This window comes from Cupriavidus sp. LA-1 (assembly GCF_055385985.1).
This window is the reverse complement of sequence record NZ_AP031387.1, coordinates 1,796,955-2,256,825: the sequence shown is the minus strand read 5'-3', so window position 1 is coordinate 2,256,825 and position 459,871 is coordinate 1,796,955. Positions and strand designations below refer to the sequence as shown.

Here is a 459,871-nt window from a genome sequence, read left to right as displayed (position 1 = left end):
TGGCTCATGCGCACGCGCGCGGCGGCGGTGTCGAGCAGGTCGACGGCCTTGTCCGGCAACTGGCGCCCGGTCAGGTAGCGGCGCGACAGGCGCACCGCGGCGGCGACAGCGGCATCGGTGATATGCACGCCATGGTGCTGCGCATAGCGGCGCTTCAGCCCGCGCAGCATCAGGCAGGCGCTGTCATCGTCGGGCTCGTCGACCTTGACCATCTGGAAGCGGCGCTCCAGCGCGGCGTCGCGCTCGAAGTACCGCTTGTATTCCGACCAGGTGGTTGCCGCGATGGTGCGCAGTTCGCCCCGTGCAAGGGCGGGCTTGAGCAGGTTGGCCGCATCGGCGCCGCCCGCGGTGTTGCCTGCGCCGATCAGGGTATGGGCTTCGTCGATGAAGAGCAGGATCGGCGTCGGGGACTGCTGCACGGCCTCGATCACGTTCTTCAGTCGCTGTTCGAATTCGCCTTTGACGCCGGCACCGGCCTGCAGCAGGCCCAGGTCCAGCGTGAGCACGCTGACGTCGCGGATGACGGCCGGCACCTCGCCCTCGGCAATCCTGAGTGCAAGGCCTTCCACCAGTGCAGTCTTGCCCACCCCAGGCTCGCCGACCAGGATCGGATTGTTCTTGCGGCGCCGGGCCAGGATGTCCACCATCTGGCGGATTTCCACGTCGCGGCCGAACACCGGATCGATCTTGCCGTCACGCGCCTTCTGCGTGATATCGGTGGTGAAGCGGGCCAGGGCCGATGTGTCCGCCTGCCCCGGCATGGCCGGCGTGCGAGGGGGAGCCGGAACTGGCATGTCATCCGGCCTGGTGGCAGCGCCGGCACCCGGTGTGACGGGCGCAACTGCCTCGACCGAAATCTTGTCGAGTTCATGCATCAGGCGCTCGATCTGCGCTGCGGACACGCTCAGCAGTGGCCAGGCATCGGGCGCACGCAACAGGTGAGGCGCGTCGGCCAGTGCGGCCAGCAGATGTGCCGAGCGGATTGACTGATCCGCCCCAGGCGCCGCGGCTTCAAGCGACGCGCGCAGCCATGCGGCCTCCAGCCACTGGCCGACGCGCTGCGACAGGCCCGGCTTGCCCCGCAGGTCGTGCGGCAGGCGATCGATCGCGCCCAGCAGGCCGTTCCAGATGCCGTCCACGTCGAGTGCATAGCGGCGCAGGATTGCCAGCAGGTCTCCATCGCCCAGTTCCAGCAGCTTGATCAGCCAATGCTCGATCTCTATGTCCCGGTTCGCGCGTGCTTCGCAAAGACTGGCGGCTTGCGCGAGGGCACGGGCGCAATGGTCGTTCAGACGACGAAGGAACGGAGACAGGTCGCGGGCGGTCATGGTATGGCGGAGGAGGGGAATGCGGGAGAATCATGCGGGCGCGTGGTCCGGATACCGGCCACGCGCAAGGACTAGCCGGCATCAGCGCCGGCCGCTGACATCAGGAGCGTTCGTTCCAGCTGTCGGCGTGGATGATGTTGCCGTCCTTGTACGACCAGGTGATCTTCTCGTAGCGCAACTCGATATCTTCCAGATGGTTGTGCTTCTCGAAGGCCGGGTTCTTGATGTCCAGCATCCTGGGCGTGACGCCGACCACCTTCACGTTGTCGAGCCTGGTGTTGAAGTACTCCTTCTCCTTGCCGGCGTCGTCGATCTTGTACCACTTGATCTCGACCGACTTGAGCGTCTGGCCGCTGGTGACAGCCTTGTACAGGTAGGGCGTGGAGGCGTCGGTCTCCTTGGTGAACAGGATCGGCTTGTGCACGCGCGTGCCGGTCAGCTTGCCAGTGTTGGAGTCGGTGGGAATATTGACGGCATGGTCGAACGCCACCACCTCAACGCTGCCCTCACGGCCGGAGACGGTCACGGAACCCTTGATATCGGCACCGCCATCGTCCTTGATCCACATGTATGCGGGAATTGCCATTGCTTCTTACTCCTTTTACTGGAATGAACAGGCCGATCGGCCCGGGGGTGTCCGATCGCCTCGGCTGGTATCGCGGCAATCGGGGACGAGCGTGATCTCGACGCGCCGGTTCGCTGCGCGTCCCGCGTCGGTGTCGTTGGCCGCCTTGGGGCGGGTGTCGCCATAGCCCTGAATCGCAAAATGCGTCGGCGGCAGCCCGGCGGCATCGGCCAGCCAGTCGCGTACCGATGCGGCGCGCGCTTCCGACAGCCTGAGGTTGGCGGCCGGCGTGCCGGTGGCGTCGGTATGCCCGGCCACCAGGACACGTTTTTCCGGATGGGCCTTGATCATATCGAGGGCGCCGAACATGACGCGGTTCGAACCTGGGGCCAGGGTCGCGCTGCCGCTGCGGAACAGCGACAGGCTGTCCAGTTCGATCGTGGCTGGCGGCGGCGCCGGCGGCTGATACCCCGCGATCAGCGCATTGAGCGGCGTGAGAAAGGCCGTGCCGCGATAGAAGCCCAGTCCAAGCCGTAGCGGCACGCCAGTGCGGGCATACCCGTCCAGCAGGTCGCGATCGCGCTTGATTGCCTGCAGCGCGTCGAGGCGCGCCGCATCATGCTCTGGACCGATGGCGCGATAGCGGGCCATGTCCTGCATCACGCGGGCCACCAGCGCGCGGTTCTGCCAGGCCGAGGCGGCCGCGGCGGCGCAGAAGGCCAGGGCCAGCCAGGCAAAGGCATGCGCCAGCGCCAGCGGCAGGGCACGACGCACCGGTTGCGGCGCAATGCCCTGGATCAACGCAGCGGGCAATGGGTAGCGGATACCTTGCGCATCAGGCCGGCCTGTGGACGATGCGTGCGCCAGGGCGGTGATCTTGGCGACATAGCTGGCATAGAGCGAATCCGCGGCCGGCACGCCTGCGGTGGCGGTCACGCCGAACGCCGTGACCCGCGCGGGCCGTCCGTGCCGGTAGCCGTCGCGCTGGCTCTCGCCCAGCGCAGGCAGCAGTGCGTCCGCGGCCCAGCGTGCCAGTGCGTCCAGGCGGGCAGCACGGAGCATCCGGGATTCGCGCTCGGATGGCATGGCGGCCTGGCCGTATTGCTGCAGGCGCCAGGCAATCTGCGTTGGCAAGCCAGCTGCCTGCAGCGGCGCCGTTCCGGAAATGCCGAACCAGGGACAGGTATCGGGCATGCCTGTGGAATCCGCCATATACACTGCCACGCAGACGGGAATCGCGTAGCCCAGCGCGCGGCTCGATTCGCCGATCGCCGAGCGCCAGCGCCTGAGGCCGGCGTCCAGCACTGCGGCGTCCCGCGCCAGATGGGCGGCAGCCAGGTACGCGACGGCATCCGGGCCCTGGCCCGCGCGCCAGCCCCGGAGCGCGGCCGCCACGTGTGCAAGCCGTGTCGGCTCGTCGACGCGCACCCAGATTGCCGCGTCCGTGATGGTGACAAGCGTTGCGCCGAATGCCCGCGCCGGTGCCCCGTGGGCATCGCCGACGACCAGTATCAGCGGCGTATTGCGCCGGATGTCGCCGGGCAGCGTGTCCAGCGTAGCGTTGAGCGCTTGCAGCACGGGCTGTGAGGCTCGCTGCTGTGCGAGCCGGTGCCGGGTCACGATCACGATTGCCAGCAGCGCGAGCGCAAGCGCAAACGTGCCGAGCAGCAGGTTCAAGCCCACGTTCCAGGGTGAGCTGAATGCCAGCCACGCAAGTGCGAGTGCCGCAACCCAGGCAGTGAGCAGGCGGTAGGGGTAGCCGGACACGGCAGCCCTCTCAGCCGGGAATCCGGCCGATGGCCAACGCCAGCCACCGGTCCAGTGCAAGGTAGACCAGGCCGGCCCCCACCACGGAGATCGCAAGCCAGCCGAGCGCCGACAGGTGCGCAAGGCGTCGATGCGGCTTGATGGCCGTGACCAGCACAGGGCCGTCTGCAGGGTGCACGCCGGCACGGTGCAGGCGTTCATCGATGGCGCGCATCAACGCACTGCGGGCCTTGGCACCATCCAGCGCATACCGACCCTGGAAGCCCAGTCCGAGGATCGCCTGGAACACCGCGAGCAGCGGCAGCACCGGCTGGGGCTCAGCCAGCCTGCGCTCGATGCGGGCGATCAGGGCTTCCCCGGCGTCATGGCTTGCGAACTGGTCGACCTGCAGCGGCTGACATTCCCACGCGTCACGGCCGTCGCCCTGCAGCCGGTTCAGTGCCACCTCGTCCAGCAACGCGCATTGGGCGTAGGCGGCATCTTCAACCACATCCGCGGGCTGGCCGCTGGCGCGGACTTCTTCCTGCAAGCGCTTCACCTGGTCCAGGCATTGGGTCCGGAACGCCGCAAAGTCCGGGGCTTGTGCCGTATCCGCAAGTCCGGCGATGGTCAGGGCTGTGTCGCGCAGGGCGAGGGGGATCATCATGGAGCGATTCATGCCGGCAGTACCGCAAACAGCTCCAGCGCCACGTCCGGCAAGGAGGCCGGGACATAGAACTGGCAGGCCCGCGCCTCCAGCATCCGCTGGAAGGCGGGGTGAGCGCTATCGAGCGCGAAATACTGGTTTTCAATGCGTACCGGTATGGCCGCGGGCAGGCGCGACATGGTGCGCAAGGGGATGCCCGGCAGCGCGGAGTTGACGATCTGCTCCACCTCATCCGGCGCGCCAGCCTTGCACAGGCGGGGCAACTGTTCAAGCAGCTTGTGGGCCGGCAGCGCGGCCCGGACCGACAAGTAATATTCGGCCCCCTCGACCAGACGCTCATCGAGGATCTTGCCGGCCCAGACGGTTGGCCGGATGCGCTCCAGCGCAACCGGCACCACCCGAGACGGAATCACGGTATCCAGCAGCGAGCGAATCAACGACTCCAGTTCCGCGAACACAGGTTCCGGGGCAAGATGATCGTAGGCAGGGATGGATTGCAGTGTCTCGGTGGTGGAGAACGTCAGCAGCGATCCTGCCAGCCGGGCCAGCACGGCATAGAGCCGTTCCGGATGCTGCTGCGGTGCCGTGCACAGGCGGGCCAGTTCGGGCCAGCTGCTGTTTACGCTATGCAGCAGCCAGAACAGCGCGACATCCGCCACCGCATAGTCAGCGATCTGGTCCGAGCGCTCGCGCCGGCGCACGGCCAGGCTGGCGCTCTTGGCACGCAGGATCTCGGACAGGCGGTTCATGCGCTCGACCAGACGCTCGCTTGCCGACAGGAAGAGGCAGGGCGGCACAAAGCCCGGATCGCGCTCGAAGCGGCCTTGCGGCGTGCGCACCAGGCGGGCAATGGGACAGGTCACATAGTCAGCGGGCGGCTCGAAGTCGAACAGCAGCGCCAGGGCCTGCCGCTCCACGCTGATCTCTTCCTTGCCTTCGCCATGCAGGTCGGTGATTTCCAGGTACTCGCGCACAAAGCGCCGTGGGCGAGCGGGCCGCTCACCGGCTTCAATACAGTTGCCGCCCTGCGCGTCCACCAGCGGCAGACCGATCAGCACGACTACGGCGTCGACGGCCGCGGGCACATCGGCCAGATCGCGGGGAGCGGGGGTCAGGTCCGCCACCTCGGAATCGACCAGCGCGCCGTCTGGTAGACGCAAGGCGAGCGTATTCACCATAAGCCGATGAATCGCCAGCGCCTGCGGGTCAAGCCCGACCCGGACGACGCCCCATGGCTCGGGACTGGCTACCCGCGCCACCGCTTCATCGGAATGCCGGTCCCACAGCGCCTGCTGCTGGAAATGCTGCGGGGTCATGAAAATGCCCTGTGCCCACAGCGGTCTTGTTATCTTCATCGTGATCGGCTGGTACGCGGAAAGACCCTATTCCGCATGGAGTTCGTGCCGGACCGTGGCGGGATTGCCACCATCCGGCGGTGCGAGGCAGCGACTTGCGGGAAGATCAGTTCTTCGCCTTCGGCATCTGCGACACGAGGGACAGGTTGATGTCCATCCCCTCGATCTGGAAATGCGGCACGATGAACAGCTTGACCCGGAAGAAGCCAGGGTTGTCCTCGATATCCTCGACAATGACCTTGGCTTCGCGCAGCGGGTGGGATGCCTGCAGTTCGTCCCCGGGATCCGTCATCTCGGTCACCAGCGTCTTGATCCACGTGTTGAGCTCCAGCTCCAGCAGCCGGCGGTCCTTGGTGGTGCCGATGTTCTCGCGCTGGATCAGCTTCAGGTAGTGCGCGATGCGCGACAGCAGGAAGATGTAGGGCAGGCGCGCGTTGACGCGGCTGTTGGCCGTGGCTTCCCTGGTGTCGTAGAGCGCGGGCTTCTGCGCCGAATGCGCGGAGAAGAAGCAGGCGAAATCGTGGTTCTTGTAGTACGACAACGGAATGAAGCCGAGATTGGCGAACTCGAATTCGCGCGTTTCCGGAATCAGCACCTCGGTCGGGATCTTGGCCTGGTTGCCGGTGCCCAGGTCGTACAGGTGGATCGGCAGGTCTTCGACCAGGCCACCCGCCTGCGGGCCGCGGATCTGCACGCACCAGCCGTTCTTGATAAAGCTCTGCACCATGTTTGCCGCAAAGGCGAACGAGGCATTGGCCCACAGGTAGCGCGTGTGGTCCGGGCCCTTGACGGCTTCCGTGTAGTTGAAAGCGCGTACCGGCACCGTCTCTGGCCCGTAAGGCAGGCGCGCCAGGAAGCGCGGCAGGGTGAGGCCGATATAGCGCGCGTCGTCGGAGTCGCGGAAGCTTTTCCACTTCAGGTACTCGGCACGATCGAAGTAGTTGCCGATATCGCGAATGCTGGCGACTTCCTCCATCGAGTCCTTGCCGAAGAAGGCCGGCGAGACAGATCCAATGAACGGCATGTGCGCAGCGGCGGAAACCTTGGAGATATTGCGCAGCAGGGCAATGTCCTGTGGGCCGCGATCGAACTCGTAGTTCGAAATAATCGACCCGATCGGCTCGCCGCCCGGCGTGTCGTATTCCTGGATGTAGGTGTGCAGGTACAGGCCGCTCTGGATCACCTCTGGCGTGTCCTCGAAGTCCTGCCGCAGCGCATCCTTGGAAACGTCCAGTACCTCGATGCGGACGTTCTTGCGGAAATCCGTGCGATCGACCAGGAACTTGAGGCCGCGCCACGCCGACTCGATCTGCTGGAACGTGTCGTTGTGCATGATCGCATCCAGCTGGCGGCTGATCTGCTGGTCCAGGTGCTCGATATGGAAATCGAGCAGGCTCTTGTCCAGGCGATCCACCTGCTGCGACGATTCCTGAATCATCTTCAGGAACACATTCATCGCCTGCGCTACGCGTTCGTCCAGTGACGATTCGGAGAGCGCGTCGGCGCTCTGGAACGACTCCACCGGCCGGGTGGTCTTGACCGGCGTCAGGTTGATCTTCTCGCATAGCGACTCATAGACGCTCTTGCCGGGCGCATCCAGGACGATGGTGTCGGATTCGTTGTTGCCGCGGACGGCACTGTCATGCTTGTTCATGGCACTGGCTCCTCAAGGAATTTACCGGGCACTCGGGGAGGCCGGGGCGGCCTGGCCGATCTTCTGCAGGTCCGTGCGCAGGCGCTCGGACAGGGCCGGATCCATGAGGATCTTCTCGAGTTCACGGCGGAACATCGCGTTGTCGAGCAGGTTCGACTTCAGGTCCCGCAGCAGATTGCGCGCGGCCATCAGCGCACGCAGTTCCGGTACCCGTCCCGCAACGACTTCTGGCTTGAAGTCATCCATGGACCGGAAGTCGAGATCGACCGGCAGTTCCGTGCCATCGCCGGTCAGCGTGTTCTCGACGGCGATCTTCGCCTTCGGATTGAAGTCGGCAAGCACCGCGTTGAAGTTGTTCTTGTCGATCGATATCTTCCCGCGCTCGGCAACCGCCCGGCTGTCCTGGCCGTTGCTGTAGTCGCCCAGCACCAGTAGCTTGAGCGGCAACTCGACCTTCTTTTGCGCACCACCGGTGTGCAGGTCAAGCTTGATGTTGACCCGTGCCTTGGGCACTTCATTCTGAAAGCTTTCGGCCATTCTTCATTCCTCTTCTTTGTCTGAAATCAACGGTTGTGGATGTTTGAAGTCGCGGTGATGGCGAGATCGCTGCGCCACTAGGACGGAATTTCTAACATGGACGATACGGGCCGTAACATAGGAAATTACTTATTCTTCAATCGAAATTTACTTTGGAATTAATGAAACGCAATAAAGTGCAATATTTGAAGAAAATGGATACCGGCCTTAACAATTTGGAGTTACCGTGCGGCGCAACGGGCATTGTGGCGAGCGATGGTTTGCTGCCGTGGCAGGCTCGTACAAGCTGACAACGGGACTGAACGATGGCGAATCTGGAAAGAGGAATCGAGAATTGCGGCAATGCGCTGCTCAGGCACATCACGGGGCGGCAGGTATACTTTGTCGACGTGCCGGGAACGGCCAGCGCCGCGGCGCTGTCGGTCGTCGCCTTCGAGGCTGTCGAGCGCCTCGGCGATCCCTACACGGTCACCATCCAGCTGACCCATCCGCTTGCACTGGATCGCGCCGACTACCTCGGCAAGGCGGCGACATTCCGGATCGATCCCACCGACGGCACCGAAGCACGGCAGTTCGCCGGCTGTATCACGCGCTTCAGCAAGACCCGGCAGACCCACGACTTCTGCGGCTACGAGATCGTCATCGAGCCCCTGGTCGCGCGCCTGAAGCTCACGCACGCCAGCCGCACCTACCAGCAGCAGACCGCCCCCCAGATCATCGAGGCCATCCTGCGCCGCCATGACCTGCGCGGCCACCAGTTCGCCTTCAAGACTCGGCGAAAGTATCCGCAGCACAAGTTCCGCTTCCAGTACCAGATGTCGGACTGGGCCTATATCCGGCTGCTGATGGAGCAGGAAGGCCTTTACAGCTACTTCATGCCCGGAAAGTTCGGCGAGATGGTGGTGTTCGGCGACGACATCGACCATTACATCTACCAGCCGGAGCTGCGAGTGCCGTACCGGGAGACGGCTGGCCTGGAGTCAGGCATCGAGGCGGTGTCCGACCTGCGGACCCATGCCCGGACGGTCGCCGAGTCTTTCCGCGTGGCCGACTACAACCCCGACCAGGCCTATGAGCGCTTCGAGGCCGAGGCCCACCTGGCCCGCAAGGACAAGACCACCTACGGCCAGCCCTATGTCTATGGCACGCACCATCTGGACCAGGCTGGTGCCCGGTGGGAAGCGCAACTGCGTCATGAGGCGGCGCTTGCGGGGCAGGTCATCTACGAGGGCGAGAGCAATGTGCTGGCACTACGCCCGGCGCGCATCCTGCGCATGGACCAGGCGTTGCCAGATGCCCCCAACGGGCAGGTGATCACGGAAGTCATCCACAGCGGCGCGCGCGATGCCGCGTACCGCAACACCTTCAAGTCCATTCCCTCGGACCGCCGTTACCGGCTGCCGCTTGCCGAGGACAGCTGGCCGAAGATCCACGGCACGCTGAGCGCGCGGGTCACCTCGCCGGGCCGGTATAAATACGCCTACCTGACCCAGGACGGACGTTACACCGTCCGCTTCGACCTGGACTTCGACAGCTGGCCCAACGGCGGCGAGAGTGTGCCACTGGCGCTGGCCAAGCCATTCGCCGGTGCGCTGAGGACCGGCTTCCACTTCCCGCTGGTGGATGGCACCTACGTGGACGTGGCCTTCCGCGACGGCAATCCCAACAAGCCGTATATCGCCCATGTGCAGCACAACAGCCAGCACATGGACATCATCACCAGCCAGGACCGCTGGCAATCCCGCAACTTGATCCAGACGCAGAGCAACAACAAGTTCCGCATGGAGGACCGGGAGGGGCAGGAGGGAATGAAGTTTTCCACCGAGTATGGCGGGAAGACGCAGTTGAACCTTGGCTACCTCGTTGACCACAAGAAGCAGAAGCGGGGGGATGGATTTGAGTTGCGGACCTCGGGGTGGGGGGCGATCCGGGGTGGGAAGGGGTTGCTCCTCTCTGCCGACGACCAGCCAAAGGCCGAGGGCAAACAACTCGACATGCAATCGGCGCTCAACCAGTTGCAGGTCGCGCTGGCCCAGGCCGAAGGCCTGGGCCATGCCGCGCAGCTTGCCAAGGCGGAGATTGCCGACCTGAAGTCAGAGAACTTGTGGCTCAAAGACAGCGTAAACGCGCTGAAGCAGGCGGTGATGGTGCTGTCCGCGCCGGCCGGCATTGCCGCAGTCACGCCGGACCGCGTGGCGATTGCCGCAGGCAAGGACGTCAGTGTCGCCGCCTCGGCGGGTTTCCATGTCAATGCCATGAAGAACATTGCCATGGCTGCAAGCGGCGCCTTGTCATGCTTTGCTCAAAAACTTGGCATCAAGCTGTTTGCAGCCCGAGGCAGCGTTGAGATTCAAGCGCAGAGCGATGCAATGCGCTTGCTTTCAGATAAGGACTTGACAATCACAAGCGCGCGCGGGCGCGTTGTCATCGAGGCCAAAGAGGAATTGCTGCTCAAATGCGGCGGTTCTTACCTGCGGATGTCATCGACGGGCATTGAAGATGGTACCCGAGGTGATCGATCATTCAAATCCACATCATTTCGTCGCCAGGGTCCGAGTTCACTTTCGCAGGCAATGAACACGTGGAAACACGCAATGTTCAATGATGCCTATGTGGTGCGCAATCCTTCCACCGGGGAGCCGCTAGCCAATGCGAATGTGGCGCTTCTCCGTGAGGATGGGACTCATCTGAAAGTGGCAACGGACGCGGCGGGACGAACGCCACTGCAGAAGAGCCTATTTGTCGAGCCAATCAGAATCCGGCTGCTGGGCTAATCCCGGATACCATAAATCGAGTTAGTGCCATGGCTGATACCCAATCCGTTCTCTACCAGAGTATCGTCGACGACGACGGCGATCAATATTGTTCAGCGACGTTGACACCAACTGAGGATCAGCGCGAGAAGATTGTTCTTGCCAAGCCCTATGTAATCCCGATCGTTTTCCTGCCCGGCATCATGGGTACCAATCTGAGGAAGAAGGAGGGAAAGACCATCGTCTGGCGTCCACCCAACGCGGACCTGCGTGGCGCGGCTGATCTGATCGCCCAACTCTTCAGCTATCTGTTCAAAAACACGAAGGATCGAGCCAATGATCTGGCGACGGATACCGTCGAAGTCGATCCAAGCGGGCCGATTGATGCCGGTCGGAGTGGGCTGCCGAAGAACGTATTGGTGGGACGCGGTTGGGGGGCGTTGATGCGCTCTTCCTACCATCCATTCCTGGGTCAACTTCAGCACTTGCTGAACTCGCTGGCCGAGTATGACTTCGAACATAACGAAGCCAACTTGAAGAATTGGGCAGCGGAGTCCGGGCAGGATGCCCCGAGCGAATGGGGAGCATCGGGTGGTGAGGCACTGACCCGAGAAGAGATACTCCATGCAGCCACCTACCAGTTCGACGTGTGGGCAGGCGGATACAACTGGCTGCAAAGCAATCGTGACTCCGGGGCCGCGATTCGGGAACTGATCGAGAACACGATTCTTCCCTACTACAACGATGGTCAGACCGTTGTCGCCCTAGACACGCCGGATGGAAAGGGAAACAGTGAGTGCCGCATTCGACGCAGCAAGCCGAATCGTCCGCTGGCAGAGAAGGTGATCGTCGTTACGCATTCAATGGGCGGGCTGGTGAGCCGGGCCCTGACGGAGATCCATCAATGTGACAAGGTGCTCGGCGTTTCCCATGGTGTGCAACCGGCTACCGGGGCGCCGGCTACTTACAAGCGAATGCGGGCGGGCTTTGAAAGCGCGGAGCAGATCTTCCTTGGACGCAATGCTGCAGATGTTGTCGCCATTCTCGCCCAGGCGCCGGGAGGACTCGAGCTGTTGCCGACTGCTGACTACAACGGAGGAAAACCTTGGCTGATGGTCCGAGATAGGGCCACCGGAAAGGATATCCTGCATCCATTGCCTCAGAAGGGCGATCCTTATGGCGAGATCTATCGATCGCCGGCATGGTACGGCTTGGTGCCTGATGGAAATCTACGCTTAATGAACCCTGCAGAGCGCGATATGGTCAGCACTTCAGATAGCGGTTTTAGACCGGATGAAGGGTCGCCGCGGAAGTCGATGAATGACGTTATTGCCAAAGTACGGGAGTTTCACGAATCAATCGAACGGCGATATAAGGAGCCAACCTACGCCCACTACGGCTCGCAAGGGAAGAGGGACGTTGAGAGTGGCAAGGGAGGGTTGCTTGGAACCGGAATGTTTGCGAGCGAACACCGATTCACTTGGGGGGAGGTGGCTTGGGAGGGAAGAGGCTTTGGCGCGCCGGATCGGGCTGAAGTTCGTGTTGTCAGTGATGATGGAAACGGTGCATTGAGGACATCGTGGGGGCTCAATCTAACTATTGGCGCACCTGACTGTCCGGGGGATGGCACCGTTCCGTACTATTCGGGCGCGGCTCCGGGTAGGGCCGGTATTGAGATGAGTTTCGCGCATGGTCAAGGTAATTCCGGGCAGCACAATATGGACTTCTGCTACGACCATCAAGGGAGCTACAGCGACGCATCTCAGCGTTCGCTCTACGCCACGATGTTTGCCATCGTCAAGATCGCTCAAGGTGCGCAATGGCACAAGAGGGAGTCGAAATGAAGAAGCCATGGAGGACCCGTGCAATCGGTCGGCATCTGATCGACTTGCCGGCAGGCGCGAACACCATTGAGAGCTATTCATACAACAAAGTAAAGATCCAACCGCTGGTTGGGAGATTCACGGCGGAACTCTTTAGCAAGTTGGTTGCTCAAGAAGAACGAGCACTGCGGGCCACTAAGCACGCGAAGCATGGCAGCATGTTTATCGACCGAGTCTCCCACGAAAATCAGGCTGTCACGCTGATCTCTTGGAATAGACCGACCGGGGAAATACTGTATCGCTTTGAGACCTATTTTCTCGCCGGGTCGAGGGCGCTGAAGTACTCCGGAGATGTTGATCCAGATCGAAAGCAATCTGCTTTGACTGTGCGGGAAGAATTGTCCCGAGAATGGCGCCAGATTCCCGATGGCGAAGCCCATGCTGGGATTGGCTACGTGGCTGATGACGCAATTCTGGTGGATAAGACTTTGAACCTGGAAAGCTGGCGCATGGCCATTCAACTGGCTGGCAGGCCGGATGTGTCATTCACCGTAACAGCTTACACGCAGCGCACCGTCGAGCCCGGACTGCGGGCGCGAGCAGGCGGGGTGCTCGCGACGCTGCTCGGTACAGTAGCAGGCGTCGGTCAATTGCGAAACCGTGAACGGCCGGTCGGCCCTATTCAAGCCGATGAAATCCTCATTGCAGGGACGCAGGATGGTAAGCGCACCTATGGTTTCAAGTGGGAAGCGCCAGGCAAGGCGGACTCATTGGCAGAGCCCAACCTGAATGTGTCGTTGCAAGTTGGGGAGAGTGCGTATTCCACGAACAAGGAATCGTTTTCCAGCGACGAAGAGGCGCTGGAACTATGGGATACGGTGGTTGATTCGCTGCGTCTGCGTCCGGGGGCTGTATGAAGGTACTATCTCGCCGCCGAGTCCTTTGGACATTCGCTGCTGGCTCACTTGCATTCCCGGCTTCGGTTCTTCCATGCATTTGGGACTGTGCCTAGCTACTCCGGGGAAGCGCCTGGGAGGTCTGGAATTGCGATGAGTTTTTCGCATGGGCAGAAGAATCTTGGTCAGCATAATTCGGCTTTCGGTTACGACCACCAAGGAAGCTACGGCGATAAGGACGGCAGGTCGCTCTACGCGACTATGTTTGCAATCATCAAAATTGCACAAAGTGCTGATTGGCATAAGAGGGACTGACAATGAAGAAAGGATGGATAACTCGACCAATCGGCCGGCATCTGATTGATCTTCCCGAAGATGCGAGAACGGTCGAGGGGTATGCATACAACAGTTCCAAGATCGATTTGATGCCAGAGTTGCAGACGCAGGCGAGTCTCGATCAACTTGTCGCCCGGCAAGAGAAGATGCTACGTGCTGCAAAACATGAGGTGTTTGGCAGTATGTTTATCGAACGAGTCCAGCATGAGAACGGATCGGTTACGCTAGTTTCGTGGGAGGCGCCATCGCTGGACATCTTCTATCAATTCGACACCTACTTTCGTGCAGGCGAAAGGACGTTGAAATATATGGGAAAGGTGTCGAAGAGTCGTCGGCAGGCAGCGCTTTCGGTTCGTCAAGAACTGTCCCGAGAATGGCGCCAGATTCCTCCCGGGGAGACACCATCCGGCATTGGATATGTAGTCGATGACACGATTCTGGTAGACAAGGTGATGAACCTGGAAAGCTGGCGCATGGCTATTAAACTGGCTGGCAGGCCGGATGTGTCATTCACCGTAACAGCTTACACGCAGCGCACCGTCGAGCCCGGACTGCGGGCGCGAGCAGGCGGGGTGCTCGCGGCGCTGCTCGGTACAGTAGCAGGCGTCGGTCAATTGCGAAACCGTGAACGGCCGGTCGGTCCTATTCAAGCCGATGAAATCCTCATTGCAGGGACGCAGGATGGTAAGCGCACCTATGGTTTCAAGTGGGAAGCGCCAGGCAAGGCGGACTCATTGGCAGAGCCCAACCTGAATGTGTCGTTGCAAGTTGGGGAGAGTGCGTATTCCACGAACAAGGAATCGTTTTCCAGCGACGAAGAGGCGCTGGAACTATGGGATACGGTGGTTGATTCGCTGCGTCTGCGTCCGGGGGCCGTATGAAGGCACTATCTCGCCGCCGAATCCTTTGGACATTCGCTGCTGGCTCACTTGCATTCCCGGCTTCGGTTTTTCCTTCCATTTGCCGACGCGCTCCATCGGTGGGTGATGTTATGCACTACTTGTGTGAGGAGATCTTTCCGTCCGCTCACCAGCGGCGAGACGATTTGCTTAACAGGTCTGAGCGTCGGTATTCGCGGTAAGTGCCAAGGTACGTGCAGCGGGCGGATTGGAAACAGTTGTTATCTCGTCTGATTTGATGAAGGCAAAGCATGGCTGTTGATTTTTCGCTTCTACCCAAAGAAGTTGCGATTCCGGAAGATCCACCCTCGCGGCTATTCTGGGGAGTGACCTTCATTCTGATGGCCATCGGGTTCGGGGTGGCCGTTCTCTTGCTTTGGCCGGAGCACTTGCCGACGAATACCTGGCGCTTCTGGATAAGCCTCATCTTTTTTCCATCGGGTGTGGCTGGCTTGGCAGTACTTCGACGCTATGCGATTTATGAGGGTCACAGACTCGACGTGTTGATGCGCAATGAAGCCGTCCGTGACTATAACGCGGGCATCTTTGAGGTGGCAGCGCATCCTTTGGCCATAGTTTGCACGGCCTATCGATTTTCTGCTGACAGGACTGAGAATGCTACGCAGAGCATTCAGTCCGGCACGGTAAGACTGGAGTCCCAGAATCCGGTCTTTAGCGAGAGCGATCCCATCCAGGCGCGCTGGCTGCTCGTGCCTGGATTGGAGCTCAAATCCGGGGCAAGGAGAGACGACGAGGCGCGCCATATGAAGGTAGTGCATTGGGTATTTTTGGAACTACTCGAGGAACTGGCTGAGAGTCTTGCATCGCTGCCATCACCGACAGATCTCGGCGTACATGTCTGGGTGTCAGGTGGATCGCCTCGCAAGGACTATCTGGAGCTCTGGCGGAAGTGTTGGGCGGAACGCCGGCTTCGGCGAATGCATGTGATTGACGATGCGAATCCCGTGAACCTCGGTGCCGTTGACAGCTGGCTTGATCAACTTGCTGCCGGCCTTGAATGCGAGGCAAGGCTCTTCGTCACGATTCAACTGTACCCACTGCTGAGCGAAACGCCACCTGTCGGGGCTGCGGAAGCCGGTGTGGCTGTTCTGCTCATGCCAGGAGATCAAGCAACCCGGAACGAAGTGGCGTGCGAAGGCAATCTGCATCGCCCAGTTCATGGGGCACCGGACCAATTGGATGGCGCGATATGTCGCGCGTTGCAGTGGGGCGGGATCGCCGCATCGCAGGTTGGCGGCGGCTGGCAGACCGGACTTGCTTCAGCGCAGACTGGCGTCCTTCGTGCGACCGCCTTGAACCTGGAACTCAGTGTGAAGCCAACGGATCTGGATCAGAGCGTCGGGCATGCCGGCATCGCCGCGCCCTGGCTTGCTGTCGCCTGCGGGGCACAGTCATTGTCTGCCACTGCTCCCAATCAGATTCTCTTCTGTGGCCGGTTGGATAGCGTGGATGCCGCGATTGTCCGTCGGGTGGAAGACGGGATGGAGCTAGGCTCAAATCTCTTAGAGTCGCTGGCGCCATCGGCAGAGACTTATCTCATTTGAAGGGTCACAAACAAGGAGCACATCTTGGTGAGACGCTACGACATCACAAAAGGGGCTTTAACAACGGCCGGTGGCATTGTCATAGGTGGGGATGGTAATGATCTCGTGGAGGGGCAGGAGCAGGCCTATGAGAGTGACCCGGTTTGGTGCCCGATCTGCAAGACGGTCGGACGGATCGTCTGCGTGGGTCCACGCCTGTCGATGACCGGACCGGAGGGCCGTGAAGCGGCATTGAGCGACGACTTGTGTGTATGCCGCTGCATGCCTAGTCCGCTCCTGATTTCTTCACAGCATGCCTCGTATATGGATGTCTGAGAGGTATCGATGAGTATTGTTCGAGTGGACCTCTCAGTTGTCGGCCTGATACTTTGTACAAAGCGATGAAGAAACTGCAGCTAGACCTTGTCTCGATACTGATTGCTGCACTGCTTGCAATGTTGGCGATGTATTTCTGGGGGGAGTACGCAGGCATCAACACTCCCGAGGAGCGCAGTTGGTGGTTGTCGGTACTGGCAATTTTCGCATTGGTGCTGGCGGTGATTGCATCGCTTGACGGCTTTGGCCGCTGGATGGATGCCGTACGCGCGCTTGGAAAATGGCTGCATGTTCGTCAAACAGACACGGCGGGAACCACGCAGGGAAGCATTGCTGAAAACCAAAGCGCAGCGAGGTCTGCATCAGGTTCACTGAAGCAACTTCGCCGAGAGTTGCGGCTGGAACTGGGGTGGCGCTATCGTGAACGCAGGCCATGGTTGCTGCTGAGCGGGGATGACATGGCTATCACTGGGCTGCTGCCAGCGTTAGCCTCCCAAAGCTGGCTAGTCTCACCCGACGCGGTACTGCTTTTTGCTCGGACCGGCAAGGACGGCCACCCCGACACCGCCTGGCTAAAGCAACTCTACAAAATGCGCCGCCGCCGCCCGGTCGACGCAGTCGTCCTAACCATCAACGGCGACACCAGCTTGCCCGCGCAACGCCGGGGCACCCACGCCTACGGCGTGACGCTTGCGCGCATTACCGAGATTCTGCGCTGGTCCGCCCCGGTCTATGTGCTCGATGTCTCGAAAGCCGACACCGTAGCCAATGGCAATACCACTGTCATTGGCTGTGAACTGCAGCGGGACGCGGATGCAGCGGCAATCGACAAGGCACTGCAGGTCCTGCGCGACGAACTCGCCCAGCGTAGCGTGGCGCAACTGATCCGCAATGAGGCGGACCGCTATATGGGGATGCTTTCACAGCGGCTCGATACCAGTGCCAAGCCAATGGCCGAGTGGCTCGCGGGACTGACGAGCGGCCGGCACCGGCGATTTCCGGTTGCTGGTATCGTGTTCGCGCCATATCCGGCAGGTGTCGCCACGGATCCGGAGGCGCAGCCCGGCGCTGATCTGCCTCTCTGGTCATATCTTGGGGACGCCGCCCGCCGTGAGCCGGGCCGTCGCACCCGCAGGCACCCGATGACCGTGCTCTCGGCCATCGGACTGGCGTCGGTTGCCCTGTGGACCATCGGCATGGCCTTGTCCGGCCTGCTGAACAGCTGGGATGTGCACGCGGCCCGGCAGTCGGTGACTGACCTCAATGCCGCACCTGACGCGGCGGCCCGGCTGCGGGCGCTTCTGGCCCTGCAGCACCAGATCGAGCGCTACGAATACCGCACCGGGCACCATGCACCGCTGGCGACGCGCTTCGGCCTGAACCGGGACGAAGCGGTCCTGGACGCCTTGTGGAAGCCCTATGCCCAGGCCAGCCGGCAGCTGCTGGCGACGCCGGTGCAGCAGGACCTGGAGGCGTCGCTGGTCGATCTTGCGCAGATGCGGACCACCACGCTCGACGAGCAGACCAGCACATGGGCACTGAGCGGTCACCAGGGGCTGAAGGCTTACCTGATGCTGGCCCAGCCCGAGCGTGCGGAGGCGGCGTTCCTGACGCCGCAACTGGTGCAGCACTGGTCCACCGAAGCGCGGATAACGCCGGGTGAGCAACAGGATCTCGCTGAGCGCCTGCTTGGCTTCTATGCCCGGCACCTGAAGGCGAACCCGGGCTGGGCCATCGCACCGCAGTCAGAGCTGGTGGCGGGAGCGCGCCAGACGCTCCTTGCGGTCATCGGACAGCGCAATGCCGGGGACACGATTTACCAGGGCATCCTGAGTGCCTTTGGGGAGAGCCACAGCAAGTACCCGGACCAGAGCCTGGCGTCGCTCACGGCCGGCACCGATCCCCGTGGCCTGCTGCGCGCGGCGACGACCGTGCCGGGCGTTTTCAGCCGCCAGGCGTACGAAGGCTACGTCGCGCCCGCAATCGAGCAGGCTGCCAAACGTACGGAGGTTGCCAGCGACTGGGTATTGCAAGGCTCCGCCGTTACCCAGCATGCAGGGGCCCGTTCCACCGAGGCGCTGCAAGCCGAGCTGACCGCGCGGTACTTCGCCGACTATGCCGAGCACTGGCAGGATTTCATGAACAGCCTGCAATGGGAGCCGGCACGCACGCTGCCGGCGGCGATCGGGCAGTTGAAGCTGATGGCGGATGCGCGCCAGTCGCCGCTGATCGCGCTGATGAAGGCGCTCGAGTACCAGGGCGGCGCGGGGGCGCGCAGGGACAGCCTGTCCGATACGCTGGTGGCCAAGGCGCAGGATTTGCTGGGCAGGCAGGCTGCGGGGCCCGAATCCCGCAAGCAGGATGGGGCAGGGCCGCTAGGTGCGGCATTTGGCCCGGTGCTGCGGCTGGTCGGGGAAGGCCAGGCCGGACAGTCCGGCAACGATGCCCTGAGCCTGCAGCGCTTTCTCGACCGCGCAACGGCGTTGCGCCTGCGCCTGCAGCAGGTCACCAACAGCGCCGATGCCGATGCCCAGGCGCGCTTGATGGCGCAGGCGCTGTTCCAGAGCAAGGGGTCGGAGCTTGCCGATATCCAGGCCTATGCGCAACTGATCGCCGCCAGCCTGGGGAACCAATGGGCGGGCATGGGCGAGGCGTTGTTCGTACGGCCGATCGCCCAGGCGACGCAGACGGTGCTGCAACCGGCGCAAGCCAGCCTGAACGATGCCTGGCGGCAGGGCATCGTGGTGGCGTGGGGCAGGTCGTTCGCCGGCCGCTATCCGTTTGCGGATACTGCCAATGATGCGTCGCTGCCCGAGCTGGCGCGCTTCCTGCGCCCGCAGAGCGGGCTGATCGGCGCGTTCCTCGGCATGCAGCTGGCCGGCGTGCTGGAACTGCAGGGCGATCAATGGGTGCCCGCGGCCACGGGTGGCCAGGCGCTGTCGTTCGATCCGGGCTTCCTGAAGGCAATCAACACCCTGCAGCGCATTGCCGCGCACATGCTGGCGCAAGGCGAGCCGCAATATCGCTTCGAGGTGCGGCCAATCCCGACGCCGGGGCTGACCGACACGGTGCTGGTGCTGGATGGCCAGAAACTGCACTACTACAACCAGCGCGAGACCTGGCAGGCGATGCAATGGCCGGCCGCCAACCTGCAGGATCCGGGCACCCGGCTGCAATGGCAGACTGAGCAGGCGGGCACCAACAAGAACTATGAGTTCGGCGGGCGCTGGGGGCTGGTCCGGATGCTGGAGCGGGCGCAGGTCGAGCCGCTGGACAGTGCGACCTATCAACTGACCTGGCGCGGCGTGCCGGACACGCCCGAATCGAAGGCGAGTGCGGAAAGCAGTGCTGACAGTGATGCGGACAGCCTCACGGCACGGGCGGCGAAGCTTCCCGCGCCCGCGCAGATGTCCTATCCGATCCGCTACCAGGTACGTACCGAAGTCGGCCAGGGCCCGCTGGAGATGCTGGTGCTGCGTGGCTTCGTGCTGCCGACGCGCATCTTCACGGACGAGCGAATGCAGGCCGTAGCTGGTGTTGTGCCCGGTGGGCGCACATAGGGACAGTCAGAAGGAACCCATGCTTACCAATCTCCTCAACGCGCTCTTCGGCACGCGCGCGCCCGCGGACCTTGCCCGCTCCACCCAGGCCCGCTGGGAGCCATGGCTGCAGCCGATCCGGCCGGATGCTGTAGTCGGCAGCGATCCCGGCTATGACGATGACTTCCTCGCCATCAAGGACGAGGTGGCGAAGCTGTCGGACCTCAACGATACGCTGATCATCGAGCTGGCCGAAAAGCTGCTGAAGTCTGCCGCCAAGGACGTGCGCCTGGCGGTCTACTATGTCTACGCGCGCATGCGGCGCGATGGCGCGGAAGGGATCAGCGAGGGCTTCGAATTGCTGTCAGCGCTGATCGACCGGTTTGGCGCCGGGCTATTGCCGGCGCGAACGGAAAGCCGCAAGGCGGCGCTTGAATGGCTGGCCGGGGCCACGTTCACCAGCCGGCTCGACCGCATGCAGGGACTGGCCGGTGGGCCGCTGGAACGAACGCTGTCGGCGCTGGCGTTGATCCTTGAGCGCACCGCACAGTGGCCGGAGGCCGGGCGGCCGGCGCTCGATGGGCTCTTCCGGCGGTTTGAAGAGCGGGTAGAGGGCGCTGGCGAATCCTCATCCGTCGCCTCAGCCGCGGATGCCGCTGCCGATCTGTCGAAGGCTGTCCATTACCCGCTCGCTTCCGTCTTGCCCACCGGCGGCGAGGTCGCTTCCACGCGCGATCTGCTCGACCGTGCCCGGCAGATGGCGCTGTTCCTGCGCGAACAGCCACAGGGATACCTGGCCGCCTACCGCCTGATGCGATGCGTGCGCTGGGACACGCTCACCGAGGTGCCCCCGCACGAGACCAGCGGCAAGACGCGCTTGCCGGGGCCGCGCGCGGAATTGCGCGCACAACTCAAGCGCCTGATGCTGCAAAAGCAGTGGCCGGAGTTGCTCGATCGGGTGGAACAGGCTTTCGCTGAAGGGGCGAATCACTTCTGGCTGGACCTGCAGTACTACGCGTTTATCGGGCAGGAGCAGGCGGGCGGTGAGTACGAACCCGTGCGCGATCTGCTGGCGACCGAATGTGCATTGATGCTGGAACGCCTGCCGGGACTGGAGCAACTGGCTTTTGCCGATGGCACGCCGTTTGCCGATGACACCACGCTCGAATGGATCGCGCGCCATGCCACGGTACGGGACGTGGAGCGTGGCGAAATGATGGCGCCGGTGTCGGTGGCTTCCGCCAGCACCGATTGGGCCGAAACCGAGGCCCAGGCTGCCGATCTTGCCGCCCAGCAAAGCCTGGATGCCGCCTTCGCCTGGTTGCAGGGCTTGCCTGTGCCCGATGGCGGACGCGATCGCTTTATCCGGCAACTGGTGATGGCGCGCGTGGCGGAGCACGCCGGCCGCGCCGATACCGCCTCGCACCTGCTGGCTGCGCTGGACCTGTCCGCGCAGCGCTTTGAACTGGCCGCCTGGGAACCCTCGCTTGTGTTCGAGGCCAAGCAGCAACGGCTGCGGCTGCTCAGGGCACGCATGAGCCGCAAGGACGCTGACAAGGCCGCGTTGGCACAGCGCGTGGAGGCCCTGGTGGGTGACCTGACCGCAATCGACCCGGCACGTGCCGTGGCCCTTTCCTGAGTCGCGCGAGGCAACTGTCCCATGAACCATCCCACTCAAGACAACGAGATCCTGCGCTACTACGAGGCGGAAATGCGTTACCTGCGCGAGGCCGGCAAGGAGTTCGCCCAGGCGTTCCCCGACCGCGCGCGCATGCTCAATATCGACCGCATCGGTGAACGTGACCCGCATGTCGAGCGCTTGTTCGAAGGCTTCGCCTTCCTGATGGGCCGCTTGCGCCATAAGCTCGACGATGAATTGCCGGAGCTGACCGAGGGGCTGGTCAGCATGCTGTGGCCCCATTACCTGCGCATGATCCCGTCGCTGTCGATCCTGGAACTGTCGCCGACCCCCGGCGCGCTGCAGCGGCATGAAACCCTGCCGGCCGGGCTGGAGGTGATGTCAGACCCTGTCTCCATGGGCAGCCAGCCGGCAGGTGGGGGGGATACCGTCGAGTGCGTCTACCGGACCACGCAAGCGGTCGATCTGTATCCGCTGCGGCTGACGGAGGCACAAGCCTATGCGCGCGAGGACGGGCGCTCTGTGATCCGCCTGCGGCTTGAGTTGCGGCAGCAAGGACGCCGCGAGCAATGGCAGGTGCCGCGCCTGCGCCTGTATCTGCATGCCGACCGGCCGGTGGCGCTTGCGCTGTATGCCGCGCTGACCGCCGAGCCGCTGGCCATGCAGGTGCGGGTACCCGGTGCGCCGGCGGACCGGCCCGGCGCACCGCAGCCGATGCCGGGCCTGCGCCTTGAGCCCGCGGGCTTTGCGTCAGGGGAACGCCTGTGGCCCAAGGCGGACAACGCCTTCGGCGGCTACCAGCTGCTGCTGGAGTACTTCACGTTCCCAGAGAAGTTCATGTTCGTCGATCTGCTCGGGCTGGACATGGATGCCATCCCACCCGATGCGGAGCATGTCGACGTGGAGACGGTGCTGGCCAGGCCGTTCCCGGACGATATGCGTTTCTCGGCCGAGAACGTGCGGCTGTATTGCACGCCCATCATCAACCTGTTCGAGCTGGAGGCGGATCCGGTTTCGGTGACGCATCAGGAAACCGAGTATCGGGTGCGCGCGATGGAGCAGCATGGGCACCACGTCGAGGCCTATTCGGTCGACAGCGTACGCGGCTTCGAGGTGGCCAGCGGCGAGCGCTTTGAATACGCGCCGTTCGCTGCCTTCCGCCACCGCGGCGGCATGTTGCGCCATGAGATGCCGGAGCGCTACTTCCACACCCGCATGCGCCGTGGTCCCTCGGGCAGGTTCGACACCTGGGTGGTGCTTGGCGGGCATGCCTGGGAGCGGCAAGCGGAATTGCTCCAGGAGACACTGTCACTGTCGGTCACTGGCACCAACGGCATGCTGCCACGCAAGGGCTTGCGCGAGGCCGGCATCACGCGCATGCGCGGTGGCTTCACCAATATCGGCACGGTGCGCAACCTGACCGCGCCGACGCTGCCGGTATACCCGCCGACCAGCGACCGCTTCCACTGGCGCGTGCTGTCGCATCTTGCGCCCAACTATCTGTCGCTGCTCGATGCGGAAGTCCTGCGCGGCAGCCTGGCGCTTTATGACTGGACCGAGGGGGAGCTGAACCGGCGGCGCATCGACGGCATCTCGGACGTGCGGCATCGCCCGCTGCAGAAGCTGGTCAAGGGCGGCTTGCTGCGCGGGGTGGAGATTGAGGTGGTGCTGGACAGCACCCGCTTTGCGGGCGACGGCGACGTGGAGCTGTTCGGCGAGATGCTGAACCGGTTCCTGTCCCTGTACGCCACGGTGAACCTGTATACGCGGCTGGAGATTGTGTCGCAGCCCAGTGGCAAGCGGCTCGCATGGCCGGACAGCAAAGGCGAGGGGGCACCGTTTTGAGCATGGAATCCGCTGTAACGGCCGGCTCGGCCGGCGCCCTGCTGGAGGCGCTGCTGGCCGCGGCGCCGCAGATGAATCTCTTCCGGCTGTGCGAGCTGATCGAACTGTCGGCGCCGCGGCAGCCACCGCTTGGCACTACGGATTCGCCGGACAATGAGCCGGTGCGGTTCCGTTCGCATGGGCCGCTGGGTTTCCCCGCGCGCGAGGTCGCGGCGGTGGAGCGCGACAGCGATCATCCCGGGCGGCCGCCGGTGATACGCACGACCTTCCTCGGACTGTATGGCGTCGATGCGCGGATGCCGGCCTATTTCACCGATGAGATCGCACAGCGCCGTGACGGCGCCGAGCCGCTGGCGGCGTTCCTCGATTTGTTTCACCACCGGATTGTCACGCAGTTCTACCGGGTCGCGCGCAAGTACCGCTACCCGGTCGGATTCCGGTCGGGCGGCGATGATGATGTGTCGCGCTGCCTGCTGAGCCTGCTCGGGCTGGGGCTTGGCCGGGCGGACGGTCAGGCGCCGGTGGAAGGCGACGTCGGCGCGCGCAAGCTGCTGTCGATGCTGGGCCTGGCCAGCCAGCGCACACGCACAGCCGAAGGACTGGCGGGCGTGCTCCGGCATGCCGTGCCGGACGCGCACATCGCCGTGGAAGAGTTCCATCCCGTGTGGGTGCGCATCGATACGACGGAGCCCATGCCGCTGGGCGAGAACTGCGTGCTGGGCCGTGGCTTCTTTGACCGCGCCAACACCGTGCGTGTGGTGGTCACGCCGCGGACCAACGAGGGGGTACTGGGCCTGATGCCAGGCTGCGCGCTGCATCGCGAGGTGACGGCGCTGCTGCGCTTCTATCTTGGCTACGCGGCGCAAGCGTGCCTGGAGATGCAAGTCGACGCCGCACTGATGCCGGCGCCGGCGCTGAATTCAGACAAGGTGAGCCTTGGCTACACGACGCAACTGAGGCGAGGCGCCGGTTCGGACAGGATGACCCGTGTGCAACTCGGCACCTGGGCCGGGAACGGCCCGGCAGCGGCAATGTCGCACTGAGCCGCTAACGGGCAAGATCGATGCAAACCAGCAAGACAGGATTCAGATGATGAAACGGCAGATTTGGAATCAGGGCGCGGTGCTTGCCGCCATGCTTTTGCTCGCGGGGTGCGGGGTCGGGCAGGCGATCAAGGATGGCACGGTCCAGGCAGCGAAATGGGCTTTCACGACGCAGGTCAAGACCATGAACCTGGACCTTGCCAGCCGCACGTCGCTCAATCCCAGCGGCGCCGGACGATCGCTATCGACGGTTGTGCGCGTCTACCAGCTGAAGGCACCGCAGATGTTTGAGCAGCTCAGCTACGCGCAACTGCAGGCGAATGATCTTGAATCGCTCAAGCCCGACCTGCTCGCCAGCCGCGACGTGGTCTTGCGCCCCGACACGAGCGCAAGCCTGAGCGAGCCGATGCACGCCGACACGGAATATGTCGGCGTGGTGGCCTTGTTCCGCAACCCGGACAAGGATGCCGTCTGGAAGCTGGTCGTGCCGAAGAAGCAGTGGAAGAAGACCGATCCCGTCAAGATCGAGGTGCGGGACAGCGCGCTGCGGCTGGCGGGTGGCATTGCCGCAGGCGCCTGACGGCTTACTGCCCAGACTGCTCCGGAAACACCGGTTCACCCAGGTTCAACATCAACCGGTTCGCCCACGCAAAGATGGCGACCGAGTGGATCAGGTCCAGCATCTCCGCATCCGTCACGCCAGCGTCGCGCAGCGGCCTGAGCTGCCCGGCAGTGACCTGGGCGGGCTGCTCGGTCAGTTCGATCGAGAACTTTGCGATCGCCTGCTCGCGCGCGGTGGTGCCGGCCGTGTAGGGATCGTCGAACACTTGCTGAACCACCGCGTTGCGCTTGGCTAGCTGTTCAAAGCGTTGGGCATGGACCGACGCGCAGTAGACGCAGCCGTTGATGCGGGACACCACCGTGCTGGCCAGTTCGCGCTCGGCGCGCGGCATGCCGCCCGGGGCGTACATGATGGCGTTGAAGGCGGTGGAGCGCTGGCGCAGGATCTCGGGCTGGTGCACGAGGAACAGGTAGTAGTCCGATACCTTGGCCTTGGGGTGGCTTTCCTCCAGCACCGCTACCTGCTCGGGCGTGGCGCTGTCGACGGATACCACGTCCAGCCAGGCCTTCCAGTCCAGCACTTCGTTGGTGAAGCCACGCGCGCGGATCGGGTTCTGCAGCAGGGTGCCTGCCGTGGCGGGCGCGGCCGTGGTGGCCGGGGTGCCGGCGCCCAGTGCCTGCATTGCCTTGAGTCCGGCCACCAGGCGCACCTGGTAGGACAGGAAGGCGATCAGTTGCGCCAGCGTGACCACGTCGGGCGTGGCAAGGCCGGCGGCGGGCAGGGTCTTCAGCGCGGCCTGGTCGCCTTCCACCGGGCGCTCGCTCAGCGTGCGGGTGAAGGCCAGGATGGCGCGCAGGCGCGCGTCGGCGAGGGTATCGGGGTTGGCCTGCTCGACCAGGGCGACCAGCGCGGCGTCGGCCTCGATGGCCTGCAGGCGGGCACGGTAGTGGGCCACCAGGTCGGCGGCGCCGGCCAGGCGGGCAGCGTAGAGCGCGACCAGCAGGCGCTCGGCGAGGGTCAGGCCGGGCAGGGCAGGATCGAACAGCCCGTTGTAGCTGCCCTGGGTAGAGGCCACCACCTTGTCGCGTGCGTGACGCAGCGTGTGGATGGCGGAGCCGGCGGCCAGGCCGGAGACCTGATCTACCACGTCAGTGGCGGCAGCGTTTGCTTGGGTCATATAAGGACTCCCGGAGTATCGAAGGATTCGTTGTCGTGCTGGCGCAGCCGTCAGTTGCCGGCGGCTTGCTTGCGCGCGGCCACCGCCCGCGCCAGGAAGGCGCGGACCCCGTGCCAGGACGCCTCGTCGGCACCGGCGTTGGCCTCGGGGGTGCCGCCCGTGGTGCTGATGCGGCGCGATACCGGATGCGCGTAGACCGCTTGCGTGGTGGGCACGTAGGGGAACAGGATGGCGTGGCCGGCGTGCTCGAAGTCGAGGTGCTCGACCGGATACGGATGGCCGGTCTCGGCCAGCTTGTCCGCGACCATGCGCGAATACAGGCTGGACGGCCACGAGCCGTCGTCGGTGCCGGACAGCAGCATCACCGGCCCGCGGATGTGCTCCACCCGGATGCGGGCGCGCGCCACGGCCTCGGCATTTTTCAGTGCAGTCAGGATGGCGCGCTCGTGCCGGTGCGGGGCGGGGCCTTCGTCGAATGGTGCCCAGCTGGCGTCGGGGTTGTTCTCCCACACATGCGGCAGCGGCTTGCCCTGGTGCAGCCAGGCCGCGCCCTCGCGGCCGATGGCCGGGTCGGCGGCATTCTGGGCGCTGTGTACCACCGCGCCCGGCACGTAGCCGACCACCGCCGACACCAGATCGGGAAAGGTCGCACCCAGCAGCAGCACCAACTCTCCGCCGCGCGACTGGCCGGACAGCGCGACAAAGCCGTGCGCCGGGTGCAGCTCGCGATGCATCCATTGCAGGCCGCGCTCGAAGTATTCCAGTGGCGTGTTGGAGATATAGTCCGACAGGCCTGGCGCCTTGAAGTAGCCCAGCGCCAGCGCGGCATAGCCATGCGAGGCATAGAGCGCGGCGCGCGGTTCGTTGATGCCGCCGCCGGACCCGTTGAGCACCATCACCGCCGGGTGCGGGCCGGCGCCCGGCGGGCGGTACAGCGTGCCGACCAGCCCGCCCACGCGGATTTCCTCGCGCACCACGCCTGGCGCGGCAAGGCGCTGCACCAGCTCGCCGCCGGCCTCGCCGCCGGCGGCGGTGACGGTGATCTCGGTCACCAGCGGCCGGGTGGCGTCGACATGGAACAGTTCGCGGCTGTCCGATGCCACCGGCCGCTGCGCCCACAGCAGGCCCATGGGAGCCACGCCGTCATAGCTGCCGCGCACCGGCGCATCGCGCTCCAGGTCAACGCTGCCGTCGCCCGCGGCGATGAAATCGGCCTGGCTGGCCCAGGCGATGTCGCGGCCGCGCACGGTGCGCGTGCTGACGGCCACGGTCTCGCCGGGGCGCAAGCCGGTGATGGCGATGCGGCGCGGCACGTCGATCAGCGCATCGGCCGGGGTGATGGCAAGGGTTGGGGCGGTCATCGCGGCCATGCTCACTTGCCCGTCCGCGTCACCATCATGGCGGCGGTGCGGTCGCTGGTCATCGGCGTCACCTTCAGGCCCTTCTTTGCGGCCCAGATGTTCTGATAGTGGTAGAGCGGCAGCACGCCCACGTCGTCGGACACCAGCTTGACCGAGCGGCGCAGGATGGTTTCACGCTTCGCCACGTCGAACTCGGCGGTGGATTCCTCCAGCGCGCGGTCCACGGCCGGGTTGCTGTAGTGCCCCCAGTTGGAGGCGCCCAGGCCCTTCTTTGCGTCCACGCTGGCCAGCACGTTGACCAGCGCATAGCTGGCCTCGCCCGTGCCATTGCCCCAGGCCAGCATGCTGACCGCGTACTCGTTCTTGTTGGCGCGGCCGGAGTAGACCGACCAGGGCACCACTTCCACCTGGGTCTTCACGCCCACGCGGGTCCAGAACTGCGCCACGGCCTGCGCGGTTTCCGGGCCCTGCGGGTAGCGGTCGTTGGGGGCGTGGATGGTCAGCTTGAAGCCGTCGGCAAAGCCGGCCTCGGCCAGCAGCTTCTTCGCCAGCGCGGGGTCATAGGCGATGTCCTTGACCTCGGGGTTGTAGCCAAAGGTGCCCTTGGGCATCCACTGGTTGGCGACGGTGGCGGTGTTCTGCAGGATGCGGCCCACCACGGCCTCGCGGTTGATGGCCAGCGACAGCGCCCGGCGCACGCGCACGTCAAGCAGCGGGTTCTTGTCCAGCGGCTTGCCGGCGTTGTCGGTGATGTAGGGGTTGGGACCCGGCTTGAAGCTCGGTTGCAGCAGCATCACGCGCAGGCCGTTGTAGGGGAACACGCTGACGCTGGACGACTGCCTGAGCTTGGCGAGGTCGGACACCGAGACCTTGTCGATCACGTCGACATCGCCGGACAGCAGCGCTGCCGTGCGGGCCGGGCCGTTGTTGATGTAGCGGTAATTGACCTGTTGCCAGATCGGCTTGCCGCCCCAGTAGCTGTCATTGCGCGCCATGATCACACGGTCGCCCGGAGTGTAGGAGACGAACTTGTAGGGACCGGTGCCCACCACCGCGCGGCCCGCGTTGTAGTCGTCGGTACTGGCCTTGTCGCCGACGTGCTTGCTGACGATATGGACCGAGGCCAGGTTCAGCGGCAGGTCGGGGTTGGCGATATTGGTCTTGACCAGCAGCGTGTACGGGTCCTTGGCGCTGGCGGATTCGATGGTGCGCAGGTAGCCCGAGAACGAGGCCACGCTACCCGGCACGTTGCGTGCGCGCTGGTAGGAGAAGACCACGTCCTCGGCGGTGAAGGGCTTGCCGTCCTGCCACTTGACGTCGCGGCGCAGCTTGAACTCCCAGGTCTTGTCGTCCAGCGCCTTCCACGACAGCGCCAGCCCCGGCTGCAGCTTGTTGTCCTTGTTTTCGATCAGCAGGTCCCAGAAGTGCAGGTCCACCGAGCGGTCGCCGGCGTGGTTGTTCAGCTGGGGGTCCAGTGACGACAACGGGTCGGCAAAGCCGATCGTCAGCGACTGCGCTGCAGCCACCGTCGCGGCGGCGCAAAGCACGGCGGCCACGGTGGCGCGCAAGGAGAAGGACGGCGAGCGATTCATGGGGCGATTCCTCGGGGCGGTTTGTGGAACGAACGGGGCGATACGGTGAGTGTCAGCCTTCATTGAGATGGCAGGCGCTCAGGTGGTTGACGGCGATGCCGCGCAGCCTGGGCGGCTCCACCGCGCAGCGCGCCATGGCATGCGGGCAGCGCGGGTGGAAATGGCAGCCCGCCGGCGGCGCCAGCGGGCTTGGGATCTCGCCGCGGATGGCGGTAAAGGTCTTGTGGCGCGCATCCAGGCGCGGGATTTCGGCCAGCAGCGCCTGCGTGTACGGATGATTGGGGCGACGGAAGATCTCGGTGGTCGGCGCGCTTTCCACCACGCGGCCCAGGTACATGATCATCACGCGGTCAGAGATATGCTCGACCACGCCCAGGTCGTGGCTGATGAAGAGGTAGCTCAGGCCCAGTTGCTCGCGCAGGTCCATGAACAGGTTCAGCACCTGGGCCTGGATCGACACGTCCAGCGCGGCCACGGCCTCGTCGCACACCAGCAGCTCGGGCTGCACCGCCAGTGCGCGGGCAATGCCGATGCGCTGGCGCTGGCCGCCGCTGAACTGGTGGGGGTAGCGCTGGCGCAGCCTCGGGTCCAGTCCGGCGCGCTGCAGTTGCGCGCTGACGTAGTCGTCGAAGCCGGCTGCATCGACCAGCCCTTGCAGGCGCGCGCCCTCGCCGACGATGCGGTCCACGCGCAGCCGCGGGTTCAGGCTGGCGTAGGGGTCCTGGAACACCATCTGGATCTTCAGGCGCAGCGCCTGGCGCCCGGCGCGGTCGAGGCTGGCGGGGCTGCGGCCGTCGATGTGGATCTCGCCGGCGGACGGGTCGAGCAGGCCCGCGATCATGCGCCCCAGGGTGGACTTGCCGCAGCCCGATTCGCCCACCAGCCCGAGCACTTCGCCGTGCTTCAGGTCCAGGTCGACGCCGTCCACGGCGTGGGTGACGCGCGCGGGCTCGGAGCAGCCCAGGCGCTCCAGTGCCTGGCCGATGCGCCCTGGCTGGCGCTCGCCGAAGCGTTTGGCCAGCGCGCGGGCCGACACCAGCGGCGGCCTGCCATCTGCCGCTGCCGGCACAGTTTGCGCGTGGCCCGCCTGGGCGCGATCCAGTTGGCTGACGGTCATGCCGGCTCCATGCTGACGGCCGCCTGGCCGGGGTGGAAGCAACGCACCTGGCGCAGCGGCGCGGGGGTGGTGATTTCCGGCGCTGCGCCGCACACGGCGCTGGCACGCGGGCAGCGCGCGGCAAAGGCGCATCCGGGCGGCAGCGCGGCCAGGTCGGGCGTCATGCCGGGAATCTGCCGCAGCCGCTGGCCACGCTGGTTCAGGCTTGGCAGGCTGGCGATCAGGCCGGCGGTGTAGGGGTGCAGCGGGTGGTCGAGCACGTCGTCGACCGGGCCTTGCTCGACGATGCGGCCGGCGTACATCACCGCAACCTCGTCGGCCAGGCCCGCCACCACGGACAGGTCGTGCGTGATCCAGATCAGCGCAGTGCCGTGCTGGCGCGCCAGCGTCTGCACTTCCGAGAGGATCTGGGCCTGGATGGTGACGTCCAGCGCGGTGGTGGGCTCGTCGGCGATGATCAGGTCGGGCCGGTGCAGCATGGCGGTGGCGATGGCCACGCGCTGGCGCATGCCGCCGGAAAGCTGGTGCGGGTAGGCCAGCAGCCGTTCGTCCGGGCTTGGGATGCCCATCATGCCCAATGTGTCGCGGGCCAGTTCGCGCGCTTGCTTGTGGCTGGCCTTGCTGTGCGCGCGCACCGCCTCGATCATCTGCGCATCGATCCGCATCACCGGATTCAGCGTCATCATCGGGTCCTGGAAGATCATGGCGATGCGGTTGCCCTGCAACTGGCGCAACTCGGCCGGGCGCATGCGGGTCAGCTCACGGCCCTGGAACAGGATCTCGCCGCCGGCGATATGGCCCGGCGGATCCACCAGCCCCATGATCGAGAAGCCGGTGACCGACTTGCCCGAGCCGGATTCGCCCACCAGCCCCAGGATGCGGCCGCGCGGCACGGCGAACGAGACATCGTCCACCGCGCGCAGCACGCCGTTGCGGGTGTCGAAGTGGGTGCGCAGGTGGCGCACTTCCAGCGTGGGAAGATCGGATTGCGTGGCAGGCGCGCTCATTTCTGCAGCCTCGGGTTGAGGACGTCGCGCAGGCGGTCGCCCACCAGGTTGATGGCCACCACGGTCAGCAGCAGCGCAATGCCCGGGAAGAAGCTGATCCAGTATTCGTCGGACAGCATGAACTGGTAGCCATTGGCGATCAGCAGGCCGAGCGAAGGCTCGGTCACCGGCACGCCCAGGCCGAGAAAGGACAGCGTGGCCTCCAGCGTGATGGCGCGCGCCACCTGCAGCGAGCCGATCACGATCAGCGGCGGCATGCAGTTGGGCAGGATGTGCCCGACCACGATGCGCCAGTGCGCGATGCCCTGGCCGCGCGCGGCCTCGACATATTCGCGCCGGCTTTCCACCAGGGCCTGGGCGCGTGCCGTGCGGGCGTAGTAGGCCCACTCCAGGATCACCAGCGTCAGCACCACGTTGCCCACACCCTTGCCCAGGAAGGCCAGGATCATCATCGCCACCAGGATGGACGGGAAGGACAACAGCAGGTCCACGGTGCGCATGATCAGGCTGTCCACGCGCCCGCCGGCATACGCCGCAATCAGTCCCAGCAGCGTGCCGAGCACGCCGGCGATTGCAGCCGAGCCGACGCCGACCAGCAGGCTGATGCGCAGCCCGTAAATGATGCCGGACAGGATGTCGCGGCCCTGGCCGTCGGTGCCCAGCCAGTAGCTGTAGGTGCCGGCACCGTTGGCGGTGCCGGGCGCCAGGCGCGCGTCCAGCACATCCAGTTGCAGCAGGTCATAGGGGTTCTGCGGCGTGATCCATGGCGCCAGCAACGCGGTGAGCACCAGCAGCACCAGCACCACCAGCCCGAACATGGCGGTGCGCGAGGCGAGGAAATCAGCCGCCACGCGGCGCCACGGCGCCTCGCGCCGCAATGCCGGCGCCGCGAAATCCTCAGCCGGCGCGGCGCTTGTCTTGTCGCTGGCGTTCATGCCGCGCCCTCCAGCCGCACGCGCGGATCGAGCAGTTTGTAGAGCACGTCGACAATCAGGTTCAGCGTGACGAACAGGCATACCACGACCACCAGGTAGGAGACGATCACCGGCCGGTCGAGCGCGTTGATGCTGTCCAGGATCAGCTTGCCGGCGCCAGGCCAGGCAAAGATGTTCTCGGTCACCACGGCGAACGCGATGGTCGAGCCGAACTCCAGGCCCAGCACCGTCACCAGCGGGATCATGGTGTTGCGCAGCACGTGGCCGAGCACCACGCGCAGCGGCGACAGGCCCTTGGCGCGCGCGAACCTGACCCAGTCCTGCGGCAGCACCTCGCGCACGCCGGCGCGCGTCAGGCGCAGCACCAGCGAGACCTTGAACAAGGACAGGTTGATCGCCGGCAGGATCATGTGGCGCAGCCCGTCGGCGGTGAGCCAGGACCACGGCACGCCCAGCCATTCCGCGGTGGCGCCGCGCCCGCCCGAAGGCAGCCAGCCCAGCCGCACGCTGAACGCCATGATCAGCATCAGCCCGACCCAGAAGGTGGGCAGCGAGAAGCCGACGATGCTGCCGGTCATCAGCACCCGCGACAGCGGGTGCTCGGGATACAGCCCGGCGAACAGCCCGAGCGGCACGCCCACCAGCACGGCCAGCAGCAGGGCCGCCACCGCCAGCTCCAGCGTGGCCGGCAGCCGCTGCAGGATCAGCTCGATCGCCGGCACGTTGTAGACAAAGCTGTTGCCCAGGTTGCCGTGCAGCGCGCCGTTCAGGAAGCCGAGGTACTGGCGCCACAGCGGCTGGTCCAGCCCGAGCGCGGCGATGATGCGCGCGCGGTCGACCTGGTCCACGTCCTGGCCGATCAGGATGTCGACCGGATTGCCGATGGCATGCAGGCCGGCGAAGACGATCACAGTCATCACCAGCACCACCACGGCCGCCTGCAGCAGGCGGCGCAGCAGCCAGCGCCAGGGCCAGCGGGTGAGGGCGCTTCTCATCGCCCTCATGGCGCCGGCGTCCATTCGTCGCCGAACACTTCGGGCTCGGCGTAGGCTTCCAGGTTGGCGTAGTGGATTTCCACGTCTTCCTGGTACAGCAGCCCGGCGATGCCCTGGCCCAGCCGGCGCGCGCCGTCGCTGATGGCCGGGATGTCGCCCGACACCGTGCCGTGCGACAGCGCGGCCGGATAGCAGAAGCAGTGGATGCGCGACAGCCCGGGGCAGGCGCCGGGCGTCTTCTCGATGAACTCGAAGGCGGGGCCCAGGTCCGGCGAGTCGGCCAGTTCCTGGTCTTCCTGGCCGGGGCGCGGCGTGTAGCGGTCGCGCCAGTAGCGGATTTGCGGGGCGAAGGCAGCAAACTCTGGCCGGGTGTCCAGGGCGATGCGGAAGCCGGTGGAGAAGACCAGGAAGTCGAGCTCGAATACGCCCTTGGGCGTAAATACGCGCAAGCCTTCGCCATGCGGCTCGATCGCTTCGATCGAGCAGCCCAGGTGGAAGCGCGCATTGGCATGGCGCGAGACCCGCAGGGTGCTGCCGCGCGGCGGCGGCACTTGCTGCGCGTTGATGTAATGGCGGATGCGCCATTTCCATGCATCGGACAGCATGGGGTGGCCGTGGACCAGGCCGGGGCTGCCCGCGCCCTTGCCCTTGTTGACGCGCGGGATGTCGGCGCGGCGGATCAGCATTTCCACGCTGGCGGCGCCGGCTTCCAGCGCGGTCGCCGCGCTGTCCATGGCCGACGCGCCCGCGCCGACCACGCCCACGCGCTTGCCGCGCAGCGCGGCATAGTCCATCTCGTCGGACGAATGCGCCCACAGGTGGCGCGGCAGTTTGGCCGCCACCGGCGGCAGGTAGGCGCCGCCCAGGCCGTCGCGGCCGGTGGCCAGCACCACGCGGCGCGCCAGCACGGTCTGCGGGCCGTCCGGGGTCTGCATCGACAGCGCTACCAGTCCGTCCGGGCGCGGCACGATGGCATCGACCCGGTGTTCATTGCGGATATCCAGCGCCAGCATCTGGCGGTACCAGCGCAGGTAGTCCATCCATTGCAGCCGCGGGATCTTGTCCAGCGCCTCCCAGGCGGCATCGCCGAACTGGGCCTCGAACCAGGCGCGGAAGGTCAGCGCCGGCAGCCCCAGCGCGGGGCCGGTCAGTTGTTTGGGCGAACGCAGCGTTTCCATGCGCGCGGTGGTGGCCCACGGGCCTTCGAAGCCGGCCGGGGAACGGTCGAAGGTGCGCACGCGGATGCCGAGATGCGTCAGGGTGGCGCTGGCTGCCAGCCCGGCCATGCCGCCGCCGATGACAGCGACGTCCAGGACTTCCTGGTCGTCCAGGGTGCGCGGGACGGTCCAGGCCTTGGCGGGCAGTTCCAGCCAGGACAGGTCCTGGCGCAGGCGTGCCTCAAGCGCGGCGAGGCCGGCGGCAGGGGTAGGGGCGGAGGCGGATAGGTCAGTCATGGCTTGGAAGTCCGGCATCTTGTGAGAGCGTGTCAGCGTCGCCGCTGGCATCGCCATAGAGCGACTGCAGCAGCGCGCCGTGTTCGGCGGGCTCGCGCCGCACCAGGTCGGGCAATAGTCCGGCGGCGGCGTCGGCCACGGCCTGCACCAGCCCCAGCACCGCAGTGCTGGCGGGGCGGGCTTGCGGCGTGATCACGCCGAAGAAAAAAGGAATATCGGCATCGATGGGCCGCACGGCGATATCGGTCAGCGGCAGCCCGCGCGCGGTCACGGGTTCCAGCACGGCGATGCCCAGCCCCGCACGCACCAGCGTGAGCGCGCTGATCGAGGTATTGGTGTCGATCACGGCGGCCGCCGGCACACCGGCGCCGGCCAGCGCCCGGTCGACGCGGCGGCGCAGCCGGTACGGGTTCTGCATGGTGACGAGGCGGCGCCCGCGGCAGTCCTGCAGGGCGATGGCAGGCTGCGCCGCCAATGGGTCGTCGGCACGCACCGCCGCCACGCAGGCGGACTGGCCGATCCAGTGCACGGTCACGCCGCGGTGTTCCAGCGGCAGGCTGTTCAGGCCGATATCGGCGGCGCCGGTCAGGACTGCGTGCACCACCTGTTCCGGCGACAGGTTCTGCACGGAGACCCGCTCCGGTGCGCACAGCCCGCGTTCGAAAGCCAGCGCCAGTGCCGGCGGCAGCAGGCCTGCCGCCAACGCCGGGGTCGCGGCGATGCGCAGGGGCCGGCCATCGCCGCGCGCCAGGGCCGCGGCGCGCGTGCGGATCTGCTGCATGCCGGCCAGCGTCTGCTCGACTTCGTCATAGAGCAGGAAGCCTTGCTCGGTCGGGCTGACGCGCGGGCCGCTGCGGGTGAACAGGGCAAAGCCCAGCTCGGCCTCCAGCTCCTGGATCAGCCGCGTGATGGCCGGCTGCGAGCGGCCGAGCAGGCGCCCGGCAGCGGTGACGCTGCCCGTGGTGACCACCGCGGCGAAGGCTTCCAATTGCCGGATTTCCATGGGGGGCGCACTTGGAAAGAATGTGTAATCCGCATTCTGATGCCTTCATCATGCAAATGACAAATACTATTTCTGGATAAGGACATGTGCCAGCTATGATGTAGCGATGCCGGGCGCACACCGGCCCACCATCGGGACAGACGTTTTGGCTTGGATCCGTGGCAGTCGGGAGATAGGGCGAACAGGGCGCCGGCTGTGGCATGCCTTGGCGTGGGTGCTGACTGCTGCACTCGCGGGTGCCGTGCCGGCACGCGCGGCGGATCCATTGCGCGTGGGTTCCAAGCGCTTCACCGAGTCGTACATCCTTGGCGAGCTGCTGACCCAGGCCGCGGGGCCGCCCGGGGCCGCACAGCACCAGCCAGGGCTGGGCAATACCGCGATCGTCTTCGAGGCGCTGAAGGCCGGCAGCATCGATCTTTATCCGGACTACACCGGCACGCTCGCCACCGAGATCCTCAAGCTGCCCCCCGGAGCCGGGCTCGATGCCATCCAGCGGGCGCTGGCACCGATGGGGCTGGGGGCGGCGATTCCGCTTGGCTTCGAGAACACCTATGCGCTGGCCGTGTCCGATGCCCGCGCCGGCGACCTGCGCCGGCTGAGCGATCTTGCAGCGCAGCCGCAACTCAGGCTCGGCCTGTCGCATGAGTTCCTGGGGCGCGCCGACGGCTGGCCGGGGCTGGCCAGCCGCTACGGGCTGCCGCAACGCCCGGTCGGGCTGGACCACGGCGTTGCCTACGAGGCCCTGGCGGCCGGGCAGGTCGATGCCATCGACATCTATTCCACCGACGCCAAGATCCGCAAATACAAGCTGCGCGTGCTGGAGGACGACCGGCACTACTTCCCGCGTTACGACGCGGTGGTGGTCTACCGCCTTGATGTTCCGCAGCGCTTCCCGCAGGCATGGCAGGCATTGGAGCGCCTGGCCGGGCGCGTCAGCGCCGACGACATGATCGCCATGAATGCGGCGGCGGAGATTGACGGCCAGTCATTCGACGCGATTGCGCGCGCCTTCCTCGCCGGTACGGCGGGGCAAAAGACCACGCCTGACAGTGCCAGACCGCGCAGCCGGCTGGCCGCCGCGCTGTTCGGGCCCGACACCACGCGCCTGGCGCAACGCCATGTCGGCCTGGTAGCGGGCGCGGTCGGCGCGGCGACGCTGGTGGGCGTGCCGCTCGGGATGCTGGCGGCGCGGCGGCGCCGCACCGGTCAGGTCGTGCTGGGCGTGGTCAGTGTGCTGCAGACGGTGCCCTCGCTGGCCCTGCTGGCGATGCTGATCCCGCTGCTGGGCCGCATCGGCGTGTGGCCGGCGATGGTGGCGCTGTTTCTGTATGCCTTGCTGCCGATCGTGCGCAACACGGCCACCGGCCTGGAACAGGTGCCGCAGGGCATGCGCGACGCGGCGCGGGCGCTCGGGCTGCGCGGCGGACAGGTCGTGCGCTACGTGGAACTGCCGCTGGCCTTGCCGGTGCTGCTGGCAGGCGTCAAGACCGCGGCCATCATCAGCGTCGGCACCGCGACGATCGCGGCCTTTGTCGGGGCGGGGGGCTTTGGCGAGCGCATTGCCACCGGGCTGGCGCTCAACGATACCGCGCTGCTGCTGGCCGGCGCGATCCCGGCGGCCATGCTGGCACTGGTGGTGCAGGCCGTGTTCGAGGCGCTGGAGCTGGCGCTGCGCCGCCATCGCGACGCGCGCTAGCCACCTTGCTGCTGCGCGATGAGCCGGCCGAGGGTCGCGACCGCGGCCTCGGCCTCATCGCTCCATAAGTGCCCGTAGTTCAGCCGGATGCAGTTGCGGTATCCCTGCCGCGCCGAGAAGATCGGTCCCGGCGCAATGCCGATACCTGCTTCCAGGGCGGCATGGTGCAATGCCAGCGCATCGAAGCCGGGTGCAAACTCGACCCACAGGAAGTAGCCGCCGTCCGGGCGCGACACGCGCACATCCTCCGGGAAGTGCTGGCCGATGGCATCGATCATGCGTCCCTGCTGCATCTCCAGCACATGGCGCAGGCGGCGCAGGTGCTTGTCATAGCCGCCATGCTGCAGGTATTCGGCCAGCGCCACCTGCGTGGGCACGCCGGCCGACAGCGTGGTCATCAGCTTGAGCCGCTGGATGGCTTCGCCAAAGCGGCCCGGCGCCACCCAGCCGATGCGGAAGCCCGGCGCCAGCGTCTTCGAGAACGAGCTGCAATGCATCACCAGCCCCTGCGTGTCGAAGGCCTTGGCCGGCAGCGGGCAGCGGTTGCCGAAGTAGAGCTCGCCATAGACATCGTCCTCGATCAGCGGCACCTGGTGGCGCGCCAGCAAGGCCACCAGCGCCTTCTTCTTGTCCTCGGACATGCTGGCGCCAAGCGGATTCTGGAACTGCGTCATGAACCAGCACGCCTTGACCGGGTGGCGCGACAGCGCGGCGTCGAGCGCGCCCAGGTCGATGCCTTCGGCGGGGTCGACCGGGATCTCCACGGCCTTGAGCCGCAGCCGCTCCAGCGCCTGCAGCGAGGCATAGAAGCCGGGCGATTCGATCGCGACCACATCGCCCGGCTGCGTCACCGCCATCAGGCACAGGTTCAGCGCCTCGAGCGCGCCGTTGGTGACGACCAGGTCCTCGGCCGGCTGCGGCGCGCCCGCGCCCAGGTAGCGCAGCGCGATCTGGCGGCGCAGCGCGGTATTGCCCGGTGGCAGGTCGTTGACCGAGTACCACGGGTCGAGCGCACGGCCGGCGCGGGCCAGCGACTTGCCCAGCCGCTCCCACGGGAACAGCTCGGGCGAGGGAAAGGCCGAACCGAACTGCACCAGCTCGCGGTCGCGCGCGCCTTCCAGCACGGCGAAGACCAGCTTGGAAATGTCGACCTGCGTCGACACCTGGCGCGACGGCCGCGCCTGCGGCTGGGGCAGCTCGCGCCGCGCCGCGCCCGCCACGTAGTAGCCGGAGCGCTCGCGCGCCCGCACCAGCCCGCGCTCTTCCAGCCGGTAATAGGCCTGGAAGGCGGTGGAGGGGCTCACGCCATACTGGGCCACGGTCTTGCGGATCGACGGCAGGCGCGTGCCCGGGGGCAGGCTGCCGTTGCGGATATCGGCGGCCAGGGTCTCGGCGAGGGCTTCGTACCGTTTCATCGGTGGGCGGTAGGGGCGGCAGGGATGAAGGGATTATCGCCCGCCGGCGTCAAACTGATACGTAAATTTTCCTGTTATCTGATGCTGTTATGGCTGGCGCGTACGGTCCATAATCGGCTCTCGTACGCATAGGCGTTATGCAAGGAGATGCCATGAACCCGTTGAGGCTGTTGCGGACCGTGCTGTGGGGCTTCTTTGGCCTGCGCCAGGGGCAGGAGCACCAGCGTGACCTGGACACGCTGCGCCCGGTGCCGCTGATCCTGACCGGCGTGGCCGTGGCCGCCGGGCTGGTGGTCTGCCTGGTGCTGGTGGCAAACTGGGCTGTGTCCACTGCCTGACCTGATCGCTCCCATGCTTCTTCTGCCCGACGGACCTGGCGTCGCCGCATATCGCGCGCTGCGCAAACTGGTCAGCCTGGCGCTGGCGGTGCTGCTGCCGGCAGGCCTGGCGCTGGCCGCCACCGCATCCGATACCCAACAGATCGACCGCGGCCGCTACCTGGCGCGCATTGCAAATTGCGCCGCCTGCCACACCAGCGATGGCGGCAAGCCGTTTGCCGGCGGGCTGGCGATCCGCACGGCGGTCGGCACGATCCATTCGACCAATATCACGCCCGATGCAAGCAGCGGCATCGGCGCCTATACGCTGGCGGAGTTCGACCGCGCGGTGCGGCACGGCGTGGCGCGCGACGGCAAGCGGCTCTATCCGGCAATGCCGTATCCGTCGTATGCGCGCATGCGCGCCGAGGACGTGGCGGCGCTGTATGCCTACCTGCGCGCCGAGGTGGCGCCGGTCACGCAGCGCAACCCCGCGCCGCAGATGCGTTGGCCGTTCAGCATGCGCAGCCTGCTGGCGGTGTGGAACGTCCTGTTTCTCGACGATGACCCCGTCCGCACCGACCCAGCCCGCGGCGCGGCCTGGAACCGCGGCGCCTACCTGGTGCAGGCCGTGGCGCACTGCGGGGCCTGCCATACGCCGCGCGGCAGCCTGTACGCCGAGAAGGGGCTGGACGAGCGCAGCCGCCATTTCCTGGCCGGCGCGAGCGTCGAGGGCTGGTCCGCCACCAACCTGACCGGCGACCAGATCACCGGCCTGGGCGCGTGGTCGCGCGCGGATATCTCGGAGTTCCTGCGCACCGGGCGCAACGGGCACGCGACCTCGTTCGGGCCGATGTCCACGGTGATCTCCACCGCCACCCAGTACATGAACCCGGCCGATCTCGACGCGGTGGCTGCCTACCTGAAATCCCTGCCCGGCGCGCGCGGCGAGGACAAGCCGTTCCGGCACGATCCCGCCAGCGCGCAGCAACTGCGGCAGGGCCGCTTCGACCTGCCCGGCGCGCGCCAGTACGCGGTGTTCTGCATGCCTTGCCACGGTGCCGACGGCAAGGGATTTGCCCGCGTGTTCCCGCCGCTGGCCGGCAACCCGACCGTGGCCGATCCCGACCCCGCCTCGCTGGTCAACCTGCTGCTCGACGGCGCCGTGACGGCTCGCGTGGGTACCGCGCCGGCGGACTACCACATGCCCGGCTACGGCTGGACGCTGGACGACCAGGAACTGGCCAACGTGCTGACCTTTATCCGCGGCAACTGGGGCAACCGCGCCAAGCCGGTGCCAGAGGCCGACGTGGCCGCGCGGCGCAAGGCGCTGGCCGCCCAGCATCGCACCGAAGCCGAACGATGAGTCCCCGATGACGATCACGCGCAGAGACTTCCTCAATGGCACCGCCCTGACCATCGCCGCGGGGCTTGCGCCGGTACAACTGCTGCACGCGCAGCAGGGTGGGGCCGGCGCAGCGTACCCGCCGGCCCTGACCGGCCTGCGCGGCAACCATCCCGGCACCTACACGCTGGCGCACAGCCTGGCGCGCGAGGGCGCGAAATATCCGGTGGTGCTGGCTCGCGAAGCCTTCGACCTGGTGGTGGTCGGCGGTGGCCTGAGCGGGCTGGCGGCGGCGTGGTTCTACCGGCGCCGCTTCGGCGCGAATCGCCGCATCCTGATCCTGGACAACCACGACGACTTCGGCGGCCATGCCAAGCGCAATGAGTTCACGGTGCGCGGCCAGCGGCTGGTGACCTATGGTGGCAGCGCGGAGATGCCCGCAAGCGCTGCCGGCGACGCCGCGGTGCGCGAACTGCTGGCAGGGGTCGGGCTCGACGCCACGCGCCCGCCTGGCACGGCGCCTGCGGATCCCTATGCCGCGCTCGGCATGGGCCGCGCCGTGTTCTTCGATGCCGAGCATTTCGGGCGTGACCAATGGGTCGGGGGCGATCCGTTCGGCGAGCTGATCGATGCCCGCAACGGGCAGCAGGCCACTGGCCCGGATGCGGCGGCCCTGTCGCGCTTCCTGGACAGCACGCCGTTGTCTGCGGCGGAGCGCGCCGCGCTGGCGCGGCTGGCCGCCGGCACCACTGATTACCTGCCGGCGCTGTCCGGCGCCGAGCGTGCGGCTGCGCTGCGCGCCATGCGTTATGCAAGTTTCCTGCGCGACAAGGCCGGCATCGGCCTGGCCGGGCAACGCTTCCTGCGCAGCCGCAGCAACGATGCCTATGCGCTGGATGCCGATGGGATCTCCGTTGCCGACGCGATTGCCATTGGCCTGCCTGCCGGCGCCAACATGCCCGCGCCGGCGGGAAACCCGAGGCTTGGCAAGTCGCCGGCCTCGCGCCTGTGGTTTCCGGATGGCAATGCCTCGCTGGCACGGCTGCTGGTGCAGAGCCTGATCCCGGGCGTGGCGTCGATCGCGCGGCCGGCCGATGTGGTGTCGGCCGCGTTCGACTACAGCCGCCTGGACCGCGACGGGCAGCCGGTGCGCCTGCGCCTGAACAGCACCGCGATCGCGGTCGAGCCCGACGGCAATATCACGCGCGTGACCTATGGCTTCAGCGGCAACCTGCACCGCGTCGAGGCGCGCCACGTGGTGCTGGCCGGCTACAACATGATGATTCCGTACCTGCTGCCGTCGCTGCCGGCGCAGCAGAAGGAAATGCTGCACAACGAGGCCAAGGCGCCGCTGGTCTACACCAAGGTGGCGCTGGACCACTGGCAGGCGTTCGCGGCGCTGCGCACGCGCCGTATCCACGCGCCGGCGATGGCCTATACCGACCTGTGGCTGGAACCGCCGGCGGGCAAACAGCCCTCCGATCCGGCTGTGCTGCATATGCTCTATGTGCCGACCGTGCCGGACAGCGGCATGCAGGCGCGCGACCGTTTCCGCGCGGGCCGCGCCTTGCTGCTCGGCACGCCCTTCGACACGCTGGAACGCGACATCCGCGCGCAGCTTGACCGCATGCTCGGGCACAAGGGGTTTGCTTCGAAGGATGTGATCCGCGGCATCACTGTCAACCGCTGGGCGCACGGCTACAGCTATATGCCCGACAGCCTGGCGGGTGAGAACGTGGCGCCGGACGCGGCGTGGCCGGGGCTGGCCGGTGTGGGCAATATCAGCATCGCCAATAGCGACAATGCCGGCAGTCCTTCGCTGAGCGCGGCGGTGGGGCAGGGGAAGGGGGCAGTGGAGAGGTTGGTGTAGCCGGAGGGCTTTCTGGTCGTTGGCTTGCTTGTTGGGTATGTAGGTCGGGTTCCTGTTGTCGTAGGTTTGACCGCCTGGTTCCGCCCTGCTGGGCGGGTCACTTTTTGGCCGAGCGCCAAAAAGTAACCAAAAAACGCGTCGCCTCTGGCGGCTGGCCACCAATTCCTCGGCGGGGGTGGTTCCAGCGGCGGTGATTTCCGTTCGGTGGGGTAGGTGGTTCAACCCTGCTACGCTCCCGGGATGTGCCTTGCGTCCAGGGACTATTGGACGAACCCGACTTTAGGCTGTTGGCAGCCATCTAACGAGGTTATCGGTAGGACGCCTACGGCTGCGCGCACTCAGTATCGTAGGTCAGTTGCTCGGGCACGGAGTGCGTCGCTGCGCTCGCACGGCGTTGTCGCGGATGATGCCGGGCCAAAGGAAAAATCAGGACGTGGCCACTGGTTCTGCCACGTTAGGACGTGCGCGAAGCGCAGCCGAAGGCGTCCCACCGACGCGGTGCTTAGCAGGCTGCCAATAGCCTAAAGTCGGGTTCGTCCAATAGTCCGTTGATGTGGGCACAGACAGGGTGCGTAGCAGGGTCGAACCACCCACCCCATCGACCGGAAATCACCGCCGCCCGCACCACCCACACCGAGGAATTGGTGGCCAGCCGCCAGAGGCGACGCGTTTTTTGGTTACTTTTTGTCGCTCGGACAAAAAGTGACCCGCCCAGCAGGGCGGAACCAGGCGGTAAAACCTACGACAACATCGAACCCGACCTACATACCCAAGCAAGCCAACGAACACGAAACCCGCCGGCTACGCCGGCAAAACAGCCCACCCCCCCCAAGAACCACAAACCTCCCAAACAGCGAAAACCCAATCACCCCCCCAAAACCTCACCCCACCCGCCCCGACACCAACGCATCGATCTCCGCATCCTTCTCCTCCCACTGGCGTGCCAGCCAGTTGTGGAATTCCCTGCGGAAGGCCTTGTCGCTGCCGTAATCCGCCTCGCAGAAGGCCGGCGGCACCGGCAACTGCCGCATGCGCACCAGCACCGGGCCGCCGCGCCCGCAGGCCAGGTCCCAGAAGCCTGGCGCGCCTTCCGGGTACACGATGGTGACGTCGACCAGCGAGCGGAACTTGTTGCCCATCGCATTCAGCGCCACCGCCAGTCCGCCTGCCTTGGGCTTGAGCAGATGCCGGTACGGCGAGTCCTGGGCCGCGCGCTTGGCCTCGGTAAAGCGGGTGCCTTCGGCAAACACCATCACGCTGGTCGGCACCAGAGAAAACTTCGCGCAGGCGCGCTTCGCCGTTTCCTGGTCCTGGCGCTGCAACGCCGGATTGCGCCGCAGCTGCGCCTTGCCATGGCGCTTCATGAAGGGAAAGTCCAGTGCCCACCACGCCAGCCCGATCACCGGCACATAGATCAGCTGTTGCTTCAGGAAAAACTTCAGCAGCGGGATGCGCCGGTTCAGCGAGCGCTGCAGCACGAAGATATCGGCCCACGACTGGTGGTTGCAGTTCACCAGGTACCAGTCGGCATAGCGCAGCCCTTCATTGCCCTGGACATCCCACGGCTCGCGTTGGATCCACGCGAACCAGCCGGTGTTGTTAGAGATCCAGGCGGTGGCGATGCCGTTGAGCAGCGGATCGATGCGCCGCCTGACGGCGGCAAACGGCAGCGCCAGCTTCAGCAGCGCCAGCGGAAACAGCAGCGCGCACCAGAACAGCGTACTGGCGATCAGCAGGGTCCAGCTGAGGGTCCCGGTGATCCAGGCGAAGCGGCCACGCGGCACCGGAGCCCGGCGGCGGCGAGTCACGGGGGTGGGTTCCCCGGGGATTAATGGCGTTGAGGGCGAGGCACTCGTGCCGGTGGCACGTGTTGACGAGGAGGGGGCTGAGGTCATGGATGCCAGTCTGCAGGCTTGCAAAGGTTGTGGGCTTGCGCGTGATCAACGCAGGCGCCATTGGATGCGTACTTTAACTCGCCCGATGGGGAGCGTGGGACGCATTCTGCCTTGCCGCCTGGGAACTTGCAGGAATCAGAACACGATGGTCGCCGTTCCCATGAACGTATTCGTGCTCTTCAGGCGGTTCTTGCCGGCCACCGTAGGCACCCATCGCAGGCCCAGCGACAGCAGGCTCCTGGCGCCGATCTTGGTGTCGTAGGTGGCGATCGGGCCCACCGCCCAGTCATGGCCGCGGAAACCGTTCAGGCGGTCGGCCAGCGGGCCGCTGTCATCGCCCAGCTGCTGCGTCGTGCCGGCGATCAGCCCGAGGCCGGCGCCGTTGGCAAAGCGCTTGAGCAGCATGGTGTCGAGCGTGAACAGCGGCGCGTTCTGGTAATCGGTGGCGTTGTTGCGGGTGTAGAACTGGATCCCGGCCACGGCATCGAACTCAAGTCCGTGTTCGGGAAACAGCCTGGTGTAGGCCACCTGAGGAATGAAGGTCCAGTTGTTCAGGCTGGGGTTGGCCAGGGCGTTAGGGTCGTACTTGCCAGTCGGCGCCCACACGTTCAGGCTCAGGGCCACGTGCTCGGTCTTCGAGAAGTGGTAGCCCGCGATGATCGGTGCGAAGGTAATGTCGAACAGGTTCGACGAGGTGTCCTGGATGCTGCCGCCGCGGCCGCCGGCGCTGACGTTGGCCGTGACCTTGGTCCAGACATAGGGCAGCGTGAAGCTGGAGGCGAAATTCCACGCGCCGGGGCCGGTGTCCCAGACCTTCATCACGGTTGCCAGCGTGAACGCCACCTTGCCGTCCACCCCGGCGGATGCCTTGCCCGCGATGGGCACGCTGCGGCTGCCGCCGATCGAGCCATCAAGGTAGATCTCGCCGACGTTGACGATCAGCGCCGGTTCCGGCGACACGATCCCCACATTGGGGAGCACGCTGGTGCCGGTCACCGGGCGCCCCAGGGCGCCTTCGGTCGCGTGAGCGCCCGCGCAGGCAACGAGGAGGGAGGCTGCAATGGCCATCCGGTTTGCAAGGGTCTTTGACATGGTCATGGAACGTGAAGTGCAAGGTCGCTCAGCCGCTTGCCGGAATGCCGACCTCAGGCGCAGGCCGGCTTGCGCCTGCTACGGGGAAATCAAACGGTGAACTACGGCCTCACCTGTTTATTTTCACGACATTTCATACCACCAGCAAAGCCCCCGGTCACTGTCGGCAAGCGAATATACGAAAATCTTCATCACGGAATCGCAAATACTTACTTCTCAAGCATCCAGGCGGTCTGCCATGATGCAATTGCCATATTCAATGGTGGCATTACCAGATTTCATTAAGAGCGGCGATGCGGAAATGAATTCAGTCATGCAGAGACTAAGACTTGCCGCAGGCAGTGCGGCGGCGATATTGCCGGTGCTTGCCGGTGCGGCGGGGCCATCGACGGAGGACATGAATTCGTCAAACAATCCGCTGAGCCCGACCATTACCCTGAATCTGCAGGACCAATATGTGGGGCGCTATTACGGACTCGGCGACAAGGACGGAAACAGCGTCCTGCTGCGCGGCACCATTCCGCACAAGCTGTTCGGGTTGCCGCAGATCGTCCGGTTTACGATGCCGGTCGCCACCACGCCGAACGTGGCGCCGGACGGCAGCAAGACCGGGCTGGGCGACCTGAACCTGTTCAACCTGGTGCTGCTCAAGGGGATGGGGATGGAATGGGGCATCGGCCCGCAATTGACCATCCCCACGGCATCGCACGACCAGACCGGCACCGGGAAATGGCAAGCCGGCCTGGCCGGCGTGGCAATCTCCCCGCAGAAATGGGGCATGATCGGCGGGCTCGTGACCTGGCAGCATTCTTTTGCCGGCGAAAGCGGTCGCCCGACCCAGGACAACCTGACCGCGCAGCCGTTCGTGATCTATAACCTGCCGCAAGGCTGGTACCTGCGCAGCACCGCCACCTGGAATTTCGACCTGAAGCGTGGGAATTATTACATTCCCCTCGGTATTGGCGCGGGCAAGATCTGGAAAATCGGCAAGGAAACCTGCAACCTGTTTGCCGAGCCGCAATGGACGGTGGGGCACGAGGGAGTCGGGGTGCCTAAATTCCAGGTGTTCATGGGATTGAATATCCAGTTCCCGCTGTAGTCATCAAGATGGAATATTCTTAATTTTCCGATGACCCGCTCCCACGCAAGTCAGCGCATTGCATCGCTGCTCGGCGCACTGGCTTGGCTCTGGTGCGGCGCCGCCTTCAGCCAGGCTGAAGCGCCGGCTGAAAAGAGACCGCTGTCGTTCTTCGATCCTGAAGACGGCATGCTGGACATGAGCGATTTCCTGCTCAATCACAAGGGTGCGCTGCCGGTGCCGGTCGTGATCACGGAACCGGCCATTGGCTACGGCGGCGGGCTGGGGCTGATGTTTTTCGCGGAATCGATGGCGGAAGCGGCGGCCAATGCCAAGGCCAGCGGCAAAGGCCCTGCGCCGCCGAACATTACGGCCGTCGGCGGCGCCTATACCCAAAGCGGCACCTGGGGCGCTGGTGTGGCGCATTTTCACACCTGGGACGGCGACCGCTACCGCTATCTTGGGGCGATCGGCAAGGTCGATGCAAATCTGGATTATTTCGGCTTGCTGAACAAGCCCCGTGCCTATGAACTGAGAGGCGTGGCCCTGGTGCAGCAGCTGCTCGTGCGCTTTGCCGATACGCGCTGGTACGTGGGGCCGCGCTATGTGTATTTCGATTCGACGGCGACCTTCAAGTTTGGCGACGCGGGCGAGCTGGGCAGCATCAACCATACCCAGCGCATCGGCAAGGCCGGGCTGGTGGTCGACTACGACTCGCGCGACAACATCTTCTACCCCGGCCGCGGCAGCTATGGCGAGCTGGAGGCGCAGTTCGCGCGCGCCGGCTTCGGCAGCACGCATTCGTTCAATATGTACAACGCGCGCGGCTTCACCTAGCTGCCGCTGGCGCACACCGTGATCCTGGGGCTGCGCGCCGATACGCAATTCTCCTCCGGCGACGTGCCGTTCTACGCGCAGCCGTTTGTCAACCTGCGCGGCGTGCAGAAGGGGCGCTACCAGGACCGCAATGCGCTGGCGGCTGAAATGGAGCTGCGCTGGGATGTGACGCCACGCTGGTCGCTGCTGGGTTTCACCGGCGTCGGCAAGGCATATGGGCGCTGGCATGATTTTTCAGATGCGTCGACCATCTACAGCATCGGTACGGGCTTTCGCTACATCATCGCGCGCAAGCTGGGCGTGTCGATCGGTATCGATGTGGCCCACAGCAAGGGCCAGAACGCCTTCTATATCCAGGTGGGAAGTGCCTGGCACTGAACGCATCTGGCCTGCCCGCCGGATGTCTCGGTCAACGGCAATTATCCAGCGTTGAGCAAGGCGCCGCGGGGGGGCGAAAGAAAAACTTAATTCACTTGCGCCCGAAACGAGAAAAGGCTGACTTCTGATCGCTGTAGCCATCTGAGATCATTGTTTGCGCTGGGCCAGCATGACTTTTGTAGAGAGGCAGAGTGAATGAGCGGACGACGTGAGGGCAGCAATACCGGTGCAGGCACGGGGCGTTCCGGCTCGGTTGCACTTGCCGCCGGACGGCGCAGCGGGCAAAAGGCGTTGATCGCGGCGCTGCTCGGTCTCGGGGTCGCAGCGGGCCTCGGTGGCAGCTACTGGTACATGCAGGGGCGCACGCCATCGGCGCCCACCATCGTTATCGGCGATGGCAAGAACGGTCCGGCCGGCATGGCGCGCGTGCCCGGCGGCGAATTCCTGATGGGCAGCGACAGCAAGATGGCGCAGCCCAACGAAAAGCCCGCCCACAAGGTGCGCGTGCGCGCCTTCTGGATGGACCAGCACCACGTCACCAACGTGGAGTTCCGCAAGTTCGTTGAAGCCACGGGCTATGTCTCGACCGCGGAGCGGGCGCCTGACTGGGAAACTCTGCGGGTCCAGTTGCCGCCCGGCACGCCGCGCCCGCCTGACAGCGCCATGGTTGCCGGCGGCATGGTCTTCGTGGGCACGCCGCAGCCGGTACCGCTGCAGGATTACTCGCGCTGGTGGCGCTATGTGCCCGGCGCCGACTGGCGTCATCCGACCGGTCCCGGCAGCTCGATCGAAGGCAAGGACAATCACCCGGTGGTCCAGGTCTCGTACGAAGACGCGCAGGCCTATGCCAAGTGGGTCGGCAAGCGTCTGCCGACCGAGGCGGAATGGGAGTTTGCCGCGCGCGGCGGGCTGGAGCAGGCCACCTATGCCTGGGGCGAGCAGTTCTCTCCCGATGGCAAGCAGATGGCCAATGTCTGGCAGGGCCAGCAGAATCAGCCGTTCCCGGTGGTCAGTCCCAAGGCCGGCGGCGCGCTGGGCACCAGCCCGGTCGGTACCTTTCCTCCCAACGGCTACGGGCTGGCCGACATGACCGGCAATGCCTGGCAGTGGGTGGCGGACTGGTATCGGGCCGACCAGTTCCGGCGCGAGGCCGCCAAGGCGCAGCCGATCGAGAATCCGGTGGGCCCGCTGGTCTCTTGGGATCCGGCTGAACCCGGCGTGCCGGTCAACGCGCCCAAGCGCGTCACGCGCGGCGGCTCCTTCCTTTGCAATGAGGACTTCTGCCTCAGCTACCGCCCCAGCGCGCGGCGCGGGACCGATCCGTACAACAGCATGTCGCACCTCGGCTTCCGGCTGGTGATGGACGAGGGCCGCTGGGCGGAGATGCAGCGGCAGGCGCCGGTGGCAATGCGCGGCCCGTCACGGCCGGCGGTGCGCTGACGCTGCCTACCTCATTACCCCAAGGCTGGTGCGAAGTAGGCAGAAGCGGAAGCCGGCACGCCACGCGTGCCGGACGCAGGTTGAATCAGTTTGACTACCGGGAGCAGCAATGCAACGCATGACAGAGACCACCCAGGCAAGGCGCGGCGCGCGCCTTGCCATGGCCGCGATGGCGATCGCCGTTGCGGCGATCGCCGGCTGCAACAAGTCCGACGAACCGAAGCAGCATGCGCCCGCCGCGCAGCAGCCGTCAACGCCGGTGCCGGCAGCCGCGCCAGATACGTCCGCAACGCCGGCACGGCCGCCGGCGCAGTCCAACCTGCCGGTCGCACCGGAAGCCGCTTCCGCGCCCGTGGCCGTCAACACGTCGGGCAAGAAGCCCAACATCCTGGTGATCTTCGGCGATGACATCGGCCAGACCAACATCAGCGCCTACAGCATGGGCGTGGTGGGTTACCGCACGCCGAATATCGACCGCATCGCCCGCGAAGGGATGATGTTTACCGACTACTATGCCGAGAACAGCTGCACGGCAGGCCGCTCCTCGTTCATCACGGGCCAGTCGCCGCTGCGCACCGGCCTGTCCAAGGTGGGCGTGCCTGGCGCGCCCGTTGGCCTGCAAGCCCGCGACGTGACCATTGCCGAAGCCCTCAAGCCATTGGGCTATGCCACCGGCCAGTTCGGCAAGAACCATCTGGGCGACCGTGACGAGTACCTGCCGACCAAGCACGGCTTTGACGAGTTCTATGGCAACCTCTACCACCTGAACGCCGAGGAAGAGCCGCAGCGCCCGTACTGGCCGAAGGATAAGAACGACCCGTACGTGAAGAATTTCTCGCCGCGGGGCGTGCTGCACTCCACGGCCGACGGCAAGATCGAAGACACCGGACCGCTGACCACCAAGCGCATGGAGACCATCGACGACGAGACTACCGACGCGGCGCAGAAGTTCATCACCAGGCAGGTCCAGGCGGACAAGCCGTTCTTCGTGTGGATGAACACGACCCGCATGCACGCGTTCACCCATGTGCGTTCGTCCATGCAGGGCCAGAGCGGCATGCCGGGCAACGACTATGCCGATGGCATGCTTGAGCATGACGGCGACGTCGGCAAGCTGCTCAAGACGCTGGATGACCTGAAGGTCGCGGACAACACCATCGTCATCTACACCACCGACAACGGCCCCAACCAGTGGTCCTGGCCCGATGCGGCAACCACGCCGTTCCGCAGCGAGAAGGACACCAACTGGGAAGGCGCGTTCCGCGTTCCGGCGATGATCCGCTGGCCGGGCAAGATCAAGCCCGGGACTGTCAGCAACGAGATGTTCTCGGGCCTGGACTGGTTTCCGACGCTGCTGGCGGCCGCCGGCGATGGCGATATCAAGGAGCGGCTGCTAAAGGGCACCTCGATCGGCAGCAAGAACTCCAAGCTGCACCTGGACGGCTATAACCAGTTGGGGTACCTGACCGGCCAGACCAACAAGAGCGCGCGCAACGAGTTCTACTACTTCAACGACGACGGCGTGCTGGTGGCGATGCGCTATGACAACTGGAAGGTCGTGTTCTGCGAGCAGACCACGCCGGGCGGGTTCCAGGTCTGGCAGGATCCGTTCAAGTGCCTGCGGGCGCCGAAACTCTTCAACTTGCGCATGGATCCGTATGAACGCGCTGACATTGTGTCCGACCAGTACAACGACTGGCTGACCAAGAACGGGTATCTGTTCGCGATTGGCACGATGAAGGCCTCGGCGTTCCTGGAGAGCTTCGTCGCCTATCCGCCGAGCCAGAAGCCGGCCAGCTTCAGCATCGACCAGGTGCGCGCGCAGGTCGACAAGCAGATTGAAGAGGCGATGAAGAAGAGGTAATGCCGTCAGTCGTCAGCGCGGTCCACCTGTGATGGCAGTTGAAACCGGCGAAGGCCTGCGTACGCGCGGGCCTTCGCGCCAACGGTCCAGTTCATGATCGAATCTCATGCCGCCCCGGGCGGCAATGGTGGCAAAGACGGGCGCCGGGTGCGCTCTGTCAAGACCGAATTTCCTGAAGCCGCCGTAGCGCAGTGGGGCGACACGGCCGACCAGACGTGGCTCTGGGCGGCCGCTTTACTGTTTGCGTCCGGCACGGCCGGACTGGTTTACCAGATCGTATGGATCCGACAGTTGTCGCTGGTGGTTGGCGTCGACGTACACGCGATCACCACCGCGGTCAGCGCCTTCTTTGCCGGGCTGGCTTTGGGCGGCTGGCTGTTCGGCCGCGTGGCCGACCGCCATGGCAATCCGCTGCGCCTGTATGCGTGGCTGGAGATCGGCGTGCTGGTGCTGGGCATCGGCGCAACCGTGGCGCTGGCGCATGCGGCGGCGCCGTTCGCATGGCTGGAGCAGCGCGCCGGATGGCTGGCGTGGGCCTTGCCCTTTGTGCTGGTGATCCTGCCGGCAGCCGCCATGGGCGGAACCTTGCCGGTGCTGATGCGCGCCTTGACGCCCGGCGCCGGCCGCGTGGGCGTGCATGGCGGGCGGCTGTATGCCGCGAATACCGCCGGCGCGATTGCCGGCACGCTGCTGGCGGGTTTTTTGCTGGTCCCCCTGCTGGGCATTCTCGGAAGTGCCATCGCGGCGGGCGTGCTCAATGGCGCAGCCGCGCTGGTGGCCTGGCTGCTGGCCGGTCGTACGCAGATCGGCGTCGGGCCCGCCGATGTGACCGCAGCGCCGGCTGGTGCGAGCGCGGGGGATGTGGCCAACGGCCGCCTGGCGTTGGTGCTGTATGCCGCCGCCGGCGGCATCGCGCTCGGCTACGAGGTGGTCTGGTCGCAGGCCATCGTGCAGTTCCTCAGCACGCGCACCTTCGCCTTTACCGTGGTGCTGGCCACTTACCTGGCCGGGCTGGCCATCGGCAGCGTGCTGGCCGCGCGCCATGCCGACCGGGTGCGCGATCCGTGGGGCGCCTTCGGCCTGCTGGTGGCGGGGGCGGGACTGGTGGCATTGCTTGAATTCGTGCTGCTGGGCGAATGGCTGCTGCGCGCCCAGGGAGGCTTGTCTGCCTGGCTGCAGGGCCTGACGTCCAGCCCGCTGATGGCGGCCTGTGCCAGCTTTGCGCTGGCGGCGCTGTGGGTCGTGTTCGTGCCGACCTTGCTGCTGGGCGCGGCGTTCCCGTTCGTGCTGCGTGTGAGTGTCGACAGCCGGCTAGTCGGCGCCGGCGTGGGCACCGTGGTGGCGCTCAATACGCTCGGCGGCATCGCCGGAACGGTGCTGGCCGGCTTCGTGCTGGTGCCCTACCTTGGGCTGGTGCATACGCTGTCACTGCTGGCCGTGGCGGCCGCCGTCGTTGGCGTGGTGGCAGTGGCGCTGGGTAGCGGCGTGGGCCGCGCGGCGCGTTGGGCGGTGCCGATGCTTGGCGTGCTGGCAGTGATTGCTGCCGTACTGGCTCCAGCGGACCGGCTGGCCACGCTGCTGGCGCGGGCGCGCGGCGGCGAACTGGTGTTCTACGAGGAAGGGCGCGGCGCGACCGTGGCCGTGGTGGAGCAGGCTTCGCCCGGTAACCGTTTCCGGCGCCTCTATATCCAGGGCGTCTCCAATTCCGGCGATGCCATGACCTCGCAGCGCTATATGCGGCTGCAGGCGCTGCTGCCGTTGATCGTGCATAACGGCACGCCCAGGTCCACGCTGGTGATCGGCCTTGGCACCGGCATCACGGCCGGCGCCACGCTGGCCTGGCCGGGCCTGGAGCACCGCGTGGTGGCCGAACTGCTACCACCGGTGGCGCGCGCCGTGCCCGGATTCGAAGGCAATTTCGGCGTCGCCACCGACAAGCGCATGGATATCCGCCTGCGCGATGGCCGCCGTGAACTGCTGCAGAGCACGCAGCAGTACGACCTGATCACGCTGGAGCCGCCGCCCCCGTCGGCAGCCGGCGTGGTCAACCTCTACTCGACCGATTTCTACCGCCTGGCGGCCGCGCGGCTGCAACCCGGCGGGATGGTGGCGCAGTGGCTGCCGCTGCCGACGCAGAACGACGAAGACACCCGCATGCTGGTGCGCAGCTTCCTGGACGTGTTCCCACACGCCACGCTGTGGACCACGGAACTGCACGAGATGATGCTGGTGGGCTCGATGTCGCCGCTGGCACTGGATGCCGAGCGTATCCGCACGCGCTTTGAGCAGCCTGAGGTTGCCACAGCGCTGCGGGCCGTGGGTGTGCGCTCGCCGGAGGCGCTGATGGCGACCTGGGTCACCGACCGCGCCGGCCTGGACTGGTATGCGGCCGATGCGCCGGCCGTGACCGACGACCGCCCGCGCATCGAGTACGCCGGCTGGGTCCGCCGCGATGCCTTCCCGGAAACCCTGTCCAGGCTGCTGTCGCTGCAGAGCGAGCCGCCGCTGGCAGGTGCCGACGAAGTATTCTGGCGCGACCTGCGGCGCGAACGCGAAGTGCTGCACACCTTCTACCGCGCCGGGCTCGACGCCTACCGCGGCGACCGCGAAGCCTGGGCCCGCCATATCGCGCAGGCCATGCGCGCCGATCCCGACAATCCCTACTACGCCTGGTTTGTCGGCGGCCAGTCAGCTCGCCCCGCACGCCGCGCACCGGCTGAACCAAGGAACACGCCATGAGCGCGCGCGACGACGTCCTGGCCCTGCAGCAGCGCATGGGCGAATCGATTGTGGGGCAGCAACGCATGATCGAACGCCTGCTGCTGGGCCTGCTGGCCGATGGCCACCTGCTGGTGGAAGGGCTGCCGGGGCTGGCCAAGACGCGCGCCATCAAGATGCTGGCGCGCAACCTGGACGCGCGGCTGTCGCGGATCCAGTTCACGCCCGACCTGCTGCCGGCGGACATCACGGGGTCCGAGGTCTACTTCACCGAAGGCGGCAAGGGCGAGTTCCGCTTCCAGGCCGGCCCGGTGTTCGCCAACCTGGTGCTCGCGGATGAAGTCAACCGGTCACCGGCCAAGGTGCAGGCGGCCTTGCTCGAAGCGATGGAAGAGCGCCAGGTCACGGTCGGCGGCACCACGCACAAGCTGGAACCGCTGTTCCTGGTGATGGCCACGCAGAACCCGATCGAGCAGGAAGGCACCTATCCGCTGCCCGAGGCGCAGATGGACCGCTTCCTGATGCATGTCAGCGTGGGCTATCCGGAGGCGGATGCCGAGGCGGACATCGTCAGGCTCGCGCGCGGGGAAGAGGCCGGCGGCGGGGCCGGCGGCGGCGCGCAGCCGCTGCGGCTGGCGCCCGAAGCGATCTTCACCGCGCGGGCGGAGATCCACGGGATCCACGTCAGCGATGCCGTGGAGCGCTACATCGTCACGCTGGTGCAGGCCACGCGCGCGCCCAGGCCGGTCGACGACGACCTCGACAAATGGATCCAGATCGGCGTGAGCCCGCGCGGCTCGATCGGCCTGGACAAAGTGGCGCGCACGCACGCCTGGCTGCATGGGCGCGACTTTGTCACGCCCGAGGATGTGCAGGCCGTGGTGCATGATGTCTTCCGCCACCGGCTGATCCTGTCGTACGAGGCGCATGCGGCCGGCATCGGTGCCGATGCCGTGCTCGACCGCCTGGTGCAGCAGGTAGCGGTGGCCTGAGCGCCGGCGAGGGCATGCCGATGCGTCTGCCGTTCCGTGCCATGGCCCGCGCCGCGCCGTCGGCGGCGCAGGGGCCGTCTTCCGGGGCAATCGCCGGCGTCAGCGTGGACGCAGCGGCGCTGGCGGCCCTGGAAGCCGCTGCGCGCGACTTCCACTTCCTGCCGCGCCAGCCGGTGCACAGCGTGCTGGCCGGGCGGCATGCGTCCAAGGTGCGCGGGCGCGGGCTGACCTTTGAAGAGCTGCGCCTGTACCTGCCCGGCGACGATATCCGCAGCATGGACTGGCGCATCACCGCGCGCACCGGCAAGCCGCACGTGCGCGTCTACACCGAGGAAAAGGATCGTCCGGTGCTGCTGGTGGTGGACCAGCGCATCAATATGTTCTTTGGCAGCCGGCGCGCAATGAAATCAGTCAGCGCGGCCGAGGCGGCGGCGCTGGCCGCCTGGCGCGTGCTGGCCGAAGGCGACCGCGTCGGCGGTGTGGTGTTCGGCGATGCGAAGATCGAGGCGTTTACGCCGCGCCGCAGCCGTGAAGCCGTGCAGCAGCAGCTGGGCGGCATCGCCCGCTTCAACCAGGCCCTGCGCGCCGATGCGCCGGCACGGCGCGCCGCGGGAGAACTGAACGCGGCGCTGGAGCGTGCCGCGCGCATGGCGCACCGCGACTGCCTGGTCATCGTCATCAGCGATTTCGACGGCCACGACGACCGCACCCGCGACCTGATGCTGGCAATGGCCGCCCGCAACGACGTGCTGACCATCCTGGTCCACGATCCCTTCCTGAGCGAGTTGCCGGAGTCCGGCCAACTGGTGGTCAGCGACGGCGAGCTGCAGGTGGAACTGGGCTTTGGCCACGCGGCCACGCGGCGCAGCATCGCTGGTTTTGTCGACGCACACGCCAGGGCGTTGGACTGGCACCATGCCGTCGGCGTGCCGCTGCTGCCGCTGTCGGCGGCAGAGGAGACCGCGCCGCAATTGCGGCGCCTGCTGGGCCGGCCGCTGCAGCAGGTGCCGGTGCGGCAACGTGCGGGAGGGGCGCGGTGAGCCTCACGCACAGCACCGCCCCCGGGGCCGCGGACAGCACGGGCGTGGCGACGCTGGCAAGCCTTGCCGACGTCGCCGTGCCGCCGCCGCCATCGTGGGCGCCGCAGACCATCGGCTGGCCGATCGCCGGCGCCTTGCTGCTGTTGGCCCTGGCGTGGGCCGGCTGGCGCGCCTGGCGGCGCTACCGCGCCAACCGCTACCGGCGCGAGGCGCTGGCGGAACTGGCCGCACTGCCGCTGGGCGCCGGCCCCGCGCAGCGCGTCGCCGCGCTGCGGCAGATGGCGGCGCTGCTCAAGCGCACGGCCCTGGCCGCCTGGCCGCGCGCACAGGTTGCCAGTCTGGCCTGCAACGGCTGGGCCGGGTTCCTGCGGGCGCACGCAGGGCGCGCACAAGACGCCGCGCCGCTGCTGGCGGCACTGGTGCACGACGCGGAGTACCGCGGCGACGCGGTGCTGGCGCAATGGCCCGACAGCCAGGTGCGGGCCGTTGCCGGCGCGTGCCGGCGCTGGATTGCGGAGCACCATGTACCAGTTTGAATATCCCTGGCTCTTCGCGCTGTTGCCGCTGCCGTTGCTGCTGTGGTGGTGGCTGCCGCCGTACCATGAGGAAAGCCCGTCGGTGCGCCTGCCGTTCTTTGGCGAGGTGGCCAGCGCCGCCGGCCTGATCCCCGCCACCGGCGCCGTGGTGCCGCGCCGCAGCCGGCTGCAATGGGTGCTGGCGCCGCTGGCCTGGGTGCTGGTGGTGACGGCGCTGGCGCGGCCGCAGTTCCTGGAAGCGCCGGTCCGGAAGGTGCAGCCGGCGCGCGACCTGCTGATCGCGCTGGACCTGTCGCAGTCGATGGACACGCGCGACTTCCGCGATCCGTCCGGCGCGCTGGTCCCGCGCGTGCAGGCGGTTCGGCAGGTCGTCCGCGATTTCGTGGCCAGGCGTCCCGGCGACCGCATCGGCCTGATCGTGTTTGGCGATGCGCCGTATCCGCTGGCGCCGTTCACGCTGGACCACCAGCTGGTGCAGACGCTGATCACCGGGCTGCTGCCGGGAATGGCCGGGCCGAGCACGGCGCTGGGCGATGCCATCGGGCTCGGCATCAAGATGTTCGGGCACAGCGAAGCGTCCGAGAAAGTACTGATCGTGCTGACCGACGGCAACGACACCGCCAGCCGGATGCCGCCGGAGCGCGCCGGCGGCATTGCAAAGGAACGCAAGGTGGTGGTGCATGCCATCGGCATCGGCGATCCCAATGCGTCGGGCGAGGAGAAGGTCGACCTCGGCGTGCTGCAGCGGCTGGCCGCGCAGACCGGTGGGCGCTACTTCTTCGGCGCCGACCAGGCCGGGCTGGAGACCATCTACGCGACGCTGGACCAGATCACGCCGCATCACCAGCAGACATTGTCATGGCGGCCGCGGCGCGAGTTGTTCATGTGGCCGCTGGGCGCAGCGCTGGCGCTGGTGCTGGGGTACCAGTTGCTGATGTTTGGCTACTCGGCGTGGTGGTTCTCGCGCCCGCGCCATGCGACTGCCGACGCCATGGCGCATGCGGGTGCGGAGCGGCGTTGATGTTGATGCTGCCTGATACGCTTGCTCACTTCCATTTCCTGCGCCCGTGGTGGCTGCTGGCGCTGGTGCCTGCCGCGCTGCTGGTGTGGGCGGTGCAGCGCCGCGGCGATGCGCGGCGGCGCTGGCGCCAGGCCATTGCGCCGCACCTGCTCGGCGCGCTGATGATCGGCGAACGCCGCCGCGTGGCATTGCGCCCGGTGCACCTGACCGCGCTGCTGCTGGCGCTGGGCGCCATCGCGCTGGCGGGGCCGAGCTGGCGGCAGGAGCGCCCGCCGTTCCTCGACGACAAGGCGCCGCTGGCGATCGCCGTGGACCTGTCGCGCACCATGGACGCGGTGGACGTCACGCCGACCCGGCTGGAGCGCGCCAAGCTCAAGATCAAGGCACTGCTGGCGCGCCGCGACGGCGGGCGCACGGCGATCTATGCCTATGCCGGCTCCACCCACCTGGTGCTGCCGCTGACGGACGACGCCAGCCTGCTGCAGACCTTTGCCGATGCGCTGCAGACCCGCATCATGCCGGTGCCCGGCCGCGACATGGCGCAGGCGCTGCGCACCATCGACGCCGACCTGGCGCATGAGCCGGTGCCCGGCACCATCCTGTTCCTGGCCGACGGCGTCGACCCTGCCGCGGCCAGGGTTTTCCGCGCGCAGGCGGATAGCGGCCGCAGCCGGCCGGTGGTGCTGGCCATCGGCACGGAGCAGGGCGGGCCGCTTCGTAACGTCGAGGGTGCCGGGGGCGGCTTTGTCGAGCAGGACGGGGCGCGTGTGTTCGCGCGGCTGGACTTGGCGGCGTTCAGGCGCTTCGGCGACGACAGCGGCGTGCCGGTCGCCACCTTCACGCCCGGCAGCGACGACGACGTGGCCTGGGTGCAGCGCCATGTGCAGTCGCACCTCGAACAGATGCAGGCCGGCGAGCGCACACGCTGGAAGGATGAAGGCTGGTGGCTGGTGCTGCCGGTCACGCTGCTGGCCATGCTGTGGTTCCGCAAGGGCTGGACCGTGCGCTGGACCGCCGGCCTGCTGCTGGCGCTTGCGCTCGCCGCGCCGCAGCCGGGCTTGCGCGCGCAGCAGGGCGATGCCGCGCGCCCGTGGCGTCTTGCCGACCTGTGGCTGACGCATGACCAGCAGGGCCGCCGCGCCTTCGAGCACGGCGATTTCGCGCGCGCTGCAACGCTGTTCGACGATGCGATGTGGCGTGGCATCGCCCAGTATCGCGCCGGCCAGTACGCACAGGCCGTGCAAAGCTTTGCGCTGGTCGATTCGCCGCAGGCCGACTACAACCAGGGCAATGCGCTGGCACGCCAGGGCCAGTACCGGCAGGCCGCCGCGCGCTACCGCCAGGCGCTCAGGCGCCAGCCGCGATGGCCGGCGGCCACAACCAACCTGGCGCTGATGGAAAAGCTGCTGGCGCAGCAGAAGCCAAAGGACAGGCAGAACCCCGACGACGAGGAAGAGCCCCCCGACGTGCCGCCGGACGACATCAGGTACGACGCCGCGAAGCCGCCGGATCAGGGCGGCCAGTCCATGCATATCGGCCTGACGCAGGACGCCGAGATGTGGATGCGCGCGATCCGGACCACGCCGACCGACCTGCTGCAGCGCAAGTTCGCGCTGCAGCGCGGGCAGGGGCAGCGATGAGCGGCAACGCCGTCCGGTATCGCGCGTGGCGGCGTCACCTGGCGCCGCTGATCCTGCTGCTGGCGGCATTGGTGCAGCCCATGCTGGCGCGTGCCGCGGCCGGGCCCGTCGTGCGCGTGGAGGTGGGCGCGAAGCAGCCGGTGCTGGTCGGCCAGCAGGTCAGCATCGACGTCACCGTCCTGGCGCCCAATTTCTTCCTGTCGGCGCCGGCCTTCCCGGTGCTGCAGGTACCGGGCGCCATCGTCACCATGCCCGACGAGCGTGCGCTGAATTCAACCGAAACCATCGGCGGCGTCGCCTACGCAGGCATTCGCAAGTCCTACGCCTTCACCGCCGAGCAGGATGGCGATTTCCAGTTGCCGCCGGCGACCATCCGCTTCACCTACGCAGGCGATGACGGCGCGCCGCGCGAAGGCAGGGTCACCTTGCCCGCCACGCCGATCCGGGCCGGCGCCGGTGGCGCGGTCACCGCGGGGAGCACCGCGGGGCGGCCATTGCTGCCGGTGGCACGGCTCACCGTGACGCAGGCGCTGGACCATGCCGACGACGACGGCGCGGTACGGCTGCACGCGGGCGATGCGCTGGTACGCACCGTTACCACCTTTGCGCCGCAGACCCAGGCGATGATGATCCGTCCCCCGCACGCCGCGGCGCCGCGCGGCGTGCGCGTGTTCAGCGCCGATCCGCGGCTGTCCGATCACGCCCGGGGCGCGCCCGGGCCAGGTGGCACGCGCGTGGATGCCATCACTTATGTCTTCGAACGGACCGGCACCTACACGCTGCCGGCGATGACGGTGGACTGGGTCGACCCGGCCACGCGCAAGCCGGCGAAGTCCGAAGCGCCCGCAGTCAAGGTGGTGGTGGCAGCCGCGCGCACCGCGGGCGCGCTGGCGCCGGGCGGGCCGTTGGCAGGCGCGCTGCCGGGTGCGGGTGGCCTGCCCTGGCGGTCGTTGCTGTGTGGGGCAGGGGCGCTGCTGGCCGTGCTGGCAGCCGGGCTGCTGTGGTGGCGGCTGCGGCCGCACCTGGCGCGGCTGCGGCAACGACTGGCCGAGCGCCGGCGCGCCCGGGCCGAGGGGGCCGACGCGCGCCTGGCGGCAACGCTGCGGGCCTGCCAGGCCGGCGATGCCGCCGCCGCCAGCCAGGCGCTGGGCGCCTGGACCCGCCTCGCCCACGGCACCACGCCTGCGGCGTGGGCAGAAGGGGTTGGCGATGCCGGGCTCGCCGATGCCGTGACCGCCCTGCAACGCCACCTTTACGGCGCGATGTCCGCCCAGACCCCCTGGGATGGCAAAGCGCTGGCCCAGTCCCTGCAACGGCACGCCAGAACGGCACCGGCGCACCCGCGCCGGCAGGCCGTGCCGGCGCTGCCTCCGCTCAATCCCTGATAGTGTGCTGGCGCTGGTCGCGATGCGCGGCAAGCTGCCGCCCAATATCGGACAGTCCCATGGCTTCGGCCATCTCGCGCGGGGTCTCGCAGTCGTCGATGCGCGTGCGGCAAGCCGCGTCCGCCCCCGCTGCAAGCAGCAGCGCCACCGCGGGCAGATTGCGCACGCTCACCGCCATGTGCAGCGCGGTGTAGTCGTTGATGCCGCGCTGCGCGGGATCGGCGCCGAAGTCCAGCAGCAGCCGGAGCAGTTCGACCACGTCCGGGCGCGCGCTGCCGCCGGGTGGTGCGAGCGTGCATGACAGCGCGGCGATCAGCGGCGGAAAGCCTGCGTGATCTGCCGGGCGGGGATCCGCGCCGGCTTCGAGCAGGGTACGGATAAAGGGCAGCGGGCTGTGGTAGATCGCGTATTCGAGGCAGGCACCGATCCCTGGCGGCATGATCCCGTTGGGAATGCAGGCCGGGTCGTCCACTGCGGCTCGCAGCGCGTCGATGTCACCGGCGCGGAAGGCCGCATGGATTCTTTCAAATTGCCGGTACGCGTCGCAGCGCTCCTTGTCTGGCCTCATGGTGGATCCCGACAAATCTCGTGGCCTTCGAGCAAGGGGTGAACATGCTGCTGGGTGAATGCGCCCGGGGCGCGCCGCTGCGTCAACGCCCTCTGGCAATGGCGCTGAGAACGCTGCTGCCTCGGGTCGTAATGCTGGGACGCCAATATCCAGGATCAAAGTCTCCAAGCTCAACCAGCTCTTGCTCGATGAGCGCATGGACAGCCGCACGGTCCAGGTCCTTGATGTTGGGCGCTGCTTCGTCGATCAACATGAGTGTGGCCACTTCATGAGGCGTTAGCATGGCTGTCTCCCGGGGTGGGCTGAGGCTGGATTCGTGGGCAATCTTCCGTTTCTGACGCGAACATTCATTCAATGACGTGAACGGCAAGTCGTCAAGACAAAACTGTGACATTTCACGTAGCGGCCTACCATGAAGTACTGGTTCAGAGGCCTTTATCTCCCATGAGACTTATCTTCCACCAGCGTGGTCACCCGGAGCTGCCGCTGCACGGTGCCCGCTATTACCTGATGCTTGGCGCAGGGCTTGTCGTGTTGGGGGCGCTATACCTGGTGCTTTCCACGTAGCATCGGCGCCGACCGGGGATGGCACGACCCACTGATTTAGCGGGCCGGCGTTGGACATTCGTGCCTGAATGTTCCTGATAAGGCATTTCCATCGTTTGGCGTGGCGACACGTTTCCATGGTTGCCCGCGCTGATCGCAGTTGCCGGGCCGAATCGCCCTTTTTGCCGCACGCTCTTTTCGCGCGGCGCATCATCCCCTGCCATGCACTTTGCCGTTCGCCCCTTGCCGTCCTACAACTGGAGTGTGGGCCGGAAGGCACCGGGCCGCGCTTGCAAGGATCAAAGGAGGAGCATCATGTGCCGCTGGCTGGCTTACTCGGGCAGATCCGTTGCGCTGGAGACGGTGCTGTTCCAGCCGGAACACTCGCTGATCGACCAGAGCCTGAATTCGCGGCTGGGTCATACCACGACCAATGGGGACGGGTTCGGCGTCGGCTGGTACGGGCGTCATTCGGAAGTCCCGTTCCGCTACCGCTGCCTGCACCCGGCCTGGAGCGACACCAACCTGCGCGAGACGGCCAGGGCGGTGCGGGCGCCGCTGTTCGTGGCCCACGTGCGCGCGGCTACCGGCACGCCGACGCAGGAGACCAACTGCCATCCGTTCCGCTTCGGCCGCTGGCTGTTCGTCCATAACGGCCTGATCCGCGAATACCCGTTGCTGCGGCGCGACCTGATGATGGCGGTGGCGCCGCATCTGTTCCGCTGGATCGAGGGCTCGACCGATTCCGAAGTGATGTTCTTCCTGGCCCTGACCTTCGGCCTGGAGCGCGACCCGCTCGGTGCGCTGGAGCAGATGGCCGGGCTGATCGAGGACGTCGGGCACCGCTACGACGTGCAGTTTCCGCTCAACATGACGGTCTGCGTGACTGATGGCCAGCAGATCGTGGCGGTGCGCTATTCGAGCGAGGCCAACTCGCGTTCGCTGTTCCACAGCACCTCGTTCCGGCAGCTGCGCGCGCTCTACCCGGACGACCCGCGCATCGCCGCAGCCGGCGACGATGCCTTCCTGGTCCTGTCGGAGCCGCTGATCGACGTGCAGGGGGTGTGGGAGGAAATCCCCGAGGCAACCATCCTGGTTGCGCGGGGCGGCGAGATCGACAGCAACCGCTTCGTGCCGCGGATGCCAAGCCGGACGACGTGACCGCTACCCAGCGATCAGCTTGAGGCCGGCGGGCAGCGCCTCCCCAAATACCCGCCCTTCGTCGGCGGCATTCAGTTCCACGACTTCGCGCACCATCGCAATCCAGCTTTGCGGCGCGTTGGCCGCTTCCAGGCGGCGCACGACGCTGGCCCGGGCGTCGTCAGGCAGGTCCCGGGTGCGGTCGCCGGTCATGCGCGCGATCTGCACGGCGGCGAAGGCGGCCGGCTCGACCTTTTTCCAGTCGAGCGCAAGGATGGCGTCCACCCAGCGCGCGGCGGTCCCGGCCGGCACGACGCTGTGCGCGCTGCCGTAGAACGGCCGGCGCGCGCCGATGCGGCCCACGGCCCACCAGCCCTGGTTGTTCTCCGACGGTTTGCGCAGCCGCGTCAGCAGCCATTCGGCCAGCTCGATCTTGGCGTCGGCGGGAATGCGCTCCAGCGAGCCGGCCAGGCGCACCATGTCGGCATAGCCGCCCCGGGTGGGCCCGGCGGGCTTCTTGTAGCGGGCGCTGCCGGGTGGCTGCAGGTAGAAGGCCATGTCTTCCAGCAGGCGCAGCTGGGCGCTCTCGTCCAGGCCGCCCGCCGCGCGCCGCCACAGCGTCCACCACTCCGACCAGTTCTGGCTTTCGTTGACGTACTGGATGCCCTGGTCGTACTGTGACCAGAGCTGCTCCACGCGCCATTCGTCGAGCGGATAGCCGAACCCCGGGCGCACGCAGTAGCCGGCCAGGTTCAGCCACAGGCGTTCATGGTCGGCAGTGCGCCGCCGGCGCCGGGCGCGCTCCCAGAAGGCGCCGAACAGCTCGCGCAGCAGGGCGCTGTCCCACTGCTCGCGCGCGCCCAGCAGCTGCTCCAGCTGCGCGCGCAGGCGCTTGACCTCCTTGGGGCCGACGTCCTGCGAGCGCGCGCCGAAGGTGCGGTCGATCGCCTCCAGGGCCTGGGGCAGGGACGGGTGCGCCGTGTCCGCCGCGGGCGCCGCTGCCGGGGCGTCGTTGCCGCGCAGCTGGAACTCAAGGCGCCATCGCTGCGCGGCATCTTCAATGTCGATGCAGTGGACTTCCAGCGTGCCGACCTCGGTCAGCGAGGTGGTGATCTGCACCGGCGTTTCGCGCGGGCCACTGGCGCCGCGCGGCTGCACCACGGTGGCGATGGGCGGCAGGCGGACGAAGTCGCCCGTCGACAGATCGGTCAGCTGGCCCGGCTGGTAGGCCGTGTCGGCGACCGAGGAAACCAGGTGGAACTGCACCGGATGCCCGAGCCGCAAGGCAAAGGTGCGGTCGCTGAGGTGGATCTCATGGCCTTCTTCGGTGCCCCGTGGCAGCAGGCAGATGCCCTGCGGTCCCGACGCGCCATCCTCGAGCACCAGGAAATAGCTGCGCGGCGAGCCGCCGCCGATGCGCGGCGCCTGGCCGGCACGTGCCCGCGCATACGCGACCGCGCCGCGTGCCACGGCGATGTCGGGATCGGCGTTGTGCAGGACATGCAGCGGCGCGCCGCGCCAGCTGCCCAGCGTATCGGCGATGCGGCCGGCCAGGGCTTGCGCGCGGAACACGCCGCCGTTGAGCAGCAGGGTGTCTGGCACCGGCAGCGCGTCGTCCTGCGCGGGTGGCGCATCCAGTGCCGCGCGCGACTGCGCGGCGTGCTGACCCAGGAAGGCGGCAACGTGCCGGGTGACGGCCGGGTCGGACGCATACGGCAGGCCGAACTCGACAATGGCACCGCGCGCGCGGCCGGGCCGTTCGCTGGCCGGTACCTTGGGGAAGAAGCCGTCGACGACAAGCTGATCGACTTCCTGCCGCGTCACTTCCACCGACCGTGCGCCGCCGATCAGTTTCGAGCCCGCGCCCAGCAGCGTCACCGTGACCGAGTCCGGTGCGTCCGAGCTGAGTAATTGCTCCTTGGCGGCGCGGCAGCGTGCGACCAGTTGCGACAGGCTGGCCGCCGACAGCCGGGCCTGCGCCGTGTCGCCGGCCCCCAGGCGCGCTTCGGCCAGGTGCGCCAGGCCCAGGTCCATGTTGTCGCCACCGAGCATCAGGTGGTTGCCCACGCCGATGCGGGTCAGCTGCGGCTGGCCGTCCTGCATCTCCACCCGGATCAGGGTGAGGTCGGTGGTGCCGCCGCCCACGTCGCAGATCAGCACCAGGCGGGTTTGCGCCAGGTCAGTGTCCAGGGTCTGGCGATGGTGGAACAGCCAGTCGTAGAGCGCGGCCTGCGGCTCCTCGAGCAGGCGCAGGGCGGGCAGCCCGGCCAGGCGTGCGGCCTCCAGCGTCAGCGCACGCGCGCCTTCGTCGAACGAGGCGGGCACGGTGAGGACCACGTCCTGGTCCTCGAGCCTGGCATCGGGAAAGCGGTGGTTCCATGCCGCGCACACATAGCCCAGGTAGCTGGCGCTGGCGACCACCGGCGAAATCTTGTCGAGATCGTCGTCCCCGCCCCACGGCAGGATGGGCGCGGTGCGGTCGACTGACGCATGCGACAGCCAGCTCTTTGCGCTGGCCACCAGGCGCCCCGGTACCTGCGCGCCGAGCGTCGCGGCCAGGCGGCCGAACACGGTCCGGCGCGCGGCCGCGCTGGCGGCGGATTGCCAGGGCAGCTGCAGGTCATCGCCGCTGAGCTCGCCCGGCGCCGCGTGGTAGCGCACCGAGGGCAGCAGGGGGCGCGCAGCGACCTCGCCCGGGCTGACCAGCTGGTCGATATCGAAGACGCGGATATCGTCGGATCCGGCCTTCGCATAGGCGACGACCGTATTGCTGGTGCCTAAATCAATGCCGACGACATATTGCTTCGTCGCCGGATTCGCGGCTTCAGGCATCGGCGTTGCCGCGCACGTCGAACTCTACCTTCCAGCGCTCGGCGCCACCGCGCGGCACGGCCTCGAGTTCCAGCGTGCCGGCCTCGGTCACCCGCGCATGCAGCCTGACCGGTACCACTTCGCCCTCGGTGCGGCCTTCGGCGGGCAGGGTTGCCTGGATTTCTTCCAGTTCCTGCAGTTCCTCCGGCCCCCAATAGTCCAGCAGGGTGCCGACCTGGTCCTGGCGGCGCACCGACGAACCAAAGAAACGGAAGTGCACGGGTTCGCCCACCACCAGGCCGAATTCCTGCGGCGGCAGTTCGGCCTCGGTGCCTTCTTCCATGCCGAACGGCGCCACGCACAGGGCCTGGATCGGCGGTTCGAAGCCAGGCACGGCCGGCATCGAAGATTCCACGGCGATATAGTACGAGCGCGCGGTGCCGCCACGAATCCGCACCCCCTTGCCGCGCCGCACGTAGCCGTAATAGGCGGCGCCGCGTGCCACGGCCAGGTCCAGCTCGGCGCCGTCAAGCAGGCGGGCCGGGGCCGCGCCTTCCGCGGCCAGCCAGCCGTTGAGCGTCTGCACGATGCGCTCCGCCAGCAGGCCCGACTTGAATACGCCGCCATTGAACAGGACGGCGGTCGGGTGCAGGAAGGTCGCGCCTTCCGGCTGTACGCCTTGCAGGCCTTCGACTTCGGCCAGTGCCGCCACCTGGCGGCCCAGGAACGCGGCCAGGTGCCGCGTGACGGCGGCATCCTGCGCATAGGGCAGGCCCAGCTGGGTCAGGCCGGCGCGGGCCCGGCTCACCGGGCGGGCCGAGGCCTCGACTTGCGGGAAGAAACCTTCCAGGATGGTCTGGGTCAGCTCGGCGCGGGTCAGGTCCGTGCGGATCGAGCCGCCAATCAGCTTGGAGCCGCGGCTCGGCACGACCAGCGGCACGGTGTCGGTGGCCGGGTCGGTCAGCAGGGTTTCCTTGGCCGCGCGGCAGGCATAGGTCAGCGCGCGCAGTTGCCACGGGTCGGCCTGGGTGCCCTGGGCGGCCAGCTTGCGCGCCACCACGTGGGCCAGCGCCAGGTCCATGTTGTCGCCGCCGAGCAGGATATGGTCGCCGACCGCGATCCGATGCAGTTCAAGGTTGCCCTCGCGCTCGATCACGGCGATCAGCGACAGGTCGGTGGTGCCGCCGCCGACGTCCACCACCAGGATGACGTCGCCGACCTGTACCTGCTTGCGCCACTGGCCGCCGCTCTTCTGGATCCAGCTGTACAGCGCAGCCTGGGGTTCCTCGAGCAGGGTCATGCGGGCATAGCCGGCCGCGGCGGCGGCCTCGGCCGTCAGTTCGCGCGCTGCCGGGTCGAACGATGCCGGAATTGTCACGGTGACGTCCTGCTCGCCGAACGGCGCGTCGGGGTGGGCCTGATCCCAGGCTTCGCGCAGGTGCGTCAGGTAGCGCACCGAAGCTTCCAGCGGCGACACGCGCGTCACCTCGGGCGGCGCGTCGTTGGGCAGGATCGGCGAGCGGCGGTCGACGCCGGGATGGCACAGCCAGCTCTTGGCGCTCGACACCAGGCGGATCGGCGTGGCCGCGCCGCGGCTGCGCGCCAGTTCGCCCACGGCGAAATCGCGCTCGGCGTTCCACGGCAGCCGCAGGTCGCCCGGGGCCAGTTCGCTGGCGTGGGGCAGGTACAGGAAGGAGGGCAGCAGGTCGAGGTCTTCGACGGCGCCGGGCGCGGTCAGCTGCGTGACGGGCAGGACGCGCTGGCTGGTCTTCTCGCCATCGCTGGCGGCCAGGTCGACATAGGAAACGGCGCTATGGGTCGTGCCCAGGTCGATGCCGATGGCATAGCGTGCGTCGCTCATAGCTCCACCTCGGCCGGGGCGATCACCGTGGCGTCATGGCGCTCGGCCACGCGCGGCAGGCGCACTTCCGCGACCTTCCAGCCGCGGTGGCTGATGCTGCCATGGAACGGCGCGCTGCCGACCACGTTGCCGGTCAGGCGGATGGCGCTGGCGTCAAAGCCGTCGGCCAGCGTCACGCGGCTGCCCTCGGCTTCCTCGCGCACCGGCCGGATGGTGAAATGCTCGCGCAGCACCGCGCGGCAGCCATCGTGCACCAGGCGGGCGGCGGCGCCGATCTCGGCGTCGGCATAGCGCGCGATGTCTTCCTCGACGAAGTCGACAAAGCGCGCGTCGCGCTGGAGCAATCCCAGCAACTGAAGGGCCGCCACCGGGCTGGCCTCCTTCAGCACTGGCGCGGCGGCTTCCGCCACCGGGGCGGGTGCTGACGCAGGCGCGGGCGCCGGCACCGGGGCGAATCCTTCACCGTCACGCAGGCGCTTGATACCGGCCGCGAGCTCACGGTTGCCAAGGATGGCGAAGAAGGTGCCCACGGCAAGCGAGACCCTGCCGAAGAAAGATAGGTTCGAGTCAGTCATCCAAAAGCTCCTGTCTGCGCTGCAACGCCGTTCAGTTAAGGTGTCCCACTACCGTCATTCCCGCCTGCGCGGGAACGACGAGCCCTAATTGAACAGCATTACCCTGTCTGCGCTGTGTCAGTCGGCCAAGCTGGTATTGCCGGCAAGTATCACGCGTCACGCAGGTAGGTGATCAGCTGATCCGCGCGGCTGGGATGCCGCAGCTTCTTCATGGCCTTGCTTTCGATCTGGCGAATCCGCTCGCGCGTGACATCGAACTGCTTGCCGACTTCCTCCAGCGTGTAGTCGGTCGACATGTCGATGCCAAAACGCATGCGCAGCACCTTGGCTTCACGCGGCGAGAGTTCATCGAGCATCTCGCGCACCACGGCACGCAGGCCGGCCTGCAGCGCGGCGTCGGCCGGCGTGGCCGTGTCCGAGTCGGCAATCATGTCGCCCAGGCTGGTATCGCCATCCTCGCCGACCGGGGTTTCCATCGACACCGGCTCCTTTGCGATCTTCATGATCGAGCGGACCTTGTCCTCGGTCATGTCAAGGCGCTCGGCCAGCACCGCCGGATCGGGTTCCTTGCCGGTCTGCTGCATGATCTCGCGCGACAGGCGATTGAGCTTGTTGATCTGCTCGATCATGTGCACCGGCACCCGGATGGTCCGGGCCTGGTCGGCGATCGCGCGCGTGACGGCCTGGCGGACCCACCACGTGGCGTAGGTCGAGAATTTCCAGCCGCGGCGATACTCGAACTTGTCGACCGCCTTCATCAGGCCGATGTTGCCCTCCTGGATCAGGTCCAGGAACTGCATCCCGCGGTTGGTGTACTTCTTGGCAATCGAGATCACCAGGCGCAGGTTGGCCTGCGTCATCTCATGCTTGGCCTGGCGCATCTGCCGCTCGGCGGCCAGCATCTTGCGGTTGACGGTCTTCAGTTCGGGCAGCGACAGGGCGGCGCGGGCCTGGATGTCGATCAGCTTTTGCTGATGCGCCTCAAGGTCCGGCAGCGCGCGCGCGACCGCCGCGCTGTACGGGCGCGATTCGGCGACAAGATCCTGGCCCCAGGCGAGGTTGGTTTCATTGCCGGGGAAGCGGGCAACGACGTCCTCACGCTCCATCCCGCAGCGCTCGACCAGCAGCTGGACGACCTGGCGCTCGACCACGCGGACCTCGTCGACCATGGCCTGGACGTTGGCGCACAGGCGCTCGATGGTTCGCGCGGTGAAGCGGATCGTGCGCAGTTCCTCGCGCACCGCATCCCGCGCGGCCAGGAAGGCTGCCGACGCCGTGCCGTGGGCTTCGCTTTCCTCGCGCATGCGCTCGAATTGCTCGGCGACGCGCGCAAAGCGCTTCATGCATTCGTCGCGCAGCTTGGCCAGGTCGGCTTCGGCGCTCTGCTGGCTGCCGCCTTCGTCAGCGGCGTCGTCGGCATCGTCATCGGCCTCGTCGGCACTGTCGATGGTGTCGTCGGCCTCGTCAGCGGCCGACGCGGCCACAGGCTCGGCAATGCTCTCGTCGCTCAGGCCGTCGACCACGTCGTCGATGCTGATTTCGTTGCTGGCGACCTTGGCCGACAGCTCCAGAATGGCGGCGACGGTGAACGGGCAGGCCGAGATGGCATGCACCATATTGTTCAGGCCATCCTCGATCCGCTTGGCGATCTCGACTTCCTGCTTGCGCGTGAGCAGCGTTGCCGAGCTCATCTCGCGCATATACATGCGCACCGGGTCGGTGGTCCGGCCAAACTCGGAGTCCACGGTCGCCAGCGCCACCTCGGCCTCTTCCTCGGCCTGCTCGTCCGAGGCCACCACCGGGGCGTCGCTCAGCAGCAGCGTCTCGGCATCCGGCGTCTGCTCGTAGATCTTCACGCCCATCTCGGCGAACGTGCTGACGATGCTTTCCATCGCCGCCGTGTCGGTGAAGTTCTCCGGCAGGTGGTCGCTGATATCCGCGTGGGTCAGGTAGCCGCGCTGCCTGCCCAGCTGGATCAGGGCGCGCAGTTGCTGGCTGCGCGCCGTGGCTTCCGCCGCGGTATCAGTCTGCGCCGTCGGCGCCGTGTTGGTCTGGCCAGTGTCTTTGACCGCTGTTGCTCGTGTTTTGGCTGCCGTTCGTTGTGCGCCGCTTGTCATCTACTACGGTTTCCTTCGTGCATCGCGTTTCGACGGCAGTGCGCACGATGGCGTGCGTTTTCGGACCTGCTGTCAAGGCTCGCGGGGGGTATCGGTGGGGCGAGGGCCAAAAACCGGACGCCGCGACCGTTTGAATAGGGGCCGCATATTCTACAGCTATTGATGCGTCGCAGCAGGTTGGATGACAGAGATCGCCTGGCGACAAAATGACCTGGAGGGCGGTTTTCGCGTTTTTGAAACGAGAAAATGCGCCGAAATGGCGCAAATTGCTAGTCCCGACGGGCTGGCCGCTGGCGCGGAAACAGCGCAAGTGCGGCCTCAGGCATAGTCGAGCGGCAGGGCCGTGGTGTATTTGATCTGCTCCATGGCAAAGCTGGAGCTGACATCGGCCAGTTCCGCCCCATGGATCAGCTTCTTGTAGACGCGGTCGTAGGCGGCGATATCGGGCACCACCACGCGCAGCAGGTAATCCGTGTCGCCTGCCATGCGATAGAACTCGGTCACTTCCGGGATCGACGACACCAGCCCGTGGAACTGGTTGAGCCAGTTCACGTTGTGCTGGCTGGTCCGGACCGACACGAAGACGGTGACGCCGGCATTGAGCTTGCCGGCGTCCAGCAGCGCCACGCGCTTGCGGATCAGGCCGGCTTCTTCCAGCTTCTGGATGCGGCGCCAGCATGGCGTCGAGCTGAGCCCGACGCGCTCCCCGATTTCCGCCACCGGCACGGTGGCGTCTTCCTGCAGGATGGCAAGGATCTGTTTGTCGTAGCGGTCCATGGCGCGTAGCGGTCAGGTGAGGGTGGGGCGCCGGCCGCACCCTGCGCTGTGTGCGGCTAGGCGTCGGCGGTGGGCACCAGCAGGTTCACGCCGGTAGCAATATGGTCGCGGCTGACACCATAGAGATGCAGGGACACGGCGATCTCGTCGCTGGTATTGCCGAGCGCATGGATGTGCTGCAGCCCGCTTGGCACGCTGAAGGTATCGCCGGCCGTGCGCATGACGGTATTGGTATGGCGCGCGTGCCGGCTGGCGGCATCCCACTGGTAATGCCGCTCGGTCAGCGTGCCGCGCAGCACGCGGTAGGCGCACCAGGTGCGATGGCCGTGCACGGGGCTCGCCTGCCCCGGGCGCCAGACCAGCACCATGGCGGAGAAGCGCTCCATCGGATCGCCATAGACCAGGTGCCGGGTATAGGTTTCCGGCGAGCCGAGCAAGGCGCCCGGCGGCAATGCGGCCAGCAGGGTGTCGGTGTCGGTCAGGTGTGATGCGATCTGGCTGGCCACCATGCGCGCGCTGTTGGCGAAAATGCCCGCCAGGTCCAGCGCCAGCTGGTCGAGCGGTGCGGCCGGCAGGGGCAGGGGAGGTGCATTGACCGGGCGTGCGGCAGTAAGGGGGGATGCGGTTGGCATGACGGGCTCCGTCGGCTTGTTCTTGTCTATTCATGATATTGGCGGGCCGGGAGCACATGCATGCGAATTTTCCTTCCAGATTGGCTGCGATTGTAATCCTATTCCTAAAATTTGCGTAAATTTAGAATACAATGCTCAAATCGTGCCGAAAGCGAGATTGAGGGGGCGATTCCGGCCTGCCGTGGCGCGGGAAGCGGCCCGGCTATCCGCCCTGGTCCTTGGGCCAGAAGGTAATGAGGATGTTGGAAGGGGCGACGCCGTTGGTGTCGCGTGGCAGCGGGTCGGATCGCTGCACCGCGCGCAGCACGGCGTTGTCCCAGCTGGCATTGCCGCTTGACTTGGCAAGGCGCGTGGACAGCAGCGAGCCGTCTGGCGCCATGCTCACGGCCACCACCGCCGCCGGGTTGCCGGGGAGGTCTTCGTTGAAGATGATGTTCGGCTTGACCCGTTGCCGCACGCGCTCGGCATAGCCGGATGAAGCCTTTGCGGAGGCGCCGGAGCCGGACCCGGCGTTGGCCGCGGCGCTGGTGCCGCCCGCCTGCGCCCGCAACCGCGCCAGTTCGCTCTGGCGCTGGGCGTTGCTGGCCTGGCGCTGCGCTTCCGTCGCCTTGCGTTGCGCATCCTCTTTGCGGGCGGCTTCGGCGCGCGCCTCGCTCTCGCGCAGCCGCGCCTGCTCTTGCTCGCGCGCGGCAAGCGCGGCCTTGCGCTGCTTTTCCTGCAGCGAGATATCGGCCTCTTCCTCTTCGACCGGCTTTGGCGCTGGCGCTGCCCTGGTCGCCGGCTCCGGGGTTGTGGCTTCGGGGATAGGTTCCCACAACTCGGCCGCGACGCCCTCGGGCGCCGCGCTGTGCCAGCGCACGCCGTAATAGAGCAGGACGCCCAGCAGCAGGTGCATGAGCAAGGCCAGCAGGAAGCACATCAGCGTGCCCCGCTCACGCACGGGCTGATAGGGGTAGGCGGCGGTCTGCATGGATCACGCACCTTGCCGCTGTTCGCTGCCGGGCTCCGGTTTCCTATGCGCCCGCAGGCGTATCAGCATGCCGCTCCAGTTTCAGGTACGAGTCGGCCGCGACCAGGCCGAACACGATGTGGGCAATGGCGGTCACCCAGCCTCGCGCTTCGGCAAACCATGGGAAGACGGCGGTCATTCCGTAAAAGTTCACCAGCAACAAGCCCAGGCCGAACAGCGCTCCCACCACCGAGGCCATGCCGACGCTCGAATCGAAATGGAAGGGCGCCATGATCGTCGCCAGGATCAGCGCGAACACGACCGAGAGTACGAAGTGGACCACCACGGCCGCCAGCAGCACGCTCATCTGGAAGGTGGCGGTTTGCGTCAGCACATCCGGGCCCAGCAGGATGGCGCCGATCATGGTCAGCGTTTTCCAGACGCTGGCCCCCATCAACATGGCCGCCAGCAGGTCGAGCACCAGGAATACCACCCCGGCGACAATGCCCGCCAGCGCCGCCGCACGCCAGTCCGGCCACCGGTGCGTGTAGCGATGCGATTGCATATGAAGTTCCATGACATCCTCCTTTGCTGCGGCAGAAACCAGGGCCGCGTTCCAAGGCGCAACTTCATTTTATGGGGTGCAACCGCGTCAACCAAGCGCAGTAAACGCTGAAAAGCGCCGAGCGGGTGTGGCCGGGCGCCAGTGTCTCTTCAAAGGCCCACGGCAGCCGGCGCCTGCAACTCAGGCCCTCGTGAAGATTTCCAGAAAGTGCTTGCTCGGATCCTCGAAGTAGATCCTGCGGCCGCCATCGTCGGTGTTGACCTCGCCGGGGCGGCGGCGGTACGGGTCCGCCCAGTACGTCAGGTTGCGTGCGCGGATGCGGGCAAAGCCCTGATCGAATTCGGCGTCGCTGACCAGGAAGGCATAGTGCTGCAGGGCCACATCGCCTTGCGCGTCCATGAAGTCCAGGGTGACATCGTTGTCGAGCCGTACGCCGAGAAACGGCCCGAACGGCTTGGCCGGGGGACGCCCGAGGATCTCGCAGAGGAAGTCCGCGGATGCCTGCTTGTCATGAGAAAAGACGATGGTGTGGTTGAGCTGGATGGCCATGTCGCAATCTCCGGTACATCGGCTTCCACCGGCCGCTCAAGCCGGCCAGGCGGTCAGGCGCCTTCGGCCTTCCTCAGCGCCGCGCCGACTTCGCCATAGAAGGCGCGCAGTTTTTCCACCTCGACATTGACCGGCAGCAATGCGGGCCACAGCAAGGCCACCATGTCGCTGGCGGTCTTGTCGATATCGACTTCGCGCTCGCGCGCGATCGCATCCCAGAGGATATGCTCCATCGGCCCGAGAATGGCGGAGCGCATCAGGCTCAGCGGCAGGTCGTCGCGAATCTCGCCATTCTCCCTGCCGCGCGCCAGCAGGTCCATCAGCGGGGCCGTATAGCGGCGTTGCAGCGGTACGAACATCTCGCCGAGGTCCGGCCCCTTGGCCCGGCCTTCCGACAGCACCAGGGCGCACAGGCCGGTCCCCTGGATCAGGAACAGCTGCAGGTGCGTCCTGACATAGAACGCCAGTTGCGCCCTGGTGCTTTGGCCGCGGGGCATGCCTTGCTCGATGGCATCGATGATCTCGTCGTACCAGTCCTCGATCACCCGCACGCAAAGCGCGCGCTTGCCATGGAAGTAGGTGAAGACCGTTGCCTCGGAGATGCCCAGGCGTTGGGCAATCTCGGTGGTCGTGGCGCGTTCGTAGCCCAGTTCGGCGAACACCTCGCGGCTGACGCGCAGGATGTCGCGGATGCGCTGTTCCGCCTTGGCGCCGGCCGGTACGCGGCGAGGGGTGGTGATCTCTTCCATGTGTCTGAGCCCAGCTGGCGGAAAGGCGGAATTATAGGCCGCGCCCGTCTGGCCGCGGCGCGAGGGATGCAGGCTGCCGAGGCTGCGTGCGCGCTCCATGTGATGCCATGGTACTCCTTTTCCTGGTAACTTGAGTAACACTCAAGTACCTATTGAATTTTTCCCGGGCACCGTATACCTTTCCATCATTCGGCCTCCATGGCCAATACCGCAAAGCATACATCTGGCGGGGTGGGATCGATTTTTAGGGGTAAACCCCTGAAATGGTCTGGAATCTGGTGGCAGTCGAAAAATTGAGCTAAGCTCAAGAAACATCAGGCACGAAACACGACGAGCTTTGGAGACAAGTATGAAGACGCAGGGAGAGCCGCTTCACACCATTCTGCCGATCGGCGGGCTGTCGCATGTGCGCGGCGACACCAGTATTCCGCTTTCCGAGCAGACCGTGCCGGCGTTCCTGGCGCAGACCGTGGCCGCTTTCCCTGAGCGCGAAGCAGTGGTGTTCCGCGAGCAGGGCGTGCGCTGGAACTGGCGCGAGTTCGCCGGGGCGATCGATGCGCTGGCAGCGGGCCTGCATGCGCTGGGGCTGGTGAGGGGAGATCGCGTCGGCATCTGGTCGCCCAACCGGGTCGAGTGGCTGGTGACGCAGTTCGCCACCGCGCGGCTGGGGCTGGTGCTGGTCAATATCAACCCGGCCTACCGGCTGGCCGAGCTCGAGTACGCGCTGAACAAGGTCGGCGTCAAGGCGATCGTCGCGGCCGAGGCCTTCAAGACCTCGCGCTACCTGGAGATGCTGCAGGCGCTGGCGCCGGAACTGGCGACCAGCGAGCCGGGTGCCTTGCAGGCCGCGCGCCTGCCGTCGCTGCGCTGGGTGATCCGCATGGGTGAAGATGAGACGCCCGGCATGATCCGCTATGCCGAGGTGATGGCCAAGGGGGAGGGCGTGGCGCGTGAAACGCTGGACGCCCTCACCGCGCAGCTCGACCGGCATGACCCGATCAACGTGCAGTTCACCAGCGGTACCACCGGCGCACCCAAGGGCGCCACGCTCACGCATCGCAATATCATCAACAATGCGCGCTACATCGCCATGGCGATGCGCTTCTCCGAGCAGGACAAGCTATGCATCCCGGTGCCGTTCTACCACTGCTTCGGCATGGTGCTGTCGGTGCTGGCCTGCGTCTCGACCGGCGCGGCGATGGTATTCCCCGGCGAGGCCTTTGACCCGGAAGCGACCATGCAGGCCGTCAGCGAAGAGCGCTGCACCGCGCTGCACGGCGTGCCGACGATGTTCATTGCGCAGCTCGACCACCCGCGCTTCGGCGACTACGATTTCTCTTCGCTGCGCACCGGCATCATGGCCGGCTCGCCGTGCCCGATCGAGACCATGAAGCGCGTGGTGGCGCAGATGCATATGTCCGAGGTGACGATCGCCTACGGCATGACCGAGACCAGCCCGGTCTCGTTCCAGAGCAGCACCACCGACCCGCTCGACAAGCGCACCACCACCGTGGGCCGCATCCAGCCGCACCTGGAAGTGAGGATCGTCGACGCCACCGGCGCCACCGTGCCGGTGGGCGAGAAGGGCGAGCTGTGCACGCGCGGTTACTCGGTGATGCTGGGCTACTGGGACGACGAGGCCCGCACCGCCGAATCCATCCGCGACGGCTGGATGCACACGGGCGACCTCGCCACCATCGACGACGAGGGCTACTGCAATATCGTCGGCCGCGTGAAGGACATGCTGATCCGCGGCGGCGAAAACATCTACCCACGCGAGATCGAGGAATTCCTGTTCCGCCATCCCAAGATCCAGGCCGTGCAGGTGTTCGGCGTGCCCGACCCGAAGTATGGCGAGGAGGTGTGCGCGTGGATCGTGCTCAAGCCGGGCGAAAGCGCCACCGAGGACGAGATCCGGTCGTTTTGCCGTGACCAGATCGCCCATTACAAGATCCCGCGCTACATCCGCTTTGTCGATGAGATGCCCCTGACCGTGACCGGCAAGGTGCAGAAGTTCGTGATGCGCGACCAGATGATGCGTGACCTGAACCTTGGCGAATCCAGGACGGCCTGAGCGCGCTGACTGACCACAACCAACAACCGACTGCCCGAGGCCCTTATGGCGGCAATAGAAACCAAGCTGAACGCCCGCTCCGAAGCGTTCAAGACCAATGCGCAAGCAATGCAGGCCCTGGTCGCCGACCTGGAAGCCAGGATCGCGAAGCTGGCCGAAGGCGGCGGCGAGGCGGCCCGTGACAAGCACCTGTCGCGCGGCAAGCTGCTGCCGCGCGAGCGCGTGCAGCAACTGCTCGATCCGGGTACGCCGTTCCTGGAGCTGTCGCAGCTGGCCGCGTACGACATGTACGACAATGCCGCGCCCGGCGCCGGCATCATCACCGGCATCGGCCGCGTGGCCGGCCAGGAATGCGTGATCGTCTGCAACGACGCCACCGTCAAGGGCGGCACTTACTACCCGCTGACGGTCAAGAAGCATGTGCGGGCACAGGAGATCGCCGAGCAGAACAACCTGCCATGCATCTACCTGGTGGATTCCGGCGGCGCCAACCTGCCGAACCAGGACGATGTATTCCCCGACCGCGACCACTTCGGCCGCATCTTCTACAACCAGGCCAACCTGTCCAGGCAGGGCATCCCGCAGATCGCGGTGGTAATGGGCTCCTGCACCGCCGGCGGCGCCTATGTGCCGGCGATGAGCGACGAGTCCATCATCGTCAAGAACCAGGGCACCATCTTCCTGGGCGGCCCGCCGCTGGTGAAGGCCGCCACCGGCGAGGAAGTCAGCGCGGAAGACCTGGGTGGCGCCGACGTGCACACCCGCCTGTCCGGCGTGGCCGACTACTTCGCGCAGAACGACCATCATGCGCTGAGCCTGGCGCGCAATATCGTGCAGCACCTGAACCGGCGCAAGCCCGACCAGATCCGCCTGCACGAGCCGGTAGAGCCGCTGTACCCGGTGCAGGAGCTGTACGGTGTGATCCCCACCGACACGCGCAAGCCCTACGACGTGCGCGAGGTGATCGCGCGCATCGTCGACGGCTCCGAGTTCGACGAGTTCAAGGCGCGCTACGGCACCACGCTGGTATGCGGCTTCGCGCGCATCTGGGGCTACCCGGTCGGCATCATTGCCAACAACGGCATCCTGTTCTCGGAGTCCGCACTCAAGGGCGCGCACTTTATCGAGCTGTGCTGCCAGCGCAAGATCCCGCTGGTGTTCCTGCAGAACATCACCGGCTTCATGGTGGGCCGCAAGTACGAGAACGAAGGCATTGCCCGCAACGGCGCCAAGATGGTGACGGCGGTGGCCACGGCGCAGGTGCCCAAGTTCACGGTGATCATCGGCGGCTCGTTCGGCGCGGGCAACTACGGCATGTGCGGGCGTGCGTACTCGCCGCGCTTCCTGTGGATGTGGCCGAATGCGCGCATCTCGGTGATGGGCGGCGAGCAGGCGGCGAGCGTGCTGGCCACGGTGCGCCGGGATGGTATCGAAGCAAAGGGCGGCAAGTGGAGCGCCGAGGAAGAAGACGCCTTCAAGCAGCCGATCCGCGACCAGTACGAGCACCAGGGGCATCCGTACTACGCCAGCGCGCGGCTGTGGGATGACGGCGTGATCGACCCGGCGCAGACGCGCACGGTGCTGGGGCTGGGTCTGTCGGCCAGCCTCAATGCGCCGATCGACGACATGAAGTTCGGCGTGTTCCGCATGTAAGCCTGCCAGTCTCCAGGGCACCACCCAGAATCGTTGTTAAGAACGCTCCCGAGCGTGGAGCGAAAGGCGAAGTCATGTTCAACAAAGTCCTGATCGCAAACCGCGGCGAGATCGCCTGCCGCGTGGCCGCCACCTGCCGCCGGCTCGGCATCCGCACCGTCGCGGTGTACTCGGATGCCGACGCCGATGCGCGCCACGTCGCCTTCTGCGACGAGGCCGTGCATATCGGCGGCGCGGCCGCGCGCGACAGCTACCTGCGTGCCGACCACATCATCGAGATGGCGAAGGAGACCGGCGCCCAGGCCATCCACCCGGGCTATGGCTTCCTGTCCGAGAACGAAGCCTTTGCCGAGGCCTGCGCCGCGGCAGGGCTGGTCTTCATCGGCCCGCCCGCATCGGCCATCCACGCGATGGGCAGCAAGAGCGCGGCCAAGCAGTTGATGGAAAAGGCCGCGGTGCCGCTGGTGCCGGGCTACCACGGCGAGGACCAGGATCCGGCGCTGCTGCGCCGCGAGGCCGACCGCATCGGCTACCCGGTGCTGCTCAAGGCAAGCGCCGGTGGCGGCGGCAAGGGCATGCGCGTGGTCGAGTCGGGCGACGGCTTCGAGGCCGCGCTGGCCTCGGTCAAGCGCGAGGCGTCGGCCAGCTTCGGCGACGACAAGGTGCTGGTGGAGAAGTACCTGACGCGCCCGCGCCATATCGAGATCCAGGTATTTGCCGATACCCACGGCAACTGCGTCTACCTGTTCGAGCGCGACTGCTCGGTGCAGCGGCGCCACCAGAAGGTGCTGGAAGAGGCGCCGGCGCCAGGCATGACCGGGGAGCGCCGCCGCGCGATGGGCGAAGCGGCTGTCGCCGCGGCCAAGGCCGTGGGCTACGTCGGCGCCGGCACGGTGGAGTTCATCGCCAACCAGGACGGCTCGTTCTACTTCATGGAGATGAACACACGCCTGCAGGTGGAGCATCCGGTCACCGAGATGATCACCGGGCAGGACCTGGTCGAATGGCAGCTGCGCGTCGCCGCCGGCGAGGCGCTGCCGCTGACGCAGGAGCAGTTGCGCATCGACGGCCATGCGCTGGAAGCGCGTATCTACGCGGAGAATCCCGACAAGCAGTTCCTGCCGTCCACCGGCACGCTGCGCTTCCTGCGCACGCCGCCGGCGGTGCAGTTCATGCGTGGCGGTGATGCGCACGGCCCGGCGGGTATCCGCATTGACGCCGGCGTGCGCGAGGGCGACACCATCAGCCCGTTCTACGACCCGATGATCGCCAAGCTGATCGTGTGGGGCAAGGATCGCGACGAGGCGCTGGCGCGCATGCGCCAGGCATTGGCGGCCTACCACGTGGTGGGGCTGTCGACCAACGTGGCCTTCCTGCAGCGGCTGGTGTCGTCACAGGCCTTCCGCACGGCGGATCTCGATACCGGCCTGATCGAGCGCAACGAGAAGATCCTGTTCCCGCCGCCGGCGCCGGTCGGCATGGAGATCATCGCGCTGGCGGTGGCGGCGCTGCTGGACCGCGAGACGCGCGAGCGCCGCATCGATGCCGCCGACCAGCATTCGCCGTGGACCCATGGCGGGGCGTGGCGGCTCAACGGCGGGGCGTCGCGCACGCTGAAGTTCGCCTACGGCGATCAGTTGCTCCACGTGACCTTGAACACCAATGAGCGCGGCAGCACCCTGACTTACGCGGACCAGGCCGCTCCATTTACCGCTGCCTGCCAGGCCGACGACATCCGCATCGACCTCGGCACCCGGCGCGTGCACGGACAGGTGCATGCGGAAGCCGACGAGTTCCATGTCTTCCATGCCGGCCGGCACGTGGCACTGACCCGGATTGACCCGCTGGCCCATGCCGGCGAGGCCGAAGGCGAGGGCGGCAAGCTCACCGCGCCGATGCCGGGCAAGGTTATCGCCGTGATGGTCGAAGCCGGCAGCGCCGTCACGCGCGGCGCGCCGCTGCTGGTGATGGAGGCGATGAAGATGGAGCACACCATCTGTGCGCCGGCCGACGGCGTCGTCAGCGAAGTGCTGTACGGCATCGGCGAGCAGGTGACAGAGGGTGCCCAACTCCTGGCGTTCAACGCCTGAAGCTGCCAGGGAGGCGCACTATGCATGCGGATTTCGTCAAGGTCGTCGAGGTCGGTCCCCGCGACGGCTTGCAGAACGAAAAGATCCTGGTGCCGACCGGGACCAAGGTGGCACTGATCGACCAGCTCTCCGACGCCGGATTCGTGAACATCGAGGCAGCGTCGTTCGTGTCGCCCAAATGGGTGCCGCAGATGGCCGACGGGGCGCAGGTGATGGCCGGCATCCGGCGGCGTCCCGGGACCCTCTACTCGGCGCTGACGCCGAACATGAAGGGCCTCGAGGCCGCGCTGGCCGCTGGCGTCGACGAGGTCGTGATCTTTGGTGCCGCGAGCGAGGCATTCTCGCAGAAGAACATCAATTGCTCGATTGCCGAGTCGATGGCTCGCTTCGCGCCGGTGGCCGCGGCCGCGAAGGCGCATGGCCTGCGCCTGCGTGCCAGCGTGTCCTGCGCGTTGGGATGCCCCTATCAGGGGGAGGTTCCTGCCGGCGCGGTGGCGGAGGTGGTGCGCGGCATGCGTGAGCTGGGCTGCGACGAGATCGATATTGCCGATACGATCGGCGTTGGCACGCCGCAGAAGGTGAGGGAGGTGATGCGCGCTGCCTCGACGGAATTCCCGACCGAAGCGCTGTCAGGGCATTTCCACGATACCTATGGCCACGCGCTGGCGAACGTCGTCGCCAGCCTCGAGGCAGGTATCCGGATCTTCCACTCGTCTGTCGCGGGCCTCGGCGGTTGCCCCTACGCCAAAGGGGCAACCGGGAATGTGGCGACCGAATCCCTGCTCAGACTGCTGGAGGACATGGGTCTTCAGACTGGCATTGACCTGGGGAAGGTCGCGGTAGCCGCGCAGTTCGTGTCGAAGGCGGTAGGCAAGCCCTGAGACCGCGTCGGGCATTCGCCGCGATATCGACGTCGCGGCGCGCCCCATGCCGGCGGCAAGGCATCAACGGCCCTTCAACGCCCAAACCGGCCGACATGGCTCTGCGCCTCCAGTGCATGTCCCTTGAGCGCGCCCATCAGTTCGTCGCGCGTCATGCCCGGAGGCAGGTTTGGTGCCAGGTCCGTCGCGATGACCGTAATCACGTAGTGGTGTGGCGTCTCCCCGGCCGGCGCGCAGGGGCCGCGGTACCCCGCCTCGCCACGCACGTTTTTGCCGACCGTGATGCCAGGCCCGTCCGCCTTGCCTTCGCCTTCCTTCAGTTGACCGTGATTCGCGGCAATGTTGTAGGCGACCCAATGCGAGACCCCGAGACCGGCGTTGCCGTCCATGTCGTACATCAGGACGGCGACGGACTTCGCGCCCGCGGGAAGCTTCGACCACGAGACCTGCGGCGACACGCCCTTGCCGCCGCAGGGCTTCTGGTCGCCGCCGACGCCGTCATGCGCATACTGCGTAGCGATCGTGGCGCCCTCGGCGTACGAGGTGGACGACACCTCCATGCCGACGGCGTGGGCATTGCCGATGCAAAGGCACATTAACATCCCGGCTACCGGAGCGGAAACTGCGCTAGCGTTCTTCATTCGAATTCTCCAGGAATGTAATCGGTGGACCCAGACGGGGAGCGTCCCTCTGACCGGAATTGACCAACGCGCGCATGCCGCCCACCCGCCAGGACTGACTAACGGCCCATTCCTACGCCCGACGGCAGGATTCCCGCGCGAAGCTTCCAACAGCAAGGATAGGGTAGCGCCTTGCCACAGGCGTGGCGGCTTGTGCTGATGCGATCATGCCTTGCAAGACGCATGCGGTCCAACGGTCCGCGCGAAGTGCCGGGCCAGTACCAACACCGCACTAGTACCGCCGCACCGGCGTTAGCAAACCGGCCTGGCCTGGCGGAGCCGGCCTGCGTCGATCTCCGCACCCCTTTGTCGCGTCCGCATGCCAACCCTGGTCGTCATGTCATGAGGGGGCTGTAAGCTGCACTTTCGGCAATGGGCTGGCCGAAAACTTGCTTGCTCAATGCCTGAGGTCGCAAGGCGACAGGCATCCGTTGGGAGGATCTATGCAGCACGCACGCATCACTGCGCACAGGGGAATTCTGGTTGTCGAGTTGTTACCTGGCCCGGCGAATGGGGACGCCGCCTCGACCAACAAGCTCCGCCATCTGGCCACGGTCATTCATGACACAGGACGGCACCTGGGTGTTTCAGAGGAAGCCCTGGCGCTGCTGAAGAGGGTGAAGCGTGGCCTTGACCGCATCGGCGACTTTGCCTGGTTCCGTAGCGACGACGGCAGAGATCATTTTGCGTGGCTGGGAGGCCCGAAGCGGCTGGTCAATCCCACGGAAGTGGCGGCTGCCCGGGGCTATGCAATTCTTGCGCACCGGGTCATACCGAACGAGGTGCCTGACGGCGCGAGGATGGCCATCGAGGCGAACTTCTGAGCGCCTGGCAGCGCGGCAAGGCGAGCCCGCTGTATCGGGCAATGGTCAGGGTCAGGCATTTGCTGTCTCCTGGCGAGTTCGCTGTGCGCCGGTGACAGGGTCCGGGTACACAGCGCGCTGGAATGGTTCGATGCCGATGCGGCCGACCACGTCGACAAAACGCTCGGCTTCGCTGTCCCGATGCGACAAGTAGGTCTCGATCAGTCGTTCCACCACATCCGGAACCTGCTCCTGCGCAAAGGACGGCCCGATGACGCGGCCGATGGCTGCGCCGCCGGCTGCCACGCCATCCGGGCGGCCCTGGCTGTCGCCGCCGTTCTGCCTGCCGCCGATGGTGATCTGGTACCAGGCTTCGCCGGCCTTGTCGACGCCGAGGATGCCGATGTGGCCGATATGGTGGTGGCCGCAGGAGTTGATGCAGCCGGAGATGTTCAGGTCCAGTTCGCCGATGTCGTGGACGTGGTCGAGGTCGTCGAAGCGCTCCTGGATGGCCTGGGCCAGCGGGATCGAGACCGCATTGGCCAGCGAGCAGAAGTCCCCGCCGGGGCAGGCGATGATGTTGGTGATCAGGCCCACGTTCGGCGTGGCCAGCCCGGCGGCGTCCAGCGCCTGCCACAAGGCGTGCAGGCCGCTGCGGCGGACATCGGCAAGGATCAGGTTCTGCTCATGCGACACGCGCAGCTCGCCGAAGCCGTGGCGCTCGGCCAGGCCGGCCATGATCTCCATCTGGTCGGCAGTGATGTCGCCGGGCGCCTGGCCCGCGGCTTTCAGCGACGCCGTGACGGCCGCGTAGCCAGGCACCCGGTGCCGATGCACATTGCTTTTCAGCCAGAGGCGGAAGGCGCGGTCAGTCTTCGCCAGTTCGGCTGACTCGTCCGGCTCGTCGGCGGCAGCGGGGTCATACGGCGGGATCGTGAAGCGCCCGGCGATGGACGCGACAAAGCCTTCAGACACGGTGTCCGGCCCCCCACGGATGCTTTGCCACTGCTCATCCACCTGCGCACGGAACCCCTCCGGGGTCAGGTCCTTCACCAGGATCTTGATGCGCGCCTTATACTTGTTGTCGCGGCGGCCGTGCAGGTTGTAGACGCGCAGCGTGGCCTGCAGGTAGGTCAGCAGGTCCTGCCGGGGGACGAAGGGGTTGATCAGCTTGCCCACCATCGGCGTGCGGCCCATGCCGCCACCGACCCAGACCTTGAAGCCGGCCTGGCCGTCCTGTTCGACGGCCTGCAGCCCGATGTCATGGACGCCGACCGCGGCCCGGTCCGTCCGCGCGCCACTGATGGCAATCTTGAACTTGCGCGGCAGGAAGGCGAACTCGGGATGCAGCATCGACCATTGCCTGACGATCTCGCACCACACCAGGGGGTTCACCAGTTCGTCGGGCGCAATGCCGGCGAAGTGATCGGTGGTGGTATTGCGGATGCAGTTGCCGCTGGTCTGGATCGCGTGCATCTGCACCGTGGCCAGCTCCGCGAGAATCGCGGGAGCATCCTCGAGCCGCGGCCAGTTGAACTGCAGGTTCTGCCGCGTGCTGAAGTGCCCGTAGCCGCGATCCCAGCGGCGCGCGATCTCCGCGAGCTTGCGCAGCTGCCGGGACGCCAGCATGCCGTAGGGAATCGCGACACGCAGCATGGGTGCATGGCGCTGGAGATAGAGGCCGTTCTGCAGCCGCAGCGCGCGGAATTCGTCCTCGGTGAGCTGGCCGTTCAGGAAGCGGCGCGTCTGGTCGGCGAACTGCACGACGCGTTCGTCGACGAGCTGCTGGTCAATGGCGTCATAGACATACATGGTGGAAAGCCTCCTTGCGCAAGCGCTAATCTTTTGCCCGTGCCCGTTCGACGGACATGTCGGTCGGCATCATGTTGATATTGGCGTTGTGCATCACCCACAACGAGCCGGCCACGACGATGACGATCAGGAAGCCGGTACAGGCAAAGATGGCGGTGTTGCCGCGCTGGCCGGGACCGGTGCCCAAATGCAGGAAGTACACGAGCTGCACCAGCAACTGCGCGACACAAAGGCCGACGATCAGCGCAATCGCGGACTGCGTTGGCAGGGATCCGGTCATCACCGCCGCAAACGAGGCCATCGTCAGCGCGACCGACAGCAGCAGTCCGATGGTGTAGCCGCGCACGCTGCCATGCGCGGCCGGCTGGTCCGCGTGCACGGCATGGAGATGGGACGATTTCATGCAAATTCCCGCAGGTAGACGAAGGTAAAGACGCAGATCCAGACCAGGTCCAGGAAGTGCCAGAACAGGCTCAGGCAGGCAAGGCGGCGGCGCACGATATCGTCCAGCCCGAAATGCCGGATCTGGTGAATCATCACCGCGAGCCAAAGCAGGCCCGACGTCACATGCAGGCCGTGCGTGCCGACCAGCGTGAAGAAGGCCGACAGGTAGGCGCTGCCGCCAGGGCCAGCGCCTTCATGCAGCAGGTGCGCGAACTCGTAGACTTCCATGGCGATAAACAGCGCGCCGAGCATGAAGGTGACCGTCAGCCAGCGGATCATCCGCGGCGCGGCATCCGCGTCCTGCCTGAGCATGGCCAGGCCGAAGGTGTAGCTGCTGAGCAGCAGCACCATGGTCTCGGCGAACACGAACGGCAGCTCGAACAGTTGCCGCCCGCCCGGGCCGCCGGCCGTGTTCCCGGACAGTACGCCGAAGGTGGCGAACAGCACCGCGAAGATCAGGCAATCGCTCATCAGGTAGAGCCAGAACCCCAGCGGGGTGTGCGAGCTGGCTTCGTGATGGTGGTGCGCCGCGTCGTGCGTGGCCTCGTGCCCGGGGTGATGCAGGGTAGGGGAGAGAGTCGGGGTCATGGTTCAGGCAGCTTCCTGCAGTTGTGCATGGCGCGCGCGTTCGATCCGCTCGACTTCCGCGGCCGGCACGTAGTAGTCAACGTCGCGGTCATAGCTGCGCACGATAAAGGTGGCGATGGCACCGACCAGTCCGGCGACGGCGACCAGCCACATGTGCCAGACCAGCGCGAAGCAGAGCAACAGCCCGAACGCGGATACGATGAAGCCGGCGGAGGTATTGCGGGGCATATGGATGGCTTCGTAGCGGGCGGGCTGGCGCCACGCGCGCCCGGCCTCCTTGTCGTCCCAGTGCTGTTCCAGCGACGTGATCCGCGGCACATGGGCAAAGTTGTAGGACGGGGCGGGCGAGGCCGTCGACCATTCCAGGCTGCGGCCATCCCACGGGTCGCCGGTCAGGTCCTGGTTCTGCTTGCGGTCGCGGATGCTGACCGCGAACTGCACCATCATCGCCAGGATGCCGGCACCGATGACGAAGGCACCCACCAGCGCCACCACCAGGTAGGGATGCCAGTCGACGTTGGCATAGTGGTTCATGCGGCGGGTCATGCCCTTGAAGCCGAGCACGTAGAGCGGCATGAAGGCCAGGAAGAAGCCGGTCAGCCAGCACCAGAACGAGACCTTGCCCCAGAACTCGTTCAGCGTGAAGCCGAACACCTTCGGGAACCAGAAGCTGATCGCGGCCAGGCAGCCGAAGAGCACGCCGCCGATGATTACGTTATGGAAATGCGCGACCAGGAACAGGCTGTTATGCAGCACGAAGTCGGCACCGGGGATGGCGAGCAGCACGCCGGTCATGCCGCCGACCGCGAACGTCACCATAAAGCCGATGGTCCACAGGGTCGAGGTATGGAAGCGGATCCGGCCCCGGTACATGGTGAAGAGCCAGTTGAACAGCTTCACGCCCGTGGGGATCGAGATGATCGAGGTCATGATGCCGAAGAAGGCGTTGACGTTCGCCCCGGAGCCCATGGTGAAGAAGTGGTGCAGCCAGACGAAGAACGACAGCACGCCGATCGAGGAGGTGGCGTACACCATCGACTTGTAGCCGAACAGGGGCTTGCGCGAGAACGTGGCGATGATTTCGGAGAAGGCGCCGAAGGCCGGCAGGATCAGCACGTAGACCTCCGGGTGGCCCCAGACCCAGATCAGGTTCACGTACATCATGGCGTTGCCGCCGAGCTCGTTGGTGAAGAAATGCATGCCGAGGTAGCGGTCGGCAGTGAGCAGGGCGAGCGTGGCGGTCAGTACCGGGAAGATCGCCACGATCAGGATGTTGGTGATCAGGGCAGTCCAGGTGAAGACCGGCATCTTCATCAGGTTCATGCCCGGCGCGCGCATGCGCAGGATCGTGACGATGAAGTTGATGCCCGTCAGCGTGGTGCCAAGCCCGGATATCTGCAGTGACCAGATGTAGTAGTCGACGCCTGGGGTGGGGCTGTAGCCGAGTTCGGACAAGGGCGGGTAGGCGACCCAGCCAGTGGCGGCGAAGTCGCCGACGAACATCGACAGCATCACCAGCACCGCGCCCATCGCCGACATCCAGAAGCTCAGCGAATTGACGAACGGGAAGGCGACGTCGCGCGCACCGATCTGCAGCGGCACGATCACGTTCATCAGGCCGAGCACCAGCGGCGTGGCCACGAAGAAGATCATGATCACGCCGTGGGCGGTGAAAATCTGGTCGTAATGATGGGGCGGCAGGTACCCCGCGGCATCGCCATACGCGAGCGCCTGCTGTGCGCGCATCATGATGGCATCGGCAAAACCGCGCAGCAGCATCACCAGTGCCAGGATGATGTACATCACGCCGACCTTCTTGTGATCGACGGAGCAAATCCAGTCGTTCCACAGGGTCTTCCATTTGCCGTAGTACGTGATGGCGCCCGCCAGCGCCGTGCCCAGCAGGATCACGACGGCCAGCGTCCCTATGATGATCGGCTCATGGAGGGGGATGGCGTCCAGGTTGAGTTTTCCAAGCATTCTTATTGCTCCATGCGGCCAGCGGGCGCCGGCGGGACGCGCTGGAAGGCCTGCAGAGATTCCGGGGCGTCCGCGCGGCAGACCTGGCCGTTGGCCAGCATGTATTTGTCGACGACCTGGTCGAACAGCTTCGGCGCGACGGCGGCATACAGCGTCACCGGGTCCTTGCTGCTGGGCAGTTCAAGCGTGCGATAGGTCTTCAGGTCGAGCGCCTGGGACGAAGCGCGGGCAGCCTGGATCCAGGCATCGAATGCCTCGCGCGAGGTGGCGACGGTCTTGAAGTGCATGTCCGAGAAGCCGGGGCCGCTGTAGGCGGCAGACTGGCCGAGATAGATGCCCGGTGTGTCGGCGATCAGGTGCAGGCGCGTCTGCATCCCCGCCATGGCGTAGACCATGCTGCCGAGCTGCGGGATGAAGAACGCGTTCATCATCGATTCCGCGGTCAGCCGGAAATTGACCGGCGTGCCGACCGGGATCGCAAGCTGGTTCAGCGACGCGACGCCGTATTCCGGGTAAATGAACAGCCATTTCCAGTTCAGGGCGATCACGTCGACCTGGACCGGCCTGACCTGCGACGGCAGCGGCCGATAGGGATCGAGCTTGTGCGTCGAGCCCCAGATCAGCACCGCCAGGCAGGCCACGATCACGCAGGGGATGCCCCAGACCACGACCTCGATCCTGGTGGAGTGCGCCCAGTTGGGGGCATAGGTGGCGCTTGTATTGGTTTCGCGGTAGCGCCACGCGAACCACAGCGTCAGGACGATCACGGGGATGACGACCATCAGCATGACGAACAGCGCGATCAGGATCAGCGACTTTTCCTGTTCTCCAATGCTGCCCTTGGGATTGAGCAGTTCCAGGTTGCAGCCGCTCAGCAACACGCTCAGGCAGGCGCACAGCAATAGTTGAGGAATTCGGCGCGTCGGGCCGGGGGACGGGCGGGGGAGCGGGCCTTGTCGATTCTTGTCTGCCGGCCCGGCGGTATGTTTGAGCATTTCGGACACCTTGGTTACGGATCACCGAAGGCACCCGGCCACGCGCTCCGATTCAAGTGCGGTCTCAGCCCCGCGCGAGCGTGCCTTGTATGGATTCCCTCGGTGATGTCTGGCATGCTAATGCAAGACAAAACCCATACATCGATGAAATCTGCTGCCATGAAATCCATGCAAGACACCGATGTCCGCCCCGATGTCAGCGCTACATGGGGTCTGGAGATCACAACCGGTGGCGGTGCACGCTACTTGCAGATCGTGGACTTTATCGAGCGGGCGATCGGCGAAGGCCGGCTGGCGGCCGGCGACCGCGTGCCGCCGCAGCGCAGCCTGGCCAAGGCCCTGCGCGTGGACCTGACGACCGTGACGCGTGCCTACAACGAGGCCAAACGGCGGCATCTGATCGATGCCCGGGGGGCACTCGGCACCTTTATTGCCGCGCCGCGGGCGGAGCTGGCGCGGGTGATCGACATGAGCATGAACGTGCCGCCGCCACCGGCGGGGCTGGATTTCCAGGACCTGCTGCGGCGCGGCCTGTCGCAGGTGCTGCTGCATAGCGACCCGCACCTGCTGATGACCTACCAGCTCGGCGGTGGAAGTGCTGCCGACCGATTGGCCGGAACGCTCTGGCTGGCGCAGATATTCGGGCCCGTCACGACTGCGCGGCTCGTGGTGTGCCCGGGAGCCCAGGCTGCCCTGTCCGCCGTGATCCTGGCCCGGACCCGGCCGGGCGATGCGATTGTGACCGAGCCGCTGGCCTACCCCGGCATTCGCGCCGCCGCGGCACAACTCGGGCGACGTGTGGTGATCGCGCAGGTCGACGCCGACGGGATGCGCCCCGATGCCCTCGAAGCGGCCCGCGGCGACGGTGCAACGCTGGCCTACCTCAATCCGACCGCCCAGAATCCCACTACGCACACCATGCCGGCCTCGCGCAGGGAGGCGATTGCCAGGGCCGCGCAGCACTGTGATGTCACCTTGCTGGAGGATGATCCCTACTGGCTGCTGACGCCGTCAGCGCCGCCGCCGCTGTCCAGCTTCGCACCCGACCGCACGTACTATGTCTCGACCCTGTCCAAGACGCTCAGTCCTGGGCTGCGCACCGCGTATGTCATGCTGCCGGAGGGCAGGCGCGGCGACGATCTGCTGGCATCGCTGCGGGCCTTCGCCCTGATGGCCGCACCGATGACCGCGGCCCTGGCGACGCAATGGATCCACGATGGCTCGGCCATGCAGCTGCTTGACGGCATCAGGACCGAAGCCTTGGCCAGATGCGCGCTGGCAAGCCGATGGCTAAGCGGGATTGGCCAGCTCCCGCCCAGCGCCATTCACGCGTGGCACCGCTTGCCGGAGCACTGGTCGGCGCAGCAACTCACCAGAGCCGCGCTGGCGGAGGACCTGCGCGTCACGCCGTCTGACGCATTCTGGGAGGGGCCAAACGCGCCGAATGCTATCCGTATCTCGCTCGGCGGGGTGGATGACCGCGCGCAATTGTCGGTTGCGCTGCGCAGGCTGGCCGCATTGCTGGAACGCCGGCCGACGCCGGACCTGGAAATGGTGGTGTGAGCGCCGTTAGCCCGGATCCTTGGCCATGCCTCTAGGAGCGGATGCCGAACAAGCCGTGCCAGAATGAATCGAAGGCGCCGGGATGCCGTTTGTGCCGCGTCCCTTCGTCGGGCCCTGACGCCGCGCCGGCAGGCGCTGCGGCCGCCTCGGTGTCAGGCGTGTCAGCGGCTGGCTCAGTTGCCCTGCGCGACGCCTGCAACGCCCAGGTGCTGTCGGCGATGCGTGCCGCCAGTTCGGCCTGGCAATCCCGGCCGAGCAGCACGCCGAAGATCACGTCGCGGTTGTGGCCCTCGTCGGCAAAGCGCATGGCGATGGCGACCATCTTCTCGTAGTGTTCCTGCGCAGCGCGCTGGGCCTCGCGCTCCACTTCACGCTCCTGTTCCTGCTGTGCCTCGCATTCGGCCTGCCAGCGCTGCATCTCGCGCTCGAATACCTCGTCGTAGACCTGGCGCTGAACGGCGTCGGAAAGAATGGCGTAGGCATCGCGGATTTCCTGGAAGGCCGTGTGCGACTCTGCCTCGCGGCCAGGGTTGCGGTCGGGGTGCCATTTCATGGCGGCGCGGCGGTAGGCGCGCTTGATCTCGTCCAGGGTCGCGGTCGGTTGCACGCCGAGGGTCGCGTAGAGGGTGGTCATGAGAGAGTCGGGCGGCTGCTGGAGGCAGCGCTCATCCTAGCACGAGGTCACCCGCCGGTGGCCGGCACCAGCCGGGCCTTGTATGCCGCGTGCCACGGCCTTGCGCCACGATCGGCAGGTTCACAGCGCCCCGTGCGCGCATTCCCTCAGCCAGTCCATAAAGACCAGCAGCCGCCTGGGCACGGGATCGAGTGGCGGGTGGACCAGATAGTAGTCGTAGTGGCCGCATCGGGAAAAATCGCCCAACGGCAGCACAAGCTCGCCGCGCCTGACCCGCTCCTGAACCAATCGCTGTCGGCCAATGGCGATCCCGGCATGATTCATCGCGGCGATCACTGACAAGTTGGAACTGTCGAACGTGAAGTGGCGAGTGGGCAGCGATGCTTCCATGCCGTGCTGGCGCGCCCACAGCCTCCATTCCGCGTCGTGTGAAGCGTTTTCCCAGGCAAGCGAGTCGTGCAGCAGCGTGCAGTGCTGCAAGTTGCCAGGCCTGTCCACCAGGCGATGGCGTTTGGCATACTCCGGACTGCAGACCGGTGCCATCTTCTCCTCCATCAGCTTCAGGCCGGTCAGCCCGGGGAAATCTCCGCTGGCGTAATAGAGTGCGAGATCGATGTTTCGGGTCCGGAAGTCGACGCTTTCGTTCCCGACCCGCAGATCCACCGACACCAGCGGATAGCGTCGCGCGAAATCGGCCAGGCGGGGCACTAGCCAGCATTGCGCCACGGAAGGCCTCGCGTACAGGACAATCGCGCCCGCGATGTCAGCCTGCGACGATTGCTGCAATGCCTCGGACAGATCGCCCACTGCGCTCTGCAGAATCCTGAAGATGCGCTCGCCCTCTTCGGTCAGGCGCACCTGGCGCGTCAGGCGCACGAACAGCTTGATCGACAGCGCGCTTTCCAGCCGGCTGATGCGGTGACTTACCGCGCTTGCCGTCAGGCAAAGCTCGTCGGCGGCCCGGGCGAAGCTGAGGTGCCGGGCCGCCACCAGGAACGTATGGAGGTTGGCAAACTGGCTGCTGTTCAGCCGCGAGCCAGCGCGGGGAGGAAGGTTCAGCAAGGCGGTGGTTTCCTTGAGCCGACAAGCCGCGTGGAAGTCGTATCACGTTGCGAGCAACGCGCGACCCTTGGCCAGGTAGGCTTTCATCTCGTCGGGCGGAACCATGCTACCACCAGTTGCCCAGACCAGATGGGTGGCTTGCGCGAGGGATCGCGCGCTCAGGCCGGTGCGCGCACGATAGCCCTGTTGCTCGCCCAGGACTCTCAAGATGCCCGGCACGCCCGCCAGTGCGGACGGCTCCAGGCAGACGCCTTCGCTCTGCTCCATGACGGCGAGCAGCCGGTACAGTGATTCGTCGCTGACCGTATAGTAGCCGTCCAGCAGGCGTTGCATTGCCCTGCCAACGAATCCCGACGCGCGCCCGACCGCCAGGCCATCGGCAGCGGTAACGTTGTCGATGCCGAAGTCCTGTACGGACACTTCATCATGCAGGCCCGTATAGACGCCAAGCAGCATGCACGGGGAGTGGGTGGGTTCGGCGAAGACACAATGCACCGCATCGCCGAACGCGAGCTTCAGTCCGAACGCCACGCCACCGGGACCGCCGCCGACGCCGCAGGGCAAGTACACGAACAGCGGATGTTCGTCGTCGACCGCCACACCGGCGCTGGCCAGTTGCGTCTTCAGCCGCTCCGCCGCCACCGCATAGCCGAGAAACAGGTTGGTTGAGTTTTCGTCGTCGATGAAGTGGCAGGTGGGATCGGCCTCGGCCTGCCTGCGTCCTTCCGCGACCGCCACGCTATAGTCGGACGTATGCTCGACGACAGTGACGCCATGCGATCGCAGTTTGTCCTTCTTCCATTGCCGCGCATCGGCCGACATATGGACGATCACCTGAAAGCCGAGCGTCGAACCCATGATGCCGATGGACAACCCCAGATTGCCAGTTGAGCCGACCGCGATCTTGCGGCCGCTGAAGAACGTGCGCGCCTCTTCGCTGTCCAGTCGGGCGTAGTCGTCTCCTGCCCGAAGCAAACCACCTGCAAGCGCGACATCCTCCGCGTGCTTGAGCACTTCGTATATGCCGCCGCGTGCCTTGATCGAGCCGGAGATCGGCAGGTGGCTATCCGTCTTCAGCCACATGGCACCGTTCAGTTCGACGCCGTACTGCTTGCACAATGCCTGCTGCAGGGCCCGCAGAGGACGAATGCCCGACTCGATCATGCCGCCGCTGACGGCCGTTTCCGGGAACACCCGCGCAAGGTACGGGGCAAAGCGCGCCAGGCGCGCGCTCGCGTCAGCGACATCGTCGGCGGTCAGGCCGACATCCTGCAGCGCCTCGGCGACCGGGGCGGTGGCCGGATTGAACCAGCTGGTTTCCTGGCACTCGACCAAATCCCGGATCAGCGGATGCGTTGCATACCAGCTCTCCAATGTCTTACCCAAGATCATGATGCAGTCCTTGTTTGAGGTCGATTGAATGTAGCTTGCCGTCTGTTCAGACAAAACGCGACAGCAGCAGGGTCAAGCCGAGCGCCACCAGCGACGCGACGACTGTCGCCGCGGTGAACTTCTTCAGGGCGTCCGCAAGCGACACGCCCAGGTATTCCTTTACCACCCAGAATGCCGAATCGGTAACGTGGGTCCAGCCGATCGCGCCCGCGCCGATGGCGATCACCATGATTTCGCGGCTCGGGGCCGCGTGGGCGCTCAGCGTCGGCATCACCATGCCGGCAGCGCTGATCATGGCCACCGTGGCGGAACCCACCGCGAAGTGCATCAGCCCTGCCACAAGCCACGCCAGCACGATCGGATTCATATCCCATTGCGCGAGCACGCTGGCCAGCGCCTTGCCGACGCCGCTGTCGATGAGGATGCTGTTGAATGCGCCACCTGCGCCGATGATCAGCAGGATGCTCGCCAACGGCGGGAAGCTCTTCTGGGTGTGCTGGAGCAGATCCGGCATCGACAGGCCACGTCGCAACCCCAGCGACCAGTAGGCGAACACGACGGCAATCGTCAGCGCCGCCAGCGGATTGCCGACGAAGGAGATCAACTGGAACGCGACGGAGCCTTTGGCGAACCCGGCCGTCACGGTCTTGCCCATCATCAGCAGCAGCGGCAACAGGATCGTCAGCAACGTCATGCCGACGCTCGGCAGCGCCTTGCTGTCGCGGGAGTCATAACGCTCATCGAGGAACGCCTCCTGAGTCGCCGGTGCGTCACTGTTGCAGACCAGCTTGATCCAGAGCGGTCCGGCGATGACGGCTGTCGGCAGTCCGACGATGAGGCCGTACAGAATCACCTTGCCCACATCGGCACCAAGCATTCCGGTAATCGCCATGGCTGCGGGGTGGGGCGGCAACATGCAGTGCACCGCCATCAATGACACCGCCAACGGAACGCCCAGGTAGAGCAGATTGATCCGGGTCTCTTTGGCAACGACATAGACAAGCGGGATCAGGAGCACGAATCCCACCTCGAAGAACACAGGAATCCCGGCAATGAATCCGACCAGCATCATCACCCAGGACGCCCGCTCCTTGCCGAGCGAATCGAGCAACGCCTGAGCGAGGCGCTCCGCTCCGCCGGACTCCTCGAGCATCTTTCCGAGAATGCTGCCCAGGCCAATGATGGCAGCCAGAAAGCCGAGCGTCCCGCCTACACCCTTTTCGAAAGACGACGCAACGTCCGCCAATGGCATGCCCGAGCCGACGCCAACCACGAAGCAGGCAGCCAGCAGGGCGAGAAATGCGTGAACGCGAACTTTGACGATCAGTACTACGATCAGCGCGATAGCAGCGAGCAAAACCAGCAATGAACCCGCACCACCTTCCATAACGTCTCCTCTGATTTATTCGCGCGACACCGTCTGCCGCGGTTGAGGGACGCATTAAAAGGCTTCCTTGCCGGGGCTGACAAAGGATGGATTGTCAGGGGACAGATGATCGTACGTCATCTATCTGAGGTGCAGTAAGGGCGCTAGCTCGGCGTTGCCAAAAAGATCCGTTAAATCAATGAACTGGCGTCTTCTGTAACACGCCGGTGGCGGCCAGCGCCGGCGCGGCGCGCCGATCAGGCGCGAACGTAGCACCAACCCTCACGCTGCATCCTCGCCAGCGCGAGCACCGCGCCTTCGGGCAGCACGGTAAATGGCGCCCGCGCCTCCCGGGCGATCTTGGCCAGCGTGTTGGGACAGACCAGGGTGAGGGCGTCGGAAGCGGGATCCGGCACGTCCAGCGCGGCCTCCACGGCTTCGGAATTCACGACGATGCGAACTGTCGTATGGGGCGAGTTCTTGTTCAGGTTGGCGGCATTGCTACGCGCGCGGGCCAGCGCGAGGGCGGTGGGCGCATGCAGAACGATGCGCAGGTCGTCGATGTTGTCTTCCATTTTCTCTCCTTGTGATGGTCGGGTATCCCGCAGTGTTCGTCGTCCTCGATCAGGCTCTGGTGCAAATGGCGAGGCTAGGATGCCCGGCGATTGAACATATCGGTTCCGAGTTGCACAAATGCCCGTACCGCCGGGGATATTTCCCGACGCCTGTGAGCCAGCACCAGGTGCACCGAGAGTTTGAAGTCGGCGATCGGTGTGTAGAAGATGCCTGGCTGGGAGAACTTCTGCATTGACTCTGGCACGATGGCCACGCCGTATCCCGCGGACGCGAGGCAAATCGCCGAGATGAAATCCTGGACGCGATATTCCAGATGTGGCGTGAACCCTCCGGCCTCGCCCAGGGCGGATAACGCTGACCCGAATCCTTCCTCGTCGGCAAACTGCGGGACGATGAACGACTGGTCTGCCAGGGCGCGCGCTGAAATGGTCTTTCGCCTGGCAAGCGGATGGCTTTCTGTCATTGCCGCCAGCATACGTTCGGTCTGGACGACTTTCGTGACAACGCCAGCGGGATAGAGCCGCCTGGGCCTGACAATTCCTACATCGATCTGGCCATCGCTGAGCGCTTCGAGTGCCCTTGGCGTTTCCATTGGCACGACCTCGATCCGGACCGTCTCGTGTGATTTACGGAATTCGCTCAGCATCATCGACAACAGGCCGCTGCTGGCGCCGGATGCTACATAGCCGACACGGATGACGCCAGCCAGCCCTCGGGCAGCCAGGCGTCCCACCTGGTCGGCCCGCTCAATGTGCCGCAATGCAGCGACAGCCTCGGCATGGAACAGGTGCCCCGCGTCGGTAAGTGACACCGGCTTCCTTTTGTTGCGGTTCAGGAGCGTGACCCCCAGATCCTGCTCAAGGCGCTGGATCTGGGTGCTGAGCCCTGACTGTGCGACCCCCAGTCGATCCGCCGCCTTGGCAAAGTGAAGTTCTTCCGCCACGGCGAGGAAGCACTGCAGCTGGCGAACATCAATCATGGTTTTAATCCCGATTTCGGAACAAAGATTACGTATTTCTATCTGGATCATATCAAAGAATCCAGATGAAATAGCGCCATACCATATCCCCGAGAGCTATCGATGAATGCCCCGCTCCCTGCGGCAGTGCTTGCCAGCCAAGACCAGAGCCGTTTCCAGTTGTCTGCCCACCCGGATCACCATCGCATCCTGCATGTGACCGTTGAGCGCGATGCCCTGCTTGGGTTCCTGCATGACGTACGCAAGGTCGACGTTCAGAACCTGGAGTATGTCCCGTTCATGCGCTACGAACTCGCGGATGTACTTGCGAAGCATGCCGGCGAGGACTTCGCTGCCACCATCAACGAGATCGTGAAGGATCGGCAGCACGGTGGCTTTACGGTAGGCCTCCAGGGGCTGACGACGGACGCCGACGATTTCGTTCGCTTCGGCACTGCCATCGGGCACCTCCTGGGGCCCAGCAACCACGATTCGATGTCGGGCACCTACTACGCTCGCTTCGTGGTCAAGCATACGGACAATAGCGACTCTTATTTGCGCCAGGCCTATCGGCTCTTCACCATGCACACCGACGGCACCTTCGTGACCGAAGCGACGGACTGGCTGCTGATGATGAAGTTTGCGGAACAGAACGCAATCGGCGGCGAGTCCCGGTTCCTGCATCTGGACGACTGGGAAGGGCGCGACCGCTTTGTCAGTCACCGTCTCGGGACGCAGCCTTTCCTCTACAAGGCGCCGGGCTCCAAGAATGTCAGCGATAAGGTCGAGCGCCCGCTCTTCTTCCAGAACGAGTTTGGGTTGTCGATGTCCTTCATCGACCAGTTTGTACAGCCTCGCAATCGTGAGGAGGCTGCATTCCTGAACGACCTGTCGACTTCCATGGAGGCGTCGCCGGGAACCAGGGAAGTGTCGCTGCCCGTCGGCGACCTGGTTGTCCTGAACAACTACTTCTACCTCCACGGGCGTGCGCCGTTCGAGAAGAACGAGTCCCTGTTCCGTGAGCTGATGCGCCAGCGCGGCACGTTCGCCTGATTAGCAATGGGATCCGGCGTGGCTGACAGTGACAGCGGTTGGGCCTGAAAGACGCTTCAAATCATGATGACATCTCAAACCGAAGTTGCAAGCAGCCAGGCCGTTCCGAGTGCCGGAACACCTGCCAAGCCCGCCTATGGCGTCAACCGTCAGCTGCCTCGACGGCTGCGGCCGATCCTCTCGCTTGCCGATTTTGAAGTCGCGGCAAAGCGAGTGCTTCCGCGCCCGATCTTTGGCTATATTGCCGGCGCCGCGGAGGATGAAAAGTCGCTAGCCGCGAACAGGAGCGCATTCGACGAGCTCAGGTTTCGTCCCAAGGTCCTTGTCGACGTGTCGGGCAGGTCGCAGGCGACCGAGATTTTCGGGCAACGCTACGCTTCTCCCTTTGGCGTGGCGCCCGTTGGAATCAGTGCGATTGCCGCCTACCGCGGCGATGTGGTCCTCGCGCAAACGGCGCGGGAAGAGCGCATACCGGCAATCATGAGCGGCACCTCCCTGATTCCGATGGAAACCGTTCACGCAGCCGCGCCAGGCACGTGGTTTCAGGCGTACCTGCCCGGTGACGCCACACGCCGGGATGCGCTGATTGACCGGATTGAAGCGGCGGGGTTCGCCACGCTGGTCCTGACGGTCGATATCCCCGTCTGGGCCAACCGGGAGAACAACGTCCGTAGCGGCTTCTCCTTGCCCTTGCGGCCATCTGTGCGTCTGGCACTCGATGGCGTGACCCGGCCGCGCTGGCTGGCGGGGACCTTCGCCAGGACCCTCATTTCCAGTGGGATGCCGCATTTTGAGAATTCCTTTGCGTCTCGCGGCGCACCGATCCTGTCGGCCTCCGCCATTCGCGACACGACGGGGCGCGATCACCTGAGCTGGACGGATATCGAGCGAATCCGGCAACGATGGCGCGGCAACCTGGTCATAAAGGGCATATTGCATACGTCCGACGCCGAACGCGCTGTCGCCCTGGGCGCCGACGGCATCATTGTCTCGAATCACGGCGGGCGCCAGCTGGACGGCGCCGTGGAACCGCTGGCTGTACTGCCGGAGATTTGTGAGGCCGTCGCGCACAAGACAACCGTCATGATGGACAGCGGTATCCGTCGCGGCGGCGATGTCCTGAAAGCATTGGCAATGGGCGCCCGCTTTGTCTTCCTGGGGAGGCCATTTATTTACGCTGCGGCCATTGGGGGAGCCGAAGGCGTTCGCCACGCCATCACGCTCCTGCGCGATGAGGTCGATCGGAACATGGCCATGCTTGGCGCGACGGCCATCGCAGACGTGAATCATTCCGTCATTGTCCAGGGCCCCAGAACCGGCCGAATTGCGTAAGCCAGGCCGGTCTCATACCCGGGTCTGCCGCAGCCTCGGCAGGGACGGGAACACATTGTCAGGAGGGCGCCAGCGCCTGTACGATCCACTTGTCTCCACTCCGACGAGCCGTCCCCTGCGGTATGCGCCGCTGATGACGGCCTTCGGAGCTTTCACGGGTCTGGAAAGGCATTGTCCCTCCAGGCCCGTTTCTTTTGGCGAGAATGCCGCGAACGCGCCGCCTGCAATCCTGGCGGACCCTCAGCATCGTGTTCTCATTGATGTCGACAAAATAAACACCTACTATTGATGTCGACATAAATGTGTCAATGAACCGATGTGAGAACTCACACAGGAGGGGACATGGCGTCAGTCAGCAGACTTTTGGTATCGCTCTCACTAACGGCGGCTGCCTTGTGCGGAGGATCGCCAGGCTTTGCCGGACCAGTGAGCGGCAAGTGGCCGGAGCGACCGATCCACATGATCGTGCCAGCTTCAGCGGGTTCCGGAACGGATGTCATGGCAAGGACGCTGGCGCAGCGGCTGGGCAATGCCCTCGGGCAGCCTGTTGTGGTTGAGAACAAGCCGGGCGCCAGTGGCATGATCGGCACCAACGCGGTAGTCAAGGCCCCCCCGGATGGCTACACGTTGCTGTACACGAATGCTTCATTCGCAGTGGTTGCGCCTGCAGTCATCCGGAGTATCAGCTTCGATCCGACGCGCGATCTCTTGCCGGTTGCGCAGACTGCCGCGGGCGGGGTTTTGCTGATCGTCAACAAGGACCTGCCCGTCACCAACCTGCGCGAACTGGTGGAAATGGTCAAGGCCAGGCCCGGGCAGTTCACGTATGGCACCTGGGCCAATGGCTCATCCGGAAACCTGATGATGGAGTGGTTAAAGACCAAGACAGGCATGAAGATGAGTCACGTGGCCTATCGGTCTGTTCCCCAGTTGCTGGCGGAGATGTCAGCGGGTGTGCTGAAAATTGGCTGGGTGGATCCGGTTGCGCCACTCCCCCTGTTGCGCGCGGAGAGGATCCGTTGCATTGCCGTCAGCGGCAACGTTCGCGCTCCGCAGTTGCTGGACGTCCCGACGATGGGCGAGCAGGGATTCCGGTTCGATACGGTGGGATGGTTCGGGATCTTCGCTCCGCCTGGTACCGATGCAGCCATCGTTACCCGCCTGGCCGACGAGGTCAACAAGATTCAAGGCTTGGATGACCTCAAGGAGCTGATGAAGAACATGAACTTTGAACCGCCTCCCGTCAAGACTCAGAAGCAATTTCGAGACATCGTCGCTACGGACCTGAACGTCTGGAAGCAGATCGCGACGAGCTCGGAAATCAAGATCGAGAACTGAGCGGCGTAGCGGTAGCGGCATTCAGGCGCTCGTCGGACAACGCAAAGGATGGGCGGTTCTGCGTGGTGGCAGTCCGCCCATTGTTACTGTTCTGCGCTTCTTACATCGGAACTTCACCCTTCAGCGTAACGCGATTGAGTACCCGCTCCTGGGTTCCGTAGTCGTGCACGGCGTAGTGCATGGTGCAGCGGTTATCCCACATGACAACGTCGCCGCGGCTCCAGATATGCCGGTAGACATTGTCTGGCGTGGTGGAGTGCTGGTAAAGGTAGTTGAGTAGCGGACGGCTTTCTTCCATGGTCCACCCTTCGATCCCGAGCACGTTTTCGTCGTGGGCGATATACAGCGCCTTCCGTCCCGTTTCGGGATGCGTGCGCACGATCGGATGCACTGCCTGCGGTATGTCCTTTTCCGCGACCCCGAGCATGCGTCCGAGCCGCGTTCCGCGAAAGCGCAATTTCAATCCCTGGAGCGTCTCGCGCAGCCCGGCCGACAGCCGTTCGTAGGCGAGATACTGATTCGACCACATCGTGTCCCCACCGTGTGGCACATGGACGGCGCACAGGATCGAAATCTTCGGCGGCACCGCGGTGAAGGGGGCGTCATAGTGCCATGCTTCGGTGGATGCGGTCTCCTTCGGGATCCTGGTGATCTGTACCACTTCCGGATAGCCGTCGAGAGGCTGGAGCATCGCGGTGACGACAGGTTCGCCCCAGCGCCTGGCAAAGGCTAGCTGTTCCCGGGGCTGAATGTGCTGTCCTCTGAAGACCAGGGTGCAATGGTCCAGGAACGCGCGCTGCAGAAGCTCGAATTCCGCGTCGTCAAGCGGTTCGTTCAGGTTGATGCCGTCGACCGATGCGCCGACGGAACCCGTGGTGGGTGTGATCTTCACAGCCATACACATCTCCTTGCCAGGTTTTGACTGCCCGTCCGCTCGGCGGGCGCTGACCGGACGCGTGGCGGGTCGAGATCGCGGTCCAGGTTCAGGCAAGCATAGTCTATTTATGTCGACAAAAACAATGGTCGGTGTATAGTGGCGACTGTCGGGAGCCATCTCGACCCAGGGAACTGCAAGGAGACTCAGGTGGAGCGTCAGCGATCAGGCCCGCGAGGGCGGGGGCAAGTCCTTCGTGTCACAAGAACTGGCCTGGCCCGGGCCTTGCGATATGGGCGGAGGTGCTTGTCATGATGGCGGTCTGGTACGACCGGCAAGGACCAGCGCCGGAGGTATTGCAGCACGGGGAGTTGCCGACGCCGCAGCCTGGGCCCGGTGAGGTGCGTGTTCGCCTTTACGCCTCCGGGGTCAATCCCGCCGATGCCAACCGGCGCGCTGGGCGCATGCACACCATGGAATTCCCGCGCATCGTTCCTCATAGCGACGGGGCGGGCATTGTCGACGCCGTCGGGCCGGGGATTGATCCGCACATGGTGGGTGCGCGCGTGTGGATCTGCTTCGGGCAGCGGGGGCGGCCATTCGGGACGGCTGCGCAGTACATCTGCGTGCCCGCGGAGCTGACGCAGCCATTGCCTGAAGCGATCGGATTCGCGCAGGGCGCTTGCCTGGGCATTCCTGGCCTGACCGCTTACTGCAGCCTGTTCCTGGCGGGGCCGATCGCGGGGAAGACCGTTCTTGTCACGGGGGCCGCCGGCGCGGTGGGGCATTACACCGTGCAACTCGCCAGATGGGCGGGTGCGCGCGTGATCGCGACGGTCAGTTCACCGGAGAAGAAGGCGCACGCCGAACGTGGCGGGGCGGATACGGTCATCGACTACACCATGCCCGATGCGGCCGCGCGAATTCTCGATGCGACGGCGGGCAGGGGCGTCGAGCACATCGTGGATGTGGATGCCATCGGGAACCTGGCATTGTGCCTGGAGGTGGCGGCAAACCACGCGCACTGGATCTCTTACGCCGTGGGCCCCGACGCCAGCCATGCATTGCCGCTTGCCCGGCTGATACGCAAGAACATCAGCCTGCGCGGCCTGTATATGCCCGATATCGCTCCGTCGCTGCGCAGGGAAGCGCAGCAAGGGCTGACGCGATGGCTGGCCGAGGTTCCGGACGCTGTTCACGCCGTGCACAAGGTATTCCCGTTGCGGGAGACGGCACTGGCCCACGCGGAAGTCGAGGCGCGCAGCAAGCTCGGCACGGTCGTGGTGAGTTGCGGGCAGTGAGCCTGCGCAAAAAAGCGGCTGCGCAAGCGCGGCCGCCTCGGATATCCGTGCGTCACTCCCGATCAATCGGTGCTCGCCTCGCGTGCAGGCATGAAATGTCGCTGGTAGCGCTCCCGCAGCGGACCCTTCAGCATCTTCCCGGTCGCTCCCAGGGGAATTTCGTCCACGAAGACCACATCGTCCGGCGTCCACCATTTCGCGATCTTGCCGGAGAAGTAGCCGAGCAGCTGTTCGCCGTCCATCGTACTGTGGGGCTTGCGCACCACAACCAGCAGAGGGCGCTCATCCCATTTCGCGTGCGCCACGCCGATGCACGCCGCCATGGACACCTCGGGATGGCCCATGGCGATGTTTTCCAGTTCGATCGAGCTGATCCACTCTCCGCCGGACTTGATGACATCCTTGGTCCGGTCGGTAATCTGCATGAAGCCGTCGGCGTCGATGGTGGCGATATCGCCGGTCGGAAACCATCCGTCCACGAGCGGACTGTCGCCGTCCTGCCGATAGTATTGGGAAAGGACCCAGGGGCCGCGCACCAGCAGATGACCTGCGGAGGTGCCGTCCCGCGGCAATTCCGCGCCGTTGTCGTCGACCACCTTGAGATCGATGCCGAAGACGCAGCGCCCTTGCTTGGCCTGGATCGCATATCGTTGCTCGGGCGGCAGGCGCCGCTGTGCCCCGGTCAATACGGCGGCCGAGCCGAACGGGCTGGTCTCGGTCATGCCCCATCCGTGGATGACGCGGATCCCGAAGTCCTCCTCGAAGGCGCGCAGCATGGCCAGAGGGCAGGCAGATCCGCCGATCACAGTGCGCTTCATGGCGCTGAAGCGCAGTCCGCCCGCGATGACGTGATTCAGCAGCCCCTGCCACACGGTTGGCACGCCGGCCGACAGGGTGACCTGCTCGGCCTCGAACAACTCGTAGAGCGATTTGCCATCGAGCGCGGGGCCGGGGAAGACAATCTTCGCTCCCACCATGCAGGCGGAATAGGGCAATCCCCAGGCATTGACGTGGAACATCGGCACCACGGGCAGGACGCAGTCACTGGCGGACAGACCCATGGAGTCGGGGAGGGCGCCGCCATAGGCATGCAGCACCGTCGAACGATGGCTGTACAGCACGCCTTTCGGGTTTCCGGTGGTGCCGCTGGTGTAGCACAGGGATGACGCCCGATTTTCGTCGAATACGGGCCAGCTGTAGCGGTCATCCTGCGCGCCGACCAGATCTTCATAGCACAGCAGCCTGAGGCTTGAGACCGGCATGTGGGCGCGGTTCGTCATGACCACCAGGTGCCTGACCGAACCAATCCGGTCACCGATCGCCTCGATCTGCGGGAGAAACGTCAGGTCGAAGCACAGCACCTGGTCCTGCGCATGCTCGATGATCCAGGCAAGCTGGTCGGGATGGAGCCGGGGATTGAGCGTATGCAGCACGGCTCCCGACCCGGAAGCCGCGAAGTACAGCTCCAGGTGCCGATAGCCGTTCCATGCCAGTGTCCCGACCCGCTCGCCGGCGTCGACCCCAAGCACATGCAGCGCCTTGGCCAGACGGCGGGAGCGCGCCGCCATCTGCGCAAAGGTATAGCGGTGGATGTCGCCTTCGGTGCGGCGCGAGACGATCTCCTGCTTGCCATGATGCCGCTCGGCATGCTGGAGCAGCGATGAGATCAGCAACGGTTGTTGCATCATTTGACCGAGCACGGATGTCTCCTCTGTCGTTTCGTACTGATTGCGTGGGACCCGGGCTTAGCCTGCACGGCGGGCCCGCTCGCCGATCTGCCGCAGCAAGGTCAGCGCGTGCCGTGCCGCCGCCCGTCCGCCCGCGACGTCTCCACGGACGAAGAGCGGGCGCAGCTCCTCGATTTCCTCCAGGGCGCGCAGCAGGTCGGGCTCGACAATCGAGTATTTGCGCAAGGTGTTGACCACAAGCATGCCGGTATGGACGATGTCCTCGCCATGCTCCGACAAGCAATGCCGGTGGAGCGCATAGTTCGCCCAGTGGGTACCGGCAAGCATGGCGGCTTCGATCTGGATCTCCCAGTCGTCGTCGCGGCAGACCGCAAGCGAACGCTCGATGCGTTCGGCAACGCGGCGGTGTGATTCCGGATTCATCGCTGGCTCCCTTCGCAATAGTGCTGCACGATCGATGTGACCTCGGCAAAGGCGTGGTCGCATGCCCTGACAATCTCTGGCGTCGCCGCCACGCCCTCGCGGATGCAGGGATCCCGATAGCGCTCGATCGCCTCAAGCGAGTGTTCCAGCGACCGGATCGGAGCCGGGATCTCGCCTGCAATCGGTGGCCAGCCCACGTGGCTGACATCGCCGGGGCCGCGCAGCGCCCTGGCGTAGCTTCCGTCTGCCTGGCGCACCACGTGCACGCCGGGGATGGTGGAGAACACCGGGTCGTCGCTGGTGAGTCCTGCCAGGTGCAGGCTGGCGTTGAGCGCATTAGTGCCGGCGGTCAGCGTCGTCCAGAACCAGAGTTCGAAATCCTCCAGCGGATCGAAGCGCTGGCGCAGGGAGCTCAGCCGCCGGAACTTGTCGAGGTGCGATGGCACTTGCATGTTGGATGCGCTCCCATGGTCAGGCCGAAGCCTGGTCGACAGTCAGGACGATCTTGCCGATATGCTGGTCGGTCTCCATGTAGGCATGCGCCTGCGCGATATCTTCAAGGGGGTAGCTGCGATCGATTGGCAGCGACAGGCGGCCCGCATTCAGGTGGGGCGCAAGGTCATTCGCGCATGCCTGTACGCAGGCAAGGCGTTCCGCCTCCGTGCGCGTGCGGAAAGTGACGCCGATCAGCTTCAGGCGCCGCAACCACAGCAAGTCGAGATTGATGGTCGCCGTGCTGGAGCCAAGCCGCCCGATATTGACCAGCCGCCCCTTGACCGCCAGGCACCGGAGGTTTGTATCGAAGACTGTCCCGCCCACCGAGTCGATGATGATATCGGCCCCGCGATTGTCCGTCAGCTTCATGACGGCTTCCAGCTGGTCTTGCCGGGAAATGTCGATGACATGCTCAATGCCGAGCTGCCTGAGCTGTTCCACCTTGGCCGCCGAGCGCGACGTGGCGATCACCATGCCCGCGCCCATGACACGGGCGATCTGGATCGCGGCGAGCCCGATGCCGCTGGACGCGGCGTTGACCAGTACGGTCTCGCCCGGCTTCAGCTGGCCGTTGGTGACCAGGGCGTCGTGCGCGGTGATCAGCACGTTGGGCAATGCCGCCGCCTGCACCCATGGCAGCGTCCCGGGCACGCGGATCAGCGCCAGCGGATCCGCCAGCACGTACTCGGCCTGTCCGCCGTTGCCGTGACCAATCACTCTGTCGCCTGCATCCCAGCCGGATACCTCCGCGCCGACGGCCGCGACTTCCCCAGCGAATTCCACGCCAGCGGGCAACGGATGCCCGTCGCGTGCGCGCTTGACGATATTGATTTCGCCACGGTTCAGCCCCGACGCGCGCACGCGCACCAGGATCTGACCGGCGGCGGGGACCGGTGTCGGCACATCGACGATCTTCAGGGTGCCACCTTCCGCTCCGGGAAATATGCGTACCGCTTTCATGTCTGTTCCTCCACTCAGTTGTTGGCGTGCCGCCGCTCCTTGCTTTCGGCCGCATCGAGCAGGGTCAGTGTAGCACCGGAAAATAATTAATGTCGACAAATAAAACGGACGCAATGACTCAGCCGTGTGGACAACGCGGCCATGCCTGGCGTGCCGTGCCCACGCCCACCGCTAACTCTCATCCCAGGCAGCTTCATGTTTTCACTTGATTGATGTCGACATAAATAAAAATGGCGCGTATATTGGTCCTTACAGGCTTAGGGCGCCTGTCCGTTTCGCTCCCGCGAACCCTTACACTGAGCAATGGAGACTGAGCATGACCGATCCCCGCCTTGCCCGCCTCGCCGGTAAGATCATTGACTTCCGCCTGCGTCCGCCGACCGGGCCCTACCGTACGTTCTTCACGACCAATGTGGTCGGCGCGGTCAATCGGATCCTGGGGCAACCGGTGCCGCGGTCCTATACGATAAGCACCGAGCCCTACCCGCATTCGGAGGATCGCGCGCTGCGTGCGTTGATCGACGAAATGGATAGCGTGGGCGTGCGCATCGGCGTGATGAACGGCCGCCATTCCGTGAACCGTCCGGTGCCGGTGCACATCGAGGACGCCGACCTGGCGGCGCTGACCAAGCGAACCGACAATCGCGTACTGGGCCTTGCCGGCGTGGATTTCGACAAGCCGATGAACGAGATCCTGGAAGGGCTGGACACCGCGGTCAAGGAGCTTGGCCTGGTCGGCATTTGCGTTGAGCCGGGGCTGGCGCGCACGCCGATGTACGCCGACGACGAGAGACTCTTTCCGTTCTACGAGAAGGTGGCGGAGTTGAAGGTGCCGTTGCTGTTCATGACCGGTCCGCTGGCAGGCCCGGATATCAGCCACACCGACCCGGTGCGCTTCGATCGCGTCGCGCGCCGCTACTCGACCATGCCGGTGGTGCTTGGGCACGGCTGCTACCCCTACGTGACCGAGGCGGTGTCGCTGGCATTCAAGAGCGAGGTGACCGGCCTGATGAACGTGTTCCTGTCGCCCGACGTGTATATGTTTGCCCCGGGCGGCAGCGGTTACGTGGAAGGGCTGAACTGGCTGCCGAACCGGTTTATCTACGCTTCCGCCTATTCGTTCTGCGGCGTGGAAGAGGGGGTGCGCGAGACCCTCAAGCTGCCGATCGGGGACGAGGCGCTCGAGGCCTACATGTATCGCAACGCCGAAGCGCTGCTGCGCGCCGTGGAGGCCTGAGATGACGGACCTCAATACGCAGATCGTGATGAAACGCCATCCTGCCGGGATGGTTTCGGAGGACGATTTCTCCGTCGTGCAGGCACCGCTGCCGACGCTTCAGGCGGGGCAAGCACTGGTGCGCAACCTGTTCCTGTCGCTCGACCCGTACATGCGCCCGCGCATGGATCCGCTGCGGTCCTACGTAGAGCCGCTGAAGCCAGGCGAACTGATGCCCGGCGGTACCATTGGCGAGGTCGTGGAAAGCCGCGACCCCGAGTTGCCGGCGGGCACCCTGGTAGCGGCGGCGCTTGGCTGGCAATCGCACGGTGTGGTGACCAAGGCAACGGTGCGCGTGCTCGATCCGGCCATGAAGCAGCCGTCGGCGGCGCTGAGCGTGCTGGGCATGACCGGCGTGACCGCCCACTATGGCGTCGTCAAGCTGGGGCAGCCCAAGCCAGGCGAGACGGTGGTCGTGACCGCGGCTTCGGGCGCCGTCGGCGGCATTGCCGGCCAGATCGCCAGGCTCAAAGGCTGCCGCGTGGTGGGCATCGCCGGCGGCCCGGACAAGTGCCGCTACGTAGTGGAGGAGTTGGGCTTCGATGCCTGCGTCGACCATCGCGCGCCGGATTTTGAAGCGCAACTCGCCGCGGCCACGCCTGACTACGTAGACGTGCTGTTCGAGAACGTGGGCGGTCCCGTCATGGATGCGGTACTGCAGCGGATCAACGATCACGCCCGCATCGCACTGTGCGGCAACATCAGCCAGTACAACGCCAGGGAGCCCTACGGCCTGAAGGGGATGCGGCAGCTGTTGATGCATCGTGTCACGACCTATGCGTTCGTGATCGCTGATCACCGCGATTACTGGCCGACCGCACTGGCGGATCTGTCCGCGTGGCACCGCGACGGCAAGCTGCGTTTCAAGGAAGATATCGTGGAAGGGCTGGGCAACGCCCCCGCGGCCTTCATCCGGATGCTCACCGGGCGCAATTTCGGCAAGCAGCTGGTCCGGATCGCCGCCTGAGCGGATGCCGGCCCGCCAGGTGATCGCGGCAAGGCCGGCGGCGCTGCGATCACTGCCTGCGGGCCGCGTACCGCCGCGACCGCGGGCGGGGCAGGAGAGGGCCGTTGCAACGGCCCGGCCATTCCCTTCACCGTGCGTAGATGGTCTTCCCGCCCACGATGGTCTCGATTACCTGGATATCCTTGATCCGTGCCGGATCGTCCAGCGGGCTCGACGACAGGATGGCGAAGTCCGCGAGCTTGCCCGGCTCGATCGAGCCACGGCTGTCTTCCTCGAAGGACTGCCACGCGGAGTCGATCGTGACCGCGCGCAGCGCCTGGGTCGCGCTGATGCGCTCTTCGGCGCCGATCACCTTGCCGCTGCTCGAGATCCGGTTGACCGCGGACCACATCAGGCGCAGCGGATCCATCGGCACTACAGGGGTGTCGGTGTGGATGGTGAACCGCACACCGCGCTTGAGCGCGGATTCAAGCGGACTGATGCGCATGGCGCGCTGCGGCCCGAGGAAGACGTCGCGGTGCCGGTCGCCCCAGTAGTAGGTATGCAGGACAAAGAAGGACGGGATGACGCCCAGCGCCTTCATTTTGTCGAGCTGGTCGTCGCGCGCGGTCTGCGAGTGCACGATGATGTGGCGCGCATCGGGACGGGGGAAGTCCTTCTGCGCTTCGCTGAAAGCAAACAGGATGTCGTCGATGGCGGCATCGCCGTTGCCGTGGATGGCAATCTGCCGGCCGGCCTTGTGCTGTTTGAGCACCAGCGCGGCTAGCTGGTCGCGCGGCATGGTGGGGTAGCCGCGATAGCTGTCGTCCTTGCCGGGCGCGTGCACGTGGTATGGCTCGCTCAGGTAGCCGGTATAGCCCTGGATCGAGCCGTCACTGAAGATCTTGGTTGCACCGATCCTGAGCAATTGCGGATCCGGCGAGTGGAACTCGGCCTTGCCGTCGATCAGTGCCTTGGCCACGGGAGCGGTGGGCCAGACTACCAGGCGGACCCGCAACTGTCCCTGGGCCGCCGCGTCCTGCAACATGGGCAGCAGCTTGGCGTTCCCGAAGGCGCCGTCCTGCGCCGTCGTCACGCCTTTGGCCGTGTAAATTTCGGTGGCCTTGCGGATCGCCTCGAGATTCTGCGCGCGGCTCAGGGCCGGTATCCTGGCCGCCACCGGCGCCAGCGCGGTGGTCTCTTCCAGTACGCCATTCAGCTCGCCCGCGGCATCACGGCGGAATTCTCCGCCCTGCGGATTAGGCGTGTTCCTGGTGAGCTGCGCCAGTTCCAGGGCCTTGCTGTTGGCAACGGCAAAGTGACCCGATACGTGGCGAATGAAGATCGGGTGATCGGTAGATGCCCGGTCCAGGTCGGCTCGGGTCGGGTGCCGTTTCTCCGCGACCAGGGTGTCGTCATAGCCGTTGCCAAGAATCCATTCGCCCTTGGGCGTGCTTTCGGCCTTGCGCTTCAGGCGCGCGACGATCTCGTCGATGCTCTTGACGGTGCCCACGGGAGCACTGCTCAGGTCGACCGAGAACGCCGCGGCGGCACCGGTCGACAGGAAATGACTGTGCGCGTCGACGAAGCCGGGGATCATGGTTTTTCCCTGGAGGTCGACCACCCTGGTGCCCGGCCCGGCCAGTGCCTCGATGTCGCCCCTGCGTCCTACCGCCTGGATGCGGCCGTCGCGTACGGCGACCGCTTCCGCTGTGCGGTTGCCGGCGTCCACTGTCAGCACCTTGCCGTTGATATAGATCGCGTCTGCGGTCGTGGCCGTACTCTGCGCGGCCGCGCAAACTGACGCGCCTGCGATGCTGCCTGCCGCCAGTGTCAAGGTCAGGGCATATCTGGCGGATCGCATCATCCGGGTCGCTCTCATACTCGGGTTTCTCCTCGCTTTTCGTTGTCTTTGGTTCTGCCTGCGGTGTCTTCCCGGGAACAGGCGGAGCAGGCCAGCCTACCCTAGGAGCGGGACGTGCTCATAGATCCAGAAGGCAAGGATCGCTGGTGCCAGCCGCCGCACTGACAAGTGGGCGCCGGCCGGCCAGTCCGGGAGGAACCAGCAATCAGATATCCAGCACGATCTTGCCGATGTGCTGATTCGATGCCTGGTAGCGAAAGGCGTCGGCGATGGCTTCCAGCGGAAAGTGCCGGTCGATCACCGGGCGGATGCCGGTGGCATTCAGGGCGCGTACCATGTCAAGCTGGTGTTGGCGGCTCCCTACCAGCAGGCCGGTCAGGCGCAGGTGCTTGCGTAGCAACTGGGTAACGGTGACCGGCCCGGTCGGGTTCCCCAGTGAGCCGATCACGGCGATATGTCCGCCGACACGGGCCGCCGTCATCGATTGATCGAGCGTTGCCGCTCCGCCGACCTCAATAACATGGTCGACCCCGGCACCGTCTGTCATCTCGCGCACTGCCTCGCCCCACTGCGCCGTCGAGCGATAGTTGATCAGGCAATCGGCGCCGAGTTGCCGGAGCCTGGCAAGCTTCTCGTCCGAGGATGAGGTGGCGATCACGCGCGCGCCGGCCGCTTTGGCGAATTGCAGAGCGAAGACCGATACCCCGCCGGTGCCCAGAACCAGCACGGTTTCCCCGGGCTTCAAGGCGCCGTCGACAAACAGTGCTCGCCATGCCGTCAGCCCGGCCGTGGTCAGCGTCGCGGCCTCGGCATGGCTGTAACCGTGCGGGGCAGGTGTGAAGTGGCTAGCAGGGAGCGTTACGGTTTCCCGCGCAAAGCCGTCGACGCCATCCCCGGGGACGGTGGCGAAATCGCACACGCGAGGGTCTCCGTCCAGCCAGGTCGGGAAGAAGGTGCTGACGACACGGTCGCCAACGGCAAATTCCTCCACACCCGCGCCGACGGCTATGACTTCTCCAGCGCCGTCAGCCATTGGAATACGCCTGTCCTTCAGTTCCCGACGGCCGGAAACCACGGCGTAGTCATGGTAGTTCAGCGAGCTTGAGCGAATACGGACGGTGATCTCGCCCTGTCTGGGGGGTGCGGCCGTGGCTTCCCCGATCACGACGCGCTCGAGGCCGGCGGGTGGATCGAGATAAATGGCTTTCGATGCAGTCATGGCATTCCCTTTGATTGGCGACAGCAAGTGCGCGGCAAGTTTAGCATCGGTAAATTATTAATGTCGACGAAGCGTGGTGAAAGCCAAAGCGCTGTCAAATTAAATAGTGTCGACAAGAATAAAAGTGTGTACCATGGTCAATGCGTCGCGCCGACTGTGAGTTGCCAGCGAGCAGCGCCCCAAGCACGCCGTACACCAAGGAGACTCCAACCATGTTCGACGCGAGAAAATGCCTCGCCGCGCTATGCGCCATCTGGTTTGGCGCGGCGGCAGCGCAGGCCAGTGCAAATACCTATCCCGAGCGTCCGGTCCGGCTGATCGTGCCATTCCCGGCCGGCAGCAGTATCGATACCGCGGCTCGCGTACTGGCGCGCAACCTGACGCCGGCGCTTGGCCAGGCCATCGTGGTGGAGAACAAGTCAGGCGCCGGCGGCACCGTCGGCGCGGTCGCGGCGGCGCGTGCGGCACCTGATGGCTACACCATCTTCCTTGGCTCGGTGGCGCAGCTGATCGGCAAGGTGGCGCAGCCGTCGGTGGCCTTCGATCCCTTGAAGGACTTTGCGCCGGTCTCGCTCGCTTACCGGACTGCCGAGATAGTCACCGTCAGCTCTCAGACGCCGGTCCGGTCGGCTCCCGACCTCGTGCGGTGGGCAAAGGACAACCCCGGGGCACTGAACTATTACTCCGGCGGCGTAGGGACGGCGGCACACTTGCTCGGTGCCACCCTTTCCACCAAGGAGGGGGTGAAGACGGTGCACATACCGCTTCGCGCGGTGACCGACATGCTGCCGCAACTAGGTGACAAGACGCCGCATTTCGCCTGCTTTATCGCGCCGGCGGTGCGGCCCTATGTCGAATCCGGGCGCCTTCGGGCGCTGGCGGTGTCGTCGCGCGAACGGCTGCCGCAACTGCCGGACGTGCCCACGCTGTATGAGATCTTCAAGGACGAGGACTTGGTCCAGGAGAGCTGGCTGGGCATCTGGGCGCCGGCAGGCACGCCGAAGCCGGTCATGCAGAAGCTGTTCGCCGCGACGGAGCGCGCAGTCAACTCGGCTGACTTCAGGGACGCGATGCGTCGACAGGACCAGGAGGCAATCGCCAGCAGCAGCCCGGAGGCCTTTGCTTCGTACATGCGTGCGGAGTACGCCAAGTGGGAGCGCCTGGCCAATGTGGCGCAGCTCCCGCGTCAATAGCCGGGCACGGAGGTAAGGATATGAAGGGCGATCAGCGTGCCGGGGATGGCGCCTGCTTCCGTCGGCGCCTGCGCCGGACGGTCTGTCATGGATTTTCCTGGCTTGCCGGGTTCCTTAGCTACGCGACCACGGCGATGCTGCTGACCGACGTGATGGCGTGGGACAGCGATGGCAAGATCGTGCGCCATTACTTGCAACAGGGCGAGGCACCCGCAGCCGAGGAGTGAGCCGGCTGCGCAAAGCGCAAAGGGCGGGCAGGGCGGCGTCAGCCGCCGTCCTGCCCCCAGCGCGTCGGCAACTTGCCGAACCGCGAAGCGAACCACCCGGTTCCCCAGCCTCCAGGCGGCCAGCCCCAACCATTCGCTGGCGAGGCTTTGCTCCAACACCGCCGACGTCGCCTGAAAGCCATCCAGACCACACCATGCCGGATCCGCGCCCCGCGGACGGGCTCTGTGCGCCATGTGTCGGCCGGCCCGGTGCGCAACGTGAGGTAAGATCTTGGGCGCCGCCCGCACCACACTGCACCGCGCCGCCGGCGCCAGACCTGTTCGCAACCCTCGGAAGGACCCCATTCATGGGCAGACTCAAGACTACCAATACGCCTGAACTGCAGGCTCTACTGACGCAGCAGTCCCCGCAGAATCCGGTCACGCTGGCGGTCGAGCAGGCGCTTATGCATGGACGCGACTGGTCGGCATCGGTGGCCGAGCAGATCGCGGTGCGGCTGGCCGGCCTGATCGCGATCGACGTGATCCACGCCGGCCAGCGCCTGCTTGAGAAGGACATCAGCGACGTCCTGGAGGTCAGCCGTGCCCCCGTGCGCGAGGCCCTCCGCATCCTGGAGCGCGAGCGGATGATCGAATTCCGCGCGCGCCGCGGTGCTATCGTCACCGAGCCGAATGCGCAGGACCTGCGGGATATCTACGTGGTGCGCGAGGCGATGTTCGCCATCCTGCTGCGGCAGCTGGTGGAAGAGCGCCCGGAGGCGCTTGAAGCCCTGTTCGAAGCGTTCATGCCGCAGGTCAGCAAGGCGGTGGAGGAGTCCGCCGTGGATGCCTATACCAGCGTGACGTTCCTGGCGAACATGGCGATGGCGGACCTGTCGAGCAACCGGCTGGTTGGCGATTTGCTCAATTCCCTCTCGCTGCGGACCCTGCGCTATGTGCGGCTAGGGCTCGCATCCAATCCCGGCTTGCTCGAGAATAACGTCAAGACCTGGCGCGCACTGCAGCGCGCCGTAGCCAAGCGCGACATCGACGCGGTCCTGCAGACCGCGCGCAAGCGCATTGAAAGCTCCCGCGAAGCCGCCATTCGCGCACTGCCTCGCGCGGAGCCGAAAGGCAAGGGCGCCGCCTCGGGCCGCGCCACGCCGGCCAGGGCCGCCTGAACGGCGGCCCGTCCCTGCTATAGCGCGCTGGTCAGCCTCTGCATCAGCAGGCTGCTGGCGGCAACGCTGGCCCAGACCAGCAAGCCCAGCAGCAGCGGCCGCCAGCCGGCGCGCCTGAGCCGCGCGATATCCGTGTTCAGCCCGATTGCCGTGAGCGCGCCCACGATCAGCAGCGGCGCGACCATCCGCACTGCGCCGGTGAGCGGGGCAGGCAGCCATTGGTTGGTGGCGGACGCGGCCACGAACATGACGATGAACCAGGGCACGCTGCGGCGGATCGAGCTGTTCGCGCGTTCGCGCCGGTACAGCGTCGCGATCACCACGACCACCGGCACGATCATCATCGCGCGCGTCAGCTTGACGATAGTGGCATATTCACCCGCAGTGGCGCTCCAGGCATAGGCCGCGGCGACGACCGAAGACGTGTCGTTGATCGCGGTGCCAGCCCAGAGCCCGAAGCCCGCATCCGTCATGCCGAGGAGTTTGCCCGCGACCGGAAAGAGCATCACGGCGACGATATTGAACAGGAAGATCGTGGACAGCGCGTAGGCCGTGTCATGCTCGTCCTGCTCCAGGATCGGGGTGATGGCGGCGATGGCTGAGCCGCCGCAAATGGCGGTGCCGGCGCCGATCAGGATCTTGAGCTTACCCGGGATGCCCAGCAAGCGCCCGGCTGCCACGGCGACCACGAATGCGACCGTCAGCGTGACCAGCGATACCGGCAGGGAATGCAGGCCAGTGCTGGCAACCTGCTGCAGAGGCAAGCTGAATCCGAGGGCAACGATCGAGCATTGCAACAACTGCCTGGAAGCGAAGCGGATGCCGGGCAGGCATCGCTCGCCCGGCGTGAACCACTGCCGGCAGGCAATGCCGAGCATCATGCCGATCACGGCGCCGCCCAGCAGCGGGAAGGCGCGGCCGAGCAGGACAGCTGGAATGGACAGGAGCAAGACCAGCAGCAGTCCCGCAATCATGGAACGGGATGTCCGCAGCGCTTCGGTCCCGGATCGCCAGGCGTCGGCCCAGGGGCCGGGAACAATTCTGACTACCTTCATAGCATCTCCTTGGCTGGTCGACTGCACGTTCTGTGTGCCTGGCGCCGGGCAAACGCGTCGGCAACCACGCTGCCCCTGCTCGATGGCGGGGACTCTAGCATGGCTATGAGATTAATGTCGACACTATTAAGGGCGACTGCTAGTATTTATCAAAGCGTAGCCCGGGACGCTGCCCCGGAGGCGCGGCCACCGCCGCGCAGGTGGACGCTTGTTCCCTAACGAGAAGGAGACGAAGAATGATCAAGGTAGAGAAGCTGACCAGCTGTATCGGCGCCGAGCTGTCAGGCGTCAGCCTGGGCGACGCCTCGCGCGATGCCGGGTTGTTCGCGGAGATCAAGGCCTTGCTGCTGCAGCACCGGGTGCTGTTCTTCCGCGACCAGGACCTGACCCGTGCCGAGCACGTGGCCTTTGCGCGCCGCTTCGGCGAACTGGAAGACCATCCGGTGGTGGGCAGCGACCCCGAGCATCCGGGGCTGGTGCAGATTTATCGGTCCGACGAAAAGCAGCCTTACGAGAACAACTACCACACCGACGGGCTGTGGCGGCCGAATCCGCCAATGGGGGCGGTGCTGCGCTGCGTCGAGTGCCCGAAGGAGGGCGGCGATACCATCTGGGTGAACATGGTCGAGGCCTACCGGCGCTTGCCGGAAGAGGTCAAGCAGCGCATTGCCGGCTTGCGCGCGAAGAGCAGCATCGAACATTCGTTCGGCGCGGCCATGGCGCCCGAAGAGCGCGAGCGGCTTGCCACGGCCAATCCGCAGGTTGAGCATCCGGTGGTGCGCACCCACCCTGAGACCGGCGAGAAAATCCTTTACGTGGGCAGCTTCACCACGCATTTCGTGAACTACCACACCGTCGAGAATGTGCGCTACGGCCAGGACAAGAACCCTGGCGCGAGCCTGCTGCTGAACTACCTGCTGAGCCAGGCAGCGATCCCCGAGTTCCAGGTCCGCTTTCGCTGGCGGCCGAACAGTGTGGCGGTCTGGGACAATCGGGCCACGCAGCATTATGCGGTGATGGACTACTGGCCGGCACCGCGCAAGATGGACCGCGCCGCGATCATCGGGGACAGGCCGTATTGAGCGAACCCGCTGTGGCTTGATGTGTGCCGTCAATGCTTCGCAGCGAGATGCGAAATTCAAGAAGGCGGATAGAGGCGGGCTGCCTGGTATGGGTACGCTCGTCCTTGGCCACTGCCGCTTGCGCTTGCATCGTTGCCCATGGGCCTTATTCCTTCTGGGGAGGCAGGTAGGCCATGCCCTCGTCCTCGTAGAGGCGGTAGATCATGTCCCGCAGCGAGCGCAGGTCGGCCGACTCGTCCAGCATGCGTGTGCTCATGATAATGGGAGACACCAGCTTGGGATCGTCCAGTTCCTTGTAGGTCACGTCGCCCCGCTTGAGCCCGTAGACGCTGCTGGGCACCACCGAAATGCCTTCGCCCATCGCCACCAGCCCGAGTGCGATCTGCAGCTCGCGCACCTCGTGCAGGCGGCGCGGTTTCAGGGCGCGGTCGTGGAAGGCGGCCAGCACCTGGTCGGCAAAGCTCGGGCGCGGCGCCTTCGGGAAGATGATGAGCGGCTCGCCGACCAGGTCGTGCAGCGCGAGTTCGGGCTTGGCGTCAGCCAGCGGATGGCCGACCGGCAGCGCCACGATCATGCGCTCCTCGCGCAGCACCACGCGCCGCACCGATGGGTCTTCGTGACGAATGCGCCCAAAGCCCACATCGATGCGCCCCTCCTTGAGCGCCTTGATCTGGTCCATGGTCGACATCTCGTGCAGGCTCAGTTCGAGATCGGCATGCATCTGCCGGAAGCGCCGGATGATGCGGGGCAGCATCCCATACAGCGTGGAGCCGACAAAGCCGACTGACATCTTGTGCTCGATCTTGCCGACCCGCTTGGTCATCGCCTGCAGTTCGGCCGTCTGGGCCAGCAGTTGCAGCGCGTGGGTATAGAAGTATCGCCCCGTGTCGGTCAGCTTCAGCGGGCGCGAGTGGCGCTCGAAGAGCTGCACGCCCAGGTCTTCCTCCAGTTGCTGGATCTGGCGCGACAGCGGCGGCTGCGCGATATGCAGCCGTTCGGCTGCCCGGGTGAAGTTGCGTTCTTCTGCCACGGCCACGAAGTAACGCAGGTGCCGCAATTCCACGACTATACCCCCTGAGTATCATGCGGATACCAAATCAGTGTTGGACTGCCAAAACTGCCGTTGACTATGCTCCATCCGTGCCTGGAAGACAAGCTTGATACCTGAAAAGCATGGACCGGCACCCAACCACAATGATGGAGACCCCCATGACTCACTCGGAAATCGACGCCCTGGTCAACGGCTTTATCGTCGCCACCGGCACGCAAGGCACCCCCGACCCGCGCGTACAGCAAGTGGTAGTCCGCCTGGCCGCGGACCTGTTCAAGGCGATCGAGGATCTCGACCTGAGCGCCAGCGAAGTCTGGAAGGGCATCGAGTACTTCGCCGAGGCCGGCGCCAGCCAGGAGCTGGGCCTGCTCGCCGCCGGCCTGGGGCTGGAGCGCTTCCTCGACATCCGTGCCGACGAGGCCGAAGCCCGCGCCGGCCTGACCGGCGGCACGCCGCGCACCATCGAAGGTCCGCTCTACGTGGCCGGCGCCCCGGAAAGCACTGGCTTCGCCCGCCTTGACGACGGCAGCGACGATGGCAAGGGCGAGGTCCTGTTGATGCAGGGCACGGTGTATGGCGCCGACGGCAAGCCGCTGGCCGGCGCCAAAGTCGAGGTGTGGCACGCCAACCTGATGGGCAACTACTCGTTCTTCGACAAGACTCAGTCGCACTTCAACCTGCGCCGCACCATCGTCACTGACGCCGATGGCCGCTACCAGTTCCGCAGCAACGTGCCGAACGGCTACGGCTGCCCGCCGCAAGGCACCACCCAGCGCCTGCTGGACCAGCTTGCGCGCCACGGCCGGCGCCCGGCCCACATCCATTTCTTCGTGTCGGCGGACGACCACCGCAAGCTGACCACGCAGATCAACATCGACGGCGACGAATACCTGTGGGATGACTTCGCCTTCGCCAGCCGCGAGGGGCTGGTGCCGGCGGTGACCCGTGTCACCGACACCGCCGCGCTCGACAAACATGGCGTGGACAAGCCGTTCGCCTCGATCGACTTCGATTTCCGGCTGCTGCCGGAGCAGGCCGGCGCCCCCGCCGCCGAGGTGGGGCGCCAGCGCGCCGCCGCCTGATTTTCCGCAATGCCGCCCGCCTTGCGGGCCGGCAGATCCAGTCCGGGCGGCAGCGCCATGCGCGGCGCCGCCCTGGCGACAAGACACCGGCAGGAGACAACTTCCATGATCCCCATCTATCCGGAGGGCACGGCCCCCGTTCGCCCCGGCGCCAGGCGCCTCGACCTGGATGCCTTCCTGGTGGAAGACAAGGCAAGCGGCGACTACCGGCTGCACCGCCAGGCCTTTACCGACGAAGACCTGTTCGAACTGGAGATGAAGCACATCTTCGAGGGCAACTGGATCTACCTGGCCCACGAAAGCCAGATCCTGGACAACAACGACTACTACACCACGCATATCGGCCGCCAGCCGGTGGTGATCGCGCGCAATCGCCAGGGCGAGCTGAACGCCTTCATCAACGCCTGCAGCCACCGCGGCGCCATGCTGTGCCGCCACAAGCGCGGCAACAAGGCCACCTACACCTGCCCGTTCCACGGCTGGACCTTCAACAACAGCGGCAAGCTGCTGAAGGTGAAGGACCCGGAGAACGCCGGCTACCCTGACTGCTTCAACAAGGAAGGCTCGCACGACCTGAAGAAGGTGGCGCGCTTCGAGAACTACCGCGGCTTCCTGTTTGGCAGCCTGAACGCGGACGTCCCGCCGCTGAAGGACTTCCTCGGCGAAGCGGCGCGCATCATCGACATGATCGTCGACCAGTCCGCCGACGGGCTCGAGGTGCTGCGCGGCTCGTCTACCTATACCTTCGAAGGCAACTGGAAGCTGCAGGCAGAGAACGGCGCCGACGGCTACCACGTATCGGCGGTGCACTGGAACTACGCCGCGACCACCGGCCACCGCAAGCAGAAGAACGCGCAGGAAGACAAAATCCGCGCCATGGACGCCGGCAAGTGGGGTCAGCAGGGCGGCGGCTTCTACGCCTTCGAGCACGGCCACATGCTGCTGTGGTCGCGCTGGGCCAACCCGGAGGACCGCCCCAACTTCAGCCGCCGCGAGGAATTCGCCGAGCGCTGCGGCGCGGAAACCGCCGACTGGATGATCCGGAACTCGCGCAACCTGTGCCTCTACCCCAACGTTTACCTGATGGACCAGTTCGGCTCGCAGATCCGCCTGCTGCGCCCGTTGGCCGTCGACAAGACCGAGGTCACCATTTACTGCATCGCGCCGAAGGGCGAATCCGACGACGCGCGCGCGCGCCGCATCCGCCAGTACGAGGACTTCTTCAACGTCAGCGGCATGGCCACGCCGGACGATCTCGAGGAATTCCGCGCCTGCCAGCAAGGCTATGCCGGGCAGGCCCTGGCATGGAACGACATGTGCCGCGGCGCCAGGCACTGGATCGAAGGTGCCGACGAGGCTGCGCAACGCATCGGGCTCAAGCCCGTGATGAGCGGCGTGCGCACCGAGGACGAGGGCCTGTACACGGTGCAGCACCGCTACTGGCTGGATGTGATGAAGAAAGCCGTGGCAGAGCAGTCCGGCGCAGCCGCGAATGAAGCCACCGACGCCGCCGCAGGGAGCGCAGCATGAGCACCGCCGACACCATCCTCGACAAGCCAGTCGACCTGGCCGCCATCCAGTCCTTCCTGTACCGTGAGGCGCGCCTGCTGGACGACGAAGAGTGGGACGCATGGCTTGCGTGCTACCACCCCGACGCAAGGTTCTGGATGCCGTGCTGGGATGACGACGGCAAGCTGATCACCGACCCGCAGCGCGAGATCTCGCTGATCTATTACCCGACCCGCCAGGGCCTGGAAGATCGCGTGTTCCGCATCAAGACCGAGCGCTCCAGCGCCACCATTCCGGACACGCGCACCAGCCACAACCTGAGCAACGTGGAAGTGCTCAGCACGGAGGGCGACACCTGCACCGTGCGTTTCAACTGGCACACGCTGAGCCATCGCTACCAGACCACCTACAGCTACTTCGGCATGTCGCGCTACACGCTCGACCTCGCCGGCCGGCAGCCGCGCATCCTGGACAAGTATGTCGTGCTCAAGAACGACTACATCAACCAGGTCATCGACATCTATCACATCTGATCCAGGCTGGAGGAACGCGCCATGGAACACACCATTGCCCTGCAATTCGAGGACGGCGTCACCAGGTTCATCACCTGCGGCGAGAACGAGACCCTGTCCGACGCTGCCTACCGGCAGCAGATCAATATCCCGCTGGACTGCCGCGACGGCGCCTGCGGCACCTGCCGCGGTCTGTGCGAATCGGGCAGCTATGACCTGCCGGCATCGAGCTATATCGAGGATGCACTGACCGCGGAGGAAGCGGCCGAGGGCTACGTGCTGGCCTGCCAGACCCGCCCGCGATCGGATTGCGTGATCCGCGTGCCCGCCTCGTCGGCCGCGTGCAAGACCGGCGTCACCACCTACCAGGGGACGCTGGCCGAGCTGGAACAGCTCTCCGATTCGACGATCGGCTTCGCCATCGACCTGGACGATGCCGCCGGCCTGGACTTCCTGCCTGGCCAGTATGTCAATGTCGAGATCCCGGGCACCAGCCAGACGCGCTCATATTCCTTCAGCTCGGCGCCCGGCAGCGCGCGCACGGGCTTCGTGGTGCGCAACGTGCCGGAAGGCCGGATGAGCACCTGGCTGACCGGCCAGGCCAGAGCCGGCGAGCGCGTGGCGTTCTCGGGCCCCTACGGCAGCTTCTACCTGCGCGAGGTAGTGCGGCCGGTGCTGTTCCTGGCCGGCGGCACCGGCATCGCCCCCTTCCTGTCAATGCTCGATGTGCTGGCCGGCAGCGGCTGCGCGCAGCCGCTGCGCATGGTCTACGGGGTCACCAACGACATCGACCTGGTGGCGCTGTCGCGCATCGATGCGGCCCAGGCCGCATTGCCCGGCTTCGAATACCGCACCTGCGTCGCTGAACCTGCCAGCAACCACGCCCGCCGGGGCTATGTCACCGCCCATGTGGAGCCGGAATGGCTCAACGGCGGCGATGTCGACATCTACCTGTGTGGCCCCGTGGCGATGGTGGAGGCGGTGCGTGGCTGGCTGCAGCAGAGCGGCATCACACCCGCCGGCTTCTACTTTGAGAAGTTCTCGGCCAGCAACGCGGCGTGAGCAAGGAGGAAGACAAGATGGGAACCGCTGCACGCTTTGCTGGCAAAGCGATGATCGTGACCGGCGCCGCGCAGGGCATCGGCCGAGGCGTGGCGCTGGCCGCCGCCGCCGAGGGCGCCTCGGTCGCGCTGGTCGACCGCTCGGCGCTGGTCGATGAAGTCGCGGCGCAGATCGCTGCTGCCGGCGGGCAGGCCATCGCCGTGCACGCCGACCTGGAGCGCTATGCCGGCGCCACGCAAATGGCGCAGGTGGCCGAGGCAGCCTTCGGCCGCATCGACATCCTGGTCAACAACGTGGGCGGAACGATCTGGGCCAAGCCCTTCCAGGCCTATGAAGAGGACCAGATCGAAGCCGAGATCCGCCGCTCGCTGTTCCCCACGCTGTGGTGCTGCCGGGCGGTGCTGCCCGGCATGGTCGCGCGCCGCCAGGGCGTGATCGTCAACGTGTCGTCGATCGCCACGCGCAGCATCCACCGCGTGCCCTATGCGGCGGCCAAGGGCGGCGTCAATGCACTGACGGCCAGCCTTGCCTTCGAGCATGCGCACGAAGGCATCCGCGTCAACGCCGTCGCCACCGGCGGGACCGAGGCGCCGCCACGCAGGATTCCGCGCAACGGGGCAGCGCAAAGCGAGCAGGAGGCGATCTGGTACCAGGCTATCGTCGACCAGACCAAAGCGTCCAGCCTGATGCACCGATACGGAACGATCGACGAGCAGGTGCATGCGATCCTGTTCCTGGCGTCGGAGGACGCCTCGTACATTACCGGAACGGTGCTGCCGGTTGGCGGCGGGGATCAAGGTTGATGGCGCAAGTCCGGACGGTGGATCGCACTGCTAGCCGCGGGTTGGTTACCGCACTGCTGAGGTCCGCCGCTTGCGCCTTCCAAGCCTACTTTAGCGTGCGCTCGTACATGCCAGTGACGTCGTCCATCACCTGAAGAATTCGCTCGCTGGTCGTGGCAATATTCCTCAACTGCTCCGCCCGGCTGACACCAGTCTGACTGAGCGCCTCTTTGAAGAACAGCCACTGAGAACCGGCAAGCTGCAGTTCGCCCCGGATTGCAGCAGTGTTTTGTGGTGCCGAGGCCAGCAGTTCCTGCGCGGCGGTGAATTCCGTGGTGGCCGTGTCCAGCTCCTGCGCCATCTGGGGGGAGGCGATGCCCCAGGCACGCAACATGCTGATCTTGGCGATTTTCTGCGAGAGCATTCGCTGGCGGCCGGCAACGTTGATCAGCTTTGCCGTAGTGGTGCCGGAGAATCTCTCCAGCTGTACGGTACCTTGTTGTGCAAGCTTCAGTACCTCTTCGCTCATTCTTGCGATGGTCTTCCCATTCTCCAGATTCGGTTCGCTGCCGGACAGCAACTGCTTATAGGAAATCCACGCCTGCGCTAGTCTCGCGTAGGTGTCCTTGATCTCCGACGTAGGCGCGAACGCCTGCAGATCCATGAGTTGCTTGTCGAACAGCGCGACCGACTGCTCAAGGATCCGCCTGGCTCGTTCGGCTTCAACACCGAGGCCAGCCTGGCAATAAGCCTTGGCCATGCGCTGGGACAGCATGCGCTGGCGGCCGGCCTTGTTGATGGCCGAGTTGATGTTCGGTGTTTCGGCCGAGGCGGTTCCGGCCAGGGCAAGCGCCAGGGCGCTGCAGACGATCAGGCAAACGGCACTGAGGTAACGATTCAAGGCAGTCTCCGCATCACTGTGTGCCCAGAATGCAATATGTGTGCCATACCTCACGCAAGTCGCGGAATGGCTGGGACGCAGGGAACAAAGGGCCCAGCGCACCAGGCTGGTGCCTGATTTGCACAACGATGCGTGCGTTGGGAGTAGTTCTGCAAGGGCGGCGAGGCGACAGTCCAGGCTGCTTCGCTAGAATAGGCGCATCGATCGTGTTGACACACGAGTGCCTGGATTTACGGAAATGATGAAGACGAAAATTTGGATCATGGCGTTCGGGCTTGCCGCCGTCAGTTCGTTGACGCATGCGAGCCTGGCCACGGATGCCCGGGCCTTCAAAGAGGGCGTCAAGACTGCAGGAAAGAAGACCGGGCATGCCGTGCGCGATGGCGCGCACGCGGTGGGCCGTGGTGCGAAGGAGGCCGGCCACGCCGTGGCCGACGCAACCAGGCACGGCTATCACGCGACGAAACGGGCGGTGAAAGGGCACGAATAGAGGTTGCAACCCGCGAACGATCCCGGGCAGGTTCATGCATGCAAGCGTGCCAGCGCCGCCGGGCAGCGCGAGTCCCGGCAGGCGCTGTGCCTGAATGCGCCGAGCGGCCCCGTTCCAGCACTGTCTTCAAACGTGCTGGTCTCACTGATGAGGAACGCTGCGGCAAGCGCGGCGGCGATTACGCCGAAGGCATAGACAAGCCTGGTGTTCATGGCACCCCTTCTTTTGCGGGCGAAAGCTTTCGCGACACAGACTCTTGTTGGTCAGAGTGGCACTACCTTGGGCAACTCAGGCGAAAAGAGCGGGCCGTAGAAGACAGGCGGCCGGTAGCCCCCCGAAAACCCGGGAAGCTCGCGTAGCAGGCGTGCCAGTCCCGGCGGGAGGCCAGGTTCCGGATTCCGGATGGTCAGCGGCTCGTCATCCATATAGCCCTTGCCGCCAGCCAGGGCGGCCCTGGCGGCCAGGTCCAGCTCGCGCACCTGTGGCAGGTTGTTGATGGTCAGCGTAGACATGTGCATCTCCTTGCGTCGTGATGGCAGGACGAACGGCGGATGGCGCGTTCGTCCTTCACTACGCACTGGCCGTGCCAAGGGATAACGGCATACGGAGTGCGCGGCAAAGCGCAGGATCGGCGCAAACAGACGGGAGCCGGCCAACACCCGGAGAGAAACGTTGGCCCCGGTCGAACGGGCGGCGTATCCGTCCTTCACGTACACCGTCTACGCGTTTACCCCGGAGCGAATCCATCCACCGTGTAAGTCGTGGGTAAGGGGCGCCGTTTACCTTGTCAGCGTGGCACCGGCTGCATCCGGCAACGCCAGGACATGAATGGCAGGAGACAAAGATGAATGAAGATCTGGTCGCAAGACTGAAGGCAAATCCCCGGTATCACGAGCTTGTCCGCAAGCGCTCAAGGCTTGGATGGTCGCTGACCGCGATCATGCTCGTCATCTACTACGGTTATGTGCTGCTGATTGCCTTCGACAAGGAGCTGCTTGCCACGAAGATGGGAAGCGGCGTCATGACGTGGGGCATGCCGATCGGCCTGTTCGTGATCGTCTTTACCATTGCCATCACCGGTTTCTATGTACGCCATGCCAACGACTCGTACGACAAGCTGACCGAGCAGATCAAGCGGGAGGTGGCATGAAAGCGAATCATACAATCGCCGCCTGCGCGGCGCTGCTTCTGTCGGGGGCCGCGCTCGCGGCCGGCGGAGACCTTGGGCAGGCCGTGCGGCAGCCGACCAACTGGACCGCAATCGGGATGTTCGTCGTGTTTGTCATTGGCACGCTGTTCATTACCAAGTGGGCGGCATCGAAGACAAAGTCGGCAGCGGCGTTCTACACGGGGGGAGGTGGCATCACCGGCTTCCAGAACGGCCTGGCAATTGCCGGCGACTACATGTCGGCGGCGTCATTCCTCGGCATTTCGGCGGCAGTCTTCACCAATGGTTATGACGGGCTGATCTATTCCATCGGCTTCCTCGTCGGCTGGCCGATCGTCACCTTCCTGATGGCGGAGCGGCTGCGCAATCTTGGCCGGTTCACGTTCGCCGACGTTGCGGCATACCGCTTCAAACAGGGGCCGATGCGCGCGTTTGCAGCGTCGGGAACGCTGGTGGTGGTTGCCTTTTACCTGATTGCGCAGATGGTGGGCGCCGGGCAGCTGATCAAGCTGCTGTTCGGGCTGGAGTACTGGATCGCGGTGGTCATCGTCGGTACGCTCATGATGGTGTACGTACTGTTCGGGGGCATGACCGCAACCACGTGGGTACAGATCATCAAGGCTTGCCTGCTGCTGGGCGGAGCGTCGTTCATGGCCTTCATGGTGCTGGCCCAGTTCCACTTCAGCCCTGAGGCCCTGTTTGCAAAGGCCGTCGAGGTGCATGCCAAGAAGGACTCCATCATGAGTCCCGGCAACTTCATCAAGGACCCGATCTCGGCCATCTCGTTTGGCATCGCCCTGATGTTCGGCACGGCTGGCCTGCCGCACATCCTGATGCGTTTCTTCACCGTGCCCAACGCCAAGGAGGCGCGCAAGTCGGTGTTCTGGGCGACCACCTGGATCGGCTACTTCTACATCCTGACCTTTATCATCGGTTTCGGCGCGATCGTGCTGGTGGGAACGAACCCCAGCTTCCAGGATGGGGGCGGCAAGCTGCTTGGCGGCGTCAATATGGCGGCGGTACATCTTGCCAGCGCGGTCGGCGGCAACGTATTTCTCGGCTTTATCTCGGCGGTGGCGTTTGCAACCATCCTGGCCGTCGTTGCCGGACTGACGCTTGCCGGCGCATCAGCCGTGTCGCACGATCTCTATGCCACGGTGTTCAAGCATGGCAATGCCAGCAGCCGCGACGAACTGCGCGTATCGCGGATCACGACCGTCATCCTCGGCCTGGTCGCGGTGGTGCTTGGCATCGTCTTCGAGAAGCAGAACATTGCGTTCATGGTGTCGCTTGCCTTCGCGGTTGCGGCGTCGGCCAACTTCCCGGTGCTGTTCATGTCGGTGCTATGGAAGGGGTGCACCACGCGCGGCGCGACCATAGGCGGGTTCCTGGGACTGTTGTCGGCCGTGGTTCTCACCATCCTGTCGCAGGCGGTCTGGGTCGACGTGTTCCACTTCAAGAGCGCGCCGTTCCCCTATACGTCCCCGGCATTGTTTTCGATGACGATCGGCTTCCTCGGCATCTGGCTGGTCTCGATCACCGACAAGTCGGCCAGGGCACGCATGGACAAGGCTGGCTTTGAAGCCCAGGAGCTGCGCTCCGAAACAGGGATCGGGGCAGTGGAGGCAGCGAGCCATTGATGGCGGCCACGGAGGATCCGTGGGATCCTCCGTGTTGAAGCCTGGCTCCGGGGCCGGCCTGGCATGTCCCGCAGCCTCAGTCCAGTGCAATATTGGCCTTCCTGATCACCTCGCCCCAGCGCTGGGTCTCGAAGCGGACCAGCCTGGCATAGTCGGCGCTTGTGCCGGGCAGCGGAATCGCACCCTGGGTAGCGAGGCTCTCGGCAGTCGACTTCTCTTTCGCGATCTTGCTGATCTCGAGCGAGAGCCTGTCGACGACAGCCTTGGGCGTTCCCGCGGGCGCCAGCACGCCGGACCAGGAGTCGACCACGAAGTCCGGGACGCCTGCCTCCGCCATGGTCGGCACGTCCGGCAGCGAAGCGGCCCGTCGCGCGCTCGCGACCGCGAGGGCGCGCATCTTCCCGCTCTGGATGTGCGGCAGAACATTCGGCAGGTTCACGAACATCAGGTCGATCTGCCCCGACAGGAGGTCGACCGTTGCCGGGCCCGCGCCCTTGAACGGCACGTGTTCGAACTCGGTGCCGGTCTTGTGCTGAAACAACTCGCCGATCATCTGATTGACGCTGCCGTTGCCGGCGGAGCCCATGAACAGCTTCTTGCCGCCCGATCTGGAGTAGGCAACGAAATCCTTGACGGTCTTCGCCGGTATCTTGTTTGAGACGACAAGCACATTCGGCACAGCCGCGAAGAGCGCCACCTGGGTAAAGTCCTTGTTCGCGTCGTAGGGCAGCTTTTTATAAATGAAGGGATGGATGGACTGGTGGCTGGAAGACGCGAGCAGAAGCGTATAGCCATCGGCCGGCGACTTGGCGACCACGTCCGCTCCCAGCGTGCCGCCTGCGCCGGGCTTGTTCTCCACAATGACCGGCTGGCCCAGTTTCTCGGACAGATGCTGCGCCAGCACACGGCCAATGAGGTTCACGGTTCCACCCGCCGCGAACGGGACGATGAGGCGGATCGGCTTGTCCGGGTACGCGGCGCAGGCGCCAGTGGGAACGCAGGCAGCGGTTGCGGCCGCAATCAGGAACTTGGCGATGAGCTTCATGGTTCTGTGGGGATAGCGATGGGTAGGGGGATCAGGCGGCTGCCAATGCGGCGATGTCACGTTTCATCCGTTCACGCGCCGCATCGAGCCGATCTCGCGTGGACCGCACGGAAGCCAGCAGGGCATCGATGTGATCGCGTTGCCGCTGGATGGCGAGGGTGACCTCCGCCGGCGCCGGACCGCCATTGCCGCGCGCGTTGACGCTCTGGACAGGATCCAGATACTGCCGCAGCTTGTCCTCGGGCCATTCGATCGCGCGACCGATCACGTCCACCGCGGCGCGGTCCAGCATGGCGCTGGTCAGCGCGCCGGCGGACAGGCCGGAATCCAGTGCCATGCGCACCAGTCCGCCCACCACATGGTGAGCGTCCCGGAACGACAGTCCTGCCTCGGCGACCAGCCCGTCGGCCAGGTCCGTCGCCACGGAAAAATCGAGGCTGACACGCTGCAGCATGCTTGGGCGCTTCGGCTCGACACTGCCGAGGATCAGTTCGAACAGGGACAGGCAGCGCGCGGTTTCCTCGCAGCATTCCCAGAAGCCGCGGATGCTCTCCCGGCTGCTGTCGCCGGTGTGCGTGAAGTGCGTTCCCTTGACGGTAGCGAGGGAAGTCGTCAACAGGCCAACGATATGGGCGCTCTTGCCGCGCAAGTACTCCAGCGCCGCGGGATTCTTCTTCTGCGGCATGATGCTCGAGGTACTTGCCACGCGGTCAGGGAAGGAAAGCAGGCCGAACTCGGACGTGGACCACACGTAGAAGTCCTGTGCGACCCGGCCCCACGTCAGCGCGACGATGGCCATGGCGGACATCGCCTCCCAGGCGAAGTCGCGAGACGCCACTGCATCCAGCGTGTTATGCACCAGCGAACCGAAGCCAAGCCCATCCGCCGTGACTTGCCTGTCGATCGGGAAGCGCGTGCCGGCCAGCGCGCCTGCACCAAGCGGCATGGCGTCGATGCGCGGCAAGGCCGCATGAAGCCGGTCCATGTCCCGGCCCAGCGCCTCGGATACGGCGCTCAGGTAGAAGCCGAAGGTGATTGGCTGCGCAGGCTGCAGGTGCGTGTATCCCGGCATGACGGCGTCGGCGAATTCGCCCGCGCGCTGCAGCGCCACCTTGCGTAGCCTGCCCAGCGCCTCGATGGTGTCCAGGACAATGCTGCGAGCGCGCATCCGGTCAATGGTTGCCGCTATGTCGTTCCTGCTGCGCGCCATATGCAGCCGCCCGCCGATATCCCGGCTGGTCACCGTCATCAGCCTGGCTTCATAGTTGAAGTAGGGGTCTTCCTTTGCAGGATCGAGGGTCACCGCGCCGGGGCCTTCGGTTTCCATCTGCTGCAGGCCGCTGGCCAGCTTGCTGGCGATCTCCGGCGAGACGAGGCCGGACTGGTGCAGCATCAGCAGATGCGCCTGGTTCACTTCGGTGAGGTAGGCGAATTGCCGGGCGAAGTCGCGCGCTAGGCGCGGACCGTAAATGTGCTCGCAGATTTCCTGTGCAAGCGGCTCCTTGAGCCGGCGGCTGACTTTCGATTCCATGATTTCCGATACGTTCTGTGGTGGATTCAGTATCGAAGGCCGACCGCATACCGGTCAAATGACAGTTTCGGGTTGTCGCATGCATTTTTGATATGGGCATGGGGAAAGCGGGGCTGTACCATGGCGGGCATGAACTTCAAGCAGATCGAGACCTTCCGGGCCGTCATGCTGACCGGCTCCATGACTGTCGCGGGGCAGCAGTTGCACACGTCCCAACCCAACGTGAGCCGCATCATCGGCAAGCTCGAAGCGGAGCTTGGCTTCGAGCTGTTCGACCGGCTGCCCGGAAGGGTAGTGGCGACCAAGGGTGCCGAGGCGCTGTTCAAGGAAGTGGAGCGCGCATTCGTCGGGCTGGACAGCCTGAGCGAATCGGCGCGGGCCATCCGCGACGTCGGCGTCGGCACGCTGCGCGTGGCGGCTGCGGCGTCGATATCGCTGAGCGTGCTTCCCCTGGCGGTGCGGATGTTCTGCGAAAAATACCCCCTGGTCCGCATCGTCCTCGACACCAGCGAGTCCCACGTGATCGCCAACTGGGTCGCCACCCAGCACTGCGACATCGGTTTCGTTTCCAACATTGCCGATAAGCCGGGGGTGGTGGCGTCTGTCATCCATACCGAAAGCGCGGTTTGTGTCGTGCCGGCACGGCACCCGCTGGCGAGGAAGAAGCGGCTGGTTCCGCAGGATCTGGCCGGCGAGCGCTTCATTTCCCTGCCCGGCGGCAGCTTGTCAAGGCGCGCCATCGACGCGGCGTTCAGCGACGGGGCGCGGATCATGGCGCTCGAAACTCCCTTTGCCGCAACGATCTGCAGAATGGTCAGCGAAGGCCTGGGGGTCAGCCTGGTGAACCCCATCGTCAGCCGGACGATGACGTTCCCCGGCGTCGTGGCCATCCCGTTCAAGCCGGATATCCCGTTCAGGAGCTACATGCTGCGCGCGAAGCTGGCGCCACGCGACACGCACGTCAACCACTTTGTCTCCTGCATGCGAGCCGCCTTCAGGTCCATGTGACAGGGGCCGCGGGCGGTTTCGCAGCCCGGTTTGGGAGACTCTGGATCGCCGGCTTCATCGCCCCGGCCGCCAGAGTGTGAGACATTGGAGGCCCGACAACGGCATCAGTCTCACCCGACCGGTCAGGCTCGCGCGAGGTGAACGACTGGCGTTGTTGTGACGGTGGCGGATTCCCGGTGCTCAACTCTCCAGGAGACACGAAATGCATAGCAAGAACACCATCTGTTTGTGGTACGACCGCGATGCCCTTGACGCCGCAAACTTCTATGCCGAAACATTTCCGGACAGCGCTGTCAGCGCTGTCCATCGCGCACCAGGCGACTATCCCGACGGCAAGCAGGGCGACGTCCTGACGGTCGAGTTCACCGTCGTCGGCATTCCCTGCCTTGGCCTGAACGGCGGCCCGCATTTCAAGCACAGCGAGGCCTTCTCGTTTCAGATCGCGACCGACGACCAGGCCGAAACCGACCGCTTGTGGCATGCGATCGTCGGCAATGGCGGCCAGGAAAGCGCCTGCGGCTGGTGCAAGGACCGGTGGGGATTGTCATGGCAGATCACCCCGCGCACCCTTACCGCGGCGATCAGCGACCCGGACCGCGCGGCGGCCAAGCGCGCATTCGACGCGATGATGACAATGCGAAAGATCGACATCGCAGCGATTGAGGCGGCACGGCTGGGCTGAAACCCATCCCGAAGTTGATGGAGCGTGGCCTGCACATTGGCATGGGTGCACTGCGCCTCTTTGTCAAATATTACTGAACATTTTGTCAATATTGCCTGGGATTGTATAGCGCATTTTTCCAAGCAAGAATGCTGAGTTGACCGCGATGGGACCAGCCCACGCCCGGTTTTTCAGAGACGGCTTGTTCCCCGAAACAGCCCATGGAGACAAACAATGCAGACGCCCGACCCATCCCAAGATATCGACTTCCCGCTTGAGGGCGTGCGCGTACTCGACCTGTCGCGTGTGTTTGCCGGGCCGCTGTGCGGCCAGGTCCTGGCCGATTTCGGCGCTGAGGTGGTCAAGGTGGAACACCCCGGCCGCGGCGACGATACGCGCGACTGGGGCATGCGTATCGGCAAGACCGAGACGACGTACTACAACAGCATGAACCGCAACAAGCGGTCCATCACGCTGGATCTGCAGAGCAAGGAAGGCTTGCAGATCGTCCACGACCTGCTGCCGCAGTTCGATGTGGTCATCCACAATTTCAAGACCGGCGGGGCGGAGAAGCTGGGCCTTGGCTACGAACAGCTCAAGGCCATCAAGCCTGACCTGATCTACTGCGCGGTTTCCGGCTACAACAGCAGCGGCCCCGAGGCCAAGCGTCCCGGCTACGACCTGGTGATCCAGGGAGAGGCCGGGCTGATGGCGCTCAACGGCGAAGCCGACACGCCCCCACTGAAGTTCGGCGTGGCGGTGGTGGACCTGATGACCGGCATGTATGCCGCGCAGGCGGTGCTGGCGGCCTTGTTCCGCCGCGAGCGCAAGGGCAAGGGCCAGTTGATCGAGATGGCGCTGTACGACTGCGGGCTGATGGTGACCGGCTATTACGGCCTGGATGCGATGCTGCTCGGGCGCGACCCGGCGCGCTATGGCAATGCCCATCCGTCCATCGTGCCCTATGGCATGTTCGAGGCCGCCGATGGCCCGCTGATCATCGCCGTGGGCAACAACAGCCAGTTCGACAAGTTCTGCCGCCAGGTCATCGAGCGCGCGGACATCGTCGAAGACCCGCGCTATGCCACCAATGTGGAGCGCGCCAAAAACCGCGAGACGCTGACCCCGCTGATCACGGGCCTGATCCGTGGCTTTGCGCGCGACCTGCTGCTGGAGCGCATGACGGCCTGCGGCATTCCCTGCGGCAAGGTGGCCGGACTGCACGAGGCCCTGACCAGCGAGCGGACCCGCGCGGGCGGCCTGCTGCGCGAGATGCCGCATCCCGTGGCAGGCACCACGCACGTGTTCGCGCCGCCTTACCGCCTGGATGGCCAGCGCCTGCCGATCCGCAACGCGCCGCCGACGCTGGGCGAGGGCACGCGGGCGGTACTGCAGGGCCTGCTGCAAATGAGCGATGACCAGCTGCGGGCACTGCAGGCCAGCGGCGTGCTGACGCTGCCCGAGGCACCGTAGCCAGCCTGCGCCTTCGCGCCGCGCGGACGCACCTGGACGTACGCGCAATTCTGCCCGGCAAGAGGGGATGCGTTCCCTTGCACTGAATCAACCTGGAACAACAATCGTGCGCATTCGAAATTTCACCCGTATCGTCCACTCCCGGCGTCGTGCCATCCTGGCCCTGGCCGCGGCGCCGCTGCTGGCCGGCAGCGCTTTCGCGCAAGCCTGGCCGAGCAAGCCGATCAAGCTCGTCGTGCCGTTCCCACCGGGCGGGCCCACGGATACGGCATCGCGCATCGTCGGCCAGAGGCTGGGCGAGCGCCTCAAGCAGCCGGTGGTGGTCGAGAACCGCGCCGGTGCGTCGGGTTCCATTGCTGCCGCCCAGGTGGCCAAGAGCGCGCCTGACGGCTACACGCTGATGATGCTGGCCACGCCCACGCTGCTGGCGCCGCACCTGTACAAGAAGGCGGGATACGACACGACCAGGGACTTCACGCCCGTCGCCACCGTTTACGACCTGCCGATCGTGGTGGTGGTCAACCCGACGCTGCTGCCCAACGTGACCGACCTGCCCAAGCTGATCGCACAGGCCAAGGCCCAGCCGGGCAAGCTCAACTACACCAGCTCCGGCGCGGGCAGCTTCGGCCACCTGAGCATGGAACTGCTCAAGCAGATGGGCGGCTTCGAGATGCAGCACGTGCCCTACAAGGGCGGCGTGCCCGCCATCAGCGATACCCTCGGTGGCCAGGTCCCGATCATGTACGCCGACCTCGTCGCCGCGCTGCCGCATATCCAGGCAGGCAAGCTGCGCGCCATCGCGGTCGGCTCGCCGCAGCGCGTCAGCATGCTGCCCGACGTCAAGACCATTGCCGAGCAAGGCTTCAAGGGCTACGACGCAGTGTCCTGGGGCGGCCTGCTGGCGCCCCCGGGCACGCCCAAGGAAGTGGTGGACCGCATCTCGGGCGAGGTCGGCAAGATCCTGGCCGACAAGGAGGTCCAGGACAAGCTGCTGAAGGCCGGCGCCATTGCCAACTTCCAGCCGCCGGCGCAGATGGCCCAGCGCATGCAGCAGGACTATGCCAAGTGGGGCAAGGTGATCCGCGACAAGGGTATCGCGGTCGAGTAAGCACCAGCAGTCCGGGCACGCTGCAACGGCGCGCCCGGTTACCCCCGGCTCCGCTAAAATCGGCGAGAAGCGGTTCTCCAAGGTTTATAGCGTGGCACTCCAGCAGGGTTTTATCCTGACCCGACATTGGCGCGATACCCCGGCCGGCACCGAGGTCGAGGTCTGGCTGGCGACCGAGGACGGGCCGCGCCGGCTGCGCCTGTCCTGTCAGCCGTCCGTGGCGTTTATCCCCGAGGCACAGCGTGAACGCGCCGAGGCGCTGCTGTGCCGCGAGCGCGATGTCGAACTGCGCCCGCTCAGGCTCCAGGATTTCCAGCGCAGGCCCGTACTGGGCTTGTACTGCCAGCAGCATCGGCAACTGATCCAGCTCAGCCGCTCCTTGCGCGATGCCGGCGTGGATGTCTACGAGGCCGATATCCGCCCGCCCGAGCGCTACCTGATGGAGCGCTTCATCACCGCCCCGGTCTGGTTCGACGGCGAGCCGGATGCGGGCGGCGTGCTGCGCAATGCCCAGATGAAGCCGTCGGTGGACTACCGTCCCTCGCTGCGGCTGGTCTCGCTTGATATCGAAACCAACGCCTTTGGCGACCTCTATTCGATTGCGCTCGAGGGCTGCGGCCGGCGCCAGGTCTACATGCTGGGCCCGGCGCCGCAGATGCCCGCCGACGTCGATTTTTTGCTCGAATACTGCGCAACACGGCACGAGTTGCTGGAGAAGCTGAACCTGTGGCTGGCCGAGCACGACCCCGACGCCATCATCGGCTGGAACCTGGTCCAGTTCGACCTGCGCGTGTTGCACGAACATGCGCGCAAGTTCCAGATTCCGCTGCGCCTCGGCCGGGGAGGCGCCGAAATGGAATGGCGCGAGCACAACGCCCAGCAGCACTATTTCGCCAGCGCGGCGGGCCGGCTCGTCATCGACGGCATCGAGGCGCTGCGTTCGGCCACGTGGAGCTTCCCGTCGTTCAGCCTCGAATCGGTGGCGCAGACGCTGCTTGGGGAAGGCAAGGCCATCGACGACCCATACGACCGCATGGACGCCATCGACCGCATGTTCGAACAGGACAAGCCGGCGCTGGCCCGCTACAACCTGCGCGATTGCGAACTGGTGACGCGGATCTTCGAGCAGACGGAGCTGTTGCCCTTCCTGCTGGAGCGCGCCACGGTCACGGGCCTGCCCGCCGACCGGAGCGGCGGCTCGGTCGCCGCCTTCACGCATCTCTACATGCCGCTGATGCACCGGCAGGGCTATGTCGCGCCCAACCTCGGCGAGAAGGCGCCCGAGGCCAGCCCTGGCGGCTTCGTCATGGACTCGCGGCCGGGGCTCTATGAATCGGTGCTCGTGCTCGACTACAAGAGCCTCTATCCGTCAATTATCCGTACCTTCCTGATCGACCCGGTCGGCCTGGTCGAGGGCCTGGCGCATCCGGACGATGCCGATTCGGTACCCGGCTTCCGCGGTGCGCGGTTTTCCAGGACCAAGCACTGCCTGCCCGCGATCGTCGCCAGGGTCTGGCAAGGGCGCGAGGCCGCCAAGCGAGACCGGAACAAGCCGCTGTCCCAGGCGCTCAAGATCATCATGAACGCGTTCTACGGCGTGCTCGGGTCCAGCGGCTGCCGCTTCTTCGATGCGCGGCTGGCGTCGTCGATCACCATGCGCGGGCACGAGATCATGCGGCAGACCCGGGCACTGATCGAGGCCCGCGGCTACGAGGTGATCTATGGCGACACGGATTCCACCTTCGTCTGGCTGCGCCGCGCCCGTACCGAGGCCGATGCCAACCAGATCGGCCGCAGCCTCGTCGCCTACGTCAACGACTGGTGGCGCGACCACCTCTGGCAGGCCCATGGCCTGGAAAGCGCGCTCGAACTCCAGTTTGAAACGCACTTCCGGCGCTTCCTGATGCCGACCATCCGCGGCACGGACCTTGGCAGCAAGAAGCGCTATGCCGGGCAGGTGGAACGGCCCGACGGGAAGGTCGAAATGGTGTTCAAGGGGCTTGAGACGGTGCGTACGGACTGGTCGCCGCTCGCCCAGCGGTTCCAGCAGACTCTCTACGAAAGGATTTTCAACCGCGAGCCGTACGCGGACTATGTGCGGGACATCGTGCGCCGCACCCTGGCCGGCGAGCTCGACGAGCAACTGGTCTATCGCAAGCGGCTGCGGCGCAAGCTCGACGACTACCAGCGCAACGTGCCGCCGCACGTGCGGGCTGCCCGTATCGCCGATGCCTATAACGAGCGCCACGGGCGGCCGCGCCAGTACCAGCAGGGCGGCTGGATCAGCTACGTGATGACCATGGCGGGGCCGGAGCCGCTCGAGGCGCGGTCGGCGCCGATCGACTATAACCACTACGTGACAAAGCAGCTCCAGCCGATTGCGGATGCGATCCTGCCGTTCCTGGAGGATGGCTTCGAGACGCTGCTGACCGGGCAGATGGCGCTGTTTCCGCAATAGCCCGGGCGCTGGGGGTGCCGTGATCGCGATGTAAGTTTCTGAAATATGCGCGGCCGATTATCGGCCGATCGGTTTCTTTATGTCGGGATAGACTCTCTCGGTTACGTCTGCAACTGGCGCAATGCGGGAATGGCGCTTGCGTCACCTCGGCCTGCTCCGCTCTGACGCAGGTCAAGCGGTTGCCGGCGAGACTATGAATCGGCTTGATTCCTACGCAGGACATCGCAATGCAACGATCACGCGGCAGTAGCGCCTGGGTTCCGGTCACGCTGGCCATCGCCATGTCAACGCTCGCCGGATGCGGTAACAAGAAAGAGGCCGCCGCGCCACCGCCGCCGCAAGTGAGCGTGGTCACGCTCAAGGCCGAGCCACTGACGCTGGATACCGAGCTGCCGGGCCGCACCACGGCGTACCGCATTGCCGAAGTCAGGCCGCAGGTGGACGGCATCATCCTGCGCCGCCTGTTCAAGGAGGGCAGCGACGTCACGCAGGGCCAGCAGCTCTACCAGATCGATCCGTCCACCTACGAGGCCGCCTACAAGAGTGCCAGGGCGACACTGGAATCCACCCGCCTGCTGGCGGAGCGCTACGGTCGCCTGGTCGGCGACGAGGCGGTCAGCAAGCAGCAGTATGACGAGGCCAGGGCCGCCTGGCTGCAGGCGCAGGCCGCGGTGGACCGCGCCGATATCAACCTGCGCTATACCAAGGTGCTATCGCCGATCTCGGGGCGCATCGGGCGCTCGAATGTGACAGAAGGCGCACTGGTGACCAACGGCCAGGCTACCGCGCTGTCCGTGGTGCAGCAGCTCGACCCGATCTACGTCGACGTGACCCAGCCCTCATCGTCCCTGCTGCGGCTGCGGCGCGAGCTGGCCAATGGTGCGCTGCAAAATGCCGGTCCCAACGCGGCCCAGGCCAGCCTGGTGCTGGAAGACGGTACCCGCTATCCCGAAACCGGCCGCCTGGAGTTCTCGGAAGTGGCGGTGGACCAGGGCACCGGCTCGGTGACGCTGCGCGCGGTGTTTCCCAACCCGCGCCATGAGCTGCTGCCGGGCATGTTCGTCCACGCCCGCCTGCGTGAGGGCGTCAAGACCGATGCGCTGCTCGTGCCGCAGCAGGGGGTGACGCGCGACCTCAAGGGCCAGGCTACGGCGCTGGTTGTCAATGCGAAGGACGAAGTGGAACTGCGCCAGATCAGCACCGACCGCGCCGTTGGCGACAAGTGGCTGGTTGCCGGCGGCCTCGGTGCCGGCGACCGTGTCATCGTGGAGGGCCTGCAGTTCGTGCGGCCCGGGGTGAAAGTGCGCATAGCCCAGGCCGGGAGCGGCGCCGGCGCGCCGGCGGCCGCAGCTTCCGCCCCATCCGCCACGACCGCGGCCAAGCACTGAGCGCAGCGCCGGGACAAGGGAGCAGCCATGTCCAATTTCTTCATCGACCGGCCCATCTTCGCGTGGGTGATCGCCCTGGTCATCATGCTGGCCGGCGTGCTGTCGATCCGCACGCTGCCCATCAGCCAGTATCCGGCCATCGCGCCGCCCACCATCGCGATCTCGGTCAACTACCCCGGCGCCTCCGCCGAGACGGTGCAGGACACCGTGGTGCAGGTGATCGAGCAGCAGCTCAACGGCCTGGACCGTTTGCGCTACATCTCCTCGGAAAGCAACGCCGACGGCAGCATGACGATCACGGTGACCTTCGAGCAGGGCACCAATCCGGATATTGCCCAGGTGCAGGTGCAGAACAAGCTGGCGCTGGCGCAGCCCCTGTTGCCGCAGGAAGTGCAGCAGCAAGGCATCCGCGTGACCAAGTCGGTGCGCAACTTCCTGGTCATCGTGGGCATGATTTCCACTGACCCCAAGGTGACGCGGGAAGACCTGTCGAACTACATTGTCTCGAATATCCAGGATCCGCTGTCGCGCACCTACGGCGTGGGCGACTTCCAGGTGTTCGGCTCGCAATATGCCATGCGGGTATGGATCGACCCGGCCCGGCTCAACAGCTACCAGCTCACGCCGCTGGACGTGAGCAATGCCATCCGGGCGCAGAACGTCCAGGTGGCCTCCGGCCAGCTTGGCGGCCTGCCGGCGGTACAGGGCCAGCAGCTCAATGCCAGCGTGATCGGCAAGACCCGGCTGCAGACCAGCGAGCAGTTCGGCAACATCCTGCTCAAGGTCAACCCCGACGGCTCCCAGGTGCGCCTGAAGGACGTGGCCGACGTGGGTCTGGGCGGGCAGGACTACAACATCAACGCGCAATACAACGGCCAGGCGGCCTCGGGCATTGCCGTGCGGCTGGCCGCGGGGGCCAACGCGCTGGAAACCGTGCGCGCCATCCGCAAGACGCTGGACCGGCTGGAGCCGTTCTTCCCGCCGGGGATGAAAGTGGTCTACCCGTATGACACCTCGCCGGTGATCTCGGGTTCCATCAAGGAGGTCGTGAAGACGCTGATGGAAGCCATCGCGCTGGTGTTCCTGGTGATGTACCTGTTCCTGCAGAACGTGCGCGCCACGCTGATCCCCACCATCGCCGTGCCGGTGGTGCTGCTGGGCACCTTCGGCGTGCTGGCGGCATTCGGCTACACCATCAACACGCTGACCATGTTCGGCATGGTGCTGGCCATCGGGCTGCTGGTGGATGACGCCATTGTCGTGGTGGAGAACGTCGAACGCGTGATGGCCGAGGATGGACTGGGCCCCAAAGAGGCCGCGCGGCGCTCGATGGGCCAGATCCAGGGCGCGCTGGTGGGCATTGCCATGGTGCTCTCGGCGGTGTTCCTGCCGATGGCGTTCTTCGGCGGCTCGACCGGCGTGATCTACCGGCAGTTCTCCATCACCATTGTCTCGTCCATGGCGCTGTCCGTGCTGGTCGCGCTTATCCTCACGCCGGCCCTGTGCGCCACCATGCTCCAGCCCATCGAAAAGGGCGATCATGGCGAGAACAAGGGCGGCTTCTTCGGCTGGTTCAACCGCAGGTTCAACGCGACCGTCCAGGGCTACGAGCGCAGCGTGTCAGGCATCCTGAAGCGGCGCATGCCCTTCCTGCTGATCTACGTGGCCATCCTGGTGGGGATGGGCTTCCTGTTCACGCGCATCCCCACGTCATTCCTGCCGGAAGAAGACCAGGGCGTGCTGTACGCCCAGGTGCAGACGCCGGCCGGCGCCACCGCCGAGCGCACGCAGAAGGTACTCGACCAGATGCGCGATTACCTGCTGAAGGAAGAGGGCGGCGTGGTGGAATCGCTGTTCACCGTCAATGGCTTCAACTTCGCCGGCCGCGGCCAGAACTCGGGCCTGGCCTTTATCCTGCTCAAGCCATGGGAGGAACGCAGCGGGGACAGCACCAGCGTGTTCGACCTGGCCGCGCGCGCGCAGCGCAAGTTCCGCAGCTTCCGCGATTCGCTGTCGTTTGCGTTCGCCCCGCCCGCGGTGCAGGAACTGGGCAATGCCACCGGCTTTGACCTCTACCTGCAGGACCAGGCCGGCATTGGCCACGTGGCGCTGATGAACGCGCGTGACAAGTTCCTGTCGCTGGCGGCGAAAAGCCCGGTGCTGCAGCGCGTGCGCCCCAATGGCCTGAACGACCAGCCGCAGTACCAGATGGTGATCGACGACGAAAAAGCGCGTGCGCTCAGCGTATCGCTGGCAGACATCAACAGCACGGTATCGATCGCCTGGGGCTCCAGCTACGTCAACGACTTTATCGACCGCGGCCGGGTCAAGCGCGTCTACGTGCAGGGTCGCCCGGATTCCCGGATGAATCCGGGTGATGTCGACAAGTGGTTCGTGCGCAACGACAAGGGCGGCATGGTGCAGTTCTCAGCCTTTGCCGACGGCAAATGGGGGTTTGGCTCGCCCAAGCTGCAGCGCTACAACGGCGTGGCCGCGGTGGAACTGCTGGGGGAGCCCGCGCCCGGGCGCAGTTCCGGCGAGGCCATGGCGGCGATCGAGGAGATCATGAAGCAGATGCCGCCGGGCGTAGGCTATGCGTGGACCGGCCTGTCGTATGAAGAACGGCTGTCGGGCTCGCAGGCGCCGTCGCTCTATGCGCTCTCGCTGCTGGTGGTGTTCCTGTGCCTGGCGGCGCTTTACGAGAGCTGGTCGATCCCGTTCTCGGTAATGCTGGTGGTGCCGCTCGGCGTGATCGGCGCATTGCTCGCCACGCTCGGGCGTGGCTTGTCCAACGATGTGTTCTTCCAGGTGGGCCTGCTCACCACCATCGGCCTGTCCGCCAAGAACGCCATCCTGATCGTGGAATTCGCCAAGAGCCAGTACGAGCAGGGCAGGAGCCTGGTCGAGGCCGCCGTCGAGGCGTGCCGCATGCGCCTGCGCCCCATCGTGATGACCTCGATGGCGTTCATGCTCGGCGTGTTTCCGCTGGCGGTGTCGAGCGGCGCCGGCGCCGGCAGCCAGCACGCCATCGGCACCGGCGTGATCGGCGGCATGATCACTGCCACGGTACTGGCGATCTTCTGGGTGCCGCTGTTCTTTGTCGTCGTCAACTCGCTGTTCGGGCGCAAGCGCAGGACGGAGCCACATGATGCTTCCCTGGAAGAGGGGGCGCTCGAATGAAGAAGACCTTGCTCTGCGCCGCCGCCGTGGCCATGCTGGCCGGCTGCAGCCTGATTCCCAAATACGAGCGGCCGGCCGCGCCGGTGGCCGCAGCCTACCCGCAGGGCCCGGCCTACCTGCCTGCCGATGCCGCCGCCGAAGCTGGCCAGGTGTCCGCGGTCGGGCTGGGCTGGCGCGATTTCTTTGCCGATGCGCGGCTGCGCCGTCTCATCGAACTGGCGCTGCAGAACAACCGTGACCTGCGCGTGGCTGCCCTCAATGTGGAGGCGTTCGGGGCCCAGTACCGCATCCAGCGCGCCGACCTGTTTCCCGCTGTCAGCGCGGCTGCACAGGAATCGCGCCAGCGCATTCCCCCCGACCTCTCCACCACCGGGCGGCGGTTGATCAGCAGCCAGTACGGCGTGTCGTTGGGTACGACTGCGTGGGAGATCGACCTGTTCGGTCGCCTGCGCAGTCTCAGCGAAGCCGCGCTCGAACAGTATTTCGCCAGCGACGAGGCGCGCCGCAGCACCCAGATCTCGCTGGTGGCAAGCGTGGCCAGCGCCTACCTGACCCAGCGCGCTGATGAAGCGCTGCTGCAGGTCACCCGGGAAACGCTGGCCAATTACGAGCGCAGCTATGGCCTGACCCGGCGCAGCTACGAGGAAGGAATCGCCTCCCGGCTCGATCTGCGCCAGGCGCAGACCGCCCTGGAAACCGCACGCTCAAGCCTTGCGCGTTACACCCGGCTGGTGGCACAGGATGAGAATGCCCTGGTGCTGCTGCTCGGCACATCCCTGCCCGCGGACCTGCCCGCAGGCCTGCCGCTGGAGCAGAAGCTGTTTGCCGAGGTGCCGGCCGGGCTGCCTTCCGAGCTGCTGCAGAACCGCCCGGACGTGCTCGCCGCCGAGCACCGGCTGCGTTCGGCCAATGCCGACATCGGCGCCGCACGCGCGGCGTTCTTCCCCAGCATCAGCCTGACCGCATCGGCGGGCACCGCCAGCAGCCAGCTTTCCGGCCTGTTCGGGGCTGGCTCCGGCACGTGGCTGTTCCAGCCGCGGATCAATCTGCCTCTGTTTACCGCTGGCAGCCTGCGGGCCAGCCTGGACTTCGCCACTATCCAGAAGGACGTCAACGTCGCGCAGTACGAGCGTACGGTGCAGACCGCCTTCCGCGAGGTGGCCGATGGGCTGGCCGCGCGGGGCACTTACACCGGCCAGCTCCAGGCCCAGGTCAGTCTCGTCGAAGCCGCCCAGGACGCCTATGGCCTGGCCGACCGGCGCTACCGCACGGGTGTCGACAGTTACCTTGCCGTGCTGGACTCGCAGCGCTCGCTCTACAACGCGCAGCAACTGCTGATCCAGGCACGGCTCGAGCAGCTGACCAGCGAAGTCAACCTGTACAAGGCGCTGGGCGGCGGCTGGCACGACCAGACCGGCAAGGCCACCGATACGTCCACGGCAGGCGCAGGACCAAGCTGACGCGCAGGCCGGGCGGCCAGCGCAGACTGCGCTACGTGCCTGAAAACAGAAAAGCCCTTCTCGATGCGTGAAGGGCTTTGTCGATTCAGGCCGTCAGGTGGGCAGGCCGACTAGATCGGGCGAATCTTTGACGCTTGCGGGCCCTTCTGGCCTTGCGTCACTTCAAATTCCACCTTCGCACCTTCATCCAGCGATTTGAAGCCGGTGCCCTGGATTTCGCTGTGATGCGCAAACAAGTCCTTGCCGCCATCATCCGGTGTGATGAATCCGTAGCCCTTTTCACTGTTAAACCACTTCACGATGCCAGTCGCCATCTCGTCCTCAACATTTGGTGCACGCAAGTCGCGTGGAGGGCCGCCCCTTCGGTACGGGGCGCCAACGAAACCCCAGCATAACCGAAGAGGGACGCAAGCAGCATCCAAGGGTTTACCTCGGGGCCAGAGAGCGGAAGACGCGGCCCGCTGTCGGCCCCAGTCAAGCGGCCACGCGACGGCTGCTCCAGTCGAGGACCGGCTGCACTACCATTGGAATGAGCAGATGCGGCGGCTGCCCGCAGCAGTGACTTTCACGCCACGATCTTCCGCGCAATGGGAGAAAGACATGGCAACCTATGAGTTCAAGGACAAGGACCTCCAGTTTCTGGCCCAGGGTGCTGACTCCTGTTTTCCGTCCCCTGACACCGCTTTCGTTGAGTGCGCCGATAGCCATCCGGCGTTCCTGGTGACATGGCCGGAGAGTGGAGCGGCGGCGATGAGTCTCAAGGTGCAGATTCGGGCAAGTCAGTACGCCAATTACCTGACGGATCCGTTCAGGGGACGTGAAGTCCTGCGCAAGGCAGTCGAAGATCGCCTTGCGCTGATCCACACCGCGAAAAGTGGGCTCCTGCTCGCCCCCGACATCTAGGCCCTAGGGGGCTGGCGAAAATTGCTGAATGGCGGCGCCCGCGAGGCGAGCAGTCACCGCCGCGCCGTATGGCGCCAATAAAAAAGCACCTTTTACAGGTGCTATGCGCTTCCAACCTTTCGCGTTGGCGTCCGAACCGGGTCAGCAACAACTCATGATCCGGTTCGGACCTGCAGGCTTGTGTGGCCTGCACGATCACGCTTCATATAGGAAACACGATCGTTTTGCTGACCTACCTTCGCTTTGTCAGAGCGTGTCTCAGTCAGCACTTGAATTATAGGGCAGCCGACGGCGAGGTCAATCCGAATCTGGCGGTGCCGCTGCGTGCGGCAGTGAGACGCCAGCGGCGAGCGACGCTGTCCACACAAAAAGATGTAATCGTTTGTTAATACTGCGCCTGGCAGCCCTGTTTTGGCCACGGACGCGTCCTTCGGCTTTGGTAGGATCGCGCTCTTTCCGCCACGCGTCCCGCCATTGTGAATCGCCGCTACGTATCGTTGTTTCGAGAGCACTGCGCACGATGGCTCATCCGTATCCAACCGCTCGCCGCTGCCAGCCTCACGATAGCCAGACGCATCTGCAACGGCGCGCTGCGCCGCCTTCGCCACCCGACGCGACGCGGCATCATGCTGGCGCTCGCCGCCGTGCCGGCGCTGTTCCTGCTGTACGTGCTGGCGCTCGTGCCGTTTACGCCGGGCATCGGCGACATCCGCAAAGCCCGCATCGACCGGCCGGCGCTGATCGTGTCGGCCGACGGCAGAGTGATCGACGAATTCAAGCCGGTCAATCGCGAGTGGGTGTCGCTCGGGCAGATCTCGCCGTACATGGTGGCGGCATTGATCGCCACGGAGGATCGCCGCTTCTATGAGCATTACGGGATCGACTGGCTGCGTATCGCGTCGGCCGCGCTGCACACGTTCTCCGGCGACCGGCAGGGTGGCTCGACGATCACGCAGCAGCTTGCGCGCAACCTGTACCCGGACGAGATCGGCCGCGCGCCGACCCTCGCTCGCAAACTCAGGGAAGCGATCACGGCGCTGAAGATCGAAGCGGTATACAGCAAGGACCAGATCCTTGAGACATACCTGAACAATGTGCCGTTCCTGTATAACGCCTACGGCGTGGAGATGGCCGCACGCACCTACTTCGGCAAATCGGCGCGTCAGCTCGACATTCTCGAAAGCGCGACACTCGTCGGCATGCTGAAGGCCAACAGCACCTACAACCCTGTCCTGAATCCCGAGCGCGCATTGGCGCGGCGAAACACAGTGCTCGGGCAGATGAACAAGTACGGGAAGCTCAAGCCCGATGCTTACAGCTGGCTGCGGCGGCAACCGCTTAACGTCAATTTCGAGCTGCAGACCGCGCCACGAAGCACGGCGCCGCATTTTTCAGCGCAACTGCGCAGGTGGCTGATTGCATGGGCCGAACGCAACGGCTACAACATCTACGCCGACGGGCTGGTGGTGCGTACGACCCTGGATTCCCGTCTGCAGGCGATGGCGGTGCAGGCGATGGACTGGCAGGCGAGCCAGCTGCAATGGATCGCAAGCGCGGCCTGGAACGAACGCACCGGCTGCTGGCCCGGCAACGACCTGTTCCGGACGTTCATCCGGCAAACACCCGACTATCGCGCCGCACGCGATGCCGGCCAATCGGATCAGGCGGCGCTCAGGAAGCTCGGCACGAACCCGACGTTCGTCCGCGCGCTGTGCCGGAGCAAGACCCAGGTCCAGGCGGGCTTTGTCGCGATCGATCCGCGCAACGGCGATATCAAGGCATGGGTCGGCAGTCGCGATTTCAGTGACGCACCGTTCGATCATGTGCAGCAGGCCCGGCGCCAGCCAGGGTCGACCTTCAAGCCGTTCGTCTACGGGGCGGCGTTCGCGGACGGCGCGCGGCCGGGCGATACGATCGTCGACCGGAACGTCGCCATTCCACTGACCGGCCAGGCGATCTGGCGGCCTACCGACGCGGAACCGCCCACCGACCGGCCGATGACGCTGCGCGACGCGCTGGCGTATTCGCGCAACCGCGTCACCGCGCAACTCATGCAAAAGGAACGCCCTGAGAAGGTCGCGCGGCTGGCGCGCGCGATGGGAGTGCGCGACAGTCCGCTCGAAGCGGTGCCGTCGCTCGCGCTCGGCACGAGCCCGGTCACGCTCAGGGAGATGGTGTCGGCGTATAGTACGATCGCGAACCGCGGCGCCTATGTCGAACCGCGCATGGTGACGCGCATCGAGGATCACGATGGCAAGGTGCTCGCCGAATTTGCGAGCGCGTCGCCGCAACAGGCACTGCCCGCCGGCGCAGCGCAAACGCTGGTTGATGTCATGCGCGACGTCGTGACCCGGGGCACCGGCGCCGGCATCCGGACGCGCTTCGGGATCCGTGCCGACGTGGCCGGCAAGACGGGCACCACGCAGGACAATGCGGATGGCTGGTTCATCCTGATGCATCCGCAACTGGTCGCGGGCGCATGGGTGGGGTTTGACGATGGACGTGTGACGCTCGGCAACGACTGGGGCCAGGGCGCGCATAGCGCTCTGCCGATGGTGGGCGCGTTCTACGATATGGCCTTGCGTGCGAGAGTGATCGATCCGGAGGCGCGCTTCAGCCCTGAAAACCGGGCTCCTCGCAAGGTCCATGCGCAACAGCATCGGCACTTCCTGTTCTGGAGATACTGATGCCGTCGCTGGCGTACGAGACCTCTTCACCGCGACCGCAGCGCCCTGATCGTCCACCGCTTTATCCAGGCAAATCAATAAGTTGGTAAAGACCTGGCGGATCTTTCCTGGCCCCCCGCCGGCGCGGATGGCGCGGCTGCCGGCGCAGAGCGGCACGGTAGTGTCCGGTGTTGCGCGATAGCGCCAACGACGTGTTCGCATTCGCACTGAAGCACTTCCCGACCTAATATAGGCCATGCCATCGGCGGCACCGGGGGGCTTCCAATGATGTTCGATCCGCCAGTCTTGCCATGTTGACGCGCAGAACCTTCCTGCTCGGCGGCGCGGGCGCTGCAGGTGTGCTGGTGATCGGATGGGCCGGGCTGCCGCCGCGCCAGCGCCTGGCGGGTGGCGAGCCGCTGGCGGTGCGCGACGGGCAATTCGCGCTGAACGGCTGGGTCAAGGTGGCGTCCGACAACACCGTCACGGTGGTGATGAGCAAGGCCGAGATGGGGCAGGGCGTGCATACCGGCGCGGCGATGCTGCTGGCCGAGGAGATGGAGGCCGACTGGTCGCAGGTCCGCGTCGAGCCGTCGCCCGTCGACAGCCTGTACAACAACATCGAGGGCGTGGTCGCCAACCTGCCGTTCCGGCCTGACGACCAGGGGTGGCCCAGGCGCGCCGCCGAATGGTTCACGCGCAAGGGCGTGCGCGAGGTGGGCATGATGTTCACCGGCGGCTCAACCAGCATCAGGGACCTGTGGGATCCGATGCGCGAGGCCGGTGCCGCCGCCCGCATGATGCTGTGCGCGGCGGCGGCGAAGCAATGGAATGTCAAGGCCGCCGATTGTCGCGCGCAGGCCGGCAAGGTGGTGCATCCGTCGGGACGCAGTGCCACGTTCGGCCAGCTGGCCGCGGCAGCCGCGCGCGAGGGCCTGCCGGGCAAGGTCGAACTGAAGGACCCGTCCAGCTACACGCTCATTGGCACCCGCGCCGCGCGCCTTGATACGGCTGCCAAGCTCCACGGCACCGCCCGCTTCGGCATCGACGTGGTGGCGGACGCGATGGTCTACGCCAGCGTGCAGATGTGTCCGACGCTGGGCGGCAAGCTGCAGGAATCCCCGCCCGACGACGTAAAGACATTGCCCGGCGTGCTCGACCTGGTCGCGCTGCCGCCGTTCCCGGGCGGCAGCGGCGGCGTCGCGGTGATCGCCAGCGATGCGTGGATCGCCATGCAGGCGGCGGAAAGGGTCCAGTGCAAGTGGGACGAGGGCGAGGCGGCAAAGCTGTCGGGCGAAGGTGTCCGCGACACGCTGGTGAAGGCGCTCGACGCCTCCGGCCCGCGCGTCTGGTACGAGCATGGTGACGGGCGTGTCATGAAGCAGGGCAAGCCCGCCATCCAGGTCTTGTACTCGGCGCCGTATCTCGCCCACGCCGCGCTGGAGCCGGTCAACTGCACGGTGCTGGTCCAGGACGACCGCGCCATCGTCTGGGCCGCGACGCAGGTGCCCGGGCTGGCACGCCGCTGCGTGGCGAAGACGCTCGGGCTGGACACGGACAAGGTCGAACTGCGCCAGCAATCCATCGGCGGTGCGTTCGGGCGCCGGCTCGAAGTCGATTTCATCTGCCAGGCGGCTGCTATCGCGGCAAAGCGCAAGGGCGTGCCGGTCCAGACGATCTGGTCGCGCCCCGAGGACATGCGGCATGACTTCTACCGCCCGGCCAGCGTGTCGCGCTTCGAGGCCTGGCTCGACGGCAACCGGAAGGTCATCGCCGTGCGCAATATCTCGTCCAGCCAGTCGGTGCTGGCGAGCACCGCGAAACGCAACTTCGGCCTGCCCGACATCTTCGTGTCGCGGCTGGACAAGTCCACGGTGGAAGGCGCTTTCGACCAGGCTTATGACTGGCCAGATGTATGGATCGGCCACCAGACCGTGGACCTCGCGATTCCCGTGGGCTACTGGCGCTCGGTGGGGCACTCTCACCACGCCTTCTTCATGGAGAGCTTTGTCGACGAGCTGGCGGTGGCGGTCAGCAAGGACCCGCTCGAATATCGCATGAGCCTGCTCAGGGAGGATCGCCAGCGCGCGGTGCTGGAGCAGGTAAGGAAGATGTCGGGCTGGGGCCAGCCTTTGCGCAAGAAGCCTGGCGTGGCAAAGGTTGGCCGCGGTGTGGCTCTGCACGAGTCGTTCGGCAGCGTGGTGGCGCAGGTGGCCGAGGTGTCGGTTGACAACGCGGGGCAGGTCCGCGTGGATCGCGTGTTCTGCGCCATCGATTGCGGCATGCCGGTCAACCCGAACCTGATCGAGCAGCAGGTGGAGGGCGGCATCGTGTTCGGGCTGTCGGCGGCGCTGTGGCAGAAGATCACGCTGGAGGGCGGCAAGGTGAAGGAGGATTACTACACTGCCTTTCCGGCCATGCGCCTGCGCGACTGCCCGGACATCCAGGTACACGTGATGGCGTCGATGGGGCCGCCGCAGGGCGTGGGCGAGTCCACCACGCCACCGATCGCGCCGGCGGTGGCGAACGCCTTGTTCCATGCGACCGGCGAGCGCTTGCGCGACCTGCCGCTGCTGAAGACCCTGCCGCCTTCCGGAGCCTGCGATGCCAGACCATCAACTCAGTGTCAACGGTAAGGACGTCGCAATCCGCTCGGACGGCTGCACGCCGCTGCTGTGGGTGCTGCGCTGCGAGCTGAAGCTGACGGGAACCAAGTTCGGCTGCGGCGTGGGCGTGTGCGGCGCCTGCGCGGTACATGCCAACGGCAAGCTGCTGCTGTCGTGCCAGCACCAGGCGAGCGAGATGGAAGGGAAGAAGATCGTCACCATCGAAGGCCTCGACGGCCCCGAGGTGAACGCCCTGCGGAAAGCCTGGCTGAAGCATGAGGTCGTGCAGTGCGGCTACTGCCAGAGCGCGCAACTGATGGCGGCGAGCGCGCTGCTCAAGCGCACGCGGAATCCTGACGAGGCGGAGATCGCCGAGCAGATGAGCTGCGTGATCTGCCGGTGCGGCACGTATGCGCGGATCAGGCGGGCAATTGCGGAAGCGGTGGAGATATTGCGGGGGTGAGGGCGCCGACGTGCGCGCGTGCCCCAGCCATAGGTTGACGAGCGGGAAGTCTTGGGGGGGGAAGGCAATGAAGCATTCCGGGCCAGCGCCAGAGCCGCTATATACGAGCGGGTCGCAACCGGCGACTGATGCCGCCGGCGCTGCGGCGATCCCTTCCGCGCCTGCCGCAAGCGGGCGCGTGGAGCTCTACACGCAAAGCGCCATGGTGAACTGGTTGAGCCCGCTGCAGCTTCCGCTCACCGCCCTGCGTGTTGCCGTGGCGACGGCGGCCGGCGCCTTTGCAGACCAGCGCATGGTGCAGGCAGCACTCACCACACTCAATCCGAATCCACCGCTGCCGGTACCGGCTGACGAGCACGGCGATGTCTGGGTCGACTATCTGGCCGATACGGGCGACGGCTGGGACTCGACCTACTCCATGGCATTGTGCGTCAGTCACGCGGTGACGCTGCGCGAGCAGGGCGTGACGCTGCCGCGGGCGAAGGTGCTGTTGCTGGGCGGTGACCAGGTGTATCCGACGCCTGCCCGGAATGGCTATCGGACCCGTTTCGTCGATCCGTTTCGGGCGGCATTCCCTGCGCCAGTCGAGGCCGCGCGCCCCGCCTACAGCGACGAGCCGATCGCGTTGCCGGACGCGCCGTGGATGGTCGCCACGCCAGGCAATCACGACTGGTACGATGGCTTGCGTGGCTTCGCCCGGCTGTTCTGCTGTGGCAAGCCAGTGGGCGGCTGGGAGACGCGCCAGGCTACGGGCTACTATGCCTTGCAGTTGCCCGGTGGCTGGTGGATATGGGGCCTGGACCTGCAACTGGAGTCGGAAATCGACCAGCCGCAGCGCGAGTACTTCCAGAAGATGGTCACGGCGCTGCAGCCCGGTGACCGCGTCGTATTGTGCGCGCCCGAGCCGAGCTGGGTGGACGAGATGGAGCGCGTGCGCCGCGCGGAACAGCGGGCCCTGCCTTCGATCGAGACCAAGACGCCGCGCTTTCGCAGCCTGAGCGAGATCGAGGGGATGCTGGGCGGCCGGCTCGCGCTGGTGCTGGCCGGCGACTCGCACCATTACGCGCACTACGTGCCCCGAGCGGGCACCGCCGGGCCGCATCGCATCACCTGCGGAGGCGGCGGCGCATTTCTCCATGGCACGCATCTGCTGCCAGATCCGCCGAGGCCTATCGTCGTTGGCCCGGCCAGACAGTCGTACGAGTTGAAGGCAGCGTATCCGGAAAAATCGACCTCCCGGCAATTGCGCAATCGCGCGTGGCAACTGCCTGGGCGCAACCTGTCGTTCTGCGCATTGGTGGCGATCCTGTACTTGCTGTTCGACTGGATCATTCAAAGCGCGAGCCGGGTATCTGTTCCCGGGCGGGATCAACACAGCTTCGTCGGCAGACTGGCCAATCTCGAAGTGACCTTCGGGAATCTCGGCGAGGTGTATCAGGAACTGTTCCGGGTCATGGCGCACAGTCCGGCGGCAGTGGTGTTCGCAGCGGTCATGATCTTTGGTTGTGGTGCGCTGTCGACCAGGGATGTCAGGCGCGGCGTCCTGCTGGCCAGCCTTGTCGGCGCGCTGCACGGGCTGCTGCACCTGGCACTGGCGGTCGCGCTGCTATGGCTCATCACGCGCTTCAACCTCCACGCCTTTGGCGCCGACAATCCGCCCCACATGCTGCTGTTCATTGTCCAGGCAATGCTGCTGGGCGGGGCCCTCGGTGGCCTGCTGTTCGGCGTGTGGATGGTGTTGGGCAACGCCCTGTGGCGCCTCCACACCGAGGAAGTGTTCTCCTCCCAGCGCATCGCCGATTACAAGTGCTTCCTGCGGATGCGGTTCGAGGGTGGGCAATTGACAATCTACCCGCTCAAGCTGGAGACGGTTTGCCGATCCTGGACGCTGGGTGAGGGCGTCAAGCGGCTGGCCCGGGTCCGCAACACCTGGCGCGTGCGCGCCCAGCCCGGCGCAGCCGGTCCGCGATTCGTGCCGGCAGACGGTCAGGTTTCGCCGCCGCAGGCAGTACAGATGATTGAGCAGCAGGCAATCATCATCCAACGATAGGGAGCGTCATGATGAGCAATGCGCTTGCCTTCGATGTCGTCGTCATCGGCAGCGGCTTCGGTGGCGCGGTCTCGGCCTGCAGGCTCGCGCAGGCCGGCCGCAAGGTGCTGGTGCTGGAGCGCGGCCGGCGCTGGAGCCCGGCGACCTACCCGCGCGACGAGAGTGATGCCTGGTTGTGGAACCAGGAGCGTGCGCATCGCTTCAATGGCTGGGCCGATATCCGGACCTTCTCTGATGTATGGGTCATCGCCGGTGCCGGAGTCGGTGGCGGCTCGCTGATCTACGCCAACGTTTCCGTGGAGGCCAGGCCGGAAGCCTTCCGGCACGGCTGGCCGAAAGAGGTGACCTATGCCGCCCTGCAGACCCACTATGAGGAGGTCGGGCGCATGCTCGCGGTGAGCGAAGTGCCGGACAATCAGGTGAGCGAGCGAACCCGGCTGTTGCGCGAGGGGGCCGAAGCATGCGGGTGGGGCGGACGCTTCCGCAAGCTGCCGCTGGCGGTGACGTTTTCCGAGCACTGGGATCCCACGCGACGAGACGCCCGCGATGACCGTCATTCAGAGAAATTCCTGAACCAGCACGGCAGGTGGCAGGGCACTTGTGTCCATTGCGGCAACTGCGACGTGGGGTGCCAGGTATCGGCCAGGAATACGCTGGACCTGAACTACCTGGCGGTGGCCGAAGACAATGGCGCCGAAATCCGTCCCCTGCACCTGGTGGACAAGCTCGAGCCCCTGCAGCAGGGCTGGCGGGTATGCTTCAGGAAAATCGATGCGGAGGAACAAACGACAAGCCCCGGTGAAGTCACGGCTGCCAGGGTGATCCTGGCAGCTGGCTCCATCGGCAGCACCGAGCTACTGCTGCGCTGTCGGGATGAGCATCGCACGCTGCCAGGGCTGTCACCACGGTTGGGATATGGCTGGGCCCACAATGGCGACTTCGTGACGCCAGCCTTCTATGACCACAGGACAGTCTCGCCTTCGCATGGCGTGACCATCTCCGCCGCAATCGACTTTCTGGACCACGGCGGGCCAAACGGGCAGGCGATCTTCGTGGAGGACGGCGGCATCCCGAACCTCGCAGGCAACTTCATTCGACGGCATATGAAGAGAACGCGTTCCCGCAAGCTGCGCGCTGTGTGGAAGGATGTCGGCGGGCTGTTTGACGACGGCGATCCGGTCGAGCGGATGATGCCCTGGTTCGGGCAAGGCGTGGACCCTGGCGATGGCCAGTTGAGGCTGGGCCGGAGTTGGTACGCACCGTGGCGTCGTGTGCTGCGGCTCGACTGGTCCTATCAGGCATCGGTGCCCGTCATCGAGGCCATGATTGCAGCGCATACCCAGCTCTCGAAAGCGACTGGCGGGGATCCGAGGGTGCCGGTCACCTGGCGGCGGTGGCATAACCTGATCACACCGCACCCGCTGGGGGGCTGCAACATGGGGACCTCCGCCGCGGACGGCGTCGTCGATGCATGGGGCCGGGTATTTGGCTGCAAGGGACTGTATGTCATGGACGGTTCGATCGTCCCGCGTCCGCTCGGCCTGAACCCTTCGCGCACCATCGCGGCGCTTGCGGAGCGTAACGTGGCCAGGCTCCTGCGCGAGCAGGATTGACGGGGTGTTCTATGCTGGAGTGGGATTGAAAGCCATCCATGCACCATCGACACCTTCAGCCTGGCACGCTGTGGCCGGCTATCTTGCAACGGACGTCGTACGCCCTGCAGAGCGGGGCGTTGTGCCCGATCGAAAATGTCCAGGCGACGATTGAGGATGGCGGCGTGCGGTTCCTGGTCCGCCAGGTGTCCAGCCTGGCGCGCAAGGACAAGGCACGCAGGACGAGCCGTGCCGGGGGCAATCCATTCCTGCCCTATGACCCCGCACTGTTTGTTGCGGATATCTCCGACACCCATGTGGCCTTGCTCAACAAGTTCAATGTCATCGCGCATCACCTGCTCATCGTCACCCGCCGCTTCGAACCGCAGGAATCCTTGCTGACAGTACCGGACTTTGAAGCGCTGCTGGCCTGCATGGCGGAGTTCCCGAGCCTGGGCTTCTACAACGGCGGGGCAGCGGCGGGAGCGAGCCAAGGCCACAAGCATCTGCAGATCGTGCCGTTGCCGCTCGCCGAGGGCGGCTCGGCGCTACCGATCGGCTCCTTGCTGGAGGCGGCGCGGTTCGCCGGTGCCATTGGCGCCGTGCCCGGCCTGGCATTTGCGCATGCGTTCGCGCCGCTGGATCTGTTTGCGGCGACCGTGGAAGAGGCAGCGTGCACGGCGTACGAGCGCTATCGCGCGCTGCTGGATGCGGCTGGCGTGCGGGCGGTCGAGGTCGGGGGCGGGCTGCGCCAGTCGGCGCCATACAACCTGCTGGTCATGCCCGCAGGGTTGCTGCTGGTGCCGAGGGCCACGGAGTGCGTGGAAGGCATCTCGGTCAATGCCCTGGCGTTCGCCGGCTCGCTCTTTGTCCGGGATGCGGCGCAGATGCGGGCGATTGAGGCTCTTGGCCCGATGCGTCTTCTGCGGCGAGCCGCGGGGCAGGGCGGGACGGTCGCCTGCCCCTGACCTGACCCTACGCGGCCTGATTCGCAGCCGGCTGCCGCGCTGCCGCTTTATGCCCGGCATGCTTGCTGCGCCTGGTTGCACGCAGCACCATCAGCACCACGGGCAGGATCAACACGCCCTTGATCAGCTCCGGGTCCAGCGGGAGATGCACCGCGTGCAGCGCCTTGAGCCCGGTACCCGCCAGCGACAGCACGTAGTAGGAAATGGCCGCCACCGACAGGCCCTCGACCGCGTGCTGCAGCCGCAGCTGGCTGCGCGCGGTCTGGTCCATGCCCTCGAGCAGGCGCGTGGTGTCCTGCTCCTGCGCCAGGTTGACGCGCGTGCGCAGCAGGTCAAGCGCGCGCGCCACGCGGCCGGCAAACTGCTCGTGGCGCGCCCAGACCGACCTGCATGTCTCCATGGCAGGCGCGAAGCGGCGTTCCATGAATTCGGCGATGGTCGGTATGCCTTCGATGCGCTCTTCACGCAATTCCTGGATGCGCGCCAGCACCAGTTTCTCGTAGGCGCGCGACGCGCTGAAGCGGTTGCCGGATTCCGCCAGCGCCTCGATGCGGACCGCCAGGTGCGTCAGCCGCTCCAGCAGCTCGGCATCGTGGCGGCCGCCCTGGCTGGTGTCCATGCTGCGCATCAGCGGCGCGAGCGAGCGCTGCAGGTTGTCCACGCTGCGGCCCAGGTCACGCGCCACCGGCAAGGCCAGCAGTGCCATCATCCGGTAGGTCTCGATTTCATACAGCCGCTGCAGCAGCCGTCCGCCTTGCACTTCGCGGAAGCCGTTGTCGATGACCAGGAAGCGTGTAAAGCCGTCGGGCGGGATGGTCCAGTCGCAGAACACCTCGCCGCCGCCCAGCACATGGCTGCCCGCCAGGATCGGGCCGTCGATCCATTGCCTCACGTGGTCGCGCGCATGGGCCGCGGCCTCGCCCGAGACCAGCTCCATGCGCAGCGCCACCAGGCGCTTTCCCGCGAAGCTGTCGAACCACTCGGCCGGAATATGGGAAGTGGCGAGGTCGGAGAAGTAGTCCGCGTCACCACGCTGCGCCACGAAGGTGAAGGTGGAGAACTCGGTGTGCCGCTCCCACTTCAGCTGCTTGTCTTCGCCCCAACGCCCTGAATAGTGCGTCACGCCGTCGGCCGGTTCTTCCAGTCCGGTCAGCCGGCACAGGGAGGCCAGCAAGGCGTGGTGGATGGCGGTATCGCCGTCGGCATAGATGGCGAAGTGCGTCAGCGAGGCGGAGCCGCCGATGCGCAGGAAGGGTCGGGCATGCAGTTCGCGCGCAAGGCTGTCGCGCAAGGGGTGGTCCATGATCGGCTGTGGCATAGGTCGTCAACGTTTTCGGCCAGTATGCCGAGGGCCGACGATTAAGAAAAACGCGTAAAATTGATCTGTTGCTTCAGTTTTTCTGATACCAATGAAAGCGCTTGACCTCGATGTGCTGGCCATGATGGTGGCGGTTGCCGATACGGGCAGCATTTCCCGCGCGGCGGAACTCGTGCACCGGTCGCAGTCGGCGGTCAGCATGCAGATCAAGGCGCTGGAGCAGGCGCTGGGCAAGCCGCTGTTCGTGCGCAAGCCAAGGAATGTGGTGTTGACCCCGGAAGGCGATGTATTGCTGGGCTTCGCGCGCCGCATGCTGGCCTTGCGTGACGAGGCCTGGGCGGCCGTGGTCCGTCCCGACGTGACCGGGCGCGTGGTGCTCGGCATGCCGGATGACTATGCCTCATCCCTGCTGCCGGCGATCCTGAAGAAATTCTCGGCGACGTACCCCAAGGTCGAGATCCAGGTCATTGGCTTGCCGAGCGTGGCCCTGGCGCCCATGGTCAAGGACGGAACGGTCGACCTGGTCTGCGCAACGCGAGTGAAAGGGTTGTCCGGGGAGTTCATCCGGCTGGAACCGATGGTGTGGGCCGCGTCACCGGCGGCGCACGAAATCTGGAACGAGCGGCCGCTGCCGATTGCCGTGTTCCAGCCGGGCAGCGTCGCCCGCGACATTGCGATCCGCAGCCTGGAGCAAGCCAGGATCGCCTATCGCATGTCCTACGAGAGTCCCAGCCTGCTGGGCCTGCTCAGCATGGTCGAAGCAGGGTTGGCCGTGGCGCCACTTGCGCGATGTGCGGTCCCGGCGCATTTCACCATCCTTGGCCCGGCCCAGGGCCTGCCAGAGTTGGCCGGGCTGGAGCTGGTGCTGGCGCGCAGCACAAAGTCAAAGCGGCCGCCTTGTGACTTCCTTGCTGAACAGATCCTGTCCGAGCTACAGCGCAGGCAAGCGTAATGAGGCGCCCGTCCGACGAGGAAGTGCCATGCCGTCGCGCCTCCCGTTCCATATCCAGGTCGTGGGTCGATGCCGTCAAGTGGCAAAAGAGGCTCTTTAAATTTCTTTTCAAAAATGCTTGCGTGGCAGCCATCCAGGCTTTACTATTCGCCCCCTCGTTCGCAAGGCACCGCGCAACGAGCTGTGGGAAAAGACCCGCAAGGATTAACTCGGCTCGAATGAGCGAGCCTTCCGGAATAAAGAATTTCTCGAAAACAGTTGATTATTCGCAGAAACTTCTTTATAGTCTTGTTTCTCCGCTGCAAACAAAACGCAGTAACGCAAACGGCAAAGCCGGATGCGGCCCGGACGGTAACGGAAGGGCAGGTTCTTTAACAAACAGACAACCGATAAGTGTGGGCGCTTGATAACGGATGCGAAAGACTTCGGTCTTTTAGCTTACAAGTTATACAGTGCTCGCACAGCAAAACGTGACTGGATCTTCGGATCTGGTCAGTCAGTTTTCTGAGAGTGAGCGACCGCTCGAAAGAGCGAGGGAGCCGCGAGGCTTCCACACAGAGATTGAACTGAAGAGTTTGATCCTGGCTCAGATTGAACGCTGGCGGCATGCCTTACACATGCAAGTCGAACGGCAGCACGGGCTTCGGCCTGGTGGCGAGTGGCGAACGGGTGAGTAATACATCGGAACGTGCCCTGTAGTGGGGGATAACTAGTCGAAAGATTAGCTAATACCGCATACGACCTGAGGGTGAAAGCGGGGGACCGCAAGGCCTCGCGCTACAGGAGCGGCCGATGTCTGATTAGCTAGTTGGTGGGGTAAGAGCCTACCAAGGCGACGATCAGTAGCTGGTCTGAGAGGACGATCAGCCACACTGGGACTGAGACACGGCCCAGACTCCTACGGGAGGCAGCAGTGGGGAATTTTGGACAATGGGGGCAACCCTGATCCAGCAATGCCGCGTGTGTGAAGAAGGCCTTCGGGTTGTAAAGCACTTTTGTCCGGAAAGAAATGGCTCTGGTTAATACCTGGGGTCGATGACGGTACCGGAAGAATAAGCACCGGCTAACTACGTGCCAGCAGCCGCGGTAATACGTAGGGTGCGAGCGTTAATCGGAATTACTGGGCGTAAAGCGTGCGCAGGCGGTTTTGTAAGACAGGCGTGAAATCCCCGAGCTCAACTTGGGAATGGCGCTTGTGACTGCAAGGCTAGAGTATGTCAGAGGGGGGTAGAATTCCACGTGTAGCAGTGAAATGCGTAGAGATGTGGAGGAATACCGATGGCGAAGGCAGCCCCCTGGGACGTCACTGACGCTCATGCACGAAAGCGTGGGGAGCAAACAGGATTAGATACCCTGGTAGTCCACGCCCTAAACGATGTCAACTAGTTGTTGGGGATTCATTTCTTCAGTAACGTAGCTAACGCGTGAAGTTGACCGCCTGGGGAGTACGGTCGCAAGATTAAAACTCAAAGGAATTGACGGGGACCCGCACAAGCGGTGGATGATGTGGATTAATTCGATGCAACGCGAAAAACCTTACCTACCCTTGACATGCCACTAACGAAGCAGAGATGCATTAGGTGCCCGAAAGGGAAAGTGGACACAGGTGCTGCATGGCTGTCGTCAGCTCGTGTCGTGAGATGTTGGGTTAAGTCCCGCAACGAGCGCAACCCTTGTCTCTAGTTGCTACGAAAGGGCACTCTAGAGAGACTGCCGGTGACAAACCGGAGGAAGGTGGGGATGACGTCAAGTCCTCATGGCCCTTATGGGTAGGGCTTCACACGTCATACAATGGTGCGTACAGAGGGTTGCCAACCCGCGAGGGGGAGCTAATCCCAGAAAACGCATCGTAGTCCGGATCGTAGTCTGCAACTCGACTACGTGAAGCTGGAATCGCTAGTAATCGCGGATCAGCATGCCGCGGTGAATACGTTCCCGGGTCTTGTACACACCGCCCGTCACACCATGGGAGTGGGTTTTGCCAGAAGTAGTTAGCCTAACCGCAAGGAGGGCGATTACCACGGCAGGGTTCATGACTGGGGTGAAGTCGTAACAAGGTAGCCGTATCGGAAGGTGCGGCTGGATCACCTCCTTTCAGAGCGTGCATCCGAAGTCGAGCGTTCACACTTATCGGTTTGTTTGTGGTTAAGGCCAGGTGGCCAAATGAAAGCACTCGTTGCCGAGTGTTTTCATTTGGCATTGCCAAGCGATCGCAAGATCGGCTGTTCTTTAAAAATATGGGATGTAGTAAAGGTGTCGCGGTGCTTTGATGAGAAGCACAGTAGTTAAACGCGATACCGGGTTGTGATTGTATCAACCAAAATGTATTTAAGTGATCGAAAGATGACTTGGAATACGGCACAAATGCGAGAACTCATCCTGTAGCGACTGTTTCGAGCGATCGAGACACACTCGTTATAGGGTCAAGCGAACAAGTGCATGTGGTGGATGCCTTGGCGATCACAGGCGATGAAGGACGCGGTAGCCTGCGAAAAGCTTCGGGGAGCTGGCAAACAAGCTTTGATCCGGAGATGTCCGAATGGGGAAACCCGGCCCGTATGGGTCATCCCTGACTGAATCCATAGGTCAGGGAAGCGAACGCGGCGAACTGAAACATCTAAGTAGCTGCAGGAACAGAAATCAACCGAGATTCCCAAAGTAGTGGCGAACGAAATGGGAAGAGCCTTGTACTCTTTAGCAGTGGTGTTAGCAGAACGGGATGGAAAGCCCGGCCATAGCAGGTGATAGCCCTGTATGCGAAAGCACGATTGTGGAACTAGGTGTACGACAAGTAGGGCGGGACACGTGAAATCCTGTCTGAAGATGGGGGGACCATCCTCCAAGGCTAAATACTCGTGATCGACCGATAGTGAACCAGTACCGTGAGGGAAAGGCGAAAAGAACCCCGGGAGGGGAGTGAAATAGATCCTGAAACCGCATGCATACAAACAGTCGGAGCCTGGAAACGGGTGACGGCGTACCTTTTGTATAATGGGTCAGCGACTTACATTCAGTGGCAAGCTTAACCGATTAGGGAAGGCGTAGCGAAAGCGAGTCCGAACAGGGCGTTGAGTCGCTGGGTGTAGACCCGAAACCAGATGATCTATCCATGGCCAGGTTGAAGGTGCGGTAACACGTACTGGAGGACCGAACCCACTAACGTTGAAAAGTTAGGGGATGAGCTGTGGATAGGGGTGAAAGGCTAAACAAATCTGGAAATAGCTGGTTCTCTCCGAAAACTATTTAGGTAGTGCCTCGTGTGTCACCTTCGGGGGTAGAGCACTGTCATGGTTGGGGGGTCTATTGCTGATTACCCCGCCATAGCAAACTCCGAATACCGAAGAGTGCAATCACGGGAGACAGACATCGGGTGCTAACGTCCGGTGTCAAGAGGGAAACAACCCAGACCGCCAGCTAAGGTCCCCAAGATTGGCTAAGTGGGAAACGAAGTGGGAAGGCTAAAACAGTCAGGAGGTTGGCTTAGAAGCAGCCACCCTTTAAAGAAAGCGTAATAGCTCACTGATCGAGTCGTCCTGCGCGGAAGATGTAACGGGGCTAAGCCAGTCACCGAAGCTGCGGACGCACAGTAATGTGCGTGGTAGGAGAGCGTTCTGTAAGCCTGTGAAGGTGTCTTGTAAAGGATGCTGGAGGTATCAGAAGTGCGAATGCTGACATGAGTAGCGATAAAGGGGGTGAAAGGCCCCCTCGCCGTAAGCCCAAGGTTTCCTACGCAACGTTCATCGGCGTAGGGTGAGTCGGCCCCTAAGGCGAGGCAGAGATGCGTAGCTGATGGGAAGCAGGTTAATATTCCTGCACCGTCGTATGATGCGATGGGGGGACGGATCGCGGAAGGTTGTCCGGGTGTTGGAAGTCCCGGTCCCTGCATTGGAGAAGGCGCTTTGGCAAATCCGGGCGCGGGATTCAAGGATGTGGGGCGAGCGGCCTAGTGCTGCGAAGCAATTGGAAGTGGTTCCAAGAAAAGCCTCTAAGCTTCAGTCATACGAGACCGTACCGCAAACCGACACAGGTGGGCGAGATGAGTATTCTAAGGCGCTTGAGAGAACTCGGGAGAAGGAACTCGGCAAATTGGTACCGTAACTTCGGGATAAGGTACGCCCTGGTAGCTTGACTGGCCTGCGCCAGAAGGGTGAAGGGGTTGCAATAAAATGGTGGCTGCGACTGTTTAATAAAAACACAGCACTCTGCAAACACGAAAGTGGACGTATAGGGTGTGACGCCTGCCCGGTGCCGGAAGATTAAATGATGGGGTGCAAGCTCTTGATTGAAGTCCCGGTAAACGGCGGCCGTAACTATAACGGTCCTAAGGTAGCGAAATTCCTTGTCGGGTAAGTTCCGACCTGCACGAATGGCGTAACGATGGCCACACTGTCTCCTCCCGAGACTCAGCGAAGTTGAAGTGTTTGTGATGATGCAATCTCCCCGCGGCTAGACGGAAAGACCCCATGAACCTTTACTGTAGCTTTGCATTGGACTTTGAACCGATCTGTGTAGGATAGGTGGGAGGCTTTGAAGCGTGGACGCTAGTTCACGTGGAGCCGTCCTTGAAATACCACCCTGGTTTGTTTGAGGTTCTAACCTTGACCCGTGAATCCGGGTCGGGGACAGTGCATGGTAGGCAGTTTGACTGGGGCGGTCTCCTCCCAAAGTGTAACGGAGGAGTTCGAAGGTACGCTTGGTACGGTCGGACATCGTACCTAAAGTGCAATGGCAAAAGCGTGCTTAACTGCGAGACCGACAAGTCGAGCAGGTGCGAAAGCAGGACATAGTGATCCGGTGGTTCTGAATGGAAGGGCCATCGCTCAACGGATAAAAGGTACTCTGGGGATAACAGGCTGATACCGCCCAAGAGTTCATATCGACGGCGGTGTTTGGCACCTCGATGTCGGCTCATCTCATCCTGGGGCTGTAGCCGGTCCCAAGGGTATGGCTGTTCGCCATTTAAAGAGGTACGTGAGCTGGGTTTAAAACGTCGTGAGACAGTTTGGTCCCTATCTGCCGTGGGCGTTGGAATCTTGACGGGGGCTGCTCCTAGTACGAGAGGACCGGAGTGGACGTACCGCTGGTGTACCTGTTGTCTCGCCAGAGGCATCGCAGGGTAGCTATGTACGGAAGAGATAACCGCTGAAAGCATCTAAGCGGGAAACTCGCCTGAAGATGAGGATTCCCTGGCGGCTTGACCGCCTTGAAGGGTCGTTCGAGACCAGGACGTTGATAGGCTGGGTGTGGAAGCGCAGTAATGCGTTAAGCTAACCAGTACTAATTGCCCGTAAGGCTTGATCCTATAACCAGTGTGTTTTGCCTGGTGTGTGTGATCGTGACTGTGCCGAAACAGTTGACACAAGACGCACAACCCCAACTACATCCCTATTCGCAGCGTTGACCTCAACCTCAGCGCTGCAACCCCTTATGCCTGGTGACCATAGCGAGTTGGAACCACCCCTTCCCATCCCGAACAGGTCCGTGAAACGACTCCGCGCCGATGATAGTGCGGATTACCCGTGTGAAAGTAGGTCATCGCCAGGCTCTTATTCCCAAAACCCCTCGACAGCGTGTGCTGCGAGGGATTTTGTCTTTGGTGGTTCGGAAACGCTCGGGCGGCTTGCGCTAAATGTGCTTCATCGAGCCTTCCGGATCGATTGACGGCAGGTAACTGTGGCGAAGGGCCGGGCAAGGGTCACGACCGTTTGACTTTATAAGACGACTGGTCATATTATTCGCACATGGCCCGCACCGCAGACAAGACCGACATCCCCAACCGCCTGACGAAGGCAGGGCGCGAGCTGTTCTCGCGCCACGGCTACAACGCCACCGGCATCCAGCAGATCACCGACCACGCCGGCGTGCCGAAGGGCTCGTTCTACAACCATTTCGAGAGCAAGGAAGCCTTCGCCGCGGCCATCGTCGCGCAGTATGCGGACTACCTGCAGCGGTCGTGGGAAGCCATGATGGAGGCCGCGCCGCCGGAGCCGATGGCGGCCATCCATTACGTCTTCACGCAGATGATTGCCTACCACCAATCCAGGACGGTGCAGGCAGGCTGCCTGATCGGCAACTTCGCGGCTGAGATCGCCTTGTCGAGCGACACCTGCCGCGCAGTCCTGCAGGCAGCACAACTGGCCTGGCGCGAACGCCTGGCCGGCATGATCAGCCAGGCCCAGGCGCAGGGCGCCATCCGCGCGGACATCGCGCCAGCCGAGTTGTCCGGGCTGGTCTGGGATGCCTGGGAGGGCGCCTTGCTGCGCATGAAGCTGGAGCGCTCGGTGGAGCCGCTGTGCCATAGCGTCGACCTGATGTTCAACCACCTGTTCCGGCCGGCCGCTACGGCAGCTTCGGCCGTTGCAAGCCACAGACCAACCACGGAGTAAGTCATTCATGGGCGCACAGAAAGAAGCCTTTCTCACTGACGCTTTGTTCCAGCCGATCAGGCTGGGCAAGGTCGAACTCGCCAATCGCATGGCCATGGCGCCGCTCACGCGCAGCCGGGCCGACGATAACCTGGTGCCGACCGACATGGTGGTCGAGTACTACAGCCAGCGCGCCAGCGTGGGCCTGATCATCGCGGAGGCCACGCAGGTCTCGACGACCGCCCAGGGCTATACCAATACGCCGGGCATCTACATGCCTGAGCAGATTGCTGCCTGGAAGAAGGTGACGGACGCGGTGCATGCGAAGGGCGGCAGGATCTTCCTGCAGATCTGGCACACCGGCCGCATGTCCCACACGCACTTCCAGCCGGACAACCAGGCCCCGGTCGCACCGTCGCCCATCGCTGCCAATGCCAAGACCTACATCAACGGCCAAGGCTACGTCGAGTGCTCGGTCCCGCGTGAGCTTGAGACGGCAGAGATCGCCGGCATCGTGGATGATTTCCGCACCGCCGCGGCCAATGCCATCCAGGCCGGCTTCGACGGCGTCGAAGTCCATGGTGCGCACGGCTACCTGCTTGACGCCTTCCTGCGCGACGGCACGAACAAGCGCACTGACACGTATGGCGGCAGCATTGAAAACCGCGCGCGCTTCCTGCTCGAGGTCATGGCAGCCGTGATCGGAGAGATCGGTGCCGACCGGGTCGGCGTCCGCCTGGCACCGGTGTCACCGGTCAACGACGCGCTGGAGAGCAACCCGCAGCCGTTGTTCGAGCATGTCGTGCGTGAACTGGAGGCGCTGCACCCGGTGTATATCCACGTCGTCGAAGGCCACACGGGCGGCCCGCGCGACAACGCGCCTTTCGACTATGCAGCGCTGCGCCGCCTGTACACGGGCGTGTGGATGGTCAACAACGGCTACTCCAAGGAGATGGCTGAAGAGGCAATTCGCAGCGGCCATGCCGACATGGTCTCGTTCGGCCGCAAGATGATCACCAACCCCGACCTGCCGCGCCGCTTCCGCGAAAACAAGCCGCTGAACCGTCCGTTCGAAGACGCTTCGCTCTACGGCGGCGATGGCGCGCACGGCTACGTCGACTACCCGGAACTGGCCTGACGCATGATGCGCCGGGAAGCGGGAGAGATCCCGCTTCCCAAGGCCTGCGCGAGCGTCTGAGTTCGCCGCCCTCCCGAGGCAGGCTCACTGTGCCCGGGCTTATGCCAACGCGCTGTCGGTATAGACGTCGAATTTGCGCGAGGGGTCGGCCGATGGCCCGCTGCGGTCCATGCCGGCGAGGGTGCCGTCAGAATCGGCACCGGACTTGCGGGCAGGGTCGGAAGACACGCCGCTGCGGTCCATGCCAGAGAGGGAGAACTCCTTGGTGGGGGCAGCCTTAACGCGGGCACCTTCGCTGAAGACGTCGAAGCGGCTCGCTCGTGCGCCGTCGCTGAAGACGTCGCGCATGTCGACGCGGAAGGTGTAGCCGTACCTGTCGCCGGCAAAAGCGCTGTCGCCAGGGGCGGCGGCATGGGCAGCGCCGGCCGTGCAGGTGGCGGCAATCGCGGCGGCGGCGAGGATCGTGTTGGCGAACTGGCGGATCATGGCGGTACTCCGGTTTGCGGTGAGAAGGGCAGAACGCTGCGGGCGTCCTTTCACTTATACGCAGAGGCTGCGCCACCGGATGCGGACTGGCAAAGATGAAGTCGCAGCGCCGTCATCAGCGCATCCGTCCGATTGGCGGCGTCAATGTCGGGCGGATACGAACTTGCGGCGTATTCGACGCCCATCCAGACCAACAGCTTCAGCCGGCAATCGCACCCTCTGCGGCCGGCATCCCCGCCTCCGATCAGTTGCGACAGCGAGGCCATGCCAATACAGGCATTGCCGGTGCCGATGCACGGCCCGTGCGCCATGCGCCCCCTGTAGAATCGGCCTCCACGCAACCCTGGAACGTCCCGCATGGACTCTCACGCCCCGGATCGCGGCGCGCTGGTGCCGCTGGCCTATCACGCAGCGGTGGTCGACTACCTGCGCCGCCATGAGCCCGAGGTCTGGCGCTGGGCCGGCGCCCGCGCGACCGGCGCCGATCACCGCGAGGCACTGCGCCAGACGCTGCTGCGCGACACCTACCGCATCGAGGCGGACGCGCACGCCGACGTGCACGCGGCGCTGGCCGGGGCGATGGCGCGGCTTGGCATCGACGCGCCCGCGACGCTCTACCAGTCGCCGGGCCAGGACATGAACGCCGCGCTGGTCTATGTGCCGGGCGAGGTCCACATCATCCTGCAAGGGCCGCTGCTGGAACGGCTGTCGCCCCCGGAGCTGCTGGCAGTGTTCGGCCACGAGCTGGCCCACTACCTGCTGTGGTCGCGCGATGACGGCCAGTTCCTGGTAGCCGACCGCATCCTGAACGACGCGCTGGCCGCGCCCGGCGCCGGCGCCAGCCATCGCGAGACCTGGCGCCGCTACGCGCTGCACACCGAGCTGTTCGCCGACCGCGGCGGCGCTGTCGCCGCCGGCGCGGTGGCGCCGGCCGTGTCCACGCTGGTCAAGGTGCAGACCGGCATGGGCAGCGTGGACGCGGCCGCCTACCTGCGCCAGGCAGCCGAGATCGAATCCCATGAAGGGGGTGCGAGCGCTGCCCACAGCCATCCCGAGACCTTTATCCGCGCCCGCGCGCTGGCACTCTGGTGGGAGGGCGCCGCCGGCCTCGATCCGTGGATCGAAACCCGGCTGCACGGCCCGCTGGCACTGGAGAAGCTGGACCTGCCGGGACAGGTCCGGCTGCAGGCGCTGACGCGCGGCTTCCTGGCCCACTTCCTTGCCGGCACGGCGCTGGCGAGCGAGGCGGTGCTTGCGCAGGTGCGGATGATGTTCCCCGACTGGCGCGACGACGAAGCGGCGGTCGGCCCCGATGCCTTGGGTGCGGACGTGGCCGACGACAGCGTGCGCGGCTACCTCAACGCGCTGATGATGGACCTGGCGCTCGCCGACCCCGACCAGCACGACGCGGCGCTGCTGCGCGCCGGCCAGGTGGCACAGGCGCTCGGCAGTCTGGACGCGCTGCAAGGCAACCTGCGCCGCGACGCCGGCTTCGGCAAGCGCGAGCTGGACCGTTTCCAGCGCCAACTGCAACGCGAACTGGCCAGGGAGGGCCGGGCATGACTGACAGCACGACCCCTGGCACGAATTCCATCTCGGGTATGAGCGGCAACAGCGAGCCGCGCACGCTGCGCGCCCTGGTCGACGCGCAGGCGGGCGCGGCGCTGCCGACCGACGACGTTCTGGTGCTGGTGCTGCCACTGTTCGCGCAGGTCGCCGCGATGCACGCGCAGGGCAGGGTGGCCGCGCTCGATCCCGACAGCATCCTGGTGGACGAGAGCGGCGGGCTGCGCCTGCGCCGGCCCGCCGGCGAAGCGCCCGTCATGGACATCGGCGCAGTGCATCGCGTGCAGCCGAATCCGGCCTCGGGCCTGAACATCGTCGGCGCGCTGCAGCTCGGCCACGCCGATGACGGACAGCGCGACCAGGCCGACCTGGCGCTGCAGCTCGACGCCACGGCGCCAGTCGAGCGCCCGGTCTATCTGCCCGGCCCGGCCAGCTGGGAACGCCTGGTTGGCCACCACGACGAGATCGGCGACGTCTTCCTGCTCGGCATGGTGCTCGCGAGCCTGGCCTGCGGCCTGGACTTCGGCGACGAGGACGACCTGCGCAGTTTCGTCGCGCATCGCCGCAACCTGTTCCTGGTGCACGAGCGCTTGCATCCGATCGTCGCCGCGGTGATCGTCGAGATGACCGAGATCAACCGCCACGACCGCGCCACCGATGTCGCCGCGCTGGCGACCCGGCTGCGCACGTGGCGCGAGCAGCCACTGGGCCTGGACGTTGAACGCGCGCTGGCCGGCACGACGGGGGCCACGCCGCGCCGAGCCGCCGTGCTCACGCACCTGCGCGACCGCTTGTTCGACCTCTCGCGGCGCAACCGCCTGCTGCATTTCCGTCCGACTGCGGCCAGCGTCAACGTCACCGTGGCCAGCGTGCCGCTGATGCTGCAGATCGAAAGCGTGCGGCCCGAGCACATCTGCACCTGGGGCGGGCCGTTCGCCGCCGAGCTGGTGGCGGGCAAGCCGGTGTCGCTGCAGCGCTGGCTGCGCTTCGACGACCAGCCATACCTGCCGGCATCGCTCGACCGCCTGATCGCCGAGACCCGCCGCGACCGCGCCGAATACGGCTTCAGCAACCTGCGCCTGGTGGTCGCGTTCCTGCGCTGGCACAACCTGAAAGAGGCGCCGGACGAGCGTATCGTGACGCCGCTGCTGTGGCTGCCGGTGGAGCTGGCCAAACGCAAGGGCGTGCGCGACCAGTACGTGATCCAGAGCGCCGGCGGCGAGGCCGAGTTCAACCCGGTGCTGCGCCACTACCTGAGCCAGCTCTACGACATTCGCCTGGACGAGACAGTGGATCTCGGCAAGACCTCCATCGAGGAGATCCATGCCGACATCCTCGCGCAGATTCGCCGCTCCGAGCCCTTGGTAGAGCTGCGCCTGGTCGACAAGGCCGCGGTGCGGCTGGTGCGGCAGAAGGCGCTGCAGCGGATGCAGCAGTTCCAGCGCCGCAAGCCGGGCACGGCCGCCGCGCGCACCGGCGGCTGGCTGCCGCCATACAGTTATGCGCAGGACGACTACCGGCCGCTGGGGCGCGCGCTGTACGAGCACTGGGTGCGCCCGAGCGACCTGCCTCAGCGTTTCGAAGCTGGCGCTGCGCCGGGAGCGGGTCCACGCCAGCCGCACATGAGCGGCCCCGCCGCAGCGCAGAGCGAGGAGCGCCAGGGCTACGTGCTGGAGCAGTCCGAGGGCCATCGTTATGCCTGGGACCTGGACCTGACGCAGGTGACGCTCGCCAACTTCAACTACCGCAAGATGTCGCTGGTGCGCGACTACGCGCAATTGCTGGACGAGCCCGGCGCCAATCCGGCGTTCGACCGTGTGTTTTCGATCGAGCCGCGCGACGTGGAGACGGAAGCGCCCGCGCCGCTCGCACCGGATGAGCAATGGAACGTGGTGGCGGCCGATGCGACCCAGAACGCCGCGGTCGGCCTGGCGCGCAGCCAGCGCAGCTTCATCATCCAGGGCCCGCCGGGCACGGGCAAGTCGCAGACCATCACCAACCTGATCGCCGACTACGCCGGGCGCGGCAAGCGCGTGCTGTTCGTCTGCGAGAAGCGCGCCGCGCTCGACGTGGTGTTCCATCGGCTCAAGCAGAGCGGGCTGGACCCGCTGTGCTGCCTGATCCACGACTCGCAGACCGACAAGAAGTCCTTCATTGCCGACTTGCGCGCCTGCTACGAGCAGTGGATCGCGCAGCCGCACGACGGCGATGCGCTGGCGGCGCGCCGCACACAGCTGGCGCAGGCGCTGGCCGCGCACCAGCAGCGTATCGATGCGTTCGAGTCGGCAATGGCCGCCGCGCCCGAGGCGCTTGGCGACAGCGTGCGTGCGCTGCAGCGCCGCGTGACCGCGCTGCCGGCCGTGCCGGACGCAGGGCCCGCGCTGCGCGAGCGCCTGCCGGCGCTGGCCGCGTGGGACCGTCAGCGCGATCTCGCGCACCGCGTGCACCGCGCCACGCGCGAGCGCTTTGGTCTCGACAGCCTGGCCGCGCACCCGTTCGCGCGCTTGTCTGCGCAGCTGCTGGCCGACGAGCGCGCATACGGCCGCGCCGAGCAGTTGTGCCATGACGCCGAGGCGCTGTTCGATGCGCTCGACCCTGTGCTGGACAGCACTGCGAGCCTGACCAGCCAGGCCACCAGCCTGGAACAGGCACGCGCGCATGCTTCCGACAGCCAGTGGCTGCTCGATACGGGCCTCGCTGCCCACCTGGACCTGCTCGATCCGGCTTCGCCGGCGCAAGCCGCACTGCGCGAGGTCCGCGCGGAGCTGGAGACACGCTCGCAGGCACTCGCCGGTGCAAAATCCGCAACCGCGAACTGGCAGGACAAGCTCAGCCCCGGCGATACCGAATCGGCACTCGCGCTTGCACGGCGGCTGGAGCCGTCGTTCGCGCGCTGGCTGCAGCCGGCATGGTGGCGACTGCGCGGCGAACTGAAGCGCCGCTATGACTTCGGCAAGCACGCCGTCCATCCCGGCTATGGCAAGGTACTGGAAGCGCTGGCCGCCGAGCACGCCGCGAGCGCGGCGCTGGCGGCGGCCGATGCCGACAGCCGCCGGCGCTACGGCGTGAGCGAGATGCAGGCCTTCCTGCGCGCGCTTGGCGAAATCGAGCAGCGCCTGCGGTCAGGCGCCGGCCCGCGCGAACTGGTCGCGCACCTGCGCCAGGCCGTCGATCCGGTCGCCGCGGCGCGCGCCGAGGCCGGTGCGCGCGAGGCACTGGAGAAGCTCGCGCAGCGCGTGCGCGACGGACTGACGCTGCCCGCCGATGCCCGCCTTGGCGGCATCGCCGAACTGCTGCGCGACCTGCGCGAAGCGCTGGACGACCTGCCAGACCTGTTGCCGCTGTTGCGCGCGGTGCATGCGGGCGACCCCGCCTGCGCCGCCACGCTGCAGTGGCTCGATCACGCACCGGCGCAGCTGGAGGCGCTGGTGGCCGACGAGGCACTGCGCCGTCTTGCACGCGAGAACCCGGTGCTAGCGCGCTTTGGCGGCGCGGCGCTGGCGCAGGCCGCCCGTGCGGTGGCGCAGGGACAGCGCGAGCTGCTCGCGCTCAACGCGCAAGTGGTGCGCGCCACGCGGCACAAGCAGTTCGCCGAGCACGTGCGCGTGTCGTCGCTATCGGCCACGATGCTGGACGCCGGCGGCAAGGCATTCAAGAAGCAATACGCCACGGGCCGCCGCGAACTCGAGCACGAGTTTGGCAAGAGCATGCGCCACCGCTCGATCCGCGATCTCGCTGACGATGAAACCGGCCTTGTCATCAACGACCTGAAGCCGGTCTGGCTGATGAGCCCGCTGTCGGTGTCTGACACGCTGCCGCTCTCGCCGGACCTGTTCGACGTGGTGATTTTCGACGAGGCCAGCCAGATTCCGACCGAAGAGGCCGTGCCAGCACTGAGCCGCGCGCGCCAGGTGGTGGTGGTCGGCGACGAGATGCAGCTGCCGCCGACGAGCTTCTTCACGGCCGGCGGCGCCGAGGGCGACGACGAGATCGTCGTGGAAGAAGAGGGCGAGCGCATCGCGATCAACCTCGATTCGGACAGCCTGCTGAACCAGGCCGCGCGCAACCTGCCCGCCACGCTGCTGGCGTGGCACTACCGCAGCCGCCATGAGTCGCTGATCAGCTTTTCCAACGCGGCGTTTTACGACGGGCGCCTCGTCACCATCCCCGACCGCGTGCTGGAACAGGCCGAGGACGAGGCCGAACCGCTGCGCTCGGACCAGGAGGATGCCGGCATTGCGGGTGCGGACGCGCTGCTGGCGCGGCCGGTCAGCTTCCACCGGCTGGCCGACGGCGTCTACGCCGACCGCCGCAATGCGCCGGAGGCGGGCTACATTGCCCGGACCGTGCGCGAGCTGCTGCGGCGCGAGACCGGGCTGAGCCTGGGTATCGTGGCATTTTCCGAGGCGCAGCAGGGCGCCATCGAGTCGGCGCTCGAGGCGCTGGCCGCCGCGGACGCGGACTTTGCGATGCGCCTCGAGCGCGAGTATGTGCGCGAGGACGACGACCAGTTCAACGGCCTCTTCGTCAAGAACCTGGAGAATGTGCAGGGCGACGAGCGCGACGTGATCATCCTGAGCATCTGCTATGCGCCGGGACCGGACGGCAAGATGCTGATGAACTTTGGTCCGATCAACCAGCGCGGCGGCGAGAAGCGCCTGAACGTGATCTTCAGCCGCGCACGCCATCGGATGGCGGTGGTGTCGACGATCCAGGCCGAGGCGATCACTAACGTGCATAACGACGGCGCGGCCGCGCTGCGCGCGTTCCTGCAGTTCGCGCAGGCCAGCGCGCGCGGCCAGTTCGAGCGTGCCCAGGCGGTGCTCGGCGCGCTGAACCCGGGCGCGCGCGACGCCTTCACGCGCGAGGCCACGCCGGACAGCATCCGCGACGCACTGGCAGAGGCCTTGCGTGCGCGCGGCCACGAGATACATGCCAACGTTGGCCGCTCGCAGTTCCGCTGTGACCTGGCCATCGCCGATCCGTCGGGACAAGGCTACGCGCTGGCGATCCTGCTCGATACGCCGTCAGAGGACGTGACCGACACCGCCGAGCGCTACGTGTTCCGCCCCGGCATCCTGCGCAGCTTTGGCTGGCGGGTGCTGGACATCCCGGGCAAGGACTGGCTCGACGACCGGGACGCGGTGCTGGCCCGCATCGAGGCCATGCTGGCGGGCGGCGAGGACCGCGCGCTGGATGTGGAGGTCGAGATCCCGGCGCCGTTGGCGAAGCCGTTGACGACGCCGGTGACGGCGCAGGGCGCAGGGACAGGCAACGAGGTCCGGACGGGCGCGGCAGCGGCAGCGGCAGCCGTGCCTGAGTTGGTGCGGACGCTCCGCTTCGAGCAGGGCACGTCGCGCAAGTTCTGGCGTGCCAGCGTGCGCGGCACGGAACTCTGCGTCAGCTACGGCCGCATCGGCAGCGCGGGGCAGACGATCGTGAAGGCGTTCGAAAGCGCCGAGCGGGCCCGGCGCGAGGCGGACAAGCTGGTGACGGAGAAGCTGCGCAAGGGCTACGTGGAGGAGTAGCCACGGGATCGGGTCAAGCGCACGATGGGCCGGATACCCAAGTATCGGGCGCCATCGCGCGCCGGCTCACTCAGTCGTCCTGACGATGCTTCTTGTGGTTCTTGTGCTTGCCGCGATTGCCGTTCTTGTGGTCATCGGCATAGTTGTTGCGCGACACATTGCCGCCCAGCGCCGAACCCGCCGCACCACCGGCCGCGGCACCGACGATGCCGCCGGTTCGGCCGCCCATGGCATTGCCTGCCGCGGCGCCGGCACCACCGCCCAGCGCGCCACCCACGACGGCGCCAGTGCGTTCCTTCTTGTTGGCAGTCACTGCGCCGCCCGCGCCGCCGCCCACCGCACCGCCGATCACGGCACCCGTGCTGCCGCCCAATGCGCCACCGACGGCCGCGCCCGCGGCACCGCCCAGACCGCCTCCCACGGCGTTCTTCAGGTCATCGGCCAACGCCGGCATGGTTGCAGCGCTTAGCAGCAGGGTCAGGCACAGCGTACGAAGTGGTTGTCGAGTCATGTTTTTCCTCAATAGGGGCTGGTTGGCGATCCGCCGATGCAGGAGCTTACATGGGCGGCATTCGACTCCGGCAATAGCGCCCCCCAGCATGGAGGCGCAACGCGCCGGGAGACAGAAGAGCGCTTCTCAATTGGTGGAGGGCTTTGTCGACGCAGGCCGTCAGGTGCACAGGGCGACCGCTGGCCTAAACTTCCTTCGTGTCGAATATGAGCATGTCAACGCCGGCCTGGGCAAACTTGGCCACGTCAGCAGCTGCTGCGGCCCCCTCAGGCGAAGCCATTGCCTGCCGGAGCGCTGCCAGCGAATCGAAGCTCAGCACCGCAACCAGGTGAAACGGCGATTCGCCGACTGGGGTTGCAACCGGGCCGCTGCTGACTTCGTAGCGTCGCAGGCCGGCGATCTTCTTGGCGATCGGAATATGGGTCGAGAAGTAATAGGAATCAAACGCCGCCGTGTCCGCAGGCTTCTTGTATAGCACCACTAGCTTTGCCATTGTGGTTTCTCCAAACGTGAGTTAAACAGCGCCCGAGCTTGCTAGTGTAGCTTCCCTATGGCTTGTGAACCCCACTTCTTTCGGGACATGTGCCGTCCGGTGCACTTTATGCGCAGCGCGTACTGGGGGCAGCCGGTGATCGTCGGCGCTTTGACCTGTTGATTGCGGTCGGAGCGATGCTGCCGACCTCGCCGTCGAAGCTCGGGTTGACCAGTTTCTTCATGCTACGATTTCCTGTCTGAATCGGAGGCGGTCATGACAATCGAAAGCTACCAGGGCTACATCGTCCGCGGCTTTGCAAAGCAGCTTGGCGACGGATCGTTCGAGGCATCCGGTGCAGTTGAGAAGGATGGCCACGTCGAGGAGGGATCGGATCCCTTGGGGTACTACCCTTCATTTGAGCTTGCTGCGGCAGCCGGCATCGCCTGGGCGAAGGCGTGGGTAGATGATCACGGCTGAATTACCCTGAACTCGGCCACCCGGATACGATACTTTCAGACAGTGGGAGAAAGATATGGATCTCCAAGGCTTCACGTACTACCGTGACCACTGGTATGAGGTATCCGCAACGTCTCTTGGAGATGGAGAGCCTTGGCAAGGAGAGGCAACGATTTGCACGAAAGCGGCAGACGGTGCGCCACTCAAGGTCTTCGATCACCACCATGTTCCCGGCCAGTTCTTCAGCGAAGGCGAGGCATGGCAGCACGCTTCCGAGTGGGCCAGGAAGCAGATCGATGCGCGCTGTGATTCGCACGCCTGAGCCAGGAATCCTCGAAACGATGGGAGGTCGCCATGTCGAGCCATGTCTGGGTCGAAGAAGGGGAGTACTACTGCCACTGCACGGTCTGGAAGGCTAAATCCGGGATCTGGGAGGCATCGGTATTGTTTGAACGACGAATCGATCATGCAAACGCGTTTGTCCCGGGCTTGCGGCACAAGATCAAAGCCACGTTCAGTAGCGAGGAAGAGGCAATGACCGAGGCAATCGCTTACGCAAAGGCTTGCGTCGAGAACACCAAGACCGGCTTGTAGCCTCGTGGGGCTAGTCCAAATCGTTTCGGCTGCTTCTCCGACAGCTCGCCATCCGGCGCACGCTCACGAAAAGCGCAGCACGAGATTCCCCGGCCCGGCCGCCATCAGGATGACAAAGCCGCCGATGATGCTGATGTGCTCCAGGAATCCGGTGAAGAGCACCGTGCGCCGGGCGCCCTTCTGGTTCCAGAAGTCATAGAAGACCGCTGCGGTGGCCAGCGTGAAGATCGCCAGCAGGAAGGATGCCATGGCGGTCTGGTACCCCGCCATGATGGCAAGGCCGCACGATAGCTGCACAAGGATGGTCAGCGACAGCGCCACGCGTGGGAACGGCAGGTTGCGTGCGCGGACTTCGTCGAGACCGTGGCTGAAGAAGACCAGCTTGTTGGTGCCGCTGAGGACGAACATGAAGGCGATGAACACCCGGCCGGAAAGGAGGTAGTAGTCGGCCATGCCGGCTCCTGGTTGGGTGGTTGGAATCAGGGGGGACGTCGGACTTGCGCGCGCAATGGCGCAGGGAAGGAAGCGGGCCGGTGCGCCGTAGCGCTCCGGCCCGTCTTGCATCAGGTGCGGTCGTAAGAGAACTGAATGCCGGCCGTGCCGCCTGTCTGGATGAACAGGTCGATGAAAGCCGGAACGGTTTCCGAACGCGCCCAGTCGCGCTGCAGTTCGCAGAACAGTTGCGCAACGCTGATCATCTTGCCGCCGGCCTGTTCGATGCGGCGCAGCGCGGCTTCGTGCGCCGCAACGGAGGTACCGCCGACGGCATCGGCGACGACGTAGACCTCATAGCCTTCCTTGAGTGCATCGAGCGCAGGGAAGGTCAGGCAGGCCTCGGTCCACAGCGCGGTCATGATGAGCTTTTTGCGCCCGGTGGCCTTGACTGCCGCGCGGAACTCGACGTCCTCCCAGGAGTTGATCGAGGTGCGGTCATAGGTCGGGAAGTCGCCCAGCACCTTCTGCAGCTGCGGGATCGGCGGCTTGTTCAGGCCGGTCTTGACATTGACAGTGGAGTGGATGATCGGCAGCTTGTAGGCAACCGCGGCACGCGAAGTGCCGACGATGTTATTGACCAGCAACTGCCGGTCCATTGAGGCGATGGAGTTCACCTGAACCGGTTGGTAATCAATGATCACAAAGGCTGAGTTCTGCGGAGTCAGCAGGTGGTCGCTTGCGGGATCGCGGATGGGTTCGCTGGCCATGGTTTTCTCCAAAGCAAAGGATTGGATTTGCTGCTAAGCAGCGCATCAGTGCAGGTTGCGCTTGCGGCAGCCTGCGGCGCTGAGCCTTTGCAGCATAAGCCAAGGGGAGCACAAGCGAAATGGCCATCTGCCAAACACGCTGTTCGCCATGACAGAACGATACGCGCAGCGCCGGAATGTCCTTGCAAGCACCGGGACGTTTGACTAGGCTCCACGCACGACCCGATCGGAGGATGCGTGCGATGGATGACTTTTATGTGCTGGCGGTCCTGTACGCAAAGCCCGGACGGGAAGCCGAACTCAGGGAAAAACTGCGGGCCGTGGTGACGCCATCGCGTGGCGATGCGGGCAACCTGCGCTATGAAATGTTCGAGCAGCAGGACGATCCGCGCCGCTTTGTTTTTGTCGAGCACTGGGAGAGCCCGGCAGCGCAGGAAGCCCATCACACGCAGACCGAACACATTCGCCGCTTCCAGGAGGAAGGCAGCGATGCGGTGGAGCGTGTCGAGTTGTTCTACAGAATGAAGCTGGTGACCTGAGCGATCGTCGACATGAGGATTGGCAAGCAGGTTTGCCGTGGTGGAATTGTCGCGGTCGGCAATGCCGCGTGCGATGCTTTCCACGTACAGCTGTCAGCGGCTTGCCTCCGGACAGCAACCTGACCTCGACCTTCGCGCCGACGCGTACGTTGGGCAGCTTGGTTTCCTCGAAATATCCGTAGACCCAGTATGAGTGCTTGTCGATGAGCGCCATGCGCGCGGCGCCTGCGCTCACGTAGTCGCCCGCGTGCAGGTTCAGGTTGGTCACGTAGCCATTCAGCGGCACATAGACCTCGCTCCTGCGCAGGTTCAGCCGCGCGGTCTCCAGCGCGGCCAGGCTGGCATCGTAGCTGGCCTTTGCCTGCTTATCCTGTACACCGATATCCTCGCGGCTTTCGGCAGAGACGACGGCGCTGTCAAGGATTACGCACCGCTTGGCGGTGCCGCATATCGAGTTCGGCCTTGCGTGCCTGCGCCAGCGCTTCCGCCTGTGCCAGCGCCTGCCGGAAGCGCTCCTGGTCGGCAGCCATGTTCACCACATCGGCCCGCATGCGGCCGTCGCGCGTCCTCGGGGAGTACATATAGTGCAGAAGCGGTCGTCGGCGTTGTCCGTCGAGATGATATGCGAAACTTGTTTTTATATATTTTATGACATAGTATAGGTTCCAAGACTGCCGGGCCGGATGCACGGGCCTCGCGCGACAAGGTAAGAGAACTGCAGGAGACAAGATGGACATAAACGGAGCACAGCCGGGGACGCAGTCATGCGTGCCGGCGGCGGCGCCGCAACATGCGGTGCATTCGATCGATCACTACGCGCTCGAAGTGCCGGACCTGGCAGTGGCCGAGCAGTTCCTCGAGGCCTTCGGTCTGACGTTGCGGCGCCAGGCAGGCTGGCTGGAGGCGTTTGCCGCCGACGGGCATCGCTGGGCCCGGTTTCGCGAAGGCGACCAGAAGCGCTTGGCCTATCTGAGTTTCCGCTGCTTCGCCGAGGATCTTGCGGGCATCCGCCAGCAACTTGCCGATGCCGGTGCGACCTTCGTCGACGATGTACCGTTTGATCAGCCGGATGGCATCTGGTTTATCGATGTCGACGGCAACCTGATCCAGGTCCGGGTCGGGCCGAAGACTTCGCCATACACCAAGCTCGCGGCCGGGCTCGACAGCACGCTCGCAGGCGAGCGTGGTGCGCTGGTCAGGAGCCAGGTGCAGAAGGTCCGTCCGCGCCGCCTTTCCCACGTCCTGCTGTTCTCGCCGAATGTACAGCGAGCGCTCGACTTCTATCGCGATGCCCTGGGGCTGCGGCTATCCGACCGTTCAGCCGACATCATCGCCTTCACCCACGCCCCGCATGGCAGTGACCACCATCTGCTGGCGCTGGTGAAAAGTTCCGCCAAGGGATGGCATCACGCCGCATGGGACGTGGCCAGCGTGAACGAAGTCGGGCAGGGCGCGGCCCAGATGGCCAATGCGGGCTATATGCGCGGCTGGGGCACGGGGCGACACGTCCTGGGCTCCAACTACTTCTTTTATGTGCTCGATCCCTGGGGCTCGTTCTGCGAGTACTCGGCGGACATCGACTACATCCCCGCCGGGCAGGTATGGCCCGCGGGCGACTTCGCGCCGGAAGACTCACTGTACCAGTGGGGGCCGGACGTGCCGGACTATTTCGTGCGCAATACCGAAGCGTAAGCAGCAGGCCAACGCTGACGAATGGCCGCATGATCGGCAGTGCCTTTTCCTTTTGACTGAACGACAGCAGTAGCTTGCGTCTCGAATTTTAAAATATATTTAATTTGTATTTGTATATCGTGATGCCGTGACGGCCGCGATCTTCCCTACCGGAGCTTGAAGCATGAAACTCGCAACATTTTTACTGGACGGACGTTCGCGCGTGGGCGTGGTATCCGCCGACGGTGTGCTGGCCCTGCCAGAGGCGGCCGGAACAGACGTTGGCGCACTGGTGAAGTTGGGCCACAACACGGAGCAATGGCGCGAGCTGTACGCGCATGCCACGCCCGTGACGGATGCCAGCCGCCTGACCTGGCTGCCGCCGGTGCGCACGCCCCCCAAGATCCTGTGCGTCGGGCTGAACTATGCCGATCACACCAAGGAGTCCCCGTACGATCAGCCCGACTACCCCACGCTCTTCCTGCGCGTGGCGACCAGCATGGTGGGACATGAAGGCGCCATCGTGCGGCCACTGGTGAGCGATACGCTCGACTACGAAGGCGAGTTGGCCGTCATCATCGGCAAGGGCGGCAAGCATATCGCCAAGGAAGATGCGCTTGCGCACGTGTTCGGCTATTCCATCTTCAACGATGGCTCGGTGCGCGAGTATCAGTTCAAGTCGCCGCAATGGACGGTGGGCAAGAACTTCGATGCAACGGGCGGTTTCGGGCCGGTCGTGGTCACGGCCGATGAGCTGCCGCCGGGCGCGGCAGGGCTCAGGCTTGAGACACGCCTGAACGGCCATGTGGTGCAGTCCGCCAATACCTCGGACATGCTGTACGACGTGGCGTCGCTGATCGCGATCATCAGCGAGGCCATCACGCTCGAACCGGGCGATGTCATCGTGGCCGGCACGCCGTCTGGCATCGGCTGGGCGCGCACGCCGAAGCTGATGATGCGGCACGGCGACGTGTGCGAGGTATCGATCGAAGGCATCGGCACGCTGTCGAACCCGATCGAAGACGAGCCGGCGCAATAAGCCTTGCAATTCGAGGAGACGACCATGAAGACCATCGAAGTACCGGTCCTGGTGGTGGGCGCCGGGCCCGCCGGCCTGACCACCACCGCGCTGCTGGCAACCTACGGCGTGCGCACGCTGACCATCACCAAGTACCAGGGCACCGCCAATTCGCCGCGCGCCCACATCACCAACCAGCGCACCATGGAAGTGTTCCGTGACCTGGGCATCGAGGACCGCGTGCTGGCACTGGCGACGCCGAACGCGCTGATGAGCAACAACGTGTGGGCGACCAGCTTTGCCGGCACGGAGATCGCGCGGTTGCAGACGTGGGGCAGTTCCGAGCAGCGCAAGGCCGACTATGCGACGGCCAGCCCTTCGCCGATGTGCAACGCGCCGCAGCATCTGCTGGAGCCGGTGCTGCTCGATTGCGCCCGCGAGCGTGGCGCGGAATTCCTCTTCAATACGGAGCTGACGCACATCTCGCAGACGCCGGACGAGGTCACTGCGATGCTGAAGGACCGCATCACCGGGGAAATCACGCAGGTGAAGGCGCGCTACGTGGTGGGCGCGGACGGCGGCGCCAGCACAGTGGTGCCGCAGTGCGGGTTCGAGATGGAAGGCGAAATGGGACTCGGGGCAGCGGTCAACTGCTGGCTCGAGGTGGATCTGGCCAGATACTGCGAGCATCGTCCGGGCGTGCTGTACTGGATGACGCAGCCAGGCAATGATTATTGGGTAGGAAGCGGTACATACATCTGCGTGCGCCCGTGGAACGAATGGGTGCTGCTGTTCATGTACGATCCGGCCCAGGGCGAGCCCGACCTCAGCGAGGAGGCCGTGATCCGGCGCGCGCGGGCCACCATCGGCGACGACTCGCTTCCCATCAAGGTGAAGGCGGTCAGCAAATGGCAGATCAATCATGTTGCGGCGAAGAACATGCGCAAGGGCCGCGTGTTCATCGCCGGGGACGCGGCTCACCGGCATCCGCCCGCGAACGGACTCGGCACCAATACGTCGATTCAGGACGCGTTCAACCTGGCCTGGAAGCTTGCCCATGTGGTCCGCGGCAACGCCGATGAGCGCCTGCTCGACACGTATTCCGCCGAAAGGCAGCCGGTGGCGCGACGCGTAGTCGACCGGGCCATGCAGTCGGTCCGCAACATGCTGCCGATTGCCAAGGCGCTCGGGTTTGAGCCTGGCCAGAGCGAAGCCGAGGGCTGGCAGAACGTTGACGAACTCTTCGGCGACACGGAGCGGGGCCGCGAGCGGCGTCGTGCCTTGCAGGAAGCGGTGAAGCTGCAGGACTTCCAGTTCAACTGCCACGGTGTGGAAATGGGACAGGTCTACGCCTCATCCGCCGTGGTGCCGGACGGCCGCCCGCGCGAGACAGATTCGCGGGACCCGGATCTCTACTATCACCCGAGCACATCGCCTGGCGGCGTGGTGCCACATGCCTGGCTGGAGCATCGCAAGGCACGCCTGTCGACGCTGGACCTCGTCGGGCATGGCCGCTTCACGCTGCTCACCGGTGTTGGCGGCGCTGCATGGCGGCGCATTGCCAGACAGGTATCGGCCGCGCTTGGTACCGAAATCGAGGTCGTCAGCATTGGCGGCCCGAACTGTGATGCCCACGACGTCTACGGCACCTGGAGCGAACTGCGGGGCATCTCGGACGCCGGCGCGGTCCTGGTGCGGCCGGACCGGTTCGTTGGCTGGCGGCACGAGCATATCGATGCGCACGCGCCGCAGGCGCTGGAAGACGCCATGCGCGGCATACTCGGCCAGGCCGACGGGGCCGGCCGCCGCCGGGCCGCGTAGCTTCTCCGGTGGGTCCCGCAAAATATATAATAGTGCCTACTATCTATCATCGAGCGAGGCCCCATCGTGGCAAGAACCAAGTCAGCAACGACCGCCTCCGGCGAAGCCGCCGTCGCTTTGCCGGAGGCGCCGGACCTGGGCGGACGCACATGGGCTTCCGTGCTCGAACAAAGCGTCCGCGAAGACATCATCAACGGCAAGCTGCCGGCCGGCAGCAAGCTGCGCCTGAAGGAACTGGCCGAACGCTACCAGGCAGGCGTCATTCCGCTGCGCGAGGCTTTGTCGCGGCTGTGCACGACGGGCTTCGTGCTGGCCATCGACCAGAAGGGCTTCCGTGTGGCGCCGCTGTCCGCCGAAGAACTGCTGGACATCACGCGCGTGAGGCAGCAGATCGATACCAGCGCCCTGCGCGACGCAATCGAGGCCGGCGATATCGCCTGGGAGGCGGATGTCGTGGCCGCCCATCACCGCCTGACACGAATTCCGATGGTGCTGCGCGGCAAGGAAGGTGCCCTCAATCCCGAATGGGAGGAGGCGCACGCCGTGTTTCATGAGGTGCTGGTGTCCGGCTGCCGCTCGGCGTGGCTGCGTCGGTTCTCGATCGTGTTGCGCGACCAGACCGCGCGCTATCGCTTCCTCTCGCTTGCCGTGCCCAGGGCGGCCCGCAAGCGCGACGTGGCGGCCGAGCACGAGGCCATCGTCAACGCCATTGTCGCCCGCAACGCGCGTGAAGCGAGCAAGCTGCTGTCCGATCATTTCCAGGCGACCACGGACCTGGTGCTGAAATACCTGGCGCAACAGAAGACGCGTTCGGCCCCGGCACGTATGCCGGCGGTGGCAACCGAGCTGGCTACCTGAGGCATTCGCGCGCAGCCAGGCGGCGCGAGCGTTTGGCCGCGCCGCGGCGGGACGCGCCGTCAGACTGACAGGACCGGCTTGACGTCGGGCGTCCCGGCGGTGCTGTCGCAGCGCGGCTCCCACGGCGGCGGCGACAGCGATTGCTGCAGGAACTGGATCAGCGTCCGGATCTTGTGCGAGGTATAGGCGGTGCGTGGATAGACCGCAAAGACGCCATCGTCTATTGGCGCTTCGTGGGGAAGTAATTCGATCAGGCTGCCGGCCGCCAGCTCCCGCGAGACGATGAACAGCGGCAGTACGGCAATGCCGTGGCCGCCCAGCGCGGCGTCGCGCAGCACCTCGCCGTTGTTGGCCGTGAATACGCCGTGTGGTGTGATGATCTTCGGTGCGGCCTGCGGGGTGCGGCCACGGAACGCCCAGATCTGCCCGGGCGGGGAATTACTGTAGGACAGGCAGGCATGCCTGGCGATGTCGGCGATGCTCTCGGGCCGGCCGGCGCGCGCCGCGTATTCAGGGCTGCAGCACAGGATGCGCCGGCTGATCGCCAGTTTGCGGGCGATCAGCGCGCTGTCGCCGAGGCGCGTGATGCGGATCGCCAGGTCATAGCGTTCATATCCCGTATCCACCAGCCGGTCGTCCAGCTCCATCACAACATGCAGGCGCGGATGCGCCTTTGCGAATTCAGAAATCAACGGCGACAGCCAGAGCGTGCCGAAGCTCATCGGCGCAAGGATTCGCAATTCGCCGCACAGCTCCTGCGAGGTCTTGGAGATGCTTTCGGCGGCATGGGTGAGCTGTGCCATGGCAGCCCGCGCCTGCTCATAGAAGTGCCGGCCGCTCTCGGTTGGCTGCACGCGGCGCGTGGAGCGCTGCAGCAGCGTAACGCCCAGGCTGCGCTCCAGGTCGCTGATGCGCTTGCTGACGACGGACTTCGAGAGCGCCATGTGACGCGCAGCGCCGCTGATGCTGCCGAGTTCGACGACCAGCAGGTAGGCTTCGATCTCCTCGGTTCTGAGTTGCATTTGGGTATCCGGATTCCTTCAATTCGACGCGTAGCATACTGAATCGCACTGTGACAGTGCAATCGAAAGCGACCCGGGCAGAGCGCCCGCACGCAAGTCGGCCGCGGCTACCGAACTGACTGCCTGAATGGCCTCGATCCCTCGAATCCGCAGATCGCCGGCCGTCAGGTGAAATGACGTGGCGGAATATGCCACGTCCTGCCTTGAAGCATCAGACGGCCCCGACCACGCCCTCTGCCACGATCAGGGCGGTAGCGTCATTGACCAGCGCATGCATTTCGCCGTCGTCCGGACGCACGCCGGTGGCCAGGGTCCGGTGCAGCACGCTGGCCAGCACCATGCCGTGGAAGAGCAGGGCGCAGACTTCCGGGCTGGCTGACAGCGTGGCGCCGGCCGCTTGCCGTGTAGAGAGAAAGCCCGCGACATAGGCACAGGTTGCCGCGGGGCCACGCGTGTACCACGCATTGCCGAGAGCCGGAAAGCGCCGCGATTCCGCGAAGATGAGCCGCAGGAACGCAAGGTGGCGCTCCTCCAGCAAGGACTGCAGGAAGCCGTGCGCGATCTTCCGCAGGCCCTGTGCGGCGTTGCAGCGCGACAGGTCCAGACTGGTCTCGGTTTTCTCCAGGAAGCGGTCGCAGAGTCTTTCCACCACGGCGACGAACAAGCCGTCCTTGCCCCCGAAGTAATTGTAGACATTGGTCTTGGAGCCTCCGCACGCCTTGACGATCTCATCGAGGCTAACGCCGTCGTAGCCGTGCTCGAGAAACATATCCGCAGCGATGCTCAGGATCAGGGCGCGCTTCTCTTCCCCACGACGCGTCATGCGCAAGGGCGGGCGGGGAGCAGCGTCGCGGGAGGGGTCCGGTTGTAATTCCATGCAATAGCCAGCGTTGAAAGAGATTGGCCGCCCGCGCCATGTTCCGTGGCGCCGGGCCCCGCGCAGTCTACCAAAAGGCCGAAGTCGGGACTGGCGGCGTGAGGTACCCGGGGAGACTTCGGAGAATCCGAACCGCATCTTCCGAATCAAAGAATACCATACGGTACGGTTATGTATATATTTCACTCCATCCACGGCGCTGCCGGGCCAATGCGGTGGGCGCGCTTTCCCTCAACTTTCAAGGAGCAAGTGATGAAAACGGCAATGATTGGTGCGATGGCGATGCTGGTGATGGCTTCCGCGGCGCAGGCGGCAGTGCGGTCGCCGGATGCCTGCAGGGATGGGGCAGGTGCGGCACAGGCCTCGCTGCCCATGATCTGGGCGCTGCAGCACTCGCCGACCGGCCGCCTGGCGGACGAGCAGTTCCGCAAGATCGCTGTGCGCAAGGCAGACCCGTTCCTGGATGGTGCGGCTCGCCCGGTTGATGCGTTCACTGATGGCGCGCTGCGTCAGGTCGATCCGTTCACTGACGGTGCGCTGGCCAAGGTTGGCGGTGTGGATCCGTTCGCGGACGGCGTCTGACCGGCAAGCAGGGGCTGCGCGCATGACGCGCAGTGCTTATCGCGCAACGTGCACAAGCTGCCGCGCTTCGTCTCGCGGTCGATGCCGTGCCGCACACCCCGACGCACAAGCCCGCCAAGCACAAGCTGATGGCGGACAGCTCACTGCTGGCCCGCGCCGTCGACCTGGCGGCTGCCAGGGGATGAAACAGAACAAGCGGAGACAACCATGGGCAATCCCGACAACTACACCCTCCAGCGCGCCCTCGACGCCATGTGCGATGTGCCGGGTTCCGACCCTGCGCTGCAGGCTCGGTTCGGCGTGGCGCTGCGGCACTTTCATGCCATGCTGGACGAACTGAAGCTGACCGACGAACAGCTGTACCGCATCGCCGGCTGGCTCGGCAAGGTCGCCGCCCAGGACGAACTGGTCATGCTGTGCGACATGATGGGCCTGACCATGCGCGCGCTCGACCTGGCGCGCACCGATGACCACGCCACGCCGCAGAACGTGACCGGCCCCTTCCCCAAGGACCAGGTGGCCGAGGGCTCCAATCCCTGCTACATCGCAACGGAAGACGAACCCGGGCAGCGGCTGGAGGTCCGCGGGCGGGTGCTGGACGCCTCGACTGGCCGCCCGATTCCCGGTGCGACGCTGATCGTGTGGCAGCCCAACCAGTTCGGGCGCTACGAGAACGAAGACGACTCGCAGTCAGAAGACAACCTGCGTGGCAAGCTGCGCTGCGATGCAGAAGGCGCTTTCGAGGTGGTCACGGTCCGTCCGGGCGGCTACGTCATCGGGCGCGAGCATACCGAGGTCGGCGTGTTGATGAAGCACCTCGGGCGCAATCGCCAGCGTGCGCCGCACATCCACTATCGCGTCATGCATCCGGGATACCGGACGCTCACTTCGCAGATCTATTTCAAGGGCGATCCCGCCAACCCGGTCGACTGCATCTTCTCGACCATCGAGGACCACATCGTCAATATCGTGCCGCACCCGGAGCGCAAAGGCTACCAACTGGTGGAACTGGAGGTCGTGGTCGAGCCGGAGCCGAAGCAGTAAGGCGGCAGCGCTGCCGCTCAGGACGCTGCTGAAATCGAGTGGACCTGCGCCGGGGCGCACTGAATTCTTGCGGCGCTTGGGCGAGAGCTCAAGCATAGGCGGCGTGGGGGCATCGTCAATGGCTGTGCGTGCGACGTGTCTGGTCTGGAGTGCCAGTACTGTTGAGCGTCGATGCGGAGAGCGTTGCCAGGAATGCGACAAAGAGCAACCCGAAGCCGGGTGAAAGCGCAGCCAATGTCGGCGACCTGCGTAACCCGCACGCCGACGGCGCCAAGCGGGGAAGGGCGGATTCGTTCACCGGTGGCGCGGCCTGTCACCACAGGACGTTCGGCGCGCACATCCGAGACGCCATGGCCTCCGTCATGCTGGATAATGAGCAGGGCCATACCCCTACATCTTCATGAAATGAGGCGCGACAAATGATCAGAATCCTGGGAATTTCCGGCAGCCTGCGTGCCCAGTCGTACAACACCGCGCTGCTGCGGGCAGCGCAGGCGGAGGCTGACGCGCAGATCCGCCTCGATATCGCCACCCTGCATGGCATTCCGCTTTACGACGCAGACCTGGAGGCGCGTGAAGGCTTGCCCGCCGCCGTGGTGGCGTTGCGCGAAGAGGTCATGGCCAGCGATGGTCTGTTACTCGCCACGCCCGAATACAACAACGGCATCCCCGGCGTCTTCAAGAACGCCATCGACTGGCTCTCGCGGCCGGCGAGCGATATCCCCGCAGTCTTCGGCAATCGCCCGGTAGCAGTCATCGGGGCATCCGCCGGGGGCTTCGGTACCGTGCTGGCACAGAACGATTGGCTGCCGGTGCTCAAGACACTGGGCACGCGGAACTATAGCGGAGGCCGGCTGCTGGTTGCGCGCGCGGGCCAGGTGTTCGACGCGCGGGGCGAACTCACCGATGCCGGCATGCGTACGCGGCTCAAGGAATTTGTTGGCGGCTTCGCTGCGTTCGTGGAAGGCCTGCGCGCGGGCTGAGCGTGCTCAGCTGGCGGTTCCCGCCGCAGCCTCGGGACGTGTTTTTAACGCTCCCGTCGAAGCGCGGCAGATCGTGAGCGGGATCCATAGCCCGTTCACGGAGGGATTTGACACTGCGGACTGGCGTCAGGCAAAAGCGCTGTCGGAGGAATTGTCCTGACGCCGATGGCTCTATGCCGCGAGATTCACACTCGCGAAAGTGCTTATAAAGACACGTTTATAAATGGGCACGGTGGTTTTGCCGCATTCATGACGCAACTGCCTGAGGGCGCCGCGACAGCGCTGCCGCGCCCAACCGGGCGTAACGCGGTTGGGCCCGTGCCGCCACCATTTCGATCCCTTCGAATCGCCGTTTCGGAAAAGGCCAGTTGGCCAGACGGCGGCACGCCTCTACTCTTCCCGCATGCACCAGATCCATTTGGATGCAACGCAACGCATAACAAAGGAAGACAGCAATGCATGACTTGCCTCTCGACGGTGTGGTGGTGGTCGAACTGAGTGACAGCGCTTCGGCGCCGTTCGCCGGCCAGATCCTGGCGGCGCTGGGAGCGGACGTCTGGAAGGTGGAGCGGCCCACGGGTGATTCGGCGCGCGGCTGGGGACCGAGCAAGTGGAAGGGCAGCGGCGCGGCCTTCCATGCCATCAACCGCGGCAAACGCTTCATCAGCCTTGACATCAAGGACGCCGGCGATCTTGCCACGCTACATCAGCTCATTGCGGAGCGCGCCGACGTCTTCTTCCACAACCTGCGGCCCGGCTCGGCGGCGCAATACGGGCTTGATCCCGACAGCCTGCGTGTGACCAAGCCGGAACTGATCTGCTGCGAGGTCGGAGCCTTCGGCCACGTGGGGCCGCTGAATGCCGCACCGGGATATGACCCGCTGATGCAGGCGTTTGCGGGGATCATGAGCATCACGGGAGAGGAGGGCCAGTCGCCCGTGCGTGCCGGGGTGTCCATCGTCGACTTTGGCACCGGCATGTGGGCGGTGATCGGCATCCTTGCGGCGCTGTTTCGCCGGCAACAGAAGCATGTCGGCGCAACCGTCAACAGCTCGCTGCTGGAGACCGCCATTGCCTGGATGTCGATCGGCGTCGCCAACTACAACGCTGACGGCGAGCCGGGCTCGCGCCATGGGTCCGGCGTCGCCTTCATCGTGCCGCATCGGGCCTACCAGACTGCGGACGGTGACCTGATCATCAGTTGCGCGAACGACGCGCTGTTTGCGCGGTTTTGCGAGACGCTGGACCGGCCCGAGTGGGCCGTCGACCCACGCTTCACCACGAATGCGGCGCGCCTGCGCCATCGCGCCATGATCGATGGGCTCATCGGCGAGCGCCTGGCAGAGCGCCCGCGCGCCCACTGGCAGGAGCGGCTGGGTGCCGCCGGACTGCCGTGCGCCCCGATCCAGACTACTGAGGAACTGGTGCACCACGCGCAGACCGACGCGCTGGGCATCATCGACAAGCCGTCAGACGATGAGCTCGCCGTCGTCGGCCTGCCGTTGTCGTTCAACGGCAAGCGTCCGCCGCCGCTATCGGCGGCGCGAGAAGTCGGCCACGACAACGCGGACCTCGAATTCCTGGCCAAGCGGCAGCGAAGCCCTCGTGGGGCACGACATTACCAACCGGAGTGACCTTGAACACCAATGACAATGCTGCCACCGCAGCCGCCGCGGGAAGCTCGGAGCGACCGCTAAGCGGTGTGCGGGTCCTGGCTGTCGAGAACTTTGTTGCCGGACCGTTTGCCTCGATGTGGCTCGCCGATGCCGGTGCCGAGGTCGTCAAGGTGGAGTCGCGTGACGGTGGAGATTTCGCGCGCAATACCACCCCGGTGAAGAGCGCGGAGGATGGCTCCTGGCAGAGCTTGTCCTTCCTGCGCAACAACCGGAACAAGAAGAGCATCACCCTGGACCTCAAGCATCCCGAAGGCAAGCGGATCTTCACGCAACTGGCATGCGAGGCGGACATCGTCCTCGAAAACCTGCGGCCCGGCGTGATGGACCGTCTTGGCATCGGCTATGCCGCGCTGCGCGAACACAACCCGCGCCTCATCTACGTTGCGATCTCCGGCTTCGGGCATGAAGATGTGATGCCGAGCCCGTACACGGACTACCCGGCTTTCGACATCATCGGACAGGCGTTGAGCGGGCTGATGTACCGGCCCGAGCGCCAGGGTGACCGGCCCACCTACCTCGGCTTCTCGATGACCGACCTGCAGGGCGGCATCCTGGCCGCGCAAGGTGCGCTGCTGGCGCTCTACCAGCGCGAACGTACCGGCGCAGGCAAGAAGGTCGACATTTCGCTCTATGACGCTTCGCTCGTGCAGAACGAGATATCGGTGGCGATGTACTCCGCATTCCGCAAGCCGGCACCCCCCGGTCTGCATGCCGTGACGGCGCCGTTTGGCACCTACCGCGCCAGCGATGGGTATATCGTCATCGCCGTGCTGGGGGATCATATCTGGGAGCGCTTCTGCCACGTGATCGGCATGCCGGCCCTGCTGGAAGATGCGCGCTTCAAGGACGGTATGGCCCGCAGTGCCAACAGCGACGCGCTCAACCCGCATATCGACGAATGGCTGAGCACGCGCACGCGCACCGAGGCTGTCGAGGCACTGCGCGAAGGCGGCGTTCCATCCTCCGCGGTCAATGACATTGCGGACGTCTTCGAATGCCCGCACGTTGCGGCACGCCAGATGCTGATGACCCTGCATGACCCGTCATGGGGCCCGGTCCAGGTTGCGGGCAATCCGATAAAGATGTCGGATGTTCCCGAGCCGGAGGCAGGCCTGCCACCCCGGCTGGGTCAGCACACCGATGGCGTGCTGGGCGACTGGCTGCGCATGGATGCGCAGCTGATCGAAGCGCTGCACTCGTCGAGGATCATCTAGCCAACGTCGGGGCATCTGGCTCGAATCAATCAACGTCTCAACGGATAGAGGTTCCCGAACATGACAAGTCTTGAAGGAAAGGTTGCCATTGTCACAGGTGGTACAGGCGGGATTGGGAAGGGCGTCGCGTTACAGCTCGCGTCTCTCGGTGCCATCGTTGTCATCAGCGGCAGGACGGCAGCGAAGGCTGAGGCCGTACTTGCCGAGATTGGGCAAGCCGGAGGCACCGGGGATTTCCTGGCAGGCGATGTCCGCTCGAAGTCTGACATGGACGCGGTGGCCGCCGAGACCGCTCGCCGCCATGGCGGTATCGACATTGTAGTTGCAAACGCTGGCGGCAATGACGACGAGGCGCGCCGCCCCGACGTCCGCGGCCCCTTCGGAGAGATCGACCTGGCACGGGTTTGCGCCGTGGTGGCGGAAAATACCGTGGCGAAGCTGCTCCCGGTACAGTCGGCATTGCCTTTCATGCGCCAGCGCGGAGGCGGAAGCGTCGTCTTCGTGACTTCCGAGGGCGGCAGGGTACCCACTCCAACCCAGACAGCGGTCGCGACCTTCGCTGGCGGGCTGATCAGCGCGAGCAAGGTGCTTGCCAAGGAGCTGGCCAGGGACCGGATCCGCGTGAACTGCGTCTGTGTGACGGTGGTGCGCGACAGCCCCTCCTGGCAGGCCGCGTTCGAAAAGGAAGGTGGGGTGTCGGAGCGCCACCGGAAACAGTATGAAAAGATCATTGCCAGCAGTCCGCTCGGCGTGGCGGCGCCGCAAGACATCGGCCAGGTGGTGGCATTCCTGGCTTCGGATGCGGCGCACTACCTCACGGGGGCGACACTCAGTCCGACGGGAGGACTGACCATTCACTGAGGCAACTGCAATACACCAGGACGCCCGTCCAGACGCAGGGTTAGGCAAGACATCTGGCTCAACTCTGCATCTGTCCCATGCCGTCCGCAAATGCGATCGACCAACGGCGCCGCATCAACCAGGCCAATCCAGACGTCATGAGCGCGAGTGCCAACAGTGCCGGACGTACGCCTATCCGGTCGGCCAGCGCGCCGAACGTAGCAGCTCCGCTTGCGCCGCCGCCCATTGCGGCCATGAAGAAGACCGCCATTCCCCGTGCGCGTAGACGATCAGGCAGAGCCAGTTGGGCGCTGACGTTCAGCGAGTTGCCGATCCCAAGCCAGCCGGCTCCGCTCGCGAACAGGACAGGCGCCGCCAGCCACGCATGCGGGGCCAGGCCGATGCCTGCAATCGCGACACCGAGGATGAGCGCTCCATCTGTGACGATTCTTTCCGAGCCGAAACGAGTCCGCAGTCGCGGCAGCGCCATCGCCACCGTCATGGCCCCGGCGCCTACGCATGCGAGCAGTGTCGTGTAGACCTGTGCGCTGACCCCGCCATACGCGCGAGCCAGCAGTGGGAGTAACGCCATCAACGCGGTCACGGTCATAAAGAGCACCCAGACCCGCACGATCGCGGCGCGCAGGCGCTGGCTGCGCCATGCGTAACGCAGGCCGGATCGTATCGATTGCGGCAGCCGCACGGCGCGGCGCTTGCGCGGCGGCGCGTCATAGTCCCATTTCCAGATCACCAATGCCGAGGCAAGCGACATCAGCGCGCCGGCGATGAACACCGAGGCGTCGCCCCAGATGGCCAGGAACAAGCCCGCCAGGAGCGGTCCGCCCACGCGGCCGCCGTGCACTGCCAGGCCATGTAAGACCATCGCCTGCGGCAACTCCGGACGCGCAACGACCTCCGGCAGCAAGGCCGAGAAGGCCGGCCAGCGCAGGGCAGTGCCGATGCCCCCGGCGAAGACCAGCGCAAGCAGCAGGGGGGTGTTGAGGAGGCCAGTGGCAGCGGACACCGCCAGCACGGTGGTCGTGGCCGCGGTCCACAAGAGTGTAAGGAGGAAGCACCTGCGCCGGTCGAGCTGATCCGCCAGTGCGCCACCGGGGAGGGCGAGCAAGAACGCTGGCAGGGATGTGGCAGTCTGCACCAGGGCAACCAGGGTCTTGCTGTCGGACAGGGTGGTCATCAGCCAGGCTGCGGCGACGTCGCACATCCAGACGCACAGGTTGGCGGCGACCCATACCGACCAGAGTACCGAGAAGCGCCGGTTGCGCAGTGGCCCCCAAGCGGTGATGGCTGTGGCTTGCGCCGGTTTGCGTGGCGGCGCGGTCATGTGCTCACCGATGGCTTCTGGCGCGTGCCGGCAGCGCCAGCGTCGTTCGCGTACTCGGTCCGCATGGCTTGGCTCCGTTGACAGGTATGCCAGATTTGACATCAATGCCTTGCCACGTCGCAACGGCGTGCAAGCCCGCGTCCCGTGCTTTGGAAGCGGTTTGTTGCGGAGTGGGCTTAAGACTGTCCTTGCGCTGAGGTCTTGATTGCGCGTTTTATCCTGGAGGAGGAAAGTTCCTGCATTCATTGTGGATAGCCGGCAATACCACGGTGTGCCTTGCACGGCGGCGGCGGCCAGCGTCGGTGGTTAGTCCGAAGCGGCTGGATTGGTGCCTGCCGAAGCGTTGCCGGGGGGCTGGTAGAAAACCGGGGCCCACCGCCTGATTACTTCACCGTCAAGCCGCCAGCCGAGGCACTTGTCCCAATGCGGCTTGGGCGATGTCGCCACCGGAGGTCTGATGCGGGGTTCGGGCAGGGCTTCCCATTCCTGGCGCCGCATTTCGCCGCCCACGGTCTGGTAGGCCACGGTACCGAGATTCATCATCAGTTCGCGCAGATGCGTGCAGCCCCTGGTGCCGCCCAATGTGGTTTCGAGCGCCTTGCGCCAGCCGCGCGCGATGCTCGCGCCAACCAGCCCTTGCAGCGGCGGAATCCCCCCGTTGCATTCGGGAAAAGGGATGGAAGGCAGCGCTGCTGCGACGGCCCGGACGGTATAGGTGTCGTCCAGGGTGATGCGGACCCGCATGTGGTGTATCGGCACGTCGGGCGGTTGCTCACCGCTTTCCCAGCTGGGCCAGGGCGCGGTCTTGCTGTCCTTCATCTCGCCTTCGATGTCCCACAAGCCGTCGTCGCGGCGAAAGCCCTGCATGATGACCGCGCGGGTATGCAGGTGGCGTCGTGGTGCCGGCGGCGGCAATTCGTTGGTAAACGTCGGCGCGGAGTGGTCGGCGGGCGCTTGGTCTTCGTGCATCGGGTCGTCTCGATGAGGGGAGCGCCGGCTATTGGATCGGCGGTGCTTCCGGTGTCGGGGAAAAGTGGTGCTGCAGGATCTGCCACACCCCCAGGCGTCTGACCAGCACCCAAGTCGTCCGCAGTGCCGAGTCAGTTTCGCGCCCGTCTGCGAGCACGAAGCGGAAGTTTGCATGCCCCTGCGCCAGCAGCGTATCCGCGCCAAGCTCGACCAGGGTCTGGTCGGCCAGGGACATCGATGCCGAACGCAGCGTCCCGGTGTACGAGGCAAAGTACCCCAGGATCGCCGCCTGGCCCACGGCGTGGCCCGGGCGGCCCCCAAAGAACAGGGCTTCGGGTGCGTACAGCGCGGTCAGCGCGTCGGCGTTCCATGTCAGTGCGGCGGTGTTCCAGCGGCGCTCGACGTCTTGCAGGACGGCCTGCGCGCGCGCGGCATTCGTGCTTGTGGCGTGGTGTTCGGTCATGGTTGCCATGTCATTGCCTGGCGCAGCCTGGGCGGTTCCGGCCTGCCTTCCTTGTGGCTTTGCGGGCAATGCTACGACGATGACGCCCGCCAGCTCAACCGAAAAGACAGGGAGTTCCGTACCTTGGAATGCCACGGCGTGGGCGCCCCGCCGGAGCTTGCCGGGATGTTTCAAAGTACGGGAGAGTTCGCGCAGAGCGATTGGTAATTTTCCTGGGGTACAGCATAGTGAACGCGTGCATGCCAGAAGTCGGTAGCCGTTGTCTCCATGCTCGCCTCAGCGAGCTTATGCCCCGTACGGCTTGCCGCGGGGCTCTTTTTTTCGCGCGGTGGTCCAGGCCTGCAAGTCGCGCCCCGGGGCGTTCCGGATCGGCAAGTTCGACCCCCAGGCCGAGGTGCCGGTCTATATTGGCAAGGTGGCCTGGAGTACGGAACGGGTCAGCCGGTGCTCGATATGCTGGAGGCAGTGCCGGGCAGCAAGAGCCGCCCGGTGGCGCAAACAGTCCTGAAGATGCGCGGCGGCTGCGCCGAGGCAGGCAAGCAAGGAGGGGACAAGCATGGAACTGGGGCTGAACGGGCGCAAGGTGCTTGTTACCGGCGCTTCCCAAGGTATCGGCGAGGGTCTCGCGCAGGCCTTCGCTGCCGAAGGATGTGAACTCTTCCTGGTTGCCAGGTCGGGCGAGCGGCTCGACCGGATCGCCGCCGGGCTGCGGACGCGTCATGGCGTCGAGGCAAGCGTGCTGGCCGAGGACATGACCGCGCCAGGCGCCATTGCCCGGGTTGCCGAGTTCGCAGGGGAGGCCGATATCCTGGTCAATAACGCCGGCAGCATTCCCGGCGGCAGCCTGTGGCAGGTCGACGAAGCAGCGTGGCGGGAGGGGTGGGAGCTGAAGGTGTTCGGCTACATCAACCTGACGCGGCTGCTGTATGCCCGGATGAAGGCGCGCGGCGGCGGCGTTATCCTGAACAATATCGGCAATGGCGGGGAGAATTTCGACTTCAACTACATCGCCGGCACTACCGGCAATGCCGCGTTGATGGCATTTACGCGGGCATTGGGCGGCCGCAGCCTGGAGGACGGTATCCGCGTGGTCGGGGTCAACCCAGGCCCCGTCGATACCGAACGCATCCGCAAGGTGCTGCGCGCTCGCGCTGATCGTGACGGCCAGGAGGTTGGCCAGATGATGGCCACGATGCCGCTGGGCCGACCCGCGACAGTCGCCGAAGTCGCCGACCTTTTTGTCTATCTCGCCTCGGACCGATCGAGCTATACCAGTGGCGTGATCGTCACCGTGGACGGCGGCCTGACTTCGCGACGTTCGATCTCGTGACAGCAGCCTCCGCGGATGTGTGGCGTTAGCTTCATCTTGCTTTCCGCAGGATGCGTCACTCGCATCAACCGTCCTGGCAGGAGTTCATGACCGAATTCAATCGCCTGCACCTGATCAGGCAAGTCGATCTCTTCACGCTGCGGCTGTTCTTGTCCGCCGTCGAAGAGCAGCAGATCGGGCGCGCCGCCATCCGCGAGAACATCGCCGCTTCGACGGCGACCAAGCGAATCCAGGACCTGGAGGATATCGCCGGGGTCAAGCTGCTCGAACGCGGTCCCAAGGGCGTGGTGCCGAGTCCCGCGGGCGCCGTGCTGGTGCGCTACGCCCGCCAGATCCTGGACAGCATCGAGAACCTGCGCTCCGAGATATCCGCCTTTACCGAGGGCATGCGCGGCAAGGTCGTGGTGGCTTCGGCGCGCTCCATCATCGTGCCGTTCCTCGCCCGCGAGCTGGGCGACTATGCGCGCGACTTCCCGTTGGTAGAACTGGTGGTGAATGAACTCGAGAACGCCGCCATTGTCGATGCCGTGTCGCGCGGCGATGCGGACATTGGCGTGTTCGCCATGGCGCATGAACTGGACCTGGGAGGTGTCGACGTGACACCCTACCGCCGCGACCGGCTGGCCGCCGTGGTGCCCCTCACGCATCCGCTCAGCGCGCGCGAGACGGTCAGGTTCGAAGACCTGCTGTCGGAACGGCTGATTCCGGTGGAATCGATGGTGGGCATGTTCCGCGCCGCGGCGAAGCGGCTGGGCGCCGAGTTCACACCGTCTTTCCACGTCGTCAGTGCAGGCGTTGCCACCAGCCTGGTACAGGCCGGGCTGGGCCTGACCGTGCTGCCGGAGTGCCTGTTCAGCCATGAGCTGTTCGACCAAGTCGCCTGCGTGGCCATTGACGAGTCCTGGGCGGTACGCACCACCCACATCGCTACCGCGCGCGGCCGCGTCCTCAGCCCGCCTGCCGCCGCGCTGATGAAGCAACTGCTCGACCGTCCACGCGGAGAGCCGCCGGCATCCGAGCAGGGCTGACCCTTACCGCAATGGCGCGGCGCTGCCTCGGGTTTCCTGCGCCCAGGGGTACCCACCGGCCACTTCGACTTCACCGAATCGCCGCTTCGGAAAAGGCCAGTTGGTTTGCCGGCTGCACACCACTACGCTTCCAACACGCATCGCAGCAACGTACCGCTGCCATGCAGGCAGATGCCAACGCACACCAATGGAGGCAATACAGTGCAATCGAACTTCCTGAATGAATCGCAGGCCCTCTGGCTGGATACCGTGAACCGTTTCATGGACAACGAGATCGGCGTCGAGTACATCCGCAAGTGCGATGTGAACCGCGACTACCCCTACGAGGCCTACGAGAAGATCGCCAAGCAGGGCTGGCTGGGCCTGCTGTTCAGCGAGGAGGAGGGCGGCGCTGGCGGCGACATCTTCGACTACACGCTGATGGCCGAGGGCCTGGGCAAGTACGGCTTCGACTTCGCCGCCGCGATCCTGGTGCCCACCTTCACCGCGATGAACATCGCCAAGTACGGCACGGCCGCACAGAAGGACAAGTACATCAGACCGTTCATCGAGGGCAAGATCCGCTTCTCGGTGTCGATCTCCGAACCCGATGCCGGCTCCGACGCCTCCAACACCAAGACCCGCGCCCGCCGCGACGCCAACGGCGACTGGATCGTCAGCGGCCAGAAGCTGTGGTGCAGCGGCGCGGCGGCCAAGGACGTGGTCATCGCCATGCTGGTGCGCACCGACCCGGACAACAAACACGGTGGCCTGTCGGTGCTGCTGATCCCCAACGACACGCCCGGCCTGGTCATCAACAAGCTGCCCACGCTGTCGCGCCATGCCACCGGTACGACCGAGATCTTCCTCGACAACGTGCGCGTGCCCGCCGACGCCATGCTGGGCGAGGAGGGCCAGGGCTGGAAGATCATCACCGAACACCTGGAGCTGGAGCGCTGCTCGGTGGCCGCGGCCTACGTGGGCAACGCGCAGGAGGCCGTCTCCAACGCCGTGCGCTACGCCCATGAGCGTATCCAGTTCGGCAAGCAGCTGTGGGACTTCCAGGTGCTCAAGCACATGCTGGCCGACCGCCAGACCGAGGTCGACGCGGCCCGCCTGCTGTGCTACCGCGCCGCGCAGATGGCGGCCGAGCACAGGCCCTGCAGCCGCGAGGTGTCGATGGCCAAGCTCTACGGCTCCGAGACGCTGAAGGCCTGCGCGCTGACCGGCATGCAGGTGCTGGGCGGCTACGCCAACCTGCCGGAAGCCGACATGGAGCGCTACCTGCGCGAAAGCATCCAGTGCACGATCGGCGGCGGCACCTCGCAGATCCAGAAGACCATCATCGCCAAGTCCATGCGCATGGGCTGATCGCCACCACTTCAGGGAACCAGCAAAATGACTGACACGAGCAAGCGCGTTATCAACAACCGCATCGACCAGACCTTTGACGAGCTGCAGGTTGGCCAGGTGTTCCGCTCGGGCGGGCGCACCGTCACCGAAGCGGACGTGGTCAACTACTGCGCACTGACCGGCAACTGGATCGAGATCCACTCCAATACCCACTATGCCTCCAAGACGCGTTTCGGCCAGCGGCTGGTGCAGGGTTCGCTGACCTACTCGATCGTCACCGGGCTGATCCAGTTCGGCCTGGGCATCCAGGCGAACTACGGCATCGACAATATGCGCTTCCGCAGCCCGGTGTACATCAACGACACCATCTACGCGGTGTGCGAGGTGATCGGCAAGAAGGAGAAGGACGACAAGTACGGCGTGATCAAATTCCGCATCAGCGCGATCAACCAGAACGGCGACCTGTTGCAGCAAGGCGAGTGGAGCCTTCTGATGCTGCGCAAGCGCGAAGACCTCGACGCGCTGATCGCATCGTCGCTGCCTGAACTGAAGGCGGCCTGAGGCAATGGCGGCTATGTCGACCAAGCCAGTAGCGGCCATCATCGGGATGGGCGATGCCTACGCGTCCCGGGCGGATCGCAAGGACCCGCTGCAGCTCGCCGCGGAAGCCACGCGGCGCGCGCTGCGGGACGCGGGCATCACCAAGGACCAGGTCGATGCCGTCTACACCGGCCGCTCGCCCTGGGCGGACAAGCGCTCGCAGTGGAGCAACATCTTCATCTCGCACATGCAGATGGCGGTCAAGCGCACCAGCGAGATCACCATGCACGGGGCTGGGCTGACCGCGACGCTGGCGGTGGCGTCGGAGATGATCGCGGCAGGGCAGGCGGATTACGTGCTCTGCCTGCAGAGCGACGCCACCGAGCTGTTCGTCGACGCCGTGGCGATGGGGGCCGAGGCCGATGCCGACCCGCAGTTCGAGGTGCCGTACGGGCCGATCATCCCGGCGCTGTACGGGCAGGCGGCGTGCCGCTACCTGCATGAATACGGCCTGACCGAGGCGGACCTGGCCGAGGTGGCGGTGTCGAACCAGCGCTGGGGTGTGCACCACCCGCATGCGGCCAAGGCCAGGTTCGGGGAGATCGACCGCGACACCGTGCTGGCTTCGCCCTACGTGGCTACGCCGCTGCGGCGCTGGATGTGCTCCACGTGGGGCGGTGGCACCGGCGGCGCGCTGGTCGTCACCTCGCCGGAGCGCGCCAGGGCGGCACGCAACCCGGTCTATCTGATGGGCTACGGTTCGGCCACGACGCACGAGTACCTGGGCGATCGCATGAACATGCGGTCGTGCAGGTTCCCCGAGCTCGGCCCGATGCCCAACCTGACCCATACCGCCACGGCGGCGGCGGCTAACCAGGCATATGCGATGTCCGGGTTGTCGCCGCAGGATATCGACATGGCGCAGATCTCGGTCAACTTCGCGCACATGGGGCCGATCGTCATGGAGGACCTCGGCTTCGCGAAGAAGGGCCGAGGCATCGACCTGTACCGGGAAGGGCGCACCGGCCTGGACGGCGACCTGCCCACCGACACCAACGGCGGCTGGCTGTCGTTCGGCCAGCCCGGCATCTCCTGCAACATGGACAGCATGGTCGAGGCCGTGCGCCAGTTGCGGGGCGAGCCGCTGGGGCTGGCGCCGCGCCGCCGTCCCGGGACCGTGCTGGTGCAGGGCGCCGGCGGCATGCTGGCTGCCGGCAGCGTGCTGCTGCTGTCCTCCTCCACCTGACCCTGATCGGAGTACGTGATGATCCAAACGCAAGATGGCTGGCCGCAGCCATACCAGCTTCTCGACGCAAGGCCTTACTGGGAGGGGCTGGCCGCCGGCCTGCTGAAGTACCAGCGTTGCGGCGGGTGCGGCCAGGCGGTCTGGCCAGCGCATTCCTTCTGCCCGCACTGCAGCAGCGACAAGCTCGCGTGGGAGGTCTCCGCGGGACGCGGCAAGCTGTATTCCTTCAGCACTGTGATGAGGGGGCCAACGCCGGCCTTTGCGGCAATCGCGCCGTATACGGTCGGGTTCGTCGAGATGGACGAGGGATATTTCCTGTTCACGCAGCTCGAAGACCCGCCGGAGATGCTGCGGATCGGAAGCCCGGTCCAGGCCCGGATGATTGAACGCGGCGGGCAGAAGCTGCCGGTGTTTACCAGCGCCTGACGCCAGAACAATACAAAAAGATGGAGAGAGACATGACAGTACGACTGGCGGCACTGACCCGCCGGCGCTGGCTAAGCTTGGCCGGCGCCACCAGCCTGGCCGCGTGCGCGGCGCTATGCCTGCCTGACCGTGCCCGGGCCGCAACGGCAGCCGATTGGCCGACCAAACCGGTGAAGATCGTGATCGCGGTGGCGGCAGGATCCACGGGAGATATCCTGGCCCGCAGTCTCGCGCAGCGTCTCGAAGGCATGTGGAAGCAGCCTGTGATCGTCGAGAACAAGCCGGGTGCCGGCGGCGTCATCGGCACGGAATATGTGGTCAACGCGACCGATGGCCATACGCTCCTGCTGGGCACGCAAAGCTCGATCCTGCCCAAGTTCACCACCAGGAACCTGAAGTTCGACCCGATGACCGACCTGGTGCCGGTGTACAAGGTCATCAACTATCAGCTCGTGGTCGCCGTCAATGCCGAGACGGCGACGAAGGCAAAGACCCTGCGTGAACTGCTAGACCTGAGCAAAGCCAGCGCCGGTGGTCTGTTCTTCGCGGGCACGGGCCAGACTTCGGTGTTCAACCTCACCATGGCCTTGCTCAATAAGTCGCTGGGCATGAAGTACACGGCGCTGGATTTCAACAGCATCGGCGCCATGAATCTCGCGGCCATGCGCAACGACGCGCAGTTCCTGGTCAACACGCCGAGTTCCATGGTGTCCCAGATCGAAGCGGGCAAGCTCAGGCCCCTGGCTGCGGTCAGCGCCGAGCGCTACCCCAACCTGCCTGAAGTGCCGACCCTGGCAGAGGCAGTGGGCTACAAGGGTTATCTGCCGCTACTGTGGGCCGGCGTCTTCGTCCCCAAGGGTACTCCGCCAGCGGTGGTGGGCCGGATCGCGAAGGATTTTGCAACGCTGGAAGCCGACAAGGCTTTCCGCAGCAACATCGAATCGCGCCTGAGCGGCCGCATGGTGGCATCCTCGCCTTCTGCGTTTGCGAAGCAGCTGGCGGAAGAGGCAGGCGTCTGGAAGAGCCTCTTCGCTGAACTGAACCTCAAGCCGGAGTAGTCATGAGTGGACCGCTGGAAGGCGTACGTATCCTGGACCTCACATCGAATTTCATGGGGCCGTACGCATCGCTGCTGCTGGCCGACATGGGCGCCGACGTGTGCAAGATCGAGTCGCCGGAAGGCGACACCACGCGCAAGGTCGGGCCAAGCCGCACGCCGGGCATGGGAGCGATCTTCCTGCACCTGAACCGCAACAAGCGCAGCCTGGTGCTGGACCTGAAAAAGCCGAGCGGCGTTGGCGCGCTCAAGCAGATGCTGCGCTCGGCCGACGTGCTGCTGTACAGCCTGCGTCCACAGGCCATGGCCAGGCTGGGGCTCTCCTACGAAGCGGCGCGCGAACTGAATCCGCGCCTCATCTACTGCGGCGCCTTTGGCTTTGGCCAGAACGGGCCATATGCCTCGCGCCCCGCCTACGACGACCTGATCCAGGCGGCGGTGGGCCTGCCGGTGCTGCAGAGCCGCAAGGCCGGTCCGCCGACCTATGTGGCCACCGCGATCGCGGATCGCGTGGTTGGCATGGCGACCAGCAACGCGGTGGCCATGGCGCTGTACCGGCGCGAGCGCACGGGGCAGGGGCAGGCGGTGGAGGTGCCGATGTTCGAGACCTTCGCACATTTCGTGATGGGCGACCACCTGTACGGCCATACCTTCGTGCCGCCGATCGGCGACTGGGGCTACGCGCGCATGATGACCGCGGAGCGGCGGCCTTACCGGACGCGGGATGGCTACGTCGGAGTACAGATCTACACCGACCGGCACTGGCAGCGCTTTTTTGACATCTGCGGCGATCCGGCCATGGCCCAGGATGCGCGTTTCGCCGATATTCACGGCCGCACACAACATATTCAGGAACTCTACGAATTCCTGGGGCGCACGTTCGAGACCAGGACAACGGCGGAATGGATCCGGCTGATGACGGCGGCGGACATCCCCATCATCGAGATGAACACGCCGGAAACCCTCCTGGAAGATCCCCACATGACCACGCTGGGCTTCTTCGCGGAAGAGGACCATCCCTCCGAAGGCCGCATCCGCACCATCGGCATCGCCCAGCAGTGGAGCGAAAGCTCGCCCGCGCTGCGCTACCCGGCGCCTCGCCTTGGCGAACATTCTGTCCGGCTGCTGACTGAGTACGGCTTCACCGCGGCAGAGGTGCGCGACATGCTGGCCTGCGGCAGTGCGCGAGAACCCGCTCCCGAGGGTGCGGAGCGCGCGAGCGGACATGAAGGCGCAACGGGATCAGAGCAGGAGAGCAACCATGCATGACTTGCCGCGCGATGCCTTGTCTCCCAGCACATCCCGGGACGGCGTGCCGGACACCCCGGGGGAAGGCGCCACCGCAAGGATCGCCGCGCATGTCGCGCGCGTTGCGAATGCGCGCCTGGACGCGTCCGATACGGAGGCGCTGCGCCGCCTGTTCCTGGACAATTTCGTCGTCTCGCTGTGGGGCAGTACCCGCCCCTGGACCAGCCAGATTGCGCAGTGGACCCGCCGTTTCGCCGGCACTGGCGCCAGTCCCGTGCTCGGCGGTGACTGGTGCGCGGACGCCTCCGTGGCCGCACTGGTGCACGGCACCGCCTCGCACAGCTATGAGCTGGACGATACCCACAACGAAACGCTGAGCCATCCCGGTGCCGCCGTCATTCCTGCGGCATTGGCCGTGGCTGCCGCCACGGATGCCTCGCAGGCCGACCTGTTCCGCGCCGTGGCCACCGGCTACGAAGCCATGGCGCTGGTGGGGATGGCCGCGGGTGGCCTGGAAACCGTGCACCGGGGATTCCATCCCACGGCGATCTTCGGCACCTTCGGAGCGGCCGCTGCGTGCGTGGCCCTGCATGCGTACCAGCGCGGCACGCCGATTACACCGGAACGGCTGGTTCGCGCGTGGGGGCACGCCTTGTCGCAGGCCAGCGGCTCCATGCAGTTCTCGGCGGAAGCATCCGGCGGCGAGGTGAAGCGGGTCCATGCAGGGTTCGCCGCCCGCAACGGCGTGCTCGCCGCGGAATTCGCGCTGATGGATGCGGTCACTGCACCCTGTCTGGCCATCGAAGGCAGCTATGGGCTCGCCGCACTCTTCGGCGGCCAATTGATGGAGGTCCAGCCGACAGAAAGGCTGCAGATCCACGCCATCAGCCTGAAGCCGTACGCGTGCTGCCGCCTGTTCCATTCCACCATCGATGCACTGGCGGAGCTGACCGACAACTTCCGCATGCCGACCGCCGGTATCCGCGAAATTGTCATCAGCGGCCCGCAGCTCATCGCGGACCAGCACATGCTGGCGCAGCCGAGGTCGACAATGGCCGCGCAGTACAGCTGCCCATACATCGTGGGCGCCACGCTGAGTTATGGGCCTTACCGCTACGACGCCTATGGCGAGGCCTTCCTCGATGACCCCGGGATCCGGCGAATTGCGCAGCGGGTGCGCTTCGAGCTCAGCGAGACGCTGGCCCGGTACTACCCGGCGCGCTTTGCCACCGGCGCCCGGCTTTGCCTGCACGATGGCGCCGCGCGGTCCAGCGTGGTGGTGGACAGCGTCGGCACGCCCGCCAGGCCGTTGACGATCGAGCAGATCATCGCCAAGGGCGACGGCCTGGCCTCGCAAGACATCGGCAAGACGCTTGCCGGGCCGCTTTGGGACGCAACGCAGGGCGGACGTGCGCTGGCGCAGGCGCTCGCCCGTGCGTAGTGCCTAACGCTTCTGGAAGGAGAAATGGCATGACCACCGAAAGTCCCGGTGCGCTGGCGGCTAAAGTCACCCGTGAAGCGCTGCATGTGCGGCGCATCGAGTTCCAGGGTTTCCGGCGCAGCGACGGCCTGTTCGAAGTCGAGGGCCACCTGACGGACCAGAAGCCGCACGATTTCACGCCGCCGAGCGGCATGCGCGTGGTGCCGTCCAACGAGCTCATCCACGATATTGGGCTGCGAATCGTGTTTGACCTGGACATGGTGGTACATGCCGTCAGCACCTTCATCCGCGCGTATCCGTACCGGGAGTGCCCGGGAGGCGGCGAGTCGCTGCAGGCTCTGGTGGGGCTGCGCATCGGTGCCGGCTGGAGCGGCGAGGTGCGCAAGCGCCTGCCCGCGGGCGAGACTTGCGCCCATCTCCGGGAGATCCTGATTCCGCTGGCAACGGCGGCCATCCAGGCCGTCAATCCGCTGCGGGCACATCTGTTGCTCGACGCCACCGATGCCAACGGCAAGCCGCGCAAGATCGACAGCTGCTATGCCTACGGTGCTTCGCGCGAACTGGTCCGGCAGCACTGGCCGGCCTTCCACCGGCCTACAAAGGGTTAGCACTGAGCCCGGTGCCCGGGCGTGGCTCCGGGGCAGAGATATGGAGGAGAAGAGAACATGGCGCAAAAGCCAACAGGGCCCCTGGCGGGCATCAAGATCGTGGAACTGGGCGGCATCGGTCCGGGACCGTTCTGCTGCATGCTGCTGTCCGACCTCGGTGCCGACATCATCCGCATCGACCGTCCGTCCCCATCCGACGGTGGCGCACCGGTTGAGGCACGCTTCGACCTGCTCAACCGCGGCCGCCGCAGCGCGGCGCTGGACCTCAAGCACCCGGACGCGGTCGCGACCGTGCTGCGGCTGGTCAGCCAGGCCGACGCGGTGATCGAGGGCTTCCGGCCCGGCGTGGCGGAGCGGCTTGGGCTCGGCCCCGAGGATTGCCATAAGGTCAACCCCCGGCTGGTGTACGGCCGCATGACCGGCTGGGGCCAGGAGGGCCCGCTCGCCCGGGAGCCCGGGCACGACATCAACTACATCGCGCTGACGGGCGTGCTGCATTCAGTCGGCAAGGCCGGCGAGTCGCCCTCGATCCCGCTCAATCTCGCGGGCGACTTCGGCGGCGGGTCGCTGTACCTGGCGCTCGGGGTGGTTAGCGCCATCCTCGAGAGCCGTACTTCCGGCCGGGGCCAGGTGGTGGATGCGGCGATGGTGGATGGGTCGGCCTCGCTGATGACGCTGATCTACGGCCTGCGGGCAGCCGGATACTGGACTGACGAGCGCGGCACCAACCGGCTCGATTCCGGCGCGCCCTGGTACAACGTGTACGAGACCAGGGACGGCAAGTATGTCGGAATCGGGGCGAATGAAACGCGCTTCTACCGGAACGCCGTGAAGCTGCTCGGGCTGGATGCCGACAAGCTGCCCGGTCAGCATGACCGTACCGGCTGGCGGGAAATGCGCGAACAGTTTGCTGCCGCTTTCCGCACGCGCACGCGTGACGAGTGGGCGGCGCTCGCGGCTGGCGCCGAGACCTGCATCACGCCAATTCTGTCATTGGGCGAGGCGCCGCGCAGTAGACATCTGCAGGCGCGCAATACCTTTGTCGAAGTCGATGGCGTCACGCAGCCCGCACCCGCGCCGCGGTTCAGCCGCACGCCGGGAAGCATCCAGCGCCCGCCGGCACGGCCGGGACAGCACACCGACGAAGTGCTGGGTGACTGGGGGCTGTCCGGAAAGGAAATTGCGGCACTGCGCCAGGCGGGCGCGATACGTTGAATCGCTGCAGCGCAGCGGCCACGAGACGAGACCCCGTTGGATCGCTCTGAACGGCTGTGCCAGGCGAAGCCTGGACCGCACGCGCCGACGAGCAGGCGCATGTATACGACCCTCGGCGCTTCCTCCCGCCCGCTTTGCCGGACTGAATTCGATTCCCCATTGCACTGACATAACACTACGAGGAGATACCGTGCATCCATCGAAACTAGCAACGCGGAGCAGTCTGACGGTCGTCATACTATGCTTCCTGACACTCGTGGCCGACGGGTATGACCTGATCGTCTACGGCGCGACCATTCCTCGCCTGCTGGAGGAGCCCGGCTGGGGCCTCAGCCCTGCCGCGGCAGGCTTGATCGGTAGCTGGACGCTAATGGGCCTGATGGTGGGGCTGGGTACCGCGGGACCGATGACGGACCGCATCGGCCGGCGGAACCTGATCATGATCGGCGTGCTGTGGTTTTCCGTCGGCTCGGTCCTGTGCGCATTGGCGAATTCGCCGCTCTCGCTTGGAGCCGCCCGCTTCGTGACCGGAATCGGGCTCGGGGGCGTGGTCCCGTCTGCCGTAGCGCTGACGGTCGAGTATGCGCCCAGAGGCCGTCGCCAGATGTACAACGCACTGACGCTGACCGGCTATTCCGTCGGCGGCATCATCAGCGCGCTGGTGGCCATCGCACTGCTCCAGTCGCATGGATGGCGCGTGCTCTACGCCCTGGGCGGGCTCTACGTCCTGATTCTTCCGGCGATGTACTTTTACCTGCCCGAGTCGGTGAGCTTCCTGGTCGATCGCGGCCGCATGGACGAGGCACGCAAGCTTGCCGCCCGATACTCGCTCGATTTCGAGCAGATCGTGCGTGACCTGCAGGCGCAACGCCAGTCGCAGCATGGCGGGGCGGACGTGCGCGGGTACCGGCTGCTGATGTCCCCGAAGTTTCGCTCGTCGGCGCTCCTGTTTGCATTCGTGACTTTCTGCGTGCAGTTGATTGTGTATGGGTTGAATGCGTGGCTGCCTCAACTCATGCGCAAGGCGGGCTATCCTCTCGGCTCGTCCCTGCAGTTCCTGCTGGTCATGCAGCTCGGTGCCGTCGCGGGCATGTTGGGTGGTGCATGGCTTGCCGATCGCCTGGGCTCAAAGCGCGTGATCATCCCGTTCTTTGTGATCGGCGGGCTGTCCCTGATCGCGCTGAGCCAGAAGCTTGAGTTTGCCTGGCTCATGCTCGCGGTGTTCGGTGCCGGCGTCGGTTCCATCGGCACCAGCTCGCTGATCTACGGATACATTGCCACGCACTTTCCCGCTTCCTGCCGGGGCTCGGCCCTCGGTGCATGTCAGGCGCTCGGGCGGTTCGGCTCCATCCTCGGGCCCGCGATCGGCGGGTGGATACTCGGCGCGAATATGGCGATGCATTGGAACTTCTATGCCTTCCTGGTCCCGGCAGTCATTGCCGCCGTGATTGTCCCGCTGATTCCGAAGTCCGGCTTCGAGAGCGCGGCGTAATGGAAACATACCGGCCGCCGCCATTCGTCCTACAACGTCTTTATCGAACCGGTCCGGCACCGGCGCAATCTCACGGTGCGTACCGGGGTGCGAGTGACGCGCGTGTTGGCGGACTGACTCGAAGCCCTGACGCGAATCTGATTCTTATCACGAACCATTTACGGTGGTCACATGCATCAAATTTTTAGCTTGCTGCTGTCCGCGGCACTCGTTCTGAGTGGACTCGCCCCGGGGCTGGCCGCGGCGCAGTCTTTCAAGGCACCAATCAAGATCGTGGTCCCGCAGGCGCCGGGCGGCGGCACTGACATCGTTGCCAGGCTGCTGCTTCCCGGCCTGTCCAAAGAACTGGGGCAGACGGTGATCGTGGAGAACCGGCCCGGGGCAAGCGGGCAGGTCGGCACGCAGCTGGTCCGCAATGCGCCGCCAGACGGGAGCACCATCCTCTTCGCGGTCGATCATTCGCTGATCATCGTGCCCCTGACCGTGCCAGGTGTCCGCTATGACGTGACCAGGGACTTCGTGCCCCTCGGGCAGGCCGTGCGCACGTTCTGGACCCTGATCATCCCGCCCAACGCCGCTTACAGCGACTTCAAGGGCTACCTGGCTGCCGTCAAGCGGGACCCCATGCTCAGATCCTACGGCGTGCCGCTGGCGGGCGGGGCGTCCAACGTCATCGGCAATGCCATCGGCAAGCATGCAGGGGTCGAGCTGGTCCAGGTGCCATACCAGGGTTCGGCGCCGGTCTTGCAGAACATCCTGGCTGGCCAGGTGCCCGCCGGCCTGACCGGCATGCCCGAGGCCATGGCCGCGCATCGGTCCGGCAAGGCAAAGGTGATCGCTGTCTCGGGCATGGAGCGTACGCCCTTGTTGCCTGACGTTCCGACCTTCAAGGAACTCGGCATCGATGGCCTTGGCTTCCATACCTTCCTGGGGTTCTTCGCGCCCACGGGATTCTCGCCCGCCCTTGCCCAGGCATTCAACGCAGCGCTGCGCAAGGCGCTTGCCGATCCGGCGGTGCAGGAAAAGATCCGCCAGATGGCACTGCAGCCCGCGCCGACCACGCTCGAGCAAGCCAATCGCGAAGTTGGCGAGATGGCGGCGTTCTGGAAGGCCGCCATAGGCACCAGGCAATAACAACAAGCCACTGTCGACCATAAGCTGACGAGGAGACTACCCATGCTTACCCGCCGCACCTTGCTGTTCGCGCTTCCCGCACTTGGCTCGCTATGGGCGACGCGAGCCGCGGCCCAATCTTATCCGGTGCGGCCTATCCGCTTTGTCGTCCCGGTCGCCCCGGGCGCCGCCACGGATCTTGTGGCACGCCAGGTGTCGGTCTTGCTCAACAGGCTGTGGAACTGCTCGGCGGTGGTGGAAAACCGGCCTGGCGCGGGCGGTGTGGTCGGCACGGACGTCGTCGCGAAGTCGCCTCCCGACGGGTACACTTTGCTGTTTACGTTCTCCAGCCACTTCACGAATCCATGGGTGGAGAGGACGCCTTATAACGCGATCACCGACTTTGAACCCGTTGCGCGGCTGGCCAGTACCGCGCTGGTCATGGTGACCGCGACCGACTCGCCGTTCAAGACGGTACGCGATGTCGTCGCGGCGGCCAGGAAGCAGCCCGGCTCTGTGACCTATGCCTCGGCCGGGGACGGCACGCCGTCGCATATGTGCGGTGCGCTGCTGAACACGGCGGCCGGCATTCAGCTGAACCACGTTCCCTACAAGAACGGGTCGCTGGCGATGATCGAAACCGCCAACGGGCAGGTGCAGCTTGCATTCTCCGGCCCTGCAGCGCTGCCGCTGATGAAGGCCGGCAAACTGCGCGTGCTGGCGGTTACCAGCGCCCAGCGCTCCGCCGTGATGGCAGATGCGCCGACGATGAACAAGGCTGCCGGCATCGACGGCTACGACATCGTTTCGCCGGTGTGGGCCTTCGCGCCAAAAAGGACGCCCGCCGCCATCGTAGGCAAGCTGTCGGAAGCGTTTGGGATCATCGCCGCCTCGTCGGAGTTCAAAGCATTCTGCGCGGCACAATCGCTGGATCCGGACTTCCAGTCTGCCGCCGCTGTCCAGGCGGAGCTAGCCGCCGAAGCGGAAAAGTGGCGCCGGCTGGTACAACTGACGCGCGGGTGAGCACAACGGCGGCGCCGGGCTATGACGCTTTACCCCCGGCGCCGCACCTGCTGACAAGGCCAGCGCCGGTTCCTGGCTCGACAACTGGCGGTCCAACTGGGCCTCATGTGCTTGCGGACCCATGTGGTTGCTGACGGCGTGAGCGCGGTCACTTACCACCAAATATCTCCTCGCGCATGACGTAGACCTGGTCGTCACGCGAGCGCACGGCCCATCGATGATCCGGATTCGGCCGCGGGCCGTCCGCCGGCTTGCTGTCGATCGCCTCGAACACCGTCACGCGCTTTGCGATGCGCCATGCGCCATCGCGGCGCTCGACACGGTCCACATAGCGGCCGCGCACCGCCACGTCCTGGCCATGTGCGCCGGTTTCGGCGCTCCCGCGCAGCATGGCGTTTTCAGTGCTGGCGTGCGGCCCGAGCCGCAGGTAGGCGCAAAAGTACGTCTCCACCAGCGCGTTGTCGTGGTCCGCGAACTCGACCAGGCAATTGCCGAGGAAATGCATGGATTCATCGACCGTCTCATGACGGCGGCTCACCCATTCAATGAAGCCGTCGACATGCCCTGCGTACCCGCCGTGATCGTCGGTGGCATCGGGATGATAGATCTCGCGAAGAGCATCCCACTGGCGTCGGTCGACATGGCGCGCATATCGGGCCATCAGATCCTGAATCGCGATCTGGTCGGCCAGGCGCTGCAGGGTGGCGGAACTGTCGGTCATGGCATCACTTCCCGGGTCTCAATGCAGGGCAATGGCGGCCAGGTACGGCTTTCACAGGCCCTGGTTCCTTTTGATCGTGGCGTGCACCCGGCAACGCGTCAACAAGCCGCCGATGGCCCTTCCGTACAGTGGAACGGTGTCGCGGTGACGGCACCAGCAGCTCCTGCAACCGCACTTCTCCCCTCATGTTCCCTGAGCCGCCCCATTTCTGCCAGACGCGCGGCAGACGGATAGCAGCGCTTTCCAGAGTACGGAAACGCCGTGGGGTACCCATTGTCGTGGCGCGGGCGCGAGCCGTTTAATGGTTTTCAAGAACAAGGCCACACAGGAGACAAGCGATATGTCCCAGGACTATCTGTCGGGCGTCCACGCGGCGCCGTTCAAGGCACCAAGCGCCTGGCGCCGCCGGAGGACGCAGCCATGACCGTGGATGCCGAAACCCTGGCGTTCATGGCGAAGTTGGCGAGTGCCGCGGGCAAGCCGCGTCATTTGATGACACCGCAGGAAGCGCGTGAGGCATTTTCCCGTCTGACGACCATCCTTGCCAAAGGGCCAGAAGTGCGCGAGGCGCGCGACCTCGCCATCCCGGTCACGGGCGGCGCGCTGCCGTGCCGCCTCTATGTGCCGGATGTACAGCCGTCGGCACTGCTGGTCTATTACCACGGTGGCGGCTGGGTCGTGGGCAGCGTCAACGAGTTCGACCCGCTGTGCCGCGAGCTGGCCGTGGGCGCGTCGATCGCGGTGGCGCTGGTCGAGTACCGCAAGGCGCCCGAGCACCAGTTTCCGGGGCCGGTCCAGGACGCGTGGGAAGCCGCGCAATGGCTGGCAGCGCGGCGCGTGGAACTGCTTGGCGCCGATCTGCCCTTGCTGGTCGGCGGCGACAGCGCCGGTGCTAACCTCGCCATCGCAACCACACTCCGCGCGCGAGGCGAGTCGGGTCCAGCCTTCGCCGGCCAGTTGCTGGTGTACCCGGTCACTGACTGCCGCTTCGACCGAGCCTCGTATGTCGACCCGGACAACCAGCTCCTGACTAACCGCGAAGCGATGCGGTGGTACTGGTCGCAGTACGCGCCGGACGAAGCGTCGCGACATTCCAGTCTCGCGTCGCCATGTCGGGAGCCCGATCTCTCTGGGTTGCCGGAAGCCGTCGTGGTCACCGCCGAGCATGACGTGCTGCGCGACGAGGGCGAGGAGTATGCCCGCAGGCTGCAGCAGGCCGGCGTGCCGGTGCATCACCAGCGCGCCCTGGGCCAGATGCATGGTTTCCTGATGATGCTCGGCATCCTGCCTGGCAGCCGCGACGGCTTGCGCTATGTGTGCGAGCGCGTGCGAGCCATGGCTGGCGCGGCGCAGGCCTGACGCCATTCCTTCCATCCCTTTTCTGCTTTCAAGGAGACAGTCCTCATGGACGATACAAAGATTCTCGACGCGGTGATCGTTGGCGCCGGCTTTGCCGGGTTGTATGCCATCAAACGCCTGCGTGACGCCGGCTTTTCCGTCCAGGCGTTCGAGGCTGGCGACGGCATCGGTGGCACCTGGTACTGGAACCGCTATCCCGGCGCGCGCGTCGACCTGGAGTGCTGGGACTATTCGTACTCGTTCTCGCCCGAACTGCAGGACGACTGGGACTGGCCGGAGCGCTATCCGACGTCGGCCGAGCTGATGCGCTACCTCAACCACGTTGCCGACCGCTTCCAGCTGCGCGAGTCAATCCAGTTCAATACCAAGGTAACGTCGGCAGCGTTCGACGAGCAGGAAAACCTGTGGAACGTCACCACTTCGGACGGCAAGACGGTGAAGGCCCGCTACTTCGTCCCGGCGACCGGCGTGCTGTCGGTGCCGAAGCCGCCAGAGATCCCGGGCATCGAGACCTTCAAGGGCGAGAGCTACCATACCGGGCGCTGGCCACACCACGAGGTCGATTTCAGCAACAAGCGTGTTGGCGTGATCGGGACCGGTTCCTCCGGCATCCAGGTGATCCAGGCGCTGGCTGGCAAGTGCAAGCACCTGACGGTGTTCCAGCGCACGGCCGTGTTCGTCGTGCCGGCCAAGAACCACCCGCTGACGCCCGAGATGCGCGCCCGGGTGCGCGCCACCTATGGCGAGCGCCGCGCGATCAGTCGGCTCACGCGCTTCGGCATTGCGGTGCCCATGGCGTATGAGTCAGCCCTGGAGGCGACCGAGCAGGAGCGCATGAGAAAGTATGAGAACGCCTGGGAGAACAGCCAGTTGCTGGGCTTCCGCATGTGCTACGGTGACATCCTCTCGAATGAGGCCGCAAATGAGACTGTGTCCGACTTTATCCGCGGCAAGATCCGCGAGATCGTCAAGAAGCCGGACGTGGCCGAGAAGCTGCTGCCCCGTGGTTTCCCCTTCGGTACCAAGCGCCCGTGCCTGGGAGACACTTACTACAGCACTTACAACCGCGATGACGTGACGCTGGTGGACCTGCGCAGCACGCCGATCGAACGCGTCGTTCCCGAAGGCGTTGTCACAAGCGAAGGCCTGCAGGAACTGGACGTGCTGATCTACGCCACTGGCTACGACGCACTGACCGGCGCGCTGACACAGATTGAAGTGCGCGGCCTCAACGGCAGGAAGCTGACCGACAAGTGGGTCGATGGCGCCAAGACATACCTCGGCCTGATGACCGCCGGCTTCCCCAATCTGTTCACGGTCACCGGCCCTGGCAGCCCGGGCCCCCTCGCGAACATGTCGATGAGCATCGAGCAACACGTTGACTGGATAACCCGCTGCATGGAATACCTGCGCGAGCATAAGGTCAATCGCATCGACGCTGACAGGACGTCAGAGGAAGCGTGGATGCAGCACGTACAGGAGATCGTGGGGCGCACGCTGTACCTGAAGGCCAACTCCTGGTATCTGGGCGCTAACGTGCCTGGCAAGCCGCAGGTGTTCCTGCCGTACCTGGGCGGCCATAGCACCTACCGCAAGAAGTGCGACGACGTGGCAGCGTCTGGGTACGAGGGCTTCGTCCTGACGCGCAACGCCGCGAATGAACCCCTCAATGCATCCAATGCAGAAGCGAATCATGCTGCCGCGGCAGGCATTCTGGGAGGTGCCGTATGAGCGAAGTGAAGGGACGCCTGGCGGGCAAGGTTGCGTATATCACGGGTGCCGGCGCGGGCATCGGCCGTGCCGCGGCCGAGTTGTTTGCCGGTGAGGGCGCGACGGTCATCGTCGCTGAGTTCAACGAGGCGGCGGGCCGGGCGACCGCCGACGCTATCGTCGAGGCACGAGGCAATGCACTTTTCGTCCGCACCGATGTCACGAGCGAGGAGAGCGTGCGGGAGTCGGTCGCAGCGGCCGTCCGCTTCGCGGGGCGCATCGATGTGCTCTACAACAACGCCGGCGGTTCCAGCGCTGCCGATGCGCGCGTGACGGATTGCCCGGTCGACGAGTTCTGGCGCGCCGTGAAGCTGGACCTGTTCGGCACGTGGGTCACCTGCAAATACGGCATCGCGGCCATGCTGGAAGCGGGTGGCGGCTCAGTGATCAACAGCAGTTCCGTCTTCGCGCTGGTCGGCACGCGTAGCAAGGACGCATACACGGCCGCCAAGGGCGGCGTGTCGGCCATCACGCGCTCGATGGCGGTGGAGTACGCCCCGTACGGCATCCGCGTCAATGCGCTTGCCCCTGCGGTGACGGTGACCGAGCGGGTCCAGGGCCTGATCGACAGGCAACCGGACGTGATCAACAAGACCAGCGAGCGGCAGTTGCTGGGACTGGTCAAGCCGGTGGAGGTTGCCTATACGGCGCTGTACCTGGCCTCCGACGAATCCAGGACGACCACCGGCCAGATCTTCCCGATCGACGGCGGATTCTCGATTTGCTGAACGACCAGAACCAACCATAAGCAGATACTGGAGGAGACACCATGAAATCAATCGTTGCCGCCGCCATGCTCGTCCTGGCCGTCTCGGCGGTCCGGGCGCAGGCACCGCGGCCGGTCAGGATTGCTGCGGCCGTCGACCTCAGCGGCGCTGCCGCCGACGTGGGCAAGGACGCCCTCGCCGGCGCGCAGTATGCCGTTGAGCAGATCAACAAAAAGGGCGGCGTGCAGGGACGCCCGGTAGTGCTTGAGTACCGGGACAGCGCCAGCAACGCGCAGAAAGGCATCAGCCAGGCGACTGCGCTGCTGCAGGAGGGCGCGGTGATGCTGCTGTCGCCGCAGTCCTCCGCCAGTGCCCTGGCGGTGAGCAAGGCAGTGGCGGCGAAGATGAAGGTGCCGACCTGCGTCGGCGTCTCCATTGCCGACGACCTGACGATGAAGGACTTCAATCCCTACGTCTATTCGGTCACGCCCACTTCCTATATGGAGGGCCGCGCCCAGGCGGCGCGCTTCGCCAAGCTGCCCTACAGGCGCTATGCGCTGCTGAGTGCCGACTACGCCGGCGGGCGCGCCGGGGTGAACCGTTTCAAGGAGTTTCTGAAGGAGCTCAATCCACAGGTCGAGTTCGTGGTCGAGGAGTACCCGAAGTTCGGCGCGACCGACTATACCGCCTCGATCAACAAGATCCTGGCGGCCAAACCGGACTACGTCTTCTCGATCCTGTTCGGCGCCGACCTGCTCACGTTTTCGCGGCAGGCCGGCTCGCTGGGCTTTTTCAAGCAGATCAACAACCGGTTCATCTCGCTCTACGACTTCAACACGCTGAAGGCGATGGGCGGCAGCGCGCCGGTGGGAACGGAGGGCTGGCAGCGCGCGCCGGCGAACCACTTCAGCAAGCAAGGCGGTGCGGAGGCGAAGGCGTTCGTCGACGACTACAAGGCCAAGACCGGCACCTACCCGTCTGACTGGACCGTCATGACGCACGACTGCGTCACGGCTTGGGCGCAGGCGGCCAATACGGCCAGGTCGCTCGAACCCGCCGCGGTCATGCAGGCCATCGAAAAAGGCGAGTTCAGTTCTCCGCGCGGCAAATATCGTTTCGCCAAATTTGACCACCAGGCCGACGTACCGGTGTACTTCGGTAAGGTGAATCAGAGCACGGAGTTTAGCCAGCCGGTATTGGCTATCGAGGAGACGATCCCGGGATCGGCATCGCGGCCCGCCGAGGAAGTCGTGATGAAGAGCCGGCGCGCTCAGTGAGGCGCGCGTAATCGGGACCGGCGGCCGCGCGGTCCTCCGCGCAAGTGCTGCCGAGGACTCCCCGGGGGGTAACCCTCATGGCATCCAGGCGTTCCAGCCGTCAGAATCTGTCTAGTATGGTTCATGGACAGTGTAGTCGACCGGATCAGCCTGGGTGCGTGCCGCACCACTAACATGGAGACTGGCGGGCTACTTCTCGGGTGCGGAGACCGCCATGTTGCAGCCGTTTGGGGTGAGGCCGCGGGGCCGACACCGGGAGCTCAAGACTGACAAAGGCGGGCCGCGCCCGGCCCTGCACGAAAGGGCCGAAAGCGATGTGATGGTCACCCCGCTGGCGCGTGGCCTGGCCGTGCTGTCCGCCTTTGGCGATGAGCAAGCCTGGCTGGGCAACAAGGAGATTGCGCTGGAAACCGGCTTGCCGGCGGCGACGGTGTCGCGCCTGCTGCAGTCCCTGGTGGCGCTCGGCTTTCTGCGCCACGACGAACTCCGCCGCAAGTATCGGCTCGCCGCTGCCGCGCTGTCGCTCGGGTATGCCGCGATCGCCGAAAGCGAAGTCCTGCGCCTGGCCGGCGACGAAATGCAGAAATTCGCCGAAGCCAGCGATACCCACGTGATGCTTGGGACGCGCGACCGGGTCGATGTGATCGTGCTCGACAGCCGCGTCGGGAGCCGAACACTCTTGGCACTCGACCTGCGGCCCGGTACGCGGCTGAGCCTGGCATCCTCGATTGCCGGCGCGGCGCTGATGGCGGCGCTGCCTGAGGAAGAGCGCTGCTACCTGCAAAGGGTGCTCGAGCGCAAGGCCGGAAGCGAGTGGCCGTCACAGCGACGGCGGATCGCCGAGAAGATATCCCAGATACACGAGCTGGGCTTCTGCATGTCGCCTGGCGAGTGGGTGCCGGAAATCACCTCCATCGCCGTGCCGGTCTGCATCCCGGAACATCCGCCGTGGGTACTTGCCTGCATTGGCCGCACTTCGCGCATGACGCCTGTCCGGGTGGAGCGCGAGCTGGGGCCAAAGCTGGTCGCCACGGCGCAGGTATTGCAGGAGCGGCTGACCGCACAAGCGTAATTCTGGGCCTCCTTTAGTGGCAATGATGATGCACCGCCAGTCAGGAGCACCGAAGGCCGAATCCGCGGGCGTCACACTGACGCTGGAGCGCGGCCTCAAGGTGCTGCGCGCTTTCCGCGGCGAGCGCGCGCCGCTGACCAACGGTGAACTGGCGCGGCGCACCGGCCTGTCAAGGCCGACCGTCTCGCGCCTGACGACTACGCTGATACGTACCGGCTTTATCCGCCGTGTTGCGGGTGGGCCCGAGTTCGAGCTGGCCCCGGGCGGCCTTGGCATCGGCCACGCCTGGCTGCAAACCAATCCGGTCACGCGGCTTGCCCATCCCTTCATGCAGCAACTGGCCGACCGGCTCAATGTATCCGTTGCGCTGGCGGTGCCGGATCATCTGGACATGCTGTATATCGCGCATCGAACCAGTGCGCGGATTGGCACGCTGCGGCTCGGCGTCGGCTCGCTGCTGCCGATGGGCCGGACCGCCATCGGCCGGGCATGGCTATGGGCGTTGCCGGAAGCGGAGCAGCGCCGCTACACGACTTCGATCCTGAAAGCTGCCGGCGCGCAGGCCAGTGAAATGAAGCGGCGCATTGAGGCGGCCTTCGACGACCTGCGCGATACCGGCGTCTGCATTGCGGTTGGTGAATACCAGCACAACGCCTATGGCATCGCGTTGCCGATCCGGGTCGGGCGTGTGGGCGTCCTGATGGCGCTGAGCTGCGGCGCGGTCGAACTGGATGCGGATCCTGAAAAGATCCGGCATCGCATCACACCGGCACTCAAGGACGCTGCCCTGGAGCTGACGGCGCTGCTGCGCGACGTCGACTCCGAGCCCTAGACTCTTCAGTCCTGACGCCACAGCGATTGCGTGCCAGAACTCCGGCACCCGTGTCCGCGTTCTCCCATCTCGCAGCATCGCATCCCGCGAACGGCCTTTGCCCGACGAAGGTTAAGTGTTCCCTTAATTGGTGACACGGCGCCACCGAGGCTCGCGCCTCTTCCACTGTACGGAAGGCGAGCGGCCGACCCATTGCCCGGCGGATGCCGCGCTCCTAATCTGCGCTCACAAGAGACTCATAAGAATACGGAGACACGGAGACAGTTGGCCGGCATCGGCTCATGCCTGGATGCGCGCCGCTGAGGCACGCGATGGCTTCATGCCACGCGTGATGCCGCGGCGTTGCCAGATGCGCTAGCGAGCCGGCAAGCTGGGCTGCGCCTCGGGCGCGCCCCAACCGCACAAGTTGGATGCCGCCATCACAGCTACCTCCGCAGGCCTGCCGACAACATGCGCACCCTCGATGACTCGCCCCATGGCCAAAAGCCTGGGGCCATCGACGGGAAATGCCGCGACACCTCTCGCGACATCGTGCAAGTTGTCCGGCGTGACCGTGCGACGGCGGTCGCCGTGTACTCCCGGAAGATCGTTGCGTCCAAGGCAGAGGGAAACCGGGCCTTGACACCGACAAGGTCACCCTCGCGGTAGCGATTCGCCAGCCGCAGGCGACTGTGGCAGCGGCATGGCAAGCGTCAGCGCCGCGAATGCATTCCGGCAATGGAGGAAAGTGATGGACTGGCAGTTGTTCTGGGCCCAGGTGCTGGCGGGAATCGCCAACGGTGGGCTGTACTTCCTGGTTGCGTCGGGGCTCACGCTGTTGTGGGGCTCGCTCGGCGTCGTCAATCTCGCCCATGGCTCCTTCTTCATGCTGGCCGCGTTCGGCACCGCCGCATGCATCCGGCAGTGGGGGGCCGAAGCCGGCTTCGTGATCGCCTGTGTCGCCATTCCGCTCCTTGTGGCGGCCTTTGGGGCGGGGCTGGAGGTATCGCTGTTCCGGCGCGTGTATCGCTCGGGCATGTGGGGCCAGTTGCTGGTGTCGTTCGGGCTGCTGCTGGCACTCAACAACATCACGCGGCTGGTGTTCGGCTCGCAGCCCCTGTCGATGGCGCCGCCGCGCCAGCTTGCGGGCTTCATCGAACTGGGCAGCTTCAAGATGGCGAGCTACCAGGTCGCTGTCCTGGCGGTAACCGCGGCCGTGGCGTTGTACATGTGGATGCTGCTTGGACGCAGCCGGACGGGACGCCTGATCCGCGCCGCCGTGGATGACCCGCAGATGCTGGAAGCGGTCGGTGTGGACGTGCGGCACCTGCGCACCAGCGTGATGGCGATCGCCGCGCTGCTGGCGGGGATCGCTGGTGCCATCGCCGTACCGCGTGGCGCGATCAACACCGGACTCGATGTGCAGATCGTGCTGATTGCCTTCGCCGTGGTGGTAGTGGGTGGGCTCGGCTCAGTGTGGGGCGGGCTTGCCGCCGCCATGCTGATCGGCGTGGCCGAGACGGTATCCACGCTGTTCATCGACCAGGGCGGGGAAGTCATCATCTTTGCCGTCATGGTGCTGGTGCTGCTGTTCAAGCCGACGGGTTTCCGCACGATCGCCGGGAGGGAATAGCGATGCAGTATTTCGACAGGAAAAGGGTAGGCTCGCTGCTCGCGGTGGGCGTGGTGTTCGGCATGCTTCCATTCGTGATATCGGCGTCGATGTTGCCTGAGTTGACACGCCTGGTGGTGCTGGCTGGGGTGGCCATGACGCTGAACCTGCTGGTGGGCGCGACGGGCCTGATCTCAATGGGGCAGGGTCTCTTCTACGGACTCGGTGCCTACGCCGTTGCCATCGGCACAATCAAGCTGGGGATACCGTACTGGCGTGCTGCGCTCGCCGGCCTCGTGCTGGCCGTGCCGCTCTCGGCGCTGGTCGCCTTCATTTCGCTGCGTGCCCGCCATCTGTTCTTCGGCCTGTTGACGCTGGCCATCGGGCAGGTTGCATTCGTCCTCGTGGCCCGCAGCTACAGCCTGACCGGCGGCGACGACGGGCTGGTCGGGGTCGCCGTCCCCGCATGGCTGGAGTCCGAGCTCGCGCGCCATTTCCTCGCCGTGGGCATGCTGATGGCGGTGGGGCTGTCCCTGCTGCGGCTGCTGGCATCGCCGTTCGGGACGATGCTGGGCGCCGTGCGCGACAACGCAGACCGGATTGCCTCGCTCGGGGGCAATCCCAAGTTGTATGAGATCACAGCGATGGTCATCGCGGGAACGCTGGGCACGATCTTCGGCATCTTGTCGGCGACCATCGAAGGCAACGTCGATCCAAACATGTTCTCGTGGAGCATGAGCGCGATGCTGCTGATGATGGTGGCGCTGGGTGGCCGCTCGCTCTTCCTCGGCCCGATCCTCGGTACGGTGGTGCTGGAGCTGTCACGTGCCTACACGCAGATTTACTCCGCGAATGCGGACCTCGTCGTCGGTGTGCTCGTGATCGGCTGCGCGGTGCTGTTCCCGGAGGGCATCGCCCCGCCCATCCAGGGCTTCCTCGGCAAGCTGGCGGCGAAGTGCGGCCTTGGCGATGCCCGTCCTGTCACTTTGCCAGAGGAGGGTCGCGAATGACTGCAAGCCTGCAACCGGTGCTGAGCGCATCGAACATCTCCAAATCCTTCGGCGGCTTCACCGCGGTGAGCGGCGTCTCGCTGGACGTTTTCGACGGGGAGGCGGTCGCTATCATCGGCCCCAATGGCGCCGGCAAGAGCACCTTCTTTGACTTGCTCACGGGCCGCAAGATACCCGATGGCGGCGAAGTCCGCCTGTTCGGCGAACCGGTGACGCAACTGCCGCCGTGGCAGCGCGTAAAGCGCGGGCTGGGCCGGTCCTTCCAGGTCAGCAGCGTGTTCCGCAATTCGACTGTGCTGGAGAACGTCCAGATCGGCCTGATGCTGGCGCGGGGGCGGTCATGGAACATGTTCGGCCGGGCCTCGGCCATGCTCAGGCGCGAGGCCGAAGAAGCGCTGGTGAAAGTCGGCCTGCATGCCAGGCGCAACGTGCTGGCGGGCGACTTGTCATACGGCGACCAGCGCACGCTGGAGCTCGCGGTGGCGCTGTCAACGAAGCCTCGCCTGCTGCTGCTCGACGAGCCGACCGCCGGCATGGGCCGGGAGGAATCGCGCACGTGCCTGGCGCTGATCCGAGGGATTGCCGCCAGCGAGCGCATTCCTATCGTGTTCGTCGAGCACGACATGGAGGTGGTGTTCTCGTTTGCCAGCCGCGTGGTCGTGCTGGCGGCGGGCAAGGTACTGATCGACGCCGAGCCACGGGCGGTGCGCTCGGACTCTCGCGTGAAGGAGGCATATTTTGGCGAAGACATCTGAAGAAGTGCTGCGCGTGAGCAGGATGGATGCGGGCTATGGCCATGTCAGGGTGATCCGCAATGCCAACGTTTCCGTGCATGCCGGGGAAGTGGTGGGACTGGTGGGGCGCAATGGGGCCGGCAAGACCACCTTTATCAATGCAGTCTCGGGCCTGGTCTCGGCGAGCGGCGGGGAAATCCTGGTGAGCGGCCGGGATGTGACGGGCCTGGCCGCGCACAAGCGTGTTGCTTCGGGCCTTGCGATCGTGCCGACTGGCGGCCGGCTGTTCCGTTCGCTGACGGTCGAGGAGAACCTGACCATTGGCGCGAAGCACGCCACGGCGGCGCAAGTCGAGTCCGTGTACGCACTGTTTCCGGAAATGCGGGCTTTCCGCGCGCGTTACGCGGGCAAGCTGTCCGGTGGCGAGCGGCAGATGGTTGCCATCAGCCGTGCGCTGCTGCTTCAGCCCCGCCTGCTGCTGCTTGACGAGCCCAGCGAAGGCCTGGCGCCCATCGTGGTGCTGCGGCTCGCCGACGCGATCAAATCGCTGTGTTCCAGCGGCATGGGCATCCTGTTGGCCGAGCAGAACATCAAGTTCACCGACCTGATCTGCGACCGCTGGTACGCGATCGAAAAAGGGGATATCGCACCGGTGGATCCCGCGCTGGCCCAGGGCGGGGGCCGGATCACCCGTGTGGCAGCAGCGCACTGAAGGCGGGACAGGCTTACCCGTGAACGGATGCTTGCCTCACGCCGCAGGCATGTGCACGCGAACGCAGCGAGCTACTGCATCGATACCTGGACGCAGTTCCAATGTACGGAAACGGTAACGCTTGCGTGTTGCCGTACCGGCCCGGCTCGCCATTAAATTGGCGTACAGAACAAATACATGCTGGAGACAGAGCGGTGCCGCGACAGCATCGGTCACATGCCCGCGTCACGCCCTTTTTTGCGCGCTGAGCCCAGCCATCACCGAATCGACACAGGAGCATCGAGACATGCCACTGGATTCCCAGATTGCTGACGTCCTGCGCGCACTGGAGGGCGCGCCGCCCATGGAAACCATGCCTGTAGACAAGCTTCGCGCCAGCATGGTCTACCCGCCTCCGGGCCAGCGCACGCCGGTGGGCGAGGTGGTCGAACTGACCATCCCTTGCCCGACGCATGCCATGGCCGCTCGGCTGTATCGGCCGCCGACCCCAACCCGGGCCGGACTGACCGTGTTCTTCCACGGCGGTGGCTTCGTGATCGGCAACCTGGAGACACACGACCACGTATGCCGCGACCTGTGCCTGCATAGCGGCGCCACCGTGTTGTCGGTGGACTACCGGCTGGCGCCCGAGCACAAGTTTCCCGCCGCCCCCGACGACTGCTTGCGTGCGGTGCGATGGGTCGGAGAGAATGCGCGCTACCTCGGGGTAGATGGTTCGCGCCTGGTGCTGGCCGGGGACAGCGCAGGCGGCACGCTCGCTGCGGTGACCTCGCTGCGGCTGCGCGACGAAGGCGGCCCCGCGGTGCTCGGCCAGGTGCTGGTGTATCCCGTGACGGACTACCACACGCCGCCGACCGAATCGTACATCCAGAATCAAGCAGGTTATTCGCTCACGCGGGCGGCCATGATCCGGTTTTGGGACGACTACCTGGCGGATGCCGGGGACGCGGCGCACCCGCACGCTGCGCCGCTGCGCGCCAGCGACCTGGAGGGCCTGCCGCAGGCGCTGGTGCTCAGTGCAGAGTTCGACCCGTTGCGCGATGAAGGCGAGGCATACGCGCACCGCATGCTCGACGCCGGCGTGCCCGTGACACTCTGGCGGCATCCGGGCCTGATCCATGGCTTCTTCCGCATGGCGGCAGTGTCGACGCAGGCGAGGGCTGCGCTGGCGCGAACCGGCGCATGGATTCAACGCGTGATGGAGTGAACGCTCGACGTGCATCCCATTCTCAACATGCCTTGGAGTTTTCTCGCATGACCGATACCACCAACGTCGGCTTCCTCGGCCTCGGCCAGATGGGCGGAGCCATCGCCGAGCGGCTGCTCGGCCAGCCCTTCCGACTGCATGTGCACGACCCCGCGCCCGGCGCGATGGAGCGGTTCGTGCGCGCCGGCGCGGTCGCGCATGATTCCGCGCGCGCAGTCGCGGACGCGGCCTCGGTGGTCTTCGCCTGCCTTCCCAGTATGAAGGTCTCGCGCGACGTGGCATTCGGCCAGGACGGCGTGGTACATGGCAAGGCCATCAAGCTCTACGCCGACATGTCGACGGTAGGCCGCGCGGCCATTGAGGAGATAACCGCCGGCCTGCAGGCGCGCGGCATCGACACGCTGGACGCACCGGTGACCGGCGGCGCGCCAGTAGCGCGGGCGGGGCGGCTGACGATGCTGGTATCGGGCCGGCCGGCTAGTGTCGAGCAGGCGCGGCCGTTGCTTGCGCTGATGGGCAAGGAGATTCACGTGCTGGGCGACCGGCCTGGCATGGCGCAGGTGATGAAGGTGGTCAACAACATCATTATGGGCGCCAACCTGGTCGTGGCCGCTGAAGGCCTGAGCTTCGGCGCCAAGGCCGGCCTGGATGCCGGGGCCATGCTCGGTGTGCTGCAAAGCGGCACCGGCCAGAGCTTTGCCGCGTGCGAAATCTTGCGCCGCGGCATTGCCGGAACCTTTGACTACGGCGCCGCGTTGACCATCCTCGACAAGGACATGGCACTGGGCCTGTCGGAGGCCGCCGGCCTGGAAGCCGTCATGCCAGTGATCGCGCAGGCCGGTGCCGCCTGGCACGCCGCGCTCGAGGCGGGACTGGGGGCGCAGGACTTTACCTCGATCCTGAAATTCGTCGAGCAGCTGAACCAGACGCTGGTACGGGCGAAGACGGTCTAGCGTGCTGCCGGCCGGGTTCCCATGCAAGCCAACAGGAGATGACGATGTTCCAGCAAGCCGGTATGTGTCCTGCAAGTCGTGAGTACGGTCGGAGCATGGCGCAGGCAAGGCCAGGTCAGTCCGATGACACGGAAAGCGGTGCGATGGTCACGCCTCTGGCGCGGGGCCTGTCGGTGCTGGCGACCTTCCGGCCGGACCGGGTCTGGATGGGCAATACCGAGATCGCGCTGGAGACTGGCCTGCCCGCGCCGACGGTGACGCGGTTGCTGCAGTCCCTGGTCGCGCTGGGCTACCTGCGCCACGACGAGGCGCGCCGCAAGTACCGTCTGGCCGCGGCGTCCTTGTCGCTGGGCTATGCCGCCATCGTCAATGCCCGGATCCAGCGCATCGCTGGTACCGAGATGGCGAAGCTGGCCGAAGCCACCAATACGTATGTGCTGCTCGGCACGCGCGACCGGCTCGACGTGATCGTACTGGAAACCCGCGTGAGCAGCCAGTCAGTGCTGGACCTGCGGCTGGCACCGGGTACGCGCATGCAGATTGCGTCGTCGCTGATGGGATCTGCACTGCTGGCTGCGCTGCCGCAACTGGAACGCAGCTACCTGCAGAGTAGCGCCGAGCGCAGGGCGGGGCGAAAGTGGCCGGGGCTGCGGCGCCAGATGGCCGAGAAGATCTCGCAGGTACATGAGTTGGGCTTCTGCATGCTGCTCGGCGAATGGGAACCGGAACTGGCCTGCGTGGCCGCGCCGGTGCACATTCCCGAGCACCCGCCGCTGGTTCTGGCATGCGTCGGCCGGACCGCACGCATGGCCCGCGCGCGCGTCGAACGCGAACTGGGACCGCAACTCGTCGCGGTAGCCAGGACGCTTGAAGGACGGCTTGCACCGCTGGAATAGGTTCGGGCCGGGTCAGTCCCGGCATTGGTATTGTCCTGCACGACAAACCGGCACAGCAGGAGTCTGAGTAAATGATGTCCCATTCCCCGCAGGTCACCATGACACTGGAGCGTGGGCTCCAGGTGCTGCGCGCGTTCCGTGGCGAGCGCGCACCTTTGACCAACGGCGAGCTGGCACGGCGCACGGGCCTGTCGAGGTCAAGCGTGTCACGCCTGACCTCCACGCTGATACGCCTCGGCTTTATCCGCCGGGTTGCCCGCGGGGCCGAGTTCGAACTGGCCAGCGGCCCGCTCGGGATCGGGCATGCCTGGCTTGCAACGAACCCGGTGACGCGCCTTGTCCATCCATTCATGCAGCAATTGGCCGACCGGCTGGACGTGTCAGTGGCCATGGCCGTGCCCGACCGACTGGACATGCTCTATATCGCCAGCCGGACAAGCTCTCGGATCGCCACGCTGCGGCTCGGCGTTGGCTCGCTGCTGCCAATGGGCGTGACGGCGATCGGGCGCGCGTGGTTGTGGGGGCTGCCGCCGGACTTGCAGGGCGAATACATCGACTCGGTGCTGGAGGCGGCCGGCCCGCAGGCTGGGCAGGTAAAGCTGGGAATCGAATCCGCATTCGCGGATCTGCGCGCGAACGGCGTTTGCATGTCGCTGGGGGAATACCAGCGCGACGCCTATGGCATCGCGTTGCCGATCCGGGTTGGGCCGCGCGCAACGCTGATGTCGTTGAATTGCGGTGCGGTCGACCTGAAGCCTGATGTCGATGCCATCAGGAACCGAATCGTGCCGGAACTCAAGGACGCGGCAGTAGACCTGATGGTACTGCTTCGCGATGTCGACACCGAGCCTTAGTGGGCCGCGGGAGCGGCCGCACCCACGGTACGGCAACGAGGTCATGCAGCGCTGGTCCGCAAATGCGGCGCGCCCAACAGGATCTGATCAGTTCGACGCACGTCTTTCAATGTACGGGACGCCGGCAGTTCCGCTATTGCCCCAACGGGGTGGCCTTCCTAACCTGTGAGAAGCCGTAAGACACACCAAGACACCGTAGACATGGCAGAGCGCCTGCCGGCATCGGCACCTTGCTGATTGCCGCAGCGTTGCTGTGCGCCTGGCCGTGGCTGACGGACAGGTCTCTTACGCGGGATAACCTTCACCATCAGGGACGTCAGCATGAAAACTGCCACCGCAGGCCTTTTGTTCGCGCTTAGCTCCACCCTTGCCGTTGCACAAAGCGGGCAGCCAGTAAAGATCGTGGGTTCGCTCGACCTTAGCGGCCCGGCCGCAAACCTGGGCGCGGACGCGCTCTCCGGGTATGAGTTTGCAGTGGAGGCATTGAACAGGAAGGGCGGGCTGCTTGGGCGCCCGGTCGTTTTCGAGCACCAGGACAATGGCACCAATCCGCAACGTGCCGTCAGCCAGGCTGGAGCGCTCGCCCAGCAAGGTGCGGCGATGCTGCTGGCGCCGGTCAGCTCGGGCGCCACGCTTGCGGTCAGCAAGGCGGTCTCGGCCAGGCAGAAGGTGCCGATGTGCGTGGCGATTTCAGCCGCGGAAGAGATCACGATGAAGGACTACCAGCCTAACGTGTTCTCGATGGCGCCGACGACCTACATGCTGATGCGGGCCGTCACCGGGCGTCTGGCGAAGCAGCCTTACAAGCGCTATGCGTTGCTGGTGCCCGACTACGCGGGCGGCAGGGCTGCGGCAGTACGCTTCAAGGCATTCATGAAGGAGTTGAATCCGCAGGCGCAGATCGTGGTCGAGGAGTATCCCAAGCTGGGCGCTACCGACTATACCGCAAGCATCAACAAGATCCTTGCCGCCAAACCGGACTATGTCTGGGCCCAGATCTACGCGGCCGACCTGCTGACCTTTGCCAAGCAGGCCAAGGCGCTGGATTTTTTCCGGCAGATCAATAATCGCTTCATGACGGTGATGGACACTTCCACGCTGAAGATGCTCGGCGACTACGCGCCTGTGGGGACCGAGGGCTACCAGTACGCCCCGTTCAACTATGTGGGCAAGGCAGGGGACGGGAAGGAATTCGTTGCGCAATATAAGGCAAAGCATGGCAGCGTCCCTTCCGACTGGACCATCAGCGCCTATGACTGCGTGATGACGTGGGCCCAGGCTGTCCGCGAGGCCAAGACCACGGAACCCGAAGCCTTGATGCGCGCCATCGAAGGCCACGAGTTCACCACGCTGCGCGGCCCGCTCCGGTTTGGCAAATACGACCACGAAGCAGAGGTGCCCGTGTACTTCGGCAAAGTCGCGGCGGGCAAGGAGTTCGGGCAGCCGGTTCTGGACATCGACGAAGTGGCCCAGGCCGGGGCGACGCGTCCCTCGCAGGCCGTGGTTGAAAAGGCGCGCAAAGAATGACGGTTGATCAAGCGCCCAGAATCATGGACCGCAACCGGTTTGCAACGGGGGAATGAGATGAACTGGCAGGTGCCGTGGATCGCCGCGCGTCGCCATTCCCGACTGGGCGCAGACCGTTTGGCGCGGCCTGCGCACGGGCTGGCTGATGAGGCCAGTCGCTTGCGACCGGCCTTGCAGCGTGCTTAGAACTTGTGGCGGATGCCGATGGCGGCTCCGAGCATATTGGTCTTGTCGCTCCCCAGGAAATAGCCGTTGGCAAAGCTGATTGCCGAGGTGTCGAAGTTCAGTCCCGAATTCTTGGAGAACGCGGTCGTCAGATAGACGTCGGTCCGCTTCGAGAAGCTGTAGTCCGCCATGAACGTGACCTGCCACGGGTTCTTGATATTGACCCCGCCAAGATTCTTCACGTCGTCGTAGTAATAGGCCAGGGTCAGGCTGAGCGCGGAAGTGGCCTGGTAGTTGGCGCCAATCCAGTAGTAGTTGTCGCGCAGCAAGGTGGCGTCGGTGGCGCTGATGTTCCTGCCCCAGCGGTAGCCGCCCATGAGCTTGGCATTGCCAACGGCATAACTTGCCGCCACCGCTGCCTTCTTGAACGTCCCGGTGCCGCCCGTCGCATTCAGGGTGGGGTTGTACTGGTCATAGGCGATCCCTGCCGCGAACGGGCCCGCCGCGTAGTTGAGCGCTGCGCCATAGCCGGTATCGCGCCGGAACTGTCCTGGCACTTCACCCGCCCCGGCCGCGCCGTTGCCGAACGACCAATGCGCAAGCATGCCGAGGCCGCCAAACTGCCCGGTGTATTTTGCGACGTTGTCCGAGCGGAAATTCACGCCGGTCAGGGCGATCAGAGGCTCGTACTGAAGTGAATAAGCCATCGGCGAATAGTTCGTCAGGCCGTCAAAGAGACTCGTGTACTGGCGCCCGAAGGTGACTTTGCCGGCTTGCGCATGATCGAGGCCGACGAATGCCTGACGGCCAAACAGGCGCCCGCCTTGCGTCGATTTACCGTCGTCGACGCCAAAGCCGCTCTCCAGTACGAACACAGCCTTCAGTCCACCGCCCAGGTCTTCCGCACCCCGCAGGCCCCAGCGCGACCCGGAAAGTCCACCCGAGTTGAGGCGTACCAGGTCGTGCCCCGGCCCGACGGCGAAGGCATTGGCCGCGCTTGGAGTCACCGACGACATGTTGGTCACGTACTCTACGTTTGCGTCGAGTACTCCGTAGAGCGTGACGCTGGTTTGTGCCTGAGCCAGGCCCGCGGCCAGTACGGCAGGAACTCCGATGAACCATTTCTTGCGACGGTTGACTTGGCTGATTGACGGCATTCGACTCCTCCTTTTTGATTTTAAGAAAGGGTTATCACCCCAACTGCGAGCAATGCTGGATTGCGCTCCGATGGCGGTCAATCGTGCCGGGCGAAACGTCCCGTACTTCGAAACAATGAGACCGCTACGCGCCGCGGGCGGGAAATCTCGATGCATGGAAAATTACGTGGTGCGGATTGGTGTGCCTCGGGCCTGCGGTCAGGAATCGGGCGCTTCATTGCCCGCCCGTTCTCTGCAGCGCCAATAGCGGGTTACGGTGCCGATTTCATGCCGGGCGACTGCGTCGTGGCGGCGCAGACCTTCGACCTGGGCGTGATCCAGATGGCACCGGCAGATGCGCATGGCCGGTGCTCTCTGGGGCCGTCCTTCGAGTTCCTGCCCGTGGCCAGGTGAGGCCGGACCTCAGCGTTTCCCGGGCCGCAGGTCAGCCAGGATCGACGCGATGTTCCCCACGCTCTCCAGGTCCCGCACCGCATCGATGACGCGAGCGATGTTGGCCTCGGGGATGACGTCCCGCGCGTTGTCGCGGAACTTCTGCACCAGCTCATCCGTGCTCATATGGCTGGCCGGATCGGGGGAGGGGCTCCCCTTTGGATAGCGCCGCTCGCCGGTAAAGGTCTGGCCGCGCGCCGAGACCTGGATCTTCGCCGGCCGGCTGGCCGCGTGGCCGGTCAGCAGCGCCACGTAGTCGGGGTGGACCGCGTGCTCGACCTTGTCCATCAGGCGCATCACGGATTCGCCGAAGACCAGTTCAGGATCCTGCCAGGCCTTGCCCGGCGGCACGCGATGCGCGCCCAGCGCGATGCCGTGCGCGATGCTGAACTGTGCGTCGTGCACATGCTGGATATCTCGGTTGAGCCATACCGGCTGCTCGACGAAGCCTTCGACCCAGACCTTGATTCCGTCGATCTCGTCCGGCTGCAGTTCGTTCTGGTCAACAATCTCGTTGAGGCTGTCCAGCAGGGCATGCAGGATGCGGCAGTGCGGGTAGGGCTTGTACGCCTGCTCGGTGGGGAACTGCCAGTCGGTGCCGAGTGCCGCGAGGATGCGGTCCGGCTCCCAGCGCGTGGTGCCGATAAAACGCGGGAAACCGTATTCCCGGTCATCGAGGATCTGCAGGTCGCCGCGGTGGCCGAACTCGGCCATGTGGGCGGCGGCCATGGCCGCCTGCGTCAACGCGCCGGCAAGCAGGTACTTGATCGTGGAGCTGGGCGCATGCTGGAACCAGGCGACCTGCGAATTCACCGGGCTGATGCTGCCGGCAATCCCCAGCGCATGCGCTGTCGTCTCGGCGCCCAGGCCCTTCAGCTTGACGATGGCCGCCGTCGCGCCGAAGACAGTGCTGCTGTAGCCATAGATCTTCGGCGGCGACACCTTGCCGTCCTTGGTGTCGCGCAGGTAGTCCATGGCCTTGCCTAGGCGATAGGACATCTCGTGCGAGACGGCCAGCGCGGTGATCAGGTCCTGGCCGGACCGGCCCATGGCTTCGCCGACCGCCAGTGCGCCGGGCAGGACATAGGGCGTCACATGGCCCGGCGGCACCACCGCATCCATGTCGAGGGCGTTGATCAGTTCACCATTGGCAAAGGCCGCGCCGACGACCGACACCCGCTGGTCGGTGCCGATGATGGTGGCGTCGCCCGCGGCGCCGCCCATCAGTGCGCCGTAGTCGATCCCGATCTTGCCCTTGGGCTGGTCGACGGCGGCCAGCGCGCATCCCAGGGAATCCAGGACGATGCGCTTGCATTCGTCCACGACGGCCGGGGGCAGCGTGTCGTAGGTGCTTTGTTGCGTAAAGCCGGCAAGTTGCTCGACGATGGTTGTTGCCATTGCATTCTCTCCAGGTCAGGTGTCGCGCCCCTGCAGCAGGGGCTGACAGGGGCGCTCGGCTTGTCGTTCGGCTTACTCCTTCGGAATGCCCAGGTCCGCTACGACTTTGATATTGCGCTGCAGATCCTGGCGCAAGAATTCGGTGAAGTCATCTGGAGACATGCTGCCGGCTTCGGCGCTGTCCTTGCGGAACCGCTCGCGCACGACCTCGCTGGCCTGCGCCGCCTTCAATGCCTTCGCCAGCCGCATGACGATCGGCGTTGGCGTACCGGCCGGCGCCGTCAGGCCCATATAGACATAGAAGCTGTAGTTGGGCAGGCCCTGTTCGGCCAGTGTCGGAATATCAGGAAACGCCGGCAGGCGCTTGGGTGATGTAACCGCGAACGCGCGCAGCTTGCCGTCCTGGACGTATGGGCCCGACGAATTGGCGCCGTCGAAGATCATGTTGACGCGCCCGCCGAGCACGTCCGGCATGGCGCCGGCGTTCCCCTTGTAGGGCACATGAAGCATCTTGATGCTGGCCTGGTGCACGAACAGCGCCGCGGCCATATGGGTACTGGTGCCCGTGCCTGCGGTGGCATAGGAGAGCATGCCCGGGCTGACTTTGGCATGCGCGATCAACTGTGGCAGGGTCTTGTCCGGCTGGGCGGAGAAGCCCACCATGATCAACGGGGCCTTGTTCATCATGCCGATGCCGGTGAAGTCCCGCGCCAGGTCATAGCCCGGCTCCAGCTTGGTGGCCTGCGCCAGCGCCAGGGTGTTGGCGGTGGCGAGGATGGTGTAGCCATCCGGCTTCTGGGCCTTCACATAACGGATGCCTAGCATCCCGGCAGCCCCCGCCATGTTTTCCACGACCACGGGTTGGCCGAGGTTCTCGGCCATCTGCTGCGCCACGGTGCGGGTCGTGACGTCAAGCAATGCGCCCGGCGCCGAGTTCACGATGATTCGAACAGGCCTGGCTGGATAGGCGTCCGCCGCGAATGTCGGGACTGCGGTCGACGCAATGATGATCGCGCCGCACAGGCGGTGAAGGGGATAGGTCATTGCTGTGGTCTCCTGACTCGATATTTTTGTTGGCAGTCCTGCGTGCAGGGTGCCCATAACCACGCATGATCGGAATTCGGGGCAGGCGAGGTCAATGCCGGGCTCGCCGGCGTTCCGTGCAATGAGCGGGCATGGCAAGTCGGACTGCGCGGGTGCCCCGTGTTGTGGCGTCTGCGGCGCATGGTCGGTGCGCGCAATAAGTGGGTAACGCCCAGGGAACTCCGTCGAACCGGCCCCTAATCAAACCTAACATTCGTCAGGTATAGCGTGCTGCTATGCGCCGCGAGCTCGAGGGTATCGCGCGCAAGTACATCCGATGCCCTTGTTGCAGCTAGCAGGCGCGAGGCCGTCAATCCGGGATCGAGTCGATCTGGCCGAGCGCGCCACGGCATTCCAAAGTACGGCACAACCCCGCTGCGCCGATTGACTTGCTTTGGTACGTCGCGCACGCTGGACTTATGCGATGGCCCTCCTGATGCCGCATGAACTGTCTTGACCACATCGCGCCGCAGCAACCGTGCAACCAATACGCTGGATTTTCGATGAGTGACTCTCTGCACAATGACTGGATCCCTACGGGAGACGATATCGCCACGGCGAACGTGTCGGCGCTGGCTACGCGCCTGGGCCTGAAGGACTACGACGAACTGCTCGATTTCTCAAATGAGAAGCCTGAGGAGTACTGGAAGGCCGTGATTGATTTCTGCGGCATGGTGTGGGACGTCCCGTACGAGCGATACGTCGATGCCTCCAGAGGCCAGCCGTTCCCGAAGTGGTTCCCGGGCGGCCAGCTCAACTGGGTCAGGTCCGCGCTGCAGTGGGCCGATGATCCTGCCATGGCGTCGCGGGCCGCGGTGGTGGCCGAGAAGGAGAGCGGTGCGACCGAGACGCTCACGTACGCCGAATTGGCGCGGAAGGTGGCCGCTTTCGCCGGGGGCCTGAAAGCCCTTGGCGTGAAGCGCGGCGACCGTGTCGGCCTGCTGATGGAGAACGGTGTCGAGGCGACCGTGACCGCGCTGGCGATAGCCTGGATCGGCGCAGTGACGGTACCGCTGTTCAGCGGCTTCGGCGTTGATGCGATCGTGTCGCGCCTGTCGTCATGCTCGGCCAGCGCGCTGGTGGCCACCACTGGTTTTTCGCGCCGCGGCAAATGGGTCGACACGCGCATACTGGTGGAAGAAGCGCTGCAGCGCCTGCCGGACATCGGCACCACGATCTGGAAGCATGCGGGTGAGGCGATTGCCTTCGGCGGCACGGTGGCGGACTGGCAACAGGTGGCAGGTGCGCAGCCGGATGCCGCGCCGCAGCGGATGTCGCCCGACGATCCCTTCATGATCATCTATACTTCGGGCACTACCGGCAAGCCCAAGGGCACCGTGCATACCCACGGCAGCTTCCCGATGAAGATCGCGCACGATTCGGCGGTGCATTTCAACGTCAGCCCGAAGGACGTGTTCTGCTGGCCGGCTGACATGGGCTGGGTTGCCGGCACGCTGGTGATGTCGTGCGCGTTGCTGCGCGGCGCCACGCTGGTCTGCTATGACGGCGCCCCGGATTACCCGGACTGGTCGCGTATGTCGCGCATCGTCGAACGCCACGGCGTCACGCACTACGGCTCGGCGCCGACGCTGATCCGGGGCCTGGCCGCCAACGAGGCCATCGCCACGCAAGGCGATACGTCCACGGTCAGGCTGCTGATCACGGCCGGGGAGGCTATCGATCCCGAACACTTCCTGTGGTTCCAGAAGGCCTTCGGCGGTGGCCGCAGCCCGGTCATCAATTACACCGGCGGCACCGAGGTGTCCGGCGCACTGCTGTCCAGCGTGATCGTCAAGCCGATCAGCCCGGCCGGGTTCAACACCGCCTCGCCGTCGGTGGCCGCCGACGTGGTCGATGCCGATGGCAGGTCGCTGACCAATACCGTGGGCGAACTGGCCATCCGCCGCCCCTTTGTCGGCATGACGCAGTCGTTCTGGCAGGACGACGCGCGCTACCTGGATACCTACTGGCACACCATTCCAGGCATCTGGGTGCACGGCGACCTGGCGCTGCGCCGCGACGACGGCACCTGGTTCATGATGGGCCGTTCCGACGACACCATCAAGCTGGCGGGCAAGCGGCTTGGCCCGGCCGAGATCGAGGACGTGCTGCTGGAGCTGCCCGAGATCGCCGAAGCCGCGGCGATCGGCGTGGAAGACCCGGTCAAGGGCCAGAAGCTCGTGGTCTTCCTGGTGCCTTCCGCTGCCATGGCGCTGACGAACGAGGGGCTGGCGGCAGCTGTCGGCAAGCATGTCGACGGCCGGCTGGGGCGCCCGTTCCGCCCGTCTGTGGTCCATGTGGTCGCGCAGCTGCCCAAGACGCGCAGCTCGAAGATCATGCGGCGCGTCATCCGCAGCGTCTACACCGGCGTGCCCGCCGGTGACCTGTCGGCGCTGGACAACCCGCCGGCCCTCGAAGAGATTCGCGCCGCCGCCGCGCACTGAGCGCGCGCATTGATTGACGGGGGCGTGTGTATTTCCTTGTTCGCTGCACACGCACCCGCACTTTTTTGTTCAGGAGATTCCATGTCGAAGAGCAATGCCGCGCCGGGCGCGGCTTATGAAAACTATTCGAGCCTGGCCTTTGACCGCCCCGGTGAAGGCGTGCTGCGTATCACGCTGAACCGTCCCGAACGCCTGAACGCGCTCGATGCGCGCGGCCACGACGAGATCGCCCGGGTCTGGCGCGATATCGACGCCGATCCCACCGTCGGCGCCGTGGTGCTGTGCGGCGCGGGCAAGGCCTTCTCGGCCGGCGGCGACTTCGACATGGTCGAGGAAATGATCGATTCCTTCGAGGCGCGCGCCCGCGTCTGGCGCGAATCGAAAGACCTGGTCTACAACATCATCAACTGCTCCAAGCCGATCGTTTCGGCGATCCACGGCTCTGCGGTCGGCGCCGGACTGGTTGCCGCGCTGCTGGCCGATATCTCCGTGGCGGCTCGCACCGCGCGCCTGGTGGATGGCCATACGCGCCTTGGCGTCGCGGCTGGCGACCACGCGGCGATCGTGTGGCCGCTGTTGTGCGGCATGGCCAAGGCCAAATACCACCTGATGCTGTGCGAGCCAGTGAGCGGCGAGAAGGCGGAGCAGATGGGGCTGGTGTCGCTCGCCGTGGACGAAGCGGAGCTGCAGGACACGGCAGTATCGATCGCCACGCGGCTGGCCAATGGCGCGCCGTCGGCGATCCGCTGGACCAAGTATGCGCTGAACAACTGGCTGCGCCAGGCAGGCCCGACCTTCGACGCCTCGCTGGCGCTGGAGATGTTTGGCTTCGGCGGCCCCGAGGTCAGGGAGGGCGTGGCCTCGTTCCGCGAGAAGCGGGCGCCCATGTTCCCGCGCACGACCACAGCCTGAGCGGGAAGGGCGACAACGGGGCGGGCGATCCGGTCTTGTTGTCGGCGCATTTCCCTGGGGCGATGCACCTGCTTCGCCTGCTGGAGGAACGGTCGATCCGGTCTTGGTCGACGCCGTCGGCAGTACCGACGAATAGCAGCGCCCTGTCGTGGCGATAAACGGTATGTTCGGAAATTGCATAGGCGGGAAACCGGCCTGGCGGCGATGATGTTCATCGTCCCTGACCGCTTTCGGAACCACCATGCGCGTTCATCTGCAGTCCCACATACACGTCAGCCTGTATCGGCTGTTGCTGGCCTTCCCGCTGTCTGTCGCCGCCACGCACGGCAGGCTCGTGATCAGGCGACGGGGGTATGAACGCCTGCTGCTGCCCGGGCAGGAGGTCACCATCGAGCCGTTCGACACCATCGACCTGCACCTGGACGGCAGCAGCATGCAGCCATCCGCCTGTATCCTGGAGATCCAGGACATGGTGCCCGCGGCGCTGCACGCTTGCCTGCATCACCGTATCTGCAAACGTGTTTTCCTGCAGCCACAGTACGCGTGGAGCGCCGCCTTTATCGCTGAGCGGCTGAATTTGTCCACCGCACAGGTACGCCGCACGCTGTTCGCGCAGGGGACGGCCCTGACCGATCTTTGCCGCACGCAACGGCTGATGCGGGTCCTGCTCGAAGCCATGGCGGGCGATGTTGCGTTGTCTGCTCTGGGGCGCTTCGCCGGCTGGCCTGCCACCAGTGACCTCGACTCGGCTTTCTACGACCGCTTCGGCTTGTCGATGGATGCGGCCAGGCGGCTCGCGATCCTCCGCTCTTCCGACCGGCGGCTCTCGGTCGCCTGAAATGGGCGACGCGGTACGCTGGTTTCCGGTGCCGATCCGGCCAGGCAATTTCAATGCACGGAACGTCCTGGGAGCCTTGATTGACCAGCGAAGGGCCGGCGGTCAGGATCGATTCCATCAGCCGTCGTCTCACCCAGACGAGGCAGCCAGTGAGATGGAAGCCAAAGAAGATGTCCAAGGTGCTTGAAGGTATCCGCGTCCTCGATTTCGGGCGCTTTATTGCCGGTCCGTTCTGCGCAGCGTTGCTCGCCGATTACGGTGCCGACGTCATCCGGATCGACCGGGTCGGTGGCAGCGAAGACCGGTTCATCGTGCCGGTCACTGCCTCAGGGGAGGGGGCGCTGTTCCTGCAGTGCAACCGCAACAAGCGTTCGATCACGCTGGACATCAACAGCGAGGAGGGCCGCGAAGTGGTGCGCCGCCTGGTGGAGACGGCTGACGTGGTGGTGGCGAACATGCCGCCGAAGACGCTCGCGAACCTGGGACTGGATTACGCAACGCTCAGTGCGATCAATCCCGGCATCATCCTGACCGCTTCGACGGCCTTCGGCTCACATGAAGGCGCTGGCCACCGCGTCGGCTTCGACGGGGTGGGGCAGGCGATGAGCGGCGCAGTCTACATGTCGGGCACCCCGGACAGCCCCACCAAGGCGATGGTGCCGGTGGTCGATTTCTCGACCGCCTTGTCGTGCGCGCTCGGCACAGTGATGGCGCTGTACGAGCGGCGCAACAGCGGGCGCGGGCAATGCGTCGAGGCGTCGCTGCTGCAGACGGCGCTGAACCTGTCCAGCGGGGCGCTGATCGAGGAAGCGGCGCTTGCCATCGACCGGCAGGCGATGGGCAACCGCAGCCCCTCCTATGGACCCTCGGACATCTTCCGCGTGGCCGACGGCTGGATCATCGCCCAGGTGATCGGGCAGCCGCTGTTCCGGCGCTGGGCCAACCTGATCGGTGCTCCGGAACTGGTGGACGATCCCCGCTTCAGCGACGACCTGCGGCGCGGCGAGCACGGTGAGTTCCTGAGCGACCTGATGGGCCAATGGTGCGCCACCCGCACTCGCGATGACGCGCTGCGGGAATTGGAGAAGGCCAAGATCCCGGCGGCGCCGATCTATTCCCCGCGCGAGGCGCTGGACGATGCGTCGATCCAGGAGTCCGGCGCCTACATCTGGCTCGACTACCCCGGATTGCCGCGCAAGGCACCGATCGTGGCGCCGCCCGCAGTGCTGTCGCGTACCCCGCCCGATGTTGCGCGGCGGCCGCCCATGGTTGGCGAACACACCGAAGAAGTGCTGGCTGAGGTGGGCTACGACCGCTCGCAGCTGCAAGTCATGCGCAAGGCCGGAATCGTCTGACCGCACGATCCGCACCGCGAGCAATTCGCACAATGCGAACCGGTGGTTCGCCAGTGACTACTTGAGCGCAACCGCCCGGTTCCACTAGCATCGAATAAGGGTTACGGGGACCTGTCCCGGCCAAAGGCCCGGAAAGCACGGTGCCCTCGCGTAGCGAACAGTCATAAGGCAATGGAAGTGGAAAGGGCCCGGCCGCATGATGCCGGACCGACAAGAAAGGAGACAGCAGTGCAAGCAAATCAATCGCGGCCACTTGAAGGCATCCGCGTACTGGACCTGACCGTGGCGCTTGCCGGGCCGTATGGCTCGCTGCTGCTTGGCGGAATGGGCGCGGAGGTGATCCGCGTGGAAGCGCCCGGTGGTGGGGACATCGCACGGACCAACCCGCCGTTCGTTGGCAGCCACGGCATCCACTTTGGCCAGCGTGAAGACGGCGAGGTATCGCTGACGGTCCTGAACCGGGCCCGCAACAAGAAGAGCATCACGCTGGACCTGAAATCGGAGCAGGGCCGCGAACTGTTCATGCGGCTGGCCGAGGAATGCGACGTAGTGCTCGAGAACTTCAGCGAAGGCACCACCGCCAAGCTAGGCGTGGACTACGAGCAGGTGAAGCAGCGCAATCCGCGCATCGTCTATGCGTCGGTCAAGGCGATGGGCGAGCCAAGTGCGTTCCCGGGGCTCAAGGGCATGGACATCATCGTCCAGGCGCTCAGCGGCCTGATGGAGGTCACTGGCTACGCCGATGGCCCGCCGACGCGTTGCGGCCTGCCGATCGCGGACCTGGTCGCGCCGATGTATGTCGTCAATGGCATCCTGGCCGCGCTGATCCATCGGGGCCGCACCGGCGAGGGCCAGCATGTGCAAGTGTCGATGCTGGATTGCCTGGCATCGTGGGTGGCTGAAGAGCACTTTGACGTCATGGGACGGGAAGGCTATCCCTCGCGCACTGGCAATTACCACGACCGGCTCGCGCCGTTCGGGGTCTACCCGACGCTGGACGGGCACGTGGCGATTGTCGCGTTCCACCCGGACTGGATGCGCGGGCTGCTGGAATCGATCGGTCAACCCGAGCTGCTTGAGGACCCCCGTTTCCGCGGCCGCGGGCCGCGCATGCGCAATGCCGCGGCACTCAACGAGATAATCGCGGGCTGGACGAAGCAGCGCAGCTCGGCCGAGGTGGTGCACGAACTGCTGGACAACCGCGGCGTGCCCTGCGCGCCGGTGCGCAAGCCCGACGAGGTGCTGCACGACCAGCGGCTGCATGACAGCGGCGCGCTGATGCACCTGGCCCACCCCGAGTTCGGCCCGGTGGACGCCGTGGGCATGGGCCTGCCGATCCGGTTCTCGGCGACGCCATCGCAGTTCGACCGGCCTGCCATGGAGCTGGGCGGTGCCAACGAGGAGATCTACGGCAGGCTGCTCAAGCTCAGCCCGAAAGAGATCCAGGCATTGCGCGAAACGGGGATCGTCTAACCATTGCCCCACCGTCTGATCCAACAGGAGATAACGCAATGATTTCACGCCGTACTTGCCTGCAGCTGCTACCCGCGCTGGCAGCGCTACCGCTGTCGGCACTTGCGCAGGCCTACCCGTCCCGCCCGGTCCGCTTTATCGTGCCGCTGAGCCCGGGCTCCGGTACCGATGTCGTTGCGCGCTACATGAGCGCGGAATTGGCGAAGACGATGGGCGGGTCGTTCGTCGTCGAGAACCGCATGGGCGCCAGCGGGATCATCGGCACCGATCTGGTAGCAAAGGCGCCCGCCGACGGCTATACGATCCTGTTCAACTACGCGGCGCACTACTCGAACCAGTTCGTGGAGAGGACGCCGTATGACGCGGTCGGCGACTTCGAGCCGATCGCCCGCCTGGCGACCTCGGCGATGGTGCTGGTCACTGCGGCGAACTCGCCGTTGCACACGGTGGGGGACCTCATTACCGCCGCGAAACGCAAGCCGGACGGGTTGTCCTATGGCTCACCAGGCAATGGCACCACGCCGCAGATGGCGGCGGCGCTGATGAGCAATATGGCCGGGATCCGGATGAACCACGTTGCCTACAAGGCGCCGGCGCAGGTCGCAATCGATGTGGCGGGCGGACGGCTGGATGCCGGCTTCGGCGGCGTGGCCACGTCGTTGCCGCTGGTGAAGGCGGGGCGCTTGCGGGTGCTGGCCGTGACCGGCAAGCAGCGGTCGGGCTATTTCCCCGACGCGCCCACCCTGGACGAGGCCGGCCTGAAGGGCTATGAACTGGTCACCCCGATCTGGGCATTTGCCCGCCGCGGCACGCCGCAGGCAATCGTCACGCAGTTGTCCGACGCCATGACTAGATCCGCCGCGGCGCCGGCCTTCAAGGCGTTCTGCATCAGCCAGGGGCTGGAGATCGACATCCAGGACGCTGCCAGAGCACGCGCCAATGCGCCGGCCGAACTTGAGCGCTGGAAGAAGCTGGTGGCGCTGTCTCAGGCGAAGGCAGGATAACTATGCCGGCATGCTGGGGGCATTCTCCCTCTCTCCCGAATGCCGGAGAGGGGGAACCCGGTCCGCGATCGGAAGGTGCTGCTGCCGTATTGGCTCACGAAGCCACAGCCTGCGCCCGCCTCGCCGGCTTGCGCACCTGCTTAGGCCGGACGCCTTCAAACAGGATGGCGCAGAGTTCGTCGATCACCTTTTCGGGCGAACCCTTCTTCGGGCTGAACCAGGTCTGCACTGAAGTGATCGTGCTCAGGACGAACACGCGGCACAGGGCGATGTCGATGTCCTCGCGCAGGTGTCCTTCGGTGCGCAGGTCTTCCAGCATGCCGCTCCAGAATGCCTGATGCTGGGCCCGTCGCTTGAGATGGCGCTCGCGCACCTTGTCCGGCAACTCGGCCAGCTGGCGCCCATGCGCCAGGGTGTAGTCGCCATACTTGATCATCGCGCTGAAGAGGCCGAGCAGGCCGGCACGGAAGCGCTGCTCAGCGTCGGCGCCTGGCGGCAGCGCCGCGATGCGCGCCTGCGTGTGCGCAAAGATGTTTTGGGCGCCGTGCTCCATCACCGCGTCCAGCAGTTCTTCCTTCGAGGAGAAGTGGTAGTAGATGCTGGCCGCTTCGATGCCGGCCTGGTCGGCAATCCCGCGCATGGTCGTGGCGGCATAGCCTTGCGTGCCAAAGGCGCGCGCCGCCAGGCGCATCAGCTTCTCGCGGGTGTCCACAGTGGTGGCGTTGGCCTGGCGTTTTGTCATGACTTATGAGGGCCTGAGCCGGGTTCCTGACAGGGTTGCGGGGATACTCCCCATGGAAGTTACTGCATCGGGCGCGCAAAATCTACCTAACGTTTGTGGGAGTGTGCCCACGCGGCCGGACTGGAAAACGGTCGCTCCGCGCGTGACGCACGGGTGTCCCGTTGCTCCAGGCCGGCCACGGCGACCTTCAGGCGTCGCGCGCCTCGCGGATCATGTTGCGGGCAATGATGACCTGCTGGATCTGCGTGGTCCCCTCGTAGAGGCGGAACAGGCGCACGTCGCGGTAGAAGCGCTCGATGCCGTATTCGGCTATGTATCCGGAACCGCCGAGGATCTGTACCGCGCGATCCGCCACGCGGCCCACCATCTCAGTGGCGAACATCTTGCAGCACGAGGCTTCGGTGGAAACGTTCCGGCCCTCGTCGCGGCGGCGAGCGGCGTCGATCACCATGCATTCGGCCGCATAGAGTTCGGCCTGGCTGTCGGCCAGCATGGCCTGGATCAGCTGGAATTCGCAGATGGGCTGGCCAAACTGCTTGCGCTCCAGCGCATAGTTCAGGGCGTCGCGCAGCACGCGAGTGGCCACGCCGACACTGACGGCGGCGATGTGCAGGCGCCCCTTGTCCAGCACCTTCATCGCGGTCTTGAAGCCCTGGCCTTCCTTCAGGCCGATCAGGTTGGCGGCGGGCACGCGCACATTCTCGAAGATGACGTCGCAGGTTTGCGCGCCTTTCTGGCCCATCTTCACGTCGCGCTTGCCGAAGCTGATGCCCGGCGTCCTGGCGTCGACGATAAATGCCGATACCCCGGCCGATCCCTTGATGTCAGGATTGGTACGCGCCATCAGTGTGAACATGCCGGCTTGCGGCGCGTTGGTGATAAAGCGCTTGGTGCCGTTGACCACATAGTGGTCGCCATCCTTGATTGCGGTCGTGCGCAGCGAGCCGGCGTCCGAGCCGGCATCCGGTTCGGTCAGCGCAAACGAAGCCAGGATCTCGCCGGTGGCCAGGCGCGGCAGCCAGGCGGCCTGCTGTTCGGGCGTGCCATCCATGAGGATACCCTGCGAGCCGATGCCCACCGTGGTGCCCAGCAGCGAGCGGAACGCCGGCGAGGTCTGGCACAGCTCCATGACCACGCGCACCTCCTCTTCCATGGTCAGTTCCAGGCCGCCGAAGCGCTCGGGGATGGTCATGCCGAACAGGCCCATGTCGCGCATATCCTGCACGATGTCCTGCGGGATCTCATCGGTCTCGGCTACCAGTGCCTCGGCGGGCACCAGGCGTTCGCGCACAAAGCGGCGCACGCTGTCAAGCAGGGCTTCGAGAGTGTCGTTATCGCGGATCATTTCAGGTTTTCCTAGGTGGCGGGACGGCAGGCACGGACCTGCCGTCTTCGTTACGCTGTGAACAGGGCCGTGCCTTGGTCAGGAGTAATGCGGTGGCTTCAGTAGCGTTCAAAGACCGTGGCAATGCCCTGGCCGCCGCCGATGTACATGGTTTCCAGGCCGTAGCGGCCGCCGCGAGCGGCAGAAAGCATTTCATCAAAGCGGGTTTTGCGCTGTTTGACAATGCCAATGGTGGACTTTGGCGATTGCGAAAACGCCGCGCAGGCCAAAGCGCGCCTATCCGGAGGCCCGGTGCGGCCCATCCCCAAGCGAACTCAGGATTCCTTGGACAGTTGCGCGATGCGCTTCCAGTGCGCATCCTCCTTCGGCAAGTCAGCCAGGAACTGGCGGCGATCGGCGATATCGACGTACATAGACTGATGTGCGCAGAACTCCTTGAACGCGGGCGATTGGGCGATCTGCACCAGTTCTTCGGACAGGCGCTCGACGATGGGGGCCGGCGTCGCAACGGGTGCCAGAGCGCCGATCCACGACGCGACCTGGTAGCCCGCAACCCCGGCTTGCGCCGATGTCGGGACGTCCGGGATCTCAGCCCAGCGCCCAGCGCTGGTGACGGCGAGGCCGCGCAGCTTGCCCACCTTGATCATCGGCACCACGCTCGGCGCGCCCTGGCAGGTGAAGTCCACCTGGCCGGCCATGACGTCCGTCACTGCAGGCCCGTTGCCCTTGTAAGGGATATGCTTGGCGCGCGTTTTCGTCAGGTCGTTCAGCATCACCGAGCAGAGATGAGAAGTGCTGCCCGCGCCCCCGGATGAATACGTGATCTCGCCCGGCTTGCGCTTCATGGCCGCAATCAGGTCGCCCAGAGTCTGGTAAGGCGAGTCGGCCTTGACCACGATCGCCAGCGCGGAACTGCTCACCTTGGCAATTGGCGCGAAGTCCTTGACCGGGTCAAACGTGACAGGCCCCGCGGTAAACCAGCGCGTGGTCAGGTGGGGAACGCCCGCGAACAGCAGCGTGTAGCCGTCTCCGGGAGCCTTGGCCACGGCGTCCGTGCCGATGAGCCCGCCAGCGCCGGCACGGTTGTCCACCAGGACCGGGGTTTTCAGGCTCTTTGCCAGTGCCTCGGCCACGAATCGCGCAGTAATGTCGACCGCCGTGCCTGGGGAGGCCGGCACGACAATTCGAATCGGCCGCGACGGATATTGCTGTGCAAAGGCCGACGGCGCGCAGGCGACGGCACCTAGTGACGCCAGTGATTTCAGGAAATACCTTCTGCTGAACATAATGTCTCCTCTCTTATGCCTCGAAGATAGGCGCGGCCGGCGGGCTGGGCAATCGGCGCTGGTGCGCCGTTCCGTGCTTTGAGAGCAGGGCAGGTCCGCCTCTCAAAGCACGGAACGGCACGGGCTGGCGAGTTGAGTTCCGGGGGGAGGGCGCGCACGATCGGTATGTAGCGGAAGTACGCGCGGGGAGCATCGGCGATGCCTGAGTCAGGCGGATCGCCCCCCGGCAATACGGACCGCTCCCGCGCCCATTACAGGCGGCGCGGGGAAACCGGACATAGCTATCAGGAGACCATCGTGGGACCACTTGCTGGAGTGCGTATCGTGGAGCTGGCGGGCATCGGGCCGGCTCCCTTTTGCGCCATGTTGCTTGCAGACCTAGGCGCGACGATCATCCGCGTTGACCGGAAGGAGCCGTCGGGGCTGGGCCTGTCGCGGCCGCTGCAGTTTGATCTGGTGTTGCGCAACCGAAAGTCGATTCAGGTCGACCTGAAGGATCCGGCCGAGCTGGAACTGGTTCGCACGCTGATCGACAAGGCAGATGCGCTGATCGAGGGATTCCGCCCCGGGGTCACCGAGCGGCTCGGGCTCGGGCCTGAGGCGTGCCTCGCGCGCAATCCCAGGCTGGTGTACGGCAGGCTGACGGGCTGGGGCCAGGATGGCCCGCTGGCCCAGACTGCGGGGCACGATATCAACTACATCGCCATCACCGGGCTGCTCAACGCGATCGGGCGGGAGGGCCAGCCGCCGACGGTGCCGCTCAACGTCGTCGGCGACTATGCCGGCGGCTCGGTCTATGCCGCACTCGGCATCGTGAGTGCCATCCTGGAAGCGCGTTCTTCGGGTAAAGGACAGGTCGTCGACGCAGCGATCGTCGATGGCGTGGCGTCGCTGCTGGCCGTACATATCGGGCTACGGGCTGCGGGCCTGACCGGATCGGAACGAGGCACCAACCTGCTGGATTCGGGGGCGCCTTTCTACGATGTCTACGAGTGCGCCGACGGTAAATACGTGTCTATCGGCCCGATCGAGCCCAAGTTCTATCAACAGCTGCTTGAACGACTGGAGTTGGACCCGTCCGCGCTGGGCAAGCAGGCAGATCGCGCTGACTGGCCAACCGCCCGCCGCGTGTTTGCGGCACAGTTCAGGACGCGGACGCGTGCGCAGTGGACGGAGCTGCTCGAAGGCAGCGACGTGTGCCTTGCACCCGTGCTCGACCAGGAAGAGGCGTTTGAACATCCGCACCTGAAGGCGCGCGGCACCTTTGTCGAGGTGGATGGCGTGATGCAGCCGCGCCCGGCGCCACGCTTTTCACGTACGCGCGCCGCCGATCCGGTTCCTCCGGCCGCGGCAACGCCCGAGAATGCCGCCCTGGCACTGGCCGAATGGCTGTCCAGGGAGGAGCTCGACAACCTGGCGGCCGTCGGCCGCATCCAAAACGGAGCAACGCAATGATGATGCGCCGCACCTTCCTGCAGTCGTTGCCGGCGCTGGCGGCCATTCCGGCATCGTTCCCGGCTTCGGTGCTCGCCCAGGCCTATCCCTCCCATCCGGTGCGAATCATCGTACCCGTCAGCCCGGGCTCGGGCAGCGATGTCGTGGCGCGCTATATGAGCGCCGAGCTGACGAAGGCCCTGGGTTCTGCGTTTGTCGTGGAGAACCGCCTGGGCGCGAGCGGGATCATCGGCACGGATTTCGTCGCCAAGGCGGCACCGGACGGCTACACGCTGCTGTGCACGTACGCCGCGCACTATTCGAACCAATGGGTCGAGAAGACGCCATACGATGCGGTCAGGGACTTCGAGCCGGTCGCGCGGCTGGGCATGTCCGCATTGCTGCTGACTACCGCGGCAAATTCTCGGCTCCGCTCGGTCCAGGACGTCATCGCAGCGGCGAAGCGCAAGCCCGGGAGCGTGTCCTTCGGGTCTTCCGGAAATGGCACCACGTCGCACATGGCGGCGGCGCTGATGAGCAGCATGGCCGGCATCGAGATGATCCACGTTCCATACAAGGGGCCGGCGCAGGTCGCGGTCGATACGGCGAGCGGCCAGGTCGACGTCGGCTTCGGGGGCGTGGCCTCGTCGCTGGCGCTGATCAAGGCGGGACGATTGCGCGTGCTGGCAGTCACCAGCCTGCGGCGTTCGAGCCAGCTTCCGGGTGTCGTGACGATGGACGAGGCCGGCCTGAAGGGCTATGAGCTGATCTCGCCGATCTGGGTCATGGCTCCACGTGGCACGCCACCTGCCATTGTCGCGCAACTGTCCAAAACCATGACGGCGGCGGCTGCATCGCCCGCTTTCAAGTCTTACTGCATCGGGCAGGGGCTGGAGGTCGATATCGCGGATGCCGCCGCGGTTCGCGCCAGTGCGCCGGCTGAGCTGGAACGGTGGAAGAAATTGGTGGCCCTGACGCAAGCCAAATCAAAGGTCGGCTGAAAACCGGCCGATAGGTCTCCGACAAGGAGAACGAGCCGACCAGGGTCGGCTCGCTTGCTTGATCCGCACAACGCCGGTGGCTACACCAGCCGCATGATCTCTTCATCAGGTGCCCGGCTCGTCCTGAAGCTGTTCGCCGCATGATCGGGATCCGCGTAGCCAAACGAAATCGCGCAGATCATCTGGCGGTCGTCGCCGATGCCAAAGTGCGAGCGCACGAACCTGGCGTGCCGGGCCAGCCCCCCCTGCGGCGTGGTGGCGACACCGTGCGCGTGCGCGGCCAGCAGGAACGATGCGATAAACCCGCCGCAATCGACGGCGGCGTACGGGCCCAGATCCGCGGCCATCGTGACAATCGCCACATGCGGCGCCCCGAACAGCCGGAAGTTCTCGAAGCCCTGGCTGGCGCGGCGCTCGCGGTCGTGGCGCTCGATGCCCAGCGCTTCATAGAGCCGGTAACCCGTTTCCTGTCTGCGTTGGGCGTGGACGCCGCGATACTCTTCCGGGAAGGGCAGGTCCGAGTCGACTTCGGGCGAGCTGGCGGCGTGCTCGACCAGCGCATTGCGAAACTGCTCCGTGGTCACCTGCGAGCCGATGACCAGGTGCCAGGGCTGCACGTTGCACCAGGATGCGCTCTTCTTCGCAACGTTGACGATGCTTCGGATCACCTTGTCCGGCACGGCCTTGTCCAGGTATGCGCGGCACGTGAAGCGCTCGGACATCAGTCTTGTGAGGGTGTCGACGTCGCTGCCGGACGGGCGGCTGACGGGGTGCTGCTGCATTGCTATCTCCTGACTATCATGAGCGGCCGACCTGGCACGCTGGGCCAGGTCGGCGCGCGTCCTGCCTGATGCCATGACTTAGAACCCATTTCAGAATGAGGAAGGGGATGGAACCCGAAGGGAAGGCTGTTGCCGGGCCGCATGGCGTCGTTGTGGCCTCCTTGCGTGGAATGACCACGCGGCGTCGGCCACGCCTAGCCCTGCGGCCCGGCAACAGCCTTCGCGCCCCTTCCTCATTCTGAAATGGGTTCTTAGTGCGTCAAGGCCATCAGGTCTGCTGCCTTGATATACGGATCCATCTTCCTGAGTGTCGCCAGCAGCGTCTGCGCGCGGTCTTCGCCGAGCACGTCAACCGTCAGCTCCATGAACTTTGCGTCCTGCTCTGCCTCCGACATGGGGTTGGCCAGCGAGCCGATCGGGTCCTCTACGAAGACATGCTCGGACGAGCCATCGCGGAAGGTCACCGTGACATCTGCGACGAACTTGCCGGGGTAGCGCTGCTCGAGTTCCGGTGCTTCGGAAATACCGATGCCGCGCGCGACTTCCTTCACGGGGCCCATGTCGAGCTTGCCGTCCAGGTAGTCGCGGTGCACCTTGTAGCCATTGCCCATGCCGAGCACGGCAAATGCTATCTGTGTCGGCAGGCTGAACTGGACGTGCTCGATGTTCTTCGGCTCATACGCATTGGCATTGGCGGTGCCGACGACCACGTTGAAGGCGGGATGGATGCGGGCCTGGATATTGGCAATGTCGGCGCGGCGCGCCGCGAACGGGCGGATGGCGTCGATATACGCATGGGTGCAATAGCAGGCGCAGTACGCCTTGAGCCAGACCGTGCCGATCTCGAACGGATGGTCGAGGCGGAACCGCTCCTCGGCCCGATCGCCCGGGCCACGCTGCAGGAAGGTGCGGAAGAAGCCCTTGTTACCGCTCAGGAAGGCGCGCGGCCCGGTGATGCCGGCCTGCGCCATGTCGGCCGAGACCATGCCGCTGCGCGTCCCGATGCCGGCATGCACCCGCTTGACCGAGCCGCCGGTGGAGGTGTACTCGGTGGTGCCGGCCGCATGGCTCAGCGCGATGGAGAGCGCGTGCAGGGTGGTTTCCGCATCGAACCTGCGCAACTTGGCCGAAACTGCCGCCGCGCCGAAGCTGGACAGTACGGCATGCGGGTGATAGCCGCGCTTGAGCAGGTCCGGCGCCGCCAGCACGCCGATCCGGGTGTAGACCTCGTAGCCGGCCACGATCGCGGTGATGACCTCCTCCAGGGTCGAGCCCAGTTCCTCGCCGATCGCGAGCGCCGCGGGAATCACGCAGCTGCCGGGGTGGCTGGCGCTGGCGCCGTGGGCGTCGTCGTACTCGAAGCCATGACCATAAGCGCCATTGACGAAGGCGGCGTCCGCAGCACTCATGGTGGCGGTGCTGGCGGCCACCCGGCTGCGCCCGGGGCGTTGCTGGGCGATGGCGAATGCCAGCACCTGGTGCGACCAGGGCATTTGCGAGGTGCCGATCTGCAGCGCGAGCTGGTCGCGCATGAGCCGGCTGACGCCGGCATGCGCCGGCGCATCGAGCTGGTCGAAGGTCAGGTCCTGGATCAGGCGAACCACTGCCTGCTCGAGGGGTGGGCAGTTGGCCGGCGAACTGGAATCGGATTGGGTGGTGGTCACAGGTGCGTCCCCTGGGAAATGTGTTGTTGATGCGTCGCCCGGTCGATGGCGACATGCACTGGCATGGTGGCCAGATTCCTCGCAAGCATTGGGGCTGTCAATCCGAGGCGGACTCGGGTTCCGTACAGTGAGCGGAAGCCGCGCCCCGGGGTGAGCGGGTTATTCGCGAGGTTATTCGCGGGGTTGTTCGTTATTCGCCGGTTGGTGTCAGGGCGATCCCGGACGGGTTGCTGCGCCTGCCGACCCCCAGCGCAATGGCGGCAGCGACGAAGGCCACGGCGGCCAGGATCACGAGCCCGCCGGCATAGCTTCCGGTCAGGTCCTTCGACAGCCCGAGCAGCGACGGCCCCGCGAAGCCGCCCAGGTTGCCGACCGCCCCGATGAAGGCAATGCCGGCGGCGGACGCGGGGCCGGAGAGCAGGGTGGTGTTGATGGCCCAGAACGCCGGCAGGGCGCCGAAGATGCCAAAGGCTGCCACGCTGAAGGCGATCATCTTCAGGATCGAATCGTCCACCAGCGCCGCGGCAATCAGCGCCACCCCGGCGATAAACGCGGGCACCGCGATATGCAGGCGGCGCTCCTTCCTCGCGTCCGAGCGCCTGGCCCAGAACACGATGCTCAGCGAAGCGATCACGTACGGGATCGCGGCCACGAACCCGGTCTGCACATTGCTGAGGCCAAACGACTTGACGATCTGGGGCAGGAAGAAGCCCACGCCGAAGATGGTCAGGAAGAAGCCGAAGGCCATCGTCGACAGCAGCCACATCTGGGAGTTGAAGAACACTTGCGCCACCGAGAGATGGCTCTCGGCGCGACGCTGACGATCCTCGGCCGCCATGCGCTGGGACAGCCAGCTGCGCTCGTCCGCCGACAGCCAGGCGGCATCCGACGGTTCGCCTTTCAGGTGCCTGAGCGCGATAAATCCGAGCATGACGGCGGGCAGCGCTTCCAGGATGAACATCCATTGCCAGCCATGCAGGCCCATCACGCCCTCCAGGTTCAGCAGCCCGCCAGAGATCGGGGCGCCGATTACGGTGGACATCGGCGCCGCAACCAGCAGGTAGCCCATCACGCGCGCGCGGTAGGCCGACGGGAACCAGAGCGTGAGGAAATAGGCTACGCCCGGGAAGAACCCGGCTTCCGCCAGGCCAAGCAGCAGGCGCACGATGTAAAAGCCGGTCGGCCCGCTGACGAACGCGGTCGCCGCCGAAACCAGGCCCCACGTCACCATGATGCGCGCGATCCAGCGGCGCGCGCCGAAGCGGACCAGCAGCAGGTTCGACGGCACCTCGAAGAGGAAGTAGGTCAGGAAGAACAGGCCGGCCCCAAAACCGAATGCCGTGGCGCTCAGGCCCAGGTCCTTGTTCATCTGCAAGGCCGCGAAGCCGACATTGACGCGGTCCAGGAAGGACACGAAGTAGCAGAGGATCAGGAACGGGACCAGGCGCCGGAACACCTTCGGCATGACGCGTTGTTCGAGCGTTTCCATTTGAACATTGTCTCCAGTAGTTCTTGCCATGCCTGTTGGTTCAGGCTTCGGCGGGGGTCAGCGGCGCGAGCAGGGCCTGCACCACGTCGTCGATCCGTTCCAGGTGCAGGATGTCATCGATGAGCGTGTCGACGAGCTCTTCGCTCAACGGGTACGCGGAGTAGGGCACGCACAGCCTGAACTTGGCCATGAAGTCCTGCTCGCTGAACGGGTTCTCGGGGTGGCCCTTCACGTAGAGGTATTCCTTGCTGACCACGCGCCCGTCGCGCAGCCTGGTGGTCAGCCGTGCGCCCCAGTCGGACACGGAGGGGTCCTCTGATGCGGTGATCCGCGTCATCAGTTCGCGGACGTCCTCCCGCTCCCTGGCCCTGGCGCTGTAGGACTCCAGGAATACCTTGTCGTCGAACGCCGCGGTGGCCACGGCATAGGGCAGGCTGAACTGGCATTCCGGCACGGTCCGTGGCTGCCACTTCTTTTCGGTCGGCTCACAGACCGCGCGCCAGCCAGACGTGGAGACATCGATGTGGATGCTCGCGATATCGGCCGCGCCAAAGCCATGGCTGCGCATCTGGTCACGGATGCCGTCGATGGAGGAATGCGAGAAATAGCAGGCGCTGTAGCCCTTGGTGATGATGCTCGCCAGTTCCCAGCGCTCGCCGAGATCCCGTGTCAGCGCTTCGGGTTCCGTGTCCCAGCGGGCCGTGCTCAGGTAGCCATTGGCGCCTAGCAGCACCTCCTGGCGCGGTCCGGTGATGCCGCGCACGGCCAGTTGGCACGCTGTGATCGCCGCCTGGCACACCAGTCCGTGATGCACGCGGACCATCAGCGTGGCGGGGGCGTAGATGGCCATCGTATGCGGCTGCGTCATGGTGCGCGCGATGCCCTGTGCATTTTCCAGCTGCTCCTGGGTCAGTCCCAGCAGTCTGCCGACCGCCGCAACCGCGCCAAAGATGTAGTGGCCGCCGCAATCATTGGCCTTGACTGCCCGGCTGATGACCTTGTAGGCCGAGCCCAGGCGGATCAGGATCTCCTGGCCGATCGCCAGCGCAACGAGGAACTCCTTGCCTGTCACGTTCTGCCGCAGGCCCGTCGCGGCCAGAAGGCTGGCAACGATGTATTCGCTGACGTGCCCGGCCTCTTCATGGAGGTCGCCGCAATCCATGGCGCGCGGCATCGGCCCGATGGCCAGCGCCGCCTCCGCGGCGGGGACCTTGCCGCCATAGAAGGGCAGCATGGTTTCCGCTTTGCCTCCCTTGTCTTTCACCAGCTCAACGATCGCCGGTATGCCGTCCATCGCCGAGCCGCCGATGGTGACGGCCATGGCGTCCAGCAACGTATGTCTGGCATGCCGGATCACGTCTGCCGGCAGGTCCTCGTACTGCGTTTGCAATGCCATGCGGCACAGCGTGGCCATCGGGTCTTCGGAATTCTGGCGTGGAAATCTCGTCATGGCAGGTCTTTGTGGGTGGTTAGCCATCACGGGGGCGCTCGCCAACAGTCCGACGGGCGACCCCACGGCACGAATCGGGCGGCCGCCTGGCTGGCTGATGAGAAGAGGGCGGGCACTCGTTGCGAACGATTAAAGCGTCGGGTATCGCCCCAGGCAATCGGGATGCCGCGCTTGTTCCGGAAATCGAAAGCACAAGCCTCTTGCATCGCGCGGCTATCGATGATTCGGGGATTTTTGAGGGCGGCGGCGCCAATCGGACCGAACCCCAGGCGCGGGCCCGGCCGGAGATGGTGCAGCTGGACGCCATTCGTCCGCTGGTATTCAACGCCCACGGCAAGCTGCACCACACCGCGCCTGTGGGAGCAGTACTAGCCGCGGCAGCCGTGCAGGGCCGCCGGACATGACGGTATACTCGCGGTGCGATTCGCGGCGCACGCGGCACAATGCTGCTATGCGGCATGCGCGCGACGCCTGCCCCGGCGGCAGATCGGTTCCACCACTGAAGGAGACACCATGAGCACGCTGAGCGTGCATGGCCTGACCCGGCGGGTCGACCTGTTCACCCTGCGGCTGTTCCTGACGGTGGTGGAGGAGCGCCAGATCCGGCGCGCCGCCATCCGCGAGAACATTGCCGCCTCCGCGGCGACCAAGCGCATCCAGGATCTCGAAGACATCGCCGGCGTGCAGCTGTTCGAGCGCAATCCCAGTGGTGTGGCGCCAAGCGCGGCCGGCGAAGTGCTGGCGCGCCATCTGCGCCTGCTGTTCGAGAACCTGGAGGACATGCGCCGGGAACTCGGCGAATTCTCCGAAGGCGTTCGTGGCCACGTCACCGTGGGCACCACGGGCGCCGTCATCATCCAGTACCTGGCACGCGAGATCGGCGAATTCTCCCGCAACTTCCCGCTGGTCGAACTGGAGCTGAAACAGGACGCCAATACCAACCTGGTGCGTTCGGTGGTGGCGGGGGATGTCGACCTGGCGGTGTATATCGTCAGCCCGGATATAGACGATGAGCCGCTGGACAGCCTGCCGTATCGCGTCGACCGCCTGGTCGCGCTGGTGCCGCATGGCCACCCGCTGGGCGAGCAGCCTGAGGTCGCCTTCGCCGACCTGATCCGCGAGCCGTTCATTGCCATGCACCCGAATACCACGCTGATGTCCGATGTCAACCGCGCCGCGCGCGAGATCGGCCGGGTGTTGCATCCCAAGTTCACGATCAATGGCCCCGAGGCGGCGCGCAGCCTGGTCGAGGCGGGCCTTGGCGTGACCATACTGCCGGAGTGCATGGTCTCGCTCGAGGCCAGCACGCGTTCGACGGTGCTGCGGATTCCCGAGCCATGGACGACGCGCAGCGTGCGTATCGGCACGCGCCGCGGCAAGGCGATCACGGCGGCGACGCGCGCACTGATCCGCCAGCTGACCGAGCAGCCTGAGCCGGCATCATCCTGAGCCGTCCGGCATGCCTGATGCCGGATCGCGGTTGGCGAATCGCCGCGTCGTGGAACACAACTTGGCGCCTCGCCGCCTGCTGGTTACCCTTGAAGCGTGACGGGACGCTGCGCCGTGGCATGCACATGCAAGTCCCGCCTTTCAAGGGAACGCACCCATGTCCGACGCCGCGACCGGCCGCTACTTCGAGGACTTTGTCATTGGCAGCGCCAGCCGGCATGCCATCCGCAAGACCATCTCGGAGGCCGATAGCCTCCTGTTCAGCACGCTGACCTATGGCATGGAGCCATTGCACGTGGACCAGGCGTATGCCGAAGCCGCGCCATATGGCATGCGTGCCGTCAACAGCATCCTCCTGCTGGGGCTGGCATGCGGCATCGGTGCGGCCGGACTGGCGCGGGGCCCGGAGTCAGGCACCGTTGCCTTCAGCGACGTGCGCTTCACGCGGCCCGTCTTCATCGGCGACACCATCCATATTGAAAGCGAGGTGCTGGACAAACGCGAAGACCCCGCGCGCCCCGACGCCGGCCTGATCGAACTGGAGCGTCGCGCCTATAACCAGCGCAACGAGGTGGTGGCCAAGTTTCGCTGCCTGCAACGGTTGCCGAGACGCCATCCGGCGGGCTGAAGCCAACCGCGCATCGCCGGTTCGCGCAATGCGAATCAGTGGTTCGCCAGTCACTACTTGAGTAAAACGACCTGGCCCATCTAGCATCAAGGCCACGGGATTTCCCAAAAATTTTTCGCCGTTCATCTAACGATTGTAAGGCAGCAATCATTACCAGGAGACCAGGATGAGTGTAAGTGCCATGAAACCGATTCGATCCATGATGTTCGTGCCGGGCAACAAGTCGAGCTGGATCGAGAAATCTGTGGCATCCAAAGCGGATGCGCTGATCCTGGATCTGGAGGACAGCGTGCCGCCGGCCCAGAAGGTCGAGGCGCGCGAGATCGTCAAGTCCAGGCTGGACTGGCTGGCCGGGCAGAAGCCGCGCATCTGGGTGCGCATCAATCGCAGCGCGCATCTGTACGACTTCGAAGACATCCTGGCCATCGTCCATCCGGTGGTCGAGGGTATTGTGATTTCCAAGCCCTGCGGCCCCGAGGACATTCATACCGTCTCGTCCATGCTGGCCGAGGCCGAATACCGCGCCGGCATGCCGGTGGGCCACACCCGCGTGATTCCGCTGCTGGAGACCGCCCGCTCGCTGCAATACGCCTACGAGATCGCCCAGCACGAGCGCGTGCCCGCCATCGTCGGCGCCACGGCAAAGAACGCCGACGTGGCCCGCGCCCTCAAGACCGTCTGGTCGCTCGAAGGGCGCGAGACCTTGTACCTGAAGTCGCGCATCGTGATGGCCGCCCGCGCCGCGGGCAAGCTGCCCATCGGCGGAGTATGGCAGCAGGTGCATGACCTCGAAGGGCTCAAGGTCTCGTCCGCCAACGACCGCCAGCTTGGCATGAGCGGCGAGCTGGTGCTGCACCCCTCCAACGTCGAGATCGTCAACAAGACCTACAGCCCCACCGAGGAGGAAGTGGCGTTCTACCAGGGCATGATCGACGCACTGGAAAAGGCCGAGGCCGAGGGTCGCGCCTCGTGCATCTATGACGGCGAGCACATCGACATCGCGCATGTGAAGACGGCGCGCGAAATCATCGAGCTCGCACAATCGTTCAACAACTGATTGCGACCACCCAAGGAGATAGACAAATGGCAGGCCTTTACTTCGAAGAATTCAAGCCCGGCATGGTGATCGAGCATGCCATCCGCCGCACCGTCACCGAGACCGACAACGTCCTGTTCTCGGCCATGACCTACAACTGCGCACCGCTGCACATCGACGCCGAGTACAGCAAGAATACGTTCTACGGCCAGCGCCTGGTCAACAGCATGTTCCTGCTGGCGCTGGTGGCCGGCATCACGGTGTACGAGACCACGCTGGGCACCACGCTGGGCAACCTCGGCTTTGGCGAGATTGCATTCCCCAAGCCCACCTTCCACGGCGACACCATCCGCGTCGAGACTGAAATCATCGAAACCCGCATCTCCAAGAGCCGCACGGACTCTGGCATCGTCACCTTCAAGCACGTTGCCAAGAACCAGCGCGACGAAATCGTCTGCACTGCCGTGCGCACCGGCCTGATGATGCTGCGCCCTGCCGACAAGGCATGATCCGACAACTGCTGGAGTAAAGCGATGGATTACCAACTCAGCGCCGATCAGCTCGCCATTATTGATGCGGCAGAAAAGATCTGTGCGGACTTTCCGCTCGAGTACTGGCGGAACAAGGACAAGAACCACGAGTTTCCGCACGAGTTTTTCGAGGCTGTTGCCAGCGGCGGCTGGCTCGGAATCTGCATGCCAGAGGAGTTCGGCGGCGCGAACCTTGGCGTGACTGAAGCTGCGCTGTTCTTGCGTACCGTGGCCGAGTGCGGCGGGCAAGCGGGCGCGTCCACGATCCACATGAACATCTTCGGCTTGCAGCCGGTCGTGCATTTCGGCACGGATGCACAGAAGAAGGCCTGGCTGCCGCCCTTTGTCCGTGGCGAACACAAGGCGTGTTTCGCGGTCACCGAGCCGGACACGGGCCTTGATACCACCAAGCTCAAGGTTGTGGCGAAGAAGCAGCCCGATGGCAACTACCTGATCTCGGGCAAGAAGGTCTTCATTTCGACCGCGCAGGTTGCCGACCACATGCTGATTCTCGCGCGCACCACGCCGGTCGAAGAGGTCAAGAAGCACGGCGAAGGGCTGAGCCTGTTCTACACCAAGCTCGACCGCAAATATGTGGAGATTCGGGAGATCGACAAGCTTGGCCGCGCCGCTGTCGACACCAACGAGTTGTTCATCGACGATCTGCCCGTTTCCAAGGACTCGCTGATCGGTGAGGAAGGCAAGGGCCTGAAGTATATCTTCCACGGCATGAACGCGGAGCGCGTCTTCGTCTCCGCCGAGCAGGTCGGTATCGGCCGCGCCGTGCTCAAGCTTGCCACGCAATACGCCAAGGACCGCGTCGTCTTCGGCCGTCAGATCGGCAAGAACCAGGGTGTCCAGCATCCGCTGGCCCGCAACTGGGCGGAGCTCGAGGCTGCCAACCACATGCTGCTCGCCGCTGCCGATCTCTACGACAAAGGGATCTCCTGCGGCTCCGAGGCCAACGCGGCCAAGCTGCTGGCATCCGAGGCCTGCATGAACGCTTGCCAGACCTCGATCCTCACGCATGGCGGCTTCGGCTACGCGAAGGAATATCACGTGGAACGCTTCATGCGCGAAGCCTGGATCGGCTACATTGCGCCCGTCACCCCGCAGCTTATCCTGTCGAACATCGCCGAGCGCAAGCTCGGGCTGCCGAAGTCTTATTGACCAGTTCGTGGCCCGCAACGTGCTGGGCCTGCGCAAGTCGTTCTGATGGGCCATGGCGCCAACCTTCTCGTGTTCGGGGAAGGTTGGCGAGCATCGCCAGGGCTGCCGCCCGGCACGAACTAACTCCTGGAAGGACTGGTCCCCATGACCGCACACCATGCCGATATTGATGCGCTACGGCGCTTGATCTTCGGGCGCGCCACGTGCCGCGCCTATTTGCGCGAGCGGGTGCCGGAGGACGTGATCCGCAGCATCGTCGACGCCGCGCGCGGCACCGCCTCGTGGTGCAACACGCAACCCTGGGATCTGGTGATTACTTCGGGCGAGAGCACTGAAAGGTTCAGGAATGCGCTGATGGAGCAGGTGCGGCAGCACCCCGAACTGGACTCTGACTTCCCGTTTCCGGATGAATACCGGGGCGTGTACCTCGACCGTCGTCGCCAAGCCGGCTTTCAGCTCTATAAAGCGCTGGGGATTGGTCGCGGCGACAAGGAGCGGCGCGAAAGCCAGTCGTTCGAAAACTTCCGCCTGTTCGGTGCGCCGCATGTGGCGATCGTCACGGTGCCGGAGGAACTGGGCACGTATGGCGCCGTGGACGCGGGTGGCTTCGTCAGTGCCTTCCTGCTGTCAGCCCAGGCTCATGGCGTGGCCACGACGCCGCAGGCTGCGCTGGCCATGCAGTCCGGCTTTATCCGCAATTACCTTGCCATTCCGGAGGGGCGCAAGGTGGTGTGCGGCATCTCCTTCGGCTACGCCGACAGCGCACACCCGGTGAATGGCTACCGAACCGAGCGTGCCGGGGTCGACGATATCCTGCGCCTGGTCTGAGACGCGTGCCGAGCTCTCAGCTGACCGGGCAGCCCGGGCCGGTGTCATCCCGAGCCAGTCGCCCGGCACGCGGGGTGCTGGATCGCGGTTGGCGAATCGCTGCGTCGCGGAACACAACTTGGCCCATCGCCGCCTGCTGATTACCCTTGAGGCGTGACGAGAATAGCGGCTCGGTCCAATGAAGGCCGGGCCGGAAAAAATGGAGACAGCCATGGCAACCGTCCAAGCCGTGAAGCAATCGAACCGTGATCTCGACCAGGGTGACGTGCGGGTGGTGCCGCTGGCCCGCGGCCTGGCCGTGCTGGCTGCATTCAGCGCTGCGCATCCGTGGATGGGCAACCAGGAGATTGTCGTGGAGACCGGCATACCGGCTCCTACCGTGTCCCGGATGCTGCATTCCCTGGCAGCACTCGGCTATGTGCGCTACGACGAGAGCCGGCGCAAGTACCGGCTTGCCTCGGCAGCATTGACCCTGGGCTACGCGGCCGTCTCGGGCGACAGCGTGCAACGCGCCGCCCGCATCGAGATGCAGAAATTCGCCGACGCCAGCGATACCCATGTCATCCTGGGTGCGCGCGACCGGCTCGATGTCATCGTCAATGAATCGCAGGTTGGCAAGAACGTCCATCTCGACACGCACCTTGCCGCCGGGATCCGCGTGCCGATTGCTTCGTCCCCGATGGGCTGGGCGCTGCTCGCCGCATTGCCGGAACGGGAGCGCTTCTACCTCCAGAGCAACGTCGAACGCAAGAGCGGCCGTGACTGGCCCTCGCTGCGCAGGCAGATGGCCGAGGGTATGTCACAACTCCATCAGTACGGCTTCTGCATGTCGCCTTGCGGGCGCGAGCTGGCTTCGGTTGCGGTACCTGTCAGCGTGCCGGGACATCCGTCAGTGGTGCTGGCCAGCGTTGGGCGCAGCGCGCGCATGAATCGCGCCAGGATGGAGCGGGAGTTGGGGCCGAGGCTCGCTGCGACGGCGCATGCCCTGGAGGAGCGCATGAGCACGCGTCACTGATGCAGCAGTGGCGCCCGGAGAGGGCGCCACGGATTGACCGTCAGATCCGCGTATCAACATCCCGCAGCAGTTCGACGAGGTCGGCTGCCGCGGCCTTCAGCACAGGCGCGAGGCGTTCTGTGATGGCTGCCATGTCCGGCTCCAGTTCAACCGCGCCGCAGCTCAGCGACATCAGTGTGGCCGAACGTCCCACCGTGACAGGCAGGGCAATCCCGTAAGCGTTGCGCTGATACTTGCCCAGGGAAGTGCAGACCCCAAGGGTCTGCAGGTCCTGGAAGGCCGCGGCGACGCCGCGTTCGAGTTCGGCGATGCGCGCGCCATCTGCGCGCTTGAGCGTTTCCAGGTATTCATGCCGGGCCTCGGGGTGCAACCCCCACAGCCAGGCACGGCCGCTCGCCGTCCAACCCATCGGCAGCAGCGAGCCCACGCCGAGGCGCAGGGTCGCAATGCGCGAACTGGTTCGATGTGCAATATAGAGCATGTCGAGCTGATCGGGCACGGCAAGGGCGACCGACACATTGAGCTGGTCCGCCAGTTCCTGCAGGAAGGGATTCACGCGATCGGTGACCGGGTTGGTTTCCAGGTAGGTGTCGCCGATGTGGAGGGAAGCCGGGGCCAGCTCGAACTGCGTGCTGCCGGCAACGCGGCGCAGGAAGCCCAGAGCGATCAGGGTGGTGGTCAGGCGCGACACTGTCGCTTTCGGCAGGCCGGTACGCTTGACGATCTCGCTGTTTGCGAGCGGCGTACGCTCGGCACGGAAGGCACGAAGCACATGAAGGCCCCGTTCCAGGGTCATCGTGATCTGTGCGGGAGGTGTCATGAACTGGGTGCCCTTTCAGTGCACCACTCTGGGAGGGTGCTTGTCTGATCTCTTGTCCGCGCCGGCGTGCGCTGCGTTTTCCGGACCGCTGGAACTGATGGTAGAGGCGGCAGCCGCGCGGCTCAAATGCCGATTCGCGAGCCGGCGATTGCCGGAACGCGAACCAGGCCGGCAGGTGTTCGTGCGCTTACATGACGAGCAGCAGCCGAGCTCGCTGTTCCCGCCACCTGCCCCATGCCGCGACCCCTACCTGATCCAACGCCTGCTTCGAGCGCGACGAATGGCGCCCGCCAGCTGCAAATGCCTCACGCGGCGTCCGGCGCCCCCGCCAGTGCCATCAGCGGCGCCATGCAAGGGCTGGCCGCCGCCAGCGCGCGCTGTTCGTCGAGGATGTCCTGCAGGATGGCATGCGTCGTATCCGGGTTGGCCAGCACCACGCGGAACACGGCAATCGGGCGGCCGCCCCACTGTGTCGACGTCAACTGCGTGCGCGATACGAAGGAGCGGCCGGCATCGCGCTGCATTTCCTGAATGCTGATGGTCAGCGCATCCAGCGCGTCCAGGATCTTCTCGCGCCGATCGGCCGAAGCCGTTGCCAGCGCGGCGCGCACGGCCTCGGGCACATGGCGGTAGGTCAGGATGCAAAGCTGCGGCTGGCTGTCGAGCTCGAAATCCGGCTGCTGCGCAATCAGGGATGCAAAGTAGCGGGCGTTATCGATGCTGCGATCGATCAACTGCGCCAACCCCTTGCGGCCGAGCAGATGCAGGTTCGCATAGAGCATGACTGCCGCCGCGCCGCGCGATCCTTCGAGCGTGTGGCGCCCCAGGTCCACCGAGCCCTTGCGCACGATGTAGTTCGCATGCTGGATGATTTCCTGCGTCCACGCCGGGTTCCGGAACAGCACCATGCCGGCACCCATCGGCACGTAGAACTGCTTGTGCGCGTCGATGACGACGGAATCGGCACGCTCGATGCCCGCGAAGCGCCAGCGCTCGCGCGCCGACAGCAGTGTTGCGCCGCCCCATGCGGCATCCACGTGGAAATGGCAGCCGGCCTCCTGAGCAACATCCGCAATCGCGTCGAGCGGATCGACCGCGCCTGTCTCTGTCGTCCCCGCTATGCCGACGATCGCCATCGGCCGGATGTTGCGCTGCTGCAGGTCGCGCAGGGTGTCGCGCAGCAGGTCGATGCGCATGCGACCGTCCGCATCGACCCCGACCGGCACGAGATTGTCGCGCCCGATGCCAAGGACATCGGCTGCCTTTCGCAACGAGTAGTGCCCGCGCTCCGAGACGACGATCGCAAGCCCGTCATGGCCGTAATGGCGCAGCGCAGCCACCAGTCCGGCGCGATGAATGCCGGCGAAGCCTTCACGCGCGCCCAGCAACTTGTTGCGGCTGGCCCATAGCGCGGTGAGGTTGGCGACCGTGCCGCCAGAACAGACCGCGCCCAGCGCGTGGTCGGCATCGTGCAGCCATCTTGCATAGAACGCGCTGTCCTGGGCAAACACCAGATTGTGCAGCATGCCGATGACCTGGCGCTCGAGCCCAGTCAGCGCGCCCGAGGTCTCGAGCTTCACGACGTTCTGGTTCAGCGCTGCCACCACCTTGGCCAGCGAGGGCATGAACGACGGCAGCGACGACGTCATGTGTCCGACGAAAGTGGGCGATGCCACGGGCATCACGTGCCGAAACACGTCGTTGAGCAGATGATCGGCATGCGCTTGCGGCGATGTCGGCGTCTCGGGCAGCTCAACCGACGCGAACACCGCCTCGCGTGTGGCGCACGCGCCAACCGGGTCAAAACGCTCGCCGGCAAAGAAATCCGCCGGATGCTCGGCAATCAGTCGCTCGAGCGATTCGAATGCACCCCGATCTGCGTCGAACCAGCGCAATGGGCAGTCGTCGCCCCCGTCCGTGCTTTGTGAGGTCTCTTCGCGAGAGATGTCCGGCTTCATTTGCATCACCCAGTTCAATCCCATAGTGCCATGGTGCGCCGGGCATTATGCCGGATTCGACGGATGCCGATTGGCCGAGGGGGCCGACCGGGATCTGAAAGTGCTGGTTCCCAAAAAGCAAAATCCCCACACTCTGGGGAAGTGTGGGGATCGGGAGAGCGAAACCGGGTTTGGGGGAGGGTGTCCCCGACCAGGATTTTCAGCCCTCAGAGGGCGGCGCGGTCGGACGCAATGTAGTACCTGGCGCCGTCCGTATAAGTGTCGAATTTGCCGCTTTTTGCGCCGTCAGTGTAAACATCGTACTTTGCGGACCGCGCGCCGTCAGTGTAAGTATCGAATTTGCCACTCTTGGCAAACACCGGAGCAGCCGCCAGGGTGGCGGCGAGTGCGGCGACGGCGACCAGGGCACGGCGATTGGTATTCATGGCTTACCTCTTTCTTCAAGCTGGTGAATGCCATTCCTTTTGGTTCAGTGCTGTTGCACTGCGGCATTCGATCAACGCCATATTAGGGATTTCCCTTGTGACGGTAAACCCTTACGATCACAATGGTCGGTTTCAAAATCCACAATAATCTTTCCTGAACCGGAAAAATTCTGGCAGTTGTACGAGGGAAGCGCGGAGACTACGCGCAGGACGAAGCCCGGACGAGCCCCCGACCAAGGCACCGAAGAACGCCGTCCGCCTCAGGTCACGGCGCTCACGAAGGCCTCGAACGCGCTGGCCTGCACCGGCGGACAGAAGAAGTGGCCTTGCCCGTAGTCGCAGCCGGCAGCCAGCAGGATGTCGCGCTGCGACTCGGTCTCGACGCCCTCGGCAATCACGCGGATGCGCAGCGCATGCGCCATGCTGATGATGGCGCGGCACAAGGCCACGTCGTCCGGGCCCCGCGTCAGCGAGCGGATGAAGGACTGGTCGATCTTGATGTAGTCAATGTCCAGGCGCCGCAGGTACGACAAGGACGAGTAGCCGGTGCCGAAGTCGTCGAGCGCGATCTCGATGCCGGCCGCCTGGAAGCGGGAGAGCTGGTCCATGACATCGGCGTTCTGCTCCATCAGCGAGCCTTCGGTGATCTCGATGACGAGGCTGCCCACCGGCACGTTCCTGCGCTCGATCATGCTGGACCAGGACTCGGGCCCGCTCGCCGGCGCGCTGAACTCCACTGGTGATTTGTTGACCGAGATCTGGAAGCCATTGCCCAGCAGCACCTGCCAGCGCGCAAGCTGGTCCAGCGCTTCCGTCAGCACCCAGCGGCCGATGTCGATGATGAGGCCGGATTCCTCCGCGACGGCAATGAAATCGGCCGGGTGGATCGGCCCACGTACCGGATGGTCCCAGCGGATCAGGGCCTCGGCCTTGCAGACCTTGCCCGTTTGCAGATTGACAATGGGCTGGTAGTGCAGCGCGAACTGCCCGGACGCCAGCGCCGTGCGCAGGTCCTGCGTGATGCGCAGGCGCTCCCTCTCCGCCTGCAGCAGCGCCTGGGTGAAGACCTTCCAGCGATTGCGGCCCTCTTCCTTGGCGGCAAACATCGCCTGGTCGGCGCACACCAGCAGGTCCTCGGCGTTGTCGGCGTCCTTGGGGTAGGTCGCCACGCCGATGCTGGCCGACACCACCACCAGCTCGCCGGCCAGGCGGTAAGGCGCGGCAATCCGCTCCAGGATCGCCTGGGCAACGCCCCCGGCAACGTCGGCATCGCCCACCGCGGGCAGGATCACGGTGAATTCGTCCCCGGCCAGCCGCGCCACGGTATCCGACGCGCGCACCGATGCCGCAATGCGCCGCGCCGCCTCCAGCAGCAACTGGTCACCCTGGTCGTGGCCGAGGGTATCGTTCACCTCCTTGAAGCGATCCAGGTCGATGAACAGCAGCGCCAGCGCATCCTGCATGCCGCGCGAGCGCTCGATCTCCTGCTCCAGCCGGTCGAAGAACAGGCGGCGGTTGGGCAGATCCGTCAGCGCATCGAAATTCGCCTGGTGCCGGATGACTTCTTCCGCCTGGCGCTTCTCGGTCATGTCATGGATCAGCGCAACGCGGCGGCGCTCGCCATACGCGTGGGCCAGGTAGGTATCCACGGTCAGGTAGGCGGGAAACTCGCTGCCGTCCTTGCGACGGATCGAGAATTCGCCGCTCCACCTGCCCTTGGCTGCCACGGTGGCCCGCAGGCGTTCGACCAGCCCAGCCGCATTGCCGGCCCCGCTGACGCTATAGCCCGGGCGGCCCTTGACCTCCTCGGCTGTATAGCCGGTGGCGGTGGCAAAGGCCGGATTCACGTCGATAATGGTGCCATCGAGCGACGTTACCACCATGGCTTCGCTGCTCGACGAATAGACCAGCGACGCCAGGCGCATCTCCTCTATATGGCGCCGTCGCTCCGCCATGGCTCGGCGCAGGCTGTAGTACAACAGGCCAAGCAGCAGCGTGGAAGCAATGGCACCGGCCAGGGCAACGCGGCGATAGACCTCGTAGGGCGCCAGCACCAGGCCGACCGACTCGCCGACCACGAAATTGAGCCCGAACTCCGGCGCACGGTAATAGCCGAAGACTCGCTCCACGCCTTCGGAGCCCGACACCGCCCGATAACTACCAGACTGGGGCGACCCGCTGGCGAGGTACGGCCTGCTGCTGACCGCCCTGGCCAGCGAGCCCTCCAGGGCCGGCACGCGTGCAATGACCTGGCCGGAAGTCTTGATGACCGACGCCACTTCGCCATCGCGGTTTGTGAACGTCTGCGCAAAGCTGGCGAGCTGCTCCGGACTGACCGAGACCACGATGACCCCGTCGAAGCTGCCCGCGCGCAGGATGGGGCGCGTGAACTGGATCGACCATTTGCGCGAAACCTTGCCCTTCACCGGGTCGCTGATGAACAGCATGTCGCGCCCGCCCGCGATCTGATGGACCCGGAAATGCTCGCGCCCGCTCAGGTCGACCTTCTCGCCGGGGGCGGGGGGGGCGATGGACGAGTAGAGGAGCAGGCCATGCTTGTCGATTACCGACACCTGGAACGACAGGTCCACCACCAGGTTTTCCCGCTCATGCACCATTTCGATGAATCCCGGCTGGCCGACCAGCCAGCTGGCCCGCAGGTCAAGGAGGAACTCGGACAGCCGCAGGATGCTGGATTTGGAGTACGCGCCGAACGCCCTGGCCTCCGCCTGGGTACGCTCCGCGGCGTCGTGCAGCAAGCGGTCCCGCTCGCTCACGAGCTGAAACGCCACGAACGCCCATGTTGCAATCAGCCACGCCGCCGCCCCCAGGTTCAACGGGGAAAAGATCTGGCGCAGGCGCTGCAGCGCCTTGCCATAGCGGGTGGTCGAGCGTTCGGGCATCAAATGAGTATCGCAGCGCAGCGAAGAATCGACATCGATAGCAGGCTAGTCGAGGTCAGCGAACCCGACAAGCAGCACGTACTCTAGTCCCGTGCTCACCGCGTGGAGCCGGGCCGGCGCGAGCCGAAAGCGTCACATCGTGATCATGCCTCGCTCGACTCGTGGGCACGTGGGCCTCGATACCGGACATGGCCCGCCTCATGCGAAGTCCTTCGTATGGGCGTGCACGCCCGCATCCTGGCTACTATGTGTCATTCCGGCCTGATTGACGCCCCCCAAAAGGGGGCTAAGGCATTTTCGCCACAGACATTTCGGCTGCGCTCTCGTCAGCCGGAGCATCCTCTGGCGTACGGACCAGCGTCTTAGAACTGGCCTCTGAGAAGACAACTGCCGGATCAACCATCAGCCCGGGCGATTGGGGGGCTGGGGTTGGTCCAGCCATTCTCGGACACCATCTCGTCCAGCGATTGCCGTCTGGCCCAGCCATCCTGTTCCAGCATCGGCTTCTCATAGAAGGTGTCGACCTGGCCGAGGCACAGCACAGCCACTGGCCGGGCACCGGGCGGCAGCCGCAGCAGCCGGCCAAGCTGTTCTGGGTCGAACAAGGAAACCCAGCCCACGCCGATTCCCTCGGCGCGCGCCGCAAGCCAGAGGTTCTGGATGGCGCAGGCCACCGAAGCGAGGTCCATGTCCGGCATGGTGCGCCGACCGAAGATATGCCGCTCACGTCCGTCCATCAGCGCTGCCACCAGGACTTCCCCGCAGTCCAGGATGCCCTCCACCTTGAGTCGCATGAACTCGTCCTGGCGTTGGCCCAGGGCAAGCGCGGTGCGCTGGCGTTCGGCATCGACCAACGCCTGGACCTGCGTTCTCAGGCTCCTGTCAGTGATGCGGATAAAGCGCCAGGGTTGCATGAAGCCGACGCTGGGGGCGAGATGCGCAGCATGCAGCAAGCGTTCCAGCAAGACAGGATCGAGCGGGTCCGGCCGAAAGTGGCGCATATCGCGACGCTCCCGGATGACGCGATAGACGGCGGCAATTTCACTGTCGCTGTAGCGATATGGGTTCATGGCTTGAATAACGCGGCGGTGGCGCTTGGGCGGGAGGGAAAGTGGCAATGCAGGTAGCTTGGAGAGCGTGCAGTGTTGAGCATTGCGTAAAGAGCGTAACCCTGTCGTGGGGGACGGGCTTGACTGCAGTACAGCCATGCCCGACTTCAGCGGCCGTCAAGCAGCTGCGTGGTCCCGCCTGGCCCGTTCGCCCCCAGAGAGCGGATCAGCACGTCGCGATTGGTAAGGATGTGCTCGCGCATCAGTGCTTCGGCGCGGCCGACCTCGCGCAGCGCCAGCGCGTCTACGATGCGGTAGTGCTCCGCCAGCGCTTGGCGACTGTGGTCGCGCTGGTACAGCAGCATCAACGCGTCCTGGTCATGGGGACGTGACTTGCTGTCAAAAATTATGGGCAGCTGGCGCGCGCGGCGTACGGCGTCGGTCAGCCAGCTGTTGTCCGCCAGCTCCAGCAACGTGTAGTGGAAATCGAGATTCATGTCCTGCCACAGCAAGGCCTGCCGGTCGTTCCACTCCTCCTCGTGCAGCACTCGCCGCTGCGCCTGCAGAAGTTCGCTGAGGCGCTCCTGTTCGGTGTGCATCAGCCCGCGCTCGCCAATCAGTCGGCAACCCAGTCCCTCCAGCGTGGCCCGCACGGTGAAGGCGTCCTTGATGTCCTTGGGCTGGAAGCGCCGGACCAGGAAGCCACGATTGGGCTGGTAAACCAGCAGGCCCTCGTCGGCGAGCCGGGCCAGCGCATCGCGCACCGGCGTGCGGGAGACACCCAATTCCTGGGCCAGTGTGACCTCCATCAGGTGGGATCCGGGCGGAATCTCTCCGTCGAAGATGCGGTTGCGCAGGGTTTCCGCGACCGAGAGCGCGCGGGTCCGGGAAGTTTCGGGTGAAGACATCTGTCTGAATCGGAAAATCAGTCGGTGTGGATATGTCGGCTGCGGATGAGATTACCCCACATTGTCCGCTCGCCCGCAAGGAAGCGGCTGGCCTGATCGGGGGTTGAGGGGAATTTCTCGGCGCCGCTGGCTTCGATCGCCTGTACGAGCTGCCCGTCATCGAGCGCCTGCGCGAGGGCGCCGTGGAGCTTGCCGACGATTGCATTCGGTGTTCCGGCACGCGTGAACAGGCAGGTCCAGCTATAGATCTCGACCGGGATGCCCGACTCCTTCAGCGTGGGCACGTCCGGCAGCGCGGCAATCCGTGCGCGCGAAGTCACCGCGAGCGGTTGCAGGGTACCGCCGCGGATATGGGGCAGCACGGTGGCTGGATTGGAGAACATCATCTGCACCTGGCCGCCGATGGTGTCCGCGATGGCCGGGGCATTGCCGCGATAGGGGATGTGCGTGAGCACGATGCCGGCCGTCTGCGCGAACAGTTCCCCAGACAGGTGGGAAGTGTTGCCATTGCCGGCGCTGCCGAAATTGATCTGCCCTGGCCGCATCCGTGCCATGCGCAGAAGGTCCGCCAGAGTCTTTGCCTTCAATCCTGGATTGACGACGAGCACGTTCGGGCCGCGGCTGACGCAGCCCACGGGTGCGAAGTCGCGGGCCGGATCGTAGGGCGGACGCGACATCATCAGCGGCGCGTTGATCTGCTCGGCGGGCGTCCCCAGCAGCAAGGCGTAGCCGTCCGCCGGCGCGCGCAACACCTGCGCGGCACCCAGCGTGCCGCTGGCGCCGCTCTTGTTCTCAACCACCACTGACTGGCCCAGCTGCCGGGACAGGTTCTTCGACAGCAGGCGGGCGATCGTGTCGGTGGTGCCGCCCGCAGGGAAGGGCACCACCAGCGAGAGCGGCCGCGCCGGCCATGCGGCGCTCGTTTCAGCGTTTGCCCGGGGCGCCTGGCAGATGGCGCACACGAGCGCGAGGAGCAGGACGGGACGGGTCCGACGGACGGATGTGAGGCTAGGCATGTGCAGTCTCCTTTTCTGTGTATGTATGCATAGTAGCAGAATTAATGCTATTTAATGCCTAAGTTTCTTGAAAAATTCTATATATGCATACATACTGTTCGCATTACGACCAGCCGGACTCATCATGCGAAAGACCGCATTGCTTCAGAAACTGATCCACGCCCCCGAACTCCTCGTCATGCCGGGTGCTTTTGACGCCTTATCCGCCCGCATCGTGCAAGAGGCAGGGTTTCCCGCTGTGCAGTGCTCCGGTTTCGCCATTTCCGTGAGCCGGCTGGGGCTGCCGGACTACAGCTTTCTCTCGATGTCCGACATGGTTGCGGCCACGCAGCACATCGTTGATGCCGTCGACCTGCCGGTCATGGCCGACGGTGACACCGGCTTCGGCAATGCCGTCAACGCCTGGTATGCAGTCAAGGCGTTCGAGCGCATTGGCTGCGCGGGCGTCAATATCGAGGACCAGGTCATGCCCAAGCGCTGCGGCCACCTGGAGGGCAAGTCCATCGTGCCGCTGGATGAGGCAGTGCAGAAGATCCGCGCCTGCGCCGAGGCGCGCACGGATCAGGATTTCGTGATCAACGCACGTACCGACGCGCTTGCCGTAGGCGGCATCGAGGAAGTGATCCGGCGCGGCAATGCCTACCTGGAGGCCGGGGCGACCATGATCTTCGTGGACGGCATGACGTCCAGGGAGCTGGCGCGGCAGGCCGTGCAGGGAATTCGCGGGCCAGTGGCGATCAATGTGGTCGAAGGCGGCAGGTCGCCCGAGGCCTTCACGTTCGAGGAGATGCAGCGCATCGGCATCGCGCGCGTGAGCGTGCCTGGTACGCTGATGCTGGCGGCCATCCAGGGCATGCGCGACGCACTGGCGGCGCTGCGTGCCAACGGTTACGCCGGTGGCCCCGGCGCACGGCTGGCGGACTTTCGCGAGCAGCTCGAACTGGTCGGCTTCAATGAGGTGTTCGCGCTGGAGCAGCGCTATCTGGCCGGCCTGCAGCATCCCGGCACCGCACGGTGAGGTGGCTGCCATGCATGCATCGCCGCGCAACATCATCGAGAAAATCTGGGACCAGCACGTCGTGGCCCGGCTGGAAGGCGAGCAGGCGCTGCTCCATGTGGACCGGGTCTTCCTGCACGACCGCGCCGGGCCGCGCGTGCTGGCAGGTGTGGAGGAAGCGGGTCATCGCGTGGCGCATCCGGAGCTGGTGTTCGGCACCATGGACCACATCGTCGATACCCAGCCGGGCCGGGGTGACAACACATTGGTCCAGGGTGGGCGCGGCTTTATCCAGGCCTTTCGCGCCGCCACGCAGCGCTCGGGCATCCGCCTGTTCGACCTGGGCAACCCCCGTCAGGGCATCGCACATGTCATCTCACCGGAGCTGGGCATCGCCTTGCCGGGCACCACCCTGGTCTGCTGCGACAGCCATACCTGCACGGTTGGCGGCATCGGCGCGCTGGCCTGGGGCATCGGCACCACCGAAGGCGAGCACGCGGTCGCCACGCAATGCCTGGTGCGAAGCAAGCCCAGGACCATGCGGGTGTCGTTCCGCGGCAGCGCCGCGCCGGGGGTATCAGCCAAGGACATGGTGCTGGCGCTGATCGGCAGGTTTGGCGTCAGCGGAGGCGACGGCCATGCCATCGAGTTCGCCGGCGAGGCTGTGCGGGCGCTCGATGTGGAAGGACGGCTGACCCTGTGCAATATGGCGGTCGAGTTTGGTGCCTGGACCGGCCTGGTGGCGCCGGACGCGCGCACGGTCGAATGGCTGGCCGGGCGGCCCTTTGCTCCGTCGGGGGCGGCCTGGGAGGCCGCGGTGACGGATTGGCTTGCACTGCGCTCGGACGACGGCGCGCGCTGGGACAAGGAACTGGAGCTGGACTGCGCGGAGCTTGTTCCCCAGGTGACTTGGGGAACCCATCCCGGCCACGTCGTGGGCATCGACGGCGCAGTGCCGATCCCTGACGATGCGGATGCCGAGCGCGCACTCCGCTACATGGACCTGCGCCCCGCGCAGCCGCTGCTGGGGACTCCCATCGACGCGGCCTTCATTGGCTCCTGCACCAATAGCCGCCTGCCTGACTTGCGCGCCGCCGCGCAGGTGGTGCGAGGACGGCGCGTGCGACCCGGCGTCAAGGCCATCGTGGTGCCCGGATCGACCAGCGTGAAGCATGCTGCGGAAGCCGAGGGCCTGGATCGCGTGTTCACGGAAGCGGGCTTCGAATGGCGCGAAAGCGGATGCTCGTTGTGCTTCTTCGCCGGCGGCGACAATTTCGACCAGCCGGGCAAGTCCGGGCGCCGCGTGATCACCAGCACTAACCGCAATTTCGAGGGCAGGCAGGGCCCGGGCGTGCGCTCTCACCTGGCCAGCCCGGCCACGGTGGCCGCCTCGGCCATCGCCGGTTGTATCGCCGATCCGCGTCCGCTGCTGTCCTAGGGAGTCTCACATGGAACAGTTCATCGAGTTGAAGGGAATCGCCGCGCCGCTGATGCGAGCGAACATCGATACCGACCTGCTCATTCCGTCGCGCGAGATCAACTCGCCCGGGCGCGAGGGCTATGGAGAAAAGCTGCTCGCGCCGTGGCGCTATGAAGAGGGAACAGGCGGCAAGCGTGCCGAGCGCCCCGATTTCGTGCTCAATCGCGAACCCTACCGCCGGGCGACGATCTTGCTGGCGGGCGAAAACTTCGGCAGCGGATCGTCGCGCGAGGCAGCCGTCTGGGCCGTGCGGCAGTTCGGCTTCCGCTGCGTCATCGCGCCGTCGTTCGGCGCGATCTTCCAGAACAACTGCTACCGCAACGGCGTGCTGCCAGTGGTGCTGCCCGCGCACGAGATTGCCGCGCTGGCGGCCGAAGCCGAGCGCGAGACGCTGGAGCTGACCGTCGACTTGCAGTCCTGCTCGGTGAGGCACCCGAATGGTCGCAGCCTGTCGTTCACCGTGCCCCCGAGCGAACGCGCCTTGTTGCTCGAAGGGATCGATGCCATCGGCCTGACCTTGAAGCGCGGGGCCGCGATCGAGGCGTACCAGGCGGCACTGCGCGAAGCGCATCCCTGGATGCTGGCCGTGGCCGAGCCGCGCTGAGATCCATGGCGGCCGCAGGCCATGCCGGCCGCCTCACCACAACGGTTCGATCCAGACCATGACTAACACTGCATTCATCGGACTCGACTACATCGTCGATATCCCGCATCCGGACGGAAAGATCGCGCATTCCGTCGGTTTCGAGCAGTCGCAGCGCTTCGGTCTTGCTTATGGCGCATGCCGTTGTCATACGTGCGACCTCCTTCACTTCATGTTGCGTGCCAATCGCTGTTGCGGTGCCGCAATGCGGATACGCTAACCGCCGCGGCAAGTTTCCGCATTCGCGATTTCGTAGCTCGAGAGCATGTGCTTGGAGAAGATTGCTAGGCGGGCCGCAGGGCCCGCCGGTGTCAGCGAGGCACGGCTTGATGATGACAATAAAACGTCAGCATGGCTTGGCTGAGCGTCATTCCGCTATTGGGACACCGGGAAGAAAGTCCACGCCAGTTCGTTTGACGAGCTCACGATACGTAATGGGCTGTCCAGCGTGCGCCGAGTCCGAGTTCTCAATCCAATGCGCCCAAGCGCGATGGGTTGTCGAGTCATACACGAGCTTGAAGAGGAATTGCGGCACCCACACTTGGTCCGGTCCGATGGTGGTTGGAGCGGCAGCCCCATACACCGGTCCAGTAATGACGTACACATCTCCCTTGGCACGCCGGACGTACTTGCGCGTTGATTTCTCGATGCCTGCCCAGCTCCTCCTATTATTTTGTGGGGCCTGGGGCACCATATTGGCAAGTGAGAAGCTCTGCGCCATGGCTGTGGCATTGGGCATATCTCCAGCGGGCGCCATGTGGCCTCGGTCATAGCCGGAGCTCTTATAGTCATTGAGCTCAGCGCGTTCTACCCGCGGTAGTCGAGCATCAGCGAAGAAGCGGTTTGTCCGTTCTTCGTCTTGGGCGTCAGCGACTTGCTCTGCATTCAGTCGCTCGGCTACATAGACTGGCGTCTTCGTCGTGCCAGAATGCAAGACGGCAAACGCATCAAAACACAAGGCGCGCGGCTTAAGGTTTTGGCTTCGGACCTGCGGGACGGCCCCTTGTGCAAAGAACTGCGGGCAACGGTCAAAGTCCGTTGCTGCTTGAACCGGGGCGGTGAAGCTAAGGCAAATGGCGGCGGCTGCGGCCAGCCGTGAAACAAGATGCATTGATTCCTTCCTTTGGCTGTCTATCCCTTTCTTTGCGAGGAAAGGGGCCGGAAGGATAGCACTCAGAAAGGGATAATTCAGCAGCTACCTAATCTCCCACGGAGAGGTTCGACTCGCAAAGTCCAGTGAAAACTCAGAAGAGTGCTGTACGATGTGAGCCACCAACGAAGCAAAGGGATATTTTAAATGGCCACATACAAACAACTGATTGCAGAGAAAGAAGCGCTCGAGGCTCAGTTGGCAGAGGCTCGCGCCAGCGAGATTGCCGGCGTTATCGAGAAAATCCAGACTTTGATGGCCGAGTATGAGCTGACCGTCGATGATATTGAGCCTAAGCGTCGCCGTGGCCGCCCGGCGGCTGCTGGCAAGGTGGGCAAGCCCGCTGCCAAGGCAAAGTCAGCGCTGCCGCCAAAATATATGGACCCCAAGACTGGTGCTACTTGGTCCGGCCGTGGCCGCAAGCCGGCTTGGCTTGGCAAGCGTCCTGAGAAGTTTCTGATTGGGGAGTAGCACTGGAAAGAACCATTGGCTGCCGTTTTGCGCGGATGCGCGAAGGTAGCCGAGGGCGATTCATGGTCTTCCGTCGCAAAACGGCAGGCACCAGCATAGAGTCGACGCCGCCGCCCGACGCGCCTGGCCGGGACGGCGCTCAAAACGCCGGAGTGTCCTTTGCAGTTGTCATGCTGCAATTCTTCTAGCTTTCGGACGGCTTAGTTTCTTAGTCCTCGTGTCCATGCCGGCCATGGTCCCCGTGGTCCCGATGGCCACGCCTGCCCCAGTGCCGCTCGCCTTGGTCGTCATCGTCATCATGGCGTCCCCGCCAATAGGGAGCATAGACGGGTGCTGGTGCAACGACCACGGGCCGAGGAACGTAGACCGGTTGTGGCGCAACATATACGGGCGGAGGAGCATAGACCGGTGCGGGTTCGGCATAAACGACGCCCGGCACTCCGATGCCAATGTCGACGTTCACATGCGCTTGGGCTGGCAAACTGATTGCCAGCATTGCACCACCAAACGCACCAATGATTGCAAGTCGCTTCATCTCTTTCTCAAGGCTGGTCGGGCGTAACTGTACCGGCTACCGGTGTGAGGTTTGGTACTTCCAACTGTAAAAATCTGTAACGCAAATACAGGGTGATTGCCCAGTGTGGAGTCCTCTCGCTCGAGAACACCTCGAGCATTGTCTCCATTGTCCCCTGGGCTTCAAAACCCAGAGGTCGGGGGATGGAGCGGCCAAGGCAGGTTGGCGGCATAGCTTCACTCGGCACGTTGTCTTCAGCCGGGTTGACGCCGCGCAACGCTGGTGGCGATTCGGCAGACTCGCCTTCTTGCTAGTCCGACATTAGCGGCCCTGACCGTCTCTGAGGTAGGGCGCCGCCGCATTTATCCCCTGTGACTCGCTTTTCGGTAGGCGAGAGCGGTGGTCAGCGAAATTTGGAAACCGCCTTCTCTTTTCCGAGCGAATCTGCCACGTGCAGGGCAACTGAAGACATTGTCGAGATGTCTACGCGAAATATAGAGAATGACGCGAGCTTTGCGCATTGGTAGTTCCTCAATCCGGCTGACATGAGATCGCACCGCTTCGCTATGCATTCCGCCAACGGGTAGTGAACACGACCGGAGCGATGCTTCAACCTCTCGAAGGTCTGCCTTGGTCGCATGGTGCGGCCTCATAGAGTCACCTGCAAATCTAATGAGTGATAACTAGCGCCTCGGCGTCCCGACCGTTATCGACGTCTAGCGCTCGCGCATGCTAGTCATCGTACTCGTCATGCCAGCGCCGCCATTCCCGCCGGCGCTCCCGCCATTCGTGCGCCCTCCATCGCTGTTCGCGCCATTGGCGCTCTCTCCAGGCGCGGCCCTGCCAGTCGTCGTAATAGTAGGCCGGAGCCGCTACTACGGGCGGCGCCTGAACGACCACGGGAGCTGGCTCGTAGTAGACGGGCGGCGGGGCGACAGCCGCCGTCACAGGGATGCCAATACCAATGCCGACGTCCACGCGCGCCTCGGCCATGTTGGAGCCAAGCGCGGTAACGCCGACCAGAAGCAAGAGCGATGCGGCCTTTCGCATGATTTTCTCCTTTTCCTCTTGCAGAGACTCTAGGTCAGCACGGCTCCACGGTGTATTAGCGGATTCGCACAGCAGTGACTTTCTGTAACGGCGACGTTGATTCGCTCAATGTCCAGCCGTACTGTTGGGGCTACAACACAGCCGAGCATCTTCTGCGTGGACCGAGGTCGGTGTACTTCCGAATTGACGAAGGCTCGTGCTGAGGGTGAAGGCACATCCGTCCGGGCTCAAGACCTCAGCTTGCCTGTTTCAAAACTTACGGATTGTCACGAGTTCTGAGTCAACTCGGCTCTGGACAGTACCGTTTTTGCAGGTAAGCACGGCGCATTGCCGAGCTGCCATAAATTCCTCAGGAGTTCACGTCATGAAGAAGCTGTTCGCTGCTCTCGCCTCCGCCGCTCTCGTCGGTACCGTTTTCGCGCAGACTGGTGTGCCAGCTTCCGCGACTCAGCCGCAAGCAGGGGCGACGAAAGACCAGGTGAAGGTCGTCAAGGAAAAGAGCGCCACACAGGCAAATGCCGACAAGGACAAGAAGAGTGCGCAGGGCGATGAAGCCAAGGTTCAAGCCAGCGCAAACAAGGGGAAGACTGACGTAAAGGCTGATGCCAGTAAGTCCGCCGTCAAGGGTACCCACCACAAGGCGAGCAAGACGAAGGCCGTCCATACAGCGGCTGGTATGGCGAAGCCTGAAGCAAAGAATGATTCCGACAAGGTGAAGGCCAAGGCAGATACGGCGAAGCCCGAGGCGCAGCCCGAAGCCGTGAAGGCAGCGGCCAGCGTGGACAAGACGAAGAAGCAGTAAGTTGCTCCCATCGGGCGAACCGAGGGGCCGTTGCGAGGGCGAAGGCCGTTGCAACGAAGCCTGAGTGCTGGAGCTTTGCGGAGAGCGCAGGTTTGCTGGGAAGCCAGCCTGGCCTCTCCGCACTTGTTCAAGATGAGGGAAGCGCCACGAATGCCTCTCTCGCATTGCTAATTGCCGCATCTACGCTGTTCGCCGGTTGCGTCGTGTTGCCGTACGATGGCGGCTTGTACCAGAATCGGCGCACCTATGGCAAGCCGTAGTAAGCTTTCAGATGGCCTGAGCTACAAGCCGCCGATGGTCGCCGCAAGCGCCGTTTTGCGGTATTAGCGCTAACGGTGGCCTGTCACCTTACGCGGATGGCTTCGCCGTTCGCTTGTTATCCCCATTAACCCCGGGCTCAGGTCTCGATGCCGGAGCTTCCGAAGGAGAGCACTCCATGGACGTACAGCAACTCGTTTCTGAATTTCTTGCCTCTGAGCACGGCAGCCAGGCTGCACAGGCGCTGACCGCTCAGGGCTTCAGTGCAGACGATACGCAGCAAATGCTCAGCCAGGTCGCGGAGACCGCGCATGCCCATGCTGAGGAGCAGAATGCCGGTCTGATGGGAGAGCATCCTGGCAAGAGTTTTCTCGCGGCATTCGCAGCGGGTCTGGTTCGAGGTGATGGTTTTCTCAAGTCGCTCGTGGAGGGCGGTGAAGGTATCCTGACCGGCCGTGTCGCTGAGTCGCTCGCGGCGAAAATGGGGATTGACCCATCCACCGCGTCAACCGTCGCGGCTGCAGCGACCCCTTACGTCGTAGCTTTCCTGAAGGAAAAGCTCGGCTGAACATGCAAACACCAGCCTTGAGCCAAGGCCATTGCTTAATCTCTTGACGGCCAACCCCGGTCGGGGGTTCAAAGGCTTCGAGTTTCGAAGGGCCTTTGTCATTGACTCTGTCCTCAAACTAGGTTCGTGGCCGCGCTGTCCCCTGGATGGGTGCCACGAATGACCTGGGTGTGGTCTCTAGAGCTTGGCGTGCTGCCTCCAGGCGTCTTGGTAAGCCGCCATGCTTGATAGGGACGCTGATGTGCTGGCGCAAACCAGTGCTTAGCCGACCGACAACGCGGGCCCGCTGGCCTTCGAATGGAACACGTGGCTGGTATAGCTATCTAGCGTATTTGCCGCGATTGCCAGAATGATGTCCAGAATGTTTTCTTCACGATAGCCCGCACGCAAGAAGGTCTTGACCTCATGCTCGCTAGGGCGACCGCGATGTATGAACATGGTCCGCGTAAAGCTAACCAGGGCACGAAGCCGGGCATCAGCGAGAGGCCTGCCGGCACGGATTGCGGCCACTATCTTTCTAAACGTCTCACTGGCGGTGCAGGCGTCCTCGTCGGACGCCTCGTAGTTGCAGCCGCTGACAACTGCGAGTACGAGAAAGACCACCCGCTGTTCGAGTGGCGTAAGGGTTGAGTCCTGACTCAACGCGCGGCAGCAATTCCGGTACGTGGCAAACAGTGCTGATGCACCGGCCTTGGCGGCATTCATAGGCGGAACAGCATCCGTCTCATCGATGGCGTCGCAAGGGGTGTCACCATCATTAGCGGGCACGGTTTCCCGGCCGGCAACGCAGAGCGAAATGCCGGAATCAGCAAGCATGTTCTTCATAGCTCAAGTCTTAGTTGGGTGATTGCCGCTTGATATCTGCTTGCGACGAATCGGTAATGAGCCGCTCACAAGGCAAGACGGTAGGCACTCATCCTAGAGACTGCAGGCGGAAACACGCGCCAGTAGCCATCATCGTGCCGAAAGAAGAACAACGTGCGTAACCCCGCCGGTTGCGCGCTCTCGACGCATACGTAGCGTCTCTGGCCCGCATGGGTGCGACTGAATTCAACTACGCGGACCGATGTCGTGGAACCAGGCGCGAGCCATTTTTCGACCTGGAAACGCAGCGACTGTTCATTCGTGTCTTTCATGACCCCCTCCAACATCCGAGTTCTCTTCTTGCCGCGTCTATAGGGCCAACCAATGACATGGCCTAGGGCGAAGGTGGTCGTGCGAACCGATGCACGGCAATGCGCTTCATGACACCTGCGCTTCGCGGTCGAATCTTGAGAAAGAACTCTATGCCATAAACTGCCGCCCTGCGTATTGTTTTGTGAAATAGCAACAGCCGAAGGGCGGGGGGCTTGCGCCTGTCGGGACTGAGCAGGAGCCGGACTCGTTTGCCTGGACTCAAAGCTTGGCAAGTGTCCGGACGGGAATTAAAAACCATTTATATCAGGATTAAGGTGTTCGATATTAGTGGTGGCACGCGCGAGGCGAGGAGTACTGCAGCGGACAGTATGTTAGAAATGGCGCCATTCATTCATCCGGATAGTTAATAGCAGCCCTCGGCCTGCCGCTATTCTTGGCGCCGTTGGTTCTCATATCGCTGAATCTGGTGTATTCCGTCTCGGCCTACCCATTTGGGATATTTGCAGACGGATAAACGAGTTTCTATGAGGACGGGCGGCGTTCGGGCAGCCGATATTGTAAGAGCGCGAGTAGGCGCGCTAATACGAGCGTATAGCCGAAGGCCCCTAGCATGCTGCGCGCGTGCGGTGCCTTCCGTCGTGCCTTGTCTGGATGACTCGGACAGGCGTTCGAGTCACGCGCTATCTTCGCCCGCGTGCTGGGCGTCCCAACTCTTCCCCACAGCAACCAGCCTCCCCTCATCGCTGCCGTCTCTAGCCGACCAATGAAGCGGTCACCCCAACAGCCTTTCAATGGAAAGGCTGGCTATCACGTCGGGCGCTTTGTGGTCGGCCGACGGGTGACAATGCAGTGTATCTCCGCCCTGTGGCCCTGACCAATTGAATCGATGGATCGGGAGGATGGATTGGGTGCAAGGAAAATGGGGTGAATCCTCATCGCATTGGAACTGCCTTCCAATACGCTCTCAGCGTTCTGCGACCTCGCGCAGCAGACCGGTCAAGAAATCCGAAAATGGTCGGCTGATTGGCCGGCGTTTACGGCGCGCCGCAGCCAGTCGGGTAAGTCACCGGTGCCATCCCAGGTATGACCAGCAGCGTCTCTATAGCGGACACACTTGGACGACGGCCGTTCTGAGAAGCATCCGGCGGCTACCAGGTCATCAAGGGAAATGCCGTAGCGGGCCATTCGCGACTTGACCCAAAAAATGGCGTCCGTGCGCTCCCGTAGTTGCTGCATCTCCGAATCATGCGGGATGGCGTGAAAGAGTGCGGTCGCGACTTCAGCCACGGGTAAGCGTTTCGTCATTGACTATCTAGCGCGGACAGCGTGCCTTGATATGTGATGGCCCAATCGCAGCGGGCTACCGCTTCTCGCGCATCTATCGAAAGAGAAGACATCCTCGGCGGGATGTTCGTCGCGCCTGCCCACCAACCTTCCCGGAAACTTCTGTCGTCCATTGTACAGATGCAAAGTCTCGCGGGAAGCTTCGACCTTAGACTAAGGCCAAACCTGCTCACGAAATCGGCTGAGAGCTTTATCTCATCCTCTCGGGCGGTTCCAGTTCATCCGCGTAGAGCCTCTGCCTTAGTTGCCCGACGAGGGCCAGCCGCGAATACTTTCTGGGGACGGGTCGAAGAGGCTGGCTGGCACACCGAACTCCTCCCTTGGCTCAGTCTTCCTGCCGTAGTCGTCGCTCAATTCGGAGCAACGGCACGCACAGTTACTTCGTCCTTGTCATCGTCTCCAGAGCCCTCCTGCCCGGCCGCCATCGGGAGCGACTCTACTGGATAGCCGTGATGTTCCCACGCATCAAGACCGCCCTTCAAGGCGCGTACATGCCGGAATCCCTTTCGGCGCATTTGCTGCGAAATCTTTTTCGCCGTTGCTTCGTTAGGGCAAACGCAATACACCACGAGGTCGTGTTCAAGCAGCGCCCCATCAACTTTCTCGGGTGATGTCAGGTCAATCGGTATCGCGCCGGGGATGCGGTGCGGTTCTGCCCGGCGTATTGCTTGCGGGTGAGCATCGAGAATGACAGGCGGACGCTCGGACCGCATCATCTCATCCAGCTGCTGTGGTGTGATTCGAATATGCGCGAGCCAGCGACGAAAACGCAGGCGCTGAATCCACCGGTATGCTGCGAAAGATGCTCCGACCGCGAGGAACACTTCGGCCACAGTTACGCCATGCGCACTGACCAGACTCATCATCCTGGTCAACTGTGGGCCAAAAAGAGTACCTCCGGCGAGCCACGCTCCCGACCACATTGCGCTGCCAGCGATGTCCCACGAGAAGAAGATTCTTCTGTCAATCTTAGTGGTACCCAAAAGCGGAGATGCGATAAGGCCGAGGCCGGGGACGAATTTCGCCACGAGCAGCAGGGGAGCCCCGTAACGCTCGAACCAGGCGTGAGTCCTCCGAATACTTGAGTCCAGCGATAGAGACACTCGGACCAGGCGTGTGAGGATGCGACGACCATAGTGCCGCCCAAGCGCGAACCACAGCCCATCCGAAATAAGAACGGCAGCGACCGCTGCCACGAATACGGAACCGAAAGAGACGAAACCAGCAGCTACCTGAGAGCCAGCTAACAGAAGCATCGGCGCGGCCGGCACCGGCGCGCCAAGTTGTGTGACCAGGACACTGAGGAATACTACCAAGGCTCCCCATTCGGAGATTAAGCTGGGTGAAACTGTAATCAACAACTGACTCCGTTCATCTTATTGTCGTGGGCCACTCGATTCTTCGGCTATTCACTCAGGCCAAACCGACCACCGGAACGGGCTGCGCCGAGGAAGTACCAGTTGCAGAATCCTGTACTGGGGGCGCGAATGCCAACCGGGCGCCGCAAGGAAACCCGTGCCGCACAGAACTATCCTGGCCGGGGCCGCAAGTTCGAGTTGCAGGCTCGGATTCTGCACTGCGAAGTCGAGCGATGGTGCGTTTCGCGGCGAACAAGGACAGATATACATGAACGCGTGCATCCGCGCTTAGCTCTGCGAGCGCGGCAAGGTAGGACTCCCTGACAACCGCTGGAGGGAAACCCGTGTCGACCGTGATTCTCGCGACCACGTGGTCTTGGCCCTCTGTTTTCATCGCTCCCCCTTTCCACAATCTACTTGCGCGGGTGACGGCACTGGTGGCTATTCGCGCGCGTGTTGTCGACGTGACGTCTGCGCTGGCACTGCTTTGAGGACGGCTCACTGAACCGCGCACTGCCGCTCGGGACGAACCACCACTCTAGTCGACTTCGGTAGAAAATGTAGGAGCTTTGTGGGTAAAGCGGAATAGAAGCGGTAATGCCGTTCAGTTAAGAGCTGAACGGCATTTTTGTATGTAGCGTCAGAGGAAGTTGTAAACGCTGCGCCGAAGTGTTAACTTTCGGGCGCGATGCTTTCCAGTCACCTGACCTTCCTGCTCGAAGCGCAACAGCCGGCCGACTTGAGTCGGCTCGCCGAGCATCTTCCGTACGAGTGGATCGAGCGCGCGGTAGACGCGACGGGAGCGGCAAGTATCCGTCGCCGTCGATTGCCCGCTGAACAGGTGGTCTGGCTGGTGATTGCGCTGGCGATGTACCGCCATTGGTCGATCAGCGAAGTGCTCGACAATCTGGAACTGGCCCTGCCTGACGAGGTGGCGCCGTTCGTCAGCAAAAGCGCGGCGACGCAAGCCCGCCAGCGCGTTGGCGAGGCGCCGCTGGCCTGGCTGTTCGAACGAACAGCGCGCGCCTGGAGTCTGCAGGACGCCAGCGACTACGCCCTCAAGGGACTCAGCCTGTGGGCGATGGATGGCACGACGCTACGCACAGCCGACAGCCCTGCCAACCGCGAGCACTTTGGCGCCCAAGCTTACGCTCGCAGGGTCGCCAGCTATCCGCAGGTGCGCATGGTGACGCTGACTGCGATCCCCACGCACCTGGTGGCAGGTGCCAGCTTCGGTCGCTATGACAGCAATGAGATGGTGTACGCCAAAGGCTTGTTGCCGCAGATACCGGATGATTCGCTGACGGTATTCGACAAAGGCTTCCTGGCTGCCGAGATCCTGTGCGGTCTGACGATGGGCGGGCACAACCGCCACTTCCTGATTCCGGCCAAGTCCAACACGCGCTGGGAGGTGACGGCCGGCACGGCCGAGGACGCCACGGTACGCATGCGTGTCTCGCCGCAGGCACGCAAGAAGTGTCCGGCGCTGCCGGAGTTCTGGCAGGCGCGGGCAATCCGAACGATCGATGCACGCGGACGTAGCCGAATTCTGCTGACGTCGCTGCTCGATCGCCGACGCTTCAAACCTGCTGACATCGTCGCCAGTTACGAGCGGCGCTGGCAGATCGAAACGAGCTACCGGGAACTGAAGCAGTCGATGCTCGGCATGGAGCTGACCCTGCGTAGCCGAACCGTCGATGGGGTATGCCAGGAAATCTGGGGCGCCTTGATCGCCTACAACCTGATTCGTCGCGAGATGGCCAGCGCCGCCCGAGAAGCGAAGCTCGCGCCGACTGACATGAGCTTCGTGCGTGCCTTCCATGTCATCCAGCACGAGATGATGTGGGCAGCTGTCACGCCAGCCTACGCGAAATTGCCCGCCTGCCTGCAGCGCCTACGCGAGCGCCTAAAGTCGCTGCCCAATGTGAAACGACCCGGTCGCTCATGCGACCGGGTCGTCAAGTCCCGCCCTTCACGCTATGCCGTTCGCTTCCTCAATAGGGACCTTAACTGAACGGCATTAGAATAGAAGCGGGCCTTTTCGGTTAGTGCTTACTTAGTATCGACTCGCATAGGCTTCTTGGTGGCACCGTGAACGCGAGGCCGGCAGAGGAAGCATCTGGTCGCCGGATGAGGCAGCTTACGCTCGAGTACGCACCGCGAGTGTCCGAGCGATTGGAAGGGCTTCTTGCCTCTCTTGGCCGGTGCGAGGGACATGCAATAGGCTAAGCCGCGTTGGCTATTTCTGCAGGTATGAAGTGGATGACGTGCGGGGCGATACGCATGCCTGGCTTAGCTGATCAGGTGCGAGTCCGATCTCGTAGATTTGTTGCCCGGCCAGCCCGTCCCCTTGGCGAAGAGCCGCAAGAATCGAGTCCTTCTCAGACTTCCAGCATGATACAAATTTGCGTGCGTCCATCAGGCCTCCCCCTAGCGCATGTGTGTACCTCGATAGAGGCGCTACCATGCGGCGATTCTACCCAAGGATAGCCACGTAGCAGCACACACTCTCAAACTGGAACGGGCGGTCCATGGGACAGTGTTGTTAGCGGTTCTAAGCGGCAAGCGGCTGAGAATCGCTGTGATACGCCCCCCTTTTTGGCTACGCCGACACTGGTGCGTCGACTAGCACGCCTGACTTCAGCCGACGAATGCGAGGGTCAACGAAGTAGCCACCGCCTTCTATGTAGCGTAAGTACACGCGCTGGCAGGCGCTGCACTCCCAGACTGCGCATCGGTTGTACGGATAGTAGAGAGGCGCAACAGGTGCTTCGACTGACCAGATGTTTGTGTTCTCTGGATGGAACTCCTCAAAAGTCGGCTCGCTAGGCTCGATCTTCAGCACGTCAGCGCCGTGGTCGCCAAGGACCTGGCCGCAATACGGGCCGCCGAGGATGCGCGAAAGGTCGATCACGCGGATGCCCGCCAGCGCACCGGGAGGCTTGCCTTTGCCAGTCATGCGTCCTCCTACTGGACCGAGACCGGCGCAATGCGGTGCGTGCCGGCGTTGAAGTTGATGATCGGGCTGGCCTGATTGCAGGTAGTCTTGCGGATCTTGCCGACGATCAGGTCATGCGTGCCCAGTGCTTCCGTGCAGACGATGTCGCATTCGATGCTGGCCAGCGCGTCCTTCAGCACCGGCAGGCCATGCCCGCCTTCGCGCCATTGGCCGGACATGAAGCGGTCGCGCCCTTGCGGAGACTTGAGGAAGGTGTCGATGACGGCGCGGTGTTCCTCGCCCAGCACGTTGGCCACGAAGCGCCCGGTCTGCATCAGCGCCCCGTGTACCGAGGCCGACTTCTGGACGAAGAAGCCCACCATTGGCGGCTCCGCCGACACCGATGTCAGGCTGGAGACGATGATGCCCGCCACGTCGTCGCCGCTGCCGGTGGTAACGGCACTGATGCCGGCCGGCAGCGCGCGCATGGCCGACTTGAAGTCGTCCACGGAGACGACTTCGTCCTGCTCGTTGAGGGTGAGATGGGCGCGAATGTCACCGCGCTCGTCCACCCAGCCGTGCCGCGCAGCGTATCCCACCATGGATGAGAAGCCGTCCTCCCATGCCGGATCGCCCGCATGTCGTGACAGGAAGCGCAGCACCGACGGCGCCAGGCGGACGTGACCCGCATCCTCGCGCCGCCCGATACGGGCGATGGCACGCTCCAGCCGCTCGCTGGGCTGCGGATCGATCAGCACGTCGAGCCGCTTGAAGTCGGCCGGGTCGCGCAGGGTGATGGCACCGGCATTGGTCAGGTGGATACGCATGGCGGGCTCCTCAGGCGGCGACGGCCAGCTTGGTGCCCGGTTCGCCGAGCTCCTTGCGGATGGCCGGGATGATCCGGTCGCCCCACAGTTCGATCTGCCGCAGCATGGTCTTCTGATCGAAGTCGCCGAGCTGGGTCTGGAGGGCGATGTGCTTGGGCCGCAGGATGCTGATCTCGGTCAGCAGCTTGTCGATGACCTGGTTGACGGAGCCCACGGGCAGGTTCTTGCGCAACTGGTCGAACGTCGGATCGGTGTCCGACGGCACTTCCTTGACCATGTAGCCGTCATCGCTCTGCGCGCGTCGGAACTTCAGGCTTTCCGAGATGCGCCGCTGGAAGCGCGCGCAGTCGAGATAGGCATCGATCTCGGCCTTGTTGTCGGAGGCAAAGCCGCAGCGCAGGAAGCCAAACTTCACATCGCGGTCCAGGTCCCTGCCGTTTTCCTCGGCGACTTTATCCAGGCGTTCGCGCAGACTGGTGATGGCGTCGTTCCCGTTGAGCAAGGCGGTGACGAACAGATTGTGGTTCTCGCGCACGCCACGACCAAGGGTGATGGGGTTGCCAGAGGTGATCCACAGCGGCGGCATCGGCTCCTGCAGGCAGCGCACGGCGATGGAACTGGGGGGAATCTTCAGGAACTGTCCGTCGTGTTCGAAGATCTTCTGCGTCAGGCCCTTCGGGATGACGTCGAGGAACTCGTTGAAGATCGCGCCCGACTCGGCGATGTCAACGCCGAAGCGCTCGAACTCGAACTGCTGGTAGCCCGAGCCCACGCCCAGTTCGAGCCGACCGTCCGACACCGTGTCGACGAATCCGACTTCGGCCAGGAACCGCGCAGGGTGGTACAGCGGCAGAATGCACACCGCCGTGCCGAGCCGGATGCGCTGCGTCTTCGCGGCGGCATGGGCCACCATCATCAGCGGCGAAGGCGACAGTGAATAGTTGTTGAAATGGTGCTCGGCGTACCAGGCGGTGTTGAAGCCGGCCTGTTCCGCCATGACGGTCTGCTCGATGGAGTTGCTGATGACTTGCTTCGAGGTCTGGTGGTAACCTCGCTGCTGGGCCAGGATGAATACGCCGAATTCCATTGTTGTCTCCCAAAAATCCCGGTGAAGTTTCGAAGCATTCTAGGAGTCGGGTGTATTGGCCGGAATACGGGAATCACGGCAATCTGTACTGCAAAAAATGGAGGAATGATGGACCGGCTTCGCGCAATGGAGCTCTTCCTGTCGATTTCCAAGACGGAGAGCTTCTCGGAGACGGCGCGGCACTTCGGGGTGTCCGCCACGTCCGTGTCGCGCATGATTACGGATTTCGAGACCGAGTTGAACGTCAAGCTGCTGATGCGCTCCACGCGCCAGGTGGTGCTGACCGAAGCGGGGCAGGAGTATGCACGGGAGCTGGAGGGCATCCTTTGGAACATCGGACAGGCGCATCGCAACATCACGGAAATCCGCGCCGCGCCGAAGGGCACGCTGCGGGTGCATTCGCGCATGATGTTCGGGCTGGGTGTGCTGCCGCCCCTGGTCGCGGCTTTCCGCAAGCAGTATCCGGACATCCATGTCGAACTTGTGCTGTCCGAGACCAAGATTGACCTGCGCCGCAGTAATTTCGACATCGATTTCCGGATATCGCCGCCGGTGGAGGCCGGGCTGAAGCGGCGCATTCTCTTCCGGAGCGAGCGTTATCTCGTGGCGTCGCCCGCCTATCTTGAGAACCGACCCGCGCCGACGCGGCCGGAGGATATTCTCCAGCACGACTGCATGGCATACCTGCTACCCGGCAACCAGCATAGCTGGCTGTTCAAGCGCGGGGACAGCGTGGAGGAAGTGGGGTTCAGGCCCCGGCACGTGACCAACAGCGGCGTTGCGCTGCTGGAGTGGGCGCGGCTCGGCGAGGGCATAGCGCTGCTCGACGACTACACGGTCCACAACGACATCTTGCGCGGCACGCTCGTGCGGCTGCTGCCGGAATTCCGGGTGACCAATACTACGTTCGAGGAAGGGATGTACGCCACCATCCTGGACACGGCGATGATCCCGGCCAAGATCCGGCTCTTCCTCGACTTCGTGGCCTCGCACGTTTCAGGCGAGGAATTGCGCTTCAGTGCCTACGGCAAGTCGGCGGTGCCGGCGGCCGACTTAAGGCACTAGAGGAGAATGCGGCAGTGCGGGCGTGGCGCGCCGCGCAGGCCGGTGCCGCGCACGCGTAGCACGGCCCCATCCAATGGACCGTTGGCTGACAGCCGGCCGCTGTCCCGGATCGTCGTGACATAGATGTCTTCCAGGGCCGGCCCGCCGAAGCAGAGCGACGCCGGGTGCGCGACCGGCAGGTCGATGCAATGGGTGAGTTGCCCCGCGGCGTCGAAGCGGGCGAGGGCGCCGGCATGCACGAGTGCCGTCCACAGGCCGCCGTCGCTGTCGAAGCAGCAGCCATCCGGCGCGGAGCCAAGCGGCGCGGTGTCGACGAAGCGCTCTCGGCCGGATAGCCTGCCTCCGGCATCGAGCCGGTAGCGGTAGATGCTGCGTGCCGCGCTGTCGCAGACATAGAACTCCGCCCGCGACGGATGCGGCATCGGGCCGTTGACGATGCCGAAGCCCTGCTCGATTCGCGCGAAGGCGCCGGCGGAATCGAGGCGGTACAACCCGCCCAGCGGCGCTTCGTCCGGCTCGCGAAAGACGTGCATGGTGCCCACGACGAAGCTGCCGTCCGGCATGGGCGTGCCGTCATTCAGGCGCAGGTGGGGATGACGCTCGCCGATGTCTGCCACGCACCGCAAGGTGCCGGTGGACGGCCTATAGAGCGCCACCTGCTCCTTCAGGGCCACGACGAGGTTGTCTTCGCCGTTCAGCGCGAACGATCCCAGGGGCGCCGGCAGGTCGTACCGCATGATGTCGCCATGCGGCGGGTCGATCACATAGATCCAGCCCCGGCGGCAATCCGCCAGCCATAGCCGCTGCCGGGCGGCGTCCCAGACCGGGCATTCCCCCAGGTCGGTCCGGACGGTCCCGATTGGCGCGATATCCATGGTCTGCGGTCCTCTTTCGTGATGGCCGGTTGTGGGTACGGGTACTCATCCTATCGGCTCGGCGGCCCGCCGAATATGCCGCATTCCCGCAGAACACAACCAACAACTCTGACGGAAATCCGCAGGAATCCCCGCTCCTACAATCGAAAAAAGGCCGGCCCGCAACGAAGCGCGGCTGTTCATTCGATGCAAGGAGACAACCATGACGTACGCACACACCGCGCCGCTCGGCGCATTCTTCCGCCAGTCGGGAGGTCAGGCATGAGCGAGAAACTGGTCCTGATGGAGGTTTCGGACGGCGTCGCCCTGGTCACGCTGAACCGCCCCCCGGTCAATGCCCTGAACCGCGAGATGCGCCGCCAGATCGTGGCGGCTTTCGACGAGATCTCGGAGCGCGACGATATCCGCTGCGCCGTCCTGACGGGCGCAGGCAAGGTGTTCTGCGCCGGCGCCGACCTTAAGGACCGGCCCGATAGCAGCGTGGCTGGCGACTTTCTGGATCACAACCGCCTGACACGCGAAACCGGCAACGCCATCAGGGAATGCGCCAAGCCCGTCATCGCGGCGGTCAACGGCGTGGCGCTTGGCGCCGGCATGGGTCTGGTCGCTGCCTGCGACATCCTCTACGCCTCCGAGGAAGCCACCTTCGGCATGCCGGAGATCAACGTCGGCCTGGCAGGCGGCGCTTCCATGCTGCGCACACTGTTCGGCCGCTCCACCGTGCGTCGCATGTTCTTTACCGGCCAACGCCTGACGGCCCATGACCTGCTCCGCCGCAACGTTCTGGAAGACGTGCTGCCGGCCGACCAGTTGCTGCCCGTGACGATGGCGCTGGCCCGCGAGATCGCCTCGAAGGCCCCGCTGGCGATCATGTACGCCAAACGCGCTACCAACATGGTGGAAGTCATGCCGCAGCGCGATGCCTACCGCTTCGAGCAGGAATTCACCATGGCGCTGTCCCGCACCGAAGACGCGCGCGAGGCCCGCATGGCGTTCCTCGAGAAGCGCCAGCCGCAGTTCAAAGGACGCTGACCATGGCGACGCACACCGAACACCCGGGCGCGGGGCTCGGCCCCTTCTTCCACGCGCGCAGCATCGCCGTGATTGGCGCCTCGGACGACATCACCAAGATCGGCGGACGTCCCGTCTACATGCTGCGCAAGCATGGCTATGCGGGCGCCGTCTACCCGGTCAATCCGAAGGGCGGCACCGTGCAAGGCCTGAGCGCGTATGCCTCGGTCCGTGAGACGCCCACCGCGCCGGAACTGGCGATCCTGGCGGTGCCCGCCGGCGCCACGCCGGCCGCCCTGCGCGACTGCGCGGCTCGCGGCGTGAAGGCTGCCATCGTGCTGTCGTCCGGGTTTGCCGAGCTCGGCGCCGAGGGCGTGGCGAAGCAGGCCGAGCTGGTCGACATCGCGCGCCAGCACGGCATGCGCATCCTCGGTCCCAACTGCCTGGGCACGGTCAACGTGGCCGACCGGATGATCGGGTCCTTCTCCATCAGCCTGGAGGATTACATGCCCCCGCCGGGCGGCGTGGGCATCGTCTCGCAGTCGGGCAACGTGGGCAGCCACACCATGAACACGGTGGCTCGCCGTGGTCTGGGTGTGAGCCAGTTCATGGCGACGGGCAACGAGGCCGACGTCGACGTGGCCGACGGCATTGCCGCGCTGGCGGAGGACGAGGCCACACGCATCATTCTCTGCTGCATGGAGACCTGCCGCCACGGCGACCGCCTTGTCGCGGCGCTGGAACTGGCGCGCTCGCGCGGCAAGCCGGTGATCGTCCTGAAGGTGGGCGCGACCGAACAGGGCCAGGCCGCTGCCGCCTCGCACACCGGCGCGCTGACGGGTTCCGACGCCGTCATTGACGCGGTTTTCCGCCGCCACGGCGCGCTCCGCGTGCGCTCGGTGGAGGAACTGATCGACATCGGCCACGCCGCCTCGATCCTGATGCCCGGCCGCCTGCCGCAGCGCGACGCGGTGACCCTGATGGCGGCCTCGGGCGGCTTCGGCGTCATGATGGCCGACGCCATGAGCCAGGCTGGCCTGCGCCTGCCCGCGCTCGACGCGGCGACCTGCGACCGCATCCGCCACGTGCTGCCCATGGCCGGCACCGGCAACCCGGTGGATGCCACGGCGCAAATGTCCAGCCGCCCCGACATCCTCCAGAAGTTATTGTCGGCGCTGCTGGAGGACCCGTCGGGGAGCGCGCTGGTGATGTTCATGTCGCTCTCGCTGTACAACTCCCGCCTGCGCGGCGTGTACCTGGAGGCGCTGGCGCGTGTACGAGAGGCCCATCCCGAGCGGGCGCTGATGATCGTCAGCCAGGGGCCGGCCGATGCGGTGGCGCAGATCAACGCGCTGGGCATCCCCGTGTTTCCGAGCATCGATGCAGCGGCCAGCGGCCTCGCCGGACTGGTCCGGCTCGGCCAGCTTGCCGGCCAGCCGGCATCGGCGGCGCGTCGGTCGGTCCCGGCGGAAACCTTGGACCCGGCCGTCTTCCGCAATGAGTACGAAGCCAAGCGCGCGCTGGCAGCCGCCGGCATCGACGTGCCGCAGGAAGCCGTCGTCCACTCGGTTGAAGAGGCGGTTCGCGCGGCGGAAGGGGTCGGCTACCCCGTGGTGCTGAAGATCGTCTCCGCGGACATCCCGCACAAGACCGAAGCCGGCGGCGTGGCGCTCGACCTGCGCAGCGGGGCGGCAGTGCGCGACGCCTACGGGACGATCGCCGCCAGCGTCGCGCGCCATGCGCCGCAGGCCAGCGTGGAAGGCATGCTGGTCGCGCCGATGGTCAAGGGCGGCGTCGAGATGATCGCCGGCATTTCCCGCGATCCGGTGTTCGGCCCGGTGGTGATGGTGGGCATGGGCGGCATCCACGCCGAGGTGCTCAAGGATGTCGCCGTGCAGGCCGCGCCGGTCAGCGAGGACGAAGCCCTCGCCATGATCCGCTCGCTGCGCATGTTTGCGCTGCTGGACGGCGTGCGCGGACAGCCTAAGGCCGACCTCCGCGCAGCCGCTCGCTGCGTGGCGCGCCTGTCGGAGTTCGCGTGCCGCCATGCGGCTGACATTGCCGAGATCGACATGAACCCCATCCTCGTCCGTCCCGAAGGGGACGGCGCCGTGGTGCTCGACGCGCTGATGATCCCGGCCGCCCCAGCCACGCCCGCACACTGAGAATCAGCATGCATATCGAAACACGCGATCAACTCGCGGCGATCCCCGATCCGGCCGCCGGACCGCAGGTGTACCGCCAGCACGCCCGCCAATGGCTGCGCGCCAACCTGCCGGACCACATGCGTGCCGACAGCCCGGATTACCGCACCCCGACGCTGGAAGAATCCAGCGCCTGGGAGGCCGCCATGTACCACGCCGGACTGGCCGGCATGACGTGGCCCACCGCCTATGGCGGCCACGGACTGACCCTGCGCGAGCACCTCGCCGTCAACAAGGAGATCGGCGCGCTGCCCATGCCGGAGAGCGTCAGCTCCATCGGCAAGGAACTGGCCGGTCCGATCATCATGACCGTGGGCACCGAGGCACAGAAAGCGGCGTTCCTGCCCGCCATCCTCGCCATGCGCGAGTACTGGTGCCAGGGCTTCTCGGAGCCCGACGCCGGCTCGGACCTCGCCCGGCTGCGCACGCGCGCCGTGCAGGAGGGCGGGCACTGGCGCATCAACGGCCAGAAGATCTGGACCAGCGGCGCGGCCAAGGCACACTACTGCCTGCTGCTCACCCGCACCGGTACCGTCGCTGACAAGCACCGTGGTCTGTTGATGTTTGCGGTGCCGATGAACACCCCCGGCATCCGCGTGGTGCCGATCAAGTCCATCGATGGCAAGGAGTCCTTTGCCGAAGTATTTTTCGACGACGTGGTGGTGCCGGACAGTGCCCGCCTGGGCGCGCCCGACGAAGGCTGGAATGCCGCCATCCGCGTGCTGTCGATCGAACGTGCGACCAACCGCATGTACCGCCCGTGGCGCTTCGAATGCGAGCTGCGTCATCTGGTCAGCGCCTGCAAGTCGGATGTGCAACTGGCGCGACTGCTCGACGACGGCTACATTCAGCGCCGCATCGGCGACGTGGTTTGCGAGGTTGATGGCCTCAAGGGTCTGGTGGAGACGACCGTGTCCCGCATGATGGCCGGCGAATCTATCGGCGCGCGCGGGTCGCTGACCAAGCTGTACTGGTCGGAATGCCACCAGGCGTTCGCCGGGCTGGCCCTGTCGCTGCTGTCGCACGTTACGCCCCGCTCCAGCCCGCAGGCGCGGCGCGCCCGCAAGGCGTTCAGCACCGCCTATCTCTTTTCGCGCGCCGAGACGATCTACGCCGGCACTTCGGAGGTGCAGCTCGACGTCATCGCGCAGCGCATCCTTAATTTGCCCAAGGATTTGACATGACGACGACAGATGATGATCTGCGGCCCGAGGAGTTCGCCCAGGCCGCCAGCGCAGCCATCCATGACGCGCTGCCCCGCGACTTCCGCGAGGCCGCACAGGTGCTTGCCGGGGCAGGCCTGTGCGGTGTATGCGCCCATGAGGAGGACGGCGGGCTCGGCCTGCCCATCGACTTCGCACTGCCCATCGCGCATGCCGCCGGCAAGCTGCAACTGCGCCTGCCACTGCCGGAAACCATCCTGCTGGCGCAGGCGTTCCCCGGTTCGGCGGTCGCCGCCGCGCTGGCGGCCGGCGACAAGGTCGCCACCATTGCGTGGCAGGGCAGCCTGCGCGAGGGTGTGGCCGGCCATGCGCGGCACGTGGCGCAATGCGACTGGGTACTCGTAAACGATGGCGACGGCGCGGCGCTGGTCGAAGTGGCTGGGCTGGCCTGCGAGGAAGACGGGTCGCTCGACCCCGAGTTTCCGCAGGCGTGGCTCGACCTGGAAGGCGCGACGGTGGTCGCCCGACTCGACGCCGCGGCCCGCGCGGCGCTCGACCATGCGGCCTGCCTGCTGATGGCCGAACTGGCGAACGGTGCGGCGGACGGCGCGCTGGGGACGGCCGCCGGCTATATGGCGACGCGCGTGCAGTTCGGCCGGCCGCTGTCGGCCAAGCAGGCCGTGCGGCACCTGCTGGCGCGCATGAAGCTGCTGACGGAGGCCTCCGCGGCCGCCGTGCGCCGTGCCATGGCGCGCAACGAGTATGGCGCGGCGCGCAGCGCCCGGCCGGCGCTGGCGGGCGCCATCGGCAACGCGGCCTTTGTCATCGAAAAGGCGATCCACCTGCACGGCGGCATGGGCTTTACGTGGGAAGTGCCGCTGCACTATTCGCTGCGCGAGGTGCGCAAGCTTGACGCGGCGTTCGGGGCCGGCGCGCTGGCGCGTACGGTCGGGCAGGATTTCATCCAGGGCGTTTGAGGAATTCGGGGAATGTTCATGCAACAGGATCTGGCAGGGCGCGTGGCGCTCGTCACCGGCGCAGGCGCCGGCATCGGCCGCGCCACGGCGCGTCTTTTGGCGGCGCGCGGCGCTATCGTGGCGGTCAACGACCTCAAGGAGGAGCTGGTCGGCGCGACGGTGGACGAGATCCGTGCGGCCGGCGGCGAGGCCTTCCCGGTCGTGCAGAACGTGGCGAGCCGGGATGGCATCGCGCAGGCGGTAAGCACGGCGGCCACGCAGGGCAAGCGTTTCGACATCCTCGTCAATAACGCCGCGTGGGTGCGTTACCAGTCGGTGCCGGAAATCATGCCCGAGACGATGGACCGCATGCTCGACATCGGCTTCAAGGCGGTGATCTGGGGCATCCAGGCGGCTGTGGAGGCGATGGACCCGGAATGCGGCGGGGCCATCGTCAATGTGGCCTCGACGGCAGCGCTGGTGTCGGCACCTGCCTCGGTCGTCTATTCGGGCATCAAGGCGGGCATCCTCGGCATCACGCGCGCCGCTGCGGCCGAACTTGGACCGCGCGGCATCCGCGTCAACGCGGTGTGTCCGTCCGCCGTGCCGACCGAGGGTACGCAGCGCAACCGCAACGTCGAGCGCGACGCGCGCCGCGTTGCCCGCACCCCGATGGGACGCCTGGGCAATGTGGACGACGTGGCCAGTGGCATCGCCTTCCTCGCCAGCGACGAGGCGCGCTTCATCACGGCGCAGGCGCTCGTGGTCGATGGCGGCATCACGTTCACCAATCTCTGAGCGTGGCGGCCGTACTCATCACCGGCGCGGCGGCCGGCATCGGCCGCGCCGCCGCGCAGCGGTTCGCACGCGACGGCTGGCGCTGCGTGCTGGTTGACCGCGATGGCGCAGCCTTGGCCGCCACGGTGGCCGGCCTGCCGGCTCCGGAGGCGGGTCGCCACGAGGCGGTGGAGCTCGACCTCACTGACGCGGCGGCCGTCGGTGCGCTGACGGAGCGCACCGGCCCACTGGACGCGCTCGTGAACAACGCGGGCATGTCGGACCGCACCAACCGCCCGGTCGTCGAGCAGGATGGCGACGACTGGCGGACGCTGCTGGCGCTCAACCTTGAAGCGCCGGCACGGCTGGTCGATGCGCTTTCCCCGAGGTTGGTGGCCGGCGCGCGGGTGGTCAACGTGGCTTCGGGCGCCGGACTGCGGGCGATCCCGTGGCGTGGCGCGTACAGCGCGAGCAAGGCGGGTTTGATCGGGTTGTCGCGGGCACTGGCGCGCGAGCGACCGGACCTCCGGGTCAGCGTGCTTTGCCCGGGATTCGTGCGGACCGAACTGGTCGATCGGCTTATTGCAGCCCGCCGATTGGAGCCGGCACGCGTGACGGCCAAGATTCCGCTCGGCCGGATGGCGGAGCCCGACGAACTGGCCGAGGCGATCCGGTTCCTGGCCGGCGCGGACGGTGCCGTGCCGTCCGGGCTGTTGCTGTCAGTCGACGGCGGCTCGTCGGTGTTCGGCGGCAGCCAGAGCTTTGCGCCGGCAAATGTCGCGCTGGTCTCGTCCGAGACGCCGCTTTCGCTGCGGGTGGTGGGCGACGTGGCGGGGGAGTGGTCTGCCGTGCGCCAGCAAGGAGATGGCTATGCGGCAGTGCTGGACGCCTCGCCGCTGCGGGTGCCGCCCGGGGATCGCCTGGCGGCGGTGCACGAGGCTGCGCGGCGGTTTGCACAGGAGCATGTACACCAGGCCAGCCTCACGCTGGTGCTTCCGGCTGAAGCCGGCGAGGACTGGCGGCATGCGGGCGACCTTGCGGCGGCCGGCATGCTGGTGGCCACGCTCGCGTGCGAGTTGGGCCCGCGGGCGCTCCGCGTGAATGCGCTGTCGGTCTTGCAAGACGACCCGGCAGGCCTCGCGCCGCTGCTGTGTTTCATGGCGGGCGCCCGCGCGCAATACCTGACCGGACAGGTGCTGAAAGTGGGCTGACATCCGGCATTACCCCAGCAATCGAGTAGTTGAAAAGAGGAATGCCCGCGCTGCGGGCAGGGCGGCTCACGCCCATTTCACGGGTTGCCTCGGTGCTGCACAGGACCGAGGCGCAACAACACAAGGTGGAGACAATGCAATACAAAATCGGCGCGACCGCGCTCTTCTGCGCGCTTTGCAGCCTTCCGGCAGCCGCACAAACCAGCGTCACGCTCTACGGCGTGGTGGACGCCGGTATCGAATTCGCGAACCACCAGACTGGCGGCGGCCATTCCGTCGTCCGCATGACCTCGGGCAACGTCGCCGGGTCGCGCTGGGGGCTGCGCGGCACGGAAGACCTCGGCGGCGGCCTGAAAGCGGTGTTCGTGCTGGAGAGCGGCTATGACACCGATACGGGCAAGTCCTCGCAGGGCGGCCGACTGTTCGGGCGGATGGCATACGTCGGCTTGCAGGGGAAGTGGGGCAGCCTGTTGCTCGGACGGCAGCAGACCGAGCTGTTTGACGTCATCGGTCCCTATGACCCGATGCTGCTCGCGCCGAAGTACTCGATCTTCACGCAAGACCTGGCGTTCGTGTCGCGTGCCGACAATACCGTCAAGTACACCGGCACGTTCGGCGGCCTGGTGGCGTCCGCCATGTACAGCTTCGGCGCCGAGAGCGGTACGGCCAACGGCAGCGAAGTGCCGGGCGAACCGAAGCTGGGCCGGGAGTATGGCTTCCGGCTGAGCTACGGCAGTGGCCCCTTCAGCGTGGGCGCTGCCTACGATGAGGTCAATACGGGCACGGTCACGGTCAATCCCGACGCGAAGACGCGGCGCGCCGTGCTGACCGGCACCTATGATTTCTCCCCGGTCAAGGTCTTCGCGGGCTACCGATGGGCCAAGGCGTACGATGGCGCGCTGCTGGCGGGTGCGATCCCGGGTCAGGCCAACCAGGGCTCGAACCTGTGGTGGACCGGCGTGACGTGGCAAGCCGGCCCCGCTGTCAGCCTCAGTGCCGCCGCCTACTACCAGGATTTCCGGAACACGGGCAACGATCCCTGGCTGTTCGTCGGCATGGCGAAGTACGCTTTTTCCAAGCGCACGGATGCCTACCTGAGCGTCGGTTACACCAAGAACAAGGGCACTTCCAACCTTGGCCTGAGCACGGGTGGCTCCGGCTTCGGGACGACCGCAGCGGGTACCAACCAGTTCGGTACCACCATTGGCCTTCGGCACATCTTTTGACGGCAGGCGGCTCGCGCCGCCTTATCCGGGGTTGTCCGGGCTGGTCCGGTCTATTCACCGCGGAGCAGCGCGTAGACCGGATCGTGAGGCCAGGGTGCGCCGACAGGCTGGCGCGGGCCGAAGCGCTCCGTCTCGGTACCCGGCGGGGTACCGAGCGGGCGGACCCAGTCGTAGACCACTACGCGACGGGCGATCCGCCATTCGCCCTTGCGCTTCTCGAATCGGTCGCAGTAGCGTCCGGCCAGAAAGACCTCCCGCTGCGCCGCATCGGGGTGGGGCCGGCGCTGGAAGGCCTGGAAGTAGGATTCCACCGCCGCCCAGTCGCCGTGCAGGAAGATCGAGATATTGCCGAGGAAATGGATCGAGCGCTCGCTGGTCCGCAGCCGGTCCAGCACCCAGTCGATAAAGCCGCTGGCGGAGCCGGAATAGGGGCCATGCCGGTCGGTGGCATCGTCCCAGTACACACTGCGCAGGGCCGCCTCGTCGCAACGATCGATGCCGCGGCAGTAGCGATACAGGCATTCGCGTATGGCTTCGCGGTCGAGCAGTTCGCCGAGGGAGGAGGAGTGATGTGGCGTCAACATGGCTATGACTTGACAGAAAGAGGATGAGTCGCAATTCTCTGCCTCCCGTCACCGTTCATTGCCTGCCGTTCGGTTGATTGTCTTCTGCACGGCGGGGGCATATTCGCCAGCCCACCCGGGTCGTAATATCACTTCAGAACCATATCCGGCGCGACAGCCGGTGCAACAGCGAACCGCAAGACAGCGCGGGTTCCCATGATGCGATAAGCAAGGAGACAGACAATGCCAGGACACGCTGGTACCACGGTGCACACGCCCCCGATGTGCGCGTCATGCCCCACCCGGTCGCTGCGAGGTGCGCGATGAACCTCCAGCGCAAGGTCGATGTACAGGCCTCTCTCGACGTACAAGCCTTCCTCGACGAACAGCGCTTCTCGCGGTTTCATATCCTGCTGTTCGTCCTGTGCTTCCTGATTATCGCCCTGGATGGAATGGATACCGGCGCCATGGGCTACATCGCGCCGTCGCTAATTCAGGACTGGCAACTGTCGCGTGCCGCGCTGGGCCCGGTGCTGAGCGCCACGCTGGTCGGCATCGGCATTGGCGCCATGGTGGTGAGCCCGATTGCGGACCGCATCGGCCGCAAGCGGGTATTGATCGGCGCCGTCTTCGCATTTGGTGTCTGCAGCGTGGCGGCGGCGTTCGCGCAGTCGCTCGAAATGCTGGCTGCGCTGCGCCTGCTGACGGGGATCGGCCTCGGCGCCGCCGTGCCGAACACCGTCGCGCTGATGGCGGAGTATGCGCCGACGCGGATTCGCGGCACCGTGGTCAACGCCATGCTGGTCGGCTTCGCGGCCGGTAATGGGCTGGGCGGCCTGGCGACGGCCTGGCTGATCCCGCGCTTCGGCTGGCACGGCGTGCTGGTGGTCGGCGGTGTGGCGCCGGTGCTGCTGGCACTGGTGCTGGTGCCGCTGCTGCCCGAATCGGTGAAGTTCCTCGTGGCCAACCGGCGCCCGCGCGAGGAGGCATTGGGCATCCTGCGCCGCCTGGCACCGGGCGCCCGGCTCGGCGATGTCCATCTCCTGTGCGAGGAAGATGCCGGACATGGCCGCAAGTCGCCTATCTCGGAGCTGTTCCGCGAGCGGTATGCCGTCGGCACCTGCCTGATCTGGCTGTGCTACTTCATGTGCATGGTCATCCTGTACCTGGTCAACAGCTGGCTTCCCACTCTGTTCACGACATCGGGCTATTCGCTGCAGGAGTCGACTGTCACTTCGTCGCTGTTCCATCTGGGCGGATGCGCTGGGATCCTGCTGGCGGGGTTCCTGACTGACCGCTTTCCGCCCACCCGTGTCGTCGCGGCGTACTTTCTGGCGGCCGCAGTACTGGTGCTGATGATCGGGCACAGCGGGGCGCACGCAGGACTGACGACGATGATCGTCATCGTGGGCATGGCCATCTCAGGTGCGTCCGCATCGATGTCGCCCCTCGCCGCACATTACTATCCGACCACCAGCCGGGTCACCGGCATTGCCTGGATGCTGGGCATGGGCCGCTTCGGCGGCGTGGCGGGAACCATGGGCGGCGCGTGGCTGCTGGCGGTAGGATGGGCGTTCGGCGCGATCTTCAGCCTGCTCGCCATCCCGGCCGTCATCGCGGCGGTATGCCTGCTCTTGCTCGGTCGCAGCGGTCCGCCGCAGGAGGAAAGGGATTTGCCGGGTTCTGCCGTGGTGGAACACTGAAGGGCGAGGGGTGCTGGAGCCCGTGTCGGCGAAGCGTTCGGCGAGGAAGCGCGCCGAACCCATCGGACACCGCTCCCCGCTGGAAGAGCCGGATTCAGCGCGATACTGCCTGCGCCGCGCGGCATGGTCGGGTGGGCCACGCTGCGCGGGGCGCTATCCGACGTCCGGGACGCCTTGTTGCGGGTTACATGACCTCGCCGCCGTTGGGACTCAAGACCTGACCTGTCATGTAGCTGGCGTCCGCGGACGCCAGGAATGCAACGACCGTCGCGATCTCGTCCGGCACCGCCCTGCGACGAAGCGGCACGCGGCGACGCACTTCTTCCTGGTATGCCGGGTCCGCGCTCAACCGGGCGCTCATCGGCGTTTCCACGCGCCCTGGCGCGACCGCATTGACCAGGATGTTCCACTGCGCGAACTCGCGTGCCCATGCACGGGTCAGGCTGACAATGGCACCCTTCGCCGCCGCATAGACGCAGCCGCGCGGATGCGTGCCGAACGCAGTGATCGACGAAGTGTTGATGATGCGCCCGTCACAACGCTGCTTCATGCCCGGCAGCACCGCGCGAGTGCATAGCATTGCACCCCTCACCGTCACGCTGAACATGCGATCAATGGTCATTTCGTCAATATCTTCGAAGGCTGTCATGCCTCCTGGGATGCCCGCATTGTTGACGAGGATTTGCACGGGCCCCGTTTCGCGCTGCGCGGCGGCGAAGGCCTGTTCCACTTCATCGTTCTTCGACACGTCGGCGATGCACGGGACCGCCACCCCTCCTGCCGCGCAGATCAGCGTCACGGTCTCGTGCGCGCCGGCTTCGTCAATGTCATTGACAATAACTGCCGCGCCACGCGCGGCCAACGTAACGCAATTGGCCCGTCCAATGCCGGAACCTGCGCCAGTGACCAGTGCCACCTTGCCCTGTAATGGTTGCATTATGACTCCTGCTGAAAGAGAGAAAGCGCAGCCATGGTAGAGCGGTGCATGCGCGCCGCTTCCTGCGTTTTTCGCAGAACACATTCAAGCTTGTTGCAGCAATGTGCGATGCCGTTCCTCGCTAGAATTCCCGCAAGCCCGCATCGGGAAAATCGACAATAAAATCACCGGAGACAAAGCGATGAATCACTCGCCCATGCGGCGACGCGCCCTGATTGGCGGCGCCACCCTGTTCGCCTCGCAAACTTGGGCGCGACTCGGCATTGCGGCCACTGAATGGCCCGCGCGACCCATCCGGCTGATCGTCCCGGGTCCCGCCGGCTCGGGCATGGACATCTTCGCGCGGTTGATCTCGGCGCACCTGAGCGACGCCTTGCGCCAACCGGTTGTGGTCGACAACCGTCCCGGCGCCAACAGCCTGATCGGTACCGACATGGTGGCCAAGAGCGCCGCGGACGGCTATACGCTGTTGATGTCTCCCTCGTCGGCAATCGCGATCAATCCCGTGATCCAACCCAGGATGCCTTATGACGCGCTGAAGGACCTGGCGCCCATTGCGCAGGTTGGCGCCGCCGGCATCCTGCTGGTCGCGCATCCGTCCACTGGCTTCAGGCGCTTTGCCGACCTGGTCAATTATGCGAAGGCCAACCCGGACAAGCTGCAGTATGGCTCCTGGGGCAACGGCTCGACCGGTCACCTCGTGATGGAAGGCATCAAGGCCCATTACGGCCTGAAAATGCAACACATTCCCTTCAAGGGCAGTGCCCAACTCGTTACCGATCTGCTGTCGAAGAACATGCTGGTCGGCTTCACCGACATCGCCTCGCCAGTACCGCATATCCGCTCGGGAAAGCTGGTGGCGCTCGGCTGTACCGGCACGGCGCGCGGTCCCGCGTTGCCGGAAGTGCCAACCCTCAGCGAGCAAGGTTATCGATTCAACAAGGACGGCTGGTACGGCATGTTCGCTCCGGCCGGCACGCCGGCGTCGATCGTGCAGCGGCTGAACAAGGAAATCAACCGCATCCTGACGACCGACGATATCGTGCAAAAGTTCGCCCAGCAAAATATGCCGAAGCCCGCCACGCCGACGGTCAGCCAGTTTGCCGCGGTGGTACGCGAGGATGTGAGTACATGGCAGGGCCTGGCCAAGGTGGCGAACCTGCGGATCGAGTGAGGCGGAGCGGCTCGCATTGGGGTCGGAGGTGTGTGAATACGTCTTGATTACCTAGATTGGATCAACGTCCTCGCCGAGGATAACCCCGCCAGGATCATCAACGAGTTTGTTGATGGTCTGGATCACGATCCGCTCGGATTCGAAGGTGCCAGTCCTTCGACTACAGCTCGCCCTTCATATCATCCCGATACTGCCAATAGTCCCAGCGAGCGCTCGAGCTACGTCGAGAACTGGGCACGCAGCTCCGCCCCGGGGTGATTGGGCCTGGTCGCACTGCGAAAGCAATACTGGCCCGGGGCGAGATAGGCGCGCTGCAACTCGAACTCAGTCCATCGCTGCATGCGCCAAAGTGTCGTTCTGCTCTTTGTTCGCGGGGCGGATCAAGGCGATCAGCGGCATCACCAACAGCGTGGCGACAAACATCGCTTTGAAGGCGTTGAGATAGGCGATCATCGCCGCCTGCTGATTGATCGATTGGTCGAGTATGGCCAGGTCCAGGCTCGCGCGCCGCGAAATCATGGCCTGCAAGGCCGGGTTGTAGATGTTGATGTGGCTGGCCAGGTCTGCGTGGGCTATCTGCGTGCCGCGAGTCATCAGGGTCTGGATGATCGAGATTCCGATGCTGCTGCCGATATTGCGCATCAGACTGTAGGTAGCAGTGCCATCCGCGCGCAGATCAGGCTGCAGCGTGGAGAAAGTCAGCGTGCTGAGCGGCACGAATACCATCCCGAGGCCGAAGCCTTGGACGATGCCCGGCCAGACGATGTCGGGCTCTGACAGCACGAGTGTGTACTGCATCATCTGCCATAGCGCGAAGGCGGAGATCAGGAAGCCAGCAAGCAGCAAGACGCGCGCATCGATCCTTTTGAGCAGGCGTCCGGCCACCAGCATGGCGAGCATGGTGCCAGCCCCGCTCGGCGCCGTGACCAAGCCTGTCGTGGCAACAGGGTAGTGCATAAGGTTTTGCAGCATAGGCGGGAGCAGCGCCCGCGTAGCATACATGACTGCGCCGATAACGAAGATGAAGCAAGCGCCAGTGACTAAGTTGCGATCCTTGAGCAGTTCGTAGCGGAAGAAAGAGCGGCTGCCGGCCGTAGCCGTATGCACGACGAAGTAGGCGAAACTGACCGCCGCCACCATCGCTTCAACGCGAATCTCCAGCGAGCCAAACCAGTCAAGCTGCTCGCCACGGTCGAGCAGGGCCTGCAATGCACCGATGGCTAGGCTCAGCGTAGCAAAGCCGAAGGCATCAAACTGCATGCTACGTTTTGGCGCCCGTTCCGGCAGCGAGCCCAGCACCCCAAATAGCGCAAGCGCGCCGACCGGCAGGTTAATGAAGAAAACCCAGCGCCAGTTGTAGCTGTCGGTCAGCCAGCCTCCCAGCGTGGGGCCGAGAATGGGCCCCACCATCACGCCCATGCCCCACACCGCCATCGCCTGGCCCTGCCGCTCGCGCGGATTGATGTCGAGCATGATCGACTGCGACAAGGGCACCAGGGAGGCGCCGAAGATGCCCTGCAGCAGCCGCGAGGCCACCATCTGCGTTAGCGTCTCCGACAGGCCGCAGAAGGCCGAGGCCAGCGTGAAGCCGGCGATCGCCACGCCGAGCAGGCGCTTCACGCCCAGGCGGTCCGACAGCCAGCCCGTGAGCGGCGTGGTGATGGCCGCAGCCACGATGTAGGAAGTCAGCACCCAGGTGATCTCGTCCTGCGAGGCCGACAATGCGCCCTGCATATGGGGCAGGGCGACGTTGGCAATGGTGCTGTCCAGCGTCTGCATGAGAGTCGCGAGCATGATCGAGACGGTGATCATGCTCCGATTGAGCGGCCCCTCCGGAGGCGCCGCCGTTGCCAAGGAGGACATGTACTGAAAAGCCGGCAGATGATAAGCATGCTTATTATACGCGAGGGCGCCGCGGGCACAAGACGCGCGCTGAGGTGTTGGCGTGACGTTGGCGGCGTCCCGCGCGGCTGGCCCCGGGGTTCTTCTATAATCCAGTGATGGAAACTAAACTCGATAGGCGCTTCGGATTTCTGGTGGCAGACGTCGGCCGGCTCTCCGGCAGGCGTTTCGACGACTTGGCGCGCTCTTCCCTTAATCTCACGCGGGCGCAGTGCCGGGCCCTGGCATATTTGTCCCACTATGGCGAGGTCAACCAGGCGAACCTCGCTGAATTGCTGGAGGTTGCACCAATCTCGGCGGGTCGCCTGCTGGATCGGATGGAGGAGGGCGGCTGGATCGAGCGGCTGCTCAACCCGCAAGACAAGCGCGAGCGGGTGGTGCGCATGACGCCCAAGGCCGAGCTGGCACTCGACGCAGCATGCGGCGTGGGGGATGCGGTGGCGGCGGAAGCGCTGAGTGGCTTCAGCAAGCAGGAGAGCGAGCAGTTGATCAGCTTGTTGCAGCGTGTGCGCGTCAATTTGGGGCGCACAGTGGAGCGCTGAAGTGCGCGCGATCCGGGCCGGCGCCTGCCTCATACCGCGTAGTTGCGCGTGACGCGGGAGGGTAGCTGTCAACCTCGACCTCCTTCAGGTCTTCCATGACCTGGAATCCGTCCTTGCCGGGCATCTGGAGATCAAGCAGGATCAGGTCATAGTGGTTCTTGCTGTGAAGCTCGCTAACCACGTGCGGATTCATTGTGGACGCGACGCAAACGTAGCCGGCCCCGCGCAGCATCTGTTCGAGCAGCAGGATGTTGGCCTCCAGATCGTCGACGACCAGGATCTTTGCGGCAAGAATCTCGGAGGGGCTGATCATGTCGGGCGTCCTGCTTCACTGACTCCGAGCATTCCCTTTTTTTGCCCCTTCCAATGCTGCGTCCAGTGCCTCCATAAACTCATTGAGCTTGATTGGCTTGGTCAGGTAGCGAAGGAATCCCGCCTTGAGGCCCTTCTCAATGTCGCGTGCCATCGCATTGGCGCTGAGGGCAATAACTGGAATGTGCATTGTCTTCGAGTCCTCGCGTAGTAATCGCATCGCTTCGACGCCGTTGATGTCGGGCAGATGGATATCCATCACAATCACTTCTGGTAACGAAGTGCGTGCAAGTTCGACACCGAGCGTCCCGGTCACCGCGGTCAGCAGGTGCATATCGGCCCGGCGCGCGATCAGTTGCTCGACCAGTTTCAGGTTTGCGGGGTTATCTTCGACATACAACAGGGTATACACCGAAGAGGGGTTTTCCACTTGCGCGCTGACAGATAGCGCTGGCTCGGCAGTCTCACCGGTCATTGCCGGGGCGCTTGCAGCACCCAGCTCGACCCAGAATACGCTGCCCACGTCAACCGTACTTTCGGCGCCGATGGCCCCTCCCATCAGCTCCACCAGGCGCTTGGCCACCACGAGGCCGATGCCTGTGCCCTCCTCGGGCCCGGCTTCTTGCCCGAGGCGGTTGAACGGCTGGAAGAGTTGTGCTAACCGTTCCGGTGCCAATCCCGCGCCGGTGTCGCGCACGCTGATGCGAATGTGGTCCCCCGTGGTCACGCTCACCTCGACCGTGCCTTGGTCTCGGTTGTATTTGATAGCGTTAGAAAGGAGATTGAGTAGGATCTGCTTCAGCCGGGTGCGATCAGCGCGGACAAAACATGGGAATTCGAACAATGGGAAGCGCATGCGAATCCCTCGCTTCAGTGCCTGCTGTTCGACCATGGAGTGGCATTCGCGCAAGGCTTCGGCCAGGGATACCGGCTCTGGCGACAGCGACGCCTGCCCGGCCTCGATCTTCGCGAGATCAAGGACCTCATTGATCAGTTCCAGCAAATGCCAGCCGGCTTTCAGAATCTGGTCGATGCTGGCCTGCTGCGTGGGGGTCGGCGGCGGCGAATCCGAGGCCATCAACTGTGCGAAACCAAGGATCGCGTTCAAGGGGCTCCGCAACTCATGACTCATGCTGGAAACGAAGTCTGATTTGGCACGATTAGCGCCCTCAGCCGCGGCCTGCGCCTGCTTTTGGTCTTCGATGTCAGTGCAAGTCGCAAACCACTTTACGATATTTCCATCGGCGTCTTTAAATGGCGCTCCGCGGGCAAGGTGGCATCGATAGGCGCCATCGGATGCTCTTCTCAAGCGAAATTCCAGTTCATACTCGCAGCCGCTTGCAACGGCGCCCCTCCAGCGGTCGCTTGTGCCTTGCATATCATCTGGATGTATGACCGCCTGCCAAGCCCCGGTTTGGGTTTGCTCAAGAGTAAGTCCCGTATAGGTGGACCAGCGCTGGTTGCAGTAGTCGATCCAGCCGTCAGGTTTTGCGGTAAACACGATGTGAGGGATGCCGTCGGCCAGCAATCTAAAGTGCCGTTCGCCTTCCCGAATGCCGGAGGCTGAGGAAGATAGCTTTGCCGATTGGTGCGTGGATGGCTTGCGCATGATCTGCCACAAGAAAGGAGAGACTGCACAGGAGGGCTGAAGTCAGATTAAACGAGGGACTCTTGAGGAGGATATGCTCTGCCGTCGTCTGTACAGAGCAATTTTGCTAGCCTAACAGTGAGGTCTACAAACCGGCACATTTCGCAACGTCTTGGATCAAACGGAAGGAGCTGCAGACCTTCGATCGCATGATCGACCGCCACTTCCGTTTCGAGGCCATGTCATCGCGGGTGAACAGTCTCACGGGCGTTCCAGCCGAATGATCCGGCAAAAGTGCTATCCCAGCATCCGCAAAAAGCTATGAGGCGGCGCGCTATGGTCTCCGTCCTACTTTGCCGGAAGCTGCGGCGGTGCGCCTGTCGGGATCGCACGACAATACATCGAGCAGCAAATAACGCCTCAGTAATCGCAGCAAAGGACGCCTACGACGTCCGCGCTATCCTTCCCCGCCCTGAAGGGGCCATGAAGGGCGTGTTTGACGCGCATTCCGATCAAAGCAGTAGACATCCATCGCCAGGATCCCATGATCCACTTCGGCAAACTCGCGCCGCATTGCCGGCGCCGCGCCGCTTCCGGCCGCTGCACCCAATGCGACGAACAAGGGTATCAGGTGCTCTTCGGTCGGATGCGCACGCACGCCAGACGCCGCGAGGCGGCGGTAGTCCAGCAGTTCGTCGGTGTTGCCATTTTGCAGGCGGTCATACACCCATTGCTGGAAGTCCGGCACATACTGCGGGGTGCTGGCAACCCCAGCACGGAAGTCACGCAGGTTGTGGGTGAGACTGCCGGAGCCGACCAGGAGCACATCGTCGTCGATGGCGCCGGCGATCGCCTGTCCGAACCGCAGATGGAATTCAGGACCCTGGCGCGCGTCGATGGACATGGGCACCACCGGAATGTCGGCATCTGGATACATATACCGCAGCGGCACCCATGCGCCGTGATCGAGGCCTCGATGCGCGTCAAGACCGGCTGGCCACGACTGTGCCTGCAGATGTGCGCCTAGCGATTGCGCGAGTTCGGGCGCACCGCTGGCGGGGTACTGAATCTCGTAGAGCGGTTGCGGAAAACCGTAGAAGTCATGAATGGTCTCGAGCCGGGCAGCGGCGCCCACCAGCGTGACGGGGGCCGACCAGTGTGCCGACAGCATGACGATGGCGCGGGGGCGGGGCAGGGCATCGGCGATGCGGCGCCAGGCGCGACCTGTCGCTCCGGCGTCGAGTGCCTCCATCGGCGAGCCATGGGAGACGAAGAGGGTTGGCAAGCGGCTCATCATGTGTTTCCAATCTCGATAAGGATGCGGGGGCGTCAGCCGAACAATCGTCCATTCAGCCAATCGCGGAAATCTGCCGCCATCTCGGGGGTGAGCTCATGTCCTGCCGGATAGTGCAGGGTGCGGTGGCGCACACTGAGCTGACTTAACCAGGCGCCAGCCTTTTTCGCCCACTCAATCGGCAGCTTGTCGTCGTGCTCGCCGTGCGAGACGAAGCCCTCGATGGCTTGAAGGTCGTCAGCCGCGGCAATCAGCGGTGCGATCTCGGGCAGGATTCGCCCGGATAGCAGGCCGAAGCCTCCAACCTGACGCGGCTGCGTGAGCGCCAGGCCAGTGCTCATGATGCCCCCCTGGCTGAAGCCGGCAACGACCGTCTGGCGTGGCGACACGCCGGTCGCCTCCTGCAGCGAGCCGACCAGGCGCAGCAGTTGCTGGCGGCTCGTCTCCGCCTGCGCGGGATCGATGCTGGGCCCGCGCGGGCCGAATCTGACTTGGAACCAGCCGTACTGGCCCGGCCCGAAGACAAGTGGTCCGCGCACCAGCGCGACGCGCACGCGCGCATTCTGTTGCCGCGCCATCGCAGTGAGCTGTGCCTCATTGCCACCCACGCCGTGCAGCAACAGCAGCAGGGCTTGCGGCGCTTGCGCTACGGGGGCGCTATCGAGTGTAGTGGTTTCCAGCAGGCGGTAGCTCAGGCCTGAGGCTGCGTCAGTCAGTAGCTGGGAAAGGCGAGGCTCGTTGACCGAGCCAATGGGGGGCGTGGAAGGCATGGAGGCGTGCTGTTCGGATTGGTCGTGGCCATATGATCATGGTTTCCGCACTACTAATAAAGTTGCGCTTTGGAATATGATTGTTACTAATCTGGAACCAAACAGGCCTACTGCTGGGCCGTAAAGCGTCGATGGATACACATTTCGCGATGCGCGTCTTCGATAAGGTCGTTGAGCTAGGTTCGTTTTCTGCGGCAGCAGACCGGCTTGAGCTTGCTCGCCCCACAGTCACGAAGATCGTGGCCTTCCTCGAGCACAAGTACGGCGTACGACTGCTGAACCGCACCACACGCCGCCTGAGCCTGACGGACGCAGGCCGGGCTTTTCACGAGCGCTCGCGCACAATCCTGGCGGATATAGACGAGATGGAGTTCGCACTCCAGTCGGAATCCGTACGGCCCAGCGGGAAACTCCGAATTACCGCTCCCTTTACCTTCGGCGCGCTGCATCTTGGGCCGGCGGTCAACGCGTTCATGCGCAGATATCCGGAAGTCTTTGTCGATGTGGAGTTGAGCGACCGCACGGTCGACCTTGTGGAAGAGGGGTTTGATCTCGCCCTGCGCATTGGCAACCTGGGCGATTCCTCGCTGGTGGCCCGTCAGCTGGCGGACCAAAAGGTGTGGATTTGCGCCTCACCGGCGTATGTGGCGCGGAACGGGGCGCCACAACTGCCAAGCGATCTCGAGCGGCACCAGTGTTTGCACTATGCCTACTGGGCCGGCGGCGCCGAATGGCGGCTGGAGAGCGATGGCGCGGAGTACACGGTGAAGGTGGCTGGCCCGATGCGCGCCAATAACGGGGATTTGCTGCGTAGCGCGGCGCTCGACGGATTGGGCATCATCATGCAACCGGACTTTATCGTCGGCGACGATATCCGCGCCGGACGCCTGGTGCCGTTGCTGCCTAAGTACACTGTCGCGACGATCGGTATCCACGTGCTCTATCCTCACCGGCGTTATCTGTCCGCCAAGGTCCGCGCCTTCGCTGAGCACTTGACCGAGTGCTTTGGTGAGGGAGGGGCGCAGGGCGCCGGCTGAGCAAACGAAGTTTATTGAACATCCTGGCTTGTGCGAGTTTTGGCTCACAAGCTCGCCACCTGCCATCGGTGTGTTTCCATGCCCTTATTCGGCTGCATCAGGCACCTCTTTGGCGCCATGCAATGACTGGATTTCAGTTGTGTCGATGCGTTGGGTTTTACCGTTCTCGACGACGTCGGTACGCAGCACGAAACCCGGTTACGGGTCAGCGCGCAAAGCCCCGAATGCGGGTGCCCGCGACGTCCATCATGGTCGAGGCCCAGAAATCGACGCCTGTCGCGCAAGCCAGTCCCAGTCCGATCAGGTAGACGCGCGCCGGAGACAGCTCCGGATGCATGCTTAGCCGGGGCTTGTCTCTCGCCAAAGCCACTCTCGGGGGAGTTGCATTCTCCTCGCAGGTTCCTTCACGAATACCTCGTCGAGATGCCAGCGCCTGAAACTGTACCGGCCATTCTCGCCGAACCAATGCATGCAGGCGCGCCACGGCACTCTTGTGACCGAGGCCAAGCCCGCGAGGCAAGCGGGGGAGAAGCTCCTCCAAAGGCGGGCACTTCTGCCGGCTTTCAAGGATCGCACCGGGCATGGCCATCTTCGAAGATCGCGCCCACTATTGGTTACTTGACCATGCCGAAGGGATCCAGCACGACATGCTGATTTGCGTTGTTCCAGAAGTTCTGCAGCACGAAGCCGTACTCGGGCAGGTTCTGAATAAACGGCGCCAACATGTCATTCGCAGTCTCGCGCTTCCAATCGGCCTGTAGTTCGCATGCGAGGGCGAAGGTCGATACGAGTGAAGCGCCTGCATTAGCCATACGGGACATCGCGGTTTGTGCCTCGTAAGCGTTCCACGCGCCGCAGGCGTCCACTACTGGGAAAACGCTGTAGCCATCTTGGAGCATTGAGAGTGTCGGGAAGGTGCAGCAGGTTCCGATCGTGACGCCCGAGATGATGATGTGCTGCCGCCCCGTCTTTGCCACAAGGTCTTCAAATGCCTGGCGGAAGGTAGGGTCTTCATAGCAGTTGATAATGCCGGTCCGGCGATAAATTGGCTCCTCCGAGAAGAACCACGGACGCATTGCAGTGTTCGGGGACCAGGGCTGGGTGGAGATCGTATCCGAAGGCAATGTCGACCAGGGCCTGCCGACTCGCCTGATCCATCGCGGCGGCACGGCCCTGCCGCGCACAGAGCGCGTTTTCGAGGCGACCGACGCGGTGCTGGCCAATTTCGAGGCGTGGGCGGATGCGGTCGGGAGCAGCTATACAAATTTCCTCCGTTCCTTGTGCAACACCTCGTCGAAGTCGCCCAGCACTATCGGGAGGGCGTCTTCCAAGGGACTAACGATGTCGTCGAGAAGATCACGGGCACACCGGCGCTGTCCGTGCCTGCCTTCATCGAGAAGTACCGAAGCGCCTTTGCCTGAAATTCGCTGAACTGGGCCATTTGTCAACGTTGAGGAGAAAAGAGATGCAGGCGGAAAGCCAACCCATTGGTGTGGATCAATGCAACTGCTTCACGGTGAGGAAGGCCGCCCGCCAGATCACGCGTCTTTACGACGCATATCTCCAACCATCCGGCCTTCGCATCACGCAATTTCTGATCTTGGCAACTTTGAGCGAGGGGGAGTCCGCCTCGGTCAATACCCTGGCTGAGCGACTCGACATTGAGCGCACAGCCATGGGAAAGATGATCGGTTTTTTGGAGCGCGATGGATTTGTCAGGGTACGGCCTTCCCCTGAGGACGGTCGTATTCGCATCGTCGAACTCACCCCGGATGGAATGAAGCTTTTCGAACGAGCGGCGCCGCTCTGGCAAGAAGCCCAGCATCAGTTCAGCATCATGAATGGAGCGACAAATGTGGATGTGCTGCGTCGCAGCCTTTCGGAGATGAAGGTCAGCATTGGGCCCGAATCTTCCCTGAAATAGTCATTGTTCAGGTTGGGGGGCGCTGGACGTTTGAATGGTACATGTCCGCTTGTCAGGCCGGTACCGAGGCTAGAAAAGTCAAACCTTCTTGTGTGCCTGCCGGCGGTGGACAATCAGGCTAGTTTGAAGGGAAGCTGGCGCAGCGGCTTGCCGGTGAGGCGCGCAATGGCGTTGGCAAATGCCGGAGCCAACGGCGGCAGGCCAGGCTCGCCCATGCCCGTTGGTGGATCGGCGGCGGTAGCGCTCATGATCTGGCCGCTCTGGCAGTAACCGCACTGCGCCGCGTCGTGCTTGACCCAGGCCGCATGGACTGCGGTGCCGACCCGGTCGCTGCCACCCGTGGCAGCTTCGATCGTGACAATGGTCTTGCCCTCGGCAGCAGAGACCGGAGTGATGCACGAGCGAATGGCCTGGCCGTCCAGATGCACGGTGCAGGCGCCGCATAGGGCAGCACCGCAGCCGAATTTGGTGCCGGTCATGCCAAGGGAGTCGCGCAGCGCCCAGAGGATGGGCGTGCCGGGATCGACATCGATCGTGTGCTTACGGCCGTTCACGTTGAGCGTGCTCATCGGGGAGGATTCTCCGTAGGTGGTGGTCAGGGTACGAGTGCCGTGAACCGCCTGGCCTCAGCCCGCCCAGCTCTGCAACCAGAAGGCGTACGGCGTTGGCAGCACTGACGCCGCCTGCTCGACCATGAGGTCCCGCGCCGCCTGGTACGGCCAGTGCGGATTCGCCAGCAACGTACGGCCGAACAGCGCGAGGTCAAGCTGCCCCTCGCGAATCAGGGCGTCCGCCTCTGACGCCCGTGTGATCTGCCAGCTGGTCGCAACCGGCAGCCCAGTTCGCGCGCGAATCTGTCGTGCGTAGGGAACGAGAAAATTCGGCCCCCATGGCACTTGTTCGTCCGCAGTGGACAGTGCGAGTCCCACGTCGACGAGATCCAAGCCTGCATTCTTCAGCCATTTCAGGACCCGAACGGACTCATCGAGTGTCTCATCTTCCCGACCGTTGAATTCCACGACACCCAGGCGTGCCGTCAGCGGCAGGCTTTTCGGCCATGCCTCTCTCACGGCGGCCACCGTCTCGATCAGGAAGCGAGCGCGATTCTCGAGGGAACCGCCGTACTGGTCGTCCCGCGCATTTGTTAGAGCGGACAGGAAATTCTGTGCGAGAAAGCCATGGGCAAAATGAAGCTCGAGCCACTGGAATCCCGCCTGCAGGGCACGAGCGGCGGCATCCACGAAATGCTGTTGCGTGCGCCGGATGTCCTCCACGCTCATTTCCCGCGGCATATGCGGGTCCGCGGGCATGAACGGCAGCGCGCTCGGCGCTTCAGGCTGCCAGGCACGCGGATCGTTCCTGTCCAGTGGGGCACCGCCTTCCCAGGGGGGCGTGCAGCCGGCCTTGCGGCCGGCGTGACCGATCTGGATGCCCGGTACGGCGCCGGCGGCCTTGATCGCCTTCGCCGCAGCGGCAAGGCCTGCAATGTGCGAGTCACTCCAGAGACCCACGTCACCGGGCGTAATCCGTCCCTCCGGTGACACGGCGGTCGCTTCAACGATCACGAGTCCGGCGCCGCCGCGCGCCAGCGTAGCGTAGTGGCTCTGATGCCAATCGTTCAGATGCCCGACCTCGGCCATGTACTGGCACATGGGAGAGACGACGATGCGATTTCGAAGGGTGACTCCCTTCAATGAGTAGGGGGAAAAGAGGGACGACATCTGGCAAGCTCATGGATAGCGATGGGGCCCAGTTTGAGGTAGGGTGCCCGAAAACCGTTTGCCAATTCCGTCCCACTTTTTGCCCAATCCAACGATTGCATGCCCGTCACGATCGCCTGACTTCCGTCGGTGCTAGACTTCCTGCAGCAAAAAGAGGGCGGGCGGGTGCATGAATGCTTAACAAGACTGGAAACCCTGGCATGGTTGCGGCCATTGACCGCCTCGCTGAGGCAATCGGCAGAATTGCCCAAAATGACGGTGACTACTTCACTGCGATTTCGGGCCTGACGCTCCATCGCAGGAGCGCCAGTGCAGCGCCGATGGCATGCATCTACGGGTTCGGGCTTGGGGTGGTCGCTCAGGGTGGCAAGCAGGTCATGCTGGGCAACGAGGTGTTCAACTACGCATCTGGACAATCCTTGCTGACGACGATCGACGTGCCTGTCGTGTCGAACGTCACGGTCGCTACGCCGGCCAAGCCGTTCCTTGGCCTGATGTTGGCGCTTGAGCCGCGTATCGTCATGGACCTGGCTGCAAAAATGGAAGGGATGGAGCCTCGGAAGGAGAGTCCGAATCTCGCCATTTCCGTCAGTGACCTCGAGCCGCCTGTCCTGGACGCATTGATCCGGCTCGTACGATTGCTCGACGAGCCGGAACTCATACCTCACGTCGCCGCGTTGATTCAGCAGGAAATCGCCATTCGCCTGCTGGCGGGGGCCCAAGGGCCGCTGCTTCGAAAGTTCGCGGCCACCGGCTCGCCAAGTGAGCAAATTGCCAGGGCAGTGGCGTGGCTCAAGCTGAATTTTGCAGTGTCGTTCCCGGTGGAGGAACTCGCAGCCAATGCACACATGAGCCCTTCGACATTCCGGCAGCACTTTCGCGCGATTACCGGGACCAGCCCGCTGCAGTACCAGAAACAGCTGCGCCTCCAGGAGGCACGCCAATTGATGCTGAGCCAGAACCTCGACGCAGGAACGGCGAGTCTTAGGGTCGGGTATGAAAGCGCATCACAATTCAGCCGGGAATATGCCCGGCTCTTCGGTGCTCCGCCTTTGCGGGATATCCAACGAATGCGCATTAGCTGAAAGCCAGCCGAAGGAAGAGTTCTTTGCACACGATCAGCGACGCGCCTCGCGGGTGGAGCTGTACGAGCGGGTTATGGCGCTACACGCCCAGGGCGCCACGATGGAAGGAATCGGGCGCGAGCTCTCAATCGACCATCGAACCGTGCAGCCACGGGCCGGGCACCGGGCGGCAGCCGCAACAACCGGCCAAGCTGTTCCGGGTCGAACAAGGAAACTCAGCCCACGCCGATTCCTTCGGCGCGCGCCGCAAGCCAGAGGTTCTGGATGGCGCAGGCCACCGAAGCGAGATCCATGTCCGGCATGGTGCGCCGACCGAAGATATGCCGCTCACGTCCATCCATCAGCGCTGCCACCAGGACTTCCCCCGCAGTCCAGGATGCCCTCCACCTTGAGTCGCATGAACTCGTTCTGGCGTTCGCCCAGGGCAAGCGCGGTGCGCTGGCGATCGGCATCGACCAGCGCATGGACCTGCGTTCTCAGGCTCCTGTCAGTGATGCGGATGAAGCGCCAGGGTTGCATGAAGCCGACGCCGGGGGGCGAGATGCGCAGCGTGCAACAAGCGTTCCAGCAATGCAGGATCGAGCGGGTCCGGCCGGAAGTGGCGCATGTCGCGACGCTCCCGGATGATGCGATAGACGGCGGCAATTTCACTGTCGCTGTAGCGATATGGGTTCATGGCTTGAATAGCCTGGCGGTGGCGCTTGGGCTGGAGGGAAAGTCGCAATGCAGGTAGCTTGCCACGATGGCGCCGTGACGATCGATGGCTTTGCCCTGTGCGGTTTGGCGATGCCGGCTCATCCTAGGTCTTGCTGGTCCAACCGATGCGGTGCCGCGCTTGGGTGGCCTCATGCCGCGCATCCTCCTCGCTGTGCAGGTACGCGCTGGTAGTCGCTATCGAGGCATGGCCAAAGTTGTCGCGCACAAAGCGCAGGTCGACCTGCTGGTCGGTCATGTGCGAGCCGGCGGTGTGGCGCAGCCAGTGCGCCGAGGCGCTGGCCAGCACCGCGGCCTGCGCCTCCCACTCGGGCCCGCGCGCCCGCAGGCGCTCGGCCGCCAGGCCGAACACCTCTTTCAGAATCAGGTGCAGCGCCCCGCGTGACAGGGCCTTGTCGCGCCCCTGATCACGGCCGATGACCGGCAGCACCAGCGGACGCGTCTCCCCGGGCAGCGGGGTCGGTGGCAGCCCGTGGGCGCGACGGTAGCGCGCCAGTTCGGCGATCAGTTCGTCGGTGGCCGGCACCAGCCGGGTCTGGTTGCCCTTGCCGGTCACCTCCAGCCACCAGCGCTCCACGCCTGAGCCGTCGCGCCGACAGAAGAACGCGCCCATGGGAGTGGCTGTCAATTCGGAGGCCCGCAAGCCACCCAGATAGAGCACGGTCAGTACCCACCGGCAGCGCGCCGCATGCAGGCGCTCGCGCTCGGTGGCGGTCGGCATCGCCTCGACGGTGTCTTTCACGGTCGCCCACCAGTCATGGCTCAGGTAGCGCGTGATGCGCGGCTTGGTGGGCGCGCGCCGGCGGCGGGCCAGCGCGAGCGGGTTGCCGGCCAGGTAGCCGGCTTCGGTCAGCCAGGCGAAGCAGGCGTTCAGGATGACCATCGCCTGGCGCACGCTGCCGGGCGACAACGGCCCGGCAAAGGGGCGCCAGTTCGGAAGGCTGCGCGCGAGCTTCTTGCTGCCGGCCAGGACCCAGCGCGCCGCCGGTTGCGGATCGGCGAGGAAGCGCTCGTAGGCCAGCAGGTCCTCGTGCGTGAGCGAGGAGAACGGCTTGCCCAGTTGCAGCACCGCCCACAGGATCAGCCGCTCGATCTCGCGCCGGTAGGTCGCGAGCGTCGCCGCGCTGTCGGCATAGCGCGCAAGCCAGGCGGTGACGGCAGCCAGGTCGTCCCCCGCTGCAATCCGGGTGGCGGGGTCGGGTGCGCGGTTGCTACCGCCACCGGACAGCGCCGGAGGAAGGCGTAAGCGCTCCAGTGGCATGGGCAGCGTGCCGACGGGGGCGGGAACATGTGATGAAGTGGTATCCGGGGACGATTGCAAGGCGAGGCCCGTCAGTGAAACTAATTTTGTTCCCGTCATGGACACGGAAAATAAGGGCAACCAGAGGGTCGCGTAACAAAATTAGTTTAAAAAGTTGAAAGACAAATTGTTCCTTCGGCCGACAGTTAAACTAATATTGTATCCTTGCCCACGTTCCGGCACATCCTTGCCTTGCAGGCTCCCGCGATAGCGCCCTATGGTTCATAGCGATTGGGCCATAGGCGATGGTGGCCATTTGTGCTGGAACCTCCATGGAAGTCCGCGACGCTGACGACAGCTGTCATTGCTCCCGCCGCACAATCGGCAGGAGAGCCATCGACACCTCGCTCTGGGCAAGCCCGGATGAAGGGGCGCTCGAAGGAGAACGGCGCGCGTTGTATTTTGCGAGAAAGCAGGCGGTCTCGCTGTACCTTTCCGGCGCGACGGCCGACACCATCAAGCGTCTCACCTCACTTGGCGCAAAGCAGGCTTATCGACTGATCCGCGAACGTTGCCTCGAAACGCATCCGGACGGGCGACCCTACGGCTGGCGCGGGCTGGTTCCGTGGACCCGGATCAAGCACTACCGGCGCCATCGGAAGATCCATGTCAGTCAGTTCGGTGGCGGCGCCGTTGGTGCCCTGCAGGCGCTCCTTGATGCGCAGCCGGAGCTTCGCCAGGCATTCGAAGCGCGTATTCTCGCGAGCGCGTCCGGCAAGCGGCTGGTCGAAACCCGGCAGTCGAAAAGACGTCACTGCGGGTGGCTTCTCGACCAGCTCCGCGAACTTGGATGTGAACAGCGAAACGAGTGGCCGTTCAACACGGCGACCCTGGGGTACGTCTCGATTGGCCGGTATATCGACAGGGTGTTGTCGGCCAACCCACGAGCGCTGGCGGCGGCGAGCGGCGGTCCAGAGCTGGTGTCAAAGTTGAAGACAGGGGACGGAACCGGACGGCCAGTTCAGAAGTTCATGCAGCGCGTCGAGATGGATGCGCACAAACTGGACGGACGTTTCTGCGTGTCGCTTCCCCTGATGGGAGGCGGTTTTCGGGAGAAGATCGTTCATCGTCTCTGGGTTATCGTGATTCTTGAAGTGATGTCGCGCGCGGTGCTCGGCTACTACTTCAGTATGAGACGAGAAGTCTCGAAGGATGATGTCCTGCGCGCGCTGAAGCGGGCATTGGGAAAATGGTGTGCGCGCCCGGTAAGCTTTAGCGACAAGGCGTATCTGCCCGATGCCGGGCTTCTGTCGGTGCTGGGTGACAATTTCGTTGGACTGTGCTGGGATGAGACCAGCGTAGACGGTGCCCTTGCCGAGACCTGTCAGCACGTGCGCGACGCGTTGCGCGATACGGTTCGCGCGACGCTGCTTGAGCCGAAAACCTCGTTCTCGAAACGTCGAAGCAAGGACGACCGGCCCTTCATCGAGGCGTTTTTCCGCAATCTGGCGGGGAAGGGCTTTCAGCGTCTTTCCAACACCACCGGCGCCAAGCCTCAGGACCGTAAGGGCCGGAAGCCGGAAGACGTTGCGCTGGCAAGCCGATTCCAGTACGAATATGCGGAAGAGCTGCTGGACGTGCTCATCGCCAATTACAACGCAACACCGCACAGCGGGATTGGCAACCGCACGCCGCTCGCATACGCGAACTTCCTGTACCACCACGCCCAGCAGAGCTTGCGCCGAGTCGATCCCGCCGTTGTGGAAGCGCTATTCAGCATCCGCAAGCGCTGCATCGTGCGCGGCGGAGCAGCGAGTGGGCGCGCCCCGTATGTGGAGTTCTATTACGGCCGCTACACCAACGAGGTGCTGCACAACCGGCACGACCTGGCAGGATCCGAGATCTGGGTGGTCTGTCACAAGGAGGATGATTGCCGGGTAGCGCTCGCCTCCACGCTTGACGGCATCCCACTCGGTGTACTGCGGGCAGCGCCGCCCTGGAACATTTCACCACATAGTCTTGCCGTTCGCGCAGCAATCTCTCAGGCCTGCTCGCACGGACAACTGACTATCCCAGCGGGCGCAGACGCCATTGAAATCTTCATGCGCTTTGTAGAGAGTCAGGCACACAAACGCTTACCCGTCCATCCGGCCTACCTCGAAGCGCGACGCATTCTGGTTGCTGCAGCGGATCCGTCGATCGGCGCTGCCATGCTGGACGCTGCGATGGATCGTGCCAAACAGAAGGACAGCACAGGTTCGCGCAACGGTGGCACCAGCAACAAGCCAGCGCGACCAAACGTGGCGATCAAAACTGAGCCCGCGACTCCGGGCTCCATGCTCCCGCCACGTCGAATGGCGCAATCGGGGTAGGTCATGCGATTCCCTCTGCCCGAGCGCATCGATCCGCGACACTGCATCGTGACGAAGCAGTACGCAGTATATACGCCGCCCATGCACGAGATGATTGAACAGCTCGGCGAATGGATCGACCAGCAGCGCCCCGGCGGCTATATCTATGGTGCATCACGGCTGGGCAAGTCTCGCTGCGTGCAATGGTACGTCGCTCAGGTGCTGCAGGAACGCCTTAACGCCGTGGTACCGCTGGTGGTGTGGAATCGCCGTCCGGACAGCCAGACAAGCGAAGCAGGATTCTGGCATCAGCTGTTACTCGCCTCGAACTTCGAATTCGCCAACCCGGCGAAACCACCGAAAAGAGCGGAAGGGATCCACCTGTGCAGGCAACGCTTCATCGCCATTGCGAACAACGCGCAGCGTAATTATGTCGTACTGGCCATCGACGAAGCGCAGGATCTGACGCTCCGGGAGTGGAAGTGGTTGCTCGGTCTTCAGAATGACCTTGATTACGAGGGCTACCTGCTGAGCGTGTTTTCCGTCGGCTCGCACCAGCTGAACTATCGTCACGAGTATATGGCGATCACCGGCAACGCTCACCTGGCAGCACGTTTTATGGCCGCGCATGCGCGATTTCATGGGCTGCGTTCGCCGGAAGAAATCGCATACGTGCTCAACGGCTACGATATTGACTCGGAATGGCCACCGGGCAGCGGCGTTTCATACCTGAAGTATTTCGCGCCGGTTCAATTCGCGGCCGGGCACCGCCTTGCAGACTGTGCCGCGCTGGTGTGGAAAGCGCTGGTGGAACTCTCGCCCGAATCTGCGCGCCGGCATCTCGAGTTCCCGATGCAGCACATCGCCAGGGCAACCGAGGCGATGCTTTTCCAGCTGGCGCATGGCGGAGACTGGGTTGACGTGACGTCTTACGAGAACTGGTTGCAGGAATTCGCTAAAGCGAACTTGTCGGACCACATGAGGATCATCTCGACGGGTAGTTGACATGGCGGCCTACCCATCGGTGAACTGGTGGCCGGGAAACCTCCGTCCGTACGAGTCGAGGCTGTCGTTCGTCGCCCGCTTCTGCGCACTGAATGGCATCAACGTCGGAAAATGCGCGAAGTTTTTGCGTGTGGCGCTCGATAGCAACACGCCGCTTCCGATCGACGAAATCAGGCGCCTGGCGTCCGTGCTCGGTGAGACCGCGCCGCTTCTCGAAGACGTTTTCTCGCCTTCCATACGGTTCATCGATGTCGGTCGTTATGGCCCACCTCCCGATAGTCGCGAGCGACGTGCCATCCGCTATTGCGAAACCTGTGTGCAGCACGGCTACCACAGCTACCTGCATCAGCTTGGGTGGCTTTCGCGGTGCCCATTTCACCTGAGCGCGCTAAAAACGACCTGGGCGCAGGAGCACGCCGCCCGCCTCGTGTCGCAGCGCGTGGGCGCGTTGGAGTTCGTGATGCGGCAACGCTGCAGGACGTGGCCGCACGGCATTGATGCCGGCTTTCCCGCCCGAGAGCAGGGGCGTGTTGCGTCGCTCGCCGGCTGGGTCGCACGGGCGAGCGTCGCGGCCGCGCGCATGTCGCTCGGCGAGATCTGGTCGTCGGGCAACGATGGCATGCCGGGGGCGGTCTCCCTCGACCAAGCGTTCGGTCAGCTGCGCACGCTTGAGCCCCCGCCCGAGGACATCGAGCCGCTCCTGACCGAAGCGGGTGATCGGTGGAGTCTGGAAAGCCACGCGTTTGCGCGGCAAGCGAGAATCCAACTCGGCCACCTCAGGTTATGCCACCTCAGCTTTGCCGACGTTCTTCACTTCTATATACGCATCAACGCCGCTTCGGCGAATCCGTCTTCGTTTGTCACGCGCCTGAATGCCATCCAGGACCGGCAGGCTCGCCATGGCACGTGTCGCTGTCGGTGGAGGCTGACCAAGGAGGGACGGCTCTCGCGCTGGGTCAGGGTGCACCCAGAGGAGGGGCCCCGCTGGGGCCTGATCTGCCCATACGATGTCGCGCTCAACGAACTTCAACTCGGCTGGGGCCGTGCGGACCTGGCGCTCTCCAATCGGCAGGCGGAGCAGGAACGGCAGCGCTTCTGCAGCGTTTCTCGCGCGATGCGCGACTTGGGCCTCATCCGCTATACACGGGATGCAGCAGTAGCGCCGGCCGGTTACCTATATGCAGATCAGGACGTCTGGACCTGCTGCGAGTGGGTCCGGGAGTCGACGCTAACTGCAGTGCTCGATATGGCGGTCACGTGGGAAGTCGATCTGACGTTCGATGCGTTGACCGCTTGGCTAGACGACATCGATCGGGGTGTCGATCCGCTTGAGCGCGACGATTCCAAATCTTGCGTCCGCCTGTGCGAAACCGACGACGGGCTGTTGCTGATTAGATGGACGCAGGCAGAAGGGTCCGCGTCGCAGACGACTCCGTTCTGAGCGCGACGTTGGGCACGAGCTCCGGCACGGAGCGGGCCGCCATGGGTAATCGGGCGCCGCACGAAAGGGGCGCCAAGGTAAGTCAAGACGATGGTAGCCCCGTGGATCCCCGCGCTCAGCTAGATCGCCGCGAGGTTTTGCGCTGACCGAAAGCCCGCCGCCTCGTCCTCGCGCAGGCTGGCAATGAGCGTCGATTTGGGGTTCCAGCGCTCCCGCGTGAGTGGCAGGCGCCGCTCAAGCAGGTTTTGATCGAGCGCACTGGTTGCCAGCGGCGGTAGCGCCACCTTGCCAGGCTTGCTGCGAACAGCAGGAGGGCGGTGCACCTCTGGGGCGCGGCAGCCCGGCGATTTTGCTCCAGGGGGCACGGAACAAAATTAGTTTAACCATGGATACAAATTTAGTTTAACCAACGTCAGGCTCGACGCGCAGATGAATCCGATGCCAATTTATAGACATAAGCGCAGTTATGTCTAAAGTCTTGGCATTAGAATTAGGTTTGACACGTATTACGTAGTAATATTTATCATGACTTTTTGCTTTTTCTCCCCATGCCGGCTGCCGATCTGGATCTGACCGACACCGCGCTGCAGGCCGACCTGGCTGAGCTGCGCAGCCGCTTCCCCGAAACCCGCGCGCTGTACCGCGAGGTCTGCGGGTTGCTGTTCTTTCGCTACGGCGTCACGCCCACCGCCAACAAGCTCTACAGTCTGGTGCGCAAGGGCAGCATGGGCACGCCCGCCGAGGTGTTGCAAGCGTTTTGGCAGGAACTGCGCGGGCGCACGCGCGTCACCATCGACCATCCGGACCTGCCGGACCCCCTCAAGCAGATCGCCGCCGAGGCGGTCCAGACCATCTGGCAGTCGGCCAACGAAGCGGCCACCGCCGAACTGGCGACGCTGCGCGCGGAAGCCCGGCATGCCGCGAGCGAAGCGGAAGCCGAGCGCGATGCGGCTCGCGTGGAGACGGCCGCCGCGCGCGAGGATGCGGCGGCCATTGCCGCCCAGCTGGCGGAAGCGCGGCAGGCGCACGACACCGTGCAGGCAGACCTGGCCACGGAGCGACAGGCCCACGCCGCCACGCAGGCCCGGCTCGAGGCGGGGCGGACGGAACTCGAAACGGGCCGGCGCCAGCTGGACGCCTTGCGCACCCAATTCTCGACGGAGCTGGAGCGGGCGCGCGAGGCGGTGACGCTGGCGCAGGAGCGCGCCGAAGCCAGCGAGCGGCGCAGCTTGCGCGAGCTGGACGCCGAGCGCACGGCGCGCCAGAAGAGTGAGCGCACGGCCGAAGAGTTGCGTACGGAACTGGCGGGGGCACGCAGCGAGGCGCGCGATGCCGCGGTGGCGCAGGCGGAGGGTCGCGCCAAGCTGGAAGCGCAGGCCGCGGCGCTGGCGGAGCGGCTTACCGAGCGGCTCGTGGCCGCCGAGCAGGCGCAGCGCCAGGCGGCGGGCGACCGGGAGGCCGTGCAGGCGGAACTCGCCGCGGCACTGCGCCGGGCCGAGCGCGGCGAAGCGGAAGCGGCGCTCGCGCGCCAGCTGCTGGCCACCTTGCGCGTCGCGCCGCCCGAACGCGACGGCGGTGGCAGTGGTGGAAGGCGGCGCAAGGCCGGCAGTCCACCGGCGACCGCGCCGGAAGACCACGGGAAAGAGCCGGGCAACGAGCAGGGGGCGGCGGCGCTGCGGGACAATCAGGACGATGGCAACGCCAGCCGTGACGGCAGCGATGACAGCAAAGACTGAGCGTGCGGACGCGATCCGCTCATCCAGTCTCTCTATTACGCCGAGCCCGAGGACGTCGAATACGACGAGTCGGCAGAAAGGTCCCGAAGTCGTACGACGTTGATTGGGCGCGAGAAGTCGCAAGGAAGGCTTGGCGCAGGCAAGAAGCGAACGACACGCGAGAGACAAGGTCTCACGGTCCATGGGATAAGGAAGCGTCTGCACCTGCAGTGACTTCAATGAAGGAGAATGAATTGGCCCCAGAGCAAGTGGTTGAACCCGTTGTCGCGAGCAATGCGACGGACGGACTTGGTCAGATGGAGCTTGCTACCGCAACGCGGAAGGGCTCACCTGGGACGGGCAGGGCGAGATGCCCTCGTGGCTCAAGCGCGCGGTCAATGCTGGGCAGAGCGTTGAGTTTTTTCGGGTTGGATAGGGCCGCCGATGCATTGGCCCGCTGTCCAACGGCGATGTGACCAGGGCTCACCGACACAACCCACGACGACTCATTTATGAAAGTACGCGTTTTCACCCTGTTGTGGCTCGCCGCCATGGCGAGCGGCGGTATGCTGCCACCCACGCCGGCACACGCCAGCGTGTTCGACGATGAGCAGGCGCGCAAAACGGTCATCAACCTGCGCGACCAGTTCAACAGCTTCCAGGCGACGGCTACCCAGCGCATTGAGCAGAACAGCCGCACCACACTCGACCTGCAGAACCAGCTCGAAGGCCTACGCCAGGAAGTCGCGCGACTACGCGGCCAGAACGAAGTGCTGCAGAACACGGTGGCGACGCTGCAGAAGCAGCAGAAGGACTATTACGCCGACCTGGATGCGCGCCAGAAGAAGTTCGAGCCGCAGCACGCTTCGGTCGAAGACCACCAAGGCACGTCGCAGCCGGGCGAGAAGCCCGAATACGACGCCGCGCTCAAGCATTTCCAGACGGGCGATTTCAAGAGCGCCGGGAATTCGTTCTCGTCGTTTATCAAGAAGTATCCGCAGAGCCCGTACCTGCCGCTAGCGCAGTACTGGCTCGGCAACTCGCTCTACGCGCAGCGCGACTACAAGGGGTCCACCTGGGTGCTGCAGAAAATGATCCATGCCAACCCGACGCATCCCAAGGTGCCGGACGCCATGATCGCGGTGGCCAATAATCAGCTCGAGTCCGGCCAGAAGGATGCCGCGCGCAAAACGCTGGAACAGGTGGTGGCCAAGTATCCAGGTACCGAAGGCGCGCGTGCGGCGAACAACCGGTTGAAGACGCTGAAGTAGGGGTGATCGTACTTTCCGTGTAGAAATGGCGGCTACAGGGCGGGCATCCGCCTGCAGCAAGGCTTTTCGGTGCAATAAGTCTCGTCCGATCGGTGTACTTGTAAGTCCCTGATAGATCGAGATTTTCCGGGGCAAACCGCCAGAAAATGCACGGAAAGTACGATCACCCCTATTAGTGTTTGACCTGCCATTGGGTGGCGGCAGAGGAAAACCAGCACATCGCCAACCTGCCCGGTGGAGCAGCGGTGGCAGATCGACCCGTTTCTGCCCTCCGGTGAAGGTTGGCGAGCGTCTAGAACCGGAGGTCATCGCGCGAATCGCATCGATGACCGAAGACCAGAATTCCAAGCTCGCTGCCGTCATTCGGGATGGCATAGCAGCCGGCTACATCAATCCAGGCCTCAACCCCGAAAGCACCGCCAACGCCCTCTGGGCCATGATGGATGGGGTTCTTTGCCTGGCATTGCGGAAAGATGCGATGCGGCCGGAATCCGTGAGTCCAGAGGCATTGATCGGCGCGGCCTGGAGCCTGCTCGAACTCGGCATGAGAACGCGCTGAGACGAGTGCGGGCGGGAATTACACGCAGTCCCGCATTGCGCCGCCGCCCCACTTGCCCCTGTCCAGGTCGCCAGCGGCTTTGCAACACAGGACGGGGCGTCGCTCGCCGCTCCGCATACGCCATTGCGATTAATCGGGAAGTCATCAAGAAGACCTTTGCGCTGATGGTCGACCCGCTGTTCGCTGGCTTTGCCTATGAGAACGAAGCGATGCGCGCAAGCATGGCGTTGCCGACCGTGACGGGGGCAATCGCCGCCGTGCTGGAGACAGGGCAGACGAGCGAGAACGAGCTCGATTTGCCGGCAACGATCGAGCGTGTTCTCGGTCCGCTTCCGGAGAGTGAGGCGGCGCGGCGCGGATGAGGATTGCCGCGACGCCGCTACCTCTCCCACCTAATATCAGGAGTCCATTCATGAATGCGAATCATCAAGTGCCGCTGCCCGTCGTCGGCCTGTCCGGGTTCGAGCCGCATCTGTCGGAAGAGGAGGCCGGTGCGCAAGCTGCATTGCACCGGTTTGCGGCGGAAGTCATGCGTCCGATCGGACGCGAAATCGATCGGCTACCCGCCGATCAGGCATACCAGTCCGGCTCGCCGTTCTGGCAATTTCACCAGGAGATCGCCAAGCTGGGGTTGGGCCCGGACTCGCTGGTCGGGCTGGAACCGGTCGTGGCCGCCCGAATGGAGGCCATCGTGATGGAGGAGCTCGGATGGGGAGATGCCGGGCTCGCCGTCTCGACCGGCGCAGGTGCGATGCCGATGGTGATGGCGCAGGCCAGTGGCAATCAGGAGCTGATCGACCTGTGCGCCGGCAAACTCGGCTGTTGGGCGGCGACGCAGCCGGACCGCGGTTCGGATGGTCTCATCCTTTACGCCGCGGAGCGCTACCCCGGTTCGCAAGGCAACAAGGGCAATCTCCAGGCGAGCTTTGTCGGTGACGAGATTGTGATCAACGGTCAAACGTCGGCCTGGGTGTCTAACGGCGCCGTGGCGCAGGTCGCGCTCCTCGACATCGTGGCGGACTACGGCGAAGGATTCCACGGCCCTGACGGCACCACATATGGGTGCAACATCATCGTGCCGCTCGACCTGAATGGGGTCTCGCGCGGCAAGCCGCTGGAGAAGCTGGGCAAGCGCGCGTTGCCGCAGGGCGAGATCTATTTCGACAACGTGCGCGTGCCCCGTCGCTTTGCGATCGCGACTCGCGACGACTACGAGTTCAAGCATGCACACGCGTGGGCTCATGCAGGCACGGCGATGAGCCACATTTCGTCCGGGCTCGCGCGTGCGGCATTTGAGCTCGCGTTGACCTATGTCCACGAGCGCCGTCAAGGCGGGGCCATGCTGGCGCAGCACCAGCTCACGCAGTACCGGATCGGGGTGATCGGGACCAAGGTCGAAGCGATTCGCTCAATGGCGAGGCACGTCGCGGAATACACGAAATGTTCGCCGCGTGCTCATCCGTACTTTACGGCCGCTGGCAAGGCATTTTGCACGAGCGAGATGCTGACGGTAGTCAACGAATCGCTGCAATTGTTCGGCGGGGTCGGGCTGACGTGTGAGTTCCCTGTCGAGAAGCTCCTGCGTGACGCTCGCGCGATGCAGATCGAGGACGGGGAGAACAACATCCTGTTCACGCACTACGGCTACCTCCTGAGCCAATTGCATCAACAGGAAGGCTGGGCTCGTGCCTGACGGCTTTGGCAATTGCTCGATATTTGGATGACTCAAGATGGCGATGATTGACTTCTTTGACCGCGGCTGGCTGTTGAACCGACATGGCACTGCGTACATGATGGACGGCCAGCGATGGAGTTACGACGAGACATATCGTCTGACGTGCCAGATCGCCCATGGCTTAATCGAAGCCGGCCTGACGAAGCAGACCAAGGGGGCGGTGCTCGCCGGCAATCATCCCCTCGCATGGATGTGCGTGCTCGGCATGTGGAGGGCCGGTCTCGCGTGGGTGCCGTTGAATCCGCGTGGCAGCATCGACGAAAGCGTGAGCCTGCTGAAAAACTTCGATACCGAAGTGTTGTTCGTTCAGGCGGCGTTTGCTCCGGTGCTGGAGGCGGTGCGCGCCGGGTGTCCGGACCTGAAGCACTTCGTCTGTATCGACGGAGACATCCCCGGGTGCACGTCGCTCGGCACTTGGCTGGAGGGGAACCCCGAGACGTCGCCGAAGGTCGACTTTGACATGTCCGACGTGGTGGCGATCATGCCGACGGGCGGCACCACCGGGGCGCCGAAAGGCGTGATGCAGACACATCGCAACCTCGGCGTTTCAGTCGCCAGTTCGCTGATGAATGTCCACTACGCGCCTGGCGAGCCGATCGTCAATCTGGCGGCTGCGCCGATGACGCACAGCGCCGGATTCCTGTCGCTGTCCGCGACCGCGCGCGGAGGGACGGTGGTGATCCTGTCGAAACCCGATCCGGCCGCACTCGTCGATGCCATCGAGCAGCACCGGGTCACCGAGTTTTTCCTGCCTCCGACGGTGATCTACCGTTTGCTGGAGATGCCCGGCATCGACAACCGGGATTTCTCTTCGCTGCGTTACTTCATGTACGGTGCCGCTCCTATGTCGATGGAGAAGCTGAAGAAGGCGCTTGCCGTATTCGGACCGGTCATGTTCCAGGGCTACGGTCAGACAGAGGCTCCCGGCGCGATCGCTTTCATGCGGCCGGGGGACCATCTTGTCGATGGTGGCCTCGCCTCCGACGAGAGGCTCAGTGCATGCGGCCTTCCGTGCGCGTCGAACGGTCTGGCAATCATGGACGAGCGGGGGCGCATCTTGCCGCCGGGGGAAAGCGGCGAGATTTGCGTGCGCGGCGATCTCGTGATGAAGGGGTACTACAAGCAGCCAGATCGAACGGCCGAGGTTATCGCGGACGGCTGGCTGCACACCGGCGATATCGGACATGTCGACCACGAGGGTTTCCTGCACATCACCGACCGCAAGAAGGACATGATCATCAGCGGTGGCTTTAACGTCTATCCGAGCGAGGTCGAACAGGTGATCTGGTCGCACCCGGCTGTCCAGGACTGCGCGGTGATAGGGGTGCCAGACGAAATCTGGGGGGAGGCGGTGAAAGCGGTAGTCGAACTGGTCCAGGAGGGAGCGGTCACGCCGGACGAGCTAATTGCGATGTGCCGTCAGAGACTCGGCCCGGTCAAGACGCCGAAAAGCGTCGAAATCGTAGCACAGTTGCCTCGGAGTGCGGTCGGCAAGGTGCTGAAAAAAGATCTTCGTGCCAGGTACTGGCAAAACACGCAACGCACAATCTAAGCAAACAAGAGGAGTGAGACGTGGCTGAAATGAATCGACAATGGCTGTTGCGTCGTCGCCCGGAAGGCATGGTCGGCGTCGAAGACTTCGAATACCGTGAAGCACCGATTCCCACGCCTCAGGACGGCGAGGTGCTGGTGCGCTCGCTGTACTTCGGGTATGACGCCAGTCAGCGCATCTGGATTACCGAGCACGGCGGCTATATGACCCCGGTGGGCATTGGCGAGGCGATGCGCACGATGGGTATCGGGCAGGTCGTCGCGTCTCGGCATCCGTCCTATGGGGCAGGAGATCTGGTGACGGGCTTCTTGAGCTGGCAAGACTATGTGATCGCGCGTGCCGACGGTCCGATGCCGCTGCAAGTCCTCCCTAAGGCAGGCTATCCGCTAACTTGGAATCTCGGGGTGCTGGGCGCTGGCGGGCTCACGGCCTACTTCGCGGTGACCGACGTACTGCAGGTTCAACCTACCGATACCGTGGTGATCTCCGCCGCGACCGGCGCCACTGGGTCGATCGCCGGCGACATCTGCAAGGCGATGGGCGTCAAGCGTGTGGTTGGCATCGCTGGAGGGCCGGAGAAATGCCGCTGGATTACCGAGAAATCCCACTACGATGCGGCCGTGGACTACAAGAGTCCGGATTTCGTCGCGCGCCTGCGTGAGCAGTGTCCGGACCGCGTCGACGCGTACTTCGACAATGTCGGTGGCGACATGCTCGATACACTGCTTGACCACATGGCGCCGCGTGGGCGCGTCGTCATTTGCGGCGCGATGGCCTCCGGGTATACGACTCCGGATGTTCCGGGGCCGAAGAAGTACATGAACATCTGCACCAAGATGCTCCAAGTGCAAGGCATCTTGTTGCTCTTCTACCGCGACCGTTTGCAGGCTGGTGTCGAGACGCTCGCTCGCTGGATTACGGAGGGCAAGATCCACGTCGAAGAGGAAATCGTGGACGGCTTCGAGCACGCGCCAAGGCTGCTGCCGCTTCCCTTCAGCGGGAAGAACCCCGGAAAGCTGATACTGAAGGTGGCAGATCCGTCATGACCGAACATGGAGTGCTTTTCTTCGATGACAAGGTTGTCGCAATCACGGGGGCTGGATCGGGCATAGGCCGCGACCTCGCAATCGAACTGGCTCGTCGAGGTGCCCGTCTTGCCCTATCGGACATCAGCTCGAATGGTCTCGCGGGAACGGTGGCGCAGTTGCCGACCGGAACGAACGTCTGTTCATACGTGCTCGACGTGTCGAACCGAAGCGAGGTATTTCGGCATGCGGACCAGGTCGTCAAGGACTTTGGGGATGTGCACTTTGTCATCAACAATGCGGGCACGTCGGTCCTCGCCACCGTCGAGCATACGACGCTCGAGGAGTTCGAGAAGGTGCTCGCGATCAATTTATGGGACGTCATCCACGGGACACAGGCCTTCCTGCCCAAGCTGCTGGCCCGGCGCGAAGGCTGCATCGTCAACGTGTCCAGCGTGTTTGGGCTTGTCGCCACACCTTGTTCGGGTGCTTACACGATTTCCAAATTCGGGGTGCGCGGTCTTACCGAAACACTGTGGCAGGAACTCGAAGGGACTGGGGTGCGGGCGGTGCTCGTGCATCCTGGCGGCATCAACACCAACATCAGCAAGGTGCCCAGCGCGGAACACGAGGGCGAACTCGAGCGCAGGCTCAAGTCAGCCAATATCCGACAAATGACGACCACACCTGAGCAATGCGCTCGCGAAATCGTGGCGGGACTGATTCGCGGTGACAAGCGAATTCTGGTGGGGAATGGTGCGCGTTCCCTGCACTGGATATCGCGCTTGTTTCCCGACAGCTACGGCAAGCTCGTGCGTCGCAAGTTGGGCGTTTAGGCGGCGTCACCAGGATTCCGCCCCACGATCCCTGCAGTCCGACATAGGCCATGCGGCCGAAGAGGCGGCCACCCTGGCCAGATTTTCCGGTGTCGACGTCGAACCCGCTCTCCAGTACGAACATGCCTTGCACACCGTTTCCGAGGTTTTCGGTACCCCGAAGTCCCCAGCGGGAGCCGGCGATATTTCCGGAAGTCACGCGATAGACGCTGTCTCCATTCCCGGGCTGGTGATTGGCGTATTCGATGCCGCTATCAACTACGCCATACAGGGTCACTTCGGAATGGGCCAATCCTGTCGCACCCAGCAGGGAGAGCGCCACGCAGCAGGTGATACCGGTTCTTGTCGTCAAATCTTGCATCTTGGATCCTCCAGTGGTCTTGATGCGCGTTCGTTCGGGTTTTGAAAAATTGGGGTTTCCTCGACGCGCCGAACGGGCTGTCGTCAGGTGAATCGGGAAGTGGAAGCCAGCAGCGATCAGCGTCGTGATCGCTTCAGGGCAAACTAGTTCGATGGCTGGCAGGTGGCAGGCATCAATGGCAGCTATCGGTGACGGTGACGGGAATTGTCTGTGCGGAGCCGTCCTCCGAATGCCATGCCGAGAAGGGGAAGGGCCACGGAGGCGGCGGCAAACAGCCATCGCTCGCCGAGGGTGCCGGCGACGGCAGCAGCGCCGCCCATGCCGAGCGCCTGCCCAAGGAACAGGCTCGCGGCAAACAGCCCGACCGCCGTACCGCGCGATGGCGGGAACACCTCGGTCGCCTGGGTCTGCAAGGTGTTGTGAAGCATGTAGAAGCCGAGTCCGCCGAGGAAGCATCCGGGCACGCTCCATTCCCACCGGGGTCCGACCGCCACGATCGCGAAGGCGGCACCCAGGAGCGCGCCTCCGAGGGCGGCCAGCGCATCAGAGCCCAGACGCCTGATCAGCACGCCGGACAGCGCCACATATAACAGGCCACCGACGCCATACATCGCCATCACCGCGCCGGCCGTACCCAGGCCGAGCCCGAAGCGGCCATGCAGATAGGTCGGCACAAAAGCAAATCCCGTCAGTGTGAACAGGCCTTCGATCGCCGTCACTGCGAAAACCAGCCTGGCGCGTGGCTGACTTAGCACGCTGCGGAACTGCTCCCCGAATGAACGCCTGGCAATCAGGTTGGAGACCATGCCCGATTCCTGCATCCGCACGACGAGCGCCGCGACGCCGGAGCCCGCCGCCAGCACCCAGAAGACAATGCGCCAGTGCAGCCAGTCGGCGATCAGCCCGGACATCCACTGGCCACCGATCACTCCGCCGATGGTCGCGAGGAAGAAGCGGGCAAGCACCTGCTGCCGGTCCCTGACCGGAACCGTATCGCCGATCATCGCCATGCTCATGGGGATGACACCCGCAGCGGCTGCGCCCGAGAGCCCCCGGGCCAGCGCGAGGGCGGGCATGGTCGGGGCCACGGCGGCCATGACGTTCGCAACGGCGCAGCCTGTCAGCGCAAGGGTGACGACGCGGAGTTTGCCGAAGCGGTCGCCGAGCGGTCCATATACGAGCTGCATCAGGCCATAGGCCAGCGCAAACGCGGAGATGGACCACGCCGCCATGCCAATGGGTACGGCGAAGTCCGACGACAGTGCCGGAAGCAGGGCGTCACAGGCGCGCATGGACGCCATGCTCATGACCGCCGCAATGGCGAGAGCGCCGAACCGCCTCACTCCGCCACCCTTGCCATCGGATAGGCGTGCCGGGGCTTCGCGATCAGGAAGACCGACCCTGCCGCGAGCAGCGCCGGCACGGCGAGCAGGCCGAATACATCGCCGAAGCCCCAGCCAAGACCGAGAAGGCCTGCGCCGATGAAGGCGCCGGCCATGCCACCGATCCGCCCGATGCCCTGCATCCACGCCACGCCCGTCGTACGCGCCTCAGTCGGATAGAGGCCTGCGGCATAGGTGGACATCGAGGTTGCCGCGCTCGTGACCAGGGTGCCACAAAGGAAAAGTGAGATGCCGAGGAACTCCGGATGATCGACACCGCGTCCCACCACGATGACGAGCACAGCGGCCAGCAGGTACGCCACGACGATGGTACGGTTGGCATTGAAGCGGTCCATGAGCCAGCCCGCAACAAGGTTGCCGAGCAAGCCGCCAAGGGGAAACAGGGAGGCCAGCAACGCGCCACGTTCCACGCTGAATCCGGCTTCACGGAACAGCGTCGGCATCCAGTTCGTCATCAGGTAATAGATCACCAGACCCATGAAGCACGACAGCCAGAGCAGGAACGTGCGCCGCCGGTATCCGGCCGACAGGATGAGTGCAAGAGCCGAAGCCTTTCCCGCCTTGCCTGCCGAAGCCATCGGCGCGACGAACACGCAGTGTTCGAGCGATTGCCGAGGTGCAATGCGCTTCAGGATGCGCGCGATCCGCTCGGGCGCCCCGGCGCGCACCGCCAGGAACTGGGCCGACTCCGGAAGCAGCACAAGGAGCAGCATGGCGAGTATCAGCGGCGCGATGCCGCCAGCTGTCAACACGCTTCGCCAGCCGAAATGAGGAATCAGCCAGGCCGATGCCGCGCCGCCCGCCACCAGCCCACCGGAGAAGCCGCAGTACATGGCATTCACCGCAAGGGAACGCAGACGCGACGGCGCGTATTCCGACATCATCGTGATGGTCGTCGGCATGGCCGCACCGAGCCCGAGTCCGGTCAGGAAGCGCAGGACGGTCAATGTGCCGACGGTCTGCGCATGGGCGGCAAGGAGCGTCCATCCTCCGAAGCTCGCGACAGCCGCCACCAGTACCGTCCTGCGGCCAATGCGATCTGCCACGGGTCCAGCGAAGATCGCGCCCAGGCTCAGGCCAGCCAGTGCTGCGCTCATGACGACACCGAGTTCGCCGCGGCCGATGCCCCACTCATGCGCCAGCGGCGGTGCGATAAAACCAATTGCCGCCGTGTCATAGCCGTCGGCCGCTACGACGAGGAAGCAGAAGGCGAGGACCAGCCACTGGCAAGGCGAAAAGCGTTCGGCGTCGATGAAGGACTGCACGTCGATCGTGCGGGATGCCTGTTTCATCGTTGTCTCCTGGATGGGCGGGCAAGCGCGCTGTGCGCGCTTGCCTCGTTTGTGAGAGTCAGGCGGCGAGGTACCCGCCGTCCACGGGCAGGGTCACGCCGGTCACATAGGTGGACATCGACGAGGCGAGAAACAGCACCGCGCCCACCAGTTCTTCGGGTTGCCCAACCCGGTTCATCGGGATGCGGGACATGAAGCGTTCGAGCTTCGCCGGGTCCGTGCGCGTGGAAACGGTCATGGGCGTTTCGATGACGCCCGGTGCAATGGCATTGACGCGCACACCGTCGCGCGCGAGGTCGGCTGCCAGCGACTGGGTCAGCATCTTCACCGCGCCCTTCGAGGGCGAGTAGCCGAGCGTGTTCGACTGGCCCGAAAACGACGCGATCGAGGCGACATTGACGATGGCACCACGGGTCTGCCGCAGGGCCGGCAGCCACGCGTGGCAGACGTTGAACGTCCCTTCGTGGTTGACCTTCATCACCCGCTGCAGGTTGGCCAGCGCATTCTCGCTGTCAATGCCCTCGCGAATGAGGATGCCGGCGTTGTTCACCAGCACGTCGACGGGGCCGACGCAAGCGGTGACCTCTTCGGCGACGGCGCGGCATTGCGCGGCGTCGGTCACGTCCAGCGCGCAGGCGCGCGCCGCATGTCCACGGGCATCGATCATCGCCGCCGTCTCATCGGCATTGGCTTCGTTCATGTCGGTCACGACGACCGTCGCGCCGGCTTCGGCGAGGCCGATGGCGATGGCCCGGCCGTTGCCCTGGCCCGCGCCGGTTATGAAAGCGACCTTCCCGGTCAGGAGTTGAGGAATCATCATGATTGCAATCGAGGGAAATTCAGGGTGAACGCCGCCACGCGGCCGCCGCAATGCGGCCGCGCGGGTGACAAAAAACGGGCAGGGAACTCAGTGCATGGCCAGAGGCTCGCGCGCGGCGGCCGCGCTCGCTGTCGGGGGCGTGGCCTGAACGTGATCGGCGATGTGGTTGCCCGCGACATAGCCAAAGGTCAGACCCGGGCCGAGCGTGATGCCCGCACCGCTGTACTCGCCGCCCATGATGCTTGCCGCATCGTTGCCCGCTGCGTAGAGGCCGGGGATCGGATCGCCGTCCCGGGAGACGACTTGGGCGTGCTCATTCGTACGAATGCCCATGAATGAGCCCAGGTCGCCCGGTACGAGCTTGAGCGCATAGAACGGACCGTTGGCCAGCGGCGCGACGCAGGGATTGGGCGTGTGCAGCGCGTCGCCCTGGTAGCGGTTGTAGGCTTTGCTGCCGCGCCCAAACTCGGGATCGCGGCCGTACCACGCCGTTTCGTTGTACTGGCGAACGGTGCCGGCGAGTGTCGCCGGATCGAGACCGATCTGCTTCGCAAGGTCCTCAATTGTCTTGCCGCGCTTGAGGTAGCCATTGCGCAGATGCGGCCCGAGCGGCATCGGGAACGGCTTCACGAAGCCGAGACCGTAGTGCCGGATCGCCGCATGGTCGGCGATCAGCCAGCACGCCGTCTCCGGCTTGCCCTTCGAGGCGGCGATCATTGTCTGCACGAGATCGTGGTACGAGTTCGCCTCGTTGGCGAAGCGCTTGCCATCCAGGCTGACGGCAATCACGCCTGGTTTCGCCCGGTCGATGAAGTGGGGCATGATGCCGGTCGTGCCGTCCTTGCGCGGCACGAGCGACATGGGCGTCCACGCAGCGGCATTCGACAGGGTCTTGTCGAACACACCGCCTACCTCTTCGGCCATGCGCATGCCGTCGCCCACATTGGTCTGCGGCGTTGGCGAGAAGTGGCCGTGCCCAGCCTTCACGTGCGGGTAAGTCTCCTTGCGCCGCTCGAGGTTGTGCGGGAATCCGCCGCTGGCCAGCACCACACCGTGACGCGCCTTCACGCTGACCCGCTGGCCGTCGCGCTCAAGCACCGCGCCGGTGACGCGCCCCCCCTCCTGCAACAACTGCACGGCAGGCGACGACAGCCATACCGGGATCGACAGGTCGGCTGCCGACTTTGCGAGCCGCGCTGCCAGCGCATTGCCGTTAGTCAGCGTCATGCCCCGCCCGTACTTCATTACTTCCAGGAAATGTTTGCTCAGGCGTTTGGTGACATACCACGCGGACGCGAGGGATCGCGTCACCCGCATGAAATGGACGATCTCCTTGCCGGAGCCGATCGTTACGCCGAAGACCGTCAGTTCCGGCAGCACGGGGCCGAGGGTTTTGAGCAGCGGGCCGAGTTCGCGCGCGTCGTACGGGCGCGTCACCATCGAGCGGCCGCCTTGCGCGGCGCCGGGCACCTCGGCGTGGTAGTCCGGGAACGTGAGCGGCATGTCGAACTGGACGGCAGTCTTTGTCATGAAGAACTCAATTGCTTTCGGGCCGTTCGCCAGAAAGGCGCGTACACGCGCCTCATCGAAACCGGCGCCGGCCTGGTTCCGGATATAGGTCAGGGCCTGGTCCGGCTGTTCGTGATGACCGTATGCCCCGGCCAGATGGGTGTTCGGCACCCAGAGCCAGCCACCCGAGCGGGCCGTCGTGCCGCCGTAGTAGCTCGCCTTCTCGGCAACGATGACCTTCAGCCCCCGGCTGGCGGCGGTAATGGCCGCGGACATGCCGGCGACGCCTGATCCGATGACCAGAACATCACATTTTTCCTGTTGCAGTGTAGACATCGACTTCTCCATTCAAGTGCGGGCGGTACGGCCGCCAAGAGCGGTGCCGCCATGTTTGCTAGATTAATACTAGCGTGCTTGAAATTATCTACATGTTAACCCTACGCTTGCTCATTAGATAATGTCTAGTGCTATACTGCGCGCACGATCCATCTCATGGCAGGGACATACCGTGGACCAGACCGACCAGGCACCCGAGCGAGAGCGCCGCGGCATCCAGTCGATTGAAGTGGGAGGAGAAATCCTGAAGGTGCTGGCCTCCGAGGCCAGGCCGATGGCGCTACGCGATCTCGTGAAGGCGGCGAACATGCCGTCCGGCAAGATCCATCCGTATCTGGTGAGCTTTGGCAAGATCGGGCTCGTCGCCCAGGACCCGGTCACGGGTCACTACCTGCTCGGCCCGATGGCCATCCAGCTCGGGCTGACCAGCCTGCAGACGCTGAACCCGATCCGCGAGGCCACGCCGTTCGCCGAAGCGCTGTCGGAAGACACGTCGCACGCGGTCGCGCTCGCTGTTTGGGGAAACCTTGGGCCGGTCATCGTGCGGCTGATCGATGCGTCCTATCCCATCCACACGAACATCCGCACCGGCACGGTCATGTCGCTCGCCAATACGGCGACCGGCAGGGTTTTCTCGGCATTCCTGCCTCGTCAGTTCACAGAGAACTTGTTGCTGGATGACCGCATACGGCTTGGCCCCGATATTGCGCATCCGCTGGATGCCGCCTTGGTCGAAGAAATGATCAAAGAGGCGAGGGCGCGCCACATGTCCCGCAGCATCAACCATCCCACGCCGGGAATCGTTGCCTTTTCCGCGCCGGTGTTCGATTACTCGGGAAACATTGCGCTAACGATCACCATCATGGGACCGACCGGCACTGTTGATACCGATTGGGAGGGGCCCGTGGCCAAGGCACTGGATGCGTGTGCGCAGGCGGTTTCGAAGCGCCTCGGCTACCGGGGCTCGTAGAAGTCCTTGCAGGCGTCTAGCTTCAGGGGGCTGAAATGGTCGTTTCCTTGAGCGGCCATTTCTTGTCCGACGACGGTCCATCTATCCTAAGGCTTGTGCGATGCGGGCGCTTGCAGGTGGGATTGGACGAGGGGCAGAAACGGCCAACGACCCGTCCGATGCGACCCCAGTACAGAGGTCCGTTGTTTGAGCGGAGCTGCCGCTTGAATGGCTGTCTGAGCGCGAAGGCGCGCGGCTGAAGATGGCCTGTCTCTGGCGTAGGATCGTCTATCGTTCCCGGAAATCGGCGATGAACCAAGAAAGAAGGCGCTGTGTGAGTTAATTGTAGGGTTGGCCCCCCGTTTTTTTTCACATCATGTAGCGCACGAGGCCTTCCACCGAGTGCGCCGTGCGCGTAGTGTTAAACGGATCGGGGTGGTTGACGCGACTCGTGTCGCGCGCCCCACGCAACCGCAGGGGCCAAAGCAGCAACAATGACAATCCAAGTGGGGTGGAGCAATGAGAATAAGGCTGACCATACTGGTGACTCTCGGGCTCCTGAGCACTGCCGCGCATTCGGCCTGCGAATGCAAGTGTATGGATGGGCACAATTACCCGGTCTGCAGCAATCCTAACGAGGTGCCCCCTGTTTGCCCACAGGTTTGCGCTACCGAGCCACCGGCGACCCCGAACATCCTCACCCCCCAGGTTCCGGCGGTCGGTGCGACTACCTGCGAAATGCGGCAAGTCTGGAATCCGGCGACGAGACGGTATGAGTGGCAGCGGGTCTGCCAGTAGGTGCCTGCCGCAGCGCGGGTTGTGGCCCGCCTTGGGCGACGTCGCCGGCCGCAGTTCGACAGGCAATTCACACATAGCCAAAAAGAAACCCCGGAGGCCGGCCTCACATTCGGCGTCCGGAGCTGTGCGGCAGGATTGCCGCGAGTGGAGATCGGGTCTGGTTTTGCGTTACACCATGCCGGGAACGTTCTGGAGCCAGCCCGGCTTTGGATCCAGCGCAACATCTTGAGTAGGCCGTCGCCGGACGGGAACCAGAGGTAGTAGCTGGCGCATCTCGACCTATCTCTGCCGTTCGACTTGACCTGTCAGAACGGCTTTAATGGTCGACTGCGCTCATGCTACGAGTGGCCTGCCTTTCTTGCCAAAATGCACGAGTAGATTTCGTCGGGAGTGAGATTTGCTCCCCCGACCAACAGCAGGTAATTGCGACTGAGAAAGAAGCGCTTGGCCAAAGTCAACCTGATCGCTGGATTACCGAAAGCGCCTTTGTGGCCAATCGGCGCGCTCGCTGGAGCGAGGTCGACTAGCACGGCATTTCGCACTGTGGTCCAAGGTATCAGAGATAACTGTCGCGAGATGCCAAAAGGTCGCACCAGAATCCCCTCGTCACGAATGATGCAGGCAGGAAGCTCACTCGTCAGATTGAGAACTAGTGTGCAGGACATGAGGCCAAGGATTGTGCCGAACATCCATGCCGACACTCGGAAGACGGGAGGCAGGGGAATGACGAAAGCCACGAGGATCAACATCGCCGCTACCGCAGCGCCACCTATGATCACTTTGATCACACTCCATTTGGACCTGTGCACCACGATTTCCGTCGTCATCTGCACAGCACACATTGGGTTCGGGCCCGGCCAAGGCAACATAGACCTTCTCCAAGGCATAAACTGGAAAGAGGCGGTCGCAGTGTGTTTTTGCTGCCCAGCGTTTCTGTTATCCGCCGGGCAGACTCCCGAGTGTCCCCGGGTGCCGGCTGCGCGGCGATAGCCATGCCGCGCAGAAGCTGCCGTCTCAAATGCCATGAGTTACATTCGCGCACCGTTCACCGACGATCAGGTCCAGAAGCTCAACGAGAACCAAGTCGGCCTCGGCGGCCCGCTTCTGCGCGCCTTCATCTGCAGGAACCGCGCCGATCATCGCCACGGAGTCGAAGGTGGCGCCCCTGGCATCCTGATTGCCACCAAATACGGCTGGGTTTGCCCACACTGCAATTACAAAAGGGACTGGGCATTCGCGATCATGGCGACCCGGTTGACTCGCCCGCCGACCGCCATCCAATCCTTTGTCTATACGACGCCCTCGATCGAGAAGGCCAACATCCTGCTCGGTCAATATGAGCAGCTTGCGGCAACCGAGCGCCCCGGCGCGTCCGTGATGGTTGCCTGCATCAAGAATCGCATCGAAGAAATGTCGCTCCCCGGATTCGGCACTATCGAGCTCGACGAGATCCCCACTGACGCGGTGGTGAGACAATCAGAAGGACGTAATTACTGGATCGTCTCGGGACAATCACATCTTCAAGCCGCCCTGCGCCTGACCGGCCGCGCGCTGGTGACGGATGCTGTCACCCATGAGCAGTTACACGTCCATGACATCGACGGTAAACTGTTTGCCATTTCGTCCGACACCCAGGCAGTGCTGGACTCAGAAACACTTACGGCGATCGAACACGCCAAAGCCGACCCGCGCGCGAGACGCGCGTGAAACCGATTTTGCACCGGCTTCCCTCAAGACCCACTACGGGGCGGTCAGAAGCTAGGGCCGGCCCAAGCATCACACTGACCGCGCAGACGTAAGCATCCTGACGTATGCCGGCAAGTCCAGGCACTAATAGCCGGCGGCCGTCAGGGCCCGAGCCTCTTCGTCAAAAAAAGCTGGCGAGAACAGCGCCTTGGTCAATGTCCACCCTTTCACCCGGCGCCCTTCCTTTGTCGACGTGAACCGCGCGATGTGTCGCTCGAATTCGGAAAGCGAGGAACGGATGCGCTTGCTTGCACTGCGCTTAGTGCTCTCTCCGCGGTGCGAAATTTGCTCCGGCGTATCCCTCCATGTCAGGATTGTCGTGTCGCAAAGCAGGGCAGTGAGGGCTGGCGCCTGAACAATCAGAACCCATCTTGGGTGCCGTACTCCAGCATCAGCTTGACCAGTTCGCGCGTGGCGGCGTCATAGCGCCTGCCAATATCGGCAAGTGTGTCGTGCAATTGCGTGACGGGCGGCCTGTCCGCCGACAGGGCAACCCGGTATGTGCCGTTGCCGGACAAAGGCGATGTCGGAACCAGCGTCAGGCCGCTGCGCATCGTCACAGCGCCGCTCGCTTCGACCACGGCCTGTGAACGGTAGGTGCGAGACCAGGCATCCGCCGCCAGCGCGAGCTGGATATCATCGACGCCGTCGCGCACCGGAATGACGATAGTCTCGTGCCTCCAGAATGCGACACTGTTGACGACCAGCGGCAGAACCCGACTGGCGTCGAGCTGGAATGCGGCACTATTATGCGTAGTCCCCCATGTACGTAAGCCAAGCGATTGCGCCACAGCAGCCGCACGAGCGGGCCCGGCAATCGCTTCGACGATTGCCACACTGACGGGCACCGACGCGGTGACGCCTGTTGTCGACACGACGCTGCGATCGGCAACGTAGCGGCGATTGGGAACATGGGTGGCGCCGGGATGCCGCTCCCGTAGCTTGTTCCTGTCATACCAGTGTCCCGCGAATCGGCGGCCATCGAGCAACCCGGCATTGCCGACGACCAGTGCACCCGAGCAGATCGCGACGATCACCGCGCCTTTCTCGGCCTGGGCACGAATCCACGCGATGACGATGGGGTCATCATCTGCATGCATCGCAGGAACGATCACGTAGTCCGCGCCGTCCGGATAGCGGTTATCGAAAGACGCAAAGTCCTCCTGAAGCTCAACCGCCAGCGCCGGCATCAGCGAAACACGCCCGCGCCGTGGCGCCAAGGCCTCTACCGCGGCTATGTTCGCACGGCGGAGTACCGCGTAGGGGACGAGGAAGTCGGTGGTCTCGGTGCCCTCATTGAGCGCGAGTACGGCAATGACTGGCTTGGCATGGCGCGGCGCAGGGATGGCCATATCAGCGGCAGCGATAGAATTTTGCGCATGTGCTGGCGTGGCGCCCATCAGCATGATAGCGATCACAACGAATCTGAACGGCAATGGCATACTTCTTTTTCGGCCATGGATGATGCCTGCAGGGTACGCCCCCCTACGATGACCAACAACGACAACAATGCCGCAGTTTCTGCCAGTGCCACGCAAGCAACCGTGATGCCGCGCCACCTGGTGCTAGTTGTGTTCGATGGTGTCGAGGCGATCGACGTCGCCGGGCCGGCCAGCGCGATCAGCAAGGCTGCGGATTGCGTACCCGGCGCTTATCGGCTCACGATCGCGTCGCCATCGGGTGGGGACGTCAGGACCAACGCGGGGCTCACCATTGCCGCAACAGAAGCGCTTCATGCCATTGCCGGCCCCATCGATACCCTGATCGTGGCGGGCGGCGATGAGCCAGCCTTGCGCGCGGCCATCACGGCGCAAGGGGTCGGCCAATGGGTCGCGCGCACGGCACCCGATGTCCGGCGGGTGGCGAGCGTGTGTACGGGGGCGTTCGCGCTGGCAGCAGCCGGCCTGCTTGAAGGCCGTCAATGCACAACGCACCGGAATGCATGCGCAATGCTCCAATCGATGTTCCCGGAGACCACGGTACTGCACGACCGCATTTACGTGTGCGACGGTCCTGTGTGGACGTCGGCCGGTGTAACGACGGGGCTCGACATGACGCTGGCGATGATTGCCGCCGATCTCGGGCAGGCGGTGGCGGTTGATATCGCCCACAACCTTGCCGTCTTCATGGTGCGGGGAAGTACCGATCCGCAAGATAGCCGCGCGCTTGCCGCGCAGGCACAAGCTGCGCCTCGCATGCAAGAACTCGTGGCATGGATGATGGGCAACCTGACAGGCGATCTGTCCGTGGAGGCACTGGCCCAGCGAGCCCGCATGAGTCCACGCAATCTGGCGAGAACGTTTATGGCTGAGACCGGCAGCACACCGGCTGCGTTCGTCTCGCGGGCGCGCGTCGATCGTGCTGCAGCGCTGCTTGTGCACACCGACTGGCCGCAGGAGAAGATCGCACGGGAAAGCGGCTTTGGGTCGGTCGACGCCTTTCAACGTGCATTCGGCCGGCAGATGGGGGCCACACCAGATGTGTATCGCTCGAAAAGCAGCCTTTCATAGCAGGTGCGGGTCATCAACTACTCGGTTCCCAAGGACTCGCTCAAATTCTGGCGCAGCCGATATCGGCTTCGCGATCGATGAAGAGCCAGGCCATATTGGCGAGGAGGTCCAGCTGTCGACGACGATTCTGCGTCGAATGGGGCCGGCGTATTCGGCGCATGTGAACTTTCGGAGCACGTTGCGATTTCCCCTTGAGCAGTACCAGGACATGCTGCTCGAAGCGGCGCCCTCGCAGCGTGCGGCAGGATCGTAAGGGCCACCTTCAAGGAGGAGGCAAGATGGACATCAATACCGACGCAGTCGACGAGGTCGTCCTCGCGCTGCTCTACCTCAATTTATGCGGCGAGAATCGCGCCTGGAGGAGTTTTGACTGGGACACGCTGAATCGCTTGCACGAAAAAGGGCTCATCGGGAATCCGGTGAACCGGGCGAAATCGGTGTGGCTAACCGACGAGGGCCTAGGCGAGGCCGAGCGGTTGTTCACGAAATACTTCGTCCGCGCTGGCGACTAGCAAGTGGTTAGCAGGCATATATGCTTTATTGCACACAAGTATGCAGCACACCTTTCTGCATTGTCCGAGGGCTCTCGGGCTGGGTTTGGGCAACGCTGGCGCCAGATTTTGCATCGAAAGGAAGCAATCAGGTGAGCTTGATGATCTCCTAACGCTTTGATTTGTAATGATAATTCGTCTCTCACCGCCAGATTTTGCACGGAAAGTACGATTACCCCGGGAAGAGGTCGCGGCCAGCTCGGCGCAGCTGGCCGCCGCGCTCGCCGATCGGCTCGCCACCGCCGAGCAGGCGCAGCGCAAATCCGTCAACGACCTGGATATCATGCAGGTCGAGTTGGCCGCGGCACAGCGCCGGGCGGAACGGGCCGAGGCCGAGGCGGCACTGGCGCGCCAACTGCTGGCAGAATTGCGGGTGGCGCCACCCGGGGCGCGACGGTGGCGGTGCACGGCGGCGCAAGGCCGGCGGCCCGACGCCGACCGAGAAGCAAGCGCAGAGCGAAAAGCAGGACGAACAGCAAGACGAAAAGCAGGGCGCGCCAGCCGGCGCCTTGAACCCGGAAGAGGGCAGCAACAGCAGTGACGACAACGATGACAGCCAACATTGAGCGGGCGAACGCGATCCGCTGGATCCAGGACCAGATGGCCGACTACGGGCTGACGCTGGAAGACCTGGACGGGGCGGGGTGCTTCGAGCCTCCGCCGCCTCCACCCCCACCGCCGCCGCCGGTGGTCTGCTACCGCAACGCCCAGGGAATGAGCTGGGATGGGCAGGGCGAGATGCCCGATTGGCTGCGGCGGGCGGTCAATGCGGGCCAATCGGTGGAGTTTTACCGGGTCGGATAAACGAAGCTCAGTTACTGCAGGCGATGAATTTTCTTTTTAATCATGGGCTTGCAGAGGACGCGCCGGATTCTTTGCGAATCCCGGGCGTGTCTGATTTTGGCTTTGAGAAACAAGGGGCAGCAGGGTGCAGACGGTTGCAATTTTGGATTTTGAAACGACGGGATTGTCGCCAAAGCTAGGTGACCGAGCGACGGAAATTGCTGTCATTTTGTTGCGCGACGGCGAGATCGTCGACCGTTTTCAAAGCTTGATGAATGCGGGAAGGCGTATTCCCTCGCAGGTTGTAAGCCTGACCGGCATCACCAATGACATGATTTCAGATGCACCGGCTGCATCGAAGGTCATGAGTGAAGCGGCCCGGTTTGTCGGCCGACATCCGGTGGTGGCCCATAATGCCGGGTTTGACCGAAGGTTTTGGCAAGCCGAGCTTGGGCTTCTGGACATCGCAGCCAATCAGCACTTCGCGTGTACGATGCTCGCTTCCAGGCGTATCTACCCACACGCACAAAATCACAGGTTATCGACACTCGTCGATATGCTGCAATTGCCTAAGGCCGGGCGTGCACACCGAGCGATGGCCGACGCTGAAATGACCTGTCATCTGTGGCATCGACTGCAACACGATATCGCCCAGACGTACGGAGTGAGCCAGGTCGATTACGCACTTATCGCCCGTGTGCAGGCCACCAGCAGCGCCAAGGTTCCGACGCTCCTGCGCTCACTAGCCGGCGGCTGAAGTATTCGCTGTGCACAGAGCATGTTCAGCAAAACAACCTGCGTTCTGCAGGTCGAGCTAGTGCAGGCCATATCTGTCCACTTGACTTGCGTTTGGATTCAAGGAATCGCCTCAGCGTGCTCACGCAGGAGTTGTGTGTCGGAATCCGGAGGAAGAGCAGGGGCATGCGGATCAAGGCAGCAAATTGGAAGACGTGCTAGGATCTCTGAACTCATGTGACTGGCGCATGCAGATAGGGCACTATCGGGGAGCGTGAGGTTGTTAGCCGCCGCGCGCCTGGGCATTACCTACTACCCTTGGAGATGGGTTATGCCTGATTTCACACAATTGCTCATGTTCGCTCTTGTGGCGTTGGGAATGGTTTTAACGCCGGGGCCGAACATGATTTATCTAATTTCCCGCTCAATTTGCCAAGGTAGACGCGCAGGCCTCATTTCGTTGGGAGGTGTTGCTCTAGGCTTTGTGTTCTATATGCTCTGCGCGGCATTCGGAATTACGGCTTTCGTATTCGCAGTACCTTACGCATACGACACGCTTCGCTTTGGCGGCGCTTTGTACCTTCTATATCTTGCCTGGCAAGCCGTCAAACCGGGGGGACGGTCCGCCTTTGCAGTGCGCGACCTACCGGTCGATACCCCAAGGAAGCTCTTAGGCATGGGGTTTATCACTAACCTGGCGAATCCAAAAATCGCCGTCATGTATCTGTCTCTCCTTCCCCAGTTTATTACGCCAGGACACGGCAGTGTTCTTACCCAATCGCTGGCGCTCGGCAGCGTTCAGATTTCGATCAGCCTCGCTGTAAATGCGCTTATCGTCGTGACAGCCGGATCGATATCTATCTTCCTGTCAGGACGCCCGTCATGGCTATCGCTGCAGCGCTGGCTGATGGGGGGCGTTCTGACAGGTCTGGCGGTACGGATGGCGTGCGAATCGAGGAAATAGCGGCGCCTCGCATCGGCTGTGCGTCGCCCCTGCATTAATGAAGGTCCGCGCAACGCGGATTCATGCCGACCTTCCACGCCCCCAACAGTTGAGTGATTGCCCAGGATAACGCGTTCCGCACATCATTTACCTATGCCCCAGGCAAGCTACAAGACGGAAACCTATTGGAAACAGTACCAACCCTTTTTTCCCGGACATACGCGAGTAACCGCCGCCAGCGGCCCGAATGAAGAGTGGCTCGCCTGGAGAGGAGCATCGATCCATGTTGATCGATTTCCCTGCGCTGCATCGCCGCTGACGGTGATCGTAGTGCATGGAGGAGGAGGGTACGGCCGGCTGTTCGCGCCGATTGGCAAGCTGCTGCACGGCGCCGGCTACGAGGTAGTAGCTCCGGATCTACCAGGATATGGATTGACTCAGGCGCCTCCTTCACTGGTTTCCTATAAGGCGTGGACCAACTTGCTATGCGATCTGGCGTCTATCGAGCACCGGAACACCGGGCGACGCGTAGTATTGTGCGGTGGCAGCCTTGGTGGCTATCTGGCTTACCTGTGCGCGGCGCGGATGGGTTACGGCCCGATTGCTGGCGTGATCGCCACAACCCTTGCGGATCCGCGCTCGCCGCTGGTGAAACGACAGTTTGCCCGCAACGCGCTGGTGCGCCACGTCATGATGCCCCTGTTGCCCTTCTGCGCCCCTCTGATCGGCGGACTGAGGCTGCCCGTGAAGTGGTTTACCAAAATGGGCGCGATGTCGAACGATTCATCGCTAAACCGACTCGTTGCCGAGGATCCTTATGGTGGTGGCGTACGTGTGCCGGTCAATTTCATGCAGTCAATTTTTGCCGTGCGGCCGGACATTGAGCCCGAGGACTTCGACCACTGTCCTCTCCTGCTGGCACACCCGGAAAACGACCGCTGGACGGGCTTCGAATCGAGCCGGCAGTTCTTTGACCGCATCAAGGGCGACAAAAGGTTGGTGATGCTGGAAAACTGTGGTCACTTTCCAGTGGAGGAGCCAGGCATCACCCAACTGGAACAGGCTTCGATCCGATTCCTGCGGGAGATAGCCAGCAACCGATCGCAGGCGTGACCGCGTGACATTGGTTTGTTGTGATGAGGTCAGAGGGGCTATCAGGTATCCCTTTGTTTTCGATGCAATTAACGGGTTGGCTACCCCGAGCATTCATGCGGGCTTCCGGCTGATGCCCGGAAGATATCCCCATAAAATCAATCACTTGCTGACTGGTCCATTTTCCGCATCCACAGATACCGATCTGTAGCATGGGCGTGGCGGTAGGGAAGGGCGGTCAGCCTCCGAAAAGCCGAGTCGGAGCCGACGAGCGGATGACGGCAAGCGCTCGTCGGTCAGGGGATGCATATCGCCGATATGACTATTGCGGACCCAGAGGTATCGGTTCTTTGGTACAGCCCTCTGAGCCGCTTTCAAAGCAAAAACGGTTACGCCGTACGCCACGGTGAAGATGAGGTGGACTGGAATGCCTGAAGCCGAGGGCTTGGTAGGCCAGCATCTGGTCGAATTGCCGAAGCTGCCATTGCGGTGGTCGTTGTGCTTGGTAAGAATAATGCGCGGCCCGCGTATCGATGGGAAAGTCTTTGCTTGCACGGAGCTCCTCAAACCGGACTGCGCCATCGTCGACGCACACCCACCAACAAGCGCGACTTCTCCCCGGTCAGCAGGTGACCGCGCCCGAGCAGAGCGCAGGAACATCGGCCGGTTGCAGCCAGCCAGCAATGAATTGCCCCATCGCATCAAGCAACACGTCAGACGTCAGTCCCGCTGCGCCGGCCAGAGCCGGGCAGATGATCCAGGCGGTGCCGTCGCTCTCCAGCACTCGCAGGGTCTTCGGCAAGTCAGCGGGCTGCAGGATGTAGTCGGTGCCGCGCACATCCTCAAGGGCGAACGCCTGTGCGAAATCGTCGGCGTGCCGCTCGCCCAGGCAAACCACCACCTTTGGCCTCCAGAGTTGGCGGATCTCATCGATGAAGGAGAAGCGCCGGCCGCTGCGGCAAAGATCGAGGTAACGTTGTTTTGGCACCAGTTCCGGCTGGCCGCGGAATGCCTTCGACCAGGGTGTCTGGTTGATCAGGCTGGCTGGCAGTGGAAATAGACTGAGCTTGAACTCGGCGCCGTATGGCGCGTACAGATGATGGTCGAAGTAATGCTTCCAGTCCTGCTCGCGCACGGGGGCTTTGAGAATGTGTGCGCGTGCCGCGGACATGATCCGCGCAATTCTCTGGTGCGACTGCCAGCGCGCCATGTGGTCGCGGTTCCCGTCTCGGTACACATGGTCCCAGGCGCGGGGCTGCGCGTGCGGAACGAGCGGGGCCATTAGCGACTCCGCCCTCGGATGCGGTGAGCTGTCACAGAACCAAACTGCCGCGCCCGGATTACCCCCTTCCATCCCTACGTACGACGCGAAATACCGGTCCAATTGCTCACGCGTAAATACTGTTCTAAGTTCTTCTTTTTTCATGCCTCTACCGCGTGGATAAGTGAAGGACGCACAAACGCTGAGCCGCATCAGCATTTTTGTGCGCCGCACAAACTAGGCGGTTACGGATTCTCCGCGCGAATCCGGATGTTTTCTCCCCCCATACGAGGGATACGATGCTCTCTCATTTCCCCCCTTGAGTGGGGTAACGCAAAATGCAATCTCAAGACGCTGGCGCGCAAGAGGTGGCGCAGCCAGCAAAGAAAAAATCCCCGGCCGAAGCGGTCGGGGACTGTGAGCATGCCGGCTGATCGCGGAACCCGCCGGCGAAGTAATGATCACATGCCCTGACGCCAGGGCGCATCCCTCTAAATAGAGGTATCGCAGGATTGCGACGGCGCACCGGTCAGGGATGCCCCGTCGGGGGCGGGAGTAAAATGCTTCAAAAAACCGGGAACAAGATTGCGTAAGCTAAAGGGAAATTCCATGTCCTCCGAGTAGGCCAGGTCATTTGACAAGGCGGTGTCACGAGTGCAACGAGATCGGATCGTTGTTCGGTAGCGCACAAGCGCTGGCGTTTGGCTTCCCACCCCCGACATCAATGTCCTGGAGCGGCAATGCAGCTGGAACTCGACTTGCGCCATGTGTGGGCCTCCGAAGAACACGCCCGCTCTGTTTGCGCCGCCAGGCGCGGAAGGCGCCCACTAGTCCGCGATCCCTTCTATCGGCAGTGCCGCTCTGTCTGGCTCATCGCCGGTTTCCTCTCTGGCATGGCGACTGTGGCCACGGCAGCGCCGGACGACCGGCCGGAGGCGCCAACGGATGCAAGCGTCTGTAGCTCGGTCTGGTTTCCTCGAGGAATGCGGCTGCAGTTGGAAGCCGATGGCGATATGCCCATGTCACGCCGATCCACGCAGATGGCTCCCTTGCCTACAGCTTCGGGGTGCCAGGCCGACCTGGAAATCCAATCCAAGACGGCACTGGCCGCGCTGATGGGCCCGCCAGTCATCACCGAGCAGAAGCTGCGAGTACTGTTGCGGCCAGCTGCAGACGGGGCGCCACCTGGTATTACGGGCAGTGGCACGGTCAACGCGTGGGCGCGCTACGCACGCCTGTATGGCACGACCACCATTGATGGCCTTGGGCTGTTGGACTATCAATATCGCGGGTTGCCGCTGCGAGAGGGCGACGTCATTGGTGGTGGCTCAGTCGAAGCCAGCGTTTCCTTTACCATCTATGCCCGGGACTCGGGCATTGAAGTCGGCAAACTGGTTGCCCCACACGCGACCCTCACGGTAGCCTCGCGCCGCGTCGGCAAACGCCGGGTGATTCAGACAGCGCTAGGCCCATCGGAATGCGTGCCGATTCGCTATGTACGCATCACTTCGATCGGACCGATGATCATCGCAGGCGAGCAGGTCTTGCCCGGGCCTTCGCACCTGCAGGTCACCGACTGGTATTGCCCGGTTGCTGGCGCGGTGATGCGTCAGGACATCACTGAGGGCGGCAAGACCCAGCGCATTGACACGACGGCTGCCGATCCGCTCCAGCAAACCTCGCAGGCCTCGCCCTAGGAGTTTGTCGGATTTTCGGGATCTCCAGTCGTCCGGCGGGACGGGTTGGGCGTTGATAAATTCACAGTTCGCTGAGTGAGCCCATAGATGAGTCGTTTCGTGCCCGTTGATCGTCAGACCGACTATCTGTTGCCACCGTCAGTGGAGGACTGGTTGCCGGAAGGTCATCTGGCGCGGTTCGTAGTGGAAGTCATCGAGCAGATGGACCTGTCGGAGCTGAGTGGGGCGTACGCGGGTCGCGGCATGGCGGCGCATCACCCCGAGGTGCTGCTTGGCTTGCTGGTGTACGGGTATGCGACCGGAGTGTCTTCGAGCCGCAAGATTGAGAGAGCGACCTATGACTCGGTGGCGTTCCGCTACATTGCGGCGAACACGCATCCGGACCATGACACGCTGGCCACCTTTCGCAAGCGGTTTGCGAGCCAGTTAGAGAAGCTGTTCGTGCAGGTGCTGCTGATCGCGAAGGAGATGAAGCTGGTCAAGCTGGGCCGGATTGCGCTGGATGGCACCAAGGTGAAGGCGAATGCGAGCAGGCACCGCGCGCTGTCGCACGGGTATATCGGCCGGATCGAAGCGCAGTTGCATGAAGAAGTGCAGCAGTTGATGGCGATGGCCGAGACCGCCGATCGAGAGAGTCTGCCAGATGGGATGGATGTACCGGCGGAGATCGCACGGCGCGAAGCGCGACTGAAGGCGTTGGCCGAAGCGAAGGCGAAGATCGAGGCACGGGCGCAGGAACGGTTCGAGCAAGAGCAGCAGGAGTATGAAGCCAAGGTGGCGCGTCGCGAGGCGCAGCGCAAAGACGGCAAGAAGCCGCGGGGCAAGGACCCGGAGCCGCCGCAAGGCGGTGCCAAGGAACGCGACCAGATCAACCTGACGGACGAAGAGTCGCGCATCATGCCGGTGTCCAGCGGCGGCTTCGAGCAAGGCTACAACGCGCAGGCAGCGGTGGATGTCGAGACGATGTTGATCGTGGGCACCTCAGTGACCCAGCAAAGCAACGACAAGCGCCAGGTCGCACCGATGATCGACGTGCTGGGGGCGCTGCCCGAGCCATTGGGCCAGCCTGAGATTTTGCTGGCGGATGCGGGCTACTTCAGTGCGGCCAACGTCGTCACCTGCGAGGCGGCGGACATCACCCCGCTGATTGCGATCCAGCGCGACGCCCATCATCTGCCGCTGATGGAACGCTTCGCCGACGATCCGGCGCCGCCTGAGAGCACCGATCCAATCGTCAGGATGACACACCGACACAAAACGAAGGCGGGGCGAGCACTGTACGGGCTGCGCAAGAGCACGGTCGAGCCGGTGTTCGGCATCATCAAGCGAGTGATGGGATTCCGGCAGTTCTCGCTGCGCGGACTGTCCAACGTCGCGGCGGAATGGTCGCTGGTGGCGCTCGCGTGGAACATCAAGCGGATGAACGTATTACGGGGTGCATAGGGCCGATCAGCGGGCTTCTTGTGCGGTCAAAAAGCACCCGATTGCCTTCCTCATCCACTCTCAAATACCTTCATCGCGTATCACGACTGCGATGAGCCCGCCAACCGAAGCGAACCCCGTCACGACCTGATGTTTTGAATCACGCTTCACCTCAACTCCGACGAACTCCTAGTGACGGGCAATCGTGCCTCGGCATCCCTGCATAGCGGTATCGCTTCGATCTGTGGCAAAAGTGGGAAGAGATTCACTTCTTGCCTTGAGAATGCGCGTCAAAGCGCGGGACTTGAGCAGCGAAGATAGCGGACCAGGTATGCAGGTGGGATGCTGCGTGCCCAGTGTTGGAATTCGAGGGGGTTGGCGAGTTGGCAAGACGTTGTGGTTCTTGGCGAGTTGGCAAGACGTTGTGGTTCTTGGCGAGGTGGCGAAAAACCCCACGGTGCCGGGGTAGCGAGGTCGATTGTCGGCGTGCTTGGGAATCGGTGGTTAGACTTCCGGGAAGCCGCGCCGGCATCGGGTCGCAGAGCTACGAATATGGTTTAACATAATATACATTATGCGAAGTTTGTCTGTAGCGGCAAAGTTGTAATGTCCGGTTTTAGCGGCTTTCAAGGTAAGACTGTGTCGTCCCGCAAGGTACAAGGTGTGTCAATCGCCCTGCAGCCCAATACTGACGCCAAACTCAAGGTAAGGGTGTGTCATAGTAACCACTCGTCTTGCGCAAAACTCAAGGTAGAAAGGTGTGTCATTTGGCTTCGATAAGTGATGTTTTGCGCATAAGTCTGTCGAATTTCATCCTTTTCCGGGCGCGTAATGCGGCCCTCTAGGTACGTTTGTGACTATTCCTAGGCAAAGTTGTGACTGAACCGCTCGGAAACCGTTTGTGCGCCTCGATTTCTAGGTATTTCTGTGACCGCTGGGGCCAGTATGAGCGCCCTCATTCCCGAGGTACGTGTCTGTTACTCATCACTCAAAAAGAGCATCACAGTCGACAAAAAAACGAAATATGGGGTCTTTGGGTGATTGAACCAGATGGGAGCTTCGACATCTCTTTGCGGGCCAGTTCGCACGGCAATGCGCGAAGTTCGTGAAAGAACACGGTGTCGGGGCGACTTCGCTAGAGATCGCAGGGCAGCTTTGCTATGGATGGGGCCACAACGCCTTATTTCTCGCCGGGGCTGCGGCAAGTCGGTATCGACGCGTTGCCATTTCATAAGCGTTGGTAACGTTAAGGCCAAGCGCTCGGACTCACTGCAGGCAGATACTTGTCTACTCTACTCGACGCAAATCGCAACGCCATGCCAATGGCTCGAACGAAAAATTTTCGTCGAGCTCAGTATTGGAAAAGACTTGTTTGACTGGCTGCGTCAGTGCATGAGTGACCATGACAAGACGCCATTCGGAATTTGAGTGCGCGCACTTGAGTTCATTCCGAGTAAGAAAGAACCCTGGATGCGAGCCCGACGTGCCTTTTACCTCGACCAGAAAGCGCAAGGCGTCTTCTGCTTTAGAGACAACTAAATCGTAACCCAGGTTGTCTGAACTAACGTCGTCAACGATCCAACCCTCTCTTTGGTACTCGGCAGTGACAAAGTCCACCGCCGCTTTTTCTACTGCGTCCCTGTGCTCTTGGTCTGGGAACCAAATCCGGGCCTCTCCGGTTTCCCGCGGATCCGGCGCTCCGTTTTCTTCGGTGGACAAATCCTCTATGCCACCAAAACCGTCCATGCCGTGTTTACGGACGTGTTCATCGACGTCGCCGTCCGAAGGTTCCCAGTCATTCTGACCGCGGACGAGAATGACTCTACGTCGATCTATATCCCACCGAACTACGCGCCAAAGCTCGTCGTCCTTGACGCGAACGTCTACCTCGGCATTTTCATTTTGATCCAATACTTCAATGGGTACTCTGTTTGTCTGCAGAACGGCAACGACTACTTCGCCAGGCCGATGCTTTTGCTGCAGCAAACGTAGTCGTTCGTCCGCTCGTTCGCGCTGTTTGTCAGTTCTTGCCCCGCCGCCTCTGCGAAATTCCGTGTCGAGGGAGTCCACGTAGAACCAATTCCCGCTCTTATGAACGTGGATAAATTCGCCCCAGATTGTCGTGAGTACGCCGCCTCCAGCGATCGGCCACGCGTAGTCGAACTTTTTTGCCCTCGCGTCGCTTACGCCCAAAAATTGAATCAACTCCGTTGCCCCGCGCTTAGCTGAACCCGATCGGATTCGGTCAATAGTCTCTTTGACTACCGGGTGAAGCTCGCTGTACATGACATGTGATCCAAAAGACGCATAAGAATCGTTATGTTAAACCGGTTTTTTGGTCGGAGGGCGGCCAAGACGCGGCTTCTGCGAGCGGCTGCGACCGTTATGTTTGGCCGCCTCTTCCTCAGCCTGGCGGATCACGTCCGAGGGCCGGACGCCGAGCGCGTCGCACAGATCAAAAAAGGATGCTATCCGCAACCCTTTGCGGTGGTTTTCGACATTGGAGACGGAGGTCGGTGACATCAAGGCGAGATCAGCGACAACGAGCTGCGTGAGCCCTTTGTCTTCTCTGATTTTTCTCAGCACGTGGCTGAGCGCCTCGGTCCGGTCCATGCAGTCGCTCAAGTGATCTAGAGCGAATTTTCGGGCCGCGGTTGCACTGAAACTTCAACTAAAGTTAAAGTTCGCCAACTTTATTTCTGGGTCTGGACCGGGTTTGGTGCCTCACCGGCCATAAACCGTGCCCGACTAGCGTCCGGCTCCGCAAGATCCGCTGACGGACGGGGCGTCACTTCACTAGGTTTCACCGCATCAAGCATCAACAATGAGCGCATTCAACTGGCCAGTCTCCAATTCCCAGAACTTGCTGCCCGGCAAGTACTTTCCCCCCGACCTTCGCAAGCTGAGTCATGTCATGGGCTTCGCTGTACCCCTGGCATTTGCGGGAGACATGTATTTGGTATCACCGGCGCCCGTAGAGGGAGAAGCGGGGTTGCGCTTGGACTACCTGCGCTATCACCACGACCGCTTGCTGGCTTTGATGCGGGCGAAGGCCGTTGATGAACGCCCTGCGGCACTGGCCGACCAGGGCCGCAGGCTGGGCGAAACCGATCTAAATACCGACGAGATCCGCCTGATTTGCCATCTCGTCGAGACGCAGCTCCCGGGCTTGGATCCGGAACCGATGGACAACGGCGACTGCCACGTGGTGGCCGATTATCTGGAAGTGCGCGGCGCGGTCCTGCGCGGTCGTGTACGCGATTTCTTTCGCTGCGCCATCACGGCTGGAGCTCTTCAGCCCTGGTGCGCACCGCAGTAAAGAACCGCCCTCCTCGCCGTTTCTTTACACCCTGCCATCGACGCATCTCCATGTCTTTCAGTTATTGTGCTGTCCAGCCCGATGCTCGGTGCGCAATACCGCCCTCACCTCCTCTTTTACACAGTACTGGTATGGCCGACTGGATCGGACTGGACGAGCAGGCATTGCGTCAGTACATCGATGCCACGGCCGTATTCGAAGCCTGCGAAGCGGCGCGCGCCCGCGTGGATGCGTGTAGCGGCGGCATGCTTTGGCGAACCACCAAGGGTCATGAGTACCTGATCCAGACCAGCAGCGACAATCGCCAGCGCTCCCTGGGTCGTCGGTCGGCCGCAACCGAATCCACGTATGAGCAATTCATGACCCGCAAGCGCGCGGCGCAAGACCATCTGCGGGCACTACGCCAACAGATGGCGGTTCATAACCGCATGAACCGCACCCTGCGTGTCGGCAACGTGCCGGCGCTGCTGGAGCGAATCCTCGCGGCGATGGATCGACTCAGCCTGCACCTTGAGGTTCTGGTAGCCGGCGACTGCGCGCTGTTCGCCTACGCGGCCCAAGCCGGTGTGCACCTGTGTGTCCCGGCAAATGCCAGCAATGTGCCGGTGCCTCTGGTCCTTCAGCTCTGGGCCGCAAACGACGCAGCGAAGGATCTTGCATTCAACGCGCTACGTGCGGCTGATAAGACGTTCATCGCGCGTGAGGTCACGGCGGATCGGCTGCAGGCCACCAATGCGCAAGGCGCGACCGTAATGATTCGCCACGACCGGCTCATCGCTGCATTGGTAGCGCCTCCTAGTCCGCTGGTTTTGCGGAAGTTCTCCGCCGCCGTGGTGACGGCATCCGGCCGTATGGCACGCATGACGGCAATTCCGCCGGCGCAATACATCCTGGATGCATTTCATCAGGCCGCGCGCGTGGACTTGACGCCAGCGCAATCTGCTTCATACACAGGGCGCGCGCACGCGACGCAACGACTAGTGGCATGCCGCTTACCCCACTGGGACGAGGCGTTGGAAACCCGCACCCGGCCTGCTTAAATCACTGCAAATCGAGAAGCAACCATGAAAGACGACCGTCCCTCCCTCAATGAAAAGGATGTATGGCTGCATGTGGCCGCCCCTTCGTTGAAGTCCTTCGATTCCAACGAGTCCACCGGGAAATGGTGCATATTTCGCTCCGAGCACGAGATCGATGAATCATGGGCAACGATCCAGGGTCTTGCTGCTGATGAGAAGATCTTCCTTGCGAAGGTATCGACCGCGATCGGTCGCCGATACCACGACGGTCATGTCATCTGCGTCTACACGCTGGATTGGAATGATCAAGCGGATCTCATGATCGTACGCCAGGTGCTGCGCGACGCCGGTTTTACGGAGGAGATGGGCTACAAGCGCGATGTCGACACCACCAGGCGCATCTATGGGTCCAACGAGTGGTATCTGAGAGCCTGACAGCAGAAATCCGCACGAGCCATTGCGGCCAACCGTTATGCCTGCCTACGCGGGCGTTATTGACCTTTTTTGCTCACTATGCCTGCTATTCGAAACGCACTGACAGGCGACGAGATCGCCCAAGAGATTGGCATGCGGCTCCGCTTCCGGCGTTTGGAGCGCAACATCACTATTGAGGCGCTCGCGAAACGCTCTGGCGTCGGTCGTACCGCGGTGGGTGACATTGAGGCCGGTCGCGATGTTCGGTTGTCGACTCTCATCAAAGTCATGCGTGGGCTGGGCGTGCTTAGCAACCTGGACGCCGCGTTCCCGGATACCTTGCCGACGTCGTTAGCGTTGACGAAACGGCGGCAACTTCGAATGCGCGCGTACGTGATTAAAACTCAGAAGGATTGACAGACGCATGCCCCTCGGGCATTGGGCTGCGCGGCTCCTTGTTGCGACAGCGCGACGAACGAAAGAATTTCTCGCTTTCCATTCTGCGTCCTGCAGCAGGCGTTGTGGACAGAATTTGTTCGATGCGCCTGCTATGGTAAGCATACTGATTTCCCATGCGTCGACAGGACGTGGTGTCCGGCTTTTAGGCTACGGCATTCGTGGCTAAACTGTTCCTGGTCGCTGCCTTTCGGAGGCTGCAGTCTGCCGAGGGCCATCGTCGGGCTTGCCCTCGATGACATCCCAGCGCGTGTTCGCCTTGGCTGGGATCACGAAGTGCCGATTGTGGCCGCCGGTGGTGAGTCCGCACAGGATCTCGGCGGCTAGGAAGCCCTTGTCGAATACCGTAATCGAGTCGTCTCGGCTGGAGATGGCCAAAGCGGCGCTGGAGGCGAAAACTTGGCTCACCGGCGCGTCTGCAAGGAGCGCCACATGAGCCAGCAAGGCGCCGACGAATGACACGCCATTGCGAACGGCTCGCCAACACAACAGAGACTCGACCCAGAGGGCAAGGATGATCAGGTATCCCGACGCTATGCACGAAGCAGACGCCTCGCAGTCCGCTGAAACGGCGGAGGATGTGCAAAGAAGAAGAGATTTGATCGGCTTGCGAGGCCGCGAAGATTTGCTGCCGGCGCTTGAACGGGCAAGGCAAATGCTCAGGGCCTTTGCTGGAGGACCAGCGCCCGAGTTCCAAGGATCGTTGCGCCGCAGGCCGCGCTATTGAATTGACAGCGCCCGAACTGGGTGAGTACCCAACCCTGTCCATCAGTTGCAGAAGCCTGTTGTTGAGGTAGTCAGAAGTATTTTCGCCACTCGGCCCTCAGCAAGGGCCTACCGAGTTTGATTCGACGCTCGAGATCTTCACCGCTGGTCTGATTGGCTGTTCTCAAGGATATCGATTAGAACCCTCCAAATTCAGCGCAATGGGCGATTCGGGATGCGAAATGGGCCAAATGTTCGTAATTCGAACTCGCAAGGCGAAGGCTGTGAGGCGACGGGCAGACGTCTATGAAGATGATAAGGCGCTCGATTGTCACCCTCCACGCGTCGTCGAACAGGCGGTGCGAGCCGCTACTCGTGTCGAGCGTGGACTTCAATGGGCCGCTGAAAACGTAAAATTCACCGCCTCTCACAACACGTTTGTTGCGAGGCGTGGTCTGCCGCTTGGCAAGCGCCGGATGTTCCGCGGCGCGCGTCAAGGTAGATGTCGCCTCATTCATGCAGCCAAACGCTGGTTTTCCGCGCCTGGCTTGATACGGGTGGGCACGGCAATCTCGCGCTCGGGGTTGAGCGTGACCGTCCCGATTGGCGACCAATCTCGCGTGTGGCGTGACCAGCGACGCGGGTTGCTCTCTCGGGCCTTGGCGTACAGCTCATGGCGCGCGGCGAGAATCTTTTCATCTTGTCCGGCGTGGCGCTGTGCCGGACTCACATAGCGGATGCCGCTGTGTCGATGCTCGTGGTTGTACCAGTGGACGAAGTGCGCCGCCCAAGTACGCGCCGCAGTCAGATCGGCAAAGCCCTTGGACGGGAACTCCGGCCGGTACTTGGCCGTGCGGAAGAGGCTTTCCACGAAGGCATTATCGTCGCTCACCCGCGGACGCGAGTACGAAGGCTTGACGCCCAGCCAGTGCAACATCGCCAGCACCGTGGTGGCCTTGAGCGTGGCACCATTGTCTCCGTGCAACACCGGCTTGGCCGCCATGGCATGAATGCCCTCGGCCAGCGCCGTGCGCTTGACCAGATGCGCCGCGTGATCGGCGTCGTCGCGATCGTGGACCTCGAAGCCCACGATCTTGCGGCTGTACACGTCCAGGATGAGGTACAGATAAAACCAGCGCCCGGCGACCTCGGCCGGTAGGTAGGTCATGTCCCAACACCACAGTTGGCGCGGCCCCGTGGCCACGTGCGTGGTGGGCGGACGGCTCTGGCGCGGCGCCTTGGCGCGTCCTCGATGCCGGGTCTGCCCATGGGCCCGCAGCACCCGACCAAAGCTCGATTCGCTGGCCAAGTAGACACCCTCATCGGCCAGCATGGGCACGATGCGCGCCGGCGGCATGTCGGCGAAGCGCGGCTCATTGGCGACGGCCAGAATGCGTTCGCGCTCCTCGATGCTCAGCGCATGCGCGGGCGTGGGCCGTTCGGCCCCGAGGCGGCGGTCGCCGACCACCAAGCCATCGTGGGCCTTCCAGCGTTGCAGAGTGCGCACGGTTATGCCAGCCACCTCGCACGCCAGGCGCAGGCGAGCGCCGCCTGCATGCGCGGTTTCGATATGGCGGACCATCGTGTGGCGATCTTCCAGGCCGATCATGCGTCCTCGTCCTTGTCCTTCGGGAAGATGCCCTCTAGCTTTTTTGAGAGTATCAGCAGGGCGGCGGCTTCAGCCAGCGCCTTCTCCTTGCGGCGCAGCTCGCGTTCGAGTTCCTTGATGCGGCGCCGATCGGCCTTCGTCTCGCGAGGGGTGGCGCGCGCATCCTCGGGCTCCGCCAGCGCCTGCGTGGCGGCAGCACGCCACTGCTCCAACTCCTGCGGATACACACCGTTCTCACGGCACCAGGCGTTCTTGCTGGCCTCTTCCATCGCAGCCGTCGCCAGCACCGCCTCAAACCTGGCCGCCGCTGTCCATGCCCGCTCGCGAGCAGGCATGGACATAGCGTCCGCACGCCAGCGCTCCAGCGTGGCCACTGCCACACCCAATTCCCTTGCAACCACTTCCACCGCCGCACTCTCCGGCGGTAACAACCGCGCTACCGCCCGGTCCTTGAAATCCTTCCCGTAACGAGCCACTTCTCTCTCTCTCATCGCCCCCAGGGTTCAAATTCTATCGGGGCGACATCTATTCTGCCGCGGGGGGTCCGATTGCGGGAATTCAAACTTGGATCTGAATCTTGAGCAGCTTTTAGGGTGCGAGCGTCTAAGAAAACGGTTGCATCAGCAGGTGACCGATGCGGAAACGGGTCTCAAGGACGCGCTACGCGGTGCTGTGCGAAATCTTGAGCAGATTCAGGAATCCATGCGTCGCAGAAAGCTCGAGAAAAACGAGATCCACGCAAAGAGGACTGTGAGGACAATGACCGGGCAGACTGACGAACTGTCGCATGCAATACCCGCGCGGCAAGGCGAGGGCGTAACGCGCTGAGCTTCCAATCCCTGTCGCTAGCTGATCGACGTTTCGTCTTCTCCCAATGGAGAAGCAATCGACGTAAGGTGTCCACCAGCCAGCCGCTGCGTCAGCAATGGTAGGTGATTGCCCCTTCGGCGTCGCTGATGGAGCGATTAGGAATGAGCATGGAGATGGACTCAGCCTCGCGCTCGGCGATCGCATTTTCCCTTTCCCGCCCAAGTATCACCTTCCGACGGTCCGACAGGTCGTACGGCGTTTGCTGGACGCCCTCGATTGCCTACACGCAGGCACTCAAATCCGCGGATTCCAGGGATGGGGAGCAGTTTGGGCGAGCCCGCCGGCGATCGCGTCGAGGAAGTCCGCCGTGAGTTCGAGATTCTACTGACCAGGACACCCTACAGAAGCGTCTGCTTGGCAGGTGGGTCCGGTCATCTAAGGCAGAAGCAACACGCACGCGTCGTCCGCTGGGGTCAAGATGGTAGTGCGCTGTTTGCTTCGTGTAACGCTCACACGGAAATTCTGGCGCGCCTGATTGTCGGCATTCTCCTTGAGATTCAGACGAACGATCCGATCCGGATTTGCCACTATCTCTCGTTTAACGCGTTTCGGCCAGCCTTCGAAAATGATGACTTCATCGAACTGTTTGCCCTTGGCCTTGTGCATGTTCATTACTACGACGCCGGATTCCGGCTTGCTGCGCGCGGAGAAATGGTCCTGCACGAAAGCTTGTCGGACGATCGCGAGCGCTTCGCGGTAACGGTTCTCACGCCAATCCGCGGAAAGCTGTTGTCTGAGTTGGCTGCCCCGATCGAGTAGTCGTAGATTTTTGACTTCTTCGGCAACGTCTTTGAGGCGCTTGCAAGGGCCGTCTTCAAGCACCTGGCGCAACGCGCGCCAGTCCTTGTCAGGATCGCCCGTTAAGACGAGTCCACGGGCCTGTTCATAGACTGCCAACATGGCAGTGATGACACTGTTCTGGCGAGGTGGCTTTCCTGTCGAACGTCTTTCCAGGAGTTCCGCATAGGCATCCCTGATACTTTGCGCCTCCTTTAGAGCGCCCAGCGTCGGGGAATCTCCGTTCCTTCCTTGATAGTAGTTACATAGCAAATCAATGAATTGCGCGAAATGCTGCTGGCCGGTCGACGGTTGCAGCATGAGCGCGATGATCTCTGCGGCAAGTATTGCGCCTTCAATTTCAAGGGTGGCGCTATGGTGGATCGCTTGGAGTCCTCCAGGAGGATTTCGCAGGGAGTCGGATACCAATCGAGCCAATTTTTTGGTGGGCACGAGGACGGCCAGCGACCAGCCGTCAGCGTTGGCCTTCAGCAAGCGCTGTCTGGCGGCGTAGATCGTTGTTGCCAGCTTGGTCATGGCAGGGTCAGGAGCAGAAACAAAGACTTCCAACTCGATACCTCCGTACTGTGCTTGTCGAAATTCCCCAGCAAGCACGTCATTACCGAAGGCCGCAATGTCGGTTCCCGCGCTTCGATGATTGTCCGTACTTAGGTCAACGTCCTTGACTTCAAACGCGTCGCGGAAATGATCCAGTCGGGCCGGATCGGCGCCAATCCAGTCATAGATGCGTTGTTCGGGATCCGCCAGTGCGATCAACCGGCAAAATTCACCAAGCTCGCGGACCACCCGCCATTGCGCTTCATTGGTGTCCTGAAACTCATCAAGCAAGATGGCAGGGTACATCGTCGCAACAAGGCGACGCACGCGGACACTTCCATGGAGGAGGTCACCGACAAACGTAGCGAAGAGATCAAAGCATATCTTTCCCTCCTCCCTCGCCAGACGCATGCGTTCGACAGCTTCGGCCGTCCTCTTTTCCCGCCTCCGTTCATCTGTGAGGCTTCCGGCTGGAAAGCCTGCCCGGATGGCCGCAAGGGCGATAGCCTCATTGGGTGGCGTCAGGAGCGAAAGACGGCGAGGCAGCCCGATCAAGTACCCATGTGCTTTCAGGACGCGCCAGAAAAAGGCGTGATAGGTTTCGACTTCAATGCGCCGCTTTGTGGTTGCGGGAATCTGCTGCTCATGCTCGATAGCTTCTACTACACGCGAAACGGTCGCGCGTGCAAAGCTGAGAAAGAGGATTTGCTGACCGGCGCGGAGCGACCGCTCGGCAATCTGAGCGGCCTTCAAGATTGAGACAGTCGTCTTACCCGATCCCGGCCCGCCTGTGACGAGCAGATCGCCGTCGGCGTCCATGACGGCCTGCTGGCCCTTAGTCAGCTCCATCGACATTTTCCCCGGCGTCGAGATCGACCTGAACGAGCGGGACGGCTTCCTTCCCCGCTACAATGAGGGGGGTGCAAGTCTCTTTCAACTGCATCGCCGCGTCGCGAAGCCACTTGGGAATCTCTTCTTCGCTGCACTGTGCCAAGAAGTCCGCCACGCCCCAATTGCCCTTCGACCACGCAAAGTACGCCACGAGCGCGTCCTTCGCTTGTGCCTCGGGGTCGGGAAATTGTTGCTTCAAATGCTGAGGCCAATCCAGCGCACCGGCGAATCGCTTCAGAGCAGCTTCAGTCGTACCCTTTATGACCAGATCCTCAAAGCCCTTCTCGTCGTGCATCAGCAGGAGGTCGACTTGGCCTTCAATCTGCAATTTGTTGTCGTCCGCTTGCTTGTCACACAGCGCAAAGGTTCGTTTGCCGAGCGTTCGATAGAGTTCCGCCATACCAGGCAGATTCTTCTCGCCGTCGGCGTCGAGGATACAAATCCCGAGCGCCTCAAGGGACAGATAGCTTTCGGGATTCAGTTCCGCCAGGCGGCGGCACGTTACCGGGAATGCCGAATACTCTGTTGGTCCTTCCGCGATGAGAACGCGGCGCGCCAGGAGGCCCTCGCAGAAGCGGGTGCGGAATTCCTGCCTGTAGCGCTTGGGTTTGACGTTGTCCGGCAAGGAAATAGCCCGCTGCCCCAGATTTCCCTCTGCATCACGCGTGAGCACCACAGTTTCCTCCGTCGCAAACTCTTCCAGCACATAAGGAGAGTGAGAGGTAAAGATTGCTTGGGACGCCAGCTTGCGGACTTCATGGATAATTCGTTTTTGCGCATAGGGCGGGATGGCAGTCTCCGGCTCCTCCATGGCAAAAATGACATTCTGTTTGCTCTCGGCGATCTGTGACAACATGGCCAGCACCAGCATGTTGAGCGTTCCGGTTCCCTGGCGGTAAAAGGGCGCAGCATGCTGACCGTCACCTGTCGCGATGAATGCCGTGATGACCTTCCTCAGATGGTCACGTGTGAGGGTCGACACTTTGAGGTGCGGTTCGACGCCCCACTCTTTTGGCACGTACTTCTTCAATGCCACGTTGATGCTCTCGAGTACCGGCGATATACCGAACTGGGGATCGCTCGCCACCGATACATTGGCTAAGGTTGTGAGCGTGTCTTCCCACATCTGCGGTCTCGCTTCCTTTAGCCGCAGGATGATATCGAGCAAGCTGCCTCGCTCGAGGCTCAATGCACGTGATGCGGTTCGAACCGTGCGCAGGTATAGAAAGCCGCAGAGTTGCTTATGCTTCTTTGAGAAGAAGTCCGGCCGCTCCCCTTCCGTAAGACTTCTGCTGAAGTAGGTTGCGCCTTCAAAATCGTCCTCCTCGGCGTCGTACCAACCGTGGAACGTGATCCGGAGCGCCTCAGTAATAGATGCAGCATCAACGCCAGCGGGTTCGGGGGCGTCATAGAAAGTGTCCGTGGCGGCATCCCAGAACTCCACGTAGTCGCCGAATTTTGCTTGTTGCTCCTCGGTCAGGTCCGCAACGGTGACCTCAATCTCTATTTTGGGTGTGCTGTCGACAGCGGGGTCGGCTGCCGCCTCGTCTGCAACGTCTCCCTTTTCTGCACCAGGCTCGACCTTTTTCTTTGCGATATAGACGCCCTGGAAAAAATCATGCTCGTCGATAGCAGGCTGGCGGTTTAGGCGATCGGGGCCGAGCACCAAATCCAGCGCCTCCAACACTGTCGTCTTGCCGGTATTGTTGTCTCCGATGAGAACTCCATGTTTCGGAAACAAGAGTGTTGCCGATTTAATACCTCGGAAGTTTGAGATGTCTAGGCGCGCCACACGCACGTTGGTTCTCCTTGATATGTCTGATCCTGTACGCGTTTCCGGCGTGGCGGACGTGCGCCACAAGCGCGCAATTCTTTCGCCGGTACGACCGCCGACGCTCCAGCATGGTATTGGTCTGGCTTACGATTGAACGTTGATGAATCCTTCGTTTCGCCGGCGCCAACGCGCGCGGACTAACGACTCGAACGTCGATGCGCCAGTGAGTTTCAGGTGATCCGCATGGTCCGTGACAATGATCTGCGGCATGATTTTCGTCGCCTGGTATGTCTCCTGGCAATAGCGCACAAGTGCATCGAACAGGTTCGTTACCGCGCGCACGTCATCGTCTACTGGGCGCTCCGGCGAACGGCTCATATCCTGTTTTGCAATCTGTTGCGGTGAAAACGCTTCTCCACCATCCAGAATGCTCGGAAAATAGACTTGGCTCGGTTGATCGAGGAAAAGGATCGGTGGAATATGGCACGCGTCGCCGAGTTCGCAGAAGTAGCGATGGAGGGCGAGAAAGAGCGTCAGATGGCATGACAGCCAGTTTGCTCCACTGCCCATGGAGCGAAGGAACACCTTGTGATCTGCCGTTTCATGCCAGAGATCGAAGGTACCCAGCGAGAAGCGGAGCCGAATTGGCTGGTAGGACTCCTCGAACTCGAATCGCTTTCCCAACATCGCCAGGATCTCCCGAATCCGGCCTTCTGCCTGTTCGAGCTTTGATTGGACGTCGAACCTGCCCTTGATCTCCCCGCGGAGTATCTGCGCCTGGCTGCGCAAGTCGGTCAGTTCGTTATCCGCGTCGTGGCCCATGGCCTTACCCATGTTCCGCAGTGCCTGCTCCACCCGAACCTTCGCCTCAACGGACAACTCATATTGTCCCTTCTGCCTGCCGAGTTTTGTGAGTTGGTCGTCGGCGCTCTTAAGTTGAGCGCTGTGTTCAGCCACCTCGGATCGAATGATGGCTAACTCCTTCCCGATTCGCGCCCTTTCCTCCTCGAAAGAATCCAGGCGATAACTCGACTGCGCCAGCTCTGCATTTAGCCAGTGAATCGCCTCTGAGAGAGCGTTAGCACTCTCCTCCACGACGTGGTTTGGCGAATGGCAAAAGGGACACTCGTCAGCGTGCAACTCCGCTCGGGTGGGGACGACGGTGTCCCTGTTGCTCTGCGCGTAACGTTGCGCGAATTCGATCGAGGAGACCACATTTGACAATTCAATCTGCTTCTCCCGCAGCCGACGGGTGGCATCGCTGCGCGCCAGTTCGATCTGCTGACGCCGGCGAACGTGGCCATCGGAATCGGCTACCAGCTCGATTCGTCGGGCACCCACGACCTGGAGTACGGCACCGGGATTGCCTATTGCGGCGTCGATGTCGATGCCTAACGACGTTCCCGCAATGGCTTCGAACTCCGATAGCGCAATGTTGAGTTCTTTCCGTGCGGCGTCGATCGCGTCCTGGCGTTTCGGGAGCAGCCGCTCCAGCGCACGAATCTTCTGCTCGATCTCAGTAAGTTGCTGCTGCTTGAGAAAGTACTCCTGATTGACAAAGCCCAGGAAGATTTTGAGATGATCGATGGCCTGCTCTCTCTTCTCCTTTTCCTCGAAGCGATAGAAAATCGCGTGCTTGTTCGCGACGAGATTCTGGTGCTGCAGCATGAACGAGGTAAAGCTACGAATCGAAGGCGTAGGTAGTCTTTGCTGGAAACGGCGTCGGCGACGGGCCTCAAGGTCTTCGTCGAGATCGGTGATGTCGAGACCGAAGAAGCGCTTGACCTCCTTGAGGAAGGCCTCGTGAGGCAGGAAGAAGTCCTTGTCGAAGTAGTCAATGCTCAGGACCTTAACATCTTCTTTTATACGCTCGACGTCCCGTTCCTCCTTGATGAACGCGCGCGAGGAGTTCGCCTGCCGGCCCAGGACCACCGCAATGGCTCCGACTTTCAAGACGGTGAAATAGGTATGAGCATGTTCCGTGATCACGCCCACGGGTACCGTAAATTCAGAACTGCCGAAGCAATAGTCGAAGATCTCGATCAGGGCGCTCTTCCCTGTCGACGAGCGGCCGGTCACGACGTTCACGCCGTCGTGGAACGGGACGGAATGTACGCGGTCTTGCTTATCAATGACGCCAATATGAAGGATACGGGCTCTCATAGCTTCATCACACCAAGCATGCGATAGATAGTGGGGACATCATAGGGAGCAAAGATTTTTCCGAGTTTCTTGGCGGATGCCGCCACGTCTGGCGGCGAGATGTCCTCAACGTCAGCATCCTTTGTGCATTGGACCGTCAGGTTGGGCTCGATGGTCAGAACGTTGGCCCCGGTCAGGTATTGGACCGTGGTATTCGTCATGTCACGCCATGCCTGCACACGGCTTTCCAGCCCGAAGATGCGATCGCGTTCGGACAGGAAGGACCGAAGGGTCGTGCGGCTGCTATTCTTCTTGAGCACTTTTCTCGCCTGCCCTTGCAGCACGATGGGAAGCACTAGATACGCGAGCAGTAGCGAACCTTCTTTGAGCGACAGGGCAGTGTAAAAGGTCGCCATAGGTTGAGCAAAGATGAAGGGGTTGTTATGCAGCGTCTGCAAGTGCTGGATGATGTCGCCCGCCTCTTCCGTGAATTCCTCTACTCCTTCTGCAGTTTCCATTGATGTGGCTTCTTCGAATCGTTCATCTTGATGTGCAGCAACCCGTTGCGGAACCAACTCGGTGAGTTCTCGAAACCGGGGAAATCCGGTGCCTTTTCCGCATGCCTCTCGTCGTAAAACGACTTTGAATCGGAAATTACGTTGAGGCCACAATCCCGGCAGGCGGCGCGGTAGCGATGTTGAAAGTTCGACTCGACCTCTTCAGCGTAGAGTGCAAGTCGGGCAGGCTCGACCTGGTAGACGCTGAAGTCATTAGCCATCGAATGAACCGCCTCTTCGTAAGCCCGGACGGCCTCGGTGACGACCATCCCATACTGAATGGCATGGATCTTCTGTACGAAAAGGTCGGGCCGACTGGTACGCGCGGGAGGCGATGCGGCGACTGTTGGCCTTGCAGGAAATATCCGCGTACCCCTGCAGTGGATAGAGTTCAACTCGGTCAGCTTGGCCTCGAATTGCTCGTACGAGATTTCCCACTGATCCGTTCGCGGGAGGTCTGCTTGACAGACAAAGCCAATCAGAGCTTCAAGATAACGATCCTTGTTTTCTAGGAGGCCGCGTATTCTGTTGCGTTTGATCTTTTCGTAGAGTGCAGGCAACGCTTCCGTGCGCGCTTCGATGTGGAATTTCGCTATGATGGCGCGCAGCCTGGCGCGACGCACGGGCTCCAGCAGCCAGCGCTGGCGAACCAGGGTGTCGCTGGGCGTAGCCTTAGTGTCCTTCGCATACCGCTGCTGATAGGCATCTTCGAACTCGGCATTAATACGGGTGAGCAATTGCAGACGCGCATCCGCATCTGGAGCCTTATTCCAATGCAAGAGTTGGGCGTGAACGCTGATCGGCTGGGTCGTGTAGAGGATTAGCGACGCGTAGTCTTCCTGCGGGAAGCGGTCGTCCATCCAGTTATACAACGTGTTCCAGAAGTTGGGATGCCCATCCGTCAATGCATCAGCGAAGTCGTAGTGCTTGATCTCGATCTGCGTCTGGTTCTCGATCGTCACGTCACCGAGCCGCTCGATCAGAAGCTTCTGCTCAACATCCAACGCATAACACTGATCCACTGCGACACAGAGTTGATAGATGACAGCGCGCGTCGACGCGGTGGCATCTGCGCGGGTCCGACTCTTCACCATTGCGTGTTTTCCTCCGTCGCTTCCCGGTTGCCCCGTACTGGCGCGACGGACGCCACCGAAAAGCGGACGCGACCGCGATTCGAATGAATCTAGCATTATCGCTGTCTTTTCGGCATATTTGAGCGAGGTCCGGACCCGACTTAGGAGGGGTATGAGGTCAACCACTCAGTTTTTTGGGCCCATGCCTGTTGCAGCGACGACAATGGGCCTGTTGATGCTGCGGGTAGACAGCACAGTGCAGTCAGGCGCGAGTTATGGCATCTCGTCAAATGGGTCGAAATGGCCGCGCCCGGTCATGCGTCAATCGCGAAAGCGGAAGCGTAACCTCGGCTACGACGGTCAGTACATCCCTGCCTGATCGAGTTCACGCGCGCGGCGGGCGTCCTCCGCATGGACGTAGACCGAGGTGGTGGCCAGCGACGCGTGGCCGAGCTGGTGCTGGACCACATCGAGCGCCACGCCCCGCGCAATCGCGTGCGAGCCGAAGGTGTGGCGCAGCCAGTGGGCGCTGGCCTGCGCCAGGCGCGCCGCGCCAGCGGGGTCCTCCGTGGCCAGCACGGCGGCCGCCTGGGCAAAGAACCTCTTCCAGATCGCATCGAGCTGCGCCACCGACAGCTTGCCGGCGTGGCCGTCGGTCTTGACGCGGCCGATTAGCGGCGTCTCCGGGTGCAGGCGCTCGAACGCCCGACCCAGGCCGCGCGCGGCCAGGTAGTCGCGCAGCGCCACGACCACCGGCGCGGGCACGTGCACCTCCCGGGCCCGGGTGCCCTTCCCCACGAACGACAACGTCCACACGCCGCGCTGGTCAGCGGCCAGATCCTGTTGCCGCAGATCGCCGACGGTGACCGCGGCCTGCTCCGAGATCCGCAGGCCGGTGGCGTAGGCAAAGCGCAACAGGAACTGCATCCGCACGGTGCGGGCATCGTCGGGCGGGAGGCTCGCGGCGAAGCTGCGCAGGAACTGCCATTGCGCCTCGGTAAAGCTGCGCGCCACCTGGATGCGCCCCCCGCCTGCCGCCTTGGGCTTGGGCAGCAGCGCGAACGGGTTGTAGCGCAGGTACTGGGCGCTAACCAGCCAGGCGCACAGGCTCTTCACGATGGTGAAGGCCTGGCGCACGCTGCCCGGCGATAGCGGCCCCTCGAACGGACGCCAGTCGAACCGATAGCGCGGCGTGCCGCGCGCGCCCACCCACTGCGCCGCGGGCTGCGGATCGGCCAGGAAGGCCAGGTACGCGCTGCAGTCTTCGACGCTCAGGTCGGACAGGGCCTTGCCGCGGGCGAAGACCGCCCACAGCAGCAAGCGTTCGGCCTGCGTGCGGTACGCGCGCCAGGTGTGGCCGCCGACCGGCAGGTGCACGCCCAGCCAGGCGTGGATCGCCATCAGGTCGTTCTGGGCGGCGATGCGCGCCTTGCTGCCAGCGGCCGCGCGGTTGTGACCCTGGCGACCATCGAGCGCCGGCGGTAGCAGCAGCGCCTCCAGCGGGGCCACCATCGCGGCGGGCGGACGCAGGCTCGCGAGCTCCGCGGCGCTGGCGCGGCGCCGCGGCACCAGCGCCGCCGGCGGGAGGGCACCGAGCTCGGTCGCGAACTCGGCCAGCCACGCCTCGATGCGCCGGGCGGTGTGGGCGCCAATGCGGGCGACCCGCCGGTACCAGCGCGCTCCGCCCTGCGCGATGCCGGCGTGCAGCGCACCGAGCGTGGTCCAGCCGGCGCCGACGAGGCGCTGCGCGATCGCCGGTGCGAACCAGCCGCTGACAGCATCGTCGGGGCCGGGGCGCGCCGCCAGCAGCGGCTGCAGGGCCTCGAGCGCGCGCTGCTGGCGCTGGCGCCGGGCCTGGCGGGCGGCCGTGCTCTCGCCCGCCGGCGGGTGAAACAGCGCCTGCCAGGCGGCCTCGCTCCAGCGGCGTGGCGATGGGGTTCCCGCAATTCCTGGGATCGCGGCCGCTCCGCCCTGCCCTGGCCCTTCCTGGTGCGCGGCTTGTTGTGGCGCCTGGTGCGCGGTTCCGCCGGCGCCGGCTGGCCGCGTGGCCAGGCGGCGCACGCCGCGGGCGAGTTCCTGTGAGATCCAGTCGACGGTGGCGCGCGCCACGCGCAGATCGCGTCCCGTGTCGAGATAGCGGTCGGCCAGGCGGGCGAGATCGACCCCTTCGAGCACACCGCGGTAGAAGGCGAAGTGATGGGGCCCGAGCAGGCGCGTGGGCGCGACCGGCGCGCGCCGGCGCCGCCGTACCGGAGCCGGCTCGGCCGGCGGGACGGCGCCATTAGCATCAGGCGCGGCATCAGGGATGGTGGACGTCTCGGGCACGGCAACTTCGCGAAATCGGGAGGGTGCCATGGTACCGCAGCGGCGCCAGTTCCGGACTTAAAGTGGCTATCGAGATAATCGCGGTTATCAAGACAGGTTGATTTCTGATGCGCCCCTAAAAGTGCGCCATCAGCCACGCGAATATCGATGCCGCTGGCTGTGCAAGCGACCGCCACTCGAACGCTCCCGGCCACGTCCTGCGTGTTTCATACATGGTCCCGAACTTCGAATCATCATCTCCGATCCCAACCGTTTCTCGTTCTTTCGCTGGGACGGCGCCCTCCAACTTTGCACGGCGGTTCATCACAGCACGGCCCACAGTTACTTTCCGCCGCCTCAAGATGAAGATTACGCAAGCACGTCAGCCAATCTCTCCGCGATCTCGCCTACACTGCCGATGCCCTCAATGCGGCGGAAGAGTGGAGGCGTCACTTTGGATCCTGCCTCGCCCCTGATGCCCAGGCTGAGTAGAAGTCCACCAATGGTCGCGTCTGCTGCGCATACACATCCAGGCGCTTGCGCACCGTCTCTTCCTTGTCGTCGTCGCGCTGGATCAGCGCTTCGCCGGTGTCGTCGTCGACGTTTTCCACCTTCGGCGGGTTGTAGCGCACGTGGTAGGTACGACCCGAAGCCACGTGTACGCGGCGGCCGCTCATGCGCTCGATGATGGCGTCGAACGGCACGTCGATTTCCAGCACGTCGTCGATGGCCACACCGGCTTCCTTCATGGCCTCGGCCTGCGGGATCCTGCGCGGGAAACCGTCGAACAGGTAGCCCTTTTCGCAGTCGGGCTGCTTAAGGCGATCCTTCACCAGGCCGATAATGATGTCATCCGACACCAGTGGCGATCTCAGGAGGTGTCTTGCTCCCGATGAACACGCCAATTGGGCCGCGGAGCTTCGACACCTGAGCTTCGCTGACGTCAAACTCCTTTAGTCGCTCTCGTCGTCGGGCACTATTAAGCCGAGACCCAATGGCTCCAACATAGAAGGCGGGCGACTTCAGCGCCTCCATCAGTGCGAGATCGTCCAACTTCGGGTCGTGCGTGAGCGCGATGACCGCGCTCCGATGATCAAGCCGCATAGCAATCACCATGTCGTCTGGCATTGCATGGATGACCTCGACGGCATCAACCTGCCATCCGTCCCGGTATTCCTCACGCGGATCGCAAACTCTGACGTCATAGTCCATCGCTACAGCGATCCTGGCAAGAAACTGCGACAACTGGCCTGCGCCGATTATCAAAAGCCTCCAGCGCGGGCCGTGAATCGTCGTTAGCTCGTCATCGGAAAGCGTAAGGCCCATCGAGGCTGGTGCCGATTCAAGCGTGACCGCCGGCGTCTCCGGGTGCAAAAGCTGAGATCCTTCGCTACGTATCTCAGCATTCCGCCCCTTGCCGTCTTGCTGGCACGAGCGGCTCGACGCGCCCAGGCCAGTCATCGCCGCCACAACTCCGTCTATGGACCTTGCCGCATCGGAATGTGCGCCCGCTCCGTAGCATTTCCCCGGCAATGGCTAGAACTCGCCCGGGACGAGGCGTCCGACAGCCCGTGGGAAGTACCGTGGTCGATTATCCCTTTCAGGTTGTTCGGAAGGGCACCCTCGAACAAGTCTAATTACGGCACTGAGTCGGCGAAACACCCTTGCGGCGTCGAAACACGTCTGACATGTGTGTGGCGGATGCGAACCCAGTTCGAGCCGCTATCTCGGCGATAGTGAGATCCGTCCGCAATAGTCGTTGTGCCTCGATGATACGTAAATCCATGACGTAGCGGTGCGGCGTAATGCCAAGGGCTGCCTTAAAAAGGCGCGCGAAATGATATGGGCTTGTATGAACAAGGCTGGCCAGCTTCGCCAAATGAAGTTCATTCGAGTTTCCAAGATTTTCCCGGACATAAGCCTTTAGCGTGTCTAGGTTTCGTCCCGAGAGACGATTCCCAATCTTTCGCGGAGTTCTTGGACTGGCATATGCGTGGGTCAGATAACTTACCAACGCGATGGACAAGCTTTCCGCGTAAAGTCCACCGCAAGGGCATCCGTCAGCAATCTCCTTCTCCATCAACGAAAAGAGATTGTCCAGCGTCTTGTCCTGCACAATCTTGAATCCGGACAGGTTCATGGTCCCGCTCTCGTCTGGGAACAGGTGCGTCAATTTCTCCCGATTGATCTCAACCGCGATTCCATATGTATTTGTTGTCTGGATGCGTCCACGATCAAATTCGAAATTTTCCTGGATAACAAGGTAGTCGCCCGCCTGGGTGACAGCCTCAACTTTCTGGCAGCCCGCAGTCATGCCAGCTTGGGTCCGCCCGACTCTTTGCTGCCAGATCAGTGCGTTCGGATAGAGCAGCGCCCCAATATCTCTGTTCTCGGCACGGCCTTTGTGAAACTCAACCGGAAATCCATGCCACGGCCGTAAAGACTGTCGAGCCATGCGTTCCCCTCCATTTCTCAATTGATCAAGGCGCATCGGTACGCGGTCAGCCAGCAATTGGATGGGGGCTTCCGCTTTCTTAGGGGTCGGCTTTGACATCTTTGGGAAAGGGATTAGGGGTCACACACGAGTCCGGCGCTCGCTCATGGATGCAGAACAGCAAGAGTACAGCGCAAGAACAGCAAGATTCTGGATCACTGCAAGATAGTGCGCAACTATCATTAGATGAGATGCACTATAGTGCATCTCACTAGGGTCCCTTACTGCACTTCTTCGCCTTGAATGCGGGTTGACCTGGTGTCGGGCCAGGCGCACGTAAACGACCCAACAATATATTGGAGACACTGATGGAACTTCCCTATCCGCGTTCAATGCCGACACGGGCAATAGCTACCCTTGCGACAGTCATCGGGTTCTCAGCCCTGGGCGGTTGCGGCGGCAGTGACGAGCCGCCTGCCCCCACTTCGGGGACGTCGGCAACTCTGGGCTGCGACGACTCCCTCAAGACCGGATTCAAACCAGATGCCGACACCACGGTGTTACTCGTGAAAGCGTTCAAAAAGGGCGATCCGCTCTTGCTGAGTGGCGCCGCAACAGGTGCGACACCAGTTGCCGGCAACGACCTGTGTATGGTAAAGCTCAGCGTCGGCCCCGGAAATTCAGGTCCGGCGGATGCCCCTTCAACAACTTCTGGAGTCGGCATGGAGGTTTGGCTTCCCGCGAAAACGAGCTGGAACAAGCGCATCCACGTTCTCGGTAGCGGCGGCTGGGGCGGCGGCGTGGAAACGTCCATCGCGCAGCTTGCAACACTTATCAATGCATCCGGCAGCCCTGCCGAGATCGCAGCGACGGACGGCTCCGTGAGTGCGAGCTCCGACACCGGTCACACCGACATGCAGCACGGCGGATCGTTCGCAATGAACCCCGACGGATCGATCAACTCCGCTGGGTGGCGCGACTTCTCGTTGCGTACCGTCCATGATTTGGCAGTGAAAACGAAAGCGTTGGCGACAGCATATTACGGCTCGGCACCTTCCCACGCGTACTTTGATGGCGGATCAATGGGTGGTCGCCAAGCCATGCAGGCAGCACAGTCATATCCTGAGGACTACGACGGGATTATGGTTGCCTTTCCTGCAATGAACTGGACGCGTTTCATCACGGCCGAAATGTACCCGCAAATCGTGTATCAGCGTGACTTGGTCGACAACGGCATCCCCATCCCGACGACGGCCCAGCTTGATTTCGTATCCAACACAGCAATAAGTGCATGCGACATGGTGGGCGGCCAGCATATGGGATATCTTGTCGACCCTTCCCAGTGCCGCTACGATCCAACAAGGGATGCGACGGTGCTGTGCACTGGTGTCAATGGCAATGATGGGGTACTTGGCACAAGTGGTAGCGCCAACTGTGTCAATCTTGCCCAAGCGTCTGCCCTTAACAAGGTCTGGTATGGCATGACTTCGGATGGCAGCGTTCCCGATCCGGCGATCGATAACGGTTGGGATTCTGCATTAAGCGGCAGCCGACGCTGGTACGGCATGTCGCGTGGGACCTCCCTGTACGACGCGTGGGTCCGTAGTTTTTCTCCCACCACTAATGTCAATGCCTCACCAGAGGGCCCCTTCACTATCGCTTCCGATGTACTCGCACTAAACCTCCAAGATCCAACGATGGCGGAACCAAATTTCGTGAACGCTACCGGAAATGGCGCATCACGCTGGAAGAGGCTTTCCTACGCGGATTTGTCTCACGCTTTTGAGCGCGGGATATCGTTGCAAGCCGCGTTCAGCAGCATTGATGCGAACAATCCAGATTTGTCCGCATTCAAAGCTCGCGGAGGGAAAATGATCCACTACCATGGTCTGGATGATGAAGCGATCCCGCCCCAAGGATCCGTCCACTACTACAACCAGGTCGTGTCGAAAATGGGAGGTCTAGCAGCCACGCAGAGCTTCTATAAGTTCTATCTCGTTCCTGGCATGGGACACGGATTCAATGGTTACCACAACGGCAGCGCCAATCCGGCGGCTGTTCCGGCCCTTCCGAAACGAGAGGAACTCTTCGCTGCCCTTCAAGACTGGGTGGAAAATGGAGTTTCCCCCGACACTCTCATGGCTCGCGGATCATCTCCCGTCAAAAGCATGCCCTTGTGCGCGTATCCGAAGAAGATCACTTTCGTGAACGGCGATCCCCTCCACGCGAGCAGTTACACCTGCTCCTGATTCGGCAAGCCAAGCTTGCAGAATGCCCTCGCCCTCGGCGCGGGCATTCTCGCCTTTAAAAGTTGCGCCCCCCTTGCGGCATAAGCCGGACCGTGGTGCGCCCGTTAGAACCGGTCATGCGTCTGGCGTCAATGCCCTGCCTTGTCCAGAGGTCGCAGTCGCGAGGCGCGTCCTTTATGCCTTGCTGCTTCGATCCGGGTCCTCCTCCTGCATATCCCCGTCTCTTTTCCTGGATTCCGACACCCAACTGTTACGCGGAAGGTGGGGTTGAAGGCCTCTCTGGAGCCTCCGGTGCTTGACTACTGCTGGCTTGAACGCATCGCTTCTGCCACCGGAGAGAGCCGCTATTCGTCGGCGCTGCCGACGGCTTCCAGCAAGGCGCGCACCTTGGCCGGCATCAACCGGCGCGCTGGCGTGAGTGCGTAGATCTTGGACGGGGTTGAGGTGAATGCCGGCCAAATCCGCACCAGCTCGCCGCGTTGGACATGGTCTTCGACACAGCTCGACGCGAGCCGCGCGACGCCTAGGCCGTCGACGGCAGCCCGCACCCGTATTTCCGCGTTAGAGGTCCGGATACAAGGCTGCACTGGCACCCGCGCTAGTTCCTTTGCACCCTGGCATAGCTCCCAGTACTGGTCGCCAGGCTCTGCGATCACGGGCAAGGCCTCCAGGTCTTGCGGCGCCATGGGAAGCCCGTGTTTCCGGATCAGCGCCGAGGAGGCGTAGAAGGCGCGCTCCATCGTCACCATCCGCTTGCTCACCAGCGAGCTGCCCGGCAGTTGCGTGGTGGTCCTGACAAAGGCCACGTCGTACCCTTGCTCGACGAGGTCGGGAACCACGCGCGACTCGTCGATCTCGACGCGCAGGTCGGGATACAGTTTGAGAAGCTTTGTGAGCGCCGGAGATAGATGCAGCCAGCCAATCTCGTAAGGTGCGCTCAGCCGTAGCGTTCCCCTGACTAACGGCGTTGCCGACTTCGCATCGGCTTCGACATCCCGCAGCGCCGCCAGCAGCGGTGCCGAGCGCGCATATATCGCTTTACCGGCTTCGGTGACGCGCATGCGGCGGGTGGTCCGCTCCAGCAACCGAATCCCGAGCTGGCGCTCAAGCCGGGTCACGGACGCGCTGACCGAGGATTTCGGCACGCTTGCGCGAGCGCCGGCGGTGGTGAAACTGCCTGCTTCCACCACCCGGCAGAAATTCTCCCAGTCGCGCCAGTCCGTGGCGTCGTGCGTATCGTCAGGTGCCATGATCAATCGCGCGTGCTCATTTCGTACTCACTACCCGCTCATCGCTGGCATTCAATCCCTCCAGCTAGTGCAACACGCGCGTGACCGTTACCAGGTCCGCCGGGGAAATATCGCCCAGCGATTGCGCGCAGCGTCGATGCGGCTTTCTCCGGGCGGTCGGCAACTTGCTTGCCCTTGCAGGTCAGATTCACCACCTTGATGCGCCGGTATGGGCGCGTGCCACGCCCCGGAGTTCTGGCGGGCACGCGGCGTCGCATGGCGCGCGCGGCGTGTCGGCGTGACCGGCGCATGCGCCAGGCAACGGTTGGTTGTGGTTGGTAACAGTGGCCTCGTCCCCGTCTGGGGACCAAAGTGGCGGGACGCGCTGGCCAGGCCGAGGGAACCGGCCTGGGTGATGTCCGCCGGCCACCCCAAGGGCCAGCGCGCCGCATCCGCCGCCCACCCACGCGGCGAGCCGTGCCCGCGTCCGTGTCCGAGGGGGGAGACCCCGCCTTGCACCGTCCCGCCCCCCGTGGCGCGGGCACCCGGCGACCCTTGGGCGGGACGCGCCGCCGGGCGCCCGCGTGCGAAGCGGCCATGGCAACCGCACGGCCCGGCGAAGCACCACCTTGTCCGAGCTATCGAGGGGCACGGCCCTGCTCTGGGCGCGTGACTGGTCTCGACTGATCGTGGCAAAGCAGGAGTGATCCAGGGTTTACCCTTCCTAGTGCGCGTTTCGCTTGCACTGGTATGATAGGCCTACCATCAGACAGGTAGACCACGGCCGGAGGCTGGATCGGCTTCGAACCAAGGGAGCGAGACACAATGCCTGATTCCGTTCAAGAGACGGGCGCCACCATCACTGCAAGCCGCCCCAGCGTCTTGCACTTCGTGATTCGAAATCTCTATGTCCAGGTCGTGATTGCGATGCTGATCGGCATCGCATTGGGACACTTCTATCCTCAGGTCGCCGCGCAAATGAAGCCATTCGGTGACGGCTTCATCAAACTGATCAAGATGACCATCGGCATGGTCATCTTCTTTACGGTCGTCTCCGGCATCGCTGGCATGCAGACCTTCGGCAAGGTCGGACGAGTCGGTGGCGTAGCGCTGCTCTACTTCGAGATTGCCTCGACGGTTGCGCTGCTCATTGGGCTGGTCGTCGCCAACATCATCCAGCCTGGCGCGAGTTTCGACGTCGATCCGGCGAAGCTGGATGCCAGCCAGATCAAGCAATACGTCACTGCGGCACAGGGTCATGGACTCGCAGATTTCTTCCTCGAAATCATCCCGAAGACTCTGATTGGCGCCTTCACCAGCGACGGCATCCTTCCGGTCGTGTTTGTATCGATCCTGATGGGGTTGGTCCTTGGAAAGATGGGGGACAGAGGCCGGCCCATCCGTGAACTCGTCGATGCATGCGCCGAATGGATCTTCGGCCTCATCAACATGATCATGCGGTTTGCGCCAATCGGCGCATTTGGCGCCATGGCATTCACCGTCGGGAAGTTCGGAATTGCCTCGCTGCAATCGCTGCTCGTCCTGATCGCGAGTTTCTATCTCACCGCGGCCATCTTTGTTTTCCTTGTCCTCGGCGCGATCGGCTACTGGTATGGGTTCAGCATCCTGGCGGTACTGCGGCATTTCAGGAGCGAGCTTGTGCTGGTGCTCGCGACGTCGTCGTCGGATGCCGCATTGCCCGCGCTCATGCGAAAGCTAGAGGGCGTTGGTTGCAAGCCTGGAACCGTTGGCCTCGTTATGCCAGCCGGCTATATTTTCAACTCCGACGGCACCAACATCTACATCACCATGGCGGTCCTGTTCATCGCACAGGCGATGCATGTCGAACTGACCATCTGGCATCAGTTGATGATCCTTGGGGTGGCAACGTTGACCACCAAAGGCTCCGCCGGCGTACCAGGCGCTGGCTTTGTTTCTCTGGTAGCAACGCTCGCGCTGGTTCCAGAAATCCCCCTGGTCGGGGTGACGATGCTGCTTGGCATTGACCGGATCATCAGCGAAGGTCGTGCGCTGGTGAACGTCATCGGCAACGTCGTCGCGACGCTTGTCATTGCCCGTCGCGAAGGAGAGGTGGCGGCTACCGATCTGAAGCTGGCCATGCGCAGCGTTGCCGTCGAGTGAGCGTGATTTCAGTTTGAAATCACCATCCAGCGGACGCTGGCGCCAATCCAGTGCTCGGTAGATTGATCATGCCCCTGCTCACCGTTGAACGCAGCTCAACCAACGACGGCAGAGGCCAGCAAAGGTAGTAGGTAGATTCCATGAAGAAGCGTCTGGTCGTTGGTAACTGGAAATTGAACGGCAGTCTTGAGCTTGTCAACACGATGCTGCCGGAGGTGGCCTCGCATCGTGTCCAATGCGCCGCTGCCATCTGTGTTCCCTCGGTGTATTTGGCGCGCGCCGCCAAAGTCCTCGCCGATAGCGCCTTGCTTGTCGGTGCCCAAGATGTATCCACGGCCAAGCAGGGAGCTTATACAGGCGAAGTGTCCGCATCGATGTTGAAGGAATTGGATTGCAGGTTCGCCGTTGTTGGTCACTCAGAACGCCGCACACGCCATGGCGAAACTGACGAGGTGGTTGCCGAAAAAGCACTGCGGTGTTTGGAGGCCGGAATTCGCCCCATCATCTGCGTGGGCGAATCGCAGCAAGAACGCGATACCGGCCGTACGGCACAGGTAATTGGCCAACAACTCGACGTCGTGCTGGATCGACTTGCAGCCGAAGCCGCCCTATCGCTCGATGGGATTGTCGTTGCCTACGAACCCGTCTGGGCTATCGGCAGCGGACGAGCCGCCTCCGTCGAGCAAGCACAGGACGCCCACGCACACCTGAGGCAACGCCTTGGCTCCAAAGCCGAGTCGCTCCGCGATTCGGTACCCATCCTCTATGGCGGAAGCGTGACGAAGGCAAATGCGGCCGACCTGTTCGGCGCCCCTGACATCGATGGTGGGCTCGTCGGTGGCGCGTCGCTGGGTGTCTCTGAGTTCCTTGCGATCTTGCATGCGGCTTGACCGTCAAGCGTCTTTCTAGTGCGCGGTCCGTCTGCGCCGCGCCCTTTCCCTTTCTGGAGTTCCTGTTATGCCAGCACTAGTCCTCGTTCGCCATGGCGAATCCTCCTGGAATCTGGAGAACCGATTCACAGGATGGGCCGATGTCGATCTCACCGCCACTGGGATCGAGGAAGCCAGACAAGCCGGTCGTCTGTTGAAGAAAAGCGGTTTCGAATTCGATGTTGCCTACACCTCGGTACTCAAAAGAGCGGTCCGAACGCTTTGGCACATTCAGGATGAAATGGATCGCATGTGGGTACCCGTCAAGAACAACTGGCGCCTGAACGAGCGACACTATGGCGCCCTGCAAGGCCTGAACAAGGCGGAGATGGCGATACGATTTGGAGACGCACAGGTATTGCAATGGCGGCGCAGCTACGACGTGCGCCCCCCCGCGCTGGAGTCCGATGATCCCCGGCACGCCCAGGCGGACCCTCAGTATGCCGCACTGGACAAGGCGCTCGTTCCCTCCACGGAATGCCTGAAAGACACCATGGAACGGGTGCTACCGTACTGGCAATCAGACATCGCGCCTGACTTGCGGAGTGGAAAAGACATTCTCATTGTGGCCCACGGCAACAGTATCCGTGCCTTGGTCAAGCACCTTGATGGCATCTCGGACGAAGACATCGTTGCGCTGAATATCCCGAACGGGGTTCCGCTCGTTTATCGTCTCGACAGCATGCTGAAACCTGTTGAGCGCAGCTTCCTCACGGCGGATTAACCTGCCGATCGGAAAGCCTGGCCTGCCCCAGGCTTCTCATCGCCCCTCTTCGGACGCGTCGTGCTTGGGTTTGGACCTCGGACCGGGCCCGTCTCGCACCCCGTTAGCCGTGATCTGCCATCGTCTGTCAGATCACAGGCTTGGTCGCCGCATTTCCATGTGTCGGCGGCACATTCTCCCCTTCCCCACGCCGCGATTCGGCAACGCCCACGGCGGCGCCAACTTACTCGCCCATCCCTCCCACGTCGGGTTTACGCCAGATCTCTAGTTCTTGGCTTTCTGGGGTACTCATCATACCATTACATCACCATACCAAAAGAGGCCCGTCATGCATGCGACGCGGTACAGGAGACTGCCTTGCACCCCATGGCCCTCGCTTCACTTGTACGGACGAGAACCCCTCAGCACGCCGATCGATGACGCAGCGGATTGACGAAACCCCGCCCTGTTGATGTGTCGCGACATGACCGCGTCGAGCTGGCACGCATCCGTGCCGGTCCGAGGCAATTTCAACGACGACGTTTTCCCAAAGGAAGCAATGAAATCAAACACTGTCTGCATCGAGGTTGCGTTGAATGGACCGTGGACGCGCCGACTCCAACCCAGGATCCCTCTATCACCCGACGAGATCGTCGAGGAAGCTGTCGCGTGTGCGAATGCCGGGGCATCAGTCGTCCACTTTCATGCATACGACGTGGCCACAGGCGAGCAATCCACTGATCTCGGGCTTGTGACGGACATCATTAGTCGGATCCGGGCAAAGACCGACGTCGTTGTGTATCCCGCGATCCGGTACATGAGCAACGCCGAGTCGATCGCCGAGGATGCGGGTCCGAAGCGCTATGCGCATCTGGATGCGATGGCCGATCAAGGCATCGCGGAATGGCTCATCGTAGATCCTGGCTCCACTAACCTGGTCAGCTATCGAGACGTTGAGACGCGTGCGAAGGGCCTGGTCGACATCAACACCCCTGCTGCGATTCGCCATGGCCTGGAGCTTGCCGCGCGGCATCGACTGCACCCCGGCTTTGCGATCTATGAGCCCGGTTATCTGCGCTTGGCCGCCGCATTTTGTCGCGCGATGCCCGAGGTGCCGATGCCGATGTACCGCTTCATGTTTTCCGACCAGCTCACGTTCGGCTTCCGGCCAAGAGAGTATGCGTTAGCCGCCTATCTCGAGTTACTGCAAGAGGAAGCCTCGGGCTCGCCCTGGATGATTGCAGGCCTTGGCGTCGATATTCGGCATTTGATTCCGTACGTTGCGCGAAGCGGTGGTCACGTGCGTGTGGGGCTCGAGGACTGTCCATTGTTCGCAACCCAGACGAACACCATGCTGGTGGAGGAAGCGCGCCAATTAATTGAAGCGCAAGGCGCAAACATCGCCTCGCCCCAATTCGTCCGTGCGGCGCTGTTCAATCCCCCGGCCTGAGCTTTTCTTGGCGCCCCACACATATAAAACAGGAGACGACCATGAACACCCGCTGCGCTTTGCTCACGACGTGCCTTTTTCCTCTTGTATTCCTTTCGCCTCAGGCGATGTCGGCAGACTTCACGGATCGAAACGTGAAGCTTAGCTATGTCGTGCCCAAGGATCATCCCTATGGGGCAGGAGTCGCCAAGTTGGCCGAAATCGTTGCCGCGAAGACTGGCGGGAAGATGAAGGTGCGCGGCTATCCCGACGGCCAACTGGGGGCAGAGGTCCAGTCGATCTCCGCAGCAAAAGGTGGCGTCCTCGAGATGGCAATCGTCTCGACGGCCGCCGCCGCGACAACCGTCAAGGACTTTGGACTCTTTGATCTGCCCTACCTCTTCAACGATTACAAGGAGGCCGACGCCGTCTTGGACGGCCCCGTAGGAACACGCACGCTCGAGAAACTGCGAGACACCGGTCTTGTTGGGCTGTGCTACTGGGAGAATGGCTTTCGGAACGTTACGAACAGCCGGCATCCCATTCGCAAGCTCGAAGACTTCAAAGGGCTCAAGATCCGTACCATCCAGAACCCTGTGTTCATCGATGTCTTCAATACGCTCGGCGCCAACGCGACGCCGCTGGCGTTCACCGAGGTATATACCGCGCTGGAATCTCGTGCCATCGACGGGCAGGAAACACCGTACAACAGCATCTATACCAGCAGGTTCTTCGAGGTACAGAAGTACGTCAGCGAGACACGACACATCTATGGCGCAGCAGTGGTACTCGTTGGCAAGAAGTTCTGGGATGGTCTGAATGCTGACGAGCGTAAGGTGCTTCAGGAAGCGTGTCACGAGGCGCGCGACTACGAGCGTCGCTTCAATCGCGAACAAGATCCGAAGTTGCTGACCAGCCTCAAGGCCAAGGGCATGCAATACAACGATCTGACCGACGCAGAACGCGCGCGGGTCCGGACGGCCTTGAAGCCCGTCTATGACAAGCATGCCAAGCTGCTTGGCGAAGACACGTTCAGCCAGATCACCGCCGAACTCAACAAGGCTCGCGTGACGGCGCGCTGAGCGCAGGCCGTACAGGTTCCTGCGCGCAATCGATATGTGGCGAACGCTCGCCTTCCGTTCAAGCTACGAGGTACACAATGCTGAGAAATCTCATTGATGGCTACTGCAAAGCCGTCCAGGTGCTGATGGTCATTGCTCTCGCGATCATGGTCGTACTGGTATTCGGCAACGTCGTCTTGCGGTACATCTTCAATTCCGGAATCACTGTCTCCGATGAACTCTCCCGGTGGCTGTTCGTCTGGGTGACGTTCTTGGGGGCCGTGGCTGCCATGCGAGACGGGGCCCATCTTGGTACGGACATGCTTGTGTCGCGGCTCGGGACGACCGGACGAAAAATCTGCCTGGCGCTGGGACACTGCCTGATGCTCTATTGCTGCTGGCTGCTGCTTCAGGGGTCGCTCGAACAGGTAAAGGTCAACATCGGCGCGACAAGTCCGACGTTGGGCGTGTCGATGGGGATCTTCTATGCAAGCGGTGTCGTCTGTGCCATTTCGATCGGCATCATTCTTCTCGACAACCTCTGGCGGCTGCTCATGGGCAATCTTTCCGAAACAGAACTGATCGGTATTCGAGAGTCCGAAGAGGAGCCGATCGATCTGCCTGCCCCCCTTAAGTAATCTGCGCGAGGAACCAATCATGACCATCGCAGTGTTCTTGTCCTCGCTCCTGGGAACCATGATGCTGGGCGTGCCCATTGCCTTCGCGCTGCTGCTATGCGGCGTCGCCCTGATGTGGCATCTCGGGACGTTCGATTCTCAGATCCTCGCGCAGAACATCATCGAAGGCGCCAATAGCTTTCCGCTGCTCGCCGTACCGTTCTTCATGTTGGCTGGAGAGATCATGAATACCGGCGGCCTGTCCAAACGGATTGTGAACTTTGCCATGGCGCTGGTTGGCCATATCCGGGGCGGACTGGGCTACGTCACCATCGTTGCAGCGTGTGTTTTGTCTGCACTGTCCGGCTCCGCTGTGGCCGATGCGGCGGCATTGACGGCCCTGCTCTTGCCCATGATGGTCAAGGCGGGGCACGACAAGGCCCGCAGCGGTGGATTAATCGCCGCGTGTGGCGTCATCGGTCCGATCATTCCGCCTTCCATCGGGTTCGTCATCTTCGGCGTTGCAGCGAACGTCTCCATTTCCAAGCTGTTTCTTGCCGGCATTTTTCCGGGGATCTGGTTGGCCGTGGGCCTTTGGGCAACGTGGTGGTGGCTCATCCGAAACGAAAAGCTAGAACCGCCGCCGAAGCGCAATCCCAGGGAGATCTTGACCGCCCTCAGGGAGGCGGCGTGGGCGCTTACCCTTCCCATTGTTATCCTGGTGGGCCTGCGCTTCGGCGTTTTTACCCCCACCGAAGCCGCGGTGGTCGCCGCCGTGATCGCTCTGGTGGTCGCGAGCTTGATTTATCGCGAACTCAAGTGGCATCAACTCTACGCGGTATTCCTGGCGTCAGCGAAAACAACGGCGGTCGTGATGTTCCTCGTTGCGGCCGCCATGGTCTCATCCTGGCTGATTACGGTGGCGCAACTGCCTGACCAGGTCGTTGACCTCCTGACGCCGTTCCTGGACAGCCCCATCTTGCTGATGATTGCCATCATGATTCTCGCGATGATCGTGGGGACCGCGATGGACATGACGCCCACGATCCTGATTCTGACGCCAGTCTTGATGCCTCTGATCAAGCAGGCCGGCATCGATCCCGTCTATTTTGGGGTGCTCTTTATCATCAACAATTCAATCGGGCTTGTCACGCCACCGGTCGGGACGGTTCTCAATGCGGTAGCGGGCGTGGGGCGGATGAAGATGGACCAGGTTACCCGCGGCGTCATGCCATTCATGCTGGTGCAGTTCGCAGTGATGTTCCTCATGGTGCTGTTTCCGCAGCTCGTAACTCTACCGGCCAAACTTTTCGGTGGCTGACATGGTCTCTCCTGCGCCCTCACGCAACTAGTGTTGTCTGTCGGCTCTGCCGATCCTCCTTTTTGAGCGCTTGCGAGCGCTCATTTTTTTCCTGTTAGCGGGATCCGACCCGTTGTAATCGATCCCATGCCAGATTCACCGATTTCAGCGCCTAACGTGAGATTCTCTTGCTGACTACTTTTCGCTGGCGTGACCGTTGTCTTCCTTTCTTTTTCGGCCTCGCGAGTGCATGGCGAATGAGGTCCGTAAAATTGATTTCCTTGCTGCGCGCTAGAAGAGCTTTCCGATCCTTGATCTCTTCGTCATAGATAGCCTGAAACTCCGACAACAGCCCAACTTGCCCTCAGACATCACCTCGCAACTGAACAAGATCAAGGACGCAGGCGCCGACACGGTCATGCATCGCCGATGGCTCCGCACAGGTAATGCGCAGCATGGAGAAGATCAACTACGCGCCAATCACGCTGGGTACCTGGGGCAGCCTGAGCTCCCTGTTTCCGCGCATGACCGGCACCACGCTTTCCGAGCAGATGATTCTTGCGGCGTCCACGACCGAGGACAGCAGCCCGCGCGCAAGAGCCCTGGCCGATCGAGTCCGGAAGGACTTTCCGACACTCACCACCTTCCCTTGCGCCGCACAAACCTATGACTCCGTGATGTTGATTGCGGCGGCCATGAGGGCCGCAGGTTCGACGGATGGTCCGAAGGTGGCGGCAGCCTTGGAGCAAGTCAGCGGCGTCCAGGGCATCGTCAAGACTTACGACAAGCCGTTCAGCAAGACGAATCATGAAGGTCTCAGCGTGAGGGATTTCTACCTCGCCCGATGGAAGGATGGCAAGACAGTCGTGCGCTATGAGGACAACGTCAGCAAATCGATTACCACCGCCGACCTGAAGCGCTAAGCAACGCCCTCCCGTGGGCGGCGATCCGATGCCGTCCACGGCTACACGGAGCAAGACATGATTGCAATTCTCCAGGCGATTTTCAGCGGCCTAACCTTGGGCGGCGTCTATGCACTGGTCGCGATGAGGTTCAACATCTCCCATAACACAACAAAGTCGTTCAACTTCGGGCAAGGTGAATTCCTGGTAGCCGGCGCGCCTTTGTCGGCGTATCCACCCTGTTGCTTCTGAATGGGAAGAGCGCCATCGCCACGCTCTCACCTGCTGATGTCACCCCATCACTGTATCTCGCAGCGATGCTGGCCACGTTGGTCGTCGTGGGCCTGTTGGGCACTGCTCTCTATTACTCGGCGGTCCGTCCGTTTCTGGGTGCGACCGGCCTTGCCTGGGTGATGAGCACGCTGGGGTTCGGCATCATTGTCCAAAACTCAGCGCTGGCGGTCTGGGGGCCCTCCGCGACCGTTCTGCCTTCACCACTCGGCAGCGACGTCATCAGATTTGGCGTGCGGGCATCCTTCCTCATGAACTCTTCGTGTTGGCATTCAGTATCGCGACCTTGCTTGCGCTGGATCTTGTCATGCGACGCACAAGGATCGGCAAGGCGTTGCGGGCAGTGGCGCAAAGCCGGAGCGCTGCAACACTGATGGGTATCAATGTGACGGCAGTGGTGGTCATCGCATTTGTCGTCAGCTCGGGACTGGCCGGTTTGGCTGGCCTGCTCGTCGCGCCCATCACGACTGCGTCCGTCTTCATGGGTCTGACGCATGCGCTCGAGGCATTCTCTGCTGCCATCCTCGGCGGGTTGGACAACCCGCGCGGCTGCATGCTCGGCGATTTCATGATCGGATTGATCGAGGCCATGGTCGGCCTCAGGCAAGCGGAACTACGGGAAATCAGCGTGTTCCTGCTCATCATTCTCGTGCTGGTCCTGCGCCCTCAGGGGCTGCTTGGACAACGCCTGGTGGAGAAAGTCTGATGGCGCCCGACAATCGCACACATCTGGCAGGAATTGCCGCCACAACCATCGCAATCGCCGCGGTTCCTCTTCTTGCGGACAACGCGTTTTATCTCAAGATCCTCTTCCTCATCGGTGTCAACTATATTGCCGCGGCAGGCTTGAACGTCCTTGTCGGCCGAACCGGCCAGAAGTCACTTGGCCATCCCGGACTGTTTGCGGTTGGCGCGTACGCTGTCGCGCTGTTGACTACCCGGGCGGGCTGGAACCCTTGGTTGGCTCTGGGTGTCAGCACAGCCCTGGCCGGTGTGTTCGGCATCGTTATTGCGCTGCCCTCCTTGCGCCTAAAGGGACCTGCGCTCGCCATGGTCACCATCGGATTCGGCATTGTTGTCGAGAAGATCGTGTCCGAGTGGCAGGACGAATTCGCAGGTCAGCAGGGCATCTACGGTGTGCCGTCCTTGTCGATCTGCGGCACCGGCTTCGGTCCGCGTGAATGGGTGTGGTTCACCGGTGCGCTGGCGGTCTGCCTGCACTTGATGCTCCGCTCGCTACTCCACGGAAAGTTTGGCCGTACGTTCAGCGCGGTCAGCACGGCAGAGATTGCTGCAGAAAGCGTTCGCGTCAGCGTGTATCGATACAAGGTGCTGGCTTTCGTAGCTTCAGTCGAGTGCGGACCGCGAGTCAGTAGCGTAACGCCTAAATTTTCCTCAAGCAGCTTGATATGCCGGCTGACTGCGCCGTGCGTCACGCAAAGTTCGTCAGCCGCTGCGGACATACTCCGAAGTCTCGAGGTCGCCTCGAAGGCGCGCAACGCATTCAAAGATAACCGGCGCGTCAGCATAGCGTGAAGTCGTCGTTCGCCTCGTCCACCGAGGCCCTTTTCGATTAAGGGCTCTCAGTGTGTGAGACGGCGAATGGCCGCGTCAATCCATAGTTGCCCCATCACGCTAGCCTCGTAACACCTATTCGCGCTTCCAGTGCCACAATGCCCCACAAACGCAGTCCCCTAACCAGGTGCCCCGAACTTACTGCGCAACGCCGCAACCTGCTCGGCAGAGAGCTCACGTGTCTTTCTGCCTCGAAGCATCATGAAGATCTTCGCCGTTTCCTCCAACTCCTCTGCGGCATCCGTCGCGGCCGCCAGGCTGCTGCCCGCCACCACTGGACCATGGTGCGCCAAGAGCATGGCGTGATGCTTTCCGGCCCAATATCGGATTGCCTCCGCCAGCTTGGGGTCTCCCGGCGCAAAATAGGGAACCAGCGGCAAGGATCCGACACGCATCACGTAGTAAGCGGTCAACGGAGGGAGAAGATCGTCAGGATTCAGGTCTGGATCCAACGACAAGGCAACAGAGTGCGTCGAATGCAGATGCACGACGGCCCTTGCCCCCTTTCGCTCCTGATACATCGCCAGATGCAACAAGCTTTCCTTCGTGGGAGCATCGCCAGCGATATGTCGTCCGTCACGATCAAGCTTTGACAGCCGCGCAGGATCCAGGTTGCCGAGCGAAGCGCCGGTTGGCGTTAGCAGCCAGCCATCCTCCATCGCGACACTGATGTTCCCGGTGCTGCCATGCGTCAATCCTCGGTCAAAGATTGATCTGGCGGCCAGAGCGATTTCCTCACGGACCTTCGATTCGCTTAGGGGCATTGCCTCATCGCCTCCTCAAAGAAGCTGACGGTGCCGAAGTTTCCCGATTTGAGCGCCAGTGCGATAGGCTCCCCATCGAGAGAGTGCGTCCAGGGAACGCCTGGAGCGACGGACTCTCCGATACGCAATCCCTTCACGTTGAGTGCCTTGACAACGGCTCCCGACGTTTCGCCACCGGCAACGATGAACTTGTTGAATCCTTGTTCATGAAGTCTTGCCGCAATCGCGGAAAGCGCCCCTTCCACCAACAGGCCGGCCGCTTCCACGCCAAGCTGTTGCTGGACCTTACCGACCTCGTCGGGCCTGGCGCTTGCATAGACGAGGACTGGCTCGTCGTGCTGCATGACCCAGTCCACTGCCGAAGAGACCACATCCTCTCCCCGATGAATGGCCAACGGGTCGATCTTGAGCCCCGCATGCTCTTTCAGCCAATGTTCGACCTGGGCATTCGTCGCCACGGAGCAACTTCCGGACAGCAGAACCATGCGACCAGAACTAGGCTGAAGCTTGGCGGCATCTGGCGAGGCGCTCAGTGCTCCCGCGCGCCTGAAGTTGTCCGCCAGTCCAATCGCGAGCCCAGAGCCGCCGGTCAGCAGCGGCAGATCGGATACGGCCTCATCAATTCGGCACAGGTCTTCATTCTCGATTGCGTCCACGATTGCGATCTGCTGGCCCTCCTCCTTGCACCGCTCAAACTCTGCGCGGATCGCTTCGCTACCCCTTGCCACGACGCTGCGGCCCACCAGTCCGACTTGTTGCTTCGTTTGGGGCGTAAGGACCCGGACAAGATTCGAGTCTTTCATCGGCGTCAGCGGATGATTTCTCATGCCCGACTCGCTAAGCAGGACCTCCCCAACGAAGAGATAGCCGTTGTACACCGTGCGGCCGTTCTCTGGAAAAGCCGGACATGCGATGGTGAAGTCCGTGCCGAGTTCCTCCATCATCGCGTCAATCACCGGGCCGATGTTTCCTGCTGGCGTCGAATCAAACGTCGAACAATACTTGAAGTAGAACTGTCTACAGCCAACCCGTTTCAACCAGCGCAGAGCTTCGATAGATTCCGTTACCGCATCACGGACCGGCAGCGTGCGGGTCTTCAAAGCGACAACAATCGCATCGGCATCCAAGACCGTACTCTCCGGAACTCCGATGGTTTGTACGGTCCTCATGCCGCCCTTCACCAGCATGCTGGCGAGGTCAGTGCCTCCAGTAAAATCGTCTGCAACGCAGCCCAACAGTGGCTTCGACATGTTGCGCTCCTTCTGTTTCAATAGTTGTAGGTTCTTGACGCGACCACGGTCCGTGGCATTGCCCTACTTGCCGGGGACGTTCTGGCGCAGACAGAAGAAGAAGAATCGGCCCGCATATGACGCGGTATCCCCGAGAGCCTCTTCGATGCGCAGCAGTTGGTTATACTTGGCGATGCGGTCCGATCGCGACAGTGAGCCGGTCTTGATCTGGCCAGCGTTGGTGCCCACGGCGATGTCGGCGATCGTGCTGTCTTCGGTCTCGCCCGAGCGGTGCGAGATCACGGCGGTGTAGCCAGCGCGCTTGGCCATCTCGATGGCGGCGAACGTCTCGGTCAGCGTACCGATCTGGTTGATCTTGATCAGGATCGAGTTGCCGATGCCGCGCTCGATGCCTTCCTTCAGGATCTTGGTGTTGGTCACGAACAGGTCGTCGCCCACCAGTTGGACGCGCGTGCCGAGCTTCTCGGTCAGCGTCTTCCAGCCGTCCCAGTCGCCTTCGGCCATGCCGTCCTCGATCGACACGATCGGGAACTTGTCGCACAGGTTGGCCAGGTAGTCGGCGAATTGCGTCGACGACAGCTTCAGGCCCTCGCCCTCCAGCGCGTACACGTCTTCGGCTTCGTGGTAGAACTCGCTGGCCGCGCAGTCCAGCGCCAGCAGCACGTCTTTCCCCGCCTGGTAGCCGGCCTTCTCGACGGCCTGCACGATCGTATTCAGGCACTCCTCGTTCGACGAGAAGTTCGGCGCAAAGCCACCCTCGTCGCCCACTGCCGTCGACATGCCCTTGTCGGCCAGGATCTTCTTGAGCGCGTGGAACACCTCGGCGCCGCAACGCAGCGCTTCACGGAAGCTGGTCTGCGACACGGGCATGATCATGAATTCCTGGATGTCCAGGCTGTTGTTGGCGTGCGCGCCGCCGTTGACGATGTTCATCATCGGCACCGGCATCTGCATCGCGCCCGAACCGCCGAAATAGCGGTACAGCGGCAGGCCGGCTTCCTCGGCGGCGGCCTTGGCCACGGCCATCGACACGGCCAGCATGGCGTTGGCGCCCAGGCGGCTCTTGCTCTCGGTGCCGTCGAGCTCGATCAGGGTGCGGTCCAGGAACGCCTGCTCGGACGCGTCCAGGCCCATGATGGCTTCGGCAATCTCGGTGTTGATGTGCTCGACGGCCTTCAGCACGCCCTTGCCGAGGTAGCGGCTCTTGTCGCCGTCGCGCAGCTCGATGGCTTCGCGCGAGCCGGTCGATGCGCCCGACGGCACGGCGGCACGGCCCAGCACGCCTGACTCCAGCAGCACGTCGCATTCGACGGTGGGATTGCCGCGCGAGTCCAGAACCTCGCGCCCAATGATGTCTACGATTGCAGTCATAATATCTCGTCAAAAGGAAGAGCTGTTGGCTTCAGATCCTTCAGCCACTGTTTCTCAGGCCTTGAGCAAGGCCGTTGATGGTCATTCGAATACCTTGTGCGATGCTTTCGGACACCTGTCCGTTACGGTGGCGCTTCAGCAGTTCGATCTGAGCATGGTTGAGCGGGTCCAAATAGGGGCCGCGGTTCCGAATGGAGCGGCGGATCGCAGGGCTCCCCGACAGCAACGCCTCCGCATTCATGATCGACAATAAATGGCGCTTCGTGAGTTCGTATTCCTCGCGGATCCGGTCGAAGATCTTGTTTCGGAGGTTTTCGTCCTGCACAAGATCGGCGTAACGGGAGGCTATACCCAGATCTGACTTCGCCAGAACCATTTCCATGTTGGAGAGCGTCGTCGCGAAGAATGGCCAGGAGCCGCACATATCCCGCAGTAGCGTCATGCCGTCTGGGCTTTCCTTAAGCCATGCATTGATCGCAGATCCGAAGCCGAACCATCCGGGAAGCATCAACCGGCATTGTGACCAGGCGAAGACCCAGGGAATGGCTCGCAGATCGTCGATGCGATCTCCTGCCTTGCGCGATGCCGGGCGACTGCCGATATTCAGGTGAGCGATCTCGGAGAGCGGCGTGGATTCGCGGAAGTACGTCGCAAATCCCTCTGTCTCGTAGACAAGCGATCTGTATGTCCTGTACGCAACATCCGACAGCGCCTTGATGACGCTGTGGAAAACGGCTTCCTTTTGCCGGTCCAGGGTCGGGCCCGTAAGACAGGCTTCCAGGCTACCCGCCACCAAGGCTTCCAGATGAAGTCTGCCGACATCACCGCTCTTATACTTCGACGCAATGACTTCGCCTTGCTCCGTGATGCGGACCTTCCCGGAATGAGCGCCATGGGGTTGCGCGAGAAGCGCATCGTAAGTCGGCCCGCCTCCTCGCCCGACGGCCCCGCCGCGCCCATGAAAGAGACGCATGACGATGCCATGCCGCATGAGCACCTCCTTCAGGGCTACCTCAGCCTGGTAGATCTCCCAACAGGACGTAAGATAGCCACCGTCCTTGTTGCTGTCGGAGTATCCCAGCATGATCTCTTGTTCATCGCCTTGCCGGACTACGAGCTTCCTATAAGCCGGAACGCCGAAGAGTCCGTCCATGATCGATCCAGCAGCCCGAAGATCTGCGATCGTTTCGAACAGCGGCACTATCGAGATGATCTCGCAATCGTCCTGATTGCCCGGTCCAAAGCTGATCAGGCCAGCCTCCTTGAGAAGCACTGCGACAGTAAGCATGTCCGAGACATTGGCAGTCTTCGAGATGATGCAGTTCCTGATAATGGACGGACCGTAGGTTCTCCTGAGTTCCCGAGCTGCCGTGAAAATGGCCATTTCCGAGCATGTCTCATCGCTGTATGCGCCCAACGACGACCACAGTGGACGTTCGCAGGAAAGTTCCAGTTCCAACAGGCGCCTGCGCTCGGACTCCGGATGAGCGAGGTAGTCCGCGCATACGCCGGCTTTGGAGAAGAGTTCCGCGATCGTGCGCGCATGAACCTCAGAATTCTGGCGCAGATCTACCGGTGCAAGGTGGAATCCAAAGATGTCTACCGCTTTGACTAGGTTCCGCAGCGCGCCTCGCGCCAAGGTTCCGTTTCCGGCATGCTCGAGAGACGCCTGGAACTGCTTCAGGTCGTCCAACAGTTCGCGAGGATTGCGGTAGCCCTCTTCTACTCGGACCTCCTCATCCCGATTAGCAGCCGTGAGTTGATCCAGCGTCCCGCGAAGCTTTTGGGACACATAGGCAAGGCCACGTCGATATGGCTCATCGACCGTATGCGGCGATACGCCAGTCGCACGATCGGACATCAGCTTTACCGCCGGGGCCACTCGCGTGCGCGCGGTGGATAGTGTAAGCATCTGAATCAATTCACTGAGAATCGATTGGTAGTGTCCAAGACACGCCTCAAACTGCAAGCGGGCAGCCATGCGGAGCACTGGTGCGTCGATGTTGGGATTCCCGTCCCGATCTCCGCCGATCCACGTGCCAATCTGCAACAAAGGCGGCGGCGCGAATGCCACGTCGTTGCGCGCCCCACTCCACATCCCCCGGATGGCGTCTTCCAGGCCACAATACAAACGCGGCACCTCCCTGAAGAACGTTCTCTCGAAATAGCTGATTCCGTTCTTTACCTCGTCGATAGGCCTCAATGCCTGGAACCGCAGAAGGCGAGTGTTCCAGAGGCAGTTCACCGCAAGAGCAATATCGTCGCGATTGCTTTGGTCCTCCTCTGGCGTGAGAGCGCGCCCGTCTCGGGCGTCCAGCAACTCCGCGATCCGCCTTTCGTGCAACAGAATTGCCTGGCGCCGCACCTCAGTCGGATGGGCTGTAAGGACCGGCATGATGGAGAGACGCCGTAACATTCCCAGCGTCTCGTTTGGCGCATACCCAAGCGAGACCATTTTTTCGAGGCTACGAGCAAGGCTCCCAGGGCGCCGTGTTTGACCGGCGATGGCCGCGGCTCGCCTGATGCGGCGCTCGTGCTGGTCTTCAGCAATGTTGGCGAGAAGCAGAAACAGCGAGAAGGCGCGTGCGACAGACTGCATGGCTTCCGCTGGAAGGGCGGCCATCGTCTGGTTGATCTTCGCCCGAACACCATTGTCTGCAGTCCGGCTAAACTGCAACGCGAGGCGGCGGATCTCTTCCACCATCTCGAACATCACGGCGCCCTCCTGTGATCTGATGATCGAACCGAGCAGGTCCCCGAACAGTCGGATATCTGCATTCAACCGCTCCTGATGGTCCGCCTGGAGGGCTTGAATGACAGCGAGGCTCTCCAGATCAGGCTCGGGGCCCCGAGAGCCGGAGCACGCATCAGGGGAATCCGGCCGATTCGATCTCGGCGCCGACGTAGCTTGCAACATGAGCTTTCTCACCAATCGGACGTCACGGAGACCCCCGGGAATCTGCCGGGCGCCCCTACCGGGGCGCCAAATCTTCTGCAGCGCCAATCAGAAGATGAATCGCGTGTTCACGAACGACGACTTGTGGCCAAGCACGATGTCATCAAGCAGCGCCTTCGATGCCGCCGTGTCTTTTGCCGCAACCATCGTCCTGATCGAGAACGCTCGAAGCGCATCGGACACGGACAACGTTCCTTCTGCCGAGTCCTTCCGGCCCGTGAAGGGGAACACATCCGGGCCTCGCTGACATTGGCAATTAATGTTGACACGACAGACTTGGTTCACAAGCGGGTCGACCAGCGTTGCGATGGTGTCCGCGTCCGAACCAAAGATGCTGACCTGTTGCCCGTAGTCGGACGTCTCCACATAGGCGAGTGCCTCGTCAATGTCGTCGAATGGCACGATGGGAACAACTGGACCAAATTGCTCTTCTCGAAACAGCCGCATTGATCCGTCGACCGGATACACCACCGCTGGAACGTAGAGAGACTCGGCGCTTCGACCGCCATCGGTGTTGCAGACGCGCGCCCCCCTTTCCACTGCATCGGTCACGCAATCGGTCAGGTACCCGGGCTTGTTCCGGTCGGGCAACGGGGTAATGGCGACCCCCTGTTCCCATGGCATCCCAACGGGAAGCGCGGCAACGGCAGCGGAGAACTTCTCCACAAACGCCTCCGCAATGCCGTGATGTACCATGAGAAGCTTGAGCGCGGTGCAACGCTGCCCATTGAAGGAGAGCGATCCCAGCACACACTCTCGCACAGCAAGGTCAAGGTCCGCATCCGGAAGAATGATCGCCGCGTTCTTGGCATCCAGTCCCAAGACGGCGCGCAGCCGGTTGGTTCTCGGATGCAACTTCTTCAGCTTGTCCGCGACGCGAGAGGAGCCAATCAGCGCGAGGACGTTCACATGGCCGGAGGACATCAAAGGCGGAACGACTTCCTCGCCGCGGCCGTATACCGTGTTGACAACCCCTGGCGGCAATGCATCCCGGAAGGCCTCAAGGATCGGAGCGAACAGCAGCGTCCCAAATCGAGGCGGCTTGAACAGGATCACGTTGCCCATGATCAAGGCCGGAATCAACGTGGTGAAGGTCTCGTTCAGTGGATAATTGTAGGGACCCATGCACAGTACAACGCCGAGAGGCGCTCGCCTGATCTGCGCGATCGTCCCCTCCACGACCTGGAACCGCGAGTTGTTGTTGTCGAGTTCCTTGAGTGCGTCGACGGTCTGACGGATGTAATCGATCGTGCGATCGAACTCCTTTGCCGAGTCAGCCGCCGACTTGCCGATCTCCCACATGATCAGCTTCACGATGAGATCGCGCTTCTCAACGATTCGACGGGTGAAGTCCTGCACATGAGCGATGCGTTGATCCACGGACATCGTCGGCCATTGCCCTGTCCCAGCGGCATATGCCGCCACGGCGGCGTGCAGCGCCTCGAGACTTTCGTCTGCGCTCGTAATCGGGTAGCTCCCCACCTCCACCGGCTCCAGGTTGCCCTCCGGATCACGGAGCCGCACTGGCGACAGCACGGTATGAGTGGGGCCCTCCCACTCACGCAGTTCGCCATTGATGAGGATGGAGCGTTGGTGCAGGGGCGCTTCCAGGCGGTGTTGGGGGGGAACCGATTCTCTTGCCGGGAATAGTTCCGACAGTCGCTTGGATTGTTCCATGTTTTCCATGTGTATCACTCAGTGGGGAGCCGCAGCCGTCGGGAAGACCAGGCGGAGCAAATTGGTCGATCCCGGCGTACGGAAAGGCATGCCTGCGACGATGGCAAACGGTCGCTTCCCCGGCTCGAAGCCCTGGACGCGGACCACTTCCGTGGCATGGGTGACCATCTCTTCGACGTTCTCCGCGTCCTCGCCATGGACCGCATGGACACCCCACACTACGGCCAGCCGCCGAGCCGTCTCAACGAGCGGCGTCATGACGATAATCGGCACGTTCGGCCGTTCATGGGCGACTCGCAATGCACTGGAACCGGACAGCGTGTAGGTGACGCACGCAGAGAGGGGCAAGACCTCGGCGACAGTACGAATGGCGGCGCCGATGGCGTCGATGGCGTCTTCCCTGCGTGTCGCCGCAATCGCGCCCATGGTGTCCCGCTGAAGCTTGTCCTTTTCCGTATTGCGAATGATCCGCGCCATCATTGCAACGGACTCCACAGGATAGTCACCGCTTGCCGATTCCGCGGACAACATGACGGCATCCACACCATCGTAGACTGCAGTGGCGACATCGGATGCCTCAGCACGGGTAGGCGCGGGCGAACTCACCATCGAATCGAGCATCTGCGTCGCTACGACAATGGGCTTCCCTGCCTGCCGGCAGAGTCGCGTAAGGCGCTTCTGAATCGCTGGCACTTCCTCAGGTGGCATCTCCACCCCAAGGTCGCCGCGCGCAACCATGATCGCGTCCGCCGCGCCGACAATAGCTTCAATGTCTGAGATGGCTCCTGGCTTCTCGATCTTGGCCATGATGCCGACGCCAGTCCCGACAATCTTCCGGAGTTCCTCAATGTCTTGCGCTGATTGCACGAATGACAGGGCAACCCAGTCAACCCCCAGCGTCATGCCGAAGGCAAGGTCGCGGTGGTCTTTTTCGGTGAGCGCAGATAGCTTTAGCGCGCAGTCCGGAACATTCACGCCTTTCCTGTCCGAGATCTTTCCGCCCGCTTCTACAACGGTTTCTGCGAAGTCGGGTCCAGAGGTAATGACGCGCAAACGGATGCGGCCGTCATCGATGAGCAGCGTGTTGCCGGGAGTCAGCGCTTCGAAGATCTCAGGATGTGGAAGCTGAACAACTTGACCGTTGCCGGGAACCGCAGCAAGCTGAAGCCGGAATGGCTGTCCCGCGACCAGAGTTTCGGGACCCGCCGGAAAGGTGCCTACCCTTAGTTTCGGCCCTTGCAGGTCGAGCAGCGCGCCGATCGGCCGCCCGATGGCGGTTTCGACCTCGCGAATCGTTCGAAGTCTCTGCGCATGGTCCTCGTGGGTCCCGTGACTAAAATTCAGCCGAAACGTATCCGCACCAGCTCGGAAAAGCTGCTCGATCACTTCCGCGCTTGATGAAGCCGGTCCGAGCGTTGCCACAATCTTTGTGTGGCGTTCACGCCGCAGTCGCATGTTTCTCTCCGATGACTGATGCGAGCGATAGGGTTATCGCTCTGATAAAGGGCGAGTGAAAGCGTTCCGATGGTGAATCGGAACTCTCAAAAATGGTTGGGAAACTGCAATCCATCCGTAGTGGATGGATTATTCGAATAACGCGGTCAATTCAATACGCCTGGCAACGACGGGGAAATCTATGACCATGCCGGCGGTAAAGCGTTATGCAGCGTCCTCGATCCGGCCGTACTCTTCCACTTTCTTGCTGACGACCCAATCGCTACTCAGGCGATCAAAATCGTGGAAATGGCTCATCCCCAAATGAACTTTGAACGCTTCCGCATTCCGGTAAATCTCATACAACATGAATTGAGGCGCCGCGGGACTTTGGAGGACGTCAAACGTGATGCAACCAGGTTCCGTCTCAAGGGATGTAGCGGCGTTGGCGAGAATGGCATCTCGGAATAAATCGACTTTCTCCGGCAAAACCTCAAAAGTCACGATGACTGCATGCATGCGCAACCTCGTCTTCGATGGAAAAAAAAAGAATCCAAGACGTCCGGTGCCTCGTCAATGCAAGGCACCGAGACAACGTGCGTCTCTGCGACGCGATCAAGCCAGAGGCAGGGGCACCCCGTACTGCTCGCCCAACTCCTGCAGTTCCTTTACCAGCGAGTTACCAAGAGGGATGCCCTCACGGCGACGCACCCCAAGGCTGATGAACTCCCGCTCGCCGGGCAGATAGATTCGCTCGACGCCCGTTGCCCGCTTGGCACTGGTGATGTCCCCCATCGCCTTTTGCATGCGCTGCATATAGGCCTCAACATCGTCGAATGCCTCTATGGGAAGCACCCCGAACAAGTGACCGCTGTTCTGCGCAGTGGTGGTCTTTTCGTAGAGATCGCCAACATCACGCCCAAAGAAGGCGCCCGACAGCATCGTGCTGAGCAGACCGACGATCAGGGTCAACGCGTAACCTTTGGGCCCGCCTACCGGAACAACGAATCCCTTTAGCGCCTCGACTGCATCGGTTGTCGGTAGGCCGTCAGGGCCAGTGGCCCATTCGGCCGGGATGGGTGTCCCCTCTTTCGCAGCGACGATGATTTTTCCGCGCGCGGCGATACTGCATGCCATGTCCAAGACGATGGGAAAATCGCCCGGCGTCGGAAAAGCGATCGAGAACGGATTGTTGCCAAGCACGGCCTCTGCACCGCCCCAGGGCGTCATATGGTTGATGGCGCCGATCGTGAAGCTAAAACCGATCATGTTGTTCCGAGCGGCCATCTCCGTGTAGTAAGCTGCAGCACCAAAGTGGTTGCTGTTCCGGACCGCTACGAACGCACAGTTTCCAGCCTTGCCTTTTTCGATGGCAAGCTCCATGGCCCGAATGCCCACAAGATGACCGAGACCGTTGTCGCCATCCATGACGGCCGTTGTCAGACCATCGCGAACCAGTGAAATCTTTGGCGCAACGTTCGTGCCACCATCCAGCAAGCGCTTGATATAGATCGGAAAGCGCACGACCCCATGCGACTCCACACCTCGAAGGTCCGCTTCCACGAGATTGTCAGTCACTTCAATGGCTTCCCCGTGCGACACTCCGACGCGCGTGAGAATCTCCACGCAGTAGTTCTTCAGGCTGGCTTCGCTAACCCGAACGCTGTTCTCGGCTTCCATTCTGCCCTTCCTTCCAAAATTGTTTGTCTAAGAGCGCAGCCATCTGCCACACTCTGGGTTCCCAGCACCGCAATCGCGGTGGTAGATGGGCCTCACTCGGCCGTGATGTTGGCTGCCTTCATCACCTGACGCCAGTTGTTGACTTCGGTTTCTACGAACTTCGCCGCCTGGCCTGGCTTGTCACCGATGACGTCCATGCCGATGTCACCAAACGTCTTCTTGTCCTCCGGTTGCGAAATTCCGGAGATCACGGCCTTGCTCAGCTTCTCGACCACGGCCGGCGGAATATTTGCCGGTGCCGCAATGCCAACCCAGAATTTCAGGTTCATGTCGGCGACTCCCGCTTCTTTCGCAGTCGGCACATTAGGGAGCATCGGAACCCGCTTGTCCCCGGTTACCATCAGTGCCTTCACCTTGCCTGACTGGATGAAGTTCAGAGCCGTCGGCAACGCCGTGAAGATGACTTGAATGCGGCCGCCCAGCAGGTCCTGCATCGCCGCGGATGCACCTTTGTAAGGAATGTGCGTCAGGTCGGCGCCAGTCTTCAGGCGGAACAATTCGCCGCCAAGATGAGAGTTGGTACCCCGTCCAGCCGATCCATAGTTGATAGAGCCAGGAGACGCCTTTGACAGGGCAATGAATTCCTTGACGCTATTGGCTTTGACGCTGGGATTTACGACCATGACGAACGGCACCGACGCAACCGTTGTGATGTGCGAAAAATCCTTGACCGGGTCGAATGGGAGATGCGCATACAGGCCTGGCGCCATGGCAAACGACAGATCAGTAACCAGGAGCGTATAGCCGTCCGCGGGAGCCTTTGCAACGTAGTTGGCTCCGATGGTGCCGCTGGCGCCTGGTCGATTCTCCGGGACCACGGATTGCTTCAGCGCGGAAGTCATATCCTTCGCCACTAGCCGACCCACGATATCGTTGGTGCCACCGGGAGAAAAGGGAATGATCAGCGAAATCGGCTTTGTCGGATAATCTTGCGCACTAACGAGAGCACTGCACAACGACAGCGTCAAGGCTGCGCAAGTCTTCTGAATTTTTTGCATGTCTTTGTCTCCTCGATTCGACTTCTATTACGCCATTCCGAACATCTCGCGGGTCTCGGCCGGCGTGGCAACTTCGCGACCTATCATCTTCGCGATCTTCGCGAAATGGCTAATGACGTCCCCGTTGTTCGGTGTTCCGAGCTCCGACCACCCATAGTCACCAAGGCCGAGGGCAATATGCCCCCCAAGCTCGATTGCGGCGACCGCAGGTCCGGTCGGATTGCCGATCTTGTTGCACACAGTCCATTCCAGAGGCGCCTTGGGAAGGAACGGCAGATGGGAGTACAGTCCCTGGATAGTGCCGGGATGCCCGCCAAGAATTCCGCAATCCGTCAGCTCGAACATGAAATAAGGCGTGTCCTTCACCAATCCCATATCTCGCAAGGCGCTGAAGCAACGGGTGAATGCCACGGTCCAGCTCACGAACTGCGGCTTGACGCCCAACTCCGGCAGGCGGCGCGCAAAAGCCTCCAGGATCTTGGTGTCGTTCTTGTATGTGAGATGTCCGGTCAGATAACGATTGGCCTCGTAGTCGAATCGATCGATATTCGTACTACCGCAATCGATGGGCGCAAGGTCCGGCTGGGTCTCTGGCGATTTGGAGAGAACTTCGATATGGGCCAGGCGACTCATCTCTCCCTCGTTGGAGATCTGACCTAGCGTGGGAAAAACGAGGCAGTCGCAGTTTGCTCGAATCGCACGGATGCAGGCGGCAAAAGTCTCGGCATCATGAGCCGGCTTGCCGTCTGCCTGCCGCGCGTGGAAATGGATGATGCTGGCACCCGCCTCCCTCGCCTTCGCGGCTTCGCGTCCGATCTCCTCCGGCGTGTAGGGAATATTCGGGTTCTCAGACCGAGGCATGTATTCGTTGATACGTGCCTCGATGATCAGCTTTTTTTGCGCTTTCATACCGTCTCCATTTGATCAGCCTCGCCGTATTCTTGACGACCTTTCAGACCACATGCTATCCGCCTATCAGACCAAAAGCCAGGATTCTTTTTGAAAACGCGGGTAAACTCTTGGTGCTTGCGGATTATTGTTATTTATGAGGCACTTATTGGGTACGTTCGGCGGTATTTCAGCAATCGTTGAGCAGACACGACTTGGCACCTTATGGTCTAATAGGTGGACAGCCTAAGCTGCTCGTACCCTTGGCTCGCCATGGGTCAGCGGCTAAGACAAGGCGCGGCACGCAGCCGCCCAAGGCACACAACTACGCGGATACAAATGGATTCTTCTTCGATTCCCAATCAGCCGATTCGTCGGAAGAAGCTCTATGAGGAAGTTGCTTCGCGACTAGAGTCGATGATGCTCAGCGGAGCCCTGAACCCAGGGGACACACTTCCGCCCGAGCGCGAACTCATGGACACCTTCCAGGTGGGAAGGTCCTCAATCCGTGAGGCCCTCTTCTCGCTCCAGAAGATGGGCCTTGTGGTGATCAGAAACGGCGAACGCGCTTACGTTACGCGACCATCCGCCGACGCTCTTGTTGGGGAGCTTTCAGGCTCGGTCCGACACCTCCTGTCGACGCCTGAAGGTGTTCGCGACTTTCAGCAAGCGCGCACGATGCATGAAATTTCGCTGGTTCGCTACGCTGCCAAGAACGCAACCGACACTGATGTTGCCGCGCTGCGAAAAGCGCTGCAAGCAAACAAGGATGCGCTCGGAAACGACGCCGAGTTTACGCGCACGGATGTCGAGTTCCACCTCGCCTTGGCGAAGCTTCCCAACAACCCCATCTTCCTGGCGCTGCATACCGCGATGGCTCGTTGGCTGGAAGAGCAGCGCGCGACGTCGTTGCGGTCCGCAGGCGCAGAACAGGCAGCTTTCGAAGCGCACAGCAGGATCTTCGAAGCCATCGCAGCGCATGATGCCGATGCTGCAGAAGCTGCAATGCAGGACCATCTGCGCGAAGTCGAGTCCCACTATTGGGCAGCAAAGCGGGCATGAACCGTACGAGGCGGGCGCGCAAGGGAGCGAGCCCGAAACAGTTCTAGCCGGCCTCAGTCGGCGTAACGGATCGCTGATCGGCGCAGCGATTCGACAATTTTCACCGCTGCCACATTGGTCACACCGATGCGATAGCGGAATCGCCAAAACTAGCGGTCGTGAACTCAAGAATTGTCCCTGTCTCATTACATGCCTGTACGACCGATTGCCAAGATTTCCCGAGCTGACCTTGCCGACCTGAACGGATTCCGCGCCGTGGCCAGGTTGCTAAGTTTCAAGCAGGCAGCCATGGAACTAGGGATCACACCGTCAGCACTGAGCCATGCAATTCGCAACCTCGAAGGGCGGCTGGGTGTTCGCCTCCTTAACCGAACAAGCCGCACGGTATCCTTAACTGATGCTGGCGCTCGACTGGTGAGCCGTCTCGATGTTGGGTTCCAGGAAATCGGCGATGCCCTGGAGGACATGAACAAACATCGCGATAGCCCTGTTGGAAGGCTACGGTTGAACGTCCTCAGCGATGGCGCACGCTTAGTCTTGGCGAAGCTATTGCCTCCGTTCCTGCAGCGTTACCCGGACGTGGAGGTCGAAGTTGCTGTCGACGACCGCGTGGTTGATATTCTGGCTGCCGGATTTGACGCCGGGATCCGTTTTGGCGGGACCATACCGGAGGATTTCGTTGCAGTACCACTTGGGTCGGACCTTAGATGGGTCGCCGTTGCGTCGCCCCGCTATCTGAACCGACGAGTCCCACCCAAGGTGCCCGAGGATCTACGCTTACACACCTGCATTCAGATTCGAACCGGCCAAGGCACTATCTATCGGTGGGAATTCAAGAAGGACCACGACTATCGCGTGATCGATGTTCCCGGTCAGCTCTGTGTCAATGAAACGACCCTTGGCATAGAAATGGCGCTGTCCGGCCTCGGCGTGATGTATTGTCTTCAGGATCGGATTGCCCCGCATGTCGAACGGGGTGAATTGCAGATCGTTTTGGGCGATTGGTCACCCATCGAGCCCGCATTCCACCTGTATTACCCTGGCCGCCGTCAAATGCCTCCGGGCTTGCGGGAGCTGATTGATGCGTTTCGTGACAGCTCTGACACACAACCACGGCTCCAAGAATAGTTGATCGAGTTTGCCGAGGCATGCAGCCCACGACAAGGCCGATTTCTCATTCCATTAATCCAGTAGCGGCCGCGAATCGCCCGTTCCGCGCGTGGCACTTGTGCTTGGGTGGCACAATCTTTACGGCAGCGGGCATTCGCCTTCGTACGATCCCCATTGAGAACCAGTTCGGAAGCTACAAAGAAGTCCGCACACCAGATCCTGGGTGCGGAAGCTTCGCTTCACGCGCTGGTGGACGCCAGTCGAAGCCGTTCCTCCATCAAAGAAGAACGGCATCAGCCGCTCCTGTTTATTTGTGCCCGGCGACCTCGTGGGGAACGTAGTGCGCCTCAAGTAGCGTCTTTTCGTCAGTGGTTAGCTCTACCTCCAGACTCGCCACCGCATCTTCCAACTGAGCGATTTTCGATGCGCCGATGATTGGTGCAGACACGCCGGCTTTCGAGCGTACCCATGCAAGCGCGACTTGAGCCATTGGCACCCCGCGGGCGCTGGAGACTTGTTCCACCGCGTCGATGACCTGCTTGTCTGCGGCTTCCGTGCCATCGAACAGCAGCTTGCCGACGCCATCCGTCTCTGACCGCTGCGTTTGCGTGCCGAAGGGCCTGCTGAGCCTTCCTCTGGCGAGAGGACTCCACGGAATGAGGCCGACGCCTTGATCGCGACAGAGCGGAATCATCTCCCGCTCCTCCTCCCGGTACAGCAAGTTCACATGGTTCTGCATGGAGACGAACTCCGTCCAACCATTGCGCCGTGCCACTTCTTGAGCTTTCGCGAATTGCCAGGCAAACATCGACGATGCGCCGATGTACCGAGCCTTCCCCGCCTTAACCACGTCATTAAGCGTTTCCATCGTCTCCTCGATGGGCGTTCCATAGTCCCATCGATGGATCTGATACAGATCGACGTAGTCCGTGCCGAGGCGCGTCAGACTTTGGTCAATCTCGTTCATGATCGACTTGCGGGAAAGCCCCATGCTATTGGGGCGTGCCCCACTTCCGAGTGCCCCGCCCGGAGGAAAATATACCTTGGTGGCGAGCACGATCTGGTCTCGCTGCGCAAACTCTTTCAAGAGTTTTCCCACGATAACTTCCGATGTGCCGGCGGAATAGCTATTTGCGGTATCAAAGAAATTGATGCCGAGTTCGATGGCACGTTGAATGAGGGGCCGAGACTCTGCTTCACCGAGCGTCCATGGGTGATCTCCAGCATGAGGATCGCCGAATGTCATGCAACCCAGACATAGACGAGAGACATCCAGCCCCGTGGATCCCAGCTTTGTATATTGCATCCTGCCCCCTTTGTGGTTTGGCACCAAGGCGCTAATAGGCACATTGATCGCGATTGCCAGCGAGCACGTGAATGTGGGACACGTCTCGCTGGCGACTAGGCTACCAAGACTTTCAAGCCGCGAAGTGAAACCGATTCAGTCCTCCGCTGAAGCACCTTCAGTGATCACTCAACTTTGCCGGCACGCCTTGGCTCTGGAGCGTGGCGCCGGCGTAACGCGAACCGTAGACAGGACCATCAGGCCGAGTCCACCAATGGCGAGCACACTGCCCACCCACCCAGTGCCGGCCCAGCCCATTCCGTGCGCGATGGCGAGGCCCCCGAGTGTGGCGCCTACTGCGTTTGAGATATTAAACGCACTATGATTAAGTGCGGCAGCGAGAGTCTGAGCCTCCCCGGCGACATTCATTAGTCGAGCCTGCAGGGCTGGAACCAGCGCGAAGCCGCTTCCGATGAGAAACAGAACCACAAGGGTCAGCGGCCGCGAGCCTGCAACAAGAGAGAACAGGCCCAGGAAGATCGCGTTCCACGCCAGCATGCCAAAAATGGAAGGGACCAACGCGCGGTCGGCAAGCCAGCCGCCAACGAGGTTGCCGAAGACCATGCCAAATCCCCATATGGCCAACGCCAAGGGCACTTGCCTCTCGGAGAATCCCGCGACCTCGGTGAGGGCTGGCGTGATGTAGCTATAGACTGCAAACATGCCACCGAAGCCAATCGACGCGATAGCGAGAGTCAGCCAGACCATCGGACGCTTTAGCCCCTGCAGTTCTGACGCTGGGCTCGACTCGGCGTCGGTCGCAACTGATGGAACGAAGAAATGCATCATCATCACAGTGAAGACGCATCCCATCGCCACGGCAAAGAATGCCGCGCGCCACCCCAAAGCCTGACCGATCCAGGTCGCAAGCGGTACGCCAACTACGTTCGCCGCCGCTAGGCCGAGCATGACGTATCCTATGGACTGCGCTTTCCGATTTTCTGGAGCCATGGCCGCCGCGACAAGCGATGCCACGCCGTAGAACGCTCCATGAGGCAAACCAGAAATGAACCGGGCGACGAGCAGACTGATGCTGTCCCACGCCATTGCGCTACCGATATACCCTACGATAGCCAGTGCGAGTAGCGCGACAAGGAGGATTTTCCGCGCCCAGCGTGCCGCACACACTGCGATGAGAGGCGCACCGACGACAACGCCAACGGCGTACGCGCTGATATAGGTGCCGGCTTCCGGAATCGATACCTTGGTACTCGCAGCCATGCCCGGTAACAGGCTCATCGAAACGAACTCCCCGGTGCCGATGACAAGCCCACCAATTCCGAGCGTCAATATTGCGGCAAAGAGACCATGAGGAGGCCTTACAAGGGTTCCTGTCGTCCCGTTCTGGGTCGCAAATTCTCTAGACATTCTTTCCTTCACCTTGTACTCGCAAGCCGCTACTGCTACATACCGGCTCACCGTTTCTCGTCCGCAATTCCCATGGGCTACCGCCGCTACTCCAGCTAAGCCAGAACACCCTGCGCACACCGTTCCAATTGCGACTGCAACAAGAAGCAATGACCAGCGGAGTCCAACAACATTTGCGAGTGGCCCAATGAAGAGCGGTCCTACCAGCAGCCCCACATACGCGACACGTGTCACTGCGAGGCCTTGGGACGGCGCTAACCCGGCACCGATCGACAGCCTTCCTGCTGAAGAGAAGAGCACGGGGATTACGTTTGACAGCCCTACACCCGTCACGAAGAACCCGACCACCGCAAGGTCCGCCGAACGGTTCAGCAGGATAAGTGCCAATCCGGAAACCCCGATAACACCGCTTCCCGCAATCACAGCCTGGTGTGTCACCCGGTTTCGCACCCAGTCGCCGCACAACCGACCACCCGCCATCCCTACGGCAAAGGTGGCATATCCGAATCCAACCCAAGATGGCGGCGCGCCGACAACTTCCCGCATATATACTGCCGCCCAGTCATAGAACGCTCCCTCCACGACCAGCGCGCATAAGGCCAGCACCCCGAATGCAAAAAGACGCCGACGAACAAGAGGAGAATCACCGCCTTCTGCGCTCCTGGGAAAGTCGGACTTGCGCTCTTCATTTTGGAGGTGACCAGCGGCAACCAGCATTGCGATGCAGACGACTGCAGATAACGACATGAAGTTGGCCGCTGGCGGCATTCCGCTGACCGCCCATCCGCTAGCAATAGCGCCCCCACCCAGCCGCCGACACATAAACTTCCATGTAGCGAGCCAATGAGAGACTTCTTCGTCAAGTTTTCGAGGTGGGCGCCTTGCGCGTTCGCCGCAATATCGTTGGCAGCCGTGGCGATGCCATAGACAAAGAGGATAGTCAGCAAAAGCGGATAGTTTGGAATCAAAAGGATCGGCGCGGTAGCCAGTGCCATCAATAGGCCTGGTTCTGACGCTGGCCGTACCGCTCCCACGTCGAGCAATCCCCCTCAGCCCTTCCCATGGTTGCAATACCACCCAGGGCAACCGCAGCCATGGCAAGCGACAGAATTGCTTCCGATACGTCAAATTTCGAGTTGATTAACGGCACGCTGACACCCCAAGTGGCATACAGCAGACCATTACTGAATAGGACGAGCATTGCGGAGAGCCTTGCTCCAGTGACGCTCCCGTGCATTGCGTCCCTTTACTGATCCGTGATCTGATCGGTTCCTTTCACATACGCCCGGAACTGACTTTGATAGTCGGGATGCCAGCGCGACAACGCCGGTCGATTCTTAATGATGTCGTCGATTGACCACTGCAAGCGCCGACGGTCGGTGTCCCACGTCACCTCTCCGTCCTGGCAATACAGGTAGAAATCGCCAGCATTTATGCGCTCGAGCATCCGCACGGCAACCTGATCTGCAGACCATGTGCCTGAAGGTGTCGGGGAAGTCGGCGCCATTCCGGGGAAATTCATTGGCGTAAAGGTGTACCCCGGCACCAACAGGTGCGCTGTCACCTTCGATCCTGCTCGAGTTCGCAACTCGTGCGCAAGTTGCTCCGTCAGAACCCGTAAAGCGGCCTTGGATACATTGTAGGCTGCGTTTCCCGGAGGGGTAGTGATGCCCTCCTTCGAGCCGACGTTCACAATCGCAGAGCAGGCCTCCTGGTACAGGAGATGTTCGACGAAGAGGACCTGAAGTTCTACGATGGACCAGAAGTTGATCTCCATCGTCTGCCGCCATTGTTCAAGGTTCTCCCACGGTCCCGCCCCTTTCAAAATGCCGGCGTTGTTCACCAGGAGACCAATATCGCCCAGGCTGCACGCCTCCTTCAACAAAGTTCGACGCGAACTCGGTGCCGAGATATCCCCAGCGACTCCGTACACCGTTCGCGATGGAGACTCTGCGAGCAGCCGAGCGACCGCAGTGTTCAATGCGGCTTCGTCCTTGTCAAAAACAACGACTCTCATTTTTTCTGCGACCAGCCGGCGCGCAATCGCGTAGCCAATGCCCGCAGCGCCTCCAGTGACGACAGCGACGGCGTTTTCTCGTATGGCTTGATGCATGCTTTCTCCAATCGATCAGCGCTGCGCGCGCAACACAAACTCGGTGATCTCCGCAGGAACGCCGATTCGCAGTGGAAACGCAGCCAGCAACACGAAAGCTCCGAAAAGGAATCCCAACGCTGCAATCGCTAAACGTGGTAGCTCGGATGAAAACATGGTCCCCGAAACCGTTTGCAGAATCCAGAAGTGCAACGCGGTCACGATGACAATCGCGGCGACAAAGTCTCGGCCCTTCCTGGATACCGGAAGAGCAGGAACGAATCGCCATAGCAGGTACGCGGACGCGAGACCGAGATAGACGTGAAACACTTTCTGCTGGAAGTCCCAGAACAGGGAACAAAGCCAATGACCGAGTGAATCGTATCGGCGAAGCGATGCGATGCGGTTGAGCGTCAGCGGATGTACCGATGAATCCAACTCACTGATCAGCTACCAGTGCCCGCTTCCGACGTCGGCGGTATATCCGGACGGCGGCCCCGGCGGTTGGCAACTAGCATTGGGGGGAAGCGCGGAGCGTCCGTTAGCCCTCAAACGTCCCACGCTGAAAGGCGTGCTTGCCATAGTCGTCGAGCGAGGAATATCTCGTGATCTCGTCACAAAGGGGACGACTGTGCCCGTCCCGATCTCGGGAGCGACGACCGGGCCGGTGCGGGGGCGGCTAATTTTGGCGTTACCGTGGGGGAAGTCCCTGCCACAAGGGGGCAATCAACCGACTCACTTTCAGATGCCGCACACCCTCGCCATTGAATCCGGCCAATATGAGCAGTCTAGCGAGCGGGGATCAGCGCGCCAGAAAGCTGCAGGAACTCGAAGCCACATATCGTCCGGACTCGCCATTTGGCATCTTCTGGCAGCTCAATTATCCTTAGCTCCGTCCCTGGGGCACCGGCATTTTGACCCAGTTCTTCCGCGACTCCGATAAGGGCCGGATCCGATCGGTCCAACATTTCGAGGCTCTCGGGCCTTGCCACGCCGTGCTCAAAGTCAACGGTCCAGCCATTAATCACTGGACTGCCGACTGGTTGGGGTGTCTTGAGTTCGCAGTATCTCGCGAAAGCCTCCAAGGACAAGGACAGATACCCGCAGTCGTCGTTAATCACTACCTTCATGCTGCCCTCCGGGTGTTAGAGCCGATTCGCTCAAGAATCCCCCCCCATCTTCGATACTCTGAGCATTGCGAAACGTCCACCTTGACGTGCGCTTTTCGATACACGGACGACCACCTGTGCCGCCCGAGACTTCGCATCTTCATACTATGACTAACCTTCTCCGAAACCAAAGACTCCGGACATGCGACGCTAGGTTCGGCGTCGATCCAAACGACGAAAGCATGTTCCAGAAGGAACGTGAACGCTCGTTCAGTTGCGGCGATATTGCCGGTAATCGCACTGACCGATCTGCTTCCCGCCTCGATCGCGGAGGCCACCGCATCCTGCTCAAGCTCCCAAAGTTGCTCAGGTGTGTAGAGCCCCTGGAGGACCGGGTACGGAACTCCGAATGCCATTTCTAAAGTCTGATGACAGTCGGAGTGACTGAACCGACGCGAAAGCTCCCTCGCAAGCGCAGCTTTGTGCGCGTGCGCCTCTCACACATGCCGTCGAACTTTCAGTCATCTACGCTCCCAAACCGTTTCTCACTCTTTCGCTGAGGACGGCGCGCCCTTCTACCTCGCACGGCGGCTCATCACGATACGTCCTTGATTCATCGCCCCCCGGAATGAGGACTACACAAGCACGTTAGCCAATCGCTCCGCGATCTCGCCTACACTACCGACGCCCTCAATGCGGCGGAAGAGTGGAGGCGTCGCTTTAGATCCTGTCTCGCCCTCAGCTTCCCAGGCTGAGTAGAAGTCCACCAATGGTCGCGTCTGCTGCGAATAGACGTCAAGGCGCTTGCGCACGGTCTCTTCCTTGTCGTCGTCGCGCTGGATCAGCGGCTCTCCCGTTTCGTCGTCGGTGCTCTTGACCTTCGGCGGGTTGTAGCGCACGTGGTAGGTACGGCCCGAAGCCATGTGCACGCGGCGGCCGCTCATGCGCTCGATGATGACGTCGAACGGCACATCGATTTCCAGCACATAGTCGATGGCCACGCCGGCTTCCTTCATGGCCTCCGCCTGCGGAATCGTGCGCGGGAACCCGTCGAACAGGTAGCCCTTTTCGCAGTCGGGCTGCTTAAGGCGATCCTTCACCAGGCCGATAATGATGTCATCCGACACCAGTCCGCCCGCGTCCATCACCTTCTTGGCTTCGATGCCCAGCGGCGTGCCGGCCTTCACCGCGGCGCGCAGCATGTCGCCGGTGGAAATTTGCGGGATGTCGAACTTCTCGCAAAGGAACTTGGCTTGCGTACCTTTACCGGCACCAGGTGCACCCAACAAAACAAATCGCATCACGAAATCCTTGAACTTGAGGAAAGCTTCAAACTACTGGGGCGCGCAAAGGGCTCCCCCACTACCTGCTGATGCTGCAACCCATCCCCTTCTGCATGGGCCAGCTTCCCGCCGGCCGTCCGCATAGCATCTGGCAACGCGACTCCGTTCTTTGCCGCAGTGAGCTCAGCCAGAATGGAAATGGCGATCTCAGGAGGCGTCTTGCTCCCGATGAACAGGCCAATTGGGCCGCGGAGCTTCGACACCTGAGCTTCGCTGACGTCAAACTCCTTTAGTCGCTCTCGTCGTCGGGCACTATTGAGCCGAGACCCAATGGCTCCAACATAGAAGGCGGGCGACTTCAGGGCTTCCATCAGTGCGAGATCGTCCAACTTCGGGTCGTGCGTGAGCGCGATGACCGCGCTCCGATGATCAAGCCGCATAGCAATCACCATGTCGTCTGGCATTGCATGGATGACCTCGACGGCGTCCACCTGCCATCCGTCCCGGTATTCCTCACGCGGATCGCAAACTCTGACGTCATAGTCCATCGCTACAGCGATCCTGGCGAGAAACTGCGACAACTGGCCTGCGCCGATAATCAAAAGCCTCCAGCGCGGGCCGTGAATCGTCGTTAGCTCGTCATCGGCAAGCGTAAGGGCCATCGAGGCTGGTGCCGACTGAAGCGTGACTGCTCCCGTCGCTAGATTCACCCGCCTGGCCACCAGCTCGCGGTTGGCAAGACGGGTCAGCAGCGGCCCGATCCAGCCGGCACCCACAAGGGGCTCTACAGCCAACTGATCGTGCCACCGCATGGCAAGCCAAACCGATGCGCCTCGTCCGCGGTGATGCCATACGTCACGATCTCTGGCTGCCGGGCTGGCGTAATGCCTTCGCGACGCACCCGATCAATCAGGTCATCCTCGATGCAGCCACCAGAGACCGAGCCCACGACCCGCCCATCGTCGCGGATGGCAAGCATCGCGCCCTCGGGGCGAGGGCTCGATCCCCAAGTCCTGATGACGGTTACAAGTTCACACGCGCGTCCACTGTCGACCCATTGCCCACATGTCCTCAATACCTCGATGTCAATGCTGTCCATCATTCCTCACAAAGTGGCAGCGCGGGAACCGGTTTGCCCTTACTGAAGCGCCGTCGAACGGGATTCGCCCGCGGACACAGTGGGAGAGTCGGATGCGATATCCTGCTCGGCGGCAGACGCAGAGCGGTTGTGATTCACGAACGCTGTCGCGATCACGGCGATGATGGCGGGTACGGCAATGACCAGGAAGTTGTGCTGAAGCGGGAGCTTCATGCTGACCAGCATGCCGATCACGATGGGGGCGAGAATGGCGCCGCTCCGCCCCACGCCAGACGCCCAGCCAATTCCCGTAGACCGTACTGCCATCGGGTAGAACTGGCCAACGTACGCGTAGGCCAGGATCTGTGTGCCAATGGTCGTCGCTCCCGCCATTCCCACCAGGAAATAGAGCACCGGCGTCGACACGGGCTGGCCGAGCATAGAAATGGAGACCGCGGCGAGCGCAAAAAAGCTCATCAACACGTACTTGATGTGGAAGCGATCCGAAAGCCAGCCACCGCCGATCGCGCCAATCATTGCGCCGAAGTTGAGCACCAGCACAAAGGTAAGCGCGGAGCCGAGGCTGTAGCCAGCACTGGCCATCAACTTCGCCAACCAGGAGCTCAGGGCGTAGATCATGAACAGACACATGAAGAACGCAACCCAGAACATCACCGTACTGAGACTCCGTCCATCCCGGAACAGGTGCCGGATGGGCGCGTTGTCGGCCTTGTCCGTTGTCGGCAGCGCAAAGCTGTCCCCTGCTTGGGGCCGGTAAGACGGGTCAAGCCGAGACACGGTTATCCGCAACTCATCAATACGTCCCTCCTTAATGAGAAACGGCATCGATTCAGGCATGGACTTCATGATCAGCGGAATCAGGATCACCGGCAGGCCGGCTGCAATGAAGACCGATTGCCACCCATACGACTCAATCAGCCCCTTGCCCAGGATTGCCGCCAGCATGCCCCCGACGGCGTAGCCACTGAACATTAGCGTCACCATCGTGCTACGGATGCGCTTCGGTGAAAACTCGGTCATTTGTGCCACCACGTTTGGCATCACACCTCCGATGCCCAGGCCAGCCAAGAATCGCATCACACTGAAGACAACCGGATCTTTTGTGAATCCTGCCGTTGCCGTGAAGACACTAAAGAGTCCGATGCAGATTGCGATGGCCTTACGGCGTCCGATTCGATCCGCGATGGTTCCAAGGAAAATCGCTCCCACCATCATCCCGAACAGCGCGGAGCTCACCATGAAGCCGGCGCTTGTCGCGTCGACCCCCATTTCCTTCATGATCGACGGCAGAGCAGCCCCTGCCACGGCCAGGTCGTAGCCGTCGAACACGATGATTAGTGCACACCAGAACAGTACGACGGCATGAAAGCCATTGAAGCGGACATCATCCGCCAGTTTGTGAACATCGATGTGACGCATTGCAAGTCTCCTAAGTCAAGCTAGATATCGACCCGTTGTTCGGGCTCATTGGATTCGAACTGCGAGGGTGAGCTTCTTGAGCATCAGCGCTACGATAGCGGTGAGGGAATAGAGCGGATATCGAGAAGCCGCGTATGTTTTCAAAATTCCGCGCGAGTATTGCCGGCAGCCCTCAGTTGCCAGGCCTCAGTCACATTGGTCCCAGGTAGGAATCAGGGTTAGCACGGATCAACTGGGCGCCTACCCAACGACGAGAGCGGGCATCCTGGGTGCAGACGGGCGCAAGTCGCCGCATCGGCGCGCGCAACTCGCCGATGGTGGGCATCCTGCTAATGACTTCCTCGATGAATTCCCGGTAGGCGGCTATGAAGGGGTCATTGCCGCCGGGTGTTCCTGATACAGCCAGGGCAAGAAGCATTCGGCGACGGCGAGCCTTGCCCCTCGTCGCTCAAACACTGACCGTCGTGCCCAAAGCCGCGTCGTATACGATTCCGGCGCGATGCGACGAGCCAGACGGAAGAGGCGATGCTCGCGGCCAAGTAGCCCATATTCAAACGGCGAACGTTGCACGTTGGTATCGTGGTACAGCAGCGTGGCAAGAGGACAGTCACGCAGCCCTTTGATTGCTCGCCAGACCGTGATGCTGTCCTTGGACTCCACCAGGCTCCGAGCCACAATGGCTGGCCGTCCATTAATGCAAAGGGTGACGTCCCGCGCCCAGGCCGATGTAGGCATATCCCCGCCCATGACGCTTGCTCGCGCACGAAGTTCGACGAAGTCCTCGAAGAGGACATTCACGCGGACATCCCCCAGCTTGCGAAGATGAGCGGTGAGGGAGCCCTCGCGTCGCAACCAATGCCATGCCGTACCACGTCCATGCCATGCCCGCTCGGCGCGCCAACCGAGGGGACGTTCTCTGCAGACATCAAACACCTTCTTCTCCTCTGCAATCACTATGCGTTGCCGCCATACGCTGCCAGAAGGGCTGGCCTATCCGACCAGCCGCAGGGATCGATGGCAGTCCGCCGCCAACACCACGTAGCGATGGGTTGCCGTAGCCTTCATGTCGACCTCGGCATCGCTGAGTACACGGACCACTGCTGCAGGTATCCCCGCGGCCAGTGAGTTCGGCGGAATCACCATGCCAGCCTTGACGAACGCCGACGCTGCGACGATCGAGTTTTCACCAACGTGAACGCCATCCATCACGACAGCATTCATCCCGATCAGACAGTTTCTGGCGAGACTCGCGCCGTGTACTATCGCTCCGTGCCCGATATGCGAATTGGATGCGAGTCGGCAAGCTTCCTCGGGCTTTGCGTGCAATGTGCATGATTCCTGAATATTGCTACCCTCCCCTACCTCGATCCAGCCGAAGTCCCCACGCAGCGAGGCAAACGGCGCGATGTAACAGTTGGCTTCAATGATGACTTTCCCGATGAGGCAGGCCAGTGGATGCACGAACGCTGTCGGATGCACCTCTGGCCTGACACCGTCAAACTCGTAAATCGCCACGTTCTTGCTCCTCAGAACATGCGGTGCATCTTGAAGCGTTCATCCCATGCATCGCTTGCCGGTCACCAACATCTGGAAGATTGAGGCACGTCGGCAGGCGGGTTTCGAACCCGCCCCGCGTCGCCTTACACGCCACCCATGCAGACGTACTTCACTTCGAGATAGTCTTCTATCCCGTACTTGGATCCCTCTCTACCCAGGCCGCTTTCCTTCACGCCTCCAAACGGGGCAACCTCAGTGGAGATCAAGCCTTCGTTGACCCCGACGATGCCGTATTCGAGTGCCTCGGATACCCGCCAGATGCGACCGATGTCGCGGCCATAGAAGTAAGATGCCAGTCCAAACGGCGTGTCGTTCGCCATCTCAATCGCCTCCTCCTCGGTCTTGAACCGGAAGATCGGAGCGACCGGACCGAACGTTTCTTCTGCGAAGATGCGCATGTCTCGGGTCGCGTTGGTGAGCACAGTCGGCATGAAGAAGCTGCCACCGCACGCATGATAGTCACCGCCCACCACAACACTCGCGCCGCGCGAAACCGCGTCGGCGACGTGTTCCTTGACCTTCTTCGCGGCTGCAACATCGATGAGCGGCCCGATCGTCGTGTCAGGCTGGCGACCGTCGCCGACCACCATCTTACTGACTTCTTCGGCCAGCCTCGCTACGAAACGGTCATAGATGCCGTCCTGGACCAGAAGCCGATTCGCGCATACGCAGGTCTGACCGGCGTTCCGAAACTTGGAGGTCAGCGCGCCTTTTACGGCAGCTTCAATATCCGCATCGTCGAAAACGATGAACGGCGCGTTGCCACCCAGTTCCATCGACGCCTTCTTGACCGTCGCTGCACATTGAGCAAGCAGTACCTTGCCGATCTCAGTGGACCCAGTGAAAGACAGCTTCCTCACAATCCGATTCGCCGTGAGTTCTCCGCCGATGGCGCTCGCCGAGCCGGTGACGCAGGACAGCACTCCAGGCGGGACGCCAGCTCGTTCGGCCAGCACGCAGAGTGCGAGCGCGGAGAACGGCGTCTGACTGGCGGGTTTCAGGACCATCGTGCATCCAGCCGCGAGTGCCGGGCCTACTTTGCGCGTGATCATCGCCGCAGGAAAGTTCCACGGCGTAATCGCTGCGCAGACACCGATCGGCTGCTTCAGCACGACGATACGTTTGTCGGGCTGGTGGCCCGGGATCGTGTCGCCGTACACACGCTTCGCCTCTTCCGCGAACCACTCGAGAAAGCTTGCCGCATAGGAAATCTCGCCGCGGCTTTCACTCAGGGGCTTGCCTTGCTCCAACGTCATCAGCAGGGCGAGATCATCCTGATGAACCAGCATGAGTTCGTACCAACGTCGCAAGATTTGTGCCCTGTCCTTGGCAGTCCGCTTCGACCAGGAGCGCAGCGCGCGATTCGCCGACTCGACCGCGCGGGCCGTCTCGGCGGCTAGCATCCGAGGAACGGTACCGACCAACTCGCCGGTTGCCGGGTTGTTGACACTCAGCACCGTGCCGTCGTCGGCATCGATCCACTCTCCGTTGAGATAGCATTGCTGCCGGAACAGCTCCGGGTCCTTTAGCCCCAGCGATTCGCCGGTAATGCTCTGTTGCATGCGTGACTCCTATCAGAAACTATTTGTTTGCTGCGCTTGCTGGTCCAGCCTTCTTTTTGCCGGTTACTTGTCAGTACCAGTGACGAGGTCCCTCAGCTTGAAGCGCATGATCTTTCCCGAACCCGTTCGCGGAATATCGTCGACGACCTGGACGCTCGCCGGAAGCTTGTAGGCTGACAGCCGGGTCGAGCAGTGCTCCTTGAGCCTATCCGCGTCAACGCTTTCGCCGACACGGACAACCACGAACGCGACCGGGACCTCTCCAAGCATGGTGTGCGGCACGCCGACAACCGCGCAGTCCGCCACACCGGCGTACGTCATGATCGCCTCCTCGACCTCGGCCGGCGCGATATTCTGGCCTCCGCGGATGATGACTTCCTTGAGGCGACCGGTAATGATCAGATAGCCAGCCGCGTCGTGCTTCGCCAGGTCGCCTGTGTGATACCAGCCGTCCTTCAGCGCGGCAGCCGTCTCATCAGGTTTGTTCAAGTAGCCCTTCATGACGTTGGGCCCTCGGACGATCAACTCGCCCTCCTTACCAACATCCACATCCTTGCCATCCACCGGATCGACAATACGCGTCTCGACACCGGGGATTGGCAGGCCACAAGATCCCATGACACGTGTTCCGCAGTTCCAGTTCATCGTGACCATCGTGGACGTCTCGGTGATGCCATATCCATCGAGAAGCGGTACACCGAAGCGACGTTCAAACTGCTCATTCACCGCGGCCGGGAGAATCGCGCCGGCGCTGAGGCAGACACGCAGACTGTCGAAGCGCAGCGAGGGAATCTCGCGCGTTGCCTCGAGCAGGTAGTGAAACATCGTTGGCACGCCCGGGAATACGGTGTACTCACCCGTCTGCAGCAACCGCAAAGCCTCCGGCGTCGAGTATTTCTCCCCGATGTACTCGGTGGCCCCCACCGCGAGAATGCCGAGAACGGTGAGGTTCAGCGCGTACGAGTGGAACAGGGGCAAGAAGGATAGGACCTTATCCTTCTCGTTAAGGCCCGCGATGGGCGCCCAGCACGCGGCAACCACCCACAGCATGCTGCGCGTGGTGAGTACCACGCCCTTCGCCTTACCCGTCGTTCCGGATGTGTAGACAATGAATGCCGGTGCATCAATGTCAGAAGCATCGCGCGGTGCTTTTCCAGTACCTTCGTTGATCAGTTGTGCGAACGAGTTCTCGGATGGCGGCTCGCTGGCATTTTGAACTTCGATCACCAATGGACGGACTGCCAGCTCTCGAGTCAACGCCTCGAGATGCACTGCTTTGGCAGCGGTCGTGATCGTCAGCACGCATTGAGCGTCTGTCAGACGATAACCAATCTCGGCATCCGTGGCATCGATGCTGATTGGCACTGCCACGGCTCCGGCCCGCGCAATCGCCAATACACTCACAACCCAGTTGACCGAACTGGGGAGCATGACCGCGACGCGATCGCCTTGCGCGACGCCAAGCCTTTCCAGGTGGCTCGCCAGGTTGGCTGTGGCTGAATTCAGCTCTGCGTAGGTCACCGAGCCTGCTGCGTCTTGGAACGAGACCTTCCCGCCCCGTTCGCTGGCGTGCCTGCGAAGAAGTTCCGGTACCGGAACAATTAGTTCTGTGTGAATCATGGTTGTCTCCCCATACTGGAACGGCTCAGCTTGCTTGCGCTCCTTCCGCTGAGCCCCCTTTCCTCAGACCATGCTGAAGCCGCCACTGACACTGATGACCTGACCGGTAATCCAGCTACCGCGACCCGACGCGAGTAGCACTACCAGGGGCGCCACATCCGCGGGCTGACCAAGGCGCCGCAGAGGATAGAGCTTCGTGAGCTTCTCCCTGTTCGCCTCCATGAACTCCGGATCGTGAGCGGTCTCGATCAACCCAAGCGCGACCGCGTTTGCCGTGGTCCCGCCACGGGTCTCGCGAGCGATCGACTTCATCAATGCAATGTTCGCGGCCCGGGCCGCCGCGCCAATGGCCAGACCGGATTCGCCTACGCGCGAGGAGTCGCCCACGATGCTGATAATCCGGCCCGCCCCTTTCTGCTCTTCGAGATGGGGAAGCGCTGCCTGCGTACAGTTCAACGTACCGTACAGGCAGACATCGATCTGCTTGCGCCACTCATCAGGAGTGGTATCGACAAATCGCTTGCGAAATACGAGCCCAGCATTGTTGACGAGGATGTTGAGCCCACCGAAGGTTTCGACGGTCTGGGACACCATCGCATCCACTTGTTTTCGATCGGCGATGTCACAGCCAATTGCGAGCGCCCGGCCACCGATATCCTCGATCTCTTTCACCACCGACTCGGCCGCGGCCTTCGATCCGTGGTAATTTACTACGACGCTTGCGCCTTCCTTCGCCAGGCCCAAAGCAATCTCGCGGCCGACGTCACGGGCGCCACCCGTGACAAGCGCTACCTTCCCTTCAAGTTCGAACTGCATGTTTTTACTCCTCCGTGGAATCAAGTTTTGATTGGTGGATCAGCCGGAACAGGCGCTCCGGCGTGACGGGTAACTCAGAAATGTCAATGCCGAACGAACTCAGCGCGTCGGCAACCGCGTTCGCAATCGCTGCGGGAGAGCCAATCGTTCCGCCTTCGCCCATGCCACGGAAGCCCCCAAGCGTATTGGGGGCCTCGGCCTTGAGGTGAACCATGTCGAGTGAAGGCACTTCCGGAGCGGACGGCAGCAAATAGTCAACCAGGCTGGCGGTCAGAAGCTGCCCGTCAGCGTCATAGACGACCTCTTCGAGCAGCGCTGCGCCAACGCCCTGTGCCAGCGCTCCGCGCGTTTGCCCCGTGACAATCAAGGGATTGATAATGCGACCGCAATCCTCAGCAATCACGTACTTCTGGATATGCACGGCATACGTCTGGGGATCCACTTCGACTTGCACGAGATGTGTTGCCGAGCTCGTCGTGCCAACTACCGGGTCGTAGACGCGACTTATGCACATTTCTTCCCGTACATCGGGCGGCACTCTGCCCATCTGTGAGTACAAGGCCCGCGCGAGTTCTCCGAACGACAGCTTGCCATCGCCCAATCTGACTCGAATGATGCTGTCAACAATCTCCAGATCCTCTACCGTCACAGACAGCAGAAAGGCGGCAACTCTTAACATCCGCTGACGAAGCTCCCTGGCAGCCAATATGCCCGCGCCGCTGCTGATCACAGCCGTGCGGCTGGCGTAGCTGCCGGTGCTGTGCGGGACGGCCGCACTGTTGCCTGTCACTACCCGGAGATCTTCCAACCGTGCGCCCAACTCGTCGGCGAGCACCTGTGCCAACGTCGTCTCGTGGCCCTGACCATGTGAGGCACAGCCAAACGATGCTCGGATCGCACCGGTTGAATCGAGCTGAATAACGCACGTGTCCGTGCCGGTATTGATCGGCATTCCGGGCGAAGCGGATATGCGGGAGCCGATGCCGGACAGTTCTGCGTAACACGCAATCCCGATGCCGATCCATCGCCCCTCAGCCCGTGCCTGCTCCTGCTCCGCTCTGGCTTGTGTATATCCAAAACGCTCCTTGGCGGCGCGGAGCCCTTCCGTGAAGGCGGACTGATCCCACACGATGCCAACTGCCGTCTTGTAGGGAAACTGGTCGGGCTGCACAAGGTTGCGTTGCCGTATCTCAGCGGGATCCATACCCAGGCGCTTAGCAGCCATATCCATCAAGCGCTCCATGACGAACGTGGATGTCGGGCGCCCCACCCCGCGATATGGCCCCGTGGGCGATTTCGGTGTCGTTACGCCGCGGACATGCCCGTGATAGGCAGGAACCTGATAAGGCCCGGGAAGGAAACTAATGACCTGGACCGGTTCGATCCCGGCCGTCCACGGGTAGATGGAGTACGCCCCTACGTCGCCGATAACGTTCGCGCGTAGTCCGACGATGCTTCCGTCCTCATCGAGCGCAAGCTCCGCCGCGACGCGCTCGTCGAAAGCCTGGCTGGTGGAGAGCAGATCCTCCAGCCGATCACCGGTCCACTTAATGGCGCGGCCCAGCTTCCGGGCGAGCGTGCATACCAGCATCTCCTCCTGATAGACCGAGGTCTTTCCTCCGAATCCGCCACCGACGTCGGGCGCAATGACCGTCAACCTGTTGCCCGGCATATCGAGGAGATCTGCCAGCGCATCCCGCACGATTCCCGGCACCTGGCTGGAGGTGTACAGCGTCAGCGAATCGCGGCCGGGGTCCACGTCCGCAAAGTAGCAACGAGGCTCCATGGCCGCAGACGTTTTGCGGTGGAACCTGAACTTCCCCGAAACAACTAGCGCGGCATTTGCGAAAGCCGTGTCGACCTCACCGCGCACAAATGCACGCTCCACGAGAACATTGCTCTCGAACCCCTCATGCAAGACTGGTGCACCGGGCTGCGCGGCAGCTTCAGGATTTGTTTCGACTGGTAGCGGTTCGTAGATGATCTCGATACCGTCCATTGCATCCTCGGCCTCATATCGGCTACGGGCGACAATGGCCACGACAGGCTCGCCTACGAAATGGACCACGCCATTTGCGAGCGCGTGAATAGGCGTTGGCTGATAGCCGCTCATGCGAGAGGTGGCAATCGCGGGCTTTACCAGATGTGCCAGGTCGGACCAGGTATAGACACCCACCACACCTGGCATCGTCTTGGCCGCGGCTATGCGGATATCCACGATACGCGCGTGCGGTTGATCGCTCCGTACCAAGGCCATGTGGAGCGCATGTCCTGCAGGCACATCGTCGACATAGCGCCCCAACCCCGTCAGCAACCTTGCATCCTCCACGCGGCGGACAGGCTTTCCGACGAGCTTTTGCCCTTCCCTGCCAACTTCCGCCTCGGTATCCTGCGGTTGTGCGACGTGACTGTCGTGGTCATTCATATGCTTCTGCTCCTTTCCGGAGCCCCTCCCACTGCACCGCATCGTGGCCAAAAAGCACGGTGGCTCCGGCCCGTTGCAATCGCTGAATTTCTCGAAGCGAAGCCAACGCAGCATTCGGGTCCCACGTATTGCGGGGCATCACTTCGCGATCGAGGTTCTCCCGCAGAGCTACCGCATCTGCCGCCAGGAGAAAGCTGCCATCGCGCGACAGGCTCACGACCGCGCCAAGCATGCCGGGCGTATGCCCTGGCAGGGGCAGCAGCGTCAGTCGGCCGTCTCCGAAGAGATCGTGTTCGCTGTCGACCGTGACCGTGGGCATCGGGTGTTGCCAGTCCGCCGGGATGTATCCGCGCTGAACAGCATCGCTACCCTGTGCGGCCTCCAGCTCCTTGCGATGGCAATAGATCGTTGCGCGCTTGAAGAACTCATTGCAACCGCAATGGTCCGAATGGAAGTGGGAGTTGACGACAACGTCGATGTCTTCGGGCACCAAGCCCAGTGTCGCAAGCTCCGACACTACGTTGTCCTGTTCTCCACCGACAGGCACCATGGCCTTCGCCATCGCACCCCAGCGGCTAGCAGCATCGTGACTCGTGCTGGGATGGCAGCCCGTGTCAAACAGGATGTTGCCCTGTGCATGACTAAGCAGAACACAAGATACGGGCAAGTCGATCGTCTCAGTGCGCTCTGCCTCCGGCAGATAAACGCTCTTGCGCATGCGCAGCCGACCGCCGCTCAGGATATGCATCTTCATGGGATGTCTCTTCGCCTATTCCTGATTGGTGTCTGCCGCAGCATCACGAAGCGCATTGCGCGCGGCGACGCATACGTGCACCGCTTCCACAATGCCTTGGTAGCCGGTGCAGCGACAGAGGTTTCCCGACAGGACATCACGAATCTCTTCGTCCGATGTCAGCGGGTACTTTCCAAGCGCATCCGAGCACGTGGCCAGCATGCCGGGCGTGCAGAACCCGCACTGCAGGCCATGGTGTTCTCGAAAGGCCTCCTGCAATGGACTGAGGGCGTCAATCGTGCCCATGCTTTCTACTGTGCGAACGTCGCAGCCGTTGGCCCGTACGGCAAGCATCAAACACGAACGGACGCTGTCGCCATCGACAATCACCGTGCAGGCGCCGCACACACCATGCTCGCACCCAACATGGGTACCCGTGAGGCCCAGCGTGTGCCGTAGAAAGTCAGACAGCAGCAACCGCGGTTCAACCTCTCGCTCACAAGGTTCGCCATTAATCAGCATCCAGACCGGATGAAGGGGGATCTTTGCTTCGCTCATGTCTTGTCTCCAATCGCGCGTTGCCATGCCTTGCGCAACACGCGCTCCATGAGAACGCCGGCCAGATGGCGGCGGAATTCTGGGGATGCGTGCAGGTCGAGACTTGGCTCGAGCGTTGCGCAAGCCGCTCGCACTGCTTCGGCAATCACGGGGTCCGACAAGGACTTTCCTACCAGGATTTCTTCGGCATCCGTGCGTCGCAGTGGAGTGTCGCCGACCCCCATCATGGCGACACGTGCTTGCTGAATCGTGCTGTCGCGCACCTCAAGGAGGACGCCCACCGCGGCCAAGGCAAAGTCTCCTGCGCGACGCGAAAATTCCTGAAAGCACCAACCCATGCCAGGAGGTAATCCGGGCGCCTCGACACGAATCACCATCTCGTCTTCCTCGAGCGCATTGGTTAGGGGCCCCAGGAAGAAATCCTTGGAATCGATTGACCGCTCACCACGGACCGATCGGGCTACGATCTGCGCGTCCAGGAGGCGGGAGATCATGGGAAGCTCCGCTGCGGGATCCGCATGGGCCAGGCTGCCGCCTATGGTTCCCCGATTCCGGATGGCCAAGTGCGCGACGTGCACCATCGTTTCGGGGATCACCGGGAAGCGGCTTGCAACGAGGGCCGAGGTTTCCAGCATGCGATGACGCGTCAAGGCGCCGATCGTCAGGCCACCATCCGCACGCGGTCGCACATAGTCGAACTCAATTAGGCGACTGACATCAATGATCAGACTTGGACGCACGACTCGGAAGTTGAGCATAGGAGTCAGGCTCTGCCCGCCAGCCATGATCTTGGCGTCCCCGCCATGGGCCGCGAGCAACTCGACGACCTCGTCGATGGTGTCGGGCGCACGGTAATCAAAGGGAGCTGGTTTCATTTCAGTTCTCGTCAGCGGCCCTGGAACTTGGGCTCGCGCCGCGCGGCAAACGCCTCGCGACCTTCGCGGTAGTCGTCGCTACCCGCTGCGGCCGCGATCAGTGCCTCGGCGCGAGCCAGATCCAAGCCGCTCGTGCTTCCGGCCATTCCGTTGAGCAAGTACTTGGCGCCTGCCATGCTCAAGGGCGCATTGACCGTGAGCGAGGAGGCAAATGCTCTCGCATCTGCCATCGGATCGCCGCCCTGTGCCGGCCGTGCTTTGGCTCCGATGATCCGCTCCCAGATGGAGAGCGTGGGCTTCTCGTTGGGCAGGCCGGCGACGCGATCCACGAACCCGATGCGGCGAGCCTTCGCGGCGTCGAAGCGTTGTGCGCCGTAGAGGATCATCTTTGCCTCGGAGACCCCAACAAGCGACAACAGCTTGCGCGTTCCTTTCACGCCATAGATGATCGAGAGCCGTGCGGCAGGAATGCCAAACATCGCATCGGCAGCCGCGAAGCGAAAATCGCAGGACATTGCGAGATGCGCACCGCCGCCGAGACAGTAGCCCCGCAGCACCGCAATGGTGGGCTTCGACAGTTTGGTAATCGCATCACAGCAAGCGTCTACCGCCACCTCATAGGCAGTCGCCTGTGCGACATCGGAGCGAACCTTCTCGAACTCCGCGATGTCGGCGCCTGCACAGAAATCCTTGTCCGCACCCGTGATCAGAACGGCTCGCACCTCCGGATTCCTATCGAGGGCGGCGAGGATGGTCGGGATTGCCAGCCACATCGCATATGTCATCGCGTTGCGGCTCTTTGGCCGATTCAGCGTCACCACAGCGATCTGGTCGGAGATCCATACCTTGATCTTCTCCGATATCAGGACATCCATCACTTCGGCCTGGTGGGCTGCCGGACTCGGCGCTGCAACCTGCGGCTGCGGAGTTGCCGCGCTTTTCGCTGGTGCCGCCGGAGCAGGCGCCTCCTCCAAAGCGTGGCGCGTCGCACCGTGCGATTCCACCGCAGGGCTCGCGCCGGCGGCGTGGCTCGCAGTCGAGGCTACCGACTCGACTGGGTCCGCTGCCGGCGCCACGGCTACCAACTCGCTGATATCAAAGGATGCTCCGTTGGTGGGAGCCGCCTTCTCCGCCCGCGAATTCACCTGTTGGCCGAACAGTTCGAAGAAATCATCGGCCGACTTGCGTGCCGCGGCATCGATCATGCGCGAGCCGAGTTGTGCAAGCTTCCCGCCAACGTTGGCTTTGACGCCGTACCGTAGCATCGTCACAGTCGGCTCAAGCGCGTCCAGGGAAACTTCAATATCCGCCTTGGCGAATCCTGCGGCGCCACCCGATCCCTCTCCGGTCAACGTATAGCTCTTGGGCGGCACCATGTTGGACAGGGTGACCTTACCGGCAAACCGTGCTTTGATCGGACCTACTTTTGAAACGACCGTTGCCGTGAATTCGTTGTCAGCGGTCCGCTCGAGCGATTCGCATCCAGGAATGCTCGATTGCAGAACGGCGGGGTCATTGAGAGCCTCCCACACCAACTCGCGTGACGCTTCGAGGCGTGCCTCACCAACCATTTCCATCTGTTGTCCCTCCTAATTATCTGATCTTTCCGCTTAATCCGACAATGCCTGCAGCACTGTGCGGACTGCATCGGGAATGGGCACCGGTCGATTCGTGGCACGATCAACGTAGACATGAACAAAGTGCCCCAGTGCGGAACACTCGTCGGCGTCGTTCCGGAAAAGAGCAATCTCATAACGGACACTGCTTTTTCCCAGATGCACCACCTTGAGTCCGACATTGACAATGTCCGGAAACCCCATGGAGGCGAAGAAGGTGCAACGTGTCTCGATGACCAGCCCTACGATCTCGCTCGCGGCAATATCGAGAACGCCACGTTGAATAAGGTGTCGGTTCACGGCGCTGTCAAAGAACGCGTAGTACACAACGTTATTGACGTGGCCATAGGAATCGTTATCGCCCCAGCGAGTCGGCATTGTTTCGAAATGCCAATATGACTCGCGCTTGGTAGGAACAGCCTTCTCGCTCACAGCGCCTCCTGATACAAAGAAACTGCGTCATCAAAGCCAAGCTCTCGCGGATTGTTGATCAGCAGCCGTGTTTGCTTCATCGCATCACACGCAAGCAGGCTCAGATCGAGTTCGGAAATTCCAACATCACGCAGCCGCGTCGGAAGGCCGAGATCACCAGCCAGATCGCCCAGATACTTCGCCAGGGTTCGAGCCTTCTGTTGCTCGCTTCCTGTCGCCCCCGGCACGACGATGGGCGCCAGTTCCGCATATTGGGCGGCCGCGCTGACCATGTTGAACCGGATCACGGGTGCGAGGACCAGCGAGTTGGACAAACCATGCGGCACGTGGAATCTCGCCCCGATCGGGTACGCCAAGGCATGTACTGCGGCAACGGGAGCATTGGCGAAGGCCATGCCAGCCAGACAGGCACCGATCAGCATTTGCTCGCGAGCGTCCAGGTCTCCCCCATCGACGCACGCCGGTCGAATGGATCCTGAGAGCAGGCTGAGTGCTTCTCGCGCAAGGCAATCGGAGATGGGATTCTTCAGCCGTTTGCTGGTGAACGCCTCGACGGCATGCACCATGGCATCGATCCCAGTTGCCGCGGTGACATGGGACGGCAGCCCCAACGTCAACTCGGCATCGAGCAGAGCCACATCGGGCAGGAGCACTGGAGAGACGACGCCTTTCTTTTCCCCGATGCCAGTGGTCACGATCGAAATCGGCGTCACTTCGGAACCGGTACCGGCGGTTGTCGGCACGAGGATCAGCGGCAGGCGCGGTCCCTTTGCCTGGTTGACGCCATAGACTTCTCCGATCTGTTCGCCGCTGCGCGCCAGCAAGGCCGCGAGTTTGGCTGCGTCCATCGAGCTTCCGCCGCCAAAGCCGACAACGCAATCCGCCTCGGCAGTTCTTGCGGCAGCAACCGCGGCAAGAATCACGTGTTCCGGCGGGTCAGCCTGCACGTCCGAAAACACCGTTGCGCGCAGACCATGATCGGCGAGCCCAGCCAACGCGCCCTCGAGGACGCCCGCTGCCAGCAGGCCCGGATCCGTGACGATGAGCACACTGCGGCAGTTCATCGCCGCGATGCGCTCATGCAACTTCGCGGCGCCGCCACGTTCGACTACCAACGACCGAGTATTGTGAAATTCGAAGCTTTTCATGACGATGGGTTAGGTGCGAGTGTCACTTGCATTATTAGACTATTGAAGCTGCTATGCAAGAGAAAACTTAGGTTTTGAAGTTCAATGCAACCTTTTAGGCACTTGCATTAGCAGCAGAAATCCCTCGCCGATGAAGGCGATGTCAGGTTTGTGTCCGCAACGCTAGATGCCATGGCTGCCGGCTGGCCGGCGATCGCCCTGCCCCAAGATGCCCTAGTGGTCCACTAGCGACATCTCGTCGGAAACTGATCGTGCTCACCACAAATGGAAGCAACCTAGACCTGGGCGCCGGACGCCCACTGAAGGATCGCGCCACCTCCGGGCGATGGTCGAAAGAGAACCGGCTCGTTTGCAGCGAACAGCCAATGTCACAGCGCGGCGGCAGCGCAGTTCGCTCTAAGTGGGCTCGCCAGAATCTGGAGGCACAACGCGCCACATGGCCCACGAATGGCCTCCATCGTTTCGAGCTAGATATCGGTAATCGGGAGCTGTGCGTGTAGTCTTTGCAGCGTAGTCGCAGCATCTTCGCCGCTCGTGTCGAGCGTCAGATCCGCTCTGGCGTAGAGAGGTGCGCGCGCATGAAGAATGTGCCGCAGATCGGTCATGGCTTCGCTGTTGCCTTCCATGGGCCGGATATCGCCCTGGGCCACTACTCGCGCCATATGTTCTTCCGGCGACGCCCGCACCCAGACGGTATAGCACTGCGCCAGGAGGAGATTAAACGTGGCGGGCTGAGACACCAGGCTACCCGGCGCGGCTATCACGAACCGGTCATGCTCGCGCACCGTACGCTCGAGCGCCCGTGATTCATAGCGGCGATAGGCCGCCTGTCCATACAGCGCATGTATTTCCGACAGGCTTGTACCAGCCTCACGCTCAATTGCGGCGTGCAACTCTATAAACGGCACATTTCGGACCTCTGCTAGCGCCCGGCCCAGCGTAGACTTGCCCGCGCCCCGCAGGCCAATCAGTGCGATACGGCGATTGCGCGCTTCACTGGCCACGCCTGTTGGCGCAAAGGTACGGCGAAATATGTCGCGCGCACGCTTGAAATCTTCGTCCGACAACTGCGCCAACCACTGGATCATTTGCGCGAAGTCGGTGGCATGCTGCCCTCTAAAGCCGTCTACCTCCGCCAACACCACTGGCAGCGACACGTCCAACCCGCTCGCTACTTTGCGCAACAGCAGCACCGAAGCGTTGCCAGCACCGCCCTCCAGCATTGCCAGATAGCGCTCCGAAACGCCGGCATGTCGCGCAAGGTCCTTGCGCGACATGCCCCGCGATGCCCGCAGCGATCGGATGCGCTCTCCCAAGGCCAGCAGGTCGTGATCGCCCTTGTTGCAAGGCAACGTAGCCGGTTGCTCCTCGGCATTGGGATCTGGAGTCAGTCCAGGAATTCGATCGCGGCGCATGACTAGGAGGTCAGCTCTGAAGGCGACGAGCGAGAACTTTCGTAGACCACACCCGAGGCCTGGATACGATTCGGCCGCATCAACATATGGAATATGGACGGCGTCGCCTGACAGACGCGGTGCGAAGCGGTGCGACACGCGACTTCATGGGCATTCGGCGCAGCGTGCGGAGCGGCGGGCGAGCCGCTCCAGGCATGGAGCCAGTATCGCGACTACTTTGCAATCAATCGGCACTTGCTCTCCGCTAGCGGTCGGAAAGCTTCGCTTCCGGGAATCGTCTTCAGCAGAGTCAGGTAGTCCCACGGATACTTTGACTCGCTCGGCGCCTTGACCTGATAGACGTACATGTCATGGACCATTCGACCGTCAGCGCGAATGTGGCCGTTCGTCGCGAAGAAGTCGTTGATGGGCATCTCCCTCATTTTCGCCATGACGGCGCTAGCGTCGTCCGTGCCTGCGGCCTGGACGGCCTTGAGGTAGTGCATCGTCGATGAGTAATCTCCTGCGTCGCCCATATGCGGCATCCGCTTCATCTTGTCGTAGAAACGCTTCGCCCAGGCACGCGTGGCTTCATTACGATCCCAATAGAACGCAGTAGTGAGGACAAGCCCTTGGGCTTGCTTCAGGCCAAGGGCGTGGATGTCTGTATCCCACACCAGCAGGCCCGCGACCTTCTGCTTTCCCGCGAGTCCGAACTCCGATGCAGCCTTCATTGCGTTGACGAATCCTTTCCCCGACCCGGCCAGCGCCACCACCTTCGCCTTGGAGGCCTGCGCCTGTAGCAGGAATGAGGAATGATCGCTCGCGTCGACAGGATAGCGGATGGCTCCCACCACAGTGCCGCCGCTGGCCCTCACCACTTGCATCGCGTCCGCTTCAAGTGAGTGACCAAAGGCATAGTCCGCAGTAAGGAAGTACCACGAATCCAGCTTCTGCCCTATCAGCGCCTTCGCTGTGCCAGTAGCAAGCGCATAGGTGTCATAGGCGTAATGGATACTGTTTGGCGTGCATGCTTCGCCGGTAAGTCGCGATGACCCGGATCCGTTGACGATAGCCATCCGGTTTTTCTCCTTCGCGACGTTTACGACGGACAGCGCGACCGCAGAATTGATCAGGTTCGTGACCATGTCCACCCCGCGAGTGTCGAACCACTCCCGTGCCCGCGTAGCCGCCACGTCAGGCTTGTTCTGGTGATCGGACACGATGACTTCAATTGGCTTGCCTAGGACTTTGCCGCCAAAGTCCTGCACAGCCATCTTCACCGCTGTGACGGCGCCCTCCCCGGATTCGTGTGAAAACTGCCCGGACATATCGGTCAGCACACCAATCTTCACCGCATCATCGGAAATCCTGCCCTGAGTCAGCGCTTGACCAGTGATCGTGAAGAAAGATAGTGCAGCAACAATGCTCGATAAGACACTCTTTTTCATTTCTGTCTCCGTCGTCTGAACTCTGCCAATGCAAGCGACCAAGTCATCGCATTTCCGCGAAGACCCTCTTATTTTGGCAAAGCGTAGCCACTACAATTTAGTTATGCAAGTACCTTTTTCCCTAAGAACCACCGAGGAAGGAACCCATAGGGCGCGAAGCGACGGGAGAGGTGTGCGGGCGGACTGAGGCACGGCGGGAGGACCCGCAATCGTCCAGGAGAGACTGCTCACCTCGTCGCAGTCGGACGAGGCAGCGGGTAGTTAGAGGCGGGAGCGGCTAGCGACTAAGCGGCAGCCGAAAGGGGCGCGTTCAGTTCGTAGCGTAGGGAGTAAGAAACATCGTGAGGATTCAACTCCTCGCCGCACTGGTCACAGACCACTTTGGCGTAGAAATCGTGATCACAGTCGCTATGCCGCAGCGTCAGCGGAGGCTTACCGCCGGAGAGCCACTTGTCGCCCCAGCGCATCATCACGAGCATCGCCCCGTAAAGATCAAGCCCCATTTCAGTCATGAGATACTCAAAACGGGCGGGTCGTTCCTGATATTGGCGTTTTGTGATGATCCCCTCTTCCGTCAGCCGCTGAAGCCTGTCGGCAAGAATGTTTGTGGCAATCCCTAAACGAGATTGAAATTCATCAAACCGACGCACCCCGTAGAAGAACTCTCGTATGACAAGGAACGACCAGCGATCGCCAATAATCTGCAGGGTTCGAGCCACAGAACATGGCCGAACACGCTCCAGTACAGCAGGATCAGAAGTCCGCCGCGACCGTTGCCTCACTTCCGTGCGAACCTCGCTGCCAGCTCCAGGACCATCCCGGTAGCGCACCCGCTTTGCGTCGATGCTCTGTTTACAATGCGAGCAGGCTACACGCGGAGAACACGAATGGCCGCACGACTTGTGGAATAGCTGGAGTGGTGGCAAGTCTTCACCAGCGAGCCATTTGTCCCCGAACGCAAGGAGGGAAAGCATTGTCGGATACAGATCCCGCCCGGCATCGGTAAAGCGGTATTCATGCCGACCGCCAACCGGCACCTTGGTCAGGATGCCCAGTTCAGTGAGTTTCGTAAGGCGTTGCACCAGCGTCGTACGAGGCACTTGAAGCAGCGCCTGAAATTGCTCGAACCTCCGGACACCGAAGAAGCACTCGCGCAGAACCAGAAACCCCCACGCATCCGAGAGAATTTCCACAGTTCGCGCGACCGAAGAATAGCGCTCGACGGAGGCGAACTTTTCATCGCCCGCGTGGTGACCGGCAGGTGCTTTTGCTGGGTTCGCAAGTTTCATATGTTGGTCGCCGGGTAATGGACCGTATGGCACGACCGGGAATTATAGTCCAGTTTTGCAAGTCTCACTCGACATGCGCAGACAGCGACCTTAGTCATGCTTCTGCGAGCAGTCCATGCACGCTGCCGTGGAGGCAATCTACGGCGACCAAAGGATTCCAGTTCAGCAACTGGTCTTCAAGTGTCCGTTTGCTGGCCCGACGAGCCCTGCCACCGATGAAGAGATGATTGCGAGCCCCGCTGCGGACGACCGCTCGGGGTCGGTCAGAAATAATCGCCGTTTCGCGGCGGGCATGGGTCCGAGACCAGCCAATCCCGGTCTTTCGCGTCTAGCTTGGCGAACGGCCGCAGTGGCTTCGACATCGGCCGCAAGCCCTATATATCGCCTTATGGTGGTCGCTCTTGCCAACGTCGGCATTCCCTACCTCATCCGAGCTCACGGCCAGGAGCGGTGGCTACCTCGCTCCGCCCCGCGCCCGACCATAGATGGGCGTCGTATCAATCGGTTTGACACCTCCGTCTACCGCCTTGCGGATCGTGGCAATTGAAATAGCGTCACTCGAATCTCCCCGCTTTCAGCGCCAATCGCCCATGTTCCAAGACCGATGCAGGAGACCGGACCCTGAATCAGGCCCCCAATATCTCGATCCGATCTCGCCGACTTAAATGTGTTTCTGGTCATCGTCCGCCGTCGCAGCTTCAGAGACGCGGCAGCCGAACTCGGCGTGACAACGTCCGCGCTTTCCCACACCATGCGGCACCTTGAGGCGAGGATGGGTGTCAAGCTTCTGAACCGCACGACCCGCTCGGTCTCCCCCACTGCCTCCGGCGCCGCGCTCGCGGAACAGTTGAGCGCCGGATTTACCCAGATCCAGGACGCCGTCCACGCCCTGGAACGCTATCGAGGCTCACCGGCTGGACGCATACGGATCAAGGTTCCGCGCGATGCCTCCCGCTTGCTTTTGTCGCCCACCTTACCGGCCATTCTTTGCGTCTCACCCCGATGTAGAAGTCGAGATACGGCCGAAGATCGCATGGTGGACATCGTCGAGGAGGGCTATGACGCGGGCATGCGTATGGCGACACGGTGCCACAGGCTATGGTGGCAGTTCCGCTGACACGAAGGCTTCGATGATCGTCATCGGATCACCAGCGTACTTCGCAAGGCGCGGTAGACCGAAGTCACCGCAAGACCTCGTCCACCACTCCTGTGTTCGAATGCGGCTGGGTGACAATACGCTCTATCGCTGGGAGCTTGCGCAAAACGGAAAGCAGGTTGAAGTCGATGCGCCCGGTCCGGTTTGCGTGAACGACACCGATACTGCAGTCGCCGCTGCGGTCGGACGTCGTCGATCAGCAGCGCATTGCCCGGCGACAGTGCCTCGAAGATCTCCGGATGAGGCAGATGCGCGACCTGCCAGTTACCGACCACCGGTGCGAGCTGCAGCCGAAACGGTTGGCCGGCGATGAGCTTGACCGGCCCGTCGGCGAACGTGCCAAGGCGCAGCTTGGGGCCCTGCAGATCCAGCAGCACGCCAATGGGGCGCCCGGCGATCGACTCAATCTCGCGGATCAGGCGCAGTCGGTTCGCGTGATCCTCGTGGGTGCCGTGGCTGAAGTTCAGGCGGAAGGTGTCCGCCCCCGCCTGGAACAGCTTAAGTATCACTTCGGGGCTCGATGACGCCGGCCCCAGTGTTGCCAAAACCTTCGTATGGCGCTCGCGCCGCTGACTCATGTCTTTCTCCAACAACTATGGCTACGTCCCTGCCGTCATTCCGACGGATGAGGCGAAAAACTCGGCACAGGTACCCCGCCCTTCCTCCACGTGCGAACCCGCCGACACGGCTACGCCGCCCTGCGCCGCCGCCCGCGAACACCGCATGTCCTGAGCGGTTGCAGCGTGCTTACTCGCCCTTGATCCTTGCGGTGCGGATGATGTCCGCCCAGGCGACCATTTCCTTTTTTGTAAAGGCATCCAACTGTGCGGGGGTCATATACGTCGCGAAGGCTCCTTGTGCTTCTACCTTTGAGCGCACCGCATCGCTCTCGACGACTTTCTTGATGGCCTCTGACAGCTTATTGATGATCGGTTTCGGGGTGGCCGACGGTGCGTACAGCGCGAACCACGATTCAACTTCATAGCCGGGCAGGCCTGCCTCCGCAGACGTCGGGACGTTGGGCAGCGCGGGATGCCGCTTGGCAGCGGTGTAGGCCAGCACCTTGACCTTGCCGGATTGCACGTGGCCCATGACCGTGGGCGGCGTGGTGATGATCATGTCGACCTGGCTGCTGATCAGGTCAGTCATCGCCGGTGCCGACCCCTTGTACGGGACGTGAGTCATCGGGATGTGAGTCCGCTCGCGCAGCATTTCACCCGCAATGTGCTGGATCGAGCCAGGCCCGGAAGACGCATACGACAGGCCGCGGGAATTCTTGCGGCCGTATTCGATCAGCTCCTTCAGGTTGTTCGGCGGCAGATCCTTGCCAATTGCAATGACGTGAGGCGCGCGCATCAGCATGGCTACGCCCGTGTAGTCCTTCTCGGGGTTCCAGCGCATCGTTCCCGGAAAGAGCGCCGGGTTGCCTACGTGATAGCCGGAGTACTGGACGAGGAACGTGTAGCCATCTCCGCCGTTGCGGAGAGCGACCTCTGCACCGATGTTGCCAGCGCCACCCGGCCGATTCTCGATGATGATCGACTGACCCAATGCCTTCGACAACGGCTCCGAGACTTGCCGTGCAATGTAGTCCGTGGAGCCGCCAGGTGCGCTGGGAACGACGAAGGTAATCGGCTTGGTGGGCCACGCCACCTGGCCGTATGCGGTGCTGGCCAGCGCGGCAAGCGCGACAGCACTCACCGTGACTTTGAAGTTGATCATTGCTGTCTCCTAGATTCTTTTGTACGAGTCTTTAGGTGTTCAACTGTCGCGCCAGATCCTCGAGGTCGGTGGCGACAACGTCCCAGTCTTCTACTGGTTCCAGATCCGTGGTTTGACCGGGCCCATACTCGGTCGGCCGTGGAATGAAGGCGGTAAGCAGGCCAACTGAGCGAGCCGCCTTGAGGTCATAGTTGTGGGCAGCACACATCATGACTTCGTGCGGTTTCTGATACATCTGCCGACACACGCCAAGATAGGTGTCCGGGTGCGGCTTGTAACGCTGGAAGTGCTCACAAGAGAAGATCGAGTCCCAGCCAAGCCCGGCATGCTTCGCCATATTGACGAGCAGCGCAACGTTGCCGTTGGACAATGGCCCAATCACGTAACGCGACTTGAGTCGCTGCAACCCCGCCACCGCATCCGGCCACGCGTTCAACCGATGCCACACACGGTTCACATGCTGGCGTTGTGCGTCGGAGAGTGATTCGAGCCCATAATCAGGAAGAAGGCTCGTCAACGCTTCAAAGTGAAGCTCATCGATGTTCGTCCACGGGATTTCGCCGCGTCGGACGCGGTCCTTCTGGGGTTCGTAGCGGCCACGCCATGCGTCGACGAAACTTGCCCAGTCCGCCTTTACGTCGTTTTGGACGCCCCACTTGGTCAGGTCCGAGATGATGCTTCCGCGCCAATCCACGACCGTGCCAAACGTGTCGAACACAATCGTCTTTACCGTTGAAGTGTCTCTTTTCATGTCAATCCTCGTGCTGGAACGGGCAAAGCATCCGGAAGCAATCGCTTGAACTGCATCACCTGCTTTTCCGCAACCCACGGCAACGATTGCACATCGAATGCCTTGAAATGCTCGCTTGCGAGATGTTCGGCGAACGCTTCTGCGCTCGCGTAGATTTCGTAAAGGAAGAAGACTGGGGAATCTGGGTCTTCGCACACATCGAAGATCAGGCACCCGGGCTCTAGCTCCAGGGAAGTGCTCGCGTTCTGGAGGATTGCGGAGCGGAACTTGCCCACATGCTCGGCCAAGACCTTGAGTTTCACCGTCACGACGTGCGCTACCTGCATCGACAGGGGCGAGTTGTCCATCATCCGATCTCGCGCATGACCGACGGCAGCGCGTCGATGACTGCCTTTGTCATTGCTGCGGTTCCGGCCGGGCCGCCGAATTCCATCGGCACAACCTGGCCAACCGACAATGCATGCTCGACGGCCTTGTCGATCAGCCGGCCACACATGGCCAACTTCGGCTCGTCATGCCTGAAGGCGAGCCAGTCAAGCATCATTGCTGCCGACAAGAACATCGCGCACGGATTGGCTTTTCCTTGCCCCGCGATGTCCGGTGCAGTGCCGTGCGCGGGTTGGAACAGGCCGTGGTTGTCGCCGATATCCGCGGAGGGAGCCATCCCCATTCCACCGATCAGTCCCGCTGCGAGGTCCGAGAGGATGTCGCCAAACATGTTTTCCGTGACCATCACATCGAGTGTCCACGGCTTCTTGACCATGGTGAGCGCCATCGCATCGACGTATGCGTGATCACGATCGATCCCCGGATGCCGCAGGGCGACCTCGTCGAAAACTTTCCGGAAGAACGCCATCGAAGCAAATACGTTGGCCTTATCGACGCACGTCACGCGCGCCGACTTGCCCTGTGCCTTGCGTTGCTCCGCAATGCGAAAGGCATACTCGCTCACGCGATCGCTACCCGTCCGCGTAATTTGCATGGTGTCGTAGGCCTCTTGATCATTCTCGATACGTCCACGTCCCCGGGCATAAAACAAGCCCTCGGTTTGCTCACGGACCAGGACGAAGTCGATCTGCCTCGCGCGTTCATCCGTCAGCACCTTTGGCAGACCAGGGAACCATCGGATCGGTCTGACTCCGGCATAGAGACCCAATTCCATCCGGAGATCGAGCTGGGGAATGATCTCGGTCCCGTCTGCGTGCCGGATATCCGGCCAACCCATGGCCCCGAAAAGAATCGCATTCGACTCCTTGCACGCCTTTAGCGTGCCCGCGGGGAGCGCCTCCCCCGCTTCTGCGTAGTACTGGGCGCCCGCGTTGTGGACCGTGTAGTTCAGCGACGGAACACCGGAAACTTTTTCGGCAGCCTTCAGGACCTCCAGGCAAGCGGCCATGACCTCCCTGCCAATTCCATCCCCGGGAAGAACAGCGATATCCAGAGCCTGGGTGGTTGCAGCATTCATCTCGTCTCTCTCCTTACGCCACATCGCATACGTTAATGAATACGTTAATGCATACGTTATAGCGGCTGGCAAGAGGGATGTCAATTGAGACAGAGGCGATTACGAGCGAGCCGGACGCGGACGAAAGCCGATGGATTGCGAAGTGTTCGCCTTCCGGCACCTTTGAATGCCAGCAGGGAAACTAAGACGGAGGTACTGCCCACCGGAGGGAAGTCAGAAGCAGTTCTTCTGCGGGGCGCACACAGCGCTGCGTGCCCCCGGATCGGATTTGCTTTTAGGGACGGAGGCACGCGACGCGGCGGCGCAAGACAGCGCCGGCCTGAACGCCGACGCTAGAGGTCAGGAGCCTCTACAGGCGCTGGAGGCCCAGGCGCTGGAGCAATTCAAGCAACTCAGTACCGGCGCGCTCACGATGAGCTCGCTGGACATCGCGTGCCGCAACCGGGTCACCTTTTCTGATTGCCTTCAACAGCGCCCGATGCTCACGGGTGGAATGGATCGGTTTCGCACGCAACTTCAACGTGACCATCCTGGCCCGGTGCGCACGGTCCCACGTGTTCAATACCATCTGCCGCAGCATGCGATTGCCGCAAAGCATCAACAGTTGGGAGTGGAACGCCTCGTCCGCTTTCGCCCATGCCTCTAGATCATCTCGTTTGAGAGCAGCATCCATGGCCTCTGAGGCCTCCTCCAGAGGCTGCAATTCTTTCGCGCTTAACTTCCTCGCAGCCGTCAACTCCGCTGCGGTCGACTCGAGGGATGTCAGGACTTCATAGATTTCCTTCATGTCCGCCGGGGAGACCGGCAACACATGCATTCCATGCCGGGGGCGAACCTCCACCAGGCCCTCTTGCTGCAAGCGCAGCAGCGCTTCACGAACCGGGGTACGGCTCATGTTCAACTGATTCGCGACCTCCTGCTCTGTGGCCTGATAGCCGGGCGGCCAGCGATTGTCCAGAATATTGTCCCGAATGACCTTGTAGGCGGCTTCAGGCAACGTAGTCGCCTCGGGCTCGTCTCCGCTCAAACGCTCCCTGGTGGGAGATCCCATGTTCGCCTCCTAATACGCGCCTCAAAATGCCTCATATGGCACTTTTTCCACAATAATGCATACACTAGCGTATTCCTAATGGAGGGTCAACGCGAGGCTCGGTTGATCAACCTGACGAACGTCTAGGAGACAAAAAAGAGCCTCCACCGTAATGATGGAGGCCCACGGGCCAAACGTCCGCTCAACTCAAAGGAAGCCGATCGACAGCCACGGGATCATCGCAACCAGAACGAGACCCACGAAAAGAGCGATCATGTAGCCCCAGATTGGACGCAAACCGGCACTCGGATCGACCCGCCCAACGGCGCAAGCGGCGTAGTACCCGACGCCAACCGGAGGCATGAACAGGCCAAGGCCCATGGCCAGCACGACCACCATCGCATAGTGAACCTCGTTCACGCCCACTTCACGCGCAATCGGGAACACCAGTGGCGCAAACAGGACAATTGCAGGGATGCCCTCCAGGACACTCCCGAGGATGACAAAGGCGATGATGGATACCGCCATGAACATCGCCGCGCCACCGGGCAAGGTATGCATCAGCGTGGCCAGATCTTTGGAAAACCCAGACTGGGTGAGCGCCCAGGCAACTGCCGTGGCGGCGCCGATGATAAAGAGGATGGCCCCCGACAGAGACGCCGTTTCCACCAGCATCCGGCCCATGCGCTTGATATCAAAGAACCGGTACACCAGCAGGCCGACCACTAGCGAGTAGATGATGCCGATTGTCGACACCTCTGTCGCGGTCGCCATACCCTCGACCACGGCGGAGCGGATCACGAACGGCAGCGCCAACGCCGGGAACGCCACGACGAACGCCTTGCCAATCTCGCCCTTGTTCGTTCGCTTTACTGAGGAGAGGTCCTCATGACGGTAGCGCCACCACACAACGGAGCAAAGCGTCACCCCAAGCACCACGCCCGGCAGAAGGCCACCGGTGAACAGGGCCGAAATGGACACCCCTGTAACAGATCCGATCGTGATGAGCACGATGCTGGGCGGAATCGTTTCCGTCTGTGCGCCAGTCGCTGCGAGTAGTGCAACAAGATCGCCAGGCTTGGCTCCGCGCTTCTGCATTTCCGGGAACAGCGCGGGCGCCACTGCAGCCATGTCGGCCGTCTTCGATCCGGAGATACCCGAAACGAGATACATCGCGCCGACCAGCACATACGACAGACCGCCGCGCACATGCCCCAGGAGGGTGGCAAGAAAGCCGACCATGGCGCGCGCCATTCCGTTCGCTTCAATCTGTAGGCCGAGAAAGACGAACAGGGGCACCGCCAAGAGGATCAAATGACTCATCCCTTCGTCTATGCGGCCGGCAAGGACGATCGGCGGCGTTGGCGTCGACGTAAAGACGTAGGTCAGCGCCGACAGCGCAAAGACGAAGGCAATGGGCACGCCGAGGGCGACGCCCGTTCCGATCATCCCGACGAAGAAAATCAAAAGGTTCCAGTTTCCCAGGCCCTCGAACACCGGCTTCGCCACCACGAGCAACGCGTAGATCACCACGGCGATCGCAGCGGCGGCCAACACGTTCTTGAACATGCGCTCCCTCAAGATGCGGAACGCTGCGAAAACGATCATGAGGCCAATGCCCGTCGGCAAAGCCGCTGCACGCCAAAGCATGGAGATTTCAAGCGCCGGCGTGGTGACAATGCTCTCTTCGAGCGCGTAGTCGACGGCCGGGTGCATGATGGCCACCATGAATGCGAGCGGAACTGCAAGCGCCACGGTTTCCAGAAGCGCTTTCCGGCTCGGACTGGCCAGGCTGACCAGCGCCGTCATGCGCATATGCTGCCCGCGCTGGAAAGCGATGGATGCACCGAGCATCGACAGCCAGACAAACAGGATCGAGGCCAGTTCATCAGACCACGTGATCGGAGTGTTGAGTACGTAGCGCGCCACCACGCCCGTGAACAGAATCGCGATCTCGGCCACAAGGATGATCGACGCGACAATTTCCACGCAACGCAGCAAAGCTCCTTCACACGCATCCGTCAGGGTTCGGCGCCCCATCGGGACGGTCGATGACAGTGTATCCATCGCAAACTCCAATCCGCAGTTAGGCAAGCTTGCCGGTCGTGGCTTCAAGCAATCCCCAGGCCTCGTCGCCCATGCGCTTGCGCCACTCGGCGTAAAAGCCGGACTGCTGCAGCTTCGCCCGGAACGCGTTGCCATCCACCTCGGAGAACTGGATGCCCTTGGCGGTCAGGTCGGCGCGCAGGTCCTTGTTCAGCTTCTCGACATCGGCGCGCTGCTTCAAGGCGCCTTCGTTCATGACCTTCGTGACGATGTCGCGGGTCGCCGCAGGCATGGCTTCGAACGAACGCTTGTTGGCCACCATCCAGAATCCATCCCACATATGGTTGGTATTCGAAATGTACTTACCAACTTCGTACATCTTCGCGAAATAGATGCCGGCCAAAGGATTCTCGAGACCATCCGCGACCTTGGTCTGCAGCGCAGAGTACGTTTCGCCCCACGGAATCGACACCGGCGAAGCGCCGATGGACTTGAACATGGATGTCCAAAGCGGGCTCGGAGGAACGCGGATCTTGAATGCCTTGATATCTTCAGGTGTACGAATTGGCTTGGCCGACGACAAGGTCTGCCGGAAGCCGTTGTCCCACATCTTGTCAAACGCGATCAGGTTCGCCTTGCTAAAGGCGTTGATCACGTGCTTGCCCAAAGCACCGTCCATCGCCGCCCAGACTTTGCTGTAGTCAGAGAAGGCGAAACCAATGCCATTGATGGACGCCACAGGAACTAGTGTCGCGAGCACCAGACCTGTTTGCACGAAGTAGTCAATACCGCCCGCCCGCAGTTGCGCTAGCATGTCCGAGTCGGTGCCAAGCTGGCTGGCTGGGAAGACCTGGATGTCAACCTCGCCATTGGTCTGCTCCTTGATCTTTGCGCTTGCTTCTCGCAGGCGCACGTTCAAGGGATGATCGACCGGCATGATGTTCGCGCACTTCAGCTTGAACTTCGCTTGACCGAAAACGAGTCCGGGGAAAGCCACAGAAGCCCCGAGTGCCCCTGCTCCCGTAAGCACGAGCCTGCGACGGGTGGTATTGATCATGTTGTCTCCTTCGTTTTATCTATCAGATCTGGGCCAAGTTTCCGTGGTCTCAGTCGCCGCCAAAGAACGTCAGCAGTTGCTCCGTAATGAATTCAGGTTGCTCCTCGGTGACCCAGTGGCCGCAATCGGGGATCAGGCCGCCGCGGACGTCTTCTGCCACACGCTTCACCGACTCGACCGTGTCCATGCCACGCCCGAAGCTCTTGCTGCCACCCAAGGCGAGAACCGGCATCTTGAGCTTGCCGTTCGCCGAGATCATCGCGCTGTTGTCAGCAGCGTCCTGGGGCAATGCACGATAGAACGAATACATCGCCCGCATCGCACCAGGCTTGGTGTACGTGCGCAGATACTCCTTCTTGTCCTCTTCGGAGATGCAAGTCGGACGGTGACCATAGTTCTCGAACAGCCAGTTGATAATCAGATGTTCGCGGTCCTGGAACAGCACCTCCGGAAAGTCCGGCGTCCGGAACAGGGCGTGGTGCCAGCGGCGACCGTTCTGCGAGAAGTCGTGACCGTCGCCCGGAATCGCAACGTCCAGGATCGCCAGCTTGCGCACGGCTTCCGGATGCTGCGCGGCCAGCGAGAAGGCCGTGGGACCACCCCAGTCGTGACCGACCAGAAAGAATTCCTTGATGTTGAGCTTCTGCAGCAGTTGCCACACATCGTTGGCGACCGTCTTCTTGTCATAGCCGCTGGCGGGACGTGACGAGTCGCCCAGGCCCCGCAGGTCGGGAGCGATTACCAGGTATTTCTTGGCCAACTCGGGAATGACATAGCGCCATTCATGGGAAGTCTGCGGAATGCCATGGAGCAGTACCACCGGAAACCCTTCGCCCGCCTTCAGGTAGTGCAGGGTCACTTCATCCAGATCGGCGTAGTGGCTGGTAACTTCAGTCATTTCTTTTCCTTTGAAGGGAGCGGCTGCGCACCGGCAAATGGCTCAACCGCGTAGTGGCACATAACAGCAGAGTCATCCCAACGTCCCTTGCCCTGGCCACTGACGGCTAGAAAGGCGTTGAAGGCCGCGCTGGACAGGGGCGCGGCAAACTTCGAGTCCTTCGCGGCTTCGAGCACCAGACTCATGTCCTTCACGAAGATGTCCACGGCGGAGGTGACGTTGTCGAACGCTTCCGTCACCATGCGCGGGCCACGATCGCCAAGCATCCATGAATTGGCGGCGCCGCTGCGCAGGACTTCCAGCGTGATGTCGAGCGGCAGTCCTTGCCGGCGCGCCAATGCAATGGCTTCGCCCGCAGCGGCAAGATGTACACCGCACAGAAGCTGATTGATGACCTTCAGTTGCGCGCCGGCGCCCGGCTTTTCGCCGACGTGATAGACGCGCGAACCAAAGGCCTGCAGGGCAGGCTTTGCGCACTCGAACGCGTCTGTCGGACCCGCGGCCATGATTGTCAGGGTTCCCGCGGCGGCGCCAGCCGCGCCGCCCGTGACGGGCGCGTCGACCAGCGTGATGGAATGTTCGTGAAGACGCTCGCCGAGTCGGCTGACGTATGCAGGCGACATCGTGCTACATGCAACGAACACCGAACCAGGCCGCATCGCGCCAACAAGTCCGCCCTCGCCAAAGAGGACCTGTTCGGTCTGCACGTCGTTGACCACCAGGCAGACGATCAGATCGCAGCTCGAACCGAGCTCGGTCAAGGAGGCGGCGAACTGTCCGCCACGCTCCGTGAGCCACGCACGCATTTCCGGTACGACGTCATAGGCCACCAGCTCGCGGCCTTTGGCGATCAAGTTCGTCGCCGCACCGCGGCCCATAGCTCCAAGCCCGACCAGGCCTACCTTCGTTGCGCTCATTTCAGCCACTCCTTGATGGAATTGCACACGGCCTGCTTCGAGATGCCGTAACGGTCATGGAGCGTTGGCAACGCACCAGCATCCAGGAAGGCGTCAGGCAGAGCGATCTGGCGGAACTCCGAACGCACGCTGGCACGCATCAACACACCGGCCACGGCTTCGCCGAGGCCACCCACGACCGTATGATTCTCGGCAACGACCACCAGCCGGCCGGGGCGCGATGCCTCAGCAATGATCGCGGTCTCGTCGAGCGGCTTGACGGTGCCACAATGCAGCACTGCCACGCCGATGCCGTCTTTCTGCAGTTCGTTGGCGGCCTCAAGCGCGCGCATGGTCATGAGACCCGACGAGATGACCAGAACTTCTGCTCCATCACGCAGGAGCTTGGCCTTGCCGATCTCGAACTGATAGTCGTACTCATCGAGGACGAGCGGCACCTTGCCGCGGAGCAGCCGCAGGTAGGCCGGACCATTGTGATTGGCCATCGCTGGCACGGCCTGCTCGATTTCCAGGGCATCGCACGGATCGATGATGACCAGGCCCGGTACGCCGCGAAGGATAGCCATGTCCTCGGTAGCCTGGTGGCTCGGCCCGTAACCCGAGGTAAGACCCGGCAGTGCACACGCCATCTTGACGTTCAGGTTCTCCTCAGCGATGACCTGATGAATGAAATCGTAGGCGCGTCGGGTCGCAAAGGCCGCGTAAGTGGTCACGAAGGGGATGAACCCTTCCTTCGCGAGACCGCCTGCAGCGCCGAACAGCAACTGCTCCGCCATGCCCATCTGGAAGAATCGCTCCGGATAGGCTTGCGCAAAGATATGGAGGTCCGTGTACTTTGCCAGGTCGGCCGTGGCGCCCACGATTTCCGGACGCTCGGCGGCCAACTTTGCAAGGGCGTTGCCGAACGGCGCGGCCGTTGTCCTTTGGCCCTCTTCGGCGATCGAGGCGATCATCGCCGAAGTGGTCAGGCGCGGCTTCTTTCCGTTTTGAGCTTCACTCATGATTATTCCTTGTCGCTTGCGTCCAGCATCGCGAGGGCCTGCTGCCACTCTTCCTGCTCCACGCGAATGAAATGGTTCTTGGTACGCTGCTCCAGGAAGGGCACTCCCTTACCCATCAGCGTGTCGAAGAGAATGACGCGCGGTACCGGATCATTCAGTTCACGGGCAGCGTCGAACGCGTCCTGCACAGCCAGGATGTCGTTGCCATTCGCGCGCTGAACATGCCAGCCGAACGAGGCCCATTTGTCGGCAAGCGGCTCGAAGCCGAGAATGCTGGTCGAGGGACCGTCTGCTTGCTGATTGTTGATGTCCACCAGGCAGATCAGATTCGATAGCTGATGGTGCGCGGCCGACATCGCGGCCTCCCAGGTCGAGCCCTCGTCGAGCTCGCCATCCGACATGGAGTTGTAGATGAATGCCGAGCTGCGCTTGAGCTTGAGCCCGAGCGCCATGCCGACAGCAATCGTCAGACCTTGGCCGAGCGAACCGCCGGAAATCTCCATGCCCGGGGTATAGGTGGCCATGCCCGACATCGGCAGGCGACTATCGTCGCCGCCATAGGTTTCGAGCTCTGCTTCCGGGATGATGCCCGCGTCGATCAGCGCAGCGTAATGGGCGATCGCGTAGTGACCGTGCGACAAGAGGAACCGGTCACGGCCTTCCCACGTGGGATCTTCGGACCGGTACGTCATCGCATGGCCATAGGCTACGGCCAGGACGTCAGCAATGCCGAGCGCCTGGCCGACATAACCCTGGCCCTGCACTTCACCCATCATCAGGGCTAGCCGCCGGATATTCTTAGCGCGTCGCTTCAGCGATTCGCTCTGCGTGGGACTATTCATTGTCATTTCCTCAAATGCGGGACAACGGAACTTTGGAATAAATGTCGACCACGACTAATGCGCGGCGACTCGGAAGAAAACCGGAAAATGATCCATGAAGGAAAAGCCCATTAATAATCCGCACGGAAACCCGCGACGAACAAAAATGCGCCCGAAATTCGATCATCTCGGTCTCCGTGGCCGCATTTGAAGATAAACGCAACCGATTTGTTTTCTACGGTCTTGCCGCCGTGGTGCATCTATATTGGTTTCGCGCAATGATGCGGTCAAGCGAATTAAAAAGGCTGATCAGTGACTGGCATTCACCGATCGTCGGCCGCCAGCAGAGAAATAACGTTCGCCACACCGTTTAAGTGCTCATTGATTCATTTATCAACAGCGTTCGCGCCGGGGAAGGAGACCTCCCTGCAGCTTGATACGCGCCTCCAATTCATCGTTTACCCGAGTAAGGTGAGCCAGCGGAAACGTTCGCTTGACTTCGAGAGCAATGGCACATTAAAAGAAGGTTCTGAAGAAACCCGCTTATATTCGCCGTGCGCAAGATCCCTCCGCTATCCACCCTTCAAGCATTTGAGGCCGCCTCTCGGCTGGGCTCGTTTATCCGTGCGGCGGAAGAGCTCCATTTGACGCCTTCCGCAGTCAGCCACCGAATCAGGGATTTGGAAAAATCGCTGAACATCCAACTTTTTCATCGTGTTCACCGCACTGTCGTACTGACGGATGCCGGCCGGCGATTCGCGCGCGATGTCGGGGATGCTTTCGGACGAATTGAATCGGGTGTGCATCAGATCTCTCGCCTGGGCAAGAGCGATCTGATCAACGTGCACGTCGTGCCTAGTCTGGGTGCTCAATGGCTGATGCCACGCATCGCGCGATTCAGTACAGCGAATCCCGACGTAGACGTACGGGTGACGGCTTCCAACGATCCCGTCGACCTCGAAGACGGCACCGTGGACTTCGATATCCGGTATGGGGCTGGGCTGGCCCGAGCTGGCATCGAAACGGAGATGTTCCCCCCAGAGCCCATCGTTGCGCTGTGCTCGCCGAACCTCGGCGACGGCAAAGGTGGGCTCAAGAGTCCCTCGGATCTGTCGCACCAGATGCTGATTCATTCTGAAGTGAATCGATACACATGGCGGGACTGGCAGGCCGATCATCCAGGCGTCAGCCTGAATCTCGATCGCGGATTGCGATTCGACCGCTCCTTCATGTCGATTTTCGCGGCGATTGACAGCCTTGGCGTGTGCCTCGAGAGCATGCTGCTGGTAGAGCGGCAACTGGCATCGGGCAGCCTCATCCTGCCCTTTGGGTCAGAAGGACCGCGACTGGAATGCCACAGCCTCAACTATCTGTCCAGCCGCGCGCGACTCCCGAAGATGCGCCTGTTCCGCAATTGGCTCATGGAGGCACTGGCGGAAAGCCCGAGCCTGAATATCGACAAATGAATCTGACCCGCCGTTCGCACGGATTCTAGCCCCGCAGGGCGGCGGTAGTTGCTTCGACCGTCAAGCGATGTAGATGGCGCGGAAGTCGTTGACATTGGTATGCGTCGGTCCAGTGATGAGCAGATCGCCGATCGCACTGAAGTATCCGTAGGCATCATTTCGCTGTAGGTGATCCGTGATCTTGCATCCCACCGCATTCGCGCGCGTCAATGTGTCCGGCGCCACGAAAGCGCCGGCATTGTCCTCGACCCCGTCGATGCCATCCGTATCAGCAGCCAGCGCCCATACCCCTGGGCATCCCTGCAGTGCCTGGGCCAACCCCATGCAGAACTCGCCGGCCCGGCCCCCTCGTCCTTTGGCCACAACGGGCTTCGCTGGTTGTACCGTGACCGTCGTCTCGCCGCCCGACAAGATGACGCAGGGACGCTGGAACGGCTGATCCCGGTGCACGATCGCACGCGCCATCGCCGCGTGGACTTTCCCCACGTCGCGCGATTCGCCTTCGATTTCGTCCGACAAGATGTAGGCGCGCACGCCTGCGGAGATGGCTGCCTCGGCAGCGGCTTCAAGCGATCGCTGCGGCGTGGCAATCAAACGGACCTCGTTGCCCTCAAAGCATGCACTCCCTGGCTTCGGCGTCTCCAAATCGCCTGCCTCAAGCGCAGCCAGTACTTTGGGAGGGAGTTCGATCCCGTAGCGCTGGAGAATGGCGAGCGCATCGGCGCAGGTGCTTTCGTCTGGCACGGTCGGGCCGCTGGCAATAATCGAGACGTCATCGCCAGGGACGTCGCTGATCGCCAGCGTGACGACTTTGGCCGGGGCGCAGGCGGCCGCAAGTCTGCCGCCCTTGATTGAAGAGAGGTGCTTCCTGACGCAGTTCATTTCGGAAATGTTCGCGCCAGAAACCAGCAACTCTCGATTGATGCGCTGCTTCTCTGAAAATTCCAACCCCGGTGCAGGCAAGGTCAGCAACGACGAGCCGCCGCCGGAGATGAGGCAGACAACCAGATCATCCTCGCTGAGCCCCTGGACCATCTCTAGCATCCGCGATGCCGCTGCACGCCCCGCCTCATCGGGGACGGGATGGGACGCCTCTACAACCTCGATTCGCTGCAGGACATGCGGAGCACGCGGCGGGGTATGCCCGTAGCGGGTAATCACAAGCCCTTCGAGCGGCGCAGAGGCAGGCCACTGCTGCTCGAAGCTTTGCGCCATCGCGCCACTGGCCTTCCCCGCCCCGATCACAAGCGTACGTCCGCGCGGGGGCTCGGGGAGATACTCGCCGAGCACGGCGGCGGGCTGAGCCTTTTGCACGGCGGCGTCAAACAACTGCTGCAGGAACTCTCGCGGGTCGATCATGGCGAACTTCAGAAAGTGGTTGTGGGCAAGCGGCGCGTGTTGTCACGGTGAAGGCAGAGCCCCCGGAGGGCAATCTCATGGTTGCGCCAACTGGAAACGCCGATTCTGGAATACCTCGAATTGAGGGGCAAACGATAAAATCTCACGCGTTCTTGACGTGCATGCATGTTGCAACGCACCAACCAAGCCCTGTCCGGCATCCATATGATCCCCCCGCTAACATCCCTGCTAGCATTCGAAGCCATCGCGCGTCGCAAAAGTTTCGCTCTTGCCGCAGCCGAACTGCATTTGACGCCATCGGCCATCAGTCATCAGGTCGCGCGACTCGAGAAGCTGATAGGACTGCGACTGTTCGAGCGCTCGACACGCGGCGTCGTGTTGACGCCGGCAGGTCAAAGCTATCTGGACCGCGTAGCAGGAGCGCTGGGAGCAATCAACTCGGCGACCGAGGATCTTCGCCACGGCGTCGAAGACGCCTTGTACATCCATTCGAGTCCCAGCTTTGCAAGCCTTTGGCTCATGCCGCGGATCGCCACTTTTGCCAAAAGGCACCCAAAGATCTCGCTTGGCCTGTCGGCCTCCCCTGAGCATTCCGATTTCCAGATCGGCCAGGTCGACATCGACATTCGATATGGCTTGCCCAACTGGCCGGATCTGGAAGTCGAGCCAGTCTTTTCGGAGTGCGTTGTGCCCCTCGCGAGCCCGGACTTTCTGACAAGTCACCGCCTCGAAAGGCCTGCCGACCTCGCCCAAGCCCCCCTTATTCAATCGCGCGTCAGCCTTGTTCAATGGCCGGAATGGTTCGGAAAATACGCACCCGAGCTTCGCGGAGAGCGAGTTCCGCTCCGCTTTGACCGCTCCATGATGAGCATCGACGCCGCGGTGCAAGGGCTCGGCGTTGCGCTGGAAAGCACACAACTAGCCGGCGAGCACTTGAATAACGGCCGACTTCGTCGGGTGTTCGAAGATGAACTTGGCATTGAGATTGTCCAGCATTTTGTGGTGTACCCGGCCCGGCACGCCACCCGGCCGGAAGTCGTGAGCTTCCTCAAATGGCTCCGAGAGGAGAGCCAAAGGCCCATCGACTGGTGAGCCATCACGACCCGGTCTTCTGGGATAGTTGACTCAGTTTCAATTAACCCTGAATTTTCATCGCTTGTCTCCGGCAGGACTGTCGCAAAGAATGAAGTCCTCTTCTGCCAACAACAACGGAGACAAGCGGCCGAGCCAAATAGCTCGGCGTGCCTCATGCCATGACCGCACATGAACTACAGCCCCTCGCGCATGCCATTCGCTTTTTGTCCATCGACGCCATCGTTCGCGCGACGGAAGGCCATCAGGGCGTGCCGCTGGGCATGGCCGAAATCGCCACGGCGCTCTATGCGCGCCAACTGAAATTCAATCCCTCGGCGCCCACGTGGTGGGACCGCGATCGCGTCGTGCTGTCCAATGGACACGGCTCGATGCTGCTGTACTCGCTGCTCTATCTGAGCGGCTACGAGCACATCTCGCTGGACCAAATCAAGACCTTCCGGGATTTTGGCTCGCACTGCGCCGGGCATCCGGAATACGCTCCGAAGCTGGGCATTGAGGTGACCACCGGCCCGTTGGGTCAAGGCATCGCGAATGCGTTTGGCATGGCCGTCGCCGAAGCCTACCTCAACGCTCGCTTTGGCGATGGTCTGGTCAACCACCGCACATTTGCCTTCGTGGGCGATGGCTGTCTCCAGGAAGGCATCGGTCAGGAAATGATTTCGTTGGCCGGCCATCTCAAGCTTTCGAAGCTCACCCTGCTGTGGGACGACAACCAGATCACCGACGACGGCAAAACCGAACTGTCCATCAGCGAGGACGTTGCGGAACGTTTCCGCGTAGCCGGTTGGCAGGTCATCGAGGTGGACGGCCATAACATTGCCGAAGTATCCGAGGCGCTGGATCTCGCGAATGCCGACCCGCGTCCTTCGATGATCGCGTGCCGCACCATCATTGGTCGTGGCATTCCACGTGTGCAAGGACAACGTGGCGGCCACAGCGCTCGTCTTTACGAAGACGACGCCAAGGCAGCACGCGAGTTCCTGAACTGGCCACACGGTCAATTCGAGGTACCGGCTGACATCCTCTCGCGCTGGCGCTCGTTTGGTCAGCGCGGACATCACGAGCATGAGGCTTGGGAAGCGCGGGTTGCAGCGCTGCCCGCCAGCAAGCGGGCTGAGTTCGAACGCGTCATGCGAGGGGATCTTCCCCAGGGCTGGGAAACCGTCCTGCACAACTTCAAACGCAACAGCTTCGAAGTGGACGAATTTCCCGGCGGCATTCAGATTTCCGCTGCAATCAACAAAGCCCTTGCCGAGGTGATTCCCGAACGAGTGGTCGGCTGCGCCGACCTGGAGGCGCCCACCGGGCACAAGGGTCCACTGGCAGCGTTCACCGCGACGAACCGCGCGGGGGCCTACGTCCACTGCGGAGTCCGTGAGCACCTGATGGGGGCGATGGCTAACGGCATGGCTGCGCACGGCGGCATTGTCCCGCTCAGCGTCACCTATTTGGCGTTCTCCGACTACGAACGCCCGGCCATGCGCATGGCGGCGCTCATGGGGTTGCCGGTGAAATTCGTCTTCAGTCACGATTCGATTGGGATTGGCAAGAACGGACCGACGCATCAGCCAGTGGAAATCCTCGCCTCTCTGCGCGCCATGCCCAACATGCTCGTCATGCGGCCCGCCGACGCAAGCGAAGCTGCAGAGTGCTGGGAGATCGCCATGGAACATCGCCGTGGCCCGGCCAGCCTCATCTTTGCTCGTCAGTCGCTCCCGCGCGTACGCCAGGCCCAAACGTCCGAGAATCTCAGCCGCAAGGGCGCCTACGTTCTGGCCGAGGCTCAGTGCGGAAGCCGAAAGGTCACGCTTCTCGCAACCGGATCCGAAGTCTGTATCGCGCTCCAGGCTCGGAAGGAACTCGAATCGCGCCGTGTCGGCACCGCAGTCGTGTCGATGCCATGCTGGGAACTGTTCAACCAGCAGGACGAAGCCTACCGATCGAGCGTTCTTGGCAAGGCGAGCGTACGTATCGGTATCGAAGCTGCCGTGCGTTTCGGCTGGGATCAGTATCTCGGCATAGACGGCGGCTTTGTTGGGATGAAGGGCTTTGGGTCCCCCGGCCCTGCGGATGCTCTCTATCGCCATTTCAATATCACGTCTGACGCAGTGGTTCTCGAAGCTCAGCGTCTGCTTGAAACCACTGGAGTTCAGTAATCATGAAAATCGTCTTTCTCGACAGCGCTACCCTGCCGCCGCAAACCAAGCTTCGTACGCCGCAGTTCCCTCATGAGCTCACAGTGTTTGAGCGGACGGATCCCCAGGACGTCCCTTCACGCATCACCGACGCTGACATCGTCATTCTGAACAAGTCGAAGCTTACGGAAGCCGCGATCGCAGAGGCGCCGCGCCTGAAACTGGTTGCCGTCGCGGCAACCGGCACGGACAACGTCGATGTGAAAGCCTGCACCGCCCGCGGCATTGTCGTGAGCAATATCCGCAACTACGCGATTCACACGGTCCCTGAACACACGTTCGCCCTGATTTTTGCTCTGCGTCGCAGCATCTGCGCATATCAAGATGCTGTACGCCATGGCCGTTGGCAAGAATCTGGCCAATTCTGCTTCTTCGACTACCCCATCCGCGATCTCGCCGGCTCGACACTCGGCGTCATCGGAGATGGTGTGCTCGGCCGCGCCGCCGCGGACATGGGTCGCGCTCTAGGCATGAAAGTCCTCTTCTCGACGTACAAGGGCCGCAATGACATGGGGCCGCTTTACACCCCTTTCGAGGACGTACTTGCCCAGTCCGACATCATCACGCTCCACTGCCCGCTCACGCCGGACACGCGCGGACTGATCGGTCCCAAGGAGTTCGCCTTGATGGCACGCAAACCGATGCTGATCAACACGGCACGTGGCGGCTTGGTGGAAGAGGCTGCAGTCGGGCCTGCCCTGGATGCGGGTCATATCTCAGGAGCGGGATTTGACGTCGTAAGCGTCGAGCCGCCACCGCCAGGTCATCCCTTCAACGAACTGTTGTCGCGACCCAACTTCATTCTCACGCCACACGTGGCGTGGGCAAGCGACGAGGCGACCCAAGGTCTCGCCGACCAACTCGTAGACAACATCGAGGCTTTCGTCTCTGGCAATCCTGTCAATCAGGTGAGCTGAACGCTTGAAGCTTCTGTCACGGCACTGGCGGCCGTGAGAGAAAGCATCGACCTGCAGTGCCACCGTTCCCATAGGGTCCGAAACCGCTCGTTTGGCCCCGGTTCGCCCGCTCGGCGTGCGCACCTCCGCTCGATGCAATTCTCTCGGCCCCGCCGTGTAGTCTAATGGTATGATGACTATACCATTAAACCCAAGGCCTCACTTCCCGGGACACAGTTTGTCCGGGATCGGTTTTAAAGCCGGAGAAGGCCGTTAAGGCCGAGAACACTAGGTTCATTGGAGAAAGACATGAGTCAGCGGCGCGAGCGCCATACGAAGGTTTTGGCAACACTGGGGCCGGCGTCATCGAGCCCCGAAGTGATCCTTAAGCTGTTCCAGGCGGGGGCGGACACCTTCCGCCTGAACTTCAGCCACGGCACCCACGAGGATCACGCGAACCGACTGCGCCTGATCCGCGAGATTGAGTCGATCGCCGGGCGCCCCATTGGCGTGCTGCTGGATCTGCAGGGCCCCAAGCTGCGCCTTGGCACGTTCGCCGACGGGCCGGTCAAGCTCATCGCCGGCCAGCCGTTTCGGCTGCAGCTCGCACCGGTGGTCGGTAACTGGCAGGTCGCGCATCTGCCTCATCCGGAGATCTTCGAGGCACTGTCGCCGGGCAATGCGCTGCTGATCGACGACGGCCGGGTGCGGCTGCGCGTGACCTCGTGCGGCCCCGACTACGCGGAGACCGTGGTCGAGACCGGGGGCAAGGTATCTGACCGCAAGGGCGTGAACGTGCCGGATTGCGCCTTGCGCCTGTCGGCGCTGACCGAGAAGGACCACCGGGACCTGGCGTTCGGGATGACGCTCGGGGTGGACTGGGTAGCGCTGTCCTTCGTCCAGTCTGCCCAGGACATTGAAGAGCTGCGAAAGATCGTCGGCAAGAGCGTCGGGATCATGGCCAAGATCGAGAAGCCGGCCGCCCTCACCGACATCGCGGCGATCGTCGCGGCGGCGGACGCCATCATGGTCGCCCGTGGCGACCTGGGTGTGGAGATGCCGCCGGAGGAGGTACCGACGATCCAGAAGCGGCTGACGCGGCTGTGCCGCGAGGCTGGCAAGCCGATCGTGGTGGCCACGCAGATGCTGGAGTCGATGGTGGGATCGCCGGCGCCTACCCGGGCCGAAGCTTCGGATGTCGCGACGGCCGTGTACGACGGCGTGGACGCGGTGATGCTGTCGGCCGAGTCGGCCAGCGGCGACTATCCGGTCGAAGCGGTGCAGATGATGTCGCGGATCATCCGCAACACCGAGCGGGACCGGCTGCAACGCGACACGATGGGTGCGATCTCGGCCACGCGGCACGCTGACGCGCCGGACGCCATTGGTGCGGCGATTCGTACGGTGGCCGATACGCTGGCGCTGTCGGCCTGCGTGACGTACACGCTGTCGGGCGCGAGCGCGCTGCGGGTGGCGCACGAGCGCCCGAACGTGCCGATCGTAGGCATGACGCCGAAGATCGAAACCGCGCGACGCCTGGCGGTGGTGTGGGGCGTGCATGCCGTGCACGGCAAGGATGCCGAGAGTGTCGAGGACATGGTGGCCAATGCGACGGACGTGGCGCGTATTGAGGGCTTTGCGCCCGAATCGCGTCCCTTCGCCATCGTCGCTGGCATGCCCTTCGGTACGCCCGGCTCCACCAACCTCCTCAGACTTGTGTTTCCTCCCAAGGAACAGTAGCCAAGGTCGTCCACGGACTGGCAGGCACCCAATCAAGCCTGCCAGTGATTCCATGTAGCCGGTATGCCCGCTGGCAGACTCCGGCGACTGACCCTTAACGCTTTCTTTCACGAACAATGAGTGCAATCGTAGATATCATCGGTCGCGAGGTACTGGACTCGCGCGGCAATCCCACTGTCGAGTGCGACGTGCTGCTCGAATCGGGCGTGATGGGCCGAGCCTCCGTACCTTCGGGGGCATCGACCGGCTCGCGCGAAGCCATCGAACTGCGTGACGGCGACAAGTCGCGCTATCTGGGCAAGGGAGTTCAAAACGCCGTCGAGCACATCAATGCCGAGATCTCCGAAGCGGTGCTCGGTCTGGACGCCTCCGAGCAGGCTTTCCTGGACCGCACGCTGATCGAGCTCGACGGCACCGAGAACAAGGGCCGCCTGGGCGCCAACGCCATGCTGGCCGTGTCGATGGCCGTGGCCAAGGCCGCCGCCGAGGAAGCCGGGCTGCCGCTGTACCGCTATTTCGGCGGTTCGGGCGCGATGCAGATGCCGGTGCCGATGATGAACATCGTCAACGGCGGCGCGCACGCCAACAACAGCCTGGACATCCAGGAATTCATGATCATGCCCGTGTCGCAGACCAGCTTCCGTGAAGCGCTGCGTTGCGGCGCCGAAGTGTTCCACGCGCTCAAGAAGATCCTGGCCGACAAGGGCATGTCGACGGCAGTGGGCGACGAAGGTGGCTTTGCGCCGAACTTCTCGTCGAACGAGGAGTGCCTGAACACGATCGTGCAGGCCGTCGAGAAGGCCGGCTACAAGGTCGGTGAAGACGTGCTGCTGGCGCTGGACTGCGCTGCCAGCGAGTTCTACCACGAAGCCGAAGACGTGTACGCGCTGGAGGGCGAGGGCCTGAAGCTGTCGTCGACGCAATTCGCCGACTACCTGGCCAACCTGTGCGACAAGTTCCCGATCGTGTCGATCGAGGACGGCATGGCCGAAGGCGACTGGGACGGCTGGAAGACGCTGACTGACAAGCTCGGCAAGCGCGTGCAGTTGGTGGGCGACGACCTGTTCGTGACCAACACCAAGATCCTGAAGGTAGGCATCGAGCGCGGCATCGGTAACTCGATTCTGATCAAGATCAACCAGATCGGCACGCTGACCGAGACGTTCGCCGCCATCGAGATGGCCAAGCGCGCTGGCTACACTGCCGTGATCTCGCATCGTTCGGGCGAAACCGAAGACAGCACCATTGCCGATATCGCCGTCGGTACCAATGCCGGCCAGATCAAGACCGGTTCACTGTCGCGTTCGGACCGTATCGCCAAGTACAACCAGCTCCTGCGCATTGAGGAGGACCTCGGCGACATCGATTCGTATGCTGGGCGAGCCGCCTTGTATAACCTTCGCTGAGCTTGATCAGACACGCCGCTCCCGTTCTCGGGACGGCTTGCCCACCCATGCAAGTTGACTAGCTTGCCGGAACTAAGCTGATATCATGTCATTCAGTGGTGTGATGACATAACAGGTTAGACCAAGGACTTTCATGGCGAGTGCAGAGCCAATCCAGCGAAGACGTCTGTTCGAAGATGTGCTCGAACGCTTGAGCGAGAGGATCCGTAGTGGCGAGATCGCGCCAGGCGAACAGCTTCCTGCCGAGCGGGATCTCATGGAGCACTATGGAGTCGGCAGACCGGCGATTCGTGAGGCCCTGCAGTCTCTCGAACGGGCCGGGATCATCGAGATCGCACATGGTGAACGCGCACGGGTGGTCATCCCGACTGCCGATCATTTGATTCGACAGATTGGCGCCGGTGCGCAGCACCTTTTGCGGTCTAGCCCCAATTCGCTCGCACATCTCAAGGACGCGCGCCTGTTCCTGGAATGCGGGCTCGCCCGCCTTGCCGCCCAGAATGCCTCCGAGGACGACGTGCGCAGCCTGCAAGGCCGTCTGGAAGCCCAGCGGAACGTGAAGGACAACCCCGAGGAATTTCTGACCAAGGACATGCAGTTCCATCAGGAACTCGCCAGGATCAGTGGCAATCCCATTTTCCCGGCAATCGTCCAGGCTCTTTTCGAGTGGGCCCGCGAATACTACCGCGGTATCGTCCGCGCACCCGGCGTGGAAAGCCTGACCTTGGAAGAACATCAGCGAGTCGTCGATGCAGTGGCCCGCCGCGATGGCGATGCAGCCGCGCAGGCGATGCACGATCACTTGAGCCGGGCCAATTCGCTCTATAAGTCGCTCAAGGGTGATTCCGTCGACGTGACGTAAAGCGCCTTTCTTCCGCCTTTTGAATCTCGAACGCCTCTCCATGAAGAGGCGTTTTTCATTTCAGCTCCCTGCGTAGGGTTTACGAGCAAACGGAAGCCCTTGGCGTACTGGCATACTCATCATACCATTATATCAGTAGGCCAGTTCTGCGTTGCGTTGAGATCTCGGCCCTGGAACTTCCGTGACCGCACGGTCGCGACACTAAAGCCGCAAGGCGCTTGGAGACTTTGAATGAAAGAGAAGATTGCACTGTTCGGCGCAGGCGGAAAGATGGGCGTACGCCTGGCAAAGAACCTCCTCAAGTCAGACTATCGCGTCAGCCACGTCGAAGTGAGCGATGTGGGCCAGCGCCGTCTGCGCGATGAGCTGGGAGTTACGTGCGTCAGCACGGAGGAAGCGCTGGACAACGCCGACGTCGTGATCCTTGCCATCCCCGACACGGTGATCGGCAAGGTCGCAGCGCAGATCGCGCCGCAACTGAAGCCCGGCACCATGGTGATGACGCTCGACGCGGCCGCGCCTTTCGCGGGCCATCTCCCCGATCGGCCCGATCTGACCTATTTCGTCGCTCACCCCTGCCATCCACCGATCTACAACGACGAGACAGAACCGGAAGCCCGCCGTGACTACTTCGGCGGCGGTGCGGCGAAGCAGTCCATCACGAGCGCGTTGATGCAAGGCCCCGAATCCGCCTTCGATCTCGGAGAGGCCGTCGCCAAGGTCATCTACGCGCCGATCCTGCGCTCCTACCGGCTGACCGTGGAGCAAATGGCAATCCTGGAACCAGGCCTTTCGGAAACGATCTGCGCAACCCTGCTGCAGGTCATGCGTGAGGCGATGGACGAAACCGTTCGCCGTGGAGTGCCAAAGGATGCCGCACGTGACTTCCTCCTGGGCCATATGAACATTTTGGGCGCGGTGATCTTCAACGAAATTCCTGGCGCCTTCTCTGACGCGTGCAACAAGGCGATCGAATTCGGCAAGCCCCGTCTCATGCGAGACGACTGGCTGAACGTCTTCGATCGCGACGAGATCGCCGACAGCATTCGCCGCATCACCTGATTCCTCCTTCGAACAGCCAAGGCCCGGCCGACGTCGGCCGACGCCTTCCCCACTACAGCACAGGAGAAACCGTGGGCGATCGAATTTATGTCAAATACTGGCTCGAAACGGGCGACGACCCCGCACGCGCCGCCGAGGTCATTGCCGGTGAGCAATCCAGCGGCACCTTCGTAGCTTTGCCCACGGAAACCGCCGAACTGAAAGAACGTTCGGGCGCGCGCGTCGAAGCGCTGGAAACACTGGAGACAGTCAGCTCGCCCAGCCTGCCGGGAGGGATGAAATCCGCTCAGTACCGGCGCTGCCACCTCACGATCTCGTGGCCGCTCGAGAACCTGGGACCTTCCCTGCCCAACCTAATGTCGACCATTGCCGGCAACCTGTTTGAGCTCAAGCAGGTGTCGGGCCTGCGGATCCTGGATCTGCAATTGCCTCATGCATTTGCGACCGCCTATCCGGGGCCGGCTTTCGGCATCGAAGGCACACGGAAGCTGGCCGGCGTTTCCACCGGCCCCCTGATTGGCACGATCATCAAGCCGAGCGTTGGATTGAGCGTCGAGGAGACCGCTCAGCAAGTGCAACAGCTTGTCGAGGGCGGCATCGACTTCATCAAGGATGACGAGTTGCAGGCTGACGGTGGCTATTGCCCCTTTGACCAACGCGTAACAGCCGTGATGCAGGTCGTCAACGCCGCCGCTCAACGGAACGGCCGCAAGGCCATGGTCGCGTTCAATCTGACGGGCGACCTCGATCAGATGAAGCGCCGGCACGACCACGTGTTGGCCGCGGGTGGCACCTGCGTGATGGTCTGCCTCAACTCGATTGGAATTATCGGACTCCAGGAATTGCGCAAGCACTCCCAACTTCCGATCCATGCTCACAGAGCAGGTTGGGGTTACCTCACGCGCAGTCCCGCGCTCGGCTGGGATTACTCGCCCTGGCAGAAAATCTGGCGTCTTGCGGGGGCCGATCACCTCCATGTCAACGGGCTGCGCAACAAGTTCAGCGAAGCGGACGACAGCGTTATTGCCGCGGCCAAATCGGTGTTGGCGCCCGTCGTGCCCGATGCACCGATGACGGCCATGCCGGTCTTCAGCTCTGGGCAGACCGGGCTTCAGGCTGCCGACACCTATTCAGCCCTCGGCTGCGCGGACCTGATCCACACTGCAGGAGGCGGCATCTTTGCACATCCGGGCGGCGTCGGCGCAGGCGTCGAGGCCATGCGCGAATCTTGGGTCGCTGCGATGGCTGGAGTACCGCTGAACGAGCGGGCGAAAACCAGCCGCCCCCTCGCACAAGCGCTGGAGTTCTGGAAATGACAGCCGTGGCGCCTTCGAGCCTTCCTGACGGGTTACTGCTCGCGTTCTATGGTGACGACTTCACTGGGTCGACCGACGCGATGGACGCGATGACAGCCGCGGGCATCCCGACCATGCTGTTCCTGGAGGAACCCACGGCTGACATGCTGGCGCGCTTTCCGCACGTCAAGTGTGTTGGCCTGGCAGGCGCGTCGCGAGGAAAAGACGTGGCATGGATGGAGGAAGCACTGCCAAAGGCATTCCAGATGCTGTGGAACCTAGGTGCTCCCCTCCTCCACTACAAGGTCTGTTCGACATTCGATTCCTCCCCGGATATCGGTTCGATTGGGAAGGCCATCGACATCGGCGCGCGTGTCGTTGGAGGAACCTGGGTTCCCCTTATCGTGGGCGCCCCGCGTCTGAAACGATACCAAGTCTTCGGCAACCTCTTTGCCGCCGTGGACGGCCAGTGCTTCCGGCTGGACCGCCACCCCACGATGTCGCGCCATCCCGTCACGCCGATGGGCGAGTCCGATCTACGTCGGCACCTGGCCAAGCAAACCGATCGCGAGATTGCTCTTATTGACGTGGTACAGCTCGCCCAAGACACCGAAACGAGAGAACCCTGGCAATCCAAAGACGTTCCCGCCGTGTTCATCGATGTCATGGATGATGCGTCGTTGGTCGCCGCCGGCAAGCTGGTTTGGGACCGCCGTGGACAAGGCACATTCACTGCTTCGTCTTCGGGGCTCCAGTATGCACTAGCTGCTTACTGGCGGCAGCGCGGTTGGCTTCCAGTTCACCATGACCAACCCGCAGCAGCGCCCGTCGGTGTCATCGCTGGTGTAAGTGGAAGCTGCTCCCCGGTGACGGGCAGACAACTTGAGTGGGCTGAGCGCAACGGCTTCAAGACCGTCAGGCTCGACGTGGCCGCCATCCTGGATAACAGCCGCGCTGACTCTGAAATCGAGAAAGCCGTCTCCGCCGCGCTCGGAGCCATCTCCCGCAGTGTCAGCCCGATCATTTACAGCGCGAAAGGCCCCGACGACCCGGCGGTTGCGAACTTTGACGACATGGCGAGCCAAGCGGGCCGATCACGTCGCGAGGCCGCCACGCGAATTGGGCACGCGCTTGCCGAGGTAATGCGTCGACTGCTCGACGGCAGCGATCGCTCTCGCCTCAACCGTATTGTCGTCGCCGGTGGCGATAGCTCCGGCGAGGTCACCAGCGCGCTTGGCATCAAAGCGCTGACGGTCCAGGCCGCGCTGTCACCCGGCGCTCCAATTTGCCGGGCGTGGTCGAACTCGCAGGAGCGGGATGGACTTGAGATTGTGCTGAAGGGCGGCCAGATGGGTAGTGAACAGTTCTTCCAGGACGTCCTGGATGGATCCGAGAGGCACCGGGTACGTAACGCCGCCTTAATTCCCAGTTGAAATTGTTTTTTTGCCCGATTGGGTGCGCATCCCTTCCGGAAGAAATGCGCTCAAGCTCGGGCGTCGGAGAATCAACATGCAAATTGCCTTTCTCGGGCTCGGCACGATGGGCTTGCCCATGGCAACGAATCTCGTCAAGGCCGGATATCAGGTCACCGCTTGGGACCGCTTTCCGGAACAGACTGAAAAATTCCGCCTGGAGGGCGGCAAACCTGCTGAGAGCCCTGCGAGTGCCGTACGCGGAGCGGATGTGGTGGTTTCGATGCTTGCCGATGATTTCGCGACGCGCGCCACACTGATCGATTCCGAGGCCATTGCAGAGATGGACCCGGGCGCGATCCACATCAACATGGCGACGATCTCCGTCGCCCTCTCACGCGAGTTGACAGAGTTGCATGCCGAGCACGATGGTCACTACGTCGCCGCGCCCGTACTGGGTCGACCGCCCAATGCTCAGGCCGGCCAACTGCACATCCTCGCAGCCGGCCCCGAGGGGGTATTGGCCACCATAGGCCCCATCTTCGATGTGTTGGGTCAGCGGACCTGGCACATCGGCGACCGCCCAGAACAGGGCAATGCGGCCAAGCTCGCCGCGAACTTCATGATCGGCAGCGCCATCGAAGCCATGAGCGAAGCAGTCGCCCTTGCGGCAGGCTACGCGGTAGACAAGAGGGACTTCATCGAAATGATCACCAATACGGTCTTCGATGCGGCTGCCTACCGCAACTACGGTCGCGTTATTGCGGAAGACCGATTTGACCCGCCGGGCTTCAAGCTGGCGCTTGGACTGAAAGATGTCAAGCTGGCGCTGGATGCCGCCGAACAGGCCAATGTGCCGCTCCTGCTGGGAAATGTCCTGCGGGACGTTCACATCGATAGTCTTGCGCATGGCGAGGGCGGGCTGGATTGGGGCGCCCTCTCGCGCGTCGCCGCACGTCGCGCAGCGCAGACCTCCTGACCACGATCTGCCGTGTCGCGACGACGCTTGTCCGTGTCCGCGACATATCTCCTAACCAACAACATTGATTCACTAAGGCCTTCCATCGCACCAAGGCTACCCGCAAGAATGTACTGATCGGATTAACCCTCACACATAACGCCCGACGAGGCGGAGGATGGAGACAATGTCACAAACTATTCAAGCCGTATCGGCCGCGACCGACACCCTGCCCGACGCACGGCCCGATCTCAAGAGCATCTATCGCAAGGCCACATGGCGCCTGCTACCACTCCTGGTGGTCTGCTATGCATTCGCCTATCTGGATCGCGTGAACGTCGGCTTTGCCAAGCTACAGATGGCGACGGACCTGAAGTTCAGCGATACCGTCTACGGCCTGGGTGCCGGGATTTTTTTCCTCGGCTACGTACTGGCTGAGGTGCCCAGCAACCTCATCCTTCATCGCATTGGCGCCAGGAGGTGGATTGCACGAATCCTGGTGACATGGGGCCTGCTGTCCGCCGCCATGCTGTTCGTCCACTCGCCGACATCGTTCTACGCCCTTCGATTTTTGCTGGGCGTTGCCGAAGCGGGGTTCTTTCCGGGCATCATCTATTACCTCATGCACTGGTACCCGTCGTCGCGACGGGGTGCGATTCTGGCGACGTTCTACCTGGCTGCTCCCCTGTCCGGCGTGCTGGGCGGCCCGTTGTCCGGTCTGATTCTTAACTCGATGGCGAACACTCCTCCCTTCGCCGGCTGGCAATGGATGTTCCTCCTGGAAGGGTTACCGGCCTGCCTGCTTGGCGTGGTGGTTTTCTTCTACCTAGACGATCGCATCGAGAAGGCCAAATGGCTGACTGCCGATGAGAAGGCAACGCTCCTGGAAGCGCTCGAAAAGGAACAACACAAGGGTGCACCAGTGTCGGCGCTCAGCGCGTTTGGCAGCCTGCGCACGTGGCACCTTGCCGCAATCCTGTTCATGATCGTCAGCGCTATGTACGGCGTCTTCTTCTGGATGCCCACACTCGTCAACGAATCTGGCATCAAGAACCCGCTCCTCGTGGGCCTGCTCTCTGCAATTCCCTATGCAGCGGCCATTCCGACCATGATGCTGGTGGGTCGCCACTCAGATAAGCATGCCGAGCGCCGTTTTCACATGATCGCCCTGTGTTTCATGGGTGCCGCCGGCTTCCTGCTGTGCGTCGCCTGGCAGAGTGACACATACAGGCTGCTCTTTGCGCTGACGCTGGCCACCGCCGCTGTCATGGCAATTCTCCCGATCTTCTGGACACTTCCCACTGCCATGTTCAAAGGCGCAGCGGCTGCCGCCGGGATCGCCCTGATCAACTCTCTGGGCGTGACGGCGGGCTTTGTCGCGCCGTATATGGTTGGTTACCTGCGTGACGTCACGAAGAGCCCCAATGCGGCACTCTACATCCTATCGATCCTCTGGATCATCGCCGCTATCCTGATTTATAAAGTGCCGGCCAGTTCGATCGCCAGCAAGAAACCAACGGAGTAACCACATGCAAGAAGTCAAGGCCCTGGTGTTCGACGTCTTCGGGACCGTCGTAGACTGGCGCACAAGCGTCGCGAAAGAAGTACAGACGTTCTTTGCCGAGCGCGGCACGACAATCGACGGCTACAAGTTCGCTGACGACTGGCGTGGGCTATATCAACCCGCCATGCAGGCGTGCCGCAGCGGCGAGCGTCCATACACGCGCCTGGACGATCTTCACCGCGAAAACCTCGAGAAGCTGTTGAAGCAATACGACCTCGGTGGCCTGTCCGAGACGGAGAAGCAGTTCCTGAATTTCGCTTGGCGTCGCCTGCAACCTTGGCCGGATACTGTCGCCGGACTGACGCGACTGAAGAAGAAATTCATCATTGGTACACTTTCCAACGGGAACATCGCGCTGATGGTGGAGCTTGCCAAGCGGGCCGGCTTGCCGTGGGACGCCATTCTCGGGGCAGACGTCACACGCGCCTACAAGCCTGAGCCGGCCTCCTACATCGAAACGGTCAACGTGCTCGGCTTGCAGCCTCACGAGGTTGCGTTGGTCGCAGCCCACAACGACGACCTGCATGCCGCACGCGCTTGCGGCCTGCAAACGATGTTCGTTCTCCGTCCGACCGAACTTGGGCCAGGCCAAGAGATTGACCTTTCGGAAGAAGAAGACTGGGAAGTCTGCGCCAACAGCCTCGAAGATCTGGCATCGAAGCTGGGCTGCTGATTCCGCAAGCCGCCGGCGCATGTATCGCTATCTTGTCGCCGGCCGCTACCACGTCAAAGATCCTCCTGTTCGATACGGGTTGGCTGCCCCTCCGGTAGGTCGGGTTCAGTCCAGCCCGTGTCATTTTTTTCCGCTGCTGCTCGGCGAATCAAACTCTTCGCTACCGTGACGTAGGAAGAGTTCATTCCGCCTCATCGCGTTGGGTCACCAATTCCCAGATGTTCTCTGTAATGGTGTCCGGGTCAATAACAGGAAAGGCGGCTTCGAGCGCGACGCCACGCCAACTTAGCACCCGAAGCACCGGCCATAAGCGAGCCCGGACCGCTTAAATGGATAGCGGCAAAGCGGCACTCAGCCCGCTCACGATGACAAAGGCCTCGTCGCCACAGGAGAGCATGCAGGGTAGCACCGCACGTGCGACCTCGACGGGGAAAGTCCGGAAAATGTGAGCCATCATCGCCTCGAGTGTCGCGGCGTCCAGGCCCTTGGGCGGCACAAATCCAATGCCTGCGGGTACCGGGGCATACACCGCGGCATCGACGCTGCCAAGCCGCGTCACAATCGCGTCACTACCAGCAAGTTTGGGCTTACGCGTACACTCAAGGCGCACCGCTTGCCCGTTTCCCCATCAGTTGGAGTGCAGCTTCACCGATCGATCTGGCACCGTCCGTCGCCTGCCGATAAGACAAGCCAGTTACCAGCTCAGAAGGTAAAGGCCACAAATGAAAAAGCCCTTCGCTAACGCGAAGGGCCCATGTACTGGTGAAACCGATTCAGCCGTGAAGCATCGTGCTATTGACCTCGGCCTGCGCTCCCTTCCCGGTGACCATTGGCGCCGTTTCCCGCATGGTCAAAGCGCATAGGGTCGACGTAACGCCGAGAAGAGAGAACATAATCGCCGGGCCGATCCATCCCACAATGCCGTACAGAAAGGTCGCAATGAAGGGCAAGAGGCCGGCCACCAGCGATGCTCCGTTGTAACCGAGGGAAATGCCCGACGACCTAACGTTAGCCGGAAACTGTTCCGAGAACCAGCTAGGCTCAACGGCGAAGATCGGATCGTGGCTGAAGAGCAGAGAAAGCGAAATGGCAGTCACGATCATGATGCCGGCACCCGTGTTGATGAGCATGAACATCGGAATACCGAAGGCGATGGTGAACAAGGCGCCGAACAGGAAGATCGGTTTGCGGCCGAGACGATCGCTCCACGCGCCGTAAATCAGGTGGCTGACCAGGCCAATCGCCGAGCCGATCATCGTGCCCCAAAGGACACTCTCCTTCGTGGAAATTTGCGCCAGCACGACATACGAAAGCATGAAGCTCGTCGTAATGTAGTAGCCGCCGGTCTCAGCCAAACGAAGTCCGATGATCCGAAGGACTTTCCGCCAATCGTTACGCAGCACTTCCAGCGCCGGCTTTTCGACGATGGCGTTCTTGGCCTTCACGGCTTCGAAATCAGGTGACTCCTTGACGCTCAGGCGGATGAACGCTCCGATCGCGACCATGATGACGGAGATCAGGAACGGCATCCGCCACACCCAGTCGCCTTCAAACAGAGCACTGGATAGGAGGAACGCACCGTTGGCCATCAGCAGACCCAAAGGGATGCCGATTTGTGGCACCGCGCCGAAAAAACCTCGACGATGGGCTGGCGCATGTTCGCATGCCATCAGGACTGCCCCGCCCCACTCGGCGCCAAAGCCAATGCCCTGAGCCATCCGCAGCAGGATGAGCAGGATCGGGGCGAGGACCCCCGCCTGTTCATAGGTCGGCAGCGCCCCGATCAGGACCGTGGCTCCGCCCATAGCCAGAAGCGACCAGAAGAGAACGGACTTGCGCCCGATGCGGTCTCCATAGTGGCCAGCCAGGTACCCGCCAAGCGGTCGCATAAAAAACCCAACGGCAAGCGTCGCGAACGACGCCAAGATCCCAACAATCGGTTCGGTCGTATGGAAAAACACCTTCCCAAACCAGCCGGCGGCTGCGGTACCGTAGATAAAGAAGTCGTAGCTTTCCACCGCCGATCCAATCATCGATGCGATGGAAACCTTGACGGCACCATCCTTCTGCGGCGTGGCCGTAGCGGTCACGTCTGTCATTGCCTGTCTCCATTGTGAGTGCGCTCTTTGCCGGCCCAAATGCGGGCGTCGGACTAAAGTTTCTTGTGCTCGTTGCGGTGATGTCCCGTTCGTTAGCTCAACCGAGCTTTGTAGCCAACGGATGAAGGCTATCACCGGGATTAATGACTCACAAAAGAAACATTCCGAGCAATCAGTGAACCCATTTCACTCGTTGCGCGCCCGCCGGGCGCCCGGCATCTCACTCGCCAGCAACTGCTGGCCGAAGTGCGCCGTCACACCGAGCAACTGACTCGCCGCGCCGAGCGCGCCGGCCTCTTCGCGCACGCCACGCCGGCCCGACTGGCGCGCGCTGAACTGCAACGCTGCCTGTGGACAGCACCGGAGCGAGACACTGCGTGCTGGTGCTTGATCCTGCTGGCCTGCGCCGTCGACGGTGGCGCGCGCATCAGCCTCGACATGCTGGAGCAATGTCGCGAACTCGCGGCGCGTTCCAGCGATCCCGCCCTGCGCGCGCTGTTCTTCACCTGCGCCCGGCGGGCCGTGCTAGGCGGCATGGAGGAGGACCGTACTAATGGAACCTGGTATGCCTGAGGTGTGTGCGATGCCTGCCGTCCCCGCGAAAGATAGCGCGCCCAAGGAGCCTGTCTTCTAGCGCAATTGGAACAAGCTGCAGGCGGATTTCCAGGATCTCTTGATGCAAGCGACCAAGCGCACACCGTGAAACGGGATAGGTTCAGGCGAAATCCTACGGATGAAAACGTGTTCTCCGCAGACACGCAAGAGCTCACCGAAGATCGAGCCGCGCGCGACGAGATCCCCCCTGCTCTCACGGCTGGAAACCTGGGGCCGGTCAACATGTTGGGTCGGACAGGACCTCGGTAAGTCGCATTGAGCTGTCTTGCGCCAAACCTCACTGTCGAGAAACTGGTGTTGCTTTCTGAAGCGCTCAACGTCAGCCCTGTTCGCATGCTTACAAAGGATGCGCCGGCCGGCGAGCAGGCCGAGCTGACATTCCTTGATCCGGTTCTCCATCTCGGGCTAGGCGTCTCGATTGACCGGATCATTACGTAGGTCCGTTGCCGAGCACGACAGCCCGACCTCTAAAGCAAAAGAGCGTTCCTCGACGGGCGGCGGCCACACCTACATATGCCGCATAAGCCTCGAAACCAGACATCCACACGTTATCCACATAGTTATCTACAGGTTACCCATAGAATGTGCGTTCAATAAGTACTAATGTTACTTATTCGCCGCTCCAAATTAAAGGGACAGCAAGCGACTTAGTGGAAACTTGAGGCATGAGGAAATGCTTTTCTAACTACTTGTACAAAAAACGCCGAGAACAGGGTTAGCCACATAAGTGGAAACCCGGCCTGCGTGCGCTAGCGATGCTCCGTCGGGCAGGCCGATATACGCCGCCCACCCCTTCGGCGTCCTAGAATCCAATCGCACGGTCTTCCGGACGAAAGGGATGAGCCTCCTGCGCTGTGCGAGCTGCGGATTCGAGAATCTAGCAAGCGCCAAGTTCTGCGAACAATGTGGCGCAAAGATAACTCGTGTGTGTCCCGCTTGCGCACAACCAGTCAGCCCGGGCGCGAAATTCTGCAGCGAATGCGGAGTTTCTATTAGCTCAGCATCTTCTATTGGACCATCTGGGTCGTCCAGTTCGCCCATTGATTACACACCGCCGTACCTCGCCGATCGCATTAGGGCTGCACAGTTGGATATGGAAGCCCGTGGCGCACCGGACGGCGAACGCAAGACGGTCACCGCGCTGTTTGCCGACATCTCGGGCTCAACCTCGTTAATTAATGACCTCGATCCTGAGGATGCGCGCCGCCTCATCGACCCAGTGCTGTCGCTAATGATGGAGGCCGTACATCACTATGAAGGCTATGTAGCCAAGTCGATGGGCGATGGCATCCTGGCTCTGTTCGGCGCGCCCATTGCGAACGAGGACCATCCTCAGAGGGCCTTGCTGGCGGCGCTGCGCATGCAGGAGGCTATGCGCCGGTACGCCGACCAGGTGCATCTTTCGCAAGGGATTGGGCTGCAGATTCGAGTCGGTATCAACTCGGGCGAAGTGGTGGTGCGCGCAATCCGCACCAAGGACTTGTACACCGATTACGACCCGGTGGGGAAATCGATCCACATCGCTTCGCGCATGGAGAGCATCGCGGTGCCCGGCACGATCCTCGCGAGCGAATACACCCACACCTTGGCCGAAGGCTATTTCTCCTTCAAGGCGCTCGGCGCGATGCCAGTCAAGGGGCTTCCCACTCCGCTCGCGGTCTTCGAAGTCCTCGGTCTGGGCCCGCTGCGCACCCGACTGCAGGTGTCGGCCAGCCGGGGGCTGGCACGTTTTGTCGGCCGCGACCGCGAACTTGAGCACCTAAACGAAGCGCGGGCGCGGGCGCACACCGGACATGGCCAAATCGTCGGCGTGGTTGGCGAGCCCGGGGTCGGCAAGTCGCGGCTTTGCCACGAGTTCAAGCTGCTAGCGCCACGCGATTGCCTGGTGCTCGAAACCTTCTCAGTTTCGCACGGCAAGGCCTACCCTTATCTACCGCTGATCGAGCTGCTGCGGAGCTACTGCCAAATCACCCCGCAGGACGACGAGCGCCAGCGGCGCGAAAAGCTCACCGGCAAGCTCCTCACCTTGGACCGCGCGTTGGAAGACAGCCTGCCGCATCTGCTCCAACTGCTGGGGGCCGCTGAGCCAAACTCGACGCTGGTGCAAATGGACGCCCAGATGCGCCGGCAGCGTACGTTCGAGGCGATTAAGCGGCTGATAGTGCGCGAGAGCCTCGCCCAGCCTCTGGTGTTGATCGTCGAGGACCTGCAGTGGCTCGACAGCGAAACCGAAGCGTTCCTCGGCATTCTTGGCGAGAGCGTGCCCAGCGCGCGCATCCTGCTGCTGGTCAATTACCGCCCGGAGTACCGGCACGACTGGGGCGGCAAGAGCTGTTACACCCAGTTGCGGCTGGATCCGTTAGGGAAAGCCGAAGCCCGGGAACTACTTCACGCCCTGCTGGGCGATGCCGCCGGACTTGGCCCGCTCGAACAGTTGATCCTGGCGCAGACCGAAGGTAACCCGTTCTTCATCGAAGAAGTGGTGCAGACGCTGATGGAGGAGCAGGTCCTGCGCGGCGAGCGCGGGCATTTCCGGGTCGAGCAGATGCCGACTGCGCTGCACATCCCGACCACCGTGCAGGGGGTACTCGCCACCCGCATTGACCGCTTGCCGCCCGCAGAGAAGGCTCTGCTGCAGACCTTGGCGGTGATTGGCAAGGTATTTCCCTGGAGCCTGCTTGCGCGCGTCGTTGACCAGGCTGAGGATACAACGAAGAGTCTGCTGGCGAAGCTGCAAGCCGGGGAATTCATATACGAGCAGCCAGCGTTTCCGGAGGTGGAGTACAGCTTCAAGCATGCGCTTACCCAGGAGGTGGCCTACGGCACGTTGCTAAGCGAGCGGCGTCGAGCGCTGCATGAGCGCACGGCTGAGGCGATCGAGGCCCTGTTTGGCGCCCAGCTCGAAGAACACTGCAGCGAGCTGGCGCATCATTTCAGCCGCAGCGGGAACGCTCAGAAGGCAGTGGAATATCTTCACTGTGCCGGGCGTCAAGCGATGCAGCGGTTCGCCAATGTCGAAGCGGTTGCCCACCTGACCACGGCCCTGGATTTGCTGAAGACCTTGCCCGCTGGTGCCGAGCGAGCGCGACAGGAACTCGAGCTGCACATCACGCTCGGCCCGGCCTGGATGGCGACCCATGGGCTTGCTGCCCCAGAAGTGGAGGCAACCTATACGCAAGCGGTGACACTGTGTCGACAGCTCGGGGAAACGACGAAACTCTTTCCTGCCCTGATGGGGCTGCGCACGTACTTCCTGGTTCGTGGGGAATTGCCGACCGCACGCGACCTGGGACAGCAATTAGTGGCACTGGCCCAACAAGCGCACAACTCAGAGTTGCTGGTACAAGCCCATCGGGCGTTGGGGGTCAGCTTGCTCGCACTTGGCGAGTTGGACGCCGCTCGCAAGCAGTTCGAGCAGGCTTTGGCGCACTATGCCCCCGGGCAAGGCAAGTCGCCTGGCTTCCTCCTGGAGGCCGGCGTGCAGGCGCTGGCCTTCATAGCTTTGGACCTTTGGCTGCTCGGCTATCCGGATCAAGCTCTTGCCCGCAGCCAGGACATGCTCGCTCTGGCTCAGACCCTGTCCTCTCCTCCAGACTCGGCCAATGCCTTGACCTTCTCCGCCGAGATTTATCTGTACCGTGGCGAGACGCAGCCAATGCAGGATCTGGCGGAAGCACTGCTCGCCCTCACGACCGAACACGGCCTTCCCTTCTGGCGAGCTTACGGAACCATCCTCGCGGGCTGGACGCTGGTCGCACAGGGGCGCACCGCGGAAGGCATTGAGAAAATGCAGCAGGGCTTAAGCGCCTACCGCGCCATCGGAGCGGGAATTTGGCAAACGCATTTCCTTGCACTGCTGGCTGAAGCCTACAGGAGAGCGGGACAGGCTGAGGCAGGGCTGCAGATGCTGTCCGAGGGGTTGGCCGTGGCAGACCGCACGCACGAGTGCTTGTACGAAGCGGAGTTGTATCGGCTCAAGGGAGAACTGAGGCTGATGCAGCCATGCTGCATGGACGCGGACCAGCCCGAGGCCGACGCAGAAAGCTGCTTCCAGCAGGCGATTGCTATCGCTCGCCGGCAAGGCGCCCGGTCGCTGGAACTGCGCGCCGTGATGGCCTTGAGCCGGCTGTGGAAGCAGCAAGGAAAGGGACCTGACGCCCGCGAGACGCTGGCCGAACACTACGGCCGGTTCACGGAAGGCTTTGACACCGTGGACCTGCGGGAGGCCAGGGCGTTGCTCACCGAGTTTGACTGAATTAGTCTCCCCGTGCAGCTTACCCGCGGGTTCACTATTGGACGTGCCAGCAGGGACTGACTCGTGTAATGGACTTGCTCGGCTACATTCCCCAAGACAATCGCCCGAAGGCGACCAGATGACGGACCTAAGTCCGTTGAAACGCCCCGCGGTTCTGAACCAAAGGAACCGCGCAGCACCGCCCTCAGGCGACCGACTAGCGCGACGGTACGCAGCGCTTTGTAACGAAGATGGGCGCTCAGCCAGTCGCTTTCGAGCAGCAGCATGCGGTCTCTGCCAGCACACCAAGGTCAGGCGGCGTCCTGCAGCAATTCCCTAGTCTCGAATCCGTAAAAGACTGTTGTTTCCCTTATCCGTAACAACGGAAATGCGGAAAGTCTTGCAGACTGACTATCAAACACCCATCGAAGCCGTGCACAGCCATACTCGACCCAGAAGCGGGTTGAGCGATGCGACCAGACTGACCGCCTCGGCACATGCAAGCTTCGGCGACACGCCTTTCCTCGCTTTGTGAGCAGTTTGCGAAGCTAGTTGAGCGACGTAGGCAGAGGCTGAAACGAAGGGTGAATTCAAGGCTGGCTCCGGTCAAGAGATTAAATATGAGGAAATTCCGGGACGGAATCTCGGCCCTGAGTCTGAAGCGCTCTTTGCAGATTGGTTCCTATCAGACAGCCTGGGCTATGCTGCATCGGCTGCGATCAGCGTTGGTACGTCCCGATCGGGAACGCCTGCGCGGAAGGGTAGAGGTAGATGAAACTTACTTCGGTGGCATTGAGCCGGGGTTGGTCGGAGGACGCGCTCGAGATCTTGCATCACGATAGGGCCGCTAGCAGCGCAATAGCTGACCTACGGCCGGTTGCTCCTAGAACTCAAGCGGCAGGTATTGCGATAAGTTTTCTCTGGGGTATCCATTTAACCGGAGCTATTCCATACTTCGAGCATGGAGCTTCCAACCGCAGACATTGACTACCCTCGTTCCTTCGGTGAATTCCAGACATGGTTTCAGTCCGATGCTGACTGCCTGGATTACCTGGAATGGCTGCGCTGGCCGACCGGATTCGTCTGTCCGGCTTGCGGCCAAGCTGGCGGATGGCGACTCGGAGACGGGCGATACATGCGCACGCACTGTGACAACAGGACATCCATGACGGCGGGGACCATCTTCGATCGAACCCGTACGCCACTCACAGTCTGGTTCGCTGCTTGCTGGAACTTCGCCAGCGGCAAGTTCCGCCGTTCGACCGCGTCGGTGCGCGTCCAATCAGCCGACTTTCGATACGTGCACAGCGAGATATCGAAACTGACCGTTGCGTCCACCACTCGGGATTGCGTAATCAGTCCAGTGGAGCCAGTACGCGCCACGGAGCTGAAGGGGTTTATCCCGGCCATCCTTTGTTCCGGACGACGCATTTTCACCCCACACGAGATCGCCGCAGAGAAGGCGATCTTCGTGCAACCGAAAATCAGCGTCGTTAGTAGGACGTTCCGAGATCGGCGGCCGCCAATACGCGCTATCGTTGGTCAAGAGGATTGCGTAGCCTTCCCAGTTACTATGGTTTGCGGCGATGCCTTCCAGTCGGCAAACGTCTTTGATGAAGTCGTATCGACCCTGATCCGGTGCAAGGTGACTTTTGATTTGATACCGCACTCCCTCATCGTCCACCCGTAGTTCTCTGGTCTTGTATTTCAGCTCGACGGCTACCGCACTGCCGGGCATCTCGACTGAGAGGTCAACACGCAAAGTCTCCCCGTTTGCGGCGATCGACCTTTCGAGGTAGGCGCTGGCGTTTGGGAGTCGACGCAGGACTTCTCGAGCGATGACCTGCTGGAAATCGGCCTCCGAGTGGTAGACCTTTCGCTGTATGGCCAAGGTCGTCATTACGTCATGTATGTCGATCATTTTCTTTGTTCGAATTGACAAAGGACCGGTTGCTGAGTTGGGCACTACCCAATGAACGGTTAATACCGGTCGACGGGCCTCCCGGCGGCATGCACTGAACCAGAAAGCCCCCCTCCGCAGGCGAGCGCTTTTCTCTTCTTATGGTCGATGCATGACGGCAACGGAGGCATCCCAGCCTGGAACGCCGCGCGCCGCCACTACCTACTTTTTGCCTCAGGTACCACGACAGCACAACCTCTTGTCGCGACGGTGCGGGCGGTTTCACACACAACAGAAATCTTTTGCGCATCAGGTCCGCTTGTCCGCCACATCAGGCGGTGTAGGTTCTTCCTCGATCAAGAACCAACAGGGGCGTGGCAAGGGGCAACACCATGGGCTTTGCCCAAGACCGAAGCCCGGCAGCAGTCTGAGCGAACGCTGATGTCCCGAACTAGTCAGGAAGCCGCCATTGATGTCCCGCCAGTTCAAAGGGTTGACCGGGTCGAAGTACGCAACCACTCATCGGTGAGCCGACGCCAGAGGTTGTTGTTGTAAACGTCGGCAAATCAACTTGTAGCTGCCTCTCCACACCGATCCTCGAATGGCGGCAAGGGCCGACGACTTGCCGGCTGCCACGAGGGGTTGAATGACCGCTGTACCTTGGAAACGGCCGTCGTGCCAATGCCAGCACGTAGGTCCGCTTCAGGTCGGTCTGGGACAGCCATAGCCTGGCGGCGCTAGGGTGCCGGCTGAGTCCGCCACCAACGGCCCGTCGCTGCCGTGGAGATGGTGCGCAGCAGCAAGACAGCACCCACGTGTGATATTTTGCGCGAACATGCGAGACGCACTCCAACCCGGTTCGCGGCGAACTACTGTGGACAGGATCGGCGCGCGTGATGCTCGATCCTCGTGCGGTCGCGTGAGGCACCGGCTGCCCTCGCATCGTTGGTCAGGCAGATAATTCGTCCGCGAGAAGGCGTCCCTTCGCCTAACGCGCGCCGCTCAGGAAGTCCGTCCAATCCTAGGCATAAGCGAGGGGTGGAACGCGCCACGTTGCGGGCGAAGAACGTCCGCGTCGGTTCGGGAATCTCGCGGAAGCGCACATAGGACATGCCGTCCGGCGTCCGGTGTATGGGCGCCTCGGGCAGCACCGGTCGATCCGGTAGCGCTTCCTGACCGGTCATGGCCACAGCGATTGCCCGCGCCACCAGGTCCCAGATGCTGCCCGACCAGCGCGGTTAGTCCTTAAGTTCGCCCGTATGGACGTCTTTCAGAAGCTCCTCTTCCATGGCGATGGAATAGTCGGCCAGCGCCCCCGAGCGTTGAAGTGCGATATCGGCAGTCGCCAGCGTGCGGCGGCCGGATTCTCGACCGCCAGGGAAAAGTTCGACAGTGACGCGCAGCAATGTTATCTCCCTTCGAAATTGCGATTAATGAGCACCACGCCGACCAATTGCCAAAAGATATCCGATTCCGGAGCGGCGTCGCTCTTGTGCGAGTGATTTGGCCACGATTCAGTTGCCAGCAATATATTTAGTGTTCTTATCGGAGGGGGCTCGGACGCTGCCGAGCCCCAAGGCAGCGAAGACACACGTGCGCACCCGCCCATGCACTGCACCGCCTTACAAGTCAAAACCGTGACAGTGTAGAAGCTCCAATATGAGATTTAAACTCTGTCGATTTATTATATGTCGAGTCATCTGCTGTAGATTTATCCGGTTCGGTGAGTGATGCTCTCGTTCCATGGACGAGAACAACCTCATCACCGCCGCCCAGCAGGCGGCACGGCGGCGTTTGTCCGCGAACCTGAAAGTGTTCCGCGGCAAGCAAGGACTGTCGCAGGATGCCTTGGCGGCCCATGCCGGGCTGCATCGCACTTATATCAGCCAGGTGGAACGAGAACTCGTCAATGTTTCGTTGGACAACCTGGTGTTGCTGGCAGCGGCGCTGGAGGTTTCGGTCGTGGATCTCTTGACGGAACCGCGCGAAGTGGCCGTGGCGCTGAAGTCCGGGCGCAAGCGTGCACCTGCCAAAAAGGCCAATCCTTCCGCCAGAAGCTGAAGGCCCCGCGCCAAGTCTGCCCTTGTTTGGCCTCCCAGAGTGGTCGACGCCGCATGTCAGCCCGGTCGGACCGGCGAAGCCTCGCCAGACCGGTTGCGCTGGATGGCGG

Annotated in this window: 393 protein-coding genes, 3 rRNA genes, 20 pseudogenes and 1 riboswitch (1 of these 417 running past the window's edge); of the genes and pseudogenes, 225 read left to right on the top strand and 191 right to left on the bottom strand. The window is 63.5% G+C overall.

Features of this window, described 5'->3' with window-relative positions; genetic code table 11:
• From tssH to tssB, 7 genes are all read right to left on the bottom strand, one after another.
• Window positions 1-1,328 carry the 5' end (the start) of a type VI secretion system ATPase TssH gene (gene tssH, locus ACZ5MJ_RS10575; protein ID WP_464219207.1) on the bottom strand. It extends 1,381 nt beyond the left edge of the window, so 1,328 of the gene's 2,709 nt are visible here — the first part of the coding sequence; it begins with the start codon at window positions 1,326-1,328; its stop codon lies beyond the left edge, outside the window.
• 100 nt (window positions 1,329-1,428) lie between these two features.
• Window positions 1,429-1,914 carry an Hcp family type VI secretion system effector gene (locus ACZ5MJ_RS10570; protein WP_432260030.1) on the bottom strand — a complete coding sequence of 162 codons (486 nt, stop codon included), beginning with the start codon at window positions 1,912-1,914 and terminating at the stop codon, window positions 1,429-1,431.
• Window positions 1,915-1,929: 15 nt separating this feature from the next.
• Window positions 1,930-3,660, bottom strand: a complete 1,731-nt coding sequence (locus tag ACZ5MJ_RS10565; RefSeq protein WP_464219205.1) for an OmpA family protein — start codon at window positions 3,658-3,660, stop codon at window positions 1,930-1,932.
• A gap of 10 nt (window positions 3,661-3,670) precedes the next feature.
• Window positions 3,671-4,306, bottom strand: a complete 636-nt coding sequence (locus ACZ5MJ_RS10560) for a DotU family type IV/VI secretion system protein (RefSeq protein ID WP_464219204.1) — start codon at window positions 4,304-4,306, stop codon at window positions 3,671-3,673.
• A gap of 8 nt (window positions 4,307-4,314) precedes the next feature.
• Window positions 4,315-5,661 (bottom strand): type VI secretion system baseplate subunit TssK, encoded by a 1,347-nt coding sequence (gene tssK / locus ACZ5MJ_RS10555; protein WP_464219203.1) that lies wholly within the window; start codon window positions 5,659-5,661, stop codon window positions 4,315-4,317.
• Between the two features lie 106 nt (window positions 5,662-5,767).
• The gene (gene tssC, locus ACZ5MJ_RS10550; protein ID WP_464219202.1) at window positions 5,768-7,315 is read right to left on the bottom strand and encodes a type VI secretion system contractile sheath large subunit; all 1,548 of its coding nucleotides are present in this window, start codon (window positions 7,313-7,315) and stop codon (window positions 5,768-5,770) included.
• 21 nt (window positions 7,316-7,336) lie between these two features.
• A complete protein-coding gene (gene tssB, locus ACZ5MJ_RS10545; RefSeq protein ID WP_464219200.1) occupies window positions 7,337-7,852 on the bottom strand; it encodes a type VI secretion system contractile sheath small subunit in 516 nt (171 codons plus the stop codon).
• Window positions 7,853-8,157: 305 nt separating this feature from the next.
• Here tssB and ACZ5MJ_RS10540 point away from each other — a divergent pair, with 305 nt between their 5' ends.
• From ACZ5MJ_RS10540 to tssJ, 11 genes are all read left to right on the top strand, one after another.
• Window positions 8,158-10,626, top strand: a complete 2,469-nt coding sequence (locus ACZ5MJ_RS10540; protein WP_464219199.1) for a type VI secretion system Vgr family protein — start codon at window positions 8,158-8,160, stop codon at window positions 10,624-10,626.
• Window positions 10,627-10,655: 29 nt separating this feature from the next.
• Entirely contained in the window at window positions 10,656-12,449 is a 1,794-nt protein-coding gene (locus ACZ5MJ_RS10535; protein ID WP_464219197.1) for an alpha/beta hydrolase family protein, read from the top strand.
• A complete protein-coding gene (locus ACZ5MJ_RS10530) occupies window positions 12,446-13,345 on the top strand; it encodes a T6SS immunity protein Tli4 family protein (RefSeq protein ID WP_464219196.1) in 900 nt (299 codons plus the stop codon). Before ACZ5MJ_RS10535 ends, ACZ5MJ_RS10530 begins: the two co-directional genes overlap by 4 nt.
• A gap of 296 nt (window positions 13,346-13,641) precedes the next feature.
• Window positions 13,642-14,541 (top strand): T6SS immunity protein Tli4 family protein, encoded by a 900-nt coding sequence (locus ACZ5MJ_RS10525; RefSeq protein ID WP_464219194.1) that lies wholly within the window; start codon window positions 13,642-13,644, stop codon window positions 14,539-14,541.
• Window positions 14,542-14,810: 269 nt separating this feature from the next.
• Entirely contained in the window at window positions 14,811-16,124 is a 1,314-nt protein-coding gene (locus ACZ5MJ_RS10520) for a hypothetical protein (protein WP_464219193.1), read from the top strand.
• A gap of 27 nt (window positions 16,125-16,151) precedes the next feature.
• Window positions 16,152-16,439, top strand: a complete 288-nt coding sequence (locus ACZ5MJ_RS10515; protein ID WP_464219192.1) for a PAAR domain-containing protein — start codon at window positions 16,152-16,154, stop codon at window positions 16,437-16,439.
• Between the two features lie 590 nt (window positions 16,440-17,029).
• Window positions 17,030-19,999, top strand: coding sequence for an ImcF-related family protein (locus ACZ5MJ_RS10510; protein ID WP_464219191.1), 2,970 nt, complete (start codon window positions 17,030-17,032; stop codon window positions 19,997-19,999).
• A gap of 19 nt (window positions 20,000-20,018) precedes the next feature.
• Window positions 20,019-21,617, top strand: coding sequence for a type VI secretion system protein TssA (gene tssA / locus ACZ5MJ_RS10505; protein WP_464219189.1), 1,599 nt, complete (start codon window positions 20,019-20,021; stop codon window positions 21,615-21,617).
• 21 nt (window positions 21,618-21,638) lie between these two features.
• Window positions 21,639-23,462, top strand: a complete 1,824-nt coding sequence (gene tssF, locus ACZ5MJ_RS10500) for a type VI secretion system baseplate subunit TssF (protein WP_464219187.1) — start codon at window positions 21,639-21,641, stop codon at window positions 23,460-23,462.
• 2 nt (window positions 23,463-23,464) lie between these two features.
• A complete protein-coding gene (gene tssG / locus ACZ5MJ_RS10495) occupies window positions 23,465-24,505 on the top strand; it encodes a type VI secretion system baseplate subunit TssG (RefSeq protein ID WP_464219185.1) in 1,041 nt (346 codons plus the stop codon).
• A gap of 49 nt (window positions 24,506-24,554) precedes the next feature.
• Window positions 24,555-25,085: a type VI secretion system lipoprotein TssJ gene (gene tssJ / locus ACZ5MJ_RS10490; protein ID WP_464223698.1), complete on the top strand. Its 531-nt coding sequence runs from the start codon at window positions 24,555-24,557 to the stop codon at window positions 25,083-25,085.
• A 4-nt stretch (window positions 25,086-25,089) separates the two neighbouring features.
• On the opposite strand, the gene ACZ5MJ_RS10485 is transcribed toward tssJ, so the two are convergent.
• From ACZ5MJ_RS10485 to ACZ5MJ_RS10445, 9 genes are read right to left on the bottom strand one after another with little or no spacing between them, the layout of a single operon-like run.
• Window positions 25,090-26,244, bottom strand: a complete 1,155-nt coding sequence (locus tag ACZ5MJ_RS10485) for a CMD domain-containing protein (protein WP_464219183.1) — start codon at window positions 26,242-26,244, stop codon at window positions 25,090-25,092.
• Window positions 26,245-26,294: 50 nt separating this feature from the next.
• Complete coding sequence (locus tag ACZ5MJ_RS10480) at window positions 26,295-27,605, bottom strand: acyl-CoA thioesterase/bile acid-CoA:amino acid N-acyltransferase family protein (RefSeq protein ID WP_464219181.1); 1,311 nt, start codon at window positions 27,603-27,605, stop codon at window positions 26,295-26,297.
• 11 nt (window positions 27,606-27,616) lie between these two features.
• Window positions 27,617-29,197 (bottom strand): ABC transporter substrate-binding protein, encoded by a 1,581-nt coding sequence (locus tag ACZ5MJ_RS10475; protein ID WP_464219180.1) that lies wholly within the window; start codon window positions 29,195-29,197, stop codon window positions 27,617-27,619.
• A 52-nt stretch (window positions 29,198-29,249) separates the two neighbouring features.
• A complete protein-coding gene (locus ACZ5MJ_RS10470) occupies window positions 29,250-30,314 on the bottom strand; it encodes an ABC transporter ATP-binding protein (RefSeq protein ID WP_464219179.1) in 1,065 nt (354 codons plus the stop codon).
• Window positions 30,311-31,321 (bottom strand): ABC transporter ATP-binding protein, encoded by a 1,011-nt coding sequence (locus ACZ5MJ_RS10465; protein ID WP_464219177.1) that lies wholly within the window; start codon window positions 31,319-31,321, stop codon window positions 30,311-30,313. The genes ACZ5MJ_RS10470 and ACZ5MJ_RS10465 overlap by 4 nt, the downstream gene beginning before the upstream one ends.
• Entirely contained in the window at window positions 31,318-32,256 is a 939-nt protein-coding gene (locus ACZ5MJ_RS10460) for an ABC transporter permease (RefSeq protein WP_464219175.1), read from the bottom strand. Before ACZ5MJ_RS10460 ends, ACZ5MJ_RS10465 begins: the two co-directional genes overlap by 4 nt.
• Entirely contained in the window at window positions 32,253-33,260 is a 1,008-nt protein-coding gene (locus tag ACZ5MJ_RS10455) for an ABC transporter permease (RefSeq protein WP_464219173.1), read from the bottom strand. Before ACZ5MJ_RS10455 ends, ACZ5MJ_RS10460 begins: the two co-directional genes overlap by 4 nt.
• Entirely contained in the window at window positions 33,257-34,705 is a 1,449-nt protein-coding gene (locus ACZ5MJ_RS10450; protein ID WP_464219172.1) for an FAD-dependent oxidoreductase, read from the bottom strand. The genes ACZ5MJ_RS10455 and ACZ5MJ_RS10450 overlap by 4 nt, the downstream gene beginning before the upstream one ends.
• Complete coding sequence (locus ACZ5MJ_RS10445) at window positions 34,698-35,708, bottom strand: LysR family transcriptional regulator (protein WP_464219170.1); 1,011 nt, start codon at window positions 35,706-35,708, stop codon at window positions 34,698-34,700. The genes ACZ5MJ_RS10450 and ACZ5MJ_RS10445 overlap by 8 nt, the downstream gene beginning before the upstream one ends.
• Window positions 35,709-35,922: 214 nt before the next feature.
• Between ACZ5MJ_RS10445 and ACZ5MJ_RS10440 the strand changes: the two genes are divergently transcribed.
• The gene (locus tag ACZ5MJ_RS10440; protein ID WP_464219169.1) at window positions 35,923-37,404 is read left to right on the top strand and encodes a glycine betaine ABC transporter substrate-binding protein; all 1,482 of its coding nucleotides are present in this window, start codon (window positions 35,923-35,925) and stop codon (window positions 37,402-37,404) included.
• Here ACZ5MJ_RS10440 and ACZ5MJ_RS10435 read toward each other — a convergent pair.
• Complete coding sequence (locus ACZ5MJ_RS10435; RefSeq protein WP_464219168.1) at window positions 37,401-38,819, bottom strand: aminotransferase-like domain-containing protein; 1,419 nt, start codon at window positions 38,817-38,819, stop codon at window positions 37,401-37,403. The two genes, ACZ5MJ_RS10440 and ACZ5MJ_RS10435, sit on opposite strands and share 4 nt — an antisense overlap.
• A 152-nt stretch (window positions 38,820-38,971) precedes the next feature.
• On the opposite strand from ACZ5MJ_RS10435, the gene ACZ5MJ_RS10430 reads away from it, so the two are divergent.
• The 3 genes from ACZ5MJ_RS10430 to ACZ5MJ_RS10420 are packed head-to-tail and all read left to right on the top strand — an operon-like array spanning window position 38,972 to window position 42,351.
• Window positions 38,972-39,157 carry a DUF2970 domain-containing protein gene (locus ACZ5MJ_RS10430; RefSeq protein WP_464219167.1) on the top strand — a complete coding sequence of 62 codons (186 nt, stop codon included), beginning with the start codon at window positions 38,972-38,974 and terminating at the stop codon, window positions 39,155-39,157.
• A 13-nt stretch (window positions 39,158-39,170) separates the two neighbouring features.
• A complete protein-coding gene (locus ACZ5MJ_RS10425) occupies window positions 39,171-40,502 on the top strand; it encodes a c-type cytochrome (RefSeq protein ID WP_464219166.1) in 1,332 nt (443 codons plus the stop codon).
• 7 nt (window positions 40,503-40,509) lie between these two features.
• Window positions 40,510-42,351: an NAD(P)/FAD-dependent oxidoreductase gene (locus ACZ5MJ_RS10420; protein ID WP_464219165.1), complete on the top strand. Its 1,842-nt coding sequence runs from the start codon at window positions 40,510-40,512 to the stop codon at window positions 42,349-42,351.
• A gap of 881 nt (window positions 42,352-43,232) precedes the next feature.
• Here the strand turns inward: ACZ5MJ_RS10420 and ACZ5MJ_RS10415 are convergent.
• Entirely contained in the window at window positions 43,233-44,135 is a 903-nt protein-coding gene (locus ACZ5MJ_RS10415; protein ID WP_464223697.1) for an acyltransferase, read from the bottom strand.
• Between the two features lie 246 nt (window positions 44,136-44,381).
• Window positions 44,382-45,338, bottom strand: a complete 957-nt coding sequence (locus ACZ5MJ_RS10410; RefSeq protein ID WP_464219163.1) for a SphA family protein — start codon at window positions 45,336-45,338, stop codon at window positions 44,382-44,384.
• A 238-nt stretch (window positions 45,339-45,576) separates the two neighbouring features.
• Here ACZ5MJ_RS10410 and ACZ5MJ_RS10405 point away from each other — a divergent pair, with 238 nt between their 5' ends.
• The 11 genes and pseudogenes from ACZ5MJ_RS10405 to ACZ5MJ_RS10355 all read left to right on the top strand — a co-directional run bounded on the left by ACZ5MJ_RS10405 (window position 45,577) and on the right by ACZ5MJ_RS10355 (window position 60,267).
• Window positions 45,577-46,437, top strand: coding sequence for a hypothetical protein (locus tag ACZ5MJ_RS10405; RefSeq protein WP_464219161.1), 861 nt, complete (start codon window positions 45,577-45,579; stop codon window positions 46,435-46,437).
• Between the two features lie 30 nt (window positions 46,438-46,467).
• Window positions 46,468-47,631: pseudogene (locus ACZ5MJ_RS10400) on the top strand (BamA/TamA family outer membrane protein).
• Window positions 47,632-47,826: 195 nt separating this feature from the next.
• Complete coding sequence (locus ACZ5MJ_RS10395; protein WP_464219158.1) at window positions 47,827-49,071, top strand: formylglycine-generating enzyme family protein; 1,245 nt, start codon at window positions 47,827-47,829, stop codon at window positions 49,069-49,071.
• Window positions 49,072-49,180: 109 nt separating this feature from the next.
• Window positions 49,181-50,935 (top strand): sulfatase-like hydrolase/transferase, encoded by a 1,755-nt coding sequence (locus ACZ5MJ_RS10390; protein WP_464219157.1) that lies wholly within the window; start codon window positions 49,181-49,183, stop codon window positions 50,933-50,935.
• A 93-nt stretch (window positions 50,936-51,028) separates the two neighbouring features.
• Window positions 51,029-53,674, top strand: a complete 2,646-nt coding sequence (locus ACZ5MJ_RS10385; RefSeq protein ID WP_464219156.1) for a fused MFS/spermidine synthase — start codon at window positions 51,029-51,031, stop codon at window positions 53,672-53,674.
• Complete coding sequence (locus tag ACZ5MJ_RS10380) at window positions 53,671-54,645, top strand: AAA family ATPase (protein WP_464219154.1); 975 nt, start codon at window positions 53,671-53,673, stop codon at window positions 54,643-54,645. The genes ACZ5MJ_RS10385 and ACZ5MJ_RS10380 overlap by 4 nt, the downstream gene beginning before the upstream one ends.
• 20 nt (window positions 54,646-54,665) lie before the next feature.
• A complete protein-coding gene (locus tag ACZ5MJ_RS10375) occupies window positions 54,666-55,685 on the top strand; it encodes a DUF58 domain-containing protein (RefSeq protein ID WP_464223696.1) in 1,020 nt (339 codons plus the stop codon).
• A complete protein-coding gene (locus ACZ5MJ_RS10370; protein WP_464219153.1) occupies window positions 55,682-56,221 on the top strand; it encodes a DUF4381 domain-containing protein in 540 nt (179 codons plus the stop codon). The genes ACZ5MJ_RS10375 and ACZ5MJ_RS10370 overlap by 4 nt, the downstream gene beginning before the upstream one ends.
• Complete coding sequence (locus tag ACZ5MJ_RS10365; protein WP_464219152.1) at window positions 56,208-57,242, top strand: vWA domain-containing protein; 1,035 nt, start codon at window positions 56,208-56,210, stop codon at window positions 57,240-57,242. The genes ACZ5MJ_RS10370 and ACZ5MJ_RS10365 overlap by 14 nt, the downstream gene beginning before the upstream one ends.
• Complete coding sequence (locus ACZ5MJ_RS10360; RefSeq protein WP_464219151.1) at window positions 57,242-58,882, top strand: VWA domain-containing protein; 1,641 nt, start codon at window positions 57,242-57,244, stop codon at window positions 58,880-58,882. The genes ACZ5MJ_RS10365 and ACZ5MJ_RS10360 overlap by 1 nt, the downstream gene beginning before the upstream one ends.
• Window positions 58,879-60,267 (top strand): BatD family protein, encoded by a 1,389-nt coding sequence (locus tag ACZ5MJ_RS10355; RefSeq protein WP_464219150.1) that lies wholly within the window; start codon window positions 58,879-58,881, stop codon window positions 60,265-60,267. The genes ACZ5MJ_RS10360 and ACZ5MJ_RS10355 overlap by 4 nt, the downstream gene beginning before the upstream one ends.
• Here ACZ5MJ_RS10355 and ACZ5MJ_RS10350 read toward each other — a convergent pair.
• Both ACZ5MJ_RS10350 and ACZ5MJ_RS10345 read right to left on the bottom strand, forming a co-directional pair.
• Entirely contained in the window at window positions 60,257-60,835 is a 579-nt protein-coding gene (locus ACZ5MJ_RS10350) for an ankyrin repeat domain-containing protein (protein ID WP_464219149.1), read from the bottom strand. The two genes, ACZ5MJ_RS10355 and ACZ5MJ_RS10350, sit on opposite strands and share 11 nt — an antisense overlap.
• A gap of 82 nt (window positions 60,836-60,917) precedes the next feature.
• The gene (locus ACZ5MJ_RS10345) at window positions 60,918-61,118 is read right to left on the bottom strand and encodes a hypothetical protein (RefSeq protein ID WP_464219147.1); all 201 of its coding nucleotides are present in this window, start codon (window positions 61,116-61,118) and stop codon (window positions 60,918-60,920) included.
• Between the two features lie 161 nt (window positions 61,119-61,279).
• Between ACZ5MJ_RS10345 and ACZ5MJ_RS10340 the strand changes: the two genes are divergently transcribed.
• Window positions 61,280-61,402 carry a hypothetical protein gene (locus ACZ5MJ_RS10340; protein WP_464219145.1) on the top strand — a complete coding sequence of 41 codons (123 nt, stop codon included), beginning with the start codon at window positions 61,280-61,282 and terminating at the stop codon, window positions 61,400-61,402.
• A gap of 294 nt (window positions 61,403-61,696) precedes the next feature.
• Window positions 61,697-62,542 carry a class II glutamine amidotransferase gene (locus tag ACZ5MJ_RS10335; RefSeq protein WP_464219144.1) on the top strand — a complete coding sequence of 282 codons (846 nt, stop codon included), beginning with the start codon at window positions 61,697-61,699 and terminating at the stop codon, window positions 62,540-62,542.
• Window positions 62,543-62,545: 3 nt separating this feature from the next.
• On the opposite strand, the gene ACZ5MJ_RS10330 is transcribed toward ACZ5MJ_RS10335, so the two are convergent.
• The 4 genes from ACZ5MJ_RS10330 to rpoD form a co-directional block, all read right to left on the bottom strand.
• Window positions 62,546-65,353, bottom strand: coding sequence for an Hsp70 family protein (locus ACZ5MJ_RS10330; protein WP_464219142.1), 2,808 nt, complete (start codon window positions 65,351-65,353; stop codon window positions 62,546-62,548).
• On the bottom strand, window positions 65,346-67,193 hold the full coding sequence (locus ACZ5MJ_RS10325; RefSeq protein WP_464219140.1) for an Hsp70 family protein: 1,848 nt from the start codon (window positions 67,191-67,193) through the stop codon (window positions 65,346-65,348). The genes ACZ5MJ_RS10330 and ACZ5MJ_RS10325 overlap by 8 nt, the downstream gene beginning before the upstream one ends.
• Entirely contained in the window at window positions 67,190-67,768 is a 579-nt protein-coding gene (locus ACZ5MJ_RS10320; protein ID WP_464219139.1) for a DUF2760 domain-containing protein, read from the bottom strand. Before ACZ5MJ_RS10320 ends, ACZ5MJ_RS10325 begins: the two co-directional genes overlap by 4 nt.
• A gap of 149 nt (window positions 67,769-67,917) precedes the next feature.
• Window positions 67,918-69,885 (bottom strand): RNA polymerase sigma factor RpoD, encoded by a 1,968-nt coding sequence (gene rpoD, locus ACZ5MJ_RS10315; protein ID WP_464219137.1) that lies wholly within the window; start codon window positions 69,883-69,885, stop codon window positions 67,918-67,920.
• A gap of 181 nt (window positions 69,886-70,066) precedes the next feature.
• Between rpoD and ACZ5MJ_RS10310 the strand changes: the two genes are divergently transcribed.
• Window positions 70,067-70,213 (top strand): hypothetical protein, encoded by a 147-nt coding sequence (locus ACZ5MJ_RS10310; RefSeq protein WP_464219135.1) that lies wholly within the window; start codon window positions 70,067-70,069, stop codon window positions 70,211-70,213.
• Here the strand turns inward: ACZ5MJ_RS10310 and ACZ5MJ_RS10305 are convergent.
• The 6 genes from ACZ5MJ_RS10305 to ACZ5MJ_RS10280 all read right to left on the bottom strand — a co-directional run bounded on the left by ACZ5MJ_RS10305 (window position 70,204) and on the right by ACZ5MJ_RS10280 (window position 74,106).
• The gene (locus ACZ5MJ_RS10305; protein WP_464219134.1) at window positions 70,204-70,662 is read right to left on the bottom strand and encodes an Lrp/AsnC family transcriptional regulator; all 459 of its coding nucleotides are present in this window, start codon (window positions 70,660-70,662) and stop codon (window positions 70,204-70,206) included. The genes ACZ5MJ_RS10310 and ACZ5MJ_RS10305 overlap by 10 nt on opposite strands.
• Window positions 70,663-70,718: 56 nt before the next feature.
• Window positions 70,719-71,294, bottom strand: coding sequence for a cysteine dioxygenase family protein (locus ACZ5MJ_RS10300; protein WP_464219133.1), 576 nt, complete (start codon window positions 71,292-71,294; stop codon window positions 70,719-70,721).
• A gap of 202 nt (window positions 71,295-71,496) precedes the next feature.
• Entirely contained in the window at window positions 71,497-72,264 is a 768-nt protein-coding gene (tolA, locus tag ACZ5MJ_RS10295) for a cell envelope integrity protein TolA (protein ID WP_464219132.1), read from the bottom strand.
• A 43-nt stretch (window positions 72,265-72,307) separates the two neighbouring features.
• Window positions 72,308-72,820 carry a hypothetical protein gene (locus ACZ5MJ_RS10290; protein ID WP_464219131.1) on the bottom strand — a complete coding sequence of 171 codons (513 nt, stop codon included), beginning with the start codon at window positions 72,818-72,820 and terminating at the stop codon, window positions 72,308-72,310.
• A 168-nt stretch (window positions 72,821-72,988) separates the two neighbouring features.
• The gene (locus tag ACZ5MJ_RS10285) at window positions 72,989-73,357 is read right to left on the bottom strand and encodes a VOC family protein (RefSeq protein ID WP_464219130.1); all 369 of its coding nucleotides are present in this window, start codon (window positions 73,355-73,357) and stop codon (window positions 72,989-72,991) included.
• A gap of 53 nt (window positions 73,358-73,410) precedes the next feature.
• On the bottom strand, window positions 73,411-74,106 hold the full coding sequence (locus ACZ5MJ_RS10280; protein WP_464219129.1) for a TetR/AcrR family transcriptional regulator: 696 nt from the start codon (window positions 74,104-74,106) through the stop codon (window positions 73,411-73,413).
• Between the two features lie 349 nt (window positions 74,107-74,455).
• On the opposite strand from ACZ5MJ_RS10280, the gene ACZ5MJ_RS10275 reads away from it, so the two are divergent.
• From ACZ5MJ_RS10275 to ACZ5MJ_RS10260, 4 genes are all read left to right on the top strand, one after another.
• Complete coding sequence (locus ACZ5MJ_RS10275) at window positions 74,456-76,180, top strand: AMP-binding protein (protein ID WP_464219128.1); 1,725 nt, start codon at window positions 74,456-74,458, stop codon at window positions 76,178-76,180.
• A 45-nt stretch (window positions 76,181-76,225) separates the two neighbouring features.
• Window positions 76,226-77,833 carry a carboxyl transferase domain-containing protein gene (locus ACZ5MJ_RS10270; protein WP_464219126.1) on the top strand — a complete coding sequence of 536 codons (1,608 nt, stop codon included), beginning with the start codon at window positions 76,226-76,228 and terminating at the stop codon, window positions 77,831-77,833.
• A gap of 74 nt (window positions 77,834-77,907) precedes the next feature.
• A complete protein-coding gene (locus ACZ5MJ_RS10265; protein WP_464219125.1) occupies window positions 77,908-79,923 on the top strand; it encodes an acetyl/propionyl/methylcrotonyl-CoA carboxylase subunit alpha in 2,016 nt (671 codons plus the stop codon).
• A gap of 20 nt (window positions 79,924-79,943) precedes the next feature.
• Window positions 79,944-80,804, top strand: coding sequence for a hydroxymethylglutaryl-CoA lyase (locus tag ACZ5MJ_RS10260; protein WP_464219124.1), 861 nt, complete (start codon window positions 79,944-79,946; stop codon window positions 80,802-80,804).
• Window positions 80,805-80,878: 74 nt separating this feature from the next.
• Here the strand turns inward: ACZ5MJ_RS10260 and ACZ5MJ_RS10255 are convergent, their stop codons facing one another.
• The gene (locus tag ACZ5MJ_RS10255) at window positions 80,879-81,445 is read right to left on the bottom strand and encodes a YbhB/YbcL family Raf kinase inhibitor-like protein (protein WP_464219123.1); all 567 of its coding nucleotides are present in this window, start codon (window positions 81,443-81,445) and stop codon (window positions 80,879-80,881) included.
• Between the two features lie 482 nt (window positions 81,446-81,927).
• Here ACZ5MJ_RS10255 and ACZ5MJ_RS10250 point away from each other — a divergent pair, with 482 nt between their 5' ends.
• Entirely contained in the window at window positions 81,928-82,308 is a 381-nt protein-coding gene (locus tag ACZ5MJ_RS10250) for a hypothetical protein (protein WP_464219121.1), read from the top strand.
• Window positions 82,309-82,359: 51 nt separating this feature from the next.
• On the opposite strand, the gene ACZ5MJ_RS10245 is transcribed toward ACZ5MJ_RS10250, so the two are convergent.
• The 5 genes from ACZ5MJ_RS10245 to cyoA are packed head-to-tail and all read right to left on the bottom strand — an operon-like array spanning window position 82,360 to window position 88,106.
• Window positions 82,360-84,099: a nitrite/sulfite reductase gene (locus tag ACZ5MJ_RS10245; RefSeq protein ID WP_464219119.1), complete on the bottom strand. Its 1,740-nt coding sequence runs from the start codon at window positions 84,097-84,099 to the stop codon at window positions 82,360-82,362.
• A 25-nt stretch (window positions 84,100-84,124) separates the two neighbouring features.
• Window positions 84,125-84,502 (bottom strand): cytochrome o ubiquinol oxidase subunit IV, encoded by a 378-nt coding sequence (gene cyoD, locus ACZ5MJ_RS10240; RefSeq protein WP_464219118.1) that lies wholly within the window; start codon window positions 84,500-84,502, stop codon window positions 84,125-84,127.
• Complete coding sequence (cyoC, locus tag ACZ5MJ_RS10235) at window positions 84,499-85,131, bottom strand: cytochrome o ubiquinol oxidase subunit III (RefSeq protein ID WP_464219116.1); 633 nt, start codon at window positions 85,129-85,131, stop codon at window positions 84,499-84,501. Before cyoC ends, cyoD begins: the two co-directional genes overlap by 4 nt.
• Before the next feature lie 3 nt (window positions 85,132-85,134).
• Window positions 85,135-87,111 carry a cytochrome o ubiquinol oxidase subunit I gene (gene cyoB / locus ACZ5MJ_RS10230; RefSeq protein WP_464219114.1) on the bottom strand — a complete coding sequence of 659 codons (1,977 nt, stop codon included), beginning with the start codon at window positions 87,109-87,111 and terminating at the stop codon, window positions 85,135-85,137.
• Between the two features lie 2 nt (window positions 87,112-87,113).
• Window positions 87,114-88,106 (bottom strand): ubiquinol oxidase subunit II, encoded by a 993-nt coding sequence (gene cyoA / locus ACZ5MJ_RS10225; protein ID WP_464219113.1) that lies wholly within the window; start codon window positions 88,104-88,106, stop codon window positions 87,114-87,116.
• 159 nt (window positions 88,107-88,265) lie between these two features.
• Between cyoA and ACZ5MJ_RS10220 the strand changes: the two genes are divergently transcribed.
• Entirely contained in the window at window positions 88,266-89,669 is a 1,404-nt protein-coding gene (locus ACZ5MJ_RS10220; protein WP_464219111.1) for an aminotransferase-like domain-containing protein, read from the top strand.
• A gap of 31 nt (window positions 89,670-89,700) precedes the next feature.
• Here ACZ5MJ_RS10220 and ACZ5MJ_RS10215 read toward each other — a convergent pair whose 3' ends face one another.
• From ACZ5MJ_RS10215 to ACZ5MJ_RS10190, 6 genes are all read right to left on the bottom strand, one after another.
• On the bottom strand, window positions 89,701-90,303 hold the full coding sequence (locus tag ACZ5MJ_RS10215; RefSeq protein ID WP_464219110.1) for a J domain-containing protein: 603 nt from the start codon (window positions 90,301-90,303) through the stop codon (window positions 89,701-89,703).
• A gap of 120 nt (window positions 90,304-90,423) precedes the next feature.
• Window positions 90,424-91,365, bottom strand: coding sequence for a DNA-binding transcriptional regulator DsdC (gene dsdC / locus ACZ5MJ_RS10210; RefSeq protein WP_464219108.1), 942 nt, complete (start codon window positions 91,363-91,365; stop codon window positions 90,424-90,426).
• 42 nt (window positions 91,366-91,407) lie between these two features.
• Entirely contained in the window at window positions 91,408-92,757 is a 1,350-nt protein-coding gene (gene dsdA, locus ACZ5MJ_RS10205) for a D-serine ammonia-lyase (RefSeq protein WP_464219107.1), read from the bottom strand.
• A 46-nt stretch (window positions 92,758-92,803) separates the two neighbouring features.
• Entirely contained in the window at window positions 92,804-94,144 is a 1,341-nt protein-coding gene (locus ACZ5MJ_RS10200; protein ID WP_464219106.1) for a GntT/GntP/DsdX family permease, read from the bottom strand.
• A 236-nt stretch (window positions 94,145-94,380) separates the two neighbouring features.
• Window positions 94,381-94,698 (bottom strand): DsrE family protein, encoded by a 318-nt coding sequence (locus tag ACZ5MJ_RS10195; protein WP_464219104.1) that lies wholly within the window; start codon window positions 94,696-94,698, stop codon window positions 94,381-94,383.
• A 74-nt stretch (window positions 94,699-94,772) separates the two neighbouring features.
• On the bottom strand, window positions 94,773-95,729 hold the full coding sequence (locus tag ACZ5MJ_RS10190) for a LysR family transcriptional regulator (protein ID WP_464219102.1): 957 nt from the start codon (window positions 95,727-95,729) through the stop codon (window positions 94,773-94,775).
• A 51-nt stretch (window positions 95,730-95,780) separates the two neighbouring features.
• Here ACZ5MJ_RS10190 and glaH point away from each other — a divergent pair, with 51 nt between their 5' ends.
• The 3 genes from glaH to ACZ5MJ_RS10175 all read left to right on the top strand — a co-directional run bounded on the left by glaH (window position 95,781) and on the right by ACZ5MJ_RS10175 (window position 99,380).
• Entirely contained in the window at window positions 95,781-96,710 is a 930-nt protein-coding gene (gene glaH, locus ACZ5MJ_RS10185) for a glutarate dioxygenase GlaH (RefSeq protein WP_464219100.1), read from the top strand.
• Window positions 96,711-96,773: 63 nt separating this feature from the next.
• Window positions 96,774-98,042, top strand: coding sequence for an alpha-hydroxy acid oxidase (locus ACZ5MJ_RS10180; RefSeq protein ID WP_464219099.1), 1,269 nt, complete (start codon window positions 96,774-96,776; stop codon window positions 98,040-98,042).
• Between the two features lie 498 nt (window positions 98,043-98,540).
• Window positions 98,541-99,380: a Bug family tripartite tricarboxylate transporter substrate binding protein gene (locus ACZ5MJ_RS10175; protein WP_464219098.1), complete on the top strand. Its 840-nt coding sequence runs from the start codon at window positions 98,541-98,543 to the stop codon at window positions 99,378-99,380.
• A gap of 100 nt (window positions 99,381-99,480) precedes the next feature.
• Here ACZ5MJ_RS10175 and ACZ5MJ_RS10170 read toward each other — a convergent pair whose 3' ends face one another.
• On the bottom strand, window positions 99,481-100,278 hold the full coding sequence (locus ACZ5MJ_RS10170; RefSeq protein WP_464219097.1) for a TauD/TfdA dioxygenase family protein: 798 nt from the start codon (window positions 100,276-100,278) through the stop codon (window positions 99,481-99,483).
• 347 nt (window positions 100,279-100,625) lie between these two features.
• Between ACZ5MJ_RS10170 and ACZ5MJ_RS10165 the strand changes: the two genes are divergently transcribed.
• The gene (locus ACZ5MJ_RS10165; RefSeq protein WP_464219096.1) at window positions 100,626-101,555 is read left to right on the top strand and encodes an NADPH:quinone reductase; all 930 of its coding nucleotides are present in this window, start codon (window positions 100,626-100,628) and stop codon (window positions 101,553-101,555) included.
• 62 nt (window positions 101,556-101,617) lie between these two features.
• On the opposite strand, the gene ACZ5MJ_RS10160 is transcribed toward ACZ5MJ_RS10165, so the two are convergent.
• From ACZ5MJ_RS10160 to ACZ5MJ_RS10145, 4 genes are read right to left on the bottom strand one after another with little or no spacing between them, the layout of a single operon-like run.
• Entirely contained in the window at window positions 101,618-103,255 is a 1,638-nt protein-coding gene (locus tag ACZ5MJ_RS10160) for a 3-(methylthio)propionyl-CoA ligase (RefSeq protein ID WP_464219095.1), read from the bottom strand.
• Between the two features lie 45 nt (window positions 103,256-103,300).
• Window positions 103,301-103,666, bottom strand: coding sequence for a hypothetical protein (locus ACZ5MJ_RS10155; protein ID WP_464219094.1), 366 nt, complete (start codon window positions 103,664-103,666; stop codon window positions 103,301-103,303).
• Window positions 103,663-104,118: a hypothetical protein gene (locus ACZ5MJ_RS10150; RefSeq protein WP_464219092.1), complete on the bottom strand. Its 456-nt coding sequence runs from the start codon at window positions 104,116-104,118 to the stop codon at window positions 103,663-103,665. Before ACZ5MJ_RS10150 ends, ACZ5MJ_RS10155 begins: the two co-directional genes overlap by 4 nt.
• A gap of 19 nt (window positions 104,119-104,137) precedes the next feature.
• A complete protein-coding gene (locus ACZ5MJ_RS10145; RefSeq protein ID WP_464219091.1) occupies window positions 104,138-105,121 on the bottom strand; it encodes a quinone oxidoreductase family protein in 984 nt (327 codons plus the stop codon).
• A gap of 316 nt (window positions 105,122-105,437) precedes the next feature.
• Here ACZ5MJ_RS10145 and ACZ5MJ_RS10140 point away from each other — a divergent pair, with 316 nt between their 5' ends.
• Both ACZ5MJ_RS10140 and ACZ5MJ_RS10135 read left to right on the top strand, forming a co-directional pair.
• Window positions 105,438-106,358, top strand: a complete 921-nt coding sequence (locus ACZ5MJ_RS10140; protein WP_464219090.1) for an amidohydrolase family protein — start codon at window positions 105,438-105,440, stop codon at window positions 106,356-106,358.
• Window position 106,359: 1 nt separating this feature from the next.
• Entirely contained in the window at window positions 106,360-107,364 is a 1,005-nt protein-coding gene (locus tag ACZ5MJ_RS10135; protein ID WP_464219089.1) for an NADP-dependent oxidoreductase, read from the top strand.
• Window positions 107,365-107,491: 127 nt separating this feature from the next.
• On the opposite strand, the gene ACZ5MJ_RS10130 is transcribed toward ACZ5MJ_RS10135, so the two are convergent.
• Window positions 107,492-109,225 (bottom strand): amidohydrolase, encoded by a 1,734-nt coding sequence (locus tag ACZ5MJ_RS10130; RefSeq protein ID WP_464219088.1) that lies wholly within the window; start codon window positions 109,223-109,225, stop codon window positions 107,492-107,494.
• Between the two features lie 187 nt (window positions 109,226-109,412).
• Entirely contained in the window at window positions 109,413-110,426 is a 1,014-nt protein-coding gene (locus ACZ5MJ_RS10125) for a zinc-dependent alcohol dehydrogenase family protein (protein WP_464219087.1), read from the bottom strand.
• 212 nt (window positions 110,427-110,638) lie between these two features.
• Here ACZ5MJ_RS10125 and ACZ5MJ_RS10120 point away from each other — a divergent pair, with 212 nt between their 5' ends.
• The 3 genes from ACZ5MJ_RS10120 (at window position 110,639) to ACZ5MJ_RS10110 (ending at window position 113,006) form a co-directional block, all read left to right on the top strand.
• On the top strand, window positions 110,639-111,619 hold the full coding sequence (locus ACZ5MJ_RS10120; protein ID WP_464219086.1) for a Bug family tripartite tricarboxylate transporter substrate binding protein: 981 nt from the start codon (window positions 110,639-110,641) through the stop codon (window positions 111,617-111,619).
• A gap of 20 nt (window positions 111,620-111,639) precedes the next feature.
• Window positions 111,640-111,846, top strand: coding sequence for a hypothetical protein (locus ACZ5MJ_RS10115; protein WP_464219084.1), 207 nt, complete (start codon window positions 111,640-111,642; stop codon window positions 111,844-111,846).
• Between the two features lie 347 nt (window positions 111,847-112,193).
• Window positions 112,194-113,006, top strand: coding sequence for a GntR family transcriptional regulator (locus tag ACZ5MJ_RS10110; protein ID WP_464219083.1), 813 nt, complete (start codon window positions 112,194-112,196; stop codon window positions 113,004-113,006).
• Window positions 113,007-113,023: 17 nt separating this feature from the next.
• Here the strand turns inward: ACZ5MJ_RS10110 and ACZ5MJ_RS10105 are convergent, their stop codons facing one another.
• Window positions 113,024-113,980, bottom strand: a complete 957-nt coding sequence (locus tag ACZ5MJ_RS10105) for a YeiH family protein (protein WP_464219082.1) — start codon at window positions 113,978-113,980, stop codon at window positions 113,024-113,026.
• A gap of 317 nt (window positions 113,981-114,297) precedes the next feature.
• On the opposite strand from ACZ5MJ_RS10105, the gene ACZ5MJ_RS10100 reads away from it, so the two are divergent.
• Window positions 114,298-115,143 (top strand): TauD/TfdA dioxygenase family protein, encoded by an 846-nt coding sequence (locus tag ACZ5MJ_RS10100; RefSeq protein WP_464219080.1) that lies wholly within the window; start codon window positions 114,298-114,300, stop codon window positions 115,141-115,143.
• 145 nt (window positions 115,144-115,288) lie between these two features.
• On the opposite strand, the gene ACZ5MJ_RS10095 is transcribed toward ACZ5MJ_RS10100, so the two are convergent.
• Entirely contained in the window at window positions 115,289-116,206 is a 918-nt protein-coding gene (locus ACZ5MJ_RS10095) for a LysR family transcriptional regulator (RefSeq protein ID WP_464219078.1), read from the bottom strand.
• Window positions 116,207-116,352: 146 nt separating this feature from the next.
• Between ACZ5MJ_RS10095 and catA the strand changes: the two genes are divergently transcribed.
• From catA to ACZ5MJ_RS10070, 5 genes are all read left to right on the top strand, one after another.
• Window positions 116,353-117,276, top strand: a complete 924-nt coding sequence (gene catA, locus ACZ5MJ_RS10090; protein WP_464219077.1) for a catechol 1,2-dioxygenase — start codon at window positions 116,353-116,355, stop codon at window positions 117,274-117,276.
• 105 nt (window positions 117,277-117,381) lie between these two features.
• Complete coding sequence (gene benA / locus ACZ5MJ_RS10085) at window positions 117,382-118,806, top strand: benzoate 1,2-dioxygenase large subunit (RefSeq protein WP_464219076.1); 1,425 nt, start codon at window positions 117,382-117,384, stop codon at window positions 118,804-118,806.
• A complete protein-coding gene (gene benB / locus ACZ5MJ_RS10080) occupies window positions 118,803-119,318 on the top strand; it encodes a benzoate 1,2-dioxygenase small subunit (RefSeq protein WP_464219075.1) in 516 nt (171 codons plus the stop codon). Before benA ends, benB begins: the two co-directional genes overlap by 4 nt.
• Before the next feature lie 21 nt (window positions 119,319-119,339).
• Window positions 119,340-120,359 (top strand): benzoate 1,2-dioxygenase electron transfer component BenC, encoded by a 1,020-nt coding sequence (gene benC, locus ACZ5MJ_RS10075; protein ID WP_464219074.1) that lies wholly within the window; start codon window positions 119,340-119,342, stop codon window positions 120,357-120,359.
• A gap of 17 nt (window positions 120,360-120,376) precedes the next feature.
• A complete protein-coding gene (locus ACZ5MJ_RS10070) occupies window positions 120,377-121,162 on the top strand; it encodes a 1,6-dihydroxycyclohexa-2,4-diene-1-carboxylate dehydrogenase (protein WP_464219072.1) in 786 nt (261 codons plus the stop codon).
• An 85-nt stretch (window positions 121,163-121,247) separates the two neighbouring features.
• Here the strand turns inward: ACZ5MJ_RS10070 and ACZ5MJ_RS10065 are convergent, their stop codons facing one another.
• A complete protein-coding gene (locus tag ACZ5MJ_RS10065; protein WP_464219071.1) occupies window positions 121,248-122,042 on the bottom strand; it encodes a type IV pili methyl-accepting chemotaxis transducer N-terminal domain-containing protein in 795 nt (264 codons plus the stop codon).
• Between the two features lie 241 nt (window positions 122,043-122,283).
• Between ACZ5MJ_RS10065 and ACZ5MJ_RS10060 the strand changes: the two genes are divergently transcribed.
• The gene (locus ACZ5MJ_RS10060) at window positions 122,284-122,532 is read left to right on the top strand and encodes a hypothetical protein (protein ID WP_464223695.1); all 249 of its coding nucleotides are present in this window, start codon (window positions 122,284-122,286) and stop codon (window positions 122,530-122,532) included.
• A gap of 32 nt (window positions 122,533-122,564) precedes the next feature.
• Here the strand turns inward: ACZ5MJ_RS10060 and ACZ5MJ_RS10055 are convergent, their stop codons facing one another.
• Window positions 122,565-122,744: a hypothetical protein gene (locus ACZ5MJ_RS10055; protein ID WP_464219070.1), complete on the bottom strand. Its 180-nt coding sequence runs from the start codon at window positions 122,742-122,744 to the stop codon at window positions 122,565-122,567.
• Window positions 122,745-122,795: 51 nt separating this feature from the next.
• A complete protein-coding gene (locus ACZ5MJ_RS10050) occupies window positions 122,796-123,044 on the bottom strand; it encodes a hypothetical protein (RefSeq protein WP_464219068.1) in 249 nt (82 codons plus the stop codon).
• A 332-nt stretch (window positions 123,045-123,376) separates the two neighbouring features.
• Here ACZ5MJ_RS10050 and ACZ5MJ_RS10045 point away from each other — a divergent pair, with 332 nt between their 5' ends.
• Complete coding sequence (locus tag ACZ5MJ_RS10045; protein ID WP_115214918.1) at window positions 123,377-123,682, top strand: DUF485 domain-containing protein; 306 nt, start codon at window positions 123,377-123,379, stop codon at window positions 123,680-123,682.
• The gene (locus ACZ5MJ_RS10040; RefSeq protein ID WP_464219066.1) at window positions 123,679-125,340 is read left to right on the top strand and encodes a cation acetate symporter; all 1,662 of its coding nucleotides are present in this window, start codon (window positions 123,679-123,681) and stop codon (window positions 125,338-125,340) included. Before ACZ5MJ_RS10045 ends, ACZ5MJ_RS10040 begins: the two co-directional genes overlap by 4 nt.
• A gap of 76 nt (window positions 125,341-125,416) precedes the next feature.
• Here the strand turns inward: ACZ5MJ_RS10040 and ACZ5MJ_RS10035 are convergent, their stop codons facing one another.
• Both ACZ5MJ_RS10035 and argH read right to left on the bottom strand, forming a co-directional pair.
• Window positions 125,417-126,385 (bottom strand): Bug family tripartite tricarboxylate transporter substrate binding protein, encoded by a 969-nt coding sequence (locus ACZ5MJ_RS10035; RefSeq protein WP_464219064.1) that lies wholly within the window; start codon window positions 126,383-126,385, stop codon window positions 125,417-125,419.
• 31 nt (window positions 126,386-126,416) lie between these two features.
• Window positions 126,417-127,916, bottom strand: coding sequence for an argininosuccinate lyase (gene argH, locus ACZ5MJ_RS10030; protein WP_464219063.1), 1,500 nt, complete (start codon window positions 127,914-127,916; stop codon window positions 126,417-126,419).
• 129 nt (window positions 127,917-128,045) lie between these two features.
• On the opposite strand from argH, the gene ACZ5MJ_RS10025 reads away from it, so the two are divergent.
• The 8 genes from ACZ5MJ_RS10025 to adeC all read left to right on the top strand — a co-directional run bounded on the left by ACZ5MJ_RS10025 (window position 128,046) and on the right by adeC (window position 140,652).
• On the top strand, window positions 128,046-128,924 hold the full coding sequence (locus ACZ5MJ_RS10025; protein ID WP_464219062.1) for a LysR substrate-binding domain-containing protein: 879 nt from the start codon (window positions 128,046-128,048) through the stop codon (window positions 128,922-128,924).
• Window positions 128,925-129,126: 202 nt separating this feature from the next.
• Window positions 129,127-129,606, top strand: coding sequence for a VOC family protein (locus tag ACZ5MJ_RS10020; protein ID WP_464219061.1), 480 nt, complete (start codon window positions 129,127-129,129; stop codon window positions 129,604-129,606).
• Window positions 129,607-129,819: 213 nt separating this feature from the next.
• A complete protein-coding gene (locus tag ACZ5MJ_RS10015) occupies window positions 129,820-131,058 on the top strand; it encodes a CaiB/BaiF CoA transferase family protein (protein ID WP_464219060.1) in 1,239 nt (412 codons plus the stop codon).
• Window positions 131,059-131,188: 130 nt separating this feature from the next.
• On the top strand, window positions 131,189-132,166 hold the full coding sequence (locus ACZ5MJ_RS10010; protein ID WP_464223694.1) for a Bug family tripartite tricarboxylate transporter substrate binding protein: 978 nt from the start codon (window positions 131,189-131,191) through the stop codon (window positions 132,164-132,166).
• Between the two features lie 91 nt (window positions 132,167-132,257).
• Window positions 132,258-134,624: a DNA polymerase II gene (locus ACZ5MJ_RS10005; protein ID WP_464219059.1), complete on the top strand. Its 2,367-nt coding sequence runs from the start codon at window positions 132,258-132,260 to the stop codon at window positions 134,622-134,624.
• A 227-nt stretch (window positions 134,625-134,851) separates the two neighbouring features.
• Entirely contained in the window at window positions 134,852-136,012 is a 1,161-nt protein-coding gene (locus ACZ5MJ_RS10000; protein WP_464219057.1) for an efflux RND transporter periplasmic adaptor subunit, read from the top strand.
• A gap of 27 nt (window positions 136,013-136,039) precedes the next feature.
• On the top strand, window positions 136,040-139,192 hold the full coding sequence (locus ACZ5MJ_RS09995; RefSeq protein WP_464219056.1) for an efflux RND transporter permease subunit: 3,153 nt from the start codon (window positions 136,040-136,042) through the stop codon (window positions 139,190-139,192).
• Window positions 139,189-140,652: an AdeC/AdeK/OprM family multidrug efflux complex outer membrane factor gene (adeC, locus tag ACZ5MJ_RS09990; protein ID WP_464219055.1), complete on the top strand. Its 1,464-nt coding sequence runs from the start codon at window positions 139,189-139,191 to the stop codon at window positions 140,650-140,652. The genes ACZ5MJ_RS09995 and adeC overlap by 4 nt, the downstream gene beginning before the upstream one ends.
• 110 nt (window positions 140,653-140,762) lie before the next feature.
• On the opposite strand, the gene ACZ5MJ_RS09985 is transcribed toward adeC, so the two are convergent.
• Entirely contained in the window at window positions 140,763-140,966 is a 204-nt protein-coding gene (locus ACZ5MJ_RS09985; RefSeq protein ID WP_464219053.1) for a cold-shock protein, read from the bottom strand.
• A gap of 286 nt (window positions 140,967-141,252) precedes the next feature.
• Between ACZ5MJ_RS09985 and ACZ5MJ_RS09980 the strand changes: the two genes are divergently transcribed.
• The 7 genes from ACZ5MJ_RS09980 to ACZ5MJ_RS09950 all read left to right on the top strand — a co-directional run bounded on the left by ACZ5MJ_RS09980 (window position 141,253) and on the right by ACZ5MJ_RS09950 (window position 151,900).
• Window positions 141,253-141,555 (top strand): hypothetical protein, encoded by a 303-nt coding sequence (locus ACZ5MJ_RS09980; protein ID WP_464219052.1) that lies wholly within the window; start codon window positions 141,253-141,255, stop codon window positions 141,553-141,555.
• A gap of 476 nt (window positions 141,556-142,031) precedes the next feature.
• Window positions 142,032-144,242, top strand: coding sequence for a penicillin-binding protein 1A (locus ACZ5MJ_RS09975; RefSeq protein ID WP_464219051.1), 2,211 nt, complete (start codon window positions 142,032-142,034; stop codon window positions 144,240-144,242).
• A gap of 290 nt (window positions 144,243-144,532) precedes the next feature.
• Window positions 144,533-146,857 carry a xanthine dehydrogenase family protein molybdopterin-binding subunit gene (locus ACZ5MJ_RS09970; RefSeq protein ID WP_464219049.1) on the top strand — a complete coding sequence of 775 codons (2,325 nt, stop codon included), beginning with the start codon at window positions 144,533-144,535 and terminating at the stop codon, window positions 146,855-146,857.
• Window positions 146,826-147,290: a (2Fe-2S)-binding protein gene (locus ACZ5MJ_RS09965; RefSeq protein WP_464219048.1), complete on the top strand. Its 465-nt coding sequence runs from the start codon at window positions 146,826-146,828 to the stop codon at window positions 147,288-147,290. Before ACZ5MJ_RS09970 ends, ACZ5MJ_RS09965 begins: the two co-directional genes overlap by 32 nt.
• Before the next feature lie 178 nt (window positions 147,291-147,468).
• On the top strand, window positions 147,469-149,340 hold the full coding sequence (locus ACZ5MJ_RS09960) for a preprotein translocase subunit YajC (protein ID WP_464219047.1): 1,872 nt from the start codon (window positions 147,469-147,471) through the stop codon (window positions 149,338-149,340).
• Window positions 149,341-149,348: 8 nt separating this feature from the next.
• Window positions 149,349-150,953 carry a GMC oxidoreductase gene (locus ACZ5MJ_RS09955; protein WP_464219046.1) on the top strand — a complete coding sequence of 535 codons (1,605 nt, stop codon included), beginning with the start codon at window positions 149,349-149,351 and terminating at the stop codon, window positions 150,951-150,953.
• A 38-nt stretch (window positions 150,954-150,991) separates the two neighbouring features.
• Window positions 150,992-151,900, top strand: coding sequence for an ATP adenylyltransferase family protein (locus tag ACZ5MJ_RS09950; protein WP_464219045.1), 909 nt, complete (start codon window positions 150,992-150,994; stop codon window positions 151,898-151,900).
• A gap of 7 nt (window positions 151,901-151,907) precedes the next feature.
• On the opposite strand, the gene ACZ5MJ_RS09945 is transcribed toward ACZ5MJ_RS09950, so the two are convergent.
• Window positions 151,908-153,203: a DUF3422 family protein gene (locus tag ACZ5MJ_RS09945; protein ID WP_464219043.1), complete on the bottom strand. Its 1,296-nt coding sequence runs from the start codon at window positions 153,201-153,203 to the stop codon at window positions 151,908-151,910.
• 106 nt (window positions 153,204-153,309) lie between these two features.
• Here ACZ5MJ_RS09945 and ACZ5MJ_RS09940 point away from each other — a divergent pair, with 106 nt between their 5' ends.
• The 6 genes from ACZ5MJ_RS09940 (at window position 153,310) to ACZ5MJ_RS09915 (ending at window position 161,673) form a co-directional block, all read left to right on the top strand.
• Window positions 153,310-154,170, top strand: a complete 861-nt coding sequence (locus ACZ5MJ_RS09940) for a LysR substrate-binding domain-containing protein (protein ID WP_464219042.1) — start codon at window positions 153,310-153,312, stop codon at window positions 154,168-154,170.
• A 563-nt stretch (window positions 154,171-154,733) separates the two neighbouring features.
• A 16S ribosomal RNA gene (locus tag ACZ5MJ_RS09935) occupies window positions 154,734-156,265 on the top strand.
• Window positions 156,266-156,591: 326 nt separating this feature from the next.
• Window positions 156,592-159,472 (top strand): 23S ribosomal RNA (locus ACZ5MJ_RS09930).
• 128 nt (window positions 159,473-159,600) lie between these two features.
• A 5S ribosomal RNA gene (rrf, locus tag ACZ5MJ_RS09925) occupies window positions 159,601-159,714 on the top strand.
• The 16S, 23S and 5S rRNA genes sit together here, the layout of an rRNA operon.
• 197 nt (window positions 159,715-159,911) lie before the next feature.
• Window positions 159,912-160,556 carry a TetR/AcrR family transcriptional regulator gene (locus ACZ5MJ_RS09920; protein ID WP_464219040.1) on the top strand — a complete coding sequence of 215 codons (645 nt, stop codon included), beginning with the start codon at window positions 159,912-159,914 and terminating at the stop codon, window positions 160,554-160,556.
• 7 nt (window positions 160,557-160,563) lie between these two features.
• Window positions 160,564-161,673, top strand: coding sequence for an alkene reductase (locus ACZ5MJ_RS09915; protein ID WP_464219039.1), 1,110 nt, complete (start codon window positions 160,564-160,566; stop codon window positions 161,671-161,673).
• Between the two features lie 99 nt (window positions 161,674-161,772).
• On the opposite strand, the gene ACZ5MJ_RS09910 is transcribed toward ACZ5MJ_RS09915, so the two are convergent.
• Entirely contained in the window at window positions 161,773-162,159 is a 387-nt protein-coding gene (locus ACZ5MJ_RS09910; protein ID WP_464219037.1) for a hypothetical protein, read from the bottom strand.
• Between the two features lie 50 nt (window positions 162,160-162,209).
• Window positions 162,210-162,470: a hypothetical protein gene (locus ACZ5MJ_RS09905; RefSeq protein WP_464219035.1), complete on the bottom strand. Its 261-nt coding sequence runs from the start codon at window positions 162,468-162,470 to the stop codon at window positions 162,210-162,212.
• A 46-nt stretch (window positions 162,471-162,516) separates the two neighbouring features.
• On the opposite strand from ACZ5MJ_RS09905, the gene ACZ5MJ_RS09900 reads away from it, so the two are divergent.
• Together ACZ5MJ_RS09900 and ACZ5MJ_RS09895 are read left to right on the top strand one after the other, a co-directional pair.
• Window positions 162,517-163,722 carry a M48 family metalloprotease gene (locus ACZ5MJ_RS09900; protein WP_464219033.1) on the top strand — a complete coding sequence of 402 codons (1,206 nt, stop codon included), beginning with the start codon at window positions 162,517-162,519 and terminating at the stop codon, window positions 163,720-163,722.
• On the top strand, window positions 163,719-169,253 hold the full coding sequence (locus tag ACZ5MJ_RS09895) for an AAA domain-containing protein (protein WP_464219031.1): 5,535 nt from the start codon (window positions 163,719-163,721) through the stop codon (window positions 169,251-169,253). Before ACZ5MJ_RS09900 ends, ACZ5MJ_RS09895 begins: the two co-directional genes overlap by 4 nt.
• Before the next feature lie 70 nt (window positions 169,254-169,323).
• Here ACZ5MJ_RS09895 and ACZ5MJ_RS09890 read toward each other — a convergent pair whose 3' ends face one another.
• Both ACZ5MJ_RS09890 and ACZ5MJ_RS09885 read right to left on the bottom strand, forming a co-directional pair.
• On the bottom strand, window positions 169,324-169,764 hold the full coding sequence (locus tag ACZ5MJ_RS09890) for a hypothetical protein (protein WP_464219030.1): 441 nt from the start codon (window positions 169,762-169,764) through the stop codon (window positions 169,324-169,326).
• 184 nt (window positions 169,765-169,948) lie between these two features.
• Entirely contained in the window at window positions 169,949-170,257 is a 309-nt protein-coding gene (locus tag ACZ5MJ_RS09885) for an EthD family reductase (protein WP_464219028.1), read from the bottom strand.
• A gap of 255 nt (window positions 170,258-170,512) precedes the next feature.
• Between ACZ5MJ_RS09885 and ACZ5MJ_RS09880 the strand changes: the two genes are divergently transcribed.
• Genes ACZ5MJ_RS09880 through ACZ5MJ_RS09870 form a run of 3 tightly spaced genes read left to right on the top strand, consistent with a single transcriptional unit; the run spans window position 170,513 to window position 171,289 of the window.
• Entirely contained in the window at window positions 170,513-170,716 is a 204-nt protein-coding gene (locus tag ACZ5MJ_RS09880) for a hypothetical protein (protein ID WP_464219027.1), read from the top strand.
• Between the two features lie 55 nt (window positions 170,717-170,771).
• Window positions 170,772-171,017, top strand: coding sequence for a hypothetical protein (locus ACZ5MJ_RS09875; protein WP_464219025.1), 246 nt, complete (start codon window positions 170,772-170,774; stop codon window positions 171,015-171,017).
• A 32-nt stretch (window positions 171,018-171,049) separates the two neighbouring features.
• Entirely contained in the window at window positions 171,050-171,289 is a 240-nt protein-coding gene (locus ACZ5MJ_RS09870) for a hypothetical protein (RefSeq protein ID WP_464219023.1), read from the top strand.
• Window positions 171,290-171,352: 63 nt separating this feature from the next.
• On the opposite strand, the gene ACZ5MJ_RS09865 is transcribed toward ACZ5MJ_RS09870, so the two are convergent.
• Entirely contained in the window at window positions 171,353-171,853 is a 501-nt protein-coding gene (locus ACZ5MJ_RS09865) for a DoxX family protein (RefSeq protein ID WP_464219021.1), read from the bottom strand.
• The gene (locus ACZ5MJ_RS09860; protein ID WP_464219019.1) at window positions 171,853-172,491 is read right to left on the bottom strand and encodes a hydrolase; all 639 of its coding nucleotides are present in this window, start codon (window positions 172,489-172,491) and stop codon (window positions 171,853-171,855) included. Before ACZ5MJ_RS09860 ends, ACZ5MJ_RS09865 begins: the two co-directional genes overlap by 1 nt.
• 242 nt (window positions 172,492-172,733) lie before the next feature.
• Here ACZ5MJ_RS09860 and ACZ5MJ_RS09855 point away from each other — a divergent pair, with 242 nt between their 5' ends.
• Entirely contained in the window at window positions 172,734-173,030 is a 297-nt protein-coding gene (locus ACZ5MJ_RS09855) for a putative quinol monooxygenase (RefSeq protein WP_464219018.1), read from the top strand.
• Window positions 173,031-173,446: 416 nt separating this feature from the next.
• Here the strand turns inward: ACZ5MJ_RS09855 and ACZ5MJ_RS09850 are convergent, their stop codons facing one another.
• Window positions 173,447-173,611, bottom strand: coding sequence for a hypothetical protein (locus ACZ5MJ_RS09850; protein ID WP_464219016.1), 165 nt, complete (start codon window positions 173,609-173,611; stop codon window positions 173,447-173,449).
• Window positions 173,612-173,759: 148 nt separating this feature from the next.
• Between ACZ5MJ_RS09850 and ACZ5MJ_RS09845 the strand changes: the two genes are divergently transcribed.
• From ACZ5MJ_RS09845 to ACZ5MJ_RS09830, 4 genes are all read left to right on the top strand, one after another.
• Window positions 173,760-174,722 carry a VOC family protein gene (locus ACZ5MJ_RS09845; protein ID WP_464219015.1) on the top strand — a complete coding sequence of 321 codons (963 nt, stop codon included), beginning with the start codon at window positions 173,760-173,762 and terminating at the stop codon, window positions 174,720-174,722.
• 163 nt (window positions 174,723-174,885) lie between these two features.
• A complete protein-coding gene (locus ACZ5MJ_RS09840) occupies window positions 174,886-175,740 on the top strand; it encodes a fumarylacetoacetate hydrolase family protein (protein WP_464219014.1) in 855 nt (284 codons plus the stop codon).
• Window positions 175,741-175,764: 24 nt separating this feature from the next.
• A complete protein-coding gene (locus ACZ5MJ_RS09835) occupies window positions 175,765-177,540 on the top strand; it encodes an FAD-dependent oxidoreductase (RefSeq protein ID WP_464219013.1) in 1,776 nt (591 codons plus the stop codon).
• 66 nt (window positions 177,541-177,606) lie between these two features.
• On the top strand, window positions 177,607-178,398 hold the full coding sequence (locus tag ACZ5MJ_RS09830) for an FCD domain-containing protein (protein ID WP_464219012.1): 792 nt from the start codon (window positions 177,607-177,609) through the stop codon (window positions 178,396-178,398).
• Window positions 178,399-178,457: 59 nt separating this feature from the next.
• Here ACZ5MJ_RS09830 and ACZ5MJ_RS09825 read toward each other — a convergent pair whose 3' ends face one another.
• Both ACZ5MJ_RS09825 and ACZ5MJ_RS09820 read right to left on the bottom strand, forming a co-directional pair.
• Complete coding sequence (locus tag ACZ5MJ_RS09825; protein ID WP_464219011.1) at window positions 178,458-179,420, bottom strand: LysR family transcriptional regulator; 963 nt, start codon at window positions 179,418-179,420, stop codon at window positions 178,458-178,460.
• A 211-nt stretch (window positions 179,421-179,631) separates the two neighbouring features.
• Window positions 179,632-180,297 (bottom strand): TetR/AcrR family transcriptional regulator, encoded by a 666-nt coding sequence (locus tag ACZ5MJ_RS09820; protein WP_464219010.1) that lies wholly within the window; start codon window positions 180,295-180,297, stop codon window positions 179,632-179,634.
• A gap of 252 nt (window positions 180,298-180,549) precedes the next feature.
• On the opposite strand from ACZ5MJ_RS09820, the gene ACZ5MJ_RS09815 reads away from it, so the two are divergent.
• The 8 genes from ACZ5MJ_RS09815 (at window position 180,550) to ACZ5MJ_RS09780 (ending at window position 186,657) form a co-directional block, all read left to right on the top strand.
• Complete coding sequence (locus ACZ5MJ_RS09815; RefSeq protein ID WP_464219009.1) at window positions 180,550-180,879, top strand: hypothetical protein; 330 nt, start codon at window positions 180,550-180,552, stop codon at window positions 180,877-180,879.
• A 32-nt stretch (window positions 180,880-180,911) separates the two neighbouring features.
• A complete protein-coding gene (locus ACZ5MJ_RS09810; RefSeq protein ID WP_464219007.1) occupies window positions 180,912-181,064 on the top strand; it encodes a hypothetical protein in 153 nt (50 codons plus the stop codon).
• Between the two features lie 22 nt (window positions 181,065-181,086).
• Window positions 181,087-181,923, top strand: coding sequence for a dioxygenase family protein (locus tag ACZ5MJ_RS09805; RefSeq protein WP_464219006.1), 837 nt, complete (start codon window positions 181,087-181,089; stop codon window positions 181,921-181,923).
• Window positions 181,924-182,084: 161 nt separating this feature from the next.
• Window positions 182,085-182,327: a hypothetical protein gene (locus tag ACZ5MJ_RS09800; RefSeq protein ID WP_464219005.1), complete on the top strand. Its 243-nt coding sequence runs from the start codon at window positions 182,085-182,087 to the stop codon at window positions 182,325-182,327.
• Window positions 182,328-182,342: 15 nt separating this feature from the next.
• A complete protein-coding gene (locus ACZ5MJ_RS09795) occupies window positions 182,343-182,906 on the top strand; it encodes an NADPH-dependent FMN reductase (RefSeq protein WP_464219003.1) in 564 nt (187 codons plus the stop codon).
• Between the two features lie 455 nt (window positions 182,907-183,361).
• Entirely contained in the window at window positions 183,362-184,540 is a 1,179-nt protein-coding gene (locus tag ACZ5MJ_RS09790; protein WP_464219000.1) for a CaiB/BaiF CoA transferase family protein, read from the top strand.
• A 2-nt stretch (window positions 184,541-184,542) separates the two neighbouring features.
• Window positions 184,543-185,796 (top strand): CaiB/BaiF CoA transferase family protein, encoded by a 1,254-nt coding sequence (locus ACZ5MJ_RS09785; protein WP_464218999.1) that lies wholly within the window; start codon window positions 184,543-184,545, stop codon window positions 185,794-185,796.
• 60 nt (window positions 185,797-185,856) lie between these two features.
• Complete coding sequence (locus ACZ5MJ_RS09780; RefSeq protein ID WP_464218998.1) at window positions 185,857-186,657, top strand: SDR family NAD(P)-dependent oxidoreductase; 801 nt, start codon at window positions 185,857-185,859, stop codon at window positions 186,655-186,657.
• 58 nt (window positions 186,658-186,715) lie between these two features.
• Here ACZ5MJ_RS09780 and ACZ5MJ_RS09775 read toward each other — a convergent pair whose 3' ends face one another.
• The 3 genes from ACZ5MJ_RS09775 to ACZ5MJ_RS09765 form a co-directional block, all read right to left on the bottom strand.
• Window positions 186,716-187,978 carry an MFS transporter gene (locus ACZ5MJ_RS09775; RefSeq protein ID WP_464218997.1) on the bottom strand — a complete coding sequence of 421 codons (1,263 nt, stop codon included), beginning with the start codon at window positions 187,976-187,978 and terminating at the stop codon, window positions 186,716-186,718.
• Window positions 187,979-188,284: 306 nt separating this feature from the next.
• Window positions 188,285-188,947, bottom strand: a complete 663-nt coding sequence (locus ACZ5MJ_RS09770; RefSeq protein WP_464218995.1) for a DUF2889 domain-containing protein — start codon at window positions 188,945-188,947, stop codon at window positions 188,285-188,287.
• Between the two features lie 28 nt (window positions 188,948-188,975).
• Window positions 188,976-189,419, bottom strand: coding sequence for a YybH family protein (locus ACZ5MJ_RS09765; protein ID WP_464218993.1), 444 nt, complete (start codon window positions 189,417-189,419; stop codon window positions 188,976-188,978).
• A 547-nt stretch (window positions 189,420-189,966) separates the two neighbouring features.
• Between ACZ5MJ_RS09765 and ACZ5MJ_RS09760 the strand changes: the two genes are divergently transcribed.
• From ACZ5MJ_RS09760 to ACZ5MJ_RS09695, 14 genes are all read left to right on the top strand, one after another.
• Window positions 189,967-190,740 (top strand): SDR family oxidoreductase, encoded by a 774-nt coding sequence (locus tag ACZ5MJ_RS09760; RefSeq protein ID WP_464218992.1) that lies wholly within the window; start codon window positions 189,967-189,969, stop codon window positions 190,738-190,740.
• Window positions 190,741-190,826: 86 nt separating this feature from the next.
• Window positions 190,827-191,768 carry a LysR family transcriptional regulator gene (locus tag ACZ5MJ_RS09755; RefSeq protein WP_464218991.1) on the top strand — a complete coding sequence of 314 codons (942 nt, stop codon included), beginning with the start codon at window positions 190,827-190,829 and terminating at the stop codon, window positions 191,766-191,768.
• 201 nt (window positions 191,769-191,969) lie between these two features.
• Window positions 191,970-193,118 carry an acyl-CoA dehydrogenase family protein gene (locus ACZ5MJ_RS09750; protein ID WP_464218989.1) on the top strand — a complete coding sequence of 383 codons (1,149 nt, stop codon included), beginning with the start codon at window positions 191,970-191,972 and terminating at the stop codon, window positions 193,116-193,118.
• A gap of 27 nt (window positions 193,119-193,145) precedes the next feature.
• A complete protein-coding gene (locus ACZ5MJ_RS09745) occupies window positions 193,146-193,661 on the top strand; it encodes a MaoC family dehydratase (protein ID WP_464218988.1) in 516 nt (171 codons plus the stop codon).
• A gap of 13 nt (window positions 193,662-193,674) precedes the next feature.
• Complete coding sequence (locus tag ACZ5MJ_RS09740) at window positions 193,675-194,886, top strand: thiolase family protein (protein WP_464218987.1); 1,212 nt, start codon at window positions 193,675-193,677, stop codon at window positions 194,884-194,886.
• Between the two features lie 18 nt (window positions 194,887-194,904).
• A complete protein-coding gene (locus ACZ5MJ_RS09735; RefSeq protein WP_464218986.1) occupies window positions 194,905-195,312 on the top strand; it encodes a Zn-ribbon domain-containing OB-fold protein in 408 nt (135 codons plus the stop codon).
• Between the two features lie 32 nt (window positions 195,313-195,344).
• Window positions 195,345-196,370 (top strand): Bug family tripartite tricarboxylate transporter substrate binding protein, encoded by a 1,026-nt coding sequence (locus ACZ5MJ_RS09730; protein ID WP_464218985.1) that lies wholly within the window; start codon window positions 195,345-195,347, stop codon window positions 196,368-196,370.
• A 2-nt stretch (window positions 196,371-196,372) separates the two neighbouring features.
• On the top strand, window positions 196,373-197,638 hold the full coding sequence (locus ACZ5MJ_RS09725) for a CaiB/BaiF CoA transferase family protein (protein ID WP_464218984.1): 1,266 nt from the start codon (window positions 196,373-196,375) through the stop codon (window positions 197,636-197,638).
• Window positions 197,631-199,058, top strand: coding sequence for an MmgE/PrpD family protein (locus ACZ5MJ_RS09720; RefSeq protein ID WP_464218982.1), 1,428 nt, complete (start codon window positions 197,631-197,633; stop codon window positions 199,056-199,058). The genes ACZ5MJ_RS09725 and ACZ5MJ_RS09720 overlap by 8 nt, the downstream gene beginning before the upstream one ends.
• Before the next feature lie 29 nt (window positions 199,059-199,087).
• Entirely contained in the window at window positions 199,088-199,666 is a 579-nt protein-coding gene (locus ACZ5MJ_RS09715) for a DUF2889 domain-containing protein (protein ID WP_464218981.1), read from the top strand.
• Window positions 199,667-199,723: 57 nt separating this feature from the next.
• Complete coding sequence (locus ACZ5MJ_RS09710) at window positions 199,724-200,881, top strand: CaiB/BaiF CoA transferase family protein (protein ID WP_464218980.1); 1,158 nt, start codon at window positions 199,724-199,726, stop codon at window positions 200,879-200,881.
• Between the two features lie 190 nt (window positions 200,882-201,071).
• A complete protein-coding gene (locus ACZ5MJ_RS09705) occupies window positions 201,072-202,373 on the top strand; it encodes an MFS transporter (RefSeq protein ID WP_464218979.1) in 1,302 nt (433 codons plus the stop codon).
• Between the two features lie 171 nt (window positions 202,374-202,544).
• Entirely contained in the window at window positions 202,545-203,507 is a 963-nt protein-coding gene (locus ACZ5MJ_RS09700) for a Bug family tripartite tricarboxylate transporter substrate binding protein (protein WP_464218978.1), read from the top strand.
• A gap of 42 nt (window positions 203,508-203,549) precedes the next feature.
• Window positions 203,550-204,509, top strand: a complete 960-nt coding sequence (locus tag ACZ5MJ_RS09695) for a Bug family tripartite tricarboxylate transporter substrate binding protein (protein WP_464218977.1) — start codon at window positions 203,550-203,552, stop codon at window positions 204,507-204,509.
• 148 nt (window positions 204,510-204,657) lie between these two features.
• On the opposite strand, the gene ACZ5MJ_RS09690 is transcribed toward ACZ5MJ_RS09695, so the two are convergent.
• Entirely contained in the window at window positions 204,658-205,230 is a 573-nt protein-coding gene (locus ACZ5MJ_RS09690; protein WP_464218976.1) for a nuclear transport factor 2 family protein, read from the bottom strand.
• Between the two features lie 420 nt (window positions 205,231-205,650).
• On the opposite strand from ACZ5MJ_RS09690, the gene ACZ5MJ_RS09685 reads away from it, so the two are divergent.
• The 15 genes from ACZ5MJ_RS09685 (at window position 205,651) to ACZ5MJ_RS09615 (ending at window position 221,731) form a co-directional block, all read left to right on the top strand.
• Complete coding sequence (locus ACZ5MJ_RS09685; RefSeq protein WP_464218975.1) at window positions 205,651-206,589, top strand: alpha/beta hydrolase; 939 nt, start codon at window positions 205,651-205,653, stop codon at window positions 206,587-206,589.
• Between the two features lie 45 nt (window positions 206,590-206,634).
• Complete coding sequence (locus ACZ5MJ_RS09680) at window positions 206,635-208,320, top strand: flavin-containing monooxygenase (RefSeq protein ID WP_464218973.1); 1,686 nt, start codon at window positions 206,635-206,637, stop codon at window positions 208,318-208,320.
• Window positions 208,317-209,087, top strand: a complete 771-nt coding sequence (locus tag ACZ5MJ_RS09675) for an SDR family NAD(P)-dependent oxidoreductase (protein WP_464218971.1) — start codon at window positions 208,317-208,319, stop codon at window positions 209,085-209,087. The genes ACZ5MJ_RS09680 and ACZ5MJ_RS09675 overlap by 4 nt, the downstream gene beginning before the upstream one ends.
• Window positions 209,088-209,128: 41 nt before the next feature.
• Window positions 209,129-210,343, top strand: a complete 1,215-nt coding sequence (locus tag ACZ5MJ_RS09670; protein WP_464218969.1) for an ABC transporter substrate-binding protein — start codon at window positions 209,129-209,131, stop codon at window positions 210,341-210,343.
• Window positions 210,344-210,497: 154 nt separating this feature from the next.
• Window positions 210,498-211,415, top strand: coding sequence for an IclR family transcriptional regulator (locus ACZ5MJ_RS09665; protein WP_464218967.1), 918 nt, complete (start codon window positions 210,498-210,500; stop codon window positions 211,413-211,415).
• A 22-nt stretch (window positions 211,416-211,437) separates the two neighbouring features.
• Entirely contained in the window at window positions 211,438-212,247 is an 810-nt protein-coding gene (locus ACZ5MJ_RS09660) for an IclR family transcriptional regulator (protein WP_464218965.1), read from the top strand.
• A 730-nt stretch (window positions 212,248-212,977) separates the two neighbouring features.
• Window positions 212,978-213,859, top strand: a complete 882-nt coding sequence (locus ACZ5MJ_RS09655) for a branched-chain amino acid ABC transporter permease (protein WP_464218964.1) — start codon at window positions 212,978-212,980, stop codon at window positions 213,857-213,859.
• Between the two features lie 2 nt (window positions 213,860-213,861).
• Entirely contained in the window at window positions 213,862-214,848 is a 987-nt protein-coding gene (locus tag ACZ5MJ_RS09650; RefSeq protein ID WP_464223617.1) for a branched-chain amino acid ABC transporter permease, read from the top strand.
• A complete protein-coding gene (locus tag ACZ5MJ_RS09645) occupies window positions 214,845-215,603 on the top strand; it encodes an ABC transporter ATP-binding protein (protein ID WP_464223616.1) in 759 nt (252 codons plus the stop codon). The genes ACZ5MJ_RS09650 and ACZ5MJ_RS09645 overlap by 4 nt, the downstream gene beginning before the upstream one ends.
• Entirely contained in the window at window positions 215,587-216,294 is a 708-nt protein-coding gene (locus tag ACZ5MJ_RS09640) for an ABC transporter ATP-binding protein (RefSeq protein WP_464223615.1), read from the top strand. Before ACZ5MJ_RS09645 ends, ACZ5MJ_RS09640 begins: the two co-directional genes overlap by 17 nt.
• Window positions 216,295-216,580: 286 nt before the next feature.
• On the top strand, window positions 216,581-217,501 hold the full coding sequence (locus tag ACZ5MJ_RS09635) for an alpha/beta hydrolase (protein ID WP_464223614.1): 921 nt from the start codon (window positions 216,581-216,583) through the stop codon (window positions 217,499-217,501).
• 47 nt (window positions 217,502-217,548) lie between these two features.
• A complete protein-coding gene (locus ACZ5MJ_RS09630) occupies window positions 217,549-218,454 on the top strand; it encodes an NAD(P)-dependent oxidoreductase (protein WP_464223613.1) in 906 nt (301 codons plus the stop codon).
• 143 nt (window positions 218,455-218,597) lie between these two features.
• Window positions 218,598-219,350 (top strand): IclR family transcriptional regulator, encoded by a 753-nt coding sequence (locus ACZ5MJ_RS09625; protein WP_464223612.1) that lies wholly within the window; start codon window positions 218,598-218,600, stop codon window positions 219,348-219,350.
• Window positions 219,351-219,421: 71 nt separating this feature from the next.
• Entirely contained in the window at window positions 219,422-220,204 is a 783-nt protein-coding gene (locus ACZ5MJ_RS09620) for an IclR family transcriptional regulator (RefSeq protein WP_464223611.1), read from the top strand.
• 321 nt (window positions 220,205-220,525) lie between these two features.
• Window positions 220,526-221,731 (top strand): ABC transporter substrate-binding protein, encoded by a 1,206-nt coding sequence (locus ACZ5MJ_RS09615; protein ID WP_464223610.1) that lies wholly within the window; start codon window positions 220,526-220,528, stop codon window positions 221,729-221,731.
• A gap of 182 nt (window positions 221,732-221,913) precedes the next feature.
• Here ACZ5MJ_RS09615 and ACZ5MJ_RS09610 read toward each other — a convergent pair whose 3' ends face one another.
• On the bottom strand, window positions 221,914-223,053 hold the full coding sequence (locus ACZ5MJ_RS09610; RefSeq protein WP_464223609.1) for a porin: 1,140 nt from the start codon (window positions 223,051-223,053) through the stop codon (window positions 221,914-221,916).
• Between the two features lie 267 nt (window positions 223,054-223,320).
• Between ACZ5MJ_RS09610 and ACZ5MJ_RS09605 the strand changes: the two genes are divergently transcribed.
• Window positions 223,321-223,446 carry a hypothetical protein gene (locus ACZ5MJ_RS09605; protein WP_464223608.1) on the top strand — a complete coding sequence of 42 codons (126 nt, stop codon included), beginning with the start codon at window positions 223,321-223,323 and terminating at the stop codon, window positions 223,444-223,446.
• Between the two features lie 9 nt (window positions 223,447-223,455).
• On the opposite strand, the gene ACZ5MJ_RS09600 is transcribed toward ACZ5MJ_RS09605, so the two are convergent.
• Window positions 223,456-224,883 carry an MmgE/PrpD family protein gene (locus ACZ5MJ_RS09600; RefSeq protein WP_464223607.1) on the bottom strand — a complete coding sequence of 476 codons (1,428 nt, stop codon included), beginning with the start codon at window positions 224,881-224,883 and terminating at the stop codon, window positions 223,456-223,458.
• A 72-nt stretch (window positions 224,884-224,955) separates the two neighbouring features.
• Window positions 224,956-225,927 (bottom strand): Bug family tripartite tricarboxylate transporter substrate binding protein, encoded by a 972-nt coding sequence (locus tag ACZ5MJ_RS09595; protein ID WP_464223606.1) that lies wholly within the window; start codon window positions 225,925-225,927, stop codon window positions 224,956-224,958.
• Between the two features lie 542 nt (window positions 225,928-226,469).
• Between ACZ5MJ_RS09595 and ACZ5MJ_RS09590 the strand changes: the two genes are divergently transcribed.
• The 6 genes from ACZ5MJ_RS09590 to ACZ5MJ_RS09565 all read left to right on the top strand — a co-directional run bounded on the left by ACZ5MJ_RS09590 (window position 226,470) and on the right by ACZ5MJ_RS09565 (window position 233,992).
• Window positions 226,470-228,410, top strand: coding sequence for an AMP-binding protein (locus tag ACZ5MJ_RS09590; RefSeq protein WP_464223605.1), 1,941 nt, complete (start codon window positions 226,470-226,472; stop codon window positions 228,408-228,410).
• An 81-nt stretch (window positions 228,411-228,491) separates the two neighbouring features.
• The gene (locus ACZ5MJ_RS09585) at window positions 228,492-229,322 is read left to right on the top strand and encodes an enoyl-CoA hydratase/isomerase family protein (RefSeq protein ID WP_464223604.1); all 831 of its coding nucleotides are present in this window, start codon (window positions 228,492-228,494) and stop codon (window positions 229,320-229,322) included.
• A 241-nt stretch (window positions 229,323-229,563) separates the two neighbouring features.
• The gene (locus ACZ5MJ_RS09580) at window positions 229,564-230,160 is read left to right on the top strand and encodes an AraC family transcriptional regulator (protein ID WP_464223603.1); all 597 of its coding nucleotides are present in this window, start codon (window positions 229,564-229,566) and stop codon (window positions 230,158-230,160) included.
• A gap of 170 nt (window positions 230,161-230,330) precedes the next feature.
• Window positions 230,331-231,515: a CaiB/BaiF CoA transferase family protein gene (locus ACZ5MJ_RS09575; RefSeq protein WP_464223602.1), complete on the top strand. Its 1,185-nt coding sequence runs from the start codon at window positions 230,331-230,333 to the stop codon at window positions 231,513-231,515.
• Between the two features lie 228 nt (window positions 231,516-231,743).
• The gene (locus tag ACZ5MJ_RS09570; protein ID WP_464223601.1) at window positions 231,744-232,988 is read left to right on the top strand and encodes a CaiB/BaiF CoA transferase family protein; all 1,245 of its coding nucleotides are present in this window, start codon (window positions 231,744-231,746) and stop codon (window positions 232,986-232,988) included.
• A gap of 38 nt (window positions 232,989-233,026) precedes the next feature.
• Window positions 233,027-233,992, top strand: coding sequence for a tripartite tricarboxylate transporter substrate binding protein (locus tag ACZ5MJ_RS09565; protein ID WP_464223600.1), 966 nt, complete (start codon window positions 233,027-233,029; stop codon window positions 233,990-233,992).
• A gap of 94 nt (window positions 233,993-234,086) precedes the next feature.
• On the opposite strand, the gene ACZ5MJ_RS09560 is transcribed toward ACZ5MJ_RS09565, so the two are convergent.
• The 4 genes from ACZ5MJ_RS09560 to ACZ5MJ_RS09545 all read right to left on the bottom strand — a co-directional run bounded on the left by ACZ5MJ_RS09560 (window position 234,087) and on the right by ACZ5MJ_RS09545 (window position 237,212).
• A complete protein-coding gene (locus tag ACZ5MJ_RS09560) occupies window positions 234,087-234,734 on the bottom strand; it encodes a TetR/AcrR family transcriptional regulator (RefSeq protein ID WP_464223598.1) in 648 nt (215 codons plus the stop codon).
• A 187-nt stretch (window positions 234,735-234,921) separates the two neighbouring features.
• Window positions 234,922-236,079 (bottom strand): acyl-CoA dehydrogenase family protein, encoded by a 1,158-nt coding sequence (locus tag ACZ5MJ_RS09555; RefSeq protein WP_464223597.1) that lies wholly within the window; start codon window positions 236,077-236,079, stop codon window positions 234,922-234,924.
• A 98-nt stretch (window positions 236,080-236,177) separates the two neighbouring features.
• Window positions 236,178-236,381, bottom strand: a complete 204-nt coding sequence (locus ACZ5MJ_RS09550; RefSeq protein WP_464223767.1) for a hypothetical protein — start codon at window positions 236,379-236,381, stop codon at window positions 236,178-236,180.
• Between the two features lie 12 nt (window positions 236,382-236,393).
• A complete protein-coding gene (locus ACZ5MJ_RS09545; protein WP_464223596.1) occupies window positions 236,394-237,212 on the bottom strand; it encodes a tripartite tricarboxylate transporter substrate binding protein in 819 nt (272 codons plus the stop codon).
• 450 nt (window positions 237,213-237,662) lie between these two features.
• Here ACZ5MJ_RS09545 and ACZ5MJ_RS09540 point away from each other — a divergent pair, with 450 nt between their 5' ends.
• Window positions 237,663-238,820: a CaiB/BaiF CoA transferase family protein gene (locus ACZ5MJ_RS09540; RefSeq protein ID WP_464223595.1), complete on the top strand. Its 1,158-nt coding sequence runs from the start codon at window positions 237,663-237,665 to the stop codon at window positions 238,818-238,820.
• Entirely contained in the window at window positions 238,817-239,800 is a 984-nt protein-coding gene (locus tag ACZ5MJ_RS09535; RefSeq protein WP_464223593.1) for a Bug family tripartite tricarboxylate transporter substrate binding protein, read from the top strand. The genes ACZ5MJ_RS09540 and ACZ5MJ_RS09535 overlap by 4 nt, the downstream gene beginning before the upstream one ends.
• A gap of 80 nt (window positions 239,801-239,880) precedes the next feature.
• On the opposite strand, the gene ACZ5MJ_RS09530 is transcribed toward ACZ5MJ_RS09535, so the two are convergent.
• The 4 genes from ACZ5MJ_RS09530 to ACZ5MJ_RS09515 form a co-directional block, all read right to left on the bottom strand.
• Window positions 239,881-240,582 carry a nitroreductase gene (locus ACZ5MJ_RS09530; protein WP_464223592.1) on the bottom strand — a complete coding sequence of 234 codons (702 nt, stop codon included), beginning with the start codon at window positions 240,580-240,582 and terminating at the stop codon, window positions 239,881-239,883.
• Between the two features lie 251 nt (window positions 240,583-240,833).
• Window positions 240,834-242,246: an MmgE/PrpD family protein gene (locus tag ACZ5MJ_RS09525; RefSeq protein WP_464223591.1), complete on the bottom strand. Its 1,413-nt coding sequence runs from the start codon at window positions 242,244-242,246 to the stop codon at window positions 240,834-240,836.
• Between the two features lie 190 nt (window positions 242,247-242,436).
• Window positions 242,437-243,735, bottom strand: coding sequence for an MFS transporter (locus tag ACZ5MJ_RS09520; protein ID WP_464223590.1), 1,299 nt, complete (start codon window positions 243,733-243,735; stop codon window positions 242,437-242,439).
• A 40-nt stretch (window positions 243,736-243,775) separates the two neighbouring features.
• Entirely contained in the window at window positions 243,776-245,185 is a 1,410-nt protein-coding gene (locus tag ACZ5MJ_RS09515; RefSeq protein ID WP_464223589.1) for an MmgE/PrpD family protein, read from the bottom strand.
• 119 nt (window positions 245,186-245,304) lie between these two features.
• Between ACZ5MJ_RS09515 and ACZ5MJ_RS09510 the strand changes: the two genes are divergently transcribed.
• The 8 genes from ACZ5MJ_RS09510 (at window position 245,305) to ACZ5MJ_RS09475 (ending at window position 251,841) form a co-directional block, all read left to right on the top strand.
• Window positions 245,305-245,589, top strand: coding sequence for a hypothetical protein (locus tag ACZ5MJ_RS09510; RefSeq protein ID WP_464223588.1), 285 nt, complete (start codon window positions 245,305-245,307; stop codon window positions 245,587-245,589).
• A gap of 109 nt (window positions 245,590-245,698) precedes the next feature.
• Window positions 245,699-246,634: a LysR family transcriptional regulator gene (locus tag ACZ5MJ_RS09505; RefSeq protein ID WP_464223587.1), complete on the top strand. Its 936-nt coding sequence runs from the start codon at window positions 245,699-245,701 to the stop codon at window positions 246,632-246,634.
• Between the two features lie 157 nt (window positions 246,635-246,791).
• On the top strand, window positions 246,792-247,262 hold the full coding sequence (locus tag ACZ5MJ_RS09500) for a MaoC family dehydratase (protein ID WP_464223586.1): 471 nt from the start codon (window positions 246,792-246,794) through the stop codon (window positions 247,260-247,262).
• Between the two features lie 181 nt (window positions 247,263-247,443).
• Window positions 247,444-248,319 carry an HpcH/HpaI aldolase/citrate lyase family protein gene (locus tag ACZ5MJ_RS09495; RefSeq protein WP_326348415.1) on the top strand — a complete coding sequence of 292 codons (876 nt, stop codon included), beginning with the start codon at window positions 247,444-247,446 and terminating at the stop codon, window positions 248,317-248,319.
• A 26-nt stretch (window positions 248,320-248,345) separates the two neighbouring features.
• On the top strand, window positions 248,346-248,807 hold the full coding sequence (locus ACZ5MJ_RS09490; protein WP_042877232.1) for a MaoC family dehydratase: 462 nt from the start codon (window positions 248,346-248,348) through the stop codon (window positions 248,805-248,807).
• A 24-nt stretch (window positions 248,808-248,831) separates the two neighbouring features.
• Window positions 248,832-249,998 (top strand): acyl-CoA dehydrogenase family protein, encoded by a 1,167-nt coding sequence (locus ACZ5MJ_RS09485; protein WP_464223585.1) that lies wholly within the window; start codon window positions 248,832-248,834, stop codon window positions 249,996-249,998.
• 144 nt (window positions 249,999-250,142) lie between these two features.
• The gene (locus ACZ5MJ_RS09480; protein WP_464223584.1) at window positions 250,143-250,826 is read left to right on the top strand and encodes a nitroreductase; all 684 of its coding nucleotides are present in this window, start codon (window positions 250,143-250,145) and stop codon (window positions 250,824-250,826) included.
• Window positions 250,827-251,037: 211 nt separating this feature from the next.
• On the top strand, window positions 251,038-251,841 hold the full coding sequence (locus ACZ5MJ_RS09475; protein ID WP_464223583.1) for an IclR family transcriptional regulator: 804 nt from the start codon (window positions 251,038-251,040) through the stop codon (window positions 251,839-251,841).
• A gap of 40 nt (window positions 251,842-251,881) precedes the next feature.
• Here ACZ5MJ_RS09475 and ACZ5MJ_RS09470 read toward each other — a convergent pair whose 3' ends face one another.
• The 7 genes from ACZ5MJ_RS09470 to ACZ5MJ_RS09440 all read right to left on the bottom strand — a co-directional run bounded on the left by ACZ5MJ_RS09470 (window position 251,882) and on the right by ACZ5MJ_RS09440 (window position 260,920).
• Window positions 251,882-252,661, bottom strand: a complete 780-nt coding sequence (locus ACZ5MJ_RS09470; protein ID WP_464223582.1) for an IclR family transcriptional regulator — start codon at window positions 252,659-252,661, stop codon at window positions 251,882-251,884.
• Window positions 252,662-252,966: 305 nt separating this feature from the next.
• Window positions 252,967-254,619 (bottom strand): pyridoxal-dependent aspartate 1-decarboxylase PanP, encoded by a 1,653-nt coding sequence (gene panP / locus ACZ5MJ_RS09465; RefSeq protein ID WP_464223581.1) that lies wholly within the window; start codon window positions 254,617-254,619, stop codon window positions 252,967-252,969.
• Between the two features lie 206 nt (window positions 254,620-254,825).
• Entirely contained in the window at window positions 254,826-255,044 is a 219-nt protein-coding gene (locus ACZ5MJ_RS09460; protein ID WP_464223580.1) for a hypothetical protein, read from the bottom strand.
• Window positions 255,045-255,304: 260 nt separating this feature from the next.
• Entirely contained in the window at window positions 255,305-257,947 is a 2,643-nt protein-coding gene (locus tag ACZ5MJ_RS09455) for a bifunctional diguanylate cyclase/phosphodiesterase (RefSeq protein ID WP_464223579.1), read from the bottom strand.
• Between the two features lie 395 nt (window positions 257,948-258,342).
• Window positions 258,343-259,017, bottom strand: coding sequence for a 5,6-dimethylbenzimidazole synthase (bluB, locus tag ACZ5MJ_RS09450; RefSeq protein ID WP_464223693.1), 675 nt, complete (start codon window positions 259,015-259,017; stop codon window positions 258,343-258,345).
• Window positions 259,018-259,163: 146 nt separating this feature from the next.
• Complete coding sequence (locus ACZ5MJ_RS09445; RefSeq protein WP_464223578.1) at window positions 259,164-259,904, bottom strand: GntR family transcriptional regulator; 741 nt, start codon at window positions 259,902-259,904, stop codon at window positions 259,164-259,166.
• Between the two features lie 17 nt (window positions 259,905-259,921).
• Window positions 259,922-260,920: a Bug family tripartite tricarboxylate transporter substrate binding protein gene (locus ACZ5MJ_RS09440; RefSeq protein WP_464223577.1), complete on the bottom strand. Its 999-nt coding sequence runs from the start codon at window positions 260,918-260,920 to the stop codon at window positions 259,922-259,924.
• Window positions 260,921-261,044: 124 nt separating this feature from the next.
• Between ACZ5MJ_RS09440 and ACZ5MJ_RS09435 the strand changes: the two genes are divergently transcribed.
• From ACZ5MJ_RS09435 to ACZ5MJ_RS09420, 4 genes are read left to right on the top strand one after another with little or no spacing between them, the layout of a single operon-like run.
• Entirely contained in the window at window positions 261,045-261,938 is an 894-nt protein-coding gene (locus ACZ5MJ_RS09435; protein WP_464223575.1) for an isocitrate lyase/PEP mutase family protein, read from the top strand.
• A gap of 10 nt (window positions 261,939-261,948) precedes the next feature.
• A complete protein-coding gene (locus ACZ5MJ_RS09430; protein ID WP_464223574.1) occupies window positions 261,949-263,355 on the top strand; it encodes a 3-isopropylmalate dehydratase large subunit in 1,407 nt (468 codons plus the stop codon).
• Window positions 263,356-263,365: 10 nt separating this feature from the next.
• On the top strand, window positions 263,366-264,001 hold the full coding sequence (gene leuD, locus ACZ5MJ_RS09425) for a 3-isopropylmalate dehydratase small subunit (RefSeq protein WP_464223572.1): 636 nt from the start codon (window positions 263,366-263,368) through the stop codon (window positions 263,999-264,001).
• 58 nt (window positions 264,002-264,059) lie between these two features.
• Window positions 264,060-264,260: a hypothetical protein gene (locus tag ACZ5MJ_RS09420; RefSeq protein WP_464223571.1), complete on the top strand. Its 201-nt coding sequence runs from the start codon at window positions 264,060-264,062 to the stop codon at window positions 264,258-264,260.
• A 147-nt stretch (window positions 264,261-264,407) separates the two neighbouring features.
• On the opposite strand, the gene ACZ5MJ_RS09415 is transcribed toward ACZ5MJ_RS09420, so the two are convergent.
• Window positions 264,408-265,151, bottom strand: a complete 744-nt coding sequence (locus ACZ5MJ_RS09415) for a DNA/RNA non-specific endonuclease (RefSeq protein ID WP_464223570.1) — start codon at window positions 265,149-265,151, stop codon at window positions 264,408-264,410.
• A 186-nt stretch (window positions 265,152-265,337) separates the two neighbouring features.
• Between ACZ5MJ_RS09415 and ACZ5MJ_RS09410 the strand changes: the two genes are divergently transcribed.
• Window positions 265,338-265,661, top strand: a complete 324-nt coding sequence (locus ACZ5MJ_RS09410; RefSeq protein ID WP_464223569.1) for an H-NS histone family protein — start codon at window positions 265,338-265,340, stop codon at window positions 265,659-265,661.
• A gap of 208 nt (window positions 265,662-265,869) precedes the next feature.
• On the opposite strand, the gene ACZ5MJ_RS09405 is transcribed toward ACZ5MJ_RS09410, so the two are convergent.
• Window positions 265,870-266,196: a hypothetical protein gene (locus tag ACZ5MJ_RS09405; protein WP_464223568.1), complete on the bottom strand. Its 327-nt coding sequence runs from the start codon at window positions 266,194-266,196 to the stop codon at window positions 265,870-265,872.
• Between the two features lie 711 nt (window positions 266,197-266,907).
• Window positions 266,908-267,225, bottom strand: a complete 318-nt coding sequence (locus ACZ5MJ_RS09400) for a hypothetical protein (protein ID WP_464223567.1) — start codon at window positions 267,223-267,225, stop codon at window positions 266,908-266,910.
• 364 nt (window positions 267,226-267,589) lie between these two features.
• Here ACZ5MJ_RS09400 and ACZ5MJ_RS09395 point away from each other — a divergent pair, with 364 nt between their 5' ends.
• Entirely contained in the window at window positions 267,590-268,027 is a 438-nt protein-coding gene (locus tag ACZ5MJ_RS09395) for a hypothetical protein (RefSeq protein WP_464223566.1), read from the top strand.
• A 436-nt stretch (window positions 268,028-268,463) separates the two neighbouring features.
• Window positions 268,464-268,853, top strand: a complete 390-nt coding sequence (locus ACZ5MJ_RS09390; RefSeq protein WP_464223565.1) for a hypothetical protein — start codon at window positions 268,464-268,466, stop codon at window positions 268,851-268,853.
• Between the two features lie 261 nt (window positions 268,854-269,114).
• Here the strand turns inward: ACZ5MJ_RS09390 and ACZ5MJ_RS09385 are convergent, their stop codons facing one another.
• The 5 genes from ACZ5MJ_RS09385 to ACZ5MJ_RS09365 form a co-directional block, all read right to left on the bottom strand.
• The gene (locus tag ACZ5MJ_RS09385; RefSeq protein ID WP_464223564.1) at window positions 269,115-269,678 is read right to left on the bottom strand and encodes a carboxymuconolactone decarboxylase family protein; all 564 of its coding nucleotides are present in this window, start codon (window positions 269,676-269,678) and stop codon (window positions 269,115-269,117) included.
• A gap of 65 nt (window positions 269,679-269,743) precedes the next feature.
• Window positions 269,744-269,989, bottom strand: coding sequence for a hypothetical protein (locus ACZ5MJ_RS09380; protein WP_464223563.1), 246 nt, complete (start codon window positions 269,987-269,989; stop codon window positions 269,744-269,746).
• Between the two features lie 997 nt (window positions 269,990-270,986).
• Complete coding sequence (locus ACZ5MJ_RS09375; RefSeq protein ID WP_464223562.1) at window positions 270,987-271,277, bottom strand: H-NS family nucleoid-associated regulatory protein; 291 nt, start codon at window positions 271,275-271,277, stop codon at window positions 270,987-270,989.
• A 407-nt stretch (window positions 271,278-271,684) separates the two neighbouring features.
• Complete coding sequence (locus ACZ5MJ_RS09370; protein ID WP_464223561.1) at window positions 271,685-272,692, bottom strand: VTT domain-containing protein; 1,008 nt, start codon at window positions 272,690-272,692, stop codon at window positions 271,685-271,687.
• A 55-nt stretch (window positions 272,693-272,747) separates the two neighbouring features.
• On the bottom strand, window positions 272,748-273,086 hold the full coding sequence (locus tag ACZ5MJ_RS09365; RefSeq protein ID WP_464223560.1) for a DUF3562 domain-containing protein: 339 nt from the start codon (window positions 273,084-273,086) through the stop codon (window positions 272,748-272,750).
• A gap of 294 nt (window positions 273,087-273,380) precedes the next feature.
• Here ACZ5MJ_RS09365 and ACZ5MJ_RS09360 point away from each other — a divergent pair, with 294 nt between their 5' ends.
• Entirely contained in the window at window positions 273,381-274,706 is a 1,326-nt protein-coding gene (locus tag ACZ5MJ_RS09360) for an IS4 family transposase (protein WP_464221431.1), read from the top strand.
• A 720-nt stretch (window positions 274,707-275,426) separates the two neighbouring features.
• Here ACZ5MJ_RS09360 and ACZ5MJ_RS09355 read toward each other — a convergent pair.
• The 3 genes and pseudogenes from ACZ5MJ_RS09355 to ACZ5MJ_RS09345 form a co-directional block, all read right to left on the bottom strand.
• A pseudogene (locus ACZ5MJ_RS09355) lies at window positions 275,427-275,651 on the bottom strand (CoA transferase); the annotation flags it as partial.
• A gap of 8 nt (window positions 275,652-275,659) precedes the next feature.
• Window positions 275,660-276,457 (bottom strand): flavin reductase family protein, encoded by a 798-nt coding sequence (locus tag ACZ5MJ_RS09350; RefSeq protein ID WP_464223559.1) that lies wholly within the window; start codon window positions 276,455-276,457, stop codon window positions 275,660-275,662.
• Window positions 276,458-276,467: 10 nt separating this feature from the next.
• Window positions 276,468-277,544, bottom strand: a complete 1,077-nt coding sequence (locus tag ACZ5MJ_RS09345) for an LLM class flavin-dependent oxidoreductase (protein WP_464223558.1) — start codon at window positions 277,542-277,544, stop codon at window positions 276,468-276,470.
• 126 nt (window positions 277,545-277,670) lie between these two features.
• On the opposite strand from ACZ5MJ_RS09345, the gene ACZ5MJ_RS09340 reads away from it, so the two are divergent.
• Entirely contained in the window at window positions 277,671-278,609 is a 939-nt protein-coding gene (locus tag ACZ5MJ_RS09340) for a LysR family transcriptional regulator (RefSeq protein ID WP_464223557.1), read from the top strand.
• Here ACZ5MJ_RS09340 and ACZ5MJ_RS09335 read toward each other — a convergent pair.
• Window positions 278,606-279,484, bottom strand: coding sequence for an SMP-30/gluconolactonase/LRE family protein (locus ACZ5MJ_RS09335; protein ID WP_464223556.1), 879 nt, complete (start codon window positions 279,482-279,484; stop codon window positions 278,606-278,608). The genes ACZ5MJ_RS09340 and ACZ5MJ_RS09335 overlap by 4 nt on opposite strands.
• 261 nt (window positions 279,485-279,745) lie before the next feature.
• Between ACZ5MJ_RS09335 and ACZ5MJ_RS09330 the strand changes: the two genes are divergently transcribed.
• The 7 genes from ACZ5MJ_RS09330 to ACZ5MJ_RS09300 all read left to right on the top strand — a co-directional run bounded on the left by ACZ5MJ_RS09330 (window position 279,746) and on the right by ACZ5MJ_RS09300 (window position 288,032).
• A complete protein-coding gene (locus ACZ5MJ_RS09330) occupies window positions 279,746-280,516 on the top strand; it encodes an enoyl-CoA hydratase/isomerase family protein (protein WP_464223555.1) in 771 nt (256 codons plus the stop codon).
• A gap of 2 nt (window positions 280,517-280,518) precedes the next feature.
• A complete protein-coding gene (locus ACZ5MJ_RS09325; RefSeq protein ID WP_464223554.1) occupies window positions 280,519-282,660 on the top strand; it encodes an acetate--CoA ligase family protein in 2,142 nt (713 codons plus the stop codon).
• Window positions 282,661-282,668: 8 nt separating this feature from the next.
• On the top strand, window positions 282,669-283,883 hold the full coding sequence (locus ACZ5MJ_RS09320) for an acyl-CoA dehydrogenase family protein (RefSeq protein ID WP_464223552.1): 1,215 nt from the start codon (window positions 282,669-282,671) through the stop codon (window positions 283,881-283,883).
• Window positions 283,880-284,839 carry an acyl-CoA dehydrogenase family protein gene (locus tag ACZ5MJ_RS09315; protein ID WP_464223551.1) on the top strand — a complete coding sequence of 320 codons (960 nt, stop codon included), beginning with the start codon at window positions 283,880-283,882 and terminating at the stop codon, window positions 284,837-284,839. The genes ACZ5MJ_RS09320 and ACZ5MJ_RS09315 overlap by 4 nt, the downstream gene beginning before the upstream one ends.
• A 12-nt stretch (window positions 284,840-284,851) precedes the next feature.
• Entirely contained in the window at window positions 284,852-285,616 is a 765-nt protein-coding gene (locus tag ACZ5MJ_RS09310) for an SDR family NAD(P)-dependent oxidoreductase (RefSeq protein ID WP_464223550.1), read from the top strand.
• Window positions 285,617-285,618: 2 nt separating this feature from the next.
• Window positions 285,619-286,806 (top strand): SDR family NAD(P)-dependent oxidoreductase, encoded by a 1,188-nt coding sequence (locus ACZ5MJ_RS09305; protein ID WP_464223549.1) that lies wholly within the window; start codon window positions 285,619-285,621, stop codon window positions 286,804-286,806.
• 134 nt (window positions 286,807-286,940) lie between these two features.
• A complete protein-coding gene (locus ACZ5MJ_RS09300) occupies window positions 286,941-288,032 on the top strand; it encodes a porin (protein ID WP_464223548.1) in 1,092 nt (363 codons plus the stop codon).
• A gap of 50 nt (window positions 288,033-288,082) precedes the next feature.
• Here the strand turns inward: ACZ5MJ_RS09300 and ACZ5MJ_RS09295 are convergent, their stop codons facing one another.
• A complete protein-coding gene (locus ACZ5MJ_RS09295) occupies window positions 288,083-288,616 on the bottom strand; it encodes a nuclear transport factor 2 family protein (protein ID WP_464223547.1) in 534 nt (177 codons plus the stop codon).
• Between the two features lie 302 nt (window positions 288,617-288,918).
• On the opposite strand from ACZ5MJ_RS09295, the gene ACZ5MJ_RS09290 reads away from it, so the two are divergent.
• Window positions 288,919-290,298 (top strand): MFS transporter, encoded by a 1,380-nt coding sequence (locus ACZ5MJ_RS09290; RefSeq protein WP_464223546.1) that lies wholly within the window; start codon window positions 288,919-288,921, stop codon window positions 290,296-290,298.
• 184 nt (window positions 290,299-290,482) lie between these two features.
• Here ACZ5MJ_RS09290 and ACZ5MJ_RS09285 read toward each other — a convergent pair whose 3' ends face one another.
• Window positions 290,483-291,235: an SDR family NAD(P)-dependent oxidoreductase gene (locus tag ACZ5MJ_RS09285; RefSeq protein WP_464223545.1), complete on the bottom strand. Its 753-nt coding sequence runs from the start codon at window positions 291,233-291,235 to the stop codon at window positions 290,483-290,485.
• Between the two features lie 181 nt (window positions 291,236-291,416).
• Between ACZ5MJ_RS09285 and ACZ5MJ_RS09280 the strand changes: the two genes are divergently transcribed.
• Window positions 291,417-292,409 (top strand): Bug family tripartite tricarboxylate transporter substrate binding protein, encoded by a 993-nt coding sequence (locus ACZ5MJ_RS09280; RefSeq protein ID WP_464223544.1) that lies wholly within the window; start codon window positions 291,417-291,419, stop codon window positions 292,407-292,409.
• A gap of 324 nt (window positions 292,410-292,733) precedes the next feature.
• Here the strand turns inward: ACZ5MJ_RS09280 and ACZ5MJ_RS09275 are convergent, their stop codons facing one another.
• Window positions 292,734-294,272: a DHA2 family efflux MFS transporter permease subunit gene (locus ACZ5MJ_RS09275; RefSeq protein WP_464223543.1), complete on the bottom strand. Its 1,539-nt coding sequence runs from the start codon at window positions 294,270-294,272 to the stop codon at window positions 292,734-292,736.
• Between the two features lie 137 nt (window positions 294,273-294,409).
• Here ACZ5MJ_RS09275 and ACZ5MJ_RS09270 point away from each other — a divergent pair, with 137 nt between their 5' ends.
• The gene (locus ACZ5MJ_RS09270; RefSeq protein WP_464223542.1) at window positions 294,410-294,853 is read left to right on the top strand and encodes a MarR family winged helix-turn-helix transcriptional regulator; all 444 of its coding nucleotides are present in this window, start codon (window positions 294,410-294,412) and stop codon (window positions 294,851-294,853) included.
• Here ACZ5MJ_RS09270 and ACZ5MJ_RS09265 read toward each other — a convergent pair.
• Window positions 294,825-295,166 (bottom strand): response regulator, encoded by a 342-nt coding sequence (locus ACZ5MJ_RS09265; protein ID WP_464223541.1) that lies wholly within the window; start codon window positions 295,164-295,166, stop codon window positions 294,825-294,827. The genes ACZ5MJ_RS09270 and ACZ5MJ_RS09265 overlap by 29 nt on opposite strands.
• A 15-nt stretch (window positions 295,167-295,181) precedes the next feature.
• Window positions 295,182-296,774, bottom strand: coding sequence for a PAS domain-containing hybrid sensor histidine kinase/response regulator (locus tag ACZ5MJ_RS09260; protein ID WP_464223540.1), 1,593 nt, complete (start codon window positions 296,772-296,774; stop codon window positions 295,182-295,184).
• A gap of 215 nt (window positions 296,775-296,989) precedes the next feature.
• Here ACZ5MJ_RS09260 and ACZ5MJ_RS09255 point away from each other — a divergent pair.
• Window positions 296,990-297,180, top strand: a pseudogene (locus tag ACZ5MJ_RS09255) (transposase); the annotation flags it as partial.
• 30 nt (window positions 297,181-297,210) lie between these two features.
• Here the strand turns inward: ACZ5MJ_RS09255 and ACZ5MJ_RS09250 are convergent.
• Together ACZ5MJ_RS09250 and ACZ5MJ_RS09245 are read right to left on the bottom strand one after the other, a co-directional pair.
• Entirely contained in the window at window positions 297,211-298,050 is an 840-nt protein-coding gene (locus tag ACZ5MJ_RS09250) for a dioxygenase family protein (protein ID WP_464223539.1), read from the bottom strand.
• 32 nt (window positions 298,051-298,082) lie between these two features.
• Window positions 298,083-298,817: an alpha/beta hydrolase gene (locus ACZ5MJ_RS09245; protein WP_464223537.1), complete on the bottom strand. Its 735-nt coding sequence runs from the start codon at window positions 298,815-298,817 to the stop codon at window positions 298,083-298,085.
• A 131-nt stretch (window positions 298,818-298,948) separates the two neighbouring features.
• Here ACZ5MJ_RS09245 and ACZ5MJ_RS09240 point away from each other — a divergent pair, with 131 nt between their 5' ends.
• On the top strand, window positions 298,949-299,854 hold the full coding sequence (locus ACZ5MJ_RS09240) for a LysR family transcriptional regulator (protein ID WP_464223536.1): 906 nt from the start codon (window positions 298,949-298,951) through the stop codon (window positions 299,852-299,854).
• A gap of 205 nt (window positions 299,855-300,059) precedes the next feature.
• Here the strand turns inward: ACZ5MJ_RS09240 and ACZ5MJ_RS09235 are convergent, their stop codons facing one another.
• Together ACZ5MJ_RS09235 and ACZ5MJ_RS09230 are read right to left on the bottom strand one after the other, a co-directional pair.
• Window positions 300,060-300,191 (bottom strand): hypothetical protein, encoded by a 132-nt coding sequence (locus ACZ5MJ_RS09235; RefSeq protein WP_464223535.1) that lies wholly within the window; start codon window positions 300,189-300,191, stop codon window positions 300,060-300,062.
• 277 nt (window positions 300,192-300,468) lie between these two features.
• The gene (locus ACZ5MJ_RS09230) at window positions 300,469-300,930 is read right to left on the bottom strand and encodes an isochorismatase family protein (protein WP_464223534.1); all 462 of its coding nucleotides are present in this window, start codon (window positions 300,928-300,930) and stop codon (window positions 300,469-300,471) included.
• Between the two features lie 174 nt (window positions 300,931-301,104).
• Here ACZ5MJ_RS09230 and ACZ5MJ_RS09225 point away from each other — a divergent pair.
• Window positions 301,105-301,275: pseudogene (locus ACZ5MJ_RS09225) on the top strand (NmrA family NAD(P)-binding protein); the annotation flags it as partial.
• A gap of 44 nt (window positions 301,276-301,319) precedes the next feature.
• A complete protein-coding gene (locus ACZ5MJ_RS09220; protein ID WP_464223532.1) occupies window positions 301,320-301,778 on the top strand; it encodes a MarR family winged helix-turn-helix transcriptional regulator in 459 nt (152 codons plus the stop codon).
• A gap of 113 nt (window positions 301,779-301,891) precedes the next feature.
• Here the strand turns inward: ACZ5MJ_RS09220 and ACZ5MJ_RS09215 are convergent, their stop codons facing one another.
• Window positions 301,892-302,347 carry a (2Fe-2S)-binding protein gene (locus ACZ5MJ_RS09215; RefSeq protein ID WP_464223531.1) on the bottom strand — a complete coding sequence of 152 codons (456 nt, stop codon included), beginning with the start codon at window positions 302,345-302,347 and terminating at the stop codon, window positions 301,892-301,894.
• A gap of 57 nt (window positions 302,348-302,404) precedes the next feature.
• Window positions 302,405-303,499 carry an NADH:flavin oxidoreductase/NADH oxidase gene (locus tag ACZ5MJ_RS09210; protein ID WP_464223530.1) on the bottom strand — a complete coding sequence of 365 codons (1,095 nt, stop codon included), beginning with the start codon at window positions 303,497-303,499 and terminating at the stop codon, window positions 302,405-302,407.
• Between the two features lie 200 nt (window positions 303,500-303,699).
• On the opposite strand from ACZ5MJ_RS09210, the gene ACZ5MJ_RS09205 reads away from it, so the two are divergent.
• On the top strand, window positions 303,700-304,584 hold the full coding sequence (locus tag ACZ5MJ_RS09205) for an AraC family transcriptional regulator (RefSeq protein WP_464223529.1): 885 nt from the start codon (window positions 303,700-303,702) through the stop codon (window positions 304,582-304,584).
• A gap of 119 nt (window positions 304,585-304,703) precedes the next feature.
• Here the strand turns inward: ACZ5MJ_RS09205 and bluB (ACZ5MJ_RS09200) are convergent.
• Window positions 304,704-305,260, bottom strand: a pseudogene (bluB, locus tag ACZ5MJ_RS09200) (5,6-dimethylbenzimidazole synthase); the annotation flags it as partial.
• A 123-nt stretch (window positions 305,261-305,383) separates the two neighbouring features.
• Complete coding sequence (locus ACZ5MJ_RS09195; RefSeq protein WP_464223528.1) at window positions 305,384-306,559, bottom strand: tyrosine-type recombinase/integrase; 1,176 nt, start codon at window positions 306,557-306,559, stop codon at window positions 305,384-305,386.
• A gap of 311 nt (window positions 306,560-306,870) precedes the next feature.
• Here ACZ5MJ_RS09195 and ACZ5MJ_RS09190 point away from each other — a divergent pair, with 311 nt between their 5' ends.
• Genes ACZ5MJ_RS09190 through ACZ5MJ_RS09180 form a run of 3 tightly spaced genes read left to right on the top strand, consistent with a single transcriptional unit; the run spans window position 306,871 to window position 311,335 of the window.
• A complete protein-coding gene (locus ACZ5MJ_RS09190; RefSeq protein ID WP_464223526.1) occupies window positions 306,871-308,910 on the top strand; it encodes a hypothetical protein in 2,040 nt (679 codons plus the stop codon).
• Window positions 308,911-308,913: 3 nt separating this feature from the next.
• Window positions 308,914-309,894 carry an ATP-binding protein gene (locus tag ACZ5MJ_RS09185; RefSeq protein WP_464223525.1) on the top strand — a complete coding sequence of 327 codons (981 nt, stop codon included), beginning with the start codon at window positions 308,914-308,916 and terminating at the stop codon, window positions 309,892-309,894.
• A 1-nt stretch (window position 309,895) separates the two neighbouring features.
• Window positions 309,896-311,335 (top strand): hypothetical protein, encoded by a 1,440-nt coding sequence (locus tag ACZ5MJ_RS09180; protein ID WP_464223524.1) that lies wholly within the window; start codon window positions 309,896-309,898, stop codon window positions 311,333-311,335.
• A 119-nt stretch (window positions 311,336-311,454) separates the two neighbouring features.
• On the opposite strand, the gene ACZ5MJ_RS09175 is transcribed toward ACZ5MJ_RS09180, so the two are convergent.
• Entirely contained in the window at window positions 311,455-311,619 is a 165-nt protein-coding gene (locus ACZ5MJ_RS09175; RefSeq protein ID WP_161564120.1) for a hypothetical protein, read from the bottom strand.
• Window positions 311,620-311,883: 264 nt separating this feature from the next.
• On the opposite strand from ACZ5MJ_RS09175, the gene ACZ5MJ_RS09170 reads away from it, so the two are divergent.
• The 9 genes and pseudogenes from ACZ5MJ_RS09170 to ACZ5MJ_RS09130 all read left to right on the top strand — a co-directional run bounded on the left by ACZ5MJ_RS09170 (window position 311,884) and on the right by ACZ5MJ_RS09130 (window position 320,028).
• A complete protein-coding gene (locus ACZ5MJ_RS09170; RefSeq protein ID WP_464223692.1) occupies window positions 311,884-313,071 on the top strand; it encodes a DNA-binding protein in 1,188 nt (395 codons plus the stop codon).
• Window positions 313,072-313,375: 304 nt separating this feature from the next.
• A pseudogene (locus ACZ5MJ_RS09165) lies at window positions 313,376-313,486 on the top strand (H-NS family nucleoid-associated regulatory protein); the annotation flags it as partial.
• 76 nt (window positions 313,487-313,562) lie between these two features.
• Entirely contained in the window at window positions 313,563-314,321 is a 759-nt protein-coding gene (gene ybgF / locus ACZ5MJ_RS09160; protein ID WP_464223523.1) for a tol-pal system protein YbgF, read from the top strand.
• A gap of 175 nt (window positions 314,322-314,496) precedes the next feature.
• Window positions 314,497-314,880 carry a TetR family transcriptional regulator C-terminal domain-containing protein gene (locus ACZ5MJ_RS09155; protein WP_464223521.1) on the top strand — a complete coding sequence of 128 codons (384 nt, stop codon included), beginning with the start codon at window positions 314,497-314,499 and terminating at the stop codon, window positions 314,878-314,880.
• 164 nt (window positions 314,881-315,044) lie between these two features.
• Window positions 315,045-315,242: a hypothetical protein gene (locus tag ACZ5MJ_RS09150; RefSeq protein ID WP_464223520.1), complete on the top strand. Its 198-nt coding sequence runs from the start codon at window positions 315,045-315,047 to the stop codon at window positions 315,240-315,242.
• Window positions 315,243-315,292: 50 nt separating this feature from the next.
• The gene (locus ACZ5MJ_RS09145) at window positions 315,293-316,573 is read left to right on the top strand and encodes an acyl-CoA dehydrogenase family protein (RefSeq protein WP_464223519.1); all 1,281 of its coding nucleotides are present in this window, start codon (window positions 315,293-315,295) and stop codon (window positions 316,571-316,573) included.
• A 37-nt stretch (window positions 316,574-316,610) separates the two neighbouring features.
• Window positions 316,611-318,167, top strand: coding sequence for a class I adenylate-forming enzyme family protein (locus ACZ5MJ_RS09140; RefSeq protein WP_464223517.1), 1,557 nt, complete (start codon window positions 316,611-316,613; stop codon window positions 318,165-318,167).
• 29 nt (window positions 318,168-318,196) lie between these two features.
• A complete protein-coding gene (locus tag ACZ5MJ_RS09135; RefSeq protein ID WP_464223690.1) occupies window positions 318,197-319,213 on the top strand; it encodes an NADP-dependent oxidoreductase in 1,017 nt (338 codons plus the stop codon).
• Window positions 319,210-320,028 (top strand): SDR family NAD(P)-dependent oxidoreductase, encoded by an 819-nt coding sequence (locus ACZ5MJ_RS09130; protein ID WP_464223516.1) that lies wholly within the window; start codon window positions 319,210-319,212, stop codon window positions 320,026-320,028. The genes ACZ5MJ_RS09135 and ACZ5MJ_RS09130 overlap by 4 nt, the downstream gene beginning before the upstream one ends.
• Window positions 320,029-320,053: 25 nt before the next feature.
• On the opposite strand, the pseudogene ACZ5MJ_RS09125 reads toward ACZ5MJ_RS09130, so the two are convergent.
• The 5 genes and pseudogenes from ACZ5MJ_RS09125 to ACZ5MJ_RS09105 all read right to left on the bottom strand — a co-directional run.
• A pseudogene (locus ACZ5MJ_RS09125) lies at window positions 320,054-320,389 on the bottom strand (porin); the annotation flags it as partial.
• Between the two features lie 182 nt (window positions 320,390-320,571).
• Complete coding sequence (locus ACZ5MJ_RS09120; RefSeq protein ID WP_464223515.1) at window positions 320,572-321,732, bottom strand: MFS transporter; 1,161 nt, start codon at window positions 321,730-321,732, stop codon at window positions 320,572-320,574.
• Window positions 321,729-323,084 carry an MFS transporter gene (locus tag ACZ5MJ_RS09115; RefSeq protein ID WP_464223514.1) on the bottom strand — a complete coding sequence of 452 codons (1,356 nt, stop codon included), beginning with the start codon at window positions 323,082-323,084 and terminating at the stop codon, window positions 321,729-321,731. The genes ACZ5MJ_RS09120 and ACZ5MJ_RS09115 overlap by 4 nt, the downstream gene beginning before the upstream one ends.
• Window positions 323,085-323,142: 58 nt before the next feature.
• A complete protein-coding gene (locus tag ACZ5MJ_RS09110; protein ID WP_464223689.1) occupies window positions 323,143-323,901 on the bottom strand; it encodes an SDR family NAD(P)-dependent oxidoreductase in 759 nt (252 codons plus the stop codon).
• A 90-nt stretch (window positions 323,902-323,991) separates the two neighbouring features.
• Window positions 323,992-325,749 carry an FAD-dependent oxidoreductase gene (locus ACZ5MJ_RS09105; protein ID WP_464223513.1) on the bottom strand — a complete coding sequence of 586 codons (1,758 nt, stop codon included), beginning with the start codon at window positions 325,747-325,749 and terminating at the stop codon, window positions 323,992-323,994.
• Window positions 325,750-325,921: 172 nt separating this feature from the next.
• Here ACZ5MJ_RS09105 and ACZ5MJ_RS09100 point away from each other — a divergent pair, with 172 nt between their 5' ends.
• Entirely contained in the window at window positions 325,922-326,719 is a 798-nt protein-coding gene (locus ACZ5MJ_RS09100) for an IclR family transcriptional regulator (protein WP_464223511.1), read from the top strand.
• Between the two features lie 1,115 nt (window positions 326,720-327,834).
• Here ACZ5MJ_RS09100 and ACZ5MJ_RS09095 read toward each other — a convergent pair.
• Window positions 327,835-328,323 carry a hypothetical protein gene (locus tag ACZ5MJ_RS09095; protein WP_464223510.1) on the bottom strand — a complete coding sequence of 163 codons (489 nt, stop codon included), beginning with the start codon at window positions 328,321-328,323 and terminating at the stop codon, window positions 327,835-327,837.
• A 196-nt stretch (window positions 328,324-328,519) separates the two neighbouring features.
• Here ACZ5MJ_RS09095 and ACZ5MJ_RS09090 point away from each other — a divergent pair, with 196 nt between their 5' ends.
• The gene (locus ACZ5MJ_RS09090; protein WP_464223509.1) at window positions 328,520-329,203 is read left to right on the top strand and encodes a hypothetical protein; all 684 of its coding nucleotides are present in this window, start codon (window positions 328,520-328,522) and stop codon (window positions 329,201-329,203) included.
• Between the two features lie 398 nt (window positions 329,204-329,601).
• Here ACZ5MJ_RS09090 and ACZ5MJ_RS09085 read toward each other — a convergent pair whose 3' ends face one another.
• A complete protein-coding gene (locus tag ACZ5MJ_RS09085; protein ID WP_464223508.1) occupies window positions 329,602-330,648 on the bottom strand; it encodes a DJ-1/PfpI family protein in 1,047 nt (348 codons plus the stop codon).
• An 84-nt stretch (window positions 330,649-330,732) separates the two neighbouring features.
• Between ACZ5MJ_RS09085 and ACZ5MJ_RS09080 the strand changes: the two genes are divergently transcribed.
• From ACZ5MJ_RS09080 to ACZ5MJ_RS09050, 7 genes are all read left to right on the top strand, one after another.
• A complete protein-coding gene (locus tag ACZ5MJ_RS09080; protein ID WP_464223507.1) occupies window positions 330,733-331,752 on the top strand; it encodes a GlxA family transcriptional regulator in 1,020 nt (339 codons plus the stop codon).
• 278 nt (window positions 331,753-332,030) lie between these two features.
• The gene (locus ACZ5MJ_RS09075; RefSeq protein ID WP_464223505.1) at window positions 332,031-332,264 is read left to right on the top strand and encodes a DUF6429 family protein; all 234 of its coding nucleotides are present in this window, start codon (window positions 332,031-332,033) and stop codon (window positions 332,262-332,264) included.
• A gap of 166 nt (window positions 332,265-332,430) precedes the next feature.
• On the top strand, window positions 332,431-332,844 hold the full coding sequence (locus tag ACZ5MJ_RS09070; RefSeq protein ID WP_464223504.1) for a hypothetical protein: 414 nt from the start codon (window positions 332,431-332,433) through the stop codon (window positions 332,842-332,844).
• Window positions 332,845-332,852: 8 nt separating this feature from the next.
• Window positions 332,853-333,107, top strand: a complete 255-nt coding sequence (locus tag ACZ5MJ_RS09065) for an H-NS histone family protein (RefSeq protein WP_464223503.1) — start codon at window positions 332,853-332,855, stop codon at window positions 333,105-333,107.
• 124 nt (window positions 333,108-333,231) lie between these two features.
• Window positions 333,232-333,843, top strand: coding sequence for a 3'-5' exonuclease (locus ACZ5MJ_RS09060; protein WP_464223502.1), 612 nt, complete (start codon window positions 333,232-333,234; stop codon window positions 333,841-333,843).
• A 205-nt stretch (window positions 333,844-334,048) separates the two neighbouring features.
• Window positions 334,049-334,132, top strand: a riboswitch (ZMP/ZTP riboswitch).
• A 20-nt stretch (window positions 334,133-334,152) separates the two neighbouring features.
• Complete coding sequence (locus ACZ5MJ_RS09055) at window positions 334,153-334,785, top strand: LysE family translocator (RefSeq protein ID WP_464223501.1); 633 nt, start codon at window positions 334,153-334,155, stop codon at window positions 334,783-334,785.
• Between the two features lie 132 nt (window positions 334,786-334,917).
• Window positions 334,918-335,877, top strand: a complete 960-nt coding sequence (locus ACZ5MJ_RS09050; protein WP_464223500.1) for an alpha/beta hydrolase — start codon at window positions 334,918-334,920, stop codon at window positions 335,875-335,877.
• Between the two features lie 601 nt (window positions 335,878-336,478).
• On the opposite strand, the gene ACZ5MJ_RS09045 is transcribed toward ACZ5MJ_RS09050, so the two are convergent.
• The gene (locus tag ACZ5MJ_RS09045; RefSeq protein WP_464223499.1) at window positions 336,479-337,138 is read right to left on the bottom strand and encodes a transcriptional regulator; all 660 of its coding nucleotides are present in this window, start codon (window positions 337,136-337,138) and stop codon (window positions 336,479-336,481) included.
• A gap of 719 nt (window positions 337,139-337,857) precedes the next feature.
• Here ACZ5MJ_RS09045 and ACZ5MJ_RS09040 point away from each other — a divergent pair.
• On the top strand, window positions 337,858-338,814 hold the full coding sequence (locus ACZ5MJ_RS09040; protein WP_464223498.1) for a hypothetical protein: 957 nt from the start codon (window positions 337,858-337,860) through the stop codon (window positions 338,812-338,814).
• A gap of 87 nt (window positions 338,815-338,901) precedes the next feature.
• Complete coding sequence (locus ACZ5MJ_RS09035; protein ID WP_464219218.1) at window positions 338,902-340,257, top strand: IS1182 family transposase; 1,356 nt, start codon at window positions 338,902-338,904, stop codon at window positions 340,255-340,257.
• Between the two features lie 1,266 nt (window positions 340,258-341,523).
• Here ACZ5MJ_RS09035 and ACZ5MJ_RS09030 read toward each other — a convergent pair.
• Together ACZ5MJ_RS09030 and ACZ5MJ_RS09025 are read right to left on the bottom strand one after the other, a co-directional pair.
• On the bottom strand, window positions 341,524-342,522 hold the full coding sequence (locus ACZ5MJ_RS09030) for a protein NO VEIN domain-containing protein (protein WP_464223497.1): 999 nt from the start codon (window positions 342,520-342,522) through the stop codon (window positions 341,524-341,526).
• Window positions 342,523-342,558: 36 nt separating this feature from the next.
• Complete coding sequence (locus ACZ5MJ_RS09025) at window positions 342,559-342,849, bottom strand: helix-turn-helix domain-containing protein (RefSeq protein ID WP_464223496.1); 291 nt, start codon at window positions 342,847-342,849, stop codon at window positions 342,559-342,561.
• 211 nt (window positions 342,850-343,060) lie between these two features.
• Here ACZ5MJ_RS09025 and ACZ5MJ_RS09020 point away from each other — a divergent pair, with 211 nt between their 5' ends.
• The 4 genes from ACZ5MJ_RS09020 (at window position 343,061) to ACZ5MJ_RS09005 (ending at window position 345,405) form a co-directional block, all read left to right on the top strand.
• Entirely contained in the window at window positions 343,061-343,555 is a 495-nt protein-coding gene (locus tag ACZ5MJ_RS09020) for a hypothetical protein (protein WP_464223495.1), read from the top strand.
• Window positions 343,556-343,686: 131 nt separating this feature from the next.
• Window positions 343,687-344,595, top strand: a complete 909-nt coding sequence (locus ACZ5MJ_RS09015) for a nucleotidyltransferase family protein (RefSeq protein WP_464223494.1) — start codon at window positions 343,687-343,689, stop codon at window positions 344,593-344,595.
• 24 nt (window positions 344,596-344,619) lie between these two features.
• Window positions 344,620-345,009: a putative phosphothreonine lyase domain-containing protein gene (locus ACZ5MJ_RS09010; RefSeq protein ID WP_464223493.1), complete on the top strand. Its 390-nt coding sequence runs from the start codon at window positions 344,620-344,622 to the stop codon at window positions 345,007-345,009.
• Window positions 345,010-345,141: 132 nt separating this feature from the next.
• Window positions 345,142-345,405 carry a helix-turn-helix domain-containing protein gene (locus tag ACZ5MJ_RS09005; RefSeq protein WP_464223492.1) on the top strand — a complete coding sequence of 88 codons (264 nt, stop codon included), beginning with the start codon at window positions 345,142-345,144 and terminating at the stop codon, window positions 345,403-345,405.
• 219 nt (window positions 345,406-345,624) lie between these two features.
• Here ACZ5MJ_RS09005 and ACZ5MJ_RS09000 read toward each other — a convergent pair.
• Window positions 345,625-345,804, bottom strand: a pseudogene (locus ACZ5MJ_RS09000) (IS4 family transposase); the annotation flags it as partial.
• 566 nt (window positions 345,805-346,370) lie between these two features.
• Between ACZ5MJ_RS09000 and ACZ5MJ_RS08995 the strand changes: the two are divergent.
• Window positions 346,371-346,619, top strand: a pseudogene (locus ACZ5MJ_RS08995) (type II toxin-antitoxin system CcdA family antitoxin); the annotation flags it as partial.
• Between the two features lie 44 nt (window positions 346,620-346,663).
• Here the strand turns inward: ACZ5MJ_RS08995 and ACZ5MJ_RS08990 are convergent.
• Window positions 346,664-348,234, bottom strand: a protein-coding gene (locus ACZ5MJ_RS08990) for an IS3 family transposase (RefSeq protein WP_464223491.1) whose coding sequence is annotated in 2 segments (ribosomal slippage) — window positions 346,664-347,805 and window positions 347,805-348,234 — 1,572 coding nt in all. Because the reading frame shifts where the segments join, the coding sequence is not laid out codon by codon here.
• 88 nt (window positions 348,235-348,322) lie between these two features.
• Here ACZ5MJ_RS08990 and ACZ5MJ_RS08985 point away from each other — a divergent pair.
• On the top strand, window positions 348,323-348,586 hold the full coding sequence (locus ACZ5MJ_RS08985) for a hypothetical protein (RefSeq protein ID WP_464223490.1): 264 nt from the start codon (window positions 348,323-348,325) through the stop codon (window positions 348,584-348,586).
• Between the two features lie 417 nt (window positions 348,587-349,003).
• Here ACZ5MJ_RS08985 and ACZ5MJ_RS08980 read toward each other — a convergent pair whose 3' ends face one another.
• From ACZ5MJ_RS08980 to ACZ5MJ_RS08940, 9 genes and pseudogenes are all read right to left on the bottom strand, one after another.
• Entirely contained in the window at window positions 349,004-350,812 is a 1,809-nt protein-coding gene (locus ACZ5MJ_RS08980) for a UvrD-helicase domain-containing protein (protein ID WP_464223489.1), read from the bottom strand.
• Window positions 350,799-352,652: an ATP-dependent nuclease gene (locus ACZ5MJ_RS08975; RefSeq protein ID WP_464223488.1), complete on the bottom strand. Its 1,854-nt coding sequence runs from the start codon at window positions 352,650-352,652 to the stop codon at window positions 350,799-350,801. Before ACZ5MJ_RS08975 ends, ACZ5MJ_RS08980 begins: the two co-directional genes overlap by 14 nt.
• Before the next feature lie 120 nt (window positions 352,653-352,772).
• Window positions 352,773-354,791, bottom strand: coding sequence for a DUF3732 domain-containing protein (locus ACZ5MJ_RS08970; RefSeq protein WP_464223486.1), 2,019 nt, complete (start codon window positions 354,789-354,791; stop codon window positions 352,773-352,775).
• Window positions 354,788-355,288 (bottom strand): three component ABC system middle component, encoded by a 501-nt coding sequence (locus ACZ5MJ_RS08965; protein WP_464223485.1) that lies wholly within the window; start codon window positions 355,286-355,288, stop codon window positions 354,788-354,790. The genes ACZ5MJ_RS08970 and ACZ5MJ_RS08965 overlap by 4 nt, the downstream gene beginning before the upstream one ends.
• Entirely contained in the window at window positions 355,267-356,421 is a 1,155-nt protein-coding gene (locus tag ACZ5MJ_RS08960; RefSeq protein ID WP_464223484.1) for a hypothetical protein, read from the bottom strand. The genes ACZ5MJ_RS08965 and ACZ5MJ_RS08960 overlap by 22 nt, the downstream gene beginning before the upstream one ends.
• A 339-nt stretch (window positions 356,422-356,760) precedes the next feature.
• Entirely contained in the window at window positions 356,761-358,755 is a 1,995-nt protein-coding gene (locus ACZ5MJ_RS08955; protein ID WP_464223483.1) for a tyrosine-type recombinase/integrase, read from the bottom strand.
• Window positions 358,756-359,073: 318 nt separating this feature from the next.
• A pseudogene (locus ACZ5MJ_RS08950) lies at window positions 359,074-359,567 on the bottom strand (nucleoside monophosphate kinase); the annotation flags it as partial.
• Window positions 359,560-360,060 (bottom strand): annotated as a pseudogene (locus ACZ5MJ_RS08945) (XdhC family protein); the annotation flags it as partial. The pseudogenes ACZ5MJ_RS08945 and ACZ5MJ_RS08950, both read right to left, overlap by 8 nt.
• Before the next feature lie 277 nt (window positions 360,061-360,337).
• The gene (locus tag ACZ5MJ_RS08940; protein WP_464223482.1) at window positions 360,338-361,258 is read right to left on the bottom strand and encodes a helix-turn-helix domain-containing protein; all 921 of its coding nucleotides are present in this window, start codon (window positions 361,256-361,258) and stop codon (window positions 360,338-360,340) included.
• A gap of 248 nt (window positions 361,259-361,506) precedes the next feature.
• On the opposite strand from ACZ5MJ_RS08940, the gene ACZ5MJ_RS08935 reads away from it, so the two are divergent.
• On the top strand, window positions 361,507-363,387 hold the full coding sequence (locus tag ACZ5MJ_RS08935) for a tannase/feruloyl esterase family alpha/beta hydrolase (protein ID WP_464223481.1): 1,881 nt from the start codon (window positions 361,507-361,509) through the stop codon (window positions 363,385-363,387).
• A 344-nt stretch (window positions 363,388-363,731) separates the two neighbouring features.
• On the opposite strand, the gene ACZ5MJ_RS08930 is transcribed toward ACZ5MJ_RS08935, so the two are convergent.
• Window positions 363,732-364,637, bottom strand: a complete 906-nt coding sequence (locus tag ACZ5MJ_RS08930; protein ID WP_464223480.1) for a LysR family transcriptional regulator — start codon at window positions 364,635-364,637, stop codon at window positions 363,732-363,734.
• Window positions 364,638-365,441: 804 nt separating this feature from the next.
• Here ACZ5MJ_RS08930 and dctA point away from each other — a divergent pair.
• The 10 genes and pseudogenes from dctA to ACZ5MJ_RS08880 form a co-directional block, all read left to right on the top strand.
• Window positions 365,442-366,758, top strand: a complete 1,317-nt coding sequence (dctA, locus tag ACZ5MJ_RS08925) for a C4-dicarboxylate transporter DctA (protein WP_464223479.1) — start codon at window positions 365,442-365,444, stop codon at window positions 366,756-366,758.
• A gap of 140 nt (window positions 366,759-366,898) precedes the next feature.
• Window positions 366,899-367,648, top strand: a complete 750-nt coding sequence (tpiA, locus tag ACZ5MJ_RS08920; RefSeq protein ID WP_464223478.1) for a triose-phosphate isomerase — start codon at window positions 366,899-366,901, stop codon at window positions 367,646-367,648.
• Between the two features lie 67 nt (window positions 367,649-367,715).
• Entirely contained in the window at window positions 367,716-368,411 is a 696-nt protein-coding gene (gpmA, locus tag ACZ5MJ_RS08915) for a 2,3-diphosphoglycerate-dependent phosphoglycerate mutase (RefSeq protein WP_464223477.1), read from the top strand.
• Between the two features lie 463 nt (window positions 368,412-368,874).
• On the top strand, window positions 368,875-369,840 hold the full coding sequence (locus tag ACZ5MJ_RS08910) for a beta-keto acid cleavage family enzyme (protein WP_464223475.1): 966 nt from the start codon (window positions 368,875-368,877) through the stop codon (window positions 369,838-369,840).
• A 41-nt stretch (window positions 369,841-369,881) separates the two neighbouring features.
• Window positions 369,882-370,901, top strand: a complete 1,020-nt coding sequence (locus ACZ5MJ_RS08905; protein ID WP_464223473.1) for a TRAP transporter substrate-binding protein — start codon at window positions 369,882-369,884, stop codon at window positions 370,899-370,901.
• A gap of 77 nt (window positions 370,902-370,978) precedes the next feature.
• Window positions 370,979-371,518: a TRAP transporter small permease gene (locus ACZ5MJ_RS08900; RefSeq protein WP_464223472.1), complete on the top strand. Its 540-nt coding sequence runs from the start codon at window positions 370,979-370,981 to the stop codon at window positions 371,516-371,518.
• A 19-nt stretch (window positions 371,519-371,537) separates the two neighbouring features.
• A complete protein-coding gene (locus ACZ5MJ_RS08895; RefSeq protein WP_464223471.1) occupies window positions 371,538-372,818 on the top strand; it encodes a TRAP transporter large permease in 1,281 nt (426 codons plus the stop codon).
• Window positions 372,819-373,252: 434 nt separating this feature from the next.
• Entirely contained in the window at window positions 373,253-373,720 is a 468-nt protein-coding gene (locus tag ACZ5MJ_RS08890) for an ABC transporter substrate-binding protein (protein WP_464223470.1), read from the top strand.
• A 57-nt stretch (window positions 373,721-373,777) separates the two neighbouring features.
• Window positions 373,778-374,696: pseudogene (locus tag ACZ5MJ_RS08885) on the top strand (branched-chain amino acid ABC transporter permease).
• Window positions 374,696-375,283: pseudogene (locus ACZ5MJ_RS08880) on the top strand (branched-chain amino acid ABC transporter permease); the annotation flags it as partial. The pseudogenes ACZ5MJ_RS08885 and ACZ5MJ_RS08880, both read left to right, overlap by 1 nt.
• Window positions 375,284-375,354: 71 nt before the next feature.
• On the opposite strand, the pseudogene ACZ5MJ_RS08875 reads toward ACZ5MJ_RS08880, so the two are convergent.
• From ACZ5MJ_RS08875 to ACZ5MJ_RS08825, 11 genes and pseudogenes are all read right to left on the bottom strand, one after another.
• Window positions 375,355-375,519, bottom strand: a pseudogene (locus ACZ5MJ_RS08875) (LysR family transcriptional regulator); the annotation flags it as partial.
• A gap of 165 nt (window positions 375,520-375,684) precedes the next feature.
• On the bottom strand, window positions 375,685-376,329 hold the full coding sequence (gene otnC / locus ACZ5MJ_RS08870) for a 3-oxo-tetronate 4-phosphate decarboxylase (protein ID WP_464223469.1): 645 nt from the start codon (window positions 376,327-376,329) through the stop codon (window positions 375,685-375,687).
• Window positions 376,320-377,579, bottom strand: a complete 1,260-nt coding sequence (gene otnK, locus ACZ5MJ_RS08865; RefSeq protein WP_464223468.1) for a 3-oxo-tetronate kinase — start codon at window positions 377,577-377,579, stop codon at window positions 376,320-376,322. Before otnK ends, otnC begins: the two co-directional genes overlap by 10 nt.
• 63 nt (window positions 377,580-377,642) lie before the next feature.
• Window positions 377,643-378,950, bottom strand: a complete 1,308-nt coding sequence (gene eno, locus ACZ5MJ_RS08860) for a phosphopyruvate hydratase (protein WP_464223467.1) — start codon at window positions 378,948-378,950, stop codon at window positions 377,643-377,645.
• Window positions 378,951-378,990: 40 nt separating this feature from the next.
• Complete coding sequence (ppc, locus tag ACZ5MJ_RS08855) at window positions 378,991-381,732, bottom strand: phosphoenolpyruvate carboxylase (RefSeq protein WP_464223466.1); 2,742 nt, start codon at window positions 381,730-381,732, stop codon at window positions 378,991-378,993.
• 222 nt (window positions 381,733-381,954) lie between these two features.
• Window positions 381,955-383,583: an NADP-dependent glyceraldehyde-3-phosphate dehydrogenase gene (locus tag ACZ5MJ_RS08850; RefSeq protein ID WP_464223688.1), complete on the bottom strand. Its 1,629-nt coding sequence runs from the start codon at window positions 383,581-383,583 to the stop codon at window positions 381,955-381,957.
• Window positions 383,584-383,601: 18 nt separating this feature from the next.
• On the bottom strand, window positions 383,602-385,032 hold the full coding sequence (gene pyk, locus ACZ5MJ_RS08845; RefSeq protein ID WP_464223687.1) for a pyruvate kinase: 1,431 nt from the start codon (window positions 385,030-385,032) through the stop codon (window positions 383,602-383,604).
• Between the two features lie 210 nt (window positions 385,033-385,242).
• Window positions 385,243-385,536, bottom strand: a complete 294-nt coding sequence (locus tag ACZ5MJ_RS08840; protein WP_464223465.1) for a putative quinol monooxygenase — start codon at window positions 385,534-385,536, stop codon at window positions 385,243-385,245.
• A 96-nt stretch (window positions 385,537-385,632) separates the two neighbouring features.
• On the bottom strand, window positions 385,633-386,697 hold the full coding sequence (locus ACZ5MJ_RS08835) for an Ldh family oxidoreductase (RefSeq protein WP_464223464.1): 1,065 nt from the start codon (window positions 386,695-386,697) through the stop codon (window positions 385,633-385,635).
• 92 nt (window positions 386,698-386,789) lie between these two features.
• A complete protein-coding gene (locus tag ACZ5MJ_RS08830) occupies window positions 386,790-387,755 on the bottom strand; it encodes a Bug family tripartite tricarboxylate transporter substrate binding protein (protein WP_464223463.1) in 966 nt (321 codons plus the stop codon).
• 27 nt (window positions 387,756-387,782) lie between these two features.
• Window positions 387,783-388,664, bottom strand: coding sequence for a beta-keto acid cleavage family enzyme (locus ACZ5MJ_RS08825; protein WP_464223462.1), 882 nt, complete (start codon window positions 388,662-388,664; stop codon window positions 387,783-387,785).
• A gap of 318 nt (window positions 388,665-388,982) precedes the next feature.
• On the opposite strand from ACZ5MJ_RS08825, the gene nanR reads away from it, so the two are divergent.
• A complete protein-coding gene (nanR, locus tag ACZ5MJ_RS08820; protein WP_464223461.1) occupies window positions 388,983-389,705 on the top strand; it encodes a transcriptional regulator NanR in 723 nt (240 codons plus the stop codon).
• A gap of 189 nt (window positions 389,706-389,894) precedes the next feature.
• Entirely contained in the window at window positions 389,895-390,833 is a 939-nt protein-coding gene (locus ACZ5MJ_RS08815) for a LysR family transcriptional regulator (protein ID WP_464223460.1), read from the top strand.
• Window positions 390,834-391,122: 289 nt separating this feature from the next.
• Here ACZ5MJ_RS08815 and ACZ5MJ_RS08810 read toward each other — a convergent pair whose 3' ends face one another.
• The 26 genes and pseudogenes from ACZ5MJ_RS08810 to ACZ5MJ_RS08685 all read right to left on the bottom strand — a co-directional run bounded on the left by ACZ5MJ_RS08810 (window position 391,123) and on the right by ACZ5MJ_RS08685 (window position 418,006).
• A complete protein-coding gene (locus ACZ5MJ_RS08810; RefSeq protein ID WP_464223459.1) occupies window positions 391,123-392,121 on the bottom strand; it encodes an aldo/keto reductase in 999 nt (332 codons plus the stop codon).
• A 168-nt stretch (window positions 392,122-392,289) separates the two neighbouring features.
• Complete coding sequence (locus ACZ5MJ_RS08805) at window positions 392,290-393,528, bottom strand: MFS transporter (RefSeq protein WP_464223458.1); 1,239 nt, start codon at window positions 393,526-393,528, stop codon at window positions 392,290-392,292.
• A 482-nt stretch (window positions 393,529-394,010) separates the two neighbouring features.
• Window positions 394,011-394,523, bottom strand: coding sequence for a hypothetical protein (locus ACZ5MJ_RS08800; RefSeq protein WP_464223456.1), 513 nt, complete (start codon window positions 394,521-394,523; stop codon window positions 394,011-394,013).
• On the bottom strand, window positions 394,523-394,729 hold the full coding sequence (locus tag ACZ5MJ_RS08795) for a hypothetical protein (protein ID WP_464223454.1): 207 nt from the start codon (window positions 394,727-394,729) through the stop codon (window positions 394,523-394,525). The genes ACZ5MJ_RS08800 and ACZ5MJ_RS08795 overlap by 1 nt, the downstream gene beginning before the upstream one ends.
• Window positions 394,730-394,774: 45 nt before the next feature.
• Window positions 394,775-395,641, bottom strand: a complete 867-nt coding sequence (locus ACZ5MJ_RS08790) for an SDR family NAD(P)-dependent oxidoreductase (RefSeq protein WP_464223453.1) — start codon at window positions 395,639-395,641, stop codon at window positions 394,775-394,777.
• A gap of 15 nt (window positions 395,642-395,656) precedes the next feature.
• Window positions 395,657-396,058: a hypothetical protein gene (locus ACZ5MJ_RS08785; RefSeq protein ID WP_464223452.1), complete on the bottom strand. Its 402-nt coding sequence runs from the start codon at window positions 396,056-396,058 to the stop codon at window positions 395,657-395,659.
• A 350-nt stretch (window positions 396,059-396,408) separates the two neighbouring features.
• Entirely contained in the window at window positions 396,409-396,750 is a 342-nt protein-coding gene (locus ACZ5MJ_RS08780) for a hypothetical protein (RefSeq protein ID WP_464223451.1), read from the bottom strand.
• Window positions 396,747-397,193 (bottom strand): annotated as a pseudogene (locus tag ACZ5MJ_RS08775) (hypothetical protein); the annotation flags it as partial. The gene ACZ5MJ_RS08780 and the pseudogene ACZ5MJ_RS08775, both read right to left, overlap by 4 nt.
• Window positions 397,194-397,364: 171 nt before the next feature.
• Window positions 397,365-398,030, bottom strand: a complete 666-nt coding sequence (adk, locus tag ACZ5MJ_RS08770; RefSeq protein WP_464223450.1) for an adenylate kinase — start codon at window positions 398,028-398,030, stop codon at window positions 397,365-397,367.
• A pseudogene (locus ACZ5MJ_RS08765) lies at window positions 398,030-399,111 on the bottom strand (XdhC family protein). The gene adk and the pseudogene ACZ5MJ_RS08765 overlap by 1 nt, the downstream one beginning before the upstream one ends.
• A gap of 39 nt (window positions 399,112-399,150) precedes the next feature.
• Complete coding sequence (locus ACZ5MJ_RS08760) at window positions 399,151-400,530, bottom strand: MFS transporter (protein WP_464223448.1); 1,380 nt, start codon at window positions 400,528-400,530, stop codon at window positions 399,151-399,153.
• A gap of 363 nt (window positions 400,531-400,893) precedes the next feature.
• Entirely contained in the window at window positions 400,894-401,463 is a 570-nt protein-coding gene (locus tag ACZ5MJ_RS08755) for a chorismate--pyruvate lyase family protein (RefSeq protein WP_464223447.1), read from the bottom strand.
• A 57-nt stretch (window positions 401,464-401,520) separates the two neighbouring features.
• Window positions 401,521-402,045, bottom strand: a complete 525-nt coding sequence (locus ACZ5MJ_RS08750; RefSeq protein WP_464223446.1) for a gamma carbonic anhydrase family protein — start codon at window positions 402,043-402,045, stop codon at window positions 401,521-401,523.
• A gap of 125 nt (window positions 402,046-402,170) precedes the next feature.
• A complete protein-coding gene (gene gabD / locus ACZ5MJ_RS08745; protein ID WP_464223445.1) occupies window positions 402,171-403,649 on the bottom strand; it encodes an NADP-dependent succinate-semialdehyde dehydrogenase in 1,479 nt (492 codons plus the stop codon).
• Window positions 403,650-403,712: 63 nt separating this feature from the next.
• A complete protein-coding gene (locus ACZ5MJ_RS08740; RefSeq protein WP_464223444.1) occupies window positions 403,713-405,269 on the bottom strand; it encodes a class I adenylate-forming enzyme family protein in 1,557 nt (518 codons plus the stop codon).
• Between the two features lie 63 nt (window positions 405,270-405,332).
• Window positions 405,333-406,085 carry an SDR family NAD(P)-dependent oxidoreductase gene (locus tag ACZ5MJ_RS08735; protein WP_464223443.1) on the bottom strand — a complete coding sequence of 251 codons (753 nt, stop codon included), beginning with the start codon at window positions 406,083-406,085 and terminating at the stop codon, window positions 405,333-405,335.
• A gap of 4 nt (window positions 406,086-406,089) precedes the next feature.
• On the bottom strand, window positions 406,090-408,510 hold the full coding sequence (locus tag ACZ5MJ_RS08730) for a xanthine dehydrogenase family protein molybdopterin-binding subunit (RefSeq protein ID WP_464223442.1): 2,421 nt from the start codon (window positions 408,508-408,510) through the stop codon (window positions 406,090-406,092).
• Complete coding sequence (locus ACZ5MJ_RS08725) at window positions 408,503-409,264, bottom strand: N-acyl homoserine lactonase family protein (protein ID WP_464223440.1); 762 nt, start codon at window positions 409,262-409,264, stop codon at window positions 408,503-408,505. The genes ACZ5MJ_RS08730 and ACZ5MJ_RS08725 overlap by 8 nt, the downstream gene beginning before the upstream one ends.
• A 15-nt stretch (window positions 409,265-409,279) precedes the next feature.
• The gene (locus ACZ5MJ_RS08720) at window positions 409,280-409,801 is read right to left on the bottom strand and encodes a (2Fe-2S)-binding protein (RefSeq protein WP_464223439.1); all 522 of its coding nucleotides are present in this window, start codon (window positions 409,799-409,801) and stop codon (window positions 409,280-409,282) included.
• The gene (locus tag ACZ5MJ_RS08715) at window positions 409,798-410,676 is read right to left on the bottom strand and encodes an FAD binding domain-containing protein (RefSeq protein WP_464223438.1); all 879 of its coding nucleotides are present in this window, start codon (window positions 410,674-410,676) and stop codon (window positions 409,798-409,800) included. The genes ACZ5MJ_RS08720 and ACZ5MJ_RS08715 overlap by 4 nt, the downstream gene beginning before the upstream one ends.
• Window positions 410,677-410,687: 11 nt before the next feature.
• Entirely contained in the window at window positions 410,688-412,253 is a 1,566-nt protein-coding gene (locus tag ACZ5MJ_RS08710) for an enoyl-CoA hydratase-related protein (RefSeq protein WP_464223437.1), read from the bottom strand.
• 33 nt (window positions 412,254-412,286) lie between these two features.
• Window positions 412,287-412,670, bottom strand: coding sequence for an acyl-CoA thioesterase (locus tag ACZ5MJ_RS08705; protein WP_464223686.1), 384 nt, complete (start codon window positions 412,668-412,670; stop codon window positions 412,287-412,289).
• A gap of 50 nt (window positions 412,671-412,720) precedes the next feature.
• Window positions 412,721-413,872 (bottom strand): iron-containing alcohol dehydrogenase, encoded by a 1,152-nt coding sequence (locus tag ACZ5MJ_RS08700; RefSeq protein ID WP_464223436.1) that lies wholly within the window; start codon window positions 413,870-413,872, stop codon window positions 412,721-412,723.
• A gap of 467 nt (window positions 413,873-414,339) precedes the next feature.
• Window positions 414,340-415,287, bottom strand: a complete 948-nt coding sequence (locus ACZ5MJ_RS08695; RefSeq protein WP_464223435.1) for a helix-turn-helix transcriptional regulator — start codon at window positions 415,285-415,287, stop codon at window positions 414,340-414,342.
• Between the two features lie 212 nt (window positions 415,288-415,499).
• A complete protein-coding gene (locus ACZ5MJ_RS08690; protein WP_464223434.1) occupies window positions 415,500-416,717 on the bottom strand; it encodes an ABC transporter substrate-binding protein in 1,218 nt (405 codons plus the stop codon).
• 284 nt (window positions 416,718-417,001) lie between these two features.
• Window positions 417,002-418,006: a winged helix-turn-helix transcriptional regulator gene (locus ACZ5MJ_RS08685; RefSeq protein ID WP_464223433.1), complete on the bottom strand. Its 1,005-nt coding sequence runs from the start codon at window positions 418,004-418,006 to the stop codon at window positions 417,002-417,004.
• Window positions 418,007-418,673: 667 nt separating this feature from the next.
• On the opposite strand from ACZ5MJ_RS08685, the gene ACZ5MJ_RS08680 reads away from it, so the two are divergent.
• Together ACZ5MJ_RS08680 and ACZ5MJ_RS08675 are read left to right on the top strand one after the other, a co-directional pair.
• Window positions 418,674-419,123, top strand: a complete 450-nt coding sequence (locus tag ACZ5MJ_RS08680) for a LysR family transcriptional regulator (protein ID WP_464223432.1) — start codon at window positions 418,674-418,676, stop codon at window positions 419,121-419,123.
• Window positions 419,065-419,283 (top strand): annotated as a pseudogene (locus tag ACZ5MJ_RS08675) (hypothetical protein); the annotation flags it as partial. The gene ACZ5MJ_RS08680 and the pseudogene ACZ5MJ_RS08675, both read left to right, overlap by 59 nt.
• A 34-nt stretch (window positions 419,284-419,317) precedes the next feature.
• Here ACZ5MJ_RS08675 and ACZ5MJ_RS08670 read toward each other — a convergent pair.
• From ACZ5MJ_RS08670 to ACZ5MJ_RS08615, 12 genes and pseudogenes are all read right to left on the bottom strand, one after another.
• Window positions 419,318-419,740: pseudogene (locus tag ACZ5MJ_RS08670) on the bottom strand (pyruvate kinase); the annotation flags it as partial.
• Window positions 419,741-419,909: 169 nt separating this feature from the next.
• A complete protein-coding gene (locus tag ACZ5MJ_RS08665; protein ID WP_464223431.1) occupies window positions 419,910-420,884 on the bottom strand; it encodes a Bug family tripartite tricarboxylate transporter substrate binding protein in 975 nt (324 codons plus the stop codon).
• 31 nt (window positions 420,885-420,915) lie between these two features.
• Window positions 420,916-421,635: a haloacid dehalogenase type II gene (locus tag ACZ5MJ_RS08660; RefSeq protein ID WP_464223430.1), complete on the bottom strand. Its 720-nt coding sequence runs from the start codon at window positions 421,633-421,635 to the stop codon at window positions 420,916-420,918.
• Window positions 421,632-421,985, bottom strand: a complete 354-nt coding sequence (locus tag ACZ5MJ_RS08655) for a putative quinol monooxygenase (RefSeq protein ID WP_464223429.1) — start codon at window positions 421,983-421,985, stop codon at window positions 421,632-421,634. Before ACZ5MJ_RS08655 ends, ACZ5MJ_RS08660 begins: the two co-directional genes overlap by 4 nt.
• Window positions 421,982-423,100, bottom strand: a complete 1,119-nt coding sequence (locus ACZ5MJ_RS08650) for an isocitrate/isopropylmalate dehydrogenase family protein (RefSeq protein ID WP_464223428.1) — start codon at window positions 423,098-423,100, stop codon at window positions 421,982-421,984. Before ACZ5MJ_RS08650 ends, ACZ5MJ_RS08655 begins: the two co-directional genes overlap by 4 nt.
• 349 nt (window positions 423,101-423,449) lie before the next feature.
• Window positions 423,450-424,151 carry a GntR family transcriptional regulator gene (locus ACZ5MJ_RS08645; protein ID WP_464223427.1) on the bottom strand — a complete coding sequence of 234 codons (702 nt, stop codon included), beginning with the start codon at window positions 424,149-424,151 and terminating at the stop codon, window positions 423,450-423,452.
• A gap of 186 nt (window positions 424,152-424,337) precedes the next feature.
• Complete coding sequence (locus ACZ5MJ_RS08640) at window positions 424,338-426,197, bottom strand: TRAP transporter large permease (protein WP_464223426.1); 1,860 nt, start codon at window positions 426,195-426,197, stop codon at window positions 424,338-424,340.
• A 19-nt stretch (window positions 426,198-426,216) separates the two neighbouring features.
• Window positions 426,217-427,233, bottom strand: a complete 1,017-nt coding sequence (locus ACZ5MJ_RS08635; protein ID WP_464223424.1) for a TRAP transporter substrate-binding protein — start codon at window positions 427,231-427,233, stop codon at window positions 426,217-426,219.
• A 49-nt stretch (window positions 427,234-427,282) separates the two neighbouring features.
• The gene (locus ACZ5MJ_RS08630; RefSeq protein WP_464223423.1) at window positions 427,283-428,131 is read right to left on the bottom strand and encodes an alpha/beta fold hydrolase; all 849 of its coding nucleotides are present in this window, start codon (window positions 428,129-428,131) and stop codon (window positions 427,283-427,285) included.
• A complete protein-coding gene (locus tag ACZ5MJ_RS08625; RefSeq protein ID WP_464223421.1) occupies window positions 428,128-429,048 on the bottom strand; it encodes an NAD(P)-dependent oxidoreductase in 921 nt (306 codons plus the stop codon). The genes ACZ5MJ_RS08630 and ACZ5MJ_RS08625 overlap by 4 nt, the downstream gene beginning before the upstream one ends.
• Window positions 429,045-430,049 (bottom strand): transketolase family protein, encoded by a 1,005-nt coding sequence (locus tag ACZ5MJ_RS08620; RefSeq protein WP_464223420.1) that lies wholly within the window; start codon window positions 430,047-430,049, stop codon window positions 429,045-429,047. The genes ACZ5MJ_RS08625 and ACZ5MJ_RS08620 overlap by 4 nt, the downstream gene beginning before the upstream one ends.
• Before the next feature lie 2 nt (window positions 430,050-430,051).
• The gene (locus ACZ5MJ_RS08615; RefSeq protein WP_464223419.1) at window positions 430,052-430,891 is read right to left on the bottom strand and encodes a transketolase; all 840 of its coding nucleotides are present in this window, start codon (window positions 430,889-430,891) and stop codon (window positions 430,052-430,054) included.
• Between the two features lie 533 nt (window positions 430,892-431,424).
• On the opposite strand from ACZ5MJ_RS08615, the gene ACZ5MJ_RS08610 reads away from it, so the two are divergent.
• A complete protein-coding gene (locus ACZ5MJ_RS08610) occupies window positions 431,425-432,336 on the top strand; it encodes a LysR substrate-binding domain-containing protein (RefSeq protein ID WP_464223418.1) in 912 nt (303 codons plus the stop codon).
• 60 nt (window positions 432,337-432,396) lie between these two features.
• Here ACZ5MJ_RS08610 and ACZ5MJ_RS08605 read toward each other — a convergent pair whose 3' ends face one another.
• Window positions 432,397-433,695: a glycerate kinase type-2 family protein gene (locus ACZ5MJ_RS08605; RefSeq protein ID WP_464223417.1), complete on the bottom strand. Its 1,299-nt coding sequence runs from the start codon at window positions 433,693-433,695 to the stop codon at window positions 432,397-432,399.
• Between the two features lie 204 nt (window positions 433,696-433,899).
• Between ACZ5MJ_RS08605 and ACZ5MJ_RS08600 the strand changes: the two genes are divergently transcribed.
• The 12 genes from ACZ5MJ_RS08600 (at window position 433,900) to ACZ5MJ_RS08545 (ending at window position 448,853) form a co-directional block, all read left to right on the top strand.
• Window positions 433,900-434,787 (top strand): LysR substrate-binding domain-containing protein, encoded by an 888-nt coding sequence (locus ACZ5MJ_RS08600; RefSeq protein WP_464223684.1) that lies wholly within the window; start codon window positions 433,900-433,902, stop codon window positions 434,785-434,787.
• Between the two features lie 161 nt (window positions 434,788-434,948).
• Complete coding sequence (gene tkt, locus ACZ5MJ_RS08595) at window positions 434,949-436,946, top strand: transketolase (protein WP_464223415.1); 1,998 nt, start codon at window positions 434,949-434,951, stop codon at window positions 436,944-436,946.
• Between the two features lie 2 nt (window positions 436,947-436,948).
• Window positions 436,949-437,902: a D-2-hydroxyacid dehydrogenase gene (locus ACZ5MJ_RS08590; protein WP_464223413.1), complete on the top strand. Its 954-nt coding sequence runs from the start codon at window positions 436,949-436,951 to the stop codon at window positions 437,900-437,902.
• Between the two features lie 288 nt (window positions 437,903-438,190).
• Window positions 438,191-439,621 carry a pyruvate kinase gene (gene pyk, locus ACZ5MJ_RS08585; protein WP_464223412.1) on the top strand — a complete coding sequence of 477 codons (1,431 nt, stop codon included), beginning with the start codon at window positions 438,191-438,193 and terminating at the stop codon, window positions 439,619-439,621.
• A gap of 116 nt (window positions 439,622-439,737) precedes the next feature.
• On the top strand, window positions 439,738-441,027 hold the full coding sequence (gene eno, locus ACZ5MJ_RS08580) for a phosphopyruvate hydratase (RefSeq protein ID WP_464223410.1): 1,290 nt from the start codon (window positions 439,738-439,740) through the stop codon (window positions 441,025-441,027).
• Window positions 441,028-441,160: 133 nt separating this feature from the next.
• Entirely contained in the window at window positions 441,161-441,889 is a 729-nt protein-coding gene (locus ACZ5MJ_RS08575; protein WP_464223409.1) for a transcriptional regulator NanR, read from the top strand.
• A gap of 231 nt (window positions 441,890-442,120) precedes the next feature.
• Window positions 442,121-442,951 carry a phosphogluconate dehydrogenase C-terminal domain-containing protein gene (locus tag ACZ5MJ_RS08570; RefSeq protein WP_464223408.1) on the top strand — a complete coding sequence of 277 codons (831 nt, stop codon included), beginning with the start codon at window positions 442,121-442,123 and terminating at the stop codon, window positions 442,949-442,951.
• Between the two features lie 71 nt (window positions 442,952-443,022).
• Window positions 443,023-444,267, top strand: coding sequence for a ribulose-bisphosphate carboxylase large subunit family protein (locus ACZ5MJ_RS08565; RefSeq protein WP_464223407.1), 1,245 nt, complete (start codon window positions 443,023-443,025; stop codon window positions 444,265-444,267).
• Window positions 444,264-445,679 carry a 3-oxo-isoapionate kinase OiaK gene (oiaK, locus tag ACZ5MJ_RS08560; RefSeq protein ID WP_464223406.1) on the top strand — a complete coding sequence of 472 codons (1,416 nt, stop codon included), beginning with the start codon at window positions 444,264-444,266 and terminating at the stop codon, window positions 445,677-445,679. Before ACZ5MJ_RS08565 ends, oiaK begins: the two co-directional genes overlap by 4 nt.
• Before the next feature lie 22 nt (window positions 445,680-445,701).
• The gene (locus tag ACZ5MJ_RS08555) at window positions 445,702-446,637 is read left to right on the top strand and encodes an NAD(P)-dependent oxidoreductase (protein WP_464223683.1); all 936 of its coding nucleotides are present in this window, start codon (window positions 445,702-445,704) and stop codon (window positions 446,635-446,637) included.
• Between the two features lie 166 nt (window positions 446,638-446,803).
• Window positions 446,804-448,141: an MFS transporter gene (locus ACZ5MJ_RS08550; RefSeq protein WP_464223405.1), complete on the top strand. Its 1,338-nt coding sequence runs from the start codon at window positions 446,804-446,806 to the stop codon at window positions 448,139-448,141.
• A 4-nt stretch (window positions 448,142-448,145) separates the two neighbouring features.
• Window positions 448,146-448,853, top strand: a complete 708-nt coding sequence (locus ACZ5MJ_RS08545) for a haloacid dehalogenase type II (protein WP_464223404.1) — start codon at window positions 448,146-448,148, stop codon at window positions 448,851-448,853.
• A 773-nt stretch (window positions 448,854-449,626) separates the two neighbouring features.
• On the opposite strand, the gene ACZ5MJ_RS08540 is transcribed toward ACZ5MJ_RS08545, so the two are convergent.
• Complete coding sequence (locus tag ACZ5MJ_RS08540; RefSeq protein ID WP_464223403.1) at window positions 449,627-450,952, bottom strand: MFS transporter; 1,326 nt, start codon at window positions 450,950-450,952, stop codon at window positions 449,627-449,629.
• Between the two features lie 246 nt (window positions 450,953-451,198).
• Between ACZ5MJ_RS08540 and ACZ5MJ_RS08535 the strand changes: the two genes are divergently transcribed.
• From ACZ5MJ_RS08535 to ACZ5MJ_RS08515, 5 genes and pseudogenes are all read left to right on the top strand, one after another.
• Entirely contained in the window at window positions 451,199-451,525 is a 327-nt protein-coding gene (locus ACZ5MJ_RS08535; protein WP_464223402.1) for a hypothetical protein, read from the top strand.
• Window positions 451,526-451,861: 336 nt separating this feature from the next.
• Window positions 451,862-452,005 (top strand): hypothetical protein, encoded by a 144-nt coding sequence (locus ACZ5MJ_RS08530; RefSeq protein WP_464223401.1) that lies wholly within the window; start codon window positions 451,862-451,864, stop codon window positions 452,003-452,005.
• A gap of 400 nt (window positions 452,006-452,405) precedes the next feature.
• Window positions 452,406-455,822, top strand: a complete 3,417-nt coding sequence (locus ACZ5MJ_RS08525) for an adenylate/guanylate cyclase domain-containing protein (protein WP_464223400.1) — start codon at window positions 452,406-452,408, stop codon at window positions 455,820-455,822.
• A gap of 611 nt (window positions 455,823-456,433) precedes the next feature.
• Window positions 456,434-456,583: pseudogene (locus ACZ5MJ_RS08520) on the top strand (IS1595 family transposase); the annotation flags it as partial.
• Window positions 456,584-456,762: 179 nt separating this feature from the next.
• Window positions 456,763-456,939 (top strand): annotated as a pseudogene (locus tag ACZ5MJ_RS08515) (transposase); the annotation flags it as partial.
• A 144-nt stretch (window positions 456,940-457,083) separates the two neighbouring features.
• On the opposite strand, the gene ACZ5MJ_RS08510 reads toward ACZ5MJ_RS08515, so the two are convergent.
• Both ACZ5MJ_RS08510 and ACZ5MJ_RS08505 read right to left on the bottom strand, forming a co-directional pair.
• Window positions 457,084-457,722, bottom strand: a complete 639-nt coding sequence (locus tag ACZ5MJ_RS08510) for a hypothetical protein (protein ID WP_464223765.1) — start codon at window positions 457,720-457,722, stop codon at window positions 457,084-457,086.
• A gap of 1,217 nt (window positions 457,723-458,939) precedes the next feature.
• Complete coding sequence (locus ACZ5MJ_RS08505) at window positions 458,940-459,107, bottom strand: hypothetical protein (protein WP_464223398.1); 168 nt, start codon at window positions 459,105-459,107, stop codon at window positions 458,940-458,942.
• 337 nt (window positions 459,108-459,444) lie between these two features.
• Between ACZ5MJ_RS08505 and ACZ5MJ_RS08500 the strand changes: the two genes are divergently transcribed.
• Window positions 459,445-459,762 carry a helix-turn-helix domain-containing protein gene (locus tag ACZ5MJ_RS08500; RefSeq protein ID WP_464223397.1) on the top strand — a complete coding sequence of 106 codons (318 nt, stop codon included), beginning with the start codon at window positions 459,445-459,447 and terminating at the stop codon, window positions 459,760-459,762.
• Window positions 459,763-459,871: the final 109 nt, after the last annotated feature.

Bases quoted from the DNA above. Each gene is read 5' to 3' on its own strand.
- ACZ5MJ_RS10570 (WP_432260030.1), bottom strand. From the start codon at position 1,914: ATGGCAATTCCCGCATACATGTGGATCAAGGACGATGGCGGTGCCGAT.
- ACZ5MJ_RS10560 (WP_464219204.1), bottom strand. From the start codon at position 4,306: ATGATGATCCCCCTCGCCCTGCGCGACACAGCCCTGACCATCGCCGGA.
- tssK (WP_464219203.1), bottom strand. From the start codon at position 5,661: ATGAAGATAACAAGACCGCTGTGGGCACAGGGCATTTTCATGACCCCG.
- tssC (WP_464219202.1), bottom strand. From the start codon at position 7,315: ATGAACAAGCATGACAGTGCCGTCCGCGGCAACAACGAATCCGACACC.
- tssB (WP_464219200.1), bottom strand. From the start codon at position 7,852: ATGGCCGAAAGCTTTCAGAATGAAGTGCCCAAGGCACGGGTCAACATC.
- ACZ5MJ_RS10540 (WP_464219199.1), top strand. From the start codon at position 8,158: ATGGCGAATCTGGAAAGAGGAATCGAGAATTGCGGCAATGCGCTGCTC.
- ACZ5MJ_RS10535 (WP_464219197.1), top strand. From the start codon at position 10,656: ATGGCTGATACCCAATCCGTTCTCTACCAGAGTATCGTCGACGACGAC.
- ACZ5MJ_RS10530 (WP_464219196.1), top strand. From the start codon at position 12,446: ATGAAGAAGCCATGGAGGACCCGTGCAATCGGTCGGCATCTGATCGAC.
- ACZ5MJ_RS10525 (WP_464219194.1), top strand. From the start codon at position 13,642: ATGAAGAAAGGATGGATAACTCGACCAATCGGCCGGCATCTGATTGAT.
- ACZ5MJ_RS10520 (WP_464219193.1), top strand. From the start codon at position 14,811: ATGGCTGTTGATTTTTCGCTTCTACCCAAAGAAGTTGCGATTCCGGAA.
- ACZ5MJ_RS10510 (WP_464219191.1), top strand. From the start codon at position 17,030: ATGCGCCGCCGCCGCCCGGTCGACGCAGTCGTCCTAACCATCAACGGC.
- tssA (WP_464219189.1), top strand. From the start codon at position 20,019: ATGCTTACCAATCTCCTCAACGCGCTCTTCGGCACGCGCGCGCCCGCG.
- tssF (WP_464219187.1), top strand. From the start codon at position 21,639: ATGAACCATCCCACTCAAGACAACGAGATCCTGCGCTACTACGAGGCG.
- tssG (WP_464219185.1), top strand. From the start codon at position 23,465: ATGGAATCCGCTGTAACGGCCGGCTCGGCCGGCGCCCTGCTGGAGGCG.
- tssJ (WP_464223698.1), top strand. From the start codon at position 24,555: ATGAAACGGCAGATTTGGAATCAGGGCGCGGTGCTTGCCGCCATGCTT.
- ACZ5MJ_RS10485 (WP_464219183.1), bottom strand. From the start codon at position 26,244: ATGACCCAAGCAAACGCTGCCGCCACTGACGTGGTAGATCAGGTCTCC.
- ACZ5MJ_RS10480 (WP_464219181.1), bottom strand. From the start codon at position 27,605: ATGACCGCCCCAACCCTTGCCATCACCCCGGCCGATGCGCTGATCGAC.
- ACZ5MJ_RS10475 (WP_464219180.1), bottom strand. From the start codon at position 29,197: ATGAATCGCTCGCCGTCCTTCTCCTTGCGCGCCACCGTGGCCGCCGTG.
- ACZ5MJ_RS10470 (WP_464219179.1), bottom strand. From the start codon at position 30,314: ATGACCGTCAGCCAACTGGATCGCGCCCAGGCGGGCCACGCGCAAACT.
- ACZ5MJ_RS10465 (WP_464219177.1), bottom strand. From the start codon at position 31,321: ATGAGCGCGCCTGCCACGCAATCCGATCTTCCCACGCTGGAAGTGCGC.
- ACZ5MJ_RS10460 (WP_464219175.1), bottom strand. From the start codon at position 32,256: ATGAACGCCAGCGACAAGACAAGCGCCGCGCCGGCTGAGGATTTCGCG.
- ACZ5MJ_RS10455 (WP_464219173.1), bottom strand. From the start codon at position 33,260: ATGAGGGCGATGAGAAGCGCCCTCACCCGCTGGCCCTGGCGCTGGCTG.
- ACZ5MJ_RS10450 (WP_464219172.1), bottom strand. From the start codon at position 34,705: ATGACTGACCTATCCGCCTCCGCCCCTACCCCTGCCGCCGGCCTCGCC.
- ACZ5MJ_RS10445 (WP_464219170.1), bottom strand. From the start codon at position 35,708: ATGGAAATCCGGCAATTGGAAGCCTTCGCCGCGGTGGTCACCACGGGC.
- ACZ5MJ_RS10435 (WP_464219168.1), bottom strand. From the start codon at position 38,819: ATGAAACGGTACGAAGCCCTCGCCGAGACCCTGGCCGCCGATATCCGC.
- ACZ5MJ_RS10430 (WP_464219167.1), top strand. From the start codon at position 38,972: ATGAACCCGTTGAGGCTGTTGCGGACCGTGCTGTGGGGCTTCTTTGGC.
- ACZ5MJ_RS10425 (WP_464219166.1), top strand. From the start codon at position 39,171: ATGCTTCTTCTGCCCGACGGACCTGGCGTCGCCGCATATCGCGCGCTG.
- ACZ5MJ_RS10420 (WP_464219165.1), top strand. From the start codon at position 40,510: ATGACGATCACGCGCAGAGACTTCCTCAATGGCACCGCCCTGACCATC.
- ACZ5MJ_RS10410 (WP_464219163.1), bottom strand. From the start codon at position 45,338: ATGTCAAAGACCCTTGCAAACCGGATGGCCATTGCAGCCTCCCTCCTC.
- ACZ5MJ_RS10405 (WP_464219161.1), top strand. From the start codon at position 45,577: ATGATGCAATTGCCATATTCAATGGTGGCATTACCAGATTTCATTAAG.
- ACZ5MJ_RS10395 (WP_464219158.1), top strand. From the start codon at position 47,827: ATGAGCGGACGACGTGAGGGCAGCAATACCGGTGCAGGCACGGGGCGT.
- ACZ5MJ_RS10390 (WP_464219157.1), top strand. From the start codon at position 49,181: ATGCAACGCATGACAGAGACCACCCAGGCAAGGCGCGGCGCGCGCCTT.
- ACZ5MJ_RS10385 (WP_464219156.1), top strand. From the start codon at position 51,029: ATGATCGAATCTCATGCCGCCCCGGGCGGCAATGGTGGCAAAGACGGG.
- ACZ5MJ_RS10380 (WP_464219154.1), top strand. From the start codon at position 53,671: ATGAGCGCGCGCGACGACGTCCTGGCCCTGCAGCAGCGCATGGGCGAA.
- ACZ5MJ_RS10375 (WP_464223696.1), top strand. From the start codon at position 54,666: ATGCGTCTGCCGTTCCGTGCCATGGCCCGCGCCGCGCCGTCGGCGGCG.
- ACZ5MJ_RS10365 (WP_464219152.1), top strand. From the start codon at position 56,208: ATGTACCAGTTTGAATATCCCTGGCTCTTCGCGCTGTTGCCGCTGCCG.
- ACZ5MJ_RS10360 (WP_464219151.1), top strand. From the start codon at position 57,242: ATGTTGATGCTGCCTGATACGCTTGCTCACTTCCATTTCCTGCGCCCG.
- ACZ5MJ_RS10355 (WP_464219150.1), top strand. From the start codon at position 58,879: ATGAGCGGCAACGCCGTCCGGTATCGCGCGTGGCGGCGTCACCTGGCG.
- ACZ5MJ_RS10350 (WP_464219149.1), bottom strand. From the start codon at position 60,835: ATGAGGCCAGACAAGGAGCGCTGCGACGCGTACCGGCAATTTGAAAGA.
- ACZ5MJ_RS10345 (WP_464219147.1), bottom strand. From the start codon at position 61,118: ATGCTAACGCCTCATGAAGTGGCCACACTCATGTTGATCGACGAAGCA.
- ACZ5MJ_RS10340 (WP_464219145.1), top strand. From the start codon at position 61,280: ATGAGACTTATCTTCCACCAGCGTGGTCACCCGGAGCTGCCGCTGCAC.
- ACZ5MJ_RS10335 (WP_464219144.1), top strand. From the start codon at position 61,697: ATGTGCCGCTGGCTGGCTTACTCGGGCAGATCCGTTGCGCTGGAGACG.
- ACZ5MJ_RS10330 (WP_464219142.1), bottom strand. From the start codon at position 65,353: ATGCCTGAAGCCGCGAATCCGGCGACGAAGCAATATGTCGTCGGCATT.
- ACZ5MJ_RS10325 (WP_464219140.1), bottom strand. From the start codon at position 67,193: ATGAGCGACGCACGCTATGCCATCGGCATCGACCTGGGCACGACCCAT.
- ACZ5MJ_RS10320 (WP_464219139.1), bottom strand. From the start codon at position 67,768: ATGACTGACTCGAACCTATCTTTCTTCGGCAGGGTCTCGCTTGCCGTG.
- rpoD (WP_464219137.1), bottom strand. From the start codon at position 69,885: ATGACAAGCGGCGCACAACGAACGGCAGCCAAAACACGAGCAACAGCG.
- ACZ5MJ_RS10310 (WP_464219135.1), top strand. From the start codon at position 70,067: ATGACAGAGATCGCCTGGCGACAAAATGACCTGGAGGGCGGTTTTCGC.
- ACZ5MJ_RS10305 (WP_464219134.1), bottom strand. From the start codon at position 70,662: ATGGACCGCTACGACAAACAGATCCTTGCCATCCTGCAGGAAGACGCC.
- ACZ5MJ_RS10300 (WP_464219133.1), bottom strand. From the start codon at position 71,294: ATGCCAACCGCATCCCCCCTTACTGCCGCACGCCCGGTCAATGCACCT.
- tolA (WP_464219132.1), bottom strand. From the start codon at position 72,264: ATGCAGACCGCCGCCTACCCCTATCAGCCCGTGCGTGAGCGGGGCACG.
- ACZ5MJ_RS10290 (WP_464219131.1), bottom strand. From the start codon at position 72,820: ATGGAACTTCATATGCAATCGCATCGCTACACGCACCGGTGGCCGGAC.
- ACZ5MJ_RS10285 (WP_464219130.1), bottom strand. From the start codon at position 73,357: ATGGCCATCCAGCTCAACCACACCATCGTCTTTTCTCATGACAAGCAG.
- ACZ5MJ_RS10280 (WP_464219129.1), bottom strand. From the start codon at position 74,106: ATGGAAGAGATCACCACCCCTCGCCGCGTACCGGCCGGCGCCAAGGCG.
- ACZ5MJ_RS10275 (WP_464219128.1), top strand. From the start codon at position 74,456: ATGAAGACGCAGGGAGAGCCGCTTCACACCATTCTGCCGATCGGCGGG.
- ACZ5MJ_RS10270 (WP_464219126.1), top strand. From the start codon at position 76,226: ATGGCGGCAATAGAAACCAAGCTGAACGCCCGCTCCGAAGCGTTCAAG.
- ACZ5MJ_RS10265 (WP_464219125.1), top strand. From the start codon at position 77,908: ATGTTCAACAAAGTCCTGATCGCAAACCGCGGCGAGATCGCCTGCCGC.
- ACZ5MJ_RS10260 (WP_464219124.1), top strand. From the start codon at position 79,944: ATGCATGCGGATTTCGTCAAGGTCGTCGAGGTCGGTCCCCGCGACGGC.
- ACZ5MJ_RS10255 (WP_464219123.1), bottom strand. From the start codon at position 81,445: ATGAAGAACGCTAGCGCAGTTTCCGCTCCGGTAGCCGGGATGTTAATG.
- ACZ5MJ_RS10250 (WP_464219121.1), top strand. From the start codon at position 81,928: ATGCAGCACGCACGCATCACTGCGCACAGGGGAATTCTGGTTGTCGAG.
- ACZ5MJ_RS10245 (WP_464219119.1), bottom strand. From the start codon at position 84,099: ATGTATGTCTATGACGCCATTGACCAGCAGCTCGTCGACGAACGCGTC.
- cyoD (WP_464219118.1), bottom strand. From the start codon at position 84,502: ATGAAATCGTCCCATCTCCATGCCGTGCACGCGGACCAGCCGGCCGCG.
- cyoC (WP_464219116.1), bottom strand. From the start codon at position 85,131: ATGACCCCGACTCTCTCCCCTACCCTGCATCACCCCGGGCACGAGGCC.
- cyoB (WP_464219114.1), bottom strand. From the start codon at position 87,111: ATGCTTGGAAAACTCAACCTGGACGCCATCCCCCTCCATGAGCCGATC.
- cyoA (WP_464219113.1), bottom strand. From the start codon at position 88,106: ATGCTCAAACATACCGCCGGGCCGGCAGACAAGAATCGACAAGGCCCG.
- ACZ5MJ_RS10220 (WP_464219111.1), top strand. From the start codon at position 88,266: ATGAAATCCATGCAAGACACCGATGTCCGCCCCGATGTCAGCGCTACA.
- ACZ5MJ_RS10215 (WP_464219110.1), bottom strand. From the start codon at position 90,303: ATGACCACCCTCTACGCGACCCTCGGCGTGCAACCGACCGCGACCCTG.
- dsdA (WP_464219107.1), bottom strand. From the start codon at position 92,757: ATGATCTTGGGTAAGACATTGGAGAGCTGGTATGCAACGCATCCGCTG.
- ACZ5MJ_RS10200 (WP_464219106.1), bottom strand. From the start codon at position 94,144: ATGGAAGGTGGTGCGGGTTCATTGCTGGTTTTGCTCGCTGCTATCGCG.
- ACZ5MJ_RS10195 (WP_464219104.1), bottom strand. From the start codon at position 94,698: ATGGAAGACAACATCGACGACCTGCGCATCGTTCTGCATGCGCCCACC.
- ACZ5MJ_RS10190 (WP_464219102.1), bottom strand. From the start codon at position 95,729: ATGATCCAGATAGAAATACGTAATCTTTGTTCCGAAATCGGGATTAAA.
- glaH (WP_464219100.1), top strand. From the start codon at position 95,781: ATGAATGCCCCGCTCCCTGCGGCAGTGCTTGCCAGCCAAGACCAGAGC.
- ACZ5MJ_RS10180 (WP_464219099.1), top strand. From the start codon at position 96,774: ATGATGACATCTCAAACCGAAGTTGCAAGCAGCCAGGCCGTTCCGAGT.
- ACZ5MJ_RS10175 (WP_464219098.1), top strand. From the start codon at position 98,541: ATGGCAAGGACGCTGGCGCAGCGGCTGGGCAATGCCCTCGGGCAGCCT.
- ACZ5MJ_RS10170 (WP_464219097.1), bottom strand. From the start codon at position 100,278: ATGGCTGTGAAGATCACACCCACCACGGGTTCCGTCGGCGCATCGGTC.
- ACZ5MJ_RS10155 (WP_464219094.1), bottom strand. From the start codon at position 103,666: ATGAATCCGGAATCACACCGCCGCGTTGCCGAACGCATCGAGCGTTCG.
- ACZ5MJ_RS10150 (WP_464219092.1), bottom strand. From the start codon at position 104,118: ATGCAAGTGCCATCGCACCTCGACAAGTTCCGGCGGCTGAGCTCCCTG.
- ACZ5MJ_RS10145 (WP_464219091.1), bottom strand. From the start codon at position 105,121: ATGAAAGCGGTACGCATATTTCCCGGAGCGGAAGGTGGCACCCTGAAG.
- ACZ5MJ_RS10140 (WP_464219090.1), top strand. From the start codon at position 105,438: ATGACCGATCCCCGCCTTGCCCGCCTCGCCGGTAAGATCATTGACTTC.
- ACZ5MJ_RS10135 (WP_464219089.1), top strand. From the start codon at position 106,360: ATGACGGACCTCAATACGCAGATCGTGATGAAACGCCATCCTGCCGGG.
- ACZ5MJ_RS10130 (WP_464219088.1), bottom strand. From the start codon at position 109,225: ATGAGAGCGACCCGGATGATGCGATCCGCCAGATATGCCCTGACCTTG.
- ACZ5MJ_RS10125 (WP_464219087.1), bottom strand. From the start codon at position 110,426: ATGACTGCATCGAAAGCCATTTATCTCGATCCACCCGCCGGCCTCGAG.
- ACZ5MJ_RS10120 (WP_464219086.1), top strand. From the start codon at position 110,639: ATGTTCGACGCGAGAAAATGCCTCGCCGCGCTATGCGCCATCTGGTTT.
- ACZ5MJ_RS10115 (WP_464219084.1), top strand. From the start codon at position 111,640: ATGAAGGGCGATCAGCGTGCCGGGGATGGCGCCTGCTTCCGTCGGCGC.
- ACZ5MJ_RS10110 (WP_464219083.1), top strand. From the start codon at position 112,194: ATGGGCAGACTCAAGACTACCAATACGCCTGAACTGCAGGCTCTACTG.
- ACZ5MJ_RS10105 (WP_464219082.1), bottom strand. From the start codon at position 113,980: ATGATTGCGGGACTGCTGCTGGTCTTGCTCCTGTCCATTCCAGCTGTC.
- ACZ5MJ_RS10100 (WP_464219080.1), top strand. From the start codon at position 114,298: ATGATCAAGGTAGAGAAGCTGACCAGCTGTATCGGCGCCGAGCTGTCA.
- catA (WP_464219077.1), top strand. From the start codon at position 116,353: ATGACTCACTCGGAAATCGACGCCCTGGTCAACGGCTTTATCGTCGCC.
- benA (WP_464219076.1), top strand. From the start codon at position 117,382: ATGATCCCCATCTATCCGGAGGGCACGGCCCCCGTTCGCCCCGGCGCC.
- benB (WP_464219075.1), top strand. From the start codon at position 118,803: ATGAGCACCGCCGACACCATCCTCGACAAGCCAGTCGACCTGGCCGCC.
- benC (WP_464219074.1), top strand. From the start codon at position 119,340: ATGGAACACACCATTGCCCTGCAATTCGAGGACGGCGTCACCAGGTTC.
- ACZ5MJ_RS10070 (WP_464219072.1), top strand. From the start codon at position 120,377: ATGGGAACCGCTGCACGCTTTGCTGGCAAAGCGATGATCGTGACCGGC.
- ACZ5MJ_RS10060 (WP_464223695.1), top strand. From the start codon at position 122,284: ATGAAGACGAAAATTTGGATCATGGCGTTCGGGCTTGCCGCCGTCAGT.
- ACZ5MJ_RS10055 (WP_464219070.1), bottom strand. From the start codon at position 122,744: ATGAACACCAGGCTTGTCTATGCCTTCGGCGTAATCGCCGCCGCGCTT.
- ACZ5MJ_RS10050 (WP_464219068.1), bottom strand. From the start codon at position 123,044: ATGTCTACGCTGACCATCAACAACCTGCCACAGGTGCGCGAGCTGGAC.
- ACZ5MJ_RS10045 (WP_115214918.1), top strand. From the start codon at position 123,377: ATGAATGAAGATCTGGTCGCAAGACTGAAGGCAAATCCCCGGTATCAC.
- ACZ5MJ_RS10040 (WP_464219066.1), top strand. From the start codon at position 123,679: ATGAAAGCGAATCATACAATCGCCGCCTGCGCGGCGCTGCTTCTGTCG.
- ACZ5MJ_RS10035 (WP_464219064.1), bottom strand. From the start codon at position 126,385: ATGAAGCTCATCGCCAAGTTCCTGATTGCGGCCGCAACCGCTGCCTGC.
- argH (WP_464219063.1), bottom strand. From the start codon at position 127,916: ATGGAATCGAAAGTCAGCCGCCGGCTCAAGGAGCCGCTTGCACAGGAA.
- ACZ5MJ_RS10025 (WP_464219062.1), top strand. From the start codon at position 128,046: ATGAACTTCAAGCAGATCGAGACCTTCCGGGCCGTCATGCTGACCGGC.
- ACZ5MJ_RS10020 (WP_464219061.1), top strand. From the start codon at position 129,127: ATGCATAGCAAGAACACCATCTGTTTGTGGTACGACCGCGATGCCCTT.
- ACZ5MJ_RS10015 (WP_464219060.1), top strand. From the start codon at position 129,820: ATGCAGACGCCCGACCCATCCCAAGATATCGACTTCCCGCTTGAGGGC.
- ACZ5MJ_RS10000 (WP_464219057.1), top strand. From the start codon at position 134,852: ATGCAACGATCACGCGGCAGTAGCGCCTGGGTTCCGGTCACGCTGGCC.
- ACZ5MJ_RS09995 (WP_464219056.1), top strand. From the start codon at position 136,040: ATGTCCAATTTCTTCATCGACCGGCCCATCTTCGCGTGGGTGATCGCC.
- adeC (WP_464219055.1), top strand. From the start codon at position 139,189: ATGAAGAAGACCTTGCTCTGCGCCGCCGCCGTGGCCATGCTGGCCGGC.
- ACZ5MJ_RS09985 (WP_464219053.1), bottom strand. From the start codon at position 140,966: ATGGCGACTGGCATCGTGAAGTGGTTTAACAGTGAAAAGGGCTACGGA.
- ACZ5MJ_RS09980 (WP_464219052.1), top strand. From the start codon at position 141,253: ATGGCAACCTATGAGTTCAAGGACAAGGACCTCCAGTTTCTGGCCCAG.
- ACZ5MJ_RS09970 (WP_464219049.1), top strand. From the start codon at position 144,533: ATGTTGACGCGCAGAACCTTCCTGCTCGGCGGCGCGGGCGCTGCAGGT.
- ACZ5MJ_RS09965 (WP_464219048.1), top strand. From the start codon at position 146,826: ATGCCAGACCATCAACTCAGTGTCAACGGTAAGGACGTCGCAATCCGC.
- ACZ5MJ_RS09955 (WP_464219046.1), top strand. From the start codon at position 149,349: ATGATGAGCAATGCGCTTGCCTTCGATGTCGTCGTCATCGGCAGCGGC.
- ACZ5MJ_RS09950 (WP_464219045.1), top strand. From the start codon at position 150,992: ATGCACCATCGACACCTTCAGCCTGGCACGCTGTGGCCGGCTATCTTG.
- ACZ5MJ_RS09945 (WP_464219043.1), bottom strand. From the start codon at position 153,203: ATGGACCACCCCTTGCGCGACAGCCTTGCGCGCGAACTGCATGCCCGA.
- ACZ5MJ_RS09940 (WP_464219042.1), top strand. From the start codon at position 153,310: ATGAAAGCGCTTGACCTCGATGTGCTGGCCATGATGGTGGCGGTTGCC.
- ACZ5MJ_RS09920 (WP_464219040.1), top strand. From the start codon at position 159,912: ATGGCCCGCACCGCAGACAAGACCGACATCCCCAACCGCCTGACGAAG.
- ACZ5MJ_RS09915 (WP_464219039.1), top strand. From the start codon at position 160,564: ATGGGCGCACAGAAAGAAGCCTTTCTCACTGACGCTTTGTTCCAGCCG.
- ACZ5MJ_RS09910 (WP_464219037.1), bottom strand. From the start codon at position 162,159: ATGATCCGCCAGTTCGCCAACACGATCCTCGCCGCCGCCGCGATTGCC.
- ACZ5MJ_RS09905 (WP_464219035.1), bottom strand. From the start codon at position 162,470: ATGGCGCACGGGCCGTGCATCGGCACCGGCAATGCCTGTATTGGCATG.
- ACZ5MJ_RS09900 (WP_464219033.1), top strand. From the start codon at position 162,517: ATGGACTCTCACGCCCCGGATCGCGGCGCGCTGGTGCCGCTGGCCTAT.
- ACZ5MJ_RS09895 (WP_464219031.1), top strand. From the start codon at position 163,719: ATGACTGACAGCACGACCCCTGGCACGAATTCCATCTCGGGTATGAGC.
- ACZ5MJ_RS09890 (WP_464219030.1), bottom strand. From the start codon at position 169,764: ATGACTCGACAACCACTTCGTACGCTGTGCCTGACCCTGCTGCTAAGC.
- ACZ5MJ_RS09885 (WP_464219028.1), bottom strand. From the start codon at position 170,257: ATGGCAAAGCTAGTGGTGCTATACAAGAAGCCTGCGGACACGGCGGCG.
- ACZ5MJ_RS09880 (WP_464219027.1), top strand. From the start codon at position 170,513: ATGACAATCGAAAGCTACCAGGGCTACATCGTCCGCGGCTTTGCAAAG.
- ACZ5MJ_RS09875 (WP_464219025.1), top strand. From the start codon at position 170,772: ATGGATCTCCAAGGCTTCACGTACTACCGTGACCACTGGTATGAGGTA.
- ACZ5MJ_RS09870 (WP_464219023.1), top strand. From the start codon at position 171,050: ATGTCGAGCCATGTCTGGGTCGAAGAAGGGGAGTACTACTGCCACTGC.
- ACZ5MJ_RS09865 (WP_464219021.1), bottom strand. From the start codon at position 171,853: ATGCAAGACGGGCCGGAGCGCTACGGCGCACCGGCCCGCTTCCTTCCC.
- ACZ5MJ_RS09860 (WP_464219019.1), bottom strand. From the start codon at position 172,491: ATGGCCAGCGAACCCATCCGCGATCCCGCAAGCGACCACCTGCTGACT.
- ACZ5MJ_RS09855 (WP_464219018.1), top strand. From the start codon at position 172,734: ATGGATGACTTTTATGTGCTGGCGGTCCTGTACGCAAAGCCCGGACGG.
- ACZ5MJ_RS09850 (WP_464219016.1), bottom strand. From the start codon at position 173,611: ATGTACTCCCCGAGGACGCGCGACGGCCGCATGCGGGCCGATGTGGTG.
- ACZ5MJ_RS09845 (WP_464219015.1), top strand. From the start codon at position 173,760: ATGGACATAAACGGAGCACAGCCGGGGACGCAGTCATGCGTGCCGGCG.
- ACZ5MJ_RS09840 (WP_464219014.1), top strand. From the start codon at position 174,886: ATGAAACTCGCAACATTTTTACTGGACGGACGTTCGCGCGTGGGCGTG.
- ACZ5MJ_RS09835 (WP_464219013.1), top strand. From the start codon at position 175,765: ATGAAGACCATCGAAGTACCGGTCCTGGTGGTGGGCGCCGGGCCCGCC.
- ACZ5MJ_RS09825 (WP_464219011.1), bottom strand. From the start codon at position 179,420: ATGCAACTCAGAACCGAGGAGATCGAAGCCTACCTGCTGGTCGTCGAA.
- ACZ5MJ_RS09820 (WP_464219010.1), bottom strand. From the start codon at position 180,297: ATGGAATTACAACCGGACCCCTCCCGCGACGCTGCTCCCCGCCCGCCC.
- ACZ5MJ_RS09815 (WP_464219009.1), top strand. From the start codon at position 180,550: ATGAAAACGGCAATGATTGGTGCGATGGCGATGCTGGTGATGGCTTCC.
- ACZ5MJ_RS09805 (WP_464219006.1), top strand. From the start codon at position 181,087: ATGGGCAATCCCGACAACTACACCCTCCAGCGCGCCCTCGACGCCATG.
- ACZ5MJ_RS09795 (WP_464219003.1), top strand. From the start codon at position 182,343: ATGATCAGAATCCTGGGAATTTCCGGCAGCCTGCGTGCCCAGTCGTAC.
- ACZ5MJ_RS09790 (WP_464219000.1), top strand. From the start codon at position 183,362: ATGCATGACTTGCCTCTCGACGGTGTGGTGGTGGTCGAACTGAGTGAC.
- ACZ5MJ_RS09780 (WP_464218998.1), top strand. From the start codon at position 185,857: ATGACAAGTCTTGAAGGAAAGGTTGCCATTGTCACAGGTGGTACAGGC.
- ACZ5MJ_RS09775 (WP_464218997.1), bottom strand. From the start codon at position 187,978: ATGACCGCGCCGCCACGCAAACCGGCGCAAGCCACAGCCATCACCGCT.
- ACZ5MJ_RS09770 (WP_464218995.1), bottom strand. From the start codon at position 188,947: ATGCACGAAGACCAAGCGCCCGCCGACCACTCCGCGCCGACGTTTACC.
- ACZ5MJ_RS09765 (WP_464218993.1), bottom strand. From the start codon at position 189,419: ATGGCAACCATGACCGAACACCACGCCACAAGCACGAATGCCGCGCGC.
- ACZ5MJ_RS09760 (WP_464218992.1), top strand. From the start codon at position 189,967: ATGGAACTGGGGCTGAACGGGCGCAAGGTGCTTGTTACCGGCGCTTCC.
- ACZ5MJ_RS09755 (WP_464218991.1), top strand. From the start codon at position 190,827: ATGACCGAATTCAATCGCCTGCACCTGATCAGGCAAGTCGATCTCTTC.
- ACZ5MJ_RS09745 (WP_464218988.1), top strand. From the start codon at position 193,146: ATGACTGACACGAGCAAGCGCGTTATCAACAACCGCATCGACCAGACC.
- ACZ5MJ_RS09740 (WP_464218987.1), top strand. From the start codon at position 193,675: ATGTCGACCAAGCCAGTAGCGGCCATCATCGGGATGGGCGATGCCTAC.
- ACZ5MJ_RS09735 (WP_464218986.1), top strand. From the start codon at position 194,905: ATGATCCAAACGCAAGATGGCTGGCCGCAGCCATACCAGCTTCTCGAC.
- ACZ5MJ_RS09730 (WP_464218985.1), top strand. From the start codon at position 195,345: ATGACAGTACGACTGGCGGCACTGACCCGCCGGCGCTGGCTAAGCTTG.
- ACZ5MJ_RS09725 (WP_464218984.1), top strand. From the start codon at position 196,373: ATGAGTGGACCGCTGGAAGGCGTACGTATCCTGGACCTCACATCGAAT.
- ACZ5MJ_RS09720 (WP_464218982.1), top strand. From the start codon at position 197,631: ATGCATGACTTGCCGCGCGATGCCTTGTCTCCCAGCACATCCCGGGAC.
- ACZ5MJ_RS09715 (WP_464218981.1), top strand. From the start codon at position 199,088: ATGACCACCGAAAGTCCCGGTGCGCTGGCGGCTAAAGTCACCCGTGAA.
- ACZ5MJ_RS09710 (WP_464218980.1), top strand. From the start codon at position 199,724: ATGGCGCAAAAGCCAACAGGGCCCCTGGCGGGCATCAAGATCGTGGAA.
- ACZ5MJ_RS09700 (WP_464218978.1), top strand. From the start codon at position 202,545: ATGCATCAAATTTTTAGCTTGCTGCTGTCCGCGGCACTCGTTCTGAGT.
- ACZ5MJ_RS09695 (WP_464218977.1), top strand. From the start codon at position 203,550: ATGCTTACCCGCCGCACCTTGCTGTTCGCGCTTCCCGCACTTGGCTCG.
- ACZ5MJ_RS09690 (WP_464218976.1), bottom strand. From the start codon at position 205,230: ATGACCGACAGTTCCGCCACCCTGCAGCGCCTGGCCGACCAGATCGCG.
- ACZ5MJ_RS09685 (WP_464218975.1), top strand. From the start codon at position 205,651: ATGACCGTGGATGCCGAAACCCTGGCGTTCATGGCGAAGTTGGCGAGT.
- ACZ5MJ_RS09680 (WP_464218973.1), top strand. From the start codon at position 206,635: ATGGACGATACAAAGATTCTCGACGCGGTGATCGTTGGCGCCGGCTTT.
- ACZ5MJ_RS09675 (WP_464218971.1), top strand. From the start codon at position 208,317: ATGAGCGAAGTGAAGGGACGCCTGGCGGGCAAGGTTGCGTATATCACG.
- ACZ5MJ_RS09670 (WP_464218969.1), top strand. From the start codon at position 209,129: ATGAAATCAATCGTTGCCGCCGCCATGCTCGTCCTGGCCGTCTCGGCG.
- ACZ5MJ_RS09660 (WP_464218965.1), top strand. From the start codon at position 211,438: ATGATGATGCACCGCCAGTCAGGAGCACCGAAGGCCGAATCCGCGGGC.
- ACZ5MJ_RS09655 (WP_464218964.1), top strand. From the start codon at position 212,978: ATGGACTGGCAGTTGTTCTGGGCCCAGGTGCTGGCGGGAATCGCCAAC.
- ACZ5MJ_RS09650 (WP_464223617.1), top strand. From the start codon at position 213,862: ATGCAGTATTTCGACAGGAAAAGGGTAGGCTCGCTGCTCGCGGTGGGC.
- ACZ5MJ_RS09645 (WP_464223616.1), top strand. From the start codon at position 214,845: ATGACTGCAAGCCTGCAACCGGTGCTGAGCGCATCGAACATCTCCAAA.
- ACZ5MJ_RS09635 (WP_464223614.1), top strand. From the start codon at position 216,581: ATGCCACTGGATTCCCAGATTGCTGACGTCCTGCGCGCACTGGAGGGC.
- ACZ5MJ_RS09630 (WP_464223613.1), top strand. From the start codon at position 217,549: ATGACCGATACCACCAACGTCGGCTTCCTCGGCCTCGGCCAGATGGGC.
- ACZ5MJ_RS09625 (WP_464223612.1), top strand. From the start codon at position 218,598: ATGGTCACGCCTCTGGCGCGGGGCCTGTCGGTGCTGGCGACCTTCCGG.
- ACZ5MJ_RS09620 (WP_464223611.1), top strand. From the start codon at position 219,422: ATGATGTCCCATTCCCCGCAGGTCACCATGACACTGGAGCGTGGGCTC.
- ACZ5MJ_RS09615 (WP_464223610.1), top strand. From the start codon at position 220,526: ATGAAAACTGCCACCGCAGGCCTTTTGTTCGCGCTTAGCTCCACCCTT.
- ACZ5MJ_RS09610 (WP_464223609.1), bottom strand. From the start codon at position 223,053: ATGCCGTCAATCAGCCAAGTCAACCGTCGCAAGAAATGGTTCATCGGA.
- ACZ5MJ_RS09605 (WP_464223608.1), top strand. From the start codon at position 223,321: ATGCCGGGCGACTGCGTCGTGGCGGCGCAGACCTTCGACCTGGGCGTG.
- ACZ5MJ_RS09600 (WP_464223607.1), bottom strand. From the start codon at position 224,883: ATGGCAACAACCATCGTCGAGCAACTTGCCGGCTTTACGCAACAAAGC.
- ACZ5MJ_RS09595 (WP_464223606.1), bottom strand. From the start codon at position 225,927: ATGACCTATCCCCTTCACCGCCTGTGCGGCGCGATCATCATTGCGTCG.
- ACZ5MJ_RS09590 (WP_464223605.1), top strand. From the start codon at position 226,470: ATGAGTGACTCTCTGCACAATGACTGGATCCCTACGGGAGACGATATC.
- ACZ5MJ_RS09585 (WP_464223604.1), top strand. From the start codon at position 228,492: ATGTCGAAGAGCAATGCCGCGCCGGGCGCGGCTTATGAAAACTATTCG.
- ACZ5MJ_RS09580 (WP_464223603.1), top strand. From the start codon at position 229,564: ATGCGCGTTCATCTGCAGTCCCACATACACGTCAGCCTGTATCGGCTG.
- ACZ5MJ_RS09575 (WP_464223602.1), top strand. From the start codon at position 230,331: ATGTCCAAGGTGCTTGAAGGTATCCGCGTCCTCGATTTCGGGCGCTTT.
- ACZ5MJ_RS09565 (WP_464223600.1), top strand. From the start codon at position 233,027: ATGATTTCACGCCGTACTTGCCTGCAGCTGCTACCCGCGCTGGCAGCG.
- ACZ5MJ_RS09560 (WP_464223598.1), bottom strand. From the start codon at position 234,734: ATGACAAAACGCCAGGCCAACGCCACCACTGTGGACACCCGCGAGAAG.
- ACZ5MJ_RS09555 (WP_464223597.1), bottom strand. From the start codon at position 236,079: ATGATCCGCGATAACGACACTCTCGAAGCCCTGCTTGACAGCGTGCGC.
- ACZ5MJ_RS09550 (WP_464223767.1), bottom strand. From the start codon at position 236,381: ATGGGCCGCACCGGGCCTCCGGATAGGCGCGCTTTGGCCTGCGCGGCG.
- ACZ5MJ_RS09535 (WP_464223593.1), top strand. From the start codon at position 238,817: ATGATGATGCGCCGCACCTTCCTGCAGTCGTTGCCGGCGCTGGCGGCC.
- ACZ5MJ_RS09530 (WP_464223592.1), bottom strand. From the start codon at position 240,582: ATGCAGCAGCACCCCGTCAGCCGCCCGTCCGGCAGCGACGTCGACACC.
- ACZ5MJ_RS09520 (WP_464223590.1), bottom strand. From the start codon at position 243,735: ATGGAAACGCTCGAACAACGCGTCATGCCGAAGGTGTTCCGGCGCCTG.
- ACZ5MJ_RS09515 (WP_464223589.1), bottom strand. From the start codon at position 245,185: ATGACGAGATTTCCACGCCAGAATTCCGAAGACCCGATGGCCACGCTG.
- ACZ5MJ_RS09505 (WP_464223587.1), top strand. From the start codon at position 245,699: ATGAGCACGCTGAGCGTGCATGGCCTGACCCGGCGGGTCGACCTGTTC.
- ACZ5MJ_RS09500 (WP_464223586.1), top strand. From the start codon at position 246,792: ATGTCCGACGCCGCGACCGGCCGCTACTTCGAGGACTTTGTCATTGGC.
- ACZ5MJ_RS09495 (WP_326348415.1), top strand. From the start codon at position 247,444: ATGAAACCGATTCGATCCATGATGTTCGTGCCGGGCAACAAGTCGAGC.
- ACZ5MJ_RS09490 (WP_042877232.1), top strand. From the start codon at position 248,346: ATGGCAGGCCTTTACTTCGAAGAATTCAAGCCCGGCATGGTGATCGAG.
- ACZ5MJ_RS09485 (WP_464223585.1), top strand. From the start codon at position 248,832: ATGGATTACCAACTCAGCGCCGATCAGCTCGCCATTATTGATGCGGCA.
- ACZ5MJ_RS09480 (WP_464223584.1), top strand. From the start codon at position 250,143: ATGACCGCACACCATGCCGATATTGATGCGCTACGGCGCTTGATCTTC.
- ACZ5MJ_RS09475 (WP_464223583.1), top strand. From the start codon at position 251,038: ATGGCAACCGTCCAAGCCGTGAAGCAATCGAACCGTGATCTCGACCAG.
- ACZ5MJ_RS09470 (WP_464223582.1), bottom strand. From the start codon at position 252,661: ATGACACCTCCCGCACAGATCACGATGACCCTGGAACGGGGCCTTCAT.
- panP (WP_464223581.1), bottom strand. From the start codon at position 254,619: ATGAAGCCGGACATCTCTCGCGAAGAGACCTCACAAAGCACGGACGGG.
- ACZ5MJ_RS09460 (WP_464223580.1), bottom strand. From the start codon at position 255,044: ATGAATACCAATCGCCGTGCCCTGGTCGCCGTCGCCGCACTCGCCGCC.
- ACZ5MJ_RS09455 (WP_464223579.1), bottom strand. From the start codon at position 257,947: ATGCCCGAACGCTCGACCACCCGCTATGGCAAGGCGCTGCAGCGCCTG.
- bluB (WP_464223693.1), bottom strand. From the start codon at position 259,017: ATGAACCCATATCGCTACAGCGACAGTGAAATTGCCGCCGTCTATCGC.
- ACZ5MJ_RS09445 (WP_464223578.1), bottom strand. From the start codon at position 259,904: ATGTCTTCACCCGAAACTTCCCGGACCCGCGCGCTCTCGGTCGCGGAA.
- ACZ5MJ_RS09440 (WP_464223577.1), bottom strand. From the start codon at position 260,920: ATGCCTAGCCTCACATCCGTCCGTCGGACCCGTCCCGTCCTGCTCCTC.
- ACZ5MJ_RS09435 (WP_464223575.1), top strand. From the start codon at position 261,045: ATGCGAAAGACCGCATTGCTTCAGAAACTGATCCACGCCCCCGAACTC.
- ACZ5MJ_RS09430 (WP_464223574.1), top strand. From the start codon at position 261,949: ATGCATGCATCGCCGCGCAACATCATCGAGAAAATCTGGGACCAGCAC.
- leuD (WP_464223572.1), top strand. From the start codon at position 263,366: ATGGAACAGTTCATCGAGTTGAAGGGAATCGCCGCGCCGCTGATGCGA.
- ACZ5MJ_RS09420 (WP_464223571.1), top strand. From the start codon at position 264,060: ATGACTAACACTGCATTCATCGGACTCGACTACATCGTCGATATCCCG.
- ACZ5MJ_RS09415 (WP_464223570.1), bottom strand. From the start codon at position 265,151: ATGCATCTTGTTTCACGGCTGGCCGCAGCCGCCGCCATTTGCCTTAGC.
- ACZ5MJ_RS09410 (WP_464223569.1), top strand. From the start codon at position 265,338: ATGGCCACATACAAACAACTGATTGCAGAGAAAGAAGCGCTCGAGGCT.
- ACZ5MJ_RS09405 (WP_464223568.1), bottom strand. From the start codon at position 266,196: ATGAAGCGACTTGCAATCATTGGTGCGTTTGGTGGTGCAATGCTGGCA.
- ACZ5MJ_RS09400 (WP_464223567.1), bottom strand. From the start codon at position 267,225: ATGCGAAAGGCCGCATCGCTCTTGCTTCTGGTCGGCGTTACCGCGCTT.
- ACZ5MJ_RS09395 (WP_464223566.1), top strand. From the start codon at position 267,590: ATGAAGAAGCTGTTCGCTGCTCTCGCCTCCGCCGCTCTCGTCGGTACC.
- ACZ5MJ_RS09390 (WP_464223565.1), top strand. From the start codon at position 268,464: ATGGACGTACAGCAACTCGTTTCTGAATTTCTTGCCTCTGAGCACGGC.
- ACZ5MJ_RS09385 (WP_464223564.1), bottom strand. From the start codon at position 269,678: ATGAAGAACATGCTTGCTGATTCCGGCATTTCGCTCTGCGTTGCCGGC.
- ACZ5MJ_RS09380 (WP_464223563.1), bottom strand. From the start codon at position 269,989: ATGAAAGACACGAATGAACAGTCGCTGCGTTTCCAGGTCGAAAAATGG.
- ACZ5MJ_RS09365 (WP_464223560.1), bottom strand. From the start codon at position 273,086: ATGAAAACAGAGGGCCAAGACCACGTGGTCGCGAGAATCACGGTCGAC.
- ACZ5MJ_RS09360 (WP_464221431.1), top strand. From the start codon at position 273,381: ATGCTTTCCAGTCACCTGACCTTCCTGCTCGAAGCGCAACAGCCGGCC.
- ACZ5MJ_RS09350 (WP_464223559.1), bottom strand. From the start codon at position 276,457: ATGCGTATCCACCTGACCAATGCCGGTGCCATCACCCTGCGCGACCCG.
- ACZ5MJ_RS09345 (WP_464223558.1), bottom strand. From the start codon at position 277,544: ATGGAATTCGGCGTATTCATCCTGGCCCAGCAGCGAGGTTACCACCAG.
- ACZ5MJ_RS09340 (WP_464223557.1), top strand. From the start codon at position 277,671: ATGGAGCTCTTCCTGTCGATTTCCAAGACGGAGAGCTTCTCGGAGACG.
- ACZ5MJ_RS09335 (WP_464223556.1), bottom strand. From the start codon at position 279,484: ATGGATATCGCGCCAATCGGGACCGTCCGGACCGACCTGGGGGAATGC.
- ACZ5MJ_RS09330 (WP_464223555.1), top strand. From the start codon at position 279,746: ATGAGCGAGAAACTGGTCCTGATGGAGGTTTCGGACGGCGTCGCCCTG.
- ACZ5MJ_RS09325 (WP_464223554.1), top strand. From the start codon at position 280,519: ATGGCGACGCACACCGAACACCCGGGCGCGGGGCTCGGCCCCTTCTTC.
- ACZ5MJ_RS09320 (WP_464223552.1), top strand. From the start codon at position 282,669: ATGCATATCGAAACACGCGATCAACTCGCGGCGATCCCCGATCCGGCC.
- ACZ5MJ_RS09315 (WP_464223551.1), top strand. From the start codon at position 283,880: ATGACGACGACAGATGATGATCTGCGGCCCGAGGAGTTCGCCCAGGCC.
- ACZ5MJ_RS09310 (WP_464223550.1), top strand. From the start codon at position 284,852: ATGTTCATGCAACAGGATCTGGCAGGGCGCGTGGCGCTCGTCACCGGC.
- ACZ5MJ_RS09300 (WP_464223548.1), top strand. From the start codon at position 286,941: ATGCAATACAAAATCGGCGCGACCGCGCTCTTCTGCGCGCTTTGCAGC.
- ACZ5MJ_RS09295 (WP_464223547.1), bottom strand. From the start codon at position 288,616: ATGTTGACGCCACATCACTCCTCCTCCCTCGGCGAACTGCTCGACCGC.
- ACZ5MJ_RS09290 (WP_464223546.1), top strand. From the start codon at position 288,919: ATGAACCTCCAGCGCAAGGTCGATGTACAGGCCTCTCTCGACGTACAA.
- ACZ5MJ_RS09285 (WP_464223545.1), bottom strand. From the start codon at position 291,235: ATGCAACCATTACAGGGCAAGGTGGCACTGGTCACTGGCGCAGGTTCC.
- ACZ5MJ_RS09280 (WP_464223544.1), top strand. From the start codon at position 291,417: ATGAATCACTCGCCCATGCGGCGACGCGCCCTGATTGGCGGCGCCACC.
- ACZ5MJ_RS09275 (WP_464223543.1), bottom strand. From the start codon at position 294,272: ATGTCCTCCTTGGCAACGGCGGCGCCTCCGGAGGGGCCGCTCAATCGG.
- ACZ5MJ_RS09270 (WP_464223542.1), top strand. From the start codon at position 294,410: ATGGAAACTAAACTCGATAGGCGCTTCGGATTTCTGGTGGCAGACGTC.
- ACZ5MJ_RS09265 (WP_464223541.1), bottom strand. From the start codon at position 295,166: ATGATCAGCCCCTCCGAGATTCTTGCCGCAAAGATCCTGGTCGTCGAC.
- ACZ5MJ_RS09260 (WP_464223540.1), bottom strand. From the start codon at position 296,774: ATGCGCAAGCCATCCACGCACCAATCGGCAAAGCTATCTTCCTCAGCC.
- ACZ5MJ_RS09250 (WP_464223539.1), bottom strand. From the start codon at position 298,050: ATGATGAGCCGCTTGCCAACCCTCTTCGTCTCCCATGGCTCGCCGATG.
- ACZ5MJ_RS09245 (WP_464223537.1), bottom strand. From the start codon at position 298,817: ATGCCTTCCACGCCCCCCATTGGCTCGGTCAACGAGCCTCGCCTTTCC.
- ACZ5MJ_RS09240 (WP_464223536.1), top strand. From the start codon at position 298,949: ATGGATACACATTTCGCGATGCGCGTCTTCGATAAGGTCGTTGAGCTA.
- ACZ5MJ_RS09235 (WP_464223535.1), bottom strand. From the start codon at position 300,191: ATGCATCCGGAGCTGTCTCCGGCGCGCGTCTACCTGATCGGACTGGGA.
- ACZ5MJ_RS09230 (WP_464223534.1), bottom strand. From the start codon at position 300,930: ATGCGTCCGTGGTTCTTCTCGGAGGAGCCAATTTATCGCCGGACCGGC.
- ACZ5MJ_RS09220 (WP_464223532.1), top strand. From the start codon at position 301,320: ATGCAGGCGGAAAGCCAACCCATTGGTGTGGATCAATGCAACTGCTTC.
- ACZ5MJ_RS09215 (WP_464223531.1), bottom strand. From the start codon at position 302,347: ATGAGCACGCTCAACGTGAACGGCCGTAAGCACACGATCGATGTCGAT.
- ACZ5MJ_RS09210 (WP_464223530.1), bottom strand. From the start codon at position 303,499: ATGTCGTCCCTCTTTTCCCCCTACTCATTGAAGGGAGTCACCCTTCGA.
- ACZ5MJ_RS09205 (WP_464223529.1), top strand. From the start codon at position 303,700: ATGGTTGCGGCCATTGACCGCCTCGCTGAGGCAATCGGCAGAATTGCC.
- ACZ5MJ_RS09195 (WP_464223528.1), bottom strand. From the start codon at position 306,559: ATGCCACTGGAGCGCTTACGCCTTCCTCCGGCGCTGTCCGGTGGCGGT.
- ACZ5MJ_RS09190 (WP_464223526.1), top strand. From the start codon at position 306,871: ATGGAAGTCCGCGACGCTGACGACAGCTGTCATTGCTCCCGCCGCACA.
- ACZ5MJ_RS09185 (WP_464223525.1), top strand. From the start codon at position 308,914: ATGCGATTCCCTCTGCCCGAGCGCATCGATCCGCGACACTGCATCGTG.
- ACZ5MJ_RS09180 (WP_464223524.1), top strand. From the start codon at position 309,896: ATGGCGGCCTACCCATCGGTGAACTGGTGGCCGGGAAACCTCCGTCCG.
- ACZ5MJ_RS09170 (WP_464223692.1), top strand. From the start codon at position 311,884: ATGCCGGCTGCCGATCTGGATCTGACCGACACCGCGCTGCAGGCCGAC.
- ybgF (WP_464223523.1), top strand. From the start codon at position 313,563: ATGAAAGTACGCGTTTTCACCCTGTTGTGGCTCGCCGCCATGGCGAGC.
- ACZ5MJ_RS09150 (WP_464223520.1), top strand. From the start codon at position 315,045: ATGGTCGACCCGCTGTTCGCTGGCTTTGCCTATGAGAACGAAGCGATG.
- ACZ5MJ_RS09145 (WP_464223519.1), top strand. From the start codon at position 315,293: ATGAATGCGAATCATCAAGTGCCGCTGCCCGTCGTCGGCCTGTCCGGG.
- ACZ5MJ_RS09140 (WP_464223517.1), top strand. From the start codon at position 316,611: ATGGCGATGATTGACTTCTTTGACCGCGGCTGGCTGTTGAACCGACAT.
- ACZ5MJ_RS09135 (WP_464223690.1), top strand. From the start codon at position 318,197: ATGAATCGACAATGGCTGTTGCGTCGTCGCCCGGAAGGCATGGTCGGC.
- ACZ5MJ_RS09130 (WP_464223516.1), top strand. From the start codon at position 319,210: ATGACCGAACATGGAGTGCTTTTCTTCGATGACAAGGTTGTCGCAATC.
- ACZ5MJ_RS09115 (WP_464223514.1), bottom strand. From the start codon at position 323,084: ATGAAACAGGCATCCCGCACGATCGACGTGCAGTCCTTCATCGACGCC.
- ACZ5MJ_RS09110 (WP_464223689.1), bottom strand. From the start codon at position 323,901: ATGATTCCTCAACTCCTGACCGGGAAGGTCGCTTTCATAACCGGCGCG.
- ACZ5MJ_RS09105 (WP_464223513.1), bottom strand. From the start codon at position 325,749: ATGTCTACACTGCAACAGGAAAAATGTGATGTTCTGGTCATCGGATCA.
- ACZ5MJ_RS09095 (WP_464223510.1), bottom strand. From the start codon at position 328,323: ATGACGACGGAAATCGTGGTGCACAGGTCCAAATGGAGTGTGATCAAA.
- ACZ5MJ_RS09090 (WP_464223509.1), top strand. From the start codon at position 328,520: ATGAGTTACATTCGCGCACCGTTCACCGACGATCAGGTCCAGAAGCTC.
- ACZ5MJ_RS09085 (WP_464223508.1), bottom strand. From the start codon at position 330,648: ATGCTGATGGGCGCCACGCCAGCACATGCGCAAAATTCTATCGCTGCC.
- ACZ5MJ_RS09080 (WP_464223507.1), top strand. From the start codon at position 330,733: ATGACCAACAACGACAACAATGCCGCAGTTTCTGCCAGTGCCACGCAA.
- ACZ5MJ_RS09075 (WP_464223505.1), top strand. From the start codon at position 332,031: ATGGACATCAATACCGACGCAGTCGACGAGGTCGTCCTCGCGCTGCTC.
- ACZ5MJ_RS09070 (WP_464223504.1), top strand. From the start codon at position 332,431: ATGATAATTCGTCTCTCACCGCCAGATTTTGCACGGAAAGTACGATTA.
- ACZ5MJ_RS09065 (WP_464223503.1), top strand. From the start codon at position 332,853: ATGACAGCCAACATTGAGCGGGCGAACGCGATCCGCTGGATCCAGGAC.
- ACZ5MJ_RS09055 (WP_464223501.1), top strand. From the start codon at position 334,153: ATGCCTGATTTCACACAATTGCTCATGTTCGCTCTTGTGGCGTTGGGA.
- ACZ5MJ_RS09050 (WP_464223500.1), top strand. From the start codon at position 334,918: ATGCCCCAGGCAAGCTACAAGACGGAAACCTATTGGAAACAGTACCAA.
- ACZ5MJ_RS09045 (WP_464223499.1), bottom strand. From the start codon at position 337,138: ATGGCCCCGCTCGTTCCGCACGCGCAGCCCCGCGCCTGGGACCATGTG.
- ACZ5MJ_RS09040 (WP_464223498.1), top strand. From the start codon at position 337,858: ATGCAGCTGGAACTCGACTTGCGCCATGTGTGGGCCTCCGAAGAACAC.
- ACZ5MJ_RS09035 (WP_464219218.1), top strand. From the start codon at position 338,902: ATGAGTCGTTTCGTGCCCGTTGATCGTCAGACCGACTATCTGTTGCCA.
- ACZ5MJ_RS09030 (WP_464223497.1), bottom strand. From the start codon at position 342,522: ATGTACAGCGAGCTTCACCCGGTAGTCAAAGAGACTATTGACCGAATC.
- ACZ5MJ_RS09025 (WP_464223496.1), bottom strand. From the start codon at position 342,849: ATGGACCGGACCGAGGCGCTCAGCCACGTGCTGAGAAAAATCAGAGAA.
- ACZ5MJ_RS09020 (WP_464223495.1), top strand. From the start codon at position 343,061: ATGAGCGCATTCAACTGGCCAGTCTCCAATTCCCAGAACTTGCTGCCC.
- ACZ5MJ_RS09015 (WP_464223494.1), top strand. From the start codon at position 343,687: ATGGCCGACTGGATCGGACTGGACGAGCAGGCATTGCGTCAGTACATC.
- ACZ5MJ_RS09010 (WP_464223493.1), top strand. From the start codon at position 344,620: ATGAAAGACGACCGTCCCTCCCTCAATGAAAAGGATGTATGGCTGCAT.
- ACZ5MJ_RS09005 (WP_464223492.1), top strand. From the start codon at position 345,142: ATGCGGCTCCGCTTCCGGCGTTTGGAGCGCAACATCACTATTGAGGCG.
- ACZ5MJ_RS08980 (WP_464223489.1), bottom strand. From the start codon at position 350,812: ATGGAGCTGACTAAGGGCCAGCAGGCCGTCATGGACGCCGACGGCGAT.
- ACZ5MJ_RS08970 (WP_464223486.1), bottom strand. From the start codon at position 354,791: ATGAGAGCCCGTATCCTTCATATTGGCGTCATTGATAAGCAAGACCGC.
- ACZ5MJ_RS08965 (WP_464223485.1), bottom strand. From the start codon at position 355,288: ATGGAAACTGCAGAAGGAGTAGAGGAATTCACGGAAGAGGCGGGCGAC.
- ACZ5MJ_RS08960 (WP_464223484.1), bottom strand. From the start codon at position 356,421: ATGGTGAAGAGTCGGACCCGCGCAGATGCCACCGCGTCGACGCGCGCT.
- ACZ5MJ_RS08955 (WP_464223483.1), bottom strand. From the start codon at position 358,755: ATGGCACCCTCCCGATTTCGCGAAGTTGCCGTGCCCGAGACGTCCACC.
- ACZ5MJ_RS08940 (WP_464223482.1), bottom strand. From the start codon at position 361,258: ATGTCAAAGCCGACCCCTAAGAAAGCGGAAGCCCCCATCCAATTGCTG.
- ACZ5MJ_RS08935 (WP_464223481.1), top strand. From the start codon at position 361,507: ATGGAACTTCCCTATCCGCGTTCAATGCCGACACGGGCAATAGCTACC.
- ACZ5MJ_RS08930 (WP_464223480.1), bottom strand. From the start codon at position 364,637: ATGGCACCTGACGATACGCACGACGCCACGGACTGGCGCGACTGGGAG.
- dctA (WP_464223479.1), top strand. From the start codon at position 365,442: ATGCCTGATTCCGTTCAAGAGACGGGCGCCACCATCACTGCAAGCCGC.
- tpiA (WP_464223478.1), top strand. From the start codon at position 366,899: ATGAAGAAGCGTCTGGTCGTTGGTAACTGGAAATTGAACGGCAGTCTT.
- gpmA (WP_464223477.1), top strand. From the start codon at position 367,716: ATGCCAGCACTAGTCCTCGTTCGCCATGGCGAATCCTCCTGGAATCTG.
- ACZ5MJ_RS08910 (WP_464223475.1), top strand. From the start codon at position 368,875: ATGACCGCGTCGAGCTGGCACGCATCCGTGCCGGTCCGAGGCAATTTC.
- ACZ5MJ_RS08905 (WP_464223473.1), top strand. From the start codon at position 369,882: ATGAACACCCGCTGCGCTTTGCTCACGACGTGCCTTTTTCCTCTTGTA.
- ACZ5MJ_RS08900 (WP_464223472.1), top strand. From the start codon at position 370,979: ATGCTGAGAAATCTCATTGATGGCTACTGCAAAGCCGTCCAGGTGCTG.
- ACZ5MJ_RS08895 (WP_464223471.1), top strand. From the start codon at position 371,538: ATGACCATCGCAGTGTTCTTGTCCTCGCTCCTGGGAACCATGATGCTG.
- ACZ5MJ_RS08890 (WP_464223470.1), top strand. From the start codon at position 373,253: ATGGAGAAGATCAACTACGCGCCAATCACGCTGGGTACCTGGGGCAGC.
- otnC (WP_464223469.1), bottom strand. From the start codon at position 376,329: ATGCCCCTAAGCGAATCGAAGGTCCGTGAGGAAATCGCTCTGGCCGCC.
- otnK (WP_464223468.1), bottom strand. From the start codon at position 377,579: ATGTCGAAGCCACTGTTGGGCTGCGTTGCAGACGATTTTACTGGAGGC.
- eno (WP_464223467.1), bottom strand. From the start codon at position 378,950: ATGACTGCAATCGTAGACATCATTGGGCGCGAGGTTCTGGACTCGCGC.
- ACZ5MJ_RS08850 (WP_464223688.1), bottom strand. From the start codon at position 383,583: ATGGAACAATCCAAGCGACTGTCGGAACTATTCCCGGCAAGAGAATCG.
- ACZ5MJ_RS08840 (WP_464223465.1), bottom strand. From the start codon at position 385,536: ATGCATGCAGTCATCGTGACTTTTGAGGTTTTGCCGGAGAAAGTCGAT.
- ACZ5MJ_RS08835 (WP_464223464.1), bottom strand. From the start codon at position 386,697: ATGGAAGCCGAGAACAGCGTTCGGGTTAGCGAAGCCAGCCTGAAGAAC.
- ACZ5MJ_RS08830 (WP_464223463.1), bottom strand. From the start codon at position 387,755: ATGCAAAAAATTCAGAAGACTTGCGCAGCCTTGACGCTGTCGTTGTGC.
- ACZ5MJ_RS08825 (WP_464223462.1), bottom strand. From the start codon at position 388,664: ATGAAAGCGCAAAAAAAGCTGATCATCGAGGCACGTATCAACGAATAC.
- nanR (WP_464223461.1), top strand. From the start codon at position 388,983: ATGGATTCTTCTTCGATTCCCAATCAGCCGATTCGTCGGAAGAAGCTC.
- ACZ5MJ_RS08815 (WP_464223460.1), top strand. From the start codon at position 389,895: ATGCCTGTACGACCGATTGCCAAGATTTCCCGAGCTGACCTTGCCGAC.
- ACZ5MJ_RS08810 (WP_464223459.1), bottom strand. From the start codon at position 392,121: ATGCAATATACAAAGCTGGGATCCACGGGGCTGGATGTCTCTCGTCTA.
- ACZ5MJ_RS08805 (WP_464223458.1), bottom strand. From the start codon at position 393,528: ATGTCTAGAGAATTTGCGACCCAGAACGGGACGACAGGAACCCTTGTA.
- ACZ5MJ_RS08800 (WP_464223456.1), bottom strand. From the start codon at position 394,523: ATGGCACTGGCTACCGCGCCGATCCTTTTGATTCCAAACTATCCGCTT.
- ACZ5MJ_RS08795 (WP_464223454.1), bottom strand. From the start codon at position 394,729: ATGCTCGTCCTATTCAGTAATGGTCTGCTGTATGCCACTTGGGGTGTC.
- ACZ5MJ_RS08790 (WP_464223453.1), bottom strand. From the start codon at position 395,641: ATGCATCAAGCCATACGAGAAAACGCCGTCGCTGTCGTCACTGGAGGC.
- ACZ5MJ_RS08780 (WP_464223451.1), bottom strand. From the start codon at position 396,750: ATGAAGGTAGTGATTAACGACGACTGCGGGTATCTGTCCTTGTCCTTG.
- adk (WP_464223450.1), bottom strand. From the start codon at position 398,030: ATGCGATTTGTTTTGTTGGGTGCACCTGGTGCCGGTAAAGGTACGCAA.
- ACZ5MJ_RS08760 (WP_464223448.1), bottom strand. From the start codon at position 400,530: ATGCGTCACATCGATGTTCACAAACTGGCGGATGATGTCCGCTTCAAT.
- gabD (WP_464223445.1), bottom strand. From the start codon at position 403,649: ATGCAACAGAGCATTACCGGCGAATCGCTGGGGCTAAAGGACCCGGAG.
- ACZ5MJ_RS08740 (WP_464223444.1), bottom strand. From the start codon at position 405,269: ATGATTCACACAGAACTAATTGTTCCGGTACCGGAACTTCTTCGCAGG.
- ACZ5MJ_RS08735 (WP_464223443.1), bottom strand. From the start codon at position 406,085: ATGCAGTTCGAACTTGAAGGGAAGGTAGCGCTTGTCACGGGTGGCGCC.
- ACZ5MJ_RS08730 (WP_464223442.1), bottom strand. From the start codon at position 408,510: ATGAATGACCACGACAGTCACGTCGCACAACCGCAGGATACCGAGGCG.
- ACZ5MJ_RS08725 (WP_464223440.1), bottom strand. From the start codon at position 409,264: ATGAAGATGCATATCCTGAGCGGCGGTCGGCTGCGCATGCGCAAGAGC.
- ACZ5MJ_RS08720 (WP_464223439.1), bottom strand. From the start codon at position 409,801: ATGAGCGAAGCAAAGATCCCCCTTCATCCGGTCTGGATGCTGATTAAT.
- ACZ5MJ_RS08715 (WP_464223438.1), bottom strand. From the start codon at position 410,676: ATGAAACCAGCTCCCTTTGATTACCGTGCGCCCGACACCATCGACGAG.
- ACZ5MJ_RS08710 (WP_464223437.1), bottom strand. From the start codon at position 412,253: ATGGAAATGGTTGGTGAGGCACGCCTCGAAGCGTCACGCGAGTTGGTG.
- ACZ5MJ_RS08705 (WP_464223686.1), bottom strand. From the start codon at position 412,670: ATGCCGACTCGCTGGGGCGATAACGATTCCTATGGCCACGTCAATAAC.
- ACZ5MJ_RS08700 (WP_464223436.1), bottom strand. From the start codon at position 413,872: ATGAAAAGCTTCGAATTTCACAATACTCGGTCGTTGGTAGTCGAACGT.
- ACZ5MJ_RS08695 (WP_464223435.1), bottom strand. From the start codon at position 415,287: ATGCGCCGCGATCGAATTCCTGGACTGACTCCAGATCCCAATGCCGAG.
- ACZ5MJ_RS08690 (WP_464223434.1), bottom strand. From the start codon at position 416,717: ATGAAAAAGAGTGTCTTATCGAGCATTGTTGCTGCACTATCTTTCTTC.
- ACZ5MJ_RS08685 (WP_464223433.1), bottom strand. From the start codon at position 418,006: ATGAAACTTGCGAACCCAGCAAAAGCACCTGCCGGTCACCACGCGGGC.
- ACZ5MJ_RS08665 (WP_464223431.1), bottom strand. From the start codon at position 420,884: ATGATCAACTTCAAAGTCACGGTGAGTGCTGTCGCGCTTGCCGCGCTG.
- ACZ5MJ_RS08660 (WP_464223430.1), bottom strand. From the start codon at position 421,635: ATGAAAAGAGACACTTCAACGGTAAAGACGATTGTGTTCGACACGTTT.
- ACZ5MJ_RS08655 (WP_464223429.1), bottom strand. From the start codon at position 421,985: ATGATGGACAACTCGCCCCTGTCGATGCAGGTAGCGCACGTCGTGACG.
- ACZ5MJ_RS08650 (WP_464223428.1), bottom strand. From the start codon at position 423,100: ATGAATGCTGCAACCACCCAGGCTCTGGATATCGCTGTTCTTCCCGGG.
- ACZ5MJ_RS08645 (WP_464223427.1), bottom strand. From the start codon at position 424,151: ATGGGATCTCCCACCAGGGAGCGTTTGAGCGGAGACGAGCCCGAGGCG.
- ACZ5MJ_RS08640 (WP_464223426.1), bottom strand. From the start codon at position 426,197: ATGGATACACTGTCATCGACCGTCCCGATGGGGCGCCGAACCCTGACG.
- ACZ5MJ_RS08635 (WP_464223424.1), bottom strand. From the start codon at position 427,233: ATGATCAATACCACCCGTCGCAGGCTCGTGCTTACGGGAGCAGGGGCA.
- ACZ5MJ_RS08630 (WP_464223423.1), bottom strand. From the start codon at position 428,131: ATGACTGAAGTTACCAGCCACTACGCCGATCTGGATGAAGTGACCCTG.
- ACZ5MJ_RS08625 (WP_464223421.1), bottom strand. From the start codon at position 429,048: ATGAGCGCAACGAAGGTAGGCCTGGTCGGGCTTGGAGCTATGGGCCGC.
- ACZ5MJ_RS08620 (WP_464223420.1), bottom strand. From the start codon at position 430,049: ATGAGTGAAGCTCAAAACGGAAAGAAGCCGCGCCTGACCACTTCGGCG.
- ACZ5MJ_RS08615 (WP_464223419.1), bottom strand. From the start codon at position 430,891: ATGAATAGTCCCACGCAGAGCGAATCGCTGAAGCGACGCGCTAAGAAT.
- ACZ5MJ_RS08605 (WP_464223417.1), bottom strand. From the start codon at position 433,695: ATGATCGACCCGCGAGAGTTCCTGCAGCAGTTGTTTGACGCCGCCGTG.
- ACZ5MJ_RS08600 (WP_464223684.1), top strand. From the start codon at position 433,900: ATGATCCCCCCGCTAACATCCCTGCTAGCATTCGAAGCCATCGCGCGT.
- tkt (WP_464223415.1), top strand. From the start codon at position 434,949: ATGACCGCACATGAACTACAGCCCCTCGCGCATGCCATTCGCTTTTTG.
- ACZ5MJ_RS08590 (WP_464223413.1), top strand. From the start codon at position 436,949: ATGAAAATCGTCTTTCTCGACAGCGCTACCCTGCCGCCGCAAACCAAG.
- pyk (WP_464223412.1), top strand. From the start codon at position 438,191: ATGAGTCAGCGGCGCGAGCGCCATACGAAGGTTTTGGCAACACTGGGG.
- eno (WP_464223410.1), top strand. From the start codon at position 439,738: ATGAGTGCAATCGTAGATATCATCGGTCGCGAGGTACTGGACTCGCGC.
- ACZ5MJ_RS08575 (WP_464223409.1), top strand. From the start codon at position 441,161: ATGGCGAGTGCAGAGCCAATCCAGCGAAGACGTCTGTTCGAAGATGTG.
- ACZ5MJ_RS08570 (WP_464223408.1), top strand. From the start codon at position 442,121: ATGAAAGAGAAGATTGCACTGTTCGGCGCAGGCGGAAAGATGGGCGTA.
- oiaK (WP_464223406.1), top strand. From the start codon at position 444,264: ATGACAGCCGTGGCGCCTTCGAGCCTTCCTGACGGGTTACTGCTCGCG.
- ACZ5MJ_RS08550 (WP_464223405.1), top strand. From the start codon at position 446,804: ATGTCACAAACTATTCAAGCCGTATCGGCCGCGACCGACACCCTGCCC.
- ACZ5MJ_RS08545 (WP_464223404.1), top strand. From the start codon at position 448,146: ATGCAAGAAGTCAAGGCCCTGGTGTTCGACGTCTTCGGGACCGTCGTA.
- ACZ5MJ_RS08540 (WP_464223403.1), bottom strand. From the start codon at position 450,952: ATGACAGACGTGACCGCTACGGCCACGCCGCAGAAGGATGGTGCCGTC.
- ACZ5MJ_RS08525 (WP_464223400.1), top strand. From the start codon at position 452,406: ATGAGCCTCCTGCGCTGTGCGAGCTGCGGATTCGAGAATCTAGCAAGC.
- ACZ5MJ_RS08510 (WP_464223765.1), bottom strand. From the start codon at position 457,722: ATGATCGACATACATGACGTAATGACGACCTTGGCCATACAGCGAAAG.
- ACZ5MJ_RS08500 (WP_464223397.1), top strand. From the start codon at position 459,445: ATGGACGAGAACAACCTCATCACCGCCGCCCAGCAGGCGGCACGGCGG.